The sequence below is a fragment of the Sorangium sp. So ce362 genome (genome assembly GCF_051519845.1).
GTDB lineage: Bacteria > Myxococcota_A > Polyangia > Polyangiales > Polyangiaceae > Sorangium.
Genome location: NZ_CP150332.1, coordinates 10115858 through 10577230 on the forward strand (window position 1 = coordinate 10115858; position 461373 = coordinate 10577230).

Sequence of the window (461373 nt, forward strand, 5' to 3'; positions counted from 1 at the left end):
TTGCCGCTTCGGAGGCTCCTGCGAGACGGGAATCGACTGCAAGGAGGGCGTCTGTCGCCTCGGGGTGTGCCAGGCCCCGACGTGCGTGGACGGCGTGGCGAACGGCTTCGAGACCGGCGTCGACTGCGGCACGCGCTCGTGCCCGCTCTGCCCCGCGGGCGAGGGGTGCCTCGCCGGGGAGAACTGCGGGTCCGGGGTGTGCAGGGAGCGTGTCTGCCAGGAGCCCTCGTGCGACGACGGGGTCCTGAATGGAAGCGAGCTCGGCGTGGACTGCGGCGGGGCGTGTCGGGCCTGCCGGTAGCGCGGGGATCGCGGCGAGGCGACCGGGCCCCGCGGCGCTCGCGGCGCGGCGAGAGGTCGACGCGACGGGGGAGCGCCTGCTGCTTCAGCGGGGATCGACGGCGGGCGCGGTCTCCAGGCTCACCGTGCCGCCGGTCGCGATCCAGCGGAATCCGTCGATGAGCGCGGTGGAGTCGAAGCGATCGTCGCCGGTGTCGAAGAGGATGAACCGGAGCGAGATCTCCTCGCCGCCGCGCACCGGCGCCCGGGTCTTGAGCCACCGGGTGCCGCCGTCGTGGCGCGGGCTGAAGCCCGTCCCCACGAGCTCGCCCGAGCCGAGCGGGCATCCGTCGCAGACATCGAAGAACGCGATGTTGACGCTGACCGGCCTGCCCTCCCCGTCGAACGAGAGATTGCCGTTGTACGATCCGGGAGGCGCCGGCGTGGCCAGCGCGACGAATTGGTCGTTGAAGTCCTCGCAGACCCACTCCGGATATTCGTACGTATAGAACTTGAAGAGGAACTCGTAGCCGGTCGCGTTCCGCGGCGCGCGGAGGACGACCTCGAGGCCGATGTCGTCGTTGATGAAATCGGAGGGAGGACAGTCGGGGTTGTCCTGGGGGAACCCGGGCGGCGCGGCGCCGGCGCCGTAGCTCGAGCAGCTCTCGGACCAGCAGGCGTCCGGGTGGTCGGGCAGGCGGGCGCGCCCCGTCGAGAGCGCGAGCAGGCGCGCGCCGCCCTGCACGCGCACGTTGGGCCCGAACCCGTCGAAGAGGCCGACGGCGGGCGATCGCGCCGCGGGCGAGCCGTCCCCGCGGACGTACCTCGCGGAGAGCACGCCCCAGCGCACGTCCTCGCGGGAGGCGAACGCGCAGAGGTCGATCGCCCTGGCCCCGTTCGCCGGATCGAAATCCTCGAGCGAGAGGCCGTCGTCGCAGGGAGGTGCGACGTTGTCGATCGCGCCATCGCAGTCCTCGTCCGCCGGCGCGGGGATCTGGCCGCTCGCGTCGGGCTCGGTGACCTCGACCTCGATCGCGCCGGGGTTCACATTTCCATCGGCATCGTTGCAATCGCCGCCCGCGGGCGTGAACCCGTCTCCGTCGCTGTCCGCGTGGGGGTCGGTGACGGGGCCGGCGCCGCCGCTGACCGACCCGGGCCCGCCAGGCTCATCGAGCCCGCCGGGGTCGTCCTCGCCGCCGGCGTCCGGGGGCTCCGCGCGCCCGTCGCCCGCGCCGCCCTGCGCAGGCGAGCCCCCGACCGCCGAGCACCCGAGCGCGACGAGGAGCGCCGCCAAGGCGGCAACGCCGGGAGCGGGGGGAGCGAGCCGTCGTTCAGTCATGCTGCACTTTGCCACGAGGTCGGCCTCGAGCCCGAGCGCAACCCCGGTCGGCCTCAACCCCGGTCGGGTGGCCTCAACCCCGGTCGGGTGGCCTCAACCCCGGTCGGTCGGCCTCAACCCCGGTCGGCCGCCCACCCCCGGCCGCGCTACATCCGCTCCGGGGCCTCGATCCCGAGCAGGCCGAGGCCCTTCGCCAGCACCTCCGCCGTGAGATCGCACAGCGCAAGGCGCGAGCGGCGCACCTCGTCGGTCTCGGCCCGGAGCACCGGACAGCGCTCGTAGAAGGTCGTGAACGAACCGGCGAGCTCGAACAGATAGACGCACAACCGGTGCGGCTCGAGCGTGGCGGCCACGTCCTCGAGCACGGCCCCGAACCGGAGCAGCTCCAGCGCGAGCGCCCGCTCGGCCGGCTCGCCCAGCGCGATCCCGGCGCCGCGCGGCGACTCCACGCCCGCCTTCCGGAAGATCGACCGGATGCGGGCGTGCGCATACATCAGGTAAGGCGCCGTGTTCCCCTCGAACGCCAGCATGCGATCCCAGTCGAACACGTAGTCCTTGATCCGATCGCTCGAGAGATCCGCGTACTTCACCGCCCCCACGCCGACCGCCCGCGCCACCGCGCCCGCGGCCTCGACGTCGAGCTCCGGGTTCTTCTCCCGCACCACCTTCGTCGCGCGCTCCACGGCCTCGTCGAGCAGATCCGAGAGCTTCACCGTGTCGCCGCTCCTCGTCTTGAACATCTTCTTGTCGGCCCCGAGCACCGACCCGAAGGCCACGTGCTCGGCCCGCGCCGGCGGCATGAGCCAGCCCGCCTCCCGCGCCGTCGCGAAGACCATCGCGAAATGCTGGCTCTGCGGCGCGCCGACGACATAGATGAGCCGCCGCGCGCCGACCGTCGTGAGGCGGTGGCGGATCGCCGCGAGATCCGTCGTGGCATAGCCGTAGCCCCCGTCCTGCTTGCGCACGATGAGCGGCAGCGGCTCGCCGCCCTTGCCCGTGAAGCCCGCCGGGAAGACGCAGAGCGCCCCCTCGCTCTCGCGCGCCAGCCCCTTCTGGCCGAGCTCCGCGAGGACATCGACGAGCATCGGGTTGTAGAAGCTCTCACCCGCGAAATCGGCCTCGGTCAGCGTCACGCCGAGGCGGCGGTAGACCGACTCGAAGTAGCGCGTCGACTCGCGGACGAGCTGCCGCCAGAGCCCGAGGGTCTGCTCGTCGCCGCCCTGGAGCCGCACGACCCGCCGGCGAGAGCGCTCGGCGAACGCCGGATCCCCGTCGAATTTGGCGCGCGCCTGCCTGTAAAACGCGTCGAGATCGCCGACCGAGAGCTCCTGCGAGGCGGCGGCCTCGCCGAGATCGAGCATGTGCTCGATCAACATGCCGAACGGCGTGCCCCAGTCGCCCAGGTGGTTCTGGCGGATCACCCGGTGGCCGAGCGCCTCGAGCACGCGCGCGAGGGCGTCGCCGATGATCGTGCTGCGCAGGTGACCGACGTGCATCTCCTTCGCGGCGTTGGGGCCCGAGTAATCGACGATCACCGTCTCGGGCTGCGCCGCGGGCGCGATCCCGAGCCGCCCGCCGCCCGCCGTGTCGGCGAGCTCGCGCGTCAGGTAAGCGTCCTCGAGCGTCAGGTTCACGAACCCCGGGCCGGCGATCTCGACCTTCCGGCAGATCCCGCCGAGCTGCAGCGCCCCCACGATCGCCGCCGCGACCTCGCGCGGCGGTCTGCCGAGGCGCTTGGCGAGCGCCATGGCGGCGTTCGCCTGGTAGTCGGCGTGGCTGGAGCGGCGCAGGGAGGGATCGGTGGCGGCGTGCTCGGCGCCGAACACGGCGGTGATCGCCTCCTGGAAAGCGCGGGAAAGGGCGTGGACGGGATCGGCCATGGCGCATCCTTGGCCCGGGCGCGCGGCCAATTCAATAGGCAAGCCGGCGCTCCACGGCCGCCCCGCGGAGCGGCGCGCGCGACGCGAGCCCCGGCGCGACCGCCTCGGCCGAGCGCTCGAATCCTCGCGCGGTCGATGCGCGTCGACCGCGCGACAATCGACGGATCCACCGATCGAAGCGGGCCTTACCTGCGCGCGCGCAGGCGCGGCGCGCGGCGGCGATCCCCCTTTGACAAAAATCGGGCAAGGTCGGACAGTTCACGCCTCCCGTGAGCGCCTCCCCGCCCCCTGCCCCCGGCGATCCGCCCCCCGCCGCGAGCGACGCGCCCGCGGAGAGCGCGGCGGCCCAGATGGTGGGGGCGATCCTCTCGGACCGGTACCGGATCGTGGAGCTCGTCGCGACCGGCGGGATGGGCGCGGTCTACAAGGCCGAGCACCTGCTCCTGCGCAAGTGGCTGGCGGTGAAGCTCCTCCTGCCCGCAGCGCAGGGCTCTCCGGAGCTCACCGCGCGCTTCGAGCGCGAGGCGATCGCCGGCGCGCACATCCAGCACCCGAACATCGCCTCGGCGACCGACTTCGGGACCCTCCCCGACGGCGCCCGGTTCCTCGTGCTGGAGTACGTCCGCGGCACCACGCTCGATCGCATCATCAAGAAGGGGCCCGTGTCCGCCGCGCGCGCCGCGGAGATCGCGCGGCAGATCGCGGCGGCGCTCGCCGCGGCGCACGAGCGCGGCGTCATCCACCGCGATCTGAAGCCGCGCAACGTCCTGGTCGAGGACGGCACCGACGCCGTGAAGCTCATCGATTTCGGGCTGGCGAAGGTGCCCCTGGAGCGCCTCTCCACGACCGACGCGCAGAGCGGCGACGCGCGGCCAGAGCCCGCCCGCATCACGCTGAGCGGCATCGTCTTCGGCACGCTCGCGTACATGGCGCCGGAGGCGGCGCAGGGCATGGAGGCCGTCGACGAGCGCTCCGATCTCTACGCGCTCGGGCTCATCCTCTACGAGATGCTCGCCGGGAAGCACCCGTTCGACGCGATCGTGCCCGTCGAGCTCTTCCGCGAGCAGTGCAACACGGCGCCGCCGCCGCTCCGCCTGCGCGCTCCCGGCACGGCGGTGCCGCGCGAGCTCGAGGCGGTCGTGATGCGCCTCCTGCGCAAGGACCCGGCGGAGCGCCCCGCGACCGCGCGCGCGCTGCTCGCCGCGCTCGACGCGGCCGTGCCGAGGTCCGAGGCGCTCGGCCTCCTCCCGTGGAAAGAGCCGCTCTCGAGCGGGGCGTGGCCGCTCGGCGATCCGCTGCGCGCGCTCCAGGCCGCCACGCCGCCCGAGCCGCCGGCGCGGCAGGACCGAGCCGCCGCGGCCGGAGGCGCGGCGGCCGGCGATCCCGCGGCAGGAGGCGCCGCGACCGGGGCGCTCGGGGCGCCGCGCGCGACCGCAGGCGCGGGCTTCGACGCGGCCGGGAACGAGGCGCGCGGGGCGGCGGAGCGACGGCCGCGGCCGCGGAGGGGCGCCCGGGGCTGGCTCGTCGCGATGGCCACGGTGGTCGCGGCCGGCGCGGCCGGCGCGGCGCTCCTCCGCCGCCTGCCGGCGGGCGCGCCGGCGCCGGCGGCCGCCCCCCCGGAGCTCCCGGAAGCGACCGCCGCGATGCACGCGCCGGCCGCCGCAGCGCCGGCCGCCGCGGTGCCAGCGGCCCTCGGCGCCCCTCCGCCAGCCCCCCCGGCGATGCCGGCCGCGAGCGCATCGGCCCCCGGGCTGGCCGACTCCGGGGCGGCGCCGGTTGCAAGCGCGGCGCCGGTTGCGAGCGCGGCGCCGGTTGCAGGCGCGACGCCGGTTGCAGGCGCGGCGCTCGCCGATCCGGGGCCGCTCGACCGCACGGAGCTGCCGGCCGAGCGGGAGCGCCTCGTGGGGGCGGTCCAGGCGAAGCGGTGGCAGGACGCGGAGAGCGCGCTCTTCGTGCTGCTCGAGGAGGATCGCTCCGCCTTCGAGCAGCGCGACGTGATGACGGCCGCGGCCGCCGTCACGGTGAAGAGCTCGTACCGGATCGACGGCCGCGCGGACGCGATCTTCGAGGCGCTGGAGAGCCGCCTCGGCGAGGACGGCCTCGACATCGCCTACGAAATCGTGAGCGGCTACGGCGGCACGCAGGGCGGAAAGCGCGCGGCCGCGCTGCTCCGCCGCCCCGAGGTGCTGGAGCGCGCGAGCGTCCCGCTGCGCATCGCCGTGGCGCTGCGCGAGGCCCCCTGCCGTCGCAAGCCGGCGCTCTTCGAGCGCGCGGCGCTCGAGGGGGACGCGCGCGCGCTCGTGTTCCTGGAGATGCTCCGCTCGTCGCAGTGCCAGCCGCGCATCGGGCAATGCTGCTTCCACCACCACGCGGGGCTGGAGCGCGCGGTGCGCGCGCTGCGCGACCGGCTGCGCCACTGACCCCGGCTGCGGGTGGTGGGGCATTTGCCCAGAGAGATGTCACATGAAGGCGGGAAGGCAGGAAAATCATTGAGATTTTCTTCCCGCCTTCCCGCCTTCATGTTCAAATGACCCCACCATCCGGCTGCGCCCGCGCGGATCCAGCTGCGCCCGCGCGGCCCGGGCTCCCGGCGGGACACGGACCCTCCCCGACGGCCGCCGAGATGGGCTACGCTCGCGCCCCCGGTCCCGAGCGCCCAGCAGGAGGCCAGAGCACGGCAGCGGACGCGCGGCGCGGACGACGAGGACGAAGGAAGAGGAATGAGCGACAAGACGAATGAGGAGATCTACAGGGCCTATCTGCTGGCCTATGCGTGCAGCGGCGACACCTCGAAGGTCGCGGTGCTCCAGGACGCGCGCCCGCTGACCGCGACGGTCGCCGCCGCGCTCGCCCTCGCGGAGCGCGACCGCCACGCGGGCGAGCCGCCGGACACGTGGGACTCGCTGACCGAGCGCCTGCAGGCCATGTTCGACGAGTTCGATCCGCACGGGTACGACCTGGCGAGCGGGGAGGACGACGAGCCGCTCGACGACGAGGAAGACGGCGACGAGCCGATCGCCTCCTGAGCCGCGCCTCCACGGCCGCGGCCTCCCATCGCGCTGCGGCGCCTCCCGGGCAGGCGCCGGGAGCCGCCGCCCGCTCACCCCGCGAGGGTCGCGCCGTTCGAGGCGATGACGTCGCGGTACCAGTGCGCCGAGTCCTTGAGCACGCGCTTTCCCGTCGGGTAGTCGACGAAGACGAGGCCGAAGCGGTGCTTGTAGCCGTGGGCCCACTCGAAGTTGTCGAGGATCGACCAGTGGAAATAGCCGTTCACGACCGCGCCCTCGGCGATCGCCCGGCGGAGCTCGATCAGGTGGCGCACCATGAAGTCGATGCGCTGGGGGTCGTGCACCTTGCCGTCGAGCGAGATCCAGTCCCGGGTCGACAGGCCGTTCTCGGTGATCACGATGGGGCGCCTGTACCGCTCGTAAAAGAACCTGGGCCCCCAGTAGAGGCACTCCGGGGTGACCGACCACTCGAAGGCGGTGATCGGATGTCCCACGGGGTGCGGCACGACCTCGGCGGCGCCGCTCGCCCCGGCGCGCACCGGGACTCCCCAGTAGACGTTCACGCCGCAGAAATCGACCGGCTGCGCGATGATCTCCATGTCGCCGCTCCGGACCTCGGGCAGCTCCTTCGCGAACAGGCGGAGCCCGTCCTCGGGGTACCTGCCGAGGAACACGGGATCCATCCACCACGTGTTGGTCCACGTGGTGCGGGCGTTCACCGCCCACGTGGCCGCGCGCGCGGCCTCCAGATCCTCCGGTGACGGGCTGGCGGGGTATTTGACCTGCGCGACCGGCGCATAATAGACGTTGCACTTCCCCGGGCTCGCCGCGCGGATGGCCTGCACCGACCTGCCGTGCGCGAGCAGGACGTGGTGGCACACGCGCAGGACCTCGGCGAAGCGCAGCCGGTCGCCGGGCGCGTGGCGACCCTCGTAATGGCCGGCGCCGGCGAACACCTGCGGCTCGTTGAGCGTCATCCAGTCCTTCACCCGGTCGCCGAGCTTCTTGACCACGACGCTCGTGTACTCGGCGAACCACTCGGCGCTGTCGCGGTTCAGCCAGCCGCCCTTGTGGTAGAGCGCGAGCGGGAAGTCCCAGTGGAACAGCGTGACGTGCGGCTCGACGCCCGCCTCGAGCAGCGCGTCCACGAGCCGATCGTAGAACGCGAGCCCGCGCTCGTTGACGGCGCCCGTGCCCTCCGGCAAGACGCGCGGCCACGAGATGCTGAGTCGATAGGCGCGGAGGCCGATATCGCGCATGAGGGCGACGTCCTCCGGATACCGGTGGTAGTGGTCGCACGCGACATCGCCGGTGTGGCCGTTCCACACCGCGTCCGGCTTCCTGCAGAACATGTCCCACACGGACGGCCCCTTGCCGTCCTCGTACGCGGCGCCCTCGATCTGGTACGACGCCGCCGCGGCGCCCCACAGGAACCCTTCCGGAAAGCCCTTTTCGCTCTGTGCTCGCGTCATGGTGGCCATCACCCTATCAAAGGCGGCCGAGCGCCGCACCACGACGTCAGCCAGCGTCTCGCGCCTCGTAGCCGGCCTCGCGCACGGCCGCGAGCAGGGCTTCGGCCGCCGCGCTCCCCTCGACGACCGCCTCTCCACGCTCGAGGCTCACCTCGCTCACCCGCGTGACGCCGGGGACCTTCGCGAGCGCCTTCGAGACCGCCTGGACGCAGTGGCCGCAGGTCATTCCTTCGATAGCAAGTCTGCGCATCTCCCCCCCTATGCCCGCGCGAGGCAGCAGCGTCAACGCGGGCGCGGCGAGGTCAACGCGGGCACGCCGGGCACGCCTGCCCGCCGCAGTCCACGCCGAGCTCGCCGCCGTTCCGCAGGCCGTCGATGCACGTCGGCTCCTCGCACACGGCCGCCCAGCAGACGCCGGTCTCGCAGTCCGCGCCGGTCGCGCAGCCCTCGCCGGGCGGACAGGGCGACCACGGACCGCCGCAGTCGACGCCGGTCTCGGAGCCGTTTCGCACGCCGTCCGAGGTCGACGGGCTCTGGCAGGTCCTCGGGCTCCCGAGGCACACGCCGGAGATGCAGTCCTGCGGGACGGCGCAGAGCGACCCGCTCTCGCAGGGTCGCCTGCAGATGCCGCCGCAGTCGACGTCGGCCTCGTCCGGGTCGCGCCGCAGGTTGATGCAGTGGCTCGGCGCGCAGAAGCCCCCGCCCTGCTGCGCGCCCACGGTCGGGACGCAGATGCGGCGGGGCCCGCACTGGTCGTCCTCGACGATGCAGTCGAACGGCTGCGCCTCGTAGCAGATCTGGTCGACCTTGTAGAGATCCATGAGGCTGATCCCGTTGTCGAAAGGCACGTGGACAGGCCTGTTCTCCGCCGAGCAGACGTCGGAGGTGCACAGGTTGCCGTCGTTGTAGAAGTCGGCTGGATCCGCCCTGGAGACGACCTCTCCCGCTTGCGTGCACTCCAGCTGCGCGCAGTCGCCGCGCAGCTGGGAGAACAGCGGGCCCGGGTAGATCTCCACCTGGCACACCCTGTCCACGCACTGCCCGACGCCGCAGCGGGAGTCCGGCGGGCCGGCGCACTTCGCGTCGTTGTCGCACGCCGTCCCGGCCGTCCCCGGCGCGCAGCTGAACCAGCCCTCCTGGCACTCGCTGCACGGGCGGCAGGCGAGAAAGCAGTCAGGCGACGTGTCCTCGGGCCCGCAGCACAGCGTGTGGCCCTCCTGGACGCAGGTACACTCGTTGTCCGTGCACTCCGTGCCGGGCGCGTACTCGGTGTCCGACTCACAATCGGCGGTCGACTCGCACCTCCCTCCCAGATGGCTCATCCGCTCGCAGGAAGAAATCGCCACGACGATGAGAAAAGCGGATGCGAAAATGTAATGCTTAAGAAACCTGTTCATGCGTCCAGTCCTCCGGCACGAGGCCATGGCGCCAACACCCCGGCGGCCCCAATCCGCCGTGATGTCGCTTCCAACGGGCGAGGATCCTACTCGGACCCGGCGCAGGTCTGCCAGTCTTGACGACAGTTTTCGCCACCTCGGATTTGCCGAGCAGGAGGCTCCGACGTGGTTACGGGCGCGCGCCTCGTCCATTTCGGATTCAGGTGCTCGTGGCGGCTCTCCGCGGCTGCGTGCTTGCGCCGCCCGCGCCGGAGTGGTTCGCTCCTGCGCGTGACGGCTCGTGAGCACACGGCGCTTGTCGGTCACGGCGGCGTGCACATCGTCGAGGGCGCCGGGGGCACGCGCCGCCATGCGCTCCACCTGGTCAAGGTGATGGTGCCGGTCGACGGTCCTCTCGAGGTCGATGTCGAGGGCGGGCGGCCGTTCGGGGTGCGCGCGCCCGTGCTCACCGGCGCCGGGGTCGTCCATTCCGTCGGCGCGCCGGGCGTGACGGTCACTGTCTTCCTGCCGCCCGATGGGCTCGGCGCCGGCGCGCAGGCGGTCGCCCGCGGGCGGGTGCTGGTCCTCGAGGGTGCGCAGGCCGATCGGGTGCGCGCGGCGGCGCGCGCCGTGCTCCGTGGCCGGCTCGATCACGCGGCGGCGCACGAGCTCATGAGGGCGTGCGCCGCCGCGTTCGCGCCGAGCGGCCCGCCGTTCGATCGCCGCGTGCTGCGCGCGATGCGCCGCCTCGCGGAGCAGGCGCCGGGTCGCCCCGCGCTGGGCCCGCTCGCCGCCGCGGAGGGCCTCTCGCGCTCGCGGCTCTCGCACCTGTTTCACGACGCCTTCGGCCACCCGCTGCGCGACTACGTGACCTTCCTGCGCGTCATGACGGCCGTCCGGGCGCTCGTGGAGGCACCGCCGGCCCGGGCGGCGCTCGCCGGCGGCTTCCACGACCAGGCCCACCTGGCGCGCGCCGTCGCCGCCACGCTGGGCCGCACGCCGGGCTCGGTCGCGCGCAGCCACTTCGTACAAGCGCCGGCCGCAGCCGGGCCCAGGATGATCCCCTGAACCCCAGGAGGACCCATGCCCCCTCGCGCTCTCGGCGCAGCCCGCGTCGCCCTCGGCCTCATCGTCCTGCTCGGCGGCATCAACGGATTCGTGCGCATCGTGCCGGTCCCCGAGCCGCTTCACCCGTTCGTCCAGCTGCTGGTCGACAGCGGCTATATCCATGCCGTCAAGATCGTGGAGATCACCGCCGCGGTCCTGCTCCTCCTCGACCGGCGCCGCCCGCTCGCGCTCGCGCTGCTCTGGCCGGTCGTGGTGAACATCGCCCTGTTTCACCTGCTGCTCGACCCCCGCGCCGGCATCAACGCCGTCATCCTGCTCGGCCTGCTCGGCGCCCTCACCTGGCACGATCGCCGCGCGTTCGCGCCGCTCTTCGCCGAGGGGCGCTCCGGATCGACCGCCCCCGTGAACAGCGCGACGCGCGCCTCGCCCGTGTAGCGCCGAGGCGCCCGGGAGAGAAGCGTGAAGAGAGCAACCACAGAGGCACAGAGGAAGGGAGTGAGAGAGATTTAATATCTCCTGTCCTCTCCCTCTGTGTCTCTCCCGGGCGGGCGCGCACGCGCCGCAGCGGCGCTGCTACGGCGGGCTGTCCTGGAGCACGCCGTCGGGCACGAGGCGGAGCGAGCGCACAGCGCCCTCGCGCGCGAGCAGGACGGCGCCGAGCAGGCCGGCCTCGCTGCCGAGCGGAGAGGCGACCACCGGCACCTCCCCGGCGCGGACGGCGTGGCGCGGCAGCTCCTCGCGCAGACCGTCGATCAGGATGTCGGGCGCGGCGAGCATCTCGCCGCCCAGCACGATGAGCTGGGGATTGAGCAGGTTCAGCAGGACCCCGATGCCGCGCGCGAGCTGCGCGCCCGCCTCGCGGAAGATCGCGCGGGCGCCCTCGTCGCCGGCGAGCGCCGCGCTCGCGACGTCACCGACGGCGTGCGGCCGGGAGAGCGCGGCCAGGTGGGGAGAGCGCGCCGACGCTTCCTCCGCGGCGCGCCGGAGCGCCATGACCGAGGTGAACGTCTCCAGACAGCCGCGGCGGCCGCAGCCGCAACGCGGGCCGTCGTCGGCGATGCGGCAGTGGCCGATCTCGCCGCTGTACCCCTGCATTCCGAAGAACAGGCGCCCATCGACGACGAGGCCCGCGCCCACGCCGAGCCCGACGTACAGCCACACGTACGACGCGAGCCCCCGCGCGGCGCCGAGCTCCCCCTCCGCCACCGCCGCCGCCTGAGGCAGGTTGTACACGGACACCTGCATGCGGAGCGCGCGGCTGAGCTCCGCGCGCACGGGGAACCGCTCCCAGCCCAGGTTGGGCGCAAGCACGCAGATGCCGCTCGGCCGCTCGATGAGCCCGGGCATGATGACGCAGGCGCCGCGCAGCCGCTTCCGCGGCACCCCGCTCAGCTGCAGCACCTTCGGCAACAGCTCGACAATGTCACGGACCGTCCGGTGCGGATCGCGCAGGACGGTGGGCTGCTCCAGGCGCGCCCGCATCCGCCCGCGCGCGTCGGCCACGGCCACGGCCGTCTGCTCGACGCCGATCTCGATACCGAGGAACGCCGCGCTATCATCGTTGAACTCGAGGAGCCGCGCCGGGCGCCCGCCGCGCGACTCGGTCCCGACATCGCGGACGCTGCCGCTCTCGAGCAGCTCCTCGATGATGGCCGAGACCGTCGGCTTGGTCAGGCCGCTCAGCCGCGCGAGGTTCGTGCGGGAAATCGGGCCGTGCTCCTGCACGAGATCGAGGACGAGGGAGCGGTTCAGCTCCCGAGGGGTGCGGTTGCTAGCCGTCTTGTCGTTCGCACGGACCATCGAGCAGACCGAGACTTAGCCGTTCTCACGCGGTGAAAGCAAGGGGCGTCACCGCCGCGCGCCCAGGAAACGCGCGCGGCGCCCCGCCGGGCATCATCATCCGCCAGGCCGCGCGCGGGCGCTCCTTGTCGCCCTCGCCTCCCCGCGGCGTTCTCCACCCTTCTCCACCGGCTTACTTCCGTTGATTTCCTCCTCGCTCACCGCGCACCACTGCGCTCCACGCCCCGGACGCCCGCGGATCGCCGGAGCAGTTATGTCAGCATCACACACGCTGTGACCCGGAGAACGACCACGGCCTCGGCGGCGCCCCTCCAGGTCTCGCGCGTAGCAAACTGCCTCGCAGGAAGGGAAGGAATCGTACGATGAGCACCCCCGTGTGGCGGAACGCCTCATCCTCGCGTGTGAGGTGGGAACAGGGTGTGCGCGCGCTCTCCTCCCCGTCCGACCCGTCCGGATCCGACGATCGCCGCGCTCCGCGCTGCCGTGACGTTGCAAAGTTCAGCGACGAGCGGGCTCATCTCTTCTCGCGGGGAACGCTGATTGCAAACGGCCCATGCGGGAGGCGACCAGACGCTGAGTCGATGAGAGCTGCTGACGACGTGGATGACCGAAGGAGAGCGATCGTCAAGGCGCTGGAGTGCGGACGTACCGACGCACTACCGCCCCAGGTCGGGCGTGGGCTCGACGACATGGAGGATACGGCGACATCGCAGAGAGACGCGAGACGCAGGGCAGCCCTGGCGCGAGGGCCGGTCGGCCCGCTCTCTCAGCGGCGATTGACGGGTCCTTGACCGGGTCCTAGCAACCGCCTGCCTGGGATAGCAGGCCGAGGCAGCTCGCCCGGCGGCTGCGCTGGCGTCGCCCTGCTCGCACGCGATTCGCATTTCCGAGGAGACGCCCGGAGCGCTGGGCCTGTCTCTTCACGAGGAGTTTGCACGATCATGAAGATGGCAGATGTTCTGGGTGCTGTTCTCGCTGTAACACTCGCTGGCTGCACGGCATCATACGACCATGCCGAGGCCGAGGCGCTGGAGGAGACCGGGGCAGTCGAGGGTGCGATCAGGCTGAGCGACGTGGCGCTCGTCCCGGCATATTTCGATCACGAGAACCGCTTCACGGTGGACCGCGGGCGATCGGTTCATGCGCACTTCACGAGCCACCCGGGCAGGACGATCACGCTCGAGCTGCAGTCGATCGCCGGGGGCAGGGACGCCGCTGTCGACTTCAGGCTCCACGAGGTCACGCGCGACGGGAGGCTGAGGCACGTCCGGCGGACCAGGGGCCCCCGCGGGCAGGCGATCTCGACGTGGGAGAGCCGGGGCACCGGGGCGTATGTCGTGCAGATCCTCTCGCCGCGGACGCTCGTCGAGGTGGAGCTCCGGCTCTCCTGCGGCGCCGACGTCTGCTCGCCCGTGGCGCAGCCGGGCGACATGTGCGCCGGCATCGCGGGCATCCGCTGCGCCGAGGGCCTGTATTGCGACTTCGCCCCCGAGGCGAACTGCGGCGCGTACGACCGCAGCGGCACGTGCGAGTTCGTGCCCGAGGCGTGCAGGGAGGACTACGATCCTGTCTGCGGATGCGATGGCCGGACGTACGGCAACGACTGTGTAGCGGCGACGGCCGGCGTCTCGGTGAGGAGCCTCGGGGAGTGCGGCCCCACGGTGGTGGGGCTCGGCGAGAGCTGCGGCGGCTTCACCCTCGGCGGGCTGCGCGTGTGCGGCGAGGGGCTTTACTGCAAGTACGCGCCCGACGCGATCTGCGGGCGCGCGGACGCGGCCGGCAGCTGCGCGGACAGGCCCGAGGTCTGCACGAAGGAGCTCGCGCCCGTGTGCGGCTGCGATGGCCAGACCTACTCCAACGCCTGCATCGCGGCCGCGAGCGGCATGTCCGTCGATGTCCGGGGCGCGTGCGACAGCGCACCTGTGGAGTGAACGACATCGGCGCGCCGCTCTCCCCGCCCGATCACGCGACTCTTCCGGACGCCTGGCCGTGACGACGCCGGGCGCCCAGCGCGACGACGCCGGGCGCGCTGGGCGGCGAGGAGCGCGCCGCTAGATCGTCTCCCAGCGCCCGCTCTCGGCGGAGCGGTAGAGCGCGTCGATGACCCGCATGTTGCCGACCGCGACCTCGATCGAGTTCTCGACGGGGCCACCCGTGCGGATGGCGCGCGAGAACGCCTCGCTCTGCAGGTGGTACTGGTCGACGGCGGGGAACGAGGTGACCTGGGCCGAGCTGCAGTTCAGCGTCGAGCCGTCATCGAGGAAGAGCCTGCACGGCTGGTCGGCGGGGGCGTTGACCGGAATCTCGATCTCGATGCGGCCCTTGATACCGAACGCGTTCACGCGCTGGTAAGCCACCGCCTGCGTGCTGCACGTGAACGTCACGTGCGCGCCGCCGTAGTCGAGCAGGCCCGAGGTCAAGCGATCGGTGCCGAAGTCGGGATCGCGCGCGATGAGCGCCATCGCCCGCGCGGGCTCGCGCCCGAACAGGAAGCGCGACGTGTTCACCGCGTAGCAGCCGATGTCGTAGAGCGCGCCGCCCCCGACTTCCTTCCTGTTGCGGATGTTGGCGGCGTCGCGGTTGAAATACGAGAGCGCCATCTGGACGCTGACCAGGTCGCCGATCTGGCCGCTTCGCACCCACTCCCTGGCCTGCTGCCACTGCGGGTGGTTGCGGATCATGAACGCTTCGGTGATCCGCTTGCCCGTTTCGCGCTGGACGGCGACCAGCGTCTCGGCTTCGTTGGCGCTGAGCGCAATGGGCTTCTCGCACAGGACGTGCTTGCCGGCGCGGGCCGCGCGCGCCGTCCACTCCACGTGCAGGTGGTTGGGCAGCGGGTTGTAGATGGCATCGATCTCCGGATCGCCGAGCAGCTCTTCGTAGCTGCCGTACGCTTTCGGGATCCCGAGCGACTGCGCGGCGGCGCGTGCCTTGCCGAGGTCGCGCGATGCAAGCGCGGCGAGCTGGGTCAGGGGCCCCCGCTTCATGCCGGGCAGGCTGACATTCATCGCGAAGTGGCTCACCCCGAGAACGCCCCAGCGCACGGGGGTGAGGGGTTCATCGGAGTTCGGACCTTGGGTAGACAGGGACATGGGCACCTCGCTGCTCGCGAAGCTAGAGGCCCACGGCGCGTCTGTAAACGCCCTCCGCGCCACGATCGCAGCGCGTTCGAGGGGGCGCCGAGCCGCGCGCTGCACCCGGGCTGGCGCGGAGCAGCGCGGAGATCGCCCAAGGCTCGTCCCCGACTCGGCGCCCAGGATGGGCCCCGGGGCCGGCGCCTCGACGAGACCTCCCGCGCGACGCGCGACCGGGATGAGCTAGAGCTCTCCCCCGGCGCTCCCCTCGCCGTGCCGGTGCGCTCGCGCCCGCCGCTCCCGGTTCTTCGCCACGCGCGCCGCCCGGCTCGCCAGGAGCTCCGGCGACGGCTTGCGCCCGCGGTGCGGCGCCTGCTCGGCGTGGTGCTCGTCGAACGACCCCGGCTCGCTGCCGAGCTCGAAGATCGCGACCTCGCGCTGACCGCGCTCGCCGAGCCGCAGCGGCATCACCGCCGCGCCGATCCCCGCCCCCACGTAGACCGCCCCCTGGCCGGGCTCCCCCCGCTGGCGCGTGCCGTAGAGGCCGTGGATGTACCGGTGCCCCGCGATCTTGCCGATCGAGAGCTCGTGCAGGCGCGCGACCGTCACCTGGCCCGCGTGCGTGTGACCCGAGAGCACGAGCGGGATGCCGTGACGCCAGAGGCCGTCCGCCTCCTCGGCGATGTGCGAAAGGCCCAGCGTCGGCAGGTCGCGCCGCATTCCCTTCACCGCCTTCTCGCGCGACGCGTGGCCGGTATAGGCGTCGTCGAGCCCCACCACCTGGAGCCGCTCGTGGCCCAGCGTGATCACCGTGCTCGCGTTGCAGAGCACCGCGACGCCGCCCCGCTCGAGCGCGCGCCTCACCGCGTCGGCGCCCGACCAGTGATCGTGATTCCCCAGCACCGCGATCACCGGCGCCTCGAAGCCGCGCACCACCTCTTCCAGCTGATCGAGGTAAAGCTGGCTGTGACACACGAAGTCGCCCGTGAGCACGACCAGATCCGGCCGCTGCTGGTTCGTCAGCGCCACGGCCGCGCGCTGCACCCGCACCGGCGTCACCCGGCCGACGTGCTGGTCCGTCAGGTGAGCAATGCGAAGCGACGACAGCTGCTCCAGGTAAGCCGCCGGCCCCGCGAAGCGCCGGAGGCGAATCCCCAGGGTCGGGTCCGCTTCCCCGGCATCCGGCACCCCACCCGAGGCGCCCGCGCCTCGCCTGAAGAGCCCACGCCACCGCTCCCTTGCATCCCTGGCAGGTACTGCGTCGCTCACCGTCGCCGAGTGTACGGGTGAGGTTGAGTGGCCGCCACCTTTTCTTTCGTCGAAGACGCCTTGATGCTGGCAGCGCAGCAATCCGCCCGTCCGCTGCCTGCCCGCCCGCCCGCGTCAACCTTGGAAAACTCCGCGCTCGTGCGACTCGGGCCTCCCTCACCGAGCCTGAGCTCGGCGGATCAGGTCGCGATCGATGGAAGCCAGGGTGGGGCAGCCCGCGAGCGCCATGGCGATCGACAGCTCGTCGCGCAGGCCCGCCAGCACGCGCGCGACCCCCTCGCCGCCGAGCGCGGCGAGACCCCACAGGACTGGCCGCCCGACCAGCACCGCGCGGGCGCCGAGCGCGAGCGCCTTCAGCACGTCCGTACCCCACCGGACACCGCCGTCCATCAGCACCAGGCACCGCCCGGCGACCGCATCGGCGATGGCCGGGAGGACCTCGATCGTGGCGGGGGCGCCGTCGAGCTGCCGCGCGCCGTGGTTGGAGACGATGACGCCCGCCGCGCCGGCGCCGAGCGCGCGGACCGCGTCGTCGGGCCGGACGATGCCCTTGAGCAGGAGAGGGAGCCGCGTGATCGAGCCGAGCCACTCGACATCGCGCCACGTGAGCGAGGCGTCGTGTCGCGAGGCGACGTAGGCCGCGAGCAGAGAGCCCCGCTCCGCGGCCGGCGCGGCCGCCGCGGCGTCGAAAAGGTTCGCCATCACGAGCCCCTCGGGCAGCGCGAAGCCGTTGCGCACGTCCGCTATCCGGCGGCCGAGGAGCGGTGTGTCGACGGTGAGCATCAGCGCCCGGTAGCCGGCCGACTCGGCCCGCTCGACGAGCGCGCGCGTGAGGCCTCGGTCCTTGTGGACGTAGAGCTGGAACCACTTCGGCCCCGGAGACGCTTCCGCGACCCCCTCGAGGCTCGTCGTCGAGAGGGTGGAGAGCGTGAAAATGGTGCCGAGCTCGGAGGCCGCCCGCGACGAGGCGAGCTCGCCGTCGGGGTGCGCGAGGCGCTGATAGGCGGTCGGCGCCACGAGGATGGGGAACGGCACCGTCGTGCCGAGCAGGGTCGTGCTCATGTCCCGCTCGGCCACGTCGACGAGGACGCGATAATGAATCTCGAGGCGGCGGAAGGCGTTGCGGTTCTCCCGGAGCGTCCTGCCCTCGTCGGCGCCGGATCGGTAGTAGTCATAGGCCATCTTGGACAGGCGCGCGCGCGCTGCGCGCTCGAAGTCGTCGACGGTGAGCAGTGACGGGGCGGGGGGAGGGTCTTGCACGGTGATCTCCTGGAGAGCCCGGCGATGCGTCCAGTCAGTCGCAGGCGGGGAGCTGAGCGCTCGCGGGCTGCTCTCCGCCCTTGAGGTCGAGCATCCCTTCCACGGTGGAGCCGTTGATGTCGGTGGCGCGGACATGGTACGGCGCAGACCCCATGTCCCCGTCGCCGACGAGGAAATAGTTGTACGACTGTCGCGTGGCCGTCTGCCACGTGCCGTTAATCTCCACCTCCACCTTCTCGATCGGGTGCGCGTGGCCCTCGACGACGATCTCGTTCCAGTACCGGTTTGTCGCGTCCTTGAGTCGGAAGGTGACGGGACCCGTCGTGGGGCACGGGATGTACCGCCAGGAGATCTTCCCGGCGGCGCCGCCGTTTGTGGTCCCGAGATACCCCTCGTGCTCGGCGCCGATCTGGAGAAAGGCGTTCTTGCTGAGATCGATGTGGCCCTTCACGCACTTCGGGTTCGTGGCGATCGGGCACTGGTCGACGACCATGGCCTGCACCTTGCGCCCGTCGTCCCGGGAGACCTCCACGCACGCGCCGCACATCCCCGCGCTGTCGTAGTCCGTGGTGTTCATGGCGGCGAAGTACCGGCCTCCGCCGAAGGGGACGTGCGCGACGACGTCCGGGTTCCGCCCGGTGATCTGGTAGCTGCAGTTCACCTCGGTCGAGCCCATGTCGAGCGTGTAGAAGGTGATGGAGCCGTTCGCGGCCTCCGCGGGATAGTTGCAGCTCACCGACGGGCCGCCCGCGCCCGTCGTGGTGGTGGCGGTGGTCGTGGCGCCGGGATCGCCGCTGCTCGTCGAGGCGCTGCCGGTCGTCGCGGAGCTGCTCGGGCCAGCGCCCATGCCCGTCGTGGCGCCGCTCGCGCCCCCGGCGCCGGCCGCGCCCGCGCCGCCCTCCCCGCCGGCCGCGGTCGAGGTGCTCTCCGTACCGCCGGCGTCGCCACCGCCGGCGTCGCCGCCGCCGTCGCCGCCGCAGCCGGCGACGCCGAGCGCGCTCAGCGACAGGAGCGGCCATAAAATGCCCGTGGGCACGCAATCCAGCTTCATCTCGGCTCCTTAAGAATTATGATAGGGATGGATCCGCGAGTCGACGCGACTGGCTTACGCCAGGCGGGCCAACCGTGCAACAGCCGCGGCGCGCCGCCGCCCGATGGGAAAAGGGCCCTGACGCACGTCGCGCAACATGCGGGGCACCGGCCTGGCGGACTGCCATGTTCAAACGCGGCAGCGAGCCTCACGGCCCCAGGGCGCGCTGTTCGATGAAGGTGCCGGCGTCCGTCGTGTACGCGATCCACAGCGAGCCGTCGCGCTCCGCCTCGATCGCGACGTGGTTGAACGATGTGCCCTCCACGGCGAGGCAGCGCGGCTGAAACCGCCCTTCGCCGTCGAGCTGGCCGAGCTCGATCGCGTGCCGCGACCCGGGCTCGCGCGCGATCGGCCGGACCCGGGCGACGTGGATCGGGGAGACGCCCTGCGTGGCCGCGATGGGCGCGGGGCTCAGCCCGTTGGGGTAGAGCGACCAGGCCGCCGGCATGTCGTCGCGCGGCGCCTCGTCGATGCGGATCGCCGCCATGCCGAACGCCGACATGTCCCTGGCCGCCGGGAGGAGCACGTACGCCGGGCCCCCGGCGCCGACCGCGAGCGCGCCGCCCATCCGCGACTCGCCCGCGTCGCCGACGAACAGCACCGCGTCCGGCCCGAGCTCGATCTTGCCCTCCGGCGTGAGGCCGAGCGTGCGGGCGTGCACCGGCGTCAGCGCCGAGCGCGCGTCGATGTACATCGCGAGCGCCCCGCCCTTCCACGGCGACAGCGCGACGAAGGTCGCGCCGCTGCCCTCCTCGGAGAGCGGCACGGCGGGCCTGTCGTCCAGCCCCGCGAAGGCCTGGGTCACGACCCCCTCGCTGGTCTTCCGATCCGAGAGAAAGGCGAGGAGCGTGTGCCCTCCGGGCAGCGAGACGGCGGAGATCCCGGTGCCGCGGCGCCCGGCGCCGATGGGCGGCCCCTCCGCGCCCCAGAGCGGGGTCCTCCGGATCGTGCCGCCGTGATCCATGCAGAACACGAACCGAGAGGCCACCGCGCACGCCGGCCAGGAGGCGCGCGCCGGCTCTCCGCCGGCGGCCCCGGCGTCGGGCGCGGCCTCCCGGGGCGGCGAGGCCGGCGCGGCGAGCGCGCCGAGCGCCGGCGCGGCGTCCCGGGGCGGCGAGGCCCCCGCGGCCAGCCCGAACGACGGCGCGGCGAGCCCGCCGAGCGCCGGCGCCACGTGCTGCGCCACGCCGTCGCGGTTGAAGATCACCCGGAAGTCGGTGCGCGCCGCCTCGTCCGGGGTCCACAGCAGCGCCGGCCCGCGGAGCGAGAGCGAGAGCGGCCCCCGCAGGAGCTTGCAGCCCGCGCCAGGAGCCGCCGCTGCCGCGTCCGGTGCCGCCGCGTCCGCCGCTGCCGCGTCCGGTGCCGCCGCATCTGCCGCTGCCGCGTCCGGTGCCGCCGCGTCCGCCGCTGCCGCGTCCGGTGCCGCCGCATCCACCCCCCCCGCGTCCAGCGACAGCGCGCTCGCCGGGCTCGCGGTGGACGCAACGGAGGGCGGCGGCCCGGCAGCGCCCGCGTCCGGCGCCGGCCCGGCGCCCGGCGCGCCCGAGCCCCCACGACAGGCGGCGAGCGTTGCCAGCACGAGCGCGCACGCGCGCAGGGGCGGAGAGCTCATCACCGCAGCCCGACGCCGAGCAGCGCCAGGATGTTCCCCGGACAGGTGGAGGCCCGCGACCATGATGTGGAGACGCGCTATCCTGACAGCCGCGCCGAGCATGTGCCGGACCTACTGCTCGAGCACCGTGATCGACCGGTCCCAGTACGACGCGACCGCCGCCCGCGCGCCGTCCTTCGAGACCGCCACCGCGCACGCGCCCTTGCCGGTGGGCAGCGACGCGACAACCTGCGGCGGATCGCCCGCGATGACCGCCACGCCGCTGCCGACCGGCGGCCACTGGGTCCCGCCGAGCGCCACGAAGAGCGTCTTCCGATCGGGCGACGTCACGCCCGTCCGCGGGACCCCGCCGAGCGGGAGCGTGCTCTTCACCGTCATCGTCGAGAGATCGATGACGCTCGCGGTCCGCGCCTCGGCGTTGAGCGTGATGCCGTACCGGTCGTCGTGGAGCAGGAAGCCCGCTGTCGGCCCGACGCCGACGGGCGCCTTCCGCGTCTCGGTCACCCCGGCGACGCGCAGCAGGATCGCCGTGTTGGACAGCCGATCCGGGAAGAACACGGCGCCTCCATCCCGGGTGATGTCGCCCTCGCGCGGCTCGCGCCCGACAGCGATGCTCCGCCGCGTCGCGCCGAACGGCGACTCGCTCGGGTCGAACAGGTCGATCCAGGCGCCGGCCGGCCGGCCGGCGTGCGTCAGCGCGCCGAGCGCCGCGATGTAGGGGCGCCCCTCGGCCTGCACGAGGAACAGCTGCCCCGTCGCGTGCGGGAGCGTGATGTTCGCGAGCCGCACCCCCGTCGGCAGCTCGAACTTCATCACGCGCTTCGTGTCCGTCGTCGCCGCGACAACCGTCCTGCCGTCCGGCAACGCCACGATGTCGCCCGGCGTCCGGCCGACGTCGAGCAGCACCGGATCGCGATCCCACGCGGTCGTGTCCATCACCGGGATCCGCGCGGCGTCCACGTGCCGCAGCACCGCGACGTAGCGGTCGAACAGGAGCCGGATGTGGTCGCCCTGCGCCGGCATCGACGCCTTGTGGGCGATCTCGCCGCTCTGGAGCGCGTACTCGCGCAGCGAGGCGTCGTCGGCGCTGACGTAGATCGACGTGCCGCTCGGGTTGAAGACGATGTCGAGCGGGTGCACGTCCCCGATCCGGATCTCGCGGGCGCGCCAGCGGCCCTTCGGATCGAGGGGCGGCGGCGGCGCTGGCTCCGGGCTGTCCGGGCCGAACGCCGCGGGGTTCGGCGCCTGGTCGGACGCGTCGACCGCGCCGGCGCCCTCCGGCGTGAGCGCGGTCAGCGGCGGGGCCTCGCCGACGGGCGACTTCAGGCTGGTCAGGGTGGCGATGATCACGGCCGCGACGCCGCACGCCACCGACACCGCGGCCCGCGCCAGGCGCGGCTCGCGGCCGGAGAGCGAGGCGGACGACCCGCGGGGACGCTCGCCGAGCCACGCCTTGCAGGCGCGGCACTTGCGCGCGCCCTCGACGATGCGGGCGCCGCAGCTCGGGCACGGGACGCGACGCTCGCTCATTGCAGCACCCACGCGACCTTGGCGCGATCGCCGAGCGCGAGCGCCGAGCCGCCGTCCGGGGCGAGCCGGATGCGCGTCGGCTCGCCGCCGAGCGGGTGGACCTTCGCCGCGTAGCTCTTCAGATCGACAAGCGCCACCGAGCCCCCGCCGTCGCCGCTCAGCGCCACGACCGCCTGCGTCCCGTCCGGCGCGATCGCCATGTCGAGCGCGCGGCCGGGGAACGTGACAGCGCGGATCAGCTCGCGCTTCGACAGGTCGAAGATCTGGAGCGCGCGCCCCTCGTTGCACCGCACGACGGCGCGCCGGTCGATCCGGACGAGCTCGATCTGCTCCGGCTCGCGGCACGTCGTGATGCGCGCCTCCTGCCGCACCGCGCCCGACGGGAGCCAGGTGAGCGGCACCAGGGTGTTCGCGGCGCGGAGGGCGACGAAGCCCGCCGAGCCGTCCGGGGTCATGAGCGCGCCGACCGGGTTGCCCACCATCGAGGTGCGCACGCGATCCTGCTCCGAGCCGAGCCGGCTCGGGTCGAACGGATAGGCGACGCCGCCCGACGGCTCGCGCTGGCCGTGCAGCGGGAGCTGGCCCGTCGTCGTGATCGCCCGGGTGCCGCTGTCGTCGACGGCCACGGGGCCCACCGCGTCGTCGCCGAACTGGATGCGCTCGATCTCGGCGTGGTACTCGGTCGCGAGGATCGCCACCGCGTGCGCCTCCGGCAGCGAGGCGAGCGCGCGCCGGCCCGAGGCGCCGACCTGGATGTCGCCCACGGCCTCGCCGAGCTCGATCGTCTTGAGCAGCCGCGTCGTGGCGGCGTCGATCACGTAGATGCGCGAGGGCGACGTCGCGTAGACGACCTCGCCCACGCGGTGGAGGCGCCGCACGTTGGGCGCCTCGGTGACGAGGCTGAGCGCCTCGCCGGTCCGCGAGCTGCGCACCTCCAGGCCGGAGGACAGCGCGACAGCGAAGCGGTCACGGTCGAGCGGGAGCGCGTCGAACGCGTCCTTGGGCAGCGAGAAGGGCCCGGCGATCGAGGGCGCGTCGACGACGTGGCCGACGTCGTTCGGGCGCTGCCAGACGCAGCGGCCGAGCTGGCACGACTCGCCGCTCCAGCACGGCGCCCCGCACACCGGGGTCGGAGGAGGGACCGCCGTCGCGGCCCGGGACGGCGCGAACCGGTGGGGCGCCAGGTAGCGCAGCGCCCCGCCGGTGCTGATGAGCCCGAGGATGGCGCCGATCGTGACGAGCGGGCGCCAGTGCAGGGAGAGCCAGCTCGCGTCCGGGGGGGCGTCGGGGATCGAGGGGGCCCGCACCGATGGCTTCGGCCCGTCGGTCGGCTCCCCGCACTCCGGGCAGAGGACGACCCCGGCGGCGATGCGCTCGAGGCAGACTGGACAGCTCGCCTCGCCGGCGGCGGGCGACCGGCGCGACGGCGGCTCGAGCCACTGGGCGGGCAGCGGGCTCGCCTCGGCGGCGTGGAAGGCCTCCTGCGCGTCAGCGGCGCTGGAGCCAGGCTCGATATCGCTCCGCGTCTCATGATCCACTGCTTACCTGCGTCTCTTCCGTGACGAGCGGTCCCCCCGCGTACTCCGAGCGTGCCCGGATGTCGAGCCCCTCGTGGCGGCGCAGCCGGCGCGGCGACGCGCGCCCGCCGCCGCGAACGGGAGGACGGTCGTGGGGAAATCGCGCTGCTGCCGGGAAGGCCCGCGGCGCGACGAGGGTCGCAGGGGGCTCAGGCGAGCGTGGCTGTGGCCGCCAGCTCAGGAGTCGACCAGCGGCCGCTGGATCGCCGAAACATCGGTGTCATCGAATGAACCGGTTCACCCCCGGTCCTCGTCGCCGGGAGCCATGAGAAGAAACGACTGTATTAGATCAAACAATTTTGATCCTTGGTCGCGCTGCCCTCTGGCGACGATCGCTCGGCGAGCGGTGATGGCAGAAAATGCCAGTCGCAGCACATAAAAATGCGCCTTTGCCGCGTAAGATTCCACCGAATGACGCATCACGTCAGCGCACAACCAGCGTGCCATCGTGCTATTTTGCAGATCGGGGCATCGGGACGGCATCTTAACGCGAGGTTGGCGATGAATAAGACACTTGGTTGCTTGGTGGCACTTGCGCTTGTGGGCTTGCTGGGTGGGTGCGGAGCGGTGAACGACGGCGAGACCAGCGGAGGCAACACGTCGTCGAACGGCTCCGGCGGTCCGGGGGGATCTGGCGGGCCCGGGGGGACCACTGGATTCGATGACAGCTTCGGCTCGGTCAATCCCACCACCGGCAGCGGCGGCGGCGGGACCCCTGACGAGGGGGATCAGGCAAACGGCGAGTCGTGCGACGGCAGGTTCACCGGCCGCGTGCGCGACTTCAAGGTCGATCACCCCGACATGGAGCCGCAAGACTCCGGCAAGTGCGTCGGCTGCAACGACCACGAGATCGTCACCGACGCCCTTGGAGAGGACCAGAAGCCCGTCTACGCCGGCGGGCCCGACGGCACCAGGAGCACGACCGGCAAGGCGGCCTTCGACATGTGGTTCCGCGACGTGGAGGGGGAGAACATGGCGACGAACATCACGCTCCAGTTCACGGACTCCGACAACGACGGCGTGTGGACGTACAACAACCGGGCGTTCTTCCCGATCGACGATGCGCTGTTCGGCAACGAGGGGCTGCAGCACAACTACCACTTCACCTTCGAGATGCACATGGGCTTCGAGTACAAGGGCGGCGAGCGGTTCACGTTCGCCGGCGACGACGACGTGTTCACGTTCATCGACGGGAAGAAGGTCGTCGACCTCGGGGGCGTGCACGTCGAGCAGACCGAGGTCGTCGACCTCGACACGCTCGGGCTGGAGGTCGGGAAGAAGTATCAGCTCGACTTCTTCTTCGCCGAGCGCCACGTGACCGACTCCCATTTCCGGATCGACACGTCGATCGAGTTCATCGACTGCGGCGTCGTGGTCAAGTGACGCCGGGGACCGAGCTCGACCCGAGGACCGCCGCGAGCATCAGCAGGTGGCTTGCGGTGTTCGCGAGGCAGTGGACCCACAGGGATATCCTCAGGTCCTCCTTGCGCCACGTGGCCCACACCGTGGGCAGGAAGTAGCAGATCCTGGAGAGCGCCTGCCAGGGCGACCACAGGTGGTAGAGGGCGAAGAGGACCATGTTCAGGACCGGCGCCCACCTTCCGAGGTGTGAGAGCCGGGGCAGCAGGTAGCCCCGGAAGTAGAGCTCCTCGACCACAGGCAGGATCAGCCCGCTCAGGACGAGGGAGACCAGCAGCGTCGTGACCGCCACGGAGGATGCGTGGCCCGCGAGGAACTCCCCGGTCCCCCCGACGCCGACGAAGTACCGCTCCGGCACCCAGAAGAAGAGCCTCTCCAAGAGCCAGAAGTCGAGCGGGGCAAGGCTTGCCCCGACGGCAAACGTCCAGACGAGGAGCGCGGCCACGAGCGCGACGAGGACGCCCCGCCGCGTCGGGCTCCCGCGGTAGAGCACCACTCCCTCGAGGGAGGGCCGCCCATGTTTCTTCCATCCCAGGTAGAGGAGCAGCCCGAGCTCCGCCGGCACGAGCGCCAAGGACATGGCGACCACGATGCCGAGCAGCGGAGGGTAGCCGAGGGCGTCCGCGACGGGGGCCGCCACAAGCATGCAGGCCGCCCCGATCAGGACGCCCGGGACGAGGTGCAGGGCCACGGAGAGCGGGACCGTGTGCTGCGTACGCATCCAATGCCCTGCAAGCCCCCCGACCTGGGCGTCCCCCGTCCCCCCGTTCGCCACAGCGCTCATCCGCCCGCTCCCTTCGCTCAAAGACCTGACCTGCACCGAGTCAACTCCCTCGTCCGTAGGTCTTCAGATAGGAGTGAACGCTACGTTGCGTTTTTCATTACGTCAACGCCATCGGCCCGCATAACTGCTTGCACCACAGGCAAATATCGACGTCGTTGCAATGATATGGGAGCAAACGCAACCTCGGTCCCATCGGTCGTTGCAATGTGCTGAGCGTGAACGCACACTGGACCGACCCTTGGGCCGCAGGAGGCAGGCACGGATGCCGGGAGGCAGGCTGACCCACCAGGACCGCCAGCACATCGCCGCGGGATTGGTCGAAGAGCTCGGGTACGCCGAGATCGCCAGGCAGCTGGGCAGGCCAACATCCACCATCAGCCGAGAGGTGGCCCGGAACGGCGGACCTGACGGCTACCGGGCAGACCAGGCCCACCAGGCCACCGGGCGGCGCGCCCGCCGACGCAAGCAGGCCCCGACCCAGGAGCTACCGGCCGCGGTCGAGATCTACGGCCGCGACCCGGACGCAACGCGCGGCTTCGTGGAGCAGTTCGCGGCGCTGATGGTCCAGACAGGGCTTCCACGGATGGCGGCCCGGGTGCTCGCCTGTCTGGTCACGACCGACTCTGGCGCCTTGACCGCCGCCGAACTGGTTCAGCATCTGTGGGTCAGCCCCGCGTCGGTGTCCAAGGCCATCGGCTATCTCGAGGGGCTTTCGTTGGTCCGGCGCGAACGCGATCCCCGGCGGCGGGAGCGCTACATCATCGACGACGACGTCTGGCTCCGGACGTGGATAACGAGCTCTCGAACGAACGCCATGTGGGCCGATGCCGCGGAGCAGGGAGCCGCGATCTACGGCGCCGGCACACGCGCCGGAGCGCGGCTGAACCATATGGGCCAGTTCTTCGCGCGCCTCAGCGAGGACATGGCCGGCGGCCCCACCGAAGTCGCCATCGACGACTCGCGCACCGTGCTCGCCGCGCTCGTGCACGCCGGCGAAGCGCTCACCGTGGACCAGCTGGCCACCGCGTTGGGCTGGCCGCCGAACCGCGTCACCAACGCACTGCACGACGCCGAACGACGCCCCGACATCACCGACCCTGTCGCGCTCCAGCGCGCCGAGCCCGGCGCCTACACCTTCACCGCCAGGCCCGACCGGCTCACCACAAGACAACGCGAGGCGCTCAGAGCCTGTCCGGCAGCTGAGTAAGTGCAACTGGAGTACTAGTCCTGGCAGGCGAACTGCGGGGGGAAGCTCTCGAGCACGGCACAGTCGTCGCCGCACTCCAGGTGACAGTCCATGCAGTCGTCGTACGCGGCCTGGTCGGACGTGGCGACCTGGCCGACCAGGGCGTCGCACGCCGCCCTCGCCTCTTCCTTGTCGTAGCCGCCGCCGCAGCCGAGCGCGGCGCCCCCGAGCGCGCCCACGACGAGGACCGCGACGACCCACGAATCTGCTCTGCTCTTGCTCATCATGCTCCCTCTCATTCTGCGCAGGTGAATGTCTGCGGGCAGGCCCCCGACGGCTCGCAGGCGTCGCCGCACTCCTCGTAGCAGCTCACGCACGCGTCATGGCTCTCGTCGGTGGCGCAGGACGGCACCGCGGCGCGCAGCTGATCGCAGCGCTGCTGCGAGTCCTCCGTCGAGAGCCCCCCGCAGCCGGACGCGAGCGTGACAAGCGAGAGCAGCACCGCGCCAATACCCAGCCTTCGAGCCATCGTCGCCTCCCTTCGAGCTCCCCGAGCGTAACCGAAATGCCGCGGTGGGGCGCGGCTTTCGGGGCCGCGCGCTCCGTCGGCAGGCCGCGCCGGGCGCTCAGTCGGCCGGCTGCGCCGGCCGCGCCACCGGGGCGAGCCCGTACGTGCCTGCGCCGCTCACCTGGATCCACGCGCGCATCACCTGGATGGGGCGCCCCGCCCGCGCCACGGCGGCGGCCGCCGCGTCGAGGTCGCGCGCGCACGCGGCGTGCAGGTCGTCGCTCGTCTCGTGATCCTCCGCCGAGCGGCGGATCCAGACCGCGGTCGACGGCATCGCCGCGCCCTCGTGCCTGTCCTGCCAGCGCCTGCCGACGAGGTGCGCCCGGAGGAGCTTCCGCGCGTCCGCGGGGGTGTCCGGGTGAAGCTCGTAGACCATGGTCGCGATGAATGACCTCATGCGCCCGAGCCTGCCGGAGCGGGGCCGGCCCGTCCAGGAGGCAGGCGCTGGCCCGCGCGCGGCGGCTGGAGCGGCGGCTGGAGCAGCGGCGGCTGTTCAGCTCGGTTGAGCGCCTGGTTGCGTCCGAGCGTGAGCGCGCTTATGCGGTGATGGCCAGCGGCCATGTTGCGCCTGCATTTACATGATGCTTGATGAACGCCTCGCCGCGCTCGCTTCCTCCAGCCTGGTCACGCTGGTGCTCGATCCGGAGCACCTGCGCTTTCGCTGGACCAGCGCCGCGGCGCGAGGCACGCCTGCCGCGAGGCATGTGAGCTCCAGGACGAGGTCGGGCGCGACAGGTAGGCGGTAGGTCGCAGCGAGAGCGGCGTGGGAGTGCCTTGGCCAACGGGCCGATGTTCAACGTAAACGAAGCATCGCTGAACGCAGCGGCGAGGCGGACGTTGGAGGCGATGATGAAGAGCGGATACGAGTTTCAGAGTGAATTCGCGCGCAGCTACGTGGCGAAGGGCGTGGAGAAGGGTCGGCAAGAGGGGAGCGTCGAGACCAAGGCACACGACGTGCTCGCCGTCCTCGAGGCCCGCGGGTTGGAGGTGCCCGCCGAGGTGCGGGAGCGCGTCCCCGCGAGCACCGACCTCGCCGAGCTCGATGGCTTGCTCCGTCGTGCCGCGGTCGTCAGCAACGCCAGCGAGCTCCTCGCCACGACCGCCTCCTGAGCGCGCAGGCATCAGGAAAAGGCGTCGAGCGCGCCTCCCGCCCCGTACCTTCGAGAGCCCTCTCGTGGAGCCCCGTGCCCTGATGTCGGGGCACACGGCCCCTTGCGTCCCTTGTGCCCTTGCGGTCCTCTTCCCGTCTGCTGATTTTCTCGGGATTTCAACGCGATCGGTGCTCTACCATGGCGCCGATGTCGCTCGACCCCCGGCGCATCCTGCCCATCGCGGACCGGCTCCACGCGGAGCCCGGCCATGCAGGCCGGGATGTGACCATCGCCTTCCTCGACGCCGGCTTTTACGCCCACCCGGATCTCGTCACGCCGCGCAGCCGCATCCTCGCCTACCACGACATCTTCGCCCCCGAAGCGGACATCTCCGCGCTCGAGCGCCCTGACGTCTCGTCGTGGCACGGCATGATGACCTCGGTGGTCGCCGCGGGGAACGGCGCGCTCTCGGACGGGCGCTTCCGCGGGCTCGCCTGGGAGGCGAACGTCGTGCTGGTCAAGGTCGGCTCGGCGCACCGCATCGTCCACGACGACATCCGCAGGGGCATCGCGTGGGTGATCGCCCACCGCGAGCAGTACGGGATCCGCGTGCTCAACATCTCGTGCGGAGGCGATTACGAGGAGTCGTACCTGACCGGCAGCCTGTCGCGCGCGGCCGACGACGCGACCCGGGACGGCATCGTGGTCGTCGCCGCCGCAGGCAACGCCGGGCACGATGCGGCGCACAGCGTCCTCCCGCCGGCCAGCGCGCCGAGCGTCATCGCGGTCGGGGGGCTCGACGACGGGGGCGCCGGGGACCGGACGTGGCACTACCACTCGTCGTACGGGCTCACCCTCGACGGGCTGCAGAAGCCGGAGCTCATCGCGCCGGCGATCTGGCTGGCGGCGCCCATCCTGCCCGGGACGCCGACCGCGGCGCAGGCGCAGCTCCTGTCGCGGCTCGACGGCGCGCCGGACGACGAGCTGCCGGCGCTGCTCGTCGAGCACGCATGCGTCGATCCGGACCTCGACGCCGTCGCCGGGCGCGAGCCGTACCTCGTGCGCCAGCTCGCGGCGGCCAAGCTGCGCGACCAGAAGGTGATCTCCGGCCACTACAAGCACGTGGACGGGACGAGCTTCGCCGCGCCCATCGTGAGCAGCGTCGTGGCGCAGATGCTGGAGGCGAACCCGCGCCTCTCCCCGCAGCAGTGCCGGCGCATCCTGATGAAGACCGCGCGCGGGCTGCCCGGCATCCCGCTCGAGCGGCAAGGCTGGGGCGTCGTGCAGCCCCGCGCGGCCGTGGCCGCGGCGCGCGCCGCCTGAGCGGGGCCGCCCGGCACCGGCCGCAGCGCGCGCCGACCCTCCAGGTCGAGCGCCGGACAGGCAGGCCACCCCGCCCGGCTGCCGGCACCCCCCGGCGGAGCCTCGGCACGGGCGGCACAAGGAGGCCCCCGGAACCGTGCGCCCACGACACATCGGCGATCGCCTCGCGAGGGCGCAAACGCGGGCGCGAGGCCCGCGCGCCGCCTCATCGAGCGCCCCCGCCGGCGCCGGGCGCGCGCGTCCTCGGGCGCGCACGCCCGGCGCCGGACGCGAGCCCGAGCTCGATCATCGTCAGGCAGACGCGGCCAGCCGGGGGGAATACCTTGCGTACCCCGTCGCCGGCCGGTAGCTTCCGAAGCGCCTCAAGGCTCGTTCGTCCTCGACCTCTGATCCGGCCGCCTGCTGCAACGTGGTTGCCTCTTCCGAACGTGGGGTGACGGCTGGTCGTCGGGGAGTGTTTTCGCGTGCGGCCCGCGGCACGATCCGGGCCGTTCGCGAGGGAAGCGGGGATCGTGCAACGGGATTGGCGGCAGACATGAGCAAGCGGCTTTATGTGGGGAACCTGGCGTTCCATTCGACGGAAGACAGCCTACGCAGCGCGTTCGAGGCGGCAGGTGTCGAGGTTCTGTCGATTCAGTTGATGACGGACCGGATGACCGGGCAGTCTCGCGGTTTCGGCTTCGTTGAGGTGAGCGATGCCCAGGCGCAGGCGGCCATCACCGCGCTGCACGGCAAAGACCTCGACGGCCGCACGCTGACGGTCAATGAGGCGCGCGAGCGCACCGGCGGCCCCGGCGGCGGGGGCGGCGGCGGTGGCGGCTTCCGTGGCGGTGGCGGCGGGGGTGGTGGCGGCCGTGGCGGCGGCGGCGGTCGTGGAGGTGGCCGCGGCGGCGGCGGCGGCGGGCGCGACCGCTGGTAGCCCCAGCGCGATAGGGGCCCCCCGGCGCACCGCCGCGGGGGCCCGTGCTGCGTCCTCCACATCATCGGCAACATCGACGACGCGGGGGACGGCCAGGCCGGAGAGGCGCCCCGGGGACGCCAGGAGACGCGAGGACCTCTCGCGCTCCCGGCGCCTCGGCGCGCTGTCTCTTCGGGCCGCCGCGCGCGCTGGGGCCGCGCGTCAGCGATCCCTTGCGGGATCCCTGACGGGCCGAGCTAGCTGGCGCGCTGCGCCGCGGGGCGGCGGAACGGCGAGCGGCCGGCGAAGACCTGGCCGTCGCCGAGCGCGTACGCGATCCGGAGCAGCTGGTTGTACTTCGCGACGCGATCCGAGCGGGACGCGGAGCCGGTCTTGATCTGGCCCGCGTTCGTCGCGACCGCGAGGTCGGCGATGAACGTGTCCTCGGTCTCGCCCGAGCGGTGCGAGATGATCGACCGGTAGCCGCCCTCGCCCGCCTGGCGGATACAGTCGAGCGTCTCCGTGACCGTGCCGATCTGGTTCAGCTTGATGAGGATGGCGTTCGCGAGGCCGTCCTCGATGCCCTTCGCGAGGCGCGCGGGGTTCGTCACGAAGAGGTCGTCGCCGACGAGCTGGACCTTCTTGCCGAGCCGCTCCGTGAGCAGCCGCCAGCCCTTCTCGTCGTTCTCGGCGATGCCGTCCTCGATCGACACGATCGGGAACGCCTTGCTGAGCTCCTCGTAGATGGAGACGATCTCCTCGCGGGTCTTCTGCTGCTTGTCGAAGGTGTACCGCTCGGTCTTCGCGTCGTAGAACTCGCTGAGCGCCGCGTCGAGCGCGACGCCGACGTCCTCGCCGGGGCGGTGGCCGGCGGCCTCGATGGCGCGCACGACGTACTCGAGCGCCGCCCGGTTCGACGGGAGGCGCGGGGCGAAGCCGCCCTCGTCGCCGACGGCCGTGACCATGCCGTCCTTCTTGAGCAGCCCCTTCAGGGTGTGGAAGATCTCGGTGCCCGTGCGCAGCGCCTCGGCGAACGACGCGGCGCCGTAGGGGACGATCATGAACTCCTGGATCTCGAGGCCGTTGTCGGCGTGCATGCCGCCGTTCAGGATGTTCATCAGCGGCGTCGGCAGGACGCGCGCCGAGGCGCCGCCGAGGTAGCGCCAGAGCGGGAGGTCGACCGTGTCCGCGGCGGCGCGGGCGGCGGCCATCGAGACGGCGAGGATCGCGTTGGCGCCGAGCTTCGACTTGTTCGGGGAGCCGTCGGCCTGGATGAGCACCCGATCAAGCTCGGCCTGATCGAGCGCATCCATCCCGAGGACGGCCGGACCGAGGACGGTCTCGACGTTCTTCACCGCGGTGAGCACGCCCTTGCCGAGGAAGCGCTTCTTGTCGCCGTCCCTGAGTTCGACGGCCTCGTGCTCGCCGGTCGACGCGCCGCTCGGCACGGCCGCGCGGCCGGTGCCGCTCAGCGTGGTGACCTCGGCTTCGACGGTGGGGTTGCCGCGCGAATCGATGACTTCGCGCGCGATGACGCTCTGGATCTCCGACATGACCTCTCCTCAAGGGACCGCTTCCTCGCGACCCCGGCAGCTCTCGAGGGGGCTCGAGAAGCGGCGGGAGCATAGGCGCGCGCCCCCCCGGTTGTCGACGCTCCGGTGCACCCGCGGCGCACGGCGCCGCCGGGCCGCAGGGCGCGCCTCGCCGTTGACGCGGGGCCGACACGCGCCTGGACGGGGCCCGCGCCCCGTCGATCCGGGCGCGAGCGCAGGTGCGCACGCGCGCCCGGGTCGACGGTCGGTGCGCGCCTGGCGTAAGCTCGCGACCGCGTGGAAACCTCCATCGGCGTCTTCGGTGAGGAGATGCTCCTCTGGCTCTGCATGCTCCGCCAATCCCCGCGGCGGCCGCCGGCCGATCACGTGCTGCGGCAGGCGAACCTGCTGCTCGAGGAGCTCAAGGGGTCCAAGCTCGCGCGGGAGATGCCGATCGCCTCGGTCGACGACGGCATGTTCGCGCTCGCGGCGTTCGCGGACGAGCTCGGGATGTCGCTGCCGGACCTGCGGCCGGTCTGGGCCCAGCGCCCGCTCCAGGCGGCGCGGTGGATGACGAACAACGCGGGGGTCGAGTTCTTCGAGCGGCTGGAGCGCGTCCGCAAGGGCCCGCTCGTGGTGATGGCGACCTACGCCTGCGTGCTCGGGCTCGGCTTCCGCGGCCGCTACGGGCTGCCGGGGCAGAGCCCCGACGACCTGCTGCGGATCCGCCGCGACCTCTCGCTGAGCCTGGGCGTGGATCCGGACCGGGACTGGAGCGGCGGGGTGCTCCGGCCAGTGAGCGTCGAGGGCGTGGCGGTCCAGCACCTCCCCAACCTGCCGCTCTGGCAGTCCGCGCTGGTCGGGCGTGCCCTGGCGGCGCTCGTCGCCGTCGCCGGCGCGGCCGCGATCGCGTGGACGATCGCCCAGAGGGTCGGATGAGCGGCTCCTTCGTCTACGAGCTGGCGAGCGTCCACGCGCTGGTCCAGCAGGCGAACCCGGACAGCGACCAGGGGATCTACGCGGTCCCCTGCTACCTCGTGCTGGGCGAGCCCGGCTCGGGCCGCTCCACGGTGATCCGCTCGATGAACCTCACCTGGTCCCCGGGCGGCGCCCCGCTCCCGATCGGCGTGCCCGGGGCGCGGTGCTCGTACTGGCTGGCGAAGGAGGCGCTCTTCATCGAGCCCGAGGCGTCGGTGCTCGGCCCGCGGCGGGAGCCGGCCGAGCTCGCGCAGCTCTGCGACGAGCTGCTCCGCTCGCGGAAGCGCGAGCCGATCGACGGCATCCTCCTCGTCCTGAGCATCGCGGAGTTCATCGAGCTCGACGAGCCGGGGATCGAGGCGTACGCGAACCGCATGCGCGCGTACCTCATCGAGGTCGGCCGCGCGCTGCGCGCCGACGTGCCGGCCTACGTGGTGCTGTCGCGCTACGACACGCTCTGGGGCTTCGCCGAGGTGTTCCAGTGGACGCACGAGCGCGGGCGCGAGGAGCCGTGGGGCTTCACGCTCCCGCTCGAGACGAGCCCGGACAACGCGGTCCCGCGGATCCTCCAGGAGCTCGAGGGGCTGAACGCGCGGCTGGAGTCGTATTGCCTGGCGCGGGTGAGCTCGGAGGACCCGCCCGACGCGCGGATGCGGGCGTTCCAGCACCTGGCCGAGGTGCGGGCGCTGATGGCGCGGCTGCGGCAGCTGTTCGGGGCGCTCGCGATGGCGAACGCGTTCGAGCGCGCGCCGTGGCTCCGCGCGGTGGCGATCGGCAGCGCGCTGCCCGGCATGGGGGACCGGCTCCGCGCGGGGGTGACGCGGTTCATCAACATGGGGCTGGCGCAGCCGCCGAACGCGGCGGTCGCGCCGCGGCCCGGGGGGCTGCCGATCCACGCGACCATGAGGGCGGTGGTGCTGCCGGAGCGCGACATCGTGCCGCTCCGGCCGCGGTGGCGGGACGACCGGTTCACGCTGTTCTGCTTCGTGGGCGGGCTCTTGCTGCTGCTGGCGGCGGGGGTGACGGAGCTGATCCTGCGCCAGCTGGGGTGACCGGCGTGGCTCGGGGGCCCCGCGCTCCGCGCCGCGCCTGCTGAGGCGGAGCGCCGCCCGCAGCAGGGCCGCCAGCGCCGCTCGTCCGGTTGACAGGGCGTGTGGACGGCTCATACGCACATCAGTACAACCGCGACACGCCGTACAGCGCCATCGTCCAGGCGTTCGACGCGCTCATCAAGCAGCTCCTCTCCGAGAGCGAGGAGCGGATCACGACGTGGCGCGGCGCCATCCTGGATTCGCGAAGGGGAGCGTGGAGTCGCTCTTCTTCTGCGGCGCGTACCGCGACAACGAGGTGAGCCCTACCCACCCCTTCCTCGTCGCGCTGGAGGAGCTCGAGAGGAGCGGCCTCGGGGTGCGGAGCATCGTCCTCGAGCCCCTCGGGCTTGCCCACCTGATCGAGTTCGTCAACGACAGCCTCCAGATCGGCGACGGCGGCGCCCTCGCGGGCGCGGTCCTGAAGAAGACCGGAGGCAATCCGTTCTTCGTGAAGCAGTTCATGAGGCACCTTTACGACGCGCAGGTGCTTGTCTTCGAGCCGGCGAGCGGATGGGGCTGGGATCTGCGGCAGATCGAGCGGCTGGAGTGCACCGACAACGTCCTGAGCCTCATGACGGAGACCCTCCGGCGCTTGCCGCAGGCGACGCAGCGGGTGCTCCGGCTGGCCTCGGCGATCGGGAACACGTTCGAGCTGGACGTCCTGAACACCGTCAGCGAGCGCGCCCCCGAGGAGACGTACGCGAGCCTCGACCACGCCCTCGGCGAGGGCTTGATCGTGAGCGCGAACGAGCAGTTTCGCTTCGCGCACGACAAGATCCAGGAGGCCGCGTACTCGCTGATCCCGGAGCGCGACAGGCCGGCGTTCCATTACCGGATCGGGCGGCTCTTGCTCGGCAAGCTGCGCTCCGACGCGGGGCACGACCTGTTCGACGTCGTCAATCACCTGAACAGCGCGGGCGAGCTGATCCATGCCCCGCAGGAGCGCATCGAGTCGACCAGGCTCAACCTCCAGGCCGCCGGGCGAGCCGAGGAGTCGGCGGCCACAAGATCCAGTGATCAGCGAGCACGCCGCCGGAGTCTCAGGCGATAACCGAGCAGGAGCTCGACGAGGTGCGCTCGACGGGTCAGTTCCAGCCTTTCGAGAAGGAGCTCTTCCGGAAGGACGGCAGCCGCGTCCCGGTGCTGCTCGGCGGGGCGCGATTCGAGGGGTCGGATGACCAGGGGGTGGCGGCGTTCGTCCTCGACGTCAGCGAGCGCAAGCAGGCGGAGGAGCGCCAGAGGCTCCTGCTGAACGAGCTGAACCATCGGGTGAAGAACACGCTGGCGATCGTGCAGGCGATCGCCGTGCAGACGCTCCGCATGGCGGACTCGCCCAGGGCGTTCACGGACGCGTTCCTGGCCCGGCTCCTGGCCCTGTCCCAGACCCACAACCTGCTGAATGAGACCTCCTGGCTGGGCGCCGGACTCCGCGACATCGTGTGCGCCGAGCTGGCGCCGCACGCCGACTGCGACGCCGAGCGCGTCCGTGTGACCGGCGAGGACGTGCGCCTCCGGCCGGAGGCGGCGGTGACGCTCGGCATGGCCTTCCACGAGCTGGCGACGAACGCGGCCAAGTACGGGGCGCTGTCGCAGCCGTCCGGCCGCGTGGCGGTCACATGGAACGTAAGCGCACAGGGGCACGAGCCGCTGCTCTGCCTGAAATGGCAGGAGACGAACGGACCGCCTGTCCGGCCGCCGCGCCGCAGGGGCTTCGGCTCGCGCCTGATCGAGCGAGACCTACAGCGCCAGCTCACCACGGAAGTGCGCCTCGACTTCCTGCCCGAGGGCGTGCGCTGCGTGATGTACCTGCCGCTGGAGCGCGTGGTCGCAGGATGACCCCGGATCCGGAGAGCCCGAACGAGCTGCAGGGGCTGCGTATCCTCATCGTCGAGGACGAGCCCATGATCGCCTCATCGCTGGAAGATGTCTTGACCGATCTCGGCTGCGTGGTGATCGGCCCGGCGTTGAACATGCGGGACGCGATCCGCCTGGCCCGCGAGGCGGAGATGGACGGGGCGAGCCTGGACATCAACATCGCCGGCGAGAAGGTCTATGCCGTGGCCGACATCCTGAGGGAGCGAGGCATCCCGTACGTCTTCATGACCGGGTACGGCAAGGCAGGGCTGCGCGAGTCCGATCTCGGCCGTCCGGTGCTGCAGAAGCCGTACAGCCTCAACCGTTTCGTCGAGATCGTCCTGCGGTGGCGATAGCCGGGCTCCCGGGCGCGGCGGTGGCCGGATTTGAACATGAAGGTGGGAGGGGCGCATCGCATCGGCGCGCCCTTTCGCGAGGGCGCTGGCGGCATTACATTTGTGATGGCTACTGGATGGTTCCTGATTGAAAGGAGGTTCCCATGGCGGAACAGCAGCGTCAGCAGGCGGGTCAAGAAGTTCCTGTGGCCAGGTCGCAGCAGGGCAAGCCCGGCAGCCAGGCGACGAGCCAGACATCGTCTCAGGGGGCCGGTGGTCAGTCCACCGGGCTGCAGCGCCAGCAAGGGGGTGGTCAGCTGGGGCAGTACGGCGCGGCGGGCGGGGTCTTCAGCCCGTTCACGATGATGCGCCGGGTGATGGAGGACATGGATCGCATGTTCGAGGACTTCGGCATCGGGGGGATTCTGTCGCCGTTCAGGCAGCCCCGTGCGATCGAGCAGGGCGGCGAGCGGGCTCTCTCGTCCTTCGGTGGCGGACTCTGGTCGCCGCGCATCGAGGTGGGCGAGCGCGGCGGGCAGCTCGTCGTGAAGGCCGATCTCCCGGGCGTGACGAAGGATGACATCCGGGTGGCGCTCGAGGACGACGCCCTGATCATCGAGGGCGAGCGCCAGCAGGAGCAACAGGAGCAGCGCGAGGGCGTGAGCTACAGCGAGCGCAGCTATGGCTCGTTCATGCGCTCCATCCCGCTGCCCGAGGGCGTGCAGCCCGACGACGTGGACGCCAGGTTCGAGAACGGCGTCCTCGAGGTCTGCCTCAAGCTGCCTCAACAGCAGCAGCGCGGCCGCACGGTGGAGATCAAGACCGGCGGCGGGTCCACGGCGCAGATGGCCGGCGGACAGGGGACGAGCGCGGGCGGCGGCGAGAAGGCGTCCGAGAAGTCGAATCGGCCCAGCTGATCTGGGCCGGCGTCATTCACCGGGGGGCGGCGGCGCGCCGCCCCCTTCCCGCGGGGTATCATCACCGTCATGCCCGTCTTCTGGCTCGACGCGTAAGCAGTCGCGATCTACGCGCTAGGGCTCGGGGCGGCCATCCGGCACTGGCAGCACGTGGATATCATCCCTAGTCGGGTAGGCCGGGGTCGACTACCCCCCGGCCCCCCACAGATCCGGACGTGCGGAATTCCCGCATCCGGCTCTTCGGGACACGGGTTCGCTACGAGCGGGCAGGAGCGGGGTGCGTGATGCGCGGCCGCGGAAGGGGGTACCTCTCCAGCGATCGGTGCATCCGCTCCCAGGTCATCTTGGCGTTCTGCGAGCGGCGATCGAGCCACTTGCGCCACACCGCCACGACCTCCCAGGCGAAGCGACGGAGCGCCTCCGAGTTCCCGGTGATCCCGTAGTACTCGTAGTGACCCCGCAGCTTCATGGCCAGGCCCTCCTGCTGGCTGCTCAGCTCATCGTGCATGTGGTCCCTGCACCACTCCGCCACGCGCCGCAGCGCGCGGCTGAAGCGGTCCTTGGCGGTCCTGCGTTTGATCGCCCAGTTGCCTCGCCGCGACCTGCCCCAGTGATGCATGAAGCCGAGCAGCTCGAACGTCGACGGCCACATCGGCGACGCCCCGCCGCTCGGCGGGGGTCTCTTCGGCGGCCGCTGGAACGGCAACAGGCGCGTCTTGTCCGGGTGCAGGCTCAGCCCGTACTTGCCGAATCTCTTCGGTAGCACGGCCATCACCCGGCGCGCGTCTTCTTCCACTTCGAACAGCAGCACCGCGTCGTCCGCGTAGCGGATGAGGTGTACCCTGCCTCGAAGCCGGGGTCGGACGTCGCGCTCGAACCACGTGTCGAGCACCTCGTGCAGGTAGATGTTCGCCAGGATCGGCGAAACCACGCCGCCCTGCGGTGTGCCGGCCTCCGGGTAGCTGAGGCTACCGTCTTCATGCACGCCCGCGTGCAGCCACTTGCTGATGAGACGGAGCAGCACGCCGTCTCGTACCCTGCGGCGCAGCGCATCCATCAGGTGCTGACGGTCCACCGTGTCGAAAAACTTTCGGATGTCGACCTCGATGACCCATCCGCCCGCCATCTCCATCGCCTTGTCCCAGAACGACGCGAGCGCTCGGTGTGCCGAACGGCCGGGCCGGAAACCGTACGAGCAGTCAAGAAAATCCTGCTCAAAGACGGCCTCCAGCACCATGGCCACCGCGCGCTGCAGGATCTTGTCCTCAAAGGTCGGGATGCCGATCGGGCGTGTTTCCCCGTTGCCCTTCGGGATATGGACCCGCCTCACCGGCGGCGCGCGGTACGTGCCCGCCTTGGCTCGTTCCAGCAGCGACCGGAGGTTGTCCTCCAGTTGCTCCGCGTACTGCTCCGCGGTCTGCCGGTCCACGCCGGGCGCGCCGTCCTTGCGCGTTCGCCGGTAGGCTTCGCGCATCCAGTCCAGGTCGATGTGATGGGCGAGCGTCGTCAGCACCATGGTGGGTGCCTGCCGCGCCAGCTCCGCTATTCGTTCGAGTTTCGTGCAGACGGTTTCGGAGCCCGATGTCTCCTTCATCTTTCCCTCCAACGATCCCGTGCCCCGGTGCTCCCCTTCCCTCCACGGGGTCCCTCGGGTTGGTTCCCCCGCTTCCGCGGTACTACGAGTGCACTCCGACTTCCCGTCGCCCCCGCTCCGCTCGCTTGCGCTCCGCTCGGCGGTTCCACCTCTCGGTGGAGGCGGCGGGACCTCCCAGGTTCCTCGGGAAACCCTTGCGTACGTGCCCTGGTCTCTGACCCCGGTGGGTCGCCGCGCCAGGCCCTGCGAGTGGGGGCTACCCGGGCTCGCTCTTGACGCGACGATGTTGCCTTCCGCTACGCTCACGACGTCGGCCCCACGACTTCCGTTCTTTCGAGGCTCTATCCCACGGCCCGCACGCTCGCTGTCTACGCTTCGCGCCGCCGGTCACCCAGCGCCACGCAAGACTCGCTTCCGGCTGGTGGGCCAACCTTGCCGGGCGGGACTCTCACCCGCCGGGTTTCTTCGCGAAGTTTCAGCTGATCGCATCCTCCTCGCCCAGGCTTGGCCTGGCGCACGAGCGACAAACGGGTTGAAAGTGCCTGAAAGGCGCAGAATTTCGAACCGCCAAGAACGCCAAGAACGCCGAAAAGAGAATCCCATCTTGGCGTCCTTGGTGTCTTGGCGGTTTATTTCTCGCTTGATCAACGTGATCGGTGCCCTAGCGGGAGCCGGGTCCCAGGACGAGGCGTGAAGCACGGAGCTCCAAGGCGCCGATCGGGAGCCGTGACTTCGGCCTAGGACGTCCGCCGGGACGGCCGGCGGTGTTTCAACTCCGGCCGGGACCTCGAGCGAGGCCGCGGGGGGAGTTGCAACTCCGGCCAGGACCTCGAACGAAGCCGCGGGGGGAGTTGCAACTCCGGCCAGGACCTCGAACGAAGCCGCGGGGGGAGTTGCAACTCCGGCCAGGACCTCGAACGAAGCCGCGGGGGGAGTTGCAACTCCAGATCGCCTCGTTCGAGCATCCCGGACCTGAACAGGTGGATACTATCCACGGATGTGCCGTCCGCTACACCGGTAGCGGCGTCTCGGTGCCCCGGGTCGCCGGTGGCGCCCCGCCACCCGCGCCGGGCGTCGCCCCGCCGCCCGCGCCGGGCGTCGCTCCGCCACCCGCGCCGGGCGTCGCCCCGCCACCCGCGCCGGGCGTCGCCCCGCCGCCCGCGCCGGGCGCCGCATCCCCACCCGCGGGCGCCGCCGGCTCCTTCTTCGTCCTCTTCCGGCCCTGGCCGACCCGTCCGACCACGTAGAGCGACGGAAAGCGGGCCTCCCGTTGGGGATCATACCGCAGGAAGCGCAGCCCGAGCTCCTGCACCTCGATATAGAGCGGCTTGGCGAGCGTCCACGCGCGCTGGAGCAGGTCGTAGGCCTCGCGTGCCTTGGGGCTCAGCGCCGCGCCGAGGACGGTCAGGATCTGGGACGCGAGCCGCCGGGCATCGGCGAGGTCGGTCGCGCGGTAATGGATCGGGTCCTTGGACACGATGTCATGCTGGGCCTGGTAGATGTCCGCGTAGCCGAGGAGGTCGTACGCGCGATCGAGGTAGCCGGTGCCGGCGCTGAGGCGGCGGAGGACGGGGCCGAGCTCCGGGCCGTCGCCGAAGAAGTGCTCGCAGACCTTCTGCAGGCGGGACTCGACCTCCGCCGACTCCTTGTCGAGAGCCGCCGACAGCTTGGCGCCGCTGGTGAACGCGCCCGCGGCGTCCGCCTGCCGATAGGCGTGGAGGAGGATGAGCGCGAGCGCCTTCAGGTGCTCGAGGTTATCGAGCTGGAACTCCCCCTGCGCGGCCGCGCCTCGGTACAGCGCGACGAGCGGCGGGGCCTGCGTGAGCGCGTGCACGGTGAGGAGGGCGCGGCTGGCCGACTCGACGTCGAGGCGCGGGACTTCCAGTCGATCCGGCGTGATGGCGGTGAGGCGCGGGCGATACGCGGCGACGAGCTCCTCGGCCAGCTCGGGATCGTAGCCGTGGGGCTCGGCCACGAAGCCCGCGAGCTGGGCGGATAGGGTGGTGACCGCGGACGGCGCGAACGCCAGCGGGTCGGTGCCAGGAACGAAGACGGACGCCGGGCCTTGCCGGCGCGAGGTTTTGTTGTTGGTAGCCATGATCAAGCGAGGCTACGGGCGAAGTGGCTCCGTGGGGAACCGCCGAGCACGATCCCGACGCCGCGCGGACGCGACCAGACGCGCGGGCGGACGCGCCTTCTCGCCCCCCTTTCGACCGCCTGGACGTTCAAACGGTCCGCGCGCCGGGCACGGCGTCGGCCACTGGCCGAGCACGGGCGCGTCGCGCGCTGGCGGGAGCCGCGCTCGAGCGCGGGTTCGGGTGTCGATCATTCGCTCTGCCTCATCGTCTTCCAAGTCGCGCCGGAAGCGCGCGAGCAGGCCTTTGATGCTCACCACGACCCCACTCTCTGGGTAGAGATCTCCCCGACTTCCCGAAGCCTCATGGCGTCACGCAGCGCGCCGATGGCCTTTGTGCGTCGCTTGTAAACCGTGGAGAGAGGTAGCCCTGCGTCTTCGGCTATCTTGGCCATCGGGACGCCGTGCAGGTCGTGTGCCACGAGAACGAAGCGCAGATCCGGATCGAGATCGTTCACTGCGTCCATGGTGCTGGCCCTGACGTTGTCGGACTCCATCGCGGTGGCGGCATCCGGCGCTGGGTCGAACACCTCGATCAGATCGACCAGCACCTCCCCGCGGTGCCGCGCACGCTCGTGGTAGCGGGCGGCGACGTGTACAGTGATCGCGTTCAACCAGCGTTCCGGCCTGCCGCGCTTCGGGTCGAACCTGGGCCAGCTCTCCCAGGCGTTGACCCAGACTTGGCCCGCGACGTCGCCACGATGGCACCGAGGGACCCCCAGCCTCGCCAGCCAGCGCGGCACGGCACGGACCAGCATCGGGCAGAACAAGCGCGCGTGCGCGGCGGCGCGCTCGTCTTCATTCAGACGCTCCATGGCTTTGCCCCCGTGGGCGATCCGGCGCCCTATGATGATAGTTCGGCCCATGCCAACGGAGGCGTTGAGCGGCTGTCGATGGTCAGCGGGCTTTCCCGCGGGTATTCGCCGCCGCGCCGAAACGTCAGCCAAGGCCGCGCTCACCCATGGCTCCCTACTCCTGGAAGTGTCGTGTTCAGCGGAGAGCGCTCGACGTCCTCCCAATCGGGAGCGTTCGCCGAGCTGGACCCACCTTCGTCACCCTGTAGCGGGAAGCTCGTCAGAGCGGCGGCGCGACGCGCGAGTTCAGCTCCCGACGCCGAGCGAGCAGCGAGCGGCGACCGAACTCGCGGCTGTGAAGGCGGCGGGAGCTTCGCCCGCGGGCTCTTCGCGGTGAAATCAGGAGGCGGCACCACGGGCGGAGGAACGTCGAGCGCGCGAGGAGGTATCGCGGGCCGAGTCGGCGGCACCGAGCTCGTCCCCGGCGACGCCGCGGGACGCGTCGAGCTCTCGCGCTCGGTGCTGGGCTCACCGATCCGCATCACCACCGTTTCCTCCGCGTCCGTTCGGCGGTCGTCGCGCAGCCGCCACAGGCGCTCCCAGTACCGCGCAGGCGTGCCGGTGAAGGTTTCCAGCTGCCGCGCGAGGCCGGGCGTCACGGGGAGGTCGCTCCTCAGCAGCCGCTCCACCTCCCTTGGTTCCAACCCCGTGCTCTCGGCCAGCTTTCTCCTCCACGAAGGCATCGTCGCGCAGAACGACTCGAGGACCCTGCCTGGCCCGGGGACGGGGCGCGCGCGGGCGTCTGTCAGCTCCGCGAGCGCCGCGTCGACGTGACAGTCCAGAAGGCGCCGGTATCGATCACGCTCCCCCGCGGCCTGCTCCTTCGCATCGGTGAGGGCTGCCTCCTCGTCATCATGCGCGTGCTCGCGCGCCTCGCGAAGCCCGCGCTCGCGTCCCAGCGCTTCGCGCGCGGTGACCGCGAAGCCGATCGCCACGCAGGCTATCATCGCGAGCCCGAGCGGCGAAATGAGCCACATCGCACCCAGTAGATCCTCCGTCGTATTCATCGCCTTTCGTCTCCTGGACGTGATCGTTCTTGTCGGGAACAAGGCGGATCTTCGCCTTGTGCTGTCCGAAGACATCACCAGGGTCACCGCCTGCTAGCTGCCGAAGGACAGCCGAGGATTCAGCGAATCTGCCGGAGGAGTGCTTCGCGCTCGGCGGCGAGCCGCCCGCGGGGGAACTCCCGCGCGTGGGTGTTCAGCAGCCGGAGCGCCTCGAGGTTGGCCGTGGCGTTGCGGGCCTCGATGGCCCTGCGGGCCTGGTTGATCAGGCTCCTCTCGCGCTCGCTCCCAGTCGGTCGAACGACGCTCGCCGGAGATGCGGGCCGGCGAGCGGTCGTCGTCGAGGGAACGGGCGTGCTGCTCGCCACCGCCTGCGCGCGCGCGCTTCCTTGCTGCCTCGGCGACGACATCTCGCGCGCGATCGGCGCGGCCGGTGCCGCGGCGCTGTGCGCGCGTTCTCCACCGGCGGGCGCCGCGGCGCCGTGCGCGCCGTCTCGCGCAGGGGACGCCGCGGTGTCCTGCGCCGCGGGCCGGGTGGCAGGGACCGCCACCGCCCCGAGCCACGATCGCAGGTCAGCCTGGGGCGGCGCTGACGAGACGACCGCGCCGGCCAGCACGACGAGCGCGCCCTGAACGAGGATCCTCACGCCCAGACGGCGCAGCGAGGCCACCCACGACGCGCGACGGCCGAAGCCCAGCGCGAGCGGCACGCAGGCGCTGTCGTCCCTTCCCTGAGAGCGCTGCTGATCCTGCCACCGCTCCCGCTGCACCCGGAGCGCCTTGCGCGCCCGCCAGTGTCGCGTCCTCACCGTGGCCAGCGGGAGTCCCTGCTCGGTGGCGATCTCGGCGAGCGGGACCTCTTGCAGATCGTGCTTGATCACGAGATCCCGGTACTTGGGATCGAGTTGGTCTATCAGCTGCCGCGTGAACTCTTCCCGCTGCCGTCTCCGCAGCAGCTCTTCCGGCGTGGGGCACTCGTCTCGTACCTCGCACTCATCGAACGACGTCAGCACCTCGCCGCGGCAGCGTGCGTCACGGACGTGATTGCGCGCCTGGTTGATGGCGATCGTGACGCGGTACGGGGCTGGGTCTCCCCCCGGGTCGAGCCGCTTGTCGGCCTCCAGCCCCCGCAGCAGCGCTTCCTGAGCGATATCCTCGGCGTTTCGCGCCGGCACACCGTGGCGCCGGGCGAGGCGCCGGAAGAGCTCGAAGCCGGGGGAGACGGTCGCTGGCTTGTCCACGGTCAGCAGCACACTTGAGCCGGCCCAAACGCTTCAAAAAAATAGAACCGAGGAGCAACTTTGGTCGGACGATGTGCCCCAGGGTAGCATCATCAGTTACACAACTCGGGGCTCGCGGACGGCTGAGCGCATTCCGTCGTCCGGCCGCCAATTCTCGCCTAAACGGTCGAGACGTCGGGGTTTCCGCCGGTTGACGCCGAGCGGCCGGCGTCAGTACCGTCACTGGATGCGTCACATTGCGCATTCGCTCTCGATTCTTCTCGCGCTCGGGGCCGCGACAGGCTTCACGAAGTCTGCCAGCGCCGACGATGTCCCCCCGAAGGCGCGACAGGCTTCACGAAGTCTGCCAGCGCCGACGGTGTCCGCCCCGAAGGCGAGGGACAGTTCATCGGTGAAGGACCCTGTTCGCCGTGGTCGGCTAGCGCGCAATGCCGGGCGCTGGATCGAGGCACACGCTGCCTACAAGGCTGCTTTCGAGGCCGCGGACCCGACGACCAGCACCGAGCGAGAGCGGGCGGAGATCGCCGGCGAGCTCGGCCTTTGCGAGGTCGCGTTGCACAGGTACCGCGACGCGGCCGAGCACCTTGCCAAGAGCCTCGAACAGCGCGAAGCGCTGCCGGAAGCGCTCGAGCGGCGATTCGAGGCAGGACAGCGCGAGGCAGCGAAGCGCGTCGCCACGCTCGCGCTCTCGGTCGATCCGCCTGACGCCGAGGTGCTCATCGGTGGCGAGCGCATCGGGAGGACCGCGCGCACTTACACGCTCTTCTTCGAGCCGGGCAAACACGTCATGGTGCGGGCTCGGGCACCGGGCCACGCAGACGCGTTTCAGGGTTTCCTCGGCGTGGTGGGCGCGGAGCACCAGATGACGCTGGAGCTGCCGCGTGCGGCGGCGAGCAGCGCCAAGGAGGCGAGCAGCGCCAAGGGCACCGCGCCGGCGACGCCGACCCCTCGCGCACGTTCCCCGCTGCGCGCGCAGGCTCCCAGCCCGTGGGCCTCCTGGCCGGGGACGCTGCGCATCACGGGGATCGCCGTCACGACGGCCGGCGTGACGGTGGGCACCCTCCTCATGATCCACGCGGGCAAGCTCGATGACGACCTGAGCGCCCGGCGAAACCGGCTCCAGAGCGAGCCGTCATCGAGCGCGTCGATGTGCTGGCAAGCGCCTCGGAGCTCGCCGTGTGGCGAGCTGGCGCGCCTGCAGGACGCGCGAAACCTGTTCGGTCGCGCCGGCCTGGCCGCGGCGATCACGGGCGGTGTCGTCGGTGCCGTGACCGCCGCGTCGCTCTTCACGGACTTCTCTTTCCTGGCATTCAAGCCGGCGCGGGATCGGGTCAATGTCTCTCCCGTGGCGAATGGGAACGAATTTGGGGCGCGAATCGAGGGGGCATGGTGACCACGCGGGGGGCCGAGAGAATGAGTTCGCTGGTAGACCGAGGCGCCGTGACGTCGGTCGTCGCTCTCGCGGTCTGCGTGTGGGCGGCTAGCACGCTGACAGCTTGCGCTAGCTATTCCGATGATTGCGCGGAAAAGCTGGCGTGTTCTCCCGATCCGGAGCCTCCGCCCGACCCGTGCGCGGGAGTGCCCGGCACAGCGCCAGCGCTCGACCAGTGCGGAGTGTTTGTCAGCGAGCAAGGTGACGACAAGAACGCTGGCACGAAGGACGCGCCGGTGAAGACCTTGCAACACGCGGCCGGCCTCGCCGCGCAGGTTCGCGACAACGGCCAGGCGCCGACTCGGCGCGTGTACGCGTGCGGCGGGGTGTTCGAGGAGGCCATCTCGCTCCCCCAGGGGGTCGACCTCTGGGGCGGCCGTCTGTGTGCCGGCGGCGACTGGTCCTACGGAGGGCCGCTCGACGGGCAGCACGCCTTGACCGTCATCGCGCCGCCCGTGGGGATCCCGGTGCGGGTCCTCGGGGGGGACGACGCGGTCCTCGCGGGGGAAGACGCGACGTCGGTGATCTTCGGCGTGCGCGCCGTGGCGGCCGACGCCTCCGCGAGCGACGGCAAGTCGTCGATCGCGATGGTCCTGAGCCATGGGGCCAGGGCTATCGTGCGGGCAAGCGAGATCTTCGCAGGCGACGGCAAGGATGGAGAGCCGGGCGAGGACGCGCCGAGCTTCCGCGCGAACGCCGGCGTGGTGGGGAACAACGGCGCGGACGCCTGCACCGCGGACGCGGCGCTGGGCGCCCTTCCGGTCGTGACCGTGTGCGGCGATGGCATCGAGTCGACGGGGGGCTACGGGGGCGACGGCGGCCTCGAGACGGGCGGCGATGGCGCTTCAGGACTGCCGGAACCGGTCGGGAATCCGGACGAGCGCGGCCTGGGCGGCTTCGGCGCGTCCAGCATGGCGTGCAAGGACGGCGAGCCGGGGGCAGCCGGCGCCCCTGCGGAGCGCGCTGCCGGAGCGCTTGCCGATGGCCTCCTGGGCGTCGACGGATGGGTCGGCGTCCGCGGGAAGGACGGGAAGCTGGGCGGCGTCGGGCAGGGCGGTGGCGGGGGTGGCGGCGGCAAGGGGCGCGGCGACTTCATGAACGCGTGTCCGACCGGTCGGCCTCAGGGCGGTGCGGCCGGCGGATCGGGCGGCAGCGGCGGGTGCGGTGGCGAGGGCGGCAAGGGGGGCGACTACGGCGGCGCGAGCATCGCGATCGTGGCGCTGTACGGGAGCGACCTCACGGTCGTGGACAGCAAGGTCCTCGGGGCCAAGGGCGGCGATGGTGGGGTCGGCGGAACGGGCCAGTGGGGAGGCCCGGGCGCTCCCGCCGGACACGGCGGACGCGGTCTTGTGGCCGACAAGTCGGTTGGGTGCCGCGGCGGCGATGGCGGCCGAGGCGGCCGCGGGGGCGATGCCGGCGGCGGCCTCGGGGGCCACTCGCTCGGCATCGGATCCGTGGGCGCCTCCGTGACCCTTCTCCCGGATGCAACGGTCTTGCCCGGAGAAGCCGGCACCGGGGGGCTCGGCGGCAATGCAACCCCGGAAGTCCTGTTCGGCAAGGGGAACGACGGGGCTGCGCTCTTCTGGTACAGGTTCGATGAGCAAGATCCGGAAGCGCCTCGATGAGCCGGCCTGCGCAGGCGGCGCACGTCAGGACACGCACATGAAGAAGACCTCCGCTGCACCCTTCGTCCTTCTGTTGTCGCCGTGGGCCACCGGCTGCGGGACCGTGCCCGACGTGAACGACGCTGGCGTGATGCCTTGCGAAGGCGCATCGTGCGAGGACGAGCCGCCTCCGGAGTCGGTCTGCGTCGAGCACGTCGCCGCCGATATCCTCGACGACGGTTGCGGCGTGTTCGTCGCCGGAGCCTACGGTTTTGGCGACGACGGGAACCCCGGCACGAAGGCGAAGCCGGTGTTCACCGTCGAGCGCGCCGTCGAGCTCGCGCGCGCTGGACGAGGGCGCGTGTTCGTCTGCAACGACGGATTCCGGTTGCATCAGGTCAGGCTGCCCTCCGGCGTGGATCTCCTCGGGGGCTTCGACTGCCGGAAATGGGTGCGCAGCGATCTACCCAAGCGGTCCTCGTTTTTTCACGATCCGGTCCCCACTCCCATGGTGATCATCGAGCCCGCGGGCCCGGAGGACAGGGGGGCCGCGGACGGGGTGTCGACGCTCGCCGATCTCTACATCCAGGCCTGGGGACCGACCGGCGTGCTCGCTCAGTCCAACACGGTGGTGGAGATCCTGCGGAGCGAGATCTCCGTCAGCAATGGATCGGGAGGCGCCGATGGCGAGGAGTGGCCGTCCAGGCTACCAGACGGACCGGATGGCAATTTCGGTGGGGACGCGTGCTCGGCGACACGCGTCGCCGGCGGGCCTGCGTCCGTGAACCGGTGCGAGAACGGGCTCACGAGCGTCGGCGGCAAGGGAGGGGACGGCCTGTCCGACAGCGCCGAGGATGGAGGCGACGGGGAGCCCGCCTACGCTTCGCCCTCGCGCGGCGGTATCGGGGAGCGGGACAACGTCAGTTGCTCCATCGGATTCACTGGGGGCCCGGGGGCTCCTGGAACGCAGGGTGCGCCCGGCAAGGGCATCGGGCGCCTCACCGAGACAGGATGGGAGGGCGACACGGGGGGCGAGGGCACCTGGGGCACGCCGGGCCAGGGCGGCGGCGGCGGTGGCGGTCGCTGGGGCGGGCTCGCCCTGTGCGGCGTGGCCTCCAAGGGAGGCCCAGGCGGAGGCTCGGGCGGGGCCGGCGGTTGCGGGGGCCGCGGGGGCCGCGGGGGAGCGGCCGGACTGCCGTCCATCGGCGTCGTCGCGCTTCACGCCCGGGTGACCGTGCGCGACACAAAGATCACGGCGGACGATGCCGGCTGGGGCGGCGACGGCGGGGAGCCCCAGGACGGCGGCCGAGGCGGCAGAGGCGCGCCGGGCGGAGTGCTGGCGGATGAACTCGCCGCCTGTTTCGGCGGCCGGGGCGGCCAAGGAGGGCCCGGCGGCTACGGCGGCCCAGGGCGCGGCGGCGACTCGATCGGCATCGCCTACCTCGACGAGGACAAGCTCACGCTCGAGGGCGTCACCATCGAGACCGGACAGCCGGGCAAGGGCGGGACCAGCTGGAACCACGATGGCACGACAACGATGGGGCCGAGCGGTGAGGCCCACCCGACGCTTCGCTTCCCCGAATAGCCGAAGCCACGTCAGCGGGGTACGTGGCCGCGATCTCTTCTGCTATCGCCGCCGGTTTCTCGTCCGCCTCGCGTCCCCTGTTTTAATGCGACTCTGCGAAGATAGCGGAGGCAGCCTGCTCGATCTGCGGTTTGTCGTAGACGATCTGCCCCGTGTCGTTCCTGCGATAGAGCTGGAACGCCTGGACCGCTCCCCCCGAGGCGAGCTCCACGACGGCATGGATGGCGTCCACGTCCTCCGATGCGCCTCGTTCGCGGACCCGTACGTCTCGATAGAGCGCGACAGCTCGGAGCTTCTCGGCCGCCGCGCGCTGCCGGAACGCGGTCGTGAGGAGCGTCCAGCCGTCAACACCGCCGTCCGGCGCCACGCCGATGGCATACTTCCCGGCGGCGTCGACCGCGATGGAACCGGGGAGAAATGTTCCCTGTTGCTCCAGAGCACTCTTTGCGACGTCGAGTACCAGCTCGACGAGACGCGAGAGCTCGCCCATCCTTTCGCCATGTTCATTGTTCATAGACGATGTGTCCCGATTCTGATGGCTGATGGCGGCCTCGATGGAATACCGCGAGCCGCGACGCAGAGCGAACAGATCCTTCACGTCATGACGTGATACCGAGCAAGACGAGGGCGTCCGCCCAAAGCGGCCAGAGCGTGCGGTAGGGATGGGTCGCCAGCATTACGCCCCCGTTCGGAAGGACCTGCACGTGGTACGGGGAATGGCGCTCGATGAACCGGACGTGCCTGCCCGTGCGCACGTTGACTGCGGAAGTGGGCGCGCCCTGTTTCACCGCATCGATGAACTCGAGCGCGCGAGGCTCGACAGCGCGCCACTCGTCGTCTGATACGGCGGAGACTTCGAGCGCTTCGATGAGCGTAGCCGGCGGAGTGGCGAGCGCCGCGAGAACTTGTTCCCGTGTGAGCTCGGCGTCGTCTGGGAGACGGGCGCGCGGGCCGCGTCGTACAGCGCCGACATGCGTAGGCCGTTCGTCCCTCGATCGGGACGCGGCGCGGTCCAGGCTAAGGTGTTGGTCGACGCGCTCGACGTCGCTGGCGACGCCAACACAAGCCCCTCGTGGAGCGGCGTCGACGCGGGCAGCGAGCGCGTCCAACGATAGGCCCGAGGCGCGCCCCACGATGTCGCCGTCATGGAGGTGCACCCACGACAGGGCGAGATCGCGGGCGACCCTGGCGTCCGCATGGTAGGTCGCGCACGCCTCGATCGGGGCAGGTTGGGCCCAGGCCGCCGTGCACATGCCGGTCGTCACGTGGGCGTGCGCGCCCGGCGCGCACAGGCCGACCAAAATCTCCTCCATCTCCTGCTGGAGCTCCATGGAAGCGATCGCCGCCTCGACCTCCACGGAGCGCAGGCCGACGGCGATTTCGAGGCAGTCGGGGAACACATCCTTCCGCTCGCCCGTCCCTACGCGCAAAGGGCTGTACGGATACCAACGGGCCCGTGCTTCCCCATAGCACTCCAGGTTCAAGCCCGTCCTGGACAACCACCGCCACCGGGCGCCAAAATCCACGTCCACCTGTGAGCCCGACTTGAAGGCGGCACGTATCATCTCGATGACATCCTCAACGAGAACCCCGTCGCGCCACAAGCGTTCGGATGTTCCAAGCGTGGAGAGGCTGAGGCTGCACACTCCACCCGGGTAGACGAGCGCGGACAGCGCCTCCGCGAAAGCGTCGAGCCTGTCCGCTTCGTCGCACCACGCGTAAAAATCAGGGCCCGATTCGTTCATAGCTGGACGACCTTGATGAAGAGGAGCGGGAAGCCCTGGATCTCGACGGTCTTGCCTTCGACTTTGTTGAACAAGTAGCCGTCCTTGGTGCCGAAATTGGGATTGTTGAACGGCGCACCCCTGGGCATAATGATTTCCACCCTGTCGACGTCTCCTGCGAGCCCAAGACTCTTCAGCTTCTTCATCGCGTTCATCAGCTGCTTTATCGCCTTGCCAGCATCGACTTTCCCGGTATCCGATTCAATGCCCTTCGCCTCGCTCACGGCCAGCCTGTTCCCCTTGGTCACCGAGACGAAGTCGGGAGCCTTCGCCAGGTCACCCGGGGCATCCTTGAGGATCCCCAGCACCGTGCGCACCCCATCGTCGCCGACCCCGATCAGTGCCCGCCCTTCCCCCTTTATCAGGTAGAGCGCTGCCTTTTTCTCGAAATCATTCATCACTCCGGTCGTGACAGCACCACGCAGCGCCTTGTACCGGGTGCGCCGCGGTGCACGCAACGCAGTGGCAAGCTCCTCGCCAAACTGCGAGATCTCCTCGGCAACCCGAATCGCATCCGGCGTGAGCCCGCCGGCGCGACTGACCACGCGCCACATCGGCCCGACCGCCCCGAGCCCGAATCCTACCCCTGAGAAGATCCGCTCCTCGGTGCTGAGCTCCTGCCCCGACGGCAGGCACCACTCCTTGCCCGTCACCGCCTCGCACAGGTCGAGCGCCGGCCCCACCACCGGCACGAACCCCACCCCGATGCGCGTCGTCGCGTGCACCAGCGTCTGCATCACCTCCGCGTACGCCTCGAACCCCTCGCCGACCGTCGACATCGCCCCCGCGAACGCGCTGATCGTCTGGTAGAGCTGCGTCTGCTCCAGGTCGAGCCCGTCCCCCGTCCACTGGTTGAGGCTGTCCTTCATCTGGTCCGCGAGCGCGTCGAACCGCGGCTTCAGCACCGTGTCCACCTGCGCCCGCAGGTCCGGCGGCACGGGCGAGTCCTCGAACCAGTCCGACGCATCCATGAACCGCCGCACGACCCCGGCGATCCGGTTCTGCGCCTTCAGGAACGCGTTCGTCTCCGAAAGCGACACCCCCATCCGGTCGCGCAGCGCGATCTCCAGCGCCGCGCTGTTCGCCCGCCACGCCCTCACGTTCGCCACGAAGTCCGCCCGAAGGACTACCACCCCGCCGCTCACGTCCGCCTCCAGCGCCGCGATCACCGCGTCCGCGTACGCCGCATAGGGATCCCTCCCCTCGTCGAACGCCCCGTCCACCTCCGCGATGTCCGGCACCTCGACCCATGGCACCTCGCTCTCCCCGAGCGCGTACGCCCCCGGGTCATCCGGGTTCCACCCCTCGTCGCGCGCGTCCTGCGTCGCCAGGTCCGCCACCTCGTCCGCCTGCGCGCCGAACTCGTCGAGCAATCGCCCGAGCTCGTCCTCGAGATCGCGGACGCTCTTCTTCAGGTCGTCGACGAGCTGCTCCATCGCCGCCCGCGTCTCCGCGTCGACAACGTCCTTGTACCGGTCGAGGATCGCGTCGAGGTCGGTCCGCGAGATCTCGGCCAGCGGCCGGCTCACCAGGTCGTGCAGCTCGGTGTCGAGCTGCCGCAGCAGATCCATCCTCGCCCGGAGGTCCGCGACCTTGGCGGCGTCGCGGAGGATCGCCACCATCAGCCTGGCGAGCACGACCTCCAGCTCGGCGATGTCGCGCGCCAGCGCCGGGTTGATCTCGGCGAGGCGCAGGTCGACGTCGGTGCTGCCCTCGAAGCCGGTCCCATCGCGGCGGAGGTTGAAGAGCGGTTTGTTCAGCCCGAGCGGCTCCGAGACGAGGTGCACCACCTCCTGCTCGTGGGTACACCAGTTGCCGCCGTTCACGGTGTGGACCCCGAAGTGGAACTCGTTTCTGCCCATGCGGAGCAGCACCGAGTCGAACTCCGCCTCGAGCGTGTTGCTCCGCGAGCCGTCGCCGTGGATCTGCAGCGCGCCCGGCACCCCGTAGGTGGGCAGCGGCGTCTGGTTGACCTCGAACATCGCGCTGCCCTCCGTCTCCAGCTCGGTAGAACCGCACGAATCGGCATCACCGTGGCTGCTCCACAGCACGGTGTACGGCGTGCGGGTGCCAGCCCACGCCGGCGACGGCGCCAGCACCGCCAGCGCCGTCATCAGCGCGACAACCTTCTGGAACACCGCGGCGCAGAAGCCATGCCGCGCAACGTCTTTCGAGCCTCTCATGGCCCCTCCGCGCCGCGCACGGCGGCGTCATACGCGAGCGCGGCGCCCTTCACGTCGCCCGCGTCGAGCCTCGCCTGCGCGGCGTCGAGCGCCGCCGCGGCCATTCCCTTCTCCCGCAGCGCCGCGAGGCCCGCCGCGATCTCCCGCGGCAGGCCGGTCCTGAGCTCCGCCTCCGCGGCGTCGAACCGCCCGCGAAGCGCGGCGCACCCGGCCTCGCGCCACGACGACCCCGCCGCCTCGCAGAGCGGCCGCAGCTGCACCAGCGCCAAGAGCTCCCCGCATCGCTCGGCCAGCAGCGGCAGCCCGAGCTTCTCGCTCACCGGCGGCGCCGCCGACAGCGCCGCTGCCCGCGCGCGCGCTCCCTCGCTGAACCCCTCCGACGCCTTGCGGATCCGCGACCGCGCGATCGCCTCGCGCGCCCCCTCATCCGCCTGGAGTAATTCGAGCGCCTGCCGGCGCAGCGCGATGCCGCTGAGCAGCCCGGTCGCGGTCGCGTCGCTCCGGGCGACGCGCCGCTGCGCATAGCCCAGCATCGCGCTCAGCGAGCGCAGCGCCCCCGAGGTCATGTCCGGCACCACCGCCCCGTGCGTCGCGAGGACCTCCTTGTGCGGCGCGATCTCCTCCTCGAACGAGACCGCGAACGCCTGGAGCTCCGCCGACAGCGTCATCACCTCCGCGGCGAGCTCGTTCGGCGCCCGGCTCGCCTCGCGCGCCGCCGCGAGCACCGCCTGCTCCGCGCCGCCGAGACCTTGGATGTCCGACCGCGACGCCTCCGCCGAGAGCGCCGCGTACGCCGCCGTCTCCACCGCCTCGGTCGCGCGGTACGCGGCGAAGCGCACCGCGGCGGCCGCGTACCGGGATCGAAGCGGCGCGGCGTCGTCCCTGGCCTGGTCGAAGATCGCCTGAACGACCGCCATCGCCTGCTTGTCCGCCGCGATCCTGCCGGCGAGCGGCTCCTTCTCGGCGCTCGCCTTGTCGGCCATCGCCTGCTTGAAGTTGTCGGCCGCGCGGACCGGCTCCTCCTCGAGGACCTCCTTCTGGTGATGCCCGACGACCGCGAGCAGCCCGCGGAGCTCGCCGTGCAGGGTCGCCCGGAGCGACTCGGCGTTCTTCTCCTCGTCGCGCACGTAGGCCACGGCCCGATCGAGGTTGTCGAACCAGGCCGTGAGCTCCGCCTCGCTCGCGACGAGATCGTCGAGCATCACGCCGTTCGGCCGCGGCGCCCACATCTGGATCGGCAGCGCGCCGCTTTTCTCGGCCTCGCGCCACGCGCTTCCCGGGCCCTCGCTCGCGTCCACGCAGTACTCGACAGTGCTGGTGTCGGCTTGCGCGCAGAAGCTCCCGCGCGCGTCGTCATCGCGATCCCACAAGCACCCGCACGCCATGGCGCCGAGCGCCAGGGCGGCGAAGGCGGCGACAAGGGGCGTCGGCCGTGACCTCGTTCTCCTTCTCGTCCTCATCCCCATTCCCTCCACCCTGCGATTTTTCTCACCAGCGCACGCTCGCCCGCTCATTCCACGGCTACAAGCGCCATGATGGGAGCGATAGGACATTGCTCAGCCGAGGAGCGCGCCCCGAGATCCACCCATCCGTCCTTGGCGGAGAGGCACCGGTGGGCTGCGCGGGGAAGGCACGGACCTCACCGAGGTCGAGGCAGCAAAAAACCGACGGGGGCACCAGTGAGAAAGCCCTTTGGGTGCGGCTCTTCTGCGACGACAGCTAAGTGCCTGAAATCACGTGCTTCATCGCGAGCATTGAGGCGATCGGAAGGTCATCGTAAACACGCCGGAAAGGCTTCACGCGCCGGATCTGATTGCTCATGCGCAATCACAGCCCGGCTCTCGACGAAATGCAGGCGGTTCGGGGCGGGTAGCACTCAGTAATTGGTTCGCGCATCCAGTGGCCGGTCAAGTAGCAGCAAGTGGCTCGATCGCTGAGGAATCGGCTCGTTCCAGAAGAGCCGCACCCAAATGAAAATTCGTTAGTCGTTAGTGGTTTGTTTCCGGGTTCAGGACGCAGGATGCGGCGCAGAGCGCACATGAGAGGGAGAGCAGCAGATCAGGGCACGGGGCTCAACGAGAGGGATTCCGGGTATACGAGAGGAATCGAGCCTTCGATGGTCTCGGACACTGTTCCGATGCCTTACGCGGCGTCCGCCCTATCTCTCGCCCATGCGGCCCTCGGCAAACGGGATCGAGGAGGTGACGCCGGCGGCGGGCCGGCGGAGCTCACGGCGCGCCCGGCGCTCCGGCAGCCGCGGCCGCCGCTCCCCGGCCGAGGATCGCGAGCTCCGTCTCGATCCACCGATCGAGCTCCCCCTGCAGGCTGAACAGCGCCAGATCGAACTCCCGCCCATTGACGACGATGAACGGCGTCCCCGAGAGCCCGGCGCGGTCGGCCTCGGCCTTGTCGCGCGCGATCACCCGGGCGGCGGCCTCGCCCGCCATGTCGGCGCGGAATCGGGCCATGTCGAGGCCGACCTTCTGCGCATAGCCGAGCAGGTCCTTCTCCTCGAGCCGCCGCTGGTTCTCGAACAGGAGGCGCTCCATCTGCCAGTAGCGGCCCTGCGCGTGCGCCGCGATGGCGGCGCGCGCCGCGGGCTCGGCGTGCGCGTGCGACCGGAGCGGGTACACCTTGTGGACCAGCCGGACGTTCGGCGCGTGGCGCTCGAACACCTCGTCGAGGAGCGGGACCGCGCGGCCGCAGGAGGGGCACTCGAAATCCGACCACACGACGATCTGGACCGGCGCGCGCTCCGGCCCCCGGGACGGTGAGTCGGCGAGGTCGATCTTCTTCACGTTCGGACCGAACCGCACACCGTACGCGGCCTGCGCCTCGGCGGCGCTCGCCCCGCCGCGGATCTTGTCGGCGACGAGCTGCGCGGCCGGCACGCAGGCCGCGCAGGGGCGCGACTCGCGGACGCACTGCGCGAGCGACACCGCCTGATCGGAGCAAGGCGCGTAGAGCTGCGAGACGAGCTGCCACCACGTGTGGCGCTCGCGGCGGACGAGCTCGGTCGTGTTCACGCCGGGCAGCTCCTCCGGCTCGCCGCCGGGAGCGTCGAGCGGGGCGGCGCCGGGCGGGCCGGGGAGCGGAACCGAGGAAGAATCCGCGAACTGGGGATCCTGCCGCTCCGCGCCGCCGCATGCGGCGAGCGCGGCGAGCGCGGCGAGCGCGAGCCGTCGTGCACCTGATCTCGGAATGAACACGCGCGGATGCTACACCGCCGCCGCGGCCGAGCCAGGTCGAAGCGCCGCCTGGGACCCACGCGCCTCACCCGCCGGCGCTCACGGCGCACGCCCGGCGCCGCTGCCCCCTCAAGAAGCCCCCTCAGAAGGCGCCGCCGAGGCCGAAGGTGGCACGGTCCGGCGCGAGGCCGACGTGCGGCGCGAGCCGGAGTCGCGGCGAGCGGAGGCGGATGTAGTCGTAGCTCTCGGTCGTCGGGGGCTCCTCGTACTGGAGGACGGCGATGTCGACGATGTTGGCCGTGAGCAGCCCGAGGCTGCTGCCGATGAGCATGCCAGCGAGCGCGTCCCACCCGCCGCGGGAGTCCGAAGAGCTGCCGATGAGCAGGCCGACCATGCCGCCGCCGAGCGTGCAGCCGGCGTTGAGGCCGAGGCTGGCGAAGCCCTTGCCGAGGTGGCCGTTGGCCCAGTGGGTGACCGGACCGCCGAGCACGAAGGCGCCGGCGGTCAGCCAGGCGAGCGGCTCGTTCTCCGTGGCGACGGCGAGGGGCACGAGCCCGAGGGTCCCGCCGAGCACGATGAGGTGCTGCCAGCCGTACCAGGCGCGCTTCGGCGTCGGCTGCTCGAGCGCGGGAGCGCTCCCGGGCTGCCACGGGTAGGGGGCCGGGCTCCTCGCCCACGCCGGGGGCGGCGGGGGAGGTCCGGGCGGCGAAACGCCGGCCGGCGGCGCGGCGCCGGGCGCCGGCTGCATGGCGGCCGCCTGCTGCGCCGCCGTGAACACCACGGTCGCCGCGCAACCGAGCCGCAGCACCTCGCGAAGCATGCCTGTCATCCAGCGCCGCTCTCTTCCTTCTCTCACCCCTTGACCCCTCGCAGCCTCTTCTACTTCCTTTCGCTCGGCCGCCACACTCAAATCCGGGCCCGCATCCACGTGAGCGGCGAGGGACGGCCCCTCCGGCGGCGCGCGCCGTCAGACCCAGCGCCGCGTCGACCGAGCGTAGGTCTCGTATGCAACGCCGAACCGGGCGCGCATTCGCCGCTCCTCGAACGCGATGCAGTCGATACGGCGCCGGGAGCACCGACGCGCGCGGCAGGAGGGCGTGCGTCAGCCACATGACCGCCACCACGAGGACAAGGAGGACCGGCGGGAGCAGATTGCGCGGGAATGCATTCTCGTCGAGACCATCGTCGAGGCCGCAGCTCGCGTTTTCGACGCGCACGGCTACGACGGGGCGAACACGAACGAGGTCGCCAGGGTCGCGGGGGTGAGCGTCGGGTCGGTTTGCCAGTACTTCCCGAACAAGGACGCTCTCGTCACCGCGCTCCACGAGCGCCACGTGCGCCACATGCTGCGAATCCTCGACCAGGTCGGCGCGGCGGCCGGCGCTCTCCGGCGGGCCATCTCCGACGCGATCCTCGGCTATCTCACGCTCGCCGCGCAACCGACGCGGGCGGCGAGCCCGACGGACCGGCCGTAGGCGCGGCGCACGCCGCCGACCTCTGGGACCGTCGCTCGGGCCTGTACCTGCAGTCCATCCTCGCGTTCGGCATCCCCTGTCCTGGCTCATGGATCGAATCGAGGAGCTCCGAGCCGGGCGTGAGCCTCCGCGGCTACCCGAGCAGCGACGCCGCGACGCGCGGCGCCTCCCGCGCCGGGCACCCCATCCAGCCCGAGAGCCGCTCCGCCGGCTCGCCGCTCGCGAGCGCGCGGCGCACCCGCTCGGCCACGTCCGCGCGGAGCGCCCGCGTCCCGAACACCGGGTAGCCGATCGCCGCGTACGCCCTGGGATCCACGCCCCGCGCGGCGGGCACCGACACGGCGCCGGGCGCCGGGCACGCGGGCACGCAGCCCCGCCCGAACCAGGCCGCGCACAGCGCGAGGCGGCGCTCCAGCGCGCCGCGCCGGAGCAGCTGCTGCACGTAGATCACGCGCTCGCCCACCTCGATGCCGCGCGCCTTCAGCAGCGCGAGGTCCTCCGGCGCGAGCTCCGCGATCTGCTCCTCCGCGTCGCGCGCCGCCGCCGTCCCGAGCCCCTGCTCCAGCTGGTAGACGATCCCGCGCGCCGCGCCGGGGAGCGCGCGCACCTCGGGCGATCGCAGCGGCCCGAGGAGCTCCTCGACGAGATCGCGCGCGAACGCCACGAGCCGCCGGAGGACGCGCGATCGCGCCCCCGCGCCGAGGTCCTCGATTTCCGCGAGCCGCACGTCGGGCAGGAGCAGCGTCGGGCCGCGCGCGAGCTGCCCGAGCGGCCGCTCGCCGTCGGCGATCCGCCCGCCCACGTCCACGGAGAAGCGCTCGTGCGGCGCCCCCACGATCGCCTCGACCCAGCGCGCCCGGTCGTCCTCGGGCGCCGTCGCCGCCGGCCCCGGCGCGAGCAGCGCCCGCAGCGCCGCGATCCGCGCGAACGGGTGCCCCGCCTCCACCGCCGGCGGCGGCTCCGCCCCGGCCCGGCGCGCCGCGGGGCGCGCTGCGGTCCGCGGGCCCCGCGCCGCGCCGCCGCCGCGCTCGACGAAGCGCTGCACGAGCCGCTCGTGGAGCGCGTCGCTCAGGCGGTCCTCGATCGCCCGCGTGCGGTCCTGCCACGCCGCCGCGTCGCGGACCCAGCGGCCGTGGTTCGAGATGTAGGTCCACGTCCTGATCGACGCGATCCGCGTGATCAGCGTGTCGATGTCGCCGCCCGCGTCGTCGATCTCGGCCACCCGCGCGGCCATCCAGTCGGTGTCGAGCGCCGCGCTCGGGCCCGAGAGCTGCCCGTAGATCTCGGCGAGGAGCGCGACGTGCGACTCGAACAGGAGCTTGCGGAAATCGGGGATGCGGCAGACCTCCCAGAGCAGCCCCACCGCCTCGCTGCCGCGCGCGCGGGCTCGAACCGCCGGGTCCTCGGCGAGCCGCGTCAGGGCGGCCGTGTCCTCGGCGTCGTCGACGAGCTTCAGGCTGCGGGCGCGCGGCCGCTGCCGGAGCGACGCGAGGAGCGCGTCGATCGAGCTCCGATCGAGCTCGCTGTTGCGCCAGAGCAGCCGCCGCAGCGGCGGGAAGCGGTGCGCCTCGATGGCGGCCGCGACGCCGTCGGGGAGCGACAGCGGCGCGACCGTGCCGAAGGTCCCGTCCGCGAGGTGCCTGCCCGCGCGGCCGGCGATCTGCGCGAGCTCGGCGGGGTCGAGGTCGCGCACGTCGCGCCCGTCGAACTTGCGCAGCGCCGCGAACGCCACGTGGCGCACGTCGAGGTTGAGCCCCATGCCGATCGCGTCGGTCGCGACGAGGTAGTCGACCTCGCCCGACTGGAACAGCGCGACCTGCGCGTTGCGCGTGCGCGGCGAGAGCGCGCCGAGCACGACCGCGGCGCCGCCTCGCTGCGCGCGCAGCCGCTCGGCGATCTCGTAGACCTGGGCGGTCGAGAACGCGACGACGGCGCTGCGCGGCGGCAGCCGCGAGAGCTTGCCGGCGCCGGCGCTCGCGAGCCGCGAGAGCCGCGGGTGCTGGACGAGCCTGGCGGTGGGCACGAGCTCGGCCATGAGGGGCCGCATCGTGTCGGCGCCGAGGAACCACGTCTCGCGCCGGCCGCGCGAGAGGAGCAGCCGCTCGGTGAACACGTGGCCGCGCTGGTCGTGCGCGGCGAGCTGGATCTCGTCGATGGCGAGGAAGTCGACCTCCAGATCGGTCGGCATCGCCTCGACGGTGCACACCCAGTAATCCGGCCGCCTCGGCACGCGCTTCTCCTCGCCGGTCACGAGCGCGACGCGGGCCTCGCCGACCCGGGTGGTCACCCGATCGTAGACCTCGCGCGCGAGCAGCCGCAGCGGCAGGCCGATCATGCCCGAGTCGTGCGCGAGCATGCGCTCGATCGCTCGGTGGGTCTTGCCGGTGTTTGTCGGGCCGAGGACCGCGGTGATCGGAGAGGCGTCCACCATGCCGCGCGCAGCTTAGTACCGCGACAGCGGACCGCTCGCGCTCGGTCTTCGTCGCGTCACCGTGCCCGTGGCATGATGGGGCGAGATGCCAGCCGTTGTAAGAATCGCGACACTGGGCCCCGCCTCTGCTAGACCCCGGGGGCCCGGACGCATGGACACTCGGACGCGGAAGGCTCGAACGCATGCTGTCGCTTGAAGCGGGGAGCGTCGTCGGTGGGAAGTATCGCCTGGAGCGGCCGCTGGCGGGCGGCGCCATGGGCCTGCTCTGGGTGGCGCGGCACCTCCAGCTGGAGGTCGAGGTCGCGATCAAGTTCATGATGCCGCAGCACGCCGACTCCCCTGTCGCGCGCGCGCGGTTCGAGCGTGAGGCGAAGGCGTCCGCCCAGCTCCGGACGCCCCACGTGGTCCACGTCTACGATTATGGGCTCGAGGGCGACACGCCCTATCTCGCGATGGAGCTCCTCGAGGGCGAGGACCTCGCGGCGTATCTCGAGCGCCGCGGGCGCCTCACGCCGGCCGAGACGCTCGGCATCATGAGCCAGGTGTGCAAGGCCCTCCGCCGCGCGCACGAGGTGGGGCTCATCCACCGCGATCTCAAGCCGGCGAACATCTTCCTCGCGCGCCAGGGCGAGGAGATCGTCAAGATCCTCGATTTCGGGGTCGCCAAGGCGATCGGCACCGGGCTGGCCGCCGACGCGACGAAGACTGGCACGCTCATCGGATCGCCGCATTACATGAGCCCGGAGCAGGTGCGCCGGAGCAAGACGATCGACGTTCGCAGCGATCTCTGGTCGCTCGGCGTGATTATCTTTCAATGCCTCACGGGCCAGCTGCCCTTCCCCGGCGAGGAGCTCGGCGACGTGCTCGTGGAGATCTGCACGGGCGACATCCCTGTTGCGTCGCAGCTCGCGCCCGAGCTCTGGCCCGAGCTGGATCGCTTCTTGGAGCGCGCGCTCAAGCGCGAGCCCGCAGAGCGCTTCCAGAGCGCGAACGAGCTCGCCCGTGCGTTCGCCTCGGCCGTACAGCGCACGGCGGTCCCGGATGCGCGCGACGCGCTGGATTCCGCCGAGGCCCTGGCACAGGGCGGCCTGCTGGCTCACGGCAGCGTGCCGGCTCACGGCAGCGTGCCGGCTCATGGCGGCGTGCCGGCTCATGGCGGCGCGCCGGGCTCGGGCGGCGCGCCGGGCTCGGGCGGCACGGTGGCCCTCGATGACGCGGTGGTCCCCGGCGGCACGGTGGTGGCGGGAGGAGGGACGGTGGTCGCGGACCGCATGCGGGTCCCGGGCGGCATGCCAGGCCCGGGCGGCACGCTGACGGCGGGCGGCACGCTGGAGGCCGTGGGAGGCGCTCTGCCCCTGCAGGTGGACCGCCGCTCCTCGTCGTCGCGGACGCTGCTCGCCGTGGCTGCCAGCGTCCTGACGGTCGGCGTGGGGATCGCCGCGGTCGTCCTGCTCCTCTCGCCTGCTCCGGAGGCGCCCGCCACGCCGGCGACGGCGCCCCCGCTGGGCGCCACGGTAGCCGCCGATCCGCCCGCCCTTGTGGCGGAGGAGCCCGCGCCCCCTCCGAGCGCGAGCGCGCTCTCCACCGCTTCGGCATCGGCGGCCCCGGCCGCCGCCGACCCCTCCCCGACCGCCGCGGACCCCTCCCCGACCGCCGCGGACCCCTCCCCGGCCGCCGCCGACCCCTCCCCGGCCGCCGCCGACCCCTCCCCAACCGCCGCCGACTCCTCCCCGGCCCCCCCACCCGGCGCCGCGAAGGCCACCCTCAAGCCGGCTCGCCCGCCCGCCAAGCGGCCCTCCCCGGCCGCGCCCTCCAACAAGGGCGCTACCGAGAAGGATCCCACCTTCGGCTTCTGAACGAGACGAATGCCCGGGACCCCGCTGTTCGCCGGCTTCCGGGGCTGCGTGCAGACCGACGCGTCGAGCAGCTCGCGGAGGCTCACAGCGCAGTCCTCGGCCACCGTTCCGTCGCCGCCGCGTACGTCGGCGGCCGGATCGCGACGCAGCAGGTCCTCGTCGCCCGCGTCGCCGCCGCCCACCCCGAAGCGCAGCGCGTCGCCGTCTTCCCCGCGATGCTCGGCGTGACGACATGGCGCTTCATCGCGACGCACGAGGACGCTTACGCCGCCGGCAGACGCTCGAGTTCATCGTCGACATCGCCCCCGACGGCGCGGTGACGCGCGCCCGCCTCGAGCGCGGCGGCTCCGCCCGCGAGCTCCTCGACCGCTGGCGAGAGTAGCTCGCCGCAGCTGCCATCGCATGGCGGCCCTGGGCTTCGACACCACCCTGTGTGAGGTCTGGGGCGTCTGGGGCTTGCCTGATGCGGCGTAGCGGCCGCTGGGCGTGACGACGATGACGTGGGCCTTGAGCGGGGCTTCCAGCTCCGCGGAGAGGTGGCGCAGCTCCAGGGTCATCGCTTCGTCCTCGCGGGTCGGCGTCGGGTCGCCGCTCGGGTGGTCATGGGCCAGGACGAAGCTGTGGGCGGCCATGTCCAGCGCCGTGCGCAGGACGGTGGAGCGGCCGACGTAGAGGGCGTCGTCGGAACCGCGGGCGAGCTCGAAGGCGGCGGCGAGCCGGGTCGCGTCGAAGAGGGCGATCTGGGTGCGCTCGGCCAGCGCGGCGGGAGAGAGGCGGCCGAGGGAGGGGAGAGCGGCCGTGCCGAGGATGCGCGGACCGACGCCGGGCAGGCCGAGCACCATCTCGAGGAGGGCGGCCTCGGTCGCGCTTGGCAGCTCGGCCGCGGTCTCGATGGGGGGCGGCTTCGGGCGCCGTCCCGCGTGGAGGAGAACTCGGCAAGCCGCGGCAACCTGAACAGCACCGCCGCTGATCGGCCGGGTCGTTGCAGGGGCACTCCTTCGCTTCCGAGGGGTAGGGCATCGAGGGCCCGCTCGCGCCTTCGTCCGGTGTAGCGACCGAACGGTCCTGCGCCGGCCTCCTTGACAAGGTGGGGCATCCTTCGGATACGCTACCTTTCCACGATGCATGGGGGCGGCACGTGGGGGTGGGGTCGGAGTTATTTGCCGTCGATCGAGATCGACGTCTTTGACGCGAATCGAAAGCGCTTCGAGGAGGCGGAGGCCGCTTCCATAGTCGCCCGCGGCAATTTATTACAGGCACGCAGTTTGCTTCGCGGTGCGCCGTCGCCGTCCGAAGCCCATCAACGGGGATACGTAGTTATGCAGCGGCGGCCTATCTCCGGAGATGCGCAGATAGCCTGCGGAAGATCGCGACCTATCCTCGGGAATACGAAGATCTGCCATGGGGCGCCGCGACTCATCTGCGAGAATACGGGGATAGGGCGCCACTGTTCGCAGCCTACATGCGAAAACACGAAGATATGTCGCGCAGCACAGCTGATTGCGACGTTGGGCGGGCGGCACGCGAGCCTCGTCCTACAGTCGGTTGACACCTACTTCCGGCTGGCGAGTCGTGGTAGCGTGCGCTCATGAGCGAGAGAGGGCGAAACTCGACTCCCGCGGAGCGGGCGATCCCCTGGAGGGCGGCGATCCACAGGCCGCCGCCGCGTACCTGGAGATGCTGAGCGCCTACCTGGTACCTCGGCAGCCGGAGGGCAGGCGCAGACGTTCCTGCGCGACGGGCGCGCGCCACAGATGCTGGAAGGAGCGCGTTGTGGTACCTTCGCGCCCATGGTGGACCCGGGTCGGATCGCATACCGCGGCTTCGAGTACCAGATCCACGCGACCGCGTGGCTCCTCCTCTCGTGGCTCATCGATCATCAGCTCGGCGCCGTCATCGAAGTCGAGCCCCTGTCCGGCGAGGATCTCGAGCTCCTGCGCGCTGATGAGCCGACACTCGATCTCGGCGACAGGTCGACGGCGCTCCACACCGAAGGCGGGGCGTCCCGCTACATTGTGCAGATCAAGGGCCGCAGCGCCGGTGACTGGGGCAAGAGTGAGCTCAACGCCATCCTCTCGGGCGAGGACGCCAGCTCCTCCGAAGACGAGGAGAGCGCGCCGAACTCACCTCTCACCGGCCGTGTTCGTCCGCTCGCGCTCCTGGAGAGCGACGTGGAGGCTCGCTTCCTCTTCCTGACGGACGGTGTCCTGGGGAAGGGACTCTCCTCGCTGCGCGTACAGGAGCCCTGGTTCGCGCCACGGGCGCTGAACCCGGAGGACATGCCGCGAAGTTTGAAGCACGCGAGCGAAGGGGTGGCGGGGCGCGTCGGGGTTCTGCAACAGCACCCGCTGAAGCTCATCCAGACGGAAGCGAAGGAGATCCTCCAGAGGTGCCTCCACGTCCCTCACGCGGCGCGCGAGGCTTGTCTGGAGGCGATCTTGGGCCGGGTGCGCCGGGCCATGCTCGATCGCAAGGAGGCGCAAATCACGGCCGCCGAGCTCCGCTCCATGGTGGCGGCACACGCCCTGCCCACCGAGAGCGAGCCCTTCGTGGAGCCGAAGAGCTTCGACGAGGTCCGGCGGCACCTGGAGAAGAGCCACGCCATCTTCCTCCTCGGCGCGCCGGGAGTCGGCAAGACGAGGGCGGCGGAGCGGCTCGTGCTCGAGCACAGGTCCCGCGCGGAGTCCTTCGCTGTCATCAGGCTCGACCAGAACCATTCCCCGACCACCCTGCGCGAGTATCGGAGCAGGACCGAGCCACACCTCCTCTTCGTCTCCGATCCCTTCGGCAGATACCAGCAGGATCCGCGCTCGAACGACTGGCTCCGGGAGCTCGACGCGCTCTTGGGCGCTGTCCACCCCGATCTGCGCGTGATCGTCACCTCCAGGACGAGCTTCGCCAAGCCGCCGCTCGAGGACAAAAAGAGTGGTTTGTGGCTGCATAAGCACGCCGTCGTGCTCCGCGAGAAGGACTTCGACCCCGCGGCGCTGCTCCGGGCGCACCTGGATCACGACAAGTCGATCGACGGCTCGACGCGGGGCTGGCTCCAGGAGCACGCGCTGGATATCGCGCGCCAGCTCACCCGTCCGCTGTCCTATCAACGGCTCATCGATCTCGCCCGGGAGGTCGACTCCGAATCGAGGACCGAGGAGAGGATCGCCGAGATCATTCGCGCCGCATCCAACGCGGAGCTCGGTCAGGATCTGATAAAGACCTTCGAGGCCGAGTCGAATGAGGTGCTCATGGGTCTCACCGCCGTCTGGCTCGCCCTGGAGACGTGGGGCCAGCAGGCGGGAGACCTCAAGGGCCACCTCGATTGCCTCGAGGAGGATCTCTCCGACCTCGGAGCCGAGGTCACGGGAGCCTCCACCAAGCTTCGCGCGCACGGCTGGCTGCGCATCCGCGGCGACCGCTGGGAGATGCACCCCGTCTACCTCGAGGGCTGCTTTCAGGCCCTGAAGTCGCGCCGCCAACTCGTCCGCCGTGTCGCCGAGCGCCTCCTCGACGCGCTCCTCGGACGCGGGGATCTCTCCGCCGTCTCGTCGATGTGGCGGGCGCTCGACGGTCGAGAGCTGCTCAAGAACACGTTCACCCGCAAGATCCGGGACGTTGCCCGATCCCTGCTGAGGGCGGGCTCGGACGGCGTGATGGGATCGGACATCTTCGTGTCCGCATTCACGCTGCTCGGCGCTCACGGCGACATCGGGCACCCCGTGGACGCGCTGGTCATGGCGCTCACGTTCTCCGACGACAGCGAGAGCTCCGGCTGGGGGCACACCTGGAGGGCGCCGCCCTGGGACGCGGAGACATGGCGGGCGGTCAAGGGAGAGCCGGCGACGGAGGCGATCGTCCGCGAATGGATGCGCCAGGGCTTTCCCACCATGCCAAGCTTCCTCGTCACTTCTTCCGAGAGAGCCCTGGTCACCTTCCTGTATCAGCTCGCCGATGTCTCCCACGAGTTCGATCGGCTGGTGGAGGACATCGAGGGCGACTTCATCTCCGATGTGATTGCGGAGGGCGCGGTGCGATCGAGAACCGCCGACCTCGGCGCGCTCTTTGCCCAGGCGATCACTCTGCACCAGGAGGCGGAAGAGTGGGCGCGGACCACGGAGCCGTCCGACGAGGACTCGTACGCGGAGGACGACTACTTGGCGGACGAGTGGTATCGCCGCATCAAACCAGCCCATGCCCTCATCGACGCGCTCCTAGACGAGCACGCGCGCCGCGGAGCACACGACTGGGCGGCGAGACAGACCGAGCCTCTCGTGTTCGAGCGCTTCGCCGAACGCATCAAGTCAGACAAGGTGTGTGCCGCGCAGGTCGTGGCGGACGTGATCGCCGCCTGCCCTGCCGACGGCAAGGCCGAGATCGTGAAAGCGGTCTTGCAACAGGCTCGCCTCCTTGACGTCGCGCTTGCGGCGCTCCCGTCCCTTCCGCCGCACACTTGGGGAAGGATCGTCCGTGACGGGCTCGGGGTAGACGACGCTGCCCCTTCGGATGACCAGGAGCGCCGCTGGCGCGAGGTCGTACTCCCTGCTGCCCAGCGATTGACCCCGGAGGAGCAGATCATCGTGGCGTTCGATGTCTCGACGTCGGAGGCGACCAGCGAGCTCGCCCGGCAAATCTGCGGCTACCTGGAAGTGGACGCGCGCGACGCCCTCGACGCGCTGGGAGCGGCGAGGCCACGCGATCTCTCGCCTGCGGCCGCCACGCTCCTTGAGAGGATCTGCGACTCACCCGCGGATGCGGCTGGCCCGGCCCTGCGCGCGCTCGCGGCGGCAGGGCACTCGGTGGACAGCAGGATCACGCAGTGGCTCGCGCCGGACGCGGTCGTCAGTCGGGGCACCGCCGCGCTCGACGCCGCGGCTGTCCTCCCACAGAGCGATGCCGTTCGGCTGCTCTCCCATGGCATCCAGCACCGCCGGGCCCGCGTCCGGAAACACGCGATCTCCTTGCTTGAAGCGCACGCGGATGAATCCGCGACGGCTGCCCTCGTCCAGGCGGCGCTTGACCCGGTGGCGAGCGTACGTATCCAAGCCGCGAACGCGCTCTCGGGTAGACCGGCGCGCGCTGCATGGGAGGCCCTCCTCGAGCTCCTGAACGATAGGACGGACACCTCCGAGGCTGCTCGCATGGGCCATGGGTGGGGCGACGAGCACCACCCTGAGTACGGCGTCGCCGTGGCCGCGGCGAACGCGCTTGACCGGCTCGATCCTTGGCCAGCGGAGCTCGTTTCCACCATCGACGAAGCCCTGAAGCCCGACGCCTCGAAGCCTCTCATGCGGCGCACTGCCCGGACGCTGCAAAAGATGCGAGCCACCCATAAGAAGTCCTAAATCACCGCGCAGGAATGTCGATCTGATGTTATTCGAGGATCCTGCTCGCGCGGCGAGGACGGCATCTTGCTCCACTGCGCTTCCGGCCACGGCCGCTCGGCGATGGTCGCGGCCGCGTTGCTTCTCGATCGCGGGCGGGCGACCGACGCGGTGCAGGCCGAGCCGAGGCTCAACTCCGCCGATGTCGTCCGGGTATTCGGCTGAACGCCACCCAGCGTGAGCTCCTGCGCGCGATGAGCATCGCGTAGAGTCATAGAGGATGGGATCCCAGAACGGCAGCGACGAACGTGAGCTCGATCTGTGCCGCCCAACAAGGGGCTGGTGACCGACGGCTGGGTGCGCGTAGCGCACCCAGCCGCGGCACAGCCCCAAGTCGTTCGGCGGGCATGACGCAGCCGTCGAGCGGATTGTACGAACCGGAGAGGAGGGCGTCGTGCCCCTGAGCATCGTCGCAACCGATACCAGTCCTGAAGTCGTCCACCGCGGACGATCATATAGCGGCATCCGCTGCGGGTGCAGCGGCCGCGGTCACTACCTTTTCGTTCTTCCGCTGACAGACGAAGAAATTGCTGAGATTGGTCGAGCCCCATGGGGTGGCCGCGGAGGTCGCAAACACGGACCTTCCGGCGCATTGTGGTATGTATCCGCGAACCCAGCGTGCCGTGTGCCCGGCACGGGACTTCGACCGTGTACGGATGGCGACGAGCATGGCCCTGGCCCAGTCAGGCTGACGGACGCTGACCGCTCCGTACTCGCGAAGCTTGCGCTTGAATGGACTCTTCCCTGCGAGGATGCACCGCCGGCGACGAGTGCGCCATCAGCGGTGCCGCCTGCGCATGCAAGCCTGCTGCTGGCACCAGACGACCTTCGGCGATCTATTCTTGAGTGTCAACACTGCTTCTCCGAAGGAGGACGATGTGCTCACCACGAGGATCTTGTGGGTGGTTACAAGCAGAACGCGATCGTGGTGGTGGGCATCAACCCGCAAGCACACCCGGACAACACCCAGTACCGACGCTTCGAGCAGGCGTCCAACGAACTCAAGCTAGCATTCGGCGATCACGCTCTTGACTGGCTTGCCGGCCGACCCATAAAGCGGGTCTTTGATGAGAAATTTTACTGCGAGCACGATGGTTTGAACAGGTGGCTCCCGATGGTTGCCGAGTTGCTGTCGGTGACGAGCAGCGAACTTGCCGACCACTTCGTCTTCGTGGAATCGTTCAAGCACGCCACGTCGCACCAGGGGTCCTTGAAAGCTCTCGGCAATGCGGCCACCATCAAAGCGCAATGTCCACGCAAATGGCTGCTCCCACAGCTTAAACAGCTGGCCCCTCGTCTCGTTGTGTTCTGCGGCAATACCGGCGCAGAGGTGGCGCGTGCCCTCTTCCCAGCCTCCTCTCTGCCGCGCGATGGCATTACCAATATTCACGGCGCTGGACCGTTCCCAGTAGCCGAACTTGGCGCATACGCCACGTTTTGCATCGCGTTCTCGAGGCACACACGCGCACGGTGGAAGAGGGGCGGGGACGATGACACGGGGCTGACCCGTGCGACATCTGCGCTTCGGCAGCTGGTTCGGGATGTGATCGAGGTTCGCGCCATGACGGGCGTAACGGAGCGCCGTGTGTAGCGAGCCGACCAACGAGGGCCTGCACCCGACCGCGCTTCGCGCGGCGGCTGAGGCCCCAAGGCGTTGGACAGCATGTTTTCGAGCGAGGTAAGGCGCTGATGGAGGCCGGAATCACGCTGCTCACGTCCTCAGACTTGGCTACGTACGTGGACCATCGAATCCGCCAATCGCGCGAGTCCGGTCAGGGTGGGACGCCACCGTCGCACTTCTTCACTGCCGACGAGATACCAACGGCGGAGAGACTGCGTGCTGAGCGCGCGGACGGGTGGAGCAAGCCAGTGTCGGATCCCTGTTGGCTGCGAACGTGGGGTACCTGGGTGGACGGAGCCCTTGTTGCACATATAGAACTGCGCGGGGCGACGTACAGGGCAGCTCTTCATCGCGCTACGCTGGGCATGGGCGTGGAGCGCCGTTTTCAGCGAGCAGGCATCGGAACACGGTTGATGGAGACGGCTCTTGCCTGGGCACGAGCGGAGGCGTCAATTCATTGGATCGATCTCGGGGTCTTCTCTGACAATCACGTAGCCCTGTGCCTCTATGACAAGCACAGCTTCATCGAATGTGGTCGGGTCGACGATGCGTTTCGTATCGATGATAGAAGCATCACAGCGCTGCAACTGTGCCTTCGAATTAATGGCTAAATGGCTACGCACCTTGAGCCAAGGTGCTCTTCTCGATGTACGATGCTGTCCAACGCCTCGGTTAACAGACGGCGCACAGCCGCGGGAGAGTCGATCGCGGCAGCGACGGCGGCGTCGACGGGCAGCAACGCGGTGCGTGGTGTGGGGACACCAGCGTTCGTGAGCACCGAGTAGAATTGATCGAGCCCGAGGACCCGCTCCACATTGTCGGGGAGGTCGAGCACGCACGTGGCGCCGGCAGCAACCGCCCGAGCGACGACGGTTTTGTAGGCGGTGTGAGGGAGCATCGGCAGATCGATCCAGGACACACTGCCGCGGACCCCCTGCGGCGCGTCGAGCAAGGCCACGTCGCAGACCGCGAGGTCCCAGCCATGAAGGCGGGCGAGTTGGGCCCAGAACCCATGGCGACGCCGGATCATGGCCATGTTGCGGGGGTCGGCCTGGGCATCGAAGGCACGGTTGAGGTCGGAGATAAGAGCGACGCGGGACACAGGTCAAGCATCGCACGTTTCCCTGGATCAGGACGACTCGGCGCCCTTGGTGCCAGCGTCTTGATGAGGGCGTCGCCGGGGAAGCCGCCGAACCAGCCGCTGGTGCTGACGGGTCACGCTGCCGCGCCCCGCAGCACACCGGCATGGCGTTGCGCGGGCGGAGCGGCGCGGGCCGCCGGGGGGCGACCCCCTCGACGTCGCCAGGGATCGGGGACATTTCGCCTGCCGCACAGGGATTGAGCACGCGGAAGACGGTGAGCTGCGCGGCATTGTTGCTCCTCGCCGCCGTTTCTTCGCTCCATTGCGGCGGCACGGTCGGTCGTCCACCACAGCCCGCGGAGCGTGCACTTCTCCTGCATCGCGGACGGCGCCGCCGCGGCCACGGGCGCGAGCCTCGGGAAGCTCAACATCAGCCTCGTCGCGGCGAGCGACGCCGGCATCGAGACCACCTACCAGCGCAGGTGGACCGGACAGGCCATGACCCTCCGCCCGTCGGCCGCCTTCCACGCGCGCTTCCGGGACGTGCCGAGAGCGCAGCTCGCGGCGGCCAGCCAAGAGGTCCTCTCCTTGCCTGACGGCGAGGTGTTCGAGGAGGTGCCGACGCCTCCCGCCGGCGCGCCCCGCTGACGGGCGGCCCGGGTGGTGGGGGGAGCTTGAATTGCTCGACCGATCACCCCGATGGCCGCCGCTGCACCCGGGCCTGTGGACGCGCCGGCTTCCTCTGACGCGGTTCGCTGGGCGAGCTACAATCCAGTCCAATCCAGCTATTCAGGAAACCGGCGCGTCTCCACAGCGACGCCGTCCTCGCCCGAGATCATCTTGCCCTGGTCGTCCCAGCTGATGCCGCCCTTGCCCGGCGGCCCCAGCGTGAAGGTGACGCCCTCGACCGTGAGCCGGTCCTCGTCGAGGGTTGCGATGCCGATCGAGTCGCCGCCGCGCCCCGGACCGCCGTAGCCGCCCTCGCCGCCGTAGCCCCCGGGGCCCCCGTTGCAGGAATAGGCCGAGCGGTCCTCCAGCACGCCGCCCGGTGCGCCCCGACCGCCTCGTCCGCCTCGCTGGGGCTCGCCGCCGTCGCCGCCCTCGCCGCCCTTGTACGTCAGGATCTCGCAGTCGCGCACGGTCACCCTGGCGTGCAGCGCGACGATGCCGATGCTCGGGTACCCGTTCCCGCCCCCCCTGCCGCCTCGGCCTCCGCAGCCGCCGGCCCCGCCCGAGCCTCCCCCGGCGCCCCCCTTGGACGCCGCGCCGCACACGCCGAGCCCGCCCCTGCGGCCGCCGCCTCCGCCGCCGCCCTGGCCCGGCGTACCCCAGCCGCCGTCGCCGGCCCAGTCCGCTTCCCAGCCGGCGTCGCTGATGCGCCCGATGCCCTGGCCGGGTGCGCCGGCGGTGCCTCGCGCGCCATAGATCCCGTAGTTCCCGTGCGTGCAGCCCACGTCGGCCACGTCCCCGCTTCCTCGCCGTCCGTAGTTGCTGGGGTTCGGCGTCGGGGTCGGCTCGCCGTCGCGCCCGTCCTCCGCGCCGCCGGGCAATCCGTCACCGCCCTTGCCGCCGACGCTCGGGAGCCCGCCCTCGCACGGGTTCACCACGGCAGCCCCGCCGGCCACGGTCTCCGCCGAGCAGGCGTCGCCGCCGTACATCCCATCGGGGCCGTCGGGGGCGTCGCTCGGCCCGGGCAAGTCCTCGCCGTGATACCCCCCCCACCCGGCGGCGGCGCGAAGCCAGCCTCGGAGCATCTCGACCTCGGTGTTCGACTGGACGAGCATGCCAATCGGCTCCGATGAAGTGATGCCCATGTCGACGATTCTCGATATCCCGTCCGCGGCGCCCGTGTCCTCGGCGGTCGCCGGTACGATGGTCAGGGCAATCGCTTGATCGTGGGTGGTCTGAAGCTGGGAGCTGCTCCCTGCCTGACGCCACCACTGGAAGCAATGGAACCCTCCGAGCAGATCGACCCCGGAGGGCAGCACCAGCGGACCGAAGAACCCATCGGCACAGACGAACACGCGCCCGCGCCCGGTGCGCGCGATCTCGACAGCGCGCTGGAGCGTGCGCACCGGCTTGTCTTTCGTCGTGCCGGGGTTCGCGTCGTCACCGCCTCCGAATTCGTTGGTCACGAACACGCCGCAGCCGTCCACCAGCTCATCGGCGGCGAGGCGCTCGAGACAGACCGACTCCGGCGGCGCCTCGTCGTGACACGCCGCGGAGCCGTCGCACGGTGCCCCGCCGACGTCGCTCGCGGCCGGTGCGGTGCCGCACCCGGCCACGACGCACAGCAGTGCAAGAACCGGACAGGTCGTTCGGATCGTTCTCATGGTCCTCTCTCGGCGCCGCACGGCGCGCACCGCCACGGTCAATTGGGGGGGCCTGGATCAGGCGCATCGAACGGACGGTAGGCCATGCCGTCGCCAGGCTCGCCCCGGCCCCGGTCGTCGTCAGGAGCCGCATTGCCTCCGAGGCCGCCGTCGGCCCCCCGTCCAAACTGGACGATCACGCCCGGATCGATGCTCACGAAGGCACCGATGAACGCGACGCCGTAGGACGAGCCCCCGATGCCGCCGCCGGCGTCCCCGCCGCGGCCTCCACGGCCTCCGCCCCCGCCCCCGCACGCGTTCAACATGTCCGTGCCCTCGAGACCCCCGCCGGCGCCACCAACCCAACCGATTCCCCCCGGTTGGCCCCTTCCGCCGGCGCCCCCCTGACCCCCGTTCCCCGTGGTGATCTCGGTCGCCTCGAGCGTGAGCGCGCTCCCCTGCAACGCGACGATGCCGATGCTCGAGCCGCCGTAGCCGCCCCCCTTGCCTCCCCGACCTCCGCAACCGCCGCTCCCGCCCGATCCGCCGGCCGCGCCGCCCTGCGGTCTGCCCGCGCGGCACGCGATCGTGCCGTCTCGCCCTTTGCCGCCGCCCCCGCCGCCTCCCCCTTGACCGACGCCACCCCTCTTGCCGTTCTCGCCTCGGACGCCGATCCATCCATCGCGGCCGAGGTGGCCCGCGCCCACCGCGCCGGCAGCGCGCCCGCCGTCGGCACCTTCGGCGCCCCGTGCCCCCGGTGTGCACGCGCTGCTGCCCGCGCCGGTCCCCGCGAGGCCTTTGCCTTCCGGATTCGCCGCCGGCTCCGGCTGGCCCGGCTCCCCGCCGCCCCCCGCGTCGAGCCCGCCGTCGCCCCCGTAGCCTCCAATGGACTCGGTTCCATCGTCGCACACGGTCACGACCGGAAGGGCACCCGTGGCGAGGTCCGCCGTGCAGGCGTGCGCGCCGTGGTTCCCCGGCGCCCCGTCGGTCGCCCGCTCGCTGAGCGCGTCCTCGCCCGACTCCCCGTCCTTGCCGTTGCCCGCGACGATCGCGCTGTCCCGCACGATCGCCCGGGTCCCCGCGCTCAAGATCATCGCGATCGACGACTTGCCATCCGGCGCCGATGCGTCCGCCGCCACGGCGCGCACGCCGAAGACCATGGAAGTCGCGTCGTCCCACGGGATGCTCCGCAGGTCGTCTCCCTCGACGATTCGCAGCGGGATCCCCTTAGGCGGCGCGATGACGGTGGGCTCGTCCGGCCCGTCGAACGACCACGCGTACGACCAGTCGCCGTCCTCACAGCGGCGGCCGCCCCAGAGATCGACCCCGGAAGGCAGCGTGATTTCCTCCTCGAACGACCCGCCGCACGCGTACACGCGTCGGGTCGGCGGCTTGCCGTCGCCTCGTCCGTGCGCGGCGAGCCCGATCGCGTGTTGCAAGGTCTTCACCGGCGCGCCCTTCGTGCCAGGGTTCCCGTCGTCGCCTGACGACGCGCTGACGAACACCCCGCACCCGTCCTTCGCCGGACTCGCCGCAGGATCGCCGTCGCACGGCGACGCCGGCAGCACCGGCGGCTTCTCGCCGGGGAGCGGCTCGCACGTGAACGTCCTCGCGCAGTCGTCGGCGTAGCACCCGGACACGCCCGCGGCCCCCACGGCGCTCAGCGCGAGGACCGCGATGCGACGAGCAACCCCCCGGCATCGATCCTGGAGCCTACGACGCACGAGCTCCCCTCCGCCTCGCCCCGCGCCCCGACGGAGGAGCCCCTTCCTGCTCGGGGACCGCCACCGGAAAGGCGCGGACGCCCTCGGCGGACGGCGCGGTCCCGCCGAGCGTCACGCAGACGTCCAGCGGTGGCTCGACGACACGCATACGCGGACGGTACGTACGCGAGCCGCACGGCGTCAACGGGGTAGAGATCGCCACAAACCGGCGCTTCGGATGAGAAAAGACAATCCGATGCCGTAAAGCGTTTGTCGGTCCCTGGTATCGGAGGCTGTGCGAGTGAGTCGAGGTACGTCGCGTGGCACGCTCTCCATGGGACACCGCACCGGACCCGTGCCCGCGCGCTGGTTCCGAGCGGATTCCTCCAGGCGCGAACGCAGGGTCCACCCGTGGCGCCCAGCCGGGCCGGCGCGCTGACTGGGGTACCAGCCACCCTCCGCGCCGCTCAGATCTTCGCGCTCGTCAGCCAGTGAGGATTCTTCGTCGTGCCGTCGAACCGCTCCGTGGTCTTGAACTGCTCGTGCTCCCCTCTGGCCCCGAGCGGGGCGGTGCGCACGAGGATCGCCGAGACGCGCTCCTTGCTGAGCGGCTGGAACGTGTACGCCGCCTTGATCGCCTGCTTGAGGACACCCATCGTGTCGCAGCCGGTGATCACCACCGACGTCGGCAAGCTCATGGGATAATGCAGGCAGTCCACCGGCGAGACCACGCCGGACTTCGCGATCTCCCCGCCGGCGAACGGCTTCATCCCCAGCACCCCGATGCCCTGCTGCGTCAGCGCCGGGAGGACCCTCTTCTCGAAGCTCCGGTAATGGGGATCCAGGACGTTGAGCGGCATCTGCACTGTGTCGAGCGGGACGCCCTGCCGCTCCGCCATCTTCAACATGGCGAGGTGGATGTCCGGGTCCTTGTGGCCCGTGAAGCCGATGAACCGGATCTTGCCGGCCTTCTTCGCGGCCACGAGCGCCTCCATCGCGCCGCCCGGCCCGTAGATCTGCTCGGGATCGCTCATCCGGATGATCTCGTGCATCTGCACGAGATCGATGACGTCGGTGCGCAGCCTTCGGAGCGACTGCTCGAGCTGCGCCTCGGCGGACGCGCGGTCGCGGCCGTCGAGCTTGGTCATCAGGAAGGCCTTCTGGCGATATCCATCCTGGAGCGCCTTGCCCATCCGCTCCTCGCTCTTGCCCGCGTGGTAGTCCCAGCAGTTGTCGAGGAAGTTGACCCCATGATCGATCGCGAAGCGGACGAGTCGGAGGCTCTCCTGCTCGTCCTCCGGGATCGCCATGTGGTAGCCGCCGAGGCCGATGAGGCTGACGTTCACGCCGGTCCGCCCGAGAGGCCTCGTCGGCATCACGCCGCCGGACGGCAGCTCGACGTCCTCGCCCCCGGGCGCCCCGGGCGCAGGCCCCTTAGGAGGCTCCTGGGAGCCCTCCCCAGGAGATGTGGCGTTTTGCCACACCTGCGCGCTTCCTGCGCACGCGCCGAGCGCCACGCCTGCACCCACGGTATGGAGAAATGCCCGCCGGGAAGGCTGCTTCGTCATAAAAGGCAACGCTCCTTTTGAAGACGAAGCCCATGTGCAGTCGGTGTGCCACCCGGCCCGGGCGCGGCTCACCGTCTGGCGCCGCGCCCGGCTTGAGGCCCCCTGCCCAGGACGGGAGATGCGCCGCTCAGGCCTTGAGGTCGTCGAGCTCGCCGGGCTGGCCGAAGGAGCCGAAGTTCGTGATCGGACCCCCGCCCTCCTCGGTGCAGCCGACAGCGTTCGCGAGCGTCGTGAGCAGCTTGTTGTGAGGCGCGTCCTCGTCCTGCAGCGTGTCCGGCTCCCGCGTCACCTTGATGTACTGCCCCATCTTGAAGTAGCCGCCGCAGCTCCCCGCGATGATGTACGGCAGGTCGCGAAAATCGTGGATCTTGCCGTTGGAGACCTCGTTCATGAACACGACAGCGCTGTTGTCGAGCACGGAGGCCCCGCCCTCGTCGTAGCCCGCGAGCCGGTCGAGCAGATAGACATACTCGCCGATGTACCAGCGATCGATGTCGTGGATCATCTCCTCGTAACCGTCGACGACGCTCCCTGAGTCGTCGTCCTTCGTGTTCCCGTGAGAGAGCTTGTGGTGATTGTACTCGTGGCTCATCCCGTCCCACTTGAAGATGGGCCCGTGCGCGCCAGAGCCCCATTGCAGCGTCGCCGACCGCGTCGCGCCGGTCGCGATCGCCAGCGCGAGGACGTCCATCTGCATCCGGCCGATCTTCTTGAACTCGGCGTCGAACGACACCGTGGCCGGGTCGATCCCCTCCATCTCCGCCGTCCGCTCCGGCGGGAGCTCGCGCGGGATGACCCCCGCGTTGCCCATGTCCACCTCGAGGTCGCGCACCGTCTGGAAGTGCATCTCGAGCTTCTCGCGATCGGCCTTGCTGAGCTTCTTCTTGAGCAGGCCCTCGTACTCGGCCCCGACAAGGTCGAGCGCGCTCTCGCGCCGCCTGGCGAGCCGCACGAGCGCCTCCTCGTCGAGGTCCGTCACGCCGATCAGGTCCTTGTAGGCGAGCCACGGGTTGTTCTCGCCGCTGACGGGCTGCTCGCTGCCGGTGTACGAGATGTGCCCGCGCACGTTCGGCGTCTTCGCGCCGACCATCAGCGTGAGCGCGGGCGTGCCCGGCGGGTTCATCCTGTTCGCGATGAACTGATCGAGCGAGATCCCCGCGGCGTACTGGCTGCCCTGGACGAGCGGCTGCGCCGTGAGCTTGCAGCCCATCCCCTTCGCATGATCGTCGCCCGCGCTCGGATCCCACCCGAAGCCGCGCGGCACCATGTGAATCCCCCGCGGGATCAGGAGCCTGTCCCTGTACGCGGCGAGGGGCGCTATCGCCCGGTCCGCGCCGAACGACGCGGCCGTCAGCGCGCCGTACCGCGTGCTCGGGAAGAACCTGCCCATGTTCACGCCGTTGCACATGAAGAAGGCGATGAACCGGCGCGGCGCCGTCGCCGGATCGGCCTTGGCGTCGCGCGGGCGCAGCGACTCGAGGAACGGGAGGCCGAGCATCACCCCGCACGCGCCTCGCAAGAACGTTCTGCGATTCATTGGTCCACCTCTTCCACGGCTCGATACCTGAACGTCTTCGTCTGCGTCAGCGCGACGAGCAGCTCCTTGATGTTGTACCCGGACGCGGCGAGCTTCGCGTCGAGGTCGTCGATCGTGCACGCGTCCTCGCGCGACAGCTGGCGGGCGTTGCCGTAACGGTACCAGTTCGTCAGATAACACCGCTGCGCGACCGGGCTCTCCGCGAGCTGCGTCACGAAGTCGATGGCGCCGTCGAAGCGCATCTCGGTCTCCCCGACCTTCATCGTGCCCGTCGCGTCGATGGGCTCTCCGCCCTCGTCGGCGCGGTACCGCCCGACCGCGTCGAAGTGCTCGAACGCGAAGCCCGGCGGGTTGATCATGTCGTGGCACGAGCTGCACGACGCCGGCGACGTGTGCGCCTCCACCTGGTCGCGCGTCGTCCTGATCTCGCCCTGGAGGGGCGGCAGCTCCGTGTTGATGTTCGCCGGCGGGTCCCGGAGGTCCGCGCAGAGGATCTGCCGCTGGATGAACACGCCGCGGTGGATCGGCGAGGTCTTGTCGAAGAACGCGTGCGAGCTCAGGAAGCCGGCCTGCGTGAGGAGCCCTGCCCGCACCGCCGGGTCGAGCGGCGTCTCCACGAGCTCGCCCGTGAACGACCCCTCCACGCCGTAGATCGGGGCGAGCTTGTCGTTCACGAACCCGACGGACGAGGTCATCAACGTCCGGTAGTCGCCCTCCATCTCGAGGATGACATGCCGGATGAACGCCTGCGTCTCGGCCAGCATGGCCGAGGACACGCTGGCGTCGAAGCCCTCGTAGAGCGCGGGATCCTTCGAGAGATCCGCGTAGCGGCTCATGTGGAGCCACTGGCGGTGGAAGTCGGAGAGCGCGCTCACCGCCCTGGAGTCGGCGAGCATGCGCCGCGCCTCGGCCTCGATCCCCGCGGGCGTGCCCAGCGCGCCGCCCGCCGCCGCCGCGAGGAGCGCGTCGTCGGGCAGGCTGTTCCAGAGCAGGTACGAGAGCCGGGTCGCGACCTCGTGGCCGTCGAGCGGGATGATCTGCTCGCTGTCGAGCGCCTCGCTGAGCTCGACGCGGTAGAGGAAATGCGGCGACTGGAGCATCACCTCGATGACGTGGCGGATCCCTTGCTCGAACGGCGTGCCCGACTCGAAGAGGCCATCGCCGCGCGCGTAGGCGGCGACGTACGCCTCCTCCTGCTCCGCCGAGAGCGGCCTCCGGTAGACGCGCTTGCCGAGCGCCTGGATGAGCTGCCGGGCGCACGCGGCGCCGTCGCCTTCCGGCGCGCACGGCAGGACCTTGCCGAGCACGGCCTGGTCGACAACGACGTCGGCCGCGATGGCCTCCGCGGCGCGCCGGTAATCGCGGGCGAGGCGGTCGGAGACGATGAGCCCCTTGGCGTTGTTGTCGAACCCCTCGAACGCCGGGTCCGCGAGGAACGACGCCGAGGCCTTCATGTCCTTGCCGAAGAGATCCCGGATCGTGTTGTCGTATTGCGCGTGCGTGAGCCGCGTCAGGCGCGGGGTCGGGCCAGGCGCGGTGACGCCGGGCGCGCACTGGACCTCGACGCCGGGCTCATCGACCGGGTCCGGTCCGCCATCTCCAGTCGATCCCGAGCACGCGGCCGCGCTGGAGAGCGCGAGGGCCACGAGCAGCATCCTCGGGGTGCTTCGGTTCACGGGCAGCTCCCTTCGTGAAGAGCTCGAGGATGTAAGAAGTTACAAGCTCTTCAAGGGGAAAGCCTATCGGGCGCAGGTGTCCAGCGTCAACGCGAGGCGACCGTGTGACGGGTGTTCCCCACGTTCCCCACGCATTTTCTGGATCCGTTCAGCGGCGACAGCTCGGCGTGGCCATGACGCGCCGCGCCCGGGAGGGCGCCGCGGGTGGGTGCCGGGGAGAGCTCTATCCACGATTCACGAGGTGGCGCCTGTTGGCGCAGGGTGGGAATGCCGGCCTTCACGGCGCGGGCGCGCTCGGCTGACACCTGCCCTCCGAGCAGACCGCCTTCATTCCTTCCGGAAACACGGGCGCGCAGGGAGGGCAGGCGCCGAAGCCCTCGGGGCAGACGATGGCGCGGAGATCCGCGCTCTGGTTGAGGGCGACGATGCCTTCCCCGCCGCACTCCTCGCAGCACCCGAGGCCGTCGCGCAGGGCGCAGTCCGTGTCTTGCGTGCACTCCGTCAGGGGGGATTCGCGCACGTCGAGGACGACGCAGCGCCCGCTCTCGCACGCGGCGGTGAAGTACTGGGAGGTCCGCTCGGCCTCGCTGACCTCCTGGCACGGCGAGCACGACACGTCCACGCACATGGTGGCATTCCAGAAGTCCGTTGTCGCGTCGCGGTGGATGGCGACGAACGCCTGGGCGTCGACCCGCGGGTCGCACGCGGCGCAGCAGCGCGGCGAGGCGAGGACGCAATCGCCCGCCGCCTCGCAGGTATCCATGTCCGGAACGGTGTCCTGACAGGCCTCCTGGCACGCCTCGAGCGACTCGAAGCGGTTCTCGTTGCCCTCGCAACCACCATAGGAGAACGGAACGCAGACGCCGGTGCTGGGATCGTGCCAGTAGCTCGGGAACGCCGCGTCGCAGGGCCCGGTCTCCTGCGGCAGCGCACACCGGTTCGGCAATCCGCCGCTGGCCGTGCTGGTCGTGACCGAGCCGCCGCCGCCGCCCGCGACCGAACCGCCGCCGCCGCCGCCGCCCGAGCCGCCGCCGCTGCCCGCGACCGAGCCGCCGCCGCCGCCGCCGCCCGAGCCGCCGCCGCCGCCCGAGCCGCCGCCGTCCTCCGCGCCGATGCAGCCCGCCGCGAGCAGGAGAGAGGTAAGCAAGCCAAGACCGAGGGATAAGCGCCGATGCATTCCAGAGGCGTTGCAATCGGCGTGCCCTCGGCCGCCCGAGGAAAGAGCAATCGATCGTAGGGTAGTCATCCGTCGTCGATGGCATGCCAGGTGGCGGTGTGCCAGGCGGCGCGGCACACCGTGACGACGTCGTCCGAGGTGCGACGCCCCCGTCACACGGTGACGTCGAGCGACGGGAGCTGCTCCCGGAAGAACGCGTTGTACTTGGGGTCGTTGTACCGCTCGTACTCGATCACGAAGGGCGTGAGCTGGCTGACTCCACCCTTGTAGCGGATGGTGAGGGCCATCGGCGTGACCTCGCGGTAGTTGCTGGCCTTCGGCAGGTCGTCGTTTGTCTTCCCGCCCGCGGAGAACAGGGTGAGGAGCACGCCGTCGGGGTCGTCGTAGACGACGCGGAAGCCCTCCGGGATGCGCTCGTGGCCACGGATCAGCGTGGTGCAGCCGAGCTTCTGCATGAAGCTCTTGAACTGCCGCTTGCCGAAGGGAAAGCGGGCGGTGGACTTCTGGAGCTCCGCGGGGATGGCGTCGACCTCGCTCGGGTCGCTCCAGAGCATCTGGAACCGGATCTCGGGGTCGTTGAGCGACGACACCGACGTCCACCGGGCGGCGAGGGTGTCGTCGCGGGGGATCCCCGCGTGGACGAAGAGGATGCGATCGAAGACGAGCATGTTGGGCAGCGCCTCGAAGAGGCGCATGTACGCGGCGAACACCTCGTTCGGGGCGATGGCCGCGAGCGAGCTCATCGCCTCGGAGGGCCGCACCGGCGCGAGCACGCGGCCGTTCAGCTCGACGTAGTACTCGTGGTTGCCGCGCAGCACGAAGACGTTGTCCGGCGCGGCGAGGAAGAGCTGCATCACCGTGCGCAGGATGCCGTTGTAGCTGAACCTGCCGCGATCGATGTAATCGCCCAGGAACACGAGCAGGATCCGCGGGTTGTGGGCGGGGTCATCGCGGTGCGCCTGCAGCTTGGCGAAGAAATCCGCCTGCATCAGCGCCGCCTTGAGGCACGAGTAACAGCCGTGCAGATCGCCGATGACGAGGAGCTCGACCTCGTGCGCGGGGTCGGGCGAGGCGACGTAGATGTGGCCGTCGAGGAACGGCGCCTGCCCGGCGAAGCCCGCGAGGTCCGCCGCGCCGTCGAGCCGGCCCGCGCCGCGGGCGCGCTGCTCCGCGAGCTTCTCCTCGAACCGGCGCATCAGGTCGAGATCGACCTTGGACTGCTCGGCGAACGTGGCCGCGTCGGTCGCGTAGTCCCACTCGAACGCCTTGAAGAACGGGTGATCGACCTCGCGCGCCTGCTTGCGCGTGGCCGGATCGATCACCACCGCGCCCTGCTCGATGGTCTCGATGTCCACGTCGTCGATCTCGGTGGGGGTCGAGAGCAGCGCGGAGAGCTCGTCGCGGAACTTCTGCTCGCTCGGGTGGACGACGCCGTCGGCGAGCATGAGCCCGTCGACGGTCGCGAGCAGCGCCTCGCGGTTGACCTCGTCGAAGCCGTCGAGGAGCTCGAAGCAGCGGAGCTTGACCTTGGCGAGGACGAAGTCCTTGGGGTCCTCCCCGTCGGAGACGCTCTCGGTGAAGTGGCTCTGGATCTGGTGATCGATCTCGGAGAACACCTCGTGGAAGTGCGTGGTCCACCGCGCGATGACGTCCTTGTCCGCCGGGGCCTCGCCGAGGGCGTCGCGCGCGCGCTGCTGGACGAGCTCCTGGATGTAGCCGCGGATGAAGGACTTCTCGGTCGGATCGAGCTCGCCGTCGATGTACCCGAACCCCGTGAGATAATAGATGATGGCGTGCATCTGCTGCTCGGCGATGCGTGGATCAGGGCTGAACGACATCATCAGGCAGCTCTCCTCTCGCGGTGGGGCCCCAGGGTAGCGCAAGACGAGCGCGCCGCGCCTCCGGGCGCGCACGTCACGGGCGCAGGAGCGGGCGCGCGACACGGCCCGCGGGCGCGCATTACGGCCGTACGGGCGGGCGCGCGACACGGCTGTACGAGCGGGCGTCGCGGCGGCGCGGGCGGGCGCGTCGCGGCGGCGCGGGCGGGCGCATCACGGCCGCGCGGGTGGCCCGATGCGCTCGACGAAATCGTGGATCCGCGCGCGATCGGCCTCGGAGAGCGCGTGCCCCGGGGGCGGCATGGTCCGCTCGTGGACGACCCGGCGCGCGATGGCCTCCCGGAGCGACGCCCACGCCGCGCGCGTGGAGAGGTCGACGCCGCCCTCGCCGCGCGGGAGGTGGCAGCGCGCGCACGCCCGGTCGAACACCGGCGCGATGTCGTCCCAGGCGGGCCGGGCGCCGTCGTCGGTCGCGGCGAAGCGCCGGAGGGCGCCCGACGCGAGCAGCCAGACGTCGCCGCTCGGCGAGCCGACGAGCCTTGCGACCTGCGGGACGCGCGCGCCGCGGGTCGCGCGCGCGCCGGCCTCGTCGAGCACGCCGAGCTCGCCGCCGTCGGCGAACCACACGCGATCGCCGGAGACGGCGAGCCCGTGGAGCGCCGCGCTCGCCCGCAGCCGGAGGCGCAGCACGCCGGCGCCGTCCTCGGCGTAGAGCGCCGCCGGCGTGGCCACGAGCAGCGCGCCCGCGCCCGTCACGGCGAGGAGCGGCGCGGGGCCGTCTGCCGCGAGCGGGTACGATCGCAGCGCCCTCGGGGCCACGTCGAGCGCGAGGAGCCCGTCGCCGCCGGGCGCGAAGGCCACGCGCCGCCCGCCCGCCGCGAACGCCGCGAGCGGCCCTGTCGCGTAGCGCGTGACGCTCTCGCCGTCCGCGACAGCGATCTCGCCGTCCAGCGCGAAGGCGGCGCCGCCGTCGAGGCCGAGGCCGGCCGCGGCCCGGACCGCGGCGCGCTCGAGGCCATAGCGATCCGAGACGAGCTCGAGCGCCCCCTGGCCCGGCAGCCTGAGCAGCCGGCCCTCGGCGTCGACGCCGACGATCCACGTGCCGTGGCCGTCGGGCGCCGGCAGGGCCGCGGCGCTCACCCAGCGGTGGGGCGCGCGCTCCACCCGGTCGAGCGCGCCGTTCACGAAGACCGCCGCGGCGCCGTCGTGGAACAGCACGACGCGGTCGCCGGCGTCGGCGACCGCGCGGACCGGCCCGAGCCCCCCCGGGGCGGGCCAGGCGACCGGGCGCACGACGAGCGGCGGGCGCGGCGCCGCGGCCTGCGAGGCGCAGCCGGCGAGCGCGACGAGCGTGAGCGCGAGCGAGGCGCAGCCGGCGAGCGTGAGCGCGGCGAGGGACGCCGCTCGGCGCAGGAGCGTCACGGCTGCCGGAGCAGCTCCGGCACCACCTCGCCGTCGCGCAGGTGCTCACGCGGGGGGATGCCGAAGGCGAACAGGAAGGTGGCGAGCAGGTCCGGCGGGGCGATCGGCCTCGGCCCGGCCTGGAACGCCTTCGCCGGGGCGGGCAGGAGCTGCTCCGGGTCGGTCTTGCCGAACGAGAAGCCCCCGCGGAAGCGCGGGGAGATCACCATCGCCGAGTTGTTGGGGTAGTGGTCGCGGCCCATCGCGGTGTTGAGCTGGGGCGTGCGGCAGAAGTCGCTCGTCACGAGGAGGTGGGTGTGATCCGAGAGCTTCTTGCCGGCCCGGGTCGGGTGCGGGGTCCTGTCGAGCGAGCCGAGGAGGGCGGCGATCAGGTCGAAGAGCTCCTGCTGCGTGGCCGCGTGCTGGCGGTAGTTGCTCGTGTGCGTGTCGAACCCGCTGCTCGCGAAGCTCACGCAGCGGACCACGTTCCGCCGCATGGCCTCGATCGCGAACGCGGCGTTGACGGCCGCCTGCCTGGCGAAGCGGGCCCTGTGGTTGAACTCCGGGTGCGCCTGGATGAGCTTGCCCCTGGAGAACACCTCCTGGAGCTCGGCGCTCAGCATCTTGCCCAGCCCTTCCGCCTGGATGGCGAAGCCGTTCAAGGCGTCGGTGTAGCTCGAGCGCGCGGCGAGGGTCCTGGCCTCCTCGGAGAGGAGCGCTGTCACCGCGGCGCGGTCCTCGTCGGTGTCGTACTGGCGCGCGCGGGAGAGCGAGCGGCTGATCGCGCCGACGTCCCCGACCATGAGCGGGGCGGCGCGCCGGTCGAGGCGGTCGCCGACGAACGCCGAGGGGAACTGCACGGAGACGACGGGGAAGGTCTGGCCGGCGCCGAGCGCGCTGGCGCAGATGGCGTCGACGCTCGAGGCCACGACGCGGCCGCCGCTCAGGTGCCGACCGGTGGTCGCGAAGGCGGTGCCGTCGGGGTGGCTCACGGTGTTCATCGCCAGCCCGTTGATGATGCACAGCCGGTCGTGGAGGTCGGCGAGGCCGCCGATGCCCGGGCCGAAGGCGAGGCTCGAGCCCTTCGGCGTGACGTGCGCGAAGCTCCTCGCGCCGCCGGCCGCGGGCGCGTCGACCCAGAGGCGGAGCGGCGCCGTGTCGGTGTTGTCGGTCGTCGCCGGGATCACGAGCCCCTTGCTCTCGTTCCGCGGGTCGGCCCAGAGCGTCACGTCCCAGCCGCCGGACGCGTGGATGAAGAGGAAGAACTCGTCCTCCGCCGCCTTGCCCTGCGCGGCGAGCGCGCGCGCCGGCAGGCCGAGGACGCCGGAGAGCGCCGCGCCCGCGGCGGCCTGGAGCAGCGCGCGGCGCGGGAGATCATGACAGCGGGGACAGGGGTCATGACGGGGCATCGCGGGGGGTCCTCAAGATATCTGCTGGCGCCGCCCGCGACCGCACGATCCTGCCACGAACGCGCCGGCCAGCGCGCCCAGCAGCGTTCGGGAGCATGCCAGCCCATCCCGGACGCCCGCCAGCGGCTCGGGCGCGCGTGCCAGCGGTCGCTGGGCACGCTCCCCGGCGCTGCTGGACACGTTCCCGGAGCTGCTGAGCGCGCTCCTCGGCGCTGCTGGACACGTTCCCGGAGCTGCTGGGCGCGCTCCTCGGCGCTGCTGGACACGTTCCCGGAGCTGCTGGGCACGCTCCTCGGCGCTGCTGGACACGTTCCCGGAGCTGCTGGGCACGCTCCTCGGCGCTGCTGGACACGTTCCCGGAGCTGCTGGGCACGCTCCTCGCCGGTGCTGGACACGTTCCCGGGGCTGCTGGGCGTGTTCCCCGGAACTTCCCGGGCGGCTGGCGAGCTCGAAGGTGCGCTGGTGTCCCCCTTCGCTTGATGCCGCGCCACCGCGTCCGGCGGACCGCGGGTGCCGACATCCGGCCTCCCCAGCCACGGGCCGCACGACAGGCTCCTCAGGCGTCGTCGCTCCGCGTGGGGTAGGCCAAGCGCCCCAGACGAGAGATGAGATCCTGGAGGAAGGCCCGCAGCTCCGGGACCGGGATGTCGCCCGGGATGGAGGCATCATCGCCGATCTCGATCTCCGACAGGATCCATGCCAGTGAAGCAGGCGTCACACCACCGTCCTTTTGCTTGGCGAGCGGCAGCGCGTCCTCCAGTTTGTAGCCGGCACGCTCCAGCGCATACACGTCGACCAGATCGCGGATCTCCGAGCGGGATAGCAGCGTGCACAGCTTGTTCGCGAAGATCTCCTCCGGCGGATCGACCCGGATGTCGCCGAAGAGGCGCTTCTCCGGGTAGGCCTGGAAGGCGCGATCGACGACCAGATCGACCATGACCCGGTCCTTGCCCCGCTTCACCAGGCGGCGGCGAAAACTGGGCGCTGTCTCCTTGTTCTCGATCGCACCGCCGATCTCCTGCGCAACCGCTCGCAGCGCCTCATCTGCATGATCGAGATCTACCGAGGTCGTGAAGAGATCCAGATCCGCCGTTCGCCGGTGATGGAGGTGAAAGCCGGCGAGCGCCGCGCCGCCCGTCACGAAGAACCGGCGTTCGCGACGGAAGAAGGCCGCAAGCACCTCCTCCTGCAGCGGGCTAAGCAGGCTCTTGCTCAAGTAGACCCTCCTTGTGCCATAGCTTCAGCAGAAACTCCCAGAAGCGCCTGCGTCGCCCGAGATGCCGGGCCAGCTGACTGAACCGCGCTGCGACCTCTTCGGGTGTGGTGAACCGCCAGACGTCGGGATCCTGGGCTTCGCGCAGGATCTTGCCCAGCAGACGGTCGCGCTCGGGCGGTGAGGCGCTGCTCAGCCGACGTCGAACCTCGCCGACGGGGATGGGATCGTCCCAGAGGAAATACGGGATGGCCTGATCGTCATCGAGATCGCTGGAGAGCGGTGTGGCCAGCTCCGGGTTGCCGGGACCCGTCGGAGCCTCGGAAGGGCGGCATCGATCCGGGGCTGATGGGCTTGCAGGTTCGGGCTCGTCGGCCCCGATGACGCTGCCTGAACCGGGCAAGGGTACGATGTCGATGTTCAGGTCGCTGCCGCTCCATCCGCGCATGACCGCGAGCCAGAGCCAGTAGCGAAGCGCAGATGGCGCGTCCCTCGAGAGATGGTCGATGATCCCGGGGGCGGGCTCACGGAACAGCCTGACGCTCCAGACGAGGCGTTGACTCCGGGCGTCCAGCGCTCGCTCAAGGGCGCGGCGCCTGACCACCAGCGCCTTCTGCCACGTGATTTGTTCCGTGGAATGATGAGAATAAATGGCCTGTGCCCGCCCTTCGCGATCCATGAAGCACCAGTTCGCTCCTCCTCCGAGGGACTTGGCGCCGACGAGGCCGAGGAGGCTGCGGAGCCATCCGGCCGGGAGCCTGCAGGACCTCCCGATGCCGCGAGGCCCATGATAGCCGGCCTCAACGGAGGCGCTCATGAGCTCGACCGTTCGACCGCTCACCGGGATCTGGTACGTTCCGATGCGTTCTTCCGCCCAGGGAGCCCACATGGCCTCCGCAGGATCGACACCATGACATCCCGACTCGTCATCCTGGCACAGGCGAACGAGAGTCGATGAGTCCACGAAGCGCGCATGAGCCGCGAGCAACCCGGTGTCGCGCTCTGCCGCCACGGCGGATCCGATCCATAGGGTGGAGTCGGCCTGACTTTCCCGCTCACGTGCGCGAACTTCTCCCCAGAGGGTGATCCACTCGTCTTCCTCGTCCCGTCCAAGGCGCGGGGCCGCGCCTCTCGGAATGCGAAGCCACGGCTCGATCACGGGAGGCGGGGCCGTACTCACCCACTCAATGGCTCGATCCGCTTGGTCCTGGGAGCCTAGAGCGCACGGGGAGACCAGGCCGTCATCCGCCCAGAACATCCATGGCACGTCATCGCTGGAGGACTGCAGGGCGGCGTCGCTCGACGGATTGGGATCGAGCAGGTCGATGAGCACTGGATCCACGGGCGGCTCGATCAACCCGTTGGTCCCGCCGAGCACGTCCGCAGGCGCGCGCGCCGCGAGATACGCTTGCAGCTGACGGCAGCCGGTCCTGATGTACTTCTCGGCCACCGTACACACCGGGCTCACCTCCGCACGTACCCTGGCATCGCCGTGGTACCGCGCGATCGCCACATCCATCCCGACGGTCGCGACCGGCCCCTCGTCACGCGAGTCACCGTAGAACTCAGCCTCGTTCCAACCCACCGCGCGCAGGTGTGCCACGAGCGCGCCGAACGCGAACCGAAGCGGAGAGAGCGCGGGGATCTCCGCCTGCTCCGCATGCGCGCGCAGGATTTGGGAGGCGCGCGGGTCAAGGCGCTCTGCTTGCTCCGGCGACCACATGTGCAGATCCATCGTGGCCGCATACCGGAAGAACGGATCGATGGCCGGAGGCACGATATACCAGGCGAACCTCGTCGAGACGGGCTCCACCCCGTGATGGTCGCTCGCCGCTCGTGCGGCCTCGACGTCAATGGGGAGCGTTTCCCCGGTCGGCGCATAGAACCGACGCGCGCGCTCGAGGATGACAGGATCCACGACGACGCCCACGGCACGCGCGCGCTCGACGATGCCGCGCGCTGCATGAACCACCGCGAGGTCGTCGCGGCGATGTGAGGCGTCCGGGGCGAGCCAGTGCTGGTCGACCCACCCGACGAGCCGCGCCAGGCTCGGATCAGCGCCGGTCAGGCAGGCGGCCCCAAAGGCCACCATCGAGACGTCCTCGGCCATTTGAGGATCATTGGTGCGAATCACCAGATCCAGCCACCGGATGAGCTCGCCGAGCTCTCTCGAGGCCCAACGCGCCAGCTCGGCGCGGAGGCTTCTGCGCCAGGCCGTGACCACCGACGTGAGCGCCCAGGCGAGGAGCAGCGGCGGACCGTCCGCCGGGTCGTCTTCCTCGAGCGTGAGCTCCTCCAAGGCCCGATCGCCGCTCCCCTCCCATGGCTGCCCGCTGTCTCCGGGCAGATGCCGCGGACCCGACCAGAACTGGTCACGCCTCGCCGGCAAGAGCGGCAAAAGCGCCTCATGGACGAAGCGGGGGCCAAAAGGGTGCGTCACGTCCCGAGCCACCGGCACGCAGAGCTCGACCAGCACCCGCCGGCACGAGGGCATGCTGGCCCGCAGCCGCTCGAGCACCCATCCGTGGTAGGTGCGGGCCGCGCCGTCATCCAGCGCGGCGATAGCCCGCAGCTCCAGGCGCTCGATCTCCTCGCGCGGCAGATGATCGCGCCAGAGGCCCGAGCGAACCAGGCTGATGCCCTTCTGCGCGAGCAGGATCGCCGCCTGCGTCAAGGCGTCGCGCCGATCCCGCAGCACTTCGGGGAGCGGCGGCGTCTCGCCTCGCGCCAGCGCGTCCTGCGCCGCGTCGCATGCGCGGCGGGCGATCAGGTGGTCCACGAGGGGCTCGAACGCCAGCTCGATATGCTGGACCGGCGGAAGGAGATCGCCCGACTCGGCCGCCCACTCGGTCACGAGGCCGTGCTCCTTGGCCTGATCGAGCAGCCAGTGGGCGTCGATGATCGAGAGCCCCTGCGCCGGCGGGACCGCTGCGTAAACCGCTGCGACAGCGTCGTCACGGCTCATGGCACCGCGCCCCATGCTGGCCTCGGCGAGCGCCGTGAGCGCCTCTCGCAGGGGAACGCGCCGGCTCCACCCGCGCTTGTCTTGCAGCTCTTCTTCGATGCGCCGAAGCTTCTCGCCGAGCAGCGCCGTGAGGGACACGTCCTGGGGACGAGAGCCCCAGGCTGCTGGGTGCGCTGGCATCCGGCGGCGGAGCTCGCAGTAGAGCCGCACGCTCAGGGGCTCCCGGATCGCCCACCGAACTCGCCTGTCCGGGAGCGCTATCTTCATCGCTCGACAGGTCTCCCGCAGCAGCGTCTCGACCTCGCCGCCCGTGGGGAGCGCGATCTCGTGGAAGAGGTCGACGCGTAGACGACCCAGGATCGCCTCGCGGCTGGCCGTTCGCAGGGTGACCGCGACCCGCAGGCGCGGATGGCGCTCGAGGTGCGTCGAGAGCTCGCCGAGCCGCTCGGCCCAGCGGCGGTGCTTCCCCGACTCCTCCAGACCGTCGATCGCGAGCAGAAAGCAGACCGGCTCGGGCTCCACCCCGTCATCGTGGCCCGACGCGGAGCTGGACGGTTGGACCGAACCCCGGACGTCAGCGGCGTCATACGGGGTTTGCACCGACCTCCGCGCCCGTCGCACATCCGCGCGCGTCGCCGTTGCTTCCATCGCATTCAGGATCTCGGAGAGCCGGGAGCACGGTTGATCCAGCGCCTTACGAAGGATCACCTCCCACCCTTCCTCAACAGGGCAATCCCTGGCGCGGAGGATCACCGCCGGCATACCGCGGCTCAGCCGCTGCTCGACCGCATGCGCGAGGCCATGGGTCTTCCCGACGCCCGGCGCACCGACGTAGGCGCCGAGGAGCCGCGCTCCGCGCCAGCGTGCCCATGCGGCGCGAAGTAGCGAGGATGGATACCCTATCTCGTCCACGCAGCGCTCCAGGCGCTCGCGGATGCCGCGCGTGGGGATGTGGAAGCGGTCGCGTTCGAGATCGTCGAGCACCGTGGCGAGCCGCCGGAGATGCTCCTCGTCGTGCTCGCTCGGCTCCATGTCCTCCGGGAGGGGTGTGGCGTGATAGAGCGCGTCCGCCAGCGCCTTACCCGCATCGACCATGCGGTCCAAGGCGCCGAGGGCTGCCCCGCGGAGCTGCTCCGCGTCGGGGACGTCGCGCCGGAAAGTCGACAACCGCTCCAGGCGAGCCACGTCCTCGCGAAGCGCCTCCAGCTTGGTCGTTGCCTCCTTCACATGACGGAGGATCTTCGCGCGCGCATCGGGCTCCCCCAAACGAAGCGCGAGATCTTCCTCCAGCCAACCGGTTGCGTGCAGGTCCGGATCGTAGCGCACGTTGAGCCAACCACGGCCGGCAGCATCGAAGCGCCGGGTCAGGTCCTTCAGTGTGAGGACGCTGTCGGTGAACCAGTACGCGTGCAGCCCCTCGTTTTCGCTCTCGCTGAGCAGCTCCTCGAGCTTTGCCTTGTCCCACAGAGCGACTTCAACGTTCGGCGCAATCGCGGTCGCCTTGGCGATCCAGCCGCTCCACCGCGCCCGTTCTGTCTCCTCCTTGCCTCCGCGATCGTCGGTCAGAGCACGGGGCATGGCGACACAGTAGCGCACAAGGTCCGGGCGTACCTTGAGCGCCCGCTGAAAGGAGTCGTGAATCTGATCGATCCGGTTTCGATCGAGACGTCCGGAAAAACACTTCGCCTGCAGGCCTACGATCTTCCCGGACGCCAGCACGGCGTACGCGTCCACGCCGCCATCGCCCCCCCGCCCGTCGGGGATCCGGACCTCCCGGAGCTCACCCGCGTACTCCTTCCGGCACCAGCGCTCGAAGAGCTGGCCGGCGAAGGCCTCGAAGGCCTCGGCCTTGTCCTCCCCGTGCGCGTCGAACCGGCTCCAGTCCATGCCTCTCGTGAGCAACATGCCCCTCGATGCCCCCCGTGCGCAAGCCGGCCCGAGCCGCTTCGACGCCGCGCGCTGTCTCGGCGCCGGGCGCGAGCGGCTCGGTGGTCGAGGTCGACGCTCGCGAGAGCGTCGCGTCGTGCTCACGACCCTGGCCGAGCAGGCGCCCAGCGCGCTCTGCCGACCCAGCGGAGTTTCCGTCCCTGCCATGCCAGAGGGAGCGGGCGCGCTGCTGGAGATCGAGCTGGACGTCGAGGACGACAGGAGAGCCCGCGGCGCGCCCTCGTGCCAGCCGGGCGTCAATACAGGTGAAACTCCGGGTGCCGCACGAGCCCGTAACACACCGCGGCCCACCCCGCCTCGCCCGGCGAGAACCGCGACTTCGGCGCGCCCTTCGCGCGGTGCCGCGCGACCGTGCCCTCGTAGAGCGCGAAGAACCTCGCCTCCCGGTCCGGCGGCGCGAGGCGCGCCGGGTAGCTCAGGAACGTCCGGTGCAGCACGTCGAAGCGCGGGGCGAAGGCCGCCGCGTCGAGGTCCTGCGCGGGGAGGTCGAAGGCGAAGATGAGCCGGCGCTCGACGGGGACCGGCGCGCTCGCCTTGAGGTCGTGCTCCAGGGCGCGGTCGCAGAGCGCGATCCCGAGCCGCTCGAACGCCGCCATCATGAGCGCGTTCGTCTGCGCGCCGCGCGGGAGATCCAGGCCGTGATCGGGGAGCCCGAGCGCCGTGAGGTAGTCTTCCCAGGTGTCGAAGAGCGCCGACTTGTCGTCCCCCCGCGCGCGGCGCTCGACCTCGGCCGGCGACAGGCCGCCGAAGAGCCGGAGATACGTCCTCAGGTACGCCTCGGCCGGGATGAGCCGCAAATCCTGCTTCGGGTCACGGCTCTGCGCGACGCGCCCCGTCTCCCGGAGCGGCGCGGCAGGCCGCGGCGCGACCGCCTCCGGCGGGGCGCACGCGCCCGCCACCGCGGCCACCCCGGCAAGGGCGAAGGCCCTCACCCGGCCTCGCATCACCGCGCGCCCCCGCCGCGCTCGGCGCCGCCGCGCTCGAGCGCAGGCCGCACGTTGCTCGCGCGCGCATAGGCCGGCGAGCGGACGATCGCCTCGACCAGAGGCCGCATCCGGTAGCCACGCGACACGAACCGCTCGCGCAGCGCGCGGAGCAGGGCCCCGTCCTCGTCGCGCAGCGGCCGCCCGAGGAACGACTCGGTGACGCGCTCGACGGCGCACGACGCGAACCCCGGCATGCGCGTGAGATCGGCCGCAGCGCCGGCCGGGCCGCGCTCGGCGTGGGCCGGCGCGGCATAGGCGCCCCGGAGCACGCCGCGCTCCCGGCTCGAGAAATCAGGGTCGTAGAAGCGCTGGCACGACTGGCCCGTCTTGCCCTCGGCGTTCAGCTTGCAAACAGGGTTCTCGATCGGGAACCGGGAGGCGGGGAGATAGGTCCATGTCGTCTCCTCCACCCGCGTGAAATACGCCGCGAGCGGCTCCAGCGTCGCATGACAGCTGGAGCAGCCCGGCCGGACCATGAGATCGGGCTCGTCCGACGGCGGGAGCTCCGCGTGCTCGGCCGCGAAGCTCTTGCACAGGAACGCGCTGTAGAGCGCGGCCGCGCGCGCGCGGCGCGAGGCATACTTCGTGAGGAACACAGGCGTCGTGACGATCCCCGCCGCGCGCAGCCCGCGATCGGGGATGAACGTCCAGTCGGAGACGTCGTGCGGCGCGACGACCGGCGGCACCGCGCCCGGCAAGAACAGGGGCGCCTCGTCCTCGCGCATTCCATAGGACCTGTGCAGCCCGCAGCACGCCGCGGGCGCGCTCGATCGATAGAACTGCGCGAGCGGCCCGTTGATGAACGTGTAACGCCCGGTGAGGATCTCCCGGAAGTCGCGGTCGGCCCGGAAGACGTGCTGCATGAGGTGAATCGCCTCCTGCGACCACCAGAACCTGTTCCAGCCGGAGGCGGTGTGCGGCGCGGCGCCGATCGGGGCCTCGATGCCGAGCGGGACATGGGCCGGCAGCGCGAAGGCGCGCGGATCCCTGCCGGAGTTGTCGCCCGGCAGGCAGTGCTCGAGGCCGATGCCGCAGCCGCAGTCGACGCTCATCGCGAAGGCGAGCGCGCTCCGGCACGAGATCGACTCGCCCCGGTGCTCCCTGGCATAGCGATCCTCGGGCACCGGCGGGCGCGCGCGCCCCGGAGGCAGCGGAGCCCCCTTGGGCAACGGGGGGATGTCGCTCGCGTAGATGCGGCCGACCTCGGCGGTCTGCGCCTCTTCCTTGCAGACCCGGACCTCGACCGTCGGCGTCTTGCCGTCGGGCTCGACAAGGAGCTGCGGCAGCGGGACATAGGCGCTGTCAGGGTCATTCCATCCGGCGCCGTAACGCTGCGTCGGCACGACCGAGAGGTAATCGCGGTAAAGCCAGAACGGGCGCACGACCGTGGTCCGCTCGTCGAGCAGCCGCTGGGAGATGGGTCTGGGCGTCCCCGTGAAGCCGGCGAAGCTCCCGCGGAGCCCGCTCTCGGCCTCGGAGAAGCAGAAATCGCCGTCGATCAGCGGGAGCAGGCGGCGCTGGTTGTAGCGGAAATAGACGTAGAGCCGCTCGCCGTCCGGGCCGAGCACCTCGGCCCGGCGGAGCGTCGTCTCCGGCGGCGCGAACAGCCCCACCGGGCCGAGCTCCAGCCGCAGGACATCCATGTAGAGGCGCGTGAGCCGCTCGACGTAGCCCGGGCCGTCGAGGTGGCGCTCGATCCAGGCGTCGAGGTCGAAGCCCGGCGACTCGAGCTCCGCGAGCTCCTCGCGCGTCGGGAGCCGCCCCTTCAGGTCGAGCGAGAGCGCGCGGTAATACCGGTACTGCTCCAGCGTCGGCGCGGCGCCCCCCGCGGCGGCGGAAGGCGGCGCGAACGAGGCCGCCGCCGCCGCCGCGAGCAGCGCCGCCCCGGCAAGCGCGCCGAGCCCCCTCATCCCTCCTCCGCCCCGCCCGCAGCGCTCGCCGGCGTCGCCTCCTCGCCGGCGCCGGGCGCCGGCGCCGCCTCGCCGGGGAGCACCCCGGCCATCAGCATCCCGAGCTCGGTCCGCGAGACAGCGCCCGCGTCCCGCGTCGCCACGATCCCGCCCCGGTACATGACCGCGATCCGGTCCGACAGCGCCAGGATCTCGTCGAGCTCCGCCGACACGAGCAGCACCGCCGCCCCCGCGTCGCGCGCCGCCACGATCTCGCGGTGGATGTGCTCGATCGACCCCACGTCCACCCCCCGCGTCGGCTGGCTGGCCACGAGCAGCTCCACGGGGCGGCTCAGCTCGCGGGCGAGGATCACCTTCTGCTGGTTGCCGCCCGAGAGCGCCGAGACAGGCGTCCCCGGGCCGGGCGCGCGGATGTCATAGGTCTTGATCAACCGCCGCGCGTTCTCCTCGCGGGCGTCGTCGCGGAGCACGCCGCGCACGGCGAACGGGGCCCTGTCGTAGGTGCAGAGCACGAGGTTGTCCGCGATCGAGTACGAGAGCACGAGCCCGTGGCGCTGGCGGTCCTCGGGCACGTGCGAGACGCCGCGCTCGATGAGGGCGCGGGGCAGCGCGCCGGTGACGTCGCGGCCGCGGAGGAGCACGCGCCCGTCGCGCGCCGGCGAGAGGCCCGTGACCGCCTCGACGAGCTCGGTCTGGCCGTTGCCCTGCACGCCGGCGATCCCGAGGATCTCGCCGGCGCGCACCGAGAAGCTCACCTCGCGGACCGCGTCGCCGCCCGACCCGCGGCGGCCCGCGACGCCGAGGCGCTCGACCTCGAGCACGACCGCCTTGGGGCGCGCCGGGGCCTTGCTCACCTGGAGCACCACCTCGCGGCCGACCATCATCGCCGCCAGGCCGCGCTCGTCGGTCTCGGCCGGGATCGCGGCGCCCACGACCTTGCCCGCGCGCATGACCGTCACCCGGTCGGCGACCGCGAGCACCTCCCGGAGCTTGTGCGTGATGAACAGGACCGACACGCCCCGCGCCGTCAGGCCCCGCAGCACGCGGAACAGCTCCTCGGCCTCCTGCGGCGTGAGCACGGCCGTGGGCTCGTCGAGGATCAGGATCTCCGCCTTGCGGTAAAGCGCCTTGAGGATCTCGGCGCGCTGCTGCACGCCGACCGGGAGGTCCTCCACGCGGGCGTCCGGGTCGACGTCGAGCCCGTAGCGCGCCGAGAGCCCGCGGACCTCGGCGCTCGCGCGCCCGCGGTCGAGCAGGCCGCGGCGCAACGGCTCGGCGCCGAGCACGATGTTCTCGGCGACCGTGAACACCGGGATGAGCATGAAATGCTGGTGCACCATGCCGATCCCGAGCGCGATCGCGTCGCTCGGCGACCGCAGCGAGACGGGGCGCCCGCTCCGGCGGAGCTCCCCCTCGTCCGGGCGCACCAGCCCGTAAAGGATGTTCATCAGGGTCGATTTGCCGGCCCCGTTCTCCCCGAGCAGCGCGTGGATCTCGCCCTCGCGCAGGTCGAGATCGACCCGGTCGTTCGCCAGGACGCCGGAGAACCGCTTCGTGATCCCCTTGGCCTCGAGGACGGCCTTCACCGCCGCCCCTCCGGCTCGTAGGGCTGGCCGTCGGCGGCCGGCGGCGTGGTCTTGCCGATGACGCCGGTGAGGATGAGCAGCGTCAAGAGATACGGCACAAGCCCGACGACCGACGACTGCTGCAGGAAGGACCACGACGGCGGGATCTGGTCGCGGAAGAGCTGGAGGTTGATCTGGAACGCCTGCGCCGCGCCGAAGACGAGCGCCGCGGCCCACGAGCCGAAGGGCGTCCAGTCGCCGAAGATCATCGCCGCGAGGGAGATGAAGCCGCGCCCGTTCGTCATCATCGGCTCGAAGGACGGCACCGACTCCAGCGTGAAATATGCCCCCCCGAGCCCCGCGATCGCGCCGCCGATGACGACGTTCACGTAGCGCACGCGGACCACGTCGATCCCGACCGTGGCGGCGGCGCGCGGGTGCTCGCCCACGGCGCGCGCGCGCAGGCCCCACCGCGTGCGGAACAGCACGAGGTGCGTGAGCCCGACGAGCACGACGGCGGCGACGGCGATCGGCTGCTGCTCGAACACGGGGCCGACGACCGGGATGTCCGCGAGGAGCGGGACGTGGAGGCGCGGCAGGACGCCGGGCGCGTGGGGCACCTGGCCGCCGAACGCGCTCGCGGGCCCGAAGAAGAGCTGTCGGTTGAAGAAGCCGGTGAGCCCGACGGCCAGCAAGTTGATCACCGTCCCCGCGAGGATCTGGTCCACGGAGAAGGTCACAGCCAGCGCGGCGAGCAAGAGGCCCAGCAGCGCGCCTGTCGCGACCGCGATCACGACGCCGAGCAGCAGGCTCGGCAGCGGCGGGAAGCCCAGGACCACGCTCGCGTAGATCGACCCGAACCAGCCCGAGAACGCCGCCGCGAGCATCATCCCCTCGATGCCGAGGTTCACGACGCCGGAGCGCTCGCAGAAGACGCCCGAGAGCGCCCCGAGGGTGAGCGGCGTGGCCACGGCGAGGGTCGTGGCCGCCATGCTGGCCACGATCGTCAGCGGCGGCACCTTCGACGCGCCGACGAGCACCACGACGAGGACCAGCACGCTGACGACCACCGCGATGAATGCGTAGCGTCGATAGACCATCTTCGCCCTCTAGCCGCCCCACCCGCGCGTGAGCACGAGCCGCTCGCCGCGGGCGCGGATCCGGTAGATGCGGCGGACCAGGGTGTCCGCCGCGACGAAGAGCAGGATCAGCGCCTGGATGACCGAGATCACGTCGATGGGGACCTGCGTGAGGTACTGCATCCGGGTCGCGCCGCTGCGCATCGCGCTGAACAGGAGGGCGGCGAGCACCGTCCCGCCGGGGTGCGCCTTGCCGAGGAGGGCGATGGCGATCGCGTCGAAGCCGTAGCCCTGCGAGAACCCGAGCTCGTGCCGGTGGTGCAGCGCGCTCACCTCGATCGCGCCCGCCACCCCGGCGAGGCCGCCCGAGAGCGCCATGGTCACGATCACGGTGCGGCCGACCCGCACGCCGGCGTAGCGCGCGGCGTCCGGGCTCTGCCCGGCGGTGCGGATCTCGAAGCCGAAGGCCGTCCGCTGCAGCACCCAGCCCACGAGCGCCGCCGCGAGCAGGGCGAGCGGGAAGCCCCAGTGCAGCCGGAAGCCGTCGACGAGCGCGGGGACGCGCGCGCTCTCGTCGATGAGGGGCGTGCGGGACAGCACGTTGGCCGCCGTGGGATCCTTCATCGGGCCGTTCAGCAGGAAGCTGACCGCGTTGAGGGCGACGTAGTTGAGCATGATCGTGCTGATCACCTCGTGTCCGCCGGCGCGCGCCTTGATCCACCCGGGCACCGCGGCCCACAGCCCGCCGGCCAGCGCGCCGAGGAGCAACGTCAGCGGGACGTGCAGCGCCGCGGGCAGGCCGCCGCCCACGAGCCGCGGCAGCCAGTGGCCGGCCCAGGCGGCGGACAGCGCCCCGAACGCGAGCTGCCCCTCGGCCCCGATGTTGAACAGGCCCCCTCGGAAGGCCAGCGAGACCGACAGGCCGGCCAGGATGTACGGCGTCGCCCACACGAGCGTCTCGCTCACCGCCCGCGGCGACCCGAACGCGCCCTCGAGCATGCCGGCGTAGGCCTCGAGCGGGTTGCCCCCGGCGAGGGCGATGAGGACGCCGCCCAGGACCATCGCGGTGAACACCGAGAGGGCCGGCAGGAGCAGCGGCGCGAACAGCCGGTTCAGCTTCTCTCGCATCCTCGGCAGCTCGGGGCGATCACGGTTGCGCCTTGGCGTCCTTGGTGGGCGGCACCGTCGTCTTGAGCGTCCCGTCGAGGAGCCCTCTCCGGAGCTCCTCCATCTTCGCCTTCACCTCGGCCGGGACCTTGCTGTCGAGATCGTGATACGGCGCGTACCCCGATTTGCCCTCGAAGTTACCGGCCGGCAGCTTGCCCTCCTTGGCCATCTTGATGAGGTCGAAGGTGCCCTCGGCGATGAGCTTGACGGCGCTGGAGAGGAGGACCTTCTGGGCCTCGGGCACCGTGTAGTACTGATCTGTGTCGACGCCGATGGCGTAGACGCCCTTCGTGGCCGCGCCGAGCAGCGCGCCGTTGCCCGTCTTGCCGCCGCCGCCGAAGACGATGTCGACGCCCTTGTCGATCATCGAGACGGCGGTCGTCTTTCCCCACTCGGGATCGGTAAATGTCTTATCGAAGCCAACGTCGTTGTGGTAGACGACGCTGATCTCGATGTCCGGCTTGACGTGGCGCGCCCCGGCGCGGAAGCCCTCGCCGAAGCGATAGACGGGCGGGACGGCGTCGGTGGCGAGCACGGCGCCGATCTTCCCCGACTTTGTCATCATCGCGGCCAGCGCGCCGACGAGGAAGCCGCCGTGGTCCTCCGGGAAGACCAGGCCCACGACGTTCGGCTTGGAGGTCGCCTGGAACTGGTCGATGCCGATGAACTTCACGCCCTTGAACTGATCGGCCGCGGCGTGCGTCGCCTCCGTGAGCCCGAAGCCCGACGTGACGACAACGTCGTACTGCTCCTCGGCGAAGGTCCCGATGTTCTTGGGGTAATCCTTCGGATCCGTCGTCTCGATGTACTGCGTCGTGGCGCCGAGCTCCTTCTGCGCCCGCTGGATCGCCTCCCAGGCCGACTGGTTGAACGACTTGTCGTCGATCTTGCCCATGTCGGTGACGAGGCCCACGCAGAACACCTCGGGGCTCGCGCAGTCCGCCCTCTTGCTGCGGGTGCACGCCGGGAGCGCGCTGGCGAGGGCCAGCAGGACCGCGATCGCGAGGCGCCGCTTCTTCAACATGCCGGATCTCCTTGTGGGAGGCCGCATTGGACACCGGGCAGCGCACCAAGGCAACCCGGCGATCGAGCTCATGCGCGCACCTTTGCGCACATCGACCCGGCGGGCCGAGCCGATGTGCGCAAAAGATGGCGCGATCGAGGAGCAACTTTTTTTTACGGGGCGTTGTCACAGCCGATCGGCGGCGCCCGACATGCGACGGGGCGCGCCGACGCAGCCTGCCCGAGGAGGTCCTTCCATGAATGGTCCCGCCGTTCGACTCACGCTTTTTTGTGCGCTCATCGCGTCCGCCCTCGTCCCTTCGGGGGACGCGTCGGCCTGCGGTGGTGAGGAGATCATGCCCGCGATCGATCACCGGGTGATGGGGGTCGCCCAGGCCGAGCAGGCGCTGCGCGACGGCCGGGTCGCGGCGGCCGCGGGGAGCGTGATCCGGATGTTCCCCGAGATCCGGCGGATCTCCCATGACAGGGACCCGCTGCTCAACCGGGCCTTCCGCGTCCTCGCCGTGGCCACGGCGCGCGCGGATGGAGCGCTGAAGGTCCGCGCGGAGGTGCCGCGCGAGCTGCTCGAGACGTGGGGCGGGGCGTCGGCCGAGGAGCGCAAGGCGAACGTCGACTGGTCGATCCGCGCGCTGCGCCGGCTGAACGAGCAGCGGAAGAACGAGCCCGCGCTCCAGACCGACCTGGGCGAGGCGCTCGCCAGGGCGCCGGAGCACCGCGGCGAGGCGCTGCAGTTGCTCGCCGGCCTGGCGGAGAAGGACCTCCTGGCGAGCCCGGAGGCGTACGCGGCGCTGGCGCGGCTGCGCGCGCTGTCCGGGGACAGCGCGGGACACGACGCGGCGGCCAGCCGGTGCGAGGCGATGGCGAAGGACACGGCCCTCTGTAGAACGAGCCGCGCGATCGACCCGCGCCCGCAGAGCTGACGCCGATGCGCGCCCGTCCGCTGCTCGCCGCGCTCGTGGCGCTCGCCTCGGGCGCCGCAGCGTGCACCTCCGAGGACGCGCGGGAGCCCGAGCCCGCCGCGCCGCTGTCCGCGAGCGGCGGCCTTGCGGCGGCCGCTGCCGCCGGCGCGTCCGCCGTCGCCGCGGCGCCGGCCGGCGACCCGGCGCGCGGGCAGCGGCTCGTCGCCGAGTACCAGTGCAACCGCTGCCACGACGGGACCGGGCAGGCGCCCGCGCCGCGCGACGCCCACTGCGTCCAGTGCCATCAGGACATCGCGGCGGGGCGGTTCCAGGCGCCGGCCGCGGCGATGAAGCGGTGGAACGAGAACCTCGTGCAGCTGCGCGACGTCCCGTCGCTCGCCGCCGCCGGCGACCGGCTGCGGCGCGACTGGATCCGCGGGTTCCTGCTCTCGCCGCACGACCTCCGCCCGCGCCTGCACGCGACGATGCCGCGGCTCGCGATCGGGCCCGAGCAGGCGAGCGACATCGCGGCCTACCTCACGCGCGATCGCCGCGAGCGGCCGCGCGAGCCGCTGGAGAACGCGAGCGCGGCCCGGGGGCGCGAGCTCTACGAGGCCAAGGGGTGCGGGACCTGCCACGCCTTCACCGGGGCGGCCGGGCTGACGGCGGTCGCGCCGGTGAAGGCGATGGAGAAGGAGACGCGCGCCGCGGTCGCCCTGGCGCCGGATCTGCGGCACGCGCGCGACCGGGTGGAGCCCGCGGACCTCGTCGCGTGGGTGCTCGATCCCGGGGCGATCAAGCCGGGCACGCCGATGCCCCAGGTGCCGATGTCGCCCGCCGAGGCGCGGGACATCGCGGCCTTCCTCGTGACCGCACAGCTCTCGCCGCGGGCGCCGGCGAGCGCGCCGGAGAGGCTGCCGCCGCTGTCGCGGCGGGTGACCTACGGCGAGGTGGACCGCAGGGTGTTTCGCGGCACGTGCAGGCACTGCCACTCCGAGCCCGATTATGCGCTCGGCGACGGCGGGCCCGGGAACACGGGCGGATTCGGGTTCAAGCCGCGCGGGCTGAACCTCGCCACCTACGAGGGGATCGCGGCGGGCTACGTCGACGATCAGGGCGAGCGGCGGAGCGTCTTCGCCCGCGGGCCGGACGGCGTCCCGCGCCTCGTCGCCGCGCTCCTTTCGCGGCAAGCCGAGGAGGCCGGCCGCGAGGATCCGGCGGTGCGCGGGATGCCGCTCGGGCTGCCCGCGCTCGGTCCGGAGGAGATCCAGCTCGTCGAGACCTGGATCGCGCAGGGGCGCCCGCAGTAGCGGCGCGCTCCGTCGTAGGCTGTCGGCACGCGCCCACGCACGCGCGGATCGCACGAGGCGCGACTTGCGGAGGCCGGCGTCATGACAGGGCACCTTCTGGAAGAGGGCTTTACCAGGCTCGAGATCGACCCACGGCTCACGTGGCGCAACCCGCCGGCGCGCTGCCCGCGCCGAGCCCAGCGGCTCCGGCGGCAAGGCGATGTTGACCTGGGCGAGGTGGTGGGGCGGCATCCGGGGAGGACACCACCGCCGCCTATGGCTGGCGGAGCCGCCGTGAGGACAGGAGCTCCATCCCTCCCGCGTGCTCCGCGACGCGCTGGAGCGACGCGAGCAGCGCGCCGGCCTGCTCCTCGCCGAGCAGCGCCCGGAGCCGCCTGTTCACCGCGGCCCGCGCGGCGCGCCCCGCCTCGACCGCGGCCCACCCGCGATCGGTGAGCTCGACGAGCCGGTTGCGCTGGTCGTCCTCGGCGACGCGCCGGCGCACGTAGCCGAGCTCCTCCAGCTCCGCCACCGCCTTGGAGGCGCCCTGCGACGTGATGCCGAGCCGCTCGGCGAGCTCCCTCACCTTCACCGGGCCCGGGATGAGGTGCTGGAACACGTATCCATGGCTCGGGCGGAGATCGCCGTGACCGGCCCGGTCCACGCGGCGCATCACCTCGTCGCTGTTCGCGGCCGCGATGGCGGCGAACAGCAGCACGAGGTCCTCGTCCGGGCGCGCAGGCTTCACGGCGGGAGCCTGTACCCCACAACCAAGGTTGCGCAAATGACGTTGACAGCCCCGGGCGGCGGCTCTATTCATCAACCAAGGTTGTGCAATCATAGTTGAGCAACCAACAGTGCGTTTATCCGGGGTCGAGCCCGAGGGCCGGGCCGAGGATCGCCGGCGCGCCTCGATCCGTGCGGCTCCGGGGAAGGGACGAAGGGACGAGCGGTGCACCTCGCGCTCCATGGCTCCTGCGACCCCGCGTTCGCGCCCGTGCGCGCGGCGTTCGCCTCGAATTTCGAGCGGTTTCCCGAGCTCGGGGCCGCCGTGTGCGTCGCGGCGCGCGGCCGCGTGGTCGTCGACCTCTGGGCCGGCTTCCGGGACGCGGCGCGGACCGCGCCGTGGCGCGGCGACACGATCGTGAACGTCTTCTCCGCGACCAAGGGCGCTGTCGCCCTGTGCGCCCACGCGCTCGCGGAGCGGCGCGCGCTCGACCTCCACGCGCCGGTCGCCGCCTCGTGGCCGGAGTTCGCCGCGGCCGGCAAGGAGCGCGTGCTCGTGGCCCAGCTGCTCGACCACAGCGCCGGCCTCCCGGCGCTCCGCGCGGAGCCGCCGGAGGGCGCGCTCTACGACTGGCAGGCCATGACCGGCGCCCTCGCCGCGGAGGAGCCGTTCTGGGCTCCGGGCGCCCGGCACGGCTACCACGCCGTCACGTTCGGCTTCCTCGTCGGCGAGGTGATCCGGCGCGCCAGCGGCCAGCGCGTGGGCGCGCTCCTGCGGGAGGCCGTCGCGGGGCCGCTCGGCCTCGACTTCCACATCGGCACCGGCGCCGAGCACGACGGGCGGATCGCCGATGTGGCGCCGACCCTCGCGTGCCCTTCAGGCCTGGGCGGCGCGTTCGCCGCGAGCTTCCGCGACCCGGCGTCGCTCACCTCGATGGCGTTCACCAGGCCGCGCGACCTCGTGTCGCCCGGCCTCGTCAACACCGCCCGCGCCCGGCGCGCGGAGATCCCCGCGCTGAACGGCCACGCGAACGCGCGCGCCCTCGCGCGGATGTACGGCGCGCTCGCGAACGGCGGCGCCTCCGCCGGCGGCGCGCGCGTGCTCTCGCCCGAGGCGATCGAGGCCGCGCTCGCCGAGCGGTCGCGCGGCCCCGACGCCGTCCTCCTCGCGGAGAGCCGGTTCTCGCTCGGCTTCATGCTCCCGAGCGCCCTGCGCCCCTTCGGCCGCGGCGCGCGGACCTTCGGCCACCCCGGCGCCGGCGGCGCGCTCGGCTTCGCCGACCCCGACGCGGGGCTCGGGTTCGGCTACACGCCGAACCAGCCCATCGCCAGCGGCGAGGGCGGCGACCCGCGGTGGCCGGCGCTGATCGACGCGGTGTACTCCTGTCTCTGAGCCCTGGTGCGCGTCGCTCGAAGAAGAAACGCGGTCTGCTTGAAGCCGCGGGCGGCGCGGGCTGCGAGGCGCCGCGAGCGCGTGTCGCTCACTTGCTACGTAGAGTCTTCATCGCGCCGGCCCACGCGAGCAGCTGGTCGAGCAGCTTGCCGACGGACGCCTCGTGGCGGGGGTTGGGCTTGAACACGCTGAAATTCTCGAAATCGTCGTACAGAGAGAGCGTGACCTGCGCACGCACGTCCGCGATCTGAAGCTCGGCCATCACGAGCCGGAGCTGCTCGACGGCGCGGACGCCTCCCGCGCTGCCATAGCTCACGAAGCCAGCCGCCTTGTTGTTCCACTCCTTGTACAGATAATCGATGGCGTTCTTGAGCGCGCCCGAGGTGCCGTGATTGTACTCGGGCGTGACGAACACGAAGGCGTCGAACGGGTCGATCTTTGCCGCCCACGCCTTTGTGTGAGGCTTTGTGTACTGCCCCATCGACGGGGACACCGGCTCGTCGAGCAGCGGCAGGTCGAAATCCTTGATATCGACGAGCTCGTAGTCGGCGCCGCCCTTCTTCGCCGCCACGCCGTGCACCCACTTCGCGACGGCCTCGCCGTTGCGGCCCGGCCGCGTGCTCCCCAGGATGATCGCCACCTTCAGCATATCTGCGCTCCAGGCAATGGCCCCCTCTCCGATCGAGCCAACGGGCGGCGTGATGCTCATTCCCACGACACCCCGGTGAAGAGGAGAGACCGTTCGAGGCTACACCAGCCAGGTTTCGCGTTTCCCGTTTCGCGAGAATGCACATCCCGTACCGCCCGCGTGTCGCGTGGGCCCGCCGGAGCGCAGCAGGCACGACAGTGACGCTGGCGAGCTCGACCGCGTCAGTGCGCGCGCGACGATGAAGCAGCAGCCCTGGCCCTGCGGGCGAGGATCACATACTTGATGAGCAGGCTGATCGCTGACCACAGCGCGAGCACGGCGAGCGGCCAGGCGAGCAAGCGCGGAAAGCACAGCGCCACCGCTGCGCCGCCGAGGAGCAAGAGCGCTCCGCCGAGCAGGATCGCGCCCTCGGCCGCGCCGAGGACACGGCGGTTCGTCATCGCCGCGCCCACGGTGTTCGCGAGGCGCAAGGCGCCCGCGGCGGAGCGCCCGGTCCCGGCCCCCTGCAGGCGGCGCTTTCTGTCGTGGCGCGCGCGACGCCGCGCGTGGAGGACGATCTCGGTCGCGCCGCGGAGATCTTCCTCGTACTGCGCCTGCATGCGCCCGGCGAACTCCTCGTCCTCGATCGTCACGTCGATCTCGCAGTTCTCCAGCCAGCTCGCGACGTTGAGGTTGCTCGATCCCACGCGCGCCCAGCGGCCGTCGGCCACCGCGGTCTTCGCGTGGAGCATCGAGCCATTCCACTCGTAGACGCGCACCCCGGCTTCGAGCAGCGGTCGATAGCCGGCCCGCGACAGCGTGCCGACGGCCGGAATATCGCTCGTGCCCGGGACGAGCAGGCGCACGTCCACGCCATCGCGCGCCGCCGCCGTGAGCGCCTGGACGTACGGCGCGACGCCGACGAAGTACGCATCCGTCAGCCAGAGGGTCCTCTGCGCCAGCGCGGCGACAAGCTGATCGAGCCGGTAAAGCCCGGTCGTGCTCGGCAACTTCGCCACCACGCGCAGGTCCATGGGGCCGGCCGCCGGCGGAACCCCGGTGAGGACGGGCAGCTCGGCGGGCAGGCCTTCACCGAGGCTCGCCCAGTTGTCGGCGAAGGCATCGGCGAGCGCGCGCACCGCGGGCCCCCGCACGGCGATGCCTGTGTCGCGCCACGGCGGCACGCCGCGCGCCGCATCGCCGAGCCATTTGCCGCTGACGCAGACGCCGGAGACGAAGCCGACCTCGGCGTCGACGACGAGCAGCTTGCGATGATCGCGCGCCACCCACCCGAACGGGCTGGTGAAGCTGAAGGGATTGTAGGTGCGCACTTCCCCGCCCGCCGCGCGCAGCTCGCTCCAGAACTGGTCCGTCGACGCGCCCAGGCACCCGAACCAGTCGCGGATCACGCTGACGTGGACGCCCGCCGCGGCGCGCTCGCTGAGCGCGTCGCGGAGCTCGCGCGCCAGCGCGTCGTCGTCGAAGATGTAGTTCTCGAGCAGGATCGAGGTGTGCGCGACCCGTATCGCGGCGAGCCAGGCGTCGAAGTTCGCTCGCCCGTCGATCAGCAGCTCGACCGCGTTACCACCGATGAGCGGCGCGCCGGCGACGCGACTGAAGGTCTGCCGTGCGACGGCGCGCAGCGGTGCGTTCGTCGGGGAGATGCGTGCGGGGACGCGAGCGGCGGACATGGCACACCGTAGATGCCAGAGTTTCGGTGCCCCGTCCCGCGCTGCGTCGACGATGTGCCCCGGGTGGTCCTCCGCGTCGGGGCGGCGAGCCATGCCTGGATCTCTACGTCGGCTCCGGCGTGGGGCATGACGGGCGGATCGCCGAGGGCGCCGCCAACGCTGCCGAAGCCCTTCAGGCCCGGGTCGATCGGAGCCGGCGGCGAGGGGCGCGCCGGCTCAGCGCTCGGGCTCGAGCGATTCAGCCTCTTGCCCAGGCGTTGATCCGCGCGACCCAGCCGGTGGAATCATCGATGGTGAGGACGAGCCGCCGGTACGACTCCCCCTCGAGCTCGATCGTCAGTGGGTTGTGCTTCCGGCGCCGCACCGTGTACCAGAACTCCTTACCGCGATCGGTGTAGTACGTCCCCGCCTTGATCAGCCCGGGAAGCGCCGTCCCCGGCGCGCGGATCTGCCGCCACGTGGCGGGCGGAAGCGTCGCCTCCGCCCGCGTCACGTGCTCGCGCGGCACCACGATGGGCGCGAGCTTCACCGCCCAGAGGCGCTCGACGCCCTCCAGCGTGAGGGTCAGTCGATCCCCATCCATTCGCAGTTGCATCCCGGGAGTCTAGTTCGGCGCGAGCGCCGGGCGAGCGGAAATTACCACGGGATTGCCGCCCTGGAGCGAAGGCGTTTCCGCTGGAGCGAGGCCCCGGCGACAGCGAGGTGGAGGCCTGAAGGCCTGTGCAAGGCCGCAAGAGATGTGCTGAACCGAGCCACAAGTCGACCTCTCCGACATCCTCCTGGGCTCAGGGGAGTCACTCCGCCGCTGCTCTGCTCGGGTGTCCGGCGGAGCGCTGATCGCTGGAGATGTGCCCGCTCGGGCATGGTGGTTGCCTCTGTGTCTGGCATGAAAACATCCACGATGGTCAGCGTCGTTGCTTTGGTCCTGGGTCTTTCGTTCGGCGCCGGTTGCGTCGCCAGCTCCGGAGAGGAGCTGGCGCATGGGCAGCAGCAGCTAGGCGCCGCGCCAGGGGCCGATGGGGTGTGGCTCTCCACGGAGTTCTCTTTCGGGTTCTGCGCCGGCGAGTGCATCACGACGGTGTCCCGAGACGGTGCGGCGCTCGAGTTGAAGGCCTGCGCGCACCAGGGGGACTGCCGCCGCTCGAACTTCGCGACGCTGACGGACAAAGGCTCGCGCCACGTCGCGGAGGTCGAGGGCGCGCTGGGCAGAATGCCCCTCGACGCGCGCTACGGTTGCCCCGACTGCGCGGACGGCGGCGCGACCCGCGTGAGCCTGCAGCGCGACGGCCTCTTGACATCGCACCAGTATGAGTTCCCGAACGCGCCGGAGCCTCTGGCCGACCTCGACCGCCTGGTCAAGGAGCTCAAGCTGGGTCTCGACACCTGCACGCCAGGACCGCTCTTGCAGCTCTCGCAGGCGTGCACGCCAAGGTGAAGCGGCGTCCTCCTGCCCGCCGCGAGCTGGCGAGCGCATCGGTGCTCAGCCGCCCGGATCGCTCGGCTCATGGTCGGACCCCGAGCGGCACCGCATCACCATGTGGATCTCGTTGCCCTTCTCGTTGTGCCGCACCTCGTCCATGAAGGTGCGGATCAGCATCAGGCCGCGGCCGCTCGGCTTGTCCAGGTTGGCGAGGTCGGTCGGGTCGGGCAGGTCGCGCGGGTCGAAGCCGGGGCCCTCGTCGCGCACCACGTAGGTCGCCTCGGTCCGCGTCTCCCGCGCCATGACGTGGACGCGCCGGTCCCGGTAGGGGCTCTCGGTCCGGCGCCGCTCGACGAGCGCCGAGAAGGCGCTCGGATCCTCGTCGAGCAGCGTCGAGCTGACCTCGAGGTTGCCGTGCACGATCGCGTTCACGAGCGCCTCGCGCAGCGCCACCGCGACCTGGATCCGGCCCGTCTCGTCGCACAGGCGCATCCGGCCCAGGCTCTGCTCGATGTGGCCCACCAGCGCGGGCACCTTCGCCACGTCGTTGTCGAGCTCGAAATGGGACTCGGTCACCGTCAGGCACGAGAGGAGCTGCTGCTCGCGCCGATCGAGCCGCGCCACGGCGAGGACGTTCTCGACCGTGCTCACGAGCTCCGCCGCGAGGCTCCGCTTCGCGACGTAGCTCGCGGCGCCGCGCCGGAGCGCCTGCACCGCGATCTCCTCGCTGCCGTGCGCCGTCATCAGGATCACCGGCAGGTACGGGTGCTCGCGGCGGATCGCCTCGACCAGCTCCAGGCCGTCCATCTCCGGCATCTGGAGATCGGTCAGCACGATCTCGGGCATCACCTTGGCGATCGCCTGGAGCGCCTCGACGCCGTTCTCGGCGTACATGGGCTCCATGCCGGCGCGCTTCTTCAGCAGGCTCCCGGAGAGGCGCCGATCCATCGGGGAGTCGTCCACCACGAGCACCCTCACCATCGCGTCACCTCGCCCTCAGAGCGCCGCTCATGCTGCACCGTCCGCCGGCGGCGCGGCGTCCGCCGGCGAGCCCTCGCGCACGAACGCGGCGAGCTCGGGGATCAGGCGATCGACCTGCGCCCGCAGGGCGAACTGCGCCTCGGCCAGGCTTCCGAGCTCGTTCGCGCGCGCCATCTTCTCCAGCGCGAAGGCGGCCTCGAACGCGCCCCGCGCGCCGAAGCTGTCGACCCCGCCCTTCAGGCTGTGCGCCGCCCGCTGGAGCCTGCGGGCGTCGCCGGCGGTCACCGCCTCGTCGATGTCGGCCATCCACCGGGGGCACTCCTCCAGGAAGACCTCGGCGAGCTCGCGCAGCAGGTCGGCGTCGCCGCCCGTCCGCTCCAGCGCCCGGGTGCGGTCGAACATCGGCCGGCTCGCGATCGAGGAGGGCGTGCCCTGCGGCCGCTCGTCCGAGCGGGCGCTCGGCGGCCCGCTGTCGAGCGACGACGAGGGCACCGGCGAGTACGAGCCCGGCGCGCCGAGCGACAGGCGCGCCGGGTCCTCGACCTCCAGGGAAGAAGGCCCGGCGGCGAGCCGGTCGATCATGTCGTAGAGCTCCTCGACCTGCACCGGCTTCGACACGTAGCCGTCGAAGCCCGCCCGGAGGCAGCGGTCGCGGTCGCCCTTCATCGCGTACGCGGTCACGACGATGAGCGGCATGTGCCCGCCCTCGCGCCGCTCGCGCGCGCGGACGACCCGCGCGGCCTGGAGGCCATCCATCTCGGGCATCTCCACGTCGAGCAGGGCCACGTCGTACTGGCCGGTCGCGATCTTCTCGACGGCGAGCCGGCCGTTCTCGACGATGTGCACGTGGTGGTCCTGCCGCTCCAGCCAGCGGCGCATCAGCTTCTGGTTGATCGCGTTGTCCTCGGCCACGAGGACGCGCAGGCCGCGGGCGCGCGGCCCGGGCGCGGCGCGGCGCAGGTCGGCCGACCGGAGCGCGCTCCGCGTCGGGACGCCGAGGGCGTGGAACACGGCCTCCTGGAGGAGGGACGTCTTCACGGGCTTCGTGACCATGGCGAAGACGCCGAGATCGCGGCAGCGCGCGGCGTCCGCCTGCGCGGACGTGGAGCTGAGCATCATGAGGGTGCGCCCCTTCAAGATCTCGCGCCGCCGGCAGTGCTCGACCACGGCGAAGCCGTCGACCTTCGGCATGCGGGCGTCGACGATGGCGAGGCCGAACGAGGAGCTCGGCCCGACCGCGTTGCCCCCCGGCTTGCCCCAGGGCAGCGCCCACACGCCCGAGTCCTCGGAGAGCGCCGCGATCGCCGCCGCCCCCGAGTCGACCGGGACCGGCTTCATCCCCCAGCCCTCGATGGTCTCCGCGAGGATGCGCCGCGCGGTCGCGTTGTCGTCGGCGATGAGGACCCGCGTGCCGAGCAGATCCCTCGGCATCTGCAGGCGGCGCGACCGGGCGGCGCCGTCGAGCGCCCGGACCTGGAGGGTGAAGTGGAACACGCTGCCCTTGCCGACCTCGCTCTCGATCCAGATCTTGCCGCCCATCATCTCGACGAGGCGGGCGCAGATCGTGAGGCCGAGCCCCGTGCCGCCGTACTTGCGGGTGGTCGAGCCGTCCGCCTGCGCGAACGCGTCGAAGACGAGCCGCTGCTTGTCGGGGGCGACGCCGATGCCCGTGTCGATCACGCGCACGTGGAGCACCAGGGCGTCGCCGAGCGCCTCGCCCGCGTAGAGGCTGGGCGCGCTCTGGCGGTCCGCGCCGGCGTCCTCCTCGGCGGTGACGGGCGCGCGCGAGTCGACCTCGGCGCGGACGACGATCTCGCCGGCGTCGGTGAACTTCACCGCGTTGCTCACGAGGTTCACGAGCACCTGGCGCAGGCGCAGCGGGTCGCCGACGAGCGCCTCGGGGACGTCGGAGCCGACGTCGTAGGCGAGCTCGAGCCGCTTCTCGTGCGCGCGGAGCGCGAGCGTCTTCACGGCGTCGCCGATGATCTCGCTCGGGTCGAAGACGACGGGCTCGATCTCGAGCTTGCCGGCCTCGATCTTCGAGAAATCGAGGACGTCGTTGATGATGGCGAGGAGCGCGTCGGCCGAGATCTTGACCATCTCGAGGTACTCGCGCTGCTCCTGGCTGAGCTCGGTCTGGAGCGCGAGCGACGTCATGCCGATGATGCCGTTCATCGGGGTGCGGATCTCGTGGCTCACGCTGGCGAGGAACTCGCTCTTCGCGCGGCTCGCCGCCTCGGCGGCCTCCTTGGCCTGCTGGAGCTCGGCCTCGACCGCCTGGCGCTGCATGAGCAGGGCGCGCAGGCTCGCCGAGTGCTCGCGCTCGTTCTCGAGCGAGGCCTCGCCCATGGCGTCCGCGCGGCGCTTCGCGATGCTCGCCATCACCGCCATCGCGGGCGTGGTGACGGCGAAGACGATGACGCGGAGCAGGTTGTCTTCCTGGTACGAGAGCGGCGCGCCGGGCTCGGAGAAGTAGAGCGCGAAGTAGACGCACGAGACGAGCGCGGAGACGATGCCGCTCCACATGCCGCCGCTGAACGCCGCGAAGACGATGACCATCGAGAGGATCGCCGGCGGGTTCGGGACGCTCCAGTCGAGCGCGGCATCGAGCGTGGCGACCGCGACGATGACGAGCAGCGCGAGCAGGGGCCCGAGCAGCGGGAGCCAGACCTTCTCCCAGGAGGGCCGGCCGAGGCGCCGCTGCAGCACGGCGGGGGCCGGCAGGAAGGTGCCGTGGCCGTCGAGATCGCCGCCGAACGACAGGCGAGCGTCGCCGCCGAGCGGCGGGCGAGCGTCGCCGCCCTGCGAGGGCCGGGCCTCGCCGCCCTGCGAGGGGCGGGGCTCCGCGTGGGGGGTCCCCGGCGCGGCGGCTGGCGAGGGAACCTCGGCCTTGGGCATGGCCTCCTGGAGATAGCGGGGTCGCGATCGGGCGTCCATGGGCGCGAGGGTGGGGTCAAGCGGACGGGTGCGCAGGGGCGGCAGAGGGTAGGCGGGGGGGTGCCGCGCGACCCCGAGCGCCGCGACGCCGCCGAGCAGCGCGGGTCGCGCCGGCGGACCGCTCCGCAGAGGCGCGGCCGGGTCGCGCGCTGGGAGGCTCACCCCTCCCTCACCCCTTCACCCCGCCCGTCGTCAGCCCCGCCACGAGGTGCCGCTGCACCAGGTAGAACGCCCCCATGACCGGCAGCGACACGAGCAGCGCCCCCGCCGCGAACCGCTCCCACTGCGCGTCGTGCTCGCCGATGTACCGCTGCAGCACCACCGGCAGCGTGAACATCTCCTCCTTGGAGAGCAGCGTCGCCGCGAGGATGAACTCGTTGTACGCCGTCATGATCGCGAACAGCGTCGTCACCGCGATCGCCGGCCGCGCCGCCGGGAGCACCACCCGGAGGAAGGCCTGGAAGCGCGTCGCCCCGTCGACCATCGCCGCCTCCTCCAGGTCGACCGGGATCGCCTCGAACGCCGCCCGGAGCTGGAAGATCGAGAACGGCACCGCCGTCGACGCGTAGCAGAGCACGAGCCCCGTCCGCGAGTTGAGCAGGCCCAGCGCGTCGAGCAGGAGGTACAGCGGGATCGCGCTCGCCACCGTCGGGAACATCTGCGTCGCGAGCAGCGCCCGCAGGCCGCGGTCCTTGCCGGCGAACCGGAAGCGCGCGAGCGCATACGCCGCCGGGACCGCGATGGTGACGCCGACGGCCGCCGTCGCGAGCGCCACGACGACCGAGTTGGCGAGCTGGCGGGGGAACAGCCAGATTGGCTCGCCCCCCACCTTCTGCGACGTCGTGACCACCGCCTCGAGGTGCTCGAGCGTCGGCTGGTTCGGGATCGGCAGCACCTCCGGCACCGGCGGGCGCACCCCCGAGAAGGCGATCGAGGCGACCCAGAGCACCGGGTACAGCGCGAACGCGACCGCCGCGAGCAGCGCGACGTGCACCGCGATCGACTCGACCGGAGAAGGCCTGCGCGTCATACGGCCTCCGTCGCCGCCACCGGGACAGGTGCCGACCCATCCGCCGCCCCGCCGCCCCGCGGGAGGATCGACCCGGGCCTCCGCCGCCGCCAGCCCGAGGCCCGCGTGGCGAGGGTGAGCAGCAGGAAGATGAGCACCGAGTACGCCGCGGCATAGCCGTACTGCGCCTCGCGGGTGAACGCCCACCGGTACGCCTCGGAGACGAGGATGTCCGTGGTGCCGTCCGGATCGCCGCCGGACACGAGGAACACCACGTTGAACATGTTGAACGTCCAGATCGCGCCCAGCGTGACCGCCGGCGCGAGCACCGGCCCGATCAGTGGGAGCGTGATTTTCCAGAGACGCTGCCAGCGCGAGGCGCCGTCGACCTCGGCGGCCTCGAGCACCTCCTCGGGCACGGCGGTGAGCGCGCCGAGCGTGACCACCATCATGAACGGGAAGCCGAGCCAGACGTTGGTGGTCACGTTGGCCGTGAACGCGGTCGTGAAGCTCGAGAACCAGGCGATCGGCGCGATGCTCGTCCCGAACGCGGCGTTCACCGCCTCGATGAGGCCGGTCACGGCCCCGAACTGGCGGTGGAACATGCCCTTCCAGGACAGCGCGGTCACGTAGCTCGGCACGGCCCAGGGCACGATGAGGAGCACCCGGTAGAGCGCGCGGAGGCGCAGCGTCGGGCGGTGCAGGAGCAGCGCCAGCGAGACGCCGAGGACGACGTGGAAGAAGAGGTTCACCGCCGTCCAGAGCACGGTCACCGCGAGCACGAGGTAGAACGAGCCGCTCGCGAAGAGCGGCCCGCCGCGCGCCGTGAGGATGCTGATGAAATTGGCGAGGCCGACGTACCGGAGGCCCTCGCCGCTGCCGGCGAAGAGCGACGTCGCCGCGCCGATGACGAGCGGCACGAGCACGAGCACGCCGATCGCGACGACGGCGTGCGCGACGTACCTGTAGGCCGGGAGCGATTGCCGGAGGGTGGGGCCGTGGGCCGCGCCCTTCGCGGCGGAGACCCACCGGAGCACGAGGACGAGCGCGAGCGCGCCGAGCGCGACGAGGAGCGGCGCCGGCGAGGCGGGCGGGGGCAGCGGCCGGCGCACGTCGTCGAACCGGCGCTTCGCCTCGGAGAGCGCGACGTCGGGGGGCGCGTCGCCCCGCAGCACCTTGCGGATCGCGCGCGTGGACGGCTCCCAGGTCGACCGCATCGCGGGCGAGGTCGGCATCGGGATGGCGGCCTTGGCCTGCTCGGTGAAGGCCGCGATGAAGGCGTCGTCGGCCGGGACCGCGACGTCGTTCCGCACCGGCGGCGTGCGCGCGAACTCGATCCGCGTCCCCGCGGCCGCCGCCCCGGCGAGGTGGCGCGCGAGCGCCCGCGCCTCGGCGCGCTGCGCGCCCTGGGGCGAGAGCATCACCGCCTCGACGGTCATGAACGGCCGCATCGGCCGGCCGGTCTCGCGCACCTTCGGGAGCGGGACGACGCGCGCGCTCCGCTTCGCCTCGGCCGTGAGGCCGCCCACGAACCACGGCCCGCTGATGACGAACGCCGCGCGGCCCGCGTTGAACAGGTCGGTCACCAGCGCGCCGTCCGCGTCCTCCGGGACGACCCGCCGCGCGATCAGCGAGCGGACGAGCTCGAGCGAGCGCTCCGGCCCCGGGCCGAAGAGGCCGAACTGGTCGTCCTCGTCCAGCATCGCGCCGCCGAACGCGGCGAGGATCGGCATGTGCGCGTAGGCGTTCGACGCCTCGTACACGAGCGGGTACGCGCCCTGCGGCAGGGCGCCGGCGAGCGCCGCGATGTCCTCGAGGAAGGCCGGGGCCTCCTGGACGAGCGCGGTGTTCATGTAGAGCGCCATGCACTTCTGGCTGATCGGCAGGCCGAGGATCTCGCCCCCCTGCCGGACCGCCGCGAGCGCCGGCCCCTGGAACACCGCCTCGCCGTCCGCCTCGAGCGCGTCGCCCACGGGCGCGACGAGCTGGCGCGCGCGGTAGTCGCCGAGCCGCTCGTGGGCGTCGATGAACAGGTCGGGCCCCTGGCCCCTCGGGATCGCCGCCTGGAGCTTCGAGGCGTAGGCGTCGAACGGGACGGCGAGGAGCTCGACCTCCTCGCCCTGGAAGGCCGCGACGATGGCGCCGAGGGCCCTGGCCTCGTCGTCGCGGTAGGCGTGCCAGAGCCGGATCGGCGCCGCGACCGCGAGCGCGGGCACGAGGAGGACAAGGGCCAGCGCGGCGAGCGCGGGGCGGCGGCGGCGGCTCGGCATGGGTCGCCTCACGCATCCCGGAGGGTCAGCCCGGAGTCCGCATCGAACAGGTGCACCTGGCGGAGCGCGATCGCCACGGTGTCCCCCTTCGCCACGCGCGTCGCCGGGTCGAGGCGCGCCACGAACGGCGCCCCCGCGACGGTGCCGTGAGCGTACGACTCGGCCCCGAGCGCCTCGACGATCGTCACCTCGAACGGGGCGCCGCCCTCCCCCGAGGCGAGATCCACCTCGTGCGGGCGCACGCCGACCGTCACCCGCCGCCCGGACGAGAGCGCGCCAGGGAACTCGGCCGGGTCGACCTCGACAGCGAGGTCGCCCTGGGCCGCGAACCACCGGCCTTCGCGGCTCTCCATGCGCGCGTCGACGAAGTTCATGGCCGGGCTGCCGAGGAAGCTCGCCACGAACTGGGTGCGCGGCCGGGCGAACACCTCGAGCGGCGGCCCCGACTGCTCGACGACGCCCTTGTTGAGCACGAAGATCTCGTCGGCGAGCGTCATGGCCTCGACCTGGTCGTGGGTGACGTAGACGCTCGTCGCGCCGAGCCGGTCGTGCAGCTTGCGGATGTCGACCCGCACCTGCGCGCGCAGGGCGGCGTCGAGGTTCGAGAGCGGCTCGTCGAACAGGAAGAGCTGCGCCCGCCGCACGATGGCCCGGCCCATGGCGACGCGCTGGCGCTGGCCGCCGGACAGCGCCCGGGGGTGCCGGTCGAGGAGCGGGCCGAGGCCGAGCATCTCGGACGCCTCCTTCACGCGCGCCTCGATCTCGGCGGGCGGCGTCTTCCGGAGCTTCAGGCCGAACGCGAGGTTCTCGCGCACCGTGAGGTGCGGGTAGAGGGCGTACGACTGGAACACCATGGCGATGTCGCGGTCGCGCGGCTCCAGCCGCGTGACGTCGCGCCCGCCGAGCGCGATCGAGCCGTCGTCGGCCTCCTCGAGCCCGGCGAGCAGCCTGAGCAAGGTCGATTTGCCGCAGCCGCTCGGGCCGACGAGGACGGCGAACGAGCCGTCGGGCACGTCGACGGAGACGCCGCGCAGCACGTGGGTCTGGCCGAATCGCTTGTTGAGTCCGCGCACTTTGACAGAGGCCATATTCAAAGACTCTCGAAGGGGGAGGAGGGCTTCTGGGGATCAAAGACCCTGGATGACCTGGTCTTCCGGGATGAGCACCGCTCCGCTCACCGGCGGCAGCTCGACGGTGACGGCGCCGTTCGCGCCCACGCTATATGTCGTTTTCCCGGGCGAGAGCACGTCGACGAGCACGGTCCCCGGCCGGAGCTCGGTCGTCATCGCCGCCCCCTCGAAGCTCGTGGAGCTCTGCTTCCAGGGGTGCGTGTTCAGCACGACGAGCGCGTAATCGCCGTCGGGCTCGCCCCGATCGAAGGCGAAGATCCCCGCGTCCTCGTCCCCTTCGCCCGTCCGCTCCGTCGACCAGCGCACCGTCTGCTCGCCGACCGTGAGCGCCCGGTAGCCCCTGCGCAGCGCCGTGAGCCGCTTGACCCACCGGAAGAGCGGGTGCTCGGTGTCGTAGCCGCTCGTCCAGAGATCCTCGCGGTTGGCCGGGTCGTTACCGCCGCTGAACCCCTGCTCGGTGCCGTAGTAAAGGCACGGGATGCCGTCCTCGGTGAAGAGGAACAGGAGCGCGTTCCTCAGGGCCGCCTCGGGGTCGGCCTGGAAGGGCGAGACGCCCGGGCCGTCATAGAGGAAGCGCGGGACATCGTGGTTGTCGATGAAGTTGACGAGCGTCTTCAGCGGCGGCAGGCCCGTGCCGTTCGCGTTCGGCTCCGCGCCGTAGTTGGCCTCCCGCTCCGCCCAGAGCTGCTCGATCCGCCGCGTGCCCTGCGCGTCCCGGAAGACGTCGCGGAAGACCTGGTAGTACTGGGAGAAATAGAAGACGCCGTCGACCATGTCCCCCGTGATCGGCGCGGCGCCCGGACAGCCCCCCTCCGCCTCGCTGCCGTTCTCGCGGTCGAGATCGCCGCCGAGCGCCTCGTCGTGCGGGTGGGCCGGGACGTCGTGCCTCGTGAAGCTGCCGATGAGATCGTCGCTGCCGTCGAAGGCCTCGCCGAACATGAAGAAGCGGGTCTTGCCCTTCTCCTTCAGCCGCAGCCGAACGTTCTGCGTGAAATAGCGCCAGAACTCGTGCTCGACGTGCTTCAGCGTGTCGATGCGGAACCCGTCGACGTCGGTGAGCTCGACCCATCGAACGAACACGTCGACCATCGTCCGCTTCACGTCGCAGCGGGCGGTGTCGATGTCCTTGAGCCCGCCCGGGAAGTCGCCGTGCACGAGCTGGTCGACGTCGTCGAAATCGACGATGCGGCCCTTGCGGTTGTAGACCTCGGGGTCCTGGAAGAGCTCGGGCTGCGGCGGGAGGTGGTTTGTCGCGGGCTCGTGGCGGAAGACGATCGGCGCCGGGCCCGACGCGCCGAGCGACGTCCGCGCCTGGACGCCGCGGGGATCGAAATCGGGGTCGTACTCGCTCTCGTGCACGATCTGCGACTGCCCGCCCTTGCCGCTGCCATGGACGGCGTCGTCGGGGAGGCCATTCTGGTTGATGTCGTAAAAGAACAGCTGGCCGACGTGGTTCGTCACGATATCGAGGATCACCTTCATCCCGCGGCCGTGGGCCGAGGCGACGAGCCGGCGCAGCGACGCGAGGTCGCCGAAATGGGGGTTCAGCGCGGTGAAGTCCTGCGTCCAGTAGCCGTGGTATCCGTCGAAGCCGGCGTCGGTCTCGACGTTCTTGACGATCGGCGAGATCCAGAGCGCGGTGACGCCGAGCTCCTCGAGGTAGGGCAGCCGATCCTCGAGCCCCTTCCAGTCGCCGCCGTGCCACCGGCCGGGCGCCGACGAGACCCCGTAGTTGTTGCCCGCGTCGCCGTCGGCGAAGCGGTCTATCAGCACCTGATAGATGATCTCCTCCCGCCAGTCGCTCACGTGCACCGCGAGCGAGACCTGCTGCGCGAGCTCCTCGTCGAGCTGCATGCACCCCGCCGCGGGGAGCGCGAGGAGCGCGGCCCCGGCCAGCCGGGCGAGGGCCGCCGTTCGCGCCGCTCGCGCGATTCGCCAGACAATTCCGTATTTCAGCGCTCCCTGGCCGGACTCCTGAAGGGCGGAGCTGAGGTGTGTCGATCGCTGCGGGTCCATCGTGACAAACCTTAGCTCGCGGTGTTGAACCACCACGCCGAGATGGCCGCGGCCTCATCGGGCAGCCCGGGCCGGGCGGCCGCCGTCGGCGGAGAGGCCGCCGCTGCGGCTGGCGGCGGCGGAGGATTCTGGGTCTCTACGGCAGGAGCTTCCGGCGTATCAGGCAAAGCCGTAGTATCGGCAGGATTCTGCTGAGCCGCAGAGCGCAATGCGCACCCCAGCAGCGACATGGCCACCGGCGCGGCCACGACGCGATGCTCCCCCGCCCTCAACGCGCCTCGCACGGCGCGAACGCTACACCAGCAGCAGTGGCCGGGTCCACGATTTATGGACCTGGCAAGTGGGTTTTGCGACGCAACACAACGGACGCATACGCCATCGCCGCGCGGCGATGAATGAGCCGAGGCGCACGGCCACGTGCCGAATCACGCGTCGCGCGCGCGCCGACCGCCGAAAGAGGCCGCCGGCGCGCCCGTTCGCGTGTGCTCTGGCCCCCTGTCGCGCAACACGCTCGTGAAGTCCATGGCGCCGTTGCGAGCCCTGTTGTTTCACCACGGACACCAGCGACGCGGAATGTCGTTCCGTTGACGGTCCCCGCGCAGCGTGGCACCGTCTTAATCGTGACCTTCTCGGCGCCTCCCGACCTCGATCTGGCGAAGGCCAGCGCCGGAGAGCACGGGCGCCGGTTCCAGGCGGGCGGGACAGTAGGCGACGGCGCGATCTATATCGAGCGCTCCGCGGACAGGGAGCTCTTCGAGGCGCTGCTGGGCGGAGAGCTCTGCTATGTGCTGTCGCCCCGGCAGACCGGGAAATCCAGCCTGCGACTCCGGGTCTCGATGCGGCTCCGCGCCGAGCAGGCGGAGTGCGCGAGCGTCGATCTCGGGGCGCTCGGCACCGACACCACCACGCCGGTGGGCTGGTACCTCGGGATCGCCTCGGAGATCGCCGAGCAGCTCGGGCTGGAGCCGCCGGACGAGTTCTGGGATGCGCACTGGCACCTCGGGCCGGTGCACTGCTGGCTGCGCTGGCTCGAGGACGTCGTGCTCGTGGAGATCTCCTCCGCGATCGTCCTGTTCATCGACGAGGTCGACGCCACGCTGTCTCTTCCGTTCTCGCGGGACGACTTCTTCGCGGTCATCCGGGCCTGCGTGAACCGGCGCGCCGAGCGCCCGGCCAACGCCCGGCTGACCTTCTGCCTGCTCGGGGTGGCGGCGCCGTCGGAGCTCGTCTCGGATCCGGCGCGCACGCCGTTCAGCATCGGCCGCTCGATCCGGCTCGACGACTTCACCCGCGCCGAGGTGCGGGAGCTGCGCGCGGGCCTGGAGGGGCTCGTGCCCGACCCCGACGCGCTGCTCGACGCGATCTTCGCGTGGACCTCGGGGCACCCCTACATGACCCAGCGGCTCTGCGCGGATCTCGTCGGAGAGCGGCGCGGCCTCGGCGTCGACGAGGCCGTGGAGCGGCGCTTCCTCGACCCGGGGCGGACCGAGGACCCGGCCCTGCGCCACGCGGCGCGGTGCCTGGAGGCGCACGGGCCCCACCACGCGCACGCGCCGAAGCTCCTCCGCCTGTACAAGCAGCTGCTCGACGGCCCCCCGGTGCCCGTGGACAGCGGCGATCCGGTCCAGGCGCTGCTGCGGCTCTCGGGGCTCTCCGCCGAGCGGGCGACGGCCGCGGGCGCGCCGTCCCTCGACGTGCGCAACCGCATCTTCCGCCGCGTCTTCGACCGGGCGTGGGTCGGGTCGCGCGAGGCGGAGCGGGGCGTCACGGAGCCGCTCGCGCGCTGGCTCTCGAACGGGCGGAACGACGATTTCCTCGTGGGCGGGGCGGCGCTCGCGGAGCTCACGTCGTGGTGCGACGGGCGGTGCGACGTCTCGGCGGAGGAGCGGGCGTTCCTCGCCGCCTGCGCGCGGGCCGAGGGCCAGAAGCGGTCGATGCGGCGGCTCGTCACCGTGCTCGCCGTCGCCGTCACGCTGCTCGGCGGCCTGATCCTCGGGCTCCTCTGGCAGATGGGAGCGGAGGAACACGCGCTCCTCCGGGCGCAGCAGGAGTCCCGCGAGAAGGACGCCCGCCGCCTCGCGGCCCAGTCGGCGAAGGAGCTGTCCGACGGCCTGCAGGCGCGCGCGCGCCTGCTCGCCGTGGAGGCAGGCCTCGCCGCCAAGGCGAGCGGCCGCCCCGCGGGCGCCACCGTGGTGCAGGCGCTCGGCGACGCTGTCTGGGGCCCCGCCGTCCGCCAGGAGGTGCTCGGCGGGCACGGCGGCGCGGTCCACGACGCGACCTTCAGCCCCGACGGCCGCTTCGTGGCCACCGCCTCGGCGGACGGGGCCGCGCGGCTCTTCCGCCGCGGCGGGCGCGACGAGCCGGTCGTGCTGCGCGCGCACGACCCCGGGGGGGTCGTCGCCGTCGCCTTCAACCACGACGGGAGCCGCCTGGCCACCGCGTCGACCGACGGCACGGTGCGCCTGTGGCACCCCGACGGCCGCCAGGACGGCGCGCTCCACACCCGGGACGCCGCGCCGGCCAGCGTGGCGTTCAGCCCGGACGGCAGCCGCGTTGTCGCGGGGACCACGAACGGCGCGATCTACGTCTGGCGCCCCGGCATGGGCGACGAGCCGCCGCTCGTCGTGCCCCTGGGCGAGCGGCACATCCGGCGCGCGGTCTTCAACCACGACGGCACCTGGATCCTCGCCACGGCCATCAGCGGGACGGTCTACGTCGTCCGCGCCGACGGGCACGACGCCCCCGCGGCGCTGAAGGGGCACGGGCTGGGCGTCGAGAGCGCGAGCTACAGCCCCGTGGACGATCGCATCGTCCTCGCGGCGGGCGACGGGACGGCGCGCATCCTCGGGCCCGGCCACCGCGAGCCCCTCGTCCTCCGCGGGCACCAGGGCGGCGTGCGCAGCGCCGCCTTCAGCGCCGACGGCACGTCGGTCGTCACCGCCTCGGCGGACGGGATGGCCAGCATCTTCCGCGCCGACGGCAAGGGCACGCCGACGGTCCTCCAGGGCCACGAGGGGGCGGTGAACAGCGCCGCCTTCAGCCGCGACGGCAGGAGCATCGTCACCGCCTCGGAGGACGGCACCGCGCGGGTGTGGAGCCTCGACGCGCCGGGCGAGCCGCTGCTCCTCCACGGCCACACAGGGCCGCTGACCGGCATCGCCGTCAGCCACGACGGCAGCAAGATCGCCACCGGCGGGACCGACAAGACCGTCCGCATCTTCCGCGCCGACGGCTCGGGCGAGCCGGTCGTGCTCCGCGGACACGAGGAGCACCTGCTCAGCGTCGATTTCAGCCCCGACGGCAACCGCCTGGTCACCGGCTCGGCCGACAGGACGGCGCGGGTGTGGCGCACCGACGGGAAAGGCCAGCCGGTCACGCTCGGCACCCACGACGACCGGGTGGTGGGCGTCGCGTTCAGCCCGGACGGCACCAGGATCGTCACGACCTCGTGGAACGGCATCCTGCGCGTGTTCGAGGACGGGGTCCCGGGCAAGCCCGTCGAGCTGCGCGATGAGCGCGCGGGGCTGCTCAAGGCGGCGTTCAGCCCGGACGGCAAGCACATCGTGGCGACGTCGGGGCCCAACGTGAAGGTGTGGCCGGCGGACGGCCGTGGGGTCGCTCGTGTCCTCCCGTCGGGGAACGAGGACCGCGCGATCGCCGCGCTGGCGGTGAGCCCGGACGGGAGCCACATCGCGATCGCGGCGCTCGACGATGTCGTGCGGCTGCTCCGCACCGACGGCCAGGGCCAGCCGCTCGTCCTGAGCGGGCTCGGCGCGTCGGTCCGGACCGTGTCGTTCAGCAGCGACAGCGCGCGGGTGGTGGCCGTCTCCAGCGACGGCATCGCGCGGGTGCTCCCCGTCGACGGGCAGGGCGAGCCGATCACGCTCCGCGCCGAGGGGGTCACGCTGACGGACGCGGTGTTCAGCCCGGATGCCACCCGCGTCGTGACCGCCACGAACGACGGCGCCGCGCGCGTCTTCACGATCGCGGCCGAGCCGCTGATGACCCGCGCGTGCGCCTACGCCGGGCGCAACTTCACGCGCGAGGAATGGGCGCTGCTCATGCCCGACATCGACTACCGCGTCACCTGCCCCGAGTGGCCCGGCGCCCCCGAGCCGGACGCCGGCGCCGCGCCGCGCCCGAGCGTGCGCTGAAGCGGGTATCGTGGGTGGCGGTCCGGGGTTGTCCGGAATGGACCGAGTTCGTCCGTTGTCGGCTGCACACGTGAGTCGCCCGCAGCCTCGCTGCCACCTCGGGAACACTTCGCCCACCTTTGTTCCGTGGGGGCGGACGACTGTGTCCTGGTTCGCGCTTGCACCGGGAACCATGTATGCTCGGCCTGGCTTACTCGCCCTCTGCCGCGCACGGCGCGGCCCCTGTCCGCCGCCCGGTCTATGGCCCCGCTCGACCCGCACGCCGAGGAGCCGAACCTCGTAGATACCGCCGCTGCGCGGATAGGGACCGCCCTGAACGCCAAGTGGCGGCTCAACGATCTGCTCGGCGTCGGCGGCATGGGCGCGGTGTTCGCGGCGACCCACCGCCGGGGCTCGCGCGCCGCGGTCAAGGTCCTCCACATCGAGTTCGCGCGCAATGCCGAGCTGCGCGATCGCTTCCTGCGCGAGGGCAAGATCGCGAACCGGGTCGATCACCCCGCGCGCGTCGCCGTGGTCGAGGACGACCTCAGCGACCGCGGGGAGCCGTTCCTCGTCATGGAGCTGCTCACGGGCACCACCCTCCAGCGGCTGGCGAGCGGCCATGGCGGCACCCTCCCCGTCGCGCAGGTGCTGCCCGTGTTCGACGTCGTGCTCGACCTGCTCGAGAAGTGCCACTCGATCGGCATCGTCCACCGCGACATCAAGCCGGCGAACATCTTCGTCACGAGCGCCGGCCACGTGAAGGTCCTCGATTTCGGCATCGCCCGGATGCGCGACCCCGAGCGGCAGGCGACGCGCGCGGGGCTCACGTTCGGCACGCCGGCGTTCATGTCGCCCGAGCAGGCGATGGGCGTGTCCGGCATCGACGGCCGGTCAGATCTCTGGTCGGTCGGCGCGAGCCTGTTCACCCTGCTCTCGGGCAAGCGGCTCAACCGCGGCCGGAGCGAGTCCGAGTCCTATTTCCTCGCGGCGACGCAGACCGCGCCGTCGATCGCGACCGAGGTCGCCGACCTGCCGGTCGAGATCGTGGCGTTCGTCGACAAGGCGCTCGCCTTCGAGCGCGGGAGCCGGTTCCAGAGCGCCGCCGCGATGCGCGCCGAGCTCCGCCGGCTGAGCGCCGCGAACGCCGCCGGCCAGCTGACCCCCTCGCGCGAGAAGAAGGCGCCGCGCGTGCTCGTCCGCGGCAACGACGCCATCGACGAGGAGCAGGAGCCGCCGTCGACGGCCGTCGTCGAGCAGACCTGCCAGCGGCTCGTCGGCGTCTGGAAGCAGCTCGCGCTGGTGCTCAGCAATATCCGCCAGTACGGGTGGAACCACCCGCATGTGAACAAGGGCATCCACTTCGCGTTCGACGAGATCACGCGCACGCTGTCGCAGAACCCGCTCGGCGTCCGCTGGGAGGTCACCCCGAGCGCGTTCACCTCGGGCGGCCAGCCGATCTGGCAGCCGGACAGGCCGCCGTTCGATCGCATCCCCTACCAGCTCTTCGCCGACGGCGTCCGGAGGATCCAGATCAAGGCCGGCATCACCGAGGCCGAGCTCCGCGACTTCGCCGCCATCCTGCTCCGCGACCAGAGCTTCGGCATCGGCGAGGACGACGACGCGGTGACGGCGCTCTGGGACCGCCGCTTCGAGCACATCGCCTACATGGCGATCGATCAGTTCGCCGAGGGCGACGTCGACCTGGAGGATTTCGAGGAGCAGTGCCGCGAGATGGCGGTCGGGGCGCGCGCCCTCGCGCAGATCGAGAGCCTCTGGGACGAGAGCTCGCTCGCGGGCAGGGCGCTGCAGAGGAACGTCGAGGCCGCGCTGGCGGAGACGGGCGCGGCCGCCTCGGCGCTCGCCGTCGATCCGCTGACCCGGAGCACCCTCGGCGCCCAGATCGCGCTGCCGTCGGAGCAGTGGACCGAGCGCTACATGGAGGCGTTCGTCGACGGCTACGTCGACGCCGTCCGGCACGGCGACGCCGATCGCATGACCGGGGCGCTGACCGCGTGGACCGCCGACCAGATCGTCCTGCACAGCTACGAGCTCGCGTTCGAGGTGCAGACGATGCTCCGGCGCGCGTTCTCCACGCGGCTCGAGGGCGTCCAGCGCGGCGGGGCGGGCGCGGCGAGCAGCCGGCGGCGCCCCGCGCTGCCGCAGCTCTCGCCGCGCGCGATCGACAGGGCGCTCGCGCAGGCGATGTTCCCGGTCGAGGCGCTGAAGGCGATCCTCGACGACCTCGCGACGACCCCCCCGGAGGAGCCGGCCGCGACCGGCGCCGCGGCCGCCACCGTCGCGGCGCAGCCCGGCGCGGGCCGGAGCGTGGCGCCGCTCGACCCGGCGATCGTCGAGGGGCTGGCCCACGCGCTCGACGCGCTCGAGGACGGCTCGCTCTTCAGCGCGGCCTGCCAGTGCCACGGCGCCATGCAGTCCGAGCGCCTGCGCGAGGTCCTGTTCGCGTACATGCGGCGGTGGGCGCCCGGCCGGGAGGCCGAGCTCGGGGACCTCGTCTCGCGCGCCCCGGCCCCCCTCGCCCTGACGCTCATCCAGCTGCTCGCGCAGCTCAAGACCCTCGAGGCGCTCGCCGCGCTGGAGGCCGGCTTCGCGAGCCCGCACGTCGAGGTGCGCATCAGCGCGCTCGCCGAGCTCCCGGACGCCGCGGGCAGCGAGGGCGCGACCGGCCCGGGCTCCGCCGCCGAGCGCGTCCGGGAGGAGCTCCAGAAGCTGCTCGACGACCCCGCCCCGCCGGTGCGCCGCGAGGCCCTGCGCCTCATCGGCAAGCTCGGCGTCCTCGCCGCGGGCCCGACGCTCGTGCGGCGGATCGTCGCGCCGTCGTTCCACGACCTGCCGGGGTCGGAGCGGCGGCAGTGGCTCGAGACCGTCGCGCAGCTGAACCCCGCGCGGTCGGAGAAGCTCGCGATCGAGCTGCTCGAGAAGCGCCAGCTCATCCCCTCCGAGGCGATCGAGCAGACCCGCGAGCTGGCCGCGCACTTCCTCTGCCAGGCGCGGAGCTACGAGGCGCTCCGCGCGGTCAAGGAGGCCACCAAGCCGCGCTGGTGGAACACCCCGCCGGTGCGCGACGCCGCCGCCCGCGCCGCGGTCGCGATCGCCGCGCGCCTCGTCGCGCCGACCCGCCCGAGCGATCGCCCGCTGCCATCGCTGCCGTCGCCGCGCTCCCCCGAGGCGAGCGCGCCGCCTTCCCGCGCGGCGCGCTCGCGCTCGCCGCTCTCGGTCCGGCGCGCGGGCCAGGGCGGACCGCTCAGCCTGCCGGACCAGCTCGAGCCGTGGAGCACCCCGCGCCCGGGCTCCGTGGGCGGCGACGCCGGCCGGCCCGCCTACAGGCCGCCGATGGTCTCGTCGGTGCCCTCCTCGAGCAGCTCCGCCTCGGCGCCCCCCACCTCCGCGCCGTTCAGCAGGCGCGGGCCGCCGCCGCCCTCCGCCGCCGCCGCGTCCAGCCCGACCGCCGCGCCGCCCCCGATGCCGCCGTCGATGCCGCGCCCGGCCTCGCCGCCGCGGTCCCCCACCCCGCCCACCGGCGCCGGCGCCCCACCGTACAGCGCACGGCAAGGCCCCGCGCCGTTCACGCTCGGCCCGCCGGCCCGCCCCGCGATCGAGCCGGCGCCGAGCAGCGCGGTGCCGTCGACGAAGCCGGCGCCGTCGCCCCGGGGCGGGAGGAAGCCGTGAGCGAGGAGAAGGCCAACCTCCACGAGATCACCGGCGACACGGCGATCTCGGGCGTGAAGGCCGACGGGCGGCGCCGCGCCGCGCTCGGCCTGGTGCAGATGATCTACCGGCTCGCGAAGGCGTGCCTCCTGCACAGCGACTCGAACCAGGCGGTGCTGTCGCTCGTCCCGTCCGCGATCGACAGCATCGTCCAGTTCTGCGAGCTGTCGGGGAGCGAGGCCGCGACGCTCGTGTTCGCGGGCAACACGCTCTTCATCAACGGCCAGATGCTCCGCGCCTCGCGCGAGACGTACGAGGTCGCCCTGGAGCTCGGCAGCTTCTTCGAGGCCTGCGACGTCTCGGAGCTCGTGCTCGACAGGGCGGTCCGCCGCGCCGAGCTCGCCGCCTTCGCCCGCCTCCTCGCGGACGCGCAGCGCGACCGCAGCATCGCCGCGCGGCTGCTCCAGTCGAGCCTGCGCGGCGTCCGGGTCCGCAAGCTCACGAACCCGTTCCCCGGCGGGGCCATCGAGGGCGACGGCACCCGCATCGGCCGCATCAGCCGCACCTACGCGGCGGCGATCCTCGTGATGCGCGGGTTCTACGCCGCCCTGCGCTCGTCCGAGGCGGCGCTGCCGCAGCGGGTGAAGCGCGTCGCGCAGAAGCTCGTCGCCGCGGCCGAGGAGGACGCCCGCCTCCTGCTCTCGGTCGCCGCGGGCAAGGTCGCCGACCCGGACGAGGCGGGCCTCAGCGTGTCGACGGCGATCGTCGCGCTGGGCATCGCGCGCCAGCTCACGACCGACCGGCGGATGCTCGGGAGCCTCGTCACGGCGGCGCTCCTCTACGACGTGAGCAGGCTGCGGCTCACGGGGGCGCTCGCGGGCTCGGCCGGCGACGAGGAGCCGTCCGCGCGCTCGCTGCTCGAGCGCAGCCTGAGCGACGACGAGAAGGAGCGGCTGTCCGCGAGCGCGGCGGTCATGCTGACGGCGCTCGGCAAGCTGCACGCGCCGTCGATCACGCGCACGGTGATCGCCTACGAGGCGCTCTCGCTCCGGCCGGGCGGCCGGCAGGGCCCGCTCTACGGCGGCCGGCGCAGCCCCACGGTGCTCGCGCGGATCCTCGCGGCCGCCCGCCAGTTCACGGAGCTCCGGGCGGCGCCGTTCCCGGTGCTCGAGGGGTCGTCGGGCGGCGGCTCGTCGCTCGACGCCGTGCTCCAGCGCATGCTCTCGGGCGCCGAGAGCGCGACCGACAGGGCGATCGGCAAGCTGCTCATCGGCGCGCTCGGCATCATCCCGACGGGGACGTTCGTCCAGCTGAGCACCGGCGAGCTCGGGGTCGTCCTCGCGACGCCGTCGTCGCCGGCGTACTTCGCGCAGCCGCCGGTGCGCATCCTGTTCGACGAGCGGGGTCACCTCCTCGGCGCGCCGTTCGACGTCGATCTCTCGCTGCGGGCGCCGGGCGCCGAGCCGTGCTTCATCGTCCGTCCCGTCGAGGTGGAGCCCCACCACGAGCGGGCGATCCGCGCGGCGTTCGGCTTCCGCTCCGCGAGGGGCGCGGCGGGCGTCGAGTCGCGCGTGACCGGGGCCGCGCCGGTCCTCTTCGGCGATGAGATCCCGCCGACCGAGCCGGGCGACACGCTCGCGCCGCGCGCGGTGCGCCCGGCGGAGGAGGGCGTGCGCTCGTCGCAGGGGCGCAAGGACGCTGCCTGGCTCGGCAGGCCGCTTCCGGGCTCCGCGCAGGCCGCGTCGTCCCCGACCAGCGTGCAGCCCCGGCAGCTCGTGTCGGCGGATCGCCCGCCGCCGGTCGAGCGGGGCCGCGACGAGAACCTCATCTCGACGCAGCCACCTCCCTCGACGGCCGCTGCGCGCGCGGCGATGGCGGTCCCTCCTCCGCCGCGGCTGCCGCGGGACTCGCGGCCGTTCGGGCAGGTCGCGTCGACGAGGTACTCCGTGCCGGTGCCCGAGCCGACGCGCCCGTCGCGGCGGACGGAGCGCCGGGAGGATGCGCCCCCGCGGGACCCGGGCGTGGGCCAGCTGCCGACGATCGGCCCGCCGGCGGGGTTCCCTGTGTCGCGGAGGCCGGGCGATCTCCGGCTCGGTCCGACGGCGCGCCGGTCGGATTCCCGGGTCGATCCGGAGGATTGCGACTGGGACGACGAGCTGCCGACCATCGATCCCCCGCCCCCGCCCCCGCCGCCGACCTCGAGGAGCCCCTCCTTCGCGGCCGGGCGCATGCCCAGCTACACGCCCGAGCTTGCGCCCAGCCCTGCGCCGGGCCGCGCGCCCAGCAACGTGCCGGGCCGCGCCCCCAGCAACGTGCCGGGCCGCGCCCCCAGCCATGCGCCGGGCCGCGCGCCCAGCAACGTGCCGGGCCGCGCCCCCAGCAATGCGCCGGGTCGCGCGCCCAGCAACGTGCCGGGCCGCGCCCCCAGCCATGCGCCGGGCCGCGCGTCCAGCCACACGCTGGATCGTCCCCCGGGGTTTGCGCCGGACCGTGCGTCCAGCCCTGCGCTGGAGCGCGCGTCCAGCCACACGCTGGACCGTACCCCCGGGGTTGCGCCGGATCGCGCGTCCAGCCACGGGCTCGACCGTGCTGCTCCCAGCTACGCGCCGGAGCCTGTCCCGACCGAGCGGAACGCATCGCGGGGGTTCTCCAGCGGCGCCGGGTCCGGCCCGAGCCTGGAGGATGCGGACCTCACCTGGACCGACGAGCTGCCGACGCTGGATCCCCCGCCGCCGAGCACGGAGGAGCTGGAGCGCGACCGGCTGCTCGCGGCCTACCTGGCCGAGCGCACGCCGTTCCCGCAGGTGGGGCTGCACGAGGGGGGCACGGCGTCCGGCGGTTCGCCGTGGCCGGCCGATCCCGAAGCGAGCGGCCTGTGGCGCAGCGGCTCGCCCTCCCAGCACGCGCCGCCCGACTCGCGCGCGACGCCGCCCGCCAGCTCGAGCCCCTTCGGCGCGACGAGGCGCCCGCCGCGCGCGCCCATCCCGCGGGAGGAGCCGGACGACGACGAGAGCCCTCCGGCGCCGGAGCGTCCGGACCGGTGACGGCCTGGCAGGCCTGGCGCGCCGCGACGAGCCCTGCGCTCGCGGCGCTGCTGCTCGTCGCGCCGGCGTGCGGCGACGACGTGGAGCCTCCCCCGGTGGGGCCTGACCCGCCGGTCGAGGGGATGTGCAAGCTCGGGTACCTGGGCGAGGCGGAGGCGCCCCCCCGGATCGAGGTCATCGCGCTCGACTCGAGCGGCGCGGCGCGCCCGGTGAGCGACGGCGACGGGGTGGACATCGTCATGCCGCCGCAGGGCGGGCGGGTGATCTTCCTGGGCGTCCGCGCGACGAACCTGAGCGCCTGCGGCGTCCAGCTCTCCGGCTCGCTGCGCGACATCGAGTCCGGACGGGTGATGTCCGAGTCGAGGACGGTCAACCTCAAGCCGACCGGCGACGGCTGGGGCGGGAGCGTCGACGCCGACATCTCGACGTTCGCGAACGTTGGAGTCTGCCCGAACAACTGGTCGGGCCGCGACATCTTCGATCAGGACCACGAGATCGTGGTGCAGGTGAAGGACGGGGAGGGCCGGACGGCGCGGCAGACCCTGCGGGTCCGGCCGGCGTGCAACGAGCCCGAGCTCGAGGTCGAGTGCCGCTGCATCTGCAAACACGGGTACATCCTCGGCGAGGCGTGCGGGTAGGCCGTCGCGCTGCGGAGCCAGCTGCGGAGTCCGCGTGGGTGACCGGCCGCGCCGGCCACGAGCGAGGCGTCGATCTCGCGCGTGACGGCGCAGCCCCCGCGCTTTACACGTCGAGGTCCTTCCACCGCCTCGATCGCCGCGAGAAGAGCAGCATCCCCACGAGCGACGCGACCCCGACCGCCGCGAACGAGTACCAGATCTCGTAGGGCTGATAGGTGTCCCAGAGCAGGCGCGTGGCCTCGGTCGCGTCGATCTGCAGCACCTCCTGGAGCTTCCGGAAGGCCTCCTGGCGCGACACCCCGAGGAGCTCCGGGAGCGACGCCACGTCGCCGTTCCAGGACTTCCCGCTGGCGAAATCGGTCTTCTCGGCGAGATAGCGCAGGGCCAGCGTGGCCTTCTCGCCGCGCGTGCCATACAGGATCCCCGCCATCTGCGCGCCGATCGCCGGGCCGATCGCCGCCGGGATGTTCACGTAGCCGAGGTAGAGCGCCTTCTTCCCCTTCGGCGCGATGAGCGAGAAATACTCGCTCTTCTTCGGGCCGGTCAGCATCTCTCCGATGGAGAAGAGCAGGATGCCCAGGAAGAGGACATAGAGCGACGCCGCGGTCCCGGAGACGAGGATACCGCCGATGGCGACGAGGATACCCAGCGTCATCGCCGAGAGCACCTTCATCCTCGCCACCAGGTACGAGAAGGGGACCAGGAGGAGGACGATGCACACCGCGTTCACGTTGAGCACGTTCTCCTGCTTCAGCTGCACCCCGCGCGGATCCTTGACGTCGAGCCACGAGGACGGGAGCCAGGGGTTGTTCTGCACGAACGAGGTGCTGCTGATCCAGTCCGTGTAGAAGTTCGGCATCAGGTCCCAGAGCTGGTACATCATCAACCAGAACCCCGAGAGCAGCAGGATCACGGTGATGAGCCGCGCGTCCCAGATGTTCTTGATGGTGTCCCTGAAGACCCGCCACGCATCGGCGGTCTTGTCGGCGCCGGAGTCGACCTCCCGGTAGGTGAACAGCATCAGGAAGTTCAGGGAGATGATGGCGGCGCAGCCGTAGAACACCCACGGCCAGCCCATCCCGTGGAGATAGCCGGCGAGCGGCGGGCCGATCGCCGCGCCCACGTTCACGAGCCAGTAGAAGAGCCCCCAGCCGACGGACGAGTTCGACTTGTCCATCGACTGGGCCAGCGTGCCCTGGATCCCTGGCTTGAACAGGGCCGTGCCGGTCGCGAGGACGACCACGCCGAGCAGAAAGCCGGTGAAGCTCCGCTGCGTCGCCATCAGCAGATAGCCGATGATCTTCAGCCAGACCGTGATGAAGATCGTGCGCTTGTAGCCGTACCGGTCCGCGTAACCGCCGGTGATCATCGGGAGCAGGGACTGGATGAGGGCCCAGACCATGTAAATGGTGCCCTTGTCCTGCTGGCTGAAGTGGAGCCCTCCTGGCTCGTCGGCCTGGGCGATGTAGATGGGCATGACCACGCGCACGCCGTAATAAGCGAGCCGTTCCCACATTTCCATGGTGCAGCCCATCCAGAAGGAGCGCGGCAAGCTCCTGATGGTCTGAGCAAAGGAGAGCTTCGGCGGGACCTCGGTGGCCGGCTCGCTCACGACTGCATTCGTCATTTCATGCTCCTCACGCCCCACGCGCCGCTGGCGGCGCGCCAGCCCTCGTACCACACCGAAAGCGGCACACATATCGGGATCACGAGCGCGATCCGCTGCCCTCCGTCGCAGACGATGACCAAGCTACCCCCGGAGAGGATCGGTAATTGAATTCACGAATCGACACTGAAGCTCATCGAGCAGGCTGGACCGTGGAAGCGGGGGCCGGACCGTGTTCGTCACGGCGGGCCGTGGGTGGTGGCCCTATTGGCCCCGGAGTGATCCCCATGAAGGCGGGAAAACAGGAAGATTATTGATCTTTTCTTCGCGCCTCCTCGCCTTCATGTTCAAGTCCGGCCGCCACCGGGCCGTATCCCTCGCGATCCGCGGCGAGCGGGTGCATCGCCGCGGCGCGGCGCGCTCCACGACCGCCACCTGCCCCGGGATCGGGCAGCCGCCCCCTCCTCGAGCCAGCGGCTTGCCTCGCAGACCGCCCGCAGGGCAGGCGCCCGCTGCGCGGCGCTCCAGCTCGACGGCCGGCGAGTCTTTGCCTGCCGCCGCGTCCTGGTGGTAGGGCAAACCGGTGATGCACGCGCGGCGAAGCGGCGATCGATCCGGCGAGACCGCGCTGGAGCAGGCGATTGCGCGCTTCCTCACCTACCTCACGGCCGAGCGACGGGCGTCGCGCCACACCGTGGCCGCCTACCGGCGCGATCTCGAGCAGCTCGCGCGCTTCGCCCGCGAGAAGGCGGCTGCGAACGCCGAGCGCCGCCCCGCGCCGGCGCGCGGCAAGGCGCTGGCCGCCAGCAAGACCGCGGCCGCCCGCAAGGCTCCAGCCGCGCGCGACGACACGGCCGCGAGCGAGGAGACGGCGGTGGAGGACCTCGACGTGCTCCTCCTGCGCAGCTGGCTTGGCTCGCTCGCGCGCACCCACGCGCCCGCCTCGATCGCGCGCAAGGTGGGCGCCGCCCGCTCCCTGCTCCGGTTCCTGGAGCGGCGCGGCGAGATCGACAGGAACGCGGCCGCCCAGCTCGCCCTGCCCAAGGTCCGGCGCCCCTTGCCGACCTTCCTCGACGTCGACGCCGCCGCCGAGGTCATGGAGATCCCCGGCGCCGAGACGGCCGAAGGGCTCCGCGACCGCGCCATCCTGGAGACCCTCTACGGCGCCGGCCTGCGCGTCTCCGAGCTCTGCGGGCTCGACCTCGCCCACGTCGATCGGCAGTCGGCCGACAGGGCCTCGGCGCGCGTCATCGGCAAGGGCGACAAGGAGCGGATCGTCCCGCTGGGCTCCCACGCCCTCGCCGCCATCGAGCGCTATCTCCAGCGGCGCGACGAGCTCGCCGATCCGACGACCGGCGCCCGCGACCCCCGCGCGCTCTTCCTGTCCCGCCGCGGCGCGCGCATCGGCGTGCGCCGCGTCCAGGCCCTCGTCCAGCGCTACGGCGCGCTCGGCGCCGGCCGGGCCGACCTGCACCCGCACGCGCTCCGGCACACCTGCGCGACCCACCTGCTCGACGGCGGCGCCGACCTCCGCGCCATCCAGAAGCTGCTCGGGCACGCCTCGCTCGCCACCACGCAGCGGTACACGCACGTGTCGATCGATCACCTGCTCAAGGTCTACGACGCCGCCCACCCCATGGCGCGGAAGCGGAGCCCGGCGTGACGCGCCCCCCCAGCTCGCCGGGGCCCGCGGTCCCGACGCTGGCCCGCGCGTGGGCAGGACGGCTCGCCAGGAGCGCCCTCGGCGCCAGCGTCTTCGGCGTCCTGGCCGCGTCGCTCGACGCCGGGTGGGCCCTGACCGGCGCCGGCGACGACCCCGCCTTCCAGCTCGCGACCTACCTCGCCGACGTCGGGGTGTTCGCGCCGGTCGCGCTCGCCGTCGGCCTGCTCGGCGGCCTCGGCGCAATCGTTGTCGACCCGTCGCACCCGCCGTCGCCGGCCACGCTCGTCGGCTCGCTTCGCGTGCGGGCGATCGGCCGGCCCGCCGACATCGCGGCGTTCGTGCCGCTCGCGGTGCTCGCGGCCTTCCTCTGGATGACCCTGTGCGCGCACCTCGCCCGCGCGGTGCTCGGGCTCGAGGCCGCCCCGCTGCTCGTCGGCACCGCCGTGGCCGCGGGCTCGCTCGGCCTCGGCCTCATCGCCGGCCTCGCCGTCCTCGCCCTGACGCCGCCGCTCCGGCGCGCGCTCGCCAACGCCAGCGACGGGCGGCCGGCCTGCGTCGACCCGGCGGTGACGGGCGGCGTCGCGCTCGGGATCGCCGCGTCCCTGTTCGCGCTCGGGGTCGCGACGGGCGGCGTCTCCGGCGAGGGCGGCTTCCTCGGCATCTACGGCGTCTTCAAGCGCCCCGAGCTCGACCTCCGCGCGCCGGCGCTCCTGCTCGTCGTCGCGCTCGCCGCCTTCCTCGCGCCGGCCGCCGTCCGGACGGTGCGCGCCCCTGTCGCGCTCCTCGTCGCGCTGTTGCCGCTCGCGCTCACCGCGCGCGCCGCCTCGGCGCTCAACGCGGAGCCCGCGGTGGGCCAGGCGCTCGAGCGCGGCGCGCCCGTCGGGGGCAAGAGCCTCGCGATCCTGCGCCGCCTCGCCGACCGCGACGGCGACCGCTCGGCCGCGCTCTTCGGCGGCGGCGACTGCGACGACCGCGACGCGCGCGTCCACCCGCTGGCCGAGGAGATCCTCGACAACGGCATCGACGACGACTGCTCCGGCGGCGATCTGACGGCCGCGGCCCTCGCCGCGCTCGCCCCCGCCCCGGAGGCGGCCGCGCGCGCCGAGGCGCCCGCGGCGCGCCTGCCGGCGGACCTGAACGTCGTGCTCATCACGATCGACACGCTCCGCTGGGACCTCGGCTATGCGGGCAACCCGCGGCCCGTGTCGCCGAACCTCGACGCCCTCGCGGCCCGCTCCACGGTGTTCGAGCGCGCGTACGCGCTCGCGTCGTACACGGGCAAGAGCATCGGCCCGATGCTCATCGGCAAGTACGGGAGCGAGACCCACAGAAACTGGGGTCATTTCAACAAGTTCGGCGAGGAGGACACGTTCGTCGCCGAGCGCCTGAAGGGGGCGGGGGTGCGCACGATGAGCGTGCACGGGCACCGCTATTTCGGCAGCTTCGGCGGGCTCGATCGCGGCTTTGACGTGGTGGACATGTCCGCGGCGCCGCCCGAGGGGGCGCCGTGGGACGTCGACAACAAGGCGACGAGCCCCGCGCTGACCGACGCGGCGCTGCGGCTGCTCGGGTCGCCCGAGAACACGGGCGGGCGCTTCTTCCTGTGGGTCCATTACCTCGACCCGCACGCCGACTATCTCCGGCACAAGGACGTGCCCGACTTCGGCGCGGCGTCGCAGCGGGACCTCTACGACGGCGAGGTGGCGTTCACGGACAGGCACATCGGCCGGCTGCTCGACGCGATCGCGGCGGCGCCCTTCGGCGGGCGCACGGCGATCGTCGTGACGAGCGATCACGGCGAGGCGTTCGGCGAGCACAAGATGTTCCGCCACGGCTTCGAGCTGTGGGAGGAGCTCGTGCGCGTGCCGCTGCTCGTCCATGTGCCGGGCGCGGCGCCGTCGCGGGTCTCGGCGCGGCGCAGCCTCATCGACGTCGCGCCGACGCTGCTCGACGTGACGCGGGTCCCTGGCCCGGCCGAGGGCGCGCCGGCGACCGACTTCCTGTCCGGCGCGTCGCTCCTGCCCGACGTGTTCCTCGCCCCCGGCGAGCAGGCCGCGGCGCGCGACGTGCTGATCGACATGCCGGCCGGGCCGTACAACGACGCGCGGCGGTCGTTCCTCCGCGGCGACATGAAGCTGACGATCTCGGGCGGCGCCCGGTTCGAGCTCTACGACCTGGCGGGCGACCCGGAGGAGCGGAAGAACCTCTGGGGGACGCCGGCGGCGAAGGAGATCGAGCCGTACTACGCGGCGGCGCGGGCGCGCCTCCGCGAGATCCGCGTGACCGGCGCGCGGAAGTAGCCGGCGCGCGGGGGTGACCGGCGCGCCGCCATCGAAGCCGAGGCGGCGGGAGACGCCCCGGCCGAGCGTCGCGCACCGCCGGGGCGGAACTCCTTGCGTCCACCGGGGTGCAGCGGCTCGCCGATGGCACCGAGTCTTCTCAGTTGAGCGGATCCTCGCGCAACCTGAGTGAGCTCTTGCGCAGCCCCCTCCTTCGCGTCCCACGTCAGGCAGCCACTTGAGCCTTGCCGCCGCGCTCTCGCGCTGGCGCGGCACACGACTTGCTCTGTCAGCTTGAACCAACGACCCGTGACGGGCGACCGGCACCACCTCTGCTCTACCCACCATGCAGGAAACCGAAATGTTCTACCGCAAGACGGCATGTGCTCCCAACGAGCTGGCGAAACTGGGCCTCCTCGCCGCGCTCGGCGGCGCCCTCGTCGCCTGCGTCGCGCCCGACGGCACGGCGCCGGAGGACGTGATCGAGGTCGAGAGCGCAGAAGCAGCGACTGCAGCGCTGTTCCCTGCCGCCATCAGCGGGACCCACCCCGGCTATGTTGTCTCCGCGCCCACGGACGAGGCGAACCGATGCGCGCTCGATCCCGTTTATGACATCGACGTCGCGCTCGCCCTCAATCCGAACTACGTCGTCGCGTACCGCAGTGGCAAGTCCGCCTGCGGGGTCCCCGCGCCGACGAACCACGACGGCGAGCTCATCCACCGGCAGGGAATCCAGCGGCTCCACCGGGACGGGAAGAACTATCTCCTCGTCAGCGCCTCGACGCGCGACGGCGTCGAGGCGGGCTTCGAGGTGGTCGAGATGGGCTCGCGGGTCGGAAACGCGGCCCTTGGATCCGGCGGGGTGACACCCACCACCGCGCCCAACTGCGCGGATCACGTCGTGAGCCACACAGGCTATCCCTATCCTGACCTGCGCGATCACGCAGGCGGGCTTCAAGTCCTCGGCCGCTACGCCGCGGTCGCGCTGGAGGATATCAGCAACGATAACAACGCAGGTTTTCTGGTGGCAGATCTCGCCAATCCGGCGAGCCCGACGCGGGGCCCCCTCATCACCCGCCAGCGCGGGGACAAGAAGGAAGCGGGGAGCGTGGCGATGACGCGGCTCAACGACGGGACCTACATGACGATGGTCTTCGGCTACGGCGCGAACGACGTGGAGGTGTTCGTGTCCAATGGCACCACGATGTCGCTGACCTCGTCGTTCTGGACGTCGAAATGGCGGGAGACGACGCCCGGCAACTTCCCATCCTATCAGAACATCCAGCTCGTCACACGCTGCGACGGCCGGCTCTACGCGCTGGGGACGCACAACCAGAGTGGGAGCGATGACTGGGCGGACCTCTGGCAGGTGACGCTGTCGACAGACGGCAACTACAACCCCACCTTCACCAAGGTCGCGAACGCGAACGTCTTCTGTCGCAGCGCCAACACCGGCAACACCCGCTATTGCAACTTCAGCGCGGGTGGCGGCGCCTACGTCGCCGGCAACGGTCGAATGATCGTCTATGGCGTCGAGCATTACGACGACGCCTACCCCGGAAATGGCCATGGGGTGAAGGTGCGAGAATTCGCCACGAACTGACCAGCCGTCGGGGGCGCGGGAGGCGGCGGCGGCGGCGCCGGGGGTGGATGCGTGGAGGAGCCGCCGGTTTCCTCTCCGCGCGCCCGCGGCGACGGTCGGCGGCCAGACCTTGGGGACGCTCGCGGTGCGCGCCCCGCCGCGGAGGGCGCCCCCGGCTCGCGGCGGCTGGCGGCGCCCATGGCTCAACCGTCGACCCGATCGCCGCAGCCGCCAGGGTCTCGATCTCGCCAAGCCCTCGCCTCTCCCCTGCCCCGGAGGCCTCGACCTGACCAGCCCCTCGTCTCCAGCCTGCCGCCGAGGTCTCGACCTGGCGGAGCCCTCCTCCGCCACCTGCCGCCGAGGTCTCGACCTGACAAAACGCTCCTCTGCCGCCTGCCGCCGAGGTCTCGACCTGGCCGAGTCCTCCTCTCGGACCCGCCCCAGAGGTCTCGACCTCCCCCGGGGCACGCGCCACGACGCAGCCCCCAGGTCCGGATCTGGGCGCTCCTTCAAAATTCTACCAAACCCCAGATCGTGACCCCCTCAGGTCCACGAGGATGGGCGCGCGCCGGGATCCCCCGTGCCCGATGAGCGCGCGGCGGCCCTGGAGGGAATGTCGCTCGCCGGCCTGGATGCGCTGCGCCAGCACATCCAGCAGACACGCGCCTGGCCCGCCGCCTGACGGCACGACCGATCCTCCCACGCCCGCGGCCCCTGTGGCTCACCCCCCGCGACGCGCAGCACGTCGGACCGGAGCTGGTCTCGAGCTTTCCGGCAACATCACGTACATGGACTACTTCGAGATCCGCGTGACCGGCGCGCGGAGGTGGCCGACGCACGCTCCGCTCGGGCACCGCTGGTGCGCGGCGAGAGGGAGGCGGCGTTGCCACCGCTCAGCCGCCTCGATGTGTCGACGTCAGCGGCCATGGTGGTTCGCCTCGCTGCCTCGGGCGGACGCTCCACATCAGCGCTCTCACTCCGCAGGTGGCGGGTTCCTCGCGCACCGGACCCCGACCCCTTCTTCGCGACCCGGGCTTCGATAGATACCGGTCCTGGTCGCATGCTGATGCTCCTCGGCCTGCAGATAGTTCCCGCCGTGGGTCAGCAGGTACGCGCCCTCCCCGGGCTGCTCCAGAATGGCACAGTCGACGCACGGAACCGGGAGCTGGCCCGACCAGTCCCGCGTGAACTCCGTCATGTTTCCGCTGAGATCCTGCTGTCCCCATCGCCCTGCTCCCGCCGGCTTCGATCCGACAGGGAGGATGTCGCTCTGCGCGCACTCGCCCGCGGGGCTCCCATCGCCGCTGCAGGCGTAGCTCGCGTAGCTCGGGTCGAGCCCCTCGCCCCACGGGTATTCCCGCTCCTCGTCGCCGCCGGCTGCCGCGTAGTTCAGCTCCGCCGTTGTGGGGAGGCGCCCCCCGTCCCACACGCAGAACGCGAAGGCCTCTGGCCACGTGATGCAGTTGATGGGCAGGTCCTCGTTGGGCCCGACCTCATCGGTCCACGTCGGCCGCTCGTACTCCGAACGGCAGCGGAGCGCGGCCTTGAGCGCCGCGGTGTCCTCCTCGAGCCAGCCCTTCCAGTCGGCAGACCAGCCGCTCCCCGGGATCTTCGGGAGCTGCCCCGCGTCGGCCTCGGGTGCGCTCGCCCGCGTTCCTTGTCCGGCCTCGACGAACGCGCGAAATCGCCCCACCGTCACCTCGTACGTGTCCAGGAGAAGGCTGCTCACCGTCGTCTGCTGGGACGTGCCGCCTGGAACAAGCCTGCTGTCGCAGCAGCTGATGCTCTCGGATCCGCACAGCACCTCGCTCGCCAGCTCTCCTGAGCCGCAGCTCCGAGGCCCAGCCGGCGCCCCGGCGCCCTCACCGCCCGTCCCGGCCCCGCCGCCGCCCGTCGCATCCCCGCCGGCCCCGCCGCCGCCCGCCCCGCCGCTGCCCCCCTCGCCGGGAGGGTCGTCTTCCGGATCGGCGCCGCATGCGGCTGCGCAACTACCGGCGAGGACGACCGCGACGATGACCCCGACCCACGTGCCTTGTCCACGGCTCTTGCGCCTCATGACCCGCTGCCTCCCGTCCGGCCGCTCCGCCGTTGCGCCATGGTCGGCGCAACCTTCCTTTGCCGGGCAGAAGGCAGGATCCCCTGCGAGGAGATGCGGCGTCAAGCCGCGCTCACGACAAGCACGTTATCGTCTCCGGCGCGGGCCCGGTGAGCTACGCCGAGACCCGCTTCGGCTTTCAGGCGCCCCACGTGTTCTACGTCGACGCGACCCACGACACGCTCCGCGTCGCCTCGAAGGCCGGCTCGTCCTGGAGCGCGATGCCGCCTGGGGTGGCCCGCCGTCGCCGCCCTTGCCGCCGTGGGCCGTCGTGATCTCGCTGTCGCGCACGGTCACCCGGGCGTGAAGCGCGAGGACGCCGACGGTTGCATGTCCGTTCGCTCCCCCGCGGCCTCCGCAACCGCCGGCCCCGCCCGAGCCTCCTCCTGGGCCTCCCTTGGAGGCCGCGTCGCACAGGGCGATCCCGCCCCAGCGACCGCCGCCGCCGCCCTGGCCCGGCGTCCCCCAGGTTCCCTCGCTCCCCGTGTTCTTCAAGGAGGGGCGCTGTCCCCCGCGTGAAGGCTCGGTGTGCGCGCGGCGCGCGTCGGGTCGCGCTCGCAGGCGACGTCGTGCAGCCCAAGCCGCGCGGCGGCTAGCGCGCTCTCACGGCGAGCTGGACCGGCAGCCGGTGCAGCAGGTGGACGAACACTCGAGCCGCGCGGGCAGATGCGCACTGGCGCACGCTCTGGACGGTACGACCCACGTCCGTGGTGGTGTTCTCGCCTAGATTCCGTTTGACGCCCGATCCTGTCATCCGAAGAATGGCCAGCGTCGCCACGTTGCTCGCGGGTTTCGGAAGAAGGGGAGGGAGACGATGACGACGACAGACCGGCAGATCTCGTCGGCAGTGTTCGCTCTCCTGCTCAGTGTCGTTCCGACGCAGGCAGACGCATCCGAGGTGAGCGCCGGAATTAGCTTCGGGGGGATCCAGGCTGGCACCGCGACGCGCCTCGCGGTGAGTCCGCATGCGGGAATATCGTGGCGCATCAACGGCAACATTCTATTAAAGGTTCACGATCTGCTCAGCGTCGTGCCCCCAATCCAGACAGGTGGGACTGGTGTCTACAATAGCGCCATCGCTGCTCTCGGATTTGGCTGAAAGAATGGCGATTTTAGCGCTGGCCCATCGGTAGCGATCTACTTCATGCCGGCTTGCGGAAGTACATTGTGTGGGCACGTTGCCGGGATGGCGCTGGGGGCGCATGCGCAAACCAACGCGTACGTCGCAGGACCGCTCGGCGTGTCGGTGAGCGCCAATGTGGATTGGGTCGGCGGGAGCAGCCTTGTGCTCCCAGGCTACGCGTCGGTGCTTGTTGCCGTCGGTCCCGTGCTTCGATGGAGCATAAAATGAACGCAAAAAGAATTCTGCTGATGATTGTGGGTATCGCCATCTGCACGCTAACGGCATGCAACTGGACGGTAGGAGACTGCTATCCCCGTGAGGAGTGGGAGAAGGGTGAAGGTGCAGGCGGTCCAGTCGGGCCGCCCGTTCCCATCTTCAGCTCCGGCGCATCGGGGGACTTCGGGGCTGCGCCGCCGGATGGCCCCCAGGATGGCGACAAGGAGAAGATCCAGTGCAACAAAACGGAGGACGAAGACGAAGAGGAAAGCCCGAGCGACAGTTCGGAGAGGCCGACAGCTAGCCCGGAGAGCCCGCCAGATCCCTGCCAGCAGAGCGGCGCTCCGCAAATGGGTTGCAACATTATTTCGGTGTTCGAACCGTCGATGTTTCAGTTTGTTACGATCGTAGCCGACGACGGGACCGTAGCGGGCGGTTGGCAGGAGGCGAAGGCCGGGCTAGTGTTCAGACGAGGTGGCCGAGGCGTCGACGCGTGCATGGTTCACATCGGGATGCCATTGCGAACTGTGGCTTGGGGGGAGATCTCGGCGGAGAGGGCAGCGCTCATTAGTTCCGATCTGGTGAACCGGATAGCTGCAAAGTTTTACGAAGAAGGGCTTACCGATCTTCCGCCTGGTATATTCTGCGATAAATTCAAGGCAGAGATGCGCCACCGGTTCGAGAAGGCTGAAGATTACAAGGGCCTCGGTACCAGGCTTATGAACTGATCCTCCCCCGCTTCCCTGGACACCCCCGAGGTCGGACGGAGGCAGGGATTGGACGGAGACGGAGGAGGGCGTTCACGCCCGAACTCAAGGCGGAGGCGGTACGGCTATGAAGCACAGTGTTAGAGAGCTGCTGGACGTCATCTACAGATATTACCCACGTGGAACTGATGTCATCGAGCAAGCCGACATTCAGCGCTACAAGGAAACCGAGGAGTACGTCCGTATGGTGGCCGCGCGGCGGCGCGCGGCCACGGACGAACGTTGGCCTGCCTTGTTGCATCGGATCAAAGAACGATTTCCCTCTAGCATTGTTACGAACGACTCGTTGCACCTGCCTACGGGGTCCTTGGACGCCTCCTACTCCTTTTCGTTTTCTCTACCAGACACAGCCGACGACCGAACGCTGTGGTTTAAAATTAGCTTCATCGTTCCTTATTATCTCGTCTATTGTTATCGCTTGGTCCAGTTTGTGAAGCGGCCAGAGAGATTTAGGGTTGTCTTTGGCGGCATCAATTTCTTCGTTCCACGAAGTCCGCGCGATCCGAAGCTCGTGTCAAATTCCGATGATGAAAGGCTAAAAAGTGTTACGTTCAACGAGTCGTACATCGACTTCGAACTATCGGCCGACGAGCTGCCGTGCGCAGAGTGGATCGCCCGCGACATTGAAGCGACATTCGGTTGTGAACGCATGCCGCCTGAGGTCGGCATCGTGCTCGTGCCGGACGTGGCGGTGAACCCACGGACTCTCGGGGAGGCGAGACTCTACGATTGCCTGTTCACGGCCGGTCAAGAATGGGTGCCGCCTTCGCCGTCTGAAGTGCGGACGCCTGGCGTAGAGGTCGATGCGAGCAACCTGACAGGACGATTCGTCGCGGTGCTTAAGGTGCTCGCGGCGCTCTACCGCATCTTGTGGACGCTGACGCCAGAGGTACAGGAAGCTCAAGCGCGGGGAGCTTTTTACGGGGGGGTGACAGCGGATGGGGTCCTGCACAGAGAGGAGGTGTTATTGGTGCTTGCACAAATTCGGGAGCTCATGGATCCGCCGAAGACTCCCCGCGGCATCGCTTCCAAACGCGAACTTGAAGCTGCCATCCGCGAGCTCGAAGCGCTGGTCGCTTCGTGGGACGGTGAAGGCAAGCCGCCGGCCGCCATGGTCGCTTGGGCCTCCAGGTTCCTGGCGAGTTGGCTCGTGGACTCGGAGCCCGAAGCCTCCTCGTCGCCGTCGCGCTGATCCGCGCCGCCGTCCGCTTGTTGCAGCGCCCGCTATTGGATGACAACACACGCACACCGGCTCCATGATTCTGAATCTATGAAACACAACATCGACGAGCTACTCGACATCGTCTATCGGTACTATCCCCGTGGGGTTGGGATCACCGAGGATGGTGACATCGACGATCAGCTCTGCTTGGGTACGGAAGAGCACACCCGGCTCGTGGCCGCGCGGATCGAGGCTTCAAAGGACGAGCGCTGGCACTCGATGCGGCGTCGCATCGAAGAACGATTCCCTGCCATGCTCATGAACCAGTCGCTGCATCTGCCCGCTGGCGGTTGCGACGGCTGTTATTCGTTCACGATCGATCTGTCAAAGGTCACCGGTGGAACGCTGTGGTTCGAAGTGAGTTTTCTGGCTCCATACTACATCGTCCATAGCTCGCGCACGATCGACATCGTGAAACAGACAAGGGACTTGTTCGTGGTCGAATTCCGAGACGTGCGTTTTATCGTTCCGCGAAGCCCCTTCGATCCGAGGTTTGTGCTGCGTCCCGACGACAGGCAAAGGTTCGTCACCATCAGCAAAGGATACGCCAGCTTCGATCTATTGCCCGAGGAGCTGCCGTATGCGGAGTGGATTTCCCGCGACATCGAAGCGACCTTCGGTTGTGAGCGCATGCCGCCGGAGATCGGGACCGTGCTCGTGCCGGATGTGACAGCGGGCCTGGGGCTTCCCGGCGAGGTTAGGCTCTACGATTGCCTGTTTTCAGAGCAGCATGCGTGGGTGAATCCATTGCCGTTCGACGTGCCGGCACCCGGCATAGGCGTCGAGGCGAGCAACCTGACGGAGTCGCTTGTCGCGGTGCTCAGCGTGCTTGCGGCGCTCTATCACATCTTGTGGACTCTGACGCCGGAGGTGCAGAGCGGTTCTTGTTACTGCGTGGTGCGGACCGATGGGATCCTTCGCAAAGAGGAGGTGCTGGACGTGCTTGCGAGGATCCGGCTGCGCATCGAGCCGCCGAAGACTGCCCGCGGCATCGCTGCGAAGCGTGAGCTCGAAGCCGCCACGCGCGAGCTCGAAGCGCTGGTCGCTTCGTGGGACGGTGGGGGCGCGCCGCCCTCAGCCATGATCGGCTGGGCCTCCAGCTTCCTGGATAGCTGGCTCGTGGACGCAGATCCGGGAGCCTCCTCGTAGCCGTCGTGGAGATCCGTGCCGTCCTCCCGGGGCGTGACTGCGGCTATTCGGGAAAGCGAAGCGTCTCGTGGGCCTCGCCGCTCTCTCCCACCGCCGTGCTGCTATCGTGGTTCCAGCTCGTGCCCCCCTTGCCCGGCCGTCCGATCTCGAAGGTGACGCCCTCGAGCGTGAGCTGGCCCTCGTCGAGGTAGGCGACGCCGATCGAGTCGCCGCCGCGCCCAGGGCCGCCGTAGCCGCCGTGCCCTCCTTGGCCGCCCCGGCCGCCCCGGCAGCCCTGGACGACGTCCACGTCGGCGGCGCCCGGTGCGCCTCGACCGCCTCGACCGCCTTCCTGGGGCGGCCCGCCGTCGCCGCCAGAGCCACCGGAGACCGTCGTGATCACGCTGTCGCGTACGGTCAACCGGGCGTGGAGCGCGAGGACGCCGATGGTCGCATGTCCGTTCGCTCCCCCTCGGCCCCCCCGGCCTCCGCAGCCGCCGGCACCGCCCGAGCCTCCTCCTCCGCCTCCCTTGGAAGCCGCGCCGCACACGGCGAGCCCGCCCCGGCGACCGCCGCCGCCGCCGCCGCCCTGGCCCGGGGTGCCCCACGTCCCCTCGCCCCCCGTGTCGCCCACCCACCCTCCCTCGGTGAGGCGCCCGATGCCCTCGCCGGGCGCGCCCTGTGTTCCTGGAGCCCCGGGGCCCCCAGTGAATCCGCTGTCGCAACTGAGGTTGTCTCGCTCCCCGTTACCGCCGCGCGCGGGGGGAGCGTAGGCGGGCTCGCCCTCGCCTCCATCTCCGGCGCTGTCCGGCAGCCCATCCCCTCCCTTGCCACCGATGCTCGTGTGCCCGCTCTCGCACGGGTTCACCGCCGCAGGTCCGCCGGGGACGAGGGTCGCCGAGCACGGGTCGCCAGCGAAATTGCCATCCGGTCCGTCCGGTTGATGGGTCGGCCACTGCTCGCCATCGGGGCCTCCCAATGCACCGCCCGCGCCGATCTCGCTCCGCAGGATCTCCACTGCCGTGTTGGACTGAGCGAGCACGCTGGTCGGGCCCCACGAGGTGAAGTGAAGGTCGGCGAGCGTCGACACCCCATCCGCGGCGCCGCTGTCCTCGGGGCCCGCGGGCTCGACGATCACCAGGGGGCCCTCGAACGGCAGGACATTGAACAGGGTCCACGGGCGCAGGGGATCGCGCTCCCATTTCTGGCAGTGGAAGCCCCCGAGGAGATCCACGCCGGAGGGCACCCGGATCTGATCCACGATGAATCCCTCGTTGCAGAGGAACACGCGCCCTCGTCCAGCGCGCGCGAGCTCGATGGCGCGCGCGACGGTGTACACCGGCTTCGCCTTCGTACCGGGGTTCCTGTCGTCGCCGCCACCGACGTTTCCGGCGAGGAACACGCCGCAGCCGTCGTCGAGGATGTCGGCGGCGACGTGCTTCACGCAGACCGACTCCGGAGGTGGCTCGTCCTCGCACGCGGTGCCTTCACAAGGCGTCACGCCAGGGTCGTTCACGCCGGGCGCAGTTCCGCAACCGGTCGCCCACGGGGACAGCAGAAGAACCAAGGCAGCCGCGGTGCTCTTTCTCATGTGCGTCTCCTGGCGTGTGGCGCCTGCACGGGGCGGTTCATTGAGGCGGCTCCGGATCTGGCGCATCGAACCGGTACCAGAACAGCGCAATCCCCTCTCGCCCCTGGCCAGGCGTAAGTTCGGCGGATGCATTGGCGCCGAGCCCCCCGATGCCGGCTTGTCCGGGCGAGACCGTCGCACTCTCCAAGATGGCCACGGAGGCGCCCACGGAGCCGATGCCGAGCGAGTGGCCACCGAGACCGCCGCCGGCATCGCCCCCGCGGCCGCCGTCGCCGCCAAGGCCGCCGCGGCACCCGCGCGACGTCGCGGTCAAAAGACCGTGGCCCCCGAGACCGCCGTCAACGCCAAAGCCTCCCCACTGGCCCGTTCCGCCGACCCCGCCATCGCCGCCCTTGGCCCCGAGGACCGTGCTGGCATCGACCGTGAGGGCGCTCCCCTGCAAGGCCACGATCGCCATGCTCGCGCCGCCGTAGCCGCCCCCCTGGCCCCCCTTGCCACCGCAGCCGCCGCTTCCCCCCGATCCGCCGGCCGCACCGGCCTGGGGCCGACCTGTCGGACACGCGTTCCTGGTGGGGTCGCGCCCTTTGCCGCCGCCACCTCCGCCACCGCCTTGGCCGACGCCGCCCGGCTTCCCGTCCACTCCGCGGACGCCGACCCATCCGTCGAGACCCAGGAGGCCAGCGCCAAGCGCCCCGGCAGCGCGCTCTGCATCCGCGCCGACTGCTCCGCTCTCGCCATCCTTGCAGTCCATGCCGACCGCGCCGGCGCCACCCAGGCCGAGGTTGGGCGGATTCCCGGCCGGCTCCGGCAGCCCTGCGGCGCCATCGCGGCCCGTCTCGAGGGCGCCAACGCCCCCATAGCCAGCCGTCGACTCGATCCCATCGTCGCACACGGTCACGACCGGAAGGGCGCCCAGCGCTGCGTCCGCGGTGCAGGCGTCCGCGCCGTCGTTCCCCACCACGCCGGAGCTCGCGCGGAAGCTCGGCGCGTCCTCCCCCGGCTCACCGTCCTTGCCGTCGCCGGCGAGGACCACGCTGTCCCGCACGATCGCCCTGGCCCCCGGGCTCAAGATCATCGCGATCGACGATCTGCCATCGTCCGCGGAGGCATCCGCCGCGACGACCCGCACGCCGTAGATCACCGACGTCGCGCCCTCCTCCCCGACGACCCGCAGCGGGATCCCCGCCGGCGGCGCGATGGTGGTCCGAGCCTCGGCTCCGTCGACCGACAGCCCGTACCACCAGGCATCGTCCTCACAGCGACGGCTGCCCCAGAGGTGGACACCCGAGACCAGGGTCACCTCTTCCTCGAACATCTCGCCGCAGGCGTAGACGTGGCGCAGGCCTCGCGCTTGCGCCTCCACGATCGCCCGTTGCAGCGAGCCGAACGGCTCACGCCGCGTGCCGGCGCGCGGTGCGCCCCCCCCGGCGCTGGCGCTGGCGAACACCCCGCACTCGTCCATCACGCGATCCACGCCGGGCTCGAGCACCTCGCAGGGCGACGGCGGGGGTGCGAAACACATCCGCTCGTCGCCGCACGCCTCCACGTACGCGCAGCCGGAGAGCCCCCCCGCGCCGCTCGTCGATAAGACAGCCAAGGCACACAGCCGCAACACGGTTCGCCACCGGAGAAAACGCATGTCCTTGGCTCCTCGGGTCACCACGCCCCGTACGCCACCAGACCGATGTGCTGTGGCGTTGCGGCCGGCGACAGCGCGACGCGGGCGCGCGTCGGCTCCGATTGCAGAAACGAGAAATCCGTGAAGAACGAAGCGACCGTCGCGGCTCCGAACACGCCGCCTGCCACCACCATCGCCGTGCCCAGCGCGGCGAACTGATCTCGCTGTCGCCGGAGGCTCGCCAGCTCGGCGCACACTGCAGGTGGCGACGGCTCCCGGCACGCCCACGACGGGGCTCCGAGCGCGTCGAGCTTGCGGTTGCGGTCGTCCAGATCGCCGTCGGCGGCCCGCGCACGGAGCATGAACAGGGCGCCGACGGAAGCGGTCGCCGTCGTCAGGCCGATGCCGGCGATACGCAGCGTCCCCGGCCAGGAAGCCCACGGGCGGTGGGCCTGCGCGCGCGGAGCGGGCAAAGCGCGGACGGGGGCCGGCGTCGCCGGCGCGGTCTCCTTGGCGCTGCTCGCCTCCTTGGCGCTGCTCGCCGCCGCACAAGCCAACGGCAACGTGAACTCGTGCTCCGCGCCCGCCACGGCGCGCAACGTATGCAGCGCGTCCTTACAACCCGGGGCACGGCCCCGCACCATGTGTTGGCCCGGCTCCAAGAACAGCATGTAGACGCGCGCGACGCGGCCGATGGGTTCGCTGTCGACGATCACCTCGGCGTCCGGCGGGTCGGCGGAGAGCAAGAGCTTCGCGACGTGCGGTGTTGCCTTGCGCTGACCATCCTCGAATCGTCTCTGCAGCGCCACCGGCAGCGCCACACGCTGCTCGAGGCTCCAGGCCAGGTGCTCGGCCGCGTCGCGGTATTTGCGCAGCGCGACCTCGCAAATGCCGAGCTCGCCGGCGAGCTCCGCGCGCTCCCGCTCCGTGCTGGACGCCGGATCCGCCGCCTCGAGAGCCGCCTTGTAGGCGGCGTGTGCCGCAGTCCAATCCCCCGCTGCGCGCGCCCTCTGGCCACGGCGAACATGGTCCTTCACCGTCGAACTGCCGCTCGGCCTCGTCTTCAGTGAGCTGTCCCCAGCGCTCGCCGAGCGAGCAAGGCACGTTGATGCCCCGAGCGTCAACAGCACCGAGAGCAACTGTGGAACGCAACGCATGTCGCGACACTAGGCGCGCCAGCCGCCCGCCGTCAATCGACGAAGAAATCGTCGTGTGCTCGCCTTTGACACGAGAAAAGTCAGCGCGTTCCGGGAATGGAATCGTCGGTCCTCGGCACCGAGGCTGCGCGAGCGCGCACGTGGTAGGCCGTGCCACTTTATCCCACCAAAACGACCGAGACCGGTCACTTTTCTGACCCCGAGAGGGCCGCTCAGACGTGCTACTTGCATGGGCAAGCCAGCGGGCACCTTCAGCAGCTTCGAGCTCTTCCGGCGCCTGGCGAGGCGCTTCGGGGTTCCGGCGCGAGACGCCGAGGACGTCGCGCAGGACGCGCTGTTGCGGGGCCTGGACGCGGACCGGCGGATGGAGGCCGGCGGGGACCCAGCGCCGTACCGCGTCACGATCGCGGCCAACCAGGCACGCAACCATGTTCGGAACGCGCGCCGTCGGGGAGAGGTGCTGACGCCGTGTGACGGCCCCGAGCTCCACGACGAGCGCGCCACGCCCGAAGAGCTGCTCCTGTGGCGGCAGCGGGAGGCCCTGGTGCGCGAGCTCATCGAGGGGGTCGACCCGAAGTACCGGGAGGTCTTGATCAAGCACGACCTCGAGGAGATCCCGCTTGCCCAGATCGCCGCGGAGCTGGGTCTTCACCCGGACGCCGTGAAGACGCAGCACCGCCGAGCCCTCAAGCAGCTGGAGGTGGCGGCGCAACGCTGGAAGGCGAAGCGACGCGCGCGCGGATGGGACGAGACCGCCTGCGTCGTTCCGTTCGGGCTTTATCGCCGCGAGGGGTGGATCAGCTCTCTGTTCCGCTGGAGTTGGAGGATCCTGGTGCAGGGCGCGACCGTCGTGGTCATGAGCGCCATCCTCGCTGCGGTGACCTCCTCATCCACCCTGGAGTCGTGGGTCCGATCTGCCCTCGGTGATCGTTGGACCGAGCTGACGGGGCAGGCTCCTGCGCCGGTCCCCGCCGAGCGCCACCCCGGGGAGGCCGGCACGTCGACCGCGTCGCCCCCCGTGCAGGCCCCTGCGCCGCTCCCCGCGGAGCGCAGCGCCGGGCAGCCCGGCGCAGAGGTGAACACGACGCCCGCTCCGTCGGTGACGACCGCTCCTCATGCCGCGTCCTCGGCGAGGCCCGTGCCGCCGACGATCAGCGCGCGCGAGAGGAGCCTGATCGGCCAGGCCCGAAAGGCCATCGAGGCCCACACAGCGGAGGCGGACCTCGAGGCGCGCCGGCTGCTCGATGCCCACGCACGAGAGTTCCCGCGCGGGCGGCTCGCCGCGGAGCGCGAGGAGATGGTCAGGCAGCTTCGCTGAATCGTCGGCTGCCCATCAACAGGTGAGCAGGCGGCGGCGCCGGTGATGTCTTCGGACAGCACGCGGCCGAGATCCGCCTTGCGTTGTACAGGAATGGTCACGTCCAGGAGGCGAAAGTTCATGGAAGACATGCTGGGGGCTATGTGGCTCGTCTCGCCGATCGTCCTCGCGATGATGGCCTGCGTCGCGATCGGTTACGCGGTCACGGCGCGCGAGGCGCTGGGCCGCGAAAGAGGGCTGCGCGAGGCGCGCGAGGAGGCGCATCAGGACGAGGCGTCAGCCCTCGCCGAGGCGAAGGAGAAGGCAGAGCGGGAGCGGGACCGAACCCGACGCCTGCTGGACTGCCATGTCGACGCGCTCATCGCGGCGACGACCGACCTCCACGCGCGCCCCGCTCCGCGGCCTGGCCGGGTTGTCGAATCGTTCTGCGCGACGACACCCGCGTGGCAGCGGAAACTGGCGAACAACACGGGGCTCTCCCCGAAGGAGGTGGAGCGGCTGCTGAACAGCGACCTCGCGATCACCCCCGGCCTGGCCGCGCAGCTGGAGGCCTTCACGGCCACGCCTGCCCGGTACTGGGAGCGCCTGTGGCGGCTGCACGATGACCACCGGACGGACGCGGACGACACCGTGGTGATCCAGCTCGGCGAGCCCATCACCCGGCGCGAGAGCTCGGCGCGTCCGGCGGCTCCGTCCGCGCCGATGTCGGCACCGCCAGGTTCGCCGGCGATACCCCGTCGTGCGCTCGATGTTCCTCCACCCGTGGTGCCATCTCCTGAACTCGCCGCCGGGAGCCCACGGGCCAAGCTCCCGCAGCCGCCAGAGCCGCGGCTGCGGTCGCCGCTCCCGGCTCGCGCCGGGGCGGGGGCCGAGCTCGCGCGTCGCGCTGCCAACCTGACGAGCTTCCCGCTACAGCACGAAGAGGGCGGTTCCAGCCCTGCACGCGGATCCGAGTGGGAGGACGTCGAGCGTTCACCACTGAACACGACCCTGCCGGGCGTGGGAAGCGGAGGATGAGTGGAATCCGAGGACCAGCGATCGAAGCTCAAGTCATTGGTGCAACGAATGGAATGGCGTGTCGTTCCGTTGAGCAAGGGGCATGTGCAGGCGCTCGTCGAAGAGGGGTTCAACGCGTACCACAGCGCTCCAGCAGGCAAGGTGGCGACGGCGCTCCTGGCGTTCGCTCGATCGGTCCTGGACGAGGCGACGCCTGGATGGCAGAGCGAGCCTGAAGCTCCCGAAGACCGCGCGCCGATCTGCCGCATCTCACCGCTCGAGGAAGCGATGAACCGTTGGGCCTGTGGCGACGAGGAAGGGCGACGGCGCGTACTTACAATCCTGGACACGATGGGCGCCAAGGACCCCGCCGCCCGCGCCGCGCACGCGGTTCTGGCCTGGGCCGCGCAGGTGTACGAGCTCGCGACGAGAGCGGGTGTACGTGGCTAGCTTCGCGGATCGGCTGAGGCCGGTGCCGAGGCCCGGGACGCTGCGCATTGCGCAAGGCGCTGCTCAGCTTGCGCGGGTTCCTGCGCAATTGGCGCAGGGCCGGCCCGCGCTCGCGCCTCTCGGCACCGCGGCCACGGAGCACTTCGCCAGGTCCGGCCGTCGATGCGCGTCGTGGCACGGAGCGTGTTTAGATGCCGGCCGTGGGGCAAGCGGGCATCCCCGGGCGACGTCTCGCGACGCGCAGCTGGGTGTCCCAGTCGCTTCAACCCCTACGGCCCTGCGCCGAGTCAGGCCCGGGGGGATCAGCGTCAAGATGGGTCTCCTCAGACACCTGGGGCCACAAAGGATCGCACCATGACCGACAAAATGCACCGGCTCCTCACCAACCATCCTCGTCGAACGTACCGCGCCGCGTCGCTGCTCACCGCGGCGTTCATGATGGGCTGCAGCGCCGAGTCGACCGACGCGGACGACGCCACCCCTCTCGACCAGCCCTTGGCTGCCGGCGGGCTGCGCTTCGCGAGCGAACACGCCGCCCTCGGGTGGGTCGCCCAGCGGGCCGAAGAGCTCGAGATGGGCACCACGACGGTCGAACGGGACGAAGGCGGCCGGATCATCAGGGTGGCCGGCGTGTCGATCGGCTCGCCCGACGAGATCGCCCTGACGAAGGCGCAACTGATAGGCGAGCTGGGGGGCGCCGACCACACGGTCGAGATCGCGGGGGAGCGCTTTCTCCTGGAAGACCCTGAGTCCGAGGTGGGGGTCGCGGCGGCCGCGCTCTGCAACGGCGGCCTCTGCACGAAGGACGAATCGTTCAAGAACGACTACTTCGTGTATCGAGAGCTCGGCAGCCGCACCTCGGTGACGTCAGGGGGGTTCGAGACCCAGCGCAAGACCCTCCAGGGCACCGGGGAGTACGAGTGCGTGGACCTGCCGGGGCCCCTGCCCGTCACCTGCAACGGCTCCTGCTATTATTCGGCCGGCTGCCCTTCGGGTTTCACGAAAGAGAGCTCCGTCGGCTACCCCACGTGCAGGACGACCTGCGTCGGCCAGGTGCGAAACGTGACGCTCTCGATTTCCATCGCGGGCTTCGAGTTCTTCGAGTCGAGCGCCATTCTCGTCCCCTCCATTCCGGAGCGAAGCGGCTCGACCCACGACTCGAGCCTCGAGGTCAAATACTGGGAGTATGGCATCGGCATCGACTCCGTGATCTCCGACGCCGACGGCCTGTGCGGCTCGCACGCGACGTCGGGCCCGGACGGCTTCGTCGTCGCCAAGAGCCACTGGGGCAGCGTGCCCAGCGGTTGCCTGTAGCGCCAGCTCGGAGCTCGCGGCCGCAGGTCCGGCGCTCCCGCGCTCGCCCGCGGCGCTCCCGCGCTCCGCCCCTGGCGCTCCTCGCCGCGCTCTCCCGCCTCCCCGTTCTGCGGTAGCCTCTCCCGGGTGGTGGCCTAATTTGAACATGAAGGCGGGAAGGCGGGAAGGCGGGCGATCACCTCGGTGCGAGCCGGTCAGCGATGTCGGTGCACGTGGCGTCGTCCACGGCCTGGCAGTTGCTCAGCCCTGACCACGGCACCCAGACACACCCCTCCTCGGAGTCTTCCTCGCACGCTTCTTCCATGGACGCAGGGATCTCGACATCACAGATCTGATGCGGAGACGGCGCCTCCCACGTGTCGGCCTGGCAGGGCGGTTCGTCGGGGGCTCCGCAGTGCCTCTCGCGGGTCTGCACGAGCGCGGTGCCGTCGCCCAGCACCACGATGAGCGACTCTGTCTCGTCGATGTACGGTCCGGGGGTATCGAGCGCCTCGAGGACGCCCGTGCCGCCCGAAAGCAGGAGCCTGGCCGCACACTCGAGCGCATCTCGTGGTTCCGCGGCGAGGTGCCGCGAGATCTTGTCACAGCTCGGCTCAAGGCCGCATGCGAACAGGTCGGGCGCTGTCTCGGGCGCGCTCACGTCGCCGCCGCCTTCGCCGGAGGGCTCGGTCCCGGTATCCGGCTCGGGATCGCCCGAGCCGTCGACTGCGCCCGAGCAGGCGGTGACGAACGGAATCTGTGCGGCGACCAGCAAGAGTGCGACCCAGGCGAGTCGATGTGCTTTCATGATCCTCATCTTTCCAATGAGTGGCGGATCCGTCCGGAAGTGGGGAGCCGCCCTCGAGCGCGGTCACTGCAAACTGCGTGCTCGTCTGCCCCAGGGGATCGCGATCACGCCGCCGCACTCGATCTGGCGCTGCCCACGAGATGCGCCAGCGTGGAGCAAGGGCCCGGAGCACACAGCTCGGCGAGATCGGACCGCTCGCCGGTTGACTCACTTTGACACATATTGACAGATCGGGAGCGCGCGCCGAGCGACGGGCCCCCTGTCGCACGCGCGACGCTCGCCTCCGAGCGCGCCGTCGTGTTCGGAATTTTGTAGCACCACGACTTCCCCCCTTTTGGACGAGCAACCACCTTCGCTGGCAGCAGGCGTTCCAACTTCGGGTACGTCACCCACGTGTCGGAAGGCTTTTCGTAGCTCCATCCGAGACCGGCGTCACAGACGCTGCCACATCTCTCCAAAGGAGTCATGAAGCATCAGGCCACCAAAGCCACCGTCTCGTCTCACAAGCCAGGCCTTCACGATCGCGACAGTTTCGCCTGTGCGGGGGACACGATGATTCGGAAGCGGCTCCGCGGGCGCCGCCCTGCCGGTGTCCATGACACTTGCAGCAAGCACTCGGCTCGATCGTAAGCAGAGGGCGCCCAGCCCGACGCTGCACGAAGCGCGGAGACGGCCATGACGCCCGCTTTCCCGGCATCGCGTTGTTCCACAGGTGGCTCCGAGCATCTATCGAACCGCTGCTGGAGGTGGCCTGGTCCCTCGGTCGACCCCCACGCCGCCCTGGCCGCCCTCCCGCCGCGCCCCCCCGCGCCGCCCCGATCTGCGGTAGCCTCTCCCGGCCCCATGAGCGACCTCCGCCAGCCCGCCGAGACAAAGTACGAACACGAGCTCGCCGCCCTCGCCGCCGAGGACACCGCGCCGAGGCCGCCCGGGTGGCGCCTCTCGCCGAGGGCCGTGGAGACCTACATCCTCGGGAGCGACAAGCCCGTCGGCGGCGTCGCGATCACCCCCAAGTACATCGGCGATCGCGCCCTCGTGCAGGTCGCCCTCGCGACCCTCGCCTCCGACCGCGCCCTGATGCTCGTCGGCGAGCCGGGCACCGCGAAGAGCTGGCTCTCCGAGCACCTCTCGGCGGCCATCAGCGGCACGAGCGCGCTCGTCGTCCAGGGGACCGCGGGCACCAGCGAGGAGCACGTCAAATACGGCTGGAACTACGCCCTCCTCCTCGCCGAAGGGCCGTCGCAGAAGGCGCTCGTCCCCTCGCCCATCCTCCGCGCCATGCGCGACGGGCGGTTCGCGCGCTTCGAGGAGATCACCCGCACCTCGCCGGAGATCCAGGACGCGCTGATCTCCATCCTGTCCGAGAAGCAGATCGCCGTCCCGGAGCTCGACCAGGTGGCCTCCGCCCAGCGCGGCTTCAACCTCATCGCCACCGCCAACACCCGCGACCGCGGCGTCAACGAGATGAGCGCCGCCCTCAAGCGCCGCTTCAACTTCATCACCGTCCCGGTCGTCGACGACCTCGAGCAGGAGATCCGCATCGTGCAGAAGCGCGAGGCCGAGCTCCGCGGCGACTACCAGGTCGGCGTGGAGCCGCCGGCCGAGCTGGCCAAGCTGCTCGTCACGCTGTTCCAGGAGCTCCGCGCCGGCGTCACGAAGGACGGCAAGACAAAGGTGAAGGCCCCGGGCTCCGTCCTGTCGACCGCGGAGGCCATCAGCGTGCTCTTCAACAGCGGCATCCTCGCGCAGCACTTCGGCACCGGGAAGGTGACCGCCGACGACCTCTCCCGCTCGCTCCTCGGCGCCGTGACAAAGGAGGGCGGCGAGGACCTCAAGGCGGTCCGCGAGTACTGCGAGACCGTCGCCAAGGGGCGCACCGGGCTCTGGAAGGAGTTCTACGCCGCCGCCAGGAAGCGCCTCGCGCCCTGAAGGAGCCCCGATGGACCTGGCCCGGCTCGCCGCCGTCCACCTCTTCCCGGTGCGTCACCACTCGCCGCGCTCCAGCGCGACGCTGCGCGCCTACCTCGACGAGGTGCGCCCGAAGGCGATCTTCGTCGAGGGCCCGAGCGACGCGACGCCGCTCCTCGAGGCGCTCGTCGACCCGAAGACCGTCCCGCCCGTCGCGATCCTCGGCTACCGCACCGACGGGACGCCCGCGTCGTCCCTGTGGCCGTTCGCCGCCTACTCGCCCGAGTACGTCGCCGTGAAATGGGCCTTCGAGCACGGCGTGCGCGTCGAGCTCATCGACGTCCCCGTCGGCATGACGCTCGCGCCGTTCGAGGGCGCCACGGTCGGCCACGACGACGTCGAGGATCCCGGCGGCCACGAGCGCGGGAGCGAGGCGGAGCGCGGCGGAGACGGGGACGGCGAGGGCGAGGGCGACGACGGCGCGGCGGGGGCGCAGGAGAGCCTCTACGACGCGTGCGCGAGGGCCCGGGGCTTCCGCTCGTTCGAGGAGTTCTGGGAGGCCTCGTTCGAGGCGCCCCGCTACGAACCCGGGCCGTTCCGCGAGGCGCTCCTCGCGTACGCCGACCTCGTGCGCGGCGACGGAGACCGGCTTGTCCACCGGGCGCGCGACGCGTACATGGCGCGATGCATCCTCGAGCGCATGGGGCCGGATCTCGCCCCGCACGAGGTCGCGGCCGTGCTCGGCGCGGCGCACGCCGCGGCGTTCGTGGCGCGCGACGTCGATCCCGCGCTGGAGGCGCGGCTGCCGGCGCCGGTGCCGTGCGCCGTGACGCTGATCCCGTTCAGCTTTCCGCGGCTCTCCGAGCAGCTCGGCTACGGCGCGGGCAACCGGGCGCCGCAGTACTACCAGCGCGCGCACGACGCGGGCGGCGACTTCCGGCGCGCCACCCTCGAGGTGCTGATCGACTTCACCGAGCACCTCCGCCTCCGCGGCTTCATGGCCTCGCTCGCCGACACCATCGAGGCCTTCCGCCTCGCGGTCACGCTCGCCGAGCTCCGCGGCAAGGCGGAGCCCGGCCTCGACGAGGTGCGCGAGGCGACGATCGCCACGATGTGCCGCGGCGACGCCACGCACGTCGACGGATTCCTGTGGCCGGCGGTCATCGGGCGCAACGTGGGTCGCGTCGGGGGCGGCATCGGGAAGAACTCGCTCCAGGAGGAGTTCTGGCGCGAGGTGCGCGAGCGCAGGCTCCCCGCCACGGACGCGCCCGAGTCGTTCCGGCTGTCGCTCACCAACGCGGTGGAGGTCGACACGAGCGTGCTCCTGCACCGGCTCCGCATCGCGAAGATCCCCTACGCGGCCTACGCCGGCGCGCGGCGCGCCGGGGGCGGGGCCAGGCGGCGGGGCCAGGCGGCGCAGGAGACGCCGCCGGACGAGCTGCTCGGGCAGCTCAGCGAGACCTGGGAGGCGCAGTGGACGCCGTCCACCGACGTGGCGCTCGTCGAGAAGATCGTCCTCGGCGACACGCTGGAGCAGGTGGCGACGCGGCTGCTCGAGGAGGACCTCGCGGCGTGCCACACGACCGGCGAGGCCGCCGACGTGCTCTTGAACGGCGTGCTCGCGTCCAGCGCCCGCGCGGTGGCCGCGGCGCTCAGGGCGTGCGACCAGTTCGCCGCGGGCGACAGCGATCTGCCGTCGCTCGCCCGGGCGTGCCGCGCCTTCGCGGGGCTCGCGTCGTTCGGGTCGTCGCGGTCGCTGTCGTCGCTCGGCGACGGGGTGATCGCGCCGATGCTCGAGAAGACGTTCGCGCGCGCGGTCTTGCGCGTGCACGGGGGCTGCACGGGCAGCGACGAGGCGGTCGCCGCGGCCAAGGACGCGCTGCGCACGCTGCACGACGTGGCGCTGTCGCAGCCGATCGTCGACCGCGCGGCGTGGCTCGCCGCGGCGCGAGGGCTCGTGGACAGCGACGCGGTGAACCCGTCGGCGTCCGGCATGGCCTGCGGGCTGCTCTACCTGGCGCAGGCGATCGACGACGCCGAGGTGGCGCGGATCGTCGGCCTGCGGCTCGGGGGCGCGACCCCGCCCGAGGCGGCGGCGTCGTTCCTGGCCGGCTTCCTCGAGGTGAACGCGCTCGTGCTCGTGAAGAGCCGCCCCGTTGTCGAGGCGCTCGACGCCTTCCTCGGGGCCATCGCGCCCGAGCGCTTCAAGGACACGCTCCCGGTCCTGCGGCGCGCGTTCGCGGCGCTCGGGGCGACCGAGCGGCGGTACCTGCTCGAGAACGTGCTCGCGGCGCGCAAGCTCGGGGACAAGGCCCGCGCCGCGCAGGCCGTGCTGCTGGAGAAGGATCGCGAGAAGCTGAAGGAGATGAGCGCGGACCTCTCCCAGGCGATGGACGACCTGGACGATCTGCTCTGACGGCGGGCTCTAGCGACGCGACCCGCCCACGAGGTCGCCGACCCGGGCCTCGACATCACGGGTCCCACGTGGGAGGAGGGTTGAAATCCGACCACCACTGCCCGTGCGATGCGATCGTCTGGAAGCCAGCACGTTGGAGCGCCTCCGAGAGCCGCCTGCCCAGGGAGCCGATGGCCACGACATCGAGCCCCATCGCCTCTCGTGCTCTCTCGACCAGCGCGAGCGCCCGCTCGCTCGTGTCGCAGCGAGCCACACAGAACGGCGCTCCGATCGGCGGCGCCATCTCGCGGATCCAGAGGCCCTCGCCCTCGAAGCTCGACACGAGGTGGTCCGTGCACTCGCGGACGGGTCGAAGCCCGAGCCGCTCTGCGATGAGCCCTCGCCGCACGGGCACATCCAGCGGAAAAGCGAGCTCTAGGTCGAGCTGCTTCGCCTCCGCGAGGGCGTCCTCCGCCGCGCGGATCTCGAGCCATGTCCGGATCTCGCCTGCCACGAAGCTCATCGTGTCGACCTTGCGCGCGTAGGACCACAATCCTAGCTCCCCGGACCACAGCAGCAGCATCCAGTCGTGCCATGCTCCGACGGCGACGAACCCCCAGCGCCTCCACGACCAGAGGGGCCAGTCCACGAGGTGGAGGCCGGTCGTGACCGTCTCGAAGCCGGGATAGAGCTTATCCAGGCGCCACTGCAATCGCAGCGGCAGCACCTCCCGTGGGAGCAGCCCGAGCCACCGTACCGCGTCTGGCTGCGCGTCCTCCCAGGGCATGACGATACAGCGCCCGTTCAGCAGCTCGCGCGCGGGGTCGAGATAGACCGGTGGCCCCGAGACCGGCGGAGCAGCGACGCAGCGGGCCTGCTGCGCTTCCAGGTAGCGCTCGAGCCGAGGCGAACCGAGCGGTGGCAACGGGGAGCGATGGAGTATCGCCTCCGTGCGCGTCACGTCGAGGCGCGAGACCACCTGCCCCAGCGCGAACTCGCACTGAATCACGCGATCGTCCGCCACCCACACACGGCGCGACAGGAGGGGCGAAGGGTCCGTGTACAGAGGGGCGCCGGCGGGTATCGAGATCTCAGAGTGCGCGCGCGCGGCGACGCCGTGGCCCACGTCGAACGCCGCTCGGCCGCGTTCATGGTCACAGAGTCGAAGCACGTCCGCGAGGACGGGCAGCGTACGCGCGAAGAGGCGCGGCCCCTCGATGACGGGAGGCGCACGCTCGAAGCGGCGCGCATCCGCGAGGACGACATCGACCGAGCAACGAAACCACGCCTCTTCGCTCGATGGAGAAAGCGAGAATTCCCCGTTCAGCCGTCCCCAGAACTCGATTGATGTAGACAATCGAGATCCCACGACGAGCCGAGGCCAGAAAGCATCGAACGAGCTCACGTGCGCCATCAGCGTCACGTGCTCACGCCACTGACCGGAGCCCAGGTGGCCGTAGCTGTCGAGGTAGCGAGCGCCCGTCCAGCGATCCCACGCGAAGAGGCGATGGTCGTCGCGGCGCTCCGAAGGCGCCGAGCTGGGCGCGAGCGCGCGGGCGGCAGGGTAGCCGAACGCTACCCCCGCGAGGATCGGGAACCCGCGGCGACCCGTCAGCTCGAGGAGCTCCTCGTCCTCCGCGGGCGTCAGCGAGTCCGGTCGAGGGCCCACGCCGGGAACGACGGGTGCCTGGCGGAGCTGCTCGCACGTGACAGGAGGCCATCGCTGCATCAGGATTTCGCCTCCGACGAGCAGCGTCGCTCGACGTGAGCGACCGCCCCCGCCCCGCCTCCCAGGAGGAACGTGCCGGGGTTCATGCCAGGAATCGCCGGGGTATTCGGAGCGGGGGCCGTGCGTGCCATGCGCCGGACCATCGTCGAGGAACATCACGCGCGAAGTCAAACGGACCGGCGACCTCGGCCTATGTAGGCAAAACAAGCCCGATCGCGGGGCGAGGAGGCGTGGCGCGGCGGACGGGCCCATCCGCGTCGCGGGCATCGCGTGGCGAGACCCGCCAGGCGAAGAGGTCGATCGCCCTGCGCGTGAGCGCTCCCGCGCCGTGGGCAAGGCGCGAAACGACGAAGGGGAAATGAACGAGAAGGAGACAGCGTCGTTGTTTGCTCGAGCCATGCCCCCACGGACTCCACAGAGGAGCCCGGAGCGTGCCCGATTCGCTTGATTCCTGAGTGGTTTTTCTGGATCTAGCTCGTTGTTATCTTGTTATTTGAGTCAATTCTCTAGATTTAGCTTTGAAACAACCAGATTTCAGCATGAATTTTCTGGATGAAGCTCGTTTCTTTCCAGAAACCAGGTCATATTCTCTAGATTACGTTGACTTTTGTCTTGTTTGTTGCCCAGGATGTCTCGATGCCCCTGGTCCCCACGCCCCCCGTCGCCCCGCGCGGCTACAGCGCCGTCGAGCTGGCGCGCGCCGCCGGCGTGAGCACAGGCACGATCAAGCACTGGTTCGCGGAGGGGCTGATGGACAAGCCCGCGTTCCGCGGCCGTCGCACGACGTACGGCCGCGAGCACCTCGTGCGGGCGCTCGCGATCAAGAAGCTGCGCGAGCACAACCTGCTGCTCCCGGAGATCAAGCGGAAGCTCGCCGAGATCCCGCTCGAGGAGCTGGCGAAGGAGGTGCTGCCGCCGGAGCCGCCCGCGAGCGCGGCGCCCGGCGCGGGGGAGCACGCGGACGCGGCGGAGCTCGGTCGAGCGTGGCGGCGCGTGGAGCTGATGCCGGGGCTGGAGCTGCACGTGCGCGCGGACGCAGGCGCGGTGGTGCACCGGATGGCGACGGAGATCCGCGAGACGTACGGGTGTGAGCGCGAGGAAGGGTGACGAGGAAGAGGACCGGCGCAGGAGCCGGCGGAGGGAGGGGCCTCGCTGCGGATCGCGGAGGGCCGGGGCCAGGCCCGCCTCCGGCGCGGCGCGCTGCGCGGCTGCGTCGGCGACCCGGGGGTGACTTCGCAGGAGGAGCTGGAAGGACACGGAGCGCGGGAAGGAGAGAGACCGCAAGGGCGCGAGAGGAGCTGAGCGCTCCGGCACAGAAAGGCTCAGGGATGCACACGCGACCTTCAGCGACGCGGCGAAACCACGCGATCCGCGGGATCCACGAGCTTGGCCCAGCGTTTGCGCTCGGCGCCCCCGAGAGGTGCGCTCATGTCGAGATACTTGGCGATGGTTTGCGTTTGTCTACTGGCGTCCGCCTGCGGCGATGACAGGACGGCGGCGGGCCCGGCCGGCTCCACGAGCAGCTCCGCCGGCGGCGGCGGCGGCCAGGGCGGTGACGGCGGCTCCGACGGAGGGCCGGACGGCAGCAGCAGCGGCGGCGGCGGCGGCGGCGGCAGCGGCGACGTCGATTGCTCGGCGTTCGACAACGACGAGGCGGGAACCCGGGTGACGTTCACGGTGACCAACCACCGCGCGACGCCCCTCTATTACCGCTATCACGAGTGCTTCGAGCGCTTCCGCATCGGTCCCGAGGGCGGGCGCCTCGGAACGGCGGAGTTCCGGGACCTTCAGTTGACCTGCGAAGCGGCCCAGACGGAGGGCCCTTGGCCGTACGACTGCGACGACGACACCGCGATCCAGATCGCCGCCGGACAGAGCGCGATCTTCCATTGGGCCGGTCTGCTGTACGAGCCCCAGCAGATGCCCATCGCCTGCGTGCACCCGGACCATCCTCCATTCGCCGAGAACTGCCAGCGCGCCGTCGCCGTACAGCCCGGAGCGTTCGAGTTCGCCCTCGAGCTCTTCGGCGCCGCCACGTGTGAAGACGGCTCGTGCGCGTCCCCCATCGATCCGTTCACCGTCGAGCAGGGTTTCACGTACCCGGACGACACGGCGGTCGCGATCGCAGTCGACTGACGTCGCGACGTCGAGCGAGCCCGCAGCGCAGTTTGGGTCCGTAGGCACACGTCACCCCAGGCGAGCCGTGTTGACCCTGCGGTGCTCCTGCGTGGGCCCACGCCGCGCTTCCTCGGGCGCTCCGGCTTTCTTTCCCGATGAATCAGCGGGCGCGGTCGGCTCGCTCCTCCTGGCCGGACCGCGACCACCCGCCGAGCCTGACGCCAGGCGTCCGCTCCAGGAACGCCCGCACGCCGGGCGGCGGGGACGCCCACGCCGCGAGGCGCGCCGGCGTCCTCGCGATCGGCACCACCGCCGAGCGCGTGTAGGAGCTCCATTCCCCGTCACTGCAGGCATAGCAGACGGCTCGCGCGAGCTGCGCGGTCAGCCGGAGCGCCCCCCGGGCGTTGTAGGTTGGCGCGACCTGCACGAGCTCCGGGGCGTCCCGCTCTCGCCACGCGACCTCCACGTCGTGCTCGTTCTGGTCGAGGAGCACCTCGGCCGCGCTCTGCAGCGCAGGCGCGTCGGACACCTCGGCGAGCAGGTCGACGGCCGCGCCCTTCTCGGCGTCCCACGCCACGAACGCCACGCCCTCGAAGCCGTGCGCCCCGCAAAGGTCGGTGTACGTCCGCTCCTCGATGAACAGGTACGGCCCCACGCTCCCGACCAGCGCGGTCGTGTGGTGGATCTCGTTGCTCTCGTCCCCGTCCGGCGGCGTGATCACCTCCTGCCGCTCGCTCTTCCCGCGCAGCACGAGCTCCCCGCGGATCGCCGTGCCCTCGCCCGGCTCGCGCATCCCCCCGAGCCCGAGCTCGCAGGCCGAGGTCGCCACCTGCTCCTCGCGCACCTCCCATTGCCACTCCCCTCGCCGGGTCGCCACGACGATCCCGGGCTCCTCGCGGATCACCGCGCCGCCCTCCGCGACATGCCATGTCCGCGGCGCCCCATCGCGCGCGCTGCCCCAGACCAGGACCACCCCGCCGGACGCGGCGTTCCCCTCCGCCTGGGCCTCGGACGGGCGCGCGGCCGGCGCGCGCGGGATCTCGAGGGCAACGGGAAGTACGGGCTGCGGCCGGGCGGCACAGCCGGAGAACAGCGTCAGCAAAGCGATCAGCGCAGCGGATCGAGAGCACGGCATGCCAGCCCGGAGGAGCACGGCGCGTGCCGCGGAGCGCCGCCTGGAAAGCCCGGGCCGCGCCTGCGGCAGGTGTCGTCGCAGGCCCACGCCGCGTGGCAGGCCGGCCCCATCACGGGCCCGGCCTCGTCACGACCCAGCCTGCCCATCGTCGTCACCTCGGGTGCTCCTCGAAGAAATCGAGCAGCCGCTCGCCCGCATGGTCAAGGACGTTCCTCTCAGCTGCGCGATACTATCCATGCACCCGCCCAAAGAGAGAACGGGACAAGGCGCGTCGTGCGCGCCAGGCGTCGGTATAGCCTCTCTTTCACGAAGATCGCGGGCGTCCGGCGCTCCTGGCTTCGCGCGAACCATCGCGCGATGCTAACCCACAGGCCCAATGCACCCGCTGATCTCCACGCACGCAGAGGGCCCGAGGACGGGCAGCTCTCCCCTGCAGCCCTCTCCGCGGCGACAGCCCAGGCGCTCGTCGCCGTGGGCACGCGAGCCCGCCACGGCTCTCCTCATCGTCCTCGTGGCGGGCGCCGCGCTCGCTGCCTGCGCGAAGGGCACCGGCGCGCCGAAGGGACGCGAGGCGGCGCCGGAGCGCGACGGCGCCTGCGCGGATCCAGAAAAGCCCAGGGCGTACTTCTATCCTGCGGAGAACCGGACGGACTACGCGCCTGACGACCCCTGGAAAGACGGCTGCGCCATGCTCGTGCCAGATCATCTGTTCTGCTGCCCGGAGAAGATCCCCGAGAAGCCGATGTGATGCAGCACACCGAAGCGGCCCCACCTGCCCGGCAGGGCAGGGAGACCCGCCGGCCCGCCATGGGGGCCATCGCCGGTGCCGCAAAATGCAGCATGTCGTACTTTGCGGCGGCCTCGAGCGGATGGCTCGGCGCGCGCCGCCTGCGCTACGACGTCGGGCATGAAGCTCGCGCGCAAGCTGACGCTCGCCCTGGTCTTCGGGGTCTTCCTTGTCCTCGCGCTGAGCGCCTATGTCCAGGTCCGCAAAGAGGCCAGGATCTTCGAGAAGGACGTGCAGCGGGACCACCACACGATGGGCCGCGCGCTCGCCGCGGCCGTCACGGAGGTGTGGCGCTCCGAGGGGTCGGCGCGGGCGCTGCGCCTGGTCGAGGACGCCAACGAGCGCGAGCGCCAGGTGGACGTCCGGTGGGTCTGGCTCGACGAGCAGGCCGACGAGGCCCATCGACCGCGCCTTTCGCCCGAGCTGCTCGCCCCCGCCTCGAAGGGGCAAGCGGTCGTGCACAGGATCCCCCGCGGAGACGTGGAGATGCTCGTCACCTGCGTGCCCGTGCCGGTGCCCGGCGACCGCGTCGGCGCGCTGGAGCTCTCCGAGTCGCTGGCAGGAGCGCGCCAGACCATCCGGAGCATGATCCTGAGCACGACCGTCACGACGGCCGCCCTGACGCTGGTATGCGGGTTGCTTACGACGTCCCTCGGCGTCGGGCTCGTGGGACGTCCCATGCGAACGCTGATCGACCAGGCGCGGAGGATCGGCGCCGGCGATCTCTCCCGACGCCTGTCGCTGCACCAGAAAGACGAGATCGGCGAGCTCGGACGGGAAATGAACGCGATGTGCGATCGCCTCGCCGCGGCGAATCAGAAGCTCGAATCCGAGGCGGCGGCGCGGCTCGCCGCGCTCCAGCAGCTCCGCCACGCCGAGCGGCTCGCCACGGTCGGCAAGCTCGCGTCCGGCATCGCACACGAGCTGGGCGCGCCCCTCCAGGTCGTCGCGGGGCGCGCACGCATGCTGGTCGACGGGGACGTCTCGGGAGACGAGGTGCCGGCCAACGGACAGATCATCCTCGAGCAGTCGCAGCGGATGACCCAGATCATCCGCCAGCTGCTCGATTTCGCCCGGCGCCGCAGCGCGCAGATGCAGGAGACCCCGCTGAGGAGCGTCCTCCGCAGCACGTTCACGATGCTGAGGCCGCTGGCGGAGAAGCAGGGCGTCACGATCGTTCAGGAAGGCGACGCGCCGGAGCTTGTCGTCCACGCAGACGCCGACCAGCTCCAGCAGGCGCTCACGAATGTGGTGGTCAACGCCATCCAGGCCATGCCGTCCGGCGGCACGCTGGCGGTCGGCGTCCGGGCGGAGCGCGCCAGTCCCCCCGACAACCCGGGAGGTGCAGAGGGCGAGTACGTCGCGCTGTCCGTTTGCGACGAGGGAGTGGGCATACCGGCAGACGTCCTCGAGCACATCTTCGAGCCGTTCTTCACGACAAAGCCCGTCGGCGAAGGGACCGGGCTCGGCCTGTCGGTCGCCTACGGCATCATCAAGGAGCACGGCGGCTGGATCCATGTCGACAGCCAGGTCGGCTCCGGGAGCCGCTTCACGATGGTCCTGCCGCAGGGGAAGCCATGAGCGGGCGCGTCCTGATCGTCGACGACGAGCGCGGCGTCTGCGAGCTCCTCGACGCCGGGCTCAAGAAGCGGGGGTTCCGGACGGCATGGCGCACGTCGGCCGCCGAGGCGCTCGAGCTCCTCGGCGTCGAGGACTTCGACGTCGTGGTCACCGACATGACCATGCGCGGCATGAACGGCCTCGAGCTCTGCGAGCGGATCGTCCAGAACCGGCCCGATCTGCCGGTCATCGTCATCACCGCGTTCGGCAGCCTCGACACCGCCACATCGGCCATCCGCGCCGGCGCGTACGACTTCGTGACAAAGCCGTTCGAGCTCGACGCGCTCCGGCTGACCGTCGAGCGCGCCCTGCGCCACCGCGCCCTCCGCGAGGAGGTCCGCCGCCTGCGGCGCGCCGTGGCCGACCCCCGCGGCTACGAGCAGATCCTCAGCGGCAGCCCGGGGATGAGGAGCGTGTTCGACCTGCTCGATCGGGTCGCCGACTCCGAGACATCGATCCTCATCACGGGAGAGAGCGGGACCGGCAAAGAGCTCGTCGCCCGCGCCGTGCACAAGCGCAGCCGGCGGGGCGAGGGCGCGTTCGTGGCGGTGAACTGCGCGGCGGTCCCGGACGCCCTCCTCGAGAGCGAGCTCTTCGGCCACGCGCGGGGCGCGTTCACCGACGCCAAGGGCGCGAGGAGCGGCCTGTTCGCGCGGGCCCACGGCGGGACCCTGTTCCTCGACGAGATCGGCGAGCTGCCCGTCGGGCTCCAGCCGAAGCTCCTGCGCGCCCTCCAGGAGCGCGTCGTCCGGCCCGTCGGCGGCGATGAGGAGATGCCGGTGGACGTCCGGCTCATCGCCGCGACAAACCGCGACCTGGAGACCGCGATCGAGGAGCGCCGCTTCCGCGAGGATCTCTATTACCGGATCAACGTGGTTCACGTCGACCTGCCGCCGCTCCGCTCCCGCGGCGCCGACGTGCTGCTGCTCGCGCAGCACTTCCTCGAGCACTTCGCGGCCGTCAAGGCGAGGCCGATCCAGGGCCTCTCGGCGCCCGCCGCCGAGAGGCTCATGGCCTACGCGTGGCCCGGCAACGTCCGCGAGCTCCAGAACTGCATCGAGCGGGCGGTCGCGCTCGCGCGGTACGACCAGCTCACGGTCGACGATCTCCCCGAGAAGATTCGCACCTACCGGCGCTCTCACGTGCTGGTCTCCAGCGACGACCCGGCCGAGCTCGTGCCCATGGAGGAGGTCGAGCGACGCTACATCCTGCGCGTCCTGGAGGTGGTCGGCGGAAACAAGAGCCAGGCAGCGCAGATCCTGGGCTTCGATCGGGCGACCCTGTACCGGAAGCTCGAGCGGTACGGCATGCGCACAGGGCGCGCGAGCGACCCGAAGCCGTGACCCGCCCCGCGTCGCGAGGGCGGTGATCGCCGGCGCCGCCTCGCGGCGTCGACTCCGCTCGCTCGTCGCGCTGTCGCAGAACGCAACACCCATGGCGCCGCGCGGCGAGCGAGATGGCCCGCGAACACACGCGATCTGCGCTCATGGCATGAGGCCTGCCTGAAGCCGGGCGCGAACATGAGCCACACCACGGCGGAGTCGGCTGCTCCGGGCCGGAGGGTGCCTGTCGACTGGATCGCGCTCGCGAACGCGTTCGACAACATCGCCCGGGGCGTGCGTCACTTCCTTCACCTCGACACGGGCGCCGTGATCCGGCTGAACGAGCGGCTCGTCGACCCCGCCACGCGCGCGCGCATCGAGGAGGCCCCGGGGTGCGTGGTCATCGAGGCCATCGCCGCGCGGGACCAGTACCGGTGGCTGGAGGCGTTCATTCCGACGGTGGACGACGTGGAGCTCCGGCGGGCGCTGCTCCACGGCATGCAGGGCCCGGGATCGTTCCGGCGGTTCAAGGCCGCGCTCGCGGCGAGGCCGGAGCATCTCCGCCGCTGGCGCGCCTTCCGGAAGGAGCAGATCCGGGTCGCCATCGTCCGGTGGTTCCACGCCCGCGGCCTGACCCCCGTCCCGCTCGAGCACGCCTCGCCGGACGCGAGCGCCGGGCCGCCGAGCTCCCGCGCCGTCGACTCGGCGCGCCAGGAGCTTTACTCCGCGGCGGACGGCCTCTCTCCCCACGACCTCCAGGCGCTGACGTCGCTCGCGGAGTACCTGCGCGCGGCGCGCTCGGTGCTGCGGATCCCCGCGGACTCCTCGATGGGAGACGCGGCGCGGGCCGCCGGCCTGGTCCCTTGACGCGGACCGTGGGGGCTCGACGCTGTCGAGCGCCTCGAACGCCTCTCCGCGGGGTCTATCTCGGTCCACTGGACGGTGTTCCCCGTTTCCCCGACACTGCCCGCGATGCCCGCCCGCCCCCCCCGCAAACCGCCGCCCGCCCCCGCCGGCCCCGCAGGCGCGCCGGACGATCTCACCGACAGCGATCGCGACGCGCTCCTGCGCTGGCGGCTCGCGCTCGGCGCGGAGGCCGAGCGGGTCGACCCGCGCCTCTCGCTCGGCGCGCTCGGCGGCGCGGCGCCCGCCCTCCACGTCGACCCACGGCGGCTCGGCGATCTCGACAAGGCCCTCTCGTTCATCTACGACGAGCGCGCCGGGAACCTCGGCGGCTCGCGGCCGTACGTGCCCGAGTGGCTGTCCGCCGTGCGCGAGTTCTTCAGCCACGACATCGTCGCGCTCGTCCAGAAGGACGCCATCGAGAGAAAGGGGCTGACTCAGCTCCTCTTCGAGCCCGAGACGCTGCCCTTCCTCGAGAAGAACGTCGAGCTCGTCGCCACCCTCATGAGCGCGAGAGGCCTCATCCCCGACGCCGCCCGGGAGACCGCCCGGCAGATCGTGCGCGAGGTCGTCGACGAGGTGCGGCGCGCGCTGGAGTCCGAGGTCCGCACCGCCGTCCTCGGCGCGCTGCGCCGGAACACGACGAGCCCGCTGCGCGTGCTCAGGAACCTCGACTGGAAGCGCACCATCCGCAAGAACCTCAAAGGATGGGACGCGGAGCGGCGCCGCATCGTCCCCGACAAGCTCTATTTCTGGGCGAACCAGACGCGAAGACACGAGTGGGACGTCGCCATCCTCGTCGACCAGTCGGGCTCCATGGGCGAGAGCGTCGTTTACAGCTCCATCATGGCCGCGATCTTCGCGTCGCTCGACGTCCTCCGCACACGGCTCCTCTTCTTCGACACCGAGGTCGTCGACGTGACACCGATGCTCGTCGATCCGGTCGACGTGCTGTTCACGGCGCAGCTCGGCGGCGGCACCGACATCAACCGCGCCGTGGCCTACGCCCAGGCGAACTTCATCGAGCGCCCCGAGAAGACGCTGCTCATCCTGATCACCGACCTCTTCGAGGGCGGCAACGCCGAGGAGCTCGTCGCCCGGATGCGCCAGCTCGCCGACAGCAAGGTGAAGTCGATCTGCCTGCTCGCGCTGTCCGACAGCGGCAAGCCCTCGTACGACCACGAGATGGCGCAGAAGCTCGCCGCCCTCGGGACCCCCTGCTTCGGCTGCACGCCGAAGCTCCTCGTGAAGGTGGTGGAGCGGCTGATGAGAGGACAGGACCTCGGCGCGCTGCTCGACGCCGAGGCGCGCTGAAAGCACGGAGGCACAGAGGACACAGAGGTTCTTGTCTCTCCTCTGCGTCGTCTGTGCCTCCGTGGCCGCCCCTCAAGGGCCCGAAACCGACCGGCGCGGCTGCGAACGCCGGCGACGTCAGCGACGCCGCGCCCTGGACATCCGCGGCCGCGTCGGCCGCGTCAGCGCGCGCGACGGACCGCGTTGGCGGTGCGCTCGTCCGCCCGCCGGGCGGCGGCGCGCTTTCGCGGCGTGGCGCCCCGGGCAGCGCTCGCGGAGACCCGACGGCGGGTACCGGCCGCGCGAACCACCGCTTCGAGCGAGGATGACTGGCCCATGAGAGAACCAGTGCTGATCGAGGGGCCGACTAGGCTGATAGAAAGTTTCACTTGAACTACCGATGTGGTGGCAGACCGATCACGTCGCTCAGCGGAGGGCTCGTCAACCTATAAACTGTTTCGATCTTTTACGCAGCGTCACCGTGCGGAGATCACGAGCCCTGAGCGCCCGTCCGGACGTGAAACTGTCCACCCGGGAGATCCACTCGCCTTCCGCCGTCTCACGGCGGACGTACGCACACACGACGGAGGCACGAAGGCACGGGTCTGGGTTCGCTCCGTGCCTCCGTGTCTCCATCGTGATCGGCAAGGGACTGCCCCGGGAGGTTGCACCGGGCGCTCTGTCACGAACATGTTGCACGATGCAGGCCAACCATCGCGGGATGCCGGCGTCGCCCGTTTTCCCGCGACGGCCGTGGGCCGCCTTTCATGGTTGAAACCACCGGTTGCAACCATGGCGCAACGGAGCGGCGTGCCTGCCTCCGGGGGCGCCTGGCGCCCTCAGGAGAGTGCCTCTCAGCCGGCAGGACCGGTCAACGATGATCCAGGGCGCTCGCCCAGCGGCCCCGACGATCCAGCCGCGCGGGGCGGGAGCGGCAACGCCACCTGGAACCGCGCCCCCATGCCCGGCGCGCTCTCGACCTGGATGCTCCCGCCGTGGGCCCTGAGGATCTGGTCCACGATGTACAGGCCGACGCCCAGGCCCCCGTACGAGCTTGTAGGTGCCGCCCGCTCGAAGCGGCCGAAGATCCGGGCGATGTACTCCTGGGCGATCCCGATGCCCTGATCCATCACCTGGAGCACCGCGGACTTGCCGTCGACCGAGATCCGCAGCTGGATCGGCTTGCCGCGGCCGTACTTCATGGCGTTCATGAGCAGGTTGGTGATCACCTGATCGATGCGCAGGCGGTCCCACCGGCCGACCGCCGCCTGCGGGATGTCCAGGTCGAGCGAGCAGCCGGCGCGCTCCAGCTCGATTTCGAGGCGGCTCGCCACGTCGCGCGCCACGTCGCACAGGTCCACGTCCTCGAGGCTCAGCTCGAGCTGGCCGCTGTTGATGCGCGTCACGTCGAGCAGCGTGTCGATGAGCCGCGTGAGCCGCTCGATCTGCCCCTCCGCCTGGGCGAGCTTCGCGAGCACCTGCTCCGCCGGCAGCCCGCCGTCCGAGCGGCCGAGGGCGCGGATGAGGCCCTGGACCTGCAAGATGAGCGCGCTGAGCGGCGTCCTGAGCTCGTGCGAGGCGACCGCCACGAAATCCTCGCGGATCTGCACGGCCTCGCGCGTGAGCCGCAGCAGGCGGGCGTTCTCGAGGCAGAGCGCCGCGCGCTGGGCGACGTCGAGGGCGACCGCGAAATCGGGGGGCTCGAAGCGCTCCCTCGGCTCCACCCAGACCATGCTGAGCGCGCCGAGCACGTTGCCGCGCGTGACGAGCGGCACGCACAGGTAGCTCATGGCCCCGATCTCCTGGATCACGGCCGGATCGTCGATGTCGAGCGCCCTGGCGACGTCGCGCGGGGCGCACTCGACGCGCAGATCGGGGCGGCCGCTCGTCAGCACCGCGCCCACGCCCTCCTCGGTCAGGGGGAGCTCCCGCGGGGCGAACCGCCCCGCGAACCGCGCCGCCTCGCGGCCCCGGTGCGCGGCGGCGAGCCTGCGCGCGCCGCCCTCCCTGCGCAGGTCGAGCACGCACCAGGTGCAGATGCGCTCCGAGGCGAGGCGCACAAGGGCCGTCGCGACGCTGTCCTCGTCGAGCGACGCCGAGAACGAGCTCGACGCCTCGGCGAGCAGCTCCGAGCGGCGCACCGCGGACTCGGCCTCCGCGCGGGCCGCCCGCTCGCGCGTCAGGAGGTGAATGCGCTCCTGCTCGTGGCGCTTGCTGTCGTCGATGTCGGTGAAGCTGCCGAGCCAGCCGACCACGCGCTTCCAGACATCCCGCTCCGGGACCGCGTGGCAAAGGTGCCACCGGTAGGCCCCCTGACGGGACCTGAGGCGACACTCGCCCTGGAGGGGCTCGCCGGACTCGACGCAGCGCCGCCACTTGCTGACGAACTGGTTCAGGTCGTTCGGGTGCACAGCGGCCTGCCAGCCCCAGCCGCGGAGCGCCTCGAACGCGAGCCCCGTGTACTCCAGCCAGCGCGAGCTCACGTAGTCGACGCCGCCGTCGAGCTTCGCCGTGAAGACGCACTGCGGGATGGCGTCGGCCAGGTTCTGGTACCTCGCCTGGGCGGCGCGCCGGAGGTCCTCGACCTCGGCGTCGCGCCGCCGCTGCTCCGCCTTGCGCAGGAGCTCCGCCTGCTCCTTGATCTGCTCGCCGCGCCGGTGGAGCTCGACGAAGACGGCGACCTTCGCCTGGACGACCTCCGGCTCGAGCGGCTTCAGCAGGTAGTCGACGCCGCCGACCGCGTACGCCTTGTAGATGGCCGAGAGGTCGTCCGTCGCCGCGGTCAGGAAGATGATCGGCGTGTGGCGCGACCGCTCCCGCTGCTTCACCAGCGAGGCCACCTCGAAGCCGTCGATGTCGGGCAGCCGCACGTCGAGCAGGAGGACCGCGAAGTCCTCGGACAGGATCCTGAGGAGCGCGTCCTTCCCGCTCGCGGCGGTCACGAGGCGGTAGCTCTCGTCGACAAGGATCGCCTTGAGCGCCGCCAGGTTCTCGGGCTGGTCGTCGACGAGGAGGATGCTTGTCGTCTCTGGCGCGGAGGACACCGTGCGGCTCCGTGGCTCAATCCGGCTGCAGCCAGTGCAGCATGACCGACATCAGCCGCCCCTCGTCCACGGGCTTGGCCACGAAGTCGTTCAGGCCGGCGTCCAGGCACTTCTGCCTGTCCTCCGGCATCGCCTTGGCCGTCACCGCGATGATCGGCAGCTCGTTGAAGCGGGGATCGCTCCGGATCTCGCGCGTCGCCTCGTAACCGTCGAGCTCGGGCATCATGATGTCCATGAGCACGATATCGATGCTCGCTTCGGCCTCGCGCAGGAGCTCGATGCCGTGCCGCGCGTTCTCGGCCAGGAGCACCTGCGCCCCGCGCCTCTCGAGCAGGCTCGTGATGGCGAAGACGTTGCGCGCGTCATCGTCGATGACGAGCACGCTCCGCCCCGTGAGCGCGACCGAGGAGGAGCCGTTCGTGAGCAGCGGCGGGATCGGCTCGGGCAGCTCGGGGCGCGCCGGCTTCATGACCTTCTGCTCCGGCCGCTCCGCCGGCAGGTAGAGGGTGAATTTGCTGCCGAGCCCGGGCGTGCTGTTCAGCGAGATCTCGCCGCCGAGCAGGCTGGCCAGCTCGCGGCTGATCGTCAGGCCGAGGCCCGTGCCGCCGTAGGTGCGGCTGGTGGAGGCGTCGGCCTGCTGGAACGCGTCGAAGATGAGCGTCTGCTTCTCCGTCGGGATGCCGATGCCCGTGTCGGTGACGGCGAACGCCAGGACGGTCTTCGCCTTGATGAGCGTCTCCCGCTTGAACGTGAGCCCCCGGCTGGCCAGCTCGATCTCGAGCGAGATGCGCCCGGACGACGTGAACTTGAAGGCGTTCGACAGGAGGTTCTTCAGGATCTGCTGGAGCCGCTGCAGGTCGGTCATGATCGTCGAGGGCACGCCGGTGGCGACCCGGACCCAGAACTCGAGCTCCTTCTGCTCCGCGATCTGCCGGAAGCTCCGCTCGACGTACTCCGCGAGCTCGGACAGCGACACCCGCTGGGTCTTCACGTCGATCTTGCCGGCCTCGATCTTCGACAGATCGAGGATCTCGTTGATGAGCTGGAGGAGGTCCTGCCCCGCGGCGGCGATCGTCTTCGCGTACTCGACCTGCTTCGGCGTGAGCGTGTGCTCCTCGTTGTCCGCGAGGATCCTGGCGAGGATGAGCAGGCTGTTGAGCGGCGTGCGCAGCTCGTGCGACATGTTCGCGAGGAACTCGGACTTGTACTTCGAGGTGCGCGACAGCTCCCTGGCCTTCTCCTCCAGGGAGGCGCTGGCGCGCGCGATCTCGCGGTTCTTGATCTCGAGCTCAGACGCCTTCTCCTCCAGCTCCTGCGAGCGCGAGCCGAGCTCGGTGTTGGACCGCTGGAGCTCCTGGAGCAGCTCCTCCGTCCTCATGCTGGCGCCGATCATGTTGAACACGACGCCGATCGACTGCGTGAGCTGCTCGAGGAACGTGAGGTGGATGGGCGTGAAGTTCTGGAAGCTCGCCAGCTCGATGACCGCCTTGAGGCCGCCCTCGAAGAGCACCGGCAGGACGCAGATGTTGCGCGGCGGCGCGTCGCCGAGGCCCGAGCTCACCCGGATGTAGTCGTCCGGCAGATCCGTGACGACGATGCTCTTCTTCTCGAGGCCGCACTGCCCGACGAGCCCCTCGCCCAGCGCGAACCGGTTGGAGATGCCCTTGCGCTTCTGGAATGCGTAGCTCGACGTGAGCTTCAGCGTCGGGTTCTTGTCCTCGGACTCCAGCACGTAGAAGGCCCCGTGCTGCGCCGAGACGAGCGGGGTGACCTCGGACATGATGAGGCGGGAGAGCGCCTCGATCGTCCGCTGCCCGGCCATCATCCCGGAGAAGCGCGCCAGGTTCGTCTTCAGCCAGTCCTGCTCCTGGTTGGCGCGCGTCGTGTCTCGCAGGTTCGAGATCATCTGGTTGATGTTGTCCTTCAGCTGAAGGACCTCGCCCTGCGCCTCGACGGAGATCGCCCGCGTCAGGTCGCCCTTGGTCACGGCGGTCGCGACCTCGGCGATGGCGCGCACCTGCGTGGAGAGGTTGCCGGCGAGCTGGTTCACGTTGTCGGTGAGGTCCCTCCACGTGCCGGCCGCGCCGGGCACCTTGGCCTGGCCGCCGAGCTTGCCCTCGATGCCGACCTCGCGCGCGACCGTCGTCACCTGCTCGGCGAAGACGCGCAGCGTGTAGGTCATGTCGTTGACGGTGTCGGCCAGCGACGCGATCTCGCCCTTGGCCTCCAGGGCGAGCTTCTGGCGCAGGTCGCCGTTCGCGACCGCGGTCACGACCTTGGCGATGCCGCGCACCTGCGAGGTGAGGTTCGAGGCCATGACGTTGACGTTCTCGGTCAGGTCCTTCCAGGTCCCGGACACCCCGGGCACCTGCGCCTGGCCGCCGAGCTTGCCCTCGGTGCCCACCTCGCGCGCCACGCGCGTCACCTCCGCGGCGAACGCGCGCAGCTGATCGACCATCTTGTTGATGGTGTCCTTCAGCTCGAGGATCTCCCCCTTCGCCTCGACCGTGATCTTCTGGGACAGGTCGCCGCTCGCGACCGCCTTCGTGACGAGGGCGATGTTGCGCACCTGGTTCGTCAGGTTGCCGGCGAGCTGGTTCACGTTGTCGGTGAGGTCCTTCCACGTGCCGGCGACGCCGGGCACCTGCGCCTGACCGCCGAGCTTGCCGTCCGTGCCGACCTCGCGCGCGACGCGCGTCACCTCCGCGGCGAACGCGCGCAGCTGATCGACCATCTTGTTGATGGTGTCCTTCAGCTCGAGGATCTCCCCCTTCGCCTCGACCGCGATCTTCTGGGACAGGTCGCCGCTCGCGACCGCCTTCGTGACGAGGGCGATGTTGCGCACCTGGTTGGTCAGGTTGCCCGCGAGGACGTTCACGTTGTCGGTGAGGTCCTTCCACGTGCCGCTGACGCCCCGCACCTCGGCCTGCGCACCGAGCTTGCCCTCGGTGCCCACCTCGCGCGCCACGCGCGTCACCTCCGACGCGAACGCGCGCAGCTGCTCCACCATCTTGTTGATGGTGTCCTTCAGCTCGAGGATCTCGCCCCGCGCCTCGGCGGTGATCTTCTGCGAGAGATCGCCCTTGGCGACGGCCGTCGTCACCAGGGCGATGTTGCGCACCTGGTTGGTCAGGTTGCCGGCGAGCTGGTTCACGTTGTCGGTGAGGTCCTTCCACGTGCCGGCGACGCCGGGCACCTGCGCCTGACCGCCGAGCTTGCCGTCCGTGCCGACCTCGCGCGCGACGCGCGTCACCTCCGCGGCGAACGTCCGCAGCTGCTCCACCATCTTGTTGATGGTGTTCTTCAGCTCGAGGATCTCCCCCTTCGCCTCGACCGTGATCTGCTTCGACAGGTCGCCGTTCGCGACCGCCGTCGTCACGACCGCGATGTTGCGCACCTGGTTGGTCAGGTTGCCAGCGAGGACGTTCACGTTGTCGGTGAGGTCCTTCCACGTGCCGCTGACGCCCCGCACCTCGGCCTGCGCACCGAGCTTGCCCTCGGTGCCCACCTCGCGCGCCACGCGCGTCACCTCCGACGCGAACGCGCGCAGCTGCTCCACCATCTTGTTGATGGTGTTCTTCAGCTCGAGGATCTCCCCCTTCGCCTCGACCGTGATCTGCTTCGACAGGTCGCCGTTCGCGACCGCCGTCGTCACGACCGCGATGTTGCGCACCTGGTTGGTCAGGTTGCCCGCGAGGACGTTCACGTTGTCGGTGAGGTCCTTCCACGTGCCGCTGACGCCCCGCACCTCGGCCTGCGCACCGAGCTTGCCCTCGGTGCCCACCTCGCGCGCCACGCGCGTCACCTCCGACGCGAACGCGCGCAGCTGCTCCACCATCTTGTTGATGGTGTTCTTCAGCTCGAGGATCTCCCCCTTCGCCTCGACCGTGATCTGCTTCGACAGGTCGCCGTTCGCGACCGCCGTCGTCACGACCGCGATGTTGCGCACCTGGTTGGTCAGGTTGCCAGCGAGGACGTTCACGTTGTCGGTGAGGTCCTTCCACGTGCCGCTGACGCCCTGCACCTCGGCCTGCGCACCGAGCTTGCCCTCGGTGCCCACCTCGCGCGCCACGCGCGTGATCTCCGAGCCGACGGTCTGCAGCTGCTGGACGACGTCGTTCACCTCGTCGGCGATCTGACCGATCGTCCCCGGCACCTCGCCGATGCCGACGCGCGCGGAGAAGTTGCCCGCCTTCACCGCCTTGAGCACCTCCAGGATCGCCTGGAGCTGCATCTCCCGCACATCCAGGTGGGTCCCGACGGCGCCGCCCTTGCGGGACGGCGGCTTCTTCTTGCTCGCGCCGCTCCCGCTCTTGTCCTTCGAGCTCGCGGCGATGTTGTTCGGTTGCATGAATACCTTCCTGAGGACGAGTGCGCGCCTGGAAATCTCGATCCCGCCTGGGCTGTTCGGGCCTCGACGAGGCCGGGGAAGGGCGGCGTCACGAGGCCTTTGTGCGCCGCGCTCTCACGATTTGCCGCGGCGCAGAACTTCTTCGACCTGTCGCTGGAGACGAGCGTGCTCGATGTCGCGAGCGCGGCGCTCGAGCGCGCGCCGCATGCGAGAGCTTAGCTCATCGGAACGGAAAGGCTTCGAGAGGTAATCGGAGGCGCCGACGCGGAGGGCGCGCATCCCCGTTTCCACGGAGCCGAACGCGGTGATGGCGATGATCGCCAGGGACGGGTCGTGCTCCTTGGCTCGCGCGATCAGCTCGATGCCGTCCATGCCCGGCATGCGGATATCCGTGATCAGCAGCTCGAATTTGCCGGACGGGAGCAGTCGGAGGCCCGACAGAGCATCGGCGACGTGCGTCGCCTGATAACCGTGGTCCGTTGCGATGTCAACGACGAACCGGCCAAGGTCATCGTCGTCCTCGACAATCAACACGTTCGGTGAGCTCGAACTCATCCTTTCTGTCCTTCCTCTATGCCCCCTGTGCTCGCCACCAGATTCATCTCGGGGTTCGCCTTCAACCCCACTGCTGGGCTCGTCTTCATGTCCATTGCTGAGCTCGTCTTCATGTCCACTGCCGAGCTCGCCTCTGCGCTCGCCTTCCTGCTCTCCGGCGAGCCGGAGGGTATCGTGGGCAGGATGACCCGGAAGAGCGCCCCGCCGGTCGACGAGGAGGCGACCTCGACGGATCCGCCCGCCTCCTCGACGATGCCGTGGACGATGGCGAGGCCAAGGCCGCTCCCGCCGCGGGTCGCCTTCGTCGTGAAGAACGGCTCGAAGATCTGGGCCGCGTCCTCCGCGCGGACCCCGGGCCCCGCGTCCTCGACCTCGAAGCACACGGCGCGAGACCCCGCCGGGCCCTCGCACTCGTGGAGCACGCGCACCACGAGCTCGCCTCCGCCGTCCTGAGCCTCGATGGCGTTCAGGCATAGATTGAACACCACCTGAAACAGGCGATCGGAGTCGAGGGCGACGCGCGCCCACGCGCCGCGGTCGCGCGGGCACAGGACGCTCGTCTCGACGTCGCGCTTCCTGCACTCCGGGCCCAGGAAGGCGACAACGTCGTCGATCACGCGCCGGAGATCGCTGTCCTCCTGCTGCGACCGCGACGGCCGAGCGAGGGAGACGAGGCGGGAGACGACGCGCGTTATCCGCTCGGACTGCCGCGCGATCGTCTCCAGCTCGGCGCGCAGGTGCTCCGGGCACCCGGGCAGGTCGGCCGCGCGGCGCGCGCGGCCCTGGATCACGTTCAGCGGCGACCCGATCTCGTGGCCGAGCGACGTCGCCACCTGCCCCGCGGCGGCGAGCGCCTGCGCCTGCTGCAACCTGCGCTCCACGTTCACCCGCGCCGCCTCCTCCCGCTCGGCGCGCTCCCGGGCTTCCCGCAGCGACCACGTCATCGTGTTGAAGGCATGGGCCAGGCGCGACAGCTCCTCCGCGCCCTTCTCGGGCACGGCCGCGTCGAGATCCCCGCTGGCCACGCGCTCGGCCCCGGAGAGGATGGCCCTCGCCGGGAGCGCGACGGTGAAGCGCCCCACGAGCCCGGCCACGATCGCGCTGATCAGCAGCAGCACGACGCCAGTCGCCGCCAGGCCCTGATTCAACGTGTCCTCCAGCACCTCGATGTAGTGGCGGTCGCGCACCAGGACCGCGACCAGGGGCGGATTGGCGTTGCTCGGCTGGATGGAGACGGTGCGGATCAGCACCGATTGTCCGACCAGACGGGCAGGCTCCTCGATGTCTCCGCCCTCGCGGAACGACCGATAGGCGAACGCCTCGAGGCGCTCCGCCTCCCGCTTGACCCCCTCCGTGATGAAGACCGCCTCGCCTTCCCTTGTGAACGCGGCGACGCCCAGGATGCGCTCGGCGCTCGCGAAGTGCTCGGCGCGCCGCCGGACGAGCGCGATGTCCTTGCGCTGCAGCGCGCTCTCGACGAACGCCTGGAGCAGGGTGGCGTAGTTGCGGAGCTCCGCCGTGGCCTCGTCCCGCAGGACCTGTTTGCGGTGCGCCGAGGCGAACACGCCATACAGCAGGATCGCCATCGCGATAGGGACGACGAGCGACAACCAGACCTGGTGCGCTAGCCTCATCCCCGCGGGTCGGCGCTGGTGCTGCAGGGCCATACGACGATCCCCCGCGGCGCCCAGAGGACGCCACCGCGTTGACGCTCCGCGTCATCGGCGGGTTCCGATCGTGCGAAGCCCTCGGATCACATCACCATTTGCCCCGATCGGCAAGGCCTTCCTGGCGCTCGACAGAGGCATTCATCGCGCGACCGCGCCACACGAGCGCTCGACATCAGGCTCTCCCTGAGCGGAGCACTGGATCTGGCGGACTCCTCCGTGACATCGGTCACGCGTCCTTGCGTACCGGCGCGGCCCGCGGCCGCGCGCGCTTCGCCCCGCCGCCGCGCGCTGCGCTCTCCTCGAGCAGCTCCCCCCACCGCGAGATCGCCTGCGCCACATCGCCGAACCCCCGCCCGGCGTCGGTCAGCTCGTACTCCACGCGGACGGGCGGGCCCGGCAGCACGCGCCGCACCACGAGGCCGAGCGCCTCGAGCTCCTTCAGCCGGCTGGAGAGCATCCGATCGCTGATCGCGTCGAGCCGCTCGCCGATCTCGCCGAAGCGGAGCGCGCCCTCCTCGAGCGTCGCGATGATGAGGCCGTTCCAGGGCTTGGCGAGCACGGCCATCGCCGCCTGGAACCTGTCGCAGAGGTGCTGGCAAGAGTGCTTCATTCCACGACCCTTGCCACAGCATGACCGCTTCACTACCAAAAAGGAAGCCCCTTGACACGAGGTAGTATGGATTCATGATGCTCGCCGAACGGATGCTACTTCCCTTTCGGAAGCTACATCTTCTTTGCAAGGAGCATCGATCGTGACCACCGCCTCTGACCTGCTGTTCAGCCCCTTCGCGCTCGGTCCCCTGTCGCTGCCGAACCGCCTCGTGATGGCGCCGATGACGCGCTGCCGCGCGGACAGCCACGTGCCGACCGAGCTCCACGCGCGGTATTACGAGCAGCGGGCCTCGGCAGGCCTCATCGTCACCGAGGCCACGCAGGTCAGCCCGCAGGGCATCGGATATCTCCGCACGCCGGGCATCCACACCGACGCGCAGGTCGAGGGGTGGCGGCTCGTGACGGACGCGGTCCACCGAGCTGGGGGGCGCATCGTCGCGCAGCTCTGGCACGTCGGGCGGTCGTCCCATGTCTCGTTCCAGCCGAACCGGCAAGCGCCGGTGTCGTCCTCGGCCATCGCCATCCGCAAGGGCCATGCGCACACGGCCGAGGGCCCGCAGCCGTACAGCACCCCGCGCGCCCTGGAGACGGACGAGGTCCCCGGCGTCGTCGCGCAGTTCGAGCACGGGGCGCGCCAGGCCAAGGCCGCCGGCTTCGATGGGGTCGAGCTCCACGCGGCGAACGGCTACATCATCGATCAGTTCCTCCGCGACGGCGTGAACCGGAGGACCGACCGGTACGGCGGCTCGATCCAGAACCGGGCGCGGTTCCTGCTCGAGGTCACCGACGCCGTGACCGGCGTGTTCGGCGCGGACCGGGTCGGCGTGCGGGTCTCGCCGACGGGCGACTACAACGACATGAGCGACTCCGATCCGAAGGCGCTCTTCGGCCACGTCGCCGCCGAGCTCTCCGCGCGCAAGCTCGTCTATCTGCACGTCGTGGAGCCGACCTCCGGCGAGCCGCCGGACGCCCCGGGGCGGGTGACGCCCCTCCTGCGCGAGCGGTTCCGCGGCGCCATCGTCGTGAACGGCGGCTACACGCGGGAGGCCGCCGAGCAAGCGCTGCGCTCCGGCGTGGCGGACCTCGTCTCCTTCGGCGTGCCGTTCCTGGCCAACCCCGATCTGCCCGAGCGCCTGTCGCGCCGGGCGCCGCTCAACGCGCCCGACGTCGCGACCTTCTACTCCGACGGCCCGCGCGGCTACGTCGACTACCCGCGCCTCGGCGAGGCGCAGGCGGCCAGCGCCGCGAGCTGACCTGATGGCCTGAGGACGCCGTGGCCAGATGACCTGATCCCGAGAACCGCGCTCTCGATCGGCAGCGAGGGCCAGGAGCCCCCGCGCCGCTGCCCATGATAGGCTTCCAGGCCGATGTCGGCCGCCGCTCCCTTGCTCCCGGACGATGAGATCCACCTGGCGCTCTGCCCGGCGCGCTCGCCCGCGGAGGCCCCGTGAGCGCGGCGCCGGGCGAGGTGCAGCGCATCGGGGCCGCCGAGCTCCGGGCGTTCATCCAGGACGCGGGGGAGCTCAAGAAGGGCACGCTGCTCTACGACGGCGGGCAGCTCCTGAACCTGGCGCGCCACGAGAACAAGCTGTTCTGCGACGCCAGGGGCTCGGGGGCCTCGCCCTACAAGGTGACGCTCGTCTACAGCGACGCGCCGGCGCCCGCGTTCAAGGGGCGCTGCACCTGCCCGGCGCGGGCCTTCAGCACCGCGTTCTGCAAGCACGCGGCGGCGCTGCTCGTCGCCTGGGCGCGCGCGCCCGAGTCGTTCGTCGTGAGCGACGCGGCGCCCCCCGGCGCCCCGGGCGGGGAGAGAGCGCGCAAGAACGTGAAGAAGGGGGCCGCGAACGCGCAGGCCCTGATGAAGTCGGGCGTCGAGCAGGTCAGCACGCTCGTGCGCGAGCTCGGCGTGGCCGGCGTCGCGACGATCGGGGCCGACCGCATCGAGCAGATGGAGAAGCTCGCCGAGGGCCTCCGGGAGAACCGCCTCCGGCGGCTCTCGGCCCGGACGCTCGACCTCGCCGCGCTGCTTCGCGGACAGGCCGCGGGCGCCGGACAGGCCGCGGGCGCTCGACAGGCCGCGGGCGCTCGCCGCCACGCGCTCCCGGCGGTCGCCTACGCGAACCTGATGGCCGACCTCCTGCTCACCGCCCGCAAGCTCGAGAAGCACCTCGCGGGCGAGCCGCTCGACGACCGCCACGTCGAGGAGCTCGTCGGCAAGACGTGGAAGGCGTCCGACCGGATGCCCGCGGACGGGCTCACGCTCGTCGAGTACGCCTTCTCGACGCGGACCACGAGCGACGATTTCGTCATCCGGGAGAGCCGATTCATCGACCTCGAGTCCGGCCGGCACTTCAGCGAAAAGCAGATCCTCCCCGCCTTCATGGCGAAGCGGGGCGACCCGAAGCGGAGCTTCGCCGGCGAGGTGCTCGCCGGGGCGCGCGCGACGACCTACCCCGGCTACCCGCCGCTCCGCCTCGACTTCACCGATCTCGGCGACAAGCGCCCGCTCGACACAGGCGCCCTCGAGGCCGTCCTCGCGCGGGCGCTGCCCGACGTCGGCGCGGCGCTCGCGGCCCTCCAGGAGCACCGCAAGGACGTCTTCGCGCCCGACCTCGTGCCCGTCGCCGTGCTCACCGACACGCTCTTCGCGCGCGGCGCGCGGCTCTCGGCGGTCGACGACAAGGGGGAGGCCCTCCACCTGCCCGACGACCCGGCGCTCGAGGAGCGGCTCGCCGGCTCGCTCCGCGACGCCCGGCTCCGCGCGCTGCTCGGCGACGTCGGGATCGACGCCGCCCTGCCCGTCCTGTGGCCGCTCGCCGCGATCGTCGAGGGCCCGCTCGGCCTCTCGCTGCTCCCGGTCATCGAGCAGGGGACCGCGGCGCGGACCGGGCCGCTGGAGGGCTCCGCGTGGAACGCCGCCGCCCGCGAGGCGGGCGCCTCGCCCGCGGCCATCGCGCTCGGCGAGGTCCGCGAGGAGCTCGCCGAGGCGCTCGCCACCGGCCTGACCGGGCTCAGCGCGCGCGTGACGGACCCGCTCGCCGAGCGGCTCCGCGACCTCCGCCTCGAGAAGCAGGCCGCGCTGCTCCAGAGCCTGCCGCAGAAGCCCGAGCCGGCCGACCGGCTCGACGACTTCATCAAGCTCTACCAGGTGCTCGAGATGGCGCTCGTGCGCCTCGCCGGCGCGACCCACATCGATCGCGCCGGCGAGGGCAAGGCGATCGAGCGCGTGCCGACCTACGAGAGCGTCGTCGTGGCGCGGCCCGACGAAACGCTCCCCCCGGACGAGGTGGCGCGGCGCCGGGCCGCGGGCGCGATGAGCCGCTACGTCGCCGCGGTCCACCACGCGCGCTACTACGCGTCGCTGCCGGCGAGCGAGCTCGTGCAGAGCATCTTCCCGATCTGGGCCGACGGCACCGCGACGCCGACGATCGCGAGGACGTTCGCGCCGCTCGGGGCCGAGGCGATCGCCGCCGCCGAGAAGGCGCTCACGGTGAAGGCGGGCCGCGTGGCGAAGCTGACCGCGGTGCGGGTGCTGCAGGCGGTCGTCCAGCACGGCGGCCCGGCCCGCGGCGAGGCGGCGGCGATGCTCGGCAAGGTCGCGGAGCACGCCAAGGACGCCGGCCTGCGGGCGCTCGCCCGCGACGCGCTGGACGCGATCGACGCGGAGCCGTCGGCCGGGTCGGGCGGCGCCGCGGTGCGCGCGCGCCGCGCCGCGCGGGTGGATCGGGTGCAGGAGCTCGCGAAGACGCTCGGCGCGGCGCCGACAAAGGAGGAGCGGGGCGAGGCGCTCAAGGCGCTCGCCGAGCTGGGCGACCTCGCCGCGCTCCCGGCGCTCCGCCGCGCCTTCTACGCGGACGCCTCCCGCGACGTGCGCGAGGAGGCCGCCTACGCGCTCGCCCAGCTCGGCGACGTCGAGATGGTCGAGACCTTCGTGCGGATGCTGGCGGGCCGCGGCAAGGACGAGCGGGAGGCGAAGATCGCCGCGTACGCGCTCGGCTACCTGGGCGACGTCCGCGGGCTGAGCGAGCTCCTGTCGGCCTACGCCGAGGGGTACAAGCCCGGCATCGTGGCGGACGCGATCCGCGCGTTCGGCCCCGTGGCGCTCGCGCCGCTCGTGGATCTCATCGAGGCGCGGCCGGAGCTCGCGAAGCGGGCGGCGGCGCTCGACGCGCTGAAGAAGATGGACGACGCCGCAGTGGCGGGCTGCCTGCTCGAGCGGATCGAGGCGCGGCGCGGCGGCGCCGATCTCGCCGAGAAGGCGCAGCTCTACCTGAAGCTCGCCGACGTGCACCCGCACAGCCGGCGCGAGGTCGCGACCGCGATCACGGCGGCGCTCGCCGCGGTGGACGGCAAGGAGGCGCAGGCGGCCGTCAAGGCGGCGCAGCGGGCCCTCGGCGTCGTCAAGCGCAGCAAGTAGCCGGCCGCCGTCCGGTCACATCGCGATCTGCACGGAGAGCTCGGCGCGTGGCCGGCCTCCGCCAGGCCACATCGCGATCTGCGCGCCTCGCCGCCTCTCCGCCCCACCGTGAAGGCGGCCAGAAAGCCGGCGAGTTTCGCTAAGGTAGCTCCACGAGTCTCCAGTACTTGTTGAGCGCTGCCATGAGCTCGACGAAGCTGAGGAACGTGACGGGCTTGAGGAGATAGCCGGCCACGTTCAGGTTGAAGGCCCCCACCTTGTCACGGTCGTCGTTCGAGGTGGTCAGCACGACAACCGACGTGGCCACGAGATCCGGATCGGCCCGCAGCTCGCGCAGGAACTCGATGCCGTTCATCTTCGGCATGTTCAGGTCGAGCAGGATCAGCCGGCGCTCCACCGGGATGACGCCGCTGCGCAGGATCTCGAGGGCCTCGACCCCGTTGCCAGCGATCCAGAGGGGGTTCGAGATGTTGTTGCGCTGGAACGCCCGGCGGACGTTCATCACATCGACCTCGTCATCCTCGACGAGGAGGATGTTGAGGAGCTTTTCTTCAACGTTCATTGTCTCCTGGATCTCCTTGGCGAGGAGGGCGTGAACGTCAACCTCCGCGCGATGGCCGCCGCGGCAATTATCATGGCAAGACGGCGGCGGCCGCGGAGGTTTCGCGGCCGCCGGTGTGCCGGGGCGCGCTCCGACCTGCCCGCACCCGCGCGGGCTCCTCGAAATATTCCATCGCTCGAGCTTGGACCGCCGTTTCGCCCGGTTCAACTCCAGCAAGGAGCTTCCGTACCTCTGCTGAGCTTGCCAGTGGCGCTCGCCGGACGCGGCAGCGCCGGGCTTCAGGAGTCGCTCGGATCACGCTTCTGCCAGGTGAAGCGGAAGGAAGCCGGTGATCTTCTCGGCCGCCGGGTTCATGAAGGGCGCGACCGTCCCCTCGTCCCGAACATGCTGGGTCATCGCTCGTCCTGGTGGTCGCCTCTTGTTTGGAGGCTGGATAAGGCCTGCGCTCCGGGAATTGAAGGGCAGAACGCGTGATGGCCTGTTTGGGCCCGGAGAGGCTCGCAGGTGAGGAGGGAGCGCGCCAAGGCAGGAAGATCCTTGATCTTCCCCCGCTCGCTTTCCTGCCGCTGTCCGGTCACCCCGGGCGCTCCGGTCGCGCCGAGGTTTCGCGCCGGGGTTCGTTCGGGAGCGGTTGTGTCTTGCCGCGCTCGCTCGTGCGCTCGGGTCAGCTCGCCCGGGGCCGCTGTCGCCACAGGGTCATCAGCACCCGCCCCACCTGGACCATGCGGCCGACGCGCCCGTTCGGGCTCGTGTCCGCCGCGCGGTACGGCTCGGCGCGGTACGGCTCGGCGCGGTACGCCGGGCCTGGCGGCGCCGCCTCTCGCGCGGCGGCTGCGCCGTCCGAGGCCGGGGATGCCGAGACCGACGCCGGCCCGAGGCGCCTGTCGAGGTGCACCTCGACCGCCTCGCCGACCAGGTTGCTCACGTCGCGGTCCTGCTCGATGCAGTGGAGCAGCAGCCGGTCCGCGAGCGGATCGGGGAGGTAGACGGTCACCGCGCGCCGCGCGCGGCCGTCGTTCCCGACGAGCACCGCCGGGACGGCCGGCGGCTCCGAGGTTGTGGCGAGCGCCTGGGGCTCGGCGGCCGCGCTCGCCTGCAGTGGCGCCGCGGGCGGCTCGGCGGCCGGCTGCGCTTCCGGCGCTCGCTCCTGCTTCGCCTCGGCCGGCCTGTCGTCGTCGTGCGCTCGCTTGTCTGCGGCGGGCCGCGACTTCAGGGCGTCGTGGGCCGGTTTGCCGTCGGTGCTGCCTGCGACGAACGCGTCGGCCTTTTCAGGCGACGGCGGCTTTCTTAGCGAGACCGCGACTTGCTTTTTCGCCATGATGAAGCTTCTCCAGTTCTTCGAGAAGGTGGGTGATCTCTCTGGCCGCGGCGTCGCGCGGCGCGTAGCCCGTCACCCCTTGCCCGCAGGCGAGGGACTCCTGGTAGGCAATGCGATAGCCGAGCTCCGTGGAGAGCACCGGCAGGCCCGAGGTCTCGAGCACCGCGCGCGCCGATTTGCCGAGCGCCGTGCGGCCCTGCTTGCGCGTGATGAGGATGCAGCCCTTGAGCGCGCTCCGCAGCGCCGCGGCCTCGCGGAACACCTCGATCGCGGCGGTGAGGGCCCAGGCGTCCGCGGCCGTGGGGCCGCAAGGGTAGATGGCCACGTCGGCGACCATCAGCGCCGACCGCGCGATCTCGCCGTGACGCGGGGGACAGTCGATGACGGTGAGGTCGTACGCGGCGGCGACGTCCGGCAGCTGCCCCGGCTTGTGCATCGAGGCCCCCATGGCCATGACGGTCGGGATCTCGTGCCCCGCCTCGGCGGCCACGTCGCCCCACGTGCGGACGGTCCCCTGGGGATCGGCGTCGACGAGCAGCACGCGGCGGCCGTTCGCCAGCGCGGCCACGGCGAGGCTCACGGCCGTGGTGCTCTTGCCGATCCCACCTTTCTGTCCGGTGAGCGCGATGATCATAAGTCCTCCCCCTAGCAGAACCTGCGCGGCGCGGTCCACTTTCTTGCAAGCGCCCACACGGCTGCTGCACCGCCATCGGAAGGGAATCCCCTACGCCGGCGTCGATTTTTGGGTGCTGTCGATGGGTTGGCCGGCACATCGCAAGAGGTAGTTCAGCTCTCTTTCGGGCCGGACGATCCTCTTCCCCCACGTCACCTGGGCGCCATGAGGACACCCTGTCCAGATGCGCGTCCGGCGCGCGCGAGGGAGGGCACCTCGCGTGCGCCCGCGGCGCCTCGTCAGCACCGGAAGCGTGCGGCTCGGGCGAGCGGGCGAGCCGGAGCCCCGGGCGAGCAGGGCATCGAGGCCCAGGTGCGGCGGACAGCGGCCAGGCTCGCCCCCGAGCCCGGATGGGCGATCGTACAGAACGACGGCTGATCGAGCGGAGGGCTCCCCGCCGACGGTCAGCTCGGCGGCGCGGCCTTCGACTCCACGTTCTGCTTCATCGCGCCGAGCCCCTTCTCGAAATCAGCACCGACCCTCTTGTCCATGAATAGCCCGAATGCTTCCGCCTCTTTCGGTCGTTCTCCCGCTCCCGGCGCAGCGCCCGATCAGGCCATGCTGGCGAGCTTCACCTGGTATGCCGCCCACTGTCGGATGATCGCGACGAAGGCGCCCCGCCTGGCCTCGAGGTCATCGAGGCTGGTGAACGTGACGATCGCCCGGTCAGCAGACAACCACTTCAGCAGGCCCGCCGCGTCGTCGATCGACTGGCTGAGGGAGGATTCCGCACGCACGTTGGCCCCGTGGTGCAGCACGACCTGGACCGCGCCTTTGGCCCGGACGTTGGCCGTGGCGAACCATCCGTGGCAATAGAAGCTCGCTGAATTCCACTTGATCCCCTCGGTGATCGCCGGGTCGACCCCGAGGATGGCGCTCCGAATCGCCACGACCACGGCTTTGAGCGGGTGCTCCAGCGCAGCCAGGTAGGCCGTCACTGCGGCGGAGTCATCGTGTTCGCTGGTGGACGGAGCACGCGTCCCGCCGCTTCGCCGTTTCTTCGCCTCTTCCTGTGCTCCCTTTTTCATGACATCTTCCCTTCTCTCTGCATGAAGTCCATCGTACACGCCTCTTCGCGTGCGTCGCGCTTGGCGCGTGCAGAGCGCGGTCGAGCCCGCTGCGTCTCGCCAGCGCCCAGGGTCGCCTGACCACCGCCCCCGGCCATGTGGAGCAGGGACGCTCGGGAAATTGCGGACCTCTGTGACAGCTCGACCCAGCCCGCGCTGTCACAGAGGTCCGCGTCGAGCGGACGGCGGACGACCACCATGTGTGCCCGGAAGGGCTCCTGATCCCGGGGCCCGTCAGCGCGATTGAATTCCACCTCACGCGCTCGGCTCAGCCCTCTCCCTCCCTTGCTTGTGGCACGTCGGTCGTCCTCGACACCGACCGCCGGCCCACGTTGCCTTGAGGACCAACGATGACGAGCACAGCGACCGCCCCCGGATCCCCTGGGCTCCCCACGAGCTACATGAGCGCTGTCCGCAGCGCGCCTTTTTGCAGTGATCGAGTGCGCGAAAAACCTCGACGATCTCGTGGTCGTCGCGTGGAATGGCGAGGCCGAACGCCTCTTTGGAACTACCGCTGACGAAGCGGTGGGCCGCCGCCTCACGGACACGATCTTGAGCGCACCGGACGCCGAGGCCTGGCGGCGCTCGCTCGGGCAGGCGAGCGCCCCGCTGCGCTGCACCCATGCCCGCAAGGACGGACGCACCATCGTGTGCGGGTGGCGACCCGACCCAGGTTGGAGTAGCCGGGCCCAAGTTGAGGTAGCCGGGCGGCGCCATGCGCACTGTCGCCTCCCACCCTGCCATTACGCCCAGCGACAGCGATTTCTCACGCCAGGCATCAATCCGCCAATCCGACCCGACCCGGGTTGGGGTAGCGGCGGCGTCAGATGTCAGCCCGACATAGGCGCCGCGATTCACCTATGGCCTCCCCACATCCGTTGATTCTTCTTCTCCCCTGGTGCGCTCGTCGATCCAGCGGCGGCAGGGCGGCCCGTTCCCTCGACCTGCTCGACGCCCACCGTGCCGCCAAGAATCGACCGTGACATGTCACGTGACATGTCACGGATCGACCGTGACATGTCACGGATCGACCGTGACATTTTGCAGCTTCATCAAAACCCCGGCGGTGCCAGGGGGATTCCAAGGCCGGCGATGAGCGAGCACTCGTCGCTGCGATCCCGGCCCCAAGGCGCTGCGGATTAGCCAGATCAGCACGGCTGCACGGGCGGTGGGTCAGCAAAGCCGCGATCTGGCACATGTATTGCTAAAGTATGTGTTGCTAAAGGCGGTACGTTCTGGACGCTCCACTGTCCGGTCACGGCCGCGTCTCGGGTGCATCGACATCAGGGCCGGAGAGCGCCGCCGTCATGCCGACGGCTGTCCACTCAACTGCTCTTGGCGGAGTGGGACCGACGCGCGCGAGCTTTCGCAACCAATCTCAAGGAGTGCCAGCAAACCGAACGCCGCTTCTCGTCTCATCCATGATCCGCACAGGGGCACATCCTCTACTGACTCTCGGCACAACATCATCTTCAGAATCCACGAAAGTGAATCCATGACGACCAGTCACATTTTGACCGCTTCCATGTTCCGTCGCCTCGCCCACGCCGTTTCGCCCTTGCTCTTGTGCGCGCTTCCCCTCGCGTGCGTCGCCGGTCAGGAGGGCGAGCTGCAGCTGGAGGAGGAGGCGGTGGGGGAGGCGAGACAGGCGCTCAGCTCCTGGTATTGGTGGGGGTACGGGACCACGACGGACTTGAATGGGGTGCTCTTATATCCCGCCAGTAATAGTCACAGATGCTTCCTCAGTGGTGTTGCAGGGGATCTCGGCCATGGCGACGCTGCTGCCCCTGGCGTGCTGTCGACCGCCTCGGTGGGTCTCAACGGGTTTGGTCTCTATCTCCTCAAGGGACATGGGGGCGCCGCGGTGAGCAGCTCTAACACGAGGGTCTGGAGAAACAACCCTGTCTTCGCTAGCACAACCTGTTTTCCCGGCTCAAACTTTACAAGTGGAAGTTGGGTAAGCAATCTAAGCAATGGAAGCATCGCGCCTCCCGTCAAGATCGCCGAACTGGACACCTTGCACCGGCGACAATGCTTCCTCACGGGTGTGATCGGCAGCTATTACACATGGTCTGCAACCTCAAGCTATGCGCGCGTCAGGGAGATCACGCAGCCAAGCTCGACGTATCCGACGCCTGGCTGGTATGTCGAGTCCAACGTCGGGCATTTTGATAACATTAGCGGCAACCCGGGCGTGCAGGCTGGGCACGTGCAGGTCAATGCCGCATGCGTCACCATCCCGTCAGAATTGGAGATCGTCACAGGCTCGACGGGCTCCAACCCCGATTTCACAACCCACCTCGAAATCGCCTCGGAGCTGAGCGCCAGGGCGTGCGCGCTCACCAGGATCTCGGGGAGGTATGGTCACGCACGTCTCCAGCCGGCGCTGGGCTGGGACGACGGCGCCGTGATCGAGCCGCCCACCGAGGCTGAGGGGTTTGCGGGTCCCTGGAGAATCAAGGTCAACGACGGCAGGTCGGCCGGGTGGGCCTGTGTGGGGGATCTGGATTCGGAGTGAGCTTCGAGCGGCAAGCATAAGGCGTTTCATAGAAGGAAGTCCAAGCGGCGGCAGGCTTCACTTCATGTGCGACCCGCGTTCTTGCTCCCTCCGTGGAGGCTTTCGACGCCCCGCTCGGGCCACGGGGTCTCCCCCGCGAGCCTGGGGCCTGCTACCGGGCGCTCCCGCGCTTACCCGGGCGGGGCTCGCCCCCGCTGGAGACGTGCAGCGTGAGACCGCTCCCTCGCCCCGCGGGCGGGGCCCAGGATCGATCTCGTCGGCTGAGCCCGCCCGGCGCCTCGACGCGAGGATAGGGAGCTCCCTTCCCTACACGACATGTGAACAGCGCTCCTGATCCCCGGGGCCCGTCAGCGCGATTGAATTCCACCTCACGCGCTCGGCTCAGCCCTCTCCCCCCGTGCTGACCGCTCGTCGGTCGTCCTCGACACCGGCCGCCGGCCCACGTTACCTTGAGGACGAACGATGACGAGCACAGCGACTGCCCCCGGATCCCCTGGGCTCCCCACGAGCTACATGAGCGCTGTCCGCAGCGCGCCTTTCGCGGTGATCGAGTGCGCGGGAGATCTCGACGATCTCGTGGTCGTCGCGTGGAATGGCGAGGCGGAACGCCTCTTTGGAATTACCGCTGACGAAGCGGTGGGCCGCCGCCTCACGGACATGATCTTGAGCGCACCGGACGCCGAGGCCTGGCGACGCTCGCTCGGGCAGGCGAGCGCCCCGCTGCGCTGCACCCATGCCCGCAAGGACGGGCGCACCATCGTGTGCGAGTGGCGACATGCGCCCGTGGTCGACGACGGCGGCAAGCCGATTCGGCTGCTCTGCTTCGGGCAGGATGTCACGGAGCAGGTCAAGGCCGTCGAGGTGCTGAGGGAGAGCGACGTCATCCTCCGGGCCATCCTCGGCGCCGTGGACACGGCCGTGACCCGGATGGATCGGGATGGCGTCTGCACCTTCCACGAGGGCAAGATGCTCCAGTCCCTCGGCCTGAAGCCGGGCCAGTTCATCGGCATGAACGTGTTCGACGAGCCTCCCACGCCGATGGACATGGAGCCGATGCGAAGAGCGGTCCGGGGCGAGCTCGTCCGCACCCACGTCGAGGCGTTCGAGATGGCCTGGGAGACGTGGGTCATCCCGGTCCGCGACGCCCGCGGGGAGCCCGACGGCGCGGTCAGCTTCACGCTCGACGGCACGGAGGCGAAGCTCAGGGAAGACGAGCTGAAGTCGCGGCTCGAGATCATCGAGCGCCAGCAAAACGTGATCCGCGACCTGTCGACGCCCATCATCGAGGTCTGGGACAGCGTGCTGACCCTCCCGATGGTGGGCGTCGTCGACAGCAAGAGGGCCGCCGATGTGATGGACGACCTCCTGGCCGCCATCGTGGACAAGCAGGCCCGCTTCGCGATCCTGGACCTCACCGGGGTCGAGTTCGTCGACACGAAGACAGCGAGTTATCTCATCGAGCTCGTCCGCGCCATCCGGCTGCTGGGCGCCGAGGGGGTCATCACGGGCATCCGGTCCAGCGTGGCGCAGACGATGGTCTCCCTCGGGCTCGACCTGTCGGGCATCGCGACCGTGGGGAACCTCCGCGCGGGCCTCAAGCTCTGCATGAAGCGCCTTTCGGCGAGCGACGCGGCGTCGTCCGGCGCGCCGGCGCGCACCCCCGCCGGAGGCGCCGCGCCGAGGCCCGCGGCGGGCGGCACAGGCTGAAGCCGAGGGCAGGAGGCCGGCCTCGCGGGTCGGGCGGACCGCGCCGCCGCCTCGAAGTTCGCGTTTGCGTCGGCGATCCCAGGCCCGTAAGGAACGGCGGACAGGCACCGCCGCGCGCGGCGCCGGGAGACGCCGATCGTGACCACCCAGCCCCGCAGCCCCAGGAACGTCGGCCAGCGCGCAACGAGCCCTCGCAGCCCTCGCCGCGCCGGGTGCGCCCCCGTCGCGCGCCAGGCCGAGTGCGCCCCCGTCGCGCGCCAGGCCGGGTGCGCCCCCGTCGCGCGCCAGGCCGCCCTGGCGCTCGCCCTGGCGCTCGCCGGCGCCGCGCCGGCCGCGTGCGCGCCGCGGGGGGCCGCGGCGCCTGCGGCCGTCGAGGCGCCGCTCCCCGCCGCGTTCGGCGCCGCGCTGGAGGCCGAGATCGCGAGCTCCGCCGCGGCGGCGCCGTACCTCGCCGCCATCGAGCGCGCCGTCGACGCGCCGAGCGACGAGGGCGCGCTCGCCACCGTGATCGCGTCGCTCGACGCGCTCGTCTTCGGCGCCGGCACCGCGAGCGGCCCCGCCCCCGACGCCTCGGCGATCGCCTTCCGCTCGCGCGAGGCGCTGCCCGAGGTCACCCGCCGCCTCCAGCGCGCCTGGGCGTTCGCCGACGTCGCCGGCCGCGGCGCGCCGGAGATGCCGTTCGTGCGCGGCGCGCTCGCGGCCGCCCTCCACCGCATCGCCCTCCACGTGGGCGACGAGGCCGCGGCGGCGACGTGGAGCGCGCGCCGCGGCTGCGCGGGCGAGGCCGCGCTCATAGGCCCGCTCGATCCGACCCCGCTCCAGAGCCTCGCCCGCCCCTCGCCGGTGAGCTCCGCGCCGGGCGCGCCGCTCGCGCGGTCCTACCCGGGGATCGCGCCGTTCGCGAGGGCCACCTCGCCGATCGTGGTCCGCGCCGACGCCTGCGCGATCCCCGTCGACGCGGTGAGCGCCCTCCAGGGCACGCGCGCCGTGGTCGTCGACCTCCACAACCCGATCGCCCAGCGCGTGAGCCTCGCGCTCGCCTCGTCGTCCGCCGCCGTGCTCGAGGTGGGCGGCGTGCTCGCCCTCCAGCGCGACTACGCGGCGGGCGGCGCGCAGGTCACGCGCCTCGCGACGGTGGAGGCCCAGCCGGGGACGCTGCGCGTCGTCGTGCGCGTGGCGCAGAAGGGCGACGGCAGCGACGTCGAGCTCAGCGCGTGGGGCGAGAACGGCCTCCCGCTCCGCGCCCGCGCGCCGCGCCCCGGCGCCGCCGCGTCCGCGACCGCGGCGCGGCCCGCCGCGGTGAGCCTCGTCCCGGCCCCGGCGGCGGGCGGCGCCCCCGGCGATCGGCTCGGCCCCGCGGGCGTCGACGTCGCGGCCGCGGCGCTGCTCGCGCTCGGCGACGCGCGCGCGGCGGAGCACCTCCTCGACCCGGACGGCGACGGCCGCCTCCGCCAGGGCGGCGCGCCCTCGCCGGCCTCCGCGCCGCCCTCGCCGGCCTCCGCGCCTCGCTCGTCGCCGGCCGCCGCGCCGCGCTCGCCGCGCCAGGATCTGCTCTACGCGCGCGCCATCCGCCGCGTGGGCGATCTGCCCGAGACCAAGGTCGTCGAGCGCACCCGCGCCGCCGTCGAGCGCGTGCTCGCCGCGTGGCCCGCGTCGTGGGAGGCGCGCCTCTACAGGGCGGAGCTCGCCGAGCGCCGCGGCGGCCAGGGCGAGGGCACCATGGACGCGCTCCGGGAGCTCGGGGTGAAGGTCGCCCCGCCCGGCCCGGCCGGCCCGAGCGCGCCCGGGGTCGCAGACGCCGATCGGATGGTCCTCGCGGAGCTCGCGGTGACCGCCCGCCGCGCCGGCGTCACCGACGTCGCCGAGGCCGCGTACGAGAGGCTCGCCGCGGCGGCGCCGGGCTCGGCGTTGCTCGCCGCGGTCGACGACCGCATCCACGGCCGCGCCGGGGTCGACGCGGTCAAGGCCGCCTGCGGCGGCGGGCTCGATCGCTCGAGCAACGCGTGCCTGGGCGCGCTCCTCGGCGCGAGCGACCGCCCCGCGGTCCTCGCCGAGATCCAGCGGCTGCGCCGGCTCCGCCGCGCGCCGGGCGCCCTGCGCGAGGTCGAGCTGCGCGAGCGCGTCGCCCGCGGCGATCTGCGCGGCGCGCTCGCCGTGTACGACGCCATGCCGCCGGGCGAGCGCGTGATGCTGGAGGCGCTCGGCCTCGCCGCCGGCCGCGGCGACGGCCGCGCGGTGCGGGGCCGCCTCGCCCGCGACCGCATGACGGCGCGCGACGCCGCCGCCGGGATCGGCCCCATCTCCCGCGCGCTCGGCCTCACGCCGGACCCGGCGCCGCCGCTCGAGGTCGAGGGGCGCAAGCTCGTGCTGGAGGACCAGGCGAAGGCGTTCCTGCCCGGCGCCGCGACCGCGGTGCTCCGCCACGTCGAGCGGTTCACGATCTCGCCCGACGGGCTCGTCCACTACGTGACGTACGACCTCCGGCGCGTCTCCGGCACCACGGACGTGGCCCAGGGCGCGGTCGCCTACGGCCCGCTCATCGAGGGCCGCGGCATGCCGCGGCTGCTGCGCCGCCGCATCCACAAGCGCGACGGCCGCATCCTCGCGCCCGACGCCGCGTCGAACGCCGCGCAGGAGCACAGCGACCTCTCGCAGCTCGAGCAGGGCGACTACGTCGAGCAGATCACCGAGGGGTACGCGCTGCCGGGCGACGGCGGCCAGCTCGTCATCGACACGTGGGATCTGCTCCCCGAGCGCACGAGCGTCCGCGAGGCGACGATCGAGGTCCGCCGCCCGTCGTCGCTCCCGCTCGCTGTCTGGTCGCACCCGCTGCTCGGCGCCGCGGAGGAGCGCGTCGAGGGCGCCTCCAAGGTCAGCGTCTGGCGCATCAAGGACCAGCCGCCGCGGCGCATCGAGGACGGCGTGCCGCGCATGGAGATGGGCGTCGGCGTCAGCCTGGGGACGCAGACCTGGAGCCACGTGGCCGCGGCGATCGACGAGAACCTCCGCGCGCTCTCGGACCGCGACCCGACCATGACCCGGTGGGCGCGCGAGGCGGCGGGCCCCGAGCGGGCGCCGTCGCCCGCGCTGCTCGAGCGCGTCGTCGCGGCCGCGGGCAAGGCGGTGAAGGTCGCCGGCGGCGCCGAGCTCTCGGATTTCGCGGCGCTCATGGGCGGCGGCCCGCAGCGCACGACGGCGCGCACGATGATCGAGCTCGGCCAGGGCAGCCGGTCGTGGGTCGTCTACCGCGCCCTGCGCGAGCTCGGCGTGCGCGCCGATCTCGCGATCGCCGAGACCGAGCCGTTCAGCTCGTCGGCCGAGTTCCCGCCGCACGCCGGGCGCTTCCGCCACCCGCTCGTCATCGCGCGCCTGCCGGGCGGCGACGTGTGGATCGACGCCGACGTCGAGGGTCCGCCGCTCCCGCCCGGGCGCATCAGCCCCGAGCTGCGCGGCCGCGCCGCCATGCTGCCGGGCGGCGAGCTCGTCACGGTGGCCGGGACGAGCGGCGAGACCGGCGACGAGGTCGACCTGCGGCTCACCGTCGACACGCAGGGTAATGCTTCGGGATCGCTCACGATTCTGCTGCACGGCCGGGCGGCGCAGGCGCTCTCGGAGGCGTTCGAGACGGTGGTCGGCACGGCGCGGCGCGAGATGCTCCGGGGCGTCGTGCTCGGCTGGCTCCCGTGGGCCGACGTCGAGGACGTCACGGTCTCGTCGACCGAGGGCTCGTGGGAGGTCGCGCTCCGCGCCGCCGTGACGATCCACGGCTTCGCGCGGCCGGAGGGCAAGGACGCCGCGGCGTGGACGCTGCCGGGGCTGGAGCCGGTGCACCTCGTGTTCCCGCGCGCGTTCACGGGCACGCTCGGCGCCACGTACGCCTCGCGCGGGGCGCGCAAGAGCGCGCTCGCGATCGAGACCGCGCTCCAGTACCACGTGCGCCGCCGGATCGAGCTGCCGGAGGGCTACGCGGTCCTGCGCGCGCCCGAGGGCGTGCGGGTCGAGCACGCGGGCCTCGCGGCGTCGCGCAAGGGCAGCTACGGCGCGGTGATCGAGGAGGATTTCGCGATGAGCTTGCCGACGGGGACGGTGTCGACCGACGAGTACAAGGCGTTCGTCGAGCGGGTGCAGGCGGTCGACAGCGGCTTCATGGCGGGCATCCGGGTGGCGCGGCCGGCGCCGCCGGCGAGCGGCGCGCAGAAGCCGGCGGCGCGGCCGCAGGGACCGGAGAAGAAGCCCTGAGCCTCGACGTCCGCGAGTCGGTCCCGCTGGCCCCGCTCACGACGCTCGGCGTGGGCGGCCCGGCGCGCTTCTTCGCCGAGGCCGAAGGCGGCGCCGCGGTGGTCGAGGCGTTCCGCTTCGCCGAGGCCCGCGGCGTGCCGCTGTTCGTGCTGGGCGGTGGCTCGAACCTGCTGGTCGCCGACCGCGGCGTCGACGCGCTGGTGCTGCGCGTCCGCGTCCGCGGGGTCGAGGTCGTGGGCGCGGAGGGCGGCGAAGGCGGGCGGGGCCCGAGCCTCCTCGTGCGCGCGGGGGCGGGCGAGGGCTGGGACGGCCTCGTGGCGCGGGCGGTCGCCGAGGGCTGGGCGGGGGTCGAGTGTCTGTCGGGGATCCCTGGGGACGTCGGCGCCACGCCGATCCAGAACGTGGGCGCTTACGGCCAGGAGGTCGCCGAGACGATCGCCGAGGTGGGGGCGATCGACCGCGCGACGGGGGCGGCCGCCGTCCTTTCCGGAGCGGACTGCGGGTTCGGGTACCGCGACAGCCGGTTCAAGCGCGCGTGGCGCGGGCGGTATGTCATCACGGCGGTCACGTTCGCGCTGCGCCCCGGGGGCGCCGCGGCGATCCGCTACCCCGAGCTCCAGCGGGCGCTCGCCGCGCCTGCGGCGGGGGCCGCGCCGCCGCTCGCCGAGGTGCGCAGCGCGGTGATCGCGCTCCGCCGCGGCAAGTCGATGGTGCTCGATCCGGGGGACGAGAACGGCCGGAGCGCGGGGTCGTTCTTCATGAACCCGACGCTCGATGCGGGCGCGGCGGCGGGGGTGCTCGCGCGCATCGAGGCGGCGGGCGTGCTCGCGCCCGGCGAGGCGATCCCGCGGTATCCGGCGGGCGGCGGCCGGGTGAAGCTGTCGGCCGCCTGGCTCATCGAGCGCGCCGGCTTCGCGAAGGGGACGCGCCACGGCGCCGCGGGCATCTCGACGCGCCACACGCTCGCGCTGGTCAACCGCGGCGGCGCCACCGCGGCCGAGCTCCTCGATCTCGCGCGGCGCGTGCGGCGCGGGGTGCTCGACCGGTTCGGCGTGGCGCTCTCGGCCGAGCCCGATCTCGTGGGGTTTGCGCCCGGCGAGACCGACGATCTGGCCAGCGGCGCCCACGCGGCCGACCCGGCGGGTTGAGCGGCCGAGCACGGTGAGCAGCGTCCGCGCGTCCGGGTGGTGGGCGCATTGGCCCGGAGAGATGTCACATGAAGGCGGGAAGGCGGGAAGATCATTGATGATTTTCTTCCCGCCTCCCCGCCTTCATGTTCAAATGTCCCCGCCACCCGCGTCCGGCTCTGCGAGAGGGGCCCACGGGCGACCGGGGCCCCGCGATGTTCCGCGGCTGCGGGCCATCGCGGGGCCTTCTGCGTTTCAGCGCCCGCGGCGGCGCGCGAAGAGGACGCCCAGGGCCAGGAGGGCCGCGAAGCCGCGTCCGCTGTTCTCCGTGGATCCGCCTGCGGCGCTGCAGCCGCCGCCCGGCTCTTCGCCGCCGCCGGTGCTGCCGGTGCCGCTCACGCCACCCATACCGCCCTGACCGCCGGAACCGGCCATTCCGCCGGTGCCGCCGCCCGCGCCGCCCATTCCGCCGGCCCCGCCCATTCCGCCGCCGCTTCCGCCCATTCCGCCGGTGCCGCCGCCCGCGCCGCCCATTCCGCCGGTGCCGCCGCCCGCGCCGCCCATTCCGCCGGTGCCGCCGCCCGCGCCGCCCATTCCGCCGGCCCCGCCCATTCCGCCGGCCCCGCCCATTCCGCCGGTGCCGCCGCCGCCGCCCATTCCGCCGGTGCCGCCGCCGCCCATTCCGCCGGCGCCACCCGCGCCGCCGGCCTCGCCCATTCCGCCAGCGCCTCCGCCGGCCCCGCCCATTCCGCCCGCGCCGCCCGCGCCGCCGCTTCCGCTGGGGCCGCCGGCGCCGCCCGCGCCGCCGCTTCCGCCGCTGCCCTCCGGGGTGACGCCGCCCTCGTAAATCTCCGCGCTTTCATGCGCCTCGGGGTCGCCGTCTCCGGACGAACAACCTGCCCGCAACCCCCCGAAGACCAGGACGCGATTGCCATCGAGCAGCACGGACCACGGAGCGTCGCGCTGCCTGCTCAGGTTCTGCACCGTCGACCAGCCATTCGTCACGGGGTTGTACACAGCGGCGCTGCGGAGGGTGCACTCGTTGCCTCCTGTCCATTCCTTGCCGCCCGCGATGAGCACCATTCCGTTTCCGAGCAGCGTGGCCGTGTGACGTCGGCGCGCGACGTCCAGGGGCCCGGTCACGGTCCAGTCATTCGTCGCCGGCTCGTAGACCTGCGCGTGCGGGACGTTCCGTCCGCCCGTGACCAGCACCCGACCATCGCCGAGCAGCGTCGCCGTGAAATCGGCGGGCGGCATGAGCAACGCCTGCGTGGGCGTCCAGGTGTTCGTGGCCGGGTCATACCGATCGGCGCCGTCGCCGCTCACCACGAGCACGCCGCCGTCGAGCAGCCTCGTCGCCTTGTGCCCGGAATGCGCGAAGGTCAGCGTCCCGGCCGGGGAGAACGTCCCCGTGGCCGGATCGAAAAGCTCCGCCGTCGCCGGATTGCCCGCGCCGCCGCTCACCAGCACCTTCCCGTCGTGCAAGAGGACCGCCGAATGCCGCGAGCGCGAGACGCCGAGCGAGCCCGTCGCAGACCAGGATCTCGTCGTCGGATCGTAAAGCTCGGCGACCGCCGTCCCGCCGCCCACGGCGAGGATACGATCGTCGGGGAGCCCCACGAGAACGACGCTCGGATCGTGGTGCGCGACCATCGTGCCGGTGAGCGTCCACGTCGTGCTCACCGGATCGTAGACCTCGGCCGTCGACGGAGAATCACCGCCCACGACGAGGATCTCGCCGGTCGAGACCCGGATCGACGCGGCCTTGCGGCGCGCCTGCGAGAGCGGCGCGACGTCGCTCCAGGCGTTCGTCGCCGGATCGTAGAGGTTGGCGGACAGCGTATCGTTCCAGTCGTTGTCGTACCCGCCGGCCACGAGCACGCGACCATCGGCGAGCTCGGCCCACGTGCCGTCGTGCCGCGGCACGGGCATGTTCCCGGCGGGCGTCCACGCGGGCTGACAGCCGACGGGCGACTCCCCGACGCAAGCGCCCGCCTGGCAGACGCCGTTCGCCGTGCAGCCGTCGGCGCTGCCGCAAACGGCGCCGCTCAGCGGCGTGCAGGTGCCATTCGCCGACGCGCCCGCGCTCACCGCGCACGCGTCGCACGAGCCCGCGTCACACGCGGCATCGCAGCAGACCCCGTCGACGCAGAAGCCGCTCGCGCATTCGCCCGCGAAGAGGCAAGAATCGCCCGGGGCCGCGAGGGTCAGCCGCTCGACGCTCGTGCTCCCGCCGCCGGCCAAGAGCACCCGGCCATCGGCGAGCGCCGTGGCGGTGTGGCCGCTCCGGTCCGCGTTCAGGAACTTGCCGAGCGACCACCTCCCGCTCGCCGGATCGTAGACCTCCGTGAGCGCGCCGCCGCCGGCGACAAGCACCCGGCCATCGGCGAGCGGCGTGGCCGTGTGCTTGTGATGGGCGACGTTCATCGGCGTCGCGGTCGTCCAGGTATTGCTCGCCGGATCGTAGAGCGCCGCGCTGCGGTTCGTGGAGGAGAACCCCTCACCGCCGTAATCGGTGTAGCCGCCGGCCACGAGCACCTTGCCATTCCCGAGGAGCGCCGCGGTGTGCCCTTCCCGATTCTGGATCGAGCCCGCGGCGGTCCACGTGCCCGTGGCCGGATCGTAGAGCTCCGCGCTGCCGATGGGGTCGCCGGAGGCGTCCACCCCGGCCACCACGAGGACCTTGCCGCTCGGCAGGAGCGTGGCCGTGTGGGAGGAGCGCACCTGCGCCATCGACCCCGCGGCGGTCCACGTATTCGTGACGGGATCGAAGATCTCGCTCGACCTCATCACCCACTCTTCGAACTCGCCGGCGGCCACGAGGATCCGGCCATCGGGCAGGAGCGTCGCGGTGTGGCGCTCGCGCGGCGTGAGGAGCGGCGCGGCGAGCGTCCACGTGCCCGTGGTGGGGTTGTAGATCTCGACGGCGTCGGTCATGCCGCCGGCCACGACGACCCTGCCGTCCGGAAGGAGCGTCGCGGTATGGCCCGTGTGCGGCGTGCTCATCGGCGCGACGAGCGTCCATGTATCCGTGCCGGGGTCGTACACCTCCGCCGTGGCGCTCGCTCCGCCGGCCACGAGGACCTTCCCGTCGAACAAGCGTGTCGCCGTGTGCCCGCTCCGGCCGACGTTCATCGGCGGCGCCACGTCCCAGCGCGGCGCCGTGAGCGCGGCGGCGGCCGCCCCGATGCCGTGCTCCTTTGCGTGGCTTCGCGGGACATCGGCGCCAGTGCATCCGAGCGCCGCGGCGAGCGGCGCGACGAGGAGGACGGGGGCGAGGCGGCGTAACAGTGAGACGGATCGCATGCCAGACGATAGCGGCCTCAACGTTTTGAAAGTCAAGACAAAGCGACAGCCGCGAGATGGGTCGACACACGCTGTCCGTCATCATCGAAACGGAGAGCGGGTCCCACATCTCCGCGCTGCGGCAGCAGGGGATTCCCCAGGTGTTCTACGGCTCTCGCGCGGCGGGCTTCAGCAACGTATAGAAGCCAAACCCCAGCGTGTCGCGGCCCCACGTGAGGTACGCGTCATGCCAGGCGCGAACGCGATCGGCCATCGCCGGCGTATCCGGGTCGGTCGGGTTCGCCTCGACGTGCCGCTCGACGGCGGCGCAATAACGGCCCTCGTACTCGTCCCACTCGTCGTCGCTCGCGCACGCGGTCGACAGCACACGAAAGCCCACCTCCCGCGCGACGCGTGCATTTCCGGCGTGCGTAGTCATCTCGTCCTCGGTCGCCCCGCCGAGCGCTTCGAGGTAGCCGGGCTCGGGCCGTCGCCTCCAGAAACCGTCGGCGAACAGCGCCACGCCGCCGGGAACGAGGCGCGCGTACGCCCAGCGGAGCGCCTCCGCGAACGTGCCCACCGCCTGGCTCGATCCCATGCAGACGACGGCATCGAAGCGCGCCACGTCGCCCACCACGTCGGCGAGCGCCCTGTCCACGAAACGCACGCGCGTATCGAGGCCACGTCGCGAAGCCTCCGCGCGCGCAGCGGCGATGAAGGCCCCGTTGAGATCGACGCCGAGGCCGGAGGCCGGAGAGCGCTCGACCAGGTCGAGGAGAAACCCGGCCCGACCGCAGCCGATATCGAGCACCTCCGCGCCTTCGCGGAGCGCGAGCCCGTCGACGAGCCGCGCGGCCTTCTCCGCCGAGAGCGGGGAGAGGTAGCGGTGCGTCGCGTGGGCGATGGTCGTGAACTTCAGCCGATCCGGGACGGGCATGGTCGGCGCATCATGCCACGAAACGGGCGTTCCGTGACGTTCACCGCGGCTTCAGGACGAGCGACCTGATCCGCGAGCCCACGCGGATCGTGAAGTAGATGTGGGCGATGCACGACTCTTGCCGCCCGGTGAAGCCCTCACCATTGTACACGGCGAGGTCGCATTCCCTGAGCTCCCGCGAGATCGGCGAACTCGGCGACGAGGCGGAGCGCCTCGCCCCCGGCGCCGTCGGTCCCGTACTCCACGTACACGGTGCCGTAGACCTCGCGGCCGTGGGCGAGGGGCACCATGAGCCCGGTGGACGCGCCCGACGCCTCGAGGCTCTCGAGGAGCGTGAAGCGCGGCGCGTCGGTCTCCCGGGACAGGCGGACGATCTGCCGCGTCTCGATGGCCTGCCGCACGAGGCCGCGGCTGGACCTGCGCTCCTCGTCGGTGATCGTCGCTCGATATCTCCACTCCTTGTGGTTGCCGTTCGCGTCGTAGAACAACTCCCGCAGCCGCGGCTGCGTCTCGGCCACCACGAGCTCGTCCACCTGGTTCGCCGCGTGCGGCCGCGGCCCGGTGTAGCGGTACTCGTTCCGGTACGTCCTCTCCCGGATCGGCTCCTGCTTCTGCCACTCCCCCGGGGCGCCCCACTTCGGCACGTACCGGGCGACCTCCTGCCCCTTCTTCTGGCTCTCCGAGATGTTTGGTGGAAGCGCGGCTGCGTGACCTGGTCCCGGCCCCCGCGGCGTTGCGGGCGAGCTCGGCGCAGGAATGGCGCGGTGCGATTGGGGATGGAACGCGCACAGCCGACGGGCTACCTCGGGGGTTACGACACCAACCCTTGGAGCCCGATCGGCTGTGCGCGCGACCACTCTGCTCAACAATGTCCTCGGAATCAAGTTCACTCGCGTCACGGGCGCGCAATTCACGGCGGACGGGCTGGTCTGCGACGTCGAGCCGACCACGGAGATCCCTCGCTGCGGAGGGTGCGGTCGCCCGGTGAGGAAGGTGTACGACCAGCGGAAACCGCGTTGCTGGCGTCACCTCGACCTCGCGGGGATGTCGCTGGAGCTCCGGTACTCGCCGCGGCGGTTGCGTTGCCCGCGGTGCGGAGTGACTACCGAGATGGTGCCGTGGGCCGACCCGATGAGCTGGTTCACGCACGCTTTCGAGGAGACGGTCGGCTACCTGGCGCAGATGACCTCGAAGACCGTCGTCTCGACGATGATGCGCGTCGCGTGGGCGACGGTCGGTGCAATCATTAGTCGCGTGGTCGAGCGGCGGCTTCCCCGCGACATCCTCGACGGGCTCACGCACATCGGCATCGACGAGCTCTCCTACAGGAAACACCACAAGTACGTGACCATCGTGGTCGACCACGTCACCGGGCGCGTGGTCTGGGCGCGAGAGGGGAAGAACGCCGACACGCTCCGGGCCTTCTTCCAAGAGCTCGGCTCGGAGCGATGCGCGCTCATCCAGGCGGTCACGATCGACATGTCGAAAGCGTACATCTCGGCGGTCTCGGAGTCGGCGACGAACGCGCAGATCATCTTTGACCGCTTTCATGTCCAGCGGCTGGTTCATGACGCGCTCGACGAAGTACGCCGTGCAGAAGTGAGGACAATCGAAGACCCCGAAGACCGCAGCGCGCTGAAGCATACCCGATTCGCGTTGCAGAAGAACCCTTGGAATCTGACTGCAATCGAGCAAGCGAAGCTGACGGAACTGCCGAAGACGAACGCGACGCTCTACCGCGCCTACCTGCTCAAGGAGTCGTTCGCAGCCATTCTCGATCGGCGTCAGCCGAATGTCGTACTGGCGAAACTCGAAGAGTGGATGTCGTGGGCCACGCACTCGGGTCTCAAGCCCTTCGCCAAAGCGGCGCGAACGATTGGTCACCATCTCGACGGCATCGTCGCCTACGTCGCGAGCGGGCTGTCGAACGCACGCTCGGAAGGCACCAATGGCAAGGTGCGCACCATCACGCGACGGTCCTACGGCCTCCACGGAGCCTCCTCCCTCATCGCGCTGATTCATCTCTGCTGTTCAGGTCTCTCGCTGCAACCTGTTCACACGTGGCCACGCTTCCACCAAACCTAAAAGAGAGCCCTTCTTCTTCACGTTCCCGAGGACGTCGTAGTCCATCTCCAGCGTGTACCGCTGCTGCTCGTTTCCCCGCTCCTGGTAGGTCCCCGACGCCTCGGTCAGCTGATAGAGGTCGTCGTACGCGAACCGCTGCTCGATCGTCGCGACCGTCACGGCTCCGCCCGGCGACGCGTCGAACGGCACCTCGTTATTGAGCGCGAGCACGTTGCCCACGAGGTCATAATCATACCGCAGCCGCTGGAACGCCCTCGGCGGCCGCCCCATCTGCTGCATCTGCGGCGTCCGGTGGTCCGCGTCCACCTCCGACAGCCGCCGCGTCGACGCCTCGTACCGGTACTTCGTCTCGATCCCGTTGCCCGCCACGACGCGCACCCGCTGCCCGAACTCGTCGTACCCGATGTGTCTCAGGTACTCCGTCGTCATCGGTTCATTCGGGTGCTGCGGATTGACCCGCTGGTTCTCTCCGACCACCGACACCACCGCGCCGCCGCGGTCGTACCCGTAGCGCACGATCTCCTCGCCCGACCCGGGGAAGTGCAGCTCTTGCATCCGACCCAGCGAATCGAACACGTACTTCAGCGTCGCCTCGTACGGCCCCCGGTGCGGCTCGCGCAGCCGCGGGAACTCCGCCACCAGCTCCGCCACATTGCCGAACCGGTCATAGCGGAGAATGCCAACAGGATTGAGACAGGCCGGACGAGAATCCTATGAGTGGATCTCGCTCAGGGGCGCGTTCCGGCTCTGGGCAGCATCCGGTCGAGGTCGGGACGGCAGCGGCACGGCGGTGGGCGTGGCTCCAGGTTCGGGCGCGGCGCTGGTCGTGGCCGTGTGCGTCGGCGCCGCGGCCTCAGAGGCGGCGTCGTCGACGGACAGCGGGTTGATGGCTACCGAAGCGGGCGGCCTGCGCACGACGGGCGGACCGTTCGGGAAGCGTTCCGGATGCGCGGCGTAGGCCGTGTCCAGGGCGACCTGGCGCCGAGCCGCGATATCTTCGACTCGGCCGTAGAATACATCAGCAGGTGTGAAAAGCGCAAGTCCAGAATGCTGATGAAGGTCGTTATACCACGTGAAGAACTCCTGGCACCACGCTCGTGCGTGAGCGAGCGAGGCAAAGCGGTCCGGATAGTCGGGTTGGTACTTGAGCGTCTTGAATTGCGACTCGGAGAAGGCGTTGTCGTCGCTGACGTGAGGCCGGCTGAAGCTACGAACGACGCCGAGCGAGCCGAGGAGCTGAGCGAGCCCCTCCGACCGCATCGCGGAGCCGCGGTCGGCGTGCACCGTGAGCGAGCCGGGCTCGACGCCGTGGCGGGCGACGGTCTCTGCGAACAGGTGCTCGGCGAGCTCTGCGCTCTCGCGCTCGGCGAGCAGCCAGCCGACGGTCATGCGACTGAACAGGTCGAGGACGACGTACAGGCAGTAGAAGACCCCAGGCAGCGGCCCGCGCAGCTTGGTGATGTCCCACGTCCAGATCTGGTTGGGAGCCGTGGCGGTGAGCGTCGGCTTGGCATGCGTCATCGGTCCACGCTAGGCGCGCCGCTCCACGCTCTCGCCGGAGGCGGCGAGCAGCCGGTACATCGTGCGGATGGAGGCGAGATAGACGCCGCGCGACAGCAGCGTCGCGTAGACTTCCGGCGGGGGCTGGTCGACGAACTCCTCACTATGCAGCACGCCGAGCACGGCTTGCCGCTCGGGGTCACTGAGCCGGCGTGGGCTCGGAGCGGGCTCGGGCAGCGCCGGCGGCTTCGCGGGCTGGGTCTGCCGGTAGAGCGTGGCGCGGCTGACGCCGAGCGCTGCACACGCCTGCGCGATGGGGACGTGCGGGTCATCGAGCTCCTCGATGACGTCCATCAGCGCTCTTCGTCGCTCGTGAGATTGACGCCCAGAATGGCAGAGACTTTTTTTTGGAGGTCGATGAGCTTCTCAGCGAGCGCGAGCTTCTCCTCGAGCCGTGCCGAGCGCTTCTCGAGCTCGGCGATGCGCCGGTCCTTCGCGTCGTGCTTCGGCTTGCGGCCGGGCTTGCGCCCCGCGAGAGCCTCGCTGCCATGAAGGGCGAACTGCTTGCGCCACGCCGTCAGGAGGGAGCTGTAGATGCCCTCGCGGCGCAGCAGCGCCTCGATGTCCCCGCGCTGGGTGCACGCGGCCGCCGCGCGAACGATGCGCAGCTTCTCAGCCGCCGAGAACTTCCGCCTCTTGCCCGGCTTCGGCACGCTCTCAACGGCGACGCCACTCGGGCGGGGAGCAGCGCCCTGCGCCGCTGGGGCGGGGGTAGGATCGACGGATCGGAGATGCGAAGGCTTCGGCACGGGTCAGGTCCATTCTCCGCCCTCTCACCACAGATTTCCAGGGGAAGCCTGTCTCACCCGACGTTGGCACAGAGGGTAGCGATAGCTTCGCGTTCCCGCCGCGCTCGTCTCCTGCTTCATCCGCCCCGCGCGGTTGCCGTTCGCGTCGCCGGCCTCCTCGGCTTCGCCGTACGTGTACACCACGTCCTGCGTCACCGGATAGTCGATCTTCCACAGCCGGTTGTGGTCGTACTCGTACCGGATCAGCTGCCCGCGCAACGCGAGCTCCGCCGTCTGCTTCGCGCGAAGGTTCCCGGCCAGGTCGTACCGCCACTCCGTGCGCCCCGCGTCGGGGCTCACGAGCGCCACCATCCGGCCCGCCGTGTCGTACGTCGCCGTGGTCACGTTGTTGCGCGCGTCCGTCACCCGCACCAGCTCGCCCACCGGGTTGTGCTCGTACCGCGTCACGATCGGCTGCCCCACCTCGTCGATCGTGTTCCACTCCTCCACCGCCGCGATCCGCCCGCCCACGTCCCGGTAGGTGTTACGCGACTTGCCGTTCGCGTCGATCACCGTCTCCTGGAACATGAGCTGCCCATCGAGCTGCACAAGGTCGTGCTCGACCCACGTCCGCGCGTACCCAGCCGTCGCGGTGGCCTTGGGGTCCGGCATCTCGACAAGCCGCGTCCGCGACAGCACATCGCGCTGAAAGTGCGTGCTCCGCACCATCTCCACCGCCGTGAACGCCGTGTCCGGCTCCACGCTGAACACCGGCTGTCCCTGCTCCTTCACTCGGCCCAGCGCGTCGAACCGCACCGCACCGCTCACCGCCATTCCGACCTCGGTGCCCGTACCCGTGTCGCGCTCTGATCCTTCTTGGTCTGGATCACCCGCCCGAGCCCGTCCGCGAACGTCACCGTCACGATCGGATCGTCCGCGTGCTCCTCGTCCTTGTGGCTCGTCCTCGCCCACGCCGGCACCGCGGTGGACTGATCAGGCTCGAGCGCGTACTCGAACCCGACCGCCGGCTCTCCCTCTCCGTCAAGGTCTTCCTCGCTCCAGATCTTGCCCGGATCGCCCCCGATGCTCCTCGCCCGGCGTCGACGACGAGCTGCGCTTCTGAGCTACAACGCCCGGCCGCTCGCGCGATCGCTTCATGGGCCGACGGGCGCATCCGCGCCGCGCTGACGGGGCGGGCTCTCCACCATCTTGCTAGAAAGGCCCTCGATTCTTGTGCGTGCACTCAATTGTTCAGGAAACCTGACCCTTGACCTCGATGCTACGACACAGGAAGCAGACAAATTCCTCTTCTGCATCGGTCACCCTGTAAGATAGACCTTCCCAGCCGCGATCGCTTACATCCTCGGCGATGAGCAGCACCAATTCCGTCAGCGCAACCGACTCACCCCTAAACCTAAGCTGCGCGACACCGCCGAACACAACATCGATCTCATTACCGATTTCCGGATCGCGCAGCCGAACCATCAGCACCAAATCTGAATTTTTGCCCTCCCCATATTCTCGCTCGAGCCATAGCCGCGCCACATAACCCATTGGCGCAATCGCCCATGACAACAATTCATTCGTCATTGTGGCTTATACTCCCCAGGAACGTGACTTTTGACCTCTTGACCGGCGGCACCGGGCTTCGACCAGTCATATACATGATGGTGCGTATCCGGAATTCCTTGCACCTTGTTACCTGCATTGTAGTCGGTCCGTCCAACCAGTCGTCCATATTCGTCATAGTGAGCTTTCCAGGGTTCTACTCTACCTTGGTCATTTACGTATTGTCCATCAAGCGTCCGCGTCCCCGGCGTCACCTGTTTGGGCGCTTTCCCGGCGACATGACTGCCTACTTGAGAATCCGGTGCCCCCGTCGCGGCCCCCGCTGTTGTCGTTCCGCCGTTGCTATCCCCACCGGTCGCCGACATTTGCATGGTCATGGCGCCCTGCATCACAGCGGCGCGGCCGCTCACCACAAGCACCGCCCCCACCTCGACGCCCGCGACAGCGACCGGGACGGCCGCGGGAGCCGCTGCGCCGCCCGAACCGGCGGTAGCCGCCACGCCGCCTGCAGCTGAACCGCCCGCGATCGCTCCGCCGACAGCCATCTGCACGACACCGCCGGTCATCTGCCCGGCTCCCATGCCGACTTGAAACGACTCCGTATCCTTTGGAGGCGGCAAGAAGCCGAGCAGGTTGCCAACAACAGGCGTCGCGCCGAGTACAAATCCGTACGAGAATCCGAGAACGGTATCCTCTGCGCGCGCCAGGCCTGCCTCGATGTCCTCCGCTGTGGGCCATCTTCCCGTCGGATCCGTGAACACAACCGGGTTATTCCACGTATACGTGTACAGCCCCAGGTTGATGGGCCGGTACACCCCGCCGTTGATCCTGCCGGCCATGTACTGAGCGAGCACCGGATCTGGGCTCATCCACATCCCGAGCCGCGGCTCGTAGCTCCGCGCCCCGTAGTGGTAGAGCCCCGTCGACAGGTCGAGCTCCTTGCCGGTGAACAGGTACGGCTGCCTGTTCTGGAACTGCGAGTCGGTCTGGTCGGTCCACAGCTCTCCGCTCGGCAGGTACTCGACGTGCTGGCTCAGCTGCTGGTCCTGGTCGGTGACGTACTGCGTGCTCCCGAGGTGGTCGGGGTGGTAGTACAGCACCGGCGGCTTCTGGAACCAGTCCGCGTCGATCTTGCTCGCGAGCCGCGTCTCCCCCGCGAACAGGTGTTTGGTCGCCACCACCCCGTTGCGCACCACGAGGTGCTGGTCGACGTACGCCGTCTCCTCCTCGCCGGCCACCCGGTGCAGGTGCACCCGTCGCTCCCCGGCGCCGTCGTACAGCGCCCGCGACATCTCCTGGTTGTTCTCTCTCACCGACACAAGCCGCCCGTCTTCGTCCCAGCTCAGGGTGCGCTGCGGGCTACCCCGGTATTTCCACTCCTTGTGGTTGCCGTTCGCGTCGTAGAACAGCTCCCGCAGCCGCGGCTGCGTCTCGGCCACCACGAACTCGTCCACCTGGTTCGCCGCGTGCGGCCGCGGCCCGGTGTAGCGGTACTCGTTCCGGTACGTCCTCTCCCGGATCGGCTCCTGCTTCTGCCACTCCCCCGGGGCGCCCCACTTCGGCACGTACCGGGCGACCTCCTGCCCCTTCGTCTTCACGTTCCCGAGGACGTCATACGCGATGTCCAGCGTGTATCCCTGCTGCTCGTTCCCCCGCTCCTGGTAGGTCCCCGACGCCTCGGTCAGCTGGTAGAGGTCGTCGTACGCGAACCGCTGCTGCGTCTTCCCCACCATGACGGCTCCGCCCAGCGACTCGTCGAACGGCGCCTCGTTGTCGAGCGCGAGCACGTTGCCCACGAGGTCATAATCGTACCGCAGCCGCTGGAACGCCCTCGGCGGCCGCCCCATCTGCTGCATCTGCGGCGTCCGGTGGTCCGCGTCCACCTCCGACAGCCGCCGCGTCGACGCCTCGTACCGGTACTTCGTCTCGATCCCGTTGCCCGCCACCACCCGCACCCGCTGACCGAACTCGTCGTACCCGATGTGTCTCAGGTACTCCGTCGTCATCGGCTCATTCGGGTGCTGCGGATTGACCCGCTGGTTCTCTCCGACCACCGACACCACCGCGCCGCCGCGGTCGTACCCGTAGCGCACGATCTCCTCGCCCGACCCGGGGAAGTGGATCTCCTGCATCCGACCCAGCGAATCGAACACGTATTTCAGCGTCGCCTCGTACGGTCCCCGGTGTGGCTCGCGCAGCCGCGGGAACTCCGCCACCAGCTCCGCCACATGGCCGAACCGGTCATACCGGTAGCTCCGCGTCCCCGCCGCGCTCGTCTCCTGCTTCATCCGCCCCGCGCGGTTGCCGTTCGCGTCGCCGGCCTCCTCGGCTTCGCCGTACGTGTACACCACGTCCTGCGTCACCGGATAGTCGATCTTCCACAGCCGGTTGTGGTCGTACTCGTACCGGATCAGCTGCCCGTGCAACGCGAGCTCCGCCGTCTGCTTCGCGCGAAGGTTCCCGGCCAGGTCGTACCGCCACTCCGTCCGCCCCGCGTCGGGGCTCACCAGCGCCACCATCCGGCCCGCCGTGTCGTACGTCGCCGTGGTCGCGTTGTTGCGCGCGTCCGTCACCCGCACCAGCTCGCCCACCGGGTTGTGCTCGTACCGCGTCACGATCGGCTGCCCCACCTCGTCGATCGTGTTCCACTCCTCCACCGCCGCGATCCGCCCGCCCACGTCCCGGTAGGTGTTACGCGACTTGCCGTTCGCGTCGATCACCGTCTCCTGGAACAACAGCTGCCCGTCGAGCTGCACAAGGTCGTGCTCGACCCACGTCCGCGCGTACCCAGCCGTCGCGGTGGCCTTGGGGTCCGGCATCTCGACAAGCCGCGTCCGCGACAGCACGTCGTGCTGGAAGTGCGTGCTCCGCACCATCTCCACGGCCGTGAACACCGTGTCCGGCTCCACGCTGAACACCGGCTGTCCCTGCTCCTTCACCCGGCCCAGCGCGTCGAACCGCACCGCCCCGCTCACCGTCATCCCGACCTCGGTGCCCGTACCCGTGTCGCGCTCCTGGTCCTTCTTGGTCTGGATCACCCGCCCGAGCCCGTCCGCGAACGTCACCGTCACGATCGGATCGTCCGCGTGCTCCTCGTCCTTGTGGCTCGTCCTCGCCCATGCCGGCACCGCGGTGGACTGATCGGGCTGGAGCGCGTACTCGAACCCGACCGCCGGCTCTCCCTCTCCGTCGAGGTCTTCCTCGCTCCAGATCTTGCTCGGCGTGCATCCGACCGGAAGCGCCTGCGGCTCGGTGAGGTCGTTCGGCCCCCAGACCCCGATCAGCCGGCCGAAGTCATCGTACCGATGGACCATCGTGTGCCCATTGACATCCGTCTCCTGCGCCACCGTCCCGAACAGGGGATTGGGCACCGTGATCGAGCGGTATCCGAAGCTGTCGGTCACGCACGTGCGGTAGCTGCGTGTCAGCGCATCGTAGCCGTAGGTCAGCTTGTAGCTGGCCGGATCGGTGAACGTCGCGAGGTTGCCCACCTCATCGAAGCTGAAGCGCCAAGTGGCCTGGTCGCCCGCATACGGTGAGCCGTCCGGCCGCTTGCCCCCGGAGATGACGTTGGTGAGCGTCGCGAGCGCGCCCGTCCCCGGCCAGTACGTCGCCGTGCGCTCGCGCAGCACGCGGCCCTCCGCGTCGGTCGTCCGCACGAGGCTCGGCTTCATGAAATAGGGAGCGTCGTCCTGCTCATACGCGATGTGGTGGTGCACATCGTCCACCGCGCTCCCCTCCTCGCCGAAGGAGAACACGTCCGTGAGGTTGCCGTCCTCATCATAGAACCGCGTCTCCAGCGCGCTCTTGTGAACCGCCCCCGGGTCGTCCGTGGTCCCCTCGTAGAACGCGCTCGTCCGCGCCGTCTCCCTCGGGAAGAACCACCCGCTGGCCGCGATCTGCCCTAGATCGGGCGGCAGGTGCTCGACCTCCTCCACCCTGTAGAGCATCCCCTCGCCGTCGCGCAGGGCCGAGCGCGCCACGAGGCCACGCCGGTAGATGTCCTCGTTCCGGTAATCGACCTCCTCGACCGACATCGCGGAGACCCCATCCTCATCCTCGCCCAGCACCGTCGTCGTGACGTGCCTGTAGCCGAGGTCCATCCGCTCGTCCCGGTGATAGATCCCATCTCCGTACGTCTCGATCCGCGTCCGGTACGTGTGCACCCCGTGCGCGCCGCTCACGCCCTCCACCCCGTCGCGCACCACCACATCGCTCAGCACCCACTGGCTCGACGGCATGTCGACCACCGCCGTGCGGTCGTCGCTCTCGTCCACCGGCGCATTCCCGGCGACCTCCCTCGGCACCACCAGGTTGCCCTCGCGCCGGTAGTCGATCTCCACGCTCCCGCCCAGCGGCCGGTGCACCCGCCACAGCAGGTTCGCCTTGCCGATGGCATTCCTCCGCGTCCGCACCGCGCTGTCGCCGTCCCGCTTCAGCACGTGGTCGGCCAGCCCGTCACCGTCGATGTCCTCGAACCCGAGGTGCGACGCGCCCGTTCCCTCCGAGTAGTACACCGACCCGCCGACGCAGACGAAGTAACAGACCTGCAGCGACACGCTGCCATCGTGGCTCTCCGAGCGCCGGAAGCCCACCGCGTCGCCGCTCCCCATGAACGCGTACTCCAGCGGATCGAGGTCCACTCCCCAGTCGCCGGCCGGCCAGTGCTCCTCCGCCGCGAACCGCGCGCCGAGGTTCAGCTGCACCCGGAAGAACGCCTCTTCCGGCGCCTTCATCACCTTGTCCGGCAGCCCATCGCCGTTCACGTCCACGAAGTCCACGATCGTGCGCGCCGTCGTGCGCGTGTAGCCGATCCCCGCGCCCACGCTCGCGCTCACCCCGCCGCTCGAGCCGCCCGCGCTCGCCCCGAACCCGAGGCTCTGCGCCCCCGTGTCCTCCAGCCGCACCGCCTCCGGGCCCGCCGCGTCCGAGAAGAAGCCCAGCACCTCGCCGAGCGCATCGTTCAGCGCGCCCGCGTTGAAGCTCGTCTTGTTGAACGCGTCCCGCTGCCACGGCACCGGCGCCGTGAACCGGTAGCCGAGGTTCAGCGCCACCGTCATCTGCCCGCTCTCGGGGTTCTGCGCCACCTGGTCGACAAGCCCATCACCGTTGATGTCGAGCAGCTCCACGTGCGCCGCCGACAGCCCGTAGCTCGTCCCGGCGCTGAAGCTCGTGCGCAGGTAACCTTGCGAACGCCCCTGGCTGTCGGTCTTGTTGAGCGTCTGCTCCTCCTCGTCTCCCGCGCTGAACGTCAGCGACGCAAGCTCGCCGCTCAGCCGCACCGTCCGGTGCTCCACCCGCCGCAGCGCCTCCGGCAGCGAGAACGACGCGCTCGGACCGAACCCCCGGCCCGTGCTCAGCACCGCGCCCTCGCGCGTCACCCTGTCCGGGAAGCGGTCGCCGTTCAGATCGACGAGCTCCAGATCCGTCGTCGTGCTGCCGAAGCTATAGCCTCCTCCCACCGGGCCTGCGCCCGCCGTGAGCTCCGCGTTCCACGTCTCCGCGTAGCGCACGCTGCCCCGGTGCCGCTGCCCCGACAGCCGCCCCACCACCGACGGCAACACCCGCTCGCCGCCCACGAACGCCTCCGACGCCGCCGCGCCCCAGATCGGCGCGCCTTCCTCCGGCGAGAGCGGCACCGCGAGCGTGAAGCCGCGCTCGGGATCGCGCGTCGGAAACAGGATGTTCGCCTCGGAGAACGCGCGGTCTCCGTTCATGAAGCCGATCGACCAGCCGTGGAACCCACCTGCCGTCGGATCCTGCGGCGCCCCGTCGATCAGCGCCTCCGACGCCGCGTCGGGCACGAGCCGGGCGACCCACACCGGCGCCCCATCGATGTTCGCGCCGCCCAGCGCCCCGCTGCTCCCGGTCGCTTCCTTCTGGAAGAGCGCGACGTAGATCGGCTCGCCGGCCTCGACCTCCAGGTCCACCGCCACCGAGATCGCCGTTCCGGCACTGCTCGGCGCCACGTACAGCTGCTTGTGCAGCAGCCGATGCACCCCCTGCACAAGCAGCGTCACCGGCGTCGTCCCCGGCACGAACAGCAACCCCTCGAGCCGCACCGTCCCCGTCTCCGGCGCGATCCAGGGCGCGCGCCGCGCCCCCGGCGTCCACCGCTGCACCGGCATCGCCACGTACGGCTGCTGCTGGATCAGCGCCACCGGCAGCGGCGCGTCCTCGGCCGTGTCGCTGTCCAGCGTGCAGCCGGCGCGGCCGTTCGGCTGCACCCCGCACTGCACCGGCCCGCACCGACGCTCGCCGCTCTGCCGGTCAGCGCGGCAGTACGTCCTGTACTCCACCGCCGGCGCCCATGCGACGCGCGCCGGGTCGTCGGGCACGTCCGACTTCACCCGGAACCACAGCCGATCGCCCTCCTTGACCCCAATCAGCCCGTTTGCATCGCCGTGCAGCCGTCCCGCGAGCGCCAGCACCCCGGCCTCCGCGCTCACCACCTCCTCATCCATGACGCTGTAGAACGCGCCCTCGCTCTCCCGCGCGATCGACACCCTCAGCTGATCGCTCGTCGACCCTTTCACCAGATCGCCCGTGATGCTCACGACGCCGTCCGACGACGCCACCCACGGCACCTCGGGCCGCCCTCCGAGGCGATGGTCCTCCCTGTACTCGAATCGATGGATGGGCCGCCCGTCCGGCCCCACCTGCCCGAGCAGCTCCTCGCCGACCTCGTAGGTGATCGACGGGCTCCACGACAGCAGGTCGGATGTCGTGTTCACCGCCCGCTCCGGGTCGATCTCGGGCGTCGCGCTCACCCGGAAGTAGAGGCGATCGCCCGCGAGCACGTGGACCGAGAGCGCCGCGCCCCCGCAATCGCCCGCGCCGATCGCGCACGGCCCGAGCTCGTCCGGACCGAACACGTGGCCGAACAGCGGCGGCAGCTCCCCGTTGCGCACCAGCTCCACGCGCAGCCCGTCGCCCCCCGCCTCCTGCTTCTGCAGCACGCCCCCGATGCGCACGTCCCCCTCGAACGGCGCGATCCACCGGAGCATCGGGTCCGCCGGATAGAAGTCGGCGCGCGACGCCAGCGCGAAGTCCGGGCGGCCCGACGGCGCGCTGACGCCGGCGGTCCCCCAGTCCTGCACGCCCAGAAACCCGCCGCGTCGATCGTTGATCGCGACCTGGACCTGCCCGAGGTCCCCGACCGACACGAGATCAGGGAACCCGTCGCCGTCGAGATCCGACGCGACCCGCTCGTCCTCCGCCCGGCTGCGCGTGTACGCCGCCGACGCGCTGAGCGCATCGCCCACGTTGATGCCCGCGTGAATGCTCCATCCCGAGGTGTCCGTCAGCCCGAGATCGCCCGGGTCGAGCCCGCCGAGGTGGAACGGATCGAGGTGATTCTCCCTGGGAAGGCGCAGCAGGTTGCGCAGCGCGTCCCCGCCGTCGCCGACGAAGTCGGGCAATCCGTCGCCGTTGAGGTCGAGCAGGCTGGCGCGCGTCGTCTGGTCGCCGCCGTACCCGCCGCCGCCCACGCTCACGATGCCGAGCAGCCCCACCGACACGCTGCCGCCGAAGGTCGAGTCCTCCGTGCGCGACAGGCCTTGCTGGGACCCCGCCTGTCCCCACGTCACGGCGTCGCTCGCGAACGCCCCGGGCTGCCCCGACGCAGAGCGCGGCGCGGTGAAGTACTCGAACGTGTGCCGATAGAGCTCCTCGCTCGCGAGCGTCCCCTCGCCGTCGCGGCTCCCCTCGCCCGAGACCGCGATCGCCTGGAGCAAGCTCTTGCCGAAATCTCCTCGGGTGTATTCGAGCGCGTAGCTGCGAATGATCGTCTCGCCGAACCGCACGTCCACGCGCTGGAGCCGCTCGCTTGTCTGCTCCAGGAAGCCCGGCCTGCCGTTCAGCATCCCATCCGGGCGCCCGCCTTCCGAGATGAAGTCGACGGCATACGCCGCCTCGACGCCCTGCGACGTGTTGGCCGTGTACTCGATGCGCTCGGGGTGCACCTCGATGTGCGGCGCCGGGCCCGCGGGCTCGACCCGATGCGCGTAATGGAAGAACATCTGGTTGCCGAACGGGTCGCGCACCTCTTCCAGGTACCAGCGGAACACGTTGCGCGGTCGGCCCGGGTCCGGATCGTCGAGCCGCGCGGTCGCGCTGCGCCCGTAAACATACGTCGTCCCGCTCTTGTCCGTGACCTCCCAGAAGTAACTGTCGGGCCCGGTCCCGTGACGCACGATCCGCGCGAAGCGCCCCTCCACCCGCTGCCGGTAGACCTGCGACGCGCTCGACGCGCCGCCCACCGGCACGAGCTCGCTCCCGTCGAGCGCATACCGCTCCTCCTCCGTCGCGTACGTCGGCACGCCGAAGCGCGTGTCGATCTCCACCCGCGACAGCCGCAGATCCCAGCCCACGCCGAGCCAGCCGTTGCGGTGCTCGCTGTCGTAGCGAATGGCGAGCGCCGGCTGGAGCCCGTTGCGCCCCGGCGGGACCTCGATCGCGTGGCTCAGGTGCGCCGAGCCGCTCGAGCTCGCCTCCGGCGGCGCGATCAGCGTCACCCCGGCGAGCGGGCTGCCGAGCGCGAGCCCCTTGATGCTGCTCGGATCGAACGAGCGCGCCCCCGGCGCGTCGGGCATCGCCAGCGTCGCCCCGATGAAATCGGTGAAGTGGTCGGTCAGGCTCGCCAGCTTGCCCTCCGCGGCCACGCCGGCCCGCTCGACGCCCTGCCAGCTGCCGAGCGACTCGTCGAAATAGAAGCCCGTCACGTGCTGCGCCGTCATCCCCGGTGGAATGGCGTGCTCGTCATAAGGCAGCGTCAGCCGCACCGGCTTCTTGAACCTGAGGCCGTGCGGCCCGAAGCGATAGGCCCTCCCTCCGGGCGTGACGTTGACCATCGCGCGTCCCATCGGCCGCACCTCGCCCTCGGGCAACGGCCGTATCGTGATCCGCACCGGCTCGTCCACCGCGCCCTCGGGGATCTCCAGGACAGCCCCCTCGAACGCCACCACCCGCGCCTTGTCGGGGAGCACCATCTCGCCATGGGGCGCCCCCACGTCCTCGACCAGCGGCGCGTCGAACCGAGGCCCCAGCAACAGGCCCCCTGCGCCGTCGCTCGGCAGCCGCAAAGGGATCGCCGACAGGGCCACCCCGCCGCCCGGAGGCGACAACGGCAACAACAGCCGCGGCTCCGGAGGCCCGGCCAGCGCGAGGCCCTCGTGCCCCCGCCCGAGCAGCAACATCACAGCACAAAACACCACGAGACGAACAAGCCAGCGCGCCTGTCGCATTCGAGATCCCCCCCCACGCAATGTCTGTTGGTTGGCGCACATGGATCCACGGCCGGACACACCGTGTCAACACGCAATCGAAGAAAGCAATAAAAGCGCGCCACCCTCCTCTATGGGCACCTGCGGCCTCTTCCTGGAACCCTGACAGCTGCGCACGCCGATCGTCGCAGCAGCATTTGGACGCCTGGCCCACGCGGAACGCTGTTGACATCGCCTCCCCATTCGCCACCATCACCCGGTTACGCTCAACCAGGAGGGAGCTCATGCCCCAGAGACGCACCGTGAAGAACTCATCCAAGCCCACGTCCTCCAAGGTCCAGTCGTCGAGCAAGACGCCCGCCCCCAGGACGAAACGCCCGGCCTCTCCGGCCCACGATCCCACCAGCGAGGAGGCGCTCCTCGCGCTGGACCCGATCTACGCGACAGGTCCCGACATGCCGGTGAGCGTCGCGGAGCGCGAGCTCACCTCGCTTTCGCGCCTCGCGCAGGCGCAAGAGGCGCGCCTCTCCAGGATCGGGATCACCGCCGACAAGATGGCTCTCCTCGCGCGCTTCGCCCGACGCCTCGGCGCGCTCGAGAAGGCCTGGCAGAAGGCGCGCGGCGCCGTGAAGCTCACGTCGGCGCAGCGGAGGCTCCGCGACGAGGCCGAGGCGCTCGACGCGAAGCTCGTGGCCGGCGGCCGCTGGGGCTGCCGGAACGACGCCGCCGCCCAGGCCGAGCTCTCGCGCATCGCCGAGGGCTCCGGCCTGGCCGATATCATCCAGGACCTCCGCGATCTCGTCGACTTCTGGGACGAACACGAGGGCGCGCTCGGCGTGACCGATATCACGAGGAAGGATCTCGACAGGGCCAAGGCGCTCGCCGATGCGCTCGAAGACGCCGCCGCCAACGAGGCCTCCGACGCGAGCGCCGCGCACGCGCTGGAGCTCCGCAACCGCTGCTTCTGGGCCGCCGACGAGCTCGCAAAGGAGATCCGCGAAGGCGGCCGTTACGCCTTCCGCGATCAGCCCAAGATCGCGGCCAGGTTCGTGTCGCGCCACCGGACGACCCTGAACCGGCGCTCCCGCCGAAAGGCCAAGGCCGCCGAGCCCCTCGCCGCCCCGGAAATATAGCGTCTCCCGCGCCCGCCCCTATCGCTCCCGCGCCCGCCCCTATCGCTCCCGCGCCCGCCCCTATCGCTCCCGCGCCCGCCCCTATCGCTCCCGCGCCCGCCCCTATCGCTCCCGCGCCCGCCCCTGTCGCTCCCGCGCCCGCCCCTGTCGCGCTCTCCTCTCGTCACATCCTCGGCGGTCTTCTCTTCTTCACCTCCGCTCCCCTCCGCTTCCCCCGCTCGACGCGTCGAGCCCGCACGGGCGCCGCTTCGCCCCCGACGCGCGCCTCCGTCGCGCGCGTTCCCGGCGCCGAGGCGAGCCTTGCGCAGCGGCCTCCCCTGCGCTTTGATGGCCGCCGGCCCCATAAGAGGTGAACTGTACATGACGACCCTTGGCGAGCTTCGCGTGCGCATCGACAGCATCGACGATCGGATCCTCGATCTCCTCGCCCAGCGGGCCGAGGTGGCCGTCGAGGTCGCACACGCGAAGCGCGCAGCGAATGCCACGCAGTTTCACGATCCAGAGCGCGAGCGGCGCGTGCTCGACCGCCTCCAGGCGAAGGGCGCGGGCCGCTTCCCGCGCGACGCCATCCGGGTCGTCTTCCGGGAGGTGATGAGCGCCTGTCTGGCGCTCGAAGAACCCATGAAGGTGGCCTTTCCAGGGACCGAGGGCGCCTTCGCCGAGGTCGCCGCGCGCCACCTCTTCGGGCTGGCGGCGCGCTACCGGGAGACGGGCACCATCGAGGGCGTCTTCGACGCGGTGCGCGCGGGCGAGGCGGCCTGCGGCGTCGTCCCCGTCGAGAGCTCGACGGACGGCTCGGTGACCCTGACCGCCGACGCCCTGATCGAGAGCGACCTCCAGATCCGGCAGGAGCTCGTGCTCGACGTCGCGTATTGCCTGTTCAGCAAGGCGGAGGGGCTGAGCGGCGTCACCCGGGTCCACGGGCACTCGCACGCGCTCTCGCAGTGCCGCCTCTGGCTCGCGAAGCACCTCCCCGGCGCGCAGATCATCCAGACCGTCTCCGCCGCCGCGGCGGCGCACGAGGCCGTCGGCGACCCGGCCGCGGCGGCGGTCGGCAACCGCGGCGCGGGCGAGCTCTACGGGCTGCCGCTCCTCCGCGAGCGCATCCACGACCGCCCCGAGAACGCGACCCGCTTCATCGTCATCGCCCCGGTCGACGCGCCGCCCACCAGCGCGGACAAGACATCGATCGTCTTCTCCGTGCAGGAGGAGCCCGGCGCGCTCCGACGGGTGCTCGCCATCTTCGACGACGCGGCCATCAACCTGACCCGGATCGAGTCTCGTCCGAGCCGGCAAAAGCACTGGGACTACGTCTTTCTCGTCGACCTGGAGGGGCACCGGAGCGACCCGCGCGTCGCCGAGGCGGTCGAGCGGCTGCGCGCCCGCTGCGAGATGGTGAAGGTGCTCGGGAGCTACCCCCGGTCGGCCGGAACGCGCTGAGGCCCCGAGGGCGGCTGTCCCGACGCCTCAGCCCTGCTGTGCTCGTCTCGACTCCGCTGCTCGGGCCCGCCCGGCAGGGGGATGGTGCCCCGGAGGGAACGATGATATTTTCCGCAGCCCGTGCCGGCTGCGTCGCTCGCGCTCGCCCTCCGCGCTGCCCGAATGGCCGGCAGCGCGGTCGCGTGCGCGCTCCTCGCGCTGCCGGCGGCGGCGGCGGCCGCGCCCCGCGCCGCCCGCGGGCCGGTGCTCGTCCTCGCGGCCTTCCCCGGCGCCGGCAGCATCGACCAGCGGGCCATTGCCCTCGTCGCGGCCCGTATCCGCCCGCTCGGCGTCCGCCTCCAGGTCATCCGCCCCGGCGCGCCGAGGTCCGCGCTGCAAACGCTCCTCCCCGACGCCCGCGCCCTCGCCGACGCATGGGACGCGCGGGGCGTGCTCTGGATCGACGCCGGGTCGAGCGGCGAGCTCGCCCTGTACGTGGTCGAGCGCGGCGGCGATCAGGTCTACGGCCGCCGCATCCCGGTCCCGCCCGGGCAGACAGCGACGGCCCTCGAGTCGCTCGCCAGCATCGCCGGCGCGGTCGCCGAGGAGCTCCGCGAGGGGCGCGTCGCCGGCCTGACCGAGGTCGAGGTGGGCGTCGCCGCGGCCGCAGCGACGCCGGCGGCCCCGCCCGAGCCCGCCGCCCCTGCGCCCGCGGCGCCCCTCGCAGCGCCCGCAGACGCAGCGCCGCGCCCGCGAACGCCCGCGGTCGAGCCGGGCGCCCAGCCCGAAGCGCCCCGGCTGCCCGCGCTGGCCGTGCAGGTCGGCTACACCGGCGCGAGCTTCAGCGGCGAGGCGCCCTGGCAGAGCGCCGCCGCGCTCCGCGCCTCCTGGGCGCCGGTGGATCAGGCCGTGATCGGCCTGGGCTACGACCTGATCCCTCCGGCCACCCTCGGCGACGAGCGGGCGGCGTTCGAGCTCGTGCGTCACCCCGTGATCGCCTCGGGTCAGCTCCGGTTCAGGCTCCCGCTCGGCTTCGACCTGCAGCTCGGAGCGCGCGCCAGCGTCGATATCGTCGAGCGCATCCCCAGGCCTTCCACGCAGCCCACCGCGCCGCCGCCGCCGGCCCGGTCGCTGCCCGCCCGGCCGCCGCCGCCGCCGCGGCGGCGGGGCCAGGGGCCGCTGCCGGGCTTCCCCCCCTGGCAGTGGCCGCATGTGGCTCCGCAGCAGCTGCCTCCGCCGGAGCCCCGGACCGATGTGCTCTTCAGCGTCGCGCCGGTCGCGGAGCTCGGGTATCCGCTCACCGGGTGGCTTCGCCTCAAGACGATGCTGGGCGTGGACTTCCTCCTGACGCGGCCCGACGCCTCCGTGCACCCGGACCTCGCGCTCCAGCCCGACCCGGTGCGGTTCCTCGCCGGCCTCGGCCTGGAGCTCGGCCTCGCCCCGCCGGCGGCCGAGGGCGTGGTCAGGCCATGATCGCCCGCGCCGCGTGACGCGACAGCGAAAGAAGTTTGACCCGGTTCGGCCCGGGCGCCGCACCAGGTCACGGCGATGGACGCTGAGCGCACACGAGCTCTTCGCGCGAGCCTCGGACCGTTTTCCGAGCCGCGACTGGCCAGCTCCATGACCCGCCCCCCTCCCTGCCCGTCACCCGCCGTGCCCGAGCCGCTCGACCTCGACCGGATGCGCCACGCCGGCGCGGGCGATCCGCGGGCGCAGGCCTGGCTCATGGCCCGCGTGATCCCGCGGGTCCGCCGGATCGCGCGGACGTTCCTCCGCAGCTCGGCCGACGCCGACGACGCCGCGCAGCTCGCCCTGCTCGCGATCCTGGAGAGCGCCTCGACCTACCGCGGCGAGGCCGCCGTCGAGGCCTGGGCCAGGCGCGTCGCCGTCCGGACGATCCTTCGCTACGTCAAGCAGCAGCGCCGGGATGGCGCCCCTGTCGCGCCGGAGAGCGCGATCGACGAGGAGATCGCCCAGGCGCCGCACCAACCCCCGTTCGAGGCCCTCCCGCGCGAGACGCGCGCGTACCTCGACGAGCTGCCGGAGGCGCAGCGCTACGCGATCCTCCTGCACCATGCGCTCGATTACTCGATCGAGGAGATCGCCGGAATGACCGAGGTCAGCCCCGACACGGTGAAGAGCAGGCTGCGCCTCGGGATCGGCGCGCTCCGCAAGCAGGTGCGCCAGGACATCGCCGTCGGCCGGAAGAGAGCATCATGACAGCGACCCAGAAGCCCGAGATCGATCTGGACCGCCTGCCCGCCATCTTCGCCGCCGAGGCGCGTGGCACGCCGATCCGCCCGGAGGACGCGGAGCTCCTCCGCCTCGCCGAGCAGGAGGACCCCGAGCTCCGCGGCGAGGCGCGGCTCTGGGCTGCGATCGGCAAGCTCGGCGACGAGCGCGGCGACGGCCACGAGCTCAGCGACGCCGCCATGCTGGAGCGGGTGCTCGCGCGCGCCCACATGGAGCCCGCGCCCCGGAGCACGGCGAGGCCGCGGCCGACGCTGCGGCGAGGGCTCGCGGGGACGATCGCAGGCGTGGCCGTCGCCGCGACCCTCCTTGTCGCGCTCGCGGCGGAGCTGATCGACGGGCCCGCGCAGGCGCCCCCGCCGCCCGCGCCGGGCGGGAGCGAGGCGCTCGATCCGAACGGCGCGCTGCCCGCCCCAGGCTCCCCCGCGCCCACGCCGCCGGGAGAGCCCTCGCCGGGCGCCGGCGCGGCCGCCGCCCCGAACGAGCCGCCCCCCGGCGCGGCCGCCGCCCCGAACGAGCCGCCCCCCGGCGCGGCCGCCGCCCCGAGCGAGCCGCCCCCCGGCGCGGCCGTGGTGGCCAGCGAGCCCGCGGCCACCGGCGCCGGCGAGGCCCGGGATCGCGCCCCGCAGCCGCCCAGGCCGCGCGCGGAGGGGCCCACGGGGGGCCCCCAGGCGCTGCTCCTGCGCGCCCAGGCCCGGCTCGGGGAGGGGAAGAACGCCGAGGCGAGCGCCGCGTACCGCGCCCTGCTCGCGCAGCACCCGTCCAGCCCCGAGGCGCGGGCGGCGCTCGTGTCGCTCGGCCAGCTCGCGCTCCACCAGGGCAAGGCGGCCGAGGCGCTCGGCCACTTCGAACGCTACCTCGCCGGCCCCGGCGGCCCCCTCGCGGCGGAGGCCCGGGTCGGGCGGGTGCATTGCCTGCGCCGGCTCGGGCGGAGGGCCGACGAGCGCGCGGCCATCGCCGACTTCCTCGCCCGGCACGGCGAGAGCGTCCACGCGCCGCGGCTGCGCGCACGCCTGTCCGAGCTCGGCGGCAAGTGAGCGCGGGCGCGACGTCCGCAAAAAAGATTGACCCCCGATCCTACGACATCGCCACCAGGCCATCAAAATGTCGCAAAAAGTCCGCAATATTGTAAAATTCCCGTCCCGATGCAGAGGGTGCGCCGGCGTCCTCGTCGGGCTCATGAGCTTCCTGTCTCTCGGCTGCTCGTCCTCGGCGGCGGGCACCGGCGACCCGCCGGACCCTGGGGGCTCCGGCGGATCCGGGGGGTCGGACGGCGCGACCGGCGACCCCACGCGCCTCGTCGGCGCCTTCCAGGTGCGCTCGCTGCCAGGCGACGCGCCGGAGACGCCCGGCAGCGCGTCGGTGCTCGGGAAGATCTACGACGGGCCCACGCCCTCTCAGATCGTCTGGGAGCTCGCGACCGAGGAGGGGAGCTGCCGGCTCCTCACGCCGCGCGTCCCGTTCTGCAACGAGCCCTGCGGGGGCAGCGCCGTGTGCGTGGAGGACGACACGTGCCAGGCCTACCCGGCCGCGCACAGCGCCGGAGACATGACGGTGACCGGCCTGAACCTCGAGTCGGGCGAGGCGGCCTTCGTCATGAAACCCGTGGCGAACAATTACCAGCCGCCCGCCGGCGCGAAGCTCGGCTATCCGCCTGCCGACGAGGGACAGGCGGTCCGCTTCGAGGCGAGCGGCGATTACTTCAACGCCTTCGCGGTGGAGGCCAAGGGCGTGAGCCCCCTCGAGCTCCTGAACGACACGATCCGCATCGAGCCCGACAAGGCCGTGCAGCTCACGTGGACGCCGCCGGGGCAGGCCGGCATCTCCACGCTCCGCGTGACGCTCGATATCAGCCATCACGGGGGCACGAAGGGGAAGATCGAGTGCGTCGCCGAGGACACCGGCTCGCTCGATCTGCCGGCGTCGCTCGTCACGCAGCTCCTCGACCTCGGCGTGGCGGGCTTCCCGTCGATCGTCGCCACGCGCGAGTCCGTGGGCTCCACGACGATCTCGCCCGGCCGGGTCGATCTGGTCATCTCATCGCAGATCGAGCGACCGGTGGAGGTCGTGGGGCTCACCTCGTGCAACGACAGCTCGCAGTGCCCCGACGGCCAGACCTGCCAGAGCGATCTCACCTGCCAATGAGCCTCGCCGATCACGGCGCGACCGACAGTCCAGCTTACAAAGACAAGGAAACGAGACCATGACACGCGCTTATCACCCCGTGCTGCTCCCTCTCACCATGGCGCTGCTCCCTCACGTGCTCGGCTGCTCCGGCGGCGACACGGACGCCTCGAGCGACGGAGCGACCAGCACATCGTCGAGCTCCGGCGGCGGCTCCGGGGCCACCGGCGGCGGCACCACGGCGACCACCGGCGGCGGCACCACCGCGACCACCGGCGGCACCACGGCGACCACCGGCGGCGGCACCACCGCGACCACCGGCGGCGGCACCACCGCGACCACCGGCGGCGGGACGACCGAGAAATTCAGCTTCTTCGTGACCAGCATCGTCGCCATGCAGGAGCTGTCGGGCTCCCAGGACGGCTTCGGGGGCGATCTCCGCTTCGGGGAGACGGGCCCGGGCGCCGGTCTCCGCGGCGCGGACAAGATCTGCGCGACGATCGCCGAGAAGAGCCTTCCGGGCGCGGGGGGCAAGACGTGGCGCGCGTTCCTGAGCGCCACGGCAGGGGAGGACGGCAAGCGGGTCGACGCGATCGACCGGATCGGCGAGGGGCCCTGGTACGACCGGCTCGGACGGTTGATCGCCAGCAACAAAGAGGCGCTGCTCGACGAGCGCCCCACCGGGGCCGACGAGGGGCTCGCCGACGATCTGCCGAACGAGGACGGCGTCCCCAACCACCAGCCCGATCCGAGCCAGCCCGAGGTGGACAACCACGACACCTTGACGGGGAGCGACGACAAGGGGCGGCTCTATGGCTCGACGGCCACGTGCAGCGACTGGACGAGCGCGGCGGCGGACAGGAACTCGAAACCGCGCCTCGGACACTCGTGGCCGAGGAACTTCGGCGGCGGCGGGCCCGGCGGCCCGGGCGGCGGCGGGTTCAACATGGCCCACTGGATGTCGGCCCACGACGCGGCGGGGTGCACCCCGGGCGTCAACCTCGTGGACGCAGGGGGACCGGCGCAGGGCGCGACGAGCGTCGGATCCGGCGGCGGTTACGGCGGGATCTACTGCTTCGCCCTGACGCCCTGACGCAAGCTTGCCAGCGCGCGCCGCCCCTCGGTCACCTTACTTGTCTCAGGAGGATTCATGGTTCAAGGCAATCGCATCTCGTCGCTCCTCGCGCTCGCCCTGCTCTCCGCTGTGCTGCCGGGCGCGTGCGGCGGCTCGTCCGACGGTGTCGGCGTGACCGGGGAGGTCTGCGAACGCAAGAGCGACGACGGCTCGACGGAGTTCCTGAAGCGCGTGGGGTGCGCCGCGGACTTCGAGGCGCTGGCGTCGGCGCCCATCGACGCCACCTTGCCCGGCGCGCGGTCGGTCAAGGTGGTGATGGATATGGCCGACCAGAACGCGCTGTATTTCCAGAACAGCGTGCTCTACGAGGTCCACTACGCCTTCATCTCGTCGCACCTCTCCGGCGGCGAGCTGCCCTACGTCCCTCCCCTCTCCGAGTTCAACACGACCGAGTACTTCACGCCGGACCGCCGCTTCGTCCTCGGCGCGGTGACGCATTACGCGGGCCCCGGCGTGTGGGCGCTCGAGCTCTCCCCCTACGACACCGCGTCTGCGGACATGATCACCACCCTGTTCAGGGCGGTGCAGGGGGCCTCGTTCTTCGGATCGAAGCTCGCCTTCCACCCCACGTCGGAGGCCGTGGCGGCCGAGGCGAAGAAGCTCCCCGCCGACATCCCCGTGGTCAGCACCGGCGATCTCTACGCCGGGATCGACTACCAGCCGCTCTCGCTGGGCACGGCGATGGGGCGGCTCCGCTTCGCGAGGGCGGCGGAGCTCGGCGCGAAGTACCTGTCCCACCAGGACATCGTTGTGCTCGACGAGGCGCCCAACGACATCTCGGTCGTCCAGGGGATCATCACCGAGGCGTTCCAGACGCCGCTCTCGCACGTCAACGTGCTCTCCCAGAACCGGCGCACGCCCAACATGGGGCTGCGCGACGCGATGAGCCACCCGGAGCTGCTCGCGCTGAAGGACAAGCTCGTCGAGCTCACGGCGGGGCCGTCGTCCTGGAGCGTCCGCGAGGTCACCGAGGCGGAGGCCGAGGCGTTCTGGGAGGCGCACAAGCCCGAGCCCGTCACGCTCCCCGAGCTGGATCTGACGGTCACCGATCTGCGCGACATCAAGGAGGTGACCCCCGATCCGCCGGACGGCGAGCCGCTCCGGGACGCGATCAAGAAGGCCGTCCTCGCCTTCGGCGGCAAGGCGGCCCACTACTCGATCCTGGCGAGGATCCCCGAGGTCCCGATCCAGAAGGCGTTCTCCATCCCGGTCTACTACTACGACCTGTTCATGAAGCAGAACGGCTTCTACGAGCAGATCGATGCGCTGCTCGCCGACGCGCAGTTCAACACCGACCCGGCGGTCCGCGACAAGGCGCTGAAGGCGCTCCGCGACGCGATGAAGAGCGCCCCCGTCGACGTCGAGCTCCAGGACCTCCTCAAGGCGAAGATCGAGGCGGAGTATGCCGGGCACCCGGTGCGCTTCCGCACCAGCACGAACAGCGAGGATCTCGACGGGTTCCCGTGCGCCGGCTGCTACGACTCGAACACGGGCGATCCGACCGACTGGGAGGACGTCCTCGACGCCATCCGCAAGACGTACGCGAGCGCCTGGAAGCTCCGCACCTTCGATGAGCGCACCTATTACGGCATCGATCACAGGACCATCGCGATGGCCTTGCTCGTGCACCACAATTTCCCGGACGAGGAGGCGAACGGCGTGGCCATCACGAACAACCCGTTCGACACGACCGGGGTCCAGCCCGCCTTCTACGTCAACGTGCAATCGGGCGGCGACGTGGAGGTCGTGGCCCCGCCCGCCGGCGTGACGAACGACGCGTTCCTCTACTTCTTCGGCCAGCCGAACCAGCCCATCACCTACATGACGCACTCGAGCCTCATGCCCGAGGGCCAGAGGGTTTTGACGGCGGCGCAGGTCCACCAGCTCGGCGTGGCGCTCGACGCCATCCACACCCGGTTCTCTCCCGCCTACGGGCCCGCGGGGGGCAACAACGGCTGGTACGCGATGGACGTGGAGTTCAAGTTCGACGACGACGCGAGCCCGGACGAGCCGCCGACGCTCTACGTCAAGCAAGCGCGCCCCTACCCCGGCCGCGGGGCTGCCGCCGCCGCGCCGTGACCCGGGCGCGCGCGTCACGGCGGGCGGACGCCGCGGGAACGCGGTATCACGAGGGATGCCTCACACAGAAGCGGGAACCATGAGCTCGGGGCGCGCTCCCACGGCCGCCCTCTCCCTCCTCCTCGTCGTGGCGAGCCAGAGCGGCTGTCCGGTCGACAAGGAGACCGGCGAGGCGGTCTTCGATCGGACGAAGCTGCACACGATCGCCATCACCGTCGACGGGGCCCACCTGAACCAGCTCGCCACGGACCTCGAGGCCCGCGTCCCGTGCACGCTGAGCTACGACGGCGAGGTCGTCCGCGGCGCCGGCATCCGGCAGAAGGGCAACAAGCTCGTGGAGCTCGAGGACAAGCCGAGCTTCAGCATCAAGATCGACGAGTTCGATGAAGAGGCGGAGCTCGACGGGCTCAAGAAGCTCTTGCTGAACAACGCCAAGCAGGACTCGGCCTTTCTGCGCGAGCAGATCGGCGGGGATCTGCACGACCGCGCCGGGGTGCCGGCCGCGCGCACCGCGCACGCGGTGGTGAGCCTGAACGGCGTCGACAAGGGCATCTACGTCGTCACCGAGGCCCTCGACAAGCGGTTCCTGAGGCGCCATTTCGGCGAGGTGAACGACGAGGGCGCGCTCTACGAGGGGCCGTGCTGCGGCGACTTCGTCGACGATCTCGGCGCCGCCGAGCTCGACGGCGGGGAAGACAAGGGCGCGGCGGCGCTCCGCGCGCTCGCCGCCGCCATCCGCGACACGCCGGACGAGCAGCTCGCGGCGAAGCTGAGCCAGCACCTCGACCTGGATCGGTTCATCACGAGCTTCGCCCTCGAGGCGCTCGTCGGCCACTGGGACGGCTACGCGTACCGGGCGAACAACTATTACATGTACAAGAACCCGGCCGATGGGCGCTTCGTGTTCATGCCCCATGGCATGGATCGCATCCTGGACGACCCGCGTTTCGATACCGAGACGGCGCCCGTCGCCGTGCTCCCGCGCCGGATCCGCGAGATACCGGCGCTCGACGAGCGATTCCGCGCCGAGCTCGCCCGCATCGCGAGCGCGGCGTGGGACGAGCCCGCCGCGCTCGCGGCCATCGATCAGGCGGCGCAGCTGATCGGCGCGGCCAGCGCCGGCGAGGCGACCCGGGACGATCTGCGCGAGTTCGCCGAGCACGCGGGCGCGCTCCGGGAGGCCCTGAAGCTGCGCCGCACCCTGATCGATCCCGCGATCGTGTGCGGCGACGGCGACGTCGGAGGGCTCGAGTCGTGCGATGACGGCAACACGACAGGGGGCGACGGGTGCAGCGCAGGGTGTCGCGTCGAGCCCTGACCACAAGCCCCCCTCCCTGTTGGGTAGTGGTCAAATTTGAACATGAAGGCGGAGCGCGAGACCGCCATAGAGCGGCGGCGATCCTGGCGGACCGCCGGAGCCGTGCTCCTGCTCAGGCCGGCCGCGCGCGGCGCGGGTGAGGCTCGGGCGACCCCGTGCTATGAGGGCCGCCATGCCGAACGCCGCCGGCGACATCGACGTGGAGGCGCTGAACGACCGCCTCGCCCGGGAGCACCCGATCGACGACTACTACGACCGCGCCCCGCTGCCGATCCGGCTCATCGAGCGCGAGCGGCTCGCCATCATCCGCGACATGCTCGGCGACTGCACAGGCCTCGAGCTCGCCGAGGTCGGCTCGGGCGGCGGGCACGTGCTGCGGATGTTCCCGCGGGCGCGCATCACGGCGATCGACGTCTCCGACGTCTTCCTCGACACCGCCCGCAAGAACCTCGCAGGCTACGACGCCCGCTTCCTCAAGGGCGAGGTCGAAGCGCTCGACCTGCCCGCCGCGAGCTTCGACCGCATCATCTGCACCGAGGTCCTGGAGCACACGGTCGATCCCGCCGCCGTCCTCGCGGAGATCGCCCGCCTCCTGCGCCCCGGCGGGGTGGCCGCGATCACGGTGCCGAACGACCCGCTCATCGCGCGGCTGAAGGGCATCGTCCGCCGCACGCCCGTCGGCTACCTCCTGCGCGACCGCATCCAGTGGGGCGGCGACGTCTACCACCTGCACACGTGGACTCCGGACGAGTTCGGCCGCCTCCTCGCGCGCCATCTGCGCGTGACCGAGCGCCGCGCGGCGCCCCACGGCGCGCTGCCGATCCGCGCGTGCTTCCGCTGCGTCCCCCCGTGACGCCCGCCGTGCATCCGGGCTGCCCCGAGCGCCCGTCGCCCTGCTGCGGGCGCCCCTTCCAGGCAAGATAGGCGAACACCCCATGTCCGACCCCCGATCCGAGCTTCCTCCGGAGACCCCGATCGAGCTCTCCGTCATCGTGCCCTGTCTGAACGAGGAGCTGAACATCCCCGAGCTCACCGAGCGCGTCCTCGGCGTCTTCCGCGAAGGGGGCCTCACGGGGGAGCTCCTCCTCGTCGACGACGGCTCGACCGACGGCACCGCCACGACGATCCGCGCGCTCATGGCCGCGCACCCCGGGCTCGTGGCGGGGTGCTTCCACCCGCAGAACCGCGGCATCACCGCGGCGTGGCGCACCGGCGCGGCCTCCGCGCGCGGCAAGCTCGTCGCCATCATCGACGCCGATCTCCAGTACCAGCCCGAGGACCTCCTGCGCCTCCGGCGCGAGCTCTACGAGCACAGCGTCGATGTCGTCCAGGGCTGGAGGAGCGCCGTCGGGCGGCGCATGGACCGCCGCTACCACCTGAGCCGCGGGTTCAACACCCTGCTGAACACAACCTTCGGGATGTCGCTGCACGACAACAAGAGCGGCTTCGTGATGTGCGCGCGCGAGGTGTTCCAGGATCTGCTGACGTACAAGGGCAGCTATTTCTACTGGCAGTCGTTCATCCTGGTCGCCGCCCACGCCAAGGGCTACTCGTACAAGGAGGTCGAGACGCTCTTCGAGCAGCGCCGTCAGGGCGTCTCCTTCCTCGACCAGCAGGCGGCCAGCGCCGTGGCCAAGTCGTTCTACGACCTCGGCAAGGCGGTCTGGGAGTACCGCGTGGACCGGATCCCGGCGGACGTGGCCACGCAGTACCTCCGCCTCCACCCGGTGGTCGACCGCTCGCCGGAGCGCGATCCGCTCACCACGGCGAAGTGGCGCGCGTACCTCGGCGCGTTCAACCACACCCACTGGATGATCACGCGCGACGTCGAGCACTACTACGATACGCTCCGCAAGACGCAGTGGCTCACGCCGGCGCAGACCCGCGAGCTCCAGGACGAGAAGCTGCGGCGGCTGCTCCGCCACTGCTATCGCAACGTGCCCTATTACCGCGCTCGCATGCAGGAGCTCAAGCTCCGGCCCGAGGACATCCGCGGCCAGGAGGACCTGCACAAGCTGCCGTTCCTCACCAAGGCCGATATCCGGCGGCACCTCTATTTCGATATCATGTCGGAGAACCACGACAAGTCGCAGGTCCTCAAGATCACGACGAGCGGCTCCACCGGCGAGCCCTTCGTCTGCTACGCCGACCGGGCGCAGCTCGAGTTCCGCTGGGCGGCGACGCTCCGGGCGCAGGAGTGGACGGGCTACCGCTTCGGCGACCCGACGGTGCGGCTGTGGCACCAGACGATCGGGATGACCCGGTGGCAGGCGGCCCGCGAGCGCGCGGACGCCATCCTGTCGAACCGGACGTTCATCCCCATCTTCGAGCTGTCCGACGACAACCTGGGCAAGATGATCGAGCGGATCGCCGGCGTGCAGCCGGTGCTCATGGACGGCTATGCCGAGGCGCTCGATTTCCTGGCGCATTACGTGAAGAGCACCGGCAAGGTCGCGGCCCGGCCGCGCGCGATCATGTCGAGCGCGCAGACGCTGCCGCTGCCGAGCCGCCGGCTCATCGAGGAGGCGTTCGGCTGCAAGGTCTTCGACAAGTACGGCAGCCGCGAGTTCTCGGGCATCGCGTACGAGTGCGACGCGCACGAGGGCCACCACGTGGTGGCCGAGGGGTACCTCGTCGAGATCCTCCGCGACGGGCGCCCCGCGGAGCCCGGGGAGATCGGAGAGGTGGTGATCACCGATCTCAACAACTTCTGCATGCCTTTCGTCCGCTATCGCATCGGCGATCTCGCCGAGGCGATGGACCCGGCCGTGCCGTGCCCCTGCGGCCGCGGGGCGCCGCGCGTGGGCCGCATCGAGGGGCGGGTCCAGTCCATCATCCGTGGGACGGACGGGCGCTATCTCCCCGGCACGTTCTTCGCGCATTACCTGAAGGAGTTCGATTATGCGATCAAGCGCTTCCAGGTGGTGCAGGAGGAGCGCGACGCCATCACGTTCCGCGTCGTCAAGGGCGGGCGGTACTCGCCGCAGGTGCTGGACGAGGTGCTCGCCGTGTTCCGCCGTTACCTGGGCGAGCGGATGCGCATCGAGGTCGAGTTCGCGGACGACATCGCGCTCGTCCGCACGGGCAAGCACCTCGCGAGCGTCTCGCGGCTGAACGTCGACTTCCAGCGCGCCGCGCCGGTGGAGATCCTGTCGTCCAGCCAGAACGGCGCGGGCGGCTGAGAGGGGCGCTGCCGATGGCACCGACGATGAACCGCGTGGTGACCGTATCGAGGCCGGGCCTCGGCTACGCCGATCGCGCGCCGTACGGCCCGCCGGGCCCGGTCTACGAGGCGGTCGAGGCGCTCTTCCGCCGGCTCGGCCTCGACGCGGCGCGCGCCGGCACGCCGGCGTGGAACCCGCTCGGCGACCTGATCGCGCCGGGCGACCGCGTCATCATCAAGCCGAACCTCGTCTCGTCGAAGAACCTGCACCAGAAGATCACGGGCGAGCGGCTCGCCGCCTCCAGCACGCACGGCTCGCTCCTCCGGCCGGTGCTCGACTATGCGCTCCGCGCCGCCGGTCCGCGCGGGCGGGTGCGCGTCGTCGACTCGCCGGTCGAGGGGTGCGAGATCGAGAAGGTGGCCGGCCCGCTCGGCATCTTCGAGGTCATCGATCACCTGAAGGCCCAGGGCCATGACGTCGATTTCATCGACCTACGGTATTTCCGGGTCGCGCCGGTGTTCGCGCTGGACGACGTGCGCCGCCTCGGCCGCTCGTGGAACCTCGGGCTGCTGCTCCGGCGCCGCCTGCCCGGCGACCCCCGGGGCTACCGGGTGGTCGATCTCGGCCGCGGCAGCTTCTTCGCCGGCGCGGGCGCCCCGCGCCCCGGCGCGCTGCGGTTCCACCGGAGCCATTACACGACGCCGGTGCCGCACCATACCGAGCAGCGGCACGAGTACAGCATTCCCCAGACGCTGCTCGACGCCGATGTCGTCATCAACCTGCCCAAGCTGAAGACGCACAAGAAGACCGGGGTCACGCTCTCGCTGAAGAGCGTGATCGGGTTGACCAACGAGAAGTACTGGCTCCCGCACTTCACCGAGGGCGATCCGTCGGTGGGCGGTGACGAGTTCGATCGGCCGCAGGGCATGGGCGACGCGGTGGAGAACAAGCTCAGCCGGCTCCCGCTCCCGGGCGATCACTCGCTCGTCGCGCGCGCGCCGCGGCTCGGGGCGCCGCCGAAGGTCATCGATGGGAGCTGGGAGGGGAACAACACGCTCTGGCGGACCATCCTGGATCTCAACCGCATCCTGTTCTTCGCGGACCGGGAGGGCGCGCTGCGCGGCGAGCCGCAGCGGCGGTATCTGACGATCGTGGACGGCATCGTCGCCGGCGAGGGCGAGGGGCCGCTCGGCGCGACGCCGGTGCGCGCAGGGCTCCTGATCGGCGGGTTCGACCCGAGCGTGGTCGACGGGATCGCGTCGCAGGGGATGGGCTTCGATCCGGCGCGGATACCGCTCGTGCGCGAGTCGCTGGGCGGGGCGCTGCTCCCTGGCAGCCGCCTGGACGAGGTCGAGCACATCGTCGACGGCCCCGCGCCGGCGTACCTGTTCAAGCCGCCGCGGAGCTGGCCGTCGCTGCGCCCCCCTCGGGATCGAGGATAGCCGCGCGCCGCTTTTCTGATTGACGTCGGCCATGTGAACGTTCACAATCTGGGTTCCAGGTATTCCTTCGTCTTGCTCTGGACAGGCCGGCATCTGCACCGGGCCTGCGTCCTCGTGCGCGTTCACCTTGACGGTCGGGCTCTGCGGAGCTCGCTGGCCCGATTGGGCATCCCTCTGGAGATTAGCAATGATCAATCCCCTCGATTTGCCCCGCCGACCGCTGACCCCGTGCCGTTCCATGCTTCGATTCTCGGCCCTCGGCTGTGCGCTCGCCGCGCTCGCCGGTTGCGCCAGCGACACGTCGGACGGGCAGGAGCCCCCTGGGACGGGTGGCGCCGGCGGCACGACGGGCGCAGGCGTCACGACGGGCGCGGGCGTCACGACGGGCGCGGGCGTCACGACGGGCGCAGGCGGGTCGATCCCCAGCACGAGCACGGCAAGCGCGACGGGCACGGGCGGCGACATGACGGCGACCGGGAGCGGTGGCTCTCCGGCGGCCGGTAGCGGCGGTGGCGGAGGCGGCCCGACGGTGACCTGCGACTTGCCCACCACGTACAAGTGGAAGTCGGGGCCGCCGGTGATCGGCCCCAAGCCGCCTGCTGGCCGCACCTTCGCCTCCGTCAAGGACCCGACGATCGTGTTCTTCGAGAACAAGTACCACGTATTTGCCACCGTCTTCGACACCACGTCGGGCAACGGCGGGTGGCAGTCGGTGTACCTGAATTTCACGGACTTCTCTCAGGCGAACGCCGCTACGCAGAACTACATGGGGAGCTGGCCCACCGGCAGCACGGTCGCTCCCCAGGTCTTCTATTTCCGGCCGCACAACAAGTGGTACCTCATCTACCAGTGGAACGGCCGGTACTCGACCAACGACGACATCAACAACATGAACGGCTGGAGTCGTCCCCAAACGCTGCTCCGAGGCGAGCCAGGTCAGATGGGGAACACCCTCGGCGCGTTGGATTTCTGGGTCATCTGCGACGACGACAACTGCCACCTCTTCTTCTCGCGGGACGACGGGAAGCTCTACCGCTCCAAGGTCAGCATCGACAAGTTCCCGAACTTCGATGGTTATGAGGTCGTCATGACGGCTCCCAGCTCGGGGCTCTTGTTCGAAGCCAGCAATGTCTACAAGGTGGACGGTTCGAACAAGTACCTGCTCCTGGTGGAGGCGTTCGACAACAGCCCTCGCTTCTTCAGGTCGTGGACCTCCGAGAGCCTCGATGGGCCTTGGGCCCCCTTGGCGGATACAAAGGCGAAGCCCTTCGCCGGCCCGGCCAACGTGACGTTCGAAGGCGGCGACTGGACCGACGACATCAGTCACGGCGAGCTGGTCCGCTCCGGGCACGACGAGAAAATGACCCTCGATCCGTGCGACCTGCGGTTCCTCTACCAGGGGAGAGATCCGAGCGTTGGTGGGGAGTACGGCCGCCTGCCCTACAAGCTCGGACTGTTGACGCTCGATAAGTAGCACGGCCGGCGTCAATCAAAATTGACCGGCGCGCGGCGTTCCTCGCTCCCCTCGCTCAGCGCGGGGGAGCGGGTCGCGCGCCCATTCATCGTCTCTTCGACGGCGCCGGATCGAGCTCCGGATAGCGCCGGAAGATGCCGTCTTCGTTGAACGGTATCCGCCGATCCGAGGCCAGGTAGGCCGCGATCCGCGGGCGCTCGGCCACGCGGTCGTGCAGCGCGACGAGCGTGGGGATCTTGGGCGCGAAGGCGGCCATGGCGTGCGGGAACGCGTAGCGGAGGCCCTCGATGATCTGGAACATCGAGAGATCGACGTAGGACATCGCGCCTCCCAGGAGGTGGCGGCCGCCGTGGCGATCGAGGACGCGCTCGAAATAGCCGAGGAACTTGGGCATGCGCTCGGCGAGGAAGGCCTCTGTCCGGCGGAGGGCCTCGGGCTTCTGGTCCTCGTAATAGAGATCGACGGAGATGGGGTGATGGGCGTCGTGCACCTCGGCGACCAGATCGGCGATGGTGAGCTGGATCTGGTGGGCGCCGAGCCTGCTCGCCTCGTCGTCGGGCGCGAGGCCGAGGCGCGGGCCGAGGTAGAAGAGGATGTTGGCCACCTGCGCGATCACGAGGTCCCCTGCGCGGAGGAACGGCGGCGCGAAGGGCTCGAGCGCGAGGGCGTGGCTCTTCATGAGCTTCTGCATGGCGGCGACGCCGCCGTGCTTCGCCGCGGGCAGGCGGGCGACGTCGGCATAGGGGGCGCCGGCGTCCTCGAGCGCGAGGCGCACGAACTCGCCTCGACCCTGAATACCCGGCCAGTAATACAGCTCGTACGTCGGTGCCTTCATGCCGGGTAGCTCGCACCGGCGAAGGTCCCGGTCAATGGGCGCGCCGCCGGGCGGTCGGCCGGGTCCGGCGCGGGCACGCGACCGGAGCCTGCTCGGGCCCAAGGCCATGCCGGCGTGAGCCGCTTCAGGCGCCGGAGAATCTAGCCGGACGACTCCCGACGACCGGCCATCACGGCGAACGCCCCCTTGGCCTCGTCCCATTCGAACAGCTCGGCCTGACCGACGTCATAAAACCAGGCGTGAAGCTCGATCTCACCGCTCGCGAGCCGCTCGCGCACCAGCGGAAACTGCCGGAGATTGTCGAGCTGGCGCACGGTCGCGGCGCGCGCCGCGTCGTCCACGTCGGCGTGCCCCGACAGATCGCCCGACGCCGCCGGGATCTCCACGAGCCAGCGCTTGAGCGTCGGCAGCTCGTCAGGCACGTGCCCGCTCTTCGCGGCCTTGACGGCGCCACAGGACGAGTGCCCGCAGATCACGATATTGCGCACGCCCAGCACGCCGACCGCATATTCGACAGCCGCTCCCTCACCCGGCCGCGTCGACTCGCTCGGGGGCGACACCATCGCGCCGAGGGCACGCACGATGAATAGCTCGCCCGGGTGCGTGCCCGTGAGCATCGAGGGCGTGATCCTGCTGTCGACGCACGTCACGAAGAGCGTGTGCGGGTGCTGCCCGTCGGCGAGCTGGTCGAAGAGCGGCGTGTAATGCTCGCGCACCTCGATCCGGAACCGCTCGAGGTTCGCGACCACCTGCGCGCGCATCCCGAACGCGCGCGCTTGCCCGAGGACCGCATCGACATCTCGGTCCGTGACGGCCAGGCGTCCGGCGAGGAGATCCCCGCGATCGGCCGCGAGCAGCTTGTCGCGGCAGGCCGGAGAGGCGCCGAGGACGACGACGCGAACGCCGCGAAGGACCAGGTCGGCCACGAGCGAGAGGAAGCGCTCGCAGCCGGTCAGGTCCATCACCTGCACCCCGCGAATATCGAGGATCACGCCCGCCGTCGGGTCGAGCGTGGCCAGGCGCCGGCGCGTCGCTTCGAGCTCGAGCACCACGAGGAACGTGATGGGGCCGCTGAAGTTGACCTGGTGCGGAGCGCCCGCGCTGCCCTGGTGAACCGCGGCGCGGAAGCGAGCGATGCGCCACAAGGCCAGCGCCAGCGTCGCCAGGAGCCCGACCTCGATCCCGCGCAAGAGGCCGCCGAAGAGCATCACGAGCGCGGTCGCCACGAGCACCACCGCCGCGGAGCGCGAGATGCGATAGACGGCGACGAGCGGCCGAAGATCGAGCAGCGGCACGGCGATCGCGATGACGACGCCGGCCAGCGCGGCGAGCGGCACGAGGCGATCGACCACCAGGACGACCGCGGCGAGCGCCGCGCCGAAGAGGGCATGAAAGAGCGCCGCGGCGCGGTGGAGGCCGCCCGCGGCGCGCACAACGGACGAGCGCGCGATAGACCCGGCCGCCGGGACGCTGCCGAGCAGCGACAGGAGGATGTTCGCGAGCCCGTAGCCGACCATCTCCTGATCGAAGTCAGGCCGCGCGCCGGGCACGCGCTCCTCTTCGGCGCTCGCCGAGAGCAGCGTCTCCATCGAGGCGAGCGCGAAGAGGACGAGCGCGGCCCGACCGAACTGCGCCATGCCGTGCGCGGGCTCGCTGGGCCACGGACCGAGCGGCAGCGCGAAGGCCATATCGGACAGCGTGGGGAGATCCAGCTTCGCCAGGTGGGTGAGCCCGGCGCACGCCGCGATCGCGAGCAGCGCGACAGGGGCGCGCCGCGCGTAGCGGGCCCCCAGCCACGTGGCCGCGCCCGCGAACACGGCCATCGCGAGCGCCGGAGCGCGCGCGCCGCCGAGGTGCGCGCCGATTCGGTCGAGCACGCGCAGCGGGTCGAGGTCCGTGGACGTCGCGAAGCCGAGCGCGTCGGGCAGGCTCTGGAGGACGAGCAGCGCGCCGAGGCCCAGCACGAAGCCGTGCACGACGCTCAGCGGCACGAGGCGAGCGAAGCGGCCGACCCCGAGCATGCCGAGGAGGAGCTGCAGGAGGCCGCATATCGCGCCCGCAAACGCGAGGGTGGCCGCCCCGTAGTCGCGGGCGATGTCGGCGAGCGCGAAGCCCATCGCGAGGCCCGGCCCGGCGAGGCCGAGCCTCGTGCCGCCGAGGAGCGCGACCACGGCGCTGCCGACGACGGCGCAGGTCAGCGCGGCCGCAGGGGGCAGCCCGGCGTGGTGCGCGGTGAGCAGGGCCAGCGCGAACGAGGGGCCGAGGGCCGCGGCGCCCGCGACGGCGTCGCTCCACCGCGTCGCGCGGTGAGACGCCTCGCGCCATGACGGGAGGAGCGCGCGCAGGCCGAGATCCGGCCGCGGCATCAGCAAGGGCTTCTGCCGGTCGCTCATGGCGCGCAGGATGCCTGGAAGGACGTGGCGGGCGGAAGCTCGAAATGCGCTCGCGGGTCGACGTATCCGACTCGCACCGTCATCGTGGGCCTTCATCCCTGCTCGCCGAAGATCCGCCGCCGAGGCACCCGACGAGACCCATCACTGGACGGATTGACCGAGAGCAGGGTGGGCGGCAATCCCGGGTCGCCGCGCCACGAACCAGCGAGAGGACAGCGCAACGCGAGCTCCGCGGCGCCGAGGATCGGACCGTCAGAACAGCAGCCGAACGCCACCGCCGAGCGGGCCGATCTGGAGCTGAGCCTGCGCCTTTGCGCGATCGATGTTGATCTGACCCGTGATCCAGAGCGGTACGCCCGTGGCGGCCATGGCGCCTCCGAGGCCCATGAGCACGGTGGGAAAGACCCACGCACGAGACGAGCAGTCGCAGAGATCGTCGTCGCCCGGTCGGGTGAGGAAGTACATGCCTGCTCCCACGGCGCCCAGGGCCAGCCCACCCACGGCGAGACCGGTGCCCACGTCGCGCCGGGTGGCGTCGATGGGGGCGGCCGGCGCCGTCGGCTCGGCCTGCGCGTTGCCCGCGAGCAGCAGGATCAACCCGAACGCGGCGCATCGCATGTCTGCGAGGATCGCTGGTCGCGGCGCGCCCGTCAAGCCGAGCGACGGCGCCGGCCTCCGCCGGTGCCAGAGGCGCCGCCCTCCAGTCGCGCGTTCCGAAGAGCAGGCCGCCCAGGGATCCCAAACGCGCTTGCGCGCCGATCACACCGTGGGTCCAAGGCGAGCCTCATGCTCCCCGAGCCACGCCTCCCCGCGCGCCGTATCCACGCCGAATCGCCGTAGCCCAGGAAGAACCACGAGCCGCATCGTCTCGCTGAAGATTCGCCTGCTCTCGCCGCGTCCGAGCGCGCCGAGGCCCGACAGCGCATCTTGCGCCGGATCCTCGGCCTCCGCCGAGAAGAGCACCTCCGCGGCGACGGTGCCCGCGAGCATCGCCGGGAGGTACGCGCCGATCACGTCTCCGACGCCGCGCTCCCGCTCGGCCGCGAGGTGCGCCCAGCCGAGGCGTGCGTGGTCGATCTCGTCGCGCAGGATGCGATGCATGTTCTCCCGCACGACGGGATCGGCCGCCCGCGAGACGAGCTCGCCGAGCAGCGCCGCGCTGAGGGTCTCGGTGATGCACGACATCGCGACGACCTCGTAAAGGACACGCTCCCGGGCCCCGAGCCCGCGCGGCCCGACCTCCCGCGCCGGAGGCGCCGGGCCGAGCGCAACCGGCTCGCCGCCGAGCTCGCGCACGAGCGCCGCGCATTGCTCTGCATGGCGCCGCTCGTCGGAGGCCGCGTCGCGCGCCATCGTGACGACCGGGCCCACGGCGCCCACGGCCGCGAGCTCGTCCCCGAGCCGCGAGAAGCGCGACGCCGCCTCGAGCTCGGCGCGCGCCCTCCGCCGCCAGACCCGCGCCGCCGAGGCGCGCACCGCCGCGCGATCCACGTCAGTCACCGCAGCACCCCACTCCGTCGTTCGCAGCGGCGCAGAACGGCGCGCAGCAAGGCTCGTCGTTGTTGCAGCCGTCCATCCAGCAGCACGGGCAGCCGCAAGGATCTTTCGGCTCGCCGGGAAATTCGAGGACGGTGCATTGCGGGCCGCCCCCGCCGCCCCCCGTCCCGCTCGTCGCGCCGCCGCCGCTGCCCGCCGTCGCCCCCGCGCCGCCGCCGCCTTGGGCTCCCGAGCCGCCCGTCGCGTCCTCGCCGCCATGGCCGCCGCTGCCCGCCGTCGCCCCCGCGCCGCCGCCGCCTTGGGCTCCCGAGCCGCCCGCCGCGTCCTCGCCGCCATGGCCGCCCGCCCCGCTCACCGCCCCCGGCGCGCCGCCGCCGTCGCCGCCGCTCCCACCGCCGGCCTGCTGCCCACACGCCCCGAGGCCGAGCGACGCACCACCGAGGACCACCACGCTGAAAAGTCTTTCGAGTTTCATCACACCCTCCAGATCAAGCAAGACACAATGAAGGACCGTCGCGCCGCTGCCCGGCGCTCCGCGCGTCGTGACACGCTCAGCATGAAGGCCATCTCGCGTCCTGTGAATCGAAACTTTCAGCATAGTATTGTTCGGCGGGGCCGAACGATGCTCGCTCGACCGATGTCCCCCGCCCGCGCGAGCCTGCCCGACCTCGGCGCGCCGCTCTTCGATCGGACGACCGCCGCGCCGCGCTCACGCCCGCCGCCGCTGAAGGCTGAAGGCCCGTGGGGTGCTGAGCTGAGCTGCTGAGCGGGCGCTGTCACGGCGGTGTACCAGCGCGACGGCGCGGTGTCATGGCCGCGTGGCACCACCCCGAGATGGATATCGCCTATCTCTCGTTCGCGAACGGCGGGCCGGACCCCGATGGGGCGAACGAGAGCGTGGTCAGCTGGATGATGAGCCAGCCCGCGTACCGGCGGACCACGGGCGGGTGCAAGGACGACCCCGCGCTCGTGACGGGAGTGCAGCGCTTCTGGGACGAGAAGCACAACCGCCGAGAGCGCCTCGATCAGGCACCCCCGCCTCCGCCACTCCCGCCTCCGCCACTCCCGCCTCCGCCCCTCCCGCCTCCGCCCCCAGAGCCGCCGGCCCCAGGGAGGCTACAACAGAGCTCGGTTTCATTCCGACCGTCGACGCAATCTGGACCCATCCCAAACGGACTCGCACTGGGTGCGCAGTACCAGCCTTCCGGGTGTTCTGGGTGATCGACCGCGCAAGCGGCGGACAGGTCGGGATCGTCATAGCAATACTCCGTTGTGCTGGTGATCGAACTGCTGACGGCGTCCCCCGCGCTGACGCTCGAGCTCGTGGCCGCTGCGCCGCCCGTTCCGGGCGTGGAGCCGCCTCCGTCATCTCCGCAGGCACAAAGAAGAAGCCCGAAGAGGGCGATTGTAGCCAAAGATTCCAAGTGCATCGACAGATCTCCTTGACTAACCGCCGGAGCCGCCGTTCGACGTGTCGGGCCCCAGCCCGACGCCCCCGTCTCCGCCCCAGGCCCCGGCTCCGCCCTGGCCTCCGGTTGTCTGCCAGCCCCCGGTTGCGCCCGCGCCGCCTTCTCCGCTCCCACCGTAGTATTCGCTCGGATCCTCGTAGACATCGATGCTGACGTTCAGCTTGCCGTTGAGCCACAGGGCGGCGTCCCCGATACCGAACTGATACTGAACCCAGGTCGTCGCGCTTCGCGCGGCGCTGTCCAGCGAGCGTCGACGGCGAGGAGCGTCGACCGCGGTCCAGCACGGGGCAGGCCCCGCTCAGGCTGCGGGGGGAGCGTGGATCTGCGTTGCGTGAGCGCGTACCACGTCGGGGTCGGCAACGACGTCTCGCTCGACGCGACGTCCTAGCCCGCGCGCGCGTAGCGACTCGGGGGCTGGCCGACGTGTCGGCTGAACGCGGTGCTGAAGGTGCTCGCCGAGCCGTAGCCGACGCGCTCGGCGACCTCGGCGATCCCGAGATCCTGGCGGCGGAGCAGATCCCTCGCGACGGCCATGCGCCAGGCGAGCAGGTATTCCATCGGCGGCTGGCCCACGGTGCGGGTGAAGCGCTCGAAGAACGTCGAGCGCGAGAGGGCCGCGGTCTTCGCGAGCTCGGCCACCGTCCACGAACGCGCGAGCTGAGCGTGCATCTGCCGTATCGCCGACGCGAGCCGCGGATCGGCCAACCCCCGCAGGAGCCCCGGAGGCGCGTCCTCGGCCGAGGTCGACCGCAGCGCTTCGATGAGCAGCACCTCCACGAGCCGCGTGAGGACGAGGTCGCGACCCGATCTCTGCTCGTTCGATTCGTCGCCTACGAGCCGCACCAGCGCCGAGAGCCGCTCGACGCCGCGCACGTGCAGCAGCGCCGGCAGCAGCGACACGAGCAGCGCCGCGTCAGGCGAGTCGAAGATGAAGTAGCCGCCGAGCAGCCGCACGTCGGGGCGTCCACCGCGCGTGCCGTGGCGGACCTCACCCGTCGGCGCGGGCGCCACCTTCGGGTCGATGCGCTCCGGCCTCACCGGCTCGAAGCCCGACAGGGTGAAGCCCGGCGTCGCCGGCAGGAGCACGAAGTCGCCCGCCTCGAGCGTCAGGGCGCGCTCGCCGTCGACAGCGAGACGACAGCTGCCCTCCACCACGGCGCAGAAGCTCGGCTGGCCGAAGTCCGAGTAGCGAACACCCCAGCGGCCGGCGCCGCTGATGCCCTTCGAGAGCACGGTGCGCGGCTGGAGCAGCGCGATGACCTCCGAGAGAGGGTCGTTCATGTCCGGACTCTAGCAAACGAAATGTGGACTCTCAATTGTAGATAGTCCAGCGCCCCGCGGCTATGTTCCCCCCATGAACGCCGCGCTCGTCGCGGCAAAGGAATGGATATGAAGACCGTGCTCATCACTGGTTGCTCCTCGGGCTATGGCCTCGAGACCGCGCGCCACTTCCACGCGCAGGGCTGGAACGTGGTCGCCACGATGCGAACGCCGCGCGAGGACGTGCTGCCGCGGTCGGACCGGCTGCGCGTGGTGGCGCTCGACGTGACGAAGCCCGCCAGCATTGCGGCCGCGCTCGAGGCGAGCGGGCCCATCGACGTTCTCGTCAACAACGCCGGCATCGGGCTCATGGGCGCCTTCGAGGCCACGCCGATGACCACGGTGCGCGAGGTGTTCGAGACAAACACCCTCGGCGTGATGGCCATGACGCAAGCCGTGCTGCCCGGGTTCCGCGCGCGGAGATCGGGCGTGGTGGTGAACGTGACCTCGAGCGCGACGCTCGCGCCGATGCCGCTCGTCGCCGTGTACACCGCGAGCAAGATGGCCATCGAGGGGTTCAGCGCGTCGCTCGCGTTCGAGCTCGAGGCCTTCGACGTGCGCGTGAAGCTCGTCGAGCCGGGCTACGCCCCGACGACGCGCTTCACGAGCAACGGGGGAGCCCGCATGGAAGGGCTGATTCCCGACGCCTACGCGCCCTTCGCACAGCGTATCTTCGCCTCCTTCGGGCAGCCGGCGCTTGTGACGAGCGAGTCCGACGTGGCCGAAGCGGTGTGGCGCGCCGCGAACGACGCATCGGGGCAGCTCCGGTTCCCGGCCGGGCCCGACGCGGTGGCGCTGGCTCGGGCGAGCTGAGCAACTCGATGGGGCGTTGGCGGCGGCGTGACGGGAAGGAGATGAGCGGTGTGGCCCGCGTCGCCGTCGCGCGGGGATCGCCGGCAGGCGCACGCCGCGAGCGGTGCGCCTGCCGGGAGGCGGTTCACCTGGGGATGAACACGCAGCACCCGACGACGCAGGTGTAGCCGTCGGAGCACCCGGCGCTGCAGGGCTCCGCGCACGTCGGGTCAGGCTCGCCCTCGCCGCCGCTGCCGTCGGAGCCGCCCTCGCCCGTGCCGCCGTCGGGGTCGCCGCCGCTGCTATCGGAGCCGCCCTCGCCGCTCTCGCCCGTGCCGCCGTCGTGACCGCCGCAGCCCCCCTCGCCGCCGTCGCTGCCGCCCGGGTCGCCGGAGCCGCTGCCGGGGCCGTCATCGCAATGGCCGGGGCCGATGCCGCCCTCGTTGAAGTCGGCGAGCTTGCCCGACAGCGAGACGGCCTCGTCGGCCGCGGCGCCGCGCTTCACGCCGTACGGAAGCTTGCCGTCAGCATCCTTGTTGGCGGCCATCCACGCCTCGGCGTCGGCGAGCGCCCCGTCGAGGGCAGCGTCGCTCGCGCCGCTCGCCACGTTGAGCCGCGCGGCGATGAGCTGGTGGCCCAGGATCAGGCTGGTGTCGCCCTTCGGGGGCGTCCGGAAGAGCTCGAGCAGCTCCTCCTGGGAGTACTCCACGCCGCCGAGGGTGAGCTTCGACGTCGGCCAGCTCTCCTCGTGGTTCTTCCAGTAACCCTGGGTGAGCGTGCAGCCGTCGCCCTCGGGCGTGGGCTGACTCACGACCACGTTGGCGCTCCCCTCGGCGAGGCCATCGGTGGCGCCCAGCCCGCAGCCGGCGAGGGCGGCTCCGACCAGCGACAGACAGCCCACAAGCATCATCCTGCCAAGCGTCATGCGTCCTCCTGAAGTTACTCATCAGCGAAGCTCGCCCCTCGCGAGGAGCAAACCACCGACATCGCGCGTGCAGAGCGGCCGGCGTCGGGCCGATCGGGAGGCACCGGCGGCCCCCGATCGACGGGGACCACGACCTCGATCGGATTGAACCAGCGACAGTCGTGACGAGCCGCGCTCTCGGTCCTTCAGTGCCGGCCTGAGCTCGGCGCGGCTCATGTTTTTATTGTCGCCTGCAGATCAAAGCTCGTTCCCGGCCGAGTGAATCTTTCCTTCGTCATCGCACGAGCGACCCAGGTCACTTCAGTCCATACCGATCCATCTTGTTGAGCAGCCCCTGGCGCGACAGCCCGAGCCGCACCGACGCCTGGCTCCTGTTCCCCTGGGTCGCCCGGAGCGCGGCGGCGATCTCCCGCCGCTCCAGCGCCGCGATCTTCTCTTCGAGCGCCGCCCCCTCGGCCGGCTCGTCGCCCGCCGCCGCCGCGGGCGCGCCGCCTCGCCGCGCCGGCGAGAGGTCCTCCTCGAGGATCTCTCCCCTGCCCCCGGCCATCACGAGCGCGCGCTGCATCTCGTGCCGGAGCTCGCGCAGGTTGCCGGGCCAGTCGCAGGCCTCGAGCCGCCGCATCGCGCCGGGCGAGATCGCCGTCACGGGCGAGCGCGGCACGAGCGCGCGCGACACGTTCAGGAAATGCTGCGCGAGCAGCGGCAGGTCCCCCACGCGATCCGCGAGCCGCGGCAAGGCGATCTCGATCCCGCGCACGCGCCAGTAGAGATCGTCGCGAAAGGTCTTGTTCGCGACCATCGACTCCAGCGCCCTGTGGGTGGCCGACACGATGCGGACGTCCACGGTCACCGGGCGCGCCGCGCCGACCGGCAGGATCTCCCCCGTCTCGAGCACCCGCAGGAGCTTCACCTGCAGCGCCGGATCCATGTCGCCGAGCTCGTCGAGGAACAGAGTCCCTCCGTCCGCCTCGACGAACAGGCCGGGAGCGTCCTTGATCGCGCCCGTGAAGGCGCCCTTGCGGTGGCCGAACAGCGTCGACTCCAGCAGGGTCGGCGCGAGCGCGCCGCAGTTGACCGCGATGAACGGCTTGCCCTTCCGCCGGCTCCTCGCGTGCAGGTAATGGGCGAACACCTCCTTGCCCGTCCCGGATTCGCCCGTGATGAGCACCGGCACGTCGGTCGGCGCCGCGCGCTCGCACAGCGTCTTCGCCTCGAGGAACGCCGGCGACTGGCCGAGCAGCGCCGAGGCGTCGCCCTCGCGGGCGGTGAGCGAGCGCTCCAGCTCCGCCACCCGGTCCTCCAGCGCGAGGCGCGCCGCCGCGCGCGCGACCACGGCGAGCAGCACGTCCGGGTCGACGGGCTTGGCCAGGAAGTCATACGCGCCGCGCTCGACGAGCCGCAGGGCGAGCGGGGTCTCGCCCGCGCCGGAGACGACGATCACCTTGGCCGCGGGCCGCTCGGCGAGGATCTTCTCCGCGAGCGCGGCGCCCTCCTCGGGGCGGCCCGACGGCGGCAGCATCAGGTCGAGCACGACGAGGCGCGCGCTCGTGCGGCGGAGCTCCGCGAGGGCCTTCGGGGCGGCCCCGGCCTCGGCGACCGCGTACCCGTCCAGCGAGAGGAGCTCGCGGTAGGCGTCGCGGAAGCCCGGATCGTCGTCGATGAGCAGGACAGTGTCGGTCACGGGTGACCGTACCGCGTCGCCCGGGCGCGGATCCAGGCCTGTCTTGGGCGCGGCCGGCGAGCTGCCGAGCTGCTCGGCCATCGCGCCGTCGAGGGAACGGCGGCTCACCACCCCCTGCGCCCGCGCGATGTCCGTGCCGAGATCATCGCCTCCTTGCGACGTGCCTCTGGCTTGACGTACCGACGGCCGGGCCGCAGAGCCAGCACACCGAAGATCATGGGGAGCCGGCTATTCGTCCGCAAACCGATATCGGTCATGAAAAAAGAGCTGGAGGGGGAGCACCGCCTCCAGCGCGCCCTCGGGCCGCTGCAGCTCACGAGCCTCGGGATCGGCGCCATCATCGGGACAGGCATCTTCGTACTCACCGGTCAGGCCGCGCACGACAAGGCAGGTCCCTCGCTGATGCTGTCCTTCGTTGTCGCGGGGATGGCCTGCGTGTTCGCGGCCCTCTGTTACGCGGAGTTCGCGGCGATGGTGCCGATCGCGGGCTCGGCCTACACGTACGCGTACGCGACGCTCGGCGAGCTGCCGGCGTGGATCATCGGGTGGGACCTCATCCTCGAGTACGCCGTCGGCGCCGCCGCCGTGGCGCACGGGTGGTCCCACTATTTCCAGGACTTCATCGGGATCTTCGGGGTAGCGCTGCCAAGGGAGCTCAGGAGCGCGCCGTTCGACTACGATCCAGCGCTCGGCGAGCTCGTGTCCACGGGGTCGATCCTCGATCTCCCCGCCAGCCTCGTGACGGCCGGGGTCACGATGGTGCTGCTCAAGGGCATCCGCGAGAGCGCGACCTTCAACGCCGTGATCGTCGCGCTCAAGCTCGCGGTCGTGCTCTTCGTCATCGCCGTCGGCGCGTTCCACGTCGACCCGGGCAACTGGCGGCCGTTCGCGCCGTTCGGGTTCGGGGGGCTCAGCTTCTTCGGTCACACGATCTTCGGCGAGGTCGGCAAAGGGGGCGAGCCGCTCGGGATGCTCGCCGGCGCCGCGACCATCTTCTTCGCTTACCTCGGGTTCGATGCGGTCTCGACCCACGCCGAGGAGGCGAAGCACCCGCAGCGCGATCTCCCCATCGGCATCGTGGCCTCGCTCATCATCTGCACCGTGCTCTACGTCGCCGTCGCGGCGATCCTGACGGGCATGGTGCCCTACACCGAGCTGAGCATCGACGCGCCGGTCTCCGACGCCTTCGCGCGCGTCGGCCTCCCGTGGGCGCAGTTCATCATCTCTCTCGGGGCGGTCGCGGGGATCACCTCCGTGCTGCTCGTGCTCATGAACAGCCAGCCGCGCGTGCTGCTCGCCATCGCCCGCGACGGGCTCCTGCCCAGGAGATTCTTCGGAGCGGTGCACCCGGTCTTCAAGACGCCGTGGAAGTCCACCCTCGTCACCGGGTTCGTGGTCGCCACCCTCTCGGCGCTCCTCCCGCTGCGGATCCTGGCGGAGCTCGTCAATATCGGGACGCTCCTTGCGTTCCTGTTCGTCTGCGCGGCGGTCCTGGTCATGCGCCGGGCGGCGCCGGACGCGCCGCGCCCGTTCCGGGTGCCGCTCTATCCGCTCACCCCGATCCTCGGGATCGTGATCTGTCTCCTCCTCATGTTCTCGCTGCCCACCGAGAACTGGCTGCGCCTCGCCATCTGGCTCCTCCTCGGGTTCGCGGTCTACTTCGGCTACAGCCGCAAGCACAGCGCGATGACGGCGAGCCAGTGACGCCGCGGCGCGCCGCGCGCTCCCCGGCAGGGCGCGCCCCACGTTCCTCGGTCGATCGCGGCGCGCACCGCGCAGAGGCAAGGACTCGCGAAGCGAGCCGCGCCTGCGGCTACGCGGTCCGCGCGCGCACGAACTGCTCGAAGACAAGGAGCGTGACGCTCGTGTGGGCGCCGCTCTCCGCGAGGACGCGCTTCACCCGCTGCCCGTCGAGCCCGGCGCTCCCGGCCCCGAGGCGCGGCAGCGCGATCCGGTCGATCCCCGCCTTCGCCGCGAGCTCCACCATCGTCTTCAGGGATCGCGAAAGGGCCGGCAGGGTCGCCTTTTTTGCCTCGCTCTCCTGGATCGCCAGGCAGTAGACCGTGTCCATGCCCTCGCTCCACGTGAAGACGTCCCCGAGCGCCGGCCTGCGCTCGGCGCAGCGCTGGGCGTAAGCCTCGAGCATCCGCGGCCACCGCTTCTTGAAGGCGACGGAGACCCCCGCGTCCATGGTCCCCGCGCAGTTGCAACCGTGGGCGTAGGCGCGCACCCCGTCGGTGTGGAGGATGTCGCCCTTGGTGAAGATCGTCGGCACGGAGGGCACACTACCCGATCCGCGGCGGGGCGAGCGGCTCATCGCGATCGGGCCCGAGGCTGACGCCAGGCAGACGCCCGTCCTCGGGGGGTTATCGAGCTCGTCCTGGATGAGGTCGCCGAGCGCCGTGCTCGGGGTGCTCGCGCCAAGGCCGCCCTCCTCGGCGTGCCCTGGATCGTCGCAGGAACATCACGATGGCGCTCGCCATCAAGGCACCTGGCGCTCCGATGCCCCTGCGGTCCAGGGGGCGCCCGGTGCGGCCGACGGCGCATCCGCCCGGCGGGTCGCCGTCGAAGCCCGCCGCCGGCGTGGCGCCTTCGCCCGCGACAGGCACCTCTCCGTCGGCGTTCTCCTCGATCCAGCGGCCGTATGCGGGCACGAGCGTGTAGATCCCGCCGTCTCCGCAGTCGGGGCCGGCGGGCGAGCCGAGCGCGCGAACGCTGATGCCGAGGAGGTGCGGCTCTCCCGCGATCATGAGGCACGCAGGCCCGCCCGAATCCCCAGAGCAGCTGTCCGGCGACCCGGGAGCGCCGGCCGAGAGCTCGGTCGCGTTCCGCTCCTGGAAGGGCGTCTCGCCGACGTACAGCGCGCCGGAGGGCTGGCCAGGCTCGCCCCGGGCGCCGTAGCCGGCGATCACGACCTGTGCGCCCTCGTCCAGCAGGCCGTCCAGCGCCCCGGGCGGGACCAGCGGAACCGGGCTCATCGTCGTCACCGGGGTCTCCAGCAGCAAGAGCGCGATGTCCTCCGCCCGGGCGAGCTTCCTCGCGCCGATCGTGCCAGGCGCCGGGAAGTCCTCGTGTCGGACGACCTTGCGAACACGGAAGATCTGCTCGGGCGACGCGTCGGTCACGTCGAGCGCGCCCGCCGCCACCCGCAGGTTCGCGGACCCGAGCTCGGCGAGGACCTCCCCGGTGACCTCGTCCTGCAGCACGACGCAGTGGGCCGCGGTGACGACACAGCTCGGGGAGATGAGGACGCCCGAGCACTCCTGGACACCCTCGCTGTCCAGCACGGCGACGGCGCCGAAGAGGGCGTCGGGGGTCGCCGGTCTCCCGTCCTTGATCGCGAGAGGCTGCTCCTCCACGGGGTCTCCGGGCAGGGCGTGCGAGCACCCCGCGAACCCGCCGAGGGCCGCGCAGGCGAGAGCGACGAGGCGTGGGCTCATGTCACGCAGGCTCCGGGCTCACGGCGCGCCGGGCTCGAATGCCCGGCGCGCCGCGCCGTCGGGATCGGTTACTGGCACTCCGGGACGTCGGAGCAGGACTGCTTCGACAGGCGGATGCCGTCGACGACCGGCACCCCGGCGAAGAACGCCGAGCACTTCGCGGCCGCCCAGATCCCGATCGTCTTGAACGTGTGGCACGACCAGTTCGCCGAGAAGGAGACGCTCGCGCGACAGCAGTACGTCGACGCCCTCTGGGACGAGTCGCCGGACTCGGAGACCCGCTCGGCGGCCGAGAGCCAGCTCGAGCGCAGCTCCGTGAGCCGGGCGTCGAGGGTCCCCTCCGCGTGCTGCCGCTCCATCTCGAGCAGGACGGGATCGTAGGACTGGAAGTAGAGCTCCATCGCGTCCGACCCGGCCGCGAGCAGGTCTCCGGAGGCGGCCCCCTCCTGGAGGAGCTCGATCAAGGTCTGGACCTGGCTCTGCTGCCGGATCGGCTGCGCCTTGGACCAGGCCTCGGCCCATTCGGCCGAGAGCGTCCCCGAGGCCAGCCGCGCCTCCAGCTCGACGCCGATGTTCTCCACGGTCCGCAGCAACAGGGCCGGCGTGACGGCCGCCGACGCCTCGACCTGCGGCGCGGGCGGGTCGCTCTCCGTCTCCGTGGCGTCACCCGAGCCGCAAGCGGCGGAGAGCGTCGCGATCAGCATGGTCAGGGCAAGTGCGAGCTTCTTCTTCATCTGGATCTCCTGCAACCGGTCGTGGCCTGTCAGGCCGAAACAGCGCTACGACGAGCGTGTAACACGCGCTCGCGAAAGCCCGAGTTCCACTTCGCGACAGGCGATGTACAGAATGCGCCAGGGTGCCGTGGCAACGCAAATGTGCAACCACACTGCGACGAGCTCGGGCGGTCAGCGGCAGAAGAGGAACCTGCAGTTCCCGGAAGCGCACTGGTTGTCCTTTGTGCACGCCGCGCCTCGGCTGCGCTTGTTGACGCACTCGCCCTCGTTGGTGCCCCAGCCACAGAACTGGTTCGCGGCGCAGTGCGCGTCGGAGCGGCAAAGGCACGTCTGGGTGAGATCGCCGCAGCGGTTGCTGGGGCACTCCTCGTTCACCCGGCACCCCTGGCCGATGGTCTTCGAGCCAGGCGTGTAACACCAGCCCGCGCCGGCGATCAGCCCCCCGCAGCGGCCGGACGCGCACTCGCCGTCGCGCGTGCACATCTGATGATCGGCCTTCTTCGGCTCGCAGGCGTTGTCGCCCCCGATGCCAGGCGTCTTCCGCGCGCAGCGGAGGCCGCTGCCGCAATCGGCGTCGTCGTTGCAGACGCAGCGCCCCGGGATCGCGTTGCAGGCGACGGCCGTGCACTGGCCGCTCTCGCACTCCTCATCGAACCGGCAGCTCCCTCCCAGCGCCTGGAACCCCGGGCAGTAGGCCGCGCCGCACTTCCTTGGGTAGGCGAGCTCCCGCTGCTCCGACGTCGCGAAGGGGGCGACGCCGCTCTCGTCGAGATCGGTGGCGGGATCGGCCATCCCGGCCCGCGGCCCCTGCGCGCGCTCCCACATGCGGAGAAAGGACTCGGTCGACGATCTCAGGCCCGTCGTGTCCACGCCCAGGCGATCCAGGTCGGCCACGAGGTCGGGCAGCATCCCCTCGTGAGCCAGGCCCTTCTCGTCGAACTCCGTTCCCAGGGGGCCGGGCCCCTGCGCGCGCTGGTCCCAGGCCTGGCAATCGGCCTCGGCCTGGAACGCCGCCGAGCAGGCGCCGTCCTCGCCGAAGCGCGGCCGGGTCTGCTGGATGAAGCCGTTGAGATCGGCCCCGAAGGCCATGGGGACCTTCAGGCCGAGCCGCCCGTACTCGTAGGCCTGGGCGAAGGAGCGCGAGGAGCCCTGGCAGCTGTTCTCGACCGAGCTGCGGGTGTACTGCCGGGTCTCGTCGTGCGCGGTGCGCAGGCCGAAGATGCCGCCGGTCTGCCGGAGCATCCGGATCACCCGCGCCGGCGTGGACTTCTCCTTCTCCGCCACCGCCGGGCCCATGATCTCCCGGAAGTGACCGTGGGAGATATAGATCGGGTAATAGTCGCGCGCCTGCGCCAGCTGGAACACCCGATCCACGCCCCGCTCCGCCATGTGCGCGACGTCGATCAGCATTCCCCGGTCCATCATCTCGCCGACGAGCGCGTCGCCGAGCGGCGTCAGCCCGCGCATGTTGCGGCAGCTCGCGTCGACATCCATGCCCAGCGTGACCCCCGCGAGGGTGGCGTCGCAGTCGGTGTCGATGAAGCAGTTCTCGGTGTACTGCGCGAACTGGAAGATCGGGTTGTGCAGCGCCGCCCCGCCGAAGGCGTTGTCCATCTGGTGCACCGGCTGGAGCGTCCGGACCCCCAGAGCGTGGTACCTGTCGAGCTGCGCGCGCATCTTCGCCGCGTCGACGTCGCGGCCGAACAGGTGGCTTGCCTCGATGGACAGCACCACGGCCAGCTTGCCCGCCCCGATGATCTGCCGGGCGTGCGCCGGCGAGAGCGCGACGTCCATCCAGCCGGCGTTTCGCGCGACAAGCGCGTGGGTCATCTGGAGCTGGAGGTCGACGTCGACCATCTCGTCGCACGCCCGCGCGCCGTTCTGCGCCGGCAAAATCGAGCAGAGCCAGTCGAAGCTCACCGCCGACATGACGATGAGGCTCAGCCCGCGATCGTGGGCCGCGCGCAGCCAGCTCACATGACCCTGCTGGTGAGCGATGGTGTCCCAGCGCGGCCACCCCTCGGAGAGGTGCTTTCGCTGGAGGTGAAGCCCTGTGTCGCCCTCCGTCCCTTCGGTCTTGCCGATCGCCTCCGAGCCGAGGACGCCGCCGCCCAGCCCGAGCAGCGCCGACAGCGCGCCGCTGCTCGCGAGATCCAGCATCGCCGACTGAGGGCACCGGTCCAGGAGCGCGCTGAGGTCCTGTCGCACGCGGGCGTGATCGCTCCCTGGAATGCCGCCGTCGCAATCCTCCAGGGCGCCGTCGTGCTTGCCGTGCAGCCATCGGCCCCCGAACGCCTCCTCCGACATCATGTGGAAGTGCAGGTCCGCGAACCCGCTCACCGGGGGTGAGCCGAGCGCGGCCGGGGCGGGGACAGGGCTCGACGCGGCGACGCCGGCGGAGAGGCCGCTCCAGACGACAGGACGCCCGAGATCGTCCGTGGGGTCTTGCCCGCTGGCCGGCGGGGTCGTTCCGGAGTCGCACCCGGACGTCATGAGGGCGAAGGCGGCCAGGGCCGCGGTCGCGAAGGGGCGCGCGCCGCGCCCGCGACGCCGGTCGGGCGCCGGGTCGGGTCGAGGCGATCGAGCACGTGTCACGCAATGGTCAAGGAAGGTCATCGGTGGCGCAGCCCGGGGGGTTCGGTTGTGGGTGTCCCAGGCTCTCAGGGCGCCAAGTTAGCTCAGGTATCGCCGGGTCGAGCGCGCGACAGATTTACATTTTGCGACACGCTCTCATAATGCGCCATCGTGCCGGCTCGAGGTTCGGGATCCACGGAGTTCTTGCGGGCCCTGGTGACAGCGGCAGCGCGAGACGGGCTCGAGGCCGAGGACGTTCGGCGCGTGATCGCGCTCCCCAGCGGCTTCCTGGAGAAGCGGGGCGCTCGCGTGTCCATCGCCATGGTCCGCCGCGTGTGGAGCGGGCTCACGGACCCCCGGGCGGCCGGTCCTCTCCTGGGCCTCCGCGCCGCCCGGCAGCTCCCGCTGGGGAGCCTCGACCTCCTCGATTACCTCTCGATGGCCAGCACGACGGGCGCAGAAGCGTTCTCGCACCTGACACGTTATCTGCCGCTGCTCGCGGATGCCGGGCGCGTCTGGACCGAATCCGATGGGCAGAGCTTCCGGTTCCGTCACGATGCGCCCGGCGGCGTCCCCTCGCTGGCGGAGCTGCTGCTCGGGCTGGTCGTCGCGCGTTCCCACGCGCTGTTCGGGCCGGCCCACGCGCCGCGCCGGGTCCAGTTCGCGCACGCTCCCCTCGCCGCGGCCAGCAGGTATGAAGAGGTCCTCGGCGTCCCGGTGCAGTTCGGGGGCCGCTTCGACGAGATCGTCTTCGATCGCGACATCGCCCGGGCGCCGATCGCCAGCCAGGACCCGCAGCTCAGGTGCATCCTTGTTGCGCAGGCGGAGGAAGCGCTCTCTCGCCTTGACGTCTGCGGGAGAGTCGCGCATGATGAAGAGTTTGTCCCTGCCTTCCGGCACGCCCTGGCGCTGGCGCTCGACGCGGGCGACGCCAGCCTGGCGCGCATCGGCGAGAGCTTCGGGATGAGCGCGCGGACGTTGCAGCGCCGGCTGGCCGCGGCGCACGTCAGCCACCGGGAGCTCTTGCAGCAGCTGCGGCTGGAGCGGGCGCGGCAAGCGCTGGGGGCTGCCCAGCTCAAGGCGGTGTCTCATGAGCTCGGCTATTCGAGCCCCAGCGCCTTCCACCGCGCGTTCAAGCGGTGGACGGGGCTGACCCCCGGCGCCGCGGCCGAGGGCGGCGCCTCGCCGCCGGCGGGACGGAGCGGCGGCAAGAGGCAGCGGGGGGCCGGGGAGCCGCCCGCGCCGCCGGCGGGCGCGTGACGGTCGCCGTGGCAGGCCCGACGCGCTGATCCCGCGTCACCGCGGAACGCGCGGGCGCGCGGCGCCTGGCGGGTTTTGTCACCCCCTGGCGCGCTTTGTCGCCTTCGCGGCCCGCCCGAAGGCAGCTAGTCCAGGTCATCACGGGAGACCGCCAGCCGCTCCGCGAGCGCGCCCGGCGGACGACCGCGTCACGTCCGCTCATCTCGGCCGACCAGGCCGTCGGGGTTGATTCAATGACAGCTCGTAGGTCCGTGCTGATACGTCAGCTCATTCAATCACGGGACGCCCTCGTGATTTCCAGTCGCGCAGGGCGCCTCCCACTCCTCTTCTGCCTGGGCATCGTCGCCGCCGCCTGCGAGGGCGGCGCGGACGACCCGAGCGAGCCCATTGGCGATGCGCAGCAAGCGCTCTGCGCAGCCGACGATCTGGGCTGCCAGAACGGCGCCCCGAGCTGGCCGAAGTGGTCTCAGCAGCCCGATCGGCCGGACCCGGTCTTCCAGGAGTTCGAGACCGGCTCGGGCGCCGGGAGCGCGTCGAGCAGCGCCTCCACCGGCAGCGCGTCGAGCAGCGCCTCCACCGGCAGCGCGTCGAGCAGCGCCTCCACCGGCAGCGCGTCGAGCAGCGCCTCCACCGGCGCGAGCGGGGCCGGCGGCGGCTCCGGCGTCGAGTTCAAGGTCAAGGCGTGCGACCCGAACCAGCTCGGCAAGATGCCGGAGAGCCCCAACCCGAAGGGCGCCGACCTGCAGAACATCACGACGAACTTCCACGTCCTGCAGTCGATGCAGCTCCTCTCGTCGATCGTCAACAAGACGTCCGAGGCGATCAACAAGTTCGAGACGGAGACGATCGAGGACGCGGACAAGGGCAATTGCATCTGCACCCAGCGCGTGGCCGCCGAGTGCCTGGACGTCATCCAGCAGGACAAGACGACCTACGAGGAGTGCTCCGACTTCTGCGACCCGGTCACGACGCCGGCGAACGACTGCAGCACCGGGGTGCTCGTCTGGCTCGCCAACGACATCCAGCAGAGCGAAGCGGGCAAGGCCAAATGGGCCCTCAGCACGATCAAGTGGCTCGACAAGATCGCCGGCGAGATCGCCGACGGGCGCTTCGCGGATTTCCTGGAGCAGTTCGGCGGCGAGCTCTCGAACGCCACGGAGCTGCTCGCGAAGATCCAGTGTTACATCGACCTGTACACCGAGGGATACCACCTCGGCAGCTACTCCGAGCAGCGGCCTGATCTGCACATGTGCATCCCCTGGGCCGGGCACGGCGCGTACGCCACGCTGGCCGAGAGCGGCAACGGCAAGTGGGGCATCGGCGGCCGCTACACGTCGCACAACCTGAGCGAGGAGCGACGCGCCCAGATGCGCACCGGCGGCTTCGCCGTCACGGCGTTCGGTGAGACGCTGAGCATCCTCCCGGGGATGGAGTTCGACATGCAGCTCGACGGCTACAAGTGGTTCAACCGCGAAGCCCCCCTCGGCATCGCGGCCTTCGGCCACTCGGGCGGCGGGGGCTTGAGCCTCTCCGCCGCCAAGAAGAACGGGGTCTTCTACCTCGCGGACGAGGATCAGACCGAATCGCTCGACACCGACCACGACGGCCGGGTGTCTCCGCAGGAGTTCCTCATCGGGACCTACATGCCGTTCTCCTACACGGCGGACTACACGCCGAGCGGCGCTCCGAGCCCGGCCACCTGGCCCAGGGACGCGGCGGAGCCGGTCGAGGGCTGGGAGGGGCGCTCCGCCGCCGTCATGGCCGCTGCGCTCAACCTGGATCTGCAGATGAAGCCGATCGAGAAGGAGCTGACGAAGATCCCGCTCCCCCCGGTCCCCGGCGCGTTCCTCATCCCGTATTTCCGGCTCGGCGCCGGGGTCAAGTGGTACGACGAGGCCTATTTCATGCGCAAGCGCCTGCAGGAGGCGCTCAACAAGCACACGAACCACAAGATCGAGAACGTCGATTTCGATCGCAACATGCACCCGTTCCAGGCGCCGGACGTGACGGCCGAGGCGGGGACGGAGGTCTCGGTGCGCCCGGAGATCGGCGCGAAGCTCTTCCTCGGTGTGCCGCTCGGCAAGCGGCTGAAGGTCGGCGTGGAGGCGAGCATCGGCTTCTCCGTGGATCTCAAGCCGAGCGGCTCCGGCGGCGTGGTCGACCTCAACACCGCGCTCGAGCAGGCGCTGGTGAACAGCAACCCCGACGAGGACCTCGAGTGCAAGCCCGTCTTCAACTACAAAGATCAGACCTACTGCTCGAACCGGCTCGTCGAGGAGTCCGGGCTCAACCTCGGCTGCTCCCCGCTCGACACGAACAACTCCTGCTGCATCTCCTTCGTCGCGGGCGGCCGCGCCTGCATCGACGACTGGACGGGCATCACCCAGGCGCTGTGCGACCCGGGCGAGCTCTCGTACGAGCTGTTCTCGACCTTCCTGAAGGAGAAGACGGCCAAGCAGCTCAAGAGCGCCTTCCAGCAAGGCTTCACCGCCCAGTGGAACGCGAACAAGACCTGTGACGAGTGCAACAGCGACGGCACCTGCACGACGAACGTGCGCAGCGACGATCTCCGCGACATCTCGGGCTGCCAGAAGCACGGCGTCTGCTGCCTCCCCGTGACGTCGTCGCCCTTCGGCCAGGCCGGGCTGCGCAGCCTCGTGAACGGCACGTACACGCAGGCCCGCTTCCTCCAGGCCGGCGACCTGGCCCACGATCCGGCCACGCGCCTGCTCTACGTCGCGGACCGGACGGCCGTTCGCCGCATCGACCTGGCGAGCGGCGCGGTGACGACGATCGCGGGATCGAGCGCCTCGGGCTCCACCGACGGCGTGGGCACCGCCGCGCGGTTCAACACGATCTCGGGCATCACGCTCCATAACGGCGCGCTGTACATCGCGGATCGCGGCGGCCGCACGGTCCGCAAGCTCACGCTGAGCAGCGGCCAGGTCACGACGGTCGTCGACCGCGCGGTGCTCGGCACGCCGCGCGACGTGGCCGTGGACGGAGGCGGCCTGTACGTCACCGACAGCGGGGCCCGCACGCTGATCCGCATCGATCTGGCGACGAGCGCCGCCACCGTCGTCGCCGGCCAGCCCTCGTCGTCCGGAAACGTCGACGGCGTGGGATCGGCCGCCCGGTTCGCCGAGCCGGCCGGCATCGTCGCCGACGGGCGCGGCAACCTGTACATCGCCGACGCGTTCAACCACGCGCTGCGCCGGTTCGAGGTCGCGACCGCGACGGTCACCACCGTGGCCGGCAACGGCACCGCGGGCTCCGCGGACGGCGTGGGGACGGCCGCTCGGCTCACCTCCCCGCAGGCGCTCGCGACCGACGGCTCCGGCAGCGTGTTCATCGGCGAAGGCAACAGGCCCGGCCGCATCCGGCGCTTCGATCCGGCGCTCGGCGCCACCGCCACGATCGCCGGCTCGCCTGGCACCGTGTGGCTGGACGGGCTGGCCGAGGACGCCATCTTCGAGCTGCCCGGGGGCGTCGCCGTGCTGCCCTCCGGCGACATCTACGTGAGCGACACGCTGCCGTCGACGGTCCGCAAGATCGCCAGCGACTGCGACGCGTCCGTCCCGGGAGCCGTCGAGTACGACCTCACGGAGGCCGAGTGCCCCGGCACCTTCGGCGCGTACCGCTGCGTGACCGAGACCCGGAGCGATGTCGTCGAGTGGCGGGGCCCCGGGTGCCATCCGCTCCACGCCGGCTTCCAGTCCGCGTGCGGCTGCGCGTCGGACGCCGACTGCGGGAGCGGCGAGACCTGCGACACGGTGAAGAAGCTGTGCGCCGTCGGCGGCACGCCGGTCGAGTGCCTGTGCAGCGCGAACCCGAACCCGACCTGCGCGAGCGAGCCAGGCCGCACGTGCGTCGAGGGGGCGTGCACCCGCCGCTGCAACTACAACGCTGCCACCGCGGACACCGCCTGCGGCTACGGTCAGGTCTGCACGCCCGACGGCGCGTGCGCGCCGCAGGCCGGCGCCCAGTACGCCGAGCAGGTGATCTGGGGGATGAAGAACCAGGAGGCGCCCGCCCACGCGATCGCCACCTACGGCATGAGCGAGATCGAGCTGATCGCCGCGCTCAACGCCGGCATCCACGTCGGCCTCGAGGTGAAGCTGTTCAAGAAGCCGAAGAAGTTCACGCTCTGGGACTGGCGCCGCTCCTGGGACATCGGCTCGGTCGAGAAGGCCTGGTTCCAGCCCGGGCTCGAGGCCACGTACCAGTGGGACAGCACGTCGCTCGGCCAGGTGACGAACTACCAGCCGGACGAGGTGACCCGCTATGCGACGGTCACGTCGGAGACAGGCGACTTCCTCTCGTGGTGCAAGGACGAGCTGCCGCTCTACCCCGAGGACCCGCTGCCCCCCACCACGGACGCCGTCACGGGCAGCGTGCAGGAGGTCATCGACTTCGGCTTCAACCTGGGAGAGCAGGTGTCCACGATGGAGAACCTCTGCATCGACGGTCGGCCCATGATGGAGTGGCTGCAGGACCAGGACGCGCTCGCCGAGGCGTTCGTGACCGGGACCTGCTCCTACGTCGGACTGGTGAGCGGCCTGCGCGGCAACCTCAATTTCCCGTGCCAGGAGGCGCACCTGTACCTGCTCATGCACTGGGGCTGCCTCGACACGCAGCGCTCCGCCATCTCCAACCAGCTGCGGCTGGGCGCCTTCAGCGGCGCGATCATCAACAACCCGACGCCCACGTTCGACCCGGCGGCGCTGCTGTACAACACGAGCGACGGCTTCGAGGCGTCGAACCTCGTGCACCGGAGCGCCCTCGCCGAGGCGTGGCTCGCCGAGGTGGAGGCCTGCTTCGACGACCACTCCGAGGACACTGTGCCTTGCACGTGCATCGACGACGCGGATTGCACGACGGGACCGGGGCAGACCTGCGTGAGCGGGACGTGCCAGGGCCCCGAGGACGACGTCATCCAGTGCTCCGTCGTGAAGAACGCGGGCGTGACCGTCGAGCGCTGCTGCGGCGACGGCGTGCAGCAGGCGTCCGAGCAGTGCGATGACGGCAATGCGCAGAACGGCGACGGCTGCTCGTCGAGCTGCAAGCCGGAGACGAAGGGCGCGTGCTGCCGGTCCCTGGCCTGCACCGATCTCGGCACGGGCGGCATCAATTCCAGCGCGAGCTGCCGCGAGGCCGGCGGCTACTTCGTGAGCGGTCACACCTGCGCCGAGATCGACGCCTGCGGGGCCGAGCCCATCGGCTCCTGCACAGAGCCCGACGGGACGTGTCACACGCCGACCTACGAGGCGCAGTGCGACGCGGTGAGCGGCGTGTTCGTCGTCGGCGGCCACTGCGAGAACGAGCCGGAGCGGGTGACGCTGCAGCCCGGCAGCGCCGGCATCGACGCGACAATCACCAGCCTGAGCGGGGGAGTCGGGACCAACAACGGGAGCTCCCCGAACATGACGGCGGGGGTGTGGACCGCCGGCGGTACCAGTTACGTGAACCGGAGCCTGTTCCGCTTCGATCTGTCGACCATCCCGGCGGGCTCCACGATCGAGCGGGCGCGCCTCAGCCTCTACGCCGATCCCGACGCGCGCATCTACGGCCAGGGCACCGCGAACGGCCTGCTCCCGGGGCACTCGACGTATGGCGGCTCCAACGCCTTCCTGCTCCAGCGCGTCACCTCGGCGTGGCAGGAGAACACCGTGACCTGGGCCAACCAGCCCACGGCCACGTCGCTTCACCAAGTGCTCCTGCCGCAGAGCACGTCGAACGGTCAGGATTACGCGGGCGTGGACGTGACCGAGCTCGTGCGGGACATGCTGAGCGCGCCCGCGAGCAACCACGGCTTCCTGATGCGTCTCGAGAGTGAGGTGGTGAACTACCGGGAGGTCTCGTTCATGTCGAGCGACAACGCGAACGCCGCGCGGCTCCCCAAGCTCGATGTGGTGTTCCGGAGACCCTGATCGCCGGCGCGCTCAACCTTTGGTTTTGATCAAGATTGCAGAAGGATTGGAGACCATGAGAACGTCATTCAGAATCTTCGCGGCCGTCGCCGGCGGCCTCCTCACGAGCGTGGCGGGGGTGTCCACGGCGCGGGCGCAGGTCGCCCCGCTCGACACAAACCATGTGCTGGTCATCGACCGGTCCGGCAGCATGTCCGGCGACCGCATCGAGCTCGCGAAGAAGGCGGCCAAGATCTACTGGAACACGCTCGTATCGAGCAACGTGCCCGCGTCGCAGTCGTTCACCGAGCTGCTCGGCGTGGCGAGCTACGCCGACACCTCGTCCATCACGTACCCCATGACGGCGCTCCCGGCGTCCGGCCTGGAGTCCGCGGTCGACGCGCTCGTCGCGAGCGGGGTGACCTCGATCGGGTCCGGCCTGGAGGAGGCGCTCGGCATGCTGGTCGCCGAGAGCCCGACAAAGAGCGCGCGCGAGTGCGTCATCCTGCTGTCCGACGGGCAGCACAACACGCCGCCGGCCCCGAGCGACTTCTACACGGCCTATTACAGCCGCGTGGACGAGGTCCACTCGATCGCGCTCGGGTCGGGGGCGGACGAGTCGATGATGAGCGACATCGCAGCCAACTACGGGTTCTCGCCCGGGGTCTACCTGCGCGCCGACAGCGACACCGCGATCGACCAGCTGGAGCTGATCGGCGCGTTCAACCGCATGGCGAACGATTGCCGTGACGGCGGCATGATCGATCAGGTGCTGACGCAGGTCCCGCCGCAGTCGACGTCGTGCGCAGACACGCTGGTCTCGGCGGCTCAGATCGTGGATTTCACGATGATCTTCGTCGGCGCGGCCGCGCCGGACGTGTACTTGCAGCCCCCGCAGGGGCACCCGACGCCCGTGATCACCGAGACGAACTTCGCCACGTCGGGCTCCGACATGACCTTCTTCTCGGCCGAGAGCTTCAAGCGCTTCTCCCTGAACCTGACCGAGTCCTACGAGGAGGGGTTCTGGCAGTTCTGCGCGGTCAACAGCTCGGATCAGCCCCTCTACCTCTACTCCGCGGTGTCGACCCTGGCCGATCCGATCACGCTCGACGTCACGGCGAGCACGCTGAACGTCGGGGCGGCGCCGCTCATCGTGGAGGCCGAGGTGAGCCACCTGGGCAGCCCGCTGGTGGGCGCCGCGCTCAGAGCGGAGATCACCGGTCCGAGCGGCGCGGTCACGATCCTGTCGCTCCATGACGACGGCTCCGCCGTGCACGGCGACACGACGCACCAGGACGGCGTTTACTCGATGAAGGTCGACCAGTTCACCGAGACGGGGAGCCACGACGTCACGGTGTTCGCGGACTACGTCGGCAGCGCCACCGTGCCGATGTTCACGCGGCAGCACACGTTCGGCTTCTACAAGGACCCCACGCCGTCCACGCCCGTCTGCCAGAGCCTCGGGGCGATGAGCACGGCGATCGTCACCTCGATCAACGGGTCAGCGTGCTTCCAGATCGATCGGGCGAGCCTCCCGACCACCTGGACGCCGGCGACCCTGACGCTGCAGATGAGCCCGGCGGACGGCGTCCCGCTGAACGGCGTCAGCGTGTCGGCCAACGGCGGAGCGCCCCAGAACGCCCCGGCGAACAGCTGGTCCGCGCTGACCACGATCCCGTTCCCGGGCACCGCGAACGACGTTGTCTATCAGGTGAACACGACGGGCAACAGGCAGCTTCAGATTCAATGGTATCCGTGACGCTGCGCGACGGCCTCGGCGCGACGCGCCTTCGATCGATCATGTCCCGCGCGCGGGCGTAGAGTCCCTTTCTCTCAGGACCGCCGGTGCGCTCCGGCTCACCGGCGGCGCAGCGCGCGGGACACCGAGCGCGCGCTCGCATAGCCAAGCCCGGCGGCGAGCGTGCGTCTCGTGGGGTTCGACGAGGCCAGATAGTGGTTCGCGAGCTCGGTTCGTACTTCCATCAAGAGAGCGCGATGCGACGTGCCCTGCTCTCGCAACAGCCGCTGGACGGTCCGCGAGCTCACGCCGAGGTGCTCGGCGACGCGATCGATGTTCGGGTTGCCCGCGGCGACGCAGATCTGGAGGGCCAGTCGGACGTCGTTCACGAAGCTCGACGGAGCGGCGGCCGCCGCCGGCGTCTCGCCGACCTTGCTGTTCGCCCGGAGCCGTGCCTCCGCGCAGTCCTCGAGGACCTCACAGAGGCGCGGCTCGGCGGAATGGAAGGGCAGCTGCAGGAGCTCCCGATCGAAGACCAGCTCGTCGCAGGGGGCATCGAACTCGACCCGCGCGTCGAAGATCCGCTCGTACTCGCCGCCGACGCGCTCGCGGCCGTGCCGGAAGCGCACGGCCAGCGGGCGGATGTGCTCACCGGAGAACGTCCGCGCCCGGAGCACCATCAAGCTGGAGAGGAGATCCGCGACGGCAGGCACGCCGTCCGGCGAGAAATGGCGGAAATGCGCGCGGCGACCGGTCACCTGCAGGCCCAGGACGCCCGCATTGGCGAGCAGCGGCGCAAAGCGGATGAAGCGGTCCAGCGCTTCGCCGAAGCTGCTGCTGCTCCGTGTCAGATAATCCAAGAGGTCGAGCGAGCCGACGTCGAGCTGCTCCGCGGCGTGCAGCCCGATCAGCGGATCGCCGCTCACCTCCTCGGCGGAGGACCAGATCTGCCGCGCCGCGCGGAGCGAGATCGGCAGCCCGCGCTGGCGGAGCGCCCCCGGCGGGAGCCCGGAGTTTCGCAGGACCGCGTCGATCGGTAGACCGAGCTTGGGCGCTGCCGAGAGAAGGAGCAGGACGAAGTCAGAGAACGCGGACGGAGCTAGCGCCTTGACCAAGATTCCTCACGAGCACAAATAATTCGAGGGTAATCGCCGAGACGGTCGGGAGCAACCCGGATCCTGGCGCGCCGTGCGGCCCCGGCGAGTCCCCCTCGCCGCCGGGGGCCGGGCAAGCCCGGTCAGACCTCTCTCTCGCGCAACCCGGGACGAGCCCGAGCGGCGCGGCCCCACCTCACCCCGCCGCCTCCGCCGCCCTCTCAGGCCACCGCGCCTCGAAGCGCGCGCCGCCTCCGCCTCCCTGGGCGACGCGCTCGTGGCGCAGCGTGCCCCCGTGCCGCTCCAGCCAGCGCGCCGCGACGGCCAGGCCGAGCCCCGTGCCCGGGTGCCTCGCGTCTCGCCCCCGCCCCGTCACGAACGGCTGGAACAGCATCGCCTCGATCTCGGCCGGCACCCCCGGGCCGTTGTCCTCCACGCGCACGACCACGAAGCCGCCCTCGCCGCGCGTGACGACCGCCCGGATCCGCCCCTCGGCGCTCCCTTCGAGCGCGATGGCCGCGTTCTGCAGCAGCGCCGTCGCGACGTCGAGGAAGGCCCCGCGGTCGGCCTCGACGAAGATCGGCCCGCCCGTCTCGGGCGCGATCTCGATCGGCGGCGCGCCCTCGCCGACGATCTGCCGGACGTGGCTCGCCGCGAGCCGCAGCGTGGAGAGCGCGTCGACCTCGCTCACCTCGAGCGGCCGCGGGCGGCTGTAGCGGAGCAGATCGTCGAGGAACCGCTTGGCCCGGTCGACCTGGCCGCGCAGCGAGGCCACGGTCTCGGGCTTCGCGCCCTGCCGCTCGAGCAGCTTCGTCTGGGCGGCGATGACCCCGAGCGGATTGCGGATCTCGTGCGCCACCGCGCTCGCGAGCCGGCCGAGCTCGGCGAGCCGCTCGGCCTGGTCGGCGCGCACCTCGACGCGCTCGATCTCCTCGGCGAGATCGCGGACGCCGATCGGCCTCTTGAACATCCGGCGCCCGAGGTGCTCCACGACGAGCAAGCGCAGCGGGTCGGACGGGAGCGCGACGAGGAAGGTGACGAAGACGAGCCAGGCGAGCGACGCGCCGCCGCCGGGCGCGAGCGCGGGCAGGATCTTGAAGAGGACGACGAGCCCGAGCGACGAGAGGAACGCCGTGAGGCCGGCGTAGGCGAGCCCCTGCGCGAAGACGCGGCGGGAGCGCCCGAGCTCGCCGATGAGCACCGCGTAGGCCACGAGCAGGATGGCGAGGAGGAGGACCGGCGCGCCGAGGAGCACGTCCCCGAGCCCATGCACACGCAGCACCACGAGGAAGCCGCCCCCGAGCGTCGCGAGCACGCTGCCGAAGAAGAGCGCGGCGATGCGCCGCTGCTGGAGCCCCCGGGCCGCGAGCGCCGCGCGCCCGAGCCGGACGCCGACCGCGACCGCGGCGAGGCCCATGACGACGGCGAGCGGGAGGAACAGCGGGCCCGGCGAGCGGGCGGCAGGGCCGTAGAGCAGGCGCGGGGAGACGGCCCCGAGCAGCGTCACCGCGGCGCTCACGGCGTAGGCCGCGGCGACGGGGCGGCGCGAGGCGCCGGCGACGTCGGCGTAAGCGTGGGCGAGGCCCGCGGCGACGATGATCCCGCTCGGGAGGACGTGCTCGGCGAGGGCGACCGTGCCCTCGGTCTCGAGCAGGATGAGCCCTGTGACCCAGAAGGCGAGGAAGAAGCAGAGGGCGACGAGGCCGCGGCCCACGTTGCGCCCGAGGCGCAGCGCGGTGACCGCGACGGTCACGGCCACGGCCCAGAGCGGGTAGTACGCGAGGGCGACAAGGGGTCTCACGGGGGCCTCGGCGATCGGGAGGCCCCGACGATAGCGCCGAACGCCGCGGCCGCGCGACGTATCCACGCCGTGGACAGCCGCGTGCCCACGACCTGGGCACGGCGGCCCGGCGCCGCGCCGGGCGCCCCCTCGGCGGGGCCGTATCGGAGAGGGGCTGTCGCGCCCTCGCCGCCTCGCCTCAGTGCACCCGCATCCCCGGCTTCGCCCCCGAGTCGGGCGAAAGGAGGTGCACCGTCTCGTCCCCCGCCGCCAGCACCATCCCCTCGCTGAGGCCGAACTTCATCTTCCGCGGCGCCAGGTTGGCGCACACGATGACGAGCCTCCCGACCAGGTCCTCCGGCTTGTAGTGCGCCTTGATCCCGGCAAACACCGTTCGCCGCGCCTCTCCGCCGAGCGAGACGGTCAGCTTGAGCAGCTTCTTCGCCTCGGGCACGTGCTCCGCCGCGACGATGCGCGCCACGCGCAGGTCGACCTTGGTGAAGTCGTCGATCGTGCACTCCGGCGCGAGCGGCTCCCTGGCGAGCGCCGCGCCGTCGTCCTCGGCGGCCGCGCCCCCGCCGGCCGCCTGGCCCGCAGCCGGCGTCTCCGCCGTCACGACCGCGGCCGGCGTCCCCGCCCCGCCCGCCGCCGCCTCCTCGGCCGGGCGGCTCTCCGTGATCATCTTCTCCACTGCAGCCGGATCGACCCGCTTCATGAGGTGCTCATACGCGGCCACCGGCGTCCCCACAAGCGGCGTCTTCGCGAGCTCCCACCGGTCCATCGGGCACCCGAGCAGCCGCGCGACGCCGTCGGCGAGCCTCGGCACCACGGGCGCCAGGTAGATCACGATCTGCCGGAACAGGTTGAGCGCCACGGTGCACACGGCCTGCACCTCGGCCGCCTTCTCCGGCTGCTTCGCCAGCGCCCACGGCTGCATCCGGTCGACATACTCGTTCGCCCGATCCGCCAGCGACACGATGATCCTCGTCGCCCTCGCGTAGTCGAACGCCGCGTACGCCGCCCCGATCGCGTCCGCCTCCGCCGCGGCCGCCGCGAACAGCCCCCCGTCGTCCGGATAGGCCGCCGACAGGCCCGTCTGGGCCACGAAGCGCGATGATCGGCTCGCCAGGTTCACGACCTTGTTCACGAGCTCGGCGTTCACCTTGTTCACGAGCTCTTCCAGGTTCAGGTCGATGTCGTCGACCTTCGAGCTCAGCTTGCTCGCGTAGTAATAACGCAGGTACGCCGGGTCGAGGTGCTTCAGGTACGTCGAGGCCAGCACGAACGTGCCTTTGCTCTTCGACATCTTCTCTCCGTTGACCGTCAGGAACCCGTGCACCTGCACGCGAGACGGCAGCGAGAAGCGCGCGGCCCTGAGCATCGCCGGCCAGAAGAGCGTGTGAAAATAGACGATATCCTTCCCGATGACGTGGACGATCTCGGTCTCCTCGGATCGCCACCAGTCGTCGAACGCCTCGCCTTCCCGGTCGCACCACTCCTTGCTCGCGGCCATGTACCCGATCGGCGCGTCGAACCAGACATACCAGTAGTTCCCTGGCGCGTCGGGGATCTCGAACCCGAAATACGGCGCAGGGCGCGATACGTCCCAGTCGCGCAGGGGCTCCGACAGGAAGTGGCCCGCGAGGTAGTTCGCGATCTCCTTCGGCATCCGCCCCTCGCCCTGCGTCCAGGTCGAGAGGAACGGCCGCTCCGGCTCGATGGCCACCATGAGGTGCTGCGCGCTGCGCACCTCGGGCCGCGCGCCCGTGAGCGCGCTCCTCGGCTCGACGAGATCCGTGGCGGCGTAGGTCGAGCCGCACCGGTCGCAGCTGTCGCCGTACTGGTCCCCGGCCCCGCACTTCGGGCAGGTGCCCTTGACGAAGCGATCCGCCAGGAACATGCCCTCCTTCGGGTCGAAGAGCTGCGTGACGTCCTTCGTGGTCACCATGCCGCGCTCGCGCAGCGACGCCCAGATCTGCTCGCACAGCGCCCGGTTCGCGGGCGAGTTCGTGCTGCCGTAATGGTCGAACCGGATCTGGAACGCCGCGAAATCACGCTGGTGCGCCGCGCTCATGCCGGCGATGACGTCGGCCTCGCTCCGCCCCTCCTGCCTCGCGCGGATCATGATGGCCGTGCCGTGGGTGTCGTCGGCGCACAGGTAGATGCACCTCCGCCCGATCATGCGCCAGTAGCGCGCGAGGATGTCGGTCTGCGTGTACTCGACGAGGTGGCCGATATGGATGTGCCCGTTGGCGTAGGGGAGCGCGCTGGTGAGCAGGAGCCGTTTCATGCTGCGCTCGACTTTGCACGAGATCCCGGCCGGATGCGAGCGGCCGATGCGGCGCGGCGCGCCGGCGTCTGGCCGAGCCGCCCCGCGCGGAGGCGACTCCGGGCCTCCACCCTTGGACGGAGCGGGCAACCGCCTTAGATACCCGATGAACCGAGCGACGTGGAGGGGACCATGACATCGAAGCGCCAGCAGCAGCAACAACGTGGCAAGCGCGGAGAAACGCGGGCGCTGGAGGCCCAGCCCCTCCTGCGCCAGCGGAGCAGAGAGATCCAGCCTTTCGGGACGATCGTGGAGTATCCGCTATCGCTCGACGCGAAGAAGCGCGCGGCGAGCGTCAAGATGCTCAATCAGATCCTGGCCGACACCCTCGTCCTCCGCGATCTCTACAAGAAGCACCACTGGCAGGTGTCCGGGCCGACCTTCTACCCGCTGCACCTGCTCTTCGACAAGCATTTCAAGGAGCAGACCGCGCTCATCGACCTGCTCGGCGAGCGCGTGCAGACCCTGGGCGGCATCGCCGTCGCCATGGCGCACGACGTCGCGGAGATGACGAAGGTCGAGCGGCCGCCCCGCGGCCGCGAGCAGGTGCCCGCCCAGCTGTCGCGCCTCCTCGACGCGCACGAGAGGATCCTCGCGGAGACGCGCGAGGCGGTGAAGCTCACGACCGAGAACCGCGACGACGGCACCGCCGACCTGCTCATGAGCGACGTCCTCCGCACGAACGAGATGCACGTGTGGTTCCTGTCCGAGCACCTCGTCGACACGCCCCTCGTCCGCGCCACCTGAGCCCCGGCCCGCCCTCGCCCGCGCCACACAGGCAACCGGCCAGACCGCTCGCGCGGGCCCGCCGCCGACCCCCTCCACCCGCCGACGCCTCCGACCCTCCCTCGAAATCGACAGGGCGCGCGTAACCTTTCCGGGCCCCCGATCGTGGTACCGCCAGGAAAGGGGAATCGTGATGAGAACTACAAAAGACGTGGTGGTGGTCGGCGGCGGGCTCGCGGGCCTCGCGGCGGCGACGTACCTTGGACGGGCGGGTCGGTCCGTCGCCCTCGTCGAGAAGGCGCACGCGCCGGGCGGCCGCGCGGTCACGCAGGAGAGTCACGGCTTCTCGCTGAACCTCGGCGCCCACGCGCTCTACCGCGGCGGCGCGGCGCAGGAGGTGCTCCGCGAGCTCGGGGTCCGGTACACGGGCGCGCCGCCGCCCGCGTCGGGCGCGTTCGCGTTCGACCGCGGCGCCTTCCACACCCTGCCGTCCGGCGCCCTGTCGCTCCTCACGACGGGCCTCTTCGGACTCGCCGCGAAGCTCGAGATGGGCCGCGTCCTCGGCGGCCTCGCCGCGCTGAGCCCCGCGCCGCTCGCGGCCGTCTCTGTCTCGGCCTGGCTCCGCGACGCCTTCCGGACGCCCGAGGTGCGCCGCTTCATCGGCATGCTCGTCCGGCTGACGACCTACTGCGCCGACGCCGATCGCCAGAGCGCCGGCGCCGCGCTCGCCCAGGTGCAGATCGCCCTGAGCCAGGGCGTGCTCTACCTCGACGGCGGCTGGCAGACGCTCGTCGACGGCCTGCGCGGCGCCGCGGAGGCGGCCGGCGTCGAGATCCTCACCGGCGTGCGGGCGACGCGCGTCGCCGCCGAGGGCGGCGCCGTCTCCTTCGTGGAGCTCGCGAACGGCGACCGCCTCGGCGCCGGCGCCGTCCTGCTCGCCGCGAGCCCGCGCGCCGCCGCCGCGCTCGCGCCCGACGTCCCGGCGCTCGCCGCGCACGCCGAGCGCGCCGTCCCGGTCCGCGCCGCGTGCCTCGACGTCGCGCTGTCCCGGCTGCCTCGCCCGCGCTTCCGCTTCGTGATGGGCATCGACCGCCCCCTCTACCTGTCGCTCCACTCCGGGGTCGCGCGGCTCGCCCCCGAGGGCGGCGCCGTCTTCCACGCCGCCCAGTACGGCCCCGAGCTCGCCGGCGGCGACGCCGAACGCGAGCTCCAGGACCTCCTCGAGCGCGCGCAGCCGGGCTACCGCGACGTGCTCGTCGAGCGCCGCTTCCTGCCCTCGCTCGTCGTCTCCAACGCCGTGGTCGCCGCCGAGGGGGGCGGCTACGCGGGGCGCCCCGGCGTCCGCGTCCCGGAGGTCGACGGGCTCTTTCTCGCGGGCGACTGGGTCGGATCGACGGGCATGCTCGCCGACGCGAGCCTCGGCAGCGCGCGGGACGCCGCCGCGGCCGTGCTCGCGCGCCGGGCGCTCGACCGCGCGGCGTGACGGGGTTACCCGGGCGCTCCATGAGCAGCTCCACGGCCTCCTCCGCCTCCTCGGCCCCCGGCGCGGCGCTCGCCCCTCCCCCGAGCTTCGTCGCCGCGAGCTACCGCGAGCACGAGCGCTTCCTCTGGGCGCTCTCCTACCGGCTCACCGGCAGCGCCGCCGACGCGGACGACATCGTGCAGGAGACGTTCGTCCGCGCGCTGGAGCGCCCGCCCGCGCGCACGGACGAGCCTGTGCGCCCGTGGCTCGCGCGCGTCGCGCTCAACCTCGGCCGCGACGCCCTCCGGCGCCGCAAGCGCTGCGCCTACGACGGCCCGTGGCTCCCCTCGCCGATCGAGGCGGAGCCCGAGCCGCCGTCGTTCGAGATCCCTGGCGAGGACGGCACCGAGGGCCGCTACGATCTCCTCGAGAGCGCGTCCTTCGCCTTCCTGATCGCGCTCGAGGCGCTCACCCCGCGGCAGCGCGCCGTGCTCCTGCTCCGCGACGTCTTCGACTACTCGGTGCAGGAGACCGCCGACGCGCTCGGCCTGTCGGAGGCCAGCGTGAAGACGACGCACCACCGCGCCCGCCGCGCGCTCGAGCCGTACGAGCGCGAGCGCTGCCGCCCCTCGCCCGAGCTCGTCGAGCGGTCGGGCGCGGCGCTCATGCGCTTCCTGCAGGCCCTGGCGACGCAGGACATCCCCGCCGTCGAGGCCCTGCTCAGCGAGGGCGTCCGCGTCCTCAACGACGCGGACGGCGAGTACAAGGCGGCGCGCCGGATCGTCGCCGGCCCGAACCGGGTCGCGCGGCTCTTCATCGGCCTGCTGCGGCACGAGGGCGGCGGAGAGCCCCGTCACGACATCCGCCTCCTCAACGGCCTCCCGGCGCTCGTCCTCGAGCGCCGGGCCGGCGCGGACAGGCTGGCTCCGAGGTACGTCCTCCGCTGCGACGTCGACGCGCGCGGCCGCATCACGGAGATCCACGTCGTGCTCGCCTCGCGCAAGCTGACGGCCGTGAGGCCGCTCACCCCGTGAGCGCGGCGGCGAGAGAGCGCGTCGAGGAGACAGCCCCTGCCGGCCGAGCACTGGAGTGAGTCATATCGCGGGGCGTGCTTCGGCCGGCGAAGTCAAACCTGTCCCCGCAAGGTAGCGCCGGCCCGCGGTCATGTCCACGGCGGAGCAGGCCGCTCGCTAGGCCGTTTTGCCGGCTCCCTGTCCCCGTTCCGCCCGTTCCTTGTGCGCCTCTCCGATGAAGTGGCGAACCTCTTTATCGATGGCGGCGATCGCCACTCCCTTGAAGGGGCGCAGGAGGAACGGCACGTCGAGATCGACGTCCACGGCGCCGGGGCGGAGCTCCATGCTGCCTTTCAGCTTGACCCCCTTCACCGAGAAGCCGAGCTCGGCGCGCTTCTCGTCGCGCCACACGAGGAAGGGCTCGAACTCCGCGTACCGCTCTCGGTATTGCGCGATCGCTCGTTCGGTGGCCACCTTCGCCTCGCCGTCGTTCAGGTCGTGCTCAATCGTGTGCTTCATGATGGGACCTCGCAGTTCGTATGGGGGCACATCGCGAGAATCGGCCAGGAGACCTTCCGCCGCGGGCGTCCGCTCGCAGCTTCGGCGCCCGGCCGATTTCCATCGGTGAGATATCACGGATGCGCCGAGCTCGCGGCCCTCCGGGGCACGCGATGACTCACTTCTGTGCTCTGTGGCATTTCGCCACGAGGCGAAATTGCAGGTGCCTGTGGGCTCGTGCACAGCAGCGGGACGGCGCGCGGGGCGGGTCGTTGCGCTCGCGCATCGGCCACCTCGCCGACGCGAGCCCTGATCGGACGAGCTCCTCGCGGCGCTCGAGGATCGCTTCCGCGCCGAGGAGGAGGCGGCCGAGGTCCAGCTCCGCCGCGCCCGGCACCGGGTCATCCGGGCGCGCGCCCGCGCGAGCGGCGCCGACGGCGGCCAGCCGAGGTCGTCGCTCCCCTGAGCCGGCCCTCCACGCCGGAGCGCGCCCCGCCCCGGTCTGCCTCCAGTGGCCAGTGGTCACCGCGCCCGGCCTCGCGTAAAGACAACCGCCGCCGTGGACCTCCTGTATTTCGCGCTGCTCTGCTCCGTGCTCATTTTCGTGCACGAGCTCGGCCACTTCGTGTGCGCGAAGATCTTCGGTGTGAAGGTCCTCACCTTCTCGATCGGCTTCGGCCCCCGGGTGCTGCGCCTGCGGGGCCGGGAGACGGAGTACTGCATCGCGCTCCTGCCCCTCGGCGGCTTCGTGAAGATGCTCGAGGAGAACCGGCAGGAGGCCGTGCTCCCCGAGGATCGCAAGCGCACCTTCGAGTCCCAGGCGCTCTGGAAGCGCGTGATCATCGTCATGGCCGGCCCGGCGATGAACGTGCTCTTCCCGGTGCTCCTCTACTTCGCCGTCTTCATCGGGGAGACCCGCTTCGTCCCGCCGACGGTCGGCGTGGTCCTGCCGGGGCACCCGGCCGAGGGCCGGCTCCTCCCGGGCGATCGCATCCTCGAGGTGGACGGCGAGCGCGTCAGCACCTTCGCCGAGCTCCACCGCATCGTCACCAAGAGCCCGAACCAGGAGCTCCGGCTCAAGGTGTTCCGCAACAAGGAGCACGTCGAGGTCACGGTCGTCCCGGAGGAGAAGGTCGTCCAGAAGCCGCTCGAGATCGTCGACCGGGTGGGTGAGATCGGCATCAAGCCGAGCCGCCCAGCCGCCGTGGTCGGCGTCTCGCGGCCCGACTCGCCGGCGTTCCGCGCCGGGCTGCGCACGTTCGACGTGGTGACGGAGGTGCGCGGCACGCCCGTGAAGACCTTCGGCGACGTGGAGCGCGCGCTCGAGGACAACCGCGGCGCCACGGTGCCGGTCACGTACCTGCGCCCGGTCCCTGTGTCGCGCGCGCTCGGCGGGCTGGCCGAGCTCGCCGTCTACGAGTCGGGCGTCGCCGCGCTGACCCCGGAGGCCGGCCACGGCGACCTGCTCGCGCGGACCGGCATCGAGCCGGCCGATCTCTACGTCGCCGAGGTGCCCCAGGGCTCGGCCGAGTGGGACGCCGAGCTCCGGCCGGGCGATCGCATCACCGAGGTCGACGGGGTCGAGGTCACCGCCTGGTCGACGTTCGTCGAGCTGCTGTTCGCGGCGCCCGATCGGCCGCACGTCATCACGTGGCAGCGCTCGGGCCAGCGCAAGAGCGGCACCATCGAGCTCCGGCGCGAGGACTGGGTCGACGAGTACGGCCAGCATCGCCCGCGCTTCTACCTGCGCGCGTCGAACTGGTCGCCGATGGTGGCCGAGCCTTATGTCGAGAGCCCGTCCGCGTTCCGGTTCGCCCTGGAGAGCGCCGTCGACGAGACGTACGACGTCATCCGGTTCATCGTGGTCGGGATCGTCCGCATCATGGAGGGCAAGGTCAGCATCTCCACGCTGGGCGGCCCCATCACGGTGTACGACGTCATCGGCGAGGAGGGCGCGAAGGGCGTCAGCTATTTCGTCTGGGCGATGGCGGTCATCTCGATCAACCTGGGGCTCATCAACCTGCTGCCCATTCCCGTGCTCGACGGCGGTCATCTCCTGTTCTTCACGTTCGAGGCCGTGCTGCGGCGCCCGCTGCCGCTGCGCGTCCGCGAGATCGCGAGCCTGGTCGGGCTCGTTGTGCTCATCGGCCTGATGGGCATCGCCTTCAAGAATGACGTCGAGCGCCGCTGGGACGTGATCCAGGGGCAGTTCAAGGAGCTCGTTGACTGACCGGACAAAAGGGGACGGGCGTGACGGCGGCGGCGCCGCGCAGCGCCCGAGGGAGAGCGCGCCGCGCGCGGTCGCGGCGCGCGTGCTCGCGCGGGTGTGGGCCTCGGACGCGTTCGCCTCGGCGGCCCTCGACGCCGAGCTGCGCCGCGCCCCGGCGCTCGATCCGCGGGACGTGGGCCTCGCGACCGAGCTCGTCTACGGCGTCCTGCGCGCGCAGGTGGCGCTCGAGGCGCGGATCGCCGAGTTCGCCGCGAAGAGCCGCTGGACGACGGATCCGCTGGTGCGCGCGCACGTGCTGATGGGCGCGTACTCGCTGTGCTTCCTCGATCGAGTCCCCCCGTTCGCGGCCGTCTCCGAGGCGGTGGACGGCGCCCAGGCGGCCGGCGGGCCGCGCGTCGGCGCGTTCGCGAACGCCGTGCTGCGCAGGCTCGCCGCGGCGATGGAGGCCGGCGGTCGCCCGCCGCTCGCGGGTGCGGTGGTCGCGTCGGCGCCGGGGTGGCTGCGGGGGGCCCTGCGCCGCTCGCTCGGCCGCGCGGCGGCCGAGGCGTTCCTGTCGGCCGGCCCGGTGCCGCCGCCGACCGGCCTTTGCCTTGCGCCCGGCGAGGACCGCGACGCGTGGCTCGAGGCGCTGCGGGGCGCCGCGCCCGCCGCGTCGTTCGAGGCGGGGCGCGTCTCGCCGGCCGCCATCGTCGCGCGCGGCGCGGGCGATCTCCGGCGGCTCCCCGGCTTCGGCGCGGCGTGGATCGGCCAGGAGGAGGGGGCGCAGGCGCTCGCGCTCGCGCTCGGCGCGCGCCCTGGCGAGCGGGTGCTCGACGCCTGCGCCGGCCGGGGCAACAAGTCGTGGATCCTGTCGCGCGCGGTGCTCCCCGGGGGCGCCGTGGACGCGGCGGACCTGTATCCCGCGAAGCTCTCGCAGCTCCGCGCGACGCTGAGCGCGCCGCCGGCGAGCGCGGAGGGCGCCGGCGCGCAGGTGGGCGATGCGCAGGCCCGCGATGCGCAGGTGGGCGATGCGCCGGCCCTCGATGCGCAGCCCAGCGGGGCGCAGGCCGGCGCGCCTGGCGGGCTGGAGCGGGCCGCTGCGTTCGTCCGCGAGACCTACGCCGTGGACTGGACGGTGGGCGCGGGCGACGTCCCCGAGGGCTACGACCGGGTGCTCGTCGACGCCCCCTGCTCCGGGGTCGGCACGCTGCGGCGGCGCCCGGAGATCGCGCTCCGGCGCGACGCGGACGACCTTCCGCGCCTCGCGGATCTCCAGGTCGCGATCGCGCGACGCGCCGCGACGCGCGCCCGGGACGGCGGCCGGCTCGTGTTCGCCGTGTGCAGCGTGCTGCGCGAGGAGTGCGAGGCCGTGGCGACGCGGCTCGCGGCCCCGGCGGAGGACGACCTCGGCGTCCGGCTCGAGCCGGCGCCGTTCGACGCGGAGATCGCGCGGGAGCTTTCGGGCGGCGGGGACGCGTTCCGCCTGCTGCCGCACGTGCACGGCACGGACGGGTATTTCGCGGCGATGTTCATCGTGCGGCGGTGACGGCGCGCTCGCGTCCGCCGTCCTTCGGCGTTGCGGACGTCCTTCGCCGCGGTCGCGAGCTCCTTTGCATGCTCGCCGATCTTGCCAGCGAGGAGCTCGAGCGCATGGGTCGCGTGCTCGTCCTCATCATCGAGCGTGGCGTGGTGCGCGTCCTTCGAGGATGTCTTCTTGGTGGCCATCCCGCGCCAGCTAACGAGCGATTGAATGCGATCTCTGCTCCCCACGCGATCGCTACGCCGATTTCGCCGCCGCAAATTTCGGCGCTCTTTCAGGGAGTTGCAGCGGACGTCCCGAACCCGAGGTCATCGTCGCCAAGCCATCTCAACTTGGCTCCGGCGGGGGCAAGCGTGGCGAGGATTGGCGGCACGATCCAGCATGCTGCGAGAAACGCCTGCAGTTCGTCGACACCGTAAGAGTGGCGAGAGTACGGCTCGTCGAATCCACTGATCTCAACCAGCGCACGGAAGTCTCCGCCCGGAAGGGGATCGGGCTCTGGAAGCCCGATGCGAACAACGACGTCGTGTACGTCGTTCGAGCCGGGCAGCGTCATTTCGAGGGTGCGCTTTAGCGCTCTGGTGGCTGCGTGAGTACTCATTGCTCTAGTCCTTACACCTTTTGATGCACTTGATTTCTTCGCAATGCTGCCAACAAGAGCTGCTGGTCGAGCTTGAGCTCGTCACCCACCGACACGAGCCGCACGACTGCGCGCCGGAGCCCCTTCCAACCCCAGAAGCTTCTTCACACCGATCCTTGGCCTCGTCCAGACTCGCGTGCTCGCCCTGGTACCGCGTCGTGCAGCTACCTGCCGCGCCCTGGTTGTTGCAGGCAGCCGAGCCGGCCGTCCACGCGACCGTACATTCCACCGTTTGTGAGCACGGATCCCCATCGAATCCCGTGTGATTTTGCGGCTCCAGCGGCACATACCCGAAGCCCCCGACCCCTCCAATCGGAGTGATGATGCCGCCGCCGGCACCTTCGTTTCCATGACCTCGAACATAGCACTCTCCTACATCGTAATTGCACGCGGCGAGACCGAAGCACAGAACGACAAATAGCTTGCTCATCTCGGCTTACTTCGAACTTTCAAATGGGTCCAGTGGTCACCATCACGACCAGACTTCCAGGAAGAACGCGACTGCTGCCGCCAGCCCAGTCCACATGGACGCTGGTGGACACGCCCGAGGGCCCGGAGAAGTATCAATCGGACTGGGCGCGGCCGCATGGGGCAGTCCCCACCACGCGGTCGCAGATCACGGCACCGCACACCGGCATCGAGTAGATCGCCAGGGACGGCCCGAGGCTGATGGTCGTTGTCTTCGTGGCGTACCCAAGAGTGACTGCCGTTCGATCGTAGACCCCTACACCTGCCCCTGGAACGATGCTGAGCATGTTGTGGACTTCGAGCCGGAAGTCCCCCTCGCCGCGCCAGACCCATCCGGCGAAGGGGCTCACCGCGAGCCTGGGTTCGAACCCGACCTGGATCCCGCCCACGCTCACTCCGCCGCTGAACTCGAGTGCGTGCGCCGACGCCGGAACAACGACGAGCGCACAGGCGTAGAGCAGCAGACAGAGCTTGCCGTGGATGCCGATTGACATGACGGAAGCCCTGCCCCAGTCGCGACCCGCGACGTGACGACGCGCATTTTTTCTGGGCGTGGCTTGAGCGTCAAGAGCAACGTCGGCGGGTAGATCGCGATGCGCGTGCATCGATTCGTCCCGGGCGGCGCTGGTGCGCACGGTTGCGCGACGGGAATGGTCGTCCGCCACGTGGTTGACGAACACCCGCCACCAGGAACCGGCCGCGCTACGGCCCGTTGTCTCCCCGCTACGGCCCGTTGTCTCCCCGCGGCAGCCCATTGTCTCCCCGGAGATCATCGCTCCGCCGTGCCCCGGCGCCGCCGCGAGCCTCACGCCGCCGCGTCCCGGTATCGCCTGCATCGCGCCGCCCAATCCGGGCCTCGAGACGGTCGCCTCGGACGCGCGTCCCGAGGTGGACCGCATCTCACCGCCGGGCCTTGACGCGTTCGCGCTGGTCCTGGCGATCGCGGTCGTGGCCCTGCGCCGATGAACGCCCCGGCCGGCGCGCCGCCGGGGCTCACCGCCTTGCCCCGCCGCACGCCTCCGGGCAGGCTCCGGTCATGGGCCAGCCCGCCGAGAAGCAGCGCCGCGCCACGTACGCCGACCTGGAAGCCGTGCCGCCGAACAGGGTGGCGGAGCTCATCCGCGGCACCCTGCACGTGTTCCCGCGGCCGGCGCCGCGGCACTCCAGGGCCGAGAGCGCGCTGCAGGGGGAGCTCTTCGGCCCGTTCGACCGCGGGCGCGACGGGCCTGGCGGCTGGCTCATCCTGGTCGAACCCGAGCTGCACTTCCCCGACCCCGCGGCGCCTGGCGCGATCGACGCGCTCGTGCCCGACCTCGCCGGCTGGCGCCGCGAACGCATGCCAGAGCTGCCCGAAACGGCCTATTTCTCGCTCGCTCCGGACTGGATCTGCGAGGTCCTGAGCGCATCCACGGAGGGCGTCGACCGCGACGCGAAGATGCCCGTCTATGCGCGTGAGGGGGTGCGGCACGCGTGGCTTGTCGACCCGATCGCGCGGACGCTCGAGGTGTACGTGCTCGGCCAGGATCGTCGCTGGGGGCCCGCGGTGGTCCACCGCGACGCCGCGCGCGTTCGCGCCGAGCCGTTCGATGCCATCGAGCTCGATCTCTCCGTGCTCTGGGCGACGTAGGAGGCCGCCGCGCCGGCGAGGGCGGCGGTGACGCGCCATGCCTCGAGTTCCCGGCCGCGGCGCTTCAGCACATCAGACGTTGCTGTCTCGATGACGCTGTCGCAGCACGCCAGTATCGCAGCGCTGTACCGTGCCGCGCGCGTGTGAGAGGATCGCTCTCCTCATGAAGAGGATCAAGCTCAAGCTTCACAGCGACGAGTACCACCTCAGCGCCGTCGGCTACCTGTTCGAGGACCCCGCGCCCGCCGGGGATCCGGCCGGCGTGCGGCCGTTCTCGATCCGCAACACGGTCTTCCCCGAGTTCGATCTGGAGCCGGGTAACTACGTATTCCGCTTCAGGATCCGGAACGGCAGCGGCAAGTTCCAGATCTTCGCCTTCGACCCCAAGACGAACCAGAGCACCCGCGCGGAATACGACACGTCGACCGGCGCCGAGGCCCTCACGTTCAAGTTCACGGTGGCGCCATGAGGACATCCCTGCTGCTCCAGCGCACCGCAGCGCTGCTGTCTCTCTCGCTCTCGCTGGCGGCGCCCGCGCGCGCCCAGGGCGTGGCGCAGCCGTCGGCGCCGGCGCCGACGGTCGCCCCGCCCGTCCCCACGGCGCCTGTCGCCCCCGCGCCGCCCGCCCCGCCCGCCGCCGCCCCGAGCGCGCCCGCGGCCCCGTCGCCGGACGCCGGCGCGGCCCCGGCGCCCGCGCAGCCGGGCCGCGCCATCGCGCCGATCTCGCCCGTCTCGCCCGCCGCCGGCGCGCCCATCTCGCCCGTCTCGCCCGCCGCCGGCGCGCCCATCTCGCCCATCGCGCCGGCCGACACGGGCCGCGAGCTCGTCTATCTCGTGCCTGCCGAGGTCACGGGCAGCTCCGGGGGCGCGGCGGTCGCGCGGGTCGGCTTCGGGGTGCTGGCCGGCTTCGGCGAGGTGACCGATCCGACGGCGTGGGACGTGAGCACCGTGCTCGAGGCCGAGGTCGCCACCGAGGACGGGCTGGCCACGCTGATCGGCCTCTCGAACCCCGACGAGACGGCCCAGGCGCCGATCGGGAGCCTTCGCCTGTCGGCCTCGTTCGCGCGCCTTGACTTCGAGGGCGAGGGCAGCTCGGCGTATCCGCCGCTGGTCCTCTACGTCGGCGGCGCGGTCGGCCGCACCCGGTTCAGCTATCTCGGCCCGGGCCCCGAGCGGCGCGACACGAGCCTGCCGCCGACCTACGAGCCGCGCGAGCTCACCGCCGTGCCCTGGAGCGTCGGCGCCGCGGCCGTCTACGTCGGCGACGGCGGGAAGAAGCTCGCCCCGACGATCGAGGGGCAGATCGCGTTCGCGTCGCGCTGGAGCGCGTCGACCGACACGCTCGAGTGGTGCGAGCCCGCGGGCGACGTCGTCCGCGGCCTCGATCCGGTCACCCAGTCGACAACCTTCGCCCCGGCCTCGCGCTGCAAGCGCGAGGTGCTCGGCGCGCCGAGGCAGAGCCAGGAGCTCACCGTCGCGGCGCACGCCGGGCTCGTCGACAAGGCAGCGGGCGCCACGTTCCGCGCGGCGTTCGGCACGCGGGTCGCGGTCGCGCTCAACGACGACGCGCCCGCCGACGTGCGCATCAGCCTGCGTGCCCCGGTCTACGTGACGCTGGCGCGCGCGCCGGAAGGGACGAAGTACCGCGGGCTCATCCGGCTGATGCCGGCGCTCAGCGTGATCCGGCGCTCGACCGGCGAGACGGATGTCGGCGGCATGCTCGAGATCAGCTTCCTCGGCCAGCGCGCGATGTTCTCGGACAGCTACACGGATCTCTGACGGAAGGCGGCGGGCCGCGCAGTCGACGCGGCCCGCCGCGGCGGGCCCGGGCGCCCGGCCCGATCCCGCACTTTCTTGGCCCACCTCCCCAGCATCCGCTACCGACGCACGAGAGCAGCGGAGGTGGACCCGGAAGTATCGGGTGAATCGCCGCGGCTCGCTAGGGAGACAGCGATGGGCCCGAGCGCGGCGTACAAGGTGGAGGGGCTTTGCGACGGGGTGCCGGCGCCGAGCGGCGCGGAGGGGCGCAGACAGGAGCATCAGAGCCTCTGCAACGCGCCCACGATGCCGTTCAGCTCGCACCCGAGCCTCGTGGTGGAGGAGCCGACGGAGTCGAGGCCCTGGTGTGTCGACCACGGCGGCTGGCTCGAGGCGATGAGCACGGTCGCGCTGTGGCGCGCGCTGGAGGTGGGGGAGCTCGCCCACAGCACGCGCGTGTGGCGCGAGGGCCTCGAGTGCTGGACGGCCGCCGGCGAGGTGAAGGCGCTCGGCTGGACCATCTCCCAGCCGCCCCCGCCCCACGAGGTGCCCGCCGTCTCCGCCGCGAGCGAGGGGCCCGAGTCCACCGGCCCGCTCAGCTTCGCGTTGACCCCCGACGATCTCCGGTCGGTCGCGCCGCGCCACCACCGGGGCGGCCCTGCGAGGCCTCGCGACGAGCGCGCGGACGCCTTCCCCCTCGGCCCGTTCCCGCTGGCCGAGGCGGCGGCGCGGCACGAGACCCCTCCGCCGCCGATTTCGCTCGAGATCCCCTCGTGTTTCCCGGCGGTCCCCTCGTTTCCGCCCGACACGCTCCCGAGCCCCGGGGCTCCGGTGCCTGGCGCCGCGCAGCTCGGGTCCGGGCCGGCGCGCGGCGGGCGTGACGCGGACCAGGCGCCGCGCGGGCGCGCGTCGGGCACCTGGTCGCGGCTCGCGCGGCGCGCCCGCGCCTCTCGCAGCGCGGTCTCGCTCGCTGCGGGCAGCGCGGCGAGCGTGCTCGTGCTGGGCCTCTCGGTGCTGAGCGCGCTCGCCCCCGCGACCGCGCCCTCGAGAGCCGCGGTCGCGCCGGCGGCGCGCCTCGGCGTCGCCCAGGGCGTCGCGGCGGCCGCCGCCGAGGCCTTCCTGCCTGCCCCGGAGCTCGCCGGGGCGGCCCGCGCCGCGGCCCCTTCTGCCGCGGCGCCCGGGCCAACCCCGGTAACCGCGGTGCCCGAGGGCGCCCGCGCGGCCTTGGAAGGGGGCGCCGATGCGCCAGCGCTGCCGCCGCAGGGGACGGAGAAGGCTCCTCCGGCCGGCGCGAAGCCGGCGCCCGTGGGTCGCCGTGAGCGCGGGCAGTTCCGCCTGCGGCGAGGTCGGTCCGAGGGGGACGCCGCGCGTGGCGGCGGCCGTCCGGGCCGCGCACCCGGCTCGTCGGTCGGGACGGGTGCCATTCTGCGCGACTCGCGCTAAGGTGCGCGCCGCGCGGCGGTCAGCTCCGATCCGCGGCACTCCGGCGTCGTTCAAGGGCAGGACGGGGGACTTTGAATCCCCTAATCGTGGTTCGAATCCACGCGCCGGAACCAATCGAGCGCCCGCGCTCTCTGAGGGGGGATCGTGATGGGCGATCTCCATCGAGCGCACGGGAGCGCCTCCGGCGCGGCCGCACGGCGTCGCTGGCGCGTCGGGCGCCGCTGCCTGCTCGCTATTGTCTGGCGCGGTCGAGCCGGGGTTGTTTACCGTGGTCTCACCGAAGGCTCTGCGCCTGCCGCGGGGCGGGGGCGAGACCCTGGATCCTGGAGGACCGGACGGCGTGGCGAGCGATGAAGGGGACCGCGTACGCGGATCCCCGCCCCATGCAGATGCGGACCGCGTACGCGGATCCCCGCCCCATGCAGATGCGGACCGCGTACGCGGCGCGTCGCCCCGTGCAGATGCGGACCGCGTACGCGGCGCGTCGCCCCGTGCAGATGCGGACCGCGTACGCGGCGCGTCGCCCCATGCCGATGCGGACCGCGTACGCGGCGCGTCGCCCCATGCAGATGCGGACCGCGTACGCGGCGCGTCGACCCGTGCAGATGCGGACCGCGGCGCCTCGATCCGTGCAGGCGCGGCTCGCGGCGTCCCGATTCCTGTGGGCGTGGAGCCCGAGCGCGAGCCCACGGCGCCCGTCGAGGTGAACGAGGCCCAGTTCATCGCGCGGCTCGTCGCGCGTGATGAGAGCGCGTTCAACGAGCTCGTGATCATGTACGAGCGCCGCGTGTTCGCGCTCGTCTACCGCATGCTCGGCCGGCGCGACGAGGCCGAGGACCTGTCCCAGGAAGTCTTCGTGCAGGTCTTCAAGGCGATCGACCAGTTCCGCGGCGAATCGAAGCTCTCGACCTGGATTTACCGCATCGCCGTGAACCTCTGTAAGAACCGGACGAAGTACCTCTCGCGGCGGCACGCCGACGCCCAGGACGACGTCGACGCCATGGCCGAGCGGGTGCCGCTGTCCGCCGCGAAGGGCGTGAGCGTCGGCGATGTGAGCCGCCCCGACGAGCTCGTCGAGGGGATGCAGCTCGAGGCGGTCGTGAAGCACGCCATCGGCCAGCTCGATCCCGAGTTCCGCGAGGCGCTCATCCTTCGCGACGTCGAGGACATGTCCTACGAAGAGATCGCCTCGGTGACGGGTTTACCGGACGGGACTGTGAAGAGCCGGATCCATCGCGCGCGCGGGCAGCTCCGCGCGCTGGTCGAGAAGGTGATGGGCGAGAAGGTGAGAGGCGGGAAATGAGCGGAGCGGACGACCCCAGGCGTACGGGGCAAGCCGAGGAGCCGGCCGCTTCGGGCGTGGAGAGCGGCAGCCATCCCACGCCGCCCCCCGCGGAGGTGTCGCGCGACACCTCCGCGCCGCCGCGCGACACCTCCGCGCCGCCGCGCGACATCTCCGCGCCGCCGCGCGACACCTCCGCGCCGCCGCGCGACCTGCCCGACGACGCTGATCTGCCTGACGACGGCGATCTTCCGCTGGTCGACGAGATCGATCTACGCGAGCTGGTCCGCGGCGCCATGCGCGCGCCCCCTGCGGCGCCGCCGGGCTTGCTCCGCGGTGTGCAGCGGCGGATCCGCACGCGCTCACGCGGCAAGTTCTACGGGGACGGCTGGAGCACCGCGCGCTCGCCGCGCTCGACCTACCTGATGACGAGCCTGTTCATGCTTGGCCTCATCGCCTTCGTCTTCCTCGTCCTGGTCCCCTGGAGCGGCGGCGCTCTTCCCTGAGCGGCGCCCTCCCCTGAGCGCCGCTCCCCCGGACCGCCGTTTGCCGAGCGGCGGTCACCCGCACAGGAGACGGGCCCAGATCGGCGTTTTCGGCGCGGAGGCGTACTCCAGTACGCCGAGCACCGAAAACGTCGAGGTGGGCCCGTATCCGCAGCGGGTGACCGCCGCTCACTGGGTCCAGCGGACGAGGACGCAGGTGACGTTGTCGGGGCCGCCGTTCTCGTTCGCGCGCTCGATCAGCTTCGCGGTCGCGACCTGGATGTCCTGGTGCTCGATCAGGATGTGGGCCATCTCGGCGTCGCTCACCGGGCCGGAGAGACCGTCGGAGCAGAGGATGTAGGTGTCGTTCAGCTGCGGCACCTCGAAGCGGGTGTCGACCTTGACCGTGTCCTTCATGCCGAGCGCGCGCACAATCACGTTCTTGTGCGGGAAGTTCGCGATCTCCTCCGGCGTGAGCCGCTTCATCTTGATGTAGTCGTTGAGGAGCGAGTGGTCCTCGGTGAGCATCTCGAGCCGACCCTCGCGGAAGCGGTAGACCCGGCTGTCGCCGACGTGGGCGACGTAGACGCCGTCGTTCGCCGTGAAGATGCCGACGAACGTCGTCCCCATTCCCCGCTTCTTCGCCTCGCGCTGCGCCGTCTCGTAAATACGCAGGTTGGCGAGCTTGATGCCCGTGATCAGGCGGTTCTCTTCATAGCCCTTGGACCTGTCCATCTTGTAGGGCCAGGTCCGCTCCGGGTCGTCCTGCGTCTGGGCGAAGAAGTCCTGCATCGCCTCGACAGCCATCTTCGACGCGACCTCGCCCGACGCATGCCCCCCCATCCCATCGGCGACCATGAAGAGGCCGTACTCCACCATGATGCCGAAGTTGTCCTCGTTGTGGTTGCGCTTGCGCCCGACGTTCGTCTCGCCGGCCACTTCGATTCGAAACGTTTGGGACACGGATCACCCGATCGAAGGCCCCGCGCGAGGCGCGAGGCCGAATGAGAACCGCGAGCGCCCCGATAGAGCCGCTCAAGCCCGATCCTGGAGGTTCGGTTGACGCAGTGTCAACCGGATCGCGCCCGAGCGCCGAGCTTATAGAATCCCGGCGGGGGCCCACATCATTTTTCGCTTACTTGCGGTACTCTTCGGTGGCTCGGCCGCTCGAGCTCGGCGGCGGCAGCTCGGCCTCGGGCATCCTCGTCGCGGCGGCCTTCGGGTCCGGGGCGGCGCGGAGCAGCACCGTGACCTGCCGGTACTTCCCGCCGCTCAGCAAGGTCAGAGGGACCTTCTCGCCGATCGCGTGCGTGCGGATCGCGTCGGCGAGCGCCTCGGGGCTGGTGACGGGCACGCCGCCGACCGCGAGGATCATGTCGCTCGTCGCGCGATCGCCGCCCTTCAGGCGGGCCTCGTCCGCGGGGCTCCCGGGGTGGACCACCGTGACCCTGACCCCCTTGGCCACCGGCGCGGCCTCGCTGATCCCCTGGATCCCGAGCCACCCCGCGGGCTGCACCGCCGCCTTCGGCACGGCGCGGAGGAACCCCCGGATCGCGCGGATCGGCGCGCCGAAGGCGACCGGCGTGCAGGGCTTGCCCTCGTTCGGAGCGCAGCCGCGCCCGAGGACCGCGACCACGCGGCCGTCCTCGTCGAGGATCGGCGCGCCCAGATCGAGCGGCGAGATGCGCGACCCGAGCTCGATCGCGTCGTCGAGCTGCCGGTCGTCGCCGCCGAGGAGCGTCCGGCGCGATCGCAGCACGAGCGGGACGGCCGCGACCTTGCCGCGCGCCGCCGAGAACGAGCGGATCTGCGCGTCCGGCCGCACCGGATCGCGCGACGAGGCGGTGAGCCCCTCGGTCCACCTGCCGGTCTGCGGCACGAGCAGCGCGAGATCCCACACGCGGTCGTGGTGGCCGAGCTTCACCCGGACGGTGGTCCCGTCGGCGAGGCGCGCCGTGAGGTCGTTGCCCGCGCCGAGCGGCGAGAGCGCCGTCAGGATACGCCCGTCGCCGGCGAGCACCGCGCCGAGGCCGAGGACCTGCCCGCCCCGCTCGACGATCGCCACGCCGCGCGCGGCGCGCTCCTCGACCGACGGCTCCGCCTTGTCCCGGTCCCTGTCCTTCTCGGCCGGGCCCCGCTTCGGATCCACCGGGGCCGCCTTCCTCTCCTTCACGCCCACGTCGGCGCGGGCCGGGAGCACCCCCCGATTGCGCGCCTTCTGGGCCGGCGGCGGCGCCTCGTCCTCCGCCTCCTCCTGAGCTGGCTCCTCGTCCGGCGCGCCCTGCGCGAGCGCCGCGGGCGAGGCGAGCGCGCCGGCGAACGACGCGGCGAGGGCGAACGCCAGCGACCGTCTCCATCGCTTCACAGGCGACGTGTCAACGGGAGCGCTCGACCCGGCCCCCCCGGGCACGGTGGCCTTCGCGAAAACAGACGGGCTTGTCTCATTCATAAGCGCGGCTCCTGAGGCGACCTGCCGATTCTGCTGCGGCTGGGATCGTATTGCAAAAGGCAAAGGCCGGACCGCCCGGTACGGTGGGATCGGGCACCGGAGCCCGCCGGGGGCGGGGGCGAAAAAAATCCGGTCACGAACGCGGGGGACGGGGGCACATGGCCGGCGATGAGGCAGCGATGGCAGCTGGGTTAGCGCTCGTAGGGGCGGGGGTCGACGCGCGGACCGAGGGCGACACGCGGACCGAGGGCGACGCGCGGGCGGACGAGGCTCGGGCGATCGAGGGGCTGATCGGGGCAGGCGACTTCCGGGAAGCGCTGTCGCGGTGTGCGAGGGCCTACGCCCTGCCGCTGGGCCGGCTGTGCATGGCGTTCACCGGGTCGCAGGCCGAGAGCGAGGAGCTGGTGCAGGAGACGCTGCTCGCGGCGTTCGATGCCTTCCCTCAGTACCGCGCCGAGGGGAGCGTGCGGGCCTGGCTCTTCGGGATCGCGCGGCGCATCTGCGGGCGGCACACGGAGCTCAGGGCGCGGCGCGAGGCGCGGCTGCGGCTCGTGCACGACACGCGGCCGCGGCCGGATGCGAGCGAGCTCGCGCTGGAGCGCGAGCGGGCCGAGCGCGCCCGCGCCGCGCTCTCGCGGCTCAAGCCGAGCGAGCGCGAGGCGGTGGTGCTGCGGTTCGACGCGGGGCTCTCCTTCAAGGAGGTGGCCATCGCGTGCGGGATCGACGAGGCGGCGGCGCGCAAGCGGGTCAGCCGCGCGCTGGTGCGGCTCAGGGCCGATCTGGGCGAGGAGTGAGGGCGATGAGCGCGACAGGAACGGGTTCGGCTGGGCTGTGCGGCGAGGTCGAGGAGCAGCTCGCGGAGGTGCTCGACGGGACGGCGCGGCCGGCGCTGTACGAGCACATCGCCGGCTGCGACGCGTGCCGCGACCTGCGCCACGACGCGACGCGGGCCGCGGAGCTCGCGGCCGCGGCGGGCGCGGACTTCCGGCCGGCGGGCGACTTCGCCGAGGCGCTGCTCCGGCGGCTCGAGGCGGCGCGGCCCCCGGAGGGCGCGTCGAGCGGCGCCGTCCTCAAGGCGGTGCCCGAGGCGCGCACCGGGGAGGCGCGCACGGGCGAGATGCGCGCGGGGGAGGCGCTGGCGGACGCGCGCGCAGGCGACATGACCGACGCGCGCACCGCCGTCATGACCGACGCGCGCACCGCCGTCATGACCGACGCGCGCACCGCCGACATGACCGACGCGCGCACGGGCAGCTCGCCCGCCGGCGCGCACGCCGGCGGAGCGCGCCCCTCCAGCCCGGAGCGGGCCGCACCGGCGCCGCGCCGCGCGCGAGGCGCCGTCTTCGGGCGGCGCTCGGCCATCGGCGCCGCCGCCCTGGCCGCCGCGGCGGCGATGACGGCCGGGGTCGTCCTGCTGCGCAGCGGCGAGGAGACGCCGGCCGTCGCCGTGACCGCGGGCGCGCCGTGGTCGGGCAAGGTCGCCTCGGTCTCGCGCGCGTCGGCCGACAAGTCGGGCGGCCTCGAGGCGTGCGACGCCGCGGGCGCCTGCGCGCCGCTCGCCGCGGGCGCGGCGCTCCCGGAGGGCGCGATCCTGCGCACCGACACGCGGACGCGCGCGCACCTCGCGCTCGCGGACGGCTCCGCGCTCGCCATCGACCGCGGCTCGCGCGTGTGGGTCGCCGGCGACGCCCGCCGCGCGCGGGTCGAAGCCGGCGCCGTCGTCCTCGACGTCGCCCCGGCCCCCGGAGCGCCGCCCGCGCGCATCCAGGTGCCGCACGGCGAGATCGAGGTGCTCGGGACGAAGCTCGCGGTCACCGCGAGCGCCGGGCGCGCCTCGGTCGAGGTCGCGCGCGGCGCCGTGCGCGTCACCGGCGAGCAGGGCGAGCCCGTCGAGGTGCGCGCCGGCGAGGAGGCGACGCTCGCGAAGGGCGCCGCGCCGGAGGTCGCGATCGCGACCTCGATCGCCGACACGCTTTCGTGGAGCGACCGCTCCGCCGAGGAGGCCGACGCGCCGGCGCTCCGCGGCCTCGGCGAGCTCAGGGCGCGCAAGCCGGGCGCGACGCAGGAAAAGGAGCGGGCCGTGCGGCTCGCGAAGCACGCGGTCAAGGTGCGGATCGTCGACGTCGTCGCCCGGACGGAGATCGACGAGACCTTCGCCAACGACACCGACGAGGAGCTCGAGGGCATCTTCCGCTTCCCGCTCCCGCCGGGCGCCCAGATCGAGCGGCTCGCGCTCGAGGTGGACGGCAAGCTCATCGAGGGCGCGTTCGTCGACCGCGACCGCGGGGCCGCGATCTGGCGCGGCGTCCTCCAGAACGCCGCCCCCAAGGCGCCCAAGCCGCGCGAGGAGATCATCTGGGTCCCGGGCCCGTGGCGCGACCCCGCGCTGCTCGAGTGGCAGCGCGGCGGCCGGTTCGAGCTCCGCATCTTCCCCATCCCGAAGCGCGGCTCGCGCCGCGTCGTGCTCACCTACACGCAGCTCGTCGAGCAGTCGGGCGGCGTCCGGCGCTTCACCTACCCGCTCGCGCACGACCAGAGCGGCACGACGAACATCGGCGACTTCTCGCTCGACCTCCAGGTGCTCGGCCACGACCGGGCGTTCGGCGTCGAGACGCGCGGCTACGAGCTCGCCGCCGCGCCCGCGGAGGGCGCGGCCGACCGGCGTGCGCTGCACGCCCAGGGGTTCACGCCGGCCGGCGACCTCACGGTCGAGTACGCGCTCCCCGATCGCGCTCGGCCGGTCACCGCGTGGGCCTACCGAATGCCTCCCGCCGCGGCGCCGCAGCCGCCCGCGCTCCGCGCCGCGGGCGCGCCGAAGAACGCCGGCGCGGCGAAGGGCGACGGCGCGGAGCACGAGGCGTCGCTCGCCGCGGCGCGGGCCATCGCCAGCGACACGTCGCCCTACGTCGCGATCGCGATCCGGCCCCGGCTCCCCCGCTGGGAGGAGACGACCTCGCGGCGCCACGCGATCGTCGTCGACTCGAGCCGGTCCATGGTCGGCGAGCGCTTCGCCCGCGCGACGCGGCTCGCCTCGTCGATCGTCCGCGAGATGGACCGGCGCGACGAGGTCGTCGTGATCGCGTGCGACACGCTCTGCCGCTCCCTCGGCGAGGGCGGCCAGGGCGGCGCCGCGCGGCCCATGGCCCCCGGCGCCGCGTCGGCGGGCGAGGTCGAGCGCTTCCTCGGGGGCATCGAGCCCGACGGCGGCAGCAATCTCGCCGCCGCGATGATCGCCGCGCGCGCCGCCGCCGGCCCGCTCGACGGCAAGGAGCTCCGGATCCTCTACCTCGGCGACGGCACGCCCTCGGTCGGCCCGACGCGCCCCCTCCACATCGAGGCCGCGGTGCGCGGCGCCGTCCCCGCGGACGGCGCCGCCGTGATCGCGGTCGCGCTCGGGAGCGACGCGGACACGACGTCGCTCAGGGCGCTCGCGCGGGGCGGCGGCGGGGTGATGGTCCCCTACGTGCCCGGCCAGAAGGTCGCGAGCGCGGCGCAGTCGGTCCTCGGCGCCGCCTACGGCCTCGCGCTGCGCGATCCGGAGCTCGAGCTGCCGCCCGGCCTCACCCAGGTCACGCCGGCGCGGCTCGACCCGATCCGCGCCGGCGGCGAGGCGCTCGTCGTGGCCCGGATGAGCTCCGGCGCCGACGTCACCGGCGCGATCCGCCTCCGGGGCCGCGTCTCGGGCGAGCGCTTCGAGCAGACCTACCCCGTGAGCATCGTCGCCGGCACGGGCGCGGGCAACGCCTTCGTCCCGCGCCTCTACGCCGCGGCGAAGATCGCGGAGCTCGAGGAGACCGGCGGCGACGCGCAGAAGCCCGCGATCATCGAGCTGTCGCGGCGCTTCTCCGTGGCGAGCCGGTTCACGTCGCTGCTCGTCCTGGAGAGCGAGGCGATGTTCAAGGCGTTCGGCCTCGAGCGGGACGGCATCGCCTCCGCCTTCACGGGCGAGGAGCAGGCCCAGGGCGTGAGCGCGGGCGCCGAGGGGGAGCAGCCCGACGACGCGGCGGACGAGAGCGCTGCGGAGGAGAGGAAAGGGGCCGGGCACGCGGGGGACCTCGGCCTGTCGGGCAGCGGCTTCGGCGGCGGCGGCCGCGGCTGGGCGCAGGGGAACGCAGCGCCGGCTCGCAGGTCGGCTGGCGCCGCCGCACCCTCGCGGCCCGCCCGCCCCCTCCCCGACATGCCCGCGAACCCGTTCGAACCCCTCTCGGCCCCGCTCGACGGCGCCCCGCCGGCGCCGGCGCCGACGACCGCCGCCCCCACGGTGCCGCCGTCGGCGGAGCCCTTCCCCGGCGACCGCGCCCGGAAGGCCGCGCGCGATGACGCCGAGGAATGGTCGCGCCCGCGGCCGCGGCGGATGATCCCGATGCGCCGGGTGTTCGATCGCAAGGTGAGCTTCGACGCGACGAACACGCTCGCGCCCGGGAGCGCCGCGAAGACGGCGGAGGCCGAGGCGACGCTCGCCGCGGCCCCAGACAGCCGCGACAGGACAGCGGGCCTCTACGCGCTCTACGCCACGACCGGCCGGCTCGGCGAGGCCCAGGAGCTGACCGCGCGCTGGAGCGGGCGCGACGCGCTCGACCCCGACGCGCTCATCGCCCGCGCCGACCTCGCGGCTCGCCAGGGCGATCGCGATCGCGCCGTGCGCATCCTCGGGGGCCTCGCCGACGTGCGCCCCGGCGACCGGGCGATCCAGACGCGCCTCGCCGAGCTCTGGGACGCGGCGGGCCGGCCCGCGTACGCGTGCCAGCACCGGGTGGCGCTCGCCGACCTCGCGCCCGCCGACGCGAAGCTCGTCGCCGCCGCGGTCCGGTGCGCCGGCGAGGGCGGCATGAGCGAGCTCGCGGGCCAGCTCCGCCTCGACCTGACCTCGGACGTCCGGGCGGCGGTCGACAGCCGGCTCGCGCGGCCGGACGCGCCGCCGTCCGCGGACCTGCCCGGCGACGTGCGGCTCAGCGCCGAGTGGACCGGCGGCGCCGACCTCGACCTCGCGCTCATCGACGCGCAGGGGCGGCGCCTCTCCTGGATGGGCTCCCCCCTCGGGCCGCTGGGTGTACGCTCGCGCGACGCGACGAGCACGCGCTCGGAGTCGCTCGCGCTGCGGAGCCTCCCCAGGGGGAGCTACATCGTCGAGATCGCGCGCGCGTCGGCCGGCGACGGCGCCTCGCCGTCCGCCCTCTCCGGCGCGCTCGGCGCCGTGCGCGGCGAGCTGACCCTTCGCCTCGCGGGAGAGACCCGCAAGGTGCCCTTCACGCTCGAGGGCGCGCGCGTCGAGCTCGGCACGGTGCGCGTCTTCTTCACCTCCCGCCTGGTGCCGGTCGACGACTGACAAGCGCGCCGCTCTGACGGGAGTGACCCCCGCCCACGCGCTGCCCCCTTGTCTGAACACCCCTCCCGACGCATCGCCTGAACAGCCTTTCCGGCGCACGCCCAGGCGCGCTCGCCCGGGGATCGAAAGGATCCCCCGCCGCGCTCGTGTCGCGAGGAGATCCCCGATACAGTTTCGACATGAATCCGCTCGTCCCGGACTTCATCCTCGAACAGGACGCCGAAGGGCAATACGCGGGAGCCGTTGACGCGGCGGTCCTGCATGTATCGCTGCCGGCCGTCGTGGAGCTCGCCGAGCAGATGATCGCGCGTCAGGCGATCGATCCGGACGCGCTGCGCGCGCTCTTCGATCCGCTCTTCGAGGCCGTGCACCAGTCGGGCGGGTTCGTCGCGGCGTTCTCGCCCGGCGGCGGGTTCACCGCGCTCTTCCCCGATCGGCCGGGGCGGAACGTCACCCGGCACGCGCGCAGCGCGGCCCTCGCGATGCGGCGCAACCTCCTGGAGCTCGCCGCGCGACGCGCGCTCGGCGCCGGCGGCGCGCAGATGCCGTTCAGGATCGGGCTCGCGTGGGGCTCGGTCCACTGGACGATCGTGCGGATCGCCCACGATCGCGCTTATTTCCTGCTCTACGGCCCCGCGGTCGAGGCCTGCCAGGCGACCGATCGCGGGGTGGACGATAGCGAGCTCCACCTCGATCGCAGCTTCCGCGAGCGGCTCCCCTCGGCCCGGGAGAGCGTGGCGGAGCTCGACGAGGCGGATCTCCTGACCGAGCCCCCCTCGCTGACGGTCGACGCGACCCCGACGGACGCGGACGCCGAGGCGTTCCTGCCGCCGGGCGCGGGAGATCTCGCCCCGCAGGGCGAGATCCGCGAGGTGACGACGGTCTCGCTCTCGCTCGATCGGGTGGCGAGCCCGACGGAGCTCATTCAACAGCTGCACGAGATCGCGGCGATGTACGGCGCCACGTTCGCCGGCATGAAGGTGACGGAGCGCGGCTTCGGCGCGCTGTTCTACTTCGGCGTGCCCGTCGCGCACGAGAGCGATCACGATCGCGCCCTCGACTTCGCGCTCGAGCTCAAGAGCAACGGCCTCGGCGTGCCCCGCCTCGCGGTGGGCATCACCCGCGCGCGCTGCCTGGTCGGCTTCTTCGGCGCCGGGGGCCGCCGCGAGTTCGCCTGCCTCGGCCGCGCCGTCCACCTCGCCGCGCAGATCGCGCGCAAGGGCGCGCCGTCGTCGATCTGGGCGGACGAGCGCGCGTTCCTCGCGGGCGAGGCGAGCCACCAGTGGTCGACCGAGAACATCTTCCGGTTCGACGGGTTCGACCTGCCGATCCTCGTCTACTCGCTCGAGCGGCGGCGCATCGCCGTGCAGGAGGAGTTCTACGATCTCGGCCCGATCGGCCGCGAGGCCGAGCTCGACCGGCTCACGCGCGCGCTCGAGCCCACCTTCGCCGGGCGCTCCGCCGGGGTCGTGTACATCCTCGGCGAGGCCGGCATCGGCAAGAGCTACCTCGTGCACAGCTACCGCCACCAGCGCTCGCAGCTCATGGACATGCGCCCGCTCCTGTGGATCGAGGCCCGCTGCGATCAGACGCTGAAGGCCCCGCTCTACGCGTTCGAGTTCGCGCTCAAGGAGTACCTCGGCATCTCGTCCGAGATCGGCCAGCGCGCGAAGCAGGCGGGGCTCGATCTCGCGCTCCAGCTCCTCCTGGAGCGGCTGCCCGAGGCCTGGACCGAGGTGCGGCAGGGGATCGACGGGTCGCGCGAGGCGCTCGCGCGGCTGCTCAGGCTGCGGGGCGAGGAGCCGGCGACGCCGGAGGCCGAGGCCGGGCGGCGCGACGAGGCCCTCGCGGCGCTCTCCGCGCTGCTCGTCGCCGAGAGCTCGCTGCAGCCGGTGGTCGTGCACCTCGACGACGCGCAGTGGGCGGATCCGACCTCGCTCGAGGCGGTGCGCGCGATCACGTCCGCCTGCCGGGATCTGCCGCTCGCGGTGATCTGCTCGGCGCGGCCAGCGAGCGAGGGGGGGGACGTCCGCATCCCGCTCGACGCCGGCATCCCGTCGCAGGTCATCGAGCTCGCGCCGCTGCCGCAGGAGCGGCTGCACGCGCTCGCGGAGCCGTTCTTCGGCGGCCCGATCCCCACGATGCTCGAGTCGCTGCTCGGCCAGACCGCGGGCGGCAACCCGTTCTTCGCGCAGGAGATCCTCGCGTACTGGCTGGAGGACGGCCGCTACGGGTCGACCCACGAGGCCGCGCGATCGAGCCGGTTCATGCCGCCGCGGACCGTGAACAGCCTGCTCGTCGCCCGGCTCGATCGGCTGGAGCCGCGGATGCGGCAGACGGTCATCTCCGCGGCGGTGCTGGGGCGCGAGTTCGACACGCGCGTGCTCGCCCGGATGATCCCGGACGCCTCGGCCCTCGTGGAGGGCCTGCGCTTCGGCGAGGCGCAGCGGATCTGGTCGCGGATGGGGGAGCACCGCTTCGAGTTCTGCACGGTGCTGATCCGCGACGCGGCGTACGGGATGCAGCCGAAGGCGGCGGCGGAGCGGCAGCACCGCCTCGCGGCCGAGGCGATCGAGGCCGTGTACGGCGACGATCTCGAGGACCAGCGCGCGGCGCTCGACAGCCACCGGAAGCTCGCGGGCTGAGCGCGCCCGGCGGCTCTGGCCAGCGGCGCGTGGAACCCCCTCGACGCCGCTTGCGAAGTGCGGCAACGGTCTGCGCATGAGCACGGCCCATCAAGAGGCTCACGCGGCCGCGGCGCACGACGTGAGCGACCACCACGGCTTCGACGGGGAGCCCGCCCGCGCGCTGCCGGCCGACGAGCCGCCGACCCCGAGCTGGCTCCCCCCGCTGGGGCTCGCGCTCTTCGCGGTGGCGGGCGTCACGTTCCTCGTGATGAGCAGCGACGGCAGCGCCGCGGATCAGGCCGCACCGACCGGCGCGCGCCCGGCGCCGGCCGATGCCCGCCCGGCGACCGCGGTGGGCGCGCGCCCGGCGCCTGGGGCCAACGCGCGCCCGGCGCCTGGAGCCGACGCGCGCCCGGCGGGAGCGCGCCCGGTCGCGCCGACCGGGCCCGCGTCGGGGCCCGCCGCGGAGACCCTGCGCGCGGCGGCCGAGCGCGCGAGGGAAGGCGGCGCCGCGGCCCCCGCCGCGCCGGGACCGGCGAACCTGCGCAAGCTGACGCCCCAGGAGGTGGACGCCGTGCGCAAGCGTATGGATGCGCGGCAGAAGGACGCCGCGAAGGCGCCGCCGCCGGCTCCGCCGAAGTGAGCGAGCCGGTGGTGGACACCGCCGCCGCGCGGATGCGCACGGTGCTCGTGCTCGGCGCGGGCACGATGGGCCAGGGGATCGCGCAGGTCACGGCGATCGCCGGCTACGTGACGCGCCTCCACGACGTGGACGCCGCGCGCATCGGCGCGGCGATCGAGGACATCAAGCGCGCGACCGATCGCCTCGTGCAGAAGGGCAAGATGCTCAACGAGGCGCGCAGCGAGATGATCGGGATGCTGGTCGCGTCGCCGGATCTCGCGCGCGCGGCGGCGGACGCCGATCTCGTGATCGAGGCGGTGCCCGAGCGGATGGACCTCAAGGTGGAGGTGCTCGGCCGGGCGAAGGCGGCGGCGCCGGAGGGGGCGCTGCTCGGCTCGAACACGTCGAGCCTGAGCATCACGGAGCTCGGCCGCCGGCTCGGGGCGGGCGCGCGCACGGTCGGCCTGCATTTCTTCAACCCGCCGCCGGTGATGGAGCTGCTCGAGGTGGTGCGGGGGCTGGAGACCGACGAGGCGACGGTGACGGCGGCGGTGTCGGTGGCGAGGCGCCTGGCCAAGACGCCGATCGTGGTGAGCGACACGCCCGGCTTCGCGACGAGCCGGCTGGGCGTGGCGCTCGGCGCGGAGGCGATGCGGATGCTCGAGTCCGGGGTGGCGTCGGTGATCGACATCGATCGCGCGATGGAGCTCGGGTACCGGCACCCGATGGGGCCGCTGAAGCTGACGGACCTCGTGGGGCTGGACGTGCGGCTCGCGATCCTGGAGCACCTGCACCGCGAGGTGGGGGAGCAGTTCCGGCCGCCGGTGATCCTGCGGCAGATGGTGCGGGCGGGGAAGCTCGGGAAGAAGACGGGAGAGGGGTTCTACCGGTGGACCGAGGCGGGGGCCCAACCCGTCGAGGGCGGCGGCCGGCGCCAGCTCCTAAAGTAAAGGGAGGGTGGTCGAGAGGGCAGCGGGGGTGGCGTCCGGCTCGCCACACCACGCGAAGAAGGAAGAGGTTGATTCCCCCGAAGTTCGATGACCGCTTGATTCGCTCATCCTCTTCACGCGCCGCCTCGCGTCCCCTGTTTCAATGCGACTCTGCGAGGATAACGGAGGCAGCCTGCTCGATCTGGAGTGGCCACGTTCCTCGCGCGGCTCGACGCCCTCGAGAGCGGCGCCGGCCCGGACCGCGTCGGGACGAAGCAGAGCGACAAGAAGGCCGTCACTTTCCTCGCGACCCGCGGCCTCGACAAGGACGAGCGCAAGCGCCTCAGAGGCCTTGTCGACGTGGCGCTCGGCCCGACATCCCCTCTTCCCGAGCAAACCGAGCTCCCCGAGATTGCGCGCCGGCGCGCGCGCGAGATCCGGCGGCGGAGACCTTTGCGTGCGCGTCCGAACCCCTCTAGCGTACCATCGAGGCCCTCGCGCACGCAACGACGGGCCTCCACCCCCCATACCGGCACCTCGCGCGCGCCGCGCCTGCCCCGGCGGAAGCGCAGGCCATCCAACGCGCGCGCGACGCGCGGCGCCCGCCGCGCGCAGCCGAGGACGCGCTACCGGTTCCGCGTGTCCTTCTTGGCGTTCTCTTCCGCCTCTTTCTGGCGCTCGGCCTCGCGCTGGACGATGCGCTCCTTGACCGCGACGTAGTCCTTCTCGTCCTTCACCCGCCGGTCGATCTGCTTCTGCCGCTCGGTCGCCGTCGCCGGATAACCGCCCGCCTTGGGATTGCTGGTCAGGAACGCGCCGTAGGCCCCCCACGCCTCCCTCGCCGCCTGCCAGCTCTTCTGACGCTCGCGAAGATCCGCGAGGCAGAAGAGCACCTTGGCCTGAAGCTCGTCCGGACCCTTCTTGCCGAGCGCCGTCGTCCAGGCCGCCTCGGCCTCCGCCGCATTGCCCGACTCGAGCATCGCCTCGCCGAGACGGTAAAAGCCGAGCATCTTCGAGGGATCCAGCTTGATCGCCTCCTGGAACCCTGCGATCGCGCCGGGGATGTCGCGCGCCACGAACGAGGCCTGACCCTTCAGGATCTGCTCCGTGTACGGGCTGATACCGCTGCGCCCGCTCGGATCCTTGCGCGGCGGCGAGGAAGCGGCAGGCGCAGCCTCCGGCGACTGCTGGGCGGCGACCGGTGCCACAGAGACGACGACAGCGAGAGCGAGCGACGCGATGACAGCAAGCGAGCGGTCCTGCATGCCCGCCAAGGTACCGCAGCCACGGCCCGGAGGGGAAACCTTGCTGCACAGGCCAGCGACGGTCTCCGCCGCCCCGGGAGCAGGGAGGCTCGCGGCGGCACCCCGGCGCGACACGCCACCGACCGCGCGAAACCGGCCGGCGCGCCGTCGATGCCGCGGCCCCAGTTACCTCCGCCGAGGCCTGAACGGGTCCGGCGGCTGCCCGGCATCCGGCGGGCGCCCGGCGTCCACCGGCGGCCAGCCGGCGTCCGGCCACCCCGCGTCCGCCGGCGGCCACCCTCCATCCGGGCGCCCCGCATCCACCGGCGGCCACCCTCCATCCGGCGGACCCGCATCCGCCGGCGGCCAGCCCGCGTCCGGCCACCCCGCGTCCGCCGGCAACCCGCCAGCGTCCGCAGAGCCCCCCGCGTCCGCCGGCGACCTCCCCGCATCCGCCTGCAGACCCCCGTCGACCGCCGCCGGGCTCGGCGCGCTCAGCGATACAAGCCGGCCGTCAGGCCCCGGCGGCCAGAGGAAACGCTCCTCCACGCCCGTCTTCCGGTCCACGAGCCTGGCCCAGCTCGCGCGCGGGTTGTCCGCCATCTGCACGCGGAGCCGCGCCGTCACCCCCTGATCGAACGTCGGCCGGCGCAGCAGGACGCTCGTCGGACGCTCGGGCGCGTCGCCCGTGAGCGGCACGTCGAAGCGGACCCGATCGAGCAGCTCCTGACCGACGTGAAGCTCGAGCGCAAACCGGCCCATCACGCGCGCCGTCGCCGCAGGCCGGTCGAGCGTCACCGAGCGCACACGAGAGACCGAGCTCCTGCCCTTCGCGTACTGCACCTCGAAGACCCACTGCTTCGCGCTGGGCCGCACGGCAGGATCCGGCGCATACCCGGCGCGGGGCGGCGGCGCCTTGGGCTCGGCCACGGCAATCACGCCGGCGGCAGCAAGCGCAAGGCCGGCAAGGGTCGCCAGGGCGGCACGGGCGAGAGGGCGAGACGAGGTCATCGGGCACCGGAAGGAGCCCCCGGCGGCAAGACCGCCTCGGGCGTCGCAGTCAGCACCTCTTCCCACGCGGAGCCGTCGCCGTCGAGCGCCCCCCAGAGATCCCGGAGCTCGTCGGGGACCGGCGAAAGCGCCGTGCGCTCCTCGCCCGCCTCGTCCGGCACCGTGACGCGCAAGGCGTGCAGCGCAATGCGCGAGAGCGGGAGCACGCGGCCCCGCGCCGTGGTCAAGGACCGCGCGCCGCCATGGTCGCGGTCGCCCAGGAGCGGCGCCCCCGCATGCGCCGCATGCACCCGGAGCTGGTGCGTGCGGCCCGTCACCGGATCCAGACGGAGCAGCGTGGCCGCCGCCGCGCCGCCGCCGGCCGAGGCGACCGCACGATAACGCGTCGCCGCCTGCTTCGCGCCGGCGCCGCCCACCGCAGGCAGGCTGCGCCCGCCACGCGACCGCGCCGCGCCGATGGGCGCATCCCACGTGCCCGCCCCCTCGACTCGACCCCCGGCCACGCCGACGTACACCCGCGCGATGCGCCCCGCCTCGCGCATCGCCGCGAGGTGCCGCTGGCCCCGCGGGCCCGTCGCGCACAGCACCGCGCCGCTCACGCCGACGTCGAGCCGCGAGGCCGCGTGCGGCGGCGCGCGCAGGCCGAGCAGCTCGGCGACCTCCGTGATCAAGGACCGCGTGCCCCGGCGCTCCGGCGCCGTCGGCAACGCCGCCGGCTTCGACACGACAAGGATCTCCCCCCAGCGCGCCAGCACCTCCACCGGCGGCGCCCCCGGCGCGTCGCGCCGCGCCGGCCACACGGCGAGCTCGTCACCGGGGACCACCGCGTCGTCAGGCCGCGCGCGCCGCGCGTTCAAAAAGGCGCGCCCCTCCGCCGCCGCGCCCGCGAAACCCCGGGAGGCGCCCCCCATGCGCTCGAGGACGTCCGCCACCGTGGGGCCGTCGGACGGGCCGACCTGGAAGCGCGCCGCGGTCATCCGGGCCGCGCAGCGAGCCGCGCCGCGCCGTCGCCCAGCGCGCCCCCGGCAGCGCCGTTCGACGACGGCGGCGCGGCGCGCTCGTCGAGGCGCTCGACCACGCCGCGATCGCCGTCGACCCGCAGCCGGTCGCCCGTCTTGATCGCCAGCGTCACGCCGGGCACGTTCACCACCGCAGGGATGCCGTACTCGCGCGCGACGATCGAGGCGTGCGACATGGGGCCGCCGAGCTCGGTCACGACCGCGGCGGCCACCAGGAACAGCGGCGAGAGGCCGACGTCGGTCGTGCGCGCGACCAGCACCTCGCCCGGCTCCACCGCGTCGAGCGCGGGCGCCCCCGGCTCGAGCACACGCGCCCGGCCCTCGACGACGCCAGGGCTCGCCGGCAGCCCGAGGAGACGGACCCCCGACGCAGGCGGCAGCACGACCGGCGGCGGCCGGCCGATGAACGTGGCCGGAGGATCGGGGCGGGCGGCGTCGCGCAGGTGCTCGGCGCGGCGCAGCCGCACGACGTGGCCCACGTCGGCCCGGCCGCTGGAGAGCGCGGTCACGAGCTCCTCGTAGGTGCAGAAGAAGACGCTCCCGGGGAGCAGCGAGGGCTCGATGCGCCGGAGCCGCCGGTCGATGTCGAGCGCGACCTTCCGCAGCATGCCGAGCACGCGGGCCACCCACGTGCGCATGCGCTCCCGCAGGCGCACGTAGCGCTGCGCGCGGCCGACCAGCGCGCGCAGCAGCGCGAGCTCCACCCGCGAGATGCGCGTCTCGAGCATCGCCATCTCGCGGTCGGCGAGCGCGCGGGCACGCGCCAGCGCGCGCTCCGGATCGCCGGGCGCCCCGCGCAGCGACGCGGTGAGCATCGCGATGACCGGCGCCGGGTCCTCCCGCCAGCGCGGCGTCGCGAGCTCCGCCTCGCGCACGGCGCGGTCGCCGTGCGCGTCGAGGAACCGCGCGAGCGCGTCGCGCGCCGGCCCCTCGGGCAGATCGCGCGGCCCCCTCACCTCGCCGGCGAGCAGCCGCTCGCGCGACGCCCGATCCAGCATGACGAGCTCCGCCACCCGGGCGAGCTCGATGCCCGGCCCCGCGCTGTCGAGCTCGCGCACGCCGCCCGCGAGCACCTGGGCCAGGTGCTCGACGTTGGTCTCGGCGCGCCCGGCCGGATCGTCGAAGGGCGCCTCGCCGGAGGCCGAGCGCGCGGAGGCGCGGCGGCCCGCGACCCGCTCCAGCGCCCTGCACAGCGCGAGGTAGCTCGCGAGCGACGCCGACGCGCAGTGCAGCATCAGCGTGCCGGTCCGCTCGAGCAGCAGGAAGACGCTGCGCAGCGTGGTGCCGATGGCGTCGTCCGGCAGGAGCGTCATGTCGAGCTCGGAGAGGGCGCGCTGCGCCCAGAGCGCCTCGCCCTCGTAGGCCGAGACCTCGCGCTCGAGCCGCGCGTGCCGGAGGAGGAGCCGCGGCCCGGTGAGCGGCAGCCGCGCATAGAAGCGGCGCCGCGAGACGCCCGCGCTCTGCTGGGCGAGCCGCGCGATGAGCTGCTCGCTCGCCCCGCCGCTCATGCCGAGCAGCGCCCGCGGCGAGAGCCCCGGGACCTGCGCCGCGATCTGCATGAAGGCGGTCAGGTTGAGGTAGAAGCGCCCGTACACGTTGGCGACGAGGCGCGCGCCGCGCGGCGCGCGGCAGCCGAGCGCCGCGAACGCCTCGCGGAAGCCCCGGTCGGAGAACGCGCGCGCCACCGACCAGGTGAGCGGCGTCGCCGCCCCGGGGAGCGCCTCGCCCACGTTCGCGCGCGACCAGATCGTGTCGGCGCCGCCCCCCTCGGGGAAGCCGCCGCCGCTCACCGGGCGCACCTGGAGCAGCCACACCCGCCGCGCCTCCGGCGAGGGCGCCGCCGGCGGGGAAGAGCCGTCCGCTGGCGAGGGCGAGCCGTCCGCCGGCGAGGGCGAGCCGTCCGCCGGCGAGGGCGAGCCGTCCGCCGGCGAGGGCGAGCCGTCCGCCGGCGAGGGCGAGCCGTCCGCCGGCGAGGGCGAGCCGTCCGCCGGCGAGGGCGAGCCGTCCGCCGCGGCGTCCGCGGGCGGGCGGCCGGGGTCCTCCCCCTCGACCGCGAACTCCACGTCGAACGGGCCCTTGCCGCCCTGCTCGAGCCGCTCGGCGAGCTCGACGAGCTGCCGCAGCGCGGCCTCGCCGAGCGCGGGCTGCTCGGCGCGCGCCGCGGGCACCGGGACCTCCTCGAGCCCCGTCGCGCCCACGACGAGCGCGCGCCGCTTCTGCGCCACCGCCGACGCGACGACCCTGCCGCCGTCGCGCGCGACCCGGAGGGTGTCGGCCGCCACGGCGCCGTCGACGACCGGCGCGCCGAGCCCGAGCGTGGCGTTCACGAGCCGCTCGCCGGCGCGCCAGTGCTCGCCCTCGAGCCCGGGCGGGGGCGCGGTGAAGAGCACGCCCGCAGCCTCGGCGCGCACCATCACCTGCAGCACGACCGCCATCGCGGCGTCGCGGACGCCGGCGTGCGCGAGGTAGGCGAGCGCGCGCGGCAGGAAGGCGCTCGCCCAGACCTGCCGGATCGCGGCGTCGAGCTCGGCGTCGCCGCGCACGCCGAGCACCGACGTCGCGAGCCCCGCCATCGACGTCTCGTCGCTGTCCTCGCACGTGGCGCTGGACCGCACCGCGAGGCCCCACGGCGCCTCCGGCGCGACGGCCTGCCAGAGCGCCCCCAGCGCGGCCGAGAGCGTCTCGGGCAGCGGCTCGCTCAGGATACGGTCGCGCGCCCGCGCCGCCCTGTCGACGCCCACCTTCGTGCCCGAGAGCCGGATCAGCGTGGCGAGGTCGTGCCCCCGCGGCAGCTGCCGGTCGACGAGCTCCGTGAAGCACCGCGCGTCGAGCACCCAGCCGCGCGGCACCGGGAAGCCGTCGCGCAGCAGGCGACCGAGCGAGGCCGCCTTGCCGCCGACGCGCTTCGCGCTCGTGCTACGGCGCTGGCCGGCGCTCTCGAGCGGCTTCAGCCACTCGCGCACGGAGGGCGGGTCGGTCGCGCTGTCGGCGCGGGCGATGCGTGTCGGGTCGGCCACGTCGTTGCCGAGGAAGTAACACGGTTCGGCGGCCTGGGTCAGGGGCTTGTGACGCCCCGACCGCCACGATCACGGCGCGCGCAACCCGCGCAGGACGCGCTCGTGCCAGAGCACCATTTCCACGCCGCCAGGCCCACGATTCCAGGCATAGTCGTGCGGTCCGGGCACAATGCGCAGCTCGTGGCCGATGCCGTCCTGCCGCAGCCGATCGCTGATCGCCTGGATGGCGGGCAGGAAGGGATCGGCCTCGCTCGACACGAGCCGCAGCGCGACCGCGCGGCGCGTGAGGGCCCGGCGCGCGAGCGCGGAGAACATCTCCGCCTCGCTCGCCCGCACGGCCGGCTGGAGGGCGCCGACCGCGCCGAAGACCTCGGGGTGCGACAGGCCGACGAGCAGCGCGAGGCGGCCGCCGAGGCTCACGCCGTCGATCCCCGTGGCCTCGCGCGCCGCCTGGCAGCCGCTCTCGGCGCGCGCCCGCGGCAGGAGCCGCTCGACGACGAACCGCCCGAAGGCCGCGGCCCCCTCGGCGGAGCGGTCGCGGAGGTCGGGCGTGAACGGCGTGGCGATGCACAGCCCGCGGTAGGGGCGCTCGCCGAGCGAGGCGTTGAGCTGCGCGAGCCGCTCGCGCGTGACCATCTGCCCGAGGTCGTCCGGCGTGAGCGGCGGCGAGAGGATCTGCTGGAGGGTCGCGTCGAGGCCGTAGTCGTCGCGCCATCCGCGCGCGCCGGCCTCGGGGCCTCGCACCGCCTCCCCGCGCCCGTGCAGCGCGACGAGCAGCGGCAGCGGCGCCGCGGCCTCGGGCGCGAGGAGCAGCGCGCGCTGCGGGCCTTCGCCCTCGGAGGCCGGCTCGAAGGCGAGCTCCTTCCAGCGGGAGGGGGCCGCTTCCGCCGCCGCGGGCTCCGGCGGGGGCGGCGAGCTCTTGCGCCGGCACGAGGGCGCGGCGAGCGCGGCGAGGCCGAGCAGCGCGCGCCGGCGCGAGAGCGGGCAGGTCGTCGTTCCGGACATCGGCGGCGAGGGTAGCAGCGGGGGATGCGGGCGCCGGTGACGGCCGTCGTCCGATCAGCTGCCGGAAGGGCTGAAGAGGATAGGATAGGTCACGGTCACGATGCCCGCGTCCGGCGGCGGGAACGACAGCCCGTAGAACGACCGCACCACGCAGGAGACCACCCCGGCGTCCGGCAGATCGGAGCCGCCGTTCTGCACGCTCGAGACCGCTCCGTCGCGGCCGATCGAGAAGCCGACCGACACGCGCCCGGTGAGGTTCGGGCTGTTGCGCAGCCCGTTCTCGTAGCAGAGCCGGAAGCGGCCGAAGTTCTGCCGCACGATGCGCTGGATGACCTCGGGCGGGATCCGGCCCGACACCGAGGGCGACCCGACCCGCATCCGCGGCGCGCTCACCTTGTGGCCAGGGCCGTTGACGAAGCGCGAGGCGCCGGTGCCCGGGCCGAAGCCCTGCCCGTCGCCGAGGCCGTTGCCGTGGCCGATGGTGCCGAGGGGCCCCATCCCGATGCCCGTGAAGCGCCCGTCGCCGCCCTCGCCGACGCCGCTCAGCCCGAGGCCGCCCACGCCGCCCGACTCGTCGATCGTCTCGCCCCACAGGTTGCCGATCACGCTCTTCGCCCCGTTGCCGAGCGTGTCGACGCCGCCCCAGGGCGCCGATAGCGCGTTCGGATCGCCGCCGAGGCCCGCCTGGAGCAGGCCGATCACGCCGAACCGCGCCGCGTCGTCGAGCGCCTGCGCCCGCGAGATCCGCACGTCGGCGTTGTCCTTCGGACCTTCGATATCGAAGCGCCCGCCCGTCTTCCGGCTCGTCGCGCTGCCGGCCTTGCCCGACTCGCCGATCGCGGCCGCGCCGGTGCCACCTTCCCGCTCGCTCGGGCGGGTCGCCTCGGCGCCGTCGTTCGCCTCGGGCTGCTCCCGCTCGGCGGTCGCCGCGAGCGCCTGCGCCATCAGGTACGCCTGCTCCGCGCTCACGCCGCCGTCGTCGGCCATGGCGAGCGGGGGCATGAACGCGGCCATGGTCCCGAGCAGGCCGACGTGGAGCAGCGTCGAGAGCGCGGTGAACGGCAAGCTCCTGCGGTCGAGGCTCGCGTTGCCCGCGACGCGGCGGCCTGCCCCGCCCACGGCGACCTCGAAGCCGAAGCCGCCGAGATCGAGCCTCGCGCGCGCGCCGAGCGGCAGCGCGATCCGCCGCGCCCCGTCGAGCGCGGCGCACGGCGCGGCGCGGCCCGTCGCGATCGCCTGCGCGACCGTCATCTTGCAGCTCCCGATCTCGACCATCCCCGACGTGCCCGGCGGGATCACGGCGCTCACCTCGCCGTCGTCGCCGACGAGCACGAGCGGCGCCCTCGCCGCGCCCAGCCGCTCCGCCGGGACGAAGAAGTCGCACGCGCCCTCGGCGCCGTCCTGCTCGCCCACATAGAAGGAACGCGGCGGGGTCAGGTGCGCCACGTGGAGCAGGTTGCTCCCCCACCGGATGAGCACCTCGACGGACAGCGCCTCGGTCTCGCACTCCGCGGCGGGCACCTCGGGCGCGGTCTTGACCAGCGCGTACGTATACGAGCCCTCCGGCGCGTCCGCGGGCACCTCGGGATCGCAGGCCGGAGACGCGCTGAAGGGCAGGTTGCCGAGAAACGGATTCGGCGATGCCATGCTCGGAGCCAACTTGAACGTATCCATCTGAGGCCAGCCCTTTCCCTGCTCCCGCGCGCGGCGTGAACCGCGCAGCGAGCGGTCTGAATGCAGCGAGCCCGCGAGAGCCCGCGCCCTGGTGCTCCCCGGCGCACGCGCGGCGAGCTTCACCGCTCTCTGCGTGCGCCGCGGAGCACCGCGTCCACGCCCGGGATCGACAGCGCGCCCGGCCCCGGGTTCCGGACCCGCAACGCGATTTTCAGCGGCGAGATCGCGCCCAGGGCGTTGAATAAATTCCAGATTGCCGGCCCGGCCCCGCGCCTCCCGGTACGCCGGCTTGCCCCCGCCCTCGTCGAGCCCCCCCCCTTGAGGGGCAGGCGCCGACGTCCGGGCCGCGGGTGCGTGCGGAGAACACCTCGGTGAGGCGCGGAACAGGCATGGAGTCGCCGCGAAACAGAGTCGTCATGTTCCGTTGCTCTCCGCTTAACCGCGCCGCGCCCGCCGGCGCTGAAGCGTGAAGAGGCGATCTGGTGGAGCAGCCGACAGCGCACCAGACTCCGTCGCTCCGCGCCGCCGGACGGAACGGGATGCGCGGGGGGATCCCGAGCCGTGCAATCGGCAGGACACGGGAGTTGGGGTAGCCGCGCCCCCGCCCTCGTGCGTATGATGAACGGCATGGGTGCGACCAGGAGCAGCGGTCAAGACCCGCTCATCGGCGCCACGATCGCCGATCGATATCGCATCGTCTCGCTCATCGCGCGCGGGGGTATGGGGAAGGTCTACAGGGCCGAGCAATCGGCGCTGGGCCGGATCTGCGCCCTCAAGCTCCTCGTTCCCGACGAGCGCCGCGAGCAAGATCCGGAGTTCTTCCGGCGCTTTTCACGCGAGGCCGCGACCGCGGCGAGGCTCACCCACCCGAACTCGGTCACCGTCTTTGATTACGGCCGGGACGAACCGCGCGGCATTTACTTCATCGCGATGGAGTACATCGCCGGTCGCACGCTGCATCGGGTGCTCCACGACGAGGGTGCGCTCCCGGAGGCCCGCGCGAGCCGCGTCGCGCGGCAGATCTGCCGCGCGCTCGCCGAGGCGCACTGCCTCGGCCTCGTGCACCGCGATCTCAAGCCGAGCAATGTGCTCCTCGTCGACCAGGGAGACGAGAAGGACTTCGTGAAGGTGCTCGACTTCGGCCTGGTCAAGGACGTCTCGGGGCAGCAGCAGGACGATCTGACCCAGAAGGGCCTGTTCATCGGCTCTCCCAAGTACACAGCGCCGGAGCAGGCGATGGGCCACGAGCTCTCGTCGCGCGCGGACATCTACGCGCTCGGCGTCCTGCTCTACGAGATGCTCTGCGGCAAGGTGCCGTTCGACAAGAAGGTGCCCACGGCGACCCTCATGGCCCACGTCAGCGAGCCGCCTCCGCCGCTCGCCGGGCGCGCTCAGGCCGCGGCCGTGTCGCCGGCGATGGAAGCGCTCGTGATGCGGTGTCTCGAGAAGAGCCCGGACAGGCGCTTCCAGTCGATGAAGGAGTGTCTCACCGCGCTGAAGAGCGCGGCGGGCGAGCCGATCGACCTCACGCGGGCCTCGGTGCCCGATCGCCTGCCCGCCTCGCAGCCCGGCGGCGCGCTGCCCTCGGCGCCGTCGATCTCGGCGCCGCGCATCCCGGCGCCCTCTCCCTCGCCGAACGAGCCGGGCGCGCCGCCTCGCGCGGCGCCGAGCGAGCCCGCCGCGCCGCCTCGCTCGCTGCAGAGCGACTCGCTCTCTCCTCCGCAGGCGCCCCCGACCTTCAGCGGGTCCGTCGGCCCTCCTCGTCAACCGCCGGTGTCCGTCTACTTCGTGGCGCTCGTCGCAGCGCTCGTGGGCGGGGGCATCGTGCTGGCGCTCACCGGGCACGTGCGCGGCCGCGGGCCGGACGCCGCGAGCGCCCCTGCAGCCGTCCAGCCCGCCCCCGTGCCGCTCGCCGTGCCCGCCGAGGCGCCGGGCAGAGAGCCCGGCGCGGCGGCCGAGTTCAGGATCGTGAGGATCGAGAGCGCCCCGCCCGGCGCCCGCGTGTCCGACCGCGGGACGGAGGTCTGCCTGGCGACCCCGTGCCGGCTCGTGCTGCAGGGCGCCGGGACGACGGCCGAGTACCAGCTCACGCTGACCAAGCCCGGCTACAGGTCGACCGTGCTCGCCGTCCGTCCCGAGGACGAGGCCGCCTCGGCGGAGCTCGAGGCGCTCGCCGCCGCCCCGGCGGCCTCGGCGCCGAGCCCGCAGGCCACGGCGAGCGCGCCTCCGGAGCCGGCTCCGCCGGCCGAGCCGTCGAGCGCCGAGCCACCGAGCACCGAGCCGCCGAGCGCAGCCGAGCCCAGCGTCGCCCTGCCGACCGCGGCCGCCCTGCCGGAGCCTCCGGCGACCGCGCCCGGCGCGGTGCCAGCTGCGCCGGCGCCTGCCGCCCCCGAGATCCTGCGTTTCCAGGAGGGGATGACGCGCCCCGCGCCGATCACCGCGCCCGCGGTCGTCTACACGCGGCAGGCGCGGCAGGCGCGGGTCGAGGGGACCGTCCTCGCCAAGTGTGTGGTGACGACGGCCGGCAGCCTCACCGGCTGCCGGATCGTCAAGGGCGTGCCCCACATGAACGAGGCGGTCCTCGAGGCGCTCGCGGCGAGCCGCTACAAGCCGGTCACCTACCAGGGCCGGCCCGTCAACGTCGACTACGTGTTCTCGATCAAGCTCGTGCTGCCCTGAGGCGCTGGCGGAGGCCGTCCCTCGCGGTGCCCCGTGTCGTCGCGGTGCATCGTGTCGTCGCAGTGGACGCTCGGCGGCCGTGGAGCCATGGAAGCACCTCATGAGGACCGCCGACCTCCTGCTCGCAGCCGCAACCTTGTCGCTCGCCGCGGGCTGCCGCGGCGGCGCCGGCAGCGAGCCTGCTCAGCCTATCCCGCACGTCACGCCGATCGACACGCGCGCCCCCGAAGGGCCGGCGGCGGACGACGAGCCGCCCACGCCGCGGCCCCCGAAGGAGGCGGATCCCACGAGCACCGACACGTTCGAAGGCACCGCGGGCGCCACCGACAAGCCGCGCGCCGGCGCGAAGGTCGCGATCCTGCGCGACGTGCGCGCGGCCCGGCACGAGCATTACGACCGCGTCGTGTTCGAGTTCGAGGGGGACACGGTGCCGGGCTACCACGTCGACTACATCGACAAGCCGGTGCGGCAGTGCGGCTCGGGCGAGGCGACCGAGATCGCCGGCGACGGATGGCTCGCCGTGCGCATGACCCCCGCCGCGGCGCATACGGACGCGGGAAAGGCCACGATCCCGTTCCGCGAGAGGAAGCTCGCGCTCGGCGTGGCCCTGGAGCTCGAGCGGACGTGCGACTTCGAGGCCGAGGTGACGTGGGTGCTCGGGGTCTCGTCGCCGAACAAGTACCGCGTCCTCGAGCTGACCAAGCCGGCGCGGCTCGTCGTCGACGTGAAGCACTGACGAGGACGGCGGCGGCGCCCGCGGGCTCACCGCGCCGCCGGCGGGCCGGCACCGGCGGCGGCGCGCCGTCCGCCGATCAGCCGCCCAGCGCGGGCCCGGCTTCCGCGTGGTGTACCGGCGGAGACGCCTCCGCCGCCCTCGGCGGGGGCAGCCGGCGCGGCGGCACGACGACGTGCTTCGGCGGGGCGGCGGGACCGCTCGACGGCCGCGGGATGTTGTAGACGCGCCGCGCCTGGATCGCCGTGGATCGCAGGCCGTTGGCCCGCTTGATCGCCTCCACGGTGGTGCCGTACTTCCGGGCCAGCGAGCCCAGCGTCTGCCCCTTCTTCGCGGTGTGACGCACGTAGTACGCCGTCGGCTTGATCACCCCGCGCTTCACGAGCAACGGATACGCGCGCACCGCCGACTCCTGCGCGATCGGGCTGTAGAACCGGATGTGGATGTGGTTCGCGTGCCCGCGGGCATGACGGATGAGCGGGCGCGGCTTCCTCGACCCGTACTGGAAGACGTCGTCGAGCCAGCCCTTGTCCTCGCCGATCTTCAGCGCGTGCTCCTTGAGCAGCCGCTGCACGCTTGTGTCGATGAGGATGAGCTCCACGTCGGACTCGGTGACGAGCGCCCGGACGAAGGCCCAGGTGCGCTCTCGATCGAGGTTCGCCGCCGTGGCCCGCTGGTACCAGCGGTGCCGCGCGTCGAGGAAATAGCTGATGTCGACGTCGCGCCCGGCCTGGTGGCTCTTGTGCGGCGAGAGGTGGCCGCCGTCCCGGTCGCTGATGTGCCCGATGTAGAGCTTCGGGCTCCCCGGGAACTGCCGGTGCACCTCCCCGATCGCCCGGTCGAGCGCGTCGACCGTCTCGCGCGTTCCCCAGGCATGGCCCGGGTCGACGAGCTCCCACCGGTCGCTCTCGGGCATCCGGATGCCGTTGAACAGCGCGCCCGCGTTGGTGGCGCCCACCGACATCGGCCCCAGCGCCGCCGGGTCCTTCGAGAGCAGCTCCTCGATCTGGGCCTCGGTCATCGCCGCGAGCGGCGAGTGCGCACGAGCGCCGGTGCCCGGCTCCGCCGCCAGGTCCAGGCCGTCGTCGTTCTCCCCGTCGTCGTCGTCCACCTCGTCTTCGTGCGCGGGCGCGGCCTCCCCCGCCGCTGTCCCGGACGCCGGCGCGCCGGAGCTCGGCTCCGCGGAGGCCGCGGCGACCACGCGCAGCAGGCTGTCCTTGGACCGCGCCGCCTCCGGCGCCCTCCCGGCGCAGCCCGCGAGAACGAGGGCGCAGAGGACGGAAACCATGCTGCTGCGGCCCATCGCGGGGCCACTATACCGGCACGAAGAAGTCACGCCAACCGCGCCACGCGGCGCGCAGCGCCCTTCGCGCGACGTGTGTTCAGCGCCGGGGCGCTGCGCAGCCCTGCTCGCGCCCGCGCACGAGGGCGTTGCCGCCGGCGCGCCGGCGGCTACATGCTGCCCTCGTGCAACGGTCCCAGCGGAGCGGCGGCCCCGATCGGGCAGCCCGGGGGGCAGCCGCGCCGGCGCCGCCGCCGGACGACGCGCCGCGTCCGCACGACCGCGGCGAGCGCCCGGGCGGGCCCGACGAGCGCCCGGGCGGGCCCGGCGAGCGCCAGCCGGGCGGCGGGGGCCAGCAGAGGCTCTTCTCGGCCGGGGAGGTGGCGGGCGACGGGTCCGCGACGGTCGAGGGCGAGGTCGTCCGCGTCACCTACGAGAGCGAGTCGAGCGGCTTCCGGGTGCTGCGGGTGGAGGTCACCGCCGGCGCCGCGCCGGAGGTCTGGGTCGGGGTGTTCCCGCAGGTCGGCCCCGGCACGCGCGTGCGCGCGACGGGGCGGTACACGCGCGATCCGAAGCACGGCGAGCAGCTCAAGGTCGAGACCCTGCTGCCGATCGCCCCCGCCACGCTCGATGGGCTCGAGCGCTACCTCGGGTCCGGCATGGTGCAGGGCATCGGCCCCGCCTACGCGAAGCGGATCGTGGAGGCGTTCGGCACCGAGACGCTGGAGATCCTCGACCGCTCGCCGGAGCGGCTCGCCGAGGTCCCCGGGCTCGGCCAGCGGAGGGCGCAGGCGGTCGCGAAGGCGTGGGCGGCGCAGCGGGCGATCGGGGCCATCATGATCTTCCTCCAGGCGCACGGCGCCTCCCCGGCGCTGGCGAGCCGCATCTACAGGCGGTTCGGCCCCCACGCGATCGACATCGTCTCCCGCTCCCCGTACCGGCTCGCGCTCGACGTGTGGGGCATCGGCTTCAAGACCGCCGACCGGATCGCGCGCTCGATCGGCATCCGGGCCGACTCGCCGGAGCGGGCGCAGGCGGGCGTGCTGCAGACGCTGGTCGATCTGTCGACGCGCGGGCACACGCTCGCGGAGCGGCCGGAGCTCACGGAGCTCGCCGCGGCGATGCTCGAGCGCGACGCCGCCGAGGCCGACAGCGCGATCGACGCGCTCGTGGCGAGCGGCCACGCGCGGCTCGAGACGCTGCCGACCGGCGAGGTGGCCGTCTACCCGAAGGACCTCTACGAGGCCGAGGTGCGGCTCGCGCGGCGGATGCGCTCGCTGCTGGGGGGCGACGAGGACGACGCGGCGGGCGACGCGCGCCTCGTGGAGGGCATCGACGGGGCAATCACCGCGTTCGAGGCGAAGACGAACGTGTCGCTCGCGCCCGCGCAGCGGGACGCCGTGGAGCAGGCGGCGCGGAACAAGGTGCTGGTCATCACGGGCGGCCCGGGCGTCGGCAAGACGACCATCGTCCGGGCCATCCTGGCGCTCTTCGATCGCGCCCGGCTCCCGGTGCGGCTCGCCGCGCCGACGGGCCGCGCCGCCAAGCGGATGAGCGAGGCGACCGGTCGCGAGGCGGTCACGCTCCACCGCCTCCTGGAGTTCGATCCGAAGCAGCGCAAGTTCGGGCGCCAGCGAGGCCGCCCGATCGAGGCGGGGGCGATCGTGGTCGACGAGGCGTCGATGCTCGATCTGGCGCTCGCCGACGCGCTCCTCCAGGCCACGTCCGACGCGGCGCGGCTCGTGCTTGTGGGCGACGTCGATCAGCTGCCGTCGGTCGGGCCCGGCGCGGTGCTGCGGGACGTGATCGCCTCGGGTCAGGTGCCGACGGTGCGGCTCACGCAGATCTTCCGGCAGGCCGAGGGCAGCCTCATCGTCCAGAACGCGCACCGGATCCACGACGGCCTGCCCCCGGAGGGCGCGCGCGGGCCCGGCGGCGAGTTCTATGTGATCGAGCGGACCGAAGCCGAGGCGGCGGCGGAGCTGATCCTCCACCTCGTGACGGAGCGCATCGCCAAGGGGTTCGGGCTGGACCCGCGGCGGGACGTGCAGGTGCTGACGCCGATGCACAAGGGCGAGGCCGGGGCGATCGCCCTGAACGCGCGGATGCAGGCGGCGCTGAACCCCGAGGGCCCGAGCGTCACGCGTGGCGCGCGGACGTTGCGGCTCGGCGACAAGGTGATGCAGCTCCGCAACGACTACGACCGCGAGGTCTACAACGGCGATGTCGGGTTCATCACGGACGTGAACGCCGAGGAGCGGAAGCTCCTGGTGCGCTTCGACGATCGCGAGGTCGGCTACGAGGAAGCGGAGCTCGACGAGCTGACGCTCGCCTACGCGACGAGCATCCACAAGAGCCAGGGGAGCGAGTATCCGGCGGTGATCGTGCCGATCCTCACCCAGCATTTCGTCATGCTCTCGCGGAACCTCATCTACACGGCGGTGACCCGCGGCAAGCGGCTCGTGGTGCTCGTCGCGGATCCGCGGGCCGTGTCGCTGGCGCTGGCGGAGACCCGAAAGGAGGAGCGCCGCACCCACCTCGCGGAGCGGCTGCGCAGCGCGACGCCGGAGCGCTCCGGCTCGGCGCGCGAGCTCAAGCCGGCCCTCGCCGCCGGCCCGCGACTCGACTAGGACGGCGCGCGGAGAGGGCGAGCGACATGGGCGTCCGTGACGGCGACAGCGACAGCGAGCAGGACAGCGATCACACGAGCGACCGCGAGCCGCGCGGCACCGCGACAGCGGCGGCGACGCAGGCCGCAGCGCGGCTGGTTCGGAGCGCGGCAAGCGCGGTAAAATTCACTGGAATCACGGGTGAAAGCATGAGCGGACCCAGCGCGGCGAGGGGCCGCGCCCTGCGAGCTCCCCCGTTGCCCGGCTGGGCCCTCCCTGCTAGCGTTCGCGCCCCTTCTACACGAACTACGGCCCCCATCATTTCGGCGCGCAGGGTACCGGGGCGAGGCTGGGTGATTCCTGCGCCTCGGCGCGCGTGGGGGAGAGATCTCGGAGCATCGACGATGACGACCAACGGACAGCAGCAGGCGGCTGGGCTCAACATCACCGGCGGGGCAGCGATCGTCGCGCCCGTGAGCGCGTTCCCGAACGGTGTGCCGGGGAACGCGCTCATCGTCATCCCGGTGAACAAGCCGACCGATGAGCTGAAGGGCATGATCGAGAAGGGCCCCGCGGCGGTGACCCTCGATCAGATGTGGCAGCTCCTCGGCTTCAACGGGCCGGCGGTGCAGGTTCAGGACGATCAGGGACGACCGATCGCGATCGGCCTGGAGGACCTGCTCGCCGGCCTCGAGAAGCACTGGACCGAGCAGCCTGACGACCTGAACCGCGGGCGCATCTACGCGCAGGAGCTCCTCAAGCACAACCGGGTGCAGCGCGCCGAGCAGGTGCTCTCGAAGGTGGTCGCGAAGGGCGGCACGGGCGACGACTGGCTCGCGCTCGGCATCGCGCAGCTCTCGCAGGACAAGCACGACAAGGCCGAGGGGACGCTGAAGGGCGCGCAGAACCTGCTCAAGGACAACCCCTACCCCTCGCTGCACCTCGCGAAGCTCTACCAGGCGCGCAAGGACGACGCGAAGGAGCGCGAGTACATCGAGAAGGCGATCGCGATCGACGTCGAGTGTATCGACGCGTGGGCCTACCTCTTCCAGTACCTGAAGCAGCGCGGGGACGAGGCGAGCGCGGTCGAAGAGATCGAGAAGTTCTCGGCCGACAAGAAGACGCCGGCGCCGTACATCGCGATCCAGGGCTTCTACGCGAGCAGCGAGGAGACGCGCGACAAGGCGGTCGAGTACGCCAAGAAGGCGGTCGCGCAGAACCCGGACAGCCCGCTGGCGCTGCTCTGCCTGTCGGCGCTGTACGGGCAGAAGAACGACCTCGAGGCGGTGGTCCGCCTGCTCCAGCCGCACGAGGCGAAGATGAGCCGCGACGTGCGCCTGGCCAACAACTACTTCGAGGCGCTGTTCCAGTCGCGCCAGCTCGAGAAGGTGACCAAGCTGCTGAATGCGCTCGCAGGCTCTCCGAACAAGGAGGTCAAGCAGTTCGCCATCGAGCGCTCGCGCGCCGTCGCGCAGTACCTGCAGCAGCAGCAGCAGCAGCTCTCCGCCGCGGCCCAGCCGGCGCAGCGCAAGAGCTGACAGGCAAAGGCGCGGGGGAGCGCTGCGCGGCGCTCCTCCGCTGCCCGCCGGCGCTCGCCGTCCCTCCTGCGCTCAGCGACCGAAGGCGCGGCGGATGGCTTCGGCGATGCCGCCGCCCCGCAGGCCGTCGGCTTCCAGGCGGTCCGTCGCCGCCCGCTTCACATCCTCGGGCGCCTGTCCCATGGCGAACGAACGCCCCGCGACCTCGAACATCGGCAGGTCGTTGAGCCAGTCGCCGACGACGACCACGTCCGACGTCGAGCAGCCATAGTGCTCCGCGAGCCACGCGATCGCCGTCCCCTTCGTCGGCCCCGCCGCGCGGACCAGCATGGCGAAGACGCTCGTGTGGCCGTCGTGCAGGAGCGGGAACGAGACGACGAAGGCTGAGTCACCTAGCTCGGAGCGGACCTCCTCGACGGCGCCCCTGACCTGCAGCTCGGTCCCGATCGCCACCAGCGCGAGCAGCCCATGCTCGTGCTCCCAGTACGGGTGCGACGAGACGCGCTCGACCTCGGCGATCGCGTTCGACCAGCCTCGGACGTAGTGGAGGTGCGGCGTGCCGGTCGCGTCGTGGACGATGCTGTCCTGCGCGAAGAGGAACGAAGCCGTCGCGTGCCGCTCGGTGATCGAGCGCAGGACGGCCGCCTCGGCGCCCGAGATCGTGCGCGAGTACAGGTGCGCATCGCCCTCGGTGTGCACGATGTGGCTGCCGTCGACGCACGCGATGGGGCCGACCACGCCGATCCGCCGCGCGACCTCGCGCGTCCCCGAGTACAGGCGCCCGGTCGCGATCGAGACCGGGATGCCCGCGCTCTGGAGCCGCTGGATGGCGAGGAAATCTTCCTCGTGGATGGAGCCATCACGACGGACCAGGGTCCCGTCGACGTCGAGGGCGAGGAGCTTGTAGATCGTCACCGCGCTTGAATGGATCGTGAGCGCGCGGAGCGCAGCAGGCGGGACGCGAGGGGACGGATCAAGAGGCCATCCCCGGGAGGAGAATTCAGGAAGCCGGGTAGACCGACACCTTTTTCTTGGTGTTGGACTTCCATTCGTACTTCACGACGCCATCGACGAGGGCGAAGAGCGTGAAGTCGCGGCCCGTGCCGACGTTCTGGCCGGCGTGGATCGAGGAGCCGACCTGCCGGACCAGGATGTTGCCAGCGCGCACCGGCGCACCGGCATACACCTTCACCCCGCGACGCTGCGAGTTCGAGTCGCGGCCGTTCCTGGAGGAGCCGCCGCCCTTTTTATGAGCCATGTCTACTTCTCCTGCTAGGCGGTGATGCCGGTGATCTTGAGCTCGGTGTACGGCTGACGATGACCGTTCTTGCGGCGGTAGTTCTTCCGGCGCTTGAACTTGAAGACCACGATCTTCTTGCCGCGGTCCTGCCCGGTGATCTCGGCAGCGACGGAGGCGCCGCTCACGAGGGGCTTGCCAATCTTGGGGGCGTCACCGCCGACAAGGAGCACCTCGCTGAAGGTGACCTTGTCGCCGGCATTGCCGGCAAGCTTCTCGACCCGGAGCTTCTGACCTTCGGCGACCCGATACTGCTTGCCGCCCGTCTTGATGACCGCGTACATGGTGCGTCTTCCTCAACCTGGGGACCGCGATCCCTCACGTTACGCCACGCAATGACCCTCAATTGAGGGCCCGGTGAGCAAGGGAGCGGCAGTATACGGACCTTCTCCGGCTTGGCAAGAGGTTCGCAGCGCCGCCTGCCAGGATCTTCGCCCGGAGGGCCAGCCCTGCGCCTTCGCGGCGGCAGAGCCCGGCAAGAACGCGGCGCCCGCGCGGCCCGGATCGCGCGCCCGGTCACGGTCGCGCTCGCCTCGCGCCCTGGTGCGCTCCCTCACGCCTTGGTGAAGACGAACGTCTCGTCGGTCACGTCGACCTGCATCGTCTGACCGGGCTGGTATCCGCCGGCCAGGATCGTCTCGGCGAGCGGGTTCTGGAGCTCGCGCAGGATCGCCCGCTTCAGCGGGCGCGCGCCGAGGCTGGGCTCGTAGCCGAGGTCGACGAGCCGCGCCTTCGCGGCGTCCGTGAGGGCGAGGCGGATCTCCTTGTCCGTGAGCAGCTGCTCCAGGCGGCGGAGCTGGATGTCCACGATGCCCCGGAGATCATCCTTGCTGAGCGCCTTGAAGACGACGATGTCGTCGATCCGGTTCAGGAACTCCGGCCGGAAGAACCCGCGCAGCTCCTCGAGCAGGACGTCGCGGATCGCCTCGCGGCCGTCCTCCGTGGTCCAGAGCTTGGCGTCGGTCTCGAGCACGCGCTTCGACCCGATGTTCGAGGTCATGATGACGACCGTGTTCGAGAAGTCGGCGAGCCGCCCGCGGCCGTCCGTCAGCCGGCCGTCGTCGAGGATCTGGAGCAGCAGGTTGAACACGTCCGCGTGCGCCTTCTCGACCTCGTCGAACAGCAGCACGCTGTACGGCCGGCGTCGGGCTGCCTCGGTGAGGAAGCCGCCCTGCTCGCTGTCCGCGTAGCCCGGGGGCGCCCCGATCAGGCGCTGGGCCATGTGGCGCTCCATGAACTCGCTCATGTCCATGCGCGTCAGCGCCTGCTCGTCGTCGAACAGGAACTCGGCGAGCGCCTTCGCGAGCTCCGTCTTGCCGACGCCGCTCGGTCCGAGGAACAGGAACGAGCCGATCGGCTTGCCCGGATCGCGCAGGCCCACGCGCCCGCGGCGCACCGCCTTCGCGATGGCGCGCACCGCCTCGTCCTGGCCGACCACCCGCTGCGCGAGGCGCTCCTCCATCTTGAGGAGCTTCTCGGCCTCGCCCTCGAGCATCTTGGCCACCGGGATGCCGGTCCAGTCGTTGAGCGTCGCCGCCACGTCCGACTCGCTGACGACGTTCGAGGTCGGCGCGACCCCCTCCCGCTGCGCGGCCTCCTCGGCGGCCTGGAGCCGCCGCTTGAGCTCCGGGATGGTGACGTGCTCGAGCTCACCGATCCTGGCGAACGCCTTGTCGCGCTGGGCGGCCTTCAGCGCGTCCGTCGCGGCGACGAGCTCCCGGCGGATGGCCTGGCACGCGGCGATGACGCCGCGGCGCGACGCATTGCGGCTGCGCATCGACGACGCCTTCGGCTCGATCTCCGCGAGCTCCGCCTCCAGCCGCGCGCGGGTCTGGACGCTGAGCTTGTCGTCGTCGTCCGCGAGCGCGGCGATCTGGGCGCGGAGCGCGTCGACACGCCGGAGCAGCGAATCGACCTCGGCCGGCACCCCGTCGACCTCCACCCGCTTTCGGGCGGACGTCTCGTCGAGCAGATCCACGGCGGTGTCGGGGAGCGCGCGGTCCGAGATGTACCGCTTGGCCAGCGCGACCGCCGAGGCGATGGCGCTCTCCCCCACGCGGACGCGGTGGTGGGCCTCGTACTTCGTCGCGATCCCGCGCAGGATCTCCGTCGCCTGGTCGATGCTCGGCGCCTCCAGCGTGATCGTCGAGAACCGCCGGATGATCCCGGGGTCGCGCTCGTTGATCTTGCGCACGCCCTCCGGCGTCGTGGTGGCGATGATCCGGATCTCCCCGCGCGACAGGAGCGGCTTCAGGAGCTCTCCGACGCCGGCGCCCTGCACCCCTTGCCCGAAGAGCGCGTCGAGGTCCTCGACCACGAGGATGCTCTCGGCGTCCTGCTCGCCGCGCAGGCGGTCGACCAGGACCTTGAGGCGCTGCTCGATCTCGCCGCGGAGCTTCGCCCCGGCGACGAGCGCGCCGGTGTCGAGCTCGTAGAGGTGGGCCCCCGCCAGGTTCGTGGGCACGTCGCCGTGGGCGATCCGGTCGGCCAGGCCCCGGATGATCGCGGTCTTGCCCACGCCGGGCTCACCGACGATGAGCGGGTGGTTCTTGAACCGTCGCTCGAGGATCTGCAGCAGGCGGCGCGCCTCGACGTCGCGCCCGATGACCGGATCGAAGCGCCCTTCGCGGGCGTCGGCGACGAGGTCGCGGGTGTAGGGCGCGGGCTGCCCGGGCTCGGACGCGCTGGACGGTGAGGGCGAGGGCTCCCGCGAGGCCGCCTCCAGCGCCCCGAGGTGCGGCCGGAACGCGCCGGGGCCGATGCCGAACGAGGAGAGGATCTCCCCCGCAGGCCCGCGGATCTCCTGCGCGAGCGCGTGGAGCAGGTGCTCGATGCCCACATTCGCCGACTTGTCCCGGGTCGCTTCCCGCTCGGCGCGCCCGAGGAGGTCGAGCAGCCGCGGGCTCACGTACGCCACCCCGCTGCCCGCCTTGGATTGCTTCTTCAGCGCGTTCTCGGCGAGCTGGAGCACCTCGTTCGGGTCGGCGCCGGCCCGCCGAAACACCTCGGATACCCCCCGGTCACGCTCCAGCAACCTCATCAGCAGGTGCAGCGGCGTGACCTCGGCGTGCTGGCGCTCGTCCGCGATCTGCTGAGCGCCGGCGACGACCTGCTTCGCGTCGCTGGTATAGCGATCGAGGTGAATCGTCCCCTCTTTCTCGGCCATGCGCGCAGCCTACCGCAAGGTGGAGCCCTGTGCGCTTGCATCTTTGGCCGCTCCGAGAAAGGAAAGAGGGCGAGATGCCCATGCAAGCAGCCGAAGTCACCCTCTACGTCACCGACTACTGCGGATACTGCACCATGGCGAAGCGCCTGCTGACCCAGAAGCAGGTGAGCTTCACGCAGATCAACGTGGAGGATCGCGACGACCTCCGCGCCTGGCTGGTCAAGGCCTCCGGGCAGCGGACGGTTCCCCAGATCTTCATCAACGGCGTCAGCGTCGGCGGCTTCAGCGAGCTCTCGGCCCTGGAGAAGCAGGGCGAGCTCGATCCGCGCCTTGGCGAGGCGCCGGGCGCGGACGCACCTGCCATGCCGCGCTGAAGGGCGAGGGCTCCGATGTGCGACGGCGCCCGGCGCCGGGCGCACCCCTGGCCGCCCCCGCTGGCGAGGGTGCACCCTGGATGGCGTAGGTGATAAGCTGCCGCGCGGGGACGGGGCGTAGCTTTCTTTGATACGGTTCGTCCATAGGGCCTCATGGGCGTCGCCCGCCCCTTCGCCCACCCCCCGAGCCGCAACCGCCATGCCTAGCAGCACCGACACCCCTGCCGCAGCGACTCAGCCGGTCGAGGGCGCGCTCGTCGGAAAGCGGGTCCAGAAGTACGAAATCGTACGGACGATCGGGCGTGGCGGGATGGGCATGGTCTACGAGGCGCTCAACACCGCCATTGGCAAGCGCGTCGCGATGAAGTTCGTCGACGCCGAGCTCGCGCAGAACAAGGACGCCGTCGCCCGGTTCCACCGCGAGGCGCAGGCGGCGAGCGCCGTCGAGAGCGCGCACATCGTCGAGATCTTCGACTCCGGCTTCGCCGACGACGTCCCGTTCCTCGTCATGGAGCTGCTCCGCGGCGAGGACCTCGGCCACCGCATCCGGCGCTGCGGCAGGATCGAGCTCGGCGAGGCGCTCCACGTGACCGCGCAGATCCTCCGCGGCCTCCACCGAGCGCACGAGGCGGGCATCATCCACCGCGATCTCAAGCCGGACAACATCTTCCTCGTCGACCGCGACGACGACCCGAACTTCGCCAAGATCCTGGATTTCGGCATCTCGAAGGTGCGCCGCACCGATGGCGTGCCGGCCCACACGTTGACCCGGCAGGGCACGGTGCTCGGCACGCCGTTCTACATGTCGCCCGAGCAGGCGCAGGCGTTGCCCGACGTGGACGGCAGGACCGATCTCTGGGCGGTCGGCGCGATCCTCTACGAGTGTCTCACCGGGCACCCGCCGCACAGCGGCAGCTCGTACGAGCAGGTCATCGTCAACATCTGCATGAAAGACGCGCAGGATGTGCGGATGAGCAACCCGGCCGTCCCCGAGCCGATCGCGCGCGTCATCGCGAGGGCGCTCACGCGGGAGAGGGACGCGAGGTTCTCTTCCGCGCGGGATTTCCTGGACGCGCTGGTCGCGGGGGCCGGCGGGCTCCTCGGGGCGCGGCGCAGCTCGAGCGACGAGCTCGGGGCGCACACGACGAGCGCTCCTGGCATGCCCGGGCAGACACCGGTGAAGCACACGCCGGGCGACCCGAACATCGCGCTGGATCCGACGCTCGAGGTGCACGGCAGCGGCTCGAAGGTGGGCTGGTCGAGCAACGGGCGCACGGGCGCGCGCGGGCCGCGGCGGCTCGCGCTCGCAGCGGTGGCGCTTGTCTCGCTGGTCGGCGGGCTCGCCGGCGCGGTCCATCACGCGCGCCGCTCGCCGGCGGCGCGCACGGAGGCCGCCGCGCCGGCGCCGCCTACCCAGGTCTCCGTCGAGCTCCTGACGAACGCCGAAGGCGCGCGCTTCACCGTCGACGGCGTGGCGCTGGCCGATCGCACGCTGCGCGGTCGCGCGGGCGAGACGAAGCGGGTGCGGATCGAGGCCTCCGGATACACGCCCGTGGACAAGGAGGTGACGCTCCAGGCCGGCAGGGCCCCGATCGAGGTCCTGCTCCACCCGCTGCCGGCGGCCGCGGAGCCGGCGCCCACCGCGGCCGCGGAGCCGGCGCCAGCGCCCACCGCGCCCGCCCCGGCGCCCAAGGCCGCGCCGAGCGCGAAGAAGACGGCGACGCTCCCCTTCGCGGCGCGTCCCAGGACCACGGGCACCGGCGCAAAGACCGCCGCGCCGGGTCAGGTCGCGCCGGACGTCGCGACCTCGAAGCCCGCGGGGGTCGCGGCTGGTTTGCAGCTCAAGGTCGACTGAGGCGGGCTTGCGCAGATCGCACGGACGACTCCCGCTCGCGCTCTGCGCGGCGATCCTCGGCCTGGCGGCGCAGCTCTCGCCGGCGCTCGCGCAGGTCGAGCCGTACCGGCAGCACATGGAGAACGGCATCAAGCTGTTCCAGGACCGGAACTACCGGGCGGCGATCGCCGAGTTCGAGGCGGCCTACAAGGAGAAGCCGAAGGCCAGCCCGCTCTTCAACATCGCGCTCGCCGAGAAGGCCATCTTCAACTACCCGAGGGCCATCGCGGCGCTCGAGCGCGCGCTCGCGCAGCACCGCGACACGATGGACGAGGGCGACGAGCGGACGGCGCGCAGCGCCATCGAGGAGATGCGCGCGCTGCTCGCCCATCTCACGATCGAGCTCAGCCCGCCGGACGCCACGCTGATCATCGACGGCGAGGAGCAACCGCCCTCGTCCTCGGGGACGCGGGTCGTGGAGCTCGGGCCGGGGGTGCACCGCATCGGCGCGCGGGCCAAGGGCCATGCGAGCGCCGATCAGAGCATTACCGTGGTGAGCGGCGAGCGCGACAAGAAGGTGAAGCTGACGCTGGCACCGGAAAAGACCCCCGTGACCGCGACGCCGCAGCCGTTCACGCCGCCGCCTCCCCCGCCCCCGCCCCCGCCGCGGCCGGTGCCCCTCTCGTTCGCGCCGCAGGGGTACTACGTGATCGGCGCGGCGTCGCTGCTCTGGCCGATCGGCCATCCGCGCGCGTTCCCGATGCCGGAGGCGAACAGCGGCGGCGCCGGCTCGATCCGGGTGGGTTACCGCGTGAACACCCCCGCGGCGTTCGACGTGATGTTCCAGTACGCGAACATTGCGACCGGGTCGGACCACCCCGGCTACCAGAACGCGAGCTACACGCTCGGCTCGACGCGCGTCGGGCTGAACGTCCGCCTGATGACCCCGGGGCAGACCTGGCGGTTCGTGGGCTCGATCGGGGGCGGTCTCACCTACGACGACGTGAGCTTCGACAGCATCAAGACGCCTGCGGGGGACATCTGCGAGGGCCGGTGCCAGCCCGCTGCAGGGGTGAACGCGTTCGTGTTCTCCGAGGTCGGCGTCGAGCTGGACCTCGGCGGCGTGCTCCTCGGGTTCTCGCTGGACAGCTACTTCCAGTCGTCGCGCGGCATCAGCTACAAGGACGGCGACGACGACATCCCGCTCTACTCGGCCTTGCTGCTGCAGCTGGGCGGCAGCCTGCACGCCGGCTACGCGTTCTGGTGATCGGGCCGGCCCGAGCCCGGGCGGTTGCCCGTTCCATCCTTGTTCCGTCGCTTGGCGGATGTATCCTCGCACCCCCTCGCGGTGAGTCGGAGGCGGTTCGCCGTCCTCTCCAGCGGGGGTCGGAGATCGGCCTTCGCCGTCTCCTTCAACATGGGTCGGGGACCGGCCTTCGCCGTCCCCTCAAGAGGTGACCATGTCGCAGGATGCCATCACGTCGTTGCTGAAGGAGACGCGCCGGTTCGAGCCGCCGGCCGAGTTCGCGCGCCGTGCGCGCGTCGGCGCGCAGGAGACCTACGAGGCGCTCTACCGCGAGAGCATCGAGCAGCCGGACGCGTTCTGGCGCCGGGAGACGGGCGACCTCGTGTTCCGCACACCGTGGACCGAGATCAGCGACGGGTCGCTGCTGCACGCCAAGTGGTTCCTCGGCGCGACCCTCAACATCACCGAGAGCTGCCTCGATCGCCACCTGACGACCGCCACCAAGAACAAGGCCGCGATCATCTGGGAGGGCGAGCACGGCGCCACGCGCACGCTCACCTACGCCCAGCTCCACCGCGAGACGCTGCTGCTCGCGAACGCGCTCAAGCGGCTGGGCATCGAGAAGGGGGACCGGGTCGCGATCTACATGGGCATGGTCCCCGAGGTCGCCGTCGCGATGCTCGCCTGCGCGCGCCTCGGCGCGGTGCACACGGTGGTCTTCGGCGGCTTCGCCGCGGACGCGCTCCGCGACCGCATCCACGACTGCCAGGCCAAGCTCGTCATCACGCAGGACGGCGCGTACCGGCGCGGGCAGGTCGTGCCGCTGAAGGCGACCGTCGACAAGGCGCTCGCGCAGCCGCAGGCGAAGAGCGCGACGCGCGTCGTCGTGTACCAGCACCTCGGCAGCGAGCGCTGCGAGGTGCAGATGACCGAGGGCCGCGACGTCTTCTGGCACGACCTGCTCGCCCAGGCCGCGCCCTCCTGCGAGCCCACCGTCGTCGACGCCGAGCACCCGCTGTTCATCCTCTACACGAGCGGATCGACCGGGAAACCCAAGGGGGTGCTCCACACGACCGCCGGCTACCTGGTCGGCGTGCACGTCACGACGAAGTACGTCTTCGATCTGCGCGACGACGACGTCTACTGGTGCACCGCCGACGTCGGCTGGGTGACGGGCCACAGCTACATCGTGTACGGCCCGCTCTCGAACGGCGCGACGTGCCTCATGTACGAGGGCGCGCCGAACTTCCCCGACTGGGGCCGCTTCTGGCGGCTCATCGAGAAGCACGGTGTGACCATCCTCTACACCGCCCCCACGGCCATCCGCGCCTTCATGCGGCAGGGCGACGAGTGGCCCGCGAAGAGCGATCTGTCGAGCCTCAGGCTCCTCGGCTCGGTCGGCGAGCCGATCAACCCCGAGGCGTGGATCTGGTACCACCGGACCATCGGCGGCGGCCGCTGCCCCATCGTGGACACCTGGTGGCAGACGGAGACCGGGGCGATCATGATGACCACGCTGCCCGGCGCGACGCCCGCGAAGCCGGGGTCGACCGGGCTGCCGATATTCGGCGTCGTGCCCGAGGTCGTCACGAAGGACGGCAAACCGGTCGCCCCGGGCGAGGGCGGGCTGCTCGTCCTGAAGCAGGCGTGGCCGTCGATCCTGCGCACGGTGTGGGGCGACGATGAGCGCTTCCGCAAGCAGTACTTCAGCGACGTCGAGGGCTGCTACTTCACCGGCGACGGCGCTCGCCGCGACGACGACGGCTATTTCTGGGTCGTCGGCCGCATCGACGACGTGCTGAATGTGGCCGGCCACCGCATCGGGACGGCCGAGATCGAGAGCGCGCTCGTCTCTCATCCCGCCGTCGCGGAGGCGGCCGCGGTCGGTCGACCGGACGAGCTCAAGGGGCAGGCGCTCGTGGTGTTCGTCTCGCTCCGGCCGGGGGCCACGGCCGGACCGGAGCTCCAGGCGAAGCTCGCCGAGCACGTCGCCAAGGAGATCGGCAAGTTCGCGCGCCCCGACACCATCCGCTTCGCGGACGCGCTGCCGAAGACCCGCAGCGGCAAGATCATGCGCCGGCTGCTGAAGGACGTCGCCGCCGGCCGGGAGCTGACCGGCGACACCTCGACGCTCGAGGACCTGAACGTCATGGCGAAGCTCCGGCAGCAGGAAGACGAGTGAGATCCGCGGCGGCGCAGGGGCACGGTCATGCCCCTGCGACCGGCGCGACGCACCGCGCGTGAGGGGGGAAGCGCTGGCTCACCAGCGAGGGGGCGGGGTGCCCACGGAAGAGCTCGATCCTGCGGCTCTTCCCCCGTCCTCGGCCAGGGCACGGCGACGTCGGCCTACGGCCGGCGACCCATCGCCCATGCTCGACTCACCTCGTTCGCGCCGGAGAATTTGATCCCCCGCATCGGCGCGGAGGATAATCTGTGGTGAGGCGCTTTTGGAGCTCGAAGCTGGAACCGTCGTCGCGAACCGGTACCGCATCATCCGCCAGCTCGGCCGTGGCGGGATGGGTGAGGTGTTCGCCGCGGAGAACATCCGCACCGGCCGCCAGGTGGCGATCAAGCTCCTGCGCGCCGACTCCAAGGCCAAGTCGTCCGCCGCCGAGCGGTTCCGGCGCGAGGCGCGCGCCGCGGGCTCCATCAACAGCGACCACGTCACCGAGATCCTCGACGTCGAGGAGGACCTCGATCACGGCATCGTCCTCGTCTTCGAGCTGCTCGAAGGCGAGTCGCTGATCGAGCGGCTGAAGCGGACGGGACCGATCAGGTTCGAGGAGCTGCACCCGATCATCGAGCAGGTCTGGATGGGCCTCGCCGACGCTCACCGCGCCGGGATCATCCACCGCGATCTGAAGCCGTCGAACGTGTACCTCGAGGCGCGACCCGACGGATCCACGCGGGTCAAGATCCTCGACTTCGGCATCTCCAAGCTGCCGCGGGAGATGGGAGGAGAGACCCTCACCGAGATGGGGCAGAGCCTCGGCACGTTCTCGTTCATGCCGCCCGAGCAGATCGGCAAGGCGAAGACGGTCGACCACCGCGCGGACATCTACGCCTGCGCCACGATGATCTTCCAATCGATGAGCGGTCAGCTGCCGTACCAGGCGCGCAACCTGCTCATCATGGTCGAGATGAAGCAGAAGGCCGACGCGCGGAGGCTCGCCGAGGCGATGGACGGACCGGTCGATCCGCGGCTCGAGGCGTTCCTCGCCAAGGGGCTGGCGCGGGAGCCCGCGGACCGGTTCCAGAGCGCGATCGAGGGGCTCACCGCGTGGCGGGAGCTGCGGCCGGCGAAGCGCGCCAGCCAGCCGACCACCAGCCCCCGCAGCTCCAGGGTGCCCAGCAGCAACGCATCGGGCCATGCGCTCGGTACGCCCCTCCCGCCCCCGCACTCGACCTACAAACCCCCGTCCTCCGGCGCGATCAGGCTCCCGGTGCCGCCGGCCGACTCCATCTTGATCCGCACGGCCACCGACCCAGGGGCACAGCCGCCGCTCGAGGCCGTCGCGCGCCAGCCCAGCGAGCCTGCTCTCGCGACCCACCACCCCGTCGGCGAGCCGGCGCTCCCGCACGGCGAGGTCCAGCGCCCGTCCTACGCGGCCGTCGGGCAGCCGGTGGCTCCGTCCATGCAATGGACCGGTCCGAACGGCACCATGGTGCTGAACAACGCGGCCGGAGAGCTCCTGCCCCCGATCGTATCTCCCCCCGTGTCGCCGCGGACGCTGCCGGATTTCTCCGAGGACAGCTCGGCCGGGTCGAGCAGCCAGGGTCCGACGCTCGTCTACAAGCCCATGCGGCCGACCCTGGGCTCGGGGCTCCCTGCCCCCGGCGAGCCGGAGTCGATCGAGCAGCGGCCGGCCGCGACCCCGCCGCCGCGGACGTTTCGGACCATCGTCTACGTGCTGGCGGCGCTCCTGTTTGCGGTCGTGGGCTTCCTCCTCATGGGGATGGCCCTCGAGTACATGAACATGCCGAAATAGTCGGCGCGCCGGGGCTCCGCGTCGGGCCTGTCCGGCGCCGCCGCGCGGCCGCGGCCGGAGCGGCTCAGAGCAGCGCGTCCGCGGCGCGGCCCTGGGCCGGCGCGCCGCCGGCGGGCAGGACGATCCGGAACCGCGTGCCCCCCGCCTCGCGCGGCTCGCACGAGATCGTGCCGCCGTGCGCCTCGATGATGTCCCGCGTCACCGCGAGCCCGAGCCCCGTCCCGCGCTGCTTGGTCGTGAAGAAGGGGTCGAAGATGGACGCTCGCAGCTCCTCCGGCACGCCGGGGCCCATGTCGTCGACCGCGATGCTCGCGGCGCCGCTCGAGAAGCTGACGCTCACCACGATCTCGCCGCCCTTGGGCATCGCCTCGCGCGCGTTGCGGAGCAGGTTCAGGAGCGCCTGCCGGAGCTGCGACTCATCGAGGAGGATCTCGGGCCCCTCCTCCTCCACCTCGACGCGGACCGCGATGCCGGCGCGGTCGAGCTCGGGCCGCACGAACGCCACGAGCTCCTGCACCAGATCGTCCACCCGCTCCGGCACAAGCCGCGGGCGAGGGCGGCGGGCGACGCTGAGGTACTGCTCCGCGATGCGCGACAGGCGGTCGACCTCGGCCCGGATGGCGGCGACGAGCTGCGCCGACTCCTTCATCACGGGCCTGAGCTCCGCGTCGGGCGTCCCCGCGGCGGAGGCGCGCGCCACCTCCTCCTCGAGCAACTCGAGGTTCAGCCCGATCGACGACAGCGGGTTCCTGATCTCGTGCGTGACGTGCGCCGCCATCTTCCCGATCGCCGCCAGCCGCTCGGCGTTCACGAGCTCGGCGCGCGCGCGACGGATCGCGGCGACCATGCCCTCGAACGTCGTCGCGAGCTCGCCGATCTCGTCGTTCGTCGCGAGCACTTGCTTCGGGGTGAGGTCGCCGCGCGCGACCGCGTTCGCCCGCCCGGTGACCGCGGTGAGCGGGGCCAGCACGCGCCGCGCGTACAGCGACATCACCGCGCCGACGAGCAGCGTCAGCACGCCCAGCCCGAGGAGCAGGTGCATCGAGCGCTCCTCCCGCCGCTTCGCCTCGACGGTGAGGCTCTCCATCTGCTCCTCGACGCGGCTCTTGATGGCCCGCAGCCGCTGCGCGCCCTCGACCTCGCGCTTGACCAGCTCGTCCCGCGTGCGCTCGGCGAGCTCGCGGTTGCCGACGGCGAGCGCCTGGAACAGCTGCGAGAACCGCTCCGGGCTGGCGCCCACGAGCCGCTCGATCGCCGTCACCTCGACCGCGATCTCGTCGCTGAACCGGCGCACGCCCGACGAGGCGCCCGCCTGCCCGACGCCGGCGTCTCCGCCGGCCGCCTTCTCGTCGGCGGCGAGCGCCCTGGCGGCGTCCTTGACGATCGAGAAGGCGAGCGGCCGGGTCCGCCGGGCGGTCTCGATCCACTCGCGCACGTCGCCGGGGTTCTTGGCGGCGGTGATGTGGTTGAGCTGGGCGTTGAAGACGTTCTGCTCGGCCAGGACCTCGCCGATGCGGAGCAGCAGCGGGACGTACCCGGCGCGCAGCAGCTGGGCGTCGCGCGACGCCGCCCGCAGCGCCTGGACGCTCCAGCCGACGGTCAACGCGAAGGCGGCGAGCACCACGAGGTAGCTCGCGAGGAGCCTCCCCGCGACGGTGCGCCGCTTGCGGGGCGCCGGCCCGTCCTGGCCCGCCGCGCCGCCGCGCGCCTCGTCCACGGCGGGCGCCGGCGCGGTCATCGCGGCGCGACGGCCCGCGCGATCAGGGTCGCGAGGTCTTCCGCCGGCTCGCCCCGGGTCCTGAACCGCCGGAGGCTCTGCGCGCAGTGGGTCACGAGCAGCCCGCCGCCGAGCGCGCGGTGCTCCGCGATCCTGCCGTCGGCGATGGCGGCGGACGAGGCGGGGCGCGTGGCGGGCACGAGGCCGCCGCCGCCGCTGCAGTCGGCGTGCTCGCGGCGGTGGATGAACTCCTCGGGCGGCCGCCCCGTGATGCGGGCGAGGATCTCCCGGGGCGCGTCGTAGCGATCGAGGCCGCGCCCGAGCTGGCAGGGGTCGTGGTAGCGCACCCGCCGCTCCGACGTCGACCGCTGCAGCCGGTCGAGCGACGCCAGCGCGAGATCGACGAACAGCTCCGGGGTCTTCACGCTCACGCCCGCGCGCGGGTATTCGACGCGCACGGCGCGCGCGCACCCGGGGTCGACCGCGACGAAGCGCTCTCCCGGCGCGATCTCGGCGGCGAGCCGCCGCGCGGCGGCCTCGAAGCCCGGCCGGTCGCCGGCGTACAGGAGCGGCAACCCGCAGCAGGCGCGCACCGGGCGGACCGGGGCGCCGGTCAGCGCTTCGGTGGCTTCGAGCGCATCGCGGGCGACGTCCGGCGCGTGCCGCTCGTAGCCACAGCCGAGCAGCACGTGGACCGCAGCCGGCGCGGCCGCGGCCGCCCGGGAGCGCGCATCGGCCTCGCCGGCCCGGCCGGCCTCGCGGGCCAGGAAGCGCTCCGCGACGCGCCTGGCCCCCTCCGGCGCGAGGCCGCGCGCGAAGAACTCCGCGCGCGCGTCGGTCAGCACGGTGGCCACCTCGTTCTTGTGATCGCAGCGCTCGCGGCACGCGTAGCAGGCGGAGCAGGCCCAGGCCGGATCCGCGTGGGGCGCGTCGAGCGGCACATCGCCGCGCGCGGCGAAGTACGCCATCGACATCTTGCCCCACGGCGTGACCGTCTCGTTCGCCTCGACGTTCGACACGGGGCAGGCGGCGCGGGAGAGCTTGGGGCAGTAGACGCACTTCTCGAGCGACGTCCGGTGCGGCTCGAGGAGCTTCAGGCGGAGCTGGGACACCGTTCGAGTCTCTCCATGGGATGCGCCTCGCGCAAGCGGCGAGGGCGCGTCAGGCGCCCGAGCCGTTGCTGGACGAGCGTCGACCTCGCTCGTTCACGGGTGGTGATGAGCCCGCCGGCCTGCGGCGGGGGATGCCCTCGTGGACGACCGGCGCGGCCTCCACGCCCTGCTTGGGCGCCGGGCTGCCGCCCTGCTTGGGCGCCGGGCTGCCGCCCTGCTTGGGCGCCGGGCTGCCGTCCCTCGAGGCCAGCTGGGGCTGCCCCCCCGCCGCGGCCGAAGGCCGCAACGGCGCGCTCTCCTGGGGCAGGCGGATCGTGAACTTCGCGCCCTTGTCGGACGACGCGACCGCGATGGTCCCCGCGTGCTCGTCGACGATCTTCTTCACGATCGCGAGCCCGAGCCCGGTACCGCCGCGCTTGCCCGATGTGACGAACGACTGGAAGAGCCGGCTCTGGACCTCCTTGGGGATCCCCTTGCCCGTGTCGGCGACGCTGATCGCGAGATCGCCCCCGTCGCGGTAGGCGCGGATGGTCACCGTGCCCCCGCCTGGCCGCATCGCCTCGACCGCGTTGCGGACCAGGTTGTGCAGGAGCCGCGTCATCTTCGCCTCGTCGAACCGCGCCGTCCCCCGGTCCTCGAGCTCCAGGGAGAGCCTCACGCCGGTCCCGGCGAGCTCGTGTTCCAGCTGCTTCTCGATGTCGCCGAAGAACTTGGTCAGGTAGACCTTGCGCACCAGGATGCTCCGCTCGCCGCGCGCGAACTCCAGCACCTCGCGCTGCATCGCGCTGATCACGTCGAACTGCTTCAGGATCAGCCGCGCGTGATCTTCCCTCGTCGCCGCGTCGGGGGCGCTGGCCATGAGCTGGACGTAGCCGCTGATCACCGTGAGCGGCGTGCGCACGTCGTGCATCACCCCCGAGAGCAGGCGCCCGATCGTGGTGAGCCGCTCGCTCTGCTCCCGCTCGAGGCGCGACCGGAACAGCCGCAGCGCGGTCGACGCGTTCGCCGACACGAGCCGCAAGAGCGCGCGCTCGTCCTTCGAAAAGCCGTGGGGTTTCCTGGAGTTGTAGAGCGCCATGGCGCCGATCGGCACCGCGTCCTCGCCCTCGAGCGGCACGGCGATCGCCGTTCGCAGGTCCGCCCCGAGCAGCTGGGCGAGCCGGGGCGAGACCGGCGTGTCGCCCAGCGCGTCGCCCGCGCCTTCGCGCGAGAAGAACACGGCCTCGTTGTGCACCATGGCGTGCCCGACCACCCCCTCGCCGCGGCGCATGGCGATGCGCTTCACCGCCGGCCGCCGGGGAGCCGCGCCCACGACGCCCTCCGGCTCCTCGTCCGGCGCGGACGAGCGGGGCGGCGGGCCGCCGTCCTCGAACGCGGTGAAGTCGAAGAAATAGAGGGCCAGGCCGCCCTCGATCTCGTCGACGAGCATGCCCCCCGCGCGCGCCTCGCACGCCCTGCCGGCCTCCGTGATGACCGCGCGCGCGAGGTCCTCCATCGTGGTCGCGCGGCCCATCGCGCTCTCGAGCTCGAAGAGCAGCTTGAGGTCGCTCACGCGGTGCTCGAGCTGCTCCTTCGTCTCCACGAGCTGCGTGTTCTTCTGGATCACCGAGAGGAACAGCCGCGAGTTGTCGATCGAGACGGCCGCCTGCGTCGCCAGCGCGCTCAGGAGCTCCTCGTCGTGGACCGAGAACTCCCCTTCCCCGTGCTTGTTCAGGACCTGGATGACCCCGATGGTCCGGCCGACGTGGTTCTTCATCGGCGCGGCGAGGATCGAGCGGGTGCGGTACCCCGTCACCTCGTCCCACTCGCGCTGGAACCTGCGGTCCCGGTAAGCGTCCTTCACACGGACGGTGCGCCCGATCTTGGCGACGTGGCCGGCGATCCCGGCGCCGACGGGCAGCTCGATCGCGCGCGCCTCCTCGCCGATGACGATCCGCGAGAACAGCCGCTGCCGCTGCTCGTCGAGCAGGTAGAGGGTCGCCCGGTCCGCGTCGAGCAGCTCGGTGATCTTGTTCAGGATGAGCGCGAGAAGCTGGTCGAGATCCAGGGTGCTGCCGAGCGCGAGCCCGACATCCCGGAGCGCCTGCACGGTCTTGTCACTTTGGGCAAGGCGCGCCTCGAGCTCTTGTATCCGAGCCTGAAGCGCTTTCGTGCGTTGTTCCGCCTTCGCGGTCACCAGGAGACGCTAACACGACTTCGTCCGCAGAAGCGCGCGCGGTCCCCTGCGCGATCCGTTCGTCCCGCAGAGAGCGCTCCCTACGACGGCCGGGAGCGCCCCTAGGACGAACCGCTACTGGTTCATGCTCTCGAGGAATTCCTGATTGGTTTCGGTGCGGCTCACCTTGTCCAGGAGGAATTCCATCGAGTCGATGACGTTGAGGGGGTGCAGCAGCTGGCGGAGCAGCCAGACGCGCTGGAGGATCCACTCCGGCAGCAGCAGCTCTTCCTTGCGGGTCGCGCTCTTGTTGATGTCGAGGCAGGGGAAGATCCGCTTCTCCATCAGCTTGCGATCGAGGTGGATCTCGCTGTTACCGGTCCCCTTGAACTCCTCGAAGATGACCTCGTCCATGCGCGAGCCCGTGTCGACGAGCGCGGTGGCGACGATGGTCAGCGACCCGCCTTCCTCGACGTTGCGCGCGGCGCCGAAGAACCGCTTCGGCTTGTGCAGCGCGTTCGAGTCGACGCCGCCGGACAGGATCTTGCCGCTCGGCGGGACGACCGTGTTGTAGGCGCGCGCCAGGCGGGTGATCGAGTCGAGCAGGATCACGACGTCGTGCTTGTGCTCGACGAGGCGCTTCGCCTTCTCGATCACCATCTCGGCCACCTGCACGTGCCGCGTCGCCGGCTCGTCGAAGGTCGAGCTGATCACCTCGCCCTTCACGGTGCGCTGCATGTCGGTCACCTCTTCCGGGCGCTCGTCGATGAGCAGCACGATCAGGGTCGTGTCCGGGTGGTTCGCCGAGATCGCGTTGGCGATCTGCTGGAGCAGCACCGTCTTGCCGGCGCGGGGCGGCGAGACGATGAGGCAGCGCTGCCCTTTGCCGATCGGGCAGAGCATGTCGATGATGCGCGTCGAGAAGCTCTTCGTCCCGTTCTCGATGTTGAACTTCTGCTGCGGATAGAGCGGCGTCAGGTTGTCGAACAGGATCTTGTCGCGGGCGACCTCGGGGGGCTCGCCGTTGATCTTGTCGACCTTGAGCAGCGCGAAGTACGCCTCGCGCTCCTTGGGCGGCCGGATCGAGCCGCTGACGCTGTCGCCGGTGCGGAGGTTGAAGCGCCGGATCTGGGACGGCGAGACGTAGATGTCGTCCGGGCCCGGCAGGTAGTTGTAGTCCGGCGCCCGGAGGAAGCCGAAGCCGTCGGGCAGGCATTCGAGCACGCCCTCGCCGTAGACCGGCTGGTCCTGCGCCGCGTGGGCCTGCAGGAGCGCGAAGATGACCTCCTGCTTGCGCAGCCCGGCAGCGCCCTCGATGTTGAGCCCCTTCGCCATCTGGACGAGCTCGGCCATCGGTTTCTGCTTCAGTTCCCTGAGGTGCATGAGTCGGAAAGCTCCAGGATGCGACAGCGCGCGCCCTGTCAAGGGCCGTGGAGGCCGTCGGTCGATGGTTTCTGTTTGAGGGGTCTAGCGGGTCGAGCCCGAGGCGGGGCCGAGCATGTCGTCGATGTCGGCGGGTCGCCAGGGGGAAGAGGGCTCGCCTCGTAACCGGCGCCCCTCACGTTCATGTCGCTCGATCGGCGGGCTGCGCTTGCCGATCGGGCGGCGACTCTATCAAGCGCGTTTGCTCTGTCAATGCGCGCCGGGAACCACGGACGCGGGGTCGACCACGCCGCGCGCACGGAACGGCGGGGGCGAACTGCCTGTGGCGCCCCGGCGCTGCCCGAGGTTGCCTCCCCCGGAGTGCGCGGCTAAGTCAAGCTGGTTCCATGGGGCTCAAACAGGTGCAGCTGTTCGTCCGCGGTCGCGTCCAGGGCGTCTTTTTTCGTGCCTCCACGCAGCGCGAAGCCAAGCGGCTCGGCCTCACCGGCTGGGTGAAAAACCGCTCCGATGGCAGCGTCGAGGTGCTCGCCGAGGGGGAGGAGGACGAGCTCAAGGAGCTCATCGCGTGGGCGAACCGCGGCCCGAGCGCGGCGCGCGTCGAGCGTGTCGATGTCCGGTGGCGCGGCTTCTCGGGCGATTTCTTCGACTTTCGCATCACGGATTGAGGCGCTTGGCACGCAGCTCGTCGGATCCGAGGAGCGCAGGCGCGCGGCCGTCGCGGCGAGGCGGCGCGGCGTGCGCGTGGCTCATCCTGCTCAGCGTGATCGCGGCCGCGCCGCTCGCGCCGCCCCTTTCGCACGCCGCCGCGCAGCGCGACGCTGGCGCCGCCGCGCCGGCCTCGTCGGCGCTCCCGGAGCTCCCGCGCCTCGCCCCGATCGCCCGTCCGGAGCCCGACATCACCGCCGTCCGCGAGCTCGATCGCGTGCTCGACCAGATCACGTCGCAGGACGCCCGCTCACGCGAGAGCGTCCGCGCGTCCCTTGACGAGCCGATCTCCGGCATCGTCGATGCGGTTCGGCTCCGGGTGCAGGACATCCGCGGTTCGATCGATCGCAACGCGGCGCCCCGCGTGCTCGCGGAGGCGCGCAGAGAGGGGCGCAAGGCGCTGAAGGGCGACAAGGGCGATGACGCGCGCGACGACAAGAAGAAGGGCGCGGACGCGAAGGACGCCAAGGGCGCGAAGAAGAGCGCGGGCGACGAGAAGGACGCCAAGGGCGCGAAGAAGAGCGCGGGCGACGACAAGAAGGACGCCAAGGGCGCGAAGAAGGGCAGCGGCGACGACAAGAAGGACGCCAAGGCCGACCAGGGCGCGAAGAAGGGCGCCGGCGACGAGAAGGACGAGGCCGAGGGCGACTGGCTGGACTTCATGCTCGCCGTGCCTCGGCCGCGCGACAGCGCGTGGCGCGATATCGTGAAGCTGCTCGCGATGGAGCGGATGCTCGTCGCTGCGGGCACGACGCCGGCGATCCGCGAGCTCATCGCGCTGCACGCCTATTTCGGCGAGCTGCTCCGCATCGATCTCCAGCGGCAGATCGCCAAGCTGCGCGACAAGGCGGTCCCCGCGCTGATCGAGGCGCGCCAGCACGACGCCAAGATCGTCCAGCGCTGGGCCAACAAGCAGCTCGATCTGCTCGGCCGGGCGATCCCCGGCGAGGCGATCGCGTCGAACGACACGCAGATCCTCGCCGACGTCCTCCGCGCGTACGGCCGCGTCCGGGACGTGGACGCCATGCGCGTGATCCTGAGCTTCTGCAACAGCGACCGCGCGCGGCTGCGCGACGCTGCGCGCGAGGCCATCTCTGCGATCGGCGAGCCCGGCGTCTGGCAGCTCCGCGACGCCTACCTGAACCTCACGGGCGACAAGCCGCCGCGCGACTGGTCGTGGGACCGGATCGCGCGCGAGCTCTTCGCGACGTACGATCGCGCTCGCCTCGCCGAGGTGTACAACCTGATGGACGAGGGTGTCGCCGCGGCGAGCGCGAACAAGCTCGCCGAAGCGACCGACGCGTTCGACCGGGTCCTCGCCCGCGCGCCACTCTTCGAGCGCCGCAAGGAGATGGTGGGGGCCTACGTCGAGCGGGCGAAGTCGCTGCCGGCCGACCGGCGCGAGGACGCGCTCACGATGCTGCGCAAGGCGCTGCGCCTCGACCCGACCGGCGAGCACGCGGGGAAGATCGAGGCCGAGATCGCCTACCACGAGGGCGTGCTCCTCATCGATCGCGGCACGCCGGACAAGTTCGTGCTCGAGCGCGCGCTCGAGCTCGACCCAGGCCACGCCGGGGCGAGGGCGGCGCTCGTGTCCCTCGGGGACAAGGTCGCCGAGCGGAAGAGCCAGAAGAACCGCTACATCGCCGCGGGAGCGGTGGGGTTCGTCGCCCTGCTCGCGATGTTCTTCCTTGCCCGACGCCGGAGCGATCCGGCGCCGTCTCGACAGCAGCCCAGCTCCGCTCCGCCGCAACCGCCGGCGTCTCCCGGCCCGGAGCCGCCTCGAGAGCCCGCCTGCGCGGCACCGCCGCAACCGCCGGCGCCTGCCGAACCGGCGCTGTCCCCGGGGCAGGACGGCGCCCCACCTCGGGATGCCCCGGCGTCATCCGATCCGGCGCTGCCGGCTGACCCGGCGCCGTCTGCCGCCGCCTCGGAGGCAACCCCTGCCCTTCCGGTCGAACAGATCGAGCCGGCAGAACCGCGAAACGACGACGCACCTGAAGCCGGAGCGCTCAACCGCTGAGCCACGGTACGCGCCCCGCTTGACACTGGTGCAATAATTTTATTGTGTTGGTGCAGTCGCGGCACCTCACCTGGACCGCTCCGAGCGAGTTCGCGACATCGAGAGGCCGGCGCGCTGCTCGCGCATCGGCCCACAACGCAGAGACGCCGGCGGAGCTCATGGCTCCCCCGGCGTCTCTGCAACTGCGCCGGCGCTACCGGGCGCCAGCCTGTATCCGGCTCAGCCGGCGGTCGTCGCCGGGGTCGCCGGCTCCGCTGCGGCGACCGGCTCGGCCGCCTGCGCGGGTGCGTCGTCCTCCACCGGAGGTGCGTCGATGAACTCGATGAGGCTCATCGGCGCGTTGTCGCCGCGACGCGGCCCGAGCTTGATGATCCGCGTGTAGCCACCCGGCCGCCCCTCGAAGCGCTTCGAGAGATCGATCATCACCTTCGCGATGATATCGACCTTCTTGCCATCGGTCTCGACCCCCCAGCGAGGGATGTAGCTGCCCACGAGCCGCTCGGCGTGAAGCCGGCGCGCTCTGTCGCCGGGGCTGAGCTCCGTGTGCGCGGTATACGCGACCTTGCCGAGCCGCGTCGCCTTGGTGATGAGCCGCTCGGCCACGCGCCGCAGCTCCTTCGCCTTGGCGTCGGTCGTCTCGATCCGCTCGTGGGTGATCAGGTTCGCCGTCAGGTTGCGAAGCATCGCCCTGCGACTGGAGGTATCCCGACCAAACTGCCTGCCCGCTTTCTTGTGACGCATGACGTTCCCTCAGTACCGACTCACGCCTGCGCCTGCTGCGCCTTCCAGCGCTCGAGGAGCTGCGGCCAGTTGTCGATCTTCATCCCGAGCGAGAGCCCCATGTTCGCGAGGATCTCTTTGATTTCCTTCAGCGACTTGCGGCCGAAGTTCTTGGTCTTGAGCATGTCCTGCTCGGTGCGCTGCACCAGCTCGCCGATGAGCGTGATGTTCGCGTTCTGCAAGCAGTTCGCGGAGCGGACGCTGAGCTCGAGCTCCTCGACGGAGCGGAACAGGTTCTCGTTGAGCGGCTCGTCGTCGCTCATCACGGCCTGGTAGCTCGTCTCCTCGCTCTCCTCGAAGTTGACCCAGATGGAGAGCTGCTCCTTGAGGATCTTCGCCGCGAAGGCGACCGCATCCGCCGGCGAGACGGAGCCGTTGGTCCAGACCTCGAGCGTGAGCTTGTCATAGTCGGTCACCTGCCCGACGCGGGCGTTCTGCACGGTGTAGTTCACCTTGCGGATAGGCGAGAACAGCGCGTCGATCGGGATCGTCCCGATGGGCATGGTCGGCGTCTTGTTCCGCTCGGCGGGCACGTAGCCGCGGCCCACGTTCACCGTGAGCTCCATCGAGAGCGGGCCCTTCTTGTCGAGCACGGCGACCAGGTGGTCGGGGTTGAGCACCGACAGCCCATCCACCAGCTGGATGTCGCGCGCGTACACGGGCCCCGGCCCCTCGCGATCGATCCGCACCGAGTACGTCTTCGGGGTCGCCGCCTTGAAGACGACCTCCTTCACGTTGAGGATGATGTCGCTGACGTCCTCGACCACGTCCGGCACGGTGGTGAACTCGTGCAGCGCGCCCTCGATGCGGATGGCCGTCGCAGCCGCCCCCTGGAGGGAGGAGAGCAGCACGCGACGCAGCGAGTTCCCGATCGTGATCCCGAAGCCGCGCTCCAGGGGCTCACACGTGAACTTGGCGTAGAACTGGGTCCCGCTGTCCGCGTCGATCGAGATGCCCTTGGGCCGGATCAGATCGCGCCAGTTACGGGCGATCATCGTGAGATTCGGGTTGTTCATCGTCATGGCGATCTCCTTCCTTCATGAGGTTTGCGCGGAGGTCTCACGCCGCGGCCGCACTCGACCGGACGGCGTCGCCTCCTGCCCGCATTCGTGGCTCCATTCGCCTGCGCGCCCGCGCGCAGGACAGCGACGCGGAGGGGAGCCCGCAGCGAACGACCGCCCCCTGCAAGGTGCGGTCGTGACGCTGCCCTCCCCCGCGCCGCCCTCGCGATCAGCGCGAGTAGTACTCGACGACGAGCTGCTCGCGAATCTCGGGCTCGTTGAGATCTTCGCGGATCGGAGCGCCCTTGACCGCTCCGGTGAACGCCGCGCGATCCACCTCGATCCAGCTCGCGACCGGGCGCTTGTCCGCGCCCCCGACGGACGCGAGGACGCTCTTGAACTTGCGCGCCCCCTCGGTGAGGTCGATCCGATCACCGGCCCGCACCACGTAGCTCGGGATGTCCAGCCGCTTGCCGTTCACATGAACGTGCCCGTGCCGGACGAGCTGACGCGCTTCGGCGCGAGACGAGCCGAAGCCCATCCGGTGCACGACGTTGTCGAGGCGCCGCTCCAGCAGCGCGAGCATCTCCTCGCCCGTCCGGCCCTTGCGCCGGTTGGCCTCCTGGAAATACCCGCTGAACTGCCGCTCGAGCACGCCGTAGATGCGCCGCACCTTTTGCTTCTCGCGCAGGCGCACCGCGTACTCGCTCAGCTTGATGCGCCCCTGGCCGTGCTGGCCGGGCGGATACGGGCGCCGCGTGTACGCGCACTTCTCGGAATAGCACCGCTCTCCCTTGAGGTAGAGCTTCATCCCCTCGCGGCGGCAGAGCTTGCAGACCGGACCAATGTAGCGAGCCATCGTGAATTACCTCAAACCCTGCGCCGCTTCGGCGGCCGGCAACCGTTGTGGGGGATCGGCGTGACGTCGCGGATCAGCGTCACCTTGAAACCCGCGGTCTGGAGCGCGCGGAGCGCGCTCTCGCGCCCGGCCCCCGGGCCCTTCACGAACACGGCGACCGAGCGCATCCCGTGCTCCTGCGCCCGCCGCGCGGCCTCTTCCGCCGCCAGCTGCGCGGCGAACGGCGTCGACTTGCGCGATCCCTTGAAGCCGCGAGCGCCAGCGGACGACCACGCGATCGCGTTGCCGTTGATGTCCGTGATCGTCACGACCGTGTTGTTGAAGGTCGACTGAATGTGCGCGATGCCCGCGGACACATTCTTCCTGACCTTCTTCTTCTGCTTGGTCTTGGTGTTGGTGGCAGCCGTCTTCGCTTGCGCCATGGCGTCCTAATCCCCGCTCGTCACTTGGCCGCGGCCGGACGCCGCTGCAACATGCCCTTGCGCGGACCCTTCCGGGTGCGCGCGTTCGTGTGCGTCCTCTGCCCGTTCGCCGGGAGGCCGCGCCGGTGGCGAAGCCCGCGGTAGCAGCCGAGGTCCATGAGCCGCTTGATGTTGAGCTGCACCTCGCGCCGCAGGTCGCCCTCGACCTTGTACTCGGCGTCCAAGAGGTCGCGGATCGCCTTCACCTCAGCGTCGCTGAGCTCCTCGACCCGCTTGTCCTGCGGGATGTTGGTCCTCTCGCAGATTCGCAACGAGAGGGTCCGCCCGATGCCGTAGAGGTACGGCAGGGCGTAGGCGACATGCTTCCGACGCGGGAGATCGACACCAGCGATACGAGCCATGGTTACTCCAAACCGAAACGGGGGCGGGCTTCCGCCGAAAGAGCTAGTTCCCCTGGCGCTGCTTGTGGCGGGGGTTCTCGCAGATGATCCGAACGACACCACGCCGCCGCACCACCTTGCACTTGTCGCAGATCTTCTTGACGCTCGGGCGCACCTTCACGGGGAGCCTCCAGATTCCTCAGAATACGTTATTTATGCCGGTACGTGATCCGGCCTCGGCTCGGGTCGTACGGCGAGACCTCGACGGTCACGCGGTCGCCCGGCAGAATCTTGATGTAGTACTGCCGCATCCGGCCGCTGATGGTCGCGAGGACGCCCAGGCCGTTGTCCGCCTTCACGCGAAACATGGCGTTCGGCAGGGCCTCTTGAACCACGCCGTCGAACTCGAGCTTGTCGCCCTTCGGTTCTTTCGGCGGTCTGGTCTGTCTATTACGCCTCATTCTCCACCCGAGCCCGATCGGCCGATGGCCGACAGTACCCTGTGCGTAACTTCGTCTGGCTTCCCGACCCCGTCGACGCGATGCAGCAGCTGCTTCTGCTCGTAGAACGGAAGCAGGGCAGCCGTCATCGCCTCGTAGGCATCGAGACGCTTGGTAACAGCCTCGGGCCGATCATCGGCCCGATGCTCTAGCTCCGCACCGGGGGGCGGCGGATTATAAACGAGATGATATATCTGTCCACTGCGTTTGTCAGTCCGGCGATGGATCAGCCGTTCCTCCAGCAGAGGGCGCGGAACGTCCAGCTGGAGCACCGCGTCGATCCGCCTGCCGCCCTGACTGGCGAGGAGCTCGTCGAGCGCGTTCGCCTGAGGCACAGTCCTGGGAAATCCGTCCAGAAGGAAACCGTCGACGCAGTCGGGCTCGGCCGTCCGCCGAGCGATGAGGCCGATGACGGCCTCATCCGGCAGGAGCCCGCCAGAGTCCATGATGTCCAGGTGACGCTTCTCCAGCGTACCTGCCCGCTTCGCCTCACGCAGCATGTCGCCGGTCGAGATCTGCGGGATACCGAAGCGTGCGCACAGCAGCTTCGCCTGCGTACCCTTCCCAGCTCCAGGAGGCCCCACCAGAACCAAGATCATTTGCCCTCCATCACGCTTCCGGGAGCCTGCGGCCCCGGATACGGGTGGCACCGGGGCCCGTCAGCCCCTCATAGCTCCGCGTGATCAGGTGCGCCTCCAGCTGGTTCACCGTGTCGAGCGCGACGCCCACGACGATCATGAGCGACGTGCCGCCGAAGCCAAAGGGGATACGCAGCAGGTTGCCGACGATCGAGGGAACCACGCACACCGCGGCGACGTAGAGCGCGCCGCCCACGGTGATCCGCTGGATCACCCGGTGGATGTAGTCCGCCGTCTGCTTGCCTGGCCGGATCCCGGGGATGTTTGCCTGCTGCTTCTTCAGGTTCTCGGCGACGTCCACCGGCTGGAACGTCACGTTCGTGTAGAAGAAGCAGAAGAAGATGATGAGCAGCGCGTAACCGGTATTGAAGACCCAGTCCCCCCGGTTGATGATCGCCTGGATCTGCTCGGCTCCGGGCACGTTCATGTTCGCGAGCGTCTGCGGGAACATCAGCAGCGACGACGCGAAGATGGGGGGGATGGTCCCCGCAGTGTTCACCTTGAGCGGCAGGTGGGCCGTCTGCCCGCCATAGACGCGGCGGCCGACCTGGCGCCGCGAGTACACGATCGGGATCTGACGCCTGCCGTTCTCGAAGAACGCGATGACCCCGATGACGAGCACGATGAACGTGGCGATCGCGGCCATCGACAGCGGCTGGAGATCGCCGGCGTTCTGCGCGAAGTAGTTGCCGATCTCCCCGGGGATGCTGGTGATGATGCTCGCGAAGATCAGGAGCGAGACGCCGTTCGAGACGCCGCGCTCGGTGATCTGCTCGCCGATCCACATCAGGAACGCGGTCCCGGTCGTCAGCGTGATGACCGTCATCAGCTGGAAGCCGATGCCAGGGTGGTTCACGATGCCGGCGCCCGTCTCGCTGCTCGACAGGCCCTCCAGCATCTTCGCGATCGAGAAGGACTGGAACAGCGAGAGGGCGACGGTGCCGTAACGCGTGTACTGATCGAGCCGGCGACGCCCCTGCTCGCCCTCTTTCCTCAGCTCGTCGATGGGCTTGTACACCATGCCCATGAGCTGCATGATGATCGATGCCGAGATGTACGGCATGATCCCAAGCGCGAAGATCGACAGGTTCTCCAGGGCTCCGCCGGAGAACATGTTCAGGAAGCCGACGAGCCCGCCGGACTGCTTCGCGACGTACTGTCGCATCGCGTTCCGGTCCACACCCGGGGTCGTCACGAAGACGCCGACCCGGTAGACCGCGAGCATCACCAGCGTGAAGATCACGCGTCGCCGGAGCTCGGGGATCTTGTGGAAGTTGGTGATTCCCGCGAGGCTGGCCATAGGCGATCCTGGACTCCGGCTTGAAGAGTGCGCCTGCGCGCTGGCTACGAGGACGAGGAGTCCGTCGCGTTGTCCTGGGACGCGGGCGACGCGAGCACGACCGCCTTGCCCCCCGCCTTCTCGATCTTCTCGATCGCTCCCTTGGAGAAGCGATGCGCGATCACCGTGAGCTTCTTCGTGAGCTCACCGTTGCCGAGGATCTTCAGGACGTCGAACCGACCCTGCACGAGGCGGTTCGCATGGAGCGCGATCAGATCGACCTGAACGCCGTCGTCGAACGCCTCGAGGGCGCCGACGTTGACGTTGACCACAATGTCCGCGAGCGGATTCCGGAAGCCACGCTTCGGGAGGCGACGCTGGATCGGCGTCTGTCCACCCTGGAAGTGCTTCTTGTTGATGTTGCCGCCCGCCCGAGCCTTCTGCCCTTTTTGTCCGCGGCCAGACGTCTTGCCGACGCCCGACCCCACGCCGCGGCCAACGCGGAGCCTCTTGGTTACGGCGCCCTCAGGGGCTTGGAGCTTAGAAAGGATGTCCATGTTTCACACTTCCGTACGCGGCAACTCCGCTGGAATGACGATCTCGCTTCTCAGGACTTCGGGGAGGCTGCCTCGTCGGCGACCTCCTCCACCTCGACGAGGTGGAGGATCTTCTTCACCATGCCACGGAACGAGGGCGTGTTCGCGACGACCACCTCGGACCCCGGCCCACGCAGACCGAGGCCCTTGATGACCTTGCGGGTGTGCTCGACCAGGCCGATGTTGCTGGCCTTCTGGCGTACGCGGAGCTTCACTGCGAGCCTCCTTCGCCACCACCGCCCTGCGCCTGCGCCTGCGGCTGCGCCGCGCCGCCCGGCCCCCCGGGGGGCGCCACGCTCGCGCGCCGGCGGCCCGCGGTGTTCGTGCCGCCGCGGCGCTGGTAGTCGAGCGAGTCGAGCTGCATCGACCGCTTCCCGGCGACGCTCTCCGGGCTCTTCAGCCCGCGGAGCGCCGCGACGGTCGCGTGCACGACGTTGTGCGGGTTGCTCGTGCCGAGCGACTTCGACAGCACGTCGTGGATCCCCGCCGACTCGACGACGGCGCGAACCGCGCCGCCGGCGATGACGCCCGTCCCAGGGCTCGCCGGCTTCAGCAGGACCTTGCCCGCCCCGACGTGACCGAACGAGTCGTGCGGGATCGTCACACCGTCCAGCGGGATGCGGAACAGGTTCTTGCGAGCCTGATCGTTCCCCTTGCGGATGGCCTCCGGCACCTCGTTGGCCTTGCCCAGGCCGACGCCCACGTGCCCCGCCTCGTCGCCCACCACGACCAGCGCCGAGAAGCTGAAACGCCGGCCGCCCTTGACGACCTTGGCGACGCGGTTGATGTGGATGACTCGCTCTTTCAGCTTCTCTTCGTCGACATGATCGAACGCCATAACCCGTCCTCTATCACGTTCTCCGCCGCGGCAGTTGACCGCGCCCGCCACCCTTCACCATCAGGGCAGCGGCTGTGGGAGTCAGAAATCGAGACCTGCCTCGCGGGCCGCCTGGGCGAGGGCGCTCACGCGCCCGTGATACAGATAGCCGTTGCGGTCGAAGACCACCTTGCCGATCTGCTTCTCTTTGCAGATCTTCGCGAGCAGCGCCCCGACCTTCTTCGCCGCCTCGACCTTGTTGTCCTCGTCGAGGGAGCCCTTCAGGTCCTTCGACAGCGTCGAAGCGTGGGCGAGGGTCTTGCCGCTCACGTCGTCGATGACCTGCGCGTAGATGTGCTTCGAGCTGCGGAAGACGCTGAGGCGCGGGCGCTCCGGCGTCCCCTCGACCTTCTTGCGGATACGGAGCTTCCGGCGCTCCCGACCGACGATTTTCATGCCCATGACCGTCTCGTCCCTCGGTGCAGCGGCGTACCCGCCGCTGCTCGCCTTTACTTCTTGCCGCCCTTGCCGGCCTTGCCAGCCTTCTCCCGCACGCGCTCGCCGCGGTAACGCACGCCCTTGCCGCCGTACGGCTCCGGCGGCCTGAAGCCGCGGATCGTAGCGGCCGTCTGCCCGATGAGCTCCTTGTCCGCACCCGCCAGGACGAGGACCGTGCCCTTCGAGTCCGCCGGGATCGCCGCGGTGAGACCCGTCGGCACCGCGAAGGTCACCGGATGCGAGAAGCCGAGGGCGAAGTTCAGCGTCGTGCCCTTGAGCTCGACGCGATAGCCGGTCCCCTTGAGCTCGAGCGTCCGCTCGTACCCCTCGGCGACGCCCTTCACCATCGCGGCCAGGAGCGCTCGCGCGAGCCCCTGGAGGCGCGATCCGTCGCGTCCAGGCGCCGCTGAGCTCACGAGCAGCTTGCCCCCGTCGAGCTTGACGTCCACCTTGTCGGTGAACGCGCGGGAGAGCTGCCCCTTCGGGCCCTTGACGTCGATCTTCCGGCCGCTGACGGTCGCGGTGACCCCCTTCGGCAGATCGATCGGACGCTTGCCGACGCGCGACGTCTTCGTCGCGAGGCGGCTGTCACCGTTCGCGTTGCCCTTCGCGGGCTGGGCTGCGTTCGCCTGAGCTTCCATCACCACACCTCGCAGAGCAGCTCGCCGCCCATCTTCAGGCGGCGCGCATCCCTGTCGCTCATGAGCCCGCGGGACGTGCTCAGGATCGAGATCCCGAGCCCGCTGAACACGCGCGGGATCCTGTCGTGGCGCACGTACACGCGGCGCCCGGGGCGGGAGACGCGGCGCACGCCGTCGATCGCGCTCTGGCGGTCGCGCCCGTACTTGAGCACGATCGTCAGCTTCTTGGGACCCTCGCCCTCGGTCTCGCGCACGTCGGCGATGAAGCCCTCGGACTTGAGGATCTCCGCAACCGCAGCCTTGATGCGGCTCGCGGGGACCTCGGTCCGGTCGTGCCGCGCGAGCGCCGCGTTGCGAATGCGGGTCAGCATGTCGGCGATGGGATCGGTCATCATAGAATCACCAGCTGGCCTTGATCACACCAGGGAGCTCACCACGGAGCGCGAACAGCCGAAGGCAGACACGGCAGAGCTCGAAGTCGCGGTAGTAAGCGCGCGAGCGCCCGCACACCTTGCAACGGTTCTTTTGCCGCGTAGAAAACTTCGGCGGACGGTTCAGCTTCGCAAACTCTTTTGCACGGGCCATCGAAAATCCCTCAATGCCGGAACGGGATGCCAAGCTCGGTGAGGAGCGCGCGTCCTTCTTCGTCCGTCTTCGCCGTGGTCACGAACGAGATGTTGAGCCCCTTCACGACATCGATCTTGTCGTAGTCGATCTCGGGGAAGATGATCTGCTCGCGCAGGCCCATCGTGAAGTTGCCCTTGCCGTCGAACCCCTTCGGGCTGACGCCCTTGAAGTCGCGGACGCGCGGCAGGGAGAACGCGATCAGGCGATCCACGAACTCCCACATCCGCTCGGCGCGCAGGGTCACCATCACCCCGATGGGCAGGTTCTCGCGCAGCTTGAAGGTCGCGATCGACTTACGGGCACGGGTCACCACCGGCTTCTGGCCGGAGATCGCCCGCATGTCCTCGACAGCCGAGTCGATGATCTTCGGGTTCTGCACCGCGGCGCCGAGCCCCATGTTGATCACCACCTTCTGCAGGCGGGGCACCATCATCGGGTTCTTGTAGCCGAACCGCTTCGTGAGCGCGGCCGTCGCGCTCTTCTGGTAGTGCGCGCGCAGCCGCGGGGTGTAGTTCGGGTCGCGCGGGCGCACCTCGGCCGGCGCGGAGGCCTCGGCCTCCGCGCCCTTGCTCTTGGCGCCCCTGGCTTCCTTGCTCTTGGCGGGCGCCTGCGGCTTGGCCTGCTGCGACTGCTTGGGCTTGTCCTTGCCCTTGCCGCCGTCCTTGGCCGCCTTGTCCTTGTCCTTCTTGTCCGCCATGGCTAGCCCACACCGATCGCGCTGCCGCTCTTGCCGACGCGCGTCTTCTTGCCGTCCTCACCGACGCGGACCTTCACACGCGTCGGCTTGCCCGTCGCCGGATCGACCGGCATGACATTCGAGGCGTGAATCGGCGCCTCCTTGACGATCTTCCCGCCCTCCTGGTTGCGCGGCGTGGGCCGCTGATGGCGGGTCACCGTGTTCAGGCCCTCCACCACCACGCGCTCCTCGTCGGCGAGGATCCTGGTGATGCGGCCCTGCTTCCCCTGCTCCTTGCCGCTGATGACCTGCACGAGGTCACCGACCCTGAGGCGCTTCATCAGAGGACCTCCGGCGCGAGCGAGATGATCTTCATGAACTTCTTCGCGCGAAGCTCGCGAGCGACCGGCCCGAAGATGCGGGTGCCGATCGGCTCCTTCTCCTTGTTGATGAGGACCGCGCTGTTCCCATCAAACTTGATGTAGCTGCCGTCCGAGCGGAGGTACTCCCGGGCGGTGCGGACGACGACGGCGCGCGCCGTGTCCCCCTTCTTCACCTTGGTCCCCGGCAACGCCTCCTTGATCGAGACGACGATGACGTCGCCGAGGGCGGCGTACTTGCGGCGCGAGCCGCCGAGCACCTTGATGCACTTCACGATTCGGGCGCCGGAGTTGTCCGCGACCTCGAGATGCGTCGACACCTGGATCATGGCGTTACTCCTCCACCGGCCGTGCAACGAGCTTGGTCACGAGCCACCGCTTGTCGCGGGAGATCGGCCTGTGCTCCATGATCTCGACACGATCGCCCACCTTGTACTGGTTCGTCTCGTCGTGCGCCTTGTAGCGCTCCCGCTGACGGACGTACTTCTTGTACACAGGGTCGAGCGCGTTCCGGATGACCTCGACGGTGACCGTCTTGTTCATCTTGTCGCTGGTGACCTTGCCGACCAGCTTGCGCCGGAAGCCGTGCGCCTTCGCCTCGGTCTCGGCCTGCGCAGGCGCCGCGGCTGCCAGCTCGGGCGCCGCAGCGACCGGCTGCTGGTTCTCTGCCTTCTTCTTCGCCATGGCTACGCCTTCTCCTCGGCGCGCGTGCGCTGCGTGAGGATCGTCTTCACCCGCGCGAGATCCCGCTTCGCCTTGCGGATCGTCGCCGTGTCGTTCAGCCGATTCGTAAAATTCTTGAACCGCGCCTCGAACAGGCCCGCCGCCAGCGACTTCTCGAGCTCGCGCAGGTGCTCGGTGGTGCGTTCACGCAAATCCTTCGCCTTCATCGCCTACCTCACGTCAGCCCACGGACGAGGAACTTGCATTGCATCGGGAGCTTGTGCGACGCGAGGCGGAACGCCTCCTTCGCAATCTCCTCGGTCACGCCGCTGATCTCGTACATCACGCGGCCCGGCTTCACGACGGCGCACCACTCCTCGGGCGCGCCCTTGCCCCCGCCCATGCGGACCTCGAGCGGCTTCTTCGTCACCGGACGGTCCGGGAAGATGCGGATCCAGAGCTTGCCCGCGCGCTTCACGTGCCGCTGGATCGCCATACGAGCCGCCTCGATCTGCCGCGAGGTGACGCGGGCAGGCTCGATGCACTGGAGCGCGAAGTCGCCGAAGGAGACATCGCTGCCCGTCATGGCGAGGCCGCGGTTGTTCCCCTTCTGCATCTTGCGGAACTTGGTTCGCTTCGGAGACAGCATTCTGCAATCCCTCTACTGGATCCGGCGCGCCTTACGCTGCAGGACCTCGCCCTTGAACATCCAGACCTTCACGCCGATGATGCCGACCTTCGTCTTCGCCTCGGCCAGGCCGAACTCGATGTCGGCGCGGAGCGTGTGCAGCGGCACCCGCCCCTCGCGGTAGGTCTCGACGCGGCTCATCTCGCTGCCGCCGAGCCTGCCGGCGCAGCGCACGCGGATGCCCTTCGCGCCGAACTTCATCGCGGTGGCCACCGCCTTCTTCATCGCCCGGCGGAACGCGATCCGGCGCTCGAGCTGCGTCGCGATGTTCTCGGCGACGAGCTGCGCGTTGGTCTCGGCCTTCCGGACCTCCTGCACGTCGATGAACACCTCGTTGTCCGTGAACGAGGACACGCCGGGGAAGAGGGTCTCGCCCTTCGAGGCGGTGCCGACGTTGCCGCTCTTCAGCGTCTCGATCCCCTTGCCGCCCTTGCCGATCACCATGCCGGGGCGGGCGGTGAAGACGATCACCTTCGCGCGGTTCGCGGCGCGCTCGATCTCCACGCCGGCGATGTTCGCGTTGTAGAGGTACTGCTTGATCGCGCGCTTGATGCGGATGTCCTGGTGGAGCCACTTCTGATACGCGGCGCCGTCCTCGTACCACTTGCTGCTCCACGTCTTGATGACACCGACGCGGAAGCCATACGGATGGGTCTTTTGTCCCATATCGGCAGGTCCTCTACTTACTTTCTCTCGTCGACTTCGATGACGATGTGCGACACGCCCTTGGTGATTCGGGTCGCACGGCCCATCGCGCGCGGCCGCCAGCGGCGGTTAAACTTGTTGGGCCCCTTGTCGACGGTGGCCTTGCTGATGAAGAGCGCATCGATGTCGGCGCCCGCCTGCTGGGCGTTCGCGACCGCGCTCTCGATGATCTTCCGCAGGACGGGGGCGCCGCTCTTCTGCGTGAACGAGAGCAGCTGGATCGCCTCGTCCGCGTCGCGACCCCGGACGAGATCGGCGATCATGCGTGCCTTGCGCGGGGCAATCCGCGAAAACATCGCACTGGCTTTGCTTACCATTCGAGATACCTCGCGACACCGGCGGGCGGAGTTACTCCGTACCGGGTTTCGGTTCTCTTCGAACCGGTTGCACCGTCGTACGCCTCCGGTCCCATCCCGACGTCCATCGACGTGAGCCCCCTTCGCGTCACCGGGGGGGTTCCCGCGGCGGCCGAAGGGGCGGAGCTGAGATCGAAGCGCCGTTACGGCTCTTCTACTGGGAGACCGGGAGGACACCCGATCGCCCGGGAAAACGGAGCGCGGTGATTACCAGCGGGAGGCTCCGCACGCAAGCGCGATCCTTCCGCATCCTTTCAGTTTGTTTCTCGCGCTCGATCGACCTGAGCAATTTTTCAGATCTTCCTGAACGGACGTCCGGGGGCGCCGCCGCGCGTCGCGCGTCGTCCGTTGCCCAGTCGTCGCCCTCGTGTCCGGCCGGCCGCCTGGAGCGGGCGCGGTCGCTCACGGTCTCGAAACTTGTTCTTGACATGGAAGAAACATCGATGAAACAAGCCGTCCCCCGCGGCATGAGCCGGCGAGGACCGGGCGGGTCCGCGATGTTTCGACGTCCTGCGGCTCGACCAGGGCGAAGAACAGGATTGCGAGGGGAGTGGGAGAGCACCAGGCTCCGTCGAACGTACCAGGCCGGGGGGCTCTTCCCTGACATTTTAGGAGGCAACGTGACCATGCTTGCTCGTCATCGCCATTCTTTCCTCGCGCTTACCTTGATCTTGCCCGCCCTCTACGGCGGCTGCGTCGTGACCACGGAGGACACCGACAACGACGTGGACCAGGCGACCGGCTCCGGCGTCAGCACCAGCTCCTCCACTGGCGGAGGCGACGGAGGAGAAGGCGGCCAGGGCGGCGACGGCGGCGACGGAGGAGAAGGCGGCCAGGGCGGTGACGGCGGCGACGGAGGAGAAGGCGGCCAGGGCGGCACCGGCGCATGCGTCGAGGCCGAGGACGCTGCAGTCACTGTCGCCGACTGCGATGACCTGAACATCGCGCCCGCCCAGGGGGCGACGAGCCAGTGCGGCGACACCCGCGACCAGGTCCCCTTCGGCTACGCGGTCTGCAAGCGCGCCTTCGCCATCTACGCCGAGAGCCACGTCGAGGACCTCCTGGACTGCCTGAGCGACATCGGCGTGGAGCGCGCGTGCGACGACCCGCCGGTCAACGCGTGCGTCAAGCGCATGTACGATAATGCCTGCACCGGCCAGTCCGTCGGCGACTGCGACGTTATCGCCAGCTCCTGCGGCACCGACCCGTTCGACGCGGCGACGTGCGCCGCCCAGCTGAACCCCATCAGCGAGGCCGGCTTTACGGAGCTCGTCGAGTGCATGAACGACAACCTCGACGTCACCTGCCAGCAAGCGTACGACGGGTGCCTCGTCGAGGTCATCAGCGTGGAGTGAACGGGTCACCGCCGCGGAGGCGAGGCCAGGACATGGCCCCGGCCCGCTTTGCTCTCGCGGTTCTTTTCCTGCGACATCCAACGTGCACCAGCTGAACTCTGGGCCTCTCCCCAGCTCGCGCCCACCTTAGTGCCCCGGCGTACGCCCCCTCTCCTGTACGCGCCTTCGGGGGACCCCTGAGGGCGGTATTCGGTTGCAAAAAAGATGACGGGAAGGGATCCTCGGCTCCGCCGTGGCCAAGGATCTCTCCCGCCCGCGTGTGGCAACTTCCCTTCCGCGTTCGTCGGGGGCGCGTCCATACCGCGGCGGCGCCCTCCTTCTTCTGGTGGTCACCTCGGCTGGCTGCGCGCCGGGCTCGACGACAGCGGAGCAGATCACGCCGCGCGTGGTGGCGCGAGCGCCGCTCGAAGGCACCGCCGCCGTCCTCACGGAGCGGCCCGTCAAGGCGAAGGGGAGCACGCTCGCGACCGTCAAGGACAGCGCCGCGATCGCGTCCGTGATGGAGCCCGAGACCGGCGCCGCCCAGGTGTCCTCGTCGACCGACAGCGCGCGCTGTCCGGCCGAGATGGCCCTCGTCGAAGATCGCGTGTGCGTCGACCGCTGGGAGGGCTCTCTGGTCGAGCTGACGCCCAGCGGCGAGCGCCCCTGGTCGCCCTTCGATCCGATCGATGGCAGCGAGCGCCGCGTCCGCGCCGTGTCCTGGCCGGGCGTCATCCCGCAGGGCTACATCAGCGGGATGCAGGCGAAGCGGGCGTGCGCGGCGTCGAGCAAGCGCCTGTGCACATCGAACGAGTGGGTGAGCGCCTGCCGAGGCCCCGAGGACACGATCTTTCCCTACGGCACGAGCCGCCAGCTGGGGGTGTGCAACGACGACGAGCGACCGGTGCACCCGGTCGCCGAGATCGCGGCGCTGCTCGATATCAAGTCCGAGGAGCTCTGGACGACGGCGATGAACAACCCGCTCATCAACCAGCTGTCCCACGCGCTGCTCCCGACGGGCCAGCGCGCGGGGTGCACCAACGGCTACGGCGTGTTCGACATGGTCGGCAACCTCCACGAGTGGGTCGATGATCCGCGCGGCACCTTCCGTGGCGGCTATTTCATGGACACGACGCGCAACGGCGAGGGGTGCAAGTACTCGACAACCGCGCACTCCTTCGGCTACCACGACTACTCGACCGGCTTCCGCTGCTGCATGGATCCGGAGCCGGCTGATTAGTGCTGGCCGCACGGCGTGCGGCCGACGGTAGAGCGGCCGCGAGGCGGACGCGGTGCTCGGGGCGACGCGGCGGAGAATCCAGGCGTACGCCCCGCGCGCGTCCCGCCCCGGAGCGGTGGCCCGCGCTCCGGCTGGGCCGCTCGCGCGCGGCGCGAGCGAGCGCGCGAGTCAACGGCAGCCCGGCGATGCAGCGCAGGAATCCAAGGCGACACAAGCGAAGAGAGTGCCGATGCTCGACTCCGGAGTGAGCGCGGCGGCGCGGCGCCGCGCTGCCGCGACCGCCCTTGCCGCCCTTCTGGCGATCGGGTGCAGGAAAAAAGAAAAAGCAGAGCCCATCAACGTCCAGCCGCCCCCGGGCGCGGCGTCCGCGGATGAGCTCACCACCGCCATTGGCCAGGCACGTGGCATCGACTCGGCGCTCGCGCCGTCCTCGACCCGATGGCGACGGGTGTTCGTGCTGGACGACAAGCGTGCGGTGGTGACAGGAGAAGTCGAGAACGAGGCGATCGCGCTCGTGACCGAGAACGCAGGCAGGACCTGGCGCTCTCTGCGGCGCCTCCGCGAGGGGTGGTCCACCTGGTCGGTCGGCGCCGACGGCGCCACCGTGCTCACCGCCGGCCCGCGCGGCCAGGCTCCCCCGAAGGGCGCGCGCGGCGCTGCAGGGACGCCGCCCGCGGTGGACCCGCCAAGCCTCTTCTTCGCGCCGTTCGAGGCGAACGAGCTCTCGGCGCCCGCGCCGGTCGCGCTGCCCGAGATGGGCCGCGGAGCGCGGCCGCTGGCGAGCTCCGTGCCTGCGGTGCTGTCGGCCGAGAGCGCCGTGCTGCTCGTCGAGCCGAAGCCCCGGCGCGCGACCCTCGTCTATGCGGGGCCGCCCGGCGCCGCGCCGGTGCCGCCGGTCCAGCTCCCCGCGCAGGAACAAGCGCTGCCCGTGCCGTATGGCCGCCCGCCGGCGATCCTGTCGGTGCGCGGGCGCAGCCTCCTCGCGCGACCCGTCCCCGAACCGGGGAGGCCGCTTGACGCGCCCCGGATCATCGAGGGACTCGCGATGAGCCCAGCGGCTACGGCCGCGCTCTCCGCGATACCCGCGTGCGACTTCGCCGGGTGGTCGATCCAGCTCGTGCCTCAGCCGCCCGACAAGACCGCCGTGGTCGCCATCTCGGCGACGCAGACAGCCGTGCTGAAGCTCCCGGCGAAAGCCGCACCCGGAGCCGCGGTCGGCTGTGCAGCCGATCGGATCATGGTCGAGGTCATCGCACCCACAACCGGAGCGCACACGCTCGCGACGTGCACCCTCGAAGGGACCTGCGTCCTCGCCGAGAAGCCGCCATTTCGCCCCTGGATGGAGCCGCACGAACGGTCTGTCGCTCTGGCGCCCACACGCGAGGGAGTCGTGGCGGTGCTGACGTCCCGCGCCGCAGCGCGATGGGGGATCCATATCGCGCAATCGCCGGAAGGAGGTAATATCTACGACGTCCCCAGGGTAATCGGCGAAGACACGGGCGAGCGCGGCCGTATCGAGCTCGGAGCGCTCCTCTCCTTCGGAAATCGACTCTTGATGCTCCTCCAGGCAGACGTCACCGGGACATCGCGTCGCGGATGGTACGTCACGGCCTCCGAGGACAGCGGGCTCACCTGGAGCCCGCCCTGAGCTCCGTCTCGAACGGGATAGCCATTCTGAACGCGGCGCGTCAGCAAAGCCTCCATCCGATCTGACCGCTGCGTGCGCAGCGGTCTCCAGACCTACTTCGCTGGAGCGGCCGCCTGAGCGACGCGCTTGCGTCCCTTGACGCTCGGCTTCTTCACAGGCGCAGGTCCCGCCGCGGTCTTGCGCGCGTTCGCGCTCGCCTGCTCGGCGGTCTTCGCGTCGCCTGCATAGCGGGCGAAGCGACGATCGCCCCCCTGGAAAATCCGCTTCTCCAGCTTGAGCTCCTTCAGCGCTGCGGCGGCGCGCGTCTGCGGGATACCCGCCTGCTTCGCCACCTCGCTCGCGCTGACGCCCGAGCTCGCCTTGACGACGCGCTCGACCGCGTCAAGCGTCTCCTGACGCTCCGCCGAGGCGGCCGGCGACTTGCGCGGGCGGCCAGGCCGGCGCTTCGGCGCGGCGCCACGCTTGGCCGCGACGGAAGACGGTTTGGACTGGACCGCTCCAGGGCGGGCACGCGAACGGCTGCGGCGCGGCGCCGGAGCCGCAGCCGGAACCAACGGCGCTCCCCCCGTCACGGCGCCCAGCTGATTCTTGACGAGCGCGAGGATCGCCTCGTCCGGCATTTTCCGCACGAGGTTTACAATCTGCTGTGAAAAGGCATCGGTCGCCATGTGCTCTCCCTCGTCGCCGAATCCAGCTCGGCGGTTGGGTACGACTATGCCGTTGCCACTTGCCTGGTCAAGCGAATTGAGGATAGCCGGCCGTCTTTTCTTTCAATAGGCGCTGCGGGCGGGCTCAATCGGAGAGCTCATTGGACGGCCACGAACGGCTGGGCTGCTTTGCTCGACACGAGCCGAGCGACGAAGCGCCCCACGCGCGTCGATTGATAGCCGAGACCCCTCCCCCGCGCAGGACGGCCCGGGCCGCGCCAATCCCCTCAGCCCCGCTCACGATGCACCGCGGCATTGCGTGTCTCGGGTGCTCGCGGCAGGTCGGGTAAGCACTGTATGAGAACCAAGCAACCCCGCTCCCTCGATCAGGCCCGTCACGGGCGGCAATGCGGGCACGCGCACAACCGCGAGGCGCATCGACCCCGGCCTGGGCCTGCCCACCCCAATCATTGAGGCGCCCGGAGCCGGGTGCGAGCGCCTGGCGGCCACACACAGGCGGCCAGCGCGTGGCTACATTGCACGCCCCGGGCGCACGACTGACCTATGCAGGGGCGTGATACGATGCCGCCCGCGGGAGGGCGCGGCGGGGGGGCTTCGCTATGAGCGCCGGAGGGGGAGGAACCAGGGTCGACCCGTGAGCGCCTCGCCTCACGGTCCACGGGGCCACGTGCTCTCGCCGAGACCACTTTTCCTGTCCGCCCGCGGCGCGACCCCGGCGTCTATGCTCGCGCGCCTGCTTCGAGCCCCGCTGCGCCGGAGCAAGTCGCCAACAGCGCGCCGCGAGCCGCTGGTCGAGCTCTTCGCACGACATCCGCTCATCTCCGCGGGATAGCGCTGCCCCCGTGCTCGGCCGCGTCCCGATCGACAGCCAACCCGCCGAGCTCTTCGGATTGACGACTCCACGTCGGCGTCGCCCCGATCCGAGGCACGCTCTCTCGCGCAGCACCGATCTCGGCATCAACCCGCGCAGCTTCGGCCCGCGGGCGGCGCGAGGTGGCCACATGGATCCCGTCGCGCCCGGCCGGCCGGCGCGTGTACGCGCGGCCGGTCGGCAGACCTTTCGTTACATAGGAGAGCGCCGAGGAGAGCTCATCGCCCTGCTCGGCCTCGCCGCTCGAGCTCTCTCGAGAGAGCTCAGCCTTCGGCCCGGTGCTTTCGAGCGCGGCGCGCGGGTCGCACCCCGGGGTGCACGTCCTCTACGACATTGGCGCCCGCCCCAATTGGAGGAGTAGGAGGGACGGCGGGGAGCCGGCCCGCTCCGCCTCGACTTCTTCAAACGCCTTCCTGTCCATATCCACGCCGACCCAGAATCCACGCCGACCCAGAATCCACGCCGGCCCCGGTCGACGCCGGCCCGGCGGTCGGACGAGATTGCCCAGCCGCCGACAATCCGTTGACATGCGCGTCCGCCGCGGAGAACGATGCGCGCATGGCGCTGGTACGCGTGCTCGAACCCGAGGTGATGGATACCGACGAGGACGCGCGGGCCTACGACAGCATGGACCACGCCGCCGTGAACACGGCGTTCTGCGACGCTCTCCTCTCCCACGTCCCCGATCTCGCATACGCCCTCGACGTCGGCACAGGGACGTGCCTGTTGCCCATCGAGCTTTGCAGGCGCGTGCCGACAGCGCGGATCAAGGCGATCGATCTCTCCGCCTCGATGCTCGATCTCGGGCGCCGCCACGTCGAGCAGGCCGGGCTCACCGGCGCGATCGCGCTCGCCCTCGAGGACGCCACGGCGCTGCCCGAACCGGACGCGACCTTTTCAGCCGTTTTTTCGAACAGCATCGTCCATCACATCCCGGAGCCGACGCGGGTCATGCGCGAGATGCTCCGCGTCCTCCGACCCGGCGGGGTCCTGTTCGTGCGAGATCTGGTCCGTCCGGACGACGAGGCGTCGGTGGCGGCCCTCGTCGGTGCGTATGCAGCAAACGATACGGCATACCAGCGGGCCCTCTTCGACGCATCGCTGCGCGCCGCGCTCTCGCTCGTGGAGGTCCGGGCAATCCTGCGCTCGCTCGGGATTCCCCCCGCATGCGCGCAGATGACGAGCGACCGGCACTGGACCCTGGCGTTCCGCACGGCCCCCTGATCCGGAGGCGCCGCGCCTCGACGATGCCGTCCCGTCAAATCGACGGGACGGCCGGCCCGGCACGTAATAAAAGCGTCCGCGTGAACGCCACCGGAACACGAGCCCGCCGGACGCGCGGCGGTGCCCCCGCGCTCCTCCTGTCCTTCGCCATCGCGCTCCTCGCGGCCTGCGAGGAGAGCCCGCCGCGCCCGGGCGAACCGGAGCGACCAGCGCCCCCGCCGCCCCAGCCGAGCGCGGCGGCCGCGCCGCCCGCGGCCAGCTCGGCCGCCGCGGAGCTGCCGAGCGCAGGCGCGGAGGGAGACGCGGGCGATCCCAAGGGCGCGCCCGCATGGCAGGGGACGTGGGAAGGGCGCTACGACGCCAAGAAAGGCAGCGTCGTGCTGCCCCCCAAGGTCAAGGACGCCGTGCGCCAGAAGGACGACGGCAAGCTGGCCACCGGCCCAGGAACGGTGACGCTGACCGTCGAGCCGAGCGGTGAGCTGAAGGGCACCGCGAAGGGCGCGCTCGGCGACGCGACGATCGTCGGAAAGGTCGAGGACGGCATGGTCCGCGCCTCGGTCTTCCCCGAAGATCCGCGCGCGCCGAACGCGATGACCGGCATCCTCGTCGGCGAGCTGAAGGAGAACGTCATCGACGGCCGGCTCCGGGTGACCGGGCCCGACGCCATGCTCGTGCGGGAATCCCCCGTGGAGCTGAAGAAGAAATGATCAGCTCCGCTGGATGAGAACGCCGGCGCCGGCGTCTCGTCCAGCGGCGTCGCGCGTCAGCTCGCTCCGCCGGCTCCGCCCGACTCGCCCGCCGCTCGGCCCTGCGGTGCAGCCCCGGCCTCGCCGCCGGCGCCGCCGCGGCCGCGACCCGCCTCGCTCCGTCGCTCCTCGCGCAGGCGGGCCACCTCGGCGTCCCGCTGCTCGTACGCCACGATGATCCGCTGCACGAGCGGGTGGCGCACGACGTCGACCTCGGTGAACGAGCAGATCGCGATCCCCTCGATCCCCGCGAGCAGCTCGCGCGCCTCGGCGAGGCCGCTGCGCGCGCCGTGCGGGAGATCGACCTGCGTGACGTCGCCGGTCACCACGGCGCGCGAGGCGTAGCCGAGGCGCGTGAGGAACATGCGCATCTGGTCGCTCGTCGCGTTCTGCGCCTCGTCGAGGATGACGAAGCAATCGTTGAGCGTGCGGCCGCGCATGAAGGCGAGCGGGGCGACCTCGATCTGACCGCGCGTCACGAGGCCTTGCGCCTTGTCCGCGTCCATCATGTCATGGAGCGCGTCGTAGAGCGGGCGCAGGTAAGGATTCACCTTCTCGGCGAGATCGCCGGGCAGGAAGCCGAGCCGCTCTCCCGCCTCGACGGCCGGACGGGTCAGGATGATCCGCTTGACGCGGCGCTCGAGCAGCGCGTGGACCGCCATGGCCATCGCGAGGTACGTCTTGCCCGTCCCCGCCGGCCCGATGCCGAACGTCATGTCGTGCGATCGGATCGCCTGGATATAGCGCTTCTGCGCCAGCCCCTTCGCCGAGATCGGCCGGCGGCGCGCCGAGATGAGGACGACGTCCTCGAACAGATCGCGCAGGGTCATCCCCGGGTCGTCCCGGAGCGCCTGCACCCCGCGGACGTAGTCCTGCGGGTCGAGGACCACGCCGCTCCTCAACATCTGCGCGGCCTCGGCCAGGCACCGCTCGGCGAGCGCGACCTTGTCCGCGTCCCCGGCGAGCCGGATCGTGTTGCCGCGGACGCCCGACTCGATGCCAAGAGTGCGCGCGATGAGCTTGAGATTCTCGTTCCCTGGCCCGGCGAGGGCCACCAAGGTGCTGTTGTCGAGCACCTCGACATCCGCCGTGATCCGCACGCTGGTCGTCATCGCGTGATCCTTCCCCGCCTTTGCCCCGGCGCTCCGCCGCCGGTACGTGCCGTCCTCCCATGAACGGGCCCTTGACTACACCCATCTCTCACGCGACTGTCCTGCCCGCTCGCCCTGTGACCTACACGGAATCGTAACGTCCTGGTCATAATCTCGCGGTGAAATGCGAGTGGTATCGGGCGCGCGGGCGAGCCGCGCACAGGGAGAACTGCATGAGGTTAGCTACATCGGCGCTGCTGGGCATGACTGTTACGCTGTCGGGCCTTTCGGCGCTAGCACAGCCTGGGCCCCAGGGCCCAGCGCAACCGGCGCCGGCGCCGCCCGCCGACGCGGTGCCGCCCGCCGGCGCGGTGCCGCCCGCCGACGCGGTGCCGCCCGCCGACGCGGTGCCGCCGCCGCCCGCTACCGCCCCGCCGCCGGATCCGGCGCCGCCACCGGCAGCGCAGCTACCGCCTCCGCCTCCTCCTGGAGCGGCAGCGGCCGCCGCGGTGCCGCCGCCGCCGGCGCAGGTGTTCGCGCCGACCGCCGAGGCCGCGGTCGTGACGGAGCAGCAGCCGCTGGCCGGCTGGCACGGCGGCTTCTTCCTGCGGGACGCCAGCGACACCTTCCGGCTGTACCCGAAGGGGCGGATCCACCTCGATTTCGCCAGCAGCTTCGGCAGCGGGGTCTCGGACGTGAAGGCGGCCGACGGCGGGAACGCGTTGCAGCCGCGCTTCTTCGTCCGTCGTGCGCGGCTGGAGCTCGACGGCGAATTCCTGAAACGATGGTCGTTCAAGCTCGACGTCGACTTCGCCGGCCAGCCGCTCGGGAACGCCAACGGCAGGAGCGAGACCTCCGCCGCGCCGGCGGGCGCCGAGCCGACGGCCGAGACGGCGCGCTTCGCCGCGGTCCAGAGCACGAGCGCGAGCGCCTCGCTCGCCGACGTCTGGATCAACTACTCGGTCATGCCGGCGCTGAACTTCATGTTCGGACAGTTCAACTCCCCCTTCGGGATGGAGATCCAGACGAGCAGCAACAGCATCACGTTCATGGAGCGCAACATCGCGATGCGCAGCTTCGCCCACCCGGAGGGCAAGAGCATCGGGTTGATGGCGTGGGGCGACGTCGCCGACAAGATGTTCTCCTACGGCATCGGCGTGGTCGCCGGCGACGGCCAGAACCGGCCGGGCGTCGATGCGCCGCCCGATTTCATCGGCCGCGTGTTCGCCCGCCCGTTCGCCGGCGACAAGAAGGGGCTGCTCGCCAAGGCGCAGATCGGCGTCAGCGCACAGCACGGGGAGCGCGACCAGGGCTACGTGGGCTACGACTACGCGCCCATCAGGACGGGGCAGGGGTACACGCTCTGGGGCGGCGGCTACAGGGATTCGCTGCAGCGGCAGGTCCACGTCATCCCGTCGGGGGCGCAGAACGCGATCGGCGGCGAGCTCCGGCTGCCCATCAAGTGGGTCGAGCTCCGGGCCGAGGCGTATTACCTCGCGAACAACACCCGCGAGGCGGTGGAGGGCTATCAGCTCACCAACACCGAGCGGCTCGGCCAGGTGAACGGCCTCGCGTGGTACGTGCAGCTGTCCGCATGGCCCGTGGGCGACGCTTTCGTCACCGGCGACCCCGGGTACAGCCCGCGCCCCGCGAAGGTCGATCTGGCGAAGGAGCCCGAGAAGCCGAGGTCGGGGCTCGAGGTCGCGGCGCTGCTCGCGGGGATCCATGCGACGTACGACGGCGCGTCCCGCCACGGCAGCACGCACGACGAGAACACGCCGGGCGCCGAGGGCGGGCCGGGCACCGACCTCAAGGTCATGCAGCTCGGCCTCGGCGCCAACTACTGGCATACAAAGAACGTGCGGCTCAGCGTGAATTACAACGCCTACCTGACGCCGGGCAGCGGCTCGGACGAGAACCTCCTCCGGGTGCCGGGCAACACCTTGAAGCGGGCCGACGCGCACGCGCTGCACGAGCTCGGCGCCCGGCTCGGCCTGTCGTTCTAGCCCCGCAGCGCCGCCCTCTCCGCCGCGGCCGGCGCTCCGGCCGCGGCCCTCGATCGTTTGCCCTCAAACGAAATTTGCCGCCAGGGCATCTTGGGCGCGCGGCCCGCGGGACGCAGGCAGGCGGATGGGGCGCCTCAATTTTGGCCCAGGGCACCGCAGCAGGGTACCCGTCGGGCCATGCGCGAGATGCGTCAGTGGATCGCCGTCGGTGCAGCGGTGGGGCTCGTGGCCGTGACCCTCCCCATGCTGCGCGAGCACGACGTAGAGCTCGGAGGGCTGCTCGCCAAGAAGACGATCGCCGGCGCGCCGAAGATCACACGGACCGTGACGCCGCCGCCGCTCACGGACCTTGACCTCACGCGCATCGACGACCGGAGGAGCCCGCCGACGGCGCCGGCGCACACCGGCCGCGTCGCGGAGCTGACCCTCGACCCGATGTACCAGCGCGCGGCGATCGGCTTCCTGCGGGCAGGCCAGGTCCCGGAGGGCGCGGTCGTGATGACCGATATCCGCACCGGGAAGGTGCTCGTCTGGGCGAGCTACGTGCACGAGGGCGCGCTGCACGACGTCGCCGCCGAGGCCACCGCGCCGTCGGCGAGCATCTTCAAGGTCGTGACCGGCACCGCCCTCATGGAGGCCGGCCTGAGCCCGAGCACGAAGCAGTGTTATTCGGGCGGCGAGCACTCGATCCGGCCGGCCGACATGATCGACAACAAGCGACGCGACAAGTACTGCGCGACGCTCACGCAGGCGATGGGCCGGAGCATCAACACGGTGTTCGCGCGGCTCGCCGCCAAGAACCTCGACCACGAGAAGCTCGGCGCCGTGGCCGCGAAGCTCGGATGGGGACAGGACACGCCGTTCGACGTCAAGATCGCGGCGAGCACGATCTCGCTGCCGGAGGACGACCTCGGCTTCGCGCGCACCGCGGCCGGCTTCTGGAACACGACGCTGTCGCCGTTCCAGGGGGCGAACCTGGCGACCATCGTCGCCAACGGCGGCGAGATGATCCGCCTCCACGTCGTGTCGAGCGTGAAGGACGAAATCGGCGAGATCTACCAGGGCGCGAGCGAGCGGCAGGTGCTCAAGCGGGTGATGGACGAGAGCACGGCGAGCGCGGTCACCGCGATGATGGAAGCGACGGTGGATAACGGCACGAGCTACCGCTCGTTCCACGATCGCAACGGTCGCGCCTACCTCCCGGATATCCGCGTCGCCGGCAAGACCGGGACGCTCACGAAGCCGGGGCCCGAGGGGCCCTTCTACACCTGGTTTGTCGGCTTCGCCCCGAGCCGCAAACCGGAGGTCGCGATCTCCGTGATGGTCGCCAACGCCCCGAAATGGCGAGTGAAAGCGACAAACGTCGCGTGCGACATGCTCCGCACCTACTTCGCGGACAAGGGCGCGCCCGGCGTGACCGATCCGAGCAACCGGGCCAGCTCCACCGCCCATCGGCGATGACGCGGACACCTGGGCGAGCCGCTGAGCCGCGGTGCGCCAGGCCCGACCTGGCGCGCTACGCGGCGCAGCAGCGGCCGAGCACAGGGAGGAGCGCCCGGACCGAGGCGACGCGACCGCCAGCGCGGCCCGACCGGGCTGGATGTCAGACAAACCACGCCGTGGGCTGCGTGACCCTGCCTCAAGGCTGAGATCGTTCGCCAGAATTCCGCCCTGAGCGCGATCCGGCGATGATGACGCGCGGTCGATGTGCCTGCTCGACGGCTGGCAGGGTTTGCAGGACCGTTGTACGCCCGCGAGGACGATCGATTTATAGAACTTTTCCGCCCAGGACCGGCCCCCCACCACCTGCTCGCCGTCCGCGGTGCGAAGGTCCGGGCCGCTCCGATGCAGCCGGACACCCTGGGCCAGGGTGGGACCTAGTTGCGAGGGCTGCTGCTTGTGCAGCTTGTGCTCGGCCGAGATCTGCGTGCTAGCATCTCTGTTGTGCAGGTTGTGCTCCGCAAGCTCGGCCGGGGATCGCGCGCAGTCGTTGGCCGGCTCGTCCGTGCACCACGGAAAGGCTCGGTCATCGTCATCGAGTTCTCCGACGGAATGCATGAATACGTGACGACGCCGGTCAAGCGCGTGTTGCGTCTCGCCGGGCGCGAAGTCTTCTACATAGAGACCGTGAACTCCCGGTACCGCCTCGAGGTGCGCGGCCGCGAGGTCGCGCTGGACGGCGCGGTCGGCGGCTGAGCGCAGCCGGATGCGCCTGGAGCCGCGCGAACCCTGCGCCTGATGTAACGGCCCGCAGCCCTGCGCCCTGCGAACCACGGCTTGCCAACGGGCGGCCTGCCGGAGCACCCTACTGCACACTCGTCTAGCGCAAGAACTGCGTTTCCGAGCGCATTGCCCCTTGCGCTTCCATTCGCGCTTGGGCAAAGTCCCGCTCCCTTTGAGGGGCCCCGCGGTAGGCCATCCACCGGTGCAGGATGGGGCTCGCCTGGCGAGCTGTCGTCACGATGCCGCGCCCGCGCCCCGACCGTGAGGAGATTGAAGCAGATGGGCAAGCGCGATCGCCGCCAGTCGATGAAGATGAAGCGCCGCAAGGCGCAGACGGCCAAGAAGGAACGCGCCAAGCGCAGCAAGCTGTCGCGGGCCACGACCGAGGTCGCCGGCAAGGCGAAGAAGCCCCGCGCCTCCAAGGGCGCCGCCGCTCCCGCGAGCCCTTCGCCGGCTTCCTGACGGGTGCATGGCCGGTCCGCCGGCCACACGCGGGGCCGCCGCTGCGGAGCGGCCCGAGCGATCACCGATGTCCCGCCCGCGCCGCGCTGTCCCAGCGCACGGCCTAGAGTCGCCCGGTCCAGCGGCGGCGCTCACTCATCACGAATGACACGCGTGTGGAGGCTCAGGCCGGGTTGCCGGTCCGGGTCGCTCGCGCTCGTCGCCTCGCCGGCTGCCTTCTCCTGCGGCGGGGGCTCGCCGAGGAGCCCGGTGTCGCCGTTGCGTCGCTCCTCGCCGACCAGCTCCCAGTGGCCTCGCTCGTCGCGCCAGCGCTGCGCGACCCGGGTGGCGCGGACCGTGGCCTCGTCGTTCCGCAGCCAGAGGACATCGAGGTAGACCTCGGCCTCGTCGCGCTGGGTCATCTCGAAGCCGCCGAACTCCACGTCGACGACCCGGAGGCGCGTGCCCCAGTCCGCGTGGCGGCTCATGAAGTCCTGGCGCGCCTTCGACCCGACGCGCTCGAGCGCCACATCCATGCGGCCGAACCGGGCCGCCGTGTTCATCTCGAGCGCCGCCTCGGTGAGGCGCTGGGAGCTGCTCGGGACGATGCCGCAGCCGGCGAGGTGGACGAGGCTCAGGGCGAGGAGGAAGCGGCGCATGGCCGAGCACCGTGGGCGAAGGGGTCGGCACGGGCAAAGTTTCCGGCCGGCGCGCGGCGCTCAGAACGAGTTCGTCGCGACGAAGTAGAGCTGGCCGCCGGGGATCGCGAGCGGGCTCAGGCCGTACGCGTACCCGAAGCGCAGCTGCGAAGAGAGGAAGTACCCGAGCGTCAGGCTCAGCCACACCTCGCCGCCGATCGAGGTGTGCAGCTGCGGCGAGTAGAGCAGGCTCTTCTGCGTGAAGAGCGCGATGTCGTCCGTCTCGAAGCGGTTGAATGCGCCGCCGTGGTCGAGGAAGACGCTCGCGTCGATGCGGCGCAGGTAGAGCGGCAGCGTCGAGAGGCCGCGATCGGGCTGCAGGAGGGGCACGCGGTACTCGAACGTCTGCGAGAAGTACGAGCGACCCGCCATCACGCCCGGCGCATAGCCGCGGAGCGTGAACGAGCTATTCGTGACCCCGGTGAGCAGGGTGTCGACGAGCGTGAGGTTCTCGAGATCGTACCCGCCGACCGCGTAGGTGGCGCCGCGAGAGAAGTTGCCGCCGGAGACCGCCCCGGCGACGCGGAATGCGAGGGTGTGGTCGCCGGACCAGGGCATCGCGACGTACGCGCTGAGGGCCGTCGAGAACGCGTAGGTCGTATAGCTGCTGGCCGTCTCCGGGCCGGCGTAATCGAGGCCAGCGTTGAGCGAGAGCCCGCGCCGCGCGCCGGCAGCGTCGATCGAGCCCTCGGCGTTCGAGAACCCATAGCCGATGTGCGCGAGGTTCAGCGTGCCCTGCGGCGGGAGGACGGTCCGGGGCGCGTACGGGTCAAGCTTGTTGCCGATGGGGAGCTGCCCCTTGAAGGCGACGCTGCTGAACGATGCGCTCAGGTTCTGCCGCGAGAACTCGCCGCGGATCGGGTAGCTGACGCCCGAGACGATCCCGATCGATCGCTCGTCGTAGGTGACGTTGCGGCCGTTGATGCGGTAGCCGCTGCGCGGCGACATGGCGTAGTACGCGCGGACGCCGAGATCGATGGGCAACCGCCCGTAGGTGTACCCGAAGAGGACGGTCGGGGCCGGCGCGTCCGGCTGCACGGTGAGCTCGCCGAAGACCCCGTGGCGACCGACGATGTCGGAGCCGGTCACGCTCACGGTCAGCGCGTTCGATCCATAGCTCCCGGGCGCGTAGTCGAGCGTGATCGCGCGCGGCGCGAGCGTCGGAAACGGGCTGTAGGGGGAGCGATCGAGCCGCACCGCCGAGGGCTCGGTCGCGGGATCGGGGCGGTCGGTCGGGGGCGGCGGCGCCGGGAGGAAGCGCGCCGGGTCGAGCGGCATGACGAAGAGGTCGTGGCCGCGGGAGGTATATCCGACATAGACAAGCGTCTTTCCATCGGGGCTGATCGCCGGATGGAAGGCCCCGAGTCTGACGTTGGTGACCTGCCGCAGCGTGCCGGCCGAGAGCGCGTAGGCGTAGACGTTGTGGATGCCGGTGCGGTCGGAGGTGAAATAGAGCGTCTCGCCGTCGGGCGACCAGACCGGGCTCATCTCGGTGGCGCGATCGCGCGTCACCTGGCGGTAGCTGCCTGTGGCGACGTCCACCACGCGGATGTCGCGGTAGCCGCCGGCGGTCCAGACGCTGTAGGCGAGGCGCTTGCCGTCGGGAGAGAACGACGGGGAGTAGGCCTGCTCGAAGCGTGCGCTCGGCACGAGATCGCGCCGCTCCGAGAGCGTGCCGTCCCGGGAGAGCCGCGCGATCTCCAGGTAGCGGGTGCCCTTGCTGTTGAGCGAGAAGGCGACGAGATCTCCGGTCGGGCTCACGTCGGGGGCCGAGGATCGGAGGCCGCGCGTCAGCCGGCGCCGCGCGGGCTCGTCGCCGTCGGGCGCCTCTTCGCCGCGCGGGAGGAAGACCAGGTCGTGTCGATAGTACTGATTGCGCCACGGCATGAGGGCCGTGAAGATCAGGTCGCCGGCCGGCGTGAACGCCGGTCGCGAGGCCGCGTTGGTGCGCGCGACAAGCGCCTCCTGGCGCTCGGCCCCGGGCGCGGGCGCGGCGAGCGAGAGGCGGTAGATGCCGGGGCGGGTGCGGCCGTCGTCGCGGAAGTAGACGATCTCGTCCGCCGCGGTCCGGCGCGCGACGGGCGGAACGAACCGCGGGTAATAGACGGTGCGGCCGTGATGGGTGAGCCGCGTGCCTTCGCGGAGGCCGCGCGCCTCGACGGCCGCCAGCTGCTCCCGGTAGAGCCGGCGGAGGTGGTCCTTCCAGCCCTCGTAGAGCTCGACGTAGGTCTTGCCGGTCACGCGGCGGACGGCGCGGTTGATCCCCCACGGGATGAGCGACGCGCCGTAGTCGGCGGAGACGGCGCGCATCGTGTTGGGCCCGTAGACGTCGATGATCCAGCCCAGGAACCTCGATCCGTAGAGGTACCAGAGGGTGCCCTGCGGCCAGCGGAACGGGGAGCTCGAGATCTGATCGAGCCCCGCGATGTTGTCGTCGAGCACGTCGGCGCGCAGGTACATGTCGAACGTGGTCGAGCGCATCCGGCCGCCGCTCGTGTGGTTGCTCTCGCTCACGACGGCGAGCCCCTCGATGATCCACCGCGGCTGCACCTGGTTCGGCGAGAACGACTTGCCCACGATCGCGTTCAGGATCGCGGGGATCCCGGAGGTGTTGTCGATGTGCGCGATGTGCGTGAACTCGTGCGTGAGCAGGTCGAGGTACCAGTCGTCGTAGTCGCCGAGCGTCGACATGTCCTCGGGCCCCGACACGAGGAGGTGGATCGCGTTGTAGGGGAGCGTGCCGGCCGATCCGTTCGCGTTCTCCGAGTCGTCGGTGATCACGATCTCGGTGCGGCCCTGCGGGGCGTAGCCGAGCGTGTGCTCGACGCGTCCGTAGATCGTCTCGGCGAGCGAGGCGATGCGCGCCGCGATGGGCTCGAGACCCTGCGGATGGTGCACGCGGAAGTGCGCGGTCTCGAAGGTCCAGAACGCGAGATCGGGGTCGCCTGTCGCCCGGGCAGGACGCGGCGCGAGGAGCAGCAGCGCCGCGAGGGCGACGGAGGAGAGGACGGAGGCTACGCGGTGGAGCGACCGGCTCGCTCGCGAGCCGGGGCGCGCGGTAGAACGATTCACCAGAGATCGAGGCGACGTTGCGGCGTCAGAGGTCGTCGTAGAAGAGCGGCTCCCTGTTGCGCGTGAACCGGGAGACGAGCTGGCGGCCCTCCGCCGAGATCTGCGTGATCCTGGCGCCGAAGCCCGGCTCGGCCGAGTCCTTCGAACCGCCGGCCTCGCGCGTCCACCGGACCGTCGCCAGCGCGGCGAACTCGTAGTCGCCCGGCAGGCGGACACGCAGGCTCACGACGGAGCCGGTCGGCGGGATCTTGTAGGTCGCAACGAAGATGCCCCCGTGCTCGATGACATCGTTGCCAGCGAGGCCCTTGTAAAAATTCGACGGGGTCAAAGCGCCGAGCTCGACGTCGACGACGGCGGCGGGCGTGCGGTTGTCGACAGACGGCTGCGTGGCCTGGGGCGGCGGTGCTCGGCGCGCGTCCGCAGCCGGGCGGGAGGCGGCCGGGTGAGCGGGCGGGGCGGGCGCCGGCACATGCCGTGACGGCTGCGGCGAGGGCAGCGTCTGCTGGAGGGGCGCAGGGGCGGCCACCGCGACGGGCGCAGGGGCGGCCACCGCGACGGGCGCAGGGGCGGCCACCGCGACGGGCGGCGGTGCCACCGCGACGGGCGCAGGGGCGGCCACCGCGACGGGCGCAGGGGCGGCCACCGGAGCCGGCGCTGCGGCGGCCTGCGCTCTGCTCAGCGCGTGCACCTTGCTCAGCGAGGAGGCGACGTGATCCATCAACACATCGATCACCGGATCCGCCACCGTGATCCCCTGCAGACGGTTCAGGACGTCGCGCACGTGGCCGAGCGCGATCTCGCTGCCGTCGAGGGTCTGCCCCCCGGAGCGCTCGATGCGGTGCATGATGCCCATCGCCTGCGCAATCGGCTCGGCGAGCGCCTCGATTTCCGGCGACACTCCCCCGTTCGACTGGAGCGCATTGAGCGCCGATGCAAGCAGTTCGCGGGCGCTTTTCGCAAGCTGCGCGGGTTCCGACATGAATCCTCCGAGGGGCGCATCCTACGCGGTCGCGCGCGCGTAGGTTCAGGATTCGATGGCCCGCGCGCCGGCCAGGCGACCCCGCCGGCGCCAACGCCGCCTGCCGAGCGCGCCCCGGCCGGCGGTCACCCGCTCGGCGCCCCCGACGCGCCCGACGAAACGAGCGCCGCGAGCTCGCCCGCCGACGCCGGCTCGCCATCGATCTCCCCCTCCAGCAGCGCGACGGCCGTGTCGCCGGTCCGCACGAGGACCACCCCGCCCTCAGCCACCGCCTCGCCCGGCGCGAGCGCCTCGGGGAACCTCGGCGCCGGCGCCGCCCGCAGCACGATGACGCAGACGCCCTCGATCTCGGTCCACGCCCCCGGCGCCGGCGCGAGGGCGCGGACGTGCCGCAGCACGCGCTCGGTCGGCCAGGTCCAGCAGATGGCGCACGCCTCGTCGTCCGGCGCGGGCGCCTCCGTCGCGAGCGCCGGATCCTGAGCGACGCCAGCCACCTCCTCGCCGCGCGCGAACCGGGCGACCGTACGTCGCAGGACGCGCAGGCTCGGCCGGTCCAGGGCGCGGGCGAGCTGCCACGCGGTCCACGCCGGATCGATGAGGAGCCTCTCCTGCTCCAGGATGTCGCCGGTGTCGTACTCCGCCTCGATCCGGTGCGCCGTGACGCCGCTCTCGGCGTCGCCCGAGGCGATCGCCCAGAAGGTCGGATCCGGCCCGCGATGACGCGGGAGCAGCGAGGGGTGCACGCCGATGCCGCCGAGCCGCGCCGCCGTCACGAGCGACATCGGCAGGCGCGTGGTCCAGAACCAGCTGACGAGGAGGTCGGGCGCGAGCGCCTCGACGCGCGACCCGAGCTCGGGGCGCCCGACGTCGGGGCGCAAGAGGAGGCGCGCGCCGAAGAGCCGTCGGGCGCGGCGGAGCCCCACCGCGTCGGCGCGGCTGATCGCGGCCAGGGCGATCTCGTGGCCGTCGCCGTGGAGCAGCAGCGCGGCCAGCGGGAGGCCGAAAAAGACGACCCGGAGAGGACGCTCGCCCGGGCGTCGGCCGAAAAGTTTTCCGTGTCCGAGCAGGCTGATAGGTGAAGGGTCCGATGGCGGCGCCCCCTCCGCAAGGCTCATTTCGTCCGGCGCTCCGGCCCGGTCACCGCTACGACGCGTCCGCCGCGCGACGGCCAATCCTCGTCTTCGAGGACGTATATAAGTCCTACCGCGCGGATCAGCCGGTGCTCCGCGGGATGTCGCTGTCGATCGAGCGAGGCGAGTTCGTGTTCATCACCGGCCCGAGCGGCTCGGGCAAGAGCACGCTCCTCCGGCTCGTGCACCGCACCGAGCGCGTCGACGACGGCCGGATCCTGTTCCTCGGCCGGGACATCGCGCGCCTGACCGACGCGTCGATCCCCGCGCTCCGGCGCAATATCGGCTTCGTGTTCCAGGATTTCAAGCTGGTCCCGAGCTGGACGGTCTTCGACAACGTGGCGATCGCGCTCGAGGTGCTCGGCCTCCCGTCGCGCCTGCTCCGGACCCGGGTAGGCGAGGCGCTCGAGCGTGTCGGTCTGTCGGGACGCGGCGGTGACCGGGCGCAGGTGCTGAGCGGCGGAGAGCAGCAGCGCGTCGCGATCGCGCGGGCGATCGTCGGGGAGCCGGCGCTGATCCTCGCGGACGAGCCCACGGGCAACCTCGACCCGCAGCTCGCGATCGATCTGCTCGGGCTGTTCGAGGACATCCACGAGATCGGCACGACGGTCCTGTTCGCGACGCACGACCGAACGCTGCTCGACGTGCGCCCGCGGCGCGTCGTGGTGCTCGACGACGGGAAGGCGACGGACGTGCCGCACGGCCTCGGGTCCGGCGGCGAGCTCGTCGGCGGCGGCGACGACGAGGACGAGATGGACAGCGGCGTGCGCGGCGCTGCGTAGCGCCGAGCGCTCCGCCTCATGCGACGGGGATAAAGGGAACGGGATGCAGACCAGCGAGCGTGACGATGGGCGGAGATGGCTTCGCACCTGGCGGGCCGGGAGGAGCGACTGGCGCCTGCAGGCGCTGTCGATCTTCTCGCTCGCGGTTGCATTCGTCTGCCTCGCGTCGGCCCTCCTCGTGGTCACGAACCTCATGGCCGTGCGCGATCGCTGGTCGCGCGCGGGCCGCGCCACGATCTACCTGCTCGACAGCGCGACCGAGGCGGAGACCGCGGAGCTCACCCGCGCGCTCGAGCGCACGGAGGGGGTCAAGAAGGTCCGGCTCGTGACGAGCGCCGAGGCGCGCCGCGAGGTGGTGCACGACGACGGCGACAAGGCCCTCGCCGCGCTGCCCCTGAGCGCGTTCCCCGCGTCCCTCGAGGTCGGCTTCACCGAGGAGATCTCCGACGAGGCGCTCGCGTCGATGACCGTGAAGCTGCGCGCCCTGCCGGCCGTGGACACGGTGGAGACCTACCAGCGCTGGACGGAGCGGCTCTCGTCGCTCCTCGGCGGCGGCGTGGCCGCGAGCACCTGCCTCGCGGCGATCGTCCTCTGCGCCGTCGTCAGCGTCATCGGCTCGACGATGCGCCTCCTCTTGCACCGCCGGAAGATCGAGGTCGAGGTGCTGAAGCTCGTCGGCGCGACCGACGGCTTCGTGCGTCGGCCGTTCATCGTCGAGGGCGCGACGCAAGGCGCGGCCGGCGCGGCCGGCGCGCTGCTGATGCTGGGCGCGCTGTTCATGATGGTGCGGGGCCGCTTCGATCACGAGCTCGCCAACCTGCTCGGCGTCTCGCCGTCGTTCCTGCCCTGGCCGGTCGCGCTCGGGATGGTCGGCCTCGGCGCCACGCTCGGCGCCGCGACCGCGGTGCTCACGCTGCGCAAGATGGTGGCCGTGTGAGGCGCCGCGCCCGGCTCGCGCCGATCGCGCTGGCGCTCCTGACCGGCGCGGCGACCAGCGGCGCCGAGATCTCGGCGGCCCCCCCGTCCTCCGTGGGGACGCGGGCCGCGGCGCCGGCGGCGCGCCCGAGCTCGGCGCTGGCGGAGAACGATCTCGACCGGCTGCTCGCGAAGCTCGACGCCGAGGAGAAGGCGCTGCGCGCGGAGCTCGACTCCATCGGCCCCGCGCTCGATCTCACCCGCCGCCGGATGGTCGCGCGCGGCCGCGCATACTACCGCCACATCCGCGCCGGCTTCCTCCCGGTGGGCGGCGGGTTCGACGCGCTGGTCGACCACGCCGCCCGCGTGGAGCGCACCCGGCTCGCCTTGGAGCGTGACCTCGCCCGCGAGGCCGAGCTGACCCGGCGCAGCGCCGAGCTCGCGGATCGGCTCACGCACCTCGGCGCGGAGCGCGCGCCCCTCGAGGTGCACCGCGAGGCGATGAACCGCGCGCGGGTCGCGCTGGCCCAGGAGGAGGAGCGCCGCGCCGCGTTCGGGCGCGCGTTCGAGACGAGCGTGCGCCCCGACTACCTCGCGATCTACGGCGCGGACACCGGGCCCGCCGAGCTCGATCGCCGCGCCGGCTTCCGCTCGCTCCTGGGTCGGCTCCCCTTCCCGATCGCCGGCCGCGCGGAGGTGCGCAAGGTGTCGCGCCGCGGCGCCGGCGGGCCCGGCGTCGAGCTCACCGCGCTGGACGGCGCGCCGGTCCGCAGCGTGGCCGCGGGGCGGGTGGCCTTCGCCGACACCTACGCGGACTACGGGCTCACCGTGATCGTCGATCACGGCGAGCGGCACTACTCGGTGTACGCGAGCCTCGGCGCCGTGGACGTGCGCGCCGGCGATCAGCTCCCGGGCGGGGCGCGGGTGGGCAAGGTCGCGAGCGGGCCGGACGGCGCGAAGCTCTACTTCGAGCTGCGTCGCGGCGCCGACGTGATCGACCCGGGCCCCTGGTTCGGGATGTAGCGCCGCCGGGCCGCAGGGCGCCTCGCGCGCCGCCGCGAGGCGAGCCCGTGCGTCGCCCGAGTTGTGCTAAGGCGGCCCTCGTGAATCGCCCTGACGGCCGCGCCCTCGACGCCCACCGCCCCGTGGAGATGATCCTCGGGTTCCACCGCAACGCCGAGGGCTCCGTCCTCTACCGCGCCGGAAGGACGGTCGTGCTCTGCACGGCGTCGGTCGAGCCCACGGTGCCCGCCTGGATGATGGGCAAGGGCAAGGGCTGGCTCACGGCCGAGTACCAGATGCACCCGCGATCGAGCCCGGTCCGCAGGGAGCCGCGCGACGGGCGGGGCAAGGCCCCGAGCGGGCGCACGCAGGAGATCCAGCGGCTCATCGGGCGCGCGCTCCGGGCGGCGATCGATCCGAAGCAGCTCGGCGAGCAGACGATCACGATCGACTGCGACATCCTCGAGGCGGACGGGGGCACGCGGACCGCGTCGATCACCGCCGGGTTCGTGGCGCTCGCGCTGGCGCTCGACCGGATGCGCGCGGCCGGGTCGCTCGAGGGGCCGGTGCTCCGCGATCAGGTGGCGGCGATCAGCGTGGGCCACCTTCCGGGCGGGCTCGCCCTCGATCTCGTGTACACCGAGGACAGCGCGGCGCGCGTCGACATGAACGTCGTGGCGACGGCGGTCGGCTCGGTCGTCGAGGTCCAGGCGACGGCCGAGGACGAGGCCATCCCCCGGACGGAGCTCGACAGCATGATCGACCTCGCGCTCGCGGGCGTGGCGTCGCTCGCGAGCGCGCAGCACCGCGCGCTGAGCGACGCCGGCGTCGAGCTCTCCGCGCTATTCCAGACGGACCACTGGAGGGTCGCGTGAGCCGGGAGCCGCTGCGCCTGCTCGCCGCGACCTCGAACCGGGGGAAGCTCGCCGAGCTGCGATCGCTGCTCGCCGATCTCCCGATCGAGGTGCTCTCGCTGGCGGAGGTGCTGCCGGACGCGCCGCCGGTGGTCGAGGACGGCGCGACGTTCCTGGACAACGCGCTCCTCAAGGTGCGCGCCGGCGCGCTCCGATCGCAGATGGTGACGCTCGCCGAGGACTCGGGGCTCGAGGTGGACGCGCTCGGCGGCCGGCCGGGCGTGCGGTCCGCCCGCTTCGCGGGGGAGAGCGCGACCGACGCGGAGAACAACGAGGCGCTGCTCTCGGCGCTCGCGCACATGGCCGACGACCCCCGTCGAGCGCGCTTCCGTTGCGTGATGGTGCTGCTCGATCCGCGGTCGGAAGAGCAACCCGTCGTGACCGAAGGGCGCTGCGAGGGATGGATCGGCCGAGAGCCCAGGGGTACGGGCGGCTTCGGCTACGACCCGCTGTTCGTCGTGGAAGCGTACGGACGGACGATGGCCGAGCTCGACGAGGCCGAGAAGAACCGCGTGAGCCACCGCGGCAGGGCCGCGCAGGCGATGCGATCCGCGCTCGAGGCGCTTGTCGCGCGGCGGTAGGCGGAGGCGCCCGACGGCGGTTGACCCCGTCCGGGACCGCTTGTAATCGCGACCGGAGGCACCCAGGTACCACCGGGTGATCGGATCCCCTGATGAAGCAGGATTGGAAGGCCGTCGGAAGCTACGGGACCGTCGGTCTCGAGGTGGTGCTTTGCATCATGCTCGGCCTGTTCGTCGGCCGCTGGCTCGACGCGAAGCTCGGGACGGATCCGTTCCTCTCGGTGCTCTGGTTCTTCTTCGGCCTCGGCGCCGCCGGCAAGGCGGTCCACCGGGCGTGGAAGGAGATGCAGATCGCTGCTGCGAGGGAGGAGCGCGAGCAAGGGAACCCCGCGCCGATGTTCGACGACCGCAAGGCGCGACCGGACGAGCGCGCGCCGGACGGCGACCGCCGGGCGGACTCGAGCGATGTCGTCCCCTACCCCGACGAGCGGCCGCCCGCGAAGGAGCACGATGAGCGCTGAGCGAAGACCCGAGACGCGCGACGGCGAGCCGCCGCACGAGGAGCCCGACGCAGACGGACCGCCCGGCCTCGGGGACGCGACGATGCGGGCCGTGCTCCGCTGGGTCGCCGGCACCGCCGCGGTCCTGTCCGTGGCCGCGCTGCTCGCGTACGGCGCGCGCGCGGCGCTCGGCGTCGGCATCGGGGGCGCCATCGCCACGGCGAACCTGTACGTCTTCGCGCGCATCGTCGACGCGTTCCTCTCGCGCAGGGGCCACACCGTCTCGTGGACGCTGATCGCGATGGTGAAGCTCACCGGCCTGATGGGCGGCGTCTGGCTCATCCTGAAGAGCGATCTCGTCTCGGGGGTCGCCCTGATGGTCGGCTACGCCTCGCTCGTGGTCGGCATCAGCCTCGGGACCCTGTTCGGGCCGAAGCCCCCGGCAGACGGGGCCCCGCCGAGCGCTCGCCGCTGAGCCCCCGCGGCGACCGGCGCCGCCGCGAGCGACCCGCGCGCGATGCGACGGCGACTCGGCGCGCTCCGGGGTGCCCACCGTGAAGGAGTTGTGGTAGAGGCGAGGCCCCCTCGACCGAGGGCGGACTCCCCCAAGGCGCGCCGGCGCGCGCGGCCGTGCCGGCACAGCCGCGCGGCTGCCAGCGCGGCGCATCGACGACGAAAGCCATGCCTGAGCACACAGGGTTCCTCACGTACCTCCTGGCGCAGCTCCCCGGACTCCGGGAGAACGCTCGCAACATCGGCAAGACGTTCATCGGTCACCACACGGTGGACTACCGCGGGACCGAGCCGATCTTCATGAGCCTCCTGATCATGGTGCTGTTCGTGCTGCTCGCCAGCGAGGTGCGCGGACAGTACCGGCGCCTGAACGAGTCCGTGGTCCCCGAGGACAAGCTCACGCTGCGCACGTTCTTCGAGGCGTTCTTCGGCTACTTCTACGGGATGGCTCGGGATGTGATGGGGCCCGAGAACGCGAAGCGGTACTTCCCGCTCATCGGGGGCTCGGCCGCGTTCATCTTCTTCTCGAACGCGTCGGCGCTCATCCCGGGGGTGAACCCGCCGACCTCGAACCTGAACGTCACGATCGGGTGCGCGGTCGTGGTGTTCGTCCTCTTCAACTACTACGGGCTGAAGGAGAACGGCTGGGGCTACATCGCCCACCTCGCCGGGCCGAAGTGGTACCTGGCGCCGCTCGTCTTCCCCATCGAGGTCATCTCCACCTGCGTCCGCCCGGTCACGCTCTCGATCCGGCTCATGCTCAACATCGGGGTCGACCACCTCGTGGCGAGCATCTTCCTCGGGCTCATCGCGCTGCTCGTCCCGGTGCCGCTCATGTTCCTGGCGATCATCATCATCGTCGTGCAGACGCTGGTGTTCTGTCTGCTGAGTTGCATCTACATCGGGCTCGCAACGGAGAAGGCGGACCATCACTGATCGCTGCGCCTGATCGCTCGCTCAGGGATCACCCGGCGCCGCGGAGAACGGCGCTGGAGGATGAAGAGAAGGCTAGCCAGCCCTCGAAAATCGGATTAGAGGGGCCCCGCTGTCGATGGGTTGCCCCAGAGCGGTGGGTGGATCGCGCGAGCGCACCCCCTACCGAGCAGTCGAAGAGGTCCCGGGAGAGATCCCCGGTTCTCGAGGGGGTACCGCCCGCGCGGCCCCCGACCCACGCAGATGTTACGCATGCAGCCCCGCGCGGGCTGTGTGGCTTGAAAGGAGCAGATTCGGATGTCGCTGAAGAGCAAGCTGTCGCTGTCCGCCGTTGTCGGCACTGCGCTGGTACTGGTTCCCGCTATGGCGCTGGCGCAGGATGGCGCGGCGTCGAACAAGTACGACGCGAACTCGTGGCTCGCCGTCGCTGCCGGATTCGCGATCGGCATCGCTGCCCTCGGCGGCACCATGGGCCAGGGGCGTGCCGCTGCCGCCGCCCTGGAGGGCATCTCCCGGAACCCGGGCGCTGCGGCCCGGATCCAGACCCCGATGATCCTCGGCCTGGCGCTCATCGAGTCGCTCGTGCTCCTCTCCTGGGTCATCGCCTTCTTCCTCCAGGGCAAGATCGCCCCCTGAGCCAGCGCTGGCCGCGCCCCCTGGGTCCGGCTCCGCTGCTCCTTTCCCGCCCCTTCCTGCTGCGCCGGCCGAGCGCTCCTTCGATGGAGCCTCGCCAGCGCGCGCATTCCCGCCCGCGCACAGACCCATCGCCCTCGCTGCCAGGCCCGTGCGCATGGCAGCGAGCCCCGCACGGGCCCGCCTCGCCGCGGCTTACGTGACCCGTCTCGCGCGCGCGCGGTCGCGGCCTGCCGCTATCGCACGCGCACCACGGTGCCCGGCTCGTGCGCCGTGGGGAGGACGGCCGTCCAGCCGGCGGGGAGCCGGGGCGACGTCCACCAGAACAGCCGCTGCGCGTCGAGCGGGGCCAGGTTCACGCAGCCGTGGCTCCGCACCTGGCCGAACGAGCGATGCCAGAACGCGCCGTGCAGACCGACCCCCTTCGAGAAATACTGCACGTAGGGGACGTCCTCCATCCGGTAATAGCGATCGGCGCCCTCGTCCTCGAGGTTGTCCATGTCCGAGGTGAGCAGCTTGGCCCAGATCCGGGACGTACCGGCGGGCGTGGCGCGCGACGACCCGGGCGCGCCCTTGCCGGTCGAGACGAGCGTCGCGAACACGGGGCGACGCCCCTCGTAGGCCACGAGCGTCTGCGTCGAACGCTCGACGTCGATCCAGCGCTCGCCCGCATCGGCGTCGACCTCGGGCGGCGGCGGCGCCACCGACGGGCGCCGGAGATCGCGGATCGAGATCCACGCCGCCGCGTCGCCGTCCGCGATGCGCGCGAGCTTGCCCGAGGCGCCCTGCGCCTCCTCGAGATAGGAGACGACGTCGAACCGCGCCTTGCTCTGCTCGGTCCGCGTGAAGCCCGCCCCGGCCCGCGTGAAGAGCGGAGCCCTCTCGGACACGACCCACGCGATCGCGATCTGCGCGGCGTCCGGAGGGACGTCCACCCCGTGGAAGGCGAAGGCGCGCACCGGGCCGAGATCGCGCATCGGCACCCAGAAGCCGCTGTTCGTGCGGCCGTACCGCGCCCCGCCGAGGGCCCGCTCCTCGACGATCGCTACCGCGAAGCCGGGCTCGAGCTGCGCGTCCGGCGCGTCGATGTCGGCCGCGTCGGCGCGGCGGTAGCCGAAGGACCCATCGGGGCCGACGAAGTAGTAGCGGTACGGGAGCCCGTCCGGCACCTCGCGCCACGTGCGCACGAACGGGCTGATCGGGGCTGCGGCGGAGAGCTCGACGGCGTCGTCGCAGACCCAGGCCGCGGCGCCGACCTCGAGCCAGCGTCCGAGGCAGCCGTCGCCGCGCCGGGCCGCGAAGAGGGGCAGCTGCACGTTGCGATCGACGGAGCCGCGCCGGCGCGGGCTCCCGCCCGGCGCGTCGAACAGCGGCTGATCGCGCTTGAGCACGCGCGCGCTCTTGACCCAGGCCGGGAGCGGGGCGTCGCCCGCCGGGACCCACGGCGGCAGCTGCGAAGCGAGGACCGCCCCGCCCCAGATCGCCGCGCCGAGGAGGACCCCCGCCGCGCCGACCCGCAGCGCGCCGCGGCGCTCGCGCCGCAGCGAGCCGCGGCGCAGCTCCCGCAAGCCCGCCGCGGCGCCTCCACGCTTCACCATCTCGCGAGATCCGGCGGAGACGACGGGCCTGCCGCGGTCAGCGGTAGGAGAAGCGCACTTCGTGATCGCAGATCCGGAAGAGGTCGCCCTCGACGATGGCCTTCCGGGCGATGCGCTGGCCGTTGTACTCGACGCCGTTCGTCGAGCCCATGTCGACCATGTAGTACTGGCCGTTCAGGAACTCGACCATGGCGTGCTGGCGCGACACGTTCGGGTCCTTGATCGTCAGATCGCTCGACTGCTTGCCGCGCCCGATGATGAACCGGTCCTTGTTCACCACGAACCGCTGCCCCGCGTAGAACGCGGCGAGCGCCGGGCCGGCGGGGATCTGGTTCGGCATCCCCATGGCCATCGGCGGCGGGCCCGGCATGCTGCTCGCTGCCTGCGGCGGAACGCCGTACGGCGGCGGCGCCATCGGTGGTCCCATGGGCGAGGCGTACCCGGCGGCGCTGCTCAGCGGCGGCGGCGGCCCCGAGCGGCTCACCGAGCCGCCGGGCATGCTCGGGCGCCCGCCGGGGTTCGTGGCCTGCGACGGGAGCGGCGGCGGCGCGCCGAGGCGGGTCACGCTGGTCGGCGGCGGCGGGCCGCCGATGCGGCCCGGGATGGGCGGCGGAACGGGCAAGCTGGGCCGCTTCCCGCCGGCACTGCTGCTGCCGGGCGGCGGCGGCGGCGGCGGCGGCGCGCCCGGTCGGACCGGCGGTGGCGGCGGCGGCGTGAGCGCCGGCACCGGCGTCGGCCCCGGCCCCACGGGGGACACGCCGTACGGCGGCGACGGCGCGCCATAGGCAGACGCGATGGCCGGGGCACCGTAGGCCGCCCCCGCGGGCGGCTGCTGCTGCAGGGCGACCATCGAAGGCCCGCCCGGTCCGAAGGGCGGCGGCGAGCCGGGCGTCACCAGCCCGGGCGGCGGGGGCGTCGCGGCCGGAGGCACCGCGCTGGGCTGATGAGCGTGCGGGACCGCCTGGTGTCCGGAGCCGGGCGCCGCGTCGACCCTCGCGGGCGGCGGAAAAGGCGTTCGCGGGCTGTAGCTTCGCTGCCGCGCGTACTGCTTCATCGACTCGTTGATGAGGTAGTCGATGGAGCACTCGAGCTCGCGCGCCATCTGCTCGAACGTCTCCCAAAGGACATCGCGACACTGGAACGTCCGTGCGCTTTTCTTGTTCGGATCCGCGCTCATCTCTACCCAACGATATCGGAGGATGAATTGCGCTGGGAAGCCTCCTCCCGGCCTCTTCCCTGCAAGCACCTGATGGCGCTGGACCGCGCCGAAAGCGCGCTGCGACCGCAAACATGTCCGCGCGAGATCCGCTGAGAGCCCGCGCAGCCCGCCGTGAAACCCGCGTCCCGGCCGCCCTTCGTGGCGAGGGCGAAGCGCCGCGGGCCCGGCGCGAAGGGCCGCGCTGGCATCGCGGCGCGATCGCCCGAAGATGCCACGTGCTGCGCCGGCGCTCGCGTCACTTCTTCTCGCCCTTCTCGATCTCCGGCTTCCGCTCCTGCATGGCCGGCTCGATGCAGTACTGAACGAACTCGCCGACGGTCTTCACTTCCCTGAGCTCACGCTCGTTCGACCCCTCTTTCGACACCTCGCACGCCCACTTGCAGTCCGGATCGGCCTCGCAGACCGGCGCGCGCGTGGTGTCGCCCTCGAGCGCCTTGACCGCCGGGAGATCGGCGATCGTGCCGAACGTGAAGTAGTAGGCGATCGCGCTCGTGCGCGCCGGCGCCGAGCCCGCGGCGAAGTGGTTCTTCAGGGCCTCGAGGGGCGAGCCCTCCTTCAGATCGCCGAACGCCGCGCCGTACGTGAGCGCCTCGGGCATGGCGAACCCCTTGCTGTCGGGGAGCCTGCTCATGAACTCGTCAATGTGCTTGACCGTCGACATCTTCAGGATGGTCGCGGCGGCGGCGCGGCGGATCTTCCACTTGTCGGTCTTGAACAGGCCGTAGAGCTTCTCGACGACGAGCTCGCGCGGCATCTCGCCGACGCGGCGGAAGGCCTGGTCGAGCACCACGTCGGGCGCGTCCGCGGTGGCGATCTCGAGGATGCGCTGGATGTCGCTCGGGTTGTTGCGGTCGAGCCGGCCTTCGAGCGCGGCGAGGGCGGCCTGGCGGCGCTTCTCGGGCTGCTCCTTGTTGGCCGCGAACCCGAGGAGGAAGTCGACCGACGGCCTGCCGCCGAGCTTCTTCATCGAGCCGAAGACCCGGAAGAGCTCCTCCTCCTGGTACTGCGCGAGCTGCGCCTCGAACTGCTTCTCGGTGGGCGCGAGCTTCGACGCGGCGTTCGCCGCCTGGAGCTCGGGCTTCTTGGCGTCGACCCACTCGCTGGAGGTGACGAACTTCGCGATGGAGACGAGGTTCGCCGAGGCGGCTTCCTTCGTCGGCGGGTCGCCGTACTCGGCCACGAGCGACGCCATCTGGTCGAGCCGCTTCGCCTCGCGGGTCATGAGCTTCGGCAGCCCGGCCACCGCGGGGGGGCCGATGAAGCGCAGGAGCTGCTCCATCCCGTAGGCCTGCGAGCGGTCCTCGAGCCGGTGCTCGAAGTCCGCCATCGCCCAGTCGATGAGCGCGGCCTTGAGCCCCTCCTTCAGCGCCTCGTCCGCGATGATCACGGTCCGATCCGACGTGAGCATCGCGTACGCGGCGTCCTTGTAGGGGAACGACGTGTCCGGCGGGCGCGCCTGCCCCGGCTGCGCGACGGGCGGCGGCTTCCTCAGCTCGGCGATGATCGACGGCACGAGCGCGGCCACGATGGACTGCCGGGCCTCCGGCGCCATGGTCGCGAGGGTCTCGACCATGATGCCGATGCCCACGCGCCGGCCCTGCCGCGGCTTCATGCGGATGAGCGACGTGGCCGCCTCGATGCGGAGCGAGTCGTCGTATTTGTCGTGAAACAGCACCGCCCTGAGCTTGTCCGGCCCGTGCGCCGTCGACTCCCACCGATGGATGTCGTTCTCGTTGACGCGGCACCCGCTGGTCGCGAGCCCCACGCCAGCGGTCGCGAGGCACAGCAAAAGAAGGCCTGCAGCGCCGCCGCGCCGCCCTGCTCGTTCGACAGTTTCCATGCACGTCCCAGGAGGGTCGGGATGGTACCGCCCGCAGCGCTCTGTTTGAAAGAATTTCAAGGCCGGGAAGAAGGGAGCTCGAACAAAGTTTGCGCGAAATCCGGCCAGAACTCCAGCGCGGCGGCGCCCTCCGCTCCCTGACAGGCCTCCCAGACTTCTTGCCCCCGGGGTGGAGTGCGCATATGTGAGCAAGGTAGGTTTAGGTAGGCATGAACGTCCCTTTGTTCGCTCCTCGCCGTGCCCAGCCCGTCGCCGGCCTTGGCGAGCCCTTGCGGTCCGGGGCGCGTGGCGCCGCACGGACCAGCCCGGCGGGGGTCGCGGGGCCTGCGGCGCCGCAGGGGCACAGCTATGCCCGCGATGCGGCGGCGCTGGTCCTTCTGGTCTCCGCCTTGTACAGCGCGCTGGCGCTCGCCTCGTTTCGTGCGGATCCGCTGCGCCTGGAGGTCTCGGGCGACGACTGGGTGGGGCCGGTAGGCGCGGCGCTCGCGGGGGCGTCGGTCGAGGCGGTCGGGGTCATCGCGTGGTTCGTCCCGCTGGAGCTCGCGCTGCTCGCGATGCCGCTGCTCGGGGCGAAGCGCTCGATCGCCAGCCTGTTCCGGCTGAGCGGCGACATCGTGGTGGTCATCGTGCTCGCGGCGCTCGCGCACGTCGCGTTCCCGCTGGCGGTCGCGTTCGGCGCGATGCCGCTCGGCGGGGCCGTGGGCGAGCTGTTCGGGGAGGTGCTGCGCGCGCTCTTCTCGAACATCGGATCATACATCATCGGGCTCACCGTCGTCGCGCTCATCCTGATGGGCCGGGCGACGTTCTCGTTCATCGAGCTGGCGCACCGGGCCGAGCAGCTCGCGGTGGTGATCGCCGCGCGCGTCGCCGGCTGGGCGCGCGCGCTCTTCGGGGCGTGGGCCGCGGCGCGCGACCTGGAGCGGCGGGAGGGCGCCTCGGCGAAGGAAGCGCCGCCGATCATCGCGCGCAACTCGAGCCCCGACGCGATCATCGCCGCGCTGGCGGACGACGCCGACGAGCCGCTCTCGGATCCCGCCGCGAGGAGCACGCCCGTCGAGCCGGCCCACGTCGAGGCGCCGGCGCTCGACCTCTGGAAGAGCGCGCCGACGAGCGCTGCCCCCGAGGAGCCGGCGGCCCCGCCGAAGCCGCGACGCGGGCGGAAGGCGCAGGCCAAAGAGCCGCGCGAGGCGGCGCAGCAGGACGCCGAGGCGAGCGAGGCGGTGATCCACGGCGGCGAGGTGGTGCCGTACAGCGCCGAGCCGCACGAGGTGGTGATCCACGGCGGCGAGGCGCACGAGGTGGTGCTGCGCGGCGCCGAACCGCGCGACGCAGCGGAGCAGGTCGACGAGCCGCTCGACGCAGCGGAGCAGGTCGACGAGCCGCTCGACGCAGCGGAGCAGGTCGACGAGCCGCGCCAGCTGGTGATGCGCAGCGCCGAGCCGCGCGAGGGTGCACGGCGCGCCGCCGAGCCGCGCGAGGGTGCGCAGCGTCGGGCTGCGCGGGGTCGAGCCGCGCCCCCGAGAGAGCCGCGCGGCGCCGCCGTCCCGGAGGAGGACGACGATTCGCCGTTCGGAGGCGAGGCTCACCTCTTCGATGGGGATGCGCACCTGGACGAGGACGACGCGGTGGATCACGCGGCGCTCGTTGTGGCCGACGAGGAGATGTCGACCGCGTTCGCTGAGCCGGAAGCGCTCGACGTGCCCACGCCGTCGCCCATCCTGCCCGTGCGCGGGCCGCGCGAGCTGCCGCTGCGCGAGCCGGACGCCAGGCCCGCGCACCGCGAGCTGCCCCCGCGCGAGCCGGACGCGAGGCCCGCGCACCGCGAGCTGCCTCCGCGCGAGCTGTCCCCGCGCGAGCCGAACGCGAGGCCCGCGCACCGCGAGCTGCCCCCGCGCGAGCTGCCCCCGCGCGAGCTGCCCCCGCGCGAGCTGCCGCTGCGCGAGCCGGACGCCAGGCCCGCGCACCGCGAGCCGCCGCTCGCCGGCGGGCCGGAGCGACCGCGCGGCGCCGCGCCGCGCGCCCCGACCATCGTCGATACGAGCCGCGAGCTCGTGAGCGAGAAGCCCGCCGTGGTGAAGGTCGTCCCGGCCGCCGGGGCGGGCTTCCGCCTGCCGATGACGGACATGCTCGATGCGGCCGCGGGCGGACGCCTCCAGCTCGACGCGGATCAGCTCAAGGCGACCGCGCAGCTCCTCGAGAAGACGCTCGCCGACTACGGCGTCAGCGGGAAGGTCGAGGAGATCCACCCCGGTCCGACCGTCACGACGTTCGAGGTCTCGCCCGCCGCCGGCACCAAGGTCTCGAAGGTGGCAGGCCTCGCGGACGACCTCGCGCTCGGCCTCTCGCGCAAGGTCCGCATCGTCGCCCCCATCCCCGGGAAGAACCGGATCGGCTTCGAGATCCCGAACGAGCACCGCCAGCCCGTCAACCTGCGCGAGCTCGTCGAGGATCGCCGCTTCCTCGAGATGAAGGCGCCGCTGCCGTGCGTGCTCGGCCGCGACATCATCGGGACGCCGTACTTCGCCGACCTCGCGTCGATGCCGCACGTCATCGTCGCGGGCGCGACCGGCGCGGGCAAGAGCGTCGGGCTCAACGTGATGCTGGTGAGCCTGCTCTTCCGCAAGACGCCGGACGAGCTCCGGCTCCTGATGATCGATCCCAAGGTCGTCGAGCTCGCGCCCTTCGACCGCATCCCGCACCTGCTCCTGCCGGTCGTGACGGACATGAAGCAGGCGGCGAACGCGCTCAAGTGGGCCGTCGACGAGATGGAGCGCCGGTACCAGCTCTTCGCGAACGCGGGGACGAAGAACATCACGACCTACAACGCCTGGGTCGAGCGCGTGCAGCGCGGCGAGGCGCGCCCGCCGAGGCCCCCGGCCAAGGTGAGCGCGATCGGCGCAGACGGGCTCGAGGTGGAGATCGACGCCGCGAAGGACGGGTCGGACGCCGCGCTGCCGGAGAAGATCCCGTTCATCGTGATCGTGGTCGACGAGTTCGCCGATCTGATGATGCAGCAGGGCAAGGACGTGGAGGCGAGCGTGGCGCGGCTCGCGCAGAAGGCGCGCGCCGCGGGCATGCACGTGATCCTGGCGACGCAGCGGCCGAGCGTCGACGTGATCACCGGCATGATCAAGGCGAACTTCCCCACGCGCATCGCCTTCCGGGTCGCGCAGAAGGTGGACAGCCGCACGATCCTCGACGAGCAGGGCGCCGAGCACCTGCTCGGCCGCGGCGACATGCTGATCAAGATGAACGGCTCGAACGACACGCGCCGCGTCCAGTGCCCGTTCTGCTCCGAGGAGGAGGTCCAGAAGATCACCGACTTCCTCCGGCTCCAGGGCGAGCCGGTCTACGACGAGGCGATCCTCCGGCCCCGGGACGACGAGGGCGAGGAGCCCGACACCGCCGACGCGGAGGCCGATCCCATGTACGACGCCGCGGTGCGGATCGTGGCCGATACCCGGCGCTGCTCGACCTCGTGGCTGCAGCGCAAGCTCGGCGTCGGCTACAACCGCGCGGCCAAGCTGGTCGAGGCCATGGAGAAGCGCGGGCTCGTCGGACCGGCGAACGGCGCCAAGGATCGCGAGGTGCTGATCGCGCCGATCTGACCCTTGTGCAATTGCTCTTGACGCCGTTTCGTAACGCGTGCTGGCACGCCGTCGACCTGCGCGCGCGGTCCAGATCGGATGTTGAGGAGAGCACAGCGCCGGCCTTTCCGCCGCCGAGGCTGCGCGCCGGCGTAGCGGTTCTTTTGACTTTCCCGTTCGAATGCTTCATGGAGCACGCAGGATGGCGCCTGAGGAAACGCGCACGCGTCTGATCGCCCAGATCGCGAGCCTCCTGAAAGAAGGGACGATGCCCGCAGACGCCCGCGCAGCGGGGCTGACGCTCATCGGCTGGCTTGCGAGGCGCATGCCCGGAGAGGCGGCGTCGCGGGACGGTGTCGAGGAGATGCGCCGTCGCGCAGCGGTCCTGAGCTGCCCGCCGCGACGCATGGGCGGGCGGCGGTCCACCTGAGCGGGCGGCGCTGAGCGGGCCACAGGCACCGCGCGCTCAGATGCCGTACGCGGCGCGGATCCTGCCGGCGATCTGGCCGACTGCCCCTACGGGAGCGCGGCGCTCGCCTTGAGTTTACGGGGCATCACGCCGGCCCCGCGGGTACGCGCCAGCGCCCTGGGGGCCGGCGGCCGCGCACGGCGACGAGAGGACCGAAAGCGACATCAGTATCGTAATTTGTACGAGCCGTATCGAGCGCGGCTAAGCTCTTGGTGGCGCGGCTTTCCGCGCCGTGGGGCTCGCGCGACGTTCGAACCTGGACGTCGGCTCGCTCGGTATCATGGGTAAACGGCCGCAGTGGGGCCTGTGATAGGTGGTGTTGCTCATGGCGAACCGCGTGGTCGCCCTCCCCGAACCGCACCCGAATGACGATGAAGATGTCGTGTGGGGGATCTCCACGGCCAGCGCGCTGTGGGCGCGCGGCGAGCGGCGCGACGCCATCGTGTGGCTGCGACGCGCGGCCGACGCGGCCGGGGCGGTCGGGCAGCCGTTCCGCGCCTCGGAGCTCGGGCTGTGCGCGACGGCGCTCGAGGAGGTGATGGCCTCGGAGGTCGGGCAGCCGAGCGATCCCGATCTCCTGGAGACGATCACCGGCGAGGACGACGACGAACCGTCCCCTTCCGATGAGGAAGCCGACGAAGCTCCTCCGTCCGATGAGCAGACCTGGCGCCGCCGCATCTCGCTCGGCGCAGAGCTGCGCGCGTCGATGCCCTCGATCGAGATCGACCTGTTCGAGCCGCTGTCGGAGCCGGAGCTGGCCGCCGAAGCGGAGCGCCCGCCGGCGCCGTCGCGGCCGGCGCCGAAGCTTCATCCGGGCGCGACGGAAGGGCCGGCCGCCGCGGGCCGACCGATCGCGCCGTTTCCCCCCGCGCCTACCGGGCATTCGCAGGGAAGCGCGTCGCAGCCCCCGCCTCCCCCGCCGCCCATGGCGCATCGGCCGACACAGCAGCCGCCGGGCGGTGCTTTCCCGCAGCCTGCGCCGCCCGTGCAGCAGCCGACGCCCTTCGCGCCGGCGGCGCCGCGCTCGCAGCCGCCCGCGGCGCCGTATGCGCAGCCGCAGGCCGCGCCGTACGCGCAGCCGCCGACGCGGGTCGCCCCCTCCACACCGCCGCCGGCGCCCAACGTCCAGGCCGGCGCCCTTTATCGGAGTCAACCACCGCCGGCACCTCCGCTACCTGTCGCGCCGGCGGCGAACGCCATCCCGCCACTGCCTCCACCGCCAGGGTCTCCGTCGTTCAAGCCGCAGATCACCGCGGACCCGCATTGGCTCGCCGCGCAGGCCCAGGCGCAGAGCGCGCAGCCGCCCGCCCCGGTACCGCCGCCGGCCGTACCGCGGGGAGCATCCCTGCGGCCATCGTCGGCCCCCCCTCGCCCTTCCCCGGCACCGGTGCTGCAGGAGCCGCCGGCCGCCCTGGCCTCGTTGCCGGAGCGCGGCCGGGCCGACGCCGCGATGAGCCCCCCGCCGCCCCCGCGCCGCGCCGGGGCACGCGCCACGAGCGAGCCGCCGCCCGCGGCGCCGCTGCCTCCGTCAACGTCCTCCGCGCTTCCGGCAGCAGCTCTCGCCGCGCCACAACCGCCGAGGCTCATCGTGGAGCCGCATTCGCCGCCAGCGCCAGGAAGCGCCGCGCCCGCGTCGACACCGCCGCACCCGCCATCCTTCGGGCCGCCGCCGGCGCCGCCCATCGGGCCGCCGCCGGCGCCGCCCGTCGGGCTTCCACCGGTGCCGCACCCACCGTCGTTCGCGCCCCCGCGCGCGCAGCCTCCGCCCGCGCCGCGCCCGCAACCGCTGCCTCCACCCGCTGCGTCGCTGCACCCGCAGGTGCTGGCCCCGCCAGCGTCGCCGCAGTCGGTCGCGCCGCTGCTGCCGCCGCCGGCTGCACTGCCGCCGCCCGCCGCGCCGCCGCACCCGCCGACGCTGCCTCCGCCGGCGCCGCCCCCGCTCGCGACAACCGCTTCCGCTGCGCCGCCGCACCCGCCGCCCGCTGCACCGCCGCTTCCGCCGCCCGCCGCGCCGCCGCACCCGCCGACGCTGCCTCCGTCGGTGCCGCCGCCGTCGCCCACGCTGACCTCCGCCGCGCCTGTGCCGCCTGCGGCGCCACTTCCGCCGCCGGTGGCGCAGTCGCCGTCTGCGCCGGCATCCGTTGCGCCTCCGCCTCCGGCGCCCGTGGCGCAGCCGCTGGCCGCGCCGCCGTCCGCCGCCGCGCCGTCCGCGCCGCCGCCCGCCGCGCCTCCGGCCTCCACCGCGTCGTTGCCGCTCTCGACATCGCCGCACGTCCCGAGCCCGGCAGCGCCCACCGAGCAGCACGCGCCGGACGACGACGTCGTCGGCGAGATCCTCGTCGAGGATCAGGTCCCGACGCCCGCCCCGGCCCGCACAGACACGGCCGCTCCGGCGCTCGCAACGGCTGGCTCGAAAAGGAAGCCCCGGGAGCCGATCCTCGATCCGTGGTCCGACGACGCGGAGACAGCCGCGCCACCTCGGCCTCCCCAGGAAACCATCACGCCGAGCGGCGACACGTACCTCGTGGCTCGCAGGCCTCCCTCGACGCCGCAGGCCGGAGACGAGGAGGAGGTCATCACCTCGGCAGCACCGCTCGATCTGACGCTCAAGCGGAAACCGAATTCCGCGCGACCTCCCGCGCCACCGGCGCCCGCAGCGCCACGCCCCCGCGCAGCGACGCCAACCGAAAGCGAGCCGCCCGGACACCTCGGAGCCTCCGCCCACGACGTTCCCTCGAAGGGCGCCGGCGCGCCCGCGATCCCTGCCGGGAAGCTCGAGCCTCCTGCGAGCACGGAAGCGCCTCTCCCGGCCTCGACGCCCGACGGGACCGTCATCATCGAGCTCTCCGACCACGATCTCGACGCTCCTGCATCGTCGCGGCTCGACAGCCCATTCCCCGCGCCGCAGGCAGCGGGGCAGGACGGCGACCTGCTGGCGACGGCTGGCCTGCCTCTCGGCGAGCCCACCTCCGGCGGCGCCGCGGACCCGGCGCAGCGCCCGCTCGCTCTCGATGCAGCGACCGCCGAGCCCGACGCGGAAGAAGAGCTGCTCGACGACGCGGACATCGCGCTCGAGGAGGAGCCCGCGGCCCAGGCGGCCGCTGGCGAGCCGCTGCCGGCGCTCGCTGCCGACGCCCGCGCGACGGCGGCGGTCGACGCCCCCCTCGCGACCGACGCGGCGCGGCCCGAGGCGCCGGCGATGGAGGGGCCCGGAGCGGACGCAGGCGAGGCCGTCGACCTCGCCGGGGTGGCGCTCGACGCACCGCACGGAGCGCCTCCGGACGCAGGAACGATCGCGGCCCTCGACATCGACCCGGAGATCGCGCCGGCTCTGCCGCAGCCGGACGCGGCCAGCGCCGCGCGGGCCGCCGCCGGGGCCGCGGCCCTCACCGGCCGTGACCTCGAGCAGATCGAGGCGTTCGCCGATCTACCCGAGGAGACGCACGACGAGCTCGCGCTCGCAGCGCACGTGGAAGACCTCGCGTCCGACGAGGAGCTCGCCGTCTACGGCGCAGCGCTTGTGCTCAGCGGCAGCGCCGCCGTGTGCGCGAACATCGTCGACACGCCCGCCGAGCGCGCCGCCATCAGGGCGCTCGTGCCGTCCCGCGGCACGCTCGAGGAAGGCATCCCGCTGCGCGTGGTCGCCGGCGCGGGCGGCGCGCGGGTGGCGATCTGGGACCAGGCGACCATCGACAACGCGCTCCGCACCTGCCCCTGGGTCGTCGACGAGCTGCGCACCGTCGCAGACCGGCTCCAGTCGCTCGCCGGCGTTACGATGGGGCCGCTCGGCGAGCTCGAGGAGACGCTGCTGCGCCGGGTCTTCGACCGGCTCCGCCTGCGCAACCTGGAGCCCGGCGAGCAGCTGATCCACGCCGGCAATCCCATACCCGGGCTCGTGATCGTCGGCGCCGGCGCGCTGGAGCTGGTCGCGGAGCGATCGCAGGCGATCGCCGGCACCACGAGGCCCGGTGAGCTCCTGTTCGCCTCCGAGCTGCTCGGAGGCCAGCCAGCGCCGACGATCGCGCGCGCGGCCGGATGCGGCGCGCTCGTGCTCATCGCCGACCACCCCGTGCTGCGCGAGCTGTTCGAGAGCACGCCCGAGCTGCTCTCCATCCTCGCGCAGTCCATCTCGCTGAACGCCCAGGGCAGCTGAAACGGCAGGAGAACCGACGCCGTGCACGGGTGGGCAGGCCGGCCGCGTCGCCGGCGGCACGCCCGCGCGCCAAGGCGCGACGTGGGCACGGCTGCCCGAGGGCCGCGAGCCGCGCCCGAGCCGCGCCTAGAGTCGGCCTCGGCCTCTCACCGGACGCAGCGGCCGTGCGCGCGCGGCCTCCTGCTCCAGCTCGACGGCCTCGGTGGGCTCCTCGTCCTCGTTGAGCTGCCAGACGAGCTCGCTGTTGCCCTGCGCTCCGGCGAAGCGGAGCCCGAACCACTTGGCGCTCGGCGAGATCGTCGGCCTGCCCTCCGCGGTCGCGCGCGGGAAGCGGATGCGGAACGCCTGCCGCCACACCGTATTGTACGGGAAGTAGGTCCGCTCGAGCGCGTTCGGCTTCGTGATCGCGACGATCTCCTCGGGCGCCGTCTCGTTCCCCGTGTCGTCGATCAGCCGGACGATCCACGCGCTGTTCGGCGTCGAGAGGTCGTTGTGCTTGCGCTCGCCCCCGAAGATCGCGACGAAGAACTGGTGGCGCTGGCGCGTCTCCTCCAGCGTCTTCTCGAGGAGCTTCTGCCGCTGCTCGATCGTGAGCCGGTAGTCCTGCGCGTAGCGGGCCACGTAGGCCCAGCGGAAGTCCCACGACTCGAAGGTCGCGGTGGCGGTGAGGAAGTTGTCGAGCTCCGAGAGCGCGAACAGGTGCTCCGTGCGCGTCCACGTGCGCAGCACGTTCTCGTAGTCCGTCGCGACGTACTCGCGGGGCCCCTCGTTCAGGCTGACGAGCTGGGTCGAGCAGCCGGTCGATCCGAGGAGCGCCGCGACAACCAGACCGCGCCGGAGCCATGCTGCAGTGACCACGCGGCCAGGGTACCCAGCAGCCGCGCTGGATGCACGCACTCGAACGAGATCCCCGCGCCGTCGCCCGCGGGAGCGCGCGGCGAGCTCCCCCTCGCGCGTGGACGCGCGTGGACGCGCCCGCCGCGCGCTCACCGGGGCGCCCATGGCGCATCCGTCGGGAAGGTGAACCCGACGCTGAGCCGCGCGGCGTAGTACCAGGCGACGTCGCCGCGCAGCGGGGTCGCGACCGGCAGGAGCACGCTCAGCGCCGGCTGCACGTTCGCCAGGATGAAGCGGATGCTCGGCGAGATCGCGAACGTCGCGCGCTTGTCGTCCGGCAGGTCCTGCGTCAGCTGGTAGACCTCCCACAGCTCCAGGCCCACCCCGACCGGCCGCGCGAGCCGGTAGCCGAAGTAGAACGCGGTGTGCGCCGTGAGGTCGGTGCGGCGCTCGCCGGACCTCAGGCCGCGCACGACAAGCGACCAGTCGATGCCCTGCCTGAGCTGGAAGATGAACGGCCCGGTGATGTGCCGCATGTCGAACCAGGGGCGGAACGTCAGCGTGAGCTCCCGGAAGCGCGTCTCGTCCCACGGCCGCACCACGCGCGCCGTCCGCAGCACCTCGGCCTCGGCGGGCGAGACGTCGCGCGGGACCGGGAGCACGATGCCGAAGCCTCCCCCGGACGCGAGCCCGCGCACGCTCGACCAGACGCCCCGCCCGTAGAGCTCGGGGCTCCCGAGCAGGATCGAGCGCTCGACCCCCGGGACGCTCGCGGCGGCGCTGTCATGCACCGCGCCGACGAACCACTTGCGGGGAACGAGCGGCACCTCCATCTCGCCGTGCGAGTACCAGGCGTAGGCGTTCCTGCCGCCCGCCCGGCTCGTCGCCTCGGGCTCGATCACGGCCGCCGTGTACTCGAAGGTGAAGGTCGGGTCGCGCAGCGTGAGCCCAGGGAGCGTCGGAGGCGCGGGGACGTCGAAGACCGCCTGCTCTTCCTCGTCGGACCACCCGCCCGAGCCCGGCGGCGCAGCCAGCGCGGCGCCCGTCCCGCCGGCCAGAGCGAGGAACGAGAGGCACGCCGCCGCGCGGGCGAGGCGCCCGGCCGACGCCCGAACCCGCGCGGGCAGCCTCGATACCACGAGGAAACGCGGCTCGACGCTACTTCGACCCGAGGCCGAAATCGTTCGCCGTGACGTAGAGCATCAGCCCGATCAGCATGAACACGCCGACCAGGTGGATGTGCGCCTCGATGCGGGCGTTCGGCCGGCGCCGCGTGGCGGCCTCGTAGAACAGGAACATCAGGCGGCCGCCGTCCAGGGCCGGGAACGGGATCAGGTTGAACGCGCCGAGGTAGGCCGAGAGCAGGCCGAGCCACTCGAGCCCCTCGGCCCAGCCGCGCTTGGCCGCGTACGCCGTCTCCTCGATCATCCGCTTCGGGCCACCGAGCTCACCCTCGACCTTGCCCGTCAGGTACTGGCCGAGCCCGACGACCAGGCTCTGCACGACCTTCGGCGGCTTCGTCACGGCGAGCAGCGCGGCCTCCTTCGCGGTCACCGGCGCCGAGCGGGTCGGCCCGATGGACATCACGCCGATCTTGCCCGAGCCGTTCTCGTTTGTCGGGGTGACCTTGGCCTGGACGCGCTCGCCGGCGCGCTCCACGACGATGTCGAGCGGCCGGCCTGGGCTGTGGGAGATGATCTCCGCCATCTTCTCCCAGTCCTGGACCGGGGTCCCGTCGATCTCGACGATGCGGTCGCCGTCCTTGAGGTTGGCCGCCGCCGCCGGCATCCCGGCGACGACGCCGATGTCCGTCAGGCGGTAGGGCTTGCCGCCCGTCATCAGGCTCGCGAAGAAGAGCACCGACGCGAACAGGTAGTTGGCGAGCGGACCGGCGAAGATCGCGGCGATCCGGCCCATCAGGCTCGCGTTCGCGTAGCTGCCCTTGTCCTCGGGGTCGATCTCCTCGAGCGGGTTCATCCCCGCGATCTGCACGTACGCGAGGAAGGGGATCATCGCGACCTGGAACACGGTGGGGCCGTGCTTCACCGGGTCGTGACGCCAGAGCCGCACGCGGACCTTGTCCGCGGCGGTCGTGAACCAGAAGTACCCGTCCTTCGGGACAACCTTGAAGAAGGTGGGGCCGAAGCCGATCGAGAACTTCAGGACGCGCATCCCGTAGGCGCGCGCGGCGAAATAGTGCCCTCCCTCGTGGACCACCATGAGCAGGGCGAGCCCGAGGATGCCTACGAAATACCAGCCGACCATCTCCGGCTAGTCTAACCAGGGTGGGCCCCATCCGCACGTGCGCGATGTCCGCCCCGTACGCCTACCCCGGCAAGATCCTGCCGCCCACGGCGGAGTCCGGGCGCTCCGCCCCTCGGACCCGCGAGCAGCAGGGCAGCGCCGGGGCGGCCCAGCCCGCCGGAGGACCGGCGCCGAGCAGCTCAGCCGACGAAGAACGACACGCCAACGCTGAAGAAAGGATAGCCGATCCGCATGGTCAGCGAGAGGTTGTCGTTGAAGTGGTACCGGCCGCCGACCATGGTGACGAAATCGAGCCACACGTCGTTGTAGAACCCATCGGTCCGGATGACAGCGCCGACATCCGCGAACGCGCTCCACTTATCGTTGAAGAAGAAGTTCCACTGCATGGTGACCGGACTCCAGATGGTGAAGTCGCGGCGGCAGTACGTGCAGTTGGTGAAATCCAGGCCGAACGAGATGCCGACAGTGTTGTTGAGCCTCGGGATGAAAGCCGGATCGGCGAGCTCGATGGTGGCCCTGAAGCCGAGGCCGAACTCGGGGTCGCCGAAGTTGTCGTAGTACCTGTTGTACCCGCGCCGCAGACCGTAGTCGCGGTGCAAGAAGACGAAGTTCCCGTGCGGCTCGAGCTCGGCCGCGTAATCGGGGTGATCGTTCGGATTCTTGATGTTCGCCTGCGCTTCGGGCGCGAGCGTCAGGAGGGTGGCGCCAGCGAGAGCGACACTCACGAGCGAGGGGAGCGCTTTCATGAGCTCTTCGTACCAAAGGAACGGCAGCGAAGGAAGCGAACGGCCACGGGCCCGGGTCATGACAGCCGCCGCTGGGAGGCGATGTCGCACCTCGCGCGGCGCGCTGCGCCCCGAGCGGAGCGCGCCGCGGCGCCGGGCGCGAGCCCTCGACGCCACGCGACCACGTCTAGCTGAGCCGCGCGCTTCGGAGTAAACAGAGCGCGGCGCCGCATCAGCCCGCGTGCTGCGGCGGGCGCGGCCTTCCCCGGAGCGTCGAGATGAGAGGAACGACAAGCGTCATCCAGCTGGCCCGTGGGTGCGCGCGCATCGGCGGCGCGCTCGTCGCGGCCGCCGCGCTCGCCTGCAGCGCCACGATCCAGGTCGCGGGGCCGCCGTCCGAGGAGCCGGGGCGGCCGCCGGCGCCGCAGAAGAAGCCGCCCGCGCCGGCCCAGGCCCCCGCGCCGCCGGAGCCGCCCTTGCCCGCGGCTGTCGAGCCGTTCGTGAAGACGCAGGACTCCGACGCGTGGGTGAGCCAGACGCTGAAGCTGCAGAGACGGTACGAGCGCGTCCTCGTCGTCGGCGCGCCGGCCCCCGCCGTGATCCGCGTCGCCTCGCTCGATCTGAACGCGCGCGACGCCGCTGCCGAGCCGCAGGAGCTCGCGGTCACGCGCGCGTTCGCCACGCTCCAGGACGCCGCGGACGCGGCCCGGGGCGGCGACCTCATCGCGGTGTTGCCCGGCGCCTACGCGGGGTTCTCGCTCGGCGACAAGCCGAGCGCCGGTCAGGAGCGCTACATCCATTTCAAGGCGATGGGGCGCCCGGGCGAGGTCGTGATCCACCGGGGATGCGCCGCCGACCCGAACTGGATGATCTACCTGAAGAGGGCGCACCACGTGGTGATCGAGGGCTTCCGCCTCGCCGGCAGCAGCGGGCCCGGCAGGCAGAGCGCGGGCACGCCGAAGGCGGGGATCATGATCGACGGCGCGTTCGGCGAGACCGGCAGGCTGGCGCACCACATCGCGCTCGTCGGGAACTTCTCTCATCACCATCGGACATGGGGGTTTCACTCCACCGACAGCCACACCGTCCTCCTGCAGGACAACCTGTTCGCCTTCTCTGCCGCCGAGCACGGCGCCTACGTGTCCGACGGCTCGGACAACTACGTGGTTCGTCGCAACGTGTTCTTCGGCAACAGCGCGAGCGGGTTCCAGGCGAACCTCGATCCGGAGGCCTCGCTCGACGCGGTGCTGGAGCACCCGTCGTTCCGGGGCTATCCGCGCAGGGAGCCGACCCGCGCCTGGGCCGCGGGGCTGATGAAGATCGCGACGGACCGGTTCGGCGAGCACGGGTTTCCGGACGGCCGGGGCGTGAACTTCATCATCGAGCAGAACGTCATCAACGGCAACGGGCGCCTGGGCGGCGGGGCGATCAACCTCGCCGGGGCGTCGGACTCCGTCATCCAGAACAACCTCATCTACGGCAACCTCGGCAGCGGGATCGCGCAGTGGGACAACGGGAACCCGTTCGACCAGGCCTATGTGGAGCCGGGCCCGCGCTCTCCGGAGCAGGTGAGCGGCCCCGACGCGCTGCCGCTCTGGGGCTGCCACAACAACCTGATCCGCAACAACACCGTGGTCATGAACAGCAGGGGCCGGCCCGCGCTCCAGTGCGGCAACGGGAGCTGGGGTTGCCGGCTGCGGAACAACATCTTCGTCAGCGACGACTCGCCCTCGATCGAGGTGCTGAGCACGAGCATCTACCGGTTCGACGCGGGCCACAACGTGGTGACCCAGGTGAGCTACGGCGGGATGCCGAACGGGCTGAAGCGCCTCGCGGCGGCGCTGCCGGAGACGCGGGCGATCACGGGCATCACGCGCGCGCGGCTCGCGGCGGAGGTGGTGCGCGCGGGCGAGGAGCCGTGGGTGATCGTGGAGGGGAGCTGGTGGAAGCTCAACCCGAGCCGCCCGGATTTCAGGCCGAAGCGGTCGTCGAAGATGCTGCTCGGGCAAGGCGACGCGCGCGAGGTGCCGTCGCGGGATCTGCTCGGCCAGAAGCGCGGCGGCGCGGATCTCGGGGCGTTGTCGCCGGGGCCGCCCTGAGGGGCGCGGCGGCGCGGCCGGCGGGGGCCGCCGGCGGCCGTTGACGACGCGGCCGGCGGGGCGAGGCGATGAGCGCGACCGCCGATCGCGCGCAGCAGCGCGCCGGGCGCGTGTACACTCCACCTCGTGCCGTCCGCGCCGCGCCGCGATCGCCTCCGGGATCGCCTCTCTCGCCTCCGGGCCTGCCTGTCGACGAGGTCCTCGCTCCCCCGGCGCTCTCGGTCACGACGCGCGAATCCAGGCTTGCTCGCCGCCCTGGCATGGCTCACCGCGTGCACCGGGCCGGGCGAGGGCGGCGACAGCCCGGCGACGAAGGTGGACGCCCCTGGCCAGGTGCACGCGGCGCACGCCGCCGAGGGGACGGCTCCCGCCGCGCCGGCGCCTGTCGGCAGCGCGCACGCCGCGCCGGCGCCTGCAAGCAGCGCGCACGCCGGCGCGGCCATCCTGGGCGGCGCAGCCCCCGAGCCCGCGCCGATCGCCGGCAGCGCGAGCGCCGCCCCGGCCGAGGCGCCTCCGCCCGGCCCGGCCGGCGCCGCGCCCGCCGTCTTCCCTCCGCAACCGCTCGGGCTCCCGCTGGCGCTCGGGCCTTGCCCGGCCGACATGGCCCTCGTCGGCGGCTTCTGCATCGACCGGTACGAGGCGCACCTGGTCACAGACGCCGGCGGGGAGCTCGCCGTCCACCCGCACTTCAAGCGGCCCGAGGCGGGCGTCCGCTACGTCGCCCGCAGCGAGGCCGGCGTCTTTCCGCAGGCGTACATCAGCCGCGTCGAGGCCGCCGCCGCGTGCGCCGCCGCCGGCAAGCGCCTCTGCACGCGGCGCGAGTGGCAGCGCGCCTGCCGCGGCAACGGCGTCCACCGCTACCCCTACGGCCCTCACGGCGAGCGCGGGCGGTGCAACACCGGCAAACCCCACCTCCTGAGAGAGCTCTTCGGCGACCACCCGCCGGGCGGGTGGAGCTACGAGCGGCACTTCAACAGCCCCGAGCTCGACCAGAAGCCGGGCTTCCTGGCGCGGAGCGGCGATCACGCCGGCTGCGCCAGCGAGCTCGGCGTCCACGACATGGTCGGGAACCTGCACGAGTGGGTCAGCGACATGGTCGATCACGAGCTCGTGATGCGCATGCAGACCGAGGGCGTGGCGCGCCGCGACCAGCCCTGGCACGAGGGCGGCGGCGTGTTCATGGGCGGCTTCTTCAGCACGACCAGCGAGCTCGGCCCCGGGTGCTACTTCACCACGATCGCCCACGAGCCCGCCTATCACGACTACTCCACGGGATTCCGCTGCTGCGACAGCGTCGATGTGCCGGCAGCGCCGGAGTCGGGCGGTGCGATCAAGCGCGACGGCGGCTGACGGGGCGGCTGTCCTCAAGCCACGACAGAAACAGGGCACCTCCTCCAGATATCCGCCCTCTCGAGGACCACGAGCGCGGCGGTGACGACGGGAGAGGCGCGCAGCGCCCGCTCCACCTCACGCCGCGAACATCCGGTCGAGCACCGTCCTCGGCGCCCCGCCCTGCAGGATCGTCTCGAGCGCCTCGAACACGCCGCCGTCCACCTTCCGCGCCCTCGCGAACGCCACGACGCGCGGGATCAGCGGGATCGCCTCCACGCGCAGCCTGGCCTCCGCGACGGCCTCGTCGAGCGTCCGCCCGCGCGCGAGGGCCTTGCCGAGGATCACCTCGGGGCGGCTCTCGAGCCGGATCGAGGCGAGCAGGTCGCCGTAGCCGCCGAGCCCCAGCATCGTCCGCTCCTCGGCGCCGGCCGCGGCGGCGATGCGCGCCGCGCCGTCGACCGCCCTCGAGATGAGCGCGGCGAGCAGCCCGGGCCCGGCGCCCGCCTGCTCGGCGAAGCCGACGCCGACCGCGACGCAGCCGACCAGCGCCGACGCCCACTCCAGGCCCTGCAGATCCGGCGTCGTGTAGACGCGGAGCGCGTCGGACTGGAACGCCGCGGTCACCGCGGCGTGCACCTCGGGGAACCGCGAGCCGCACACCATCGCCGAGGGGCGGCCCTCCCGCAGCTCGTCCTCCTGGATCGGGCCGCCCAGCGCGCCCACCCGGCGCGCCGGGGTCTCCTCGCGCACAAGGTCCGAGACGGTCTTCAGCGCCTCGCCCTCGAGGCCGCGCACGCCGTGGATCACGAGGTGCGAGCCGTCCATGTGATCGCCGAGCGCGCGCAGCGCCGTCCGGGCCGCGTTCGACGGCACCGCGATGACGAGCAGCCGCGCCCGGGCGACCTCCGCGTGGTCCCGCACGATCCGCGGGCCGTCGTTGATCTGCGGGTGCTCGCGGCGCGAGAACAGGAGGACCTCGGCCCCGGTGCGGCTCGCCGCGAGCGCCAGCGCCACGCCCCAGAAGCCGCCGCCGATGACCCCGACCGAAGGCGCCGGACGCGCGCTCACTGGCCACCCCCGGCGCCGTTCATCGAGCCCGCGCGCGCGCCCGCGGCGCCGCCGCGCGACGAGGCCGCGCCGCGGTCGTCCAGCGGCGGCGGCAGCGAGGAGGGCGGGAGCGGCGGGAGCGGCGGCTGGACCTGCAGGCCGGAAGGGACGCCGGGCGGCGCGATCACGTCCCACGCCACCCCGTGGGCGGCGAGGCGGTTCTGGTAGTAAAAGAGCAGGTTCGTGTCGCAGATGGCGATGCCGTCGGGCCGCGAGTCGAGCACCGGCGACGAGTGGTAGCCCGCGAAGGCGCGCAGCGCGCGCTCGACGATGTCCCCGCCCGAGCCGAGCCGGACGTCCTCGCCCAGCACGATGCACCCCTTCTGCTCGAGCGCGCGCAGGCGCTCGCACAGGGCCATCACGTCGGCCGCGAGGTCGTCGCGCGGCACCGTGAGCACGTCGCGCTGGCGGAGCACCGTGAAGAGATCCGCGGCCGGCGCGTGGCCGCGAAGCCGGGCGAAGCTCGCCGCCGCGACGACGTGCGTCGCCATGACGACCGTGTCGCGCGCGTACGCCCGGCAGATCTCCTCGCCGAGCTCGCGGGCGTACTGGACGTCACGCGCCGCGTCGATGACCGCGACGCCGTCCTGGTTCTTCACGTAGCTCGCCGGGTCGACCTCGCGGCCGCGCGCGTCGAACGAGCGGCCGAGCTCGTCGACCCGGTTGCCGAACGGATCGAGCGGCTCCGAGAAGCGGATGACCACCGCGGCGTTCATCGCGAGGAGCTTGCGGAGGAACGAGGCGATCCGGCCAATCCGGCTCGACTCATCGTCCTCGATGATGAACCGGCCCTTGCCGGCCTCGGAGAGGAAATCGGCGATGAGCGTCTCGGCCTCGAGCGTGATGAGGTAGTTGATCGTGGCCGGGACGAAGAAGACGCGGCGTTCGCGGCCGCTGAGCAGCGTCCGCGTGTAGGCCTCGAAGGCGCTGCCGACCAGGCCCAGCTTGAGCTTCCGCTCGATGCCGCCCGAGCGCGACCGCGTGCCCCCGGGGAAGAACAGCGAGTGGTAGCCGCGCTCCAGGAGCACGCCCGAGTACGTCTTCAGCACGTCCTTGTAGAGGTTGTGCCGGATGCGCCGATCCACGCGGTAGGCGCCGAGGTTGTGCATGAAGAACGAGAGGACCGGGTTCGTGAACAGGTTCTTGCCGGCGCCGTAGGTGGCGGGCGGCAGGCCGGCGCGCTCGAGGGCGTAGCCGAACACGATCGAGTCCATGTTCGACAGGTGCGTCGGGACGTAGACCGCGGTGCCGCGCTGCACGAGCGACCGGAGCTTCGCGAGCGGGCCCTGCACGAGCACCCGGTCGGCGAGCAGCTCCAGGCTGATGAGCTTGCGCGGGTCGCGGACCACGGTCACGAGCTTGCGCGGCGCGAGCAGGGCGCTCACGACCGGCGGCAGGAGCCGCGAGGACAGCTGGTAGACGCGCGGGTCGAAGTTCCCCGCGATGTCCCACGCGTGCTCCTCGGCGAGCTCCCGCAGGCGGCGGCGGCGCTCCGCGTCGTGCATGCGGCCGAGCGAGCGGGCGAGCCGCTGCCACTCGGCGAGCTCGCGGATGTCCTGCGGCTTCCGGGACCCCTCGAGCCGCTTCGTCTCCTGGTACGCCGCCTCGTTCATGGCGAGCAGCGGATCCCTCGTGGCGCCGAGGACCCGATCGACCACGGTACGCACGATCTCGTCGCGCGCGTCGTTGAACCCGAAGATGGGAGCGCGGGAGTCCATGGGCCTAGTCGTATAGAAATCAGGCCGCGGGCGCGAGCGGAATGCGGCCGTGCGCGACGTCGTCAGTCAGCGGTAATCGTCCTTCGCGCGCCGCACGGCGGCGAACACGTCGGGCAGCGTGGGCCCCGGGAAGCGGGCCTGCACGGATCGCTCGCTGCAGCGCAGGAACGGGTTCGTCGCGAGCTCCTCGGCGATGGTGCTCCCGACCGTGGGCTCGCCGCGCTCGCGCGCCGCGCGGGCGGCCGCGAGCTTCTTGCGGATGGCCTCGTTCTCGGGCTCGACCGTCTCGGCGAAGCGGAGATTGTTCACGGTGTACTCGTGACCGCAGAAGACGCGCATGTGCACCGGGAGGGCGGCGAGCTTGGAGAGCGAGGCGTGCATCACCTCGGGTGTGCCCTCGAACATGCGGCCGCAGCCGCCGATGAAGAGCGTGTCGCCGGTGAACACAACGTCCTCGACGCAATAGGAGACGGCGCCGAGCGTGTGGCCGGGGACGTGCAGCGGCCGGAGCGTGAGGCCGGCGATCTCGACCGGCTTGCCCTCCTCGACGTGCTCCGTCTGCGCGGGCACGCGCCCGACGTCGCTCGCGTGCGCGTAGACGGGGAGGTCGCCGTAGCGCTGGCGGAGCGCCTCGTTGCCGCCGACGTGATCGTGGTGGTGGTGCGTGTTGACGATGGCGACCAGGCGGAGCTGCTCGCGGTCGAGCGCCGCGACGACCGGCTCGGCCTCCGACGGGTCGATGACGATCGCCTCGCGCCGCCCGTCCGCGGCCACGAGGTAGGCGTAGTTGTCGCTGAGGCAGGGCACGGTGAGGATGCGCATGGGCGAGAAATATAGTGCGGCGCATGCGGGGAGCCTGTGAAAAACTCGGGGCAGAGAACGTAAAGAGAACGTAAAGAGAACGTTCAAGAGGACGTGATGGGGCGCGCTTGTCGACCTCGATCGGATCCGCGCGCGGGAGGATAACGCTGGCGGGTCGCCTCGCGCCGTGACGCGCGCGCCGTCGTGTGGCAGAGGGGCCGTGCATGGCGTCCGCCGAGCCCTCTGTCCGCTACCGCATCGGCGTCGATGAGAACGGCCTCGGCCCGCGGCTCGGTCCGATGGTGGTGACGGCCGTCCTCTCGCGCGTCACCGAGGCCGGCTGGCAGACCGCCGGCCGCGCGCCCCGCGGCGCCCTCGCGCAGCGGCTCGGCGACTCGAAGCAGCTCGTCGCGCACGGGGACGTCTCGCTCGGCGAGGCGTGGGCCCGCGCGCTTGTCGCGCGCGGCTGCGGCCGCACCGCGACGGCCGGCGACCCGTCGTCGGTCGACGAGCTGCTCCACGCCGTCTCGCTCGACGACCGCGCCGCGCTGCGCGCGCTCTGCCCGGGCCACGTCGAGGCGCAGTGCTGGTCGACGGAGGGCGAGGCGTTCACCGCGCCCGACAAGCTGCTACGCACGGTCTGCCGCGACCTCGACAAGCTCGCGGGGAAGGGGGTCGAGATCGTCGCCGTGCGCTCGATGCTGCTCTGCGTGAAGCGGATGAACGACGGGGTACGCGCCGGGAAGAACCGGTTCGTGCTCGATCTCCACGCGATGGAGCGCCTCATCCTCGAGCTCGGCGGCCTCGCCGGCGCCGAGGTCTTCGCGGTGTGCGGCAAGGTCGGCGGCTTCGGCAAATACGGGTCTGCGTTCGGCCCGCTCGCCGGGAGGCTGCACCTCGTGCTCGAGGAGGGCCGCGCCCGCAGCGCCTACCACTTTCCCGGCCTCGGCGAGATCGCGTTCGTCCGCGACAGCGACGCCTCGGATCTTTGCGTCGCGATGGCGTCGATGGTGGGCAAGTACGTCCGCGAGGCGCTGATGGAGCGGGTCGCGCGCCATTACCAGCGCGCGGTCCCGGGCCTGCACGGAGCGAGCGGCTACCACGATCCGGTGACCTCGGCGTTCATCGGGGCGACCCGGCTCGTCCGTCGCGCGCGCGAGATCCCCGACGACTGCTTCGAGCGGCGCGCCGCCGAGGGGAACGCCTCGCTCGAGCGCGGCGGCCCGTGAGGTCGAGTCCGGCGCCGCGCTAGGCGGGCGCTGCGCCAGGCGGCGCGCGCCGCGCCCGCGAAACCGGCGGCCCCGCGCGGCGTAGGAGGGGTGGATGCGCTACCCTCGACCGGCCAGGTGGAAGATGAATTGGCTCCGCGCTGCTCGTCTGCTCTTCGCGCTCATGCTCGTCGCGTCCGCCGCCCTGATCGCGTGCTGGCGCACGGGCGCTGCGGGGGACGCGAGCAAGACTGCCCTGGTATCCAAGGAGGCTGTGACGATGTCGGACAGAAGCTATCGCAAACCGTCGGATGAGGAGCTGCGCAAGCGGCTCACGCCGCTCGCGTACGAGGTCACCCAGCACGACGCGACCGAGCCGCCGTTCCGCAACGCCTTCTGGAACAGCCACGAGGCGGGCCTCTACGTGGATGTCGCGAGCGGCGAGCCGCTCTTTTCATCGGTCGACAAGTTCGACTCGGGCACCGGCTGGCCGAGCTTCACGCGCCCCGTCGCGCCGGAGCGGGTCGTGGAGCGCTCCGACAGGGCCCACGGGATGGTCCGGACGGAGGTGCGCTCCAAGGCCGGCGACTCGCACCTCGGGCACGTCTTCGAGGACGGGCCCCGGCCGAGCGGGCTGCGTTACTGCATCAACTCTGCGTCCCTCCGGTTCATCCCGCTGGATCGCCTCGAGGCCGAGGGCTACGGCGCCTACCGTGCCCTGTTCGAGGGTCGGAGCGGCGCGCCGGCGGAGCAGGCCGGCGCGAACTCCTGCGCGCTCCCCGCGCCTGGAGAGGCGGCCGGCTGCGAGACGACGCTGGAGACAGCCATCCTGGCGGGCGGCTGCTTCTGGGGGATGGAGGAGCTCCTCCGGCAGATCCCCGGCGTCCTCGAGACGGAGGTCGGTTATGCCGGCGGCCGGACGAAGGAGCCGACCTATGAGGACGTGAAGACCGGAGTGACGGGCCACGCCGAGTCGGTGCGCATCGTCTTCGATCCAGCGAAGCTGTCGTATGCCGAGCTGCTCGAGAAATGGTTCTTCCGCATGCACGATCCGACGACACAGAACCGCCAGGGCAACGATGTCGGCACGCAGTACCGCTCGGCCATCTTCGTCACGACGCCCGAGCAGCGCCGCATCGCCGAGGAGGTGAAGGCGCGCGTGGGGCAGAGCGGCAAGTGGCGCGCGCCGCTCGTGACAGAGATCGTGGAGGCCGGGCCGTTCACCCGCGCCGAGGAGTATCACCAGAAGTACCTGGAGAAGTCCCCGGGCGGGTACACGTGCCATTACATGCGCGATTGACGCAGAGCGTCATCACGTCAAGAACCAGCAAAAAATCGAGGGGTGGCGGGGAGGCTGAGAGCTCCACGCCTCCGTGAAATGTTTCGAGCGGTCCGCTGCGCGACAGCGGTTTCCGCCCACCTCTGCTCCGTGCAGAGCGGAGCGGCGGGCCTCCGCACAGGAGACGGGCCCAGATCGGCGTTTTCGGCGCGCAAGCGCACCCCGGTGCGCTGAGCACCGAAAACGCCGAGGTGGGCCCGTATCCGAAGCGGGTGACCGTCGCTCAGCGGTTCGCGATGTGGATCGCCGTGCCCATGGCGTGGGCGGCGGCTTCCATCAGCGACTCGCCGAGGGTCGGGTGGGGGTGGATCGTGAGCGAGATGTCCTCGAGGAAGGCCGCCATCTCGAGCGAGAGGGACGCCTCGCTGATCATCGTGCTGGCCTCCGGTCCGACGATGTGGACGCCGAGCACCTGCTTCGTCTTCTTGTCGGCGACGATCTTCGCGAACCCCTCGGTCTCGTTCATGGCCATGGCCTTGCCGAGCACCGAGAACGGGAACTTGCCGACGACGATCTCGATGCCCTTCGCCTTCGCCTCCGCCTCGGTGAGCCCCACCGTCGCGATCTCCGGATCGGTGAAGATCGCGCCCGGGATCGCGACCCAGTCCTTCGCGGCCTTGTGCCCCGCGATGACCTCGGCGACGATCTCGCCCTCCTTCGTCGCCTTGTGCGCGAGCAGGGGCGGCCCGCTGACGTCGCCCACGGCGTAGATCGACGGCACGTTGGTGCGGCACGTCTTGTCCGTCGGGATGAAGCCGCGCTGATCGACCGTCACGCCGACCTTCTCGAGGCCGAGCCCCTTCGAGCTCGGCCTCATGCCGACGGCGACCAGCACCGTGTCGACGACGATCGTCTGCTCCTTGCCCTCGATCTGGATCTTCACCCCGACCGAGCCGTCCTTCTGCTTCTCGTACCCGATCGCCTTGGCGTTCTTGTGGATCGTGCCGCCGCGCTTCAGGATCTTGCGCTCGACGAGCTTTGTGCAGTCGGGGTCGACGCCCGTGAGCAGCTCCGGCAGCGCCTCGACCACGGTGAGCTGGGAGCCGAACGCCTGGTAGACCATGCCGAGCTCGAGGCCGATGACGCCGCCGCCGATCACGAGCAGCCGCTTCGGGATGCGGCGCAGGCTCACCGCCTCCTTCGCGCCGATGATCGCGTCGCCGTCGAACTTGAACGTCGGGATCTCGATGGTGGTCGAGCCGGTCGCGATGACGATCCCCTTGGTCGCCTCGATCTGCTCCACCGAGCCGTCCGGCAAGGTCACGTCCACGCGCTTCGGCCCGACGATCGTGGCGGTGCCGGCGAGCAGGTCGGCGCCGTTGCCCTTGAGCAGCGACCTGACGCCGCCGGTGAGCTTCTTGACGATGCCTTCCTTCCAGTCCTGCATCTGGTTGGCGTCGAGCTCGACGCCGCTGACCTTGATCCCCATCGTGGCGCCGGCCTGCGACTTCTCGTAGAGGTGGGCGGCGGCGATGAGCGCCTTGGAGGGGATGCAGCCCCAGTTGAGGCAGACGCCGCCGGGCTGCTCCTTCTCGATGCAGAGCGTCTTCTGCTTGAGCTGAGCCAGCCGGATGGCGCAGGGGTAACCGCCGGGGCCGGCTCCGATCACGATTGCGTCGTAGGTCTTCATCCTTGTCCTTGTTGTGCGCTTCGGAGACTGGGATTAGGGGCGCCGGGGTCCGTCAGGCAAGCCCCTCGCTGACCAGCCCGGAGGCCGCGCCCGCGACCGCGAGCCGTACCCTGGGTGCCCGGGGCTTACACGACCTCGCACCGAGGGGAAATCCCTCCCGTGGTCAGCGTCCGCCGCCGTGCGCGGGCGCTTTCGGGGAGCGCAGGAGCTCCGCGCGCTGGTCGCGCAGGTGCCAGGGCAGCTCCGCGTAGACGTCCTCGAACAGGGTCTCGCGGGCGGGCGGGTCCATCGCCTCGACCTCCGCGACGGCGGCGGCGATCTCGGCGTTGAGCTCCGCCTCGAGGGAGGCCTCCGCGGCGTCGTCGAGGAGGCCGCGGACGACGAGGTGGCGCCCGAGGCGCAGCAGCGGGTCGCGCTGCGTCCAGCGATCGACCTCCTCCTGCGACCGGTACCGGCTCGGGTCGTCGCTCGAGGAGTGCGCGCCGACGCGGTAAGTGAGCGCCTCGATGAAGCTGGGGCCGCCGCCGGCCCGGGCCCGCGCGACCGCCTCGGAGACGGCGCGGTAGACGGCGATGACGTCGTTGCCGTCGACCCGCACCGACGGGACGCCGTAGGCCCGCCCCTTGATGGCGATCGTCCTGGAGGCCGTCTGCCGGTCGGTCGGCACGCTGATCGCCCAGTGGTTATTCTGGCAGATCATCACGCAGGGCGCCTTGAAGACCCCCGCGAAGTTCATCGCGCTGTGGAAGTCGGGCTCGCTCGTCGCGCCGTCGCCCATGAACCCCACCACCACCGTGCTGTCGCGCCGCAGCTTCGCGGCCCATGCGGCGCCGACCGCCTGCGGGATCTGCGGGCCGATGCAGCTCGACCAGGACACCTGGTTCACCTGCCGGCCGCTCATGTGAGACGGCATCTGGCGCCCCTTGAGGAGGTCGCCCGAGTTGCCGAAGATCTGGGCCACGTACGTGCGGAGCGGGAAGCCGCGCACCAGCATCATCACGCTCTCGCGCAGCGCGGGGAAGATCCAGTCCGTCGGATCGAGCGCGAGCGCGGTGGCGATCGGCGTCGCCTCCTGGCCGGTGCACGCGCCGTAGAAGCCGACCCGACCCTGCCGCTGGAGCAGGAGCATGCGCGCGTCGAGCAGCCTGAGGCGCTTGATCTCGCGGTAGGTGCGCAACAGCAGCGCGTCGGTCAGGCCGGGATCGGTCGCGGGATCCAGCGTTCCGTCGTCGCGAAGGACGCTGAGCAAGCCCTCGTCGTCGCCCTCCCCCGCGCGGGGCGGCGGCGCGTCGGCGGCGGGCCTGGTCGAGGCGCCGGGCGGCGTGGCTTCCAGCTCGCTCATGACCGGACCATACCGCGAAATGGCGGCGATCGCGGCCCCTTCGGCTCGCCGGCGCGAGCCCGCTCACCCCGGTCGCCCGCCGGAGCGAAGCGGCTCACACGCGTCGCGCCGCGCTCAGGCGAGGAGGACGCGGAACATCCGCTTGCTGTCGGAGAGGTAGTAATAGGCGGCGCGGTCGGCGTCGCCCATCAGATCGAGGATGGCGCGCTCCATCTGATCCGGGCTCAGCGTGTTGGACACCTCCCAGGTGCTGGGTGTGACCTCGTCGCCCTGCCACGGTCCGGCGCACAGCGCGACGAGGCGGGCCCGGTTCGCCTCGTCGGCGATCGAGAAGGTGAGGATGTAATCGTGGTTGACGAAGCCGCTATAGAGCTTGTTGTCACGCGGCATCTGGGTTCTCCCTGTCGTGGTCGCGACGCGGCGGCGCCTCGTGCTGCGGTCGTCGGGTCGGCACCCTCGCACCGGCGCCCGCGGCGACGGCGCAGGTCGGGGGCGTCGATGTCCTCACCGCGGGCCGGGCGGCAGCGGAGCGGCCGCGTCCTCGTCGTCGTCCTCCTGCTCGGGGCGACGCGCGCCGAGCGTGAAGACGTGCAGCACGACCAGGCTCGCGCCGAGGAACACCTCCGACCGGCCCACGAGCTCGGCGCGGCGATGGGCGCGCTCGAGCTCCATGCCGAGCTCCCCCTCGCCGCGCCGGGCGCCCTCGCGGTGGAGCGCCGCGATGCGGGGCGTGAGCGCCAGGCCGACGTACGCGGCGCACCCGGCCATCACCATGGCGATGACCCGGCGCACGCGGGCCGCGCGGCTCGCGCCCTGACGGCCAGCCGCCCAGGTGCGCGCCACCTCCGCGCCGAGGAGGATCACCGCGGCGCCGAGCGCGAGCTGATCGAAGCGGGAGAAGGCCGCGCTCATCGCGTCACCGGAGAAGGGGGTCGGGGTGAGCCGGAAGACGAACGGCGCGGCGCAGGCGCCCAGCGCCACGAGGCCGCCGGCCCAGGCCCCCGCCGCGAGCGCGGCCACGCTCGCGGCCGCGCGATCGATCAAGAAGCGGCGCGACGCGGCGCGCTCCTCGGGGCTCGGGGCGAGGTCGGCCTCGCTGAACTGGGCTTCATCGTTCATGCATCCACCTCGGAAGCGATGGCGGCGAGCGCCTCCTCGACGGCCCCCTGATCGGCCTTCCGCGCGTCGCCCCGCATCGCCGCGATCGCCGCGCGGGCGGTCGCGAGGCGAGCGCGACCGGCGGCCGCGACGGCGAGCGTGCGCCGGTGGCGGTCCCACGCGCCGAGCTCGCTCAAGATCTCGCGGATCGCGCGCTCGTGGCCCATCCGCGCGAGCGCGACGCGCGCGTGCCAGCGCAGCGGGTCCCGACCGAGGCCGAGCCTCAGCCCGAAGACGCGCCGCTCGAGCGCGCTCCGGGAACCGGAGAGGCCGAGCTCGCCGCAGAGCTCGATCGCGGCGGCCTCGTCCTCGTGGTCGACCCCGCGGAGCTTGCCACCCACGATCTCGACGAGCACCGCGTGGCCCGCCGGATCGCCGAAACGCGCGGTGACGACCGCCGCCGCTGCCCGGACGAGCGGCGACGCGTGGCCGAGCAGCGCGCTCGCCCGCGCCAGGCTCGCCGGAGGGAGCTCGCCGTTGAGCTCCCCCAGCTCCTCGAACATCCGCAGGGCGATGTGGCAGACGAGCGGATCGTCGTCGTGCGAGGCCTGCATGACGGCGTCGAGCGCATCGGCCGGCTCGGCGCAGACGCGGGGGAACGCGATCACCGCCTGGAAGCGGACCTCGGGCCGCTCGTCCGAGAGGGCGCGCCGGAGCCGCCCCGTAGCGCGCGCGTCGCCGATCTCGCCGAGCGCCGTGATCGCCATCTGCCGGACGTTGGGATCCACGTCCTCGACGGCGAGGAGCAGCGCGGGCAGCGCCTCGACGGCCTTCGTGTCGGCGAGGGCGATGGCCGCTGCCGCGCGCACCGCCGCGTGCCCATCGGCGCGCAGCGCGCCCTCGATCGCGCACAGGACCTGCTCCCGCGCCTCCGCGGCATATGGGACGAGGTCGCTCACGGCCCCCACGCGCACAGCGGGCTTCTGCGAGGCGACGTCGCGCAGCGCAGCCTCGAACGTCCTCTTCGCGGGAGCCGATCCGAACACGCGGCCCACGCTAGCACGGTCGACGCGCGACGCCGGACCGCACGGCGCAGCGCTCAGCCTCCGCCAGCGCCGCCCTCGCCCCCCGAGCCGCCGGCGCCGCCCTCACCGCCAGCGCCGCCCTCGCCCCCCGAGCCGCCGGCGCCGCCCTCACCGCCAGCGCCGCCCGAGCCGCCCTCGCCCCCCGAGCCGCCGGCGCCGCCCTCGCCCCCGGGCGTGTAGGGAGTCCACGCGGGCTGCTCAGGAGCGGCCCTGCAGACACCGGGCCCGCTCTCGCCATCGTCCAGCGGCTCGCCGGGCGCGCTCGGGGTAGAGGACGGATCCGGCAGGCACGCCTTCGAGCTCTCCGGCTCGGAGTCGACGATCGCGGCGTTGCGCTCGCCCGGCGGGATCGCCGCGGCGCCCCGGATATCGCGCAGCGCGACGCACGAGTAGCCGCTGCGGCAGTCGTCGTCGTCGTCGCAGGTGGCCATGCAGAACGTGCGCTCGAAGCGCGGCCAGCGGACGTTCTCGAGCTCGTCGCACGCCTGATCCAGCACCGGGTTGAACGCGACGCAGACGCTGCTGCCGTAGCAGCTGTCCGGCTCGCAGTTGAAGACCGTGCAGTAGCCGCCGGGCTGCGTGCCATCGCAGAAGAGCTGCTGCTCGTTCTGCACGCAATCGAGCGACGTGATGCACGCATCGCCGATCTGCGGGCCGCATCCGGCGAGCAGCGAGGAGACGCCGAGGACGACGAGCAGGAGGGCGGGCCCGGTGAGGCGAAGCATCGAGGAGGGCCGCTTAGTACCGGCAGGGGCGCCCGCGCGCAAGCGTGCGCGGGCGCCATCGCGCGGAACTTGCGCCCGCTTCCGCCCGAATTGACACCGTGCGGTCAGGCCTCTAGAAACGAGCGGACCGGGGTTGACCCGGAGAATGAAGCAAAGGCCATGGCGACTTACATCACCGAAGACTGCATCAACTGCGGCGCCTGCGAGCCGGAATGCCCGAACGAAGCCATCAGCGAGGGCGACGAGATCTACGTGATCGATCCGGAGCTCTGCACGGAGTGCGTCGGCTTTTACGACCACGAAGCGTGCCAGGCCGTGTGCCCGGTCGAGTGCTGCCTGCCCAATCCGCAAATCGTGGAGACCGAGGAAGCGCTCATCGCGCGCGCCATCAAGCTGCACCCGGACGATGCCGAGCTGCAGAAGCGGGCTGCCGCCAACGACTACCCCTCGCGCTTCCGCAAGTAGAGCAGCTTTTCGAGCCCCTTCGCGTCGCCTCTCGGGCCGCGCTCCCCATGTCTCCGCCGGCACCGTCGGTTCAATGCGGCGCCCGGGTCATACCGTGATCCGGCGCTGGGTCGCAACGCTCCTCGCAGGCGTCTGCGCGGGCTGCCATGGCAGCGGTCCGCTGCTCCATCCGGCCCACGTGCTCCGCCCGGGCAACGTGAGCTTCGGCGCGGGCCTGTCGGGCGACCTGATCGTCGCCGGAGCGACGGTCGCCCCGCTGGAGGCAGGCGCGAGCGCCGGCGACCCGGCTGCGACGGAGGGCGCCGCGCGGCGGAAGCTCTCCGAGATCACGGTGTCGCCGGGCGTCGCGCCCTGGGCCAGCGCCCGCGTCGGGATCGACGGCGGGAACGAGGCCGGGCTGACGTACACGGGGCGCGCCCTCCGGCTCGACGGACGCCATGCGTTCCCGCTCGGCGAGGCGGCCCTGTCGCTCGGGCTCGGCGCCTCGGCGCTCTTCGCGGGCGCTCCGAGCCCGAGCGCGGGCTCGATCGCGGCGGGGAGCGACGTCTACGGCGCGGGGATCGACGTCCCGCTCCTGCTCGGCTTCCGCTCGGACGCGGATCTCTTTGCGCTCTGGTTCGGTCCGCGGCTCGGGCTCGATCTCCTGAGCGGCGAGGTGCGGCTGCCCGCCGGCTCGGCGACCCAGGGGCCCCTCGTCGACGCATCCGGTCAGCACCTCCGGGTCGGGTTCGTGCTGGGCGTGCGCGCCGGGTTCCGACACGTACATGTCGCCCTGGAGGCTACAGCAACGTACCATCACGCCATGGGCGAGATCGGCGGGGTTCCGGTCGCCCTCGATCAGGGCACCGTCGCCCCGGGCGGCGGCCTCACGGTCACCTTCTGACCTGGCCGTAAAGCCGTAGAAAAAATCGAATTTCTTGCATTTTCTGTGGGCAGCGCAGGTGCTTGCCCGGCCGGAGGACCGGCCTTAGACTCGGATCTATGCGTCCCTACGGCGCCCTCTCCACCTCATGCCTCCTCGCCGTTGCGGCTCTCGTCGGCTGTTCGGCGCCTGTCGCGGGCGACGCGGCCGACGTCAGCGGGGTGGTCACCCAGGGGGTCGTGCGCGTCGAGCGCGCGATCAACCTGAGCCGGGACGCCGCCACCGCCCCCGTCGAGCTCGACGAGGCGGCGCTGCCGGTCGCGGCCGACGAGAGCGCGTCGTCGGTCACCAACGTCCTGGCGAAGTTCATGCGCCTCTCTTCCGCGATGGATCCCGAGCTCGCCGAGGGGGCGGTCGGCCAGGCGTTCGTCCTCCCGACCGCCGGCAGCTGCATGGTCCTCTCGCCCGCCGCCGAGGATGACGCGGCGAGCAGCTTCAGCTCCCTCAGCCCGATCGAGCTCCTCGACGCGGGCGACGTGACGATGCGGACCGACAGCACCCAAATGCCGCTCGCCGCCCGCGCATTCCCCGACGTGGGCGCCCTGGTCTTCGGCGTGTTCTACACGTCGCGCGACGCCACCAGCGATCTGCCGGCGCCGGCGCGGTACGTCTTCGAGAGCTCGGGCTCGGGGCAGCTCGACCGGTTCGCCTTCGAGGCCGACGCCCCCGCCGGTCCCGAGGACGTGCGGGTGGGCGACGCCGATCTGGCCGACTTGGTCGAGCTCGACGCCGGGGTCGGCGCGGTGGTGCAGTGGCGCCCGGACGAGGGCGGTGAGGCCGACCGGGCGCGCGACGTCATCTACATCGACGTGACCTCGGCGCACGGCGCGACCGTGCGGTGCGCGTTCAAGGACACGGGGAGGGGCGTGATCCCGGGCTCCTTGCTGGATCCGTCGACGCTCGGCCCCCTGCCCGCGAGCGCGACGCTCGCCGTGCACCGCACGCGGCAGGTGCCGTTCAGCGCCTCGGGGATCGATCTCGGCGAGGTGCGCTTCGACCTCTCCGTGAACGGCCGCGCGCGCATCGCCGCGCGCTGACGGTTGGGCGGCCGACCTCGGGGTGGCGTACGAGGACCTGCGACGGCGCGCGGACGAGCTCGCCGCGATCGGGCAGCGCGAGCGCGGCGCCGCGCTCCTCGTGGCGGCCGGCGATCGCGCGGGCGCGTCGGAGCTGCTCGAGCGGGTCTGCGATTTCGCCGGCGCGGCCAGGGAGGCGCTCGCCGCCGAGGACCCGGCCCGCGCCGCGCTGATGGCCGCGCTCGGCGGCGACGACGCGCTCGCGCGCGAGGCGCTCGACGAGCTCTCGATCACAGCGCCCCGGGACGCCGCGCTGCGCGTCGCCGCCGACCTCGCGGCGCGCGGGTTCCCCCGCCACGCCGGCGCGCTGTTCGCGGCGCTCGGCGACCACGCCGCGGCAGCGGAGGCGTTCACCGCGGCACAGGACGCGCGCCGCGCCGCCGAGAGCTTCGAGCTCGCCGGCCGCCCCGCGGACGGCGCGCGCGTGCTCGAGGCCGCGCTCCGCCGCCGCCCGGGCGACGCGGCGGCGTGGCTCGCGCTCGGCGAGCTCCTCGCGCGCCACGGCCGCGCCGAGGCCGCGGTGCGGGCGCTGCAGCATCTGCCCCCCGCCTCCGCGGAGCGCGCCCGCGCGCTGCCGCTGCTCTGCCGCTGCCTGGGCGACCTCGGGCTCGAGGACGCCGCGCAGACCGTGCGCGACGAGCTCTCCCGGCTCGACCCGCGCGGCCAGGAGGCGCGCTCGTCGCCGGCCGTCGCTCCCGGTGACCCCGCGGCGGCGCCCTCTCCTGCCGGCGCCGCGCCCGCAGGACCGCTCCTCTTCGGGCGCTACGAGACCCTGCGCGAGGTCACGGCCACGCATCACGCGCGCGTGGTGGAGGCGCGCGACCGGATCACGGCGGAGCGCGTCGCCGTGAAGATCTTCGCGGGCGCGGCGTTCGGAGCGGGCCGCGACGCGCTGCTCCGGTTCGAGCGCGAGGCGCGGGCCCTCGCCCAGCTCCGGCACCCGAACGTCGTCGCGCTCCGCGCCTATCACCCCGAGGGGCCCGCGATGGTGCTCGCCTGGATGGCCGGCGGCTCCCTGATCGAGCGGCTCCGGGGGGAGCCGGTCGCGCCCGCGCGCGCCGTCGAGATCGCCTGCGCGCTCCTGTCCGCGCTCGGCGAGGCGCACCGGCTCGGCATCCTTCACCGCGACGTGAAGCCGAGCAACGTGCTCTTCGACGAGATCGGGACGGCGCACCTGGCGGACTTCGGGGCGGCGCACCTCGGCGATCTCTCGACGACCGCGACGGCGGGCGCGATCGGGACGTTCGCGTACATGTCGCCTGAGCAGCGGATGGGGCGGCCGGCGACGCTGGCGAGCGATCTGTACGGCGCCGGCGCGGTGCTCGCCGAGCTGCTCACCGGAGAGCCGCCCGCGCCCGCCGTGGGCGGGCACCTCGATCCGGCGCCGAGCGAGGTCCACCCGGATCTCACGGCGGCCCACGACGCCATCGTGGCGGCGCTGCTCGCGGAGGACCCCGCCGCGCGCCCGGCCGACGCGTTCGAGGCGCGGCGCGCGATCACCGCGCTCCCCTGGCCGGAGAGCCCGCGGCCGCGGCGGTCGCGCGCGAGCGCCCGGCCTCGGTCGAGCGAGGCGCCGCCCCCCACGACGACGCGGCTCGCGGCGACGCTCGAGGTCGGCGACGGCCGGGACACGGAGGGGCGATGGCGCGACGCCTGGCTCGATCGCGACGTGCTCGTGCTGCAGCTCGACGACGCGACCCTCGCCCGGGCCCGGGCGTTCGCGCGCGCCGGCCACCCGGCCCTGCCGTCCGTCCTGCGGGTCGACCTCGCCGCCGGCGAGGTCTGGGTGGCGCCGCCCCAGGGCCGCGCGCTCGCCGACGAGGGCCGCGCCCTGACCAGGGGCCAGCGGGCGCGCCTCGGCGAGGCCATCGCGGCGCTCCACGCGGCGGGAGGCGCGCACGGGTGCATCGACGGCCAGCACCTCTACCTGCACGACGGCGAGATCGCGCTGGCCTACCCGCGCGAGGCTGCCGGCGGCGTGGAGGAGCTGGCAGCGCGGGATCTCGCCGCGCTCGAGGAGCTCGACAGGAACGCGCTGGACGAGCCCTAGAACGCGCAGGTGGGGTACTCGCCGTCGGCTCGCTTGGTGATGTCGTAACAGCAGTAGTCGCCGTCGAAGTCGGGCTCGCTGTCGACCGACTGGACCTCGCCGCCGCAGGTGGAGCCGCCGAAGTAGTCGAGCGCTTCCTCCTGAGCGGGGCACTCCCCCTCGAGCTCGGTCCACTCGAAGCACCCGACCTTGTCGCACCCCGTCGCCGCGAAGGAGAGCGCCAGGGCTGCGAGCGGAAGGGCCCGGACCGGACAACGCGCGAGGGCCGAACGGATCGTCGAGATCATGGATTCTCCCGGGGTCGGGCGCTGCTCGCGCCGCGGGCGAGCATACTCCGGTTCGGACGAAGCCGGCTGTCCTGGAGAGACGTCGGGCGCGCAGAGCAGGCTTACGTCACGCGTCGGCGCACAGCGTCGCGCGCCGCGACGGACGCCGCGCCGCCTGGTCGAGCCGCGCCGGCTGGAGTACACGACAGCATGACGACGGGAGCGCAAGGGGCCCGGAGGGTGCGCGCGCCGCGCGGGAGCGAGCGGAGCTGCAAGGGGTGGATCCAGGAGGCGGCGCTCCGGATGATCCACAACAACCTGGATCCGGAGGTCGCGGAGCGGCCAGACGACCTCGTGGTCTACGGCGGCACCGGGAAGGCCGCGCGATCGTGGGAGGCGTTCGACGTGATCGTCCGCGAGCTCCGGGAGCTCGAGGACGACGAGACGCTCCTCGTGCAGTCGGGCAAGGCGGTGGGCCGCTTCCGCACGCACCCGGACGCGCCCCGCGTGCTCCTCGCGAACTCGAACCTCGTGGGCCGGTGGGCGACGTGGGACGAGTTCCGGCGGCTCGAGGCGCTCGGCCTGACCATGTACGGGCAGATGACCGCGGGCTCCTGGATCTACATCGGCTCGCAGGGCATCGTGCAGGGCACCTACGAGACGTTCGTCGCCGCGCGCAAGGCGCACGCGGCGCGCGCCCCGGGCGGCGGCCGCTGGGTGCTCACCGCGGGGCTCGGCGGCATGGGCGGCGCGCAGCCGCTCGCCGCGACCATGGCGGGCATCGCCTGCCTCGGCGTCGAGATCGACCCGGCGCGCATCGAGAAGCGGCTCCGCACCCGCTACGTCGACGAGCGCATCGACGACATCGATCGCGCCCTCGAGGCCGTCCTCGAGAGCGTCCGGCGCGGGACGCCGCGCTCGATCGCCCTCTGCGGCAACGCCGCCGACGTCTATCCGGAGCTCGTCCGCCGCGGCGTCACGCCGGACCTCGTCACCGAGCAGACCGCGGCGCACGATCCGCTCGTCGGCTACGTCCCGCCGGGGCTCACGCTGGAGCAGGCGGCGGAGCTGCGCGCCCGCGACCCCTCGGCGTACGTCGCGCGCGCGAAGGCGGGGATGCGGATCGAGGTCGAGGCGATGCTCGCGATGCAGCAGCGCGGGGCCGAGGTCTTCGACTACGGCAACAACATCCGGACCTGCGCGATGGAGGCGGGCTGCCAGGACGCGTTCGCGATCCCCGGCTTCGTGCCGGCGTACGTGCGCGAGCTGTTCTGCCAGGGCAAGGGCCCGTTCCGGTGGGTCGCGCTGTCGGGCGATCCCGAGGACATCCTCGCCACCGACCGCGCGGTGCTCGAGGCGGTCCCGGGCGATCCCGACCTCCGGCGCTGGATCGAGCTCGCCGAGCAGAAGATCGCGTTCCAGGGGCTCCCGTCCCGGATCTGCTGGCTCGGCTACGGCGACCGCGCGAAGGTCGGGCTCGCGTTCAACGAGCTCGTGCGCACCGGCCGGGTGAAGGCGCCGCTCGTGATCGGGCGCGACCACCTCGACTGCGGGTCGGTCGCGTCCCCGTTCCGCGAGACCGAGGCGATGAAGGACGGCTCGGACGCGATCGCCGACTGGGCGATCCTCAACGCGCTCGCGAACACGGCCGGCGGCGCGTCGTGGGTCAGCTTCCACCACGGCGGCGGCGTCGGGATCGGCAACTCGCTGCACGCCGGGATGGTGATCGTCGCCGACGGCACCGAGGCCGCCCGGCGGAGGCTCGAGCGCGTGCTCACCGTCGATCCGGGGATGGGGATCATCCGGCACGCCGACGCGGGATACGAGACGGCGATCCGCGTTGCAGACGAGAAGGGCGTACGGGTGCCGCACCGGGCGAGGTGAGCGCGCCGAGCAGCGCGGCGCATACGAGCCATGCCGCAGGGCCACGATCGCCCCGAGGCGCTCCGCTCTCGCGCGGGCGTCAGCCTCGCGAGGTGCGCGGCTTTCCCTTCCTCGGCGGCCGGGCATCGACGGGGAGCGGCGACGCCCCCGCCGGCTCCGGCGCGCCCCTGAGGCCGCGCAGCCGCGCGATCTCCTCCGTGTAGCCGCGTCGCTCCCTGGAGAGCGGCGGCAGCTCGACAACCGCCGGCACGCGCGCGAGCCGCGCGTCGTTCGCGAGGCGCCAGAACGGCACGAGCCCCATCTCCCCGTCGCCGATGCGCTCGTGCCGATCGACCCGCTGCCCGAGCGCCGCCTTCGAGTCGTTCACGTGCATGCACCGCAGCCGATCCATGCCGAGCAGCCGGTCGAAGTCGCCGAAGAACCGCTCGTAGCCGGCCTCGCTCCGGAGATCGTGCCCCGCCGCGAAGGCGTGCTGCGTGTCGATGCAGACCCCGAGCCGCGCCCCCTCCGGCCCGGCGCGCTCGATCATCGCGGCGATCTGATCGATGCGGTCGCCGAGCGTCGACCCCTGCCCGGCCATGTTCTCGATGCACAGCTGCGCGCGGAGCCCCTTCCCCCGCGAGAGCACGATCGCGAGGCTCTCGCCGATGCGGTCGAGGCCGGCCTCCTCGCCGAGGCCGCGGTGCGCGCCCGGGTGGAACACCACGAAGTCGATCCCGAGCGCGTCGCACCGCGCGAGCTCCTGGAACAGCGCTTCCCGCGAGCGCTCCAGGATCGAGGCGTCGTCGGCGCACAGGTTGATGAGGTAGCTCGCGTGGGCGAGCGTGGGGCCCGCGCCGGCCCACGCCGCGCGTGCGGCGCGAAACGCGGCGATCTGATCCGCGCTCAGCGCGGGCTCCCGCCACTGGCCCGAGACCTTGGTGAAGATTTGCAGCGCCTCGCAGCGGTCCTCCCCCGCCAGCGCGATCGCGCGGTAAAGGCCGCCGGCCACGGACTCATGCGCCCCGAAGATCATCGGCCGCACTGCTTGGGTCGCGTCCCCCGCGACGGCAAGACATTCCGCCGAACACGCCCGATCTGCCACGGCTTCCGCCGGCCACGCGCGAATGCGATCGCCGGAGCACGTCGTCCGATCCTCCGCAACGACCCCAATTCTGCGAGCAAACGTGCGAGCAAACCCCGTGCCCGGAGGGCGCGAACCCCGGTTCGCGGCACCTCACCCTTGACGCGTTCCGGCCCAGGCGCGAATTGAGCGGCCTTCCTGGAGTCTCGATGAGCCATATGGGTGTTACGAACGGAGCCGGCGCCCGAGGGGCGGAGCCGGGGTCGCCGGGTGGAGCCAAGGGCGAGGAAACCGCGGTGGTCCCGCCGCTGGTGCCGTCTCAGGTGTTCGCCGGCAAGCGGCTCGTGGTGGTCGGAGGCACCGGGTTCCTCGGCAAGGTCTGGCTGGCCATGCTGCTCGCCAGGTTCCCGGAGATCGACCACATCTACCTGCTCGTCCGATCGAAGGAGAACCAGTCGCCGGAAGAGCGCTTCTGGTCGCAGATCGCGACCTCGCCGGTGTTCGACCCGATCCGCGAGCAGCACCCGGGGCCCGCCTTCGAGGCGTACCTGCGGCAGAAGATCACCCCGATGAACGGCAACGTCGGCCTGCCGCTGCTCGGGCTCGACGCCCGCGTCGGGGAGCTCACGGGCAAGATCGCCGCGGTCGTGAACGTGGCCGGGGTCGTCGACTTCAACCCCCCGCTCGACGAGGCGCTCGAGGTCAACGCGTTCGGCATCAGCAACATCGTCGAGCTCGCGCGGACCCTCGGAGCCAAGGTGATGCACACGAGCACCTGCTTCGTCGCAGGGTACCGCTCCGGGCTCATCGAGGAGAACCACCCGGCCGAGATCCCGTTCCCCCGCGCCGCAGGCGAGACGTGGTTCGGCGCCGCCTGTCCGAAGCGCACGCTCGATCGATCGCACTGGGACCCGCAGCGCGAGATCAGCGAGTGCCTCGACCTCGTGAAGCAGGCGCGCCAGCGTTGCGAGGACGCCTTCCGGCAGAGCGCCTTCCTCGACGAGGCCAAGGCCAACCTGGCCGCGCGCGGCGAGCCGGGCCGCGGCAGCGCGCTCGACAACGAGCTCGCCAGGGTGAAGCGCAAGTTCATCAAGGACCGGCTCGTCGAGGCCGGCAAGGAGCGCGCGCTCTTCTGGGGGTGGACCAACATCTACACCTACACGAAGAGCATCGGCGAGCAGGTCCTCGCGAGCTCCGGGCTCCCCTTCACCATCGTCCGCCCCGCCGTCGTCGAGACCGCCGTCGAGTTCCCGTTCTGCGGCTGGAACGAGGGGATCAACACCTCGGCGCCCTACCTCTACCTCGCCTCGAAGGGGCAGGTGCAGTTCCCCGGCGACCACGACGTGCGGCTCGACCTCATCCCGGTCGACATGACCGCGAGCGGCATGATCGCCTCGCTCTGCGAGCTCATCGAGGGCCGCGCGGCCGCCGTGTACCAGTACGGGACGACCGACACGAACGGCTGCCGCGTGGACCGCTACCTGGAGCTCGCCGGGCTCTACAAGCGGCGGCAGGTCTTCGAGGGGAAGAAGACCTCACTCTTCGACATCGTGTCCTCCCGCTTCGAGCCGCGCGGGCTGAGCCGGCAGCAGTACAACGCGCACGGCGCGCGCGCCATCGAGGGCGCGCTCCGCGGCCTGGGGAGCCTGCTCAAGACGGCGGGCGTCGGCCCCGCCGCCGCCCTCCTCAAGCCGGCCGCCGCCGCGCTGGAGAACGCCGCCAGGACCGAGCAGAAGACGGCGACCCTCCTCGAGGTCTTCATGCCGTTCGTCGCGGAGGCGGACTGGGTCTACTCCTGCGCCAACACGCGCGCGGCGATGGCCCGCATGCCGCCCGAGGAGCGGGCGCGCTTCGTCTGGGCGCCCGAGAAGATCGACTGGCGCGACTACATCTGGAACGTCCACCTGCCCGGCCTGGAGAAGTGGGCCTTCCCGCTCATGGAGAACATGCTCCGCCGGGAGATCAAGGCGCTCCGGCCCTACGACAGCCTGGTCGACCTGCTCGACGAGGTCGCCGAGCGCTTCGATCATGCGCTCTCCCTGCAGCGGATCGAGCAGGACGGGCTCTCGCGCACGAGCTACCGCGAGCTCCGCGACGCGGCCTGCCAGACGGCCGCGCGCCTCGCCGCGCTCGGCGTCCGCCGCGGCGATCGCGTGGCGCTCTCCGGCGCGAACCAGCCGTCGTGGCCCGTCGCCTTCTTCGGCATCCTCCGCGCAGGCGCCGTCGCCGTCCCGCTCGACCCGGGGCTCGACGCGGGCGCGTTCGCGGCCATCGTCCGCTCGTCGACGGCGAAGGTCGTCCTCTGGGACAGCGACGTCGAGGAGAAGCTCGGCGCCGAGGTGCGCGCGGCGCTGCCGAACCTGTACGCCTTCGACCTCGTCGGCTTCGCTGAGGGCCGCGTGGCCGGCCTGGGACCGGCGTCCGGCGAGGGGCTCGCGCCCCCGGACGTGCGCGTGGGCAGCGAGGACGTCGCGAGCATGGTCTACACGAGCGGCACGACCGGAGAGCCGAAGGGCGTGCTGCTCACGCACGGCAACTTCACGGCGCTCCTCGCCTCCCTCGCCCCGCTGTTCCCGCTCAAGGCGAGCGACCGCGTGCTCAGCGTGCTGCCGCTCCACCAGACCTTCGAGGTCACCTGCGGCCTGCTCCTGCCGCTGTCGCAGGGCGCGCGGATCATCTACCTCGACGAGGTCTCGGCCGACGGGGTGAGCGACGGGCTGAAGAGGGCCCGCATCACGGCGATGGTCGGCGTGCCGGCGCTCTGGCAGATGCTGGAGCGCCAGATCGTCGCCCGGGCGAAGGAGCAGGGGCCCGCCGCGGCCGCCGCGTTCAGCTGGGCCATGGAGCTGAACCGCATGCTCGGCAAGCGCTTCGGGCTGAACATGGGGCGGCTCTTCTTCGGCAACGTCCACGAGGCGCTCGGCGGCAACGTCCGGTTCCTCATCTCCGGCGGCGCGGCGCTCCCCAGGGACACGGCCGCCGTGTTCAAGGGGCTCGGCCTGCCGCTCGCCGAGGGCTACGGCCTGACCGAGGCGGCGCCGCTCCTGACCGTCGCCAAGCCGTCGCCGACGGTGAGCCCTGGGAACGTGGGCAAGCCGATCCCCGGCGTGCAGATCAAGATCGCGGACCCGGACGCGAACGGCGTCGGCGAGGTGCTCGCGCGCGGCCCCAACGTCATGAAGGGCTACGCCGACGACCCCGGCGCGACCCAGACCGCGCTCGACGCGGACGGGTGGCTGCACACGGGCGATCTCGGCAAGCTCGACAAGCAAGGGCGGCTCGTCCTCGTCGGCCGGCAGAGCGAGGTCATCACCGCGGCGAAGGGCGAGAACGTGTACCCGGCCGACGTCGAGCGCCTGCTCGGCAAGGTCAAGCACGTCAAGGAGCTCGCGATCGTCGGGATCGACAACGGCCGCGGCGGCGAGCAGGTCGCCTGCCTCGCCGTCCCCACAGCGCCGAGCGCGAAGGACGGAGGCGGCGACGAGGCGCTCGCGTGGGCAGCGCAGCACGAGCGCGCGCTCGATGCGCTCCGCACGGCGATCCAGGCGCTGCCCAAGCCGTGCCACCCCATGGCCCTGCACCTCCACGACGCCGAGCTGCCGCGCACCGCGTCCGGCCAGGTGAAGCGCTCCGAGGTGAAGGCGATCGTCGCGCACCTCGCCGCCGAGGCCGCCACGGCGTCCGAGGCGGGCGCGGGGGCGCTCGCGCACGACGCCGCCGGCGCCGCGATCGCGGAGCCGAACGCGCACAAGCCGGGCGAGGAGCCCCTCCACATCCCCCGCCCCGTGGCCGACTTCGCCAAGCACTGGATGAACAAGGTCCAGTCCGGCTTCTACGGGAACCTCATGCGCCCGAAGGTCTACGGGCGCGCGTTCATCCCGCACAACCGCAACACGATCGTCATCTCGAACCACGCGAGCCACCTCGACATGGGGCTCGTGAAGTTCGCGCTGGGCAGCTACGGCGACGGCATCGTCTCGCTCGCCGCCCAGGACTACTTCTTCGAGGGCAACCGCTGGCGGCGCGCCTACTTCGAGAACCTCACGAACCTGGCGCCCTTCGACCGCAAGGGCGGCCTCCGCACGGCGCTGCGCCAGACCGGCGAGATCCTCGACCGCGGGCGGACCGTGCTGCTCTTCCCCGAGGGCACGCGCAGCCCCGACGGCAGCATCCTGGAGTTCAAGCCGGCGATCGGGCACCTCGCGCTCACGCACAACGTCGACATCCTGCCCCTCTACCTGGGCGGCACCTTCGAGGCGCTCCCCAAGGGGCGCAGCGTCCCGATCCGCCGCGACCTCGTCGCGCGCATCGGGCCGCCGCTCGAGATCGGCGACCTCCGGCGGCTCACCGCCGGGATGAAGTACGCGGTGGCCTGCCGCAGGGTCGCGGAGCTCACGCAGCTCGCCGTGATCAAGCTCAGGGACGGCGGCGCGCTCGACCTGCGCCGGGTCGAGAGCATCGATCAGGCCGCCACCACGAAGGAGCACCCGCTCACGGTCCTGTTCCGCGAGCTCGAGGCGAAGTACGTGGCCGGGCGGGTCACCCAGCCGCTCACCTACTACGTCACGCTCGGGGCGGAGGAGGAGGCGAAGTGGACGCTGCGGATCGACCCGGCCAGCTGCGAGGCGCGGATCGGCAAGCCGAGCCAGCAGGCCGACTGCGTCCTCAAAACAACGCCGGAGATCTTCACCAAGATCGTCCGCGAGGCCTACACACCGAGCCCGATGGAGTTCATGACGGGCCTCGTGAAATCGAACGACATCTCCCTCCTCCAGACCTTCCAGAAGGTTTTCGACCTCGCATGAGCCGCTATCTCGTCACCGGCGCGACCGGTTTCCTGGGCTCGCACCTCGTCTCGGCGCTGCGCGGGGCGGGCCACGACGTCGTGGCGCTCTGCCGGGCGGAGGCGCCCGCGCTCGCCGAGCAAGGCGTGTCGCTCCGCCGCGGAGACATCCTCGACGCGGCGTCGGTCCGCGGCGCCGCCGAGGGCTGCGAGGGGCTCTTCCACTGCGCCGGGCGCGTCTCGCGGCGCCGCGAGGACGCCGAGGTGCTCTACCGGACCCACGTCGAGGGGACCAAGATCACCCTCGACGCCTGCCGCGACGCGGGGGTGAGGCGCGCGGTGATCGCGAGCACGAGCGGCGTCGTCGCGGTGAGCACGGATCCGAACGACGTCCGCGACGAGACGGCCGAGCCGCCGATCGAGCTCATCGCCGGCTGGCCCTACTACCGCTCGAAGCTGTACGCCGAGCGCGCGGCCTTCGATCGCAACGGGCCCGGCTTCGAGGTCGTCGCCGTCAACCCGAGCATCCTGCTCGGTCCGGGCGACGTCCACGGCGCGTCGACGGGGGACGTCGTGAGCTTCCTCGAGCGCCGGCTCCCCTTCACCCCCGCGGGCGGCCTCTCCTTCGTCGACGCCCGCGACGCGGCGCAGGGCATGGCGCTGGCGATGGAGAGGGGCCGCCCGGGCGAGCGCTACCTGCTCGGCGCCGCCAACATGAGCCTGGACGTCTTCTTCCGCCGCCTCTCGCGCATCTCGGGCGTCCCGGCCCCTGCCCTGCGGCTGCCGCGGAGCATCGCGCTCGCCAAGGCGGGCGCGCACCTCATCGAGCGGGCGCGGAAGCGGCTGCCGTTCGATCTGCCGGTCGACCCGGTGTCGGCCGCGATGGGCCAGCACTTCTGGTACCTCGACGCGACGAAGGCGCGGCGCGAGCTCGGCTGGACGCCCCGCGACCCGCTCGAGACGCTCGCGGACACCGTCGCCGATCTGCGCGCGCGCGGCGTGGTCTGGCCGCAGGCGTAGGCGGCGCGGCCTCGTATCGGGCGGCCGGACGCGGCTCAGACGGCCCGGCGCAGGGGGGTCGGCGGGAACAGGTCCTTCATGTCGAGCGGGAGCTGACCGCGGAACCCCTCGATCTCGCCGGCGGACACGCTGTCCGCGACCGCCTCGCAGATCGCCTGCAGCACGAAGCCGGCGGCCTCGCGGTCCATGCGGAGCTCGCGCGCGACGTCGGCCTCGATGGTCGCGGTCGTGATGCGCTTGTCGGGCCCGTCGAGGAACGGCTCGAGCGACGGGTGGAGCCTGGAGGGGAGCTGCGCGATGAGGTGCCGCGCCTCCTGGGGCGTCACCCGGCGGCAGAGGCAGCCGAGGGCGATCTGGAGCGCGAGCTCGGCGCGGTCGCGCTGCTGGAGGCCGCTGTGGCGCTCGACGGCGTGGAGCAGACGGCCATAGGCGCTGTCCGCGCGCGCCTTGCGCCGGGTGAGGGCCCGCACGCGGCCGTGCGAGCGCTCCGGGCGCGCGGTCCCCTCGGGGTGCGTCGCGCCCTCCGCCTTGAACCGGGCGGCCACCTCGAGCTGCGCCCTGACGATCGAGCCGGCGGTCGCGGCGTCGATGACCCCGTCGGCGAGCAGGTCGTCGAGGGTCACGAGGCCGACGGGTCGCCCTTGCTCGGTCACCGGCACCCGGCGACACGCATGCTCGCGCATGGTGCGCACGGCGTCGTCGATCGATGCGTCGACCTCGACCGTCGCGATCTCGTCCGACATGATGTCGCGCAGCATCGTGCTGCGCGCGTCGAGGTCGCCTGCCACGATCTCCAGCGCGATGTCACGATCGGTCACGATGCCGGTGAGGCGCTGGCCATCGTGGACCAGGACCGAGCCGACGTGGTTGTCCATCATCGCCCTCACGGCGTCGTAAGCGGTCGAGCGCGGGCTCAGAACGATCATCCGCGGGCGTCGGTACTCTTCGAGCGACATGGCGAGTCCCTCCCCTGGGCAGCATCTTCTCGTGTGAGCATGCGCGCGTGCGCGCGTGCGTCGAGGACACAGCTAGCCAGAACGGTACCAACCGAGAGGGCGCGGCTGCCCTCGCCCGGCGGTCGTGCGTGCCCTCGTCGATTTGTAAATACTATTTAGTAAATGGCTTGCCGGCGGCGCGCCGACCCGCGCCGCCGGCGCTCAGCGCGCCTGCTTGGCCGCCGGCGCGACGGGCACGAGCCTCACCATCCGGTGCAGGAGCCCGTCGACCCGCTGCAGCCAGCTGCGCCAGGCGGCGTACTGGGCCACCGGGAGGGTCGAGCGGTCGATGATCACCCGCTCCTTCACCACCACCGCGTTCTTGCCCGGCACCTTCGCGAACGAGATCGTCGCGCGGCCGAACTCGCCGCCGTCCTCGTCGCCGCCCGGCGGGAGCTCGGCGAACGCGTACCCCGCGGGGGCGACGATCGTGATCGTCCGGTTGTGGTGCCGCGGGGCGATGCTCGGCGGCAGGACAACGGGCAGCGTGCGCTTCACGAGCGGCGCGAGCTGCGACGTCATCGTGGACGTGCCCGAGAGCGGCACCGCGAGCTCCGCGCCCTCGCGGCGGGCGAGCCCCTCGGAGCGCGCCTCGTACTCGAGGGACGCCGCCCCGTGCGCGAGATCGGCCTGGAACGCCACCTTGGGCTTCACGTCGACGGTGGGGAACCAGCCGTACGCGAGGTACTGCTCGACCCACTGCGCGCGCGCGTCGGCCTCCGCCAGGTTCGACCGGAGCTCGAAGGCCGCGTCGCCGATGTGCCGCTCCTTCGCGACGAGCTCGCCCGCGCCGGAGGGGAGCAGCGCGATGGTCCACGCGGCGTCGACGCCGTGATCGGCCGGCGAGCTCGCCGGCGTCTCCACGATCTTCGGCGGCCCATCGTCGACGAACAGCGCCAGCGTGCGCGCATCCATCGCCGGCAGCGGCCCGAGCCGGCTCTGCGGGCTCGTCGCGTCGAGCCACAGCCCCGGCGCGCCGCCTGTGCCCGGGAGGTACGCGATGCCGTGATCGAACACCGGGATCGCCGCCACCTCGCTCCGGAGCAGCGAGGGCTGGCCCGTGTACCGCGTCTGCACCAGCACCTCCGTCGCCTCGACGCCGATCGACTTGAGCAGCGTGATGAGCAGCATCGCCTTGTCGTCGCAGTCGCCCTGGCGCCGCGCCAGGAGCTCCTGCGGGCGGTTCGGCAGCCACCACTCGCCCGAGACGAAGTTCACGTAGCGGATGTCGTCGGCCACGAAGTCGAAGAGCGCCCGCAGCTTGTCCTCGCGCGTGGTCTTGCCCTTCGTGAGCTCGGCGGCGAGCCGGCGGACCTGATCGTCGGGCTCGGTGAAGCCGGCGATCGCGCCCCGGTACCACTCCCGGAAGTCGTGCCAGCCGTGGAACGTGGAGCCGACGACGACCGGCAGCACCTCGGCGAGGTGCGGGGCGAGCGGCTCCTCGGGCACCTCGGGCGGGTCGTCCCATATGAACCGCGTCACCTGGCGGCCGTCCTTCTCGGACCGGAGCACCCGCTCCGCCTTGCCGTTCAGCACGTCGATCGCCAGGGGATCGTTCTTCGGCGAGTCGACGACGACCTCGTTGTAAAGGATCGGGCGCGTGTCGGTCGAGCCGACGTAGTCGATGAAATAGAACGGCGCGTCGCCCCGGCGACCGACGGGGCCCGGGGTCCACGCGCGCACCGCGACCTCCACCACGTCGCCGGTCTCGAGCTTGGGCCAGCGCACGAACGGCCGCTGCCCGCCCGCGCCCTGCTCGTCCGGCGGCGAGACCGTGCCGTCCTTGCGGTGCACGCGCGCGAACAGGAGCTCGGTGTCCTCCGCCTCGGCGGGGATGTCGCGCTCGTAGAGGTCCTGATCGGTGCGCGGCTCGATGACGATCTCGCGCGCGTAGTGCATGAGCTGCGAGACGCGCTTGTCCGGGTGGTACGTCACGACGCGCACCCAGTGGAGCTGCCGGTCGGCCACCTCGCCCTTCCGCGCCGGGGTCTGCCGCGCGCGCGTGATGAAGACGCCGGGCGCGACGAGGTGCTGCTCGTCACGCATGCGCCGCCGGTCCGGCGCGCCGGCCGCGCCCTCGCCGAGGCGGAGCGCGAGCTCGGCCTTGAGGAACGGATCGCCGGGCGCGAGATCGCGCGCCCGCGCGAGCGCGCCGTGGGCGAGCGCGGCCGCCGCGGCGCTCGCGTCGCCCTGCCGGACCGCGGCGAGCGCCTGGAACGCGGCGGGCTGGTTCGGCGCGACCTGCGCGGCGTACGACAGCACCTCGCGCGCCCACGCGACGCGACCCGCGTCGTGGAGCGCGCGGCCGATGCGGATGACGTCCTCGGCCGACGTCTGCTGCGCGAGCGCGCCGGCGGCCGAGAGCTCCAGCGCGGCGCCGCCCTCGGGCTCGAACGCGAGCACGTAGCGCGCGCCCCGCGACTCGGGCGCGATCTCGGCGAGCCGGCGCGCGGCCTGCAGCTCGAGCGCCGGGTCGAGCCGGGCCGCTGCCGCGATCTCCTGCCAGACGACGACCGGCGTCCGGTCCTTCTGCTCGCGCAGGACCGCGAGCAGCTCCTCGAGCCCGGCCCGCGTGAACCCCGACGTCCCGAGCTTCTTCTCGACGAGCCCGCGGAGGACGCGCGCCTCGGGGTCGCGCGCCGAGCGCAGCGGGTCCTCGCGCAGCGCGGCGGCCGCCCAGTCGACGCGGTCCGAGGCGAGGTGCGCCGCGACGAGCCGGCGCTGCGCGAAGGCGGCGGTGGCCCGGTCCTTCTCGGCGAGGCCGCGGGCGCGCGCGGCCTCGAGCCAGCCGCTGCGGTTCGCGCCGAACGGGGACACCCACCCCGCCAGGGCGAGCGCGTCGGCGGAGATCCCCGGAGCCCGCGTCACGCGGTCGAGCAGGCCGGGCGCGCGGGGCGAGCGCTGATCGTCGGCGCCCCCGAGCGTGCGCGCCACGACGGACGTGAGGGTCTGATCCAGGGGCTGCGCCGCGCCCGCGTCGAGCGCCCTGTCGAGCGCCGTCGCGACGGCGGTCGCCAAGCGTACGGCCGGGGACGCGGCCGGGGGCAGCGCGAGCTTCGTGAGGTCCGACGAGGTCGCGAGCGCCACCGGCCGGCGCTGCTCGTCGGTGAAGCGCACGCGGACGCGCCCCTCGTCGGAGACGGCCCCGGTGCACACCTTGAGGGCGAGCAGGTGATCACCCGCGGGCGCCTCGATCCGCGCGGCGATGCGGTCGAGCACGAGCCGCTGGTGGGCCGCGTCGCTCGCGGCGACGTCGGCGCCGTTCCACGCGAGCCGGACGGCGCCGGTCGCGGCGACGTGGGCGAGGATCGGCTTGCGATCGAGCGCGGCGGGGACGGTCACGCGCGAGGCGAGGTAGGTGCAGCTCTCGGCGCGGGGATGGATGTAGAGGTCGAGCGGCACGCCGCGCGCGGTCGCCGCGGCGGGCAGCACCCGGCGCCACGCGACGTCGTACACGCCCCAGGCGTAGCGGGCGCTCATGTCCGAGAAGCGCTGGCCTTCCGCCTCGGGCCCCTCGCGGCGCGCGAGCCCGCCGCCCGAGTTGTCCTGGAACGGCCCGAGGATGGCGAACGCCTTCACGAGCCCCGAAGGGTCCGGGGGCGCGTCGTACGAGACGGCGCGCGCGCCGGGCCACGTCGGCGCCGGAGGCGCGGGGGCGAGCGAGGCCGCGAGCCAGCGCGCCTCGTCGGCGAGCGCCGAGGGCGACGCCGCGATCTGCTCGAGGCCTTCCCGCGCGCGGCCCTGCGCCGCGCGATCGGAGAGGGCCGCCGCGATCACGAGCCCGGCGAGCGCGTCCTCGCCGCCCCGCCGCGCCCGGGCCAGCGCGGCGCCGAGCATCTCGTCGGGCGTCGCGGCGGTCCACCGCAGCGCGGGCGCGATGCGCGAGCGCTTCTCGGTCGCGCGCGCGCTGCCCGCCGCCGGGGCGCTCGGGTCGACCTTCGCGCCGCTCGGGCGCCGCGCCGGCGCGCTGCCCGCCGCCGGGGCGCTCGGGTCGACCTTCGCGCCGCCCGGGCGCGGCGCCTGCGCGCTGCCCGCCGCGGGAACGACGGAGATCGCGAGCAGCGCCGCGATGCATCCGCCCCGGCGCGCCGCGCGCCCCCCGCGTCGATCTCGTCCTCGTCGATCGCGTCGATCGCGTCGATCTTCCCCCGGCGAGCTCCGCTCCATCGATCCTCGCTTCCAGGCCACGGCATAGCGCGTGCCCGATCGCGGCGCGAGCGCGGCGATCGGCGCGCTGGGTTGCGCGGAGCGGCCGCCCCCCGGCGTGAAGCCGTACGCGAATTTGGCCGGCGAGCGCGCGGCCCACTAGCCTGCTCGCATGCGCCGTGCGTCACGATGGGTGCTCTCGGCGGTGATGGCCCTGACCACGCTCACGGTCTTGCCAGCGTCGACCTTCGCCCGCGACACGAAGGTCGAGTGGAAGAGCGTCGACGTGACCGTGGGCGAAGGCCAGGCCCGGCGGGCGCGCTCGCTGCGCGGCATGCTCTCCAGCGCCGCGAAGAAGGCGGACTTCGGCAAGGCGCGCTCGGTCGTGCTGAGCGCGCGCGTCGTCGAGTTCACCTCGACCACGCGGGGCGACGTCCACCGCGTGAGCTGCACCATCGTCGGCCGCGTCGTCGGCGGCCCCACCGCCCGCTCGCGCATCTCGTTCGGCGGCAGGCCATCCGAGCGACAGGCGCTGGAGAAGCAGGTGCTCACGATGGTCGCCAACGGCGTCGTCGGCAGGCTCGCCTCGATCGTCCGCGCCCGCGCCGAGGCGCAGGACTGAGCCGACCGGCCCCGCGCGCGAGGTCCCGCCGCGTCGCGCTCGACCTCCCCCGGGATCTGGATTACACGGCCCGCACATCATGGAGCTGGACCGGATGGTGAGCGAGCTCTTCCAGGAGGAGGAGCTCGCCCGCGAGATGGCGAGGAAGCTGATGGCGATGGCGCAGCGCTCCGCGGACGAGGCGAGCGCCGAGCGCGGGAGCCTGCTCGCGTTCCTCCGCGGTCCGATGGAGCGGCACATGCGCTACGAAGAGGCCTCGATCTTCCCCCATTTCCAGGCCCGCGGGCTCACCGAGGAGGTCCAGGTCGCGCTGAAGCAGCACGCCGCCGTGCGCGAGGCGACCGAGGCGCTGGCGAGCGTCGCGCAGGCCGACGTCGCAAGGAGCATCGTCAATGTCGCCCGGCTGCTCCTGCACCATACAAATTTCGAGGGCGACTACATTTATCCGGAGCTCACCCGCGACGAATGGCGCGAGCTGATGAAGGAAACCGTTCGTCAGGGGATCTGAGGTGGCACGCAGGAACTCGACACGGATGTTCCCCTCGACGTAGGCTTTTGCCGTCGTGTCTACCGCAGCAGGTCAGGTGCTGAGCGAGCGCTACCGCCTCATCCGACCCGTGGGGCAGGGCGCGCAAGCCTCGGTGTGGGTCGCTGAGCACCTGGCGCTCGGCACCCAGGTCGCCGTCAAGCTCATCGATCCCGAGCTCGCGAAGCAGGAGGACGCGCGCGAGCGGTTCCGCCGCGAGGCGACGGCTGCAGCCCAGCTGCGCAGCACGCACGTCGTGCAGATCCTCGATCACGGCATCGAGGGGGAGCAGCCGTTCATCGTGATGGAGCTGCTCGAGGGCGAGGACCTCTTCGATCGGCTCGCGAGCCGGCGCCGCCTCTCGCTCCAGGAGACATCGAAGATCGTGACGCAGGTCGCGCGCGCGCTCACCCGCGCGCACGGGGCCGGCATCGTGCACCGCGACCTCAAGCCGGAGAATTTCTACCTCTGCGCGAACGAGGACGACGAGGTCGTCAAGATCCTCGACTTCGGCATCGCCAAGGTGGGGCACGGGAAGCGGGCCGCCCAGCGCACCACGGTCGGCACGCTCATGGGCACGCCGCACTACATGAGCCCGGAGCAGGTGAAGGGGCTCCGGGAGGTCGACCACCGCGCCGACCTCTGGGCGCTCGGCGTGATCGTCTACCAGTGCGTGACGGGCGAGCTCCCGTTCGACAGCGAGGGGGTCGGCGACCTGCTGATCAAGATCTCGCTCGGCGAGATCCCGGTCCCCTCGAGGGTGAACCCGGAGCTGCCGCCGAGCTTCGACGCGTGGTTCGCGCGCGCGTGCGACCGCGAGCCGGGACGGCGCTTCAGCAGCGCGCGCGATCTCGCGGAGTCGCTCGCCCGCATCGCCGAGCTGTCGGCCGAGACGGCGAGCAGCCCGAGCTCGCCGCGGCCGCCGCCGATGCCGCCCCGCGCCTCGCCGACGCGCCCTCCGGCGGCCCCGCCGCGGCCGGCGACGGGCTCGACGATCCCCAAGGCGCCGCCGCTTCCCCGGATGGCCGACCCTGCAGGCGCCGCCTCGACGCGAGCGTTCGAGCGACGGCCGAGCGAGCACGCCACCGACACGGCGGCTGCTCCGCTGTCGGTCAGACCGAGCGCGCGGGTCCCCGCGCGACCCAGCGAGCGACCTCCGACGCCGCCGCGGCTCACCGAACGGCCTCCGCTCAGCGAGCGCTCGCCGCTGTCGGCTCGGCCCGGTGAGCGGCCGCCTCCGGCGCCGCCGCGGCTCACCGAGCGGCCTGCTCCGGCGCCGCCGCGGCTCACCGAGCGGCCGCCTCCGGCGCCGCCGCGGGCCACCGAGCGGCCGCAGGCGTCGCCTCTGGCTCAGGTGAGCGAGCAGCCGCCGGCCTCGTCCCACCGCAGCGAGCGGCCGCCGCGCAGCGAGCGCTCGCCGCTGTCGCCTCGGCGCGGCGATCGACCTCCGGCGCCGCCGCGCAGCGACAGCGCGTCGCAGAGGCCGCCGCTCTCCACAGGCACGCCACGCTCCACGGGCACGCCGCTCTCCGCGCCGCCGGGCAACACGTCGCCCGCGGTGGCGGACGGCGTCGAGGCCCCTTCAGGCTCGCCGCCGGCGCTGGCGCGCAGCGAGACGCCCCGGGAGGCAGCCGACAGCGCGCCCTCGCTCGTCGACGTCGACATCGAGGAGTTCGAAGAAGACCCGATCGACACCGACGTGGACGAACCCTGGATGGCGCCGGCCGTAGCCTCGGCGCTCGGTCCACGAGCCGACGCGACGCCCGCCTCCGGAGAGCCCGCCCCCCAGGCAACGGCCGAGCCCGCAGCCCACGCGTCGGCCGAGCCCGCAGCCCACGCGTCGGCCGAACCCGCAGCAGCCCACGCGCCGGCCGAGCCGGCGATGCCGGCGCACGAGAGCGGCGTGCCCCTCGCGCCGAGCGCGCCGGCCGAGCCTGCGATGCCGGCGCACGAGAGCGGCGTGCCCCTCGCGCCGAGCGCGCCGGCCGAGCCGCCGCTCGCCGCGCAGACGCCGCGCGCGCTCTCGCCGCAGGAGGCCCACCCAACGGCGCACGAGCGCGAGGCGCCGCCGAGCCACGAGCTGCCGGAGCAGCCCCGCGACGGCGCCGGGCGAGCCGCCGTCGGGGAAGCCGCGGCCGTGGCGTCCGCGCCCCCCGCATCGCTGCGCGCGCCGCGCTCGCTCGAGCAGCCGGTCGCGCCTGCCGCTGCCCCGCCGGATCGCGCCGTGCCCTCCGGCCAGACGCCGGAACACTGGATGAAGGCCTCCAGCGTGAGCGGGCTGGCGCATGAGGGGGAGCTTCCGGAGTTCGACCCTGGCTCACACCGGCGCCGGCGCGTTCGCTGGACAGCGATCGTGCTGGTCGCTGTCGCGGGCGTCGTCGCGTGGCAGGTCCTCCGCTCGCAGCGCCTGCCGCAGAGCACGCCGGCAGCCGAGAGCGAGACCCCGCCGCCCGCCGTCGCGACGGAGCCCGCGCCGCCGCAGGAGCCGGCGCCCCAGCCCAGCGCCACGGCGCCCGCCGCGTCGGCGGCCCCGACGGCGCAGCCTTCGGCCAGCGCCACCGCGACGGCGCCGCCGCGGAAGCGGCGCCCGCCGCCGCCGCCGAAGAAGCCGCGGAAAGAGCCGGCCAAGGTGGACGACCTGACGATCGAGATCCCGACGCCGCCCCCGGAGCCGTCCGACGAAGAGCGGACGTCACCAGCGGAGTCGCCGCCTCCGGCCGCGTCGCCTCCCCAGGAAGAACCGGCCCCGCAGGCAGAGTGAAGAGCCCGGCGGGCTCTTCGTCGCCACGGCGCCCGCCTATCCGTGGCTGTTCAGCGATCACGACCGGGCGCTCCAGCATTTCCGCCGATACACCGTGAGGAGCTTCCGCGACGCGCTGCCTTCCGGCTTCCACGTGGAGGCGTGCGGGCCGAGCGTCTCGACAAGACCTCCCGCGCAACCAGGGACGAGCCTGGGCGACGCGTTGCTACGCGGCACCAGCCGCACGGTTCTGGCGGCCACGCCTCGATAGCTTCGTGATACGGGTGCGCGCCATGACTGGGCAAGACGCCGCGACGCCCGCTGATCCCGCCGCCTCCCGCCGCAAAGCCGTGCGCTGGACTGCCCGCCTCGCGCCGTTCGCCATCCTGATCGCGATGTTCGGCCTGCTGCAGTGGGGCCACCGCGACGACTCGCCCACCGAGGACGAGTGGGCGCACACGATACGCGGGATCGCCTGGTGGCAGACCTCGGACATGCGGCTCAACTACGCCCACCCGCCGCTCGGGAACGCGATCACCGCCATCCCCCTCGCGCTCATGAAGGGCAACGCGGACGTCACGTCGTTCCGGCACTGGAAGGACGCGAACACCGGGCGCGTCGCCCTCGACTACATCAAGCAGGACTACGCGCGGGCGCGCGAGCAGCTCTTCCGGGCCCGGCTCATGATCATGCTGATGGCCGTGGCCCTCGCCGCCTACGTGTGGCTCTGGAGCCGCTGGTTCTGGGGCGAGCGGGCCGCGCTGGCCGCGCTGGTCCTCGTCGCGTTCAACCCGACGATCATCGCCCAGGGCCGGTACGTCACCACCGATCTCCCGGCGGGGCTGGCGACGATGCTCGCCGTGGGCGAGTTCGCCCGGTATGCGAGCGGGCGAGCCGGCAGGTGGTCGCTCGTGACCATGACGCTCGCCATCGGGGCGGCCGCCGTCACCAAGTACAGCGGCCTGCTCCTCGTGCCGATCCTGGGCGCGATCGGGGTCCTCCTGGCCGCGACCGGCCGCGGCCGGTTCGAGGGGAAGCCCGCCGCCCGCCGCTTCAGAGAGCTCGGCCTCCACGCCCTCGTGGCGGGCGTGGGATTGCTCCTTGTCATCAACGCCATTTACAAGTTCGACGATACGGGCATGTCGGTGCGGGACATCCTCGCTGCCATCGAGCCGCAATATCAGGTCTCGCAGCGGTACAAGCAGCAACTGATGGAGAGGCACTCGCTCGTGCGGTTCCTGCCTGCGGACCTGCGGATTCCGCTCCCGTACACGTATCTCTTCGGCATGGCGTCCGTGACCGCGCTCAACGCCGGCGGGTTCACGTCGTACTTCCTCGGCGAGGTCGTCCGGATGGGTAGCTGGGCCTATTTCCCGGTGATGCTCCTCATCAAGAACCCGCCCGCCACGTTGCTCCTGCTGCTCGCCGGGGCGGCGCTCGCGCTGCGGCACGCCCGTTCCCTCTCGCTCCGCTCCGTCTCCGTCGAGGTGATCGCCACCGGGGCGACGGCACTGCTGCTCCTCGCCTCGTTCATGCGGGCCAACCTCAGCATGGGCGTCCGGCACGCCATGCCGATCATGCCGCTCCTCGCCGTGCTCGCGGCGCGCGCCTTCGACAGGCTCTGGGCGCTCACCTCCTCGCGCCGTCCTGCCCAGCTCGCGCTCGCGGGCCTCGTGGGGAGCACTGCGCTGAGCGCGCTCCTCGCCGCACCGCACTTCCTCGGTTACTTCAACCTGTTCGTCGGCGGCGCGCTCGGTGGCTACAAGATCAGCATCTACGGCGAGGACTGGGGGCAGGATCGCGCCGCGCTGGCGAAGTACGCCAAGGAGCACGACATCCAGCCGCTCTATTACAACTACCAGAGCGACACGCGCCGCCTCGAGTGGGAGTACTTCCGCGTTCCGTACAAGCGCTTCGGCTGCGAGACGGTGCCCAAACCCGGCACATGGGTCGCGCTGCACGCCCTAACGCTCAAGACCGCGCCAAAGAAATGCTACACGGTGATCCGCGGACGCGAGCCGGACGTGGAGATCAACCACCACATCTATCTCTACCGGATCCCGCCCGCCCCAGCGAACCCCTGAAACCACGAACGGAGCGACTCGCGGCGTCAGGGGAATGCCATCGTGACCGATTGAAGATGTGGTGCTTCGAGCCGATTTTCCCGCCATCCGAAGGGTTGCAGAACGTCGGCGTGCTCTCGGCTCTCCTGGACCCCCACGCATCCTCAGGTCGCCCGCTCTGCTGTGCGCTGACGCCATTGCGGACCATCATTCCCGACGCGCAGATCCGCCATGCAGCCTACCCCTACCGTGGGCCCGGTCTCCGGGTGGAAGTGGTCCGACGCGCCCAGAGCGGCGCCGAGGCGTCTGGCGCTAGTTGAGCAATTTCTTCGAGAGGTGCTTGACCGCCTCCTGCGCCGCGTTTCGCAGCGCGACCTCAACCGCCTTGGAGGACGTGTCGCCGCGCACGAGGATGGCGCAGTTGTCCCCTTCGGCCTCGAATGATGCGAGGGGGAGCTCCGTCGCCGCCTCTGCAGCGCGGATCGGCACCTGCACAGCAAGCGAGCCGACCTCGAGCTCCACGAACCCCACCAGCTCCGACTTGGATAGGTTCTGCATGCTTCGAACGTGAGTCGTCCGCAGGGGCTTAGCAAGGTCAGGTTTTTCCTGCTTGTCGGTGGGATTGAGCTCCACCTGAAGGGGCGGAGCACGCACTCGTCAAGCACCTCCGCTGGGCGCCGTCGGCAGCGATGTGGACAGCGGACGCGCGACGCGCGGCGTGCGACGCGGTGCGCGCCGGCCCCGGCGCCGCGCCGCCATGCTCGTCTCGCCCGTCGCGCGCCTCGCGCGCTTCCGCACGGATGACCGCGCTCGCGTCAGTTCTTCAGGGATGTCAGCTGGTCGGCCATGATGCTGCGGTGGTTGCGGTAGACTTGGAGCACGATGGCCAGCGCGATCGCCGCCTCGCTCGCCGCGAGGACGATGATGAAGACCGTGAACACCTGGCCAGACACACCGCCCGCGACGAAGTGCTCGAACGCGACGAAGTTGAGCGCGGCGGCGTTGAGGATGAGCTCGACCCCGAGGAGGATGCCCACCGCGTTCTTCCGCGTCATGACGGTGAACAGCCCGAGGCCGAAGAGCGCCGCGGCGACGCTGAGGTAATGGATGAGCCCGATCTCCTCCATCGCCTACTCCCTCTCCCAGCCGCGCCGGACGGCCCGGCGCGCGAGCACGACCGCGCCGATCATGGCGCCGAGCAGGATGATCGAGCCGAGCTCGAAGGGGAGCAGGTACTCGCCGAGGAACGCATGCCCGAGCTTGGCGGTGGACGGCATCGCCGGCTTGGCCTCGGCGGGCCAGGGGGTCTGGGTCGCCACCCGGCCGAGCACCAGGAGCACCGCCGTGACCAGGACGAACGCCACGGCGGGCCGGCCGCGCGGGTTCGAGACCTTCATCTCCGCGATGCGGCTCGTGAGCATCACGGCGAAGAGGATCAGGACGAGCGTGCCGCCGACATAGACGAGCACCTGCGTCGCCGCGAGGAAATCGGCCGACAGCGTGACGTAGAGCCCCGCAATGCCGAGGAACGTGCCGAGCAGGGCCAGCGCGGAGTGGATGATGTTCCTGGAGAACGCCACGAACCCGGCGGAGCCGAGCGTCAGCGCCGCAAGCCCGAGGAAGACGAGTGCACTCAGGGAGGGCATGTGGTGAGGGCAGCGACGTTAGACCGCCGCCCACCGCCCTTCAAGGGCGACGCCCCTCGATGCGCGACGCCCTCGCTCAGGCGCCCGCTCCAGCCTCCCCGCCCGCGGCTTCCGCGCCCGCGGCCTCCGGGTCCTCGGCGCCCTTCTTCCGGGCGCGCTCCCGGCGCCAGATGGCGCGCAGCTCCTCCAGCGCGGCGGGGTTGTCGCGCATGGCGCGCTCGCGGGCCTCGCGGGCGTGAGGCCCGTACTCGCCGACAGGCACCTCGCCGAGGTCCTTCGGCGCCTTGTACAGCGGGACCAGCCCCTCGGGGATGAAGCGGAAGGTGAGGTGGTCGAGCGTCGGCGCCGCCCCCTCGAACTCGCGGGTATGGCGGATCGCGCCGGTCGACTCGTTCTTGCACGCCTCGACGCAGAGGCCGCAGTACATGCACTTGCCCATGTCGATGTCGAAGCGGCTCATCGCCTGCTTCTTCGTCGCCGGGTCCTTCTCCAGGTCGATCGCGATGCACTCGATGGGGCACGCGCGCTCGCAGCGCTTGCAGCCGGTGCAGATGTCCATCTGCACCTCGAGGAAGCCGCGGTAGCGCGGCGGGAGCATCTCGCTCACGGGCCGATCCGTCTTGTCGGGATACTGGACGGTGATGGGCTCCCGGAACAGATGGGAGAACGTGACCGCCATCCCTTCCAGGATGGTATTGGCCGCGCTGGAGATGCTCTTGATGTACTGGGCGAGATCCATGGCCGGTGCCTCTCCGGGACCTGACGCGCTCGGACACACCGCCCGAAGGAGCGGGGCGCCACGCCAAGCAGGCTAGCAGATCCCCGGCTCGCGGCGTCCGGTCCGCGCGACGCCGTCCGCTCCGGACCTCCGCCGACGGCGCCGCACTGCGTCCACGGTCGCGTCCGATCGTCGTCGCGCCGGGCAGGAACCCGCGGAGAGCGTGGAGCGCGCGGAGGACCTGTCCTCTCCTGTTGACGCGCCCCCCGGGTGGCGATCATGGTCGTGTGATGACGCAGCTCCCCTTATCGGGAACGTTCACCGCCCTCGTCACGCCCTTCACGCCCGATGGCGAAGCCGTCGACTTCGAAGCGCTGGATGCGCTCGTCGAGGCGCAGATCGCGGGCGGCGTCAGCGGGCTCGTGCCGTGCGGGACCACGGGCGAGTCGCCGACCCTGAGCGAAGCGGAGACGACCGCGGTCATCGCGCGCGTCGTCGAGGCGGCGCGCGGCCGCGTGCCGGTGATCGCGGGGACGGGCTCGTTCTCGACGAAGAAGACGATCGAGGCCTCGCGCGCCGCGCTCACCGCGGGCGCGGGGGCCGTGATGATCGTGATGCCGTACTACAACAAGCCCTCGCAGGACGGGCTCCGCGAGCACGTGCTGGCCGTGGCCAGGGCCGTCTCGGGGCCGATCGTTCTCTACAACATCCCGGGGCGAACGGGGGTCGATCTCTCCGCCGAGGCGACCGAGCGCATCTGCGCCGCCGCGCCGAACGTCGTCGCGATCAAGGACGCCACGGGCAACGTGCTCCGCTGCCAGGAGCTCGTGCGGCGCCTCGGCGACCGGCTCACGGTCCTGTGCGGCGACGACGCGCTGACGCTCGCGATGATGGCGCTCGGCGCGCAGGGCGTCATCAGCGTCACGTCGAACGTGCTGCCGCGCGAGACGAGCGCGGTGCCCCGGCGGTTCCTGGCCGGCGACCCCGCGGGCGCGCGGGCGGCCCACCTCGCGCTGCTGGAGCTGCACGGGCTCATGTTCCTCGAGCCGAACCCCTCCCCGGCCAAGGCCGCGCTGGCCGCCCTGGGCCGCATGAGCCCCGCCGTCCGGATGCCCCTCTCGCCGGCCGGCGAGGCGACACGGCAGCAGATCGTCGACGCGATGAAGCGGATCGAGGCGAGGCGCGAGGCGACGTGAAATCGAACGGCGATCATCGAGGCGTAACGATGGGCGCGCTGATGGAGGCTGCCCGGGAAGAAGAGGCCCGCTTGCTGAAGATCGCTGTCCACGGCGCGAGCGGCAAGATGGGGCAGGCGATCGTCCGGCTCGCCGCGGACGAGCGCGCGCAGATCGTGGGCGCGATCGTGTCGCGCGGCTCCTCCGGCGTCGGCCGCGACGTCGGCGAGCTCGCGGGGACGGGCAACCTCGGCGTCGCGATGAGCGACGACACCAGCGCCGGGCTGCTCGGCGCGGACGTGGTCATCGACTTCTCGCGGCCCGAGGCGCTCCCCCGGCTCCTGCACCTCGCGATGCGGGCCAAGGTCGCCGTGGTCAGCGGCACGACGCGGCTCGACAGCACGTGCGAGCGGCTCCTCGACGAGACGGCGCAGCACGTCCCGGTCCTCTGGTCGCCGAACACGAGCATCGGCATCCACGTGCTCGCGGAGATCGCGGCGAGCGCGGCGCGCCGGCTCGGGCCCGGCTACGACATCGAGATCGTCGAGGTGCACCATCGCGCCAAGGTGGACGCCCCGAGCGGCACGGCGGTGCGGCTCGCCGACGCGCTGCGCGCGGCCCGCGGCGGGGCCGGCGAGGCGGCCACGGCGCTCGCCGACGTGCACGGCCGCGAGGGCAACGTCGGCCCCCGGAAGGCGAACGAGCTCGGGATCTTCGCCGTGCGCGGCGGAGACGTCATCGGCGACCACACGGTCCACCTGCTCGGCCCCGGCGAGCGCATCGAGCTCACGCACCGCGCCACGAGCCGCGACCTCTTCGCGCGCGGCGCGCTGCGCGCGGCGTGGCACCTGCGCGGCAAGCCGCCCGGCCGGTACACGATGGCCGACGTGATCGAAGGCTGACGGCGGCGCCGCCGGGGCGCTGCCGGGCCGACGACCGGCGATCGGTGCTCCGGCGCGCCGCGCGGACAGCCACAAGGTGGTCAGCGGCGTATCGCCGCACTAGGCTGCCGCGCTCGTATGGAGACGCTCGCTGCGCGGATCGCACGTGCCGGTCCTTTGCCGGACAGGGACGCGGTGGGCTGGGTCGTCCGCCTGGCGAAGCGCGTCGAGAGCCTGCACGCGCGGGGGACCGTGCACGGCCGCCTGTCGGCCGCGTGCGTGATCATGGAGGACGAGCGGTGCGCGTCGCGGGGATGGCTCTCCGATCCGCTCGAGACGCCGGCCTTCGTGAGCTACCGCTCGCCGGAGCGCGCCGCGGGAGAGGGGCCGTCGCGACGGGACGACACGTGGGCGCTCGCGGTCACCCTGTACGAGGCGCTCTCGGGGACGCTCCCCTTCCCTGCCGAGAGCGACCTGGAGCTCCGCCGCAAGCAGAGGGAGGGCGCCGCGCCGCGGGTGACGCCGCCGGGCGCGGCGGGCGACGCGCTGTGGCGCGTCCTCGATCAGGCGCTCGCGCGCGACGCGGAGCAGCGGATCGTCGAGGTGGCAGCGCTCCGTCACGCGCTGGAGGCGGCGCGGCCGAGCGACGGCCTGGGGGAGCTGCCGCCGCTCGATGAGCACGCGGTCGTGGAGCCGGCGAGGACCGTGCCGGCGCCGCGCCCGTCGAGCAGCGGCATGCGGGGCGCGTCGAGCTCGCAGCCGCCGCGTGGGAGCTCGCCGCCGCGCGAAAGCTCGCCGCCGCGCGGGAGCTCCAGCTCGCTGCCGCCGCGCGGGAGCTCGCCGCCGCGCGGGAGCTCCAGCTCGCAGCCGCCGCATCGCAGGAGCTCGCTGCCGCCTACAAGCGCGAACTCGACGGGGCGCCGGACGCCGGTGCCGCTCCACGGACTCGCGACGCTGGGTCTCCGGTCGACGGTCGGCACGCCGATCACCCCGGTTCCCGAGGCGCCAGATCGCGCCTCGAAGGCGCCAGCGGCCTCGCCTGCCGCGTCGCCGGGGCACGCCGGCGCTCCAGGGACGGACGCCTCCAGCCGCCCGCCCAAGGCGGCTGTTCCGGCCGCACCGCCGGCCCTTCCGATGCCGCCGGCCCTTCCGATGCCGCCGGCCCTTCCGATGCCGCCGGAGCAGCCACCCTTCCCGCCCGCGCACGCGGAGCAGCCGCCCCTACCGGCCGCAGCGACGGAGCAGTCGCCCCTTGTACAAGCGCTGACGGAGCAGTCGCCCCTCCCGCCCGCGCACGCGAAACGACCGCCTCTCTCGCCCGCGCCGTTCGCCGACGCAGACGAACCGGAGAACCTGCAGCCTGTCCGCGATCGGCCCGCGCTCGTGGACGACGAGTTGCCGCCGGATCCGTCCGCGCGGACGACCGACGGCGCCGGCGCGCACGTCGGCGTGCCCGATGCGCCGCGCGCCCCGGCGCCCCATCCAGGCGCACGCCGCAAGACGCCCTCCGCGGCGCGGCGGGTGGCCGCGCTGGCCCTGTGCGCCGTGCTCTTCGCGGGCGCCGTCGCGGCGGCCTGGTCCTGGCTGCGCCACCGCGATGCCGCGCCGCCACAGCCGTCCCTTCCGGCCGTGGCTGCCGGATCGGACGCCGCTCCTGCCGCCTGCGCCGCCCCCGCCGCGCCGAGCGCCCCCGCCGCCGAGGGCGCGGGCGACGCGTCCCCGGGCGACGCGGCCGCGCCGGAGCCGGTGGACGCCGGCGCGGCGAGCGCGGCGCCGGACGCTGCAGACACGGCGGACTTCGCCGTCTGCGCGTCGACGCTCTTTCCGGGCAAGAGCGTCGACGCCGCGATCGCGGGCCAGCTGTCGTTCCTCTGCACCGAGGTCGACCCGATGAAGGGCGTCGCGGCGCTCAAGGGCCACCTCGCCAGGGCCGCCGGGGCCAAGGGAGCGTCGAACGCGACGAAGGAATGGGCCGTGCTCGGCTGGCACGACATGGCGACCCTCGCCGCCCTGCGAGCCCGCTGCTGTCACGCCCCGCCCCCCCTCGCGCTGCCGCGCGCGCCGGAGGGCTGCCTCCCGCTCGACAAGGCGCTGAACGACCTCGGCGCGGCCGTCGCGTCCGCGTCTGCGCCGGACGATCGGGCGGTCGCGAAGGCGACCCGGCGGTACACGCGGGCAGCCGAGTGCGTCGCGCGCGTCGGCGCGGCGACCTGGTACGGCCGCAAGAACAAGCCGAACGGAGGAGAGGTGACCGCCTTCAAGAAGGTGCTCGCGCGCGCTCTCCGGCGCGCGGCTCAGGACCGCTGAGCCGCGCAAGTCAGGTTGAGCCGCGCTCGGCCTGGTGGGGGCAGGCGGGCCGCGCGGCCAGGCGACTCGGCCCGCGCGCGGCCAGACCAGACCGGACCGGACCAGCCGGGCGCGCGCAGCGCAGCCCGATCGCTCGACCGCCTCGCCGGACGGGCGGTTCTGGGCTAGCGTCCGCGGTCCCATGTCCAACGAAGCGAGCGATCTCCTGCTCGAAATCGGCGTCGAGGAGCTCCCCTCGTCGTTTGTCGAGGCCGCGCTCCGCGCGCTCCCGGATCTCGCGACGAAGCGCCTCGCAGAGCTCCGGCTCCGCCACGGCGCGATGCGCGCGCTCGGCACCCCGCGGCGGCTCGCGCTGCTCGTCTCCGGGATCGCGGCGCGCCAGCCCGACCTCGAGGAGGAGGTCACCGGCCCGCCGGTCAAGGCGGCCTTCAAGGACGGCGCCCCCACGAAGGCGGCCGAGGCGTTCGCGCAGAAGCTCGGCTGCGCCGTCGCCGATCTGCGCCGCGTCCAGGGGCCGAAGGGCGAGTACCTCGCGGGCACGCGGCGCGAGGCTGGCAGGCCCGCGGCCGACCTCCTCCCGGAGGTCCTGACGTCGCTCATCGCGGCGATTCCCTTCCGCAAGTCGATGCGCTGGGGGAAGGGTGAGTTCGCGTTCGGCCGCCCCATCCAGTGGCTTGTCGCGCTCTCCGGCGCCGAGCTCATCCCCGTCGAGATCGCCGGCGTCCGCAGCGGGCGCACGAGCCGCGGCCACCGCTTCCTCGCGCCGGGCGAGATCGCGCTCGGCGCGGCCAGCGACTACGTCGAGGCGATGCGCGCGGCGCACGTGCTCGTCGACCCGGGCGAGCGCGCGCGCCTGATGCGCGAGCGCCTGCTCGCCGCGGCGCGGGACGCCGGCGGGGTGCTGATCGAGGACGACTTCCTCATCGGCGAGAACCTGTCCCTCGTCGAGGAGCCCCACGTCATCGTCGGCAGCTTCGAGGAGCGGTTCCTCGAGCTGCCGGAGCGGGTGATCCTCGAGGTCGCGCGCGGGCACCAGCGCTACTTCGGCGTCCGCGACGCGAAGACGGGCGCGCTGCTCCCGAGGTACCTGGCGGTCGTCAACACCGCGGAGGCGCCCGAGAAGATCAAGAGCGGCAACGACAAGACGATGCGCGCGCGCCTCTCGGACGCGCAGTTCTTCTACCGGGAGGACGTCAAGCTCCCGCTCGAGAGCCGCCGCGAGAAGCTCGGCGGGATCGTGTTCCAGAAGCGGCTCGGCAGCGTGCTCGCGAAGGCCGAGCGCGTCGAGCGGCTCGCCCGCGAGCTCGGCCTGCTGCTGATGCTGCCCGAGCCGACGCTCATGGCGGCCGCCTCGGGCGCGCACCTCGCGAAGTGCGATCTCGTCGCGCTGATGGTGGGCGAGTTCCCCGAGCTGCAGGGCGAGATGGGCCGCGCCTACGCGCTGGCCCAGGGGGTCAGCCCCGACGTCGCCGACGTCATCCGCGATCACTACCTGCCGAAGGGCGCCGCGGACGCGACCGCGCCGACGCACGCCGGCGCGCTGGTGGCGATCGCCGATCGGCTCGACACGCTCGTCGGCTGCTTCGCGGTCGGGCTCATCCCCACGAGCACGGCCGACCCGTACGGGCTGCGCCGCGCCTGCCTCGGCGTGCTGCGCACGCTCCTGGATCGCGACCTCGATCTGCGCCTCGGCGCCGCGTTCAGCGCCGCGTACGACGGCTACGCCGGCGTGAAGCTCGACGTCGCGCGCGAGGAGCTCGCGGCGCGCCTCGGCGAGTTCTTCGCCGAGCGGCTGCGGGGCCTGCTCTCCGATCGGCTCCCGCAGGACGCGGTCCTCGCGTGTCTCCGCGTCGCCGCGGATCGCCCGCTCGATCTCCGGGCGCGCGTGCGCGCGATCGACGCGCTCAGCCCCGAGACCCGCGCCCGGGTCGGCGAGGTGTTCAAGCGGGCGACCAACATCGCCGACAAGGCGCCGCCCGGCGAGCCGGTCGCGCCGTTCGGCCAGGACGTGCACTCGAGCGAGACGGCGCTCTTCGCGGGCTACCTCAAGCTGCGCGAGCAGATCGCGTCGGACGTGCAGAGCGGCGCGTACGACGCTGCGTTCAAGGCGGTGGCGGACTTCGCGCCGCTGCTGCACCAGTACTTCATCGACGTGTTCGTGATGACCGACGACGCGGCCGTGCGGGACAACCGCCTGCGGCTGATGCGCGCCCTGTCGGAGACGTGCGCGAGCCTGGCGAGGCTCGAGCTGCTCGGCGAGGCGCCGCGCGCGGCGTCCTAGCGGACGAGCGGGGCCGATGCGGCGGGGCGGCACCGCTTTGCCCGGCGGGGGGCAGGGTGAATTGCGCCGCGTGCCCGGCGGGGGTGCGACAGCCCGGGACCACGAGCTGCCCCGCGCGCCCGGCGCGAGCGCGACCGCCGGGGGGCCGCGAGAGCGACGCGCCGCGAAGGGCGGTGGTCAGCGTCGGTGCCTGTCACAATCGAGCCACAGGATTCTCTCGACCGAAGTCTCTCGGATATCGAAATACGCGCTTGCCGCAAAGCGTCCCCAGGAGACCGGCGCCGATGAGCAGAGCCCAGGCCGTGGCGAGCTCAGACCGTGAAGCCGCCATCGACGGAGATCGTCGCGCCGGTGATGAAACGCCCGCTCTCCCCGGCAAGGTGAGCGACCGTGGCGGCGATATCGTCGCTGGTGCCGTAGTGGCCGACGGCGAGCAGGCTCCGCTGCTTGTCGGCGCCCGCGCCGTCAGCCGGGTTCATGTCCGTGTCGATCGGGCCCGGCTGGACGAGGTTGGCTGTGATGCCGCGCGGCCCGAGATCGCGGGCCAGGCCCTTTGTGAGGCCCACCAGCGCCGCCTTGCTCATCGAATACAGGGTGGTGCCCGGCCCCGGCGCCCGATCCGCGAGGCAGCTGCCGATGCTGATGATGCGCCCGCCCGCCCCCATGTACCGCGCCGCGGCCTGGGCGGCGAGGAAGGCGGCCCGCACGTGAATCGACAGCGTCCGGTCCACGTCCTCGAGCGTCACGGCCTCCAGCGGCCCCATGAGGGCGATACCGGCGTTGTTGACCAGGACGTCCAGCCGGCCAAGCTCGGCCATCGTCCGCTCGACGGCGCGGACGACCTGCGCCGGATCCACGCTGTCCGCCGCGATCGCCAGCCCCCGCCGGCCAGCCGCCTCGACCTCGGCGACCACCCCGCGCCCCCTCTCGGGAGCGCTCACGTACGTCAGCGCCACATCCGCCCCGTCCCGCGCCAGCCGCTTGACGATCGCCGCGCCAATCCCGCGGCTGCCTCCGGTCACAAGCGCCACCTTGCCAGCAAGCTCCAGCATGTCTACCTCATTTCTGTGTCGATCAGCACAGAACGTATACGTCGCAGGGCGGACGGACGTCAACCGATTTATTTACCGATCGGCACAGAAAGGTCCGCGTGATGGCCAGACGGGGGCGCCCGCGCGGTTTCGATCGGGCCGCCGCCTTGCGGCGGGCGATGGAGGTGTTCTGGGAGCGCGGCTACGAGGGCACGTCGCTCAGCGATCTCACGGCCGCGATGGGCATCAACTCGCCGAGCCTTTACGCTGCGTTCGGCTGCAAGGAGGCGCTGTTTCGCGAGGCGGTGGCGCTCTACGACGAGGTCGAGGGCGCGGCGGCGAGCCGCGCGCTCCGCGAGGAGCCGACGGCGCGCAGGGCGGTCGAGGCGATGCTGCGCAGCAACGTGGAGGCGTACGCGCACCCGGAGAAGCCGAGCGGCTGCATGATCGTGCTCGCCGCGACGCTCGGCACGCCGGAGAGCGAGGGCGTGCGCGGCCACCTCGCCGCGTGCCGGCGGGGCGCGCTCGACGCGCTCCGCAAGCGGCTGGATCGCGGCGTCTGCGAGGGCGATCTGCCGCCGGGCACCGACACGGCGGCGCTCGCCGCCTTCTACACCACGGTGCTCCAGGGCCTCTCCATCCAGGCCCGCGACGGCGCCTCGCGCGAGGCCCTGGAGACGATCGTCGACTGCGCCATGGCCGCCTGGGACACGCTGGCGCGGCCGCGCGCCGCGGTCTGACCCGGGGACGGCACGCCGCCGGCCGACGTCCAGGTCTCCCGCCCTCGGTGGCGTTACAGGATCTGGACCCCGGCGGGTCGCTTCGTGCCCTTCTCGCGCTTCGGCTTCTTCTCCAGCCCGAGCTGCCGCCCGATCGCCTTGCGCGCCTCTCGCGCGAGCTTCCGGACCTGCTTCGCCTCTTCCTGGGTGATCACGCCGTCCTTGGCAGCCCTGTCCACGGCCGCGCGCACCTTGGCCTGGACGTCGTCGAGCGCCTTCCGGACCTCGGCGCGGCGCGCGGCCGGGACGCCGCGCTTCTCCATCTTCGCCTCGGCCTTCGCGCGCTGCTTCGCGATCTTCTCGTCGACCCGCTTGCTGAACCTGGCAGCGTCCTGCGGGAACCGGGGCGCGCCCTTGCCCCGGCCGTGACGCGGCGCCTTCGCGGCCGCCGCGGTGGTCTCCTCGGCAGCGGCGGCGGCCGGGGCGGCGACCGCCGTGAGGGCGGCGAGCGCGGCGAGCGTTGATGCGATGCGAGCGAGCTTGTTCATCATCCTGCCTCTCGAGATGACACCGTGCGGTGCGAGATCGGGTCGCGTCCACGAGCCGAGGCCCCCAGGGGCCGCGCGCTCGGCCCGTGTGACGTGGCCCGAGCGACGGTATTCCCCCCGCGCGTGAATCGCCAGTCCGGTGCGGTTCTTGGCCACCTCCTCGGAACGGAGCGCTGCAAACGCTGCTCCCTGAGCATCGATGTATTGCGCATCGCGGCTTTACAATGCCGCGTGCCAGCCAAGCAGCAGACGCCGCCTCCCGTGGATTCCCAGGTGTGGCTGTCCTGACCGCCCACCCCCTTTCACCTCGATCCGCCGCGTTTCGCCGTGATCGCCTTATTTTGCCCTGATCGCGATCCGCCCATTTCACCCTGATCGCGGTCAGCCCCCCCCGCTCGCCCCGCTCGGGCGACCTGGCCCGCGGCGCGCCGCCGCCGTCAGGCTTGCCAGATCGCCAGCAGCCAGACCGCGACCCCGGCCGCGCACACCGCGAGCCCCGGCGCGGCCCGCGGCCACACCCACTGGCCCGTCACGGTGACCGCGCGCCGCACCACCCAGATGGCGCCCGCGACCCACGCCACGAAGGCCGCCACGAGCGCGACGACCCAGCCGACCCGCGGCGCGTCGTCGCGCGCGAGCGCCGCCATGTGCTCCCGCGCGATCGCGGCCGCAGGCTCGGTCCGGGTGCCCGGCGGGCGCGGCGCGGCCGCCGAGAGCCGGGCGATCGCCGCGTTGGCCTGCTCCAGCTCCTCCGCGTGCGGCGTCGTGAGCCACCGCGTCTCCAGGGCGGCCGTGCGCACCGCGCGCCAGGCGAAGAGCGCCGTGTCGGCCCGGCCGAGGCCCTCCGCCGCCGTCGCGAGCGCGATCAGCCGCTCGTAGGCCACGCGGACGTGCGGGGCGCCGGGGGCGTACCAGCCCGCCGCGCGCCGGGCGTGGAGCGCCGCCGCGTGCGGATCGCCGGCGCGCAGGGCGGCCGTGCTCTCGGCGATCTCCCCCTCGCCCGCGACCACCACGCGCAGCGACGCCGCGCCGAGGAGGAAACCGGCGACAGCGAAGCCGCGCGCGACGCCGAGCACGACCGAGAGCTTCACAGAAAGTCGCGCTTCTTGAAGACGAACGCCGCCACCGCCAGGAGGCCGAGCACCCAGCCGGCGCACGTGATCGCCGCCCAGCCGAGGTAGACGAGGAGGTTCGCGTCGACGACCTCGCCCGCGAGCAGCGGGCGGGGCGGCACGTAGATCTGCAGGTTGGGCACGACCCTGGAGAGGGCGCGCCCCGCAGCGCTGATCTGAGGGCCGAAGTACTTCACCGGCAGCCGGGCGAGCGAGTCGGCGTTGCGCCCCACGAGGAAGACGCCCAGCGTGAGCAAGGAGGACAGGAACGGCGTCGAGAACGACGAGAACAGCGTGGCCACGGCCGCGACGATGCCGATCTCGAGGAACGCGAGCGCGCTGCCGGCGAGGACGACCCGCCGCTCCGTGGGGACGCCGGCCGAGAGGAGCACGCCAAGGACGAGGAAGACCGCCGACCACGGGATGAACCCGTACGTGCGCGCCCGCGGAGAACGCCACGCCGCGAGGCCGAGCACCGCGAGCGAGGCGGCCCCGGCGCCCGCGACGAGCGCAAGCGGGCGGCCGGCCAGGACGGCGCTGATCAGCAGCACCAGCCCGGTGTCGGCCAGGATGAACACCGCGAGCGTGAGCAACGTGCCGAGGTACTTGCCGACGAGGTACTCGCCGCGACGGACCGGGCGCGCCAGGATCGGGAAGATCGTCTTCTGCTCGAGCTCGCGGTACAGCGACGTCGCGCCGATGATGACCGCGACCGCGATGCTGAACAGCGAGATCGACGCGACGCCGAGGTCGCTGACGACGCGCGCCCCGTTGCGGAGCGTGTAGGCGCCCACGATGATCGAGTAGAAAGCGACCGCGAAGGCGACGCCCGCAAGGCCGATGAGGATGCGCGCACGAAGCGATTCCCGGTAGGTGTTGAGGGCGATCGCGGAGATGCGGCCGAACATCGGGGCGACGTTAGCAAGGGTGAGGGGGAGCTTGCAAAGGGCCGCGGGTCAGGGTTCGACGGCGTCGACGACCCTCACGTCGAGGAACCACAGGCCATGCGCCAGCGCGTGGCCGTCGATCTGGAGGTAATAGACGCCCGGATCGAGCACGAGATCGAGGAAGCTGCGCTGGGGGTCCGTACCGATGGTGCAGGAAAGCGGCATTTCGGTGCCGGGACAGCCCGGGCCGCGGCGGACCGAGAGCAGCGTCTCGTAGGCCGAGCCGGCCATGTCGAGCACGACCCGCCTGCGCGCGGTGAGCGTGAGCTTCAGGAGCTGGTCCCGGGCGCCGCGATCGTCGGTGCCGGCGCGGTCGCAGCCCGCGTCGAAGTCCGCGGCGGCGTTTGTCGTGTTGCCCTGGAAGAAGCCGCCCGTCTCCGGGATCTCCAGCGCGCCCTCGCAGGCGTCGGAGAAGGGGACCAGGGTGGGCGGCGCCGCCGGCCGGACGAAGGCCGTCACGCTCACGGGCTGGCCGAGCTGCGCCTCCGCCACGACGCGGTACGAGCCCGGAGCGACGCCGCGCCGCGCGCTCCGGAGCGGGCTGACGGCGCCCTCGCCGCACGCGAGCCGGTCGTCCGCGCCGCCGCACGCCGGCAAGGACAGGGCGATCGAGCCTGTGTCGCCGGCCGACAGCCGCTCGACGAGGAGCACGTCGGACGCGACCGGCAGCTCGAGCGCGTACACGGCGTCGACGGCCGACGGGCCGCAGCCGAGATCGACGTCGTCCTGGTGGCCGAGCAGCGAGACCGAGACCGTCCGGTTCGGCGCGAGCACGGCCGCCTCCGCGCAGGCCTCGTCCGGCGGCGGATCGGTCGGCGGCGCGAGCTCCAGCGTGACGAGCGCCGAGGTGGGGGCCGTCGCGGAGACCGCGACGGCGTAGGACCCCGCGGGCAGCGCGCGCCGGAAGAGGTGCGGCGCCGCCGCCGTCTGGCAGGTGAGCTCGTCCTCGGGCAGCGCGCACGCCGCGGACCGCAGCGAGAGCGAGGGCTCGCCGTCGCCGTCGGTCGAGATCGCGTAGAGGTCGACGTCCCGGGGCTCCGTGAGCTCGAACGTGTAGACGAGCTCCCCGAGGTCGGTCTCGCACGCGGTCCCGAGATCCCGGGCGGCGTCGAGGATCGTCGCCAGGACCGGCTCGCCCGGCTCGAGGAGCGCCGCGGTGCCGCACGTCTCGTTCTCGGGCGCCGGCGAGGGCGGCAGGAAGGCGACGTCGAGGACGACCGGCGCGCCCTCCGCGGTCGTCACGTAGACCGGCAGCGCGGTCGCGCGCTCCGGATCGCCGAGGCCGCGGCCCCGGAGCTTCGCGAGCTTGCCGCCGTCCGCGCCGGGGAGCGGGCGCCCGCACGCGAGCTCCGTCGCGGCGTCGCCGCACTGGCCGGCGAGCGTCACGGCGACGTCGGTGCCCTCGGTCCGCGCGGTCACCTGCACGTCGACCGGCGGCCCCGGCGGCAGGAGCACCGCGGCCACGACGTCGTGCGTGCTCATCGGACGGGGCAGGCCGCACGAGCTCGCGTAATGGAAGCCAGCGCCCGCGGTCGTCATCGCGTACGAGCCCGGCGCCGAGATCTCCAGCGCGTCGGCGCACGTGTCGTGCTCCGGCGACACGCAGTCGTCCTCGTCAACGCGCCCGTCGCAGTCGTCGTCCCGGTCGTTCCCGCAGACCTCGGGCTGCGACGAGGACACCGCGGGATCGGCGTCGTCGCAGTCGCCCCCGCCGCAGTGCGCGTCGGGATCGCCGTCGAGGTCGGCGTCGCGCGGCGCGCTCGAGCACGTCCTGGTCGGCTCATCGCAGGCGTCGATCGTGCAGGTGCTCCCGTCGCCGCAAGCGATGGGCTCGCCGGGCAAGCAGCCGAGGCGCGGGTTGCAGCGCTCGACGCCGTCGCAGTAGACGTCGTTCTGGCACGCGCTGTCGTCCGGCGTGAAGCGGCACCGGCCTGCGGAGGTGTCACAGGCGTCGAAGGTGCAGGGAAATCCGTCCTCGCACTGGTCGTCGTCGACGCACGGGCCGCCGAGCGTCGGGTCCGCAGGAGCTTGCCCGCCTCCTGCGCCGCCCGCGCCGCCCTCGCCGCCGGCCCCGCCGGCTCCGCCCGCCGACGGGAAGGGGCTCGGGGCGCTCGAGCCGCAGGCGGCGCCCGCCAGCGCCGCCGTCGCGGCGGCGCCACAGAGGAGAACAAGACGCGTCAAGGAGGAAGAAGTGCGAGTCCGCATCGAACGAGGTGAGCGGCAATGAGCGTAGCAGGGCACCGCCACGTCTGGCATCATGTCGCGCGATTCCGCGGAGCGTGGCGGATAGAGGGAAAAACAGGGTGACCAGCGACAGATTGACCCGACCCGAGCTCACGTGGCTGCTGGCCCAGGAGGCGCGCAGCGCCGCCCAGAAGCTCCGCCAGGGCGTGGGGATGATCGCGACCGAGACCTCGCCGCCACCGACTCCATCGCCGGACGACAGCGCGGGCGGCGTGGAGAGCACGCTCAACCGGCTCGACGAGGCCGTGACCATGCTCGCCTCGCTCCACGGCCGGCCCATGCCCCGCGGGCGGCGCGGCCGCGTCGACCTGACCGCGCTGCTCTGGGAGGTCGCGCCCGAGGCGCGCGTGCAGATCGAGATGGGCGAAGGGACGACGGTGTTCGGCGACGAGACCGAGCTCCGGCGGATGCTCCAGGTGCTCATCGCCCAGGGCGGCGATCCCACGAGCCAGACCGGGGCGCCCGAGGTGAGCATCCAGCGCGTCGGCGCCGAGGTGAGCGTGCGGGTCAACCTCGGGCCGGAGACGCCGGTGAACTGCGAGACCGAGCGGGTGTGGCTGTCGCGGATGGCGCTGCGCTACGGCGGCCGGATGGAGCTCGACGGGCTGATGCAGACGCTGACCTTGCCCGCCGAGGTCGACCTCCAGCGCCTCGAGCTCGAGAGCCTGAAGAAGGAGCTGGCCGCGGCGCAGGCGCAGGGCGAGGCCTACGCGCGCGAGCTCGCCGCGGTCTTCTCGCGGGTCGAGGGCGAGCGCGAGCGCGGCTCGCTGGCCGGCGTCGTGTCGCGGCTGAGCGGCAGCGACCCGGTGTCGCACCTGCCGCCGAGCGGCGACAGCCTCGCGGTGCTCGTGGCCGCGGTGCGGGTGCTCGGGACCCAGCTGCGCGGCATCCTGTCGGCGATCGGGCGGGACATCGCGCCGCTCCGGTCGCACGGCGGCGACGCCGGAGAGACGGCGTCCTCGGTGGGGCGCCACGTGACGGCGGCATCGGAAATCGTGAGTGATCTCGCCAGGTTGGGCTCGTGTCCGCTCCACGAGTTCCCGCGCCACTGCGACGTCGCCGACGTGCTGCGCGACGTGGTGAAGGACGACCTCGCGCGCGCGGCCCGCCACGACGTGCGCGTGGTGGTCGAGGCGCCGGAGAGCGCGCAGGAGGTGGTGCCGCAGGGCGCGCTCACGGTGCTGCTGCACGCGCTGCTCGATCACGCCATCAGCGCGTCCCCGCCGGGCAGCGAGGTGGTCGTCACCCTCGTCGAGGGGCCGGGCGGGGTCGAGATCACATTCGACGACGCGGGGCCGCCGCTGCCGGCGGCGGCGCGGAGCGTGGTGCTGAGCCGCGACTTCGAGGCGGTCGCGCAGGGAAGACCGCCGGCGGTGCCGCTCATCGCGGCGCACGCGATCGCGGCGCACACGAGCTACGGAATCGTCATCGAGGACGGGCCGCGGGGGGAGACGCGGGTGCGGCTCACGATCCCGAGGGCGGGTTAGCTCCGGGACTGCCCGGCGCTCGGAGCCCCTGTTCGCCGCGCGGCGCGGGGGCCCCGCCGGACTCGCCTGAGCCCTCACTCCTCCGGCTTCGCCGGACGAGTGAGGGCAAATGGGCTCAGACATCGGCCCTCCCCGCGCCGCGCGGCGAACAGGGGCTCCGAGCGCCTACGGTCTGAGATATCGAGTCGGATGGCGTCGCTTCTGTGTTGGCTTGGTCGGGGACGGGCCGGGGCGATACGGGTCTCGTGGAGAGCGGGCCGTCATCTGAGGAACGAGCTCGCCGGGAAGTCGACGTCGATGTTGAGCTCAGCGCCCCTCACGATGTCGATCTCCTCCAGCGGCAGCGTCGTGGTGACAGGGCGGTCGTCGCCCCGCGCAACGAGCGTCGCATACGCCTTGTACTCGTCGGGCGGAAGATCCACCGTCATGATGAAGTCCTCGCAGCGCGCATACTCCCTCGCCACCTCGCGGCTGCCACGGTAGATGATCAGCTCGAAATCGGCGCCACCACGGCTATGCCGGTCGCAGGCCCGCGCCTCGCTCTGGCGGCTCACCGTCCACTGCACCGTCAGGCTCCCCACGTCCGGACGCGGCCGGGGTCGTGCATCCTCTCTCACGTCGAAGACGCACCCCAGGGCCAGAAAGCTCGACAGCGCGAGACCGCAGAGGGGAAAGACGCTCTTCTCCTGATTCATCCTCGAACCCGTCCTTTCACAGCTGCACAACCATCAACGCGGCGTGTAGAAGCGGCGCCCCCGCTCGCGCGGATAGCTCAGCTCACGCTCCGGCACATACCGCGGCGACGTCCGGAACGTCTGTCGGTAACGCCTGAGCTCCGGCGGCTCCCTCTCGAAGACGACCCAGCCCCGGTTCGTCGGGTAAAACCACCGGCCGTCGACCAGATACGCATAGGTGCCGCGGAAAAAGACGCGCGGATGGGCCGCGATCTCCACCGGGACGACCTCGGCGCGCACCGCCGGGTAGCCGGACACGACAAACCCCTCGGTCGCGATCGTGCCCAGACATCCCATGAGCAGCGAGGCGCCGGCCGCGAGCGCGAGCGGCGCGAGCGCGGACCTCATCATCGCGAGACACCTGGGCCGCCTTCGCACGGGCGAAGTCACGTTGTTGCTCTGCTTCACGTCATTGCTCCTCGGACCGCAGATCAGCAACGCGAGTGCCAGCGCGACTCGGCACCTCCGGCGACGGGCGTTCAGCGGGGCGCGCCGAGCGCGCCGGCGAGCGCGAGCGCGCGCTGGATCTCCGCCGACGTCACGAGGCCGATCACGTGCTCCCCCTCGTCGAGCACCGCGACCGCGCTCGCCTCGCCGCTCGCCAGCGCGTCGAACGAGCGGGACGCGTCGTCGCCGGCGCGCGCCCTCGGCACATTGACGGACATCACGGCGCCGACCGTCTCCGGCGCGACGCCGCGCCCGAGCTTTTGCGCGAGATCCCAGACCGTGACGACGCCGATCTCCCGGCGCCCCTCGCCTTCCCGGGGATCGTCGATGACCCGCGCGCCGACCAGGTTGTGGCGCAAGAGCCGCTCCGCCACCGCGCGAGGGCTCTCGTCCGCATACGCGTCGCCGATCCGATCGGTCATCAAACGCAGGACCGGAATGCCGCGGAGGAGATCGTGCGTGCTCGAGCGCACCTGCTCGGCCGAGGCGCCCATGTAGACGAACACGGCGATGAGCACCAGGATGACGTTCCACGAGAGCAGGCCGAAGAGCCCGAAGACCACCGCCATCATCTTGCCGATCGTGGTCGCGACCCGCGTCGCGCGCGCCCGCCCGATGCGGCGCAGGAGCAGCCCCCTCAGCACCCGGCCGCCATCCATCGGGAACGCCGGCAGCAGGTTGAACGCGCCGAGGATCGCGTTCATGATCGCGAAGGCCAGGAGCGCCACGCCGACCTCCGCCGGCGCAGGGAGCAGGCGATAGGCGCCGTAGCTGCCGAGCGCGATTACGAAGCTCATCAGCGGCCCGGCGAACGCCATCCACGCCTCGTGCTCGGGATCGTCGCGCTCCATCAGCGAGACGCCGCCCAGCATCATCAGCGTGATCGAGCGCACCCGGATCCCGTTCTTGAGCGCGACGAGCGAGTGGGCCAGCTCGTGCGCCAGCACGGCGACGAACAGGCCGACCGCCAGGATCGCCCCCCAGGCGAGCGGCGGCAGGCGCAGCGCCTCGCGCGGGATCTCGAGCGACGCCGCGATGAAAGAGAACTGCGACGCCGCCACGTACGCGACGAACGGCAGGAAAATCAGCAAGGAGATGTGCAGCCGGATCGGGATTCCTCGGATGCGCAGGACTGTCAGCCCCTGGTCGAACATATGCCTCCTGATCCCGGGTACAGATGGGGCCGACAAGCACCTTCGCAAGCCGCCGAGACGGCGCCGGCGCATGGAAATCAGGGCCTCTTCGCAGATGCGCGGCGCAATGCAGAGGCCCACGCAGCGCCTGGACGGACTCCAGCGCACGCGCGCGTCCGTCCCAGGCGGGACCCGGCGCGAGGAGCACGCATTCGAGGACGCGCAGCGCAGCGCGGCGCCCCCACCGGCCGCGGATTGGCGTAGCTTTGTGTGACCGAGGTCGTCATGCGCCAGCGTGTCCCCGATGCATTGATGGCAGCGAGCACCAAAGAGCTCACGCGGGTCGAGCTCACGGTCCTGGAATCATCGATCTCGGGCGGCGTGCCCAGGGACCTCACGGGCCATGTGTTCGCGATCGGTCCTGTCGGCTCGGTGGACGGCGGACTGCCCAGGGCGGACGGCGCGCCGATCCTCAATGGCAATGGGATGATCTATCGGCTCGACTTCGGCGGCGGCAGCGCGGTCCGGCTGACCTCGAGGCTCGCGCGATCCCCCTGCCACCACGCGGACGCCGCCTCGCGCCCCGGCACGCGCTTCGAGGCGCTCGGCTTCCGCGACGCGGGGCTGCTCCGCTTCTCGCCCCACCTCGGCCAGCGGAACCACCTCAATCACGCGTTCGTGCCGATGCACGCGCCCCGCGCGCCCGCACGCCTCCTCGTCACGGGCGACACGGGGAGGCCCTACGAGATCGACCCTGCGACGCTCGAGCTCGTCACGCCGGTCGGGCGCAACAGCACGTGGTACCCGGCGGCGCCCGTCGATCACCCCTTTCCGATGACGCTGGCGACCGCGCACCCGTGCTTCGACGCGGAGCGGGGTGAGCTCCTCACCGTCAACTACGGCCGCTCGCTCCTCCACCTGTTCGCCGCGTCGCTGCCGCGGCTCGACGAGCTCGCCGCGCTGCCGCGCTCCTGGGATCGACTCGCGTCGGCGGCCGCGTCGATGGTCGAGCAGCAGCTGCTCCGGCCGAGCGCGGATCGGCTCGAGCTCTTCGCGAAGCGCGCGCTCGAGCTCCTGCCCGCGCGCTTCCGCCCGAGCGCGCCGCCCGGCCCGGGCGACCTCCTCGCGCGGCAGGCGGCGCGCTTCGGCGGGGTCCCGCTCGACGAGGCGGCGGGCGACTTCGTGCACCTCCTGCGCTGGGACGGCCACAACGAGCCGGAGCGGCACGCGCTCCTCCTGCCGGGCGGCGCGCCGGTGCGCATCGAGCAGAGCGTGCACCAGCTCGGACTGACGCGGCGCTGGGTCGTGCTGGCGGACACGGCCTTCCGGATCGGGCTGGAGAGCGTGGCCTGCCAGAGCCCCGGGGAGAGCCCCGGGGTCGATCGCCTCCTCCGGTCGCTGCTCACGATGCCCCACGAGCCGAGCACGACGTTCTACCTGGTCCGGCGGGACGCGCTCCGGCCGGGCGGCGGATCCGTCGTCGTGAAGAAGGTCGTCGTCCCGCTGGAGACGCTCCATTTCCTCGTCGACTACGAGGACGCGGGCGACCGCATCACCGTGCACGCGGCGCACAACTGCGCGACCGACCACGCCGAGTGGCTCCGGCCCTACGACCGGCACGCGGCCGACAGGACGCCGGCGCCGCCGCGGCTCCGCGGGCTGTCCCCGACCGGGCAGGCGGACGTGAACCGCATCGGCCGGTACACCCTGGACGCGGCGGCCGAGCGCGTCGTGGATCAGGCGGTGTTCGCCGATCCTGCGCGGGCGCTCGGCCTCGGCCTCTACGCGTACCGGGAGGCGGGCCCGTCGTGGATGCCGCCCGATCGCATCGAGAACGTCTACTGGCGCGGCTGCGGCATCTGGGACGAGCTCTCGACCGAGTTCATCGACCGGCTCTACGCGGCGCACCCGCACAGATCGCTGCCGATGGCGGCGCTCCGGCGGATGCGCGCGGAGGGCGGGCACCCCGACAGCCTGTTCCGGTTCAACCACCGCGCGATGCGGATCGAGGATCGCTACGAGTTCCCGCAGCGCGCCGTGGGGTGCTGGCTCAGCTCGCTGCAGTTCGTGCCGCGGCGCGGCGGCAGCGGGGCAGATACGGACGGGTACGTGGTCGCGCTCGTCACGACGCCGCAGCGCGCGGAGGTCTGGATCTTCGACGCGACGAACCTGGCGCGAGGGCCGCTCTGCAAGCTGGGGCACCCGGCCTTCCGGCCGGGGCTCACGCTCCACACGGCGTGGCTCAACGCGGCCCCGCCGTGGAGAGCTGGATACAAGGTGCCAGTGCGCGAGGACTACGAGGATTTCGTGGCCGAGGCCCCGCTCGACCAGGTGAAGGCGCTGTTCGAGGAGGCGGTCTATCCGCGGTTCGCCTGAGCCGCCCTTGCAAACCCTTGTCGAGACAGCTCGAGCCGACGCTCCACCACCGCCGATCGGCCAGCGCCGAGCGCGCTGATTCGCCGTAGTTCGCCGTAGCTCGACCGCCCGGCGCGCGCGACGGGCGTCTCGAGCGCCGGGCGGCAAACAGCGCTTCACGCCCTGACGCGTTGACGCCGTTCACCGCCTGCCGCCCGGGAGGTTACGTCCGCGCTGCGCCCCGCGCGGGCTGCCGCGGACACGCGACCGGGCCGGAAACGCTGGCGCGCGAACGGAAGCGCGCAACGACGCGAACCGAGGGCGCCGCGACGCCGGTGCGATGATGTCGCGGAGGGAACGAGGGTGACGACGGCGGACGTTTCCGACCGGAGTCGAGGTCTCCGCTTTCACGGGTAAACGGATGCACAAACGTGTCGGAACGCCCGGCGCTGAGCAGGCAGGGCGCAGCGCGCACGTCTCCCTCGGACGGCGCGATCGATTGCGTCGGCGCTGCGCGGAGCCCGTGGTTTCTCTGGGTCCGGCGGGAGGTTCCATCTATTTTGAGAACACGTGCGCTCGCCGCGGCCGCTGCGCGCGACCGCGTCACGGCGCGCCAATCGCGGTGCGCCGCGCGCGAGGGCCTCGGCGCGCGGCTCTCTTCCCGCGCAAAGGCCCGCGACGAGGGGCATCGATCCCCTCCTCCATCGCGAAAGCGGCGCCGCGCGGCTGCCGCGGCGCGCGCGCGGCGCGCCTCGACCGGGCCCATCGAGATCGAATCGTGGAGAAATACAAAGGGAGCGCAGATCCGAGGAGCGCCTAATTCGCGAACGCCATCCGCGAATTCATGCGATTTCGGAGCGGCAGCCTCTGCACAGAGGTGCGAGGCACACAGCCTGCTCTGAGGTGAGCCAAGGTGTTCGGGGGCCGCAAGGCTCATCAGGGACACCGGGGAGGACCAATGATCTCGATTCACGGCAAGATGATGGGTCTCGCGATGGTGCTGACGCTCGGGGCCGGGTGCGCGGTCGGCTCGGATGAGGACTTCGACCTGGATGAGGATAGCGTCGACGCCACGAGCGAGGCGCTGGAAGAGGCCGAGCGCGGCGGGTACGCGTCGCAGTCGCAGGCGCAGGTCGGCCAGATGGGGCCCAGCAAGCTCGGTCTGCCCCCGAGCAAGGGTCTGCCCTCGAAGGGTGTCCCGATGCCCGGCAAGGGCGAGCTGCTCGGCAAGGGCGAGCTCCTGCCCGGCAAGGGTCACTTCCCGACGAAGGGTGGCCTGCCGAGCAAGGGCCTCCCGGGCAAGGGCGGCTATGCCACGCAAGGCCCGGCGCAGATCAGCCAGGGCGCGGTGGGCCAGTTGCAGGACCTCTCGCAGGCGCAGATCGGCCAGCTGGGCCCCGGCGCGCAGGCGCAGATCGGACAGCTGGGCGTCGGGCAGACGGGCGGCATGGTGGGGCAGGAGACCGGGCAGCGTGACGGCGAGCGCTGCTTCGGCGGCTTCGGCGGCTTCGGCGGCTTCGGCGGCTGCGGCTGCGGGCTGACGGCGGTCACGACGTCGATCACCAGCTTCATCCCGAGCTTCGGGTTCGGCGGGTTCGGCGGCTGCTGCGGCGGGTTCGGCGGGTTCGGCGGGTTCGGCGGGTTCGGCATCTGATCTCGCTCTGACCGCACCGCGCCGGCCGGCGCCGGAGGCTCCGCCTCTCTGGATCCCGCGGCGCCGCTCCGGCCCTCCTCAATCGCTGTTGCTCCCGGGCGCCGGCAGCCTGGGGTTGGATATCCCAGGCTGCCGGTAGCTGCTCTCTCCCCTCCACCGCTCGCGCAGGAGCCGCCCCACCGCTCGCCGGTGGGGAGCGCGCGAGACCCCGACCCCTTCAGCCGCCCTGACCGAGCGCGCGATCCAGGTAGAACGCCGCGCTGATCAGCCCGAGGTGGGTGAACGCCTGCGGGAAGTTGCCGAGGAGCTCTCCGCTCGGCCCGATCTCCTCGGAGTACAACCCGAGGTGGTTGGCGTATGTGAGCATCTTCTCGAAGATGAAGCGCGCCTCGTGGAGGCGGCCGGAGCGCGCCAGCGCCTCGACGAGCCAGAAGGTGCAGATGCTGAACGTGCCCTCCTTGCCGCTCAGGCCGTCGCCGGCGCCCTTGCCGAGCTCGTAGCGGTGAACGAGCGTGTCGCTCGCGAGCTCCCCGAGCGTGCGGTCGATCGTGCCGAGGATGCGCGGATCGGTGGGAGAGATGAAGCGCATGAGCGACATGAGCAGGTTGCTCGCGTCGAGCGCCTTCGAGCCGAAGGACTGCACGAACGTCCTCCGCTCCGCGTCCCAGCCGTGCGTCATGATCGCCTCGTAGATGGCGTCGCGCGTGCGCGCGATGCGCGGGCGATCGAGCGGCAGCGAGCGCTTGTCGGCGAGCCGCAGGGTCCGGTCGAGGGCGACCCAGCACTGGAGCTTCGAGTAGACGAACTGCCGCTTGCCCCCGCGCACCTCCCAGATGCTCTCGTCCGTCTGCTCCCAGTTCTGACACACCCAGGTCGCCATGCGCTGGAGCTCACGCCAGAAGTCGTAGGAGATGGGCGACCCGTACTTGTCGAACAGGTACACCGAGTCGATGAGCTCGCCGTAGATGTCGAGCTGGAGCTGCGCTGTCGCCCCGTTGCCGACCCGGACCGGCCGCGACCCGCGGTAGCCGTCGAGGTGGGTCAGCGCGAGCTCGGGCAGCTCGTGGCGCCCCTCGATGCTGTACATGAGCTGGAGCGGCCCGGTGGGGCCGTCCTCCTCGGAGACGCGGGCGCTCAGAAACTCCATGAAGCGCGCGGCCTCCTCGGTGTAGCCGAGCCGGAGAAAGGCGTAGAGGGTGAACGCGGCGTCGCGCACCCAGACGTAGCGGTAGTCCCAGTTGCGGGCCCCGCCGATCTCCTCGGGCAGGCTGGTGGTCGCCGCGGCGACGATCGCGCCTGTCGGCTCGAACGTGAGCAGCTTGAGGACGAGGGCCGACCGGTCGACCATCTCGCGCCAGCGCCCCTTGTAGCGCGACTTGCCGAGCCACTTCCGCCAGAAATCGACCGTGCGCCGGAGGGCGTCCTCGCCGTCGATCGGCATGGAGAGGAGGCCGTCGCTCGCCGTCCAGTCCTCGACCTGGCGCAGCGCGAACGTGGCCGACTCGCCCGGCTGCAGCACGAAGTCGGCGGTCACCCCGCCGGCGCCGTCGCTCGTCAGGGGAACCGGGCTGATCAGCGCGAGGTCGAGGCCATCCGAGTCGAAGACGGCGCCGCGCGGATCGTCGAGGAGGAGGCGGTGGGGGCGGCGGGCGAAGTCCATCGCGGGGCGGCAGGAGAGCCGGAAGCGCACCGCGCCGCGGACGGCCCGCGCGACGCGGACGATCTGGTGCATCCCGCGGCGGTAGTCGCCGTACGTGTCCCGATGGATCGGCATGAAATCGCAGACCTCGCCGACCCCGTCCACGTCGAGGAAGCGCGTGAGGAGCACGTTTGTGTCGGGCATGTACATCTGCTTGCGCGACGTGGTGTGCGCCGCCGCGAGCGCGAAGCTGCCGCCCTGCTTGTCGTCCAGGATGGCCGCGAACACGCTCGGCGAGTCGAAGTGGGGCAGACAGCACCAGTCGATGGAGCCATCCATCCCGACCAGCGCAACAGAGTGCAGGTCGCCGATGATGCCGTAGGACTCGATGGGCTTGTAGGGCATCGCCTGTTCATAGCGCCGGCCCGGCCGAGAGGAACAGCCCCCGCCGCGATCATCCGCGGTTTCTGCCGTCACGACCGCGGCGGCAGCCGCGAGAGCTTCCGCTGGAGCGAGCGCCGGTGCATCCTGAGCTTGCGCGCCGCCTCCGAGATGTTCCCCTCGCTGTCGGCGAGCACACGCTGGAGGTACTCCCACTCCACGCGCTCGAGCGACGGCAGGTCCTCGTCGCCGTTCGCCGTCGGGGCGAAGCCGAGCAGCGACCGCGCGCACCGGGCCGCGTCCACCGGCTTGGTCAGGTAATCCACGGCGCCCGCCCGGATCGCCGCCACCGCGTTCGCGATCGTGCCGTACCCCGTGAACACAACGATGCGGATGCCGTCATCCAGGCTCCGCAGCGTCCCCACGAGGTCGATCCCGCTCTGCCCGGGCATCCGGACGTCGACGAGCGCGTACTCGAACACGTGCTCGCGCGCCATCGCCGCGGCCTCCTCCGCGCTGCCGGCGAGGAACACCGCGAACCCGTGCTTGACGAGCGCCTGCCCGAGCGCCGACCGGAAGGTCGCGTCGTCGTCGACGATGAGCAGCGTCGGCTCGCCGGCGGGCTCCGTGCTCACGGGTCCACCGGCGCGAGGCGCAGGGCGACGCGCGTGCCGGCCGGCTGCCTCGCCGACACCGTGAGGCGCCCGCCGACCTGCTCGATGAGCGTCCGCACGAGGTAGAGCCCGAGGCCCATCCCCTCGCCGGGCGCCTTGGTCGTCACGAACGGCTCGCCGAGCCGCCCCTCCAGGCCCGCCGGGACGCCCGCCCCCCCGTCCTCGACGCTGATCACCGGCGCGCCGCCCTCGTCCCCGACGGTGACAACGATCGGCCCCGCGGCCGCGGAGGCCGGCCCGAGCGCCGCGAGCGCGTTGTCGAGCAGGGCGAACAGCGCCGCCTCGATGTCGGCCGCGTCGAGCGGCACCGTGCGCCGCGGCGCGAGGTCGCCGCGCACCTCGACGGCGACGCCGGGGTGCGCCGCCCGCCACGCCTCGACGCCGCGCAGGGCCGCCGCGCCGACCTCGACCCCGGCGCGCAGCTCGTCCGCCCGGACGTCCGCCCGCATGCGCGCGATCACGACGCGGCAGCGCTCGACCTGCTCCGCGATCGTCCGGGCGCGACGCTTCGCGGCGTCGGTCGCCTCCGGGTCGTGGAGGCTCTCCCCGGCGAGCACCGCGATCGTCCCGAGCGGGGTGCCGAGCTCGTGCGCGGTGCCGGCGGCGAGCGCGCCGAGGGCCTGGAAGCGCGAGGCCTCCTCCGCGCGCCGGCGGAGCGCCGCGTTCTCGGCCGCGCTCTCGTCGAGCGCGCGGCGGACCTTGAGGAGCACGTAGGCGACGAGCGACGAGCTCAGGACGAAGGCGAGGAGCATCCCGTAGAGGTGGGCCGAGAAGGCGCCGTGCTCCGGGTGGCTCGGGCAGCACGCGCCGGTGGGGAGCGCGAAGAGCGCCGCGAACAGGCACGCCGCGAGCGCCGCGAGCGCGAAGGTCGTCCGCGCCGGCAGGAGCGCCGCGGCGAGCGCGACGTGCACGAAGAAGAGGGCGCTGAACGGGTTGCCCGCGCCGCCCGACGCGGCGAGGACCCCCGCGATCGCGACGAGGTCGAGGGCCACGACGCCGGCGACGAGCGCGCTCTGCGCGCCCTTCTCGGACCGCACCCGCCGGGCGAGGGCGAGGTTGAGCCCGCCGGCCAGCACGAGGATGGGCACGGCGATGCCGTACCGGACGTGGTAGCCGAACAGCGCCTCGTCGACGATCAGGGTCGCCGCGAGCAGCGCGAACACCGCCCAGCGCAATCCGACGAGCCACCGGAGGACGATCCCGCCCGCCGGCGCCCGATCCAGGGAAGCGTCGTGCGTCACGGCCGAGACTATAGCGCGAAAGCCGGGAGGACCGCGCTCAAGACGGCGAGAGCGCGCAAAGGCGCCTCGCTGCGCCAGCGATGGAGGAGGCATCGATCTCCGCCGCATGCAGGAGCTCGGCTGGGCTGCCCGAGCCGGGCATCTCCCTCACGGCGAGGTGCACGACGCGCGCGGCGACAGGCTCCTCGCCAGCCAGGCTCTCGAGCACGGCGTCGCCCAGGCCGCCCTCGGCCCAGTGATCCTCCACGACGATGGCGTTTCCAGCCGTCGCCCGCACCGCCGCGCGGATGCCGGCGGCGTCGATCGGCTTGACGCAGTAGGCGTCGACGACTCGAGCGGAGAGCCCGCTCGCCTCGAGCGCTGCGTGGGCCTTCAACGCTTCGTGGACGGTGATGCCGGCCGCGATGATCGTCACGTGATCGTGGGGCGCCTCGCGCAGCACCTTGCTCCCCCCGATGGGAAACGGTTCGGTCGAACCGTACAGGACAGGCGTCTTCTCGCGCGTCGTTCGGAGGTAGACGATGCCCTCCTGGTCGGCCATGGCGGCGACGAGCCGCGCGGTCTGATTGGCGCAGCACGGATAGAGCACGGTGCTCCCGTGGACGGCGCGCATCATGGCCAGATCCTCGAGCCCCATCTGCGACGGGCCGTCCTCGCCGATGGATACGCCCGCGTGCGAGCCGCAGAGGCGGATATCGGCCCTCGACACAGCGGCCATCCGGACGAAATCGTAGGCGCGCGAGAGGAAGGCGGCGAACGTCGACGCGAAGGGCGACCAGCGCCGGACGCTCATCCCGACGGCGGCGGCCACCATCTGCTGTTCGCTGATGAACATCTCGAAGTAGCGGTCGGGGTGAGCCTCCGCGAACTCCTGGGCGAAGGTCGAGTTGTTGACCTCGCCGTCCAGGGCGACGATGTCCGCGCGCGCAGCGCCGAGCGCCTTGAGCGCGTCGCCGTAGGCTCTCCGCGTCGCGACGTCCGTGGAGCGCTCGTAAGTGGGGAGCCTCAGAGGCTCGGTGGTGGGCCGCGGAGCAGGCTGACCCGGCGCCGGCGCCTCGGGCTCGATCACGATGTCGCGCACACCTCCAAGCTCTTCGATCGCCTTCGCGCACTGCGCCTCGTCGAGCGCCTTCCCGTGCCAGCCGTCCTTGTCCTCGACGAGGGACACGCCTCTTCCCTTCATCGTGCGCGCGACGATCAGCGCGGGGGCATCCGGCGCGCGGAGGGCCTCGGCATAGGCGGCGGAGATGGCGGATGGATCGTGGCCGTCGATCTCCAGGGCACGCCAGCCGAACGCGCGGGCACGCTCCGCATAGGCCGCGGAGTTCCAGCCGAGGGGGGTCTGTCCGCGTTGCCCCAGACGGTTCATGTCGAGGATGGCAATGATGTTGCCGAGCTGATAGTGGCGCGCGTGGTCGAAGGCCTCCCAGATGGATCCCTCGGACATCTCGCTGTCGCCGAGCAACACCCAGACACGGTAGGGGATCTTCTCGAGATACTTCCCGGAGAGCGCGATCCCGACGCCGAAGGGGAGCCCCTGACCCAGGGAGCCGGTCGCCACATCGACCCAGGGGAGCGTCGGCACCGGGTGCCCTTCCAGCCGGCTCCGGAAGCGCCGGAACGACAGGAGCTCCGCGTCCGAGATGACGCCCGCCGCCTTGAACATCGCGTAGAGCAGAGGGGAGGCATGACCCTTCGAAAAGATCACGTGATCGTTGTTCGGGTTCTCCGGATGGCCCAGGTCCCAGCGGAGGTAGTCGCAGAGGAGCACCGCCATGAGATCGGCCGCCGACAGGCTGGAGGTCGGGTGACCGGAGCCGGCCCTCGTCGAGGCGCGGAGGCTATCGACGCGAAGCTGCTGAGCGAGCTCACGAGGATCGTGCGCCTGCTCGGTGCTCCTCCGGCGTCGCTCCCCGGTCCGGTCGTCTCCACCGCGCGATCCGTGCTCACGCGGAGGCGCGTCGTGGGGCACGTGGGTCGACCTCTCGCCGGGCGGCGCGGGCGAGCGGCCCTTCTCGGCCCTCGGCATCTGCTCTCGATCATCCTGCGCAGGCGCCCCCCTGGGACGGCTCGGCATAGCATCTTTCAGGGGGCTGCGTACGTGCTTTGGCCGTCTCTTCTCGGGCGGCTTGGGGACCTCTTGCGCCATGGCTGCACCTGACCTCGCCGTTTCCTTGCCGTTTGATGCAAGCAGGGTTGAAGCAATCAGGGTGCCACCGCGTGCGAAGCGTGCATCTGGCTGGCGGGCACGAGCCTGCTCACCGCGGCCGGAGCACGGAGAACAGCGCGCGCGGCCGCGCCACGACGCGGGCGTGGACAGGCAGCCGGAGCCAGGGGGTTGACAAGCATGCGCCCCGCGCAGGCTGGTGCGCAACCGTGCACGCGCTGGGCGGTCCGACCCACGTCATGAGGAAGTTCTGACCTGAATTCCGTCTGGCATCGAATCCCATCATCACAAGAATCGTTCGCGCTGTCGCGTTGCTCGTTGCAAGGCGCTCGTGATCCGATGTCGCTCTCGGCCGGCGACCGCTGTCCCGCCGTCAAGAGCCGCCAGGTCTTTCCTCTGGGTGCCGGGCGAGAGGCAGTGTACGCTGGGCATGATGAAAGCAGTGACAACCGCGCTCTTGCTCATGTCGGTGGTGGGCTGCACCTCTACCGGCGCGCGATCTCGGCACGGGCAGCCCGATCCCGCAGCGAGCGCCGAAGTGGTGGGAGAGATGCAGCTTGAAGAGGAGCTGCACCGGCTGGACCTGCTCGAGGCCGAGATTTACGCTCATTCCCCCTCCGATGCTCCCGGCAATCCGCGCGATCGTTGCGCTGACGGCGATCGCGAGGTGCTGTCCCGGATGCTGGCGTTCAAGCTCATGATGGGAAACCCGCAGAAGCAGTCCGCGGACGGAAAATATTACGGTCTGCTGCAGAGAGGGACGCCGGAGGAGCTCTTGCCGGCGATCTATTTAAGGAGGTACTATTTCGAGGGTCTGCTGGAGTGTGTTCGTAGCCTGACGGGCGCAGAACCCCGCGACGCGAGGGAGGAACATCACGTCTCGATCCTCACTCAGTCGAACTTTGACGCTGAAACCAGCCGCGGGCTTGTTCTGGTGGATTTCATGACCCACTGGTGCGGTCCTTGCAAAATCATGGCGCCCGAGCTGGAGAAGCTCGCGCGTGATCATCGAGGCGAGATTCGGGTGGGGAGGTTGACCGCCGATCGGCACCGGGAGCTGATCGAGAGGTTTGAAATCACGACCTTCCCGATGCTGGTTCTCCTCAAGGATGGAGAAGAGGTGGCACGGAACGGTAAATATCGTAGGTATCCAGATCTCTTGGCATGGGTTCGGGACGTGACGTCGGGGCAAAGCTCCCCGTCGAGCGCGCACTTGCCGCGGGGTGACCAGACTTCGGCCGGCGACGCCCGCTGAGCCGCGCTCGTCTGCTTTTCATCCCTTGTTTGCTTCCGCGGCCTCGTCGGACGGTTGACCTCCCGCCTGACCGTCTTCTTCTGCAGGGGCATCAGGTTCCCGCGCGTCCTCGTCCTCTTCATGATCGTCCATTCGCACCTCACCCACGCAGACATCGCGACATTCGTGGTCTGCATCCGTCTGGTCGCAGCCTGGCTCCTTTACCACCGGGCACGGCGCAACGCAGCCTGACCCATGAAGAGAAACGGCGCAGATCAACATCGTGACGCCAAGCGGCTTTCTCATGGCAGCCTCCACCTTTCGACGTCTGGAGCGGTTCCAGCCGGTCGCTCGACGAACCTCGCCGCGCGCGGGGGCTCGCAGCCCCCATCCTCCCCGTCCCTTCTGGGCGCTCCCTCCCGTCGCGTCCCAGCGTACACGATCTCGCCGGTCCGGAACAAGCGGTGATGCCATCACGGGACTGCCGTCGATGCGCGTCGGATGAGAATTTCTGTCCCCAAGATACAATGCAACGCTCGATGTCGCGCGGAGCCTCCGGCATCCAGAAACGTCTGGCCAGGCACGCACGGACGATGGTAAGAGGGACCTCCCGCCACCGTGCGCTGTCGCGTGCGCCGGGCGCCGTCGGTTGACCAGGGTGGTGCATGCGCAGTCCTCGGCCAGCAACCTGTTTTCCGTTGGGAACAGCGCTGTTCCTCGCGCTGTTCGCGACCGCCTACGCACACGCGGCGGCGCCTCCCGAGCGCTCCCGGCCCGTCAAAGAGCTCATCCGTGAGGCCGACGCGGCAGTGGCTCGCCTCGATATCGCGCGGGCCCGGGAGCTGTGGGCCGAGGTCTACGAGATCGAGCGGTCGAACGTCGCGATGTGCACCCTGGGGCAGCTCGACGCGCGGATGGAGCGCTGGGCCGAGGCCATGGTGGAGCTGTCGCAATGCGTCGACCACATGCCGGCTCCGCGCACGAAGGAGGAGCGGAGCCTGTACGAGCGGCGTCACGCCGCTCTCGCCCGTGCCCGGACGCGGGTGGACGAGGTGGTCTTCGTGCCGCCGCCCGGCGTCGCGGGCATGCTCGTGAACGGCCGCGGGGTGAAGCATGGCAGCAGCCGCGCCTACGTGCCGCCCGGCCAGCACGAGGTGACAGCCGTCGGGGAGGATGGGCAGGTCCCGCGCGCGAGCGTGCAGGAGGAGGCGGGCGAGTCGAAGCAGGTGCCGCTCGCGCTCGACACGCCGGCCCCGGCGGACCACGCGCAGGCGCCCGAGGAGGCCCCTGGGCCTCGGGCTCCTGGGCCGGCGGCGCCGAAGGGGCCGCCGCAGGGGGCAGCCCGGCCCGGGCCGGATCTCCGGATGGTCATCACAGGCACGATGGCCTCGGCGGGGATGCTGGTCGCGAGCGCCATGTGCCTGCAGAGCGCGCAGGGGTATGAGCAAAAGGCCATGGCGGCTGGGCATCGTGAAGGTCAGCTGGCGACGGACGGCGCAACGCCTCCGCCCGACTTCAGCGATCGAACTGAACATGCTGCCAACGGAAAGCTGATGAGGGTTCTCGGGACCGGCGCGCTACTCGTGGGCGCGACGGCGGGCGTGGGCACCCTTCTCTACGTGTGGTTGCCGAACGACACACAGTTCGGGCTGGGAACGCATGGCGTGGGGGTTCGCGTGCGATGGTGAGCGCCGGCGACGCAGCCGCGGGCCATCGCCGGTGTGTCTCATGAAGCGCGGGATGGGTGGCTCGACAACCACGCGCTCCGTCCGCAAGAGCCGCCATGTCTTCCGTCTCGTCCCCGCGTGAGAGAGAGTGTACGCTGAGCGCGATGAAAGAAGCGGTATTCGGGCTTTTGCTCGCCGGCCTGGGGCCAGCGGTGACGCCGCCGGAACACGTTGTCTCCGACCCTCTGGATTGTGTGAGAATTTTGGTCGCGATGGCACAATGCAACCCGGCGACTGTCTGGGTCGCGGGCGTTCGGTGAGCGCTATCCAAGCACGCCCGGATGATGTATAGACAGGAACCGTTACGGCGCCGTGGCACGATTCCGCGTGTGTCGGGTGTGCTCGCATGACCAGGGTGGCGTATGCGCGGTCCTCGATCTGCAACTTATGTTTTGTCGTGGGTGGCGCTGTTCCTTGGGCTGTTCGCGACCGCTTACGCGCACGCGGCGGACCCTCCCGAGCGGCCTCGCGAACGCTCCCGGCCCGTCAAAGAGCTCATCCGTGAGGCCGACGCGGCAGTGGCTCGCCTCGATATCGCGCGGGCCCGGGAGCTGTGGGCCGAGGTCTACGAGATCGAGCGGTCGAACGTCGCGATGTGCACCCTGGGGCAGCTCGACGCGCGGATGGGCCGCTGGGCGGACGCCATGGTGGAGCTGTCGCAGTGCGTCGACCAGATGCCGGCCCCGCGCACGAAGAGGGAGCGGAGCCTGTACGAGCAGCGTCACGCCGACCTCGCCCGTGCCCGGCGGCGGGTGGGCGAGGTGGTCCTCGTGCCGCCGCCCGGCGTCGTGGGCATGCTCGTGAACGGCCGCGGGGTGAAGGACGGCCGCCGCGTCTACGTGGCGCCCGGCCAGCACGAGGTGACAGCCGTCGGAGAGGATGGGCAGGTCGCGCGCGCGAGTGTAAAGGTGGAGGCGGGCGAGTCGAAGCCGGTGCCGCTCACGTTCGACAAGCCGGCGCCGGCCCCGGAGGACCGCGCGCAGGCGCCGAAGGGGGCTTCTGGGCCTCGGGCTCCAGGACCTGCGGCGCCGCCGAAGGGACCGCCGCAGGGGGCAGCCCGGCCAGGGCCGGATCTCCGGATGGTCGTCACAGGCACGATGGCCTCCGCTGGGTTGATGGTCACGGGCGCTGTGTGCCTGCAGAGCGCGCAGGGGTATAAGCAGGAGGCGATGGCGGCCTGGGATCGAGCTGACAGCGGGCAGACGGAGGACACGACGTTTCGGCCTGAGTACAACGAAGTCATTGACAAGGCCGCCACCGGGAAGCTGATGAGCGTCCTCGGGACCAGCGCGCTCGTCGCGGGGGCGATGGCGGGCGTGGCCACCGTCGTGTACGTCTGGTTGCCGAACGACACGCAGATCCGGGCGGGAACCCACGGCGCAGCGGTACGGATTCGATGGTGAGCGCCGGCTACGCCACTGCGTGCACATCCTCGGTGTGCCTCGTGAAGCTCGCACGGGGGATCGACTGATGCGACCGATGATCTGCCTGGCTCTCTCCGCGATGACGCTGCTCGCGTGTGAAAACGAATCATTTGTCCCGCTGATAACCCCGCCACCCTACACGATCCCCGTGCTGTGGATGTGGATTGGGCCGAAGGACGAGGCGCCACCCTGCGCCGACGGCCAGCCGCCCCGGTGGGAGGGATGGATGCCCGAAGAGCCGCTGGAACCATGCGACGAGTGCGCTTGCGGCCCGGCCGCGTGCGAGCTGCCCTTCAAGCTGAGCGCGGACGCCCTGAGCTGCCCCGGCGGTGGGAGCTCGGTGAGTGTCGATGCCGGCAACGGATGGGATGGGACGTGCGCCGCGCTGCCATCGCCCGTCGCGCCCGATGAGCTCGCGTCGGTTCTCTACGACCCGCCGGCGCTCTCGCCGTGCACGCCCTCGGAGACGCCCGAGCCGCCGCCGGTCGCTGCGAGGTTCGTCCGGGTGTGCGCCGGCGACACCGACCACGAGCCGCCGGGGTTCATCGCCTGCATGCAGGCCGCCAGCGACGGCACGTGCTGGGATGGATATACCCGACACGAGTTCTTCGAGGAGCTGATCGACGACCGCGCCTGCGCTCCGTGTGAGTGCGGTCCGCCGGCGGGAGGCACGTGCGTCGCCGAGCTCATCTTGTACGGGGACAGCGCGTGCAATGACCGCGTGGGTGCGGCGCTCTCCGCCAGCCTGGGGGAGATGCCCTGCGCGGACATCCGCTCGTCCGTGCCGCTCAGCGCCGTGCGCGCCTCGCTCGTGGAGGCGGAGCCAGGCGCCTGCTCCCCCAGCGTTCCGGCCGTCATCGGCACCCTGGAGCGACGCGAGCCTCACGTCGTATGCTCCTTGCCCGAAACCTAGGGCAGTCCATGCGGCCTAGGAGGACATGCATGTTGAGTATCCGGCGCACGCTCCTGCTCATGCTATCGCTTCCTGCGGTGGCATGCGAGAACTATCCGGACATCGCAGGGAAAGCGTCCGTCCTTCTCGACGAAGAAACCCTGGCTCTAGACACCGGCGATGATGGGCAGCGGTTCGCGAAAACGGGAGAGCAGTGGTCCACTGCGTGCAATGTGAAATACGGCGGGTTGTCGATGACCCTGGAGCGCGCGCGCAATGGCGATCCGCCTCTCAAGATGGTCGCACTGCTCGTCAGCAAGGAGAGAGATGATGGAGAGCTCGCTCCGAACGTCATCGCAGAGCTGAAAAAACAGCGCTATGCCGGGTTTTGCGACGTCGTGGCGACGGTCGGCAGCGATCCGCACGACGTGGAGTTCTCGGCGGCCGACTGCGAGCTCCAGCGGGCCCTCGACGGCCATCCCGCGTTGCTCGTCTCCGCCTTGTTTCACGTCAAGGAGTGCGAGAACGAGTAGGTCACCGCCGGCTCGGGCACGCCGTGCGCCCGCGGCGGGGCACGCGCGCTCTCCTGAACCGGAGGCAGGGGCGCCGCGGCGAGCGCGGCGCGGGCGAGCCCGCGGCCGCGGACGCCCCGGCGCTTCGCCGCCTCAGCCTTCCTCGGCCGGCGCCGCCTCGCTCGGCGCGGCGCCCTTCGCGGGCCGGCCGCCGCCGCGGAAGGTCGACAGGAAGTCGAGCAGCGACTTGTAGCGGAGCGGCATCTCCGGGTGATCCTCGGCGAGCGCGCTGATGCGCCGCGCGATCTTCTGGAGCATCCCGATCCCCTCGTGGTCGAGGACGAGCCGCTGGTGGTAAGCGGACATGTAGACCGCCTCCAGCACGGCCTCGCGCGCGGAGAGCTCCTTGTGCGCCGCCTGCACGCGCAGGAGGTCGTCCGGGCCGACGTCCTTCACCCGGAGCACGTCGGCGTCCTCTTCCACGAGCTCGGCGACGTCATCGAGCAGGTTGATGTAGCCGGGGAGCGCGCGGCGGAGCCGCTGCACCTCGGACGTCTTGAGCGTCGGCTTGTACGCGACGCCTACGAGCGCGGCGAGCTCGCCCGCGCTGATCACCTTCGCCTTCTTCGTCGCCCGCGCCGCGCCGTTCTTCTTCCCCGCTGCGGTCGCCGCCCGCGCCGCGCCGGCTTTCTTCGCCGCCGTCGCCGCGCCGTTCTTCTTCCCCGCTGCGGTCGCCGCCCGCGCCGCGCCGGCTTTCTTCGCCGCCGCCGCCGCGCCGTTCTTCTTCCCCGCTGCCGTCGCCTTCTTGATGGTTGCCATCTCCGCCTCCCTCGACCCGATGCTGTGCTGCTCGGGGTGGACGATGGTATTCTTCCCGAACGGAAGCCGTCCAGGAAGTCAGGGAGGCGCTCCGCCCGGCCGCCGGGGACTTGAGGCCCGTGCCGCGGGCATTGACCTCCCAGCGGGGAGCCTCAAGTCCCCCGACGCGGGCAAGAACCTCCCAGCGGGGGGCGAAAACATCCCCTCAGGGGAGGTTAGCCTTCACTGCCAAGCATGCTCTGTCGTCGCGTCGGTGCTACACGGCCGGGATGACCAGCCGAACGAACGAACGTGTCATCCAGGCCATGGCCGACGCGGCGCACCTTGCGCCTGACAGGTTTACCGTAGAGCTCGATCGGGGAGAGTACATCCTCAATCATCCTGACTCGCAAACGTGGAGTGAAGATGTGCGCGCAGCCGTCGTTCGGGCGGCGAAGACGGTGCTCCCACCCGGGTCGCGCGCCTCACTCATGTAAACTCTGCCCCCGCCGCGCCGCCGCGGAGGTCGAGGTGCGTCGGCGCGCGGTGTTGGGGTCCTCGAGCGTGGAGCGTCCGCGGCGTGGAGGCGGACACCGGCGAGCTCGAGGCCGTCGTTGTCCACCTCGTCGAGCTTGGAGGAGCGACGCGGGTGAAGGCGAACGTCGGCGAGCTCGGGATCGCGCCGGCGTCGAGCGCGGAGCGTCCGCGGCGATGTCCACCTGGTCAAGGTGTGCGTCGGACGAGCGCGGTGCCGTCATCCTCGTCCATCTGGCTAAGCTCGGGCGCGGTGCCGACGACGAGGAGCACAGGCGTGAGCTCGGCGCGGCCCCTCTCCGCCGCTCGGGTCGCAGAGGTCGAAGCGCACGCCGCGCAAGGGCGATA

At 71.7% G+C, this 461373-nt stretch carries 347 protein-coding genes, 1 tRNA gene and 2 pseudogenes (1 of these 350 running past the window's edge); 160 read left to right on the plus strand and 190 right to left on the minus strand.

Translation table 11 applies throughout. The annotated features are described in order from the left end of the window. Positions 1–301 carry the 3' portion of a hypothetical protein gene (locus WMF17_RS38975; protein WP_437598503.1) on the plus strand. It extends 137 nt beyond the left edge of the window, so 301 of the gene's 438 nt are visible here — the last part of the coding sequence; its start codon lies off the left edge, out of view; the stop codon is at positions 299–301. Between the two features lie 84 nt (positions 302–385). Here WMF17_RS38975 and WMF17_RS38980 read toward each other — a convergent pair whose 3' ends face one another. Together WMF17_RS38980 and argS are read right to left on the minus strand one after the other, a co-directional pair. Then, positions 386–1618 (minus strand): choice-of-anchor L domain-containing protein, encoded by a 1233-nt coding sequence (locus WMF17_RS38980; protein WP_437598505.1) that lies wholly within the window; start codon positions 1616–1618, stop codon positions 386–388. 146 nt (positions 1619–1764) lie between these two features. Next, on the minus strand, positions 1765–3498 hold the full coding sequence (gene argS, locus WMF17_RS38985) for an arginine--tRNA ligase (protein ID WP_437598506.1): 1734 nt from the start codon (positions 3496–3498) through the stop codon (positions 1765–1767). 269 nt (positions 3499–3767) lie between these two features. Here argS and WMF17_RS38990 point away from each other — a divergent pair, with 269 nt between their 5' ends. Together WMF17_RS38990 and WMF17_RS38995 are read left to right on the plus strand one after the other, a co-directional pair. Beyond that, positions 3768–5918 (plus strand): protein kinase domain-containing protein, encoded by a 2151-nt coding sequence (locus tag WMF17_RS38990; RefSeq protein WP_437598507.1) that lies wholly within the window; start codon positions 3768–3770, stop codon positions 5916–5918. A 300-nt stretch (positions 5919–6218) separates the two neighbouring features. Beyond that, a complete protein-coding gene (locus WMF17_RS38995) occupies positions 6219–6524 on the plus strand; it encodes a hypothetical protein (RefSeq protein WP_437598508.1) in 306 nt (101 codons plus the stop codon). Between the two features lie 74 nt (positions 6525–6598). Here WMF17_RS38995 and WMF17_RS39000 read toward each other — a convergent pair whose 3' ends face one another. Genes WMF17_RS39000 through WMF17_RS39010 form a run of 3 tightly spaced genes read right to left on the minus strand, consistent with a single transcriptional unit; the run spans position 6599 to position 9375 of the window. Next, positions 6599–7978 (minus strand): GH1 family beta-glucosidase, encoded by a 1380-nt coding sequence (locus WMF17_RS39000; RefSeq protein ID WP_437646106.1) that lies wholly within the window; start codon positions 7976–7978, stop codon positions 6599–6601. Between the two features lie 46 nt (positions 7979–8024). After that, on the minus strand, positions 8025–8228 hold the full coding sequence (locus WMF17_RS39005) for a CopZ family metallochaperone (RefSeq protein ID WP_437598510.1): 204 nt from the start codon (positions 8226–8228) through the stop codon (positions 8025–8027). Positions 8229–8280: 52 nt separating this feature from the next. Further along, positions 8281–9375, minus strand: coding sequence for a hypothetical protein (locus WMF17_RS39010; RefSeq protein WP_437646108.1), 1095 nt, complete (start codon positions 9373–9375; stop codon positions 8281–8283). Between the two features lie 270 nt (positions 9376–9645). Here WMF17_RS39010 and WMF17_RS39015 point away from each other — a divergent pair, with 270 nt between their 5' ends. After that, a complete protein-coding gene (locus WMF17_RS39015; RefSeq protein WP_437646110.1) occupies positions 9646–10422 on the plus strand; it encodes a helix-turn-helix domain-containing protein in 777 nt (258 codons plus the stop codon). 15 nt (positions 10423–10437) lie between these two features. Next, on the plus strand, positions 10438–10857 hold the full coding sequence (locus WMF17_RS39020) for a membrane spanning transport protein (RefSeq protein ID WP_437598513.1): 420 nt from the start codon (positions 10438–10440) through the stop codon (positions 10855–10857). A gap of 138 nt (positions 10858–10995) precedes the next feature. Here WMF17_RS39020 and WMF17_RS39025 read toward each other — a convergent pair whose 3' ends face one another. Then, on the minus strand, positions 10996–12222 hold the full coding sequence (locus WMF17_RS39025; RefSeq protein ID WP_437598514.1) for an ROK family protein: 1227 nt from the start codon (positions 12220–12222) through the stop codon (positions 10996–10998). A gap of 941 nt (positions 12223–13163) precedes the next feature. Here WMF17_RS39025 and WMF17_RS39030 point away from each other — a divergent pair. Then, on the plus strand, positions 13164–14153 hold the full coding sequence (locus WMF17_RS39030; RefSeq protein ID WP_437598516.1) for a Kazal-type serine protease inhibitor family protein: 990 nt from the start codon (positions 13164–13166) through the stop codon (positions 14151–14153). Between the two features lie 120 nt (positions 14154–14273). Here the strand turns inward: WMF17_RS39030 and WMF17_RS39035 are convergent, their stop codons facing one another. The 4 genes from WMF17_RS39035 to WMF17_RS39050 all read right to left on the minus strand — a co-directional run bounded on the left by WMF17_RS39035 (position 14274) and on the right by WMF17_RS39050 (position 18561). After that, positions 14274–15314: a Gfo/Idh/MocA family protein gene (locus WMF17_RS39035; RefSeq protein ID WP_437646112.1), complete on the minus strand. Its 1041-nt coding sequence runs from the start codon at positions 15312–15314 to the stop codon at positions 14274–14276. A 225-nt stretch (positions 15315–15539) separates the two neighbouring features. Continuing rightward, entirely contained in the window at positions 15540–16565 is a 1026-nt protein-coding gene (locus WMF17_RS39040) for a metallophosphoesterase (protein WP_437646114.1), read from the minus strand. A gap of 156 nt (positions 16566–16721) precedes the next feature. Then, positions 16722–17825, minus strand: coding sequence for an alpha-hydroxy acid oxidase (locus tag WMF17_RS39045; protein WP_437646116.1), 1104 nt, complete (start codon positions 17823–17825; stop codon positions 16722–16724). A 34-nt stretch (positions 17826–17859) separates the two neighbouring features. Continuing rightward, on the minus strand, positions 17860–18561 hold the full coding sequence (locus WMF17_RS39050) for an expansin EXLX1 family cellulose-binding protein (protein ID WP_437646118.1): 702 nt from the start codon (positions 18559–18561) through the stop codon (positions 17860–17862). Here WMF17_RS39050 and WMF17_RS39055 point away from each other — a divergent pair. Continuing rightward, positions 18551–18889, plus strand: a complete 339-nt coding sequence (locus tag WMF17_RS39055; RefSeq protein WP_437646120.1) for a hypothetical protein — start codon at positions 18551–18553, stop codon at positions 18887–18889. The two genes, WMF17_RS39050 and WMF17_RS39055, sit on opposite strands and share 11 nt — an antisense overlap. 174 nt (positions 18890–19063) lie before the next feature. Here the strand turns inward: WMF17_RS39055 and WMF17_RS39060 are convergent, their stop codons facing one another. The 4 genes from WMF17_RS39060 to WMF17_RS39075 all read right to left on the minus strand — a co-directional run bounded on the left by WMF17_RS39060 (position 19064) and on the right by WMF17_RS39075 (position 24081). Then, a complete protein-coding gene (locus WMF17_RS39060) occupies positions 19064–20527 on the minus strand; it encodes a hypothetical protein (protein ID WP_437646122.1) in 1464 nt (487 codons plus the stop codon). Positions 20528–20638: 111 nt separating this feature from the next. Then, positions 20639–22057, minus strand: a complete 1419-nt coding sequence (locus WMF17_RS39065) for a hypothetical protein (protein ID WP_437598525.1) — start codon at positions 22055–22057, stop codon at positions 20639–20641. After that, complete coding sequence (locus WMF17_RS39070; RefSeq protein WP_437598526.1) at positions 22054–23595, minus strand: YncE family protein; 1542 nt, start codon at positions 23593–23595, stop codon at positions 22054–22056. The genes WMF17_RS39065 and WMF17_RS39070 overlap by 4 nt, the downstream gene beginning before the upstream one ends. Before the next feature lie 276 nt (positions 23596–23871). Continuing rightward, positions 23872–24081 (minus strand): hypothetical protein, encoded by a 210-nt coding sequence (locus tag WMF17_RS39075; protein ID WP_437598528.1) that lies wholly within the window; start codon positions 24079–24081, stop codon positions 23872–23874. Positions 24082–24201: 120 nt separating this feature from the next. Between WMF17_RS39075 and WMF17_RS39080 the strand changes: the two genes are divergently transcribed. Next, the gene (locus WMF17_RS39080; protein WP_437598530.1) at positions 24202–25017 is read left to right on the plus strand and encodes a fibro-slime domain-containing protein; all 816 of its coding nucleotides are present in this window, start codon (positions 24202–24204) and stop codon (positions 25015–25017) included. Here the strand turns inward: WMF17_RS39080 and WMF17_RS39085 are convergent. Further along, positions 25010–25774 carry a CPBP family intramembrane glutamic endopeptidase gene (locus WMF17_RS39085; protein WP_437646124.1) on the minus strand — a complete coding sequence of 255 codons (765 nt, stop codon included), beginning with the start codon at positions 25772–25774 and terminating at the stop codon, positions 25010–25012. The genes WMF17_RS39080 and WMF17_RS39085 overlap by 8 nt on opposite strands. 325 nt (positions 25775–26099) lie before the next feature. On the opposite strand from WMF17_RS39085, the gene WMF17_RS39090 reads away from it, so the two are divergent. Beyond that, positions 26100–27044, plus strand: coding sequence for a MarR family transcriptional regulator (locus WMF17_RS39090; protein ID WP_437646126.1), 945 nt, complete (start codon positions 26100–26102; stop codon positions 27042–27044). A 14-nt stretch (positions 27045–27058) separates the two neighbouring features. Here WMF17_RS39090 and WMF17_RS39095 read toward each other — a convergent pair whose 3' ends face one another. From WMF17_RS39095 to WMF17_RS39105, 3 genes are all read right to left on the minus strand, one after another. Next, positions 27059–27310: a hypothetical protein gene (locus WMF17_RS39095; RefSeq protein ID WP_437646128.1), complete on the minus strand. Its 252-nt coding sequence runs from the start codon at positions 27308–27310 to the stop codon at positions 27059–27061. Between the two features lie 8 nt (positions 27311–27318). Beyond that, positions 27319–27552: a hypothetical protein gene (locus tag WMF17_RS39100; RefSeq protein ID WP_437598532.1), complete on the minus strand. Its 234-nt coding sequence runs from the start codon at positions 27550–27552 to the stop codon at positions 27319–27321. A gap of 97 nt (positions 27553–27649) precedes the next feature. Next, the gene (locus tag WMF17_RS39105; RefSeq protein ID WP_437646130.1) at positions 27650–27988 is read right to left on the minus strand and encodes a hypothetical protein; all 339 of its coding nucleotides are present in this window, start codon (positions 27986–27988) and stop codon (positions 27650–27652) included. Between the two features lie 449 nt (positions 27989–28437). Between WMF17_RS39105 and WMF17_RS39110 the strand changes: the two genes are divergently transcribed. The 3 genes from WMF17_RS39110 (at position 28438) to WMF17_RS39120 (ending at position 30924) form a co-directional block, all read left to right on the plus strand. After that, positions 28438–28701, plus strand: a complete 264-nt coding sequence (locus tag WMF17_RS39110) for a hypothetical protein (protein WP_437646132.1) — start codon at positions 28438–28440, stop codon at positions 28699–28701. Between the two features lie 188 nt (positions 28702–28889). Beyond that, positions 28890–30005, plus strand: coding sequence for a S8 family serine peptidase (locus WMF17_RS39115; protein WP_437646134.1), 1116 nt, complete (start codon positions 28890–28892; stop codon positions 30003–30005). Positions 30006–30540: 535 nt separating this feature from the next. Continuing rightward, on the plus strand, positions 30541–30924 hold the full coding sequence (locus WMF17_RS39120) for an RNA recognition motif domain-containing protein (RefSeq protein ID WP_437598538.1): 384 nt from the start codon (positions 30541–30543) through the stop codon (positions 30922–30924). Between the two features lie 236 nt (positions 30925–31160). On the opposite strand, the gene eno is transcribed toward WMF17_RS39120, so the two are convergent. Then, a complete protein-coding gene (eno, locus tag WMF17_RS39125; protein WP_437598540.1) occupies positions 31161–32456 on the minus strand; it encodes a phosphopyruvate hydratase in 1296 nt (431 codons plus the stop codon). Between the two features lie 276 nt (positions 32457–32732). Here eno and WMF17_RS39130 point away from each other — a divergent pair, with 276 nt between their 5' ends. The 6 genes from WMF17_RS39130 to WMF17_RS39155 all read left to right on the plus strand — a co-directional run bounded on the left by WMF17_RS39130 (position 32733) and on the right by WMF17_RS39155 (position 37610). Further along, positions 32733–33374 (plus strand): DotU family type IV/VI secretion system protein, encoded by a 642-nt coding sequence (locus WMF17_RS39130; RefSeq protein WP_437646136.1) that lies wholly within the window; start codon positions 32733–32735, stop codon positions 33372–33374. Further along, a complete protein-coding gene (locus tag WMF17_RS39135) occupies positions 33371–34465 on the plus strand; it encodes a type VI secretion system protein (RefSeq protein ID WP_437598542.1) in 1095 nt (364 codons plus the stop codon). The genes WMF17_RS39130 and WMF17_RS39135 overlap by 4 nt, the downstream gene beginning before the upstream one ends. Before the next feature lie 217 nt (positions 34466–34682). Next, positions 34683–35555 carry an ATP-binding protein gene (locus WMF17_RS39140; protein WP_437646138.1) on the plus strand — a complete coding sequence of 291 codons (873 nt, stop codon included), beginning with the start codon at positions 34683–34685 and terminating at the stop codon, positions 35553–35555. Positions 35556–35575: 20 nt separating this feature from the next. After that, positions 35576–36340 (plus strand): sensor histidine kinase, encoded by a 765-nt coding sequence (locus tag WMF17_RS39145; protein ID WP_437646140.1) that lies wholly within the window; start codon positions 35576–35578, stop codon positions 36338–36340. Beyond that, a complete protein-coding gene (locus WMF17_RS39150; RefSeq protein WP_437646142.1) occupies positions 36337–36714 on the plus strand; it encodes a response regulator in 378 nt (125 codons plus the stop codon). The genes WMF17_RS39145 and WMF17_RS39150 overlap by 4 nt, the downstream gene beginning before the upstream one ends. A 143-nt stretch (positions 36715–36857) precedes the next feature. Beyond that, the gene (locus WMF17_RS39155; protein ID WP_437646143.1) at positions 36858–37610 is read left to right on the plus strand and encodes an Hsp20/alpha crystallin family protein; all 753 of its coding nucleotides are present in this window, start codon (positions 36858–36860) and stop codon (positions 37608–37610) included. Positions 37611–37866: 256 nt separating this feature from the next. Here WMF17_RS39155 and ltrA read toward each other — a convergent pair whose 3' ends face one another. The 3 genes from ltrA to WMF17_RS39170 form a co-directional block, all read right to left on the minus strand. Next, positions 37867–39126, minus strand: a complete 1260-nt coding sequence (ltrA, locus tag WMF17_RS39160; protein WP_437643507.1) for a group II intron reverse transcriptase/maturase — start codon at positions 39124–39126, stop codon at positions 37867–37869. Positions 39127–40213: 1087 nt separating this feature from the next. Next, the gene (locus WMF17_RS39165) at positions 40214–41302 is read right to left on the minus strand and encodes a hypothetical protein (RefSeq protein WP_437646145.1); all 1089 of its coding nucleotides are present in this window, start codon (positions 41300–41302) and stop codon (positions 40214–40216) included. 290 nt (positions 41303–41592) lie between these two features. Continuing rightward, positions 41593–42153, minus strand: coding sequence for a sigma-70 family RNA polymerase sigma factor (locus tag WMF17_RS39170; protein ID WP_437646147.1), 561 nt, complete (start codon positions 42151–42153; stop codon positions 41593–41595). A gap of 951 nt (positions 42154–43104) precedes the next feature. Between WMF17_RS39170 and WMF17_RS39175 the strand changes: the two genes are divergently transcribed. Beyond that, positions 43105–43296, plus strand: coding sequence for a hypothetical protein (locus WMF17_RS39175; RefSeq protein ID WP_437646149.1), 192 nt, complete (start codon positions 43105–43107; stop codon positions 43294–43296). A gap of 22 nt (positions 43297–43318) precedes the next feature. On the opposite strand, the gene WMF17_RS39180 is transcribed toward WMF17_RS39175, so the two are convergent. Next, positions 43319–44437 carry an RNA polymerase sigma factor gene (locus WMF17_RS39180; protein ID WP_437646151.1) on the minus strand — a complete coding sequence of 373 codons (1119 nt, stop codon included), beginning with the start codon at positions 44435–44437 and terminating at the stop codon, positions 43319–43321. Positions 44438–44663: 226 nt separating this feature from the next. Between WMF17_RS39180 and WMF17_RS39185 the strand changes: the two genes are divergently transcribed. The 3 genes from WMF17_RS39185 to WMF17_RS39195 all read left to right on the plus strand — a co-directional run bounded on the left by WMF17_RS39185 (position 44664) and on the right by WMF17_RS39195 (position 49058). Continuing rightward, a complete protein-coding gene (locus tag WMF17_RS39185; protein WP_437646153.1) occupies positions 44664–45830 on the plus strand; it encodes a hypothetical protein in 1167 nt (388 codons plus the stop codon). A gap of 275 nt (positions 45831–46105) precedes the next feature. Beyond that, complete coding sequence (locus WMF17_RS39190) at positions 46106–47494, plus strand: hypothetical protein (protein ID WP_437646155.1); 1389 nt, start codon at positions 46106–46108, stop codon at positions 47492–47494. Positions 47495–47531: 37 nt separating this feature from the next. Further along, entirely contained in the window at positions 47532–49058 is a 1527-nt protein-coding gene (locus WMF17_RS39195) for a hypothetical protein (protein WP_437651441.1), read from the plus strand. 82 nt (positions 49059–49140) lie between these two features. On the opposite strand, the gene WMF17_RS39200 is transcribed toward WMF17_RS39195, so the two are convergent. The 6 genes from WMF17_RS39200 to WMF17_RS39225 all read right to left on the minus strand — a co-directional run bounded on the left by WMF17_RS39200 (position 49141) and on the right by WMF17_RS39225 (position 57042). Next, positions 49141–49656 (minus strand): hypothetical protein, encoded by a 516-nt coding sequence (locus tag WMF17_RS39200; RefSeq protein WP_437646157.1) that lies wholly within the window; start codon positions 49654–49656, stop codon positions 49141–49143. A gap of 1 nt (position 49657) precedes the next feature. Further along, complete coding sequence (locus WMF17_RS39205; RefSeq protein WP_437646158.1) at positions 49658–50803, minus strand: hypothetical protein; 1146 nt, start codon at positions 50801–50803, stop codon at positions 49658–49660. After that, entirely contained in the window at positions 50800–53025 is a 2226-nt protein-coding gene (locus WMF17_RS39210) for a hypothetical protein (RefSeq protein WP_437646160.1), read from the minus strand. Before WMF17_RS39210 ends, WMF17_RS39205 begins: the two co-directional genes overlap by 4 nt. Further along, a complete protein-coding gene (locus tag WMF17_RS39215) occupies positions 53022–54395 on the minus strand; it encodes a hypothetical protein (RefSeq protein WP_437646162.1) in 1374 nt (457 codons plus the stop codon). The genes WMF17_RS39210 and WMF17_RS39215 overlap by 4 nt, the downstream gene beginning before the upstream one ends. An 858-nt stretch (positions 54396–55253) precedes the next feature. Next, positions 55254–56234 carry a DsbA family protein gene (locus WMF17_RS39220; protein WP_437646164.1) on the minus strand — a complete coding sequence of 327 codons (981 nt, stop codon included), beginning with the start codon at positions 56232–56234 and terminating at the stop codon, positions 55254–55256. A 121-nt stretch (positions 56235–56355) separates the two neighbouring features. Next, entirely contained in the window at positions 56356–57042 is a 687-nt protein-coding gene (locus WMF17_RS39225; protein ID WP_437646166.1) for a hypothetical protein, read from the minus strand. A gap of 268 nt (positions 57043–57310) precedes the next feature. Here WMF17_RS39225 and WMF17_RS39230 point away from each other — a divergent pair, with 268 nt between their 5' ends. Continuing rightward, positions 57311–57688 carry a TetR/AcrR family transcriptional regulator gene (locus tag WMF17_RS39230; protein WP_437598550.1) on the plus strand — a complete coding sequence of 126 codons (378 nt, stop codon included), beginning with the start codon at positions 57311–57313 and terminating at the stop codon, positions 57686–57688. 133 nt (positions 57689–57821) lie between these two features. Here WMF17_RS39230 and WMF17_RS39235 read toward each other — a convergent pair whose 3' ends face one another. Further along, positions 57822–60119: a helicase-related protein gene (locus WMF17_RS39235; RefSeq protein WP_437646167.1), complete on the minus strand. Its 2298-nt coding sequence runs from the start codon at positions 60117–60119 to the stop codon at positions 57822–57824. Positions 60120–60301: 182 nt separating this feature from the next. Here WMF17_RS39235 and WMF17_RS39240 point away from each other — a divergent pair, with 182 nt between their 5' ends. Beyond that, positions 60302–61975 carry a serine/threonine-protein kinase gene (locus tag WMF17_RS39240; protein ID WP_437646169.1) on the plus strand — a complete coding sequence of 558 codons (1674 nt, stop codon included), beginning with the start codon at positions 60302–60304 and terminating at the stop codon, positions 61973–61975. 464 nt (positions 61976–62439) lie between these two features. On the opposite strand, the pseudogene WMF17_RS39245 reads toward WMF17_RS39240, so the two are convergent. Next, positions 62440–62817, minus strand: a pseudogene (locus WMF17_RS39245) (JAB domain-containing protein); the annotation flags it as partial. A 948-nt stretch (positions 62818–63765) separates the two neighbouring features. Between WMF17_RS39245 and WMF17_RS39250 the strand changes: the two are divergent. The 4 genes from WMF17_RS39250 to WMF17_RS39265 all read left to right on the plus strand — a co-directional run bounded on the left by WMF17_RS39250 (position 63766) and on the right by WMF17_RS39265 (position 69582). Continuing rightward, positions 63766–67311 (plus strand): hypothetical protein, encoded by a 3546-nt coding sequence (locus tag WMF17_RS39250; protein WP_437646171.1) that lies wholly within the window; start codon positions 63766–63768, stop codon positions 67309–67311. Between the two features lie 66 nt (positions 67312–67377). Continuing rightward, complete coding sequence (locus WMF17_RS39255) at positions 67378–67515, plus strand: hypothetical protein (protein WP_434042998.1); 138 nt, start codon at positions 67378–67380, stop codon at positions 67513–67515. A gap of 733 nt (positions 67516–68248) precedes the next feature. Then, complete coding sequence (locus WMF17_RS39260; protein WP_437646173.1) at positions 68249–68941, plus strand: hypothetical protein; 693 nt, start codon at positions 68249–68251, stop codon at positions 68939–68941. A 98-nt stretch (positions 68942–69039) separates the two neighbouring features. Beyond that, on the plus strand, positions 69040–69582 hold the full coding sequence (locus tag WMF17_RS39265; protein ID WP_437646175.1) for an N-acetyltransferase family protein: 543 nt from the start codon (positions 69040–69042) through the stop codon (positions 69580–69582). On the opposite strand, the gene WMF17_RS39270 is transcribed toward WMF17_RS39265, so the two are convergent. Beyond that, positions 69579–70073: a hypothetical protein gene (locus WMF17_RS39270; RefSeq protein ID WP_437646177.1), complete on the minus strand. Its 495-nt coding sequence runs from the start codon at positions 70071–70073 to the stop codon at positions 69579–69581. The two genes, WMF17_RS39265 and WMF17_RS39270, sit on opposite strands and share 4 nt — an antisense overlap. Before the next feature lie 342 nt (positions 70074–70415). Between WMF17_RS39270 and WMF17_RS39275 the strand changes: the two genes are divergently transcribed. Next, entirely contained in the window at positions 70416–70700 is a 285-nt protein-coding gene (locus WMF17_RS39275) for an FmdE family protein (protein WP_437646179.1), read from the plus strand. Positions 70701–70837: 137 nt separating this feature from the next. On the opposite strand, the gene WMF17_RS39280 is transcribed toward WMF17_RS39275, so the two are convergent. From WMF17_RS39280 to WMF17_RS39360, 17 genes are all read right to left on the minus strand, one after another. After that, positions 70838–72385, minus strand: coding sequence for a hypothetical protein (locus WMF17_RS39280; RefSeq protein ID WP_437646180.1), 1548 nt, complete (start codon positions 72383–72385; stop codon positions 70838–70840). Positions 72386–72423: 38 nt separating this feature from the next. After that, a complete protein-coding gene (locus WMF17_RS39285; protein WP_437646182.1) occupies positions 72424–74088 on the minus strand; it encodes a hypothetical protein in 1665 nt (554 codons plus the stop codon). 446 nt (positions 74089–74534) lie between these two features. Further along, positions 74535–75443 (minus strand): aldo/keto reductase, encoded by a 909-nt coding sequence (locus WMF17_RS39290; protein WP_437646184.1) that lies wholly within the window; start codon positions 75441–75443, stop codon positions 74535–74537. A 319-nt stretch (positions 75444–75762) separates the two neighbouring features. Then, positions 75763–77172 carry a DUF1552 domain-containing protein gene (locus WMF17_RS39295; protein ID WP_437646186.1) on the minus strand — a complete coding sequence of 470 codons (1410 nt, stop codon included), beginning with the start codon at positions 77170–77172 and terminating at the stop codon, positions 75763–75765. Further along, positions 77169–78848, minus strand: a complete 1680-nt coding sequence (locus WMF17_RS39300) for a DUF1592 domain-containing protein (RefSeq protein WP_437646188.1) — start codon at positions 78846–78848, stop codon at positions 77169–77171. Before WMF17_RS39300 ends, WMF17_RS39295 begins: the two co-directional genes overlap by 4 nt. A 277-nt stretch (positions 78849–79125) precedes the next feature. Next, positions 79126–79995, minus strand: coding sequence for a BPTI/Kunitz domain-containing protein (locus WMF17_RS39305; RefSeq protein ID WP_437646190.1), 870 nt, complete (start codon positions 79993–79995; stop codon positions 79126–79128). A 182-nt stretch (positions 79996–80177) separates the two neighbouring features. Next, positions 80178–81866, minus strand: a complete 1689-nt coding sequence (locus WMF17_RS39310; RefSeq protein WP_437598567.1) for a metallophosphoesterase family protein — start codon at positions 81864–81866, stop codon at positions 80178–80180. A 210-nt stretch (positions 81867–82076) separates the two neighbouring features. Beyond that, positions 82077–83285: a c-type cytochrome gene (locus tag WMF17_RS39315; RefSeq protein WP_437646192.1), complete on the minus strand. Its 1209-nt coding sequence runs from the start codon at positions 83283–83285 to the stop codon at positions 82077–82079. Further along, on the minus strand, positions 83282–84673 hold the full coding sequence (locus tag WMF17_RS39320) for a DUF1501 domain-containing protein (RefSeq protein WP_437646194.1): 1392 nt from the start codon (positions 84671–84673) through the stop codon (positions 83282–83284). The genes WMF17_RS39315 and WMF17_RS39320 overlap by 4 nt, the downstream gene beginning before the upstream one ends. Before the next feature lie 556 nt (positions 84674–85229). After that, positions 85230–85889, minus strand: a complete 660-nt coding sequence (locus WMF17_RS39325; protein ID WP_437598570.1) for a nucleotidyl transferase AbiEii/AbiGii toxin family protein — start codon at positions 85887–85889, stop codon at positions 85230–85232. Then, entirely contained in the window at positions 85870–90585 is a 4716-nt protein-coding gene (locus WMF17_RS39330) for a hypothetical protein (protein ID WP_437646196.1), read from the minus strand. The genes WMF17_RS39325 and WMF17_RS39330 overlap by 20 nt, the downstream gene beginning before the upstream one ends. Before the next feature lie 449 nt (positions 90586–91034). Then, a complete protein-coding gene (locus WMF17_RS39335; RefSeq protein ID WP_437646198.1) occupies positions 91035–91730 on the minus strand; it encodes a hypothetical protein in 696 nt (231 codons plus the stop codon). An 11-nt stretch (positions 91731–91741) separates the two neighbouring features. Further along, the gene (locus WMF17_RS39340) at positions 91742–93694 is read right to left on the minus strand and encodes a DUF1585 domain-containing protein (protein WP_437646200.1); all 1953 of its coding nucleotides are present in this window, start codon (positions 93692–93694) and stop codon (positions 91742–91744) included. Next, the gene (locus tag WMF17_RS39345; protein ID WP_437598574.1) at positions 93691–95280 is read right to left on the minus strand and encodes an ABC transporter ATP-binding protein; all 1590 of its coding nucleotides are present in this window, start codon (positions 95278–95280) and stop codon (positions 93691–93693) included. The genes WMF17_RS39340 and WMF17_RS39345 overlap by 4 nt, the downstream gene beginning before the upstream one ends. Further along, complete coding sequence (locus tag WMF17_RS39350) at positions 95277–96359, minus strand: ABC transporter permease (protein ID WP_437646202.1); 1083 nt, start codon at positions 96357–96359, stop codon at positions 95277–95279. The genes WMF17_RS39345 and WMF17_RS39350 overlap by 4 nt, the downstream gene beginning before the upstream one ends. A 9-nt stretch (positions 96360–96368) precedes the next feature. Then, complete coding sequence (locus tag WMF17_RS39355) at positions 96369–97466, minus strand: ABC transporter permease (protein ID WP_437646204.1); 1098 nt, start codon at positions 97464–97466, stop codon at positions 96369–96371. Positions 97467–97485: 19 nt separating this feature from the next. Next, the gene (locus WMF17_RS39360; protein ID WP_437646206.1) at positions 97486–98529 is read right to left on the minus strand and encodes a BMP family lipoprotein; all 1044 of its coding nucleotides are present in this window, start codon (positions 98527–98529) and stop codon (positions 97486–97488) included. A 334-nt stretch (positions 98530–98863) separates the two neighbouring features. On the opposite strand from WMF17_RS39360, the gene WMF17_RS39365 reads away from it, so the two are divergent. Both WMF17_RS39365 and WMF17_RS39370 read left to right on the plus strand, forming a co-directional pair. Continuing rightward, a complete protein-coding gene (locus WMF17_RS39365; protein ID WP_437646207.1) occupies positions 98864–99448 on the plus strand; it encodes a hypothetical protein in 585 nt (194 codons plus the stop codon). A 5-nt stretch (positions 99449–99453) separates the two neighbouring features. After that, positions 99454–100737 (plus strand): c-type cytochrome, encoded by a 1284-nt coding sequence (locus WMF17_RS39370; RefSeq protein ID WP_437646209.1) that lies wholly within the window; start codon positions 99454–99456, stop codon positions 100735–100737. A gap of 253 nt (positions 100738–100990) precedes the next feature. Here the strand turns inward: WMF17_RS39370 and WMF17_RS39375 are convergent, their stop codons facing one another. Beyond that, positions 100991–101464 carry a MarR family winged helix-turn-helix transcriptional regulator gene (locus WMF17_RS39375; RefSeq protein ID WP_437598581.1) on the minus strand — a complete coding sequence of 158 codons (474 nt, stop codon included), beginning with the start codon at positions 101462–101464 and terminating at the stop codon, positions 100991–100993. Between the two features lie 204 nt (positions 101465–101668). Here WMF17_RS39375 and WMF17_RS39380 point away from each other — a divergent pair, with 204 nt between their 5' ends. Further along, positions 101669–102835 (plus strand): serine hydrolase domain-containing protein, encoded by a 1167-nt coding sequence (locus WMF17_RS39380; protein ID WP_437598582.1) that lies wholly within the window; start codon positions 101669–101671, stop codon positions 102833–102835. An 88-nt stretch (positions 102836–102923) separates the two neighbouring features. Here the strand turns inward: WMF17_RS39380 and WMF17_RS39385 are convergent, their stop codons facing one another. The 3 genes from WMF17_RS39385 to WMF17_RS39395 all read right to left on the minus strand — a co-directional run bounded on the left by WMF17_RS39385 (position 102924) and on the right by WMF17_RS39395 (position 105749). After that, positions 102924–103484 (minus strand): NADPH-dependent FMN reductase, encoded by a 561-nt coding sequence (locus WMF17_RS39385; protein ID WP_437646211.1) that lies wholly within the window; start codon positions 103482–103484, stop codon positions 102924–102926. 221 nt (positions 103485–103705) lie between these two features. Continuing rightward, positions 103706–105154, minus strand: coding sequence for a phospholipase D-like domain-containing protein (locus WMF17_RS39390; RefSeq protein ID WP_437646213.1), 1449 nt, complete (start codon positions 105152–105154; stop codon positions 103706–103708). A 238-nt stretch (positions 105155–105392) separates the two neighbouring features. Continuing rightward, on the minus strand, positions 105393–105749 hold the full coding sequence (locus WMF17_RS39395) for a hypothetical protein (RefSeq protein WP_437646214.1): 357 nt from the start codon (positions 105747–105749) through the stop codon (positions 105393–105395). A gap of 291 nt (positions 105750–106040) precedes the next feature. Here WMF17_RS39395 and WMF17_RS39400 point away from each other — a divergent pair, with 291 nt between their 5' ends. Next, complete coding sequence (locus tag WMF17_RS39400) at positions 106041–106589, plus strand: hypothetical protein (RefSeq protein ID WP_437598587.1); 549 nt, start codon at positions 106041–106043, stop codon at positions 106587–106589. A 45-nt stretch (positions 106590–106634) separates the two neighbouring features. Here WMF17_RS39400 and WMF17_RS39405 read toward each other — a convergent pair whose 3' ends face one another. The 6 genes from WMF17_RS39405 to WMF17_RS39430 all read right to left on the minus strand — a co-directional run bounded on the left by WMF17_RS39405 (position 106635) and on the right by WMF17_RS39430 (position 116917). Further along, a complete protein-coding gene (locus WMF17_RS39405) occupies positions 106635–107555 on the minus strand; it encodes a response regulator (RefSeq protein ID WP_437646216.1) in 921 nt (306 codons plus the stop codon). 27 nt (positions 107556–107582) lie between these two features. After that, positions 107583–110453: a response regulator gene (locus WMF17_RS39410; protein ID WP_437646218.1), complete on the minus strand. Its 2871-nt coding sequence runs from the start codon at positions 110451–110453 to the stop codon at positions 107583–107585. Positions 110454–110661: 208 nt separating this feature from the next. Continuing rightward, entirely contained in the window at positions 110662–111522 is an 861-nt protein-coding gene (locus WMF17_RS39415) for a sugar ABC transporter permease (RefSeq protein WP_437646220.1), read from the minus strand. Then, complete coding sequence (locus WMF17_RS39420) at positions 111519–113771, minus strand: extracellular solute-binding protein (RefSeq protein WP_437646222.1); 2253 nt, start codon at positions 113769–113771, stop codon at positions 111519–111521. The genes WMF17_RS39415 and WMF17_RS39420 overlap by 4 nt, the downstream gene beginning before the upstream one ends. An 8-nt stretch (positions 113772–113779) precedes the next feature. Beyond that, the gene (locus WMF17_RS39425; RefSeq protein WP_437598593.1) at positions 113780–114859 is read right to left on the minus strand and encodes an ABC transporter ATP-binding protein; all 1080 of its coding nucleotides are present in this window, start codon (positions 114857–114859) and stop codon (positions 113780–113782) included. A gap of 39 nt (positions 114860–114898) precedes the next feature. Then, complete coding sequence (locus WMF17_RS39430) at positions 114899–116917, minus strand: alpha-amylase family glycosyl hydrolase (protein WP_437646224.1); 2019 nt, start codon at positions 116915–116917, stop codon at positions 114899–114901. A gap of 620 nt (positions 116918–117537) precedes the next feature. On the opposite strand from WMF17_RS39430, the gene WMF17_RS39435 reads away from it, so the two are divergent. The 4 genes from WMF17_RS39435 to WMF17_RS39450 all read left to right on the plus strand — a co-directional run bounded on the left by WMF17_RS39435 (position 117538) and on the right by WMF17_RS39450 (position 128401). After that, entirely contained in the window at positions 117538–121071 is a 3534-nt protein-coding gene (locus WMF17_RS39435; protein WP_437646226.1) for an AAA-like domain-containing protein, read from the plus strand. 240 nt (positions 121072–121311) lie between these two features. Continuing rightward, positions 121312–124740, plus strand: a complete 3429-nt coding sequence (locus WMF17_RS39440) for a protein kinase domain-containing protein (RefSeq protein ID WP_437646228.1) — start codon at positions 121312–121314, stop codon at positions 124738–124740. Continuing rightward, complete coding sequence (locus tag WMF17_RS39445) at positions 124737–127763, plus strand: hypothetical protein (RefSeq protein ID WP_437646230.1); 3027 nt, start codon at positions 124737–124739, stop codon at positions 127761–127763. Before WMF17_RS39440 ends, WMF17_RS39445 begins: the two co-directional genes overlap by 4 nt. Continuing rightward, the gene (locus WMF17_RS39450) at positions 127760–128401 is read left to right on the plus strand and encodes a hypothetical protein (RefSeq protein ID WP_437646232.1); all 642 of its coding nucleotides are present in this window, start codon (positions 127760–127762) and stop codon (positions 128399–128401) included. The genes WMF17_RS39445 and WMF17_RS39450 overlap by 4 nt, the downstream gene beginning before the upstream one ends. Positions 128402–128504: 103 nt before the next feature. Here WMF17_RS39450 and WMF17_RS39455 read toward each other — a convergent pair whose 3' ends face one another. Further along, positions 128505–130028 (minus strand): MFS transporter, encoded by a 1524-nt coding sequence (locus tag WMF17_RS39455; protein ID WP_437598601.1) that lies wholly within the window; start codon positions 130026–130028, stop codon positions 128505–128507. Positions 130029–130593: 565 nt separating this feature from the next. On the opposite strand from WMF17_RS39455, the gene WMF17_RS39460 reads away from it, so the two are divergent. The 3 genes from WMF17_RS39460 to WMF17_RS39470 all read left to right on the plus strand — a co-directional run bounded on the left by WMF17_RS39460 (position 130594) and on the right by WMF17_RS39470 (position 135552). Next, positions 130594–131670 (plus strand): tyrosine recombinase XerC, encoded by a 1077-nt coding sequence (locus tag WMF17_RS39460; protein ID WP_437646234.1) that lies wholly within the window; start codon positions 130594–130596, stop codon positions 131668–131670. After that, on the plus strand, positions 131667–133970 hold the full coding sequence (locus WMF17_RS39465; protein ID WP_437646236.1) for a sulfatase-like hydrolase/transferase: 2304 nt from the start codon (positions 131667–131669) through the stop codon (positions 133968–133970). Before WMF17_RS39460 ends, WMF17_RS39465 begins: the two co-directional genes overlap by 4 nt. Before the next feature lie 325 nt (positions 133971–134295). Then, positions 134296–135552 carry a hypothetical protein gene (locus tag WMF17_RS39470; protein ID WP_437646238.1) on the plus strand — a complete coding sequence of 419 codons (1257 nt, stop codon included), beginning with the start codon at positions 134296–134298 and terminating at the stop codon, positions 135550–135552. A gap of 952 nt (positions 135553–136504) precedes the next feature. Here the strand turns inward: WMF17_RS39470 and WMF17_RS39475 are convergent. Continuing rightward, complete coding sequence (locus WMF17_RS39475) at positions 136505–137587, minus strand: formylglycine-generating enzyme family protein (protein WP_437646240.1); 1083 nt, start codon at positions 137585–137587, stop codon at positions 136505–136507. A 149-nt stretch (positions 137588–137736) separates the two neighbouring features. Between WMF17_RS39475 and WMF17_RS39480 the strand changes: the two genes are divergently transcribed. The 5 genes from WMF17_RS39480 to WMF17_RS39500 all read left to right on the plus strand — a co-directional run bounded on the left by WMF17_RS39480 (position 137737) and on the right by WMF17_RS39500 (position 142103). Next, positions 137737–137901, plus strand: a complete 165-nt coding sequence (locus WMF17_RS39480) for a hypothetical protein (RefSeq protein WP_437646242.1) — start codon at positions 137737–137739, stop codon at positions 137899–137901. A 539-nt stretch (positions 137902–138440) separates the two neighbouring features. Beyond that, positions 138441–138725, plus strand: a complete 285-nt coding sequence (locus tag WMF17_RS39485; protein ID WP_437646244.1) for a hypothetical protein — start codon at positions 138441–138443, stop codon at positions 138723–138725. 272 nt (positions 138726–138997) lie between these two features. Beyond that, a complete protein-coding gene (locus tag WMF17_RS39490) occupies positions 138998–139693 on the plus strand; it encodes a hypothetical protein (RefSeq protein WP_437646245.1) in 696 nt (231 codons plus the stop codon). Between the two features lie 106 nt (positions 139694–139799). After that, positions 139800–140924, plus strand: coding sequence for a hypothetical protein (locus WMF17_RS39495; RefSeq protein ID WP_437646247.1), 1125 nt, complete (start codon positions 139800–139802; stop codon positions 140922–140924). Positions 140925–141002: 78 nt separating this feature from the next. Then, positions 141003–142103, plus strand: a complete 1101-nt coding sequence (locus tag WMF17_RS39500) for a hypothetical protein (protein ID WP_437646249.1) — start codon at positions 141003–141005, stop codon at positions 142101–142103. Between the two features lie 43 nt (positions 142104–142146). On the opposite strand, the gene WMF17_RS39505 is transcribed toward WMF17_RS39500, so the two are convergent. From WMF17_RS39505 to WMF17_RS39515, 3 genes are read right to left on the minus strand one after another with little or no spacing between them, the layout of a single operon-like run. Further along, positions 142147–143673 (minus strand): hypothetical protein, encoded by a 1527-nt coding sequence (locus tag WMF17_RS39505; protein ID WP_437646251.1) that lies wholly within the window; start codon positions 143671–143673, stop codon positions 142147–142149. 37 nt (positions 143674–143710) lie between these two features. Beyond that, positions 143711–145270, minus strand: a complete 1560-nt coding sequence (locus WMF17_RS39510; protein ID WP_437646253.1) for a hypothetical protein — start codon at positions 145268–145270, stop codon at positions 143711–143713. A 59-nt stretch (positions 145271–145329) separates the two neighbouring features. Beyond that, positions 145330–146112 (minus strand): PEGA domain-containing protein, encoded by a 783-nt coding sequence (locus tag WMF17_RS39515; protein ID WP_437646255.1) that lies wholly within the window; start codon positions 146110–146112, stop codon positions 145330–145332. A 565-nt stretch (positions 146113–146677) separates the two neighbouring features. Between WMF17_RS39515 and WMF17_RS39520 the strand changes: the two genes are divergently transcribed. The 4 genes from WMF17_RS39520 (at position 146678) to WMF17_RS39535 (ending at position 150526) form a co-directional block, all read left to right on the plus strand. Beyond that, positions 146678–147766 carry a sigma-70 family RNA polymerase sigma factor gene (locus WMF17_RS39520; protein WP_437646257.1) on the plus strand — a complete coding sequence of 363 codons (1089 nt, stop codon included), beginning with the start codon at positions 146678–146680 and terminating at the stop codon, positions 147764–147766. Positions 147767–147886: 120 nt separating this feature from the next. After that, positions 147887–148783, plus strand: a complete 897-nt coding sequence (locus WMF17_RS39525) for a helix-turn-helix transcriptional regulator (protein WP_437646259.1) — start codon at positions 147887–147889, stop codon at positions 148781–148783. Then, positions 148784–149212, plus strand: coding sequence for a hypothetical protein (locus WMF17_RS39530; RefSeq protein WP_437646260.1), 429 nt, complete (start codon positions 148784–148786; stop codon positions 149210–149212). It begins immediately after the preceding gene. Positions 149213–149566: 354 nt separating this feature from the next. Beyond that, positions 149567–150526, plus strand: a complete 960-nt coding sequence (locus WMF17_RS39535) for a hypothetical protein (RefSeq protein ID WP_437646262.1) — start codon at positions 149567–149569, stop codon at positions 150524–150526. A gap of 175 nt (positions 150527–150701) precedes the next feature. On the opposite strand, the gene WMF17_RS39540 is transcribed toward WMF17_RS39535, so the two are convergent. Then, complete coding sequence (locus tag WMF17_RS39540; protein ID WP_437598609.1) at positions 150702–151313, minus strand: hypothetical protein; 612 nt, start codon at positions 151311–151313, stop codon at positions 150702–150704. A gap of 843 nt (positions 151314–152156) precedes the next feature. Between WMF17_RS39540 and WMF17_RS39545 the strand changes: the two genes are divergently transcribed. After that, complete coding sequence (locus WMF17_RS39545; RefSeq protein WP_437598610.1) at positions 152157–153242, plus strand: ATP-binding protein; 1086 nt, start codon at positions 152157–152159, stop codon at positions 153240–153242. A gap of 10 nt (positions 153243–153252) precedes the next feature. Then, positions 153253–155637: a DUF5682 family protein gene (locus WMF17_RS39550; protein WP_437646264.1), complete on the plus strand. Its 2385-nt coding sequence runs from the start codon at positions 153253–153255 to the stop codon at positions 155635–155637. Between the two features lie 55 nt (positions 155638–155692). Here the strand turns inward: WMF17_RS39550 and WMF17_RS39555 are convergent, their stop codons facing one another. After that, positions 155693–157345: a hypothetical protein gene (locus WMF17_RS39555; RefSeq protein WP_437646266.1), complete on the minus strand. Its 1653-nt coding sequence runs from the start codon at positions 157343–157345 to the stop codon at positions 155693–155695. Between the two features lie 636 nt (positions 157346–157981). Here WMF17_RS39555 and WMF17_RS39560 point away from each other — a divergent pair. Further along, positions 157982–158452, plus strand: coding sequence for a helix-turn-helix domain-containing protein (locus tag WMF17_RS39560; protein WP_437646268.1), 471 nt, complete (start codon positions 157982–157984; stop codon positions 158450–158452). A 321-nt stretch (positions 158453–158773) separates the two neighbouring features. Beyond that, on the plus strand, positions 158774–159481 hold the full coding sequence (locus tag WMF17_RS39565) for a hypothetical protein (protein WP_437646270.1): 708 nt from the start codon (positions 158774–158776) through the stop codon (positions 159479–159481). Positions 159482–159623: 142 nt separating this feature from the next. Here WMF17_RS39565 and WMF17_RS39570 read toward each other — a convergent pair whose 3' ends face one another. After that, positions 159624–160598: a hypothetical protein gene (locus tag WMF17_RS39570; protein WP_437646271.1), complete on the minus strand. Its 975-nt coding sequence runs from the start codon at positions 160596–160598 to the stop codon at positions 159624–159626. Between the two features lie 376 nt (positions 160599–160974). Here WMF17_RS39570 and WMF17_RS39575 point away from each other — a divergent pair, with 376 nt between their 5' ends. From WMF17_RS39575 to WMF17_RS39595, 5 genes are all read left to right on the plus strand, one after another. Then, positions 160975–161346 carry a hypothetical protein gene (locus WMF17_RS39575; RefSeq protein ID WP_437598617.1) on the plus strand — a complete coding sequence of 124 codons (372 nt, stop codon included), beginning with the start codon at positions 160975–160977 and terminating at the stop codon, positions 161344–161346. A 159-nt stretch (positions 161347–161505) separates the two neighbouring features. Further along, positions 161506–162966 carry a sensor histidine kinase gene (locus WMF17_RS39580; RefSeq protein WP_437598618.1) on the plus strand — a complete coding sequence of 487 codons (1461 nt, stop codon included), beginning with the start codon at positions 161506–161508 and terminating at the stop codon, positions 162964–162966. After that, on the plus strand, positions 162963–164348 hold the full coding sequence (locus WMF17_RS39585) for a sigma-54-dependent transcriptional regulator (protein WP_437598619.1): 1386 nt from the start codon (positions 162963–162965) through the stop codon (positions 164346–164348). The genes WMF17_RS39580 and WMF17_RS39585 overlap by 4 nt, the downstream gene beginning before the upstream one ends. Before the next feature lie 177 nt (positions 164349–164525). Then, the gene (locus tag WMF17_RS39590; protein WP_437646273.1) at positions 164526–165194 is read left to right on the plus strand and encodes a UPF0158 family protein; all 669 of its coding nucleotides are present in this window, start codon (positions 164526–164528) and stop codon (positions 165192–165194) included. 105 nt (positions 165195–165299) lie between these two features. Next, positions 165300–166544, plus strand: coding sequence for a VWA domain-containing protein (locus WMF17_RS39595; protein WP_437598622.1), 1245 nt, complete (start codon positions 165300–165302; stop codon positions 166542–166544). An 833-nt stretch (positions 166545–167377) separates the two neighbouring features. Here the strand turns inward: WMF17_RS39595 and WMF17_RS39600 are convergent. The 5 genes from WMF17_RS39600 to WMF17_RS39620 form a co-directional block, all read right to left on the minus strand. After that, positions 167378–169567, minus strand: coding sequence for an ATP-binding protein (locus WMF17_RS39600; RefSeq protein ID WP_437646275.1), 2190 nt, complete (start codon positions 169565–169567; stop codon positions 167378–167380). 16 nt (positions 169568–169583) lie between these two features. Then, positions 169584–173918: a HAMP domain-containing protein gene (locus WMF17_RS39605; RefSeq protein WP_437598626.1), complete on the minus strand. Its 4335-nt coding sequence runs from the start codon at positions 173916–173918 to the stop codon at positions 169584–169586. Between the two features lie 114 nt (positions 173919–174032). Continuing rightward, positions 174033–174473 carry a response regulator gene (locus WMF17_RS39610; protein WP_437598627.1) on the minus strand — a complete coding sequence of 147 codons (441 nt, stop codon included), beginning with the start codon at positions 174471–174473 and terminating at the stop codon, positions 174033–174035. Beyond that, a complete protein-coding gene (locus WMF17_RS39615; RefSeq protein ID WP_437598629.1) occupies positions 174470–176059 on the minus strand; it encodes an ATP-binding protein in 1590 nt (529 codons plus the stop codon). Before WMF17_RS39615 ends, WMF17_RS39610 begins: the two co-directional genes overlap by 4 nt. A gap of 310 nt (positions 176060–176369) precedes the next feature. Continuing rightward, the gene (locus WMF17_RS39620) at positions 176370–176753 is read right to left on the minus strand and encodes a winged helix-turn-helix transcriptional regulator (RefSeq protein WP_437598630.1); all 384 of its coding nucleotides are present in this window, start codon (positions 176751–176753) and stop codon (positions 176370–176372) included. Between the two features lie 142 nt (positions 176754–176895). On the opposite strand from WMF17_RS39620, the gene WMF17_RS39625 reads away from it, so the two are divergent. Together WMF17_RS39625 and WMF17_RS39630 are read left to right on the plus strand one after the other, a co-directional pair. Continuing rightward, entirely contained in the window at positions 176896–178008 is a 1113-nt protein-coding gene (locus WMF17_RS39625; RefSeq protein ID WP_437646277.1) for an alkene reductase, read from the plus strand. 194 nt (positions 178009–178202) lie between these two features. Continuing rightward, a complete protein-coding gene (locus WMF17_RS39630; RefSeq protein WP_437646279.1) occupies positions 178203–181172 on the plus strand; it encodes a HEAT repeat domain-containing protein in 2970 nt (989 codons plus the stop codon). A 139-nt stretch (positions 181173–181311) separates the two neighbouring features. Here the strand turns inward: WMF17_RS39630 and WMF17_RS39635 are convergent, their stop codons facing one another. From WMF17_RS39635 to WMF17_RS39650, 4 genes are all read right to left on the minus strand, one after another. Beyond that, positions 181312–181734, minus strand: a complete 423-nt coding sequence (locus WMF17_RS39635; protein ID WP_437598634.1) for a response regulator — start codon at positions 181732–181734, stop codon at positions 181312–181314. A gap of 664 nt (positions 181735–182398) precedes the next feature. Beyond that, complete coding sequence (locus tag WMF17_RS39640; RefSeq protein WP_437646281.1) at positions 182399–183052, minus strand: hypothetical protein; 654 nt, start codon at positions 183050–183052, stop codon at positions 182399–182401. Next, on the minus strand, positions 183003–183743 hold the full coding sequence (gene parA / locus WMF17_RS39645; RefSeq protein ID WP_437598636.1) for a ParA family partition ATPase: 741 nt from the start codon (positions 183741–183743) through the stop codon (positions 183003–183005). The genes WMF17_RS39640 and parA overlap by 50 nt, the downstream gene beginning before the upstream one ends. 533 nt (positions 183744–184276) lie before the next feature. Beyond that, a complete protein-coding gene (locus WMF17_RS39650) occupies positions 184277–184753 on the minus strand; it encodes a DUF1801 domain-containing protein (RefSeq protein WP_437646282.1) in 477 nt (158 codons plus the stop codon). A gap of 2086 nt (positions 184754–186839) precedes the next feature. On the opposite strand from WMF17_RS39650, the gene WMF17_RS39655 reads away from it, so the two are divergent. From WMF17_RS39655 to WMF17_RS39670, 4 genes are all read left to right on the plus strand, one after another. Further along, positions 186840–187310, plus strand: coding sequence for a hypothetical protein (locus WMF17_RS39655; RefSeq protein WP_437646284.1), 471 nt, complete (start codon positions 186840–186842; stop codon positions 187308–187310). A gap of 462 nt (positions 187311–187772) precedes the next feature. Beyond that, positions 187773–189017 carry a PAS domain-containing protein gene (locus WMF17_RS39660; RefSeq protein ID WP_437646286.1) on the plus strand — a complete coding sequence of 415 codons (1245 nt, stop codon included), beginning with the start codon at positions 187773–187775 and terminating at the stop codon, positions 189015–189017. Positions 189018–189155: 138 nt separating this feature from the next. Continuing rightward, the gene (locus WMF17_RS39665; RefSeq protein WP_437646288.1) at positions 189156–193256 is read left to right on the plus strand and encodes a hypothetical protein; all 4101 of its coding nucleotides are present in this window, start codon (positions 189156–189158) and stop codon (positions 193254–193256) included. Positions 193257–193306: 50 nt separating this feature from the next. Then, a complete protein-coding gene (locus WMF17_RS39670; protein WP_437646290.1) occupies positions 193307–194404 on the plus strand; it encodes a UDP-N-acetylmuramate dehydrogenase in 1098 nt (365 codons plus the stop codon). Positions 194405–194638: 234 nt separating this feature from the next. Here WMF17_RS39670 and WMF17_RS39675 read toward each other — a convergent pair whose 3' ends face one another. The 3 genes from WMF17_RS39675 to WMF17_RS39685 form a co-directional block, all read right to left on the minus strand. Next, positions 194639–197689 (minus strand): kelch repeat-containing protein, encoded by a 3051-nt coding sequence (locus tag WMF17_RS39675; protein WP_437646291.1) that lies wholly within the window; start codon positions 197687–197689, stop codon positions 194639–194641. 145 nt (positions 197690–197834) lie between these two features. Beyond that, positions 197835–198605, minus strand: a complete 771-nt coding sequence (locus WMF17_RS39680) for an SAM-dependent methyltransferase (protein ID WP_437598645.1) — start codon at positions 198603–198605, stop codon at positions 197835–197837. A 137-nt stretch (positions 198606–198742) separates the two neighbouring features. Next, positions 198743–199249 (minus strand): GAF domain-containing protein, encoded by a 507-nt coding sequence (locus WMF17_RS39685; RefSeq protein ID WP_437646293.1) that lies wholly within the window; start codon positions 199247–199249, stop codon positions 198743–198745. 112 nt (positions 199250–199361) lie between these two features. Between WMF17_RS39685 and WMF17_RS39690 the strand changes: the two genes are divergently transcribed. After that, entirely contained in the window at positions 199362–200690 is a 1329-nt protein-coding gene (locus tag WMF17_RS39690) for an ISL3 family transposase (RefSeq protein ID WP_437644356.1), read from the plus strand. Here the strand turns inward: WMF17_RS39690 and WMF17_RS39695 are convergent. From WMF17_RS39695 to WMF17_RS39730, 8 genes are all read right to left on the minus strand, one after another. Next, entirely contained in the window at positions 200637–201341 is a 705-nt protein-coding gene (locus WMF17_RS39695; RefSeq protein WP_437646295.1) for an RHS repeat domain-containing protein, read from the minus strand. The two genes, WMF17_RS39690 and WMF17_RS39695, sit on opposite strands and share 54 nt — an antisense overlap. Positions 201342–201401: 60 nt before the next feature. Further along, positions 201402–202211: a transposase gene (locus tag WMF17_RS39700; RefSeq protein WP_437646297.1), complete on the minus strand. Its 810-nt coding sequence runs from the start codon at positions 202209–202211 to the stop codon at positions 201402–201404. A gap of 9 nt (positions 202212–202220) precedes the next feature. Next, positions 202221–202544, minus strand: a complete 324-nt coding sequence (locus WMF17_RS39705) for a hypothetical protein (RefSeq protein ID WP_437646299.1) — start codon at positions 202542–202544, stop codon at positions 202221–202223. After that, positions 202544–202903, minus strand: a complete 360-nt coding sequence (locus WMF17_RS39710) for a transposase (RefSeq protein ID WP_437646300.1) — start codon at positions 202901–202903, stop codon at positions 202544–202546. Before WMF17_RS39710 ends, WMF17_RS39705 begins: the two co-directional genes overlap by 1 nt. A 120-nt stretch (positions 202904–203023) precedes the next feature. Continuing rightward, the gene (locus tag WMF17_RS39715) at positions 203024–203812 is read right to left on the minus strand and encodes a hypothetical protein (RefSeq protein ID WP_437646302.1); all 789 of its coding nucleotides are present in this window, start codon (positions 203810–203812) and stop codon (positions 203024–203026) included. Next, positions 203803–203958, minus strand: a complete 156-nt coding sequence (locus tag WMF17_RS39720; RefSeq protein WP_437646304.1) for a hypothetical protein — start codon at positions 203956–203958, stop codon at positions 203803–203805. Before WMF17_RS39720 ends, WMF17_RS39715 begins: the two co-directional genes overlap by 10 nt. 271 nt (positions 203959–204229) lie before the next feature. Continuing rightward, positions 204230–204568: a hypothetical protein gene (locus WMF17_RS39725; RefSeq protein ID WP_437646306.1), complete on the minus strand. Its 339-nt coding sequence runs from the start codon at positions 204566–204568 to the stop codon at positions 204230–204232. Next, on the minus strand, positions 204565–213744 hold the full coding sequence (locus WMF17_RS39730) for a SpvB/TcaC N-terminal domain-containing protein (protein WP_437646308.1): 9180 nt from the start codon (positions 213742–213744) through the stop codon (positions 204565–204567). The genes WMF17_RS39725 and WMF17_RS39730 overlap by 4 nt, the downstream gene beginning before the upstream one ends. Before the next feature lie 311 nt (positions 213745–214055). On the opposite strand from WMF17_RS39730, the gene WMF17_RS39735 reads away from it, so the two are divergent. The 13 genes from WMF17_RS39735 (at position 214056) to WMF17_RS39795 (ending at position 231309) form a co-directional block, all read left to right on the plus strand. After that, on the plus strand, positions 214056–214904 hold the full coding sequence (locus WMF17_RS39735; RefSeq protein ID WP_437646310.1) for a hypothetical protein: 849 nt from the start codon (positions 214056–214058) through the stop codon (positions 214902–214904). A gap of 360 nt (positions 214905–215264) precedes the next feature. Next, entirely contained in the window at positions 215265–216344 is a 1080-nt protein-coding gene (gene pheA, locus WMF17_RS39740) for a prephenate dehydratase (protein WP_437646312.1), read from the plus strand. 120 nt (positions 216345–216464) lie between these two features. After that, complete coding sequence (locus tag WMF17_RS39745; RefSeq protein WP_437646314.1) at positions 216465–217796, plus strand: hypothetical protein; 1332 nt, start codon at positions 216465–216467, stop codon at positions 217794–217796. Between the two features lie 147 nt (positions 217797–217943). Then, complete coding sequence (locus WMF17_RS39750; RefSeq protein ID WP_437598657.1) at positions 217944–218543, plus strand: RNA polymerase sigma factor; 600 nt, start codon at positions 217944–217946, stop codon at positions 218541–218543. Next, positions 218540–219610, plus strand: a complete 1071-nt coding sequence (locus WMF17_RS39755) for a tetratricopeptide repeat protein (RefSeq protein WP_437646316.1) — start codon at positions 218540–218542, stop codon at positions 219608–219610. Before WMF17_RS39750 ends, WMF17_RS39755 begins: the two co-directional genes overlap by 4 nt. Before the next feature lie 142 nt (positions 219611–219752). Continuing rightward, positions 219753–220718: a hypothetical protein gene (locus WMF17_RS39760; RefSeq protein ID WP_437598659.1), complete on the plus strand. Its 966-nt coding sequence runs from the start codon at positions 219753–219755 to the stop codon at positions 220716–220718. A 58-nt stretch (positions 220719–220776) separates the two neighbouring features. Continuing rightward, positions 220777–221790 (plus strand): hypothetical protein, encoded by a 1014-nt coding sequence (locus WMF17_RS39765; protein WP_437646318.1) that lies wholly within the window; start codon positions 220777–220779, stop codon positions 221788–221790. Positions 221791–221847: 57 nt separating this feature from the next. Further along, positions 221848–223911 (plus strand): PEP/pyruvate-binding domain-containing protein, encoded by a 2064-nt coding sequence (locus WMF17_RS39770; protein WP_437646320.1) that lies wholly within the window; start codon positions 221848–221850, stop codon positions 223909–223911. Positions 223912–223990: 79 nt separating this feature from the next. Continuing rightward, positions 223991–225229 carry a CotH kinase family protein gene (locus WMF17_RS39775; RefSeq protein ID WP_437646322.1) on the plus strand — a complete coding sequence of 413 codons (1239 nt, stop codon included), beginning with the start codon at positions 223991–223993 and terminating at the stop codon, positions 225227–225229. Positions 225230–225401: 172 nt separating this feature from the next. Next, positions 225402–226082: a methyltransferase domain-containing protein gene (locus tag WMF17_RS39780; RefSeq protein WP_437646324.1), complete on the plus strand. Its 681-nt coding sequence runs from the start codon at positions 225402–225404 to the stop codon at positions 226080–226082. An 82-nt stretch (positions 226083–226164) separates the two neighbouring features. Continuing rightward, the gene (locus tag WMF17_RS39785) at positions 226165–228411 is read left to right on the plus strand and encodes a glycosyltransferase (protein WP_437598667.1); all 2247 of its coding nucleotides are present in this window, start codon (positions 226165–226167) and stop codon (positions 228409–228411) included. 14 nt (positions 228412–228425) lie between these two features. Then, positions 228426–229835 (plus strand): DUF362 domain-containing protein, encoded by a 1410-nt coding sequence (locus WMF17_RS39790; RefSeq protein ID WP_437646326.1) that lies wholly within the window; start codon positions 228426–228428, stop codon positions 229833–229835. 238 nt (positions 229836–230073) lie between these two features. Beyond that, complete coding sequence (locus WMF17_RS39795) at positions 230074–231309, plus strand: non-reducing end alpha-L-arabinofuranosidase family hydrolase (protein WP_437646328.1); 1236 nt, start codon at positions 230074–230076, stop codon at positions 231307–231309. Between the two features lie 85 nt (positions 231310–231394). On the opposite strand, the gene WMF17_RS39800 is transcribed toward WMF17_RS39795, so the two are convergent. The 6 genes from WMF17_RS39800 to WMF17_RS39825 form a co-directional block, all read right to left on the minus strand. Further along, positions 231395–232144, minus strand: a complete 750-nt coding sequence (locus WMF17_RS39800) for a glutathione S-transferase (RefSeq protein ID WP_437598671.1) — start codon at positions 232142–232144, stop codon at positions 231395–231397. 140 nt (positions 232145–232284) lie between these two features. After that, positions 232285–234537 carry a bifunctional SulP family inorganic anion transporter/carbonic anhydrase gene (locus WMF17_RS39805; protein ID WP_437646330.1) on the minus strand — a complete coding sequence of 751 codons (2253 nt, stop codon included), beginning with the start codon at positions 234535–234537 and terminating at the stop codon, positions 232285–232287. 252 nt (positions 234538–234789) lie between these two features. Further along, positions 234790–235155: a hypothetical protein gene (locus tag WMF17_RS39810; protein ID WP_437598673.1), complete on the minus strand. Its 366-nt coding sequence runs from the start codon at positions 235153–235155 to the stop codon at positions 234790–234792. Between the two features lie 141 nt (positions 235156–235296). Continuing rightward, positions 235297–236037, minus strand: coding sequence for a ferritin-like domain-containing protein (locus WMF17_RS39815; protein ID WP_437598674.1), 741 nt, complete (start codon positions 236035–236037; stop codon positions 235297–235299). After that, positions 236030–236509 (minus strand): hypothetical protein, encoded by a 480-nt coding sequence (locus tag WMF17_RS39820; RefSeq protein WP_437646332.1) that lies wholly within the window; start codon positions 236507–236509, stop codon positions 236030–236032. Before WMF17_RS39820 ends, WMF17_RS39815 begins: the two co-directional genes overlap by 8 nt. A 1378-nt stretch (positions 236510–237887) precedes the next feature. Beyond that, positions 237888–238784, minus strand: coding sequence for a cupin domain-containing protein (locus tag WMF17_RS39825; protein WP_437598676.1), 897 nt, complete (start codon positions 238782–238784; stop codon positions 237888–237890). Positions 238785–238892: 108 nt separating this feature from the next. Between WMF17_RS39825 and WMF17_RS39830 the strand changes: the two genes are divergently transcribed. After that, complete coding sequence (locus tag WMF17_RS39830) at positions 238893–239636, plus strand: SDR family oxidoreductase (RefSeq protein ID WP_437576220.1); 744 nt, start codon at positions 238893–238895, stop codon at positions 239634–239636. A gap of 124 nt (positions 239637–239760) precedes the next feature. Here WMF17_RS39830 and WMF17_RS39835 read toward each other — a convergent pair whose 3' ends face one another. Further along, complete coding sequence (locus WMF17_RS39835; protein ID WP_437646334.1) at positions 239761–240540, minus strand: hypothetical protein; 780 nt, start codon at positions 240538–240540, stop codon at positions 239761–239763. A 295-nt stretch (positions 240541–240835) separates the two neighbouring features. Then, a complete protein-coding gene (locus WMF17_RS39840; RefSeq protein WP_437651443.1) occupies positions 240836–242221 on the minus strand; it encodes a sigma-54-dependent transcriptional regulator in 1386 nt (461 codons plus the stop codon). A 255-nt stretch (positions 242222–242476) separates the two neighbouring features. Between WMF17_RS39840 and WMF17_RS39845 the strand changes: the two genes are divergently transcribed. After that, entirely contained in the window at positions 242477–243925 is a 1449-nt protein-coding gene (locus WMF17_RS39845; protein WP_437646336.1) for an amino acid permease, read from the plus strand. Positions 243926–244034: 109 nt separating this feature from the next. Here WMF17_RS39845 and WMF17_RS39850 read toward each other — a convergent pair whose 3' ends face one another. From WMF17_RS39850 to WMF17_RS39865, 4 genes are all read right to left on the minus strand, one after another. After that, positions 244035–244496, minus strand: a complete 462-nt coding sequence (locus tag WMF17_RS39850) for a macro domain-containing protein (protein ID WP_437646338.1) — start codon at positions 244494–244496, stop codon at positions 244035–244037. A gap of 91 nt (positions 244497–244587) precedes the next feature. Further along, the gene (locus WMF17_RS39855) at positions 244588–245661 is read right to left on the minus strand and encodes a S1 family peptidase (protein WP_437598682.1); all 1074 of its coding nucleotides are present in this window, start codon (positions 245659–245661) and stop codon (positions 244588–244590) included. Between the two features lie 68 nt (positions 245662–245729). Continuing rightward, on the minus strand, positions 245730–246395 hold the full coding sequence (locus WMF17_RS39860; RefSeq protein WP_437598683.1) for a hypothetical protein: 666 nt from the start codon (positions 246393–246395) through the stop codon (positions 245730–245732). Positions 246396–246566: 171 nt separating this feature from the next. Beyond that, the gene (locus WMF17_RS39865; RefSeq protein ID WP_437646340.1) at positions 246567–248888 is read right to left on the minus strand and encodes a membrane dipeptidase; all 2322 of its coding nucleotides are present in this window, start codon (positions 248886–248888) and stop codon (positions 246567–246569) included. Positions 248889–249185: 297 nt separating this feature from the next. Here WMF17_RS39865 and WMF17_RS39870 point away from each other — a divergent pair, with 297 nt between their 5' ends. The 3 genes from WMF17_RS39870 to WMF17_RS39880 all read left to right on the plus strand — a co-directional run bounded on the left by WMF17_RS39870 (position 249186) and on the right by WMF17_RS39880 (position 257897). Further along, positions 249186–250229 carry an AraC family transcriptional regulator ligand-binding domain-containing protein gene (locus tag WMF17_RS39870; protein ID WP_437604353.1) on the plus strand — a complete coding sequence of 348 codons (1044 nt, stop codon included), beginning with the start codon at positions 249186–249188 and terminating at the stop codon, positions 250227–250229. A 290-nt stretch (positions 250230–250519) separates the two neighbouring features. Then, positions 250520–256159: a DNRLRE domain-containing protein gene (locus WMF17_RS39875; RefSeq protein ID WP_437646342.1), complete on the plus strand. Its 5640-nt coding sequence runs from the start codon at positions 250520–250522 to the stop codon at positions 256157–256159. A 55-nt stretch (positions 256160–256214) separates the two neighbouring features. After that, positions 256215–257897 carry a VWA domain-containing protein gene (locus WMF17_RS39880; protein WP_437598687.1) on the plus strand — a complete coding sequence of 561 codons (1683 nt, stop codon included), beginning with the start codon at positions 256215–256217 and terminating at the stop codon, positions 257895–257897. Between the two features lie 98 nt (positions 257898–257995). Here WMF17_RS39880 and WMF17_RS39885 read toward each other — a convergent pair whose 3' ends face one another. The 3 genes from WMF17_RS39885 to metG form a co-directional block, all read right to left on the minus strand. Continuing rightward, positions 257996–258991, minus strand: a complete 996-nt coding sequence (locus WMF17_RS39885) for an AraC family transcriptional regulator ligand-binding domain-containing protein (RefSeq protein WP_437598688.1) — start codon at positions 258989–258991, stop codon at positions 257996–257998. A gap of 175 nt (positions 258992–259166) precedes the next feature. Further along, positions 259167–260771: a sensor histidine kinase gene (locus WMF17_RS39890; protein ID WP_437646344.1), complete on the minus strand. Its 1605-nt coding sequence runs from the start codon at positions 260769–260771 to the stop codon at positions 259167–259169. Positions 260772–260949: 178 nt separating this feature from the next. Then, entirely contained in the window at positions 260950–263040 is a 2091-nt protein-coding gene (gene metG, locus WMF17_RS39895; RefSeq protein WP_437646346.1) for a methionine--tRNA ligase, read from the minus strand. A 171-nt stretch (positions 263041–263211) separates the two neighbouring features. Between metG and WMF17_RS39900 the strand changes: the two genes are divergently transcribed. The 3 genes from WMF17_RS39900 (at position 263212) to WMF17_RS39910 (ending at position 266301) form a co-directional block, all read left to right on the plus strand. Then, the gene (locus WMF17_RS39900; RefSeq protein ID WP_437598691.1) at positions 263212–263826 is read left to right on the plus strand and encodes a Dps family protein; all 615 of its coding nucleotides are present in this window, start codon (positions 263212–263214) and stop codon (positions 263824–263826) included. Between the two features lie 172 nt (positions 263827–263998). Continuing rightward, positions 263999–265288 carry a phytoene desaturase family protein gene (locus tag WMF17_RS39905; RefSeq protein WP_437646348.1) on the plus strand — a complete coding sequence of 430 codons (1290 nt, stop codon included), beginning with the start codon at positions 263999–264001 and terminating at the stop codon, positions 265286–265288. A gap of 20 nt (positions 265289–265308) precedes the next feature. Continuing rightward, on the plus strand, positions 265309–266301 hold the full coding sequence (locus tag WMF17_RS39910) for a sigma-70 family RNA polymerase sigma factor (protein WP_437646349.1): 993 nt from the start codon (positions 265309–265311) through the stop codon (positions 266299–266301). Between the two features lie 156 nt (positions 266302–266457). Here the strand turns inward: WMF17_RS39910 and WMF17_RS39915 are convergent, their stop codons facing one another. After that, positions 266458–266799 carry a polyhydroxyalkanoic acid system family protein gene (locus WMF17_RS39915; protein ID WP_437598694.1) on the minus strand — a complete coding sequence of 114 codons (342 nt, stop codon included), beginning with the start codon at positions 266797–266799 and terminating at the stop codon, positions 266458–266460. A 538-nt stretch (positions 266800–267337) separates the two neighbouring features. Here WMF17_RS39915 and rseP point away from each other — a divergent pair. Continuing rightward, entirely contained in the window at positions 267338–269008 is a 1671-nt protein-coding gene (gene rseP / locus WMF17_RS39920) for an RIP metalloprotease RseP (RefSeq protein ID WP_437598695.1), read from the plus strand. Continuing rightward, a complete protein-coding gene (locus WMF17_RS39925; RefSeq protein ID WP_437646350.1) occupies positions 269001–270533 on the plus strand; it encodes an RsmB/NOP family class I SAM-dependent RNA methyltransferase in 1533 nt (510 codons plus the stop codon). The genes rseP and WMF17_RS39925 overlap by 8 nt, the downstream gene beginning before the upstream one ends. Before the next feature lie 268 nt (positions 270534–270801). Here the strand turns inward: WMF17_RS39925 and WMF17_RS39930 are convergent, their stop codons facing one another. Beyond that, positions 270802–271128: a DUF6968 family protein gene (locus tag WMF17_RS39930; protein WP_437646352.1), complete on the minus strand. Its 327-nt coding sequence runs from the start codon at positions 271126–271128 to the stop codon at positions 270802–270804. Positions 271129–271730: 602 nt separating this feature from the next. After that, positions 271731–272315, minus strand: coding sequence for a hypothetical protein (locus WMF17_RS39935; RefSeq protein ID WP_437646354.1), 585 nt, complete (start codon positions 272313–272315; stop codon positions 271731–271733). A 356-nt stretch (positions 272316–272671) separates the two neighbouring features. Between WMF17_RS39935 and WMF17_RS39940 the strand changes: the two genes are divergently transcribed. The 7 genes from WMF17_RS39940 (at position 272672) to WMF17_RS39970 (ending at position 278251) form a co-directional block, all read left to right on the plus strand. After that, a complete protein-coding gene (locus WMF17_RS39940; protein WP_437646356.1) occupies positions 272672–273262 on the plus strand; it encodes a Uma2 family endonuclease in 591 nt (196 codons plus the stop codon). A gap of 163 nt (positions 273263–273425) precedes the next feature. Then, positions 273426–273731 (plus strand): hypothetical protein, encoded by a 306-nt coding sequence (locus tag WMF17_RS39945; RefSeq protein ID WP_437576254.1) that lies wholly within the window; start codon positions 273426–273428, stop codon positions 273729–273731. Beyond that, a complete protein-coding gene (locus tag WMF17_RS39950) occupies positions 273728–275041 on the plus strand; it encodes a hypothetical protein (protein WP_437646358.1) in 1314 nt (437 codons plus the stop codon). The genes WMF17_RS39945 and WMF17_RS39950 overlap by 4 nt, the downstream gene beginning before the upstream one ends. A 174-nt stretch (positions 275042–275215) precedes the next feature. Beyond that, on the plus strand, positions 275216–276463 hold the full coding sequence (locus tag WMF17_RS39955; protein ID WP_437646360.1) for a hypothetical protein: 1248 nt from the start codon (positions 275216–275218) through the stop codon (positions 276461–276463). 39 nt (positions 276464–276502) lie between these two features. Beyond that, positions 276503–276576 (plus strand) — tRNA-Gln (locus WMF17_RS39960). Positions 276577–277130: 554 nt separating this feature from the next. Then, entirely contained in the window at positions 277131–277766 is a 636-nt protein-coding gene (locus WMF17_RS39965) for a sigma-70 family RNA polymerase sigma factor (protein ID WP_437646361.1), read from the plus strand. Next, positions 277763–278251 (plus strand): hypothetical protein, encoded by a 489-nt coding sequence (locus WMF17_RS39970; RefSeq protein ID WP_437646362.1) that lies wholly within the window; start codon positions 277763–277765, stop codon positions 278249–278251. Before WMF17_RS39965 ends, WMF17_RS39970 begins: the two co-directional genes overlap by 4 nt. 168 nt (positions 278252–278419) lie before the next feature. On the opposite strand, the gene WMF17_RS39975 is transcribed toward WMF17_RS39970, so the two are convergent. Both WMF17_RS39975 and WMF17_RS39980 read right to left on the minus strand, forming a co-directional pair. Beyond that, positions 278420–279193, minus strand: coding sequence for a Stp1/IreP family PP2C-type Ser/Thr phosphatase (locus WMF17_RS39975; RefSeq protein ID WP_437598706.1), 774 nt, complete (start codon positions 279191–279193; stop codon positions 278420–278422). A 172-nt stretch (positions 279194–279365) separates the two neighbouring features. After that, positions 279366–280595, minus strand: a complete 1230-nt coding sequence (locus tag WMF17_RS39980) for a S1C family serine protease (RefSeq protein ID WP_437646363.1) — start codon at positions 280593–280595, stop codon at positions 279366–279368. A 263-nt stretch (positions 280596–280858) separates the two neighbouring features. Between WMF17_RS39980 and WMF17_RS39985 the strand changes: the two genes are divergently transcribed. The 5 genes from WMF17_RS39985 (at position 280859) to WMF17_RS40005 (ending at position 290204) form a co-directional block, all read left to right on the plus strand. Further along, a complete protein-coding gene (locus tag WMF17_RS39985; protein ID WP_437646364.1) occupies positions 280859–281473 on the plus strand; it encodes an RNA polymerase sigma factor in 615 nt (204 codons plus the stop codon). A gap of 5 nt (positions 281474–281478) precedes the next feature. Beyond that, complete coding sequence (locus WMF17_RS39990) at positions 281479–286005, plus strand: VIT domain-containing protein (protein ID WP_437646365.1); 4527 nt, start codon at positions 281479–281481, stop codon at positions 286003–286005. Between the two features lie 179 nt (positions 286006–286184). Continuing rightward, positions 286185–288650, plus strand: coding sequence for an AAA family ATPase (locus WMF17_RS39995; RefSeq protein WP_437598710.1), 2466 nt, complete (start codon positions 286185–286187; stop codon positions 288648–288650). A gap of 76 nt (positions 288651–288726) precedes the next feature. Next, positions 288727–289275 (plus strand): hypothetical protein, encoded by a 549-nt coding sequence (locus tag WMF17_RS40000; RefSeq protein WP_437598712.1) that lies wholly within the window; start codon positions 288727–288729, stop codon positions 289273–289275. Beyond that, entirely contained in the window at positions 289272–290204 is a 933-nt protein-coding gene (locus WMF17_RS40005) for a 3-hydroxyacyl-CoA dehydrogenase family protein (RefSeq protein WP_437646366.1), read from the plus strand. Before WMF17_RS40000 ends, WMF17_RS40005 begins: the two co-directional genes overlap by 4 nt. 605 nt (positions 290205–290809) lie before the next feature. On the opposite strand, the gene WMF17_RS40010 is transcribed toward WMF17_RS40005, so the two are convergent. The 6 genes from WMF17_RS40010 to WMF17_RS40035 all read right to left on the minus strand — a co-directional run bounded on the left by WMF17_RS40010 (position 290810) and on the right by WMF17_RS40035 (position 299126). Beyond that, positions 290810–291448, minus strand: coding sequence for a hypothetical protein (locus tag WMF17_RS40010; RefSeq protein ID WP_437598714.1), 639 nt, complete (start codon positions 291446–291448; stop codon positions 290810–290812). Positions 291449–291613: 165 nt separating this feature from the next. Further along, on the minus strand, positions 291614–292357 hold the full coding sequence (locus tag WMF17_RS40015) for a hypothetical protein (protein ID WP_437646367.1): 744 nt from the start codon (positions 292355–292357) through the stop codon (positions 291614–291616). Positions 292358–292434: 77 nt separating this feature from the next. Next, positions 292435–293415: a pseudouridine synthase gene (locus tag WMF17_RS40020; RefSeq protein ID WP_437598717.1), complete on the minus strand. Its 981-nt coding sequence runs from the start codon at positions 293413–293415 to the stop codon at positions 292435–292437. Beyond that, entirely contained in the window at positions 293412–296474 is a 3063-nt protein-coding gene (locus WMF17_RS40025; protein ID WP_437646368.1) for a PEP/pyruvate-binding domain-containing protein, read from the minus strand. Before WMF17_RS40025 ends, WMF17_RS40020 begins: the two co-directional genes overlap by 4 nt. A 69-nt stretch (positions 296475–296543) precedes the next feature. Next, the gene (locus tag WMF17_RS40030) at positions 296544–297479 is read right to left on the minus strand and encodes an alpha/beta hydrolase (protein WP_437598721.1); all 936 of its coding nucleotides are present in this window, start codon (positions 297477–297479) and stop codon (positions 296544–296546) included. Between the two features lie 54 nt (positions 297480–297533). Further along, positions 297534–299126, minus strand: a complete 1593-nt coding sequence (locus tag WMF17_RS40035; protein WP_437598722.1) for an AgmX/PglI C-terminal domain-containing protein — start codon at positions 299124–299126, stop codon at positions 297534–297536. 654 nt (positions 299127–299780) lie between these two features. Between WMF17_RS40035 and WMF17_RS40040 the strand changes: the two genes are divergently transcribed. Beyond that, positions 299781–301832 carry a TonB family protein gene (locus WMF17_RS40040; protein ID WP_437646369.1) on the plus strand — a complete coding sequence of 684 codons (2052 nt, stop codon included), beginning with the start codon at positions 299781–299783 and terminating at the stop codon, positions 301830–301832. A 100-nt stretch (positions 301833–301932) separates the two neighbouring features. Then, on the plus strand, positions 301933–302568 hold the full coding sequence (locus WMF17_RS40045; protein WP_437598726.1) for an AMIN-like domain-containing (lipo)protein: 636 nt from the start codon (positions 301933–301935) through the stop codon (positions 302566–302568). A 76-nt stretch (positions 302569–302644) separates the two neighbouring features. On the opposite strand, the gene WMF17_RS40050 is transcribed toward WMF17_RS40045, so the two are convergent. Then, positions 302645–303868: a LysM peptidoglycan-binding domain-containing protein gene (locus WMF17_RS40050; protein ID WP_437646370.1), complete on the minus strand. Its 1224-nt coding sequence runs from the start codon at positions 303866–303868 to the stop codon at positions 302645–302647. A 164-nt stretch (positions 303869–304032) separates the two neighbouring features. Between WMF17_RS40050 and recD2 the strand changes: the two genes are divergently transcribed. Then, a complete protein-coding gene (gene recD2, locus WMF17_RS40055) occupies positions 304033–306477 on the plus strand; it encodes an SF1B family DNA helicase RecD2 (protein WP_437646371.1) in 2445 nt (814 codons plus the stop codon). 383 nt (positions 306478–306860) lie between these two features. After that, positions 306861–307994, plus strand: a complete 1134-nt coding sequence (locus WMF17_RS40060) for a tetratricopeptide repeat protein (protein ID WP_437598729.1) — start codon at positions 306861–306863, stop codon at positions 307992–307994. A 72-nt stretch (positions 307995–308066) separates the two neighbouring features. Here the strand turns inward: WMF17_RS40060 and WMF17_RS40065 are convergent, their stop codons facing one another. From WMF17_RS40065 to WMF17_RS40080, 4 genes are all read right to left on the minus strand, one after another. Next, positions 308067–308909, minus strand: coding sequence for an HAD family hydrolase (locus WMF17_RS40065; protein WP_437598730.1), 843 nt, complete (start codon positions 308907–308909; stop codon positions 308067–308069). An 85-nt stretch (positions 308910–308994) separates the two neighbouring features. Further along, complete coding sequence (gene rpmA / locus WMF17_RS40070) at positions 308995–309252, minus strand: 50S ribosomal protein L27 (RefSeq protein WP_437598731.1); 258 nt, start codon at positions 309250–309252, stop codon at positions 308995–308997. Between the two features lie 14 nt (positions 309253–309266). Next, on the minus strand, positions 309267–309575 hold the full coding sequence (rplU, locus tag WMF17_RS40075) for a 50S ribosomal protein L21 (RefSeq protein ID WP_437482312.1): 309 nt from the start codon (positions 309573–309575) through the stop codon (positions 309267–309269). Positions 309576–309844: 269 nt separating this feature from the next. Then, complete coding sequence (locus WMF17_RS40080) at positions 309845–312457, minus strand: ATP-dependent Clp protease ATP-binding subunit (RefSeq protein ID WP_437598732.1); 2613 nt, start codon at positions 312455–312457, stop codon at positions 309845–309847. Between the two features lie 80 nt (positions 312458–312537). Between WMF17_RS40080 and grxC the strand changes: the two genes are divergently transcribed. The 5 genes from grxC (at position 312538) to WMF17_RS40105 (ending at position 319900) form a co-directional block, all read left to right on the plus strand. After that, entirely contained in the window at positions 312538–312831 is a 294-nt protein-coding gene (gene grxC / locus WMF17_RS40085) for a glutaredoxin 3 (protein ID WP_437598734.1), read from the plus strand. Positions 312832–313030: 199 nt separating this feature from the next. Continuing rightward, complete coding sequence (locus WMF17_RS40090; RefSeq protein WP_437598736.1) at positions 313031–314686, plus strand: serine/threonine-protein kinase; 1656 nt, start codon at positions 313031–313033, stop codon at positions 314684–314686. Positions 314687–314693: 7 nt separating this feature from the next. Beyond that, complete coding sequence (locus WMF17_RS40095; protein WP_437598737.1) at positions 314694–315932, plus strand: hypothetical protein; 1239 nt, start codon at positions 314694–314696, stop codon at positions 315930–315932. A gap of 193 nt (positions 315933–316125) precedes the next feature. Next, a complete protein-coding gene (gene acs, locus WMF17_RS40100; RefSeq protein ID WP_437646372.1) occupies positions 316126–318093 on the plus strand; it encodes an acetate--CoA ligase in 1968 nt (655 codons plus the stop codon). Between the two features lie 265 nt (positions 318094–318358). Then, complete coding sequence (locus tag WMF17_RS40105) at positions 318359–319900, plus strand: serine/threonine protein kinase (RefSeq protein WP_437598739.1); 1542 nt, start codon at positions 318359–318361, stop codon at positions 319898–319900. A 64-nt stretch (positions 319901–319964) separates the two neighbouring features. Here the strand turns inward: WMF17_RS40105 and WMF17_RS40110 are convergent, their stop codons facing one another. The 4 genes from WMF17_RS40110 to rho all read right to left on the minus strand — a co-directional run bounded on the left by WMF17_RS40110 (position 319965) and on the right by rho (position 326267). Beyond that, positions 319965–321638: an ATP-binding protein gene (locus WMF17_RS40110; RefSeq protein WP_437598741.1), complete on the minus strand. Its 1674-nt coding sequence runs from the start codon at positions 321636–321638 to the stop codon at positions 319965–319967. Then, positions 321635–322729, minus strand: a complete 1095-nt coding sequence (locus WMF17_RS40115; RefSeq protein ID WP_437598742.1) for a (Fe-S)-binding protein — start codon at positions 322727–322729, stop codon at positions 321635–321637. Before WMF17_RS40115 ends, WMF17_RS40110 begins: the two co-directional genes overlap by 4 nt. A gap of 49 nt (positions 322730–322778) precedes the next feature. Next, complete coding sequence (locus WMF17_RS40120) at positions 322779–324818, minus strand: GAF domain-containing protein (RefSeq protein ID WP_437598743.1); 2040 nt, start codon at positions 324816–324818, stop codon at positions 322779–322781. 201 nt (positions 324819–325019) lie between these two features. After that, a complete protein-coding gene (gene rho, locus WMF17_RS40125) occupies positions 325020–326267 on the minus strand; it encodes a transcription termination factor Rho (RefSeq protein WP_437482338.1) in 1248 nt (415 codons plus the stop codon). Between the two features lie 386 nt (positions 326268–326653). Between rho and yccX the strand changes: the two genes are divergently transcribed. Then, on the plus strand, positions 326654–326932 hold the full coding sequence (gene yccX / locus WMF17_RS40130; protein ID WP_012240542.1) for an acylphosphatase: 279 nt from the start codon (positions 326654–326656) through the stop codon (positions 326930–326932). 5 nt (positions 326933–326937) lie between these two features. Further along, positions 326938–328995, plus strand: coding sequence for a hypothetical protein (locus WMF17_RS40135; RefSeq protein ID WP_437598745.1), 2058 nt, complete (start codon positions 326938–326940; stop codon positions 328993–328995). A 219-nt stretch (positions 328996–329214) separates the two neighbouring features. Here the strand turns inward: WMF17_RS40135 and rplQ are convergent, their stop codons facing one another. From rplQ to rplV, 24 genes and pseudogenes are all read right to left on the minus strand, one after another. Next, on the minus strand, positions 329215–329736 hold the full coding sequence (gene rplQ / locus WMF17_RS40140; RefSeq protein WP_437598746.1) for a 50S ribosomal protein L17: 522 nt from the start codon (positions 329734–329736) through the stop codon (positions 329215–329217). 20 nt (positions 329737–329756) lie between these two features. After that, positions 329757–330797, minus strand: a complete 1041-nt coding sequence (locus WMF17_RS40145; protein WP_437598748.1) for a DNA-directed RNA polymerase subunit alpha — start codon at positions 330795–330797, stop codon at positions 329757–329759. Between the two features lie 208 nt (positions 330798–331005). Next, positions 331006–331635 (minus strand): 30S ribosomal protein S4, encoded by a 630-nt coding sequence (rpsD, locus tag WMF17_RS40150; RefSeq protein ID WP_437482352.1) that lies wholly within the window; start codon positions 331633–331635, stop codon positions 331006–331008. 11 nt (positions 331636–331646) lie between these two features. Then, positions 331647–332057 carry a 30S ribosomal protein S11 gene (rpsK, locus tag WMF17_RS40155; RefSeq protein WP_437482355.1) on the minus strand — a complete coding sequence of 137 codons (411 nt, stop codon included), beginning with the start codon at positions 332055–332057 and terminating at the stop codon, positions 331647–331649. Positions 332058–332077: 20 nt separating this feature from the next. Next, on the minus strand, positions 332078–332458 hold the full coding sequence (rpsM, locus tag WMF17_RS40160) for a 30S ribosomal protein S13 (protein ID WP_437576296.1): 381 nt from the start codon (positions 332456–332458) through the stop codon (positions 332078–332080). 43 nt (positions 332459–332501) lie between these two features. Continuing rightward, positions 332502–332618 (minus strand): 50S ribosomal protein L36, encoded by a 117-nt coding sequence (gene rpmJ, locus WMF17_RS40165; RefSeq protein WP_012240549.1) that lies wholly within the window; start codon positions 332616–332618, stop codon positions 332502–332504. A 28-nt stretch (positions 332619–332646) separates the two neighbouring features. Beyond that, positions 332647–332898 (minus strand): translation initiation factor IF-1, encoded by a 252-nt coding sequence (gene infA, locus WMF17_RS40170; RefSeq protein ID WP_437482361.1) that lies wholly within the window; start codon positions 332896–332898, stop codon positions 332647–332649. After that, the gene (locus WMF17_RS40175; RefSeq protein ID WP_437598749.1) at positions 332895–333536 is read right to left on the minus strand and encodes an adenylate kinase; all 642 of its coding nucleotides are present in this window, start codon (positions 333534–333536) and stop codon (positions 332895–332897) included. The genes infA and WMF17_RS40175 overlap by 4 nt, the downstream gene beginning before the upstream one ends. 10 nt (positions 333537–333546) lie before the next feature. Further along, a complete protein-coding gene (gene secY, locus WMF17_RS40180) occupies positions 333547–334875 on the minus strand; it encodes a preprotein translocase subunit SecY (protein WP_437598751.1) in 1329 nt (442 codons plus the stop codon). 44 nt (positions 334876–334919) lie between these two features. Continuing rightward, positions 334920–335411 (minus strand): 50S ribosomal protein L15, encoded by a 492-nt coding sequence (gene rplO / locus WMF17_RS40185; RefSeq protein WP_437598752.1) that lies wholly within the window; start codon positions 335409–335411, stop codon positions 334920–334922. Positions 335412–335461: 50 nt separating this feature from the next. Beyond that, positions 335462–335665 carry a 50S ribosomal protein L30 gene (rpmD, locus tag WMF17_RS40190; protein WP_437598753.1) on the minus strand — a complete coding sequence of 68 codons (204 nt, stop codon included), beginning with the start codon at positions 335663–335665 and terminating at the stop codon, positions 335462–335464. Positions 335666–335808: 143 nt separating this feature from the next. Continuing rightward, positions 335809–336288, minus strand: a pseudogene (gene rpsE, locus WMF17_RS40195) (30S ribosomal protein S5); the annotation flags it as partial. An 81-nt stretch (positions 336289–336369) separates the two neighbouring features. Further along, positions 336370–336729: a 50S ribosomal protein L18 gene (gene rplR, locus WMF17_RS40200; RefSeq protein ID WP_437598754.1), complete on the minus strand. Its 360-nt coding sequence runs from the start codon at positions 336727–336729 to the stop codon at positions 336370–336372. Between the two features lie 47 nt (positions 336730–336776). Next, positions 336777–337406: a 50S ribosomal protein L6 gene (gene rplF, locus WMF17_RS40205; protein WP_437598756.1), complete on the minus strand. Its 630-nt coding sequence runs from the start codon at positions 337404–337406 to the stop codon at positions 336777–336779. Then, positions 337406–337801 (minus strand): 30S ribosomal protein S8, encoded by a 396-nt coding sequence (gene rpsH, locus WMF17_RS40210; RefSeq protein WP_437482376.1) that lies wholly within the window; start codon positions 337799–337801, stop codon positions 337406–337408. Before rpsH ends, rplF begins: the two co-directional genes overlap by 1 nt. A gap of 4 nt (positions 337802–337805) precedes the next feature. Then, entirely contained in the window at positions 337806–337991 is a 186-nt protein-coding gene (locus WMF17_RS40215; RefSeq protein WP_081426659.1) for a type Z 30S ribosomal protein S14, read from the minus strand. A 10-nt stretch (positions 337992–338001) separates the two neighbouring features. Continuing rightward, positions 338002–338730 carry a 50S ribosomal protein L5 gene (rplE, locus tag WMF17_RS40220; protein ID WP_437646373.1) on the minus strand — a complete coding sequence of 243 codons (729 nt, stop codon included), beginning with the start codon at positions 338728–338730 and terminating at the stop codon, positions 338002–338004. A 2-nt stretch (positions 338731–338732) separates the two neighbouring features. After that, positions 338733–339050 carry a 50S ribosomal protein L24 gene (gene rplX, locus WMF17_RS40225; protein ID WP_437598759.1) on the minus strand — a complete coding sequence of 106 codons (318 nt, stop codon included), beginning with the start codon at positions 339048–339050 and terminating at the stop codon, positions 338733–338735. Next, complete coding sequence (rplN, locus tag WMF17_RS40230) at positions 339050–339418, minus strand: 50S ribosomal protein L14 (RefSeq protein ID WP_020740977.1); 369 nt, start codon at positions 339416–339418, stop codon at positions 339050–339052. The genes rplX and rplN overlap by 1 nt, the downstream gene beginning before the upstream one ends. A gap of 4 nt (positions 339419–339422) precedes the next feature. After that, positions 339423–339773 carry a 30S ribosomal protein S17 gene (gene rpsQ / locus WMF17_RS40235; RefSeq protein WP_420895011.1) on the minus strand — a complete coding sequence of 117 codons (351 nt, stop codon included), beginning with the start codon at positions 339771–339773 and terminating at the stop codon, positions 339423–339425. 2 nt (positions 339774–339775) lie between these two features. Continuing rightward, positions 339776–339979 carry a 50S ribosomal protein L29 gene (rpmC, locus tag WMF17_RS40240; RefSeq protein ID WP_437482390.1) on the minus strand — a complete coding sequence of 68 codons (204 nt, stop codon included), beginning with the start codon at positions 339977–339979 and terminating at the stop codon, positions 339776–339778. A gap of 8 nt (positions 339980–339987) precedes the next feature. Continuing rightward, positions 339988–340401: a 50S ribosomal protein L16 gene (gene rplP / locus WMF17_RS40245; RefSeq protein WP_437598761.1), complete on the minus strand. Its 414-nt coding sequence runs from the start codon at positions 340399–340401 to the stop codon at positions 339988–339990. Positions 340402–340413: 12 nt separating this feature from the next. Further along, the gene (gene rpsC / locus WMF17_RS40250; RefSeq protein ID WP_061609597.1) at positions 340414–341106 is read right to left on the minus strand and encodes a 30S ribosomal protein S3; all 693 of its coding nucleotides are present in this window, start codon (positions 341104–341106) and stop codon (positions 340414–340416) included. Between the two features lie 17 nt (positions 341107–341123). Further along, on the minus strand, positions 341124–341462 hold the full coding sequence (gene rplV, locus WMF17_RS40255) for a 50S ribosomal protein L22 (protein ID WP_012240567.1): 339 nt from the start codon (positions 341460–341462) through the stop codon (positions 341124–341126). Positions 341463–342127: 665 nt separating this feature from the next. On the opposite strand from rplV, the gene WMF17_RS40260 reads away from it, so the two are divergent. From WMF17_RS40260 to WMF17_RS40270, 3 genes are all read left to right on the plus strand, one after another. Continuing rightward, on the plus strand, positions 342128–342856 hold the full coding sequence (locus WMF17_RS40260) for a hypothetical protein (protein WP_437646374.1): 729 nt from the start codon (positions 342128–342130) through the stop codon (positions 342854–342856). A gap of 325 nt (positions 342857–343181) precedes the next feature. After that, on the plus strand, positions 343182–344075 hold the full coding sequence (locus WMF17_RS40265) for an SUMF1/EgtB/PvdO family nonheme iron enzyme (RefSeq protein ID WP_437598763.1): 894 nt from the start codon (positions 343182–343184) through the stop codon (positions 344073–344075). A 229-nt stretch (positions 344076–344304) separates the two neighbouring features. Then, a complete protein-coding gene (locus WMF17_RS40270) occupies positions 344305–345723 on the plus strand; it encodes a hypothetical protein (protein ID WP_437646375.1) in 1419 nt (472 codons plus the stop codon). Between the two features lie 92 nt (positions 345724–345815). Here WMF17_RS40270 and WMF17_RS40275 read toward each other — a convergent pair whose 3' ends face one another. Further along, complete coding sequence (locus WMF17_RS40275) at positions 345816–346391, minus strand: hypothetical protein (protein ID WP_437646376.1); 576 nt, start codon at positions 346389–346391, stop codon at positions 345816–345818. Between the two features lie 1429 nt (positions 346392–347820). Here WMF17_RS40275 and WMF17_RS40280 point away from each other — a divergent pair. Together WMF17_RS40280 and WMF17_RS40285 are read left to right on the plus strand one after the other, a co-directional pair. After that, positions 347821–348486, plus strand: coding sequence for a class I SAM-dependent methyltransferase (locus WMF17_RS40280; RefSeq protein ID WP_437646377.1), 666 nt, complete (start codon positions 347821–347823; stop codon positions 348484–348486). 80 nt (positions 348487–348566) lie between these two features. Next, positions 348567–349193, plus strand: a complete 627-nt coding sequence (locus tag WMF17_RS40285) for a hypothetical protein (RefSeq protein ID WP_437598767.1) — start codon at positions 348567–348569, stop codon at positions 349191–349193. Positions 349194–349249: 56 nt separating this feature from the next. Here WMF17_RS40285 and WMF17_RS40290 read toward each other — a convergent pair whose 3' ends face one another. Continuing rightward, positions 349250–350344 carry a PhoH family protein gene (locus tag WMF17_RS40290; protein WP_437598769.1) on the minus strand — a complete coding sequence of 365 codons (1095 nt, stop codon included), beginning with the start codon at positions 350342–350344 and terminating at the stop codon, positions 349250–349252. A 332-nt stretch (positions 350345–350676) separates the two neighbouring features. Between WMF17_RS40290 and WMF17_RS40295 the strand changes: the two genes are divergently transcribed. The 4 genes from WMF17_RS40295 to WMF17_RS40310 all read left to right on the plus strand — a co-directional run bounded on the left by WMF17_RS40295 (position 350677) and on the right by WMF17_RS40310 (position 355014). Continuing rightward, a complete protein-coding gene (locus WMF17_RS40295; RefSeq protein WP_437598771.1) occupies positions 350677–352329 on the plus strand; it encodes a porin in 1653 nt (550 codons plus the stop codon). A gap of 177 nt (positions 352330–352506) precedes the next feature. After that, positions 352507–353790, plus strand: a complete 1284-nt coding sequence (locus WMF17_RS40300) for a penicillin-binding transpeptidase domain-containing protein (RefSeq protein ID WP_437598773.1) — start codon at positions 352507–352509, stop codon at positions 353788–353790. 483 nt (positions 353791–354273) lie between these two features. Beyond that, a complete protein-coding gene (locus tag WMF17_RS40305; RefSeq protein ID WP_129354294.1) occupies positions 354274–354525 on the plus strand; it encodes a hypothetical protein in 252 nt (83 codons plus the stop codon). Between the two features lie 306 nt (positions 354526–354831). Then, positions 354832–355014 carry a hypothetical protein gene (locus WMF17_RS40310; protein ID WP_437598774.1) on the plus strand — a complete coding sequence of 61 codons (183 nt, stop codon included), beginning with the start codon at positions 354832–354834 and terminating at the stop codon, positions 355012–355014. 131 nt (positions 355015–355145) lie between these two features. Here the strand turns inward: WMF17_RS40310 and WMF17_RS40315 are convergent, their stop codons facing one another. The 4 genes from WMF17_RS40315 to WMF17_RS40330 form a co-directional block, all read right to left on the minus strand. Next, positions 355146–355652: a hypothetical protein gene (locus tag WMF17_RS40315; protein WP_437646378.1), complete on the minus strand. Its 507-nt coding sequence runs from the start codon at positions 355650–355652 to the stop codon at positions 355146–355148. Between the two features lie 60 nt (positions 355653–355712). Continuing rightward, positions 355713–358763, minus strand: a complete 3051-nt coding sequence (locus WMF17_RS40320; RefSeq protein WP_437598777.1) for a BamA/TamA family outer membrane protein — start codon at positions 358761–358763, stop codon at positions 355713–355715. Positions 358764–358788: 25 nt separating this feature from the next. Beyond that, entirely contained in the window at positions 358789–359661 is an 873-nt protein-coding gene (locus WMF17_RS40325) for a hypothetical protein (protein ID WP_437646379.1), read from the minus strand. Between the two features lie 206 nt (positions 359662–359867). Beyond that, entirely contained in the window at positions 359868–360857 is a 990-nt protein-coding gene (locus WMF17_RS40330) for a methionyl-tRNA formyltransferase (protein WP_437598780.1), read from the minus strand. Between WMF17_RS40330 and WMF17_RS40335 the strand changes: the two genes are divergently transcribed. The 9 genes from WMF17_RS40335 to WMF17_RS40375 all read left to right on the plus strand — a co-directional run bounded on the left by WMF17_RS40335 (position 360830) and on the right by WMF17_RS40375 (position 367588). Further along, a complete protein-coding gene (locus WMF17_RS40335) occupies positions 360830–361654 on the plus strand; it encodes a cell division ATP-binding protein FtsE (protein ID WP_437598781.1) in 825 nt (274 codons plus the stop codon). The two genes, WMF17_RS40330 and WMF17_RS40335, sit on opposite strands and share 28 nt — an antisense overlap. A 43-nt stretch (positions 361655–361697) precedes the next feature. Next, the gene (locus tag WMF17_RS40340) at positions 361698–362591 is read left to right on the plus strand and encodes a cell division protein FtsX (protein WP_437646380.1); all 894 of its coding nucleotides are present in this window, start codon (positions 361698–361700) and stop codon (positions 362589–362591) included. Then, positions 362588–363592 (plus strand): murein hydrolase activator EnvC family protein, encoded by a 1005-nt coding sequence (locus WMF17_RS40345; RefSeq protein ID WP_437646381.1) that lies wholly within the window; start codon positions 362588–362590, stop codon positions 363590–363592. The genes WMF17_RS40340 and WMF17_RS40345 overlap by 4 nt, the downstream gene beginning before the upstream one ends. A gap of 80 nt (positions 363593–363672) precedes the next feature. Then, the gene (gene rph, locus WMF17_RS40350; RefSeq protein ID WP_437598784.1) at positions 363673–364446 is read left to right on the plus strand and encodes a ribonuclease PH; all 774 of its coding nucleotides are present in this window, start codon (positions 363673–363675) and stop codon (positions 364444–364446) included. Beyond that, a complete protein-coding gene (rdgB, locus tag WMF17_RS40355) occupies positions 364443–365066 on the plus strand; it encodes an RdgB/HAM1 family non-canonical purine NTP pyrophosphatase (RefSeq protein WP_437598785.1) in 624 nt (207 codons plus the stop codon). The genes rph and rdgB overlap by 4 nt, the downstream gene beginning before the upstream one ends. A gap of 92 nt (positions 365067–365158) precedes the next feature. Continuing rightward, on the plus strand, positions 365159–365527 hold the full coding sequence (locus tag WMF17_RS40360; protein ID WP_437646382.1) for an AtpZ/AtpI family protein: 369 nt from the start codon (positions 365159–365161) through the stop codon (positions 365525–365527). Next, on the plus strand, positions 365517–365981 hold the full coding sequence (locus WMF17_RS40365) for an ATP synthase subunit I (RefSeq protein WP_437598788.1): 465 nt from the start codon (positions 365517–365519) through the stop codon (positions 365979–365981). Before WMF17_RS40360 ends, WMF17_RS40365 begins: the two co-directional genes overlap by 11 nt. A 206-nt stretch (positions 365982–366187) precedes the next feature. Continuing rightward, complete coding sequence (gene atpB / locus WMF17_RS40370; RefSeq protein WP_437598789.1) at positions 366188–366955, plus strand: F0F1 ATP synthase subunit A; 768 nt, start codon at positions 366188–366190, stop codon at positions 366953–366955. Between the two features lie 294 nt (positions 366956–367249). After that, a complete protein-coding gene (locus WMF17_RS40375) occupies positions 367250–367588 on the plus strand; it encodes an ATP synthase F0 subunit C (protein ID WP_012240589.1) in 339 nt (112 codons plus the stop codon). A 233-nt stretch (positions 367589–367821) separates the two neighbouring features. On the opposite strand, the gene WMF17_RS40380 is transcribed toward WMF17_RS40375, so the two are convergent. Both WMF17_RS40380 and WMF17_RS40385 read right to left on the minus strand, forming a co-directional pair. Further along, a complete protein-coding gene (locus WMF17_RS40380) occupies positions 367822–369183 on the minus strand; it encodes a L,D-transpeptidase (protein ID WP_437598790.1) in 1362 nt (453 codons plus the stop codon). Positions 369184–369220: 37 nt separating this feature from the next. Beyond that, a complete protein-coding gene (locus WMF17_RS40385) occupies positions 369221–369610 on the minus strand; it encodes an FHA domain-containing protein (RefSeq protein WP_437646383.1) in 390 nt (129 codons plus the stop codon). On the opposite strand from WMF17_RS40385, the gene WMF17_RS40390 reads away from it, so the two are divergent. Next, complete coding sequence (locus WMF17_RS40390) at positions 369609–369968, plus strand: hypothetical protein (protein ID WP_437646384.1); 360 nt, start codon at positions 369609–369611, stop codon at positions 369966–369968. The two genes, WMF17_RS40385 and WMF17_RS40390, sit on opposite strands and share 2 nt — an antisense overlap. Positions 369969–370637: 669 nt before the next feature. Here the strand turns inward: WMF17_RS40390 and WMF17_RS40395 are convergent. After that, positions 370638–372242, minus strand: a complete 1605-nt coding sequence (locus WMF17_RS40395; protein WP_437598792.1) for a hypothetical protein — start codon at positions 372240–372242, stop codon at positions 370638–370640. A 209-nt stretch (positions 372243–372451) separates the two neighbouring features. On the opposite strand from WMF17_RS40395, the gene WMF17_RS40400 reads away from it, so the two are divergent. Continuing rightward, positions 372452–375850 (plus strand): DNA translocase FtsK 4TM domain-containing protein, encoded by a 3399-nt coding sequence (locus WMF17_RS40400; protein ID WP_437646385.1) that lies wholly within the window; start codon positions 372452–372454, stop codon positions 375848–375850. Between the two features lie 773 nt (positions 375851–376623). Then, a complete protein-coding gene (locus WMF17_RS40405) occupies positions 376624–380451 on the plus strand; it encodes a hypothetical protein (protein WP_437646386.1) in 3828 nt (1275 codons plus the stop codon). Between the two features lie 126 nt (positions 380452–380577). On the opposite strand, the gene WMF17_RS40410 is transcribed toward WMF17_RS40405, so the two are convergent. The 4 genes from WMF17_RS40410 to WMF17_RS40425 form a co-directional block, all read right to left on the minus strand. Continuing rightward, positions 380578–381309, minus strand: coding sequence for a hypothetical protein (locus WMF17_RS40410; RefSeq protein WP_437598797.1), 732 nt, complete (start codon positions 381307–381309; stop codon positions 380578–380580). A 128-nt stretch (positions 381310–381437) separates the two neighbouring features. Continuing rightward, positions 381438–382427, minus strand: coding sequence for a hypothetical protein (locus tag WMF17_RS40415; protein ID WP_437598798.1), 990 nt, complete (start codon positions 382425–382427; stop codon positions 381438–381440). A 19-nt stretch (positions 382428–382446) separates the two neighbouring features. Next, positions 382447–383553: a M50 family metallopeptidase gene (locus WMF17_RS40420; RefSeq protein WP_437598799.1), complete on the minus strand. Its 1107-nt coding sequence runs from the start codon at positions 383551–383553 to the stop codon at positions 382447–382449. Positions 383554–383732: 179 nt separating this feature from the next. Beyond that, on the minus strand, positions 383733–384299 hold the full coding sequence (locus WMF17_RS40425; RefSeq protein WP_437598800.1) for a hypothetical protein: 567 nt from the start codon (positions 384297–384299) through the stop codon (positions 383733–383735). A 257-nt stretch (positions 384300–384556) separates the two neighbouring features. Between WMF17_RS40425 and WMF17_RS40430 the strand changes: the two genes are divergently transcribed. Together WMF17_RS40430 and WMF17_RS40435 are read left to right on the plus strand one after the other, a co-directional pair. After that, positions 384557–386377 (plus strand): right-handed parallel beta-helix repeat-containing protein, encoded by a 1821-nt coding sequence (locus WMF17_RS40430; RefSeq protein ID WP_437646387.1) that lies wholly within the window; start codon positions 384557–384559, stop codon positions 386375–386377. 243 nt (positions 386378–386620) lie between these two features. Next, positions 386621–387727, plus strand: a complete 1107-nt coding sequence (locus WMF17_RS40435) for an SUMF1/EgtB/PvdO family nonheme iron enzyme (RefSeq protein WP_437598802.1) — start codon at positions 386621–386623, stop codon at positions 387725–387727. A 117-nt stretch (positions 387728–387844) separates the two neighbouring features. Here WMF17_RS40435 and WMF17_RS40440 read toward each other — a convergent pair whose 3' ends face one another. From WMF17_RS40440 to gloB, 3 genes are all read right to left on the minus strand, one after another. Then, positions 387845–388777 (minus strand): NAD(P)-binding domain-containing protein, encoded by a 933-nt coding sequence (locus WMF17_RS40440; protein WP_437598803.1) that lies wholly within the window; start codon positions 388775–388777, stop codon positions 387845–387847. Continuing rightward, a complete protein-coding gene (locus WMF17_RS40445; protein ID WP_437598804.1) occupies positions 388774–390534 on the minus strand; it encodes a 1-acyl-sn-glycerol-3-phosphate acyltransferase in 1761 nt (586 codons plus the stop codon). Before WMF17_RS40445 ends, WMF17_RS40440 begins: the two co-directional genes overlap by 4 nt. Before the next feature lie 66 nt (positions 390535–390600). After that, complete coding sequence (gene gloB / locus WMF17_RS40450; RefSeq protein WP_437598805.1) at positions 390601–391356, minus strand: hydroxyacylglutathione hydrolase; 756 nt, start codon at positions 391354–391356, stop codon at positions 390601–390603. Between the two features lie 203 nt (positions 391357–391559). Between gloB and WMF17_RS40455 the strand changes: the two genes are divergently transcribed. Both WMF17_RS40455 and WMF17_RS40460 read left to right on the plus strand, forming a co-directional pair. Beyond that, complete coding sequence (locus tag WMF17_RS40455) at positions 391560–392564, plus strand: hypothetical protein (protein ID WP_437598806.1); 1005 nt, start codon at positions 391560–391562, stop codon at positions 392562–392564. Positions 392565–392688: 124 nt separating this feature from the next. Continuing rightward, a complete protein-coding gene (locus WMF17_RS40460) occupies positions 392689–393843 on the plus strand; it encodes a bifunctional methionine sulfoxide reductase B/A protein (RefSeq protein ID WP_437651445.1) in 1155 nt (384 codons plus the stop codon). A 262-nt stretch (positions 393844–394105) separates the two neighbouring features. Here the strand turns inward: WMF17_RS40460 and lpdA are convergent, their stop codons facing one another. From lpdA to WMF17_RS40490, 6 genes are all read right to left on the minus strand, one after another. Next, positions 394106–395512, minus strand: coding sequence for a dihydrolipoyl dehydrogenase (gene lpdA / locus WMF17_RS40465; RefSeq protein ID WP_437598809.1), 1407 nt, complete (start codon positions 395510–395512; stop codon positions 394106–394108). 163 nt (positions 395513–395675) lie between these two features. Beyond that, complete coding sequence (locus WMF17_RS40470) at positions 395676–396854, minus strand: thiamine pyrophosphate-dependent dehydrogenase E1 component subunit alpha (RefSeq protein WP_437646388.1); 1179 nt, start codon at positions 396852–396854, stop codon at positions 395676–395678. Between the two features lie 114 nt (positions 396855–396968). Then, complete coding sequence (locus WMF17_RS40475) at positions 396969–397244, minus strand: hypothetical protein (protein ID WP_437598812.1); 276 nt, start codon at positions 397242–397244, stop codon at positions 396969–396971. Positions 397245–397358: 114 nt separating this feature from the next. After that, positions 397359–397973, minus strand: a complete 615-nt coding sequence (locus WMF17_RS40480) for a DUF4149 domain-containing protein (RefSeq protein ID WP_437646389.1) — start codon at positions 397971–397973, stop codon at positions 397359–397361. Next, positions 397970–398998 (minus strand): HEAT repeat domain-containing protein, encoded by a 1029-nt coding sequence (locus tag WMF17_RS40485; RefSeq protein ID WP_437598816.1) that lies wholly within the window; start codon positions 398996–398998, stop codon positions 397970–397972. The genes WMF17_RS40480 and WMF17_RS40485 overlap by 4 nt, the downstream gene beginning before the upstream one ends. Before the next feature lie 53 nt (positions 398999–399051). Continuing rightward, positions 399052–399762, minus strand: coding sequence for a hypothetical protein (locus WMF17_RS40490; RefSeq protein ID WP_437646390.1), 711 nt, complete (start codon positions 399760–399762; stop codon positions 399052–399054). 159 nt (positions 399763–399921) lie between these two features. Between WMF17_RS40490 and WMF17_RS40495 the strand changes: the two genes are divergently transcribed. The 4 genes from WMF17_RS40495 (at position 399922) to WMF17_RS40510 (ending at position 404275) form a co-directional block, all read left to right on the plus strand. Further along, a complete protein-coding gene (locus tag WMF17_RS40495; RefSeq protein ID WP_437482514.1) occupies positions 399922–400227 on the plus strand; it encodes a YfhL family 4Fe-4S dicluster ferredoxin in 306 nt (101 codons plus the stop codon). A gap of 94 nt (positions 400228–400321) precedes the next feature. Further along, complete coding sequence (locus WMF17_RS40500; protein ID WP_437646391.1) at positions 400322–401110, plus strand: hypothetical protein; 789 nt, start codon at positions 400322–400324, stop codon at positions 401108–401110. A gap of 98 nt (positions 401111–401208) precedes the next feature. Further along, entirely contained in the window at positions 401209–402186 is a 978-nt protein-coding gene (locus WMF17_RS40505) for a hypothetical protein (protein ID WP_437598821.1), read from the plus strand. Positions 402187–402208: 22 nt separating this feature from the next. Then, positions 402209–404275 (plus strand): protein kinase domain-containing protein, encoded by a 2067-nt coding sequence (locus WMF17_RS40510; protein ID WP_437646392.1) that lies wholly within the window; start codon positions 402209–402211, stop codon positions 404273–404275. Here WMF17_RS40510 and WMF17_RS40515 read toward each other — a convergent pair. Continuing rightward, positions 404272–404562: a hypothetical protein gene (locus WMF17_RS40515; protein WP_437646393.1), complete on the minus strand. Its 291-nt coding sequence runs from the start codon at positions 404560–404562 to the stop codon at positions 404272–404274. The two genes, WMF17_RS40510 and WMF17_RS40515, sit on opposite strands and share 4 nt — an antisense overlap. Before the next feature lie 189 nt (positions 404563–404751). Between WMF17_RS40515 and hutU the strand changes: the two genes are divergently transcribed. Then, the gene (gene hutU, locus WMF17_RS40520; protein WP_437598824.1) at positions 404752–406425 is read left to right on the plus strand and encodes a urocanate hydratase; all 1674 of its coding nucleotides are present in this window, start codon (positions 404752–404754) and stop codon (positions 406423–406425) included. 79 nt (positions 406426–406504) lie between these two features. On the opposite strand, the gene WMF17_RS40525 is transcribed toward hutU, so the two are convergent. Next, entirely contained in the window at positions 406505–407440 is a 936-nt protein-coding gene (locus WMF17_RS40525; RefSeq protein ID WP_437598825.1) for a deoxyribonuclease IV, read from the minus strand. 344 nt (positions 407441–407784) lie between these two features. Here WMF17_RS40525 and WMF17_RS40530 point away from each other — a divergent pair, with 344 nt between their 5' ends. Further along, positions 407785–412293: an AMP-binding protein gene (locus WMF17_RS40530; protein WP_437646394.1), complete on the plus strand. Its 4509-nt coding sequence runs from the start codon at positions 407785–407787 to the stop codon at positions 412291–412293. Beyond that, the gene (locus WMF17_RS40535; RefSeq protein WP_437598828.1) at positions 412290–413291 is read left to right on the plus strand and encodes an NAD-dependent epimerase/dehydratase family protein; all 1002 of its coding nucleotides are present in this window, start codon (positions 412290–412292) and stop codon (positions 413289–413291) included. Before WMF17_RS40530 ends, WMF17_RS40535 begins: the two co-directional genes overlap by 4 nt. 35 nt (positions 413292–413326) lie before the next feature. Here the strand turns inward: WMF17_RS40535 and WMF17_RS40540 are convergent, their stop codons facing one another. Both WMF17_RS40540 and WMF17_RS40545 read right to left on the minus strand, forming a co-directional pair. Beyond that, positions 413327–414247, minus strand: a complete 921-nt coding sequence (locus tag WMF17_RS40540; protein ID WP_437646395.1) for a CBS domain-containing protein — start codon at positions 414245–414247, stop codon at positions 413327–413329. A gap of 201 nt (positions 414248–414448) precedes the next feature. Then, positions 414449–418453 carry a transglutaminase domain-containing protein gene (locus tag WMF17_RS40545; RefSeq protein WP_437646396.1) on the minus strand — a complete coding sequence of 1335 codons (4005 nt, stop codon included), beginning with the start codon at positions 418451–418453 and terminating at the stop codon, positions 414449–414451. A gap of 151 nt (positions 418454–418604) precedes the next feature. Between WMF17_RS40545 and WMF17_RS40550 the strand changes: the two genes are divergently transcribed. The 4 genes from WMF17_RS40550 to WMF17_RS40565 all read left to right on the plus strand — a co-directional run bounded on the left by WMF17_RS40550 (position 418605) and on the right by WMF17_RS40565 (position 424404). Further along, the gene (locus WMF17_RS40550; protein WP_437598833.1) at positions 418605–419054 is read left to right on the plus strand and encodes a hypothetical protein; all 450 of its coding nucleotides are present in this window, start codon (positions 418605–418607) and stop codon (positions 419052–419054) included. 79 nt (positions 419055–419133) lie between these two features. Then, positions 419134–419562 (plus strand): hemerythrin domain-containing protein, encoded by a 429-nt coding sequence (locus WMF17_RS40555; protein ID WP_437598835.1) that lies wholly within the window; start codon positions 419134–419136, stop codon positions 419560–419562. 55 nt (positions 419563–419617) lie between these two features. Further along, positions 419618–422341: a protein kinase domain-containing protein gene (locus tag WMF17_RS40560; protein ID WP_437646397.1), complete on the plus strand. Its 2724-nt coding sequence runs from the start codon at positions 419618–419620 to the stop codon at positions 422339–422341. Between the two features lie 272 nt (positions 422342–422613). After that, entirely contained in the window at positions 422614–424404 is a 1791-nt protein-coding gene (locus WMF17_RS40565) for an ArnT family glycosyltransferase (protein WP_437646398.1), read from the plus strand. A 291-nt stretch (positions 424405–424695) separates the two neighbouring features. Here the strand turns inward: WMF17_RS40565 and WMF17_RS40570 are convergent, their stop codons facing one another. The 4 genes from WMF17_RS40570 to WMF17_RS40585 form a co-directional block, all read right to left on the minus strand. Further along, on the minus strand, positions 424696–425016 hold the full coding sequence (locus WMF17_RS40570) for a hypothetical protein (protein WP_437646399.1): 321 nt from the start codon (positions 425014–425016) through the stop codon (positions 424696–424698). A 182-nt stretch (positions 425017–425198) separates the two neighbouring features. Continuing rightward, complete coding sequence (gene nuoK, locus WMF17_RS40575; RefSeq protein WP_437482545.1) at positions 425199–425510, minus strand: NADH-quinone oxidoreductase subunit NuoK; 312 nt, start codon at positions 425508–425510, stop codon at positions 425199–425201. A gap of 3 nt (positions 425511–425513) precedes the next feature. Beyond that, positions 425514–426029, minus strand: a complete 516-nt coding sequence (locus tag WMF17_RS40580; protein ID WP_437598839.1) for an NADH-quinone oxidoreductase subunit J family protein — start codon at positions 426027–426029, stop codon at positions 425514–425516. Between the two features lie 76 nt (positions 426030–426105). Further along, the gene (locus WMF17_RS40585; RefSeq protein WP_437598840.1) at positions 426106–426768 is read right to left on the minus strand and encodes a NuoI/complex I 23 kDa subunit family protein; all 663 of its coding nucleotides are present in this window, start codon (positions 426766–426768) and stop codon (positions 426106–426108) included. A gap of 269 nt (positions 426769–427037) precedes the next feature. Between WMF17_RS40585 and dapA the strand changes: the two genes are divergently transcribed. The 4 genes from dapA to glyS all read left to right on the plus strand — a co-directional run bounded on the left by dapA (position 427038) and on the right by glyS (position 433391). After that, positions 427038–427943 (plus strand): 4-hydroxy-tetrahydrodipicolinate synthase, encoded by a 906-nt coding sequence (gene dapA / locus WMF17_RS40590; RefSeq protein WP_437598841.1) that lies wholly within the window; start codon positions 427038–427040, stop codon positions 427941–427943. 71 nt (positions 427944–428014) lie between these two features. Continuing rightward, positions 428015–428824, plus strand: coding sequence for a 4-hydroxy-tetrahydrodipicolinate reductase (gene dapB / locus WMF17_RS40595; protein WP_437598842.1), 810 nt, complete (start codon positions 428015–428017; stop codon positions 428822–428824). Positions 428825–428941: 117 nt separating this feature from the next. After that, positions 428942–431110, plus strand: coding sequence for a hypothetical protein (locus WMF17_RS40600; protein WP_437646400.1), 2169 nt, complete (start codon positions 428942–428944; stop codon positions 431108–431110). 181 nt (positions 431111–431291) lie between these two features. Then, a complete protein-coding gene (gene glyS, locus WMF17_RS40605) occupies positions 431292–433391 on the plus strand; it encodes a glycine--tRNA ligase subunit beta (protein WP_437598846.1) in 2100 nt (699 codons plus the stop codon). Between the two features lie 311 nt (positions 433392–433702). Here glyS and WMF17_RS40610 read toward each other — a convergent pair whose 3' ends face one another. Next, the gene (locus tag WMF17_RS40610; RefSeq protein WP_437598847.1) at positions 433703–434443 is read right to left on the minus strand and encodes an SDR family oxidoreductase; all 741 of its coding nucleotides are present in this window, start codon (positions 434441–434443) and stop codon (positions 433703–433705) included. 101 nt (positions 434444–434544) lie between these two features. Here WMF17_RS40610 and WMF17_RS40615 point away from each other — a divergent pair, with 101 nt between their 5' ends. Next, complete coding sequence (locus tag WMF17_RS40615) at positions 434545–435162, plus strand: TetR/AcrR family transcriptional regulator (RefSeq protein ID WP_437598849.1); 618 nt, start codon at positions 434545–434547, stop codon at positions 435160–435162. A gap of 53 nt (positions 435163–435215) precedes the next feature. On the opposite strand, the gene WMF17_RS40620 is transcribed toward WMF17_RS40615, so the two are convergent. The 4 genes from WMF17_RS40620 to WMF17_RS40635 all read right to left on the minus strand — a co-directional run bounded on the left by WMF17_RS40620 (position 435216) and on the right by WMF17_RS40635 (position 439929). Further along, entirely contained in the window at positions 435216–435692 is a 477-nt protein-coding gene (locus tag WMF17_RS40620; RefSeq protein ID WP_437598850.1) for a hypothetical protein, read from the minus strand. A 434-nt stretch (positions 435693–436126) separates the two neighbouring features. Next, complete coding sequence (locus WMF17_RS40625) at positions 436127–436780, minus strand: hypothetical protein (RefSeq protein ID WP_437598851.1); 654 nt, start codon at positions 436778–436780, stop codon at positions 436127–436129. Beyond that, complete coding sequence (locus WMF17_RS40630) at positions 436777–437709, minus strand: ABC transporter permease (RefSeq protein ID WP_437646401.1); 933 nt, start codon at positions 437707–437709, stop codon at positions 436777–436779. Before WMF17_RS40630 ends, WMF17_RS40625 begins: the two co-directional genes overlap by 4 nt. 48 nt (positions 437710–437757) lie before the next feature. Further along, complete coding sequence (locus WMF17_RS40635) at positions 437758–439929, minus strand: putative metal-binding motif-containing protein (protein ID WP_437646402.1); 2172 nt, start codon at positions 439927–439929, stop codon at positions 437758–437760. A gap of 122 nt (positions 439930–440051) precedes the next feature. Between WMF17_RS40635 and WMF17_RS40640 the strand changes: the two genes are divergently transcribed. Continuing rightward, on the plus strand, positions 440052–441479 hold the full coding sequence (locus tag WMF17_RS40640) for a sensor histidine kinase (RefSeq protein WP_437646403.1): 1428 nt from the start codon (positions 440052–440054) through the stop codon (positions 441477–441479). Positions 441480–441739: 260 nt separating this feature from the next. On the opposite strand, the gene WMF17_RS40645 is transcribed toward WMF17_RS40640, so the two are convergent. The 3 genes from WMF17_RS40645 to WMF17_RS40655 form a co-directional block, all read right to left on the minus strand. Beyond that, positions 441740–442174, minus strand: coding sequence for a hypothetical protein (locus WMF17_RS40645; RefSeq protein ID WP_437598858.1), 435 nt, complete (start codon positions 442172–442174; stop codon positions 441740–441742). A gap of 33 nt (positions 442175–442207) precedes the next feature. Continuing rightward, positions 442208–442564 carry a hypothetical protein gene (locus tag WMF17_RS40650; RefSeq protein ID WP_437598859.1) on the minus strand — a complete coding sequence of 119 codons (357 nt, stop codon included), beginning with the start codon at positions 442562–442564 and terminating at the stop codon, positions 442208–442210. A gap of 128 nt (positions 442565–442692) precedes the next feature. Further along, the gene (locus WMF17_RS40655; protein ID WP_437598861.1) at positions 442693–443814 is read right to left on the minus strand and encodes a M50 family metallopeptidase; all 1122 of its coding nucleotides are present in this window, start codon (positions 443812–443814) and stop codon (positions 442693–442695) included. Positions 443815–444105: 291 nt separating this feature from the next. Between WMF17_RS40655 and WMF17_RS40660 the strand changes: the two genes are divergently transcribed. Together WMF17_RS40660 and WMF17_RS40665 are read left to right on the plus strand one after the other, a co-directional pair. Beyond that, positions 444106–446169, plus strand: coding sequence for a carotenoid oxygenase family protein (locus tag WMF17_RS40660; protein ID WP_437598862.1), 2064 nt, complete (start codon positions 444106–444108; stop codon positions 446167–446169). 937 nt (positions 446170–447106) lie between these two features. Continuing rightward, positions 447107–447802, plus strand: coding sequence for a hypothetical protein (locus WMF17_RS40665; RefSeq protein ID WP_437646404.1), 696 nt, complete (start codon positions 447107–447109; stop codon positions 447800–447802). Positions 447803–448019: 217 nt separating this feature from the next. Here WMF17_RS40665 and WMF17_RS40670 read toward each other — a convergent pair whose 3' ends face one another. The 4 genes from WMF17_RS40670 to WMF17_RS40685 form a co-directional block, all read right to left on the minus strand. Continuing rightward, positions 448020–449846 (minus strand): glycoside hydrolase family 15 protein, encoded by a 1827-nt coding sequence (locus tag WMF17_RS40670; protein WP_437646405.1) that lies wholly within the window; start codon positions 449844–449846, stop codon positions 448020–448022. Positions 449847–449914: 68 nt separating this feature from the next. Next, positions 449915–450457 (minus strand): response regulator transcription factor, encoded by a 543-nt coding sequence (locus WMF17_RS40675; RefSeq protein ID WP_437598865.1) that lies wholly within the window; start codon positions 450455–450457, stop codon positions 449915–449917. Beyond that, positions 450454–451737, minus strand: a complete 1284-nt coding sequence (locus WMF17_RS40680) for an ATP-binding protein (protein ID WP_437598867.1) — start codon at positions 451735–451737, stop codon at positions 450454–450456. The genes WMF17_RS40675 and WMF17_RS40680 overlap by 4 nt, the downstream gene beginning before the upstream one ends. Before the next feature lie 37 nt (positions 451738–451774). Continuing rightward, entirely contained in the window at positions 451775–453766 is a 1992-nt protein-coding gene (locus WMF17_RS40685) for a transketolase (protein WP_437646406.1), read from the minus strand. Positions 453767–454334: 568 nt separating this feature from the next. On the opposite strand from WMF17_RS40685, the gene WMF17_RS40690 reads away from it, so the two are divergent. After that, complete coding sequence (locus WMF17_RS40690) at positions 454335–455159, plus strand: thioredoxin family protein (protein ID WP_437646407.1); 825 nt, start codon at positions 454335–454337, stop codon at positions 455157–455159. Between the two features lie 18 nt (positions 455160–455177). On the opposite strand, the gene WMF17_RS40695 is transcribed toward WMF17_RS40690, so the two are convergent. After that, entirely contained in the window at positions 455178–455444 is a 267-nt protein-coding gene (locus tag WMF17_RS40695) for a hypothetical protein (protein ID WP_437646408.1), read from the minus strand. Between the two features lie 392 nt (positions 455445–455836). Here WMF17_RS40695 and WMF17_RS40700 point away from each other — a divergent pair, with 392 nt between their 5' ends. The 4 genes from WMF17_RS40700 (at position 455837) to WMF17_RS40715 (ending at position 459714) form a co-directional block, all read left to right on the plus strand. Further along, positions 455837–456826: a hypothetical protein gene (locus tag WMF17_RS40700; RefSeq protein ID WP_437646409.1), complete on the plus strand. Its 990-nt coding sequence runs from the start codon at positions 455837–455839 to the stop codon at positions 456824–456826. Between the two features lie 440 nt (positions 456827–457266). Further along, positions 457267–458268, plus strand: coding sequence for a hypothetical protein (locus WMF17_RS40705; protein ID WP_437646410.1), 1002 nt, complete (start codon positions 457267–457269; stop codon positions 458266–458268). Positions 458269–458344: 76 nt separating this feature from the next. Continuing rightward, entirely contained in the window at positions 458345–459202 is an 858-nt protein-coding gene (locus tag WMF17_RS40710) for a hypothetical protein (RefSeq protein ID WP_437598873.1), read from the plus strand. Between the two features lie 29 nt (positions 459203–459231). Further along, the gene (locus WMF17_RS40715) at positions 459232–459714 is read left to right on the plus strand and encodes a hypothetical protein (protein ID WP_437598875.1); all 483 of its coding nucleotides are present in this window, start codon (positions 459232–459234) and stop codon (positions 459712–459714) included. A 132-nt stretch (positions 459715–459846) separates the two neighbouring features. On the opposite strand, the gene WMF17_RS40720 is transcribed toward WMF17_RS40715, so the two are convergent. Continuing rightward, on the minus strand, positions 459847–460512 hold the full coding sequence (locus WMF17_RS40720; protein ID WP_437598876.1) for a hypothetical protein: 666 nt from the start codon (positions 460510–460512) through the stop codon (positions 459847–459849). Between the last annotated feature and the right edge of the window lie 861 nt (positions 460513–461373).

What these genes read in the sequence shown, in the direction of transcription:
- WMF17_RS38980 (WP_437598505.1), bottom strand. Translation starts at nt 1,618, where the DNA reads ATGACTGAACGACGGCTCGCTCCCCCCGCTCCCGGCGTTGCCGCCTTG.
- argS (WP_437598506.1), bottom strand. Translation starts at nt 3,498, where the DNA reads ATGGCCGATCCCGTCCACGCCCTTTCCCGCGCTTTCCAGGAGGCGATC.
- WMF17_RS38995 (WP_437598508.1), top strand. Translation starts at nt 6,219, where the DNA reads ATGAGCGACAAGACGAATGAGGAGATCTACAGGGCCTATCTGCTGGCC.
- WMF17_RS39000 (WP_437646106.1), bottom strand. Translation starts at nt 7,978, where the DNA reads ATGACGCGAGCACAGAGCGAAAAGGGCTTTCCGGAAGGGTTCCTGTGG.
- WMF17_RS39005 (WP_437598510.1), bottom strand. Translation starts at nt 8,228, where the DNA reads ATGCGCAGACTTGCTATCGAAGGAATGACCTGCGGCCACTGCGTCCAG.
- WMF17_RS39010 (WP_437646108.1), bottom strand. Translation starts at nt 9,375, where the DNA reads ATGAACAGGTTTCTTAAGCATTACATTTTCGCATCCGCTTTTCTCATC.
- WMF17_RS39020 (WP_437598513.1), top strand. Translation starts at nt 10,438, where the DNA reads ATGCCCCCTCGCGCTCTCGGCGCAGCCCGCGTCGCCCTCGGCCTCATC.
- WMF17_RS39025 (WP_437598514.1), bottom strand. Translation starts at nt 12,222, where the DNA reads ATGGTCCGTGCGAACGACAAGACGGCTAGCAACCGCACCCCTCGGGAG.
- WMF17_RS39030 (WP_437598516.1), top strand. Translation starts at nt 13,164, where the DNA reads ATGAAGATGGCAGATGTTCTGGGTGCTGTTCTCGCTGTAACACTCGCT.
- WMF17_RS39035 (WP_437646112.1), bottom strand. Translation starts at nt 15,314, where the DNA reads ATGTCCCTGTCTACCCAAGGTCCGAACTCCGATGAACCCCTCACCCCC.
- WMF17_RS39060 (WP_437646122.1), bottom strand. Translation starts at nt 20,527, where the DNA reads ATGAGCTCTCCGCCCCTGCGCGCGTGCGCGCTCGTGCTGGCAACGCTC.
- WMF17_RS39065 (WP_437598525.1), bottom strand. Translation starts at nt 22,057, where the DNA reads ATGAGCGAGCGTCGCGTCCCGTGCCCGAGCTGCGGCGCCCGCATCGTC.
- WMF17_RS39075 (WP_437598528.1), bottom strand. Translation starts at nt 24,081, where the DNA reads ATGGCACGCTGGTTGTGCGCTGACGTGATGCGTCATTCGGTGGAATCT.
- WMF17_RS39085 (WP_437646124.1), bottom strand. Translation starts at nt 25,774, where the DNA reads ATGCGTACGCAGCACACGGTCCCGCTCTCCGTGGCCCTGCACCTCGTC.
- WMF17_RS39090 (WP_437646126.1), top strand. Translation starts at nt 26,100, where the DNA reads ATGCCGGGAGGCAGGCTGACCCACCAGGACCGCCAGCACATCGCCGCG.
- WMF17_RS39095 (WP_437646128.1), bottom strand. Translation starts at nt 27,310, where the DNA reads ATGATGAGCAAGAGCAGAGCAGATTCGTGGGTCGTCGCGGTCCTCGTC.
- WMF17_RS39100 (WP_437598532.1), bottom strand. Translation starts at nt 27,552, where the DNA reads ATGGCTCGAAGGCTGGGTATTGGCGCGGTGCTGCTCTCGCTTGTCACG.
- WMF17_RS39105 (WP_437646130.1), bottom strand. Translation starts at nt 27,988, where the DNA reads ATGAGGTCATTCATCGCGACCATGGTCTACGAGCTTCACCCGGACACC.
- WMF17_RS39110 (WP_437646132.1), top strand. Translation starts at nt 28,438, where the DNA reads ATGATGAAGAGCGGATACGAGTTTCAGAGTGAATTCGCGCGCAGCTAC.
- WMF17_RS39115 (WP_437646134.1), top strand. Translation starts at nt 28,890, where the DNA reads ATGTCGCTCGACCCCCGGCGCATCCTGCCCATCGCGGACCGGCTCCAC.
- WMF17_RS39120 (WP_437598538.1), top strand. Translation starts at nt 30,541, where the DNA reads ATGAGCAAGCGGCTTTATGTGGGGAACCTGGCGTTCCATTCGACGGAA.
- eno (WP_437598540.1), bottom strand. Translation starts at nt 32,456, where the DNA reads ATGTCGGAGATCCAGAGCGTCATCGCGCGCGAAGTCATCGATTCGCGC.
- WMF17_RS39135 (WP_437598542.1), top strand. Translation starts at nt 33,371, where the DNA reads ATGAGCGGCTCCTTCGTCTACGAGCTGGCGAGCGTCCACGCGCTGGTC.
- WMF17_RS39150 (WP_437646142.1), top strand. Translation starts at nt 36,337, where the DNA reads ATGACCCCGGATCCGGAGAGCCCGAACGAGCTGCAGGGGCTGCGTATC.
- WMF17_RS39155 (WP_437646143.1), top strand. Translation starts at nt 36,858, where the DNA reads ATGGCGGAACAGCAGCGTCAGCAGGCGGGTCAAGAAGTTCCTGTGGCC.
- ltrA (WP_437643507.1), bottom strand. Translation starts at nt 39,126, where the DNA reads ATGGTGCTGACGACGCTCGCCCATCACATCGACCTGGACTGGATGCGC.
- WMF17_RS39165 (WP_437646145.1), bottom strand. Translation starts at nt 41,302, where the DNA reads ATGGCTACCAACAACAAAACCTCGCGCCGGCAAGGCCCGGCGTCCGTC.
- WMF17_RS39170 (WP_437646147.1), bottom strand. Translation starts at nt 42,153, where the DNA reads ATGGAGCGTCTGAATGAAGACGAGCGCGCCGCCGCGCACGCGCGCTTG.
- WMF17_RS39185 (WP_437646153.1), top strand. Translation starts at nt 44,664, where the DNA reads ATGCGTCACATTGCGCATTCGCTCTCGATTCTTCTCGCGCTCGGGGCC.
- WMF17_RS39195 (WP_437651441.1), top strand. Translation starts at nt 47,532, where the DNA reads ATGAAGAAGACCTCCGCTGCACCCTTCGTCCTTCTGTTGTCGCCGTGG.
- WMF17_RS39205 (WP_437646158.1), bottom strand. Translation starts at nt 50,803, where the DNA reads ATGAACGAATCGGGCCCTGATTTTTACGCGTGGTGCGACGAAGCGGAC.
- WMF17_RS39210 (WP_437646160.1), bottom strand. Translation starts at nt 53,025, where the DNA reads ATGAGAGGCTCGAAAGACGTTGCGCGGCATGGCTTCTGCGCCGCGGTG.
- WMF17_RS39225 (WP_437646166.1), bottom strand. Translation starts at nt 57,042, where the DNA reads ATGACAGGCATGCTTCGCGAGGTGCTGCGGCTCGGTTGCGCGGCGACC.
- WMF17_RS39235 (WP_437646167.1), bottom strand. Translation starts at nt 60,119, where the DNA reads ATGGTGGACGCCTCTCCGATCACCGCGGTCCTCGGCCCGACAAACACC.
- WMF17_RS39240 (WP_437646169.1), top strand. Translation starts at nt 60,302, where the DNA reads ATGCTGTCGCTTGAAGCGGGGAGCGTCGTCGGTGGGAAGTATCGCCTG.
- WMF17_RS39250 (WP_437646171.1), top strand. Translation starts at nt 63,766, where the DNA reads ATGGTGGACCCGGGTCGGATCGCATACCGCGGCTTCGAGTACCAGATC.
- WMF17_RS39265 (WP_437646175.1), top strand. Translation starts at nt 69,040, where the DNA reads ATGGAGGCCGGAATCACGCTGCTCACGTCCTCAGACTTGGCTACGTAC.
- WMF17_RS39280 (WP_437646180.1), bottom strand. Translation starts at nt 72,385, where the DNA reads ATGAGAACGATCCGAACGACCTGTCCGGTTCTTGCACTGCTGTGCGTC.
- WMF17_RS39290 (WP_437646184.1), bottom strand. Translation starts at nt 75,443, where the DNA reads ATGCCGACGAGGCCTCTCGGGCGGACCGGCGTGAACGTCAGCCTCATC.
- WMF17_RS39295 (WP_437646186.1), bottom strand. Translation starts at nt 77,172, where the DNA reads ATGAATCGCAGAACGTTCTTGCGAGGCGCGTGCGGGGTGATGCTCGGC.
- WMF17_RS39310 (WP_437598567.1), bottom strand. Translation starts at nt 81,866, where the DNA reads ATGATGTCGTTCAGCCCTGATCCACGCATCGCCGAGCAGCAGATGCAC.
- WMF17_RS39320 (WP_437646194.1), bottom strand. Translation starts at nt 84,673, where the DNA reads ATGCCCCGTCATGACCCCTGTCCCCGCTGTCATGATCTCCCGCGCCGC.
- WMF17_RS39340 (WP_437646200.1), bottom strand. Translation starts at nt 93,694, where the DNA reads ATGAGGGGGCTCGGCGCGCTTGCCGGGGCGGCGCTGCTCGCGGCGGCG.
- WMF17_RS39350 (WP_437646202.1), bottom strand. Translation starts at nt 96,359, where the DNA reads ATGGTCTATCGACGCTACGCATTCATCGCGGTGGTCGTCAGCGTGCTG.
- WMF17_RS39355 (WP_437646204.1), bottom strand. Translation starts at nt 97,466, where the DNA reads ATGCGAGAGAAGCTGAACCGGCTGTTCGCGCCGCTGCTCCTGCCGGCC.
- WMF17_RS39360 (WP_437646206.1), bottom strand. Translation starts at nt 98,529, where the DNA reads ATGTTGAAGAAGCGGCGCCTCGCGATCGCGGTCCTGCTGGCCCTCGCC.
- WMF17_RS39365 (WP_437646207.1), top strand. Translation starts at nt 98,864, where the DNA reads ATGCCCGCGATCGATCACCGGGTGATGGGGGTCGCCCAGGCCGAGCAG.
- WMF17_RS39370 (WP_437646209.1), top strand. Translation starts at nt 99,454, where the DNA reads ATGCGCGCCCGTCCGCTGCTCGCCGCGCTCGTGGCGCTCGCCTCGGGC.
- WMF17_RS39385 (WP_437646211.1), bottom strand. Translation starts at nt 103,484, where the DNA reads ATGCTGAAGGTGGCGATCATCCTGGGGAGCACGCGGCCGGGCCGCAAC.
- WMF17_RS39390 (WP_437646213.1), bottom strand. Translation starts at nt 105,154, where the DNA reads ATGTCCGCCGCTCGCGTCCCCGCACGCATCTCCCCGACGAACGCACCG.
- WMF17_RS39395 (WP_437646214.1), bottom strand. Translation starts at nt 105,749, where the DNA reads ATGCAACTGCGAATGGATGGGGATCGACTGACCCTCACGCTGGAGGGC.
- WMF17_RS39400 (WP_437598587.1), top strand. Translation starts at nt 106,041, where the DNA reads ATGAAAACATCCACGATGGTCAGCGTCGTTGCTTTGGTCCTGGGTCTT.
- WMF17_RS39405 (WP_437646216.1), bottom strand. Translation starts at nt 107,555, where the DNA reads ATGGTGAGGGTGCTCGTGGTGGACGACTCCCCGATGGATCGGCGCCTC.
- WMF17_RS39410 (WP_437646218.1), bottom strand. Translation starts at nt 110,453, where the DNA reads ATGCCCAAGGCCGAGGTTCCCTCGCCAGCCGCCGCGCCGGGGACCCCC.
- WMF17_RS39415 (WP_437646220.1), bottom strand. Translation starts at nt 111,522, where the DNA reads ATGACGCGCAGGCCTTCTCCGGTCGAGTCGATCGCGGTGCACGTCGCG.
- WMF17_RS39420 (WP_437646222.1), bottom strand. Translation starts at nt 113,771, where the DNA reads ATGCCGAGCCGCCGCCGCCGCCCCGCGCTCGCCGCGCTGGCCCTTGTC.
- WMF17_RS39425 (WP_437598593.1), bottom strand. Translation starts at nt 114,859, where the DNA reads ATGGCCTCTGTCAAAGTGCGCGGACTCAACAAGCGATTCGGCCAGACC.
- WMF17_RS39430 (WP_437646224.1), bottom strand. Translation starts at nt 116,917, where the DNA reads ATGGACCCGCAGCGATCGACACACCTCAGCTCCGCCCTTCAGGAGTCC.
- WMF17_RS39440 (WP_437646228.1), top strand. Translation starts at nt 121,312, where the DNA reads ATGGCCCCGCTCGACCCGCACGCCGAGGAGCCGAACCTCGTAGATACC.
- WMF17_RS39455 (WP_437598601.1), bottom strand. Translation starts at nt 130,028, where the DNA reads ATGACGAATGCAGTCGTGAGCGAGCCGGCCACCGAGGTCCCGCCGAAG.
- WMF17_RS39460 (WP_437646234.1), top strand. Translation starts at nt 130,594, where the DNA reads ATGCACGCGCGGCGAAGCGGCGATCGATCCGGCGAGACCGCGCTGGAG.
- WMF17_RS39470 (WP_437646238.1), top strand. Translation starts at nt 134,296, where the DNA reads ATGCAGGAAACCGAAATGTTCTACCGCAAGACGGCATGTGCTCCCAAC.
- WMF17_RS39475 (WP_437646240.1), bottom strand. Translation starts at nt 137,587, where the DNA reads ATGAGGCGCAAGAGCCGTGGACAAGGCACGTGGGTCGGGGTCATCGTC.
- WMF17_RS39485 (WP_437646244.1), top strand. Translation starts at nt 138,441, where the DNA reads ATGACGACGACAGACCGGCAGATCTCGTCGGCAGTGTTCGCTCTCCTG.
- WMF17_RS39490 (WP_437646245.1), top strand. Translation starts at nt 138,998, where the DNA reads ATGATTGTGGGTATCGCCATCTGCACGCTAACGGCATGCAACTGGACG.
- WMF17_RS39495 (WP_437646247.1), top strand. Translation starts at nt 139,800, where the DNA reads ATGAAGCACAGTGTTAGAGAGCTGCTGGACGTCATCTACAGATATTAC.
- WMF17_RS39500 (WP_437646249.1), top strand. Translation starts at nt 141,003, where the DNA reads ATGAAACACAACATCGACGAGCTACTCGACATCGTCTATCGGTACTAT.
- WMF17_RS39505 (WP_437646251.1), bottom strand. Translation starts at nt 143,673, where the DNA reads ATGAGAAAGAGCACCGCGGCTGCCTTGGTTCTTCTGCTGTCCCCGTGG.
- WMF17_RS39520 (WP_437646257.1), top strand. Translation starts at nt 146,678, where the DNA reads ATGGGCAAGCCAGCGGGCACCTTCAGCAGCTTCGAGCTCTTCCGGCGC.
- WMF17_RS39525 (WP_437646259.1), top strand. Translation starts at nt 147,887, where the DNA reads ATGGAAGACATGCTGGGGGCTATGTGGCTCGTCTCGCCGATCGTCCTC.
- WMF17_RS39535 (WP_437646262.1), top strand. Translation starts at nt 149,567, where the DNA reads ATGACCGACAAAATGCACCGGCTCCTCACCAACCATCCTCGTCGAACG.
- WMF17_RS39540 (WP_437598609.1), bottom strand. Translation starts at nt 151,313, where the DNA reads ATGAAAGCACATCGACTCGCCTGGGTCGCACTCTTGCTGGTCGCCGCA.
- WMF17_RS39545 (WP_437598610.1), top strand. Translation starts at nt 152,157, where the DNA reads ATGAGCGACCTCCGCCAGCCCGCCGAGACAAAGTACGAACACGAGCTC.
- WMF17_RS39550 (WP_437646264.1), top strand. Translation starts at nt 153,253, where the DNA reads ATGGACCTGGCCCGGCTCGCCGCCGTCCACCTCTTCCCGGTGCGTCAC.
- WMF17_RS39555 (WP_437646266.1), bottom strand. Translation starts at nt 157,345, where the DNA reads ATGCAGCGATGGCCTCCTGTCACGTGCGAGCAGCTCCGCCAGGCACCC.
- WMF17_RS39560 (WP_437646268.1), top strand. Translation starts at nt 157,982, where the DNA reads ATGCCCCTGGTCCCCACGCCCCCCGTCGCCCCGCGCGGCTACAGCGCC.
- WMF17_RS39565 (WP_437646270.1), top strand. Translation starts at nt 158,774, where the DNA reads ATGTCGAGATACTTGGCGATGGTTTGCGTTTGTCTACTGGCGTCCGCC.
- WMF17_RS39570 (WP_437646271.1), bottom strand. Translation starts at nt 160,598, where the DNA reads ATGCCGTGCTCTCGATCCGCTGCGCTGATCGCTTTGCTGACGCTGTTC.
- WMF17_RS39575 (WP_437598617.1), top strand. Translation starts at nt 160,975, where the DNA reads ATGCACCCGCTGATCTCCACGCACGCAGAGGGCCCGAGGACGGGCAGC.
- WMF17_RS39580 (WP_437598618.1), top strand. Translation starts at nt 161,506, where the DNA reads ATGAAGCTCGCGCGCAAGCTGACGCTCGCCCTGGTCTTCGGGGTCTTC.
- WMF17_RS39585 (WP_437598619.1), top strand. Translation starts at nt 162,963, where the DNA reads ATGAGCGGGCGCGTCCTGATCGTCGACGACGAGCGCGGCGTCTGCGAG.
- WMF17_RS39590 (WP_437646273.1), top strand. Translation starts at nt 164,526, where the DNA reads ATGAGCCACACCACGGCGGAGTCGGCTGCTCCGGGCCGGAGGGTGCCT.
- WMF17_RS39595 (WP_437598622.1), top strand. Translation starts at nt 165,300, where the DNA reads ATGCCCGCCCGCCCCCCCCGCAAACCGCCGCCCGCCCCCGCCGGCCCC.
- WMF17_RS39605 (WP_437598626.1), bottom strand. Translation starts at nt 173,918, where the DNA reads ATGCAACCGAACAACATCGCCGCGAGCTCGAAGGACAAGAGCGGGAGC.
- WMF17_RS39610 (WP_437598627.1), bottom strand. Translation starts at nt 174,473, where the DNA reads ATGAGTTCGAGCTCACCGAACGTGTTGATTGTCGAGGACGACGATGAC.
- WMF17_RS39615 (WP_437598629.1), bottom strand. Translation starts at nt 176,059, where the DNA reads ATGGCGATCCTGCTGTATGGCGTGTTCGCCTCGGCGCACCGCAAACAG.
- WMF17_RS39620 (WP_437598630.1), bottom strand. Translation starts at nt 176,753, where the DNA reads ATGAAGCACTCTTGCCAGCACCTCTGCGACAGGTTCCAGGCGGCGATG.
- WMF17_RS39635 (WP_437598634.1), bottom strand. Translation starts at nt 181,734, where the DNA reads ATGAACGTTGAAGAAAAGCTCCTCAACATCCTCCTCGTCGAGGATGAC.
- WMF17_RS39640 (WP_437646281.1), bottom strand. Translation starts at nt 183,052, where the DNA reads ATGGCGAAAAAGCAAGTCGCGGTCTCGCTAAGAAAGCCGCCGTCGCCT.
- WMF17_RS39650 (WP_437646282.1), bottom strand. Translation starts at nt 184,753, where the DNA reads ATGAAAAAGGGAGCACAGGAAGAGGCGAAGAAACGGCGAAGCGGCGGG.
- WMF17_RS39660 (WP_437646286.1), top strand. Translation starts at nt 187,773, where the DNA reads ATGACGAGCACAGCGACTGCCCCCGGATCCCCTGGGCTCCCCACGAGC.
- WMF17_RS39675 (WP_437646291.1), bottom strand. Translation starts at nt 197,689, where the DNA reads ATGCGATCCGTCTCACTGTTACGCCGCCTCGCCCCCGTCCTCCTCGTC.
- WMF17_RS39680 (WP_437598645.1), bottom strand. Translation starts at nt 198,605, where the DNA reads ATGCCCGTCCCGGATCGGCTGAAGTTCACGACCATCGCCCACGCGACG.
- WMF17_RS39690 (WP_437644356.1), top strand. Translation starts at nt 199,362, where the DNA reads ATGGCGCGGTGCGATTGGGGATGGAACGCGCACAGCCGACGGGCTACC.
- WMF17_RS39700 (WP_437646297.1), bottom strand. Translation starts at nt 202,211, where the DNA reads ATGACGCATGCCAAGCCGACGCTCACCGCCACGGCTCCCAACCAGATC.
- WMF17_RS39705 (WP_437646299.1), bottom strand. Translation starts at nt 202,544, where the DNA reads ATGGACGTCATCGAGGAGCTCGATGACCCGCACGTCCCCATCGCGCAG.
- WMF17_RS39715 (WP_437646302.1), bottom strand. Translation starts at nt 203,812, where the DNA reads ATGGCGGTGAGCGGTGCGGTGCGGTTCGACGCGCTGGGCCGAGTGAAG.
- WMF17_RS39725 (WP_437646306.1), bottom strand. Translation starts at nt 204,568, where the DNA reads ATGACGAATGAATTGTTGTCATGGGCGATTGCGCCAATGGGTTATGTG.
- WMF17_RS39730 (WP_437646308.1), bottom strand. Translation starts at nt 213,744, where the DNA reads ATGTTGCTGCTCGGGCGGGGGCACGAGGGCCTCGCGCTGGCCGGGCCT.
- WMF17_RS39735 (WP_437646310.1), top strand. Translation starts at nt 214,056, where the DNA reads ATGCCCCAGAGACGCACCGTGAAGAACTCATCCAAGCCCACGTCCTCC.
- pheA (WP_437646312.1), top strand. Translation starts at nt 215,265, where the DNA reads ATGACGACCCTTGGCGAGCTTCGCGTGCGCATCGACAGCATCGACGAT.
- WMF17_RS39750 (WP_437598657.1), top strand. Translation starts at nt 217,944, where the DNA reads ATGACCCGCCCCCCTCCCTGCCCGTCACCCGCCGTGCCCGAGCCGCTC.
- WMF17_RS39755 (WP_437646316.1), top strand. Translation starts at nt 218,540, where the DNA reads ATGACAGCGACCCAGAAGCCCGAGATCGATCTGGACCGCCTGCCCGCC.
- WMF17_RS39760 (WP_437598659.1), top strand. Translation starts at nt 219,753, where the DNA reads ATGAGCTTCCTGTCTCTCGGCTGCTCGTCCTCGGCGGCGGGCACCGGC.
- WMF17_RS39765 (WP_437646318.1), top strand. Translation starts at nt 220,777, where the DNA reads ATGACACGCGCTTATCACCCCGTGCTGCTCCCTCTCACCATGGCGCTG.
- WMF17_RS39770 (WP_437646320.1), top strand. Translation starts at nt 221,848, where the DNA reads ATGGTTCAAGGCAATCGCATCTCGTCGCTCCTCGCGCTCGCCCTGCTC.
- WMF17_RS39775 (WP_437646322.1), top strand. Translation starts at nt 223,991, where the DNA reads ATGAGCTCGGGGCGCGCTCCCACGGCCGCCCTCTCCCTCCTCCTCGTC.
- WMF17_RS39780 (WP_437646324.1), top strand. Translation starts at nt 225,402, where the DNA reads ATGCCGAACGCCGCCGGCGACATCGACGTGGAGGCGCTGAACGACCGC.
- WMF17_RS39785 (WP_437598667.1), top strand. Translation starts at nt 226,165, where the DNA reads ATGTCCGACCCCCGATCCGAGCTTCCTCCGGAGACCCCGATCGAGCTC.
- WMF17_RS39790 (WP_437646326.1), top strand. Translation starts at nt 228,426, where the DNA reads ATGGCACCGACGATGAACCGCGTGGTGACCGTATCGAGGCCGGGCCTC.
- WMF17_RS39795 (WP_437646328.1), top strand. Translation starts at nt 230,074, where the DNA reads ATGCTTCGATTCTCGGCCCTCGGCTGTGCGCTCGCCGCGCTCGCCGGT.
- WMF17_RS39800 (WP_437598671.1), bottom strand. Translation starts at nt 232,144, where the DNA reads ATGAAGGCACCGACGTACGAGCTGTATTACTGGCCGGGTATTCAGGGT.
- WMF17_RS39805 (WP_437646330.1), bottom strand. Translation starts at nt 234,537, where the DNA reads ATGAGCGACCGGCAGAAGCCCTTGCTGATGCCGCGGCCGGATCTCGGC.
- WMF17_RS39810 (WP_437598673.1), bottom strand. Translation starts at nt 235,155, where the DNA reads ATGCGATGCGCCGCGTTCGGGTTGATCCTGCTGCTCGCGGGCAACGCG.
- WMF17_RS39820 (WP_437646332.1), bottom strand. Translation starts at nt 236,509, where the DNA reads ATGAAACTCGAAAGACTTTTCAGCGTGGTGGTCCTCGGTGGTGCGTCG.
- WMF17_RS39825 (WP_437598676.1), bottom strand. Translation starts at nt 238,784, where the DNA reads ATGAACGACCCTCTCTCGGAGGTCATCGCGCTGCTCCAGCCGCGCACC.
- WMF17_RS39830 (WP_437576220.1), top strand. Translation starts at nt 238,893, where the DNA reads ATGAAGACCGTGCTCATCACTGGTTGCTCCTCGGGCTATGGCCTCGAG.
- WMF17_RS39835 (WP_437646334.1), bottom strand. Translation starts at nt 240,540, where the DNA reads ATGACGCTTGGCAGGATGATGCTTGTGGGCTGTCTGTCGCTGGTCGGA.
- WMF17_RS39845 (WP_437646336.1), top strand. Translation starts at nt 242,477, where the DNA reads ATGAAAAAAGAGCTGGAGGGGGAGCACCGCCTCCAGCGCGCCCTCGGG.
- WMF17_RS39855 (WP_437598682.1), bottom strand. Translation starts at nt 245,661, where the DNA reads ATGAGCCCACGCCTCGTCGCTCTCGCCTGCGCGGCCCTCGGCGGGTTC.
- WMF17_RS39860 (WP_437598683.1), bottom strand. Translation starts at nt 246,395, where the DNA reads ATGAAGAAGAAGCTCGCACTTGCCCTGACCATGCTGATCGCGACGCTC.
- WMF17_RS39865 (WP_437646340.1), bottom strand. Translation starts at nt 248,888, where the DNA reads ATGACGTCCGGGTGCGACTCCGGAACGACCCCGCCGGCCAGCGGGCAA.
- WMF17_RS39880 (WP_437598687.1), top strand. Translation starts at nt 256,215, where the DNA reads ATGAGAACGTCATTCAGAATCTTCGCGGCCGTCGCCGGCGGCCTCCTC.
- metG (WP_437646346.1), bottom strand. Translation starts at nt 263,040, where the DNA reads ATGAAACGGCTCCTGCTCACCAGCGCGCTCCCCTACGCCAACGGGCAC.
- WMF17_RS39900 (WP_437598691.1), top strand. Translation starts at nt 263,212, where the DNA reads ATGACATCGAAGCGCCAGCAGCAGCAACAACGTGGCAAGCGCGGAGAA.
- WMF17_RS39905 (WP_437646348.1), top strand. Translation starts at nt 263,999, where the DNA reads ATGAGAACTACAAAAGACGTGGTGGTGGTCGGCGGCGGGCTCGCGGGC.
- WMF17_RS39910 (WP_437646349.1), top strand. Translation starts at nt 265,309, where the DNA reads ATGAGCAGCTCCACGGCCTCCTCCGCCTCCTCGGCCCCCGGCGCGGCG.
- WMF17_RS39915 (WP_437598694.1), bottom strand. Translation starts at nt 266,799, where the DNA reads ATGAAGCACACGATTGAGCACGACCTGAACGACGGCGAGGCGAAGGTG.
- WMF17_RS39930 (WP_437646352.1), bottom strand. Translation starts at nt 271,128, where the DNA reads ATGAGTACTCACGCAGCCACCAGAGCGCTAAAGCGCACCCTCGAAATG.
- WMF17_RS39940 (WP_437646356.1), top strand. Translation starts at nt 272,672, where the DNA reads ATGGGCCAGCCCGCCGAGAAGCAGCGCCGCGCCACGTACGCCGACCTG.
- WMF17_RS39945 (WP_437576254.1), top strand. Translation starts at nt 273,426, where the DNA reads ATGAAGAGGATCAAGCTCAAGCTTCACAGCGACGAGTACCACCTCAGC.
- WMF17_RS39950 (WP_437646358.1), top strand. Translation starts at nt 273,728, where the DNA reads ATGAGGACATCCCTGCTGCTCCAGCGCACCGCAGCGCTGCTGTCTCTC.
- WMF17_RS39955 (WP_437646360.1), top strand. Translation starts at nt 275,216, where the DNA reads ATGGGCCCGAGCGCGGCGTACAAGGTGGAGGGGCTTTGCGACGGGGTG.
- WMF17_RS39970 (WP_437646362.1), top strand. Translation starts at nt 277,763, where the DNA reads ATGAGCGGAGCGGACGACCCCAGGCGTACGGGGCAAGCCGAGGAGCCG.
- WMF17_RS39985 (WP_437646364.1), top strand. Translation starts at nt 280,859, where the DNA reads ATGGCAGCTGGGTTAGCGCTCGTAGGGGCGGGGGTCGACGCGCGGACC.
- WMF17_RS39990 (WP_437646365.1), top strand. Translation starts at nt 281,479, where the DNA reads ATGAGCGCGACAGGAACGGGTTCGGCTGGGCTGTGCGGCGAGGTCGAG.
- WMF17_RS39995 (WP_437598710.1), top strand. Translation starts at nt 286,185, where the DNA reads ATGAATCCGCTCGTCCCGGACTTCATCCTCGAACAGGACGCCGAAGGG.
- WMF17_RS40000 (WP_437598712.1), top strand. Translation starts at nt 288,727, where the DNA reads ATGAGCACGGCCCATCAAGAGGCTCACGCGGCCGCGGCGCACGACGTG.
- WMF17_RS40010 (WP_437598714.1), bottom strand. Translation starts at nt 291,448, where the DNA reads ATGCAGGACCGCTCGCTTGCTGTCATCGCGTCGCTCGCTCTCGCTGTC.
- WMF17_RS40020 (WP_437598717.1), bottom strand. Translation starts at nt 293,415, where the DNA reads ATGACCGCGGCGCGCTTCCAGGTCGGCCCGTCCGACGGCCCCACGGTG.
- WMF17_RS40030 (WP_437598721.1), bottom strand. Translation starts at nt 297,479, where the DNA reads ATGTCCGGAACGACGACCTGCCCGCTCTCGCGCCGGCGCGCGCTGCTC.
- WMF17_RS40035 (WP_437598722.1), bottom strand. Translation starts at nt 299,126, where the DNA reads ATGGCATCGCCGAATCCGTTTCTCGGCAACCTGCCCTTCAGCGCGTCT.
- WMF17_RS40040 (WP_437646369.1), top strand. Translation starts at nt 299,781, where the DNA reads ATGGGTGCGACCAGGAGCAGCGGTCAAGACCCGCTCATCGGCGCCACG.
- WMF17_RS40045 (WP_437598726.1), top strand. Translation starts at nt 301,933, where the DNA reads ATGAGGACCGCCGACCTCCTGCTCGCAGCCGCAACCTTGTCGCTCGCC.
- WMF17_RS40050 (WP_437646370.1), bottom strand. Translation starts at nt 303,868, where the DNA reads ATGGGCCGCAGCAGCATGGTTTCCGTCCTCTGCGCCCTCGTTCTCGCG.
- WMF17_RS40060 (WP_437598729.1), top strand. Translation starts at nt 306,861, where the DNA reads ATGACGACCAACGGACAGCAGCAGGCGGCTGGGCTCAACATCACCGGC.
- rpmA (WP_437598731.1), bottom strand. Translation starts at nt 309,252, where the DNA reads ATGGCTCATAAAAAGGGCGGCGGCTCCTCCAGGAACGGCCGCGACTCG.
- rplU (WP_437482312.1), bottom strand. Translation starts at nt 309,575, where the DNA reads ATGTACGCGGTCATCAAGACGGGCGGCAAGCAGTATCGGGTCGCCGAA.
- WMF17_RS40080 (WP_437598732.1), bottom strand. Translation starts at nt 312,457, where the DNA reads ATGGCCGAGAAAGAGGGGACGATTCACCTCGATCGCTATACCAGCGAC.
- grxC (WP_437598734.1), top strand. Translation starts at nt 312,538, where the DNA reads ATGCAAGCAGCCGAAGTCACCCTCTACGTCACCGACTACTGCGGATAC.
- WMF17_RS40090 (WP_437598736.1), top strand. Translation starts at nt 313,031, where the DNA reads ATGCCTAGCAGCACCGACACCCCTGCCGCAGCGACTCAGCCGGTCGAG.
- acs (WP_437646372.1), top strand. Translation starts at nt 316,126, where the DNA reads ATGTCGCAGGATGCCATCACGTCGTTGCTGAAGGAGACGCGCCGGTTC.
- WMF17_RS40110 (WP_437598741.1), bottom strand. Translation starts at nt 321,638, where the DNA reads ATGACCGCGCCGGCGCCCGCCGTGGACGAGGCGCGCGGCGGCGCGGCG.
- rho (WP_437482338.1), bottom strand. Translation starts at nt 326,267, where the DNA reads ATGCACCTCAGGGAACTGAAGCAGAAACCGATGGCCGAGCTCGTCCAG.
- yccX (WP_012240542.1), top strand. Translation starts at nt 326,654, where the DNA reads ATGGGGCTCAAACAGGTGCAGCTGTTCGTCCGCGGTCGCGTCCAGGGC.
- rplQ (WP_437598746.1), bottom strand. Translation starts at nt 329,736, where the DNA reads ATGCGTCACAAGAAAGCGGGCAGGCAGTTTGGTCGGGATACCTCCAGT.
- WMF17_RS40145 (WP_437598748.1), bottom strand. Translation starts at nt 330,797, where the DNA reads ATGACGATGAACAACCCGAATCTCACGATGATCGCCCGTAACTGGCGC.
- rpsD (WP_437482352.1), bottom strand. Translation starts at nt 331,635, where the DNA reads ATGGCTCGCTACATTGGTCCGGTCTGCAAGCTCTGCCGCCGCGAGGGG.
- rpsK (WP_437482355.1), bottom strand. Translation starts at nt 332,057, where the DNA reads ATGGCGCAAGCGAAGACGGCTGCCACCAACACCAAGACCAAGCAGAAG.
- rpsM (WP_437576296.1), bottom strand. Translation starts at nt 332,458, where the DNA reads ATGGCTCGTATCGCTGGTGTCGATCTCCCGCGTCGGAAGCATGTCGCC.
- infA (WP_437482361.1), bottom strand. Translation starts at nt 332,898, where the DNA reads ATGAGGCGTAATAGACAGACCAGACCGCCGAAAGAACCGAAGGGCGAC.
- WMF17_RS40175 (WP_437598749.1), bottom strand. Translation starts at nt 333,536, where the DNA reads ATGATCTTGGTTCTGGTGGGGCCTCCTGGAGCTGGGAAGGGTACGCAG.
- secY (WP_437598751.1), bottom strand. Translation starts at nt 334,875, where the DNA reads ATGGCCAGCCTCGCGGGAATCACCAACTTCCACAAGATCCCCGAGCTC.
- rplO (WP_437598752.1), bottom strand. Translation starts at nt 335,411, where the DNA reads ATGGACATCCTTTCTAAGCTCCAAGCCCCTGAGGGCGCCGTAACCAAG.
- rplR (WP_437598754.1), bottom strand. Translation starts at nt 336,729, where the DNA reads ATGGGCATGAAAATCGTCGGTCGGGAGCGCCGGAAGCTCCGTATCCGC.
- rplF (WP_437598756.1), bottom strand. Translation starts at nt 337,406, where the DNA reads ATGGAAGCTCAGGCGAACGCAGCCCAGCCCGCGAAGGGCAACGCGAAC.
- rpsH (WP_437482376.1), bottom strand. Translation starts at nt 337,801, where the DNA reads ATGATGACCGATCCCATCGCCGACATGCTGACCCGCATTCGCAACGCG.
- WMF17_RS40215 (WP_081426659.1), bottom strand. Translation starts at nt 337,991, where the DNA reads ATGGCCCGTGCAAAAGAGTTTGCGAAGCTGAACCGTCCGCCGAAGTTT.
- rplE (WP_437646373.1), bottom strand. Translation starts at nt 338,730, where the DNA reads ATGGCGGACAAGAAGGACAAGGACAAGGCGGCCAAGGACGGCGGCAAG.
- rplX (WP_437598759.1), bottom strand. Translation starts at nt 339,050, where the DNA reads ATGAAGCGCCTCAGGGTCGGTGACCTCGTGCAGGTCATCAGCGGCAAG.
- rplN (WP_020740977.1), bottom strand. Translation starts at nt 339,418, where the DNA reads ATGATCCAGGTGTCGACGCATCTCGAGGTCGCGGACAACTCCGGCGCC.
- rpsQ (WP_420895011.1), bottom strand. Translation starts at nt 339,773, where the DNA reads ATGGCGAAGAAGAAGGCAGAGAACCAGCAGCCGGTCGCTGCGGCGCCC.
- rpmC (WP_437482390.1), bottom strand. Translation starts at nt 339,979, where the DNA reads ATGAAGGCGAAGGATTTGCGTGAACGCACCACCGAGCACCTGCGCGAG.
- rplP (WP_437598761.1), bottom strand. Translation starts at nt 340,401, where the DNA reads ATGCTGTCTCCGAAGCGAACCAAGTTCCGCAAGATGCAGAAGGGGAAC.
- rpsC (WP_061609597.1), bottom strand. Translation starts at nt 341,106, where the DNA reads ATGGGACAAAAGACCCATCCGTATGGCTTCCGCGTCGGTGTCATCAAG.
- rplV (WP_012240567.1), bottom strand. Translation starts at nt 341,462, where the DNA reads ATGGTAAGCAAAGCCAGTGCGATGTTTTCGCGGATTGCCCCGCGCAAG.
- WMF17_RS40260 (WP_437646374.1), top strand. Translation starts at nt 342,128, where the DNA reads ATGCTTGCTCGTCATCGCCATTCTTTCCTCGCGCTTACCTTGATCTTG.
- WMF17_RS40270 (WP_437646375.1), top strand. Translation starts at nt 344,305, where the DNA reads ATGCTCGACTCCGGAGTGAGCGCGGCGGCGCGGCGCCGCGCTGCCGCG.
- WMF17_RS40275 (WP_437646376.1), bottom strand. Translation starts at nt 346,391, where the DNA reads ATGGCGACCGATGCCTTTTCACAGCAGATTGTAAACCTCGTGCGGAAA.
- WMF17_RS40280 (WP_437646377.1), top strand. Translation starts at nt 347,821, where the DNA reads ATGGCGCTGGTACGCGTGCTCGAACCCGAGGTGATGGATACCGACGAG.
- WMF17_RS40290 (WP_437598769.1), bottom strand. Translation starts at nt 350,344, where the DNA reads ATGACGACCAGCGTGCGGATCACGGCGGATGTCGAGGTGCTCGACAAC.
- WMF17_RS40300 (WP_437598773.1), top strand. Translation starts at nt 352,507, where the DNA reads ATGCGCGAGATGCGTCAGTGGATCGCCGTCGGTGCAGCGGTGGGGCTC.
- WMF17_RS40310 (WP_437598774.1), top strand. Translation starts at nt 354,832, where the DNA reads ATGGGCAAGCGCGATCGCCGCCAGTCGATGAAGATGAAGCGCCGCAAG.
- WMF17_RS40315 (WP_437646378.1), bottom strand. Translation starts at nt 355,652, where the DNA reads ATGCGCCGCTTCCTCCTCGCCCTGAGCCTCGTCCACCTCGCCGGCTGC.
- WMF17_RS40335 (WP_437598781.1), top strand. Translation starts at nt 360,830, where the DNA reads ATGGCGGCGCCCCCTCCGCAAGGCTCATTTCGTCCGGCGCTCCGGCCC.
- WMF17_RS40330 (WP_437598780.1), bottom strand. Translation starts at nt 360,857, where the DNA reads ATGAGCCTTGCGGAGGGGGCGCCGCCATCGGACCCTTCACCTATCAGC.
- WMF17_RS40340 (WP_437646380.1), top strand. Translation starts at nt 361,698, where the DNA reads ATGCAGACCAGCGAGCGTGACGATGGGCGGAGATGGCTTCGCACCTGG.
- WMF17_RS40360 (WP_437646382.1), top strand. Translation starts at nt 365,159, where the DNA reads ATGAAGCAGGATTGGAAGGCCGTCGGAAGCTACGGGACCGTCGGTCTC.
- WMF17_RS40365 (WP_437598788.1), top strand. Translation starts at nt 365,517, where the DNA reads ATGAGCGCTGAGCGAAGACCCGAGACGCGCGACGGCGAGCCGCCGCAC.
- atpB (WP_437598789.1), top strand. Translation starts at nt 366,188, where the DNA reads ATGCCTGAGCACACAGGGTTCCTCACGTACCTCCTGGCGCAGCTCCCC.
- WMF17_RS40375 (WP_012240589.1), top strand. Translation starts at nt 367,250, where the DNA reads ATGTCGCTGAAGAGCAAGCTGTCGCTGTCCGCCGTTGTCGGCACTGCG.
- WMF17_RS40380 (WP_437598790.1), bottom strand. Translation starts at nt 369,183, where the DNA reads ATGGTGAAGCGTGGAGGCGCCGCGGCGGGCTTGCGGGAGCTGCGCCGC.
- WMF17_RS40390 (WP_437646384.1), top strand. Translation starts at nt 369,609, where the DNA reads ATGGGCGAGGCGTACCCGGCGGCGCTGCTCAGCGGCGGCGGCGGCCCC.
- WMF17_RS40385 (WP_437646383.1), bottom strand. Translation starts at nt 369,610, where the DNA reads ATGGGACCACCGATGGCGCCGCCGCCGTACGGCGTTCCGCCGCAGGCA.
- WMF17_RS40395 (WP_437598792.1), bottom strand. Translation starts at nt 372,242, where the DNA reads ATGGAAACTGTCGAACGAGCAGGGCGGCGCGGCGGCGCTGCAGGCCTT.
- WMF17_RS40400 (WP_437646385.1), top strand. Translation starts at nt 372,452, where the DNA reads ATGAACGTCCCTTTGTTCGCTCCTCGCCGTGCCCAGCCCGTCGCCGGC.
- WMF17_RS40405 (WP_437646386.1), top strand. Translation starts at nt 376,624, where the DNA reads ATGGCGAACCGCGTGGTCGCCCTCCCCGAACCGCACCCGAATGACGAT.
- WMF17_RS40420 (WP_437598799.1), bottom strand. Translation starts at nt 383,553, where the DNA reads ATGGTCGGCTGGTATTTCGTAGGCATCCTCGGGCTCGCCCTGCTCATG.
- WMF17_RS40425 (WP_437598800.1), bottom strand. Translation starts at nt 384,299, where the DNA reads ATGAAAGCGCTCCCCTCGCTCGTGAGTGTCGCTCTCGCTGGCGCCACC.
- WMF17_RS40430 (WP_437646387.1), top strand. Translation starts at nt 384,557, where the DNA reads ATGAGAGGAACGACAAGCGTCATCCAGCTGGCCCGTGGGTGCGCGCGC.
- WMF17_RS40445 (WP_437598804.1), bottom strand. Translation starts at nt 390,534, where the DNA reads ATGGACTCCCGCGCTCCCATCTTCGGGTTCAACGACGCGCGCGACGAG.
- gloB (WP_437598805.1), bottom strand. Translation starts at nt 391,356, where the DNA reads ATGCGCATCCTCACCGTGCCCTGCCTCAGCGACAACTACGCCTACCTC.
- WMF17_RS40455 (WP_437598806.1), top strand. Translation starts at nt 391,560, where the DNA reads ATGGCGTCCGCCGAGCCCTCTGTCCGCTACCGCATCGGCGTCGATGAG.
- WMF17_RS40460 (WP_437651445.1), top strand. Translation starts at nt 392,689, where the DNA reads ATGAATTGGCTCCGCGCTGCTCGTCTGCTCTTCGCGCTCATGCTCGTC.
- lpdA (WP_437598809.1), bottom strand. Translation starts at nt 395,512, where the DNA reads ATGAAGACCTACGACGCAATCGTGATCGGAGCCGGCCCCGGCGGTTAC.
- WMF17_RS40470 (WP_437646388.1), bottom strand. Translation starts at nt 396,854, where the DNA reads ATGAGCGAGCTGGAAGCCACGCCGCCCGGCGCCTCGACCAGGCCCGCC.
- WMF17_RS40475 (WP_437598812.1), bottom strand. Translation starts at nt 397,244, where the DNA reads ATGCCGCGTGACAACAAGCTCTATAGCGGCTTCGTCAACCACGATTAC.
- WMF17_RS40480 (WP_437646389.1), bottom strand. Translation starts at nt 397,973, where the DNA reads ATGAACGATGAAGCCCAGTTCAGCGAGGCCGACCTCGCCCCGAGCCCC.
- WMF17_RS40490 (WP_437646390.1), bottom strand. Translation starts at nt 399,762, where the DNA reads ATGCTTCGCCTCACCGGGCCCGCCCTCCTGCTCGTCGTCCTCGGCGTC.
- WMF17_RS40495 (WP_437482514.1), top strand. Translation starts at nt 399,922, where the DNA reads ATGGCGACTTACATCACCGAAGACTGCATCAACTGCGGCGCCTGCGAG.
- WMF17_RS40505 (WP_437598821.1), top strand. Translation starts at nt 401,209, where the DNA reads ATGCGTCCCTACGGCGCCCTCTCCACCTCATGCCTCCTCGCCGTTGCG.
- WMF17_RS40515 (WP_437646393.1), bottom strand. Translation starts at nt 404,562, where the DNA reads ATGATCTCGACGATCCGTTCGGCCCTCGCGCGTTGTCCGGTCCGGGCC.
- hutU (WP_437598824.1), top strand. Translation starts at nt 404,752, where the DNA reads ATGACGACGGGAGCGCAAGGGGCCCGGAGGGTGCGCGCGCCGCGCGGG.
- WMF17_RS40525 (WP_437598825.1), bottom strand. Translation starts at nt 407,440, where the DNA reads ATGATCTTCGGGGCGCATGAGTCCGTGGCCGGCGGCCTTTACCGCGCG.
- WMF17_RS40535 (WP_437598828.1), top strand. Translation starts at nt 412,290, where the DNA reads ATGAGCCGCTATCTCGTCACCGGCGCGACCGGTTTCCTGGGCTCGCAC.
- WMF17_RS40540 (WP_437646395.1), bottom strand. Translation starts at nt 414,247, where the DNA reads ATGTCGCTCGAAGAGTACCGACGCCCGCGGATGATCGTTCTGAGCCCG.
- WMF17_RS40545 (WP_437646396.1), bottom strand. Translation starts at nt 418,453, where the DNA reads ATGGAGCGGAGCTCGCCGGGGGAAGATCGACGCGATCGACGCGATCGA.
- WMF17_RS40550 (WP_437598833.1), top strand. Translation starts at nt 418,605, where the DNA reads ATGCGCCGTGCGTCACGATGGGTGCTCTCGGCGGTGATGGCCCTGACC.
- WMF17_RS40555 (WP_437598835.1), top strand. Translation starts at nt 419,134, where the DNA reads ATGGAGCTGGACCGGATGGTGAGCGAGCTCTTCCAGGAGGAGGAGCTC.
- WMF17_RS40565 (WP_437646398.1), top strand. Translation starts at nt 422,614, where the DNA reads ATGACTGGGCAAGACGCCGCGACGCCCGCTGATCCCGCCGCCTCCCGC.
- nuoK (WP_437482545.1), bottom strand. Translation starts at nt 425,510, where the DNA reads ATGGAGGAGATCGGGCTCATCCATTACCTCAGCGTCGCCGCGGCGCTC.
- WMF17_RS40580 (WP_437598839.1), bottom strand. Translation starts at nt 426,029, where the DNA reads ATGCCCTCCCTGAGTGCACTCGTCTTCCTCGGGCTTGCGGCGCTGACG.
- WMF17_RS40585 (WP_437598840.1), bottom strand. Translation starts at nt 426,768, where the DNA reads ATGGATCTCGCCCAGTACATCAAGAGCATCTCCAGCGCGGCCAATACC.
- dapA (WP_437598841.1), top strand. Translation starts at nt 427,038, where the DNA reads ATGACGCAGCTCCCCTTATCGGGAACGTTCACCGCCCTCGTCACGCCC.
- WMF17_RS40600 (WP_437646400.1), top strand. Translation starts at nt 428,942, where the DNA reads ATGGAGACGCTCGCTGCGCGGATCGCACGTGCCGGTCCTTTGCCGGAC.
- glyS (WP_437598846.1), top strand. Translation starts at nt 431,292, where the DNA reads ATGTCCAACGAAGCGAGCGATCTCCTGCTCGAAATCGGCGTCGAGGAG.
- WMF17_RS40610 (WP_437598847.1), bottom strand. Translation starts at nt 434,443, where the DNA reads ATGCTGGAGCTTGCTGGCAAGGTGGCGCTTGTGACCGGAGGCAGCCGC.
- WMF17_RS40615 (WP_437598849.1), top strand. Translation starts at nt 434,545, where the DNA reads ATGGCCAGACGGGGGCGCCCGCGCGGTTTCGATCGGGCCGCCGCCTTG.
- WMF17_RS40620 (WP_437598850.1), bottom strand. Translation starts at nt 435,692, where the DNA reads ATGATGAACAAGCTCGCTCGCATCGCATCAACGCTCGCCGCGCTCGCC.
- WMF17_RS40630 (WP_437646401.1), bottom strand. Translation starts at nt 437,709, where the DNA reads ATGTTCGGCCGCATCTCCGCGATCGCCCTCAACACCTACCGGGAATCG.
- WMF17_RS40645 (WP_437598858.1), bottom strand. Translation starts at nt 442,174, where the DNA reads ATGAATCAGGAGAAGAGCGTCTTTCCCCTCTGCGGTCTCGCGCTGTCG.
- WMF17_RS40650 (WP_437598859.1), bottom strand. Translation starts at nt 442,564, where the DNA reads ATGATGAGGTCCGCGCTCGCGCCGCTCGCGCTCGCGGCCGGCGCCTCG.
- WMF17_RS40655 (WP_437598861.1), bottom strand. Translation starts at nt 443,814, where the DNA reads ATGTTCGACCAGGGGCTGACAGTCCTGCGCATCCGAGGAATCCCGATC.
- WMF17_RS40660 (WP_437598862.1), top strand. Translation starts at nt 444,106, where the DNA reads ATGGCAGCGAGCACCAAAGAGCTCACGCGGGTCGAGCTCACGGTCCTG.
- WMF17_RS40665 (WP_437646404.1), top strand. Translation starts at nt 447,107, where the DNA reads ATGATCTCGATTCACGGCAAGATGATGGGTCTCGCGATGGTGCTGACG.
- WMF17_RS40670 (WP_437646405.1), bottom strand. Translation starts at nt 449,846, where the DNA reads ATGCCCTACAAGCCCATCGAGTCCTACGGCATCATCGGCGACCTGCAC.
- WMF17_RS40685 (WP_437646406.1), bottom strand. Translation starts at nt 453,766, where the DNA reads ATGCCGAGGGCCGAGAAGGGCCGCTCGCCCGCGCCGCCCGGCGAGAGG.
- WMF17_RS40690 (WP_437646407.1), top strand. Translation starts at nt 454,335, where the DNA reads ATGATGAAAGCAGTGACAACCGCGCTCTTGCTCATGTCGGTGGTGGGC.
- WMF17_RS40695 (WP_437646408.1), bottom strand. Translation starts at nt 455,444, where the DNA reads ATGAGAAAGCCGCTTGGCGTCACGATGTTGATCTGCGCCGTTTCTCTT.
- WMF17_RS40710 (WP_437598873.1), top strand. Translation starts at nt 458,345, where the DNA reads ATGATCTGCCTGGCTCTCTCCGCGATGACGCTGCTCGCGTGTGAAAAC.
- WMF17_RS40715 (WP_437598875.1), top strand. Translation starts at nt 459,232, where the DNA reads ATGTTGAGTATCCGGCGCACGCTCCTGCTCATGCTATCGCTTCCTGCG.
- WMF17_RS40720 (WP_437598876.1), bottom strand. Translation starts at nt 460,512, where the DNA reads ATGGCAACCATCAAGAAGGCGACGGCAGCGGGGAAGAAGAACGGCGCG.